The 407,634-nt window shown below is 59.6% G+C and carries 345 protein-coding genes, 1 tRNA gene, 8 pseudogenes and 1 other annotated feature; of the genes and pseudogenes, 183 read left to right on the top strand and 171 right to left on the bottom strand.

What is annotated here, in order from left to right; genetic code table 11:
• On the top strand, window positions 1-165 hold a 165-nt coding region (locus FHT78_RS21270), incomplete at its 5' end, for a porin (protein ID WP_183748358.1).
• Between the two features lie 369 nt (window positions 166-534).
• Here FHT78_RS21270 and FHT78_RS21265 read toward each other — a convergent pair.
• On the bottom strand, window positions 535-909 hold the full coding sequence (locus FHT78_RS21265) for a DoxX family protein (RefSeq protein WP_183748356.1): 375 nt from the start codon (window positions 907-909) through the stop codon (window positions 535-537).
• A gap of 175 nt (window positions 910-1,084) precedes the next feature.
• Window positions 1,085-1,792, bottom strand: a complete 708-nt coding sequence (locus FHT78_RS21260; RefSeq protein WP_183748354.1) for a GntR family transcriptional regulator — start codon at window positions 1,790-1,792, stop codon at window positions 1,085-1,087.
• Window positions 1,793-2,097: 305 nt separating this feature from the next.
• Here FHT78_RS21260 and FHT78_RS21255 point away from each other — a divergent pair.
• The 8 genes and pseudogenes from FHT78_RS21255 to FHT78_RS21220 all read left to right on the top strand — a co-directional run bounded on the left by FHT78_RS21255 (window position 2,098) and on the right by FHT78_RS21220 (window position 9,610).
• A pseudogene (locus FHT78_RS21255) lies at window positions 2,098-3,224 on the top strand (BMP family ABC transporter substrate-binding protein).
• Between the two features lie 20 nt (window positions 3,225-3,244).
• Window positions 3,245-4,375: an ABC transporter permease gene (locus FHT78_RS21250; RefSeq protein WP_113203717.1), complete on the top strand. Its 1,131-nt coding sequence runs from the start codon at window positions 3,245-3,247 to the stop codon at window positions 4,373-4,375.
• Window positions 4,375-5,301 (top strand): ABC transporter permease, encoded by a 927-nt coding sequence (locus FHT78_RS21245; protein ID WP_018114380.1) that lies wholly within the window; start codon window positions 4,375-4,377, stop codon window positions 5,299-5,301. Before FHT78_RS21250 ends, FHT78_RS21245 begins: the two co-directional genes overlap by 1 nt.
• An 18-nt stretch (window positions 5,302-5,319) precedes the next feature.
• On the top strand, window positions 5,320-6,336 hold the full coding sequence (locus FHT78_RS21240) for a formamidase (protein ID WP_183748352.1): 1,017 nt from the start codon (window positions 5,320-5,322) through the stop codon (window positions 6,334-6,336).
• An 11-nt stretch (window positions 6,337-6,347) separates the two neighbouring features.
• Complete coding sequence (locus FHT78_RS21235; RefSeq protein ID WP_183748350.1) at window positions 6,348-7,049, top strand: isochorismatase family cysteine hydrolase; 702 nt, start codon at window positions 6,348-6,350, stop codon at window positions 7,047-7,049.
• The gene (locus FHT78_RS21230) at window positions 7,046-8,596 is read left to right on the top strand and encodes an ABC transporter ATP-binding protein (RefSeq protein WP_183748348.1); all 1,551 of its coding nucleotides are present in this window, start codon (window positions 7,046-7,048) and stop codon (window positions 8,594-8,596) included. The genes FHT78_RS21235 and FHT78_RS21230 overlap by 4 nt, the downstream gene beginning before the upstream one ends.
• On the top strand, window positions 8,596-9,264 hold the full coding sequence (locus FHT78_RS21225) for a cysteine hydrolase (protein ID WP_113212344.1): 669 nt from the start codon (window positions 8,596-8,598) through the stop codon (window positions 9,262-9,264). The genes FHT78_RS21230 and FHT78_RS21225 overlap by 1 nt, the downstream gene beginning before the upstream one ends.
• Window positions 9,257-9,610: a cupin domain-containing protein gene (locus FHT78_RS21220; protein WP_183748346.1), complete on the top strand. Its 354-nt coding sequence runs from the start codon at window positions 9,257-9,259 to the stop codon at window positions 9,608-9,610. The genes FHT78_RS21225 and FHT78_RS21220 overlap by 8 nt, the downstream gene beginning before the upstream one ends.
• A gap of 77 nt (window positions 9,611-9,687) precedes the next feature.
• Here the strand turns inward: FHT78_RS21220 and FHT78_RS21215 are convergent, their stop codons facing one another.
• The 9 genes and pseudogenes from FHT78_RS21215 to FHT78_RS21180 form a co-directional block, all read right to left on the bottom strand.
• Window positions 9,688-10,686 (bottom strand): TRAP transporter substrate-binding protein, encoded by a 999-nt coding sequence (locus FHT78_RS21215; RefSeq protein ID WP_183748344.1) that lies wholly within the window; start codon window positions 10,684-10,686, stop codon window positions 9,688-9,690.
• A gap of 16 nt (window positions 10,687-10,702) precedes the next feature.
• Window positions 10,703-12,529, bottom strand: a complete 1,827-nt coding sequence (locus FHT78_RS21210; RefSeq protein WP_183748342.1) for a TRAP transporter large permease subunit — start codon at window positions 12,527-12,529, stop codon at window positions 10,703-10,705.
• A 24-nt stretch (window positions 12,530-12,553) separates the two neighbouring features.
• Window positions 12,554-12,709: pseudogene (locus tag FHT78_RS29420) on the bottom strand (alkanesulfonate monooxygenase); the annotation flags it as partial.
• 271 nt (window positions 12,710-12,980) lie between these two features.
• Entirely contained in the window at window positions 12,981-13,412 is a 432-nt protein-coding gene (locus FHT78_RS21205; RefSeq protein WP_183748340.1) for a hypothetical protein, read from the bottom strand.
• A gap of 121 nt (window positions 13,413-13,533) precedes the next feature.
• Window positions 13,534-15,099 carry a SpoVR family protein gene (locus tag FHT78_RS21200; protein WP_183748338.1) on the bottom strand — a complete coding sequence of 522 codons (1,566 nt, stop codon included), beginning with the start codon at window positions 15,097-15,099 and terminating at the stop codon, window positions 13,534-13,536.
• The gene (locus FHT78_RS21195; RefSeq protein WP_183748336.1) at window positions 15,096-16,373 is read right to left on the bottom strand and encodes a YeaH/YhbH family protein; all 1,278 of its coding nucleotides are present in this window, start codon (window positions 16,371-16,373) and stop codon (window positions 15,096-15,098) included. The genes FHT78_RS21200 and FHT78_RS21195 overlap by 4 nt, the downstream gene beginning before the upstream one ends.
• Before the next feature lie 37 nt (window positions 16,374-16,410).
• On the bottom strand, window positions 16,411-18,354 hold the full coding sequence (locus FHT78_RS21190) for a PrkA family serine protein kinase (RefSeq protein ID WP_183748334.1): 1,944 nt from the start codon (window positions 18,352-18,354) through the stop codon (window positions 16,411-16,413).
• A gap of 641 nt (window positions 18,355-18,995) precedes the next feature.
• On the bottom strand, window positions 18,996-20,363 hold the full coding sequence (locus FHT78_RS21185) for a sigma-54 dependent transcriptional regulator (RefSeq protein ID WP_183748332.1): 1,368 nt from the start codon (window positions 20,361-20,363) through the stop codon (window positions 18,996-18,998).
• The gene (locus FHT78_RS21180) at window positions 20,360-22,237 is read right to left on the bottom strand and encodes a sensor histidine kinase (RefSeq protein WP_183748330.1); all 1,878 of its coding nucleotides are present in this window, start codon (window positions 22,235-22,237) and stop codon (window positions 20,360-20,362) included. Before FHT78_RS21180 ends, FHT78_RS21185 begins: the two co-directional genes overlap by 4 nt.
• Before the next feature lie 206 nt (window positions 22,238-22,443).
• Between FHT78_RS21180 and FHT78_RS21175 the strand changes: the two genes are divergently transcribed.
• The gene (locus tag FHT78_RS21175; protein WP_183748328.1) at window positions 22,444-23,778 is read left to right on the top strand and encodes a dicarboxylate/amino acid:cation symporter; all 1,335 of its coding nucleotides are present in this window, start codon (window positions 22,444-22,446) and stop codon (window positions 23,776-23,778) included.
• Window positions 23,779-23,879: 101 nt separating this feature from the next.
• Here the strand turns inward: FHT78_RS21175 and ugpC (FHT78_RS21170) are convergent, their stop codons facing one another.
• The 4 genes from ugpC (FHT78_RS21170) to FHT78_RS21155 all read right to left on the bottom strand — a co-directional run bounded on the left by ugpC (FHT78_RS21170) (window position 23,880) and on the right by FHT78_RS21155 (window position 28,151).
• Window positions 23,880-24,953, bottom strand: a complete 1,074-nt coding sequence (gene ugpC, locus FHT78_RS21170) for a sn-glycerol-3-phosphate ABC transporter ATP-binding protein UgpC (protein ID WP_183748326.1) — start codon at window positions 24,951-24,953, stop codon at window positions 23,880-23,882.
• Between the two features lie 23 nt (window positions 24,954-24,976).
• Entirely contained in the window at window positions 24,977-25,825 is an 849-nt protein-coding gene (locus FHT78_RS21165) for a carbohydrate ABC transporter permease (RefSeq protein ID WP_183748324.1), read from the bottom strand.
• A complete protein-coding gene (locus FHT78_RS21160; RefSeq protein ID WP_183748322.1) occupies window positions 25,818-26,762 on the bottom strand; it encodes a sugar ABC transporter permease in 945 nt (314 codons plus the stop codon). The genes FHT78_RS21165 and FHT78_RS21160 overlap by 8 nt, the downstream gene beginning before the upstream one ends.
• A gap of 81 nt (window positions 26,763-26,843) precedes the next feature.
• Window positions 26,844-28,151, bottom strand: coding sequence for an extracellular solute-binding protein (locus tag FHT78_RS21155; protein ID WP_183748320.1), 1,308 nt, complete (start codon window positions 28,149-28,151; stop codon window positions 26,844-26,846).
• A gap of 202 nt (window positions 28,152-28,353) precedes the next feature.
• Between FHT78_RS21155 and FHT78_RS21150 the strand changes: the two genes are divergently transcribed.
• From FHT78_RS21150 to FHT78_RS21130, 5 genes are all read left to right on the top strand, one after another.
• Window positions 28,354-29,553, top strand: coding sequence for an ROK family transcriptional regulator (locus tag FHT78_RS21150; protein ID WP_183748318.1), 1,200 nt, complete (start codon window positions 28,354-28,356; stop codon window positions 29,551-29,553).
• Window positions 29,554-29,586: 33 nt separating this feature from the next.
• Window positions 29,587-30,690: a Gfo/Idh/MocA family oxidoreductase gene (locus FHT78_RS21145; protein WP_183748387.1), complete on the top strand. Its 1,104-nt coding sequence runs from the start codon at window positions 29,587-29,589 to the stop codon at window positions 30,688-30,690.
• Window positions 30,691-30,706: 16 nt separating this feature from the next.
• A complete protein-coding gene (locus FHT78_RS21140; protein WP_183748316.1) occupies window positions 30,707-31,348 on the top strand; it encodes a ThuA domain-containing protein in 642 nt (213 codons plus the stop codon).
• Between the two features lie 129 nt (window positions 31,349-31,477).
• Entirely contained in the window at window positions 31,478-31,630 is a 153-nt protein-coding gene (locus FHT78_RS21135; protein WP_183748314.1) for a hypothetical protein, read from the top strand.
• A gap of 18 nt (window positions 31,631-31,648) precedes the next feature.
• The gene (locus FHT78_RS21130; protein ID WP_183748312.1) at window positions 31,649-31,978 is read left to right on the top strand and encodes a DUF6665 family protein; all 330 of its coding nucleotides are present in this window, start codon (window positions 31,649-31,651) and stop codon (window positions 31,976-31,978) included.
• 82 nt (window positions 31,979-32,060) lie between these two features.
• Here FHT78_RS21130 and FHT78_RS21125 read toward each other — a convergent pair whose 3' ends face one another.
• Window positions 32,061-33,392, bottom strand: coding sequence for an LLM class flavin-dependent oxidoreductase (locus FHT78_RS21125; protein ID WP_183748311.1), 1,332 nt, complete (start codon window positions 33,390-33,392; stop codon window positions 32,061-32,063).
• Between the two features lie 309 nt (window positions 33,393-33,701).
• Here FHT78_RS21125 and FHT78_RS21120 point away from each other — a divergent pair, with 309 nt between their 5' ends.
• The gene (locus tag FHT78_RS21120) at window positions 33,702-34,919 is read left to right on the top strand and encodes an SfnB family sulfur acquisition oxidoreductase (RefSeq protein ID WP_183748309.1); all 1,218 of its coding nucleotides are present in this window, start codon (window positions 33,702-33,704) and stop codon (window positions 34,917-34,919) included.
• A gap of 70 nt (window positions 34,920-34,989) precedes the next feature.
• Here the strand turns inward: FHT78_RS21120 and FHT78_RS21115 are convergent, their stop codons facing one another.
• Window positions 34,990-36,198 carry an acyl-CoA dehydrogenase family protein gene (locus tag FHT78_RS21115; protein WP_183748307.1) on the bottom strand — a complete coding sequence of 403 codons (1,209 nt, stop codon included), beginning with the start codon at window positions 36,196-36,198 and terminating at the stop codon, window positions 34,990-34,992.
• Between the two features lie 77 nt (window positions 36,199-36,275).
• Window positions 36,276-37,322, bottom strand: a complete 1,047-nt coding sequence (locus FHT78_RS21110; RefSeq protein WP_183748305.1) for a substrate-binding domain-containing protein — start codon at window positions 37,320-37,322, stop codon at window positions 36,276-36,278.
• 233 nt (window positions 37,323-37,555) lie between these two features.
• Here FHT78_RS21110 and FHT78_RS21105 point away from each other — a divergent pair, with 233 nt between their 5' ends.
• The 13 genes from FHT78_RS21105 (at window position 37,556) to FHT78_RS21045 (ending at window position 52,503) form a co-directional block, all read left to right on the top strand.
• Complete coding sequence (locus FHT78_RS21105; protein ID WP_183748303.1) at window positions 37,556-39,040, top strand: sugar ABC transporter ATP-binding protein; 1,485 nt, start codon at window positions 37,556-37,558, stop codon at window positions 39,038-39,040.
• On the top strand, window positions 39,037-40,095 hold the full coding sequence (locus tag FHT78_RS21100) for an ABC transporter permease (protein ID WP_183748301.1): 1,059 nt from the start codon (window positions 39,037-39,039) through the stop codon (window positions 40,093-40,095). Before FHT78_RS21105 ends, FHT78_RS21100 begins: the two co-directional genes overlap by 4 nt.
• Before the next feature lie 114 nt (window positions 40,096-40,209).
• The gene (locus tag FHT78_RS21095; RefSeq protein WP_183748299.1) at window positions 40,210-41,220 is read left to right on the top strand and encodes a sugar ABC transporter substrate-binding protein; all 1,011 of its coding nucleotides are present in this window, start codon (window positions 40,210-40,212) and stop codon (window positions 41,218-41,220) included.
• 60 nt (window positions 41,221-41,280) lie between these two features.
• Window positions 41,281-42,831 carry a sugar ABC transporter ATP-binding protein gene (locus FHT78_RS21090; RefSeq protein ID WP_183748297.1) on the top strand — a complete coding sequence of 517 codons (1,551 nt, stop codon included), beginning with the start codon at window positions 41,281-41,283 and terminating at the stop codon, window positions 42,829-42,831.
• Window positions 42,821-43,840, top strand: a complete 1,020-nt coding sequence (locus FHT78_RS21085) for an ABC transporter permease (RefSeq protein ID WP_183748295.1) — start codon at window positions 42,821-42,823, stop codon at window positions 43,838-43,840. Before FHT78_RS21090 ends, FHT78_RS21085 begins: the two co-directional genes overlap by 11 nt.
• 1 nt (window position 43,841) lies before the next feature.
• Window positions 43,842-44,819, top strand: a complete 978-nt coding sequence (locus FHT78_RS21080) for an ABC transporter permease (RefSeq protein WP_183748293.1) — start codon at window positions 43,842-43,844, stop codon at window positions 44,817-44,819.
• A 33-nt stretch (window positions 44,820-44,852) separates the two neighbouring features.
• The gene (locus tag FHT78_RS21075; RefSeq protein ID WP_246715386.1) at window positions 44,853-46,310 is read left to right on the top strand and encodes an LLM class flavin-dependent oxidoreductase; all 1,458 of its coding nucleotides are present in this window, start codon (window positions 44,853-44,855) and stop codon (window positions 46,308-46,310) included.
• Between the two features lie 67 nt (window positions 46,311-46,377).
• Entirely contained in the window at window positions 46,378-47,988 is a 1,611-nt protein-coding gene (locus tag FHT78_RS21070; protein WP_183748291.1) for an ABC transporter substrate-binding protein, read from the top strand.
• 40 nt (window positions 47,989-48,028) lie between these two features.
• Entirely contained in the window at window positions 48,029-49,018 is a 990-nt protein-coding gene (locus FHT78_RS21065; RefSeq protein WP_183748289.1) for an ABC transporter permease, read from the top strand.
• Window positions 49,015-49,845, top strand: coding sequence for an ABC transporter permease (locus tag FHT78_RS21060; protein ID WP_183748287.1), 831 nt, complete (start codon window positions 49,015-49,017; stop codon window positions 49,843-49,845). Before FHT78_RS21065 ends, FHT78_RS21060 begins: the two co-directional genes overlap by 4 nt.
• The gene (locus FHT78_RS21055) at window positions 49,842-50,624 is read left to right on the top strand and encodes an ABC transporter ATP-binding protein (RefSeq protein WP_183748285.1); all 783 of its coding nucleotides are present in this window, start codon (window positions 49,842-49,844) and stop codon (window positions 50,622-50,624) included. Before FHT78_RS21060 ends, FHT78_RS21055 begins: the two co-directional genes overlap by 4 nt.
• Window positions 50,621-51,400, top strand: coding sequence for a dipeptide/oligopeptide/nickel ABC transporter ATP-binding protein (locus FHT78_RS21050; protein WP_183748283.1), 780 nt, complete (start codon window positions 50,621-50,623; stop codon window positions 51,398-51,400). Before FHT78_RS21055 ends, FHT78_RS21050 begins: the two co-directional genes overlap by 4 nt.
• A gap of 11 nt (window positions 51,401-51,411) precedes the next feature.
• Window positions 51,412-52,503, top strand: a complete 1,092-nt coding sequence (locus tag FHT78_RS21045; RefSeq protein WP_183748281.1) for an aminotransferase class V-fold PLP-dependent enzyme — start codon at window positions 51,412-51,414, stop codon at window positions 52,501-52,503.
• A 2-nt stretch (window positions 52,504-52,505) separates the two neighbouring features.
• Here FHT78_RS21045 and FHT78_RS21040 read toward each other — a convergent pair whose 3' ends face one another.
• Window positions 52,506-52,673 (bottom strand): hypothetical protein, encoded by a 168-nt coding sequence (locus FHT78_RS21040; protein ID WP_183748279.1) that lies wholly within the window; start codon window positions 52,671-52,673, stop codon window positions 52,506-52,508.
• Window positions 52,674-52,909: 236 nt separating this feature from the next.
• On the opposite strand from FHT78_RS21040, the gene FHT78_RS21035 reads away from it, so the two are divergent.
• Window positions 52,910-53,764 (top strand): glycerophosphodiester phosphodiesterase family protein, encoded by an 855-nt coding sequence (locus FHT78_RS21035; protein ID WP_183748277.1) that lies wholly within the window; start codon window positions 52,910-52,912, stop codon window positions 53,762-53,764.
• Here the strand turns inward: FHT78_RS21035 and FHT78_RS21030 are convergent, their stop codons facing one another.
• The 7 genes from FHT78_RS21030 to FHT78_RS21000 form a co-directional block, all read right to left on the bottom strand.
• Window positions 53,765-54,580: an inositol monophosphatase family protein gene (locus FHT78_RS21030; protein ID WP_183748276.1), complete on the bottom strand. Its 816-nt coding sequence runs from the start codon at window positions 54,578-54,580 to the stop codon at window positions 53,765-53,767.
• Window positions 54,580-55,587, bottom strand: coding sequence for a LacI family DNA-binding transcriptional regulator (locus FHT78_RS21025; RefSeq protein WP_183748274.1), 1,008 nt, complete (start codon window positions 55,585-55,587; stop codon window positions 54,580-54,582). Before FHT78_RS21025 ends, FHT78_RS21030 begins: the two co-directional genes overlap by 1 nt.
• On the bottom strand, window positions 55,571-56,344 hold the full coding sequence (locus FHT78_RS21020; RefSeq protein ID WP_183748272.1) for a glycerophosphodiester phosphodiesterase: 774 nt from the start codon (window positions 56,342-56,344) through the stop codon (window positions 55,571-55,573). Before FHT78_RS21020 ends, FHT78_RS21025 begins: the two co-directional genes overlap by 17 nt.
• Before the next feature lie 3 nt (window positions 56,345-56,347).
• Window positions 56,348-57,397: an ABC transporter ATP-binding protein gene (locus FHT78_RS21015; protein ID WP_183748270.1), complete on the bottom strand. Its 1,050-nt coding sequence runs from the start codon at window positions 57,395-57,397 to the stop codon at window positions 56,348-56,350.
• Window positions 57,397-58,239 carry a carbohydrate ABC transporter permease gene (locus tag FHT78_RS21010; protein WP_183748268.1) on the bottom strand — a complete coding sequence of 281 codons (843 nt, stop codon included), beginning with the start codon at window positions 58,237-58,239 and terminating at the stop codon, window positions 57,397-57,399. The genes FHT78_RS21015 and FHT78_RS21010 overlap by 1 nt, the downstream gene beginning before the upstream one ends.
• 2 nt (window positions 58,240-58,241) lie before the next feature.
• Window positions 58,242-59,543, bottom strand: coding sequence for an ABC transporter permease subunit (locus FHT78_RS21005; protein WP_183748266.1), 1,302 nt, complete (start codon window positions 59,541-59,543; stop codon window positions 58,242-58,244).
• A gap of 63 nt (window positions 59,544-59,606) precedes the next feature.
• Window positions 59,607-60,953 (bottom strand): extracellular solute-binding protein, encoded by a 1,347-nt coding sequence (locus FHT78_RS21000; protein ID WP_183748264.1) that lies wholly within the window; start codon window positions 60,951-60,953, stop codon window positions 59,607-59,609.
• Between the two features lie 581 nt (window positions 60,954-61,534).
• On the opposite strand from FHT78_RS21000, the gene FHT78_RS20995 reads away from it, so the two are divergent.
• Window positions 61,535-61,717 (top strand): hypothetical protein, encoded by a 183-nt coding sequence (locus tag FHT78_RS20995; RefSeq protein ID WP_183748262.1) that lies wholly within the window; start codon window positions 61,535-61,537, stop codon window positions 61,715-61,717.
• A 95-nt stretch (window positions 61,718-61,812) separates the two neighbouring features.
• Here the strand turns inward: FHT78_RS20995 and FHT78_RS20990 are convergent, their stop codons facing one another.
• The 6 genes from FHT78_RS20990 to FHT78_RS20965 all read right to left on the bottom strand — a co-directional run bounded on the left by FHT78_RS20990 (window position 61,813) and on the right by FHT78_RS20965 (window position 67,434).
• The gene (locus tag FHT78_RS20990; protein WP_183748260.1) at window positions 61,813-62,643 is read right to left on the bottom strand and encodes a sugar phosphate isomerase/epimerase; all 831 of its coding nucleotides are present in this window, start codon (window positions 62,641-62,643) and stop codon (window positions 61,813-61,815) included.
• A complete protein-coding gene (locus tag FHT78_RS20985; RefSeq protein ID WP_183748258.1) occupies window positions 62,640-63,845 on the bottom strand; it encodes an FAD-dependent oxidoreductase in 1,206 nt (401 codons plus the stop codon). The genes FHT78_RS20990 and FHT78_RS20985 overlap by 4 nt, the downstream gene beginning before the upstream one ends.
• Window positions 63,846-63,901: 56 nt before the next feature.
• Window positions 63,902-64,849, bottom strand: coding sequence for a substrate-binding domain-containing protein (locus tag FHT78_RS20980; protein ID WP_183748255.1), 948 nt, complete (start codon window positions 64,847-64,849; stop codon window positions 63,902-63,904).
• 72 nt (window positions 64,850-64,921) lie between these two features.
• Window positions 64,922-65,233: a MocE family 2Fe-2S type ferredoxin gene (locus FHT78_RS20975; RefSeq protein WP_183748253.1), complete on the bottom strand. Its 312-nt coding sequence runs from the start codon at window positions 65,231-65,233 to the stop codon at window positions 64,922-64,924.
• On the bottom strand, window positions 65,230-66,264 hold the full coding sequence (locus FHT78_RS20970; protein ID WP_183748251.1) for a sterol desaturase family protein: 1,035 nt from the start codon (window positions 66,262-66,264) through the stop codon (window positions 65,230-65,232). The genes FHT78_RS20975 and FHT78_RS20970 overlap by 4 nt, the downstream gene beginning before the upstream one ends.
• 168 nt (window positions 66,265-66,432) lie before the next feature.
• Window positions 66,433-67,434 (bottom strand): LacI family DNA-binding transcriptional regulator, encoded by a 1,002-nt coding sequence (locus FHT78_RS20965; RefSeq protein WP_183748249.1) that lies wholly within the window; start codon window positions 67,432-67,434, stop codon window positions 66,433-66,435.
• A 222-nt stretch (window positions 67,435-67,656) separates the two neighbouring features.
• On the opposite strand from FHT78_RS20965, the gene FHT78_RS20960 reads away from it, so the two are divergent.
• Window positions 67,657-68,115, top strand: a complete 459-nt coding sequence (locus FHT78_RS20960; RefSeq protein ID WP_183748247.1) for a YbaK/EbsC family protein — start codon at window positions 67,657-67,659, stop codon at window positions 68,113-68,115.
• Window positions 68,116-68,196: 81 nt separating this feature from the next.
• Window positions 68,197-69,207 (top strand): Tim44 domain-containing protein, encoded by a 1,011-nt coding sequence (locus FHT78_RS20955; protein ID WP_183748245.1) that lies wholly within the window; start codon window positions 68,197-68,199, stop codon window positions 69,205-69,207.
• On the opposite strand, the gene FHT78_RS20950 is transcribed toward FHT78_RS20955, so the two are convergent.
• Window positions 69,204-70,235: a hydroxyacid dehydrogenase gene (locus tag FHT78_RS20950; RefSeq protein WP_183748243.1), complete on the bottom strand. Its 1,032-nt coding sequence runs from the start codon at window positions 70,233-70,235 to the stop codon at window positions 69,204-69,206. The genes FHT78_RS20955 and FHT78_RS20950 overlap by 4 nt on opposite strands.
• A gap of 244 nt (window positions 70,236-70,479) precedes the next feature.
• On the opposite strand from FHT78_RS20950, the gene FHT78_RS20945 reads away from it, so the two are divergent.
• The 7 genes from FHT78_RS20945 to cydX all read left to right on the top strand — a co-directional run bounded on the left by FHT78_RS20945 (window position 70,480) and on the right by cydX (window position 78,258).
• A complete protein-coding gene (locus tag FHT78_RS20945; RefSeq protein WP_183748241.1) occupies window positions 70,480-71,079 on the top strand; it encodes a HupE/UreJ family protein in 600 nt (199 codons plus the stop codon).
• Between the two features lie 249 nt (window positions 71,080-71,328).
• The gene (locus FHT78_RS20940; protein WP_183748239.1) at window positions 71,329-71,904 is read left to right on the top strand and encodes a GbsR/MarR family transcriptional regulator; all 576 of its coding nucleotides are present in this window, start codon (window positions 71,329-71,331) and stop codon (window positions 71,902-71,904) included.
• Between the two features lie 4 nt (window positions 71,905-71,908).
• Entirely contained in the window at window positions 71,909-73,615 is a 1,707-nt protein-coding gene (cydD, locus tag FHT78_RS20935; protein ID WP_183748238.1) for a thiol reductant ABC exporter subunit CydD, read from the top strand.
• Window positions 73,612-75,303, top strand: coding sequence for an ATP-binding cassette domain-containing protein (locus FHT78_RS20930; RefSeq protein ID WP_183748236.1), 1,692 nt, complete (start codon window positions 73,612-73,614; stop codon window positions 75,301-75,303). The genes cydD and FHT78_RS20930 overlap by 4 nt, the downstream gene beginning before the upstream one ends.
• Before the next feature lie 78 nt (window positions 75,304-75,381).
• Complete coding sequence (locus FHT78_RS20925; protein WP_183748234.1) at window positions 75,382-76,962, top strand: cytochrome ubiquinol oxidase subunit I; 1,581 nt, start codon at window positions 75,382-75,384, stop codon at window positions 76,960-76,962.
• A 6-nt stretch (window positions 76,963-76,968) separates the two neighbouring features.
• On the top strand, window positions 76,969-78,123 hold the full coding sequence (cydB, locus tag FHT78_RS20920; RefSeq protein ID WP_183748232.1) for a cytochrome d ubiquinol oxidase subunit II: 1,155 nt from the start codon (window positions 76,969-76,971) through the stop codon (window positions 78,121-78,123).
• Window positions 78,124-78,135: 12 nt separating this feature from the next.
• On the top strand, window positions 78,136-78,258 hold the full coding sequence (gene cydX, locus FHT78_RS20915; protein ID WP_183748231.1) for a cytochrome bd-I oxidase subunit CydX: 123 nt from the start codon (window positions 78,136-78,138) through the stop codon (window positions 78,256-78,258).
• A gap of 41 nt (window positions 78,259-78,299) precedes the next feature.
• Here the strand turns inward: cydX and FHT78_RS20910 are convergent, their stop codons facing one another.
• The 3 genes from FHT78_RS20910 to FHT78_RS20900 are packed head-to-tail and all read right to left on the bottom strand — an operon-like array spanning window position 78,300 to window position 80,837.
• Window positions 78,300-78,710 carry a VOC family protein gene (locus tag FHT78_RS20910; protein ID WP_183748229.1) on the bottom strand — a complete coding sequence of 137 codons (411 nt, stop codon included), beginning with the start codon at window positions 78,708-78,710 and terminating at the stop codon, window positions 78,300-78,302.
• An 8-nt stretch (window positions 78,711-78,718) separates the two neighbouring features.
• Window positions 78,719-79,816 carry a Gfo/Idh/MocA family oxidoreductase gene (locus FHT78_RS20905; protein ID WP_183748227.1) on the bottom strand — a complete coding sequence of 366 codons (1,098 nt, stop codon included), beginning with the start codon at window positions 79,814-79,816 and terminating at the stop codon, window positions 78,719-78,721.
• 10 nt (window positions 79,817-79,826) lie between these two features.
• Complete coding sequence (locus FHT78_RS20900; protein WP_183748225.1) at window positions 79,827-80,837, bottom strand: Gfo/Idh/MocA family oxidoreductase; 1,011 nt, start codon at window positions 80,835-80,837, stop codon at window positions 79,827-79,829.
• A gap of 369 nt (window positions 80,838-81,206) precedes the next feature.
• Between FHT78_RS20900 and FHT78_RS20895 the strand changes: the two genes are divergently transcribed.
• Complete coding sequence (locus tag FHT78_RS20895) at window positions 81,207-82,367, top strand: fumarylacetoacetate hydrolase family protein (protein WP_183748223.1); 1,161 nt, start codon at window positions 81,207-81,209, stop codon at window positions 82,365-82,367.
• Between the two features lies 1 nt (window position 82,368).
• Here the strand turns inward: FHT78_RS20895 and scpA are convergent, their stop codons facing one another.
• The 4 genes from scpA to tauA all read right to left on the bottom strand — a co-directional run bounded on the left by scpA (window position 82,369) and on the right by tauA (window position 87,293).
• Window positions 82,369-84,504 carry a methylmalonyl-CoA mutase gene (gene scpA, locus FHT78_RS20890; RefSeq protein ID WP_183748222.1) on the bottom strand — a complete coding sequence of 712 codons (2,136 nt, stop codon included), beginning with the start codon at window positions 84,502-84,504 and terminating at the stop codon, window positions 82,369-82,371.
• 100 nt (window positions 84,505-84,604) lie between these two features.
• Window positions 84,605-85,435 (bottom strand): ABC transporter permease subunit, encoded by an 831-nt coding sequence (locus tag FHT78_RS20885; protein WP_183748221.1) that lies wholly within the window; start codon window positions 85,433-85,435, stop codon window positions 84,605-84,607.
• A complete protein-coding gene (locus FHT78_RS20880; protein ID WP_183748220.1) occupies window positions 85,432-86,226 on the bottom strand; it encodes an ABC transporter ATP-binding protein in 795 nt (264 codons plus the stop codon). Before FHT78_RS20880 ends, FHT78_RS20885 begins: the two co-directional genes overlap by 4 nt.
• Before the next feature lie 62 nt (window positions 86,227-86,288).
• Complete coding sequence (tauA, locus tag FHT78_RS20875; protein WP_183748219.1) at window positions 86,289-87,293, bottom strand: taurine ABC transporter substrate-binding protein; 1,005 nt, start codon at window positions 87,291-87,293, stop codon at window positions 86,289-86,291.
• A gap of 205 nt (window positions 87,294-87,498) precedes the next feature.
• Here tauA and FHT78_RS20870 point away from each other — a divergent pair, with 205 nt between their 5' ends.
• Window positions 87,499-88,860 (top strand): LLM class flavin-dependent oxidoreductase, encoded by a 1,362-nt coding sequence (locus tag FHT78_RS20870; RefSeq protein ID WP_183748218.1) that lies wholly within the window; start codon window positions 87,499-87,501, stop codon window positions 88,858-88,860.
• On the opposite strand, the gene FHT78_RS20865 is transcribed toward FHT78_RS20870, so the two are convergent.
• From FHT78_RS20865 to FHT78_RS20840, 6 genes are all read right to left on the bottom strand, one after another.
• Window positions 88,851-89,504, bottom strand: coding sequence for a methionine ABC transporter permease (locus FHT78_RS20865; protein ID WP_183748217.1), 654 nt, complete (start codon window positions 89,502-89,504; stop codon window positions 88,851-88,853). The genes FHT78_RS20870 and FHT78_RS20865 overlap by 10 nt on opposite strands.
• Window positions 89,485-90,567 (bottom strand): methionine ABC transporter ATP-binding protein, encoded by a 1,083-nt coding sequence (locus FHT78_RS20860; protein ID WP_183748216.1) that lies wholly within the window; start codon window positions 90,565-90,567, stop codon window positions 89,485-89,487. Before FHT78_RS20860 ends, FHT78_RS20865 begins: the two co-directional genes overlap by 20 nt.
• 84 nt (window positions 90,568-90,651) lie before the next feature.
• Complete coding sequence (locus FHT78_RS20855) at window positions 90,652-91,488, bottom strand: MetQ/NlpA family lipoprotein (protein ID WP_183748214.1); 837 nt, start codon at window positions 91,486-91,488, stop codon at window positions 90,652-90,654.
• Between the two features lie 239 nt (window positions 91,489-91,727).
• Window positions 91,728-92,288, bottom strand: a complete 561-nt coding sequence (msuE, locus tag FHT78_RS20850; RefSeq protein WP_183748212.1) for an FMN reductase — start codon at window positions 92,286-92,288, stop codon at window positions 91,728-91,730.
• A 204-nt stretch (window positions 92,289-92,492) separates the two neighbouring features.
• Window positions 92,493-93,695 carry an MFS transporter gene (locus tag FHT78_RS20845; protein WP_183748210.1) on the bottom strand — a complete coding sequence of 401 codons (1,203 nt, stop codon included), beginning with the start codon at window positions 93,693-93,695 and terminating at the stop codon, window positions 92,493-92,495.
• Between the two features lie 397 nt (window positions 93,696-94,092).
• Complete coding sequence (locus FHT78_RS20840; RefSeq protein ID WP_183748208.1) at window positions 94,093-95,292, bottom strand: MFS transporter; 1,200 nt, start codon at window positions 95,290-95,292, stop codon at window positions 94,093-94,095.
• A 106-nt stretch (window positions 95,293-95,398) separates the two neighbouring features.
• On the opposite strand from FHT78_RS20840, the gene FHT78_RS20835 reads away from it, so the two are divergent.
• Window positions 95,399-96,349, top strand: coding sequence for an AraC family transcriptional regulator (locus tag FHT78_RS20835; RefSeq protein WP_183748206.1), 951 nt, complete (start codon window positions 95,399-95,401; stop codon window positions 96,347-96,349).
• A 45-nt stretch (window positions 96,350-96,394) separates the two neighbouring features.
• On the opposite strand, the gene panB is transcribed toward FHT78_RS20835, so the two are convergent.
• The 3 genes from panB to FHT78_RS20820 all read right to left on the bottom strand — a co-directional run bounded on the left by panB (window position 96,395) and on the right by FHT78_RS20820 (window position 98,881).
• Complete coding sequence (gene panB, locus FHT78_RS20830; protein ID WP_183748204.1) at window positions 96,395-97,216, bottom strand: 3-methyl-2-oxobutanoate hydroxymethyltransferase; 822 nt, start codon at window positions 97,214-97,216, stop codon at window positions 96,395-96,397.
• Window positions 97,213-98,088 (bottom strand): pantoate--beta-alanine ligase, encoded by an 876-nt coding sequence (gene panC, locus FHT78_RS20825; protein ID WP_183748202.1) that lies wholly within the window; start codon window positions 98,086-98,088, stop codon window positions 97,213-97,215. Before panC ends, panB begins: the two co-directional genes overlap by 4 nt.
• 199 nt (window positions 98,089-98,287) lie before the next feature.
• The gene (locus FHT78_RS20820; RefSeq protein ID WP_183748201.1) at window positions 98,288-98,881 is read right to left on the bottom strand and encodes a transglutaminase-like cysteine peptidase; all 594 of its coding nucleotides are present in this window, start codon (window positions 98,879-98,881) and stop codon (window positions 98,288-98,290) included.
• A gap of 534 nt (window positions 98,882-99,415) precedes the next feature.
• On the opposite strand from FHT78_RS20820, the gene FHT78_RS20815 reads away from it, so the two are divergent.
• The 6 genes from FHT78_RS20815 to FHT78_RS20790 all read left to right on the top strand — a co-directional run bounded on the left by FHT78_RS20815 (window position 99,416) and on the right by FHT78_RS20790 (window position 106,201).
• Window positions 99,416-100,444 carry a CorA family divalent cation transporter gene (locus tag FHT78_RS20815; RefSeq protein ID WP_183748199.1) on the top strand — a complete coding sequence of 343 codons (1,029 nt, stop codon included), beginning with the start codon at window positions 99,416-99,418 and terminating at the stop codon, window positions 100,442-100,444.
• A 282-nt stretch (window positions 100,445-100,726) separates the two neighbouring features.
• Window positions 100,727-102,112, top strand: coding sequence for a cache domain-containing protein (locus FHT78_RS20810; protein ID WP_183748197.1), 1,386 nt, complete (start codon window positions 100,727-100,729; stop codon window positions 102,110-102,112).
• Window positions 102,109-102,753, top strand: coding sequence for a response regulator transcription factor (locus tag FHT78_RS20805; protein WP_183748195.1), 645 nt, complete (start codon window positions 102,109-102,111; stop codon window positions 102,751-102,753). Before FHT78_RS20810 ends, FHT78_RS20805 begins: the two co-directional genes overlap by 4 nt.
• A gap of 117 nt (window positions 102,754-102,870) precedes the next feature.
• Window positions 102,871-103,419 carry a TRAP transporter small permease subunit gene (locus FHT78_RS20800; RefSeq protein ID WP_183748193.1) on the top strand — a complete coding sequence of 183 codons (549 nt, stop codon included), beginning with the start codon at window positions 102,871-102,873 and terminating at the stop codon, window positions 103,417-103,419.
• A gap of 14 nt (window positions 103,420-103,433) precedes the next feature.
• On the top strand, window positions 103,434-105,014 hold the full coding sequence (locus tag FHT78_RS20795; RefSeq protein WP_183748191.1) for a TRAP transporter large permease subunit: 1,581 nt from the start codon (window positions 103,434-103,436) through the stop codon (window positions 105,012-105,014).
• Window positions 105,015-105,085: 71 nt separating this feature from the next.
• Window positions 105,086-106,201 carry a TRAP transporter substrate-binding protein gene (locus FHT78_RS20790; protein WP_183748189.1) on the top strand — a complete coding sequence of 372 codons (1,116 nt, stop codon included), beginning with the start codon at window positions 105,086-105,088 and terminating at the stop codon, window positions 106,199-106,201.
• Window positions 106,202-106,305: 104 nt separating this feature from the next.
• On the opposite strand, the gene FHT78_RS20785 is transcribed toward FHT78_RS20790, so the two are convergent.
• The 3 genes from FHT78_RS20785 to FHT78_RS20775 form a co-directional block, all read right to left on the bottom strand.
• Window positions 106,306-107,178: an alpha/beta hydrolase gene (locus FHT78_RS20785; RefSeq protein ID WP_183748187.1), complete on the bottom strand. Its 873-nt coding sequence runs from the start codon at window positions 107,176-107,178 to the stop codon at window positions 106,306-106,308.
• A gap of 309 nt (window positions 107,179-107,487) precedes the next feature.
• A complete protein-coding gene (locus FHT78_RS20780; RefSeq protein ID WP_183748385.1) occupies window positions 107,488-107,676 on the bottom strand; it encodes a DUF3008 family protein in 189 nt (62 codons plus the stop codon).
• A 430-nt stretch (window positions 107,677-108,106) separates the two neighbouring features.
• Window positions 108,107-108,550, bottom strand: coding sequence for a gamma-glutamylcyclotransferase family protein (locus FHT78_RS20775; RefSeq protein ID WP_183748185.1), 444 nt, complete (start codon window positions 108,548-108,550; stop codon window positions 108,107-108,109).
• A gap of 282 nt (window positions 108,551-108,832) precedes the next feature.
• Between FHT78_RS20775 and FHT78_RS20770 the strand changes: the two genes are divergently transcribed.
• Entirely contained in the window at window positions 108,833-110,338 is a 1,506-nt protein-coding gene (locus tag FHT78_RS20770; protein WP_183748383.1) for a phospholipase D-like domain-containing protein, read from the top strand.
• On the opposite strand, the gene FHT78_RS20765 is transcribed toward FHT78_RS20770, so the two are convergent.
• Entirely contained in the window at window positions 110,276-111,247 is a 972-nt protein-coding gene (locus tag FHT78_RS20765) for a lysylphosphatidylglycerol synthase domain-containing protein (protein ID WP_183748183.1), read from the bottom strand. The genes FHT78_RS20770 and FHT78_RS20765 overlap by 63 nt on opposite strands.
• Before the next feature lie 98 nt (window positions 111,248-111,345).
• Here FHT78_RS20765 and FHT78_RS20760 point away from each other — a divergent pair, with 98 nt between their 5' ends.
• Window positions 111,346-112,074 carry an endonuclease/exonuclease/phosphatase family protein gene (locus FHT78_RS20760; RefSeq protein ID WP_183748382.1) on the top strand — a complete coding sequence of 243 codons (729 nt, stop codon included), beginning with the start codon at window positions 111,346-111,348 and terminating at the stop codon, window positions 112,072-112,074.
• Between the two features lie 260 nt (window positions 112,075-112,334).
• Window positions 112,335-113,114 carry an alpha/beta hydrolase gene (locus tag FHT78_RS20755; protein WP_183748181.1) on the top strand — a complete coding sequence of 260 codons (780 nt, stop codon included), beginning with the start codon at window positions 112,335-112,337 and terminating at the stop codon, window positions 113,112-113,114.
• A gap of 123 nt (window positions 113,115-113,237) precedes the next feature.
• On the opposite strand, the gene FHT78_RS20750 is transcribed toward FHT78_RS20755, so the two are convergent.
• Together FHT78_RS20750 and FHT78_RS20745 are read right to left on the bottom strand one after the other, a co-directional pair.
• Window positions 113,238-113,690 (bottom strand): VOC family protein, encoded by a 453-nt coding sequence (locus FHT78_RS20750; RefSeq protein ID WP_183748179.1) that lies wholly within the window; start codon window positions 113,688-113,690, stop codon window positions 113,238-113,240.
• Between the two features lie 12 nt (window positions 113,691-113,702).
• Complete coding sequence (locus FHT78_RS20745) at window positions 113,703-113,969, bottom strand: hypothetical protein (protein ID WP_246715385.1); 267 nt, start codon at window positions 113,967-113,969, stop codon at window positions 113,703-113,705.
• Window positions 113,970-114,108: 139 nt separating this feature from the next.
• On the opposite strand from FHT78_RS20745, the gene gcvA reads away from it, so the two are divergent.
• The 3 genes from gcvA to catE all read left to right on the top strand — a co-directional run bounded on the left by gcvA (window position 114,109) and on the right by catE (window position 118,338).
• Window positions 114,109-114,996, top strand: coding sequence for a transcriptional regulator GcvA (gene gcvA, locus FHT78_RS20740; RefSeq protein ID WP_183748178.1), 888 nt, complete (start codon window positions 114,109-114,111; stop codon window positions 114,994-114,996).
• A 181-nt stretch (window positions 114,997-115,177) separates the two neighbouring features.
• Window positions 115,178-116,035, top strand: a complete 858-nt coding sequence (locus tag FHT78_RS20735; protein ID WP_183748176.1) for an SDR family oxidoreductase — start codon at window positions 115,178-115,180, stop codon at window positions 116,033-116,035.
• A gap of 164 nt (window positions 116,036-116,199) precedes the next feature.
• Window positions 116,200-118,338: a catalase C gene (gene catE / locus FHT78_RS20730; RefSeq protein WP_183748174.1), complete on the top strand. Its 2,139-nt coding sequence runs from the start codon at window positions 116,200-116,202 to the stop codon at window positions 118,336-118,338.
• Between the two features lie 60 nt (window positions 118,339-118,398).
• Here the strand turns inward: catE and FHT78_RS20725 are convergent, their stop codons facing one another.
• The 7 genes from FHT78_RS20725 to FHT78_RS20695 all read right to left on the bottom strand — a co-directional run bounded on the left by FHT78_RS20725 (window position 118,399) and on the right by FHT78_RS20695 (window position 127,356).
• Window positions 118,399-118,731 (bottom strand): helix-turn-helix transcriptional regulator, encoded by a 333-nt coding sequence (locus FHT78_RS20725; protein WP_183748173.1) that lies wholly within the window; start codon window positions 118,729-118,731, stop codon window positions 118,399-118,401.
• A 171-nt stretch (window positions 118,732-118,902) separates the two neighbouring features.
• Complete coding sequence (locus FHT78_RS20720; protein ID WP_183748171.1) at window positions 118,903-120,957, bottom strand: response regulator; 2,055 nt, start codon at window positions 120,955-120,957, stop codon at window positions 118,903-118,905.
• 125 nt (window positions 120,958-121,082) lie between these two features.
• A complete protein-coding gene (locus FHT78_RS20715; RefSeq protein ID WP_183748169.1) occupies window positions 121,083-121,325 on the bottom strand; it encodes a hypothetical protein in 243 nt (80 codons plus the stop codon).
• A gap of 71 nt (window positions 121,326-121,396) precedes the next feature.
• On the bottom strand, window positions 121,397-122,263 hold the full coding sequence (locus FHT78_RS20710) for an alpha/beta hydrolase (protein WP_183748167.1): 867 nt from the start codon (window positions 122,261-122,263) through the stop codon (window positions 121,397-121,399).
• 230 nt (window positions 122,264-122,493) lie between these two features.
• Window positions 122,494-124,029, bottom strand: coding sequence for a histidine kinase dimerization/phosphoacceptor domain -containing protein (locus FHT78_RS20705; protein WP_183748165.1), 1,536 nt, complete (start codon window positions 124,027-124,029; stop codon window positions 122,494-122,496).
• A gap of 289 nt (window positions 124,030-124,318) precedes the next feature.
• Window positions 124,319-126,361 carry an NADH:flavin oxidoreductase gene (locus FHT78_RS20700; RefSeq protein WP_183748164.1) on the bottom strand — a complete coding sequence of 681 codons (2,043 nt, stop codon included), beginning with the start codon at window positions 126,359-126,361 and terminating at the stop codon, window positions 124,319-124,321.
• Window positions 126,362-126,450: 89 nt separating this feature from the next.
• Complete coding sequence (locus tag FHT78_RS20695) at window positions 126,451-127,356, bottom strand: DMT family transporter (RefSeq protein WP_183748163.1); 906 nt, start codon at window positions 127,354-127,356, stop codon at window positions 126,451-126,453.
• A 114-nt stretch (window positions 127,357-127,470) separates the two neighbouring features.
• Between FHT78_RS20695 and FHT78_RS20690 the strand changes: the two genes are divergently transcribed.
• Entirely contained in the window at window positions 127,471-128,346 is an 876-nt protein-coding gene (locus FHT78_RS20690; RefSeq protein ID WP_183748162.1) for a LysR family transcriptional regulator, read from the top strand.
• Here the strand turns inward: FHT78_RS20690 and FHT78_RS20685 are convergent.
• A complete protein-coding gene (locus tag FHT78_RS20685; RefSeq protein ID WP_183748161.1) occupies window positions 128,321-129,370 on the bottom strand; it encodes a GlxA family transcriptional regulator in 1,050 nt (349 codons plus the stop codon). The genes FHT78_RS20690 and FHT78_RS20685 overlap by 26 nt on opposite strands.
• Before the next feature lie 41 nt (window positions 129,371-129,411).
• Between FHT78_RS20685 and FHT78_RS20680 the strand changes: the two genes are divergently transcribed.
• The 9 genes from FHT78_RS20680 (at window position 129,412) to FHT78_RS20640 (ending at window position 141,084) form a co-directional block, all read left to right on the top strand.
• A complete protein-coding gene (locus FHT78_RS20680) occupies window positions 129,412-130,311 on the top strand; it encodes a 3-keto-5-aminohexanoate cleavage protein (protein ID WP_183748160.1) in 900 nt (299 codons plus the stop codon).
• A 7-nt stretch (window positions 130,312-130,318) separates the two neighbouring features.
• A complete protein-coding gene (locus FHT78_RS20675) occupies window positions 130,319-131,809 on the top strand; it encodes a carnitine 3-dehydrogenase (RefSeq protein ID WP_183748159.1) in 1,491 nt (496 codons plus the stop codon).
• 10 nt (window positions 131,810-131,819) lie between these two features.
• On the top strand, window positions 131,820-132,980 hold the full coding sequence (locus FHT78_RS20670) for an acyl-CoA dehydrogenase family protein (RefSeq protein WP_183748158.1): 1,161 nt from the start codon (window positions 131,820-131,822) through the stop codon (window positions 132,978-132,980).
• 3 nt (window positions 132,981-132,983) lie between these two features.
• A complete protein-coding gene (locus tag FHT78_RS20665) occupies window positions 132,984-135,038 on the top strand; it encodes an acetate--CoA ligase family protein (RefSeq protein WP_183748157.1) in 2,055 nt (684 codons plus the stop codon).
• Window positions 135,039-135,044: 6 nt separating this feature from the next.
• Complete coding sequence (locus FHT78_RS20660) at window positions 135,045-135,827, top strand: carnitinyl-CoA dehydratase (RefSeq protein WP_183748156.1); 783 nt, start codon at window positions 135,045-135,047, stop codon at window positions 135,825-135,827.
• Window positions 135,828-135,948: 121 nt separating this feature from the next.
• The gene (locus tag FHT78_RS20655; RefSeq protein ID WP_183748154.1) at window positions 135,949-137,538 is read left to right on the top strand and encodes an ABC transporter substrate-binding protein; all 1,590 of its coding nucleotides are present in this window, start codon (window positions 135,949-135,951) and stop codon (window positions 137,536-137,538) included.
• 90 nt (window positions 137,539-137,628) lie between these two features.
• Window positions 137,629-138,636, top strand: coding sequence for an ABC transporter permease (locus tag FHT78_RS20650; protein WP_183748152.1), 1,008 nt, complete (start codon window positions 137,629-137,631; stop codon window positions 138,634-138,636).
• Window positions 138,633-139,460, top strand: a complete 828-nt coding sequence (locus FHT78_RS20645) for an ABC transporter permease (protein ID WP_183748150.1) — start codon at window positions 138,633-138,635, stop codon at window positions 139,458-139,460. The genes FHT78_RS20650 and FHT78_RS20645 overlap by 4 nt, the downstream gene beginning before the upstream one ends.
• Complete coding sequence (locus FHT78_RS20640; RefSeq protein WP_183748148.1) at window positions 139,453-141,084, top strand: ABC transporter ATP-binding protein; 1,632 nt, start codon at window positions 139,453-139,455, stop codon at window positions 141,082-141,084. Before FHT78_RS20645 ends, FHT78_RS20640 begins: the two co-directional genes overlap by 8 nt.
• Window positions 141,085-141,141: 57 nt before the next feature.
• Here the strand turns inward: FHT78_RS20640 and FHT78_RS20635 are convergent, their stop codons facing one another.
• Window positions 141,142-141,927 carry a helix-turn-helix transcriptional regulator gene (locus FHT78_RS20635; RefSeq protein ID WP_183748146.1) on the bottom strand — a complete coding sequence of 262 codons (786 nt, stop codon included), beginning with the start codon at window positions 141,925-141,927 and terminating at the stop codon, window positions 141,142-141,144.
• Between the two features lie 121 nt (window positions 141,928-142,048).
• Here FHT78_RS20635 and FHT78_RS20630 point away from each other — a divergent pair, with 121 nt between their 5' ends.
• Together FHT78_RS20630 and FHT78_RS20625 are read left to right on the top strand one after the other, a co-directional pair.
• Window positions 142,049-143,629 carry an ABC transporter substrate-binding protein gene (locus tag FHT78_RS20630; protein WP_183748144.1) on the top strand — a complete coding sequence of 527 codons (1,581 nt, stop codon included), beginning with the start codon at window positions 142,049-142,051 and terminating at the stop codon, window positions 143,627-143,629.
• 21 nt (window positions 143,630-143,650) lie between these two features.
• A complete protein-coding gene (locus FHT78_RS20625) occupies window positions 143,651-145,654 on the top strand; it encodes a CocE/NonD family hydrolase (protein WP_183748142.1) in 2,004 nt (667 codons plus the stop codon).
• 3 nt (window positions 145,655-145,657) lie between these two features.
• Here FHT78_RS20625 and FHT78_RS20620 read toward each other — a convergent pair whose 3' ends face one another.
• Window positions 145,658-146,572, bottom strand: a complete 915-nt coding sequence (locus tag FHT78_RS20620; protein ID WP_183748140.1) for an alpha/beta hydrolase — start codon at window positions 146,570-146,572, stop codon at window positions 145,658-145,660.
• 407 nt (window positions 146,573-146,979) lie between these two features.
• Here FHT78_RS20620 and betC point away from each other — a divergent pair, with 407 nt between their 5' ends.
• Window positions 146,980-148,494: a choline-sulfatase gene (betC, locus tag FHT78_RS20615; protein ID WP_183748138.1), complete on the top strand. Its 1,515-nt coding sequence runs from the start codon at window positions 146,980-146,982 to the stop codon at window positions 148,492-148,494.
• A 226-nt stretch (window positions 148,495-148,720) separates the two neighbouring features.
• Here the strand turns inward: betC and FHT78_RS20610 are convergent, their stop codons facing one another.
• Complete coding sequence (locus FHT78_RS20610; protein ID WP_183748136.1) at window positions 148,721-149,656, bottom strand: hypothetical protein; 936 nt, start codon at window positions 149,654-149,656, stop codon at window positions 148,721-148,723.
• Window positions 149,657-150,760: 1,104 nt separating this feature from the next.
• Between FHT78_RS20610 and FHT78_RS20605 the strand changes: the two genes are divergently transcribed.
• Entirely contained in the window at window positions 150,761-151,084 is a 324-nt protein-coding gene (locus FHT78_RS20605; protein ID WP_183748134.1) for a hypothetical protein, read from the top strand.
• An 85-nt stretch (window positions 151,085-151,169) separates the two neighbouring features.
• Here FHT78_RS20605 and FHT78_RS20600 read toward each other — a convergent pair whose 3' ends face one another.
• The 8 genes from FHT78_RS20600 to ltnD form a co-directional block, all read right to left on the bottom strand.
• Window positions 151,170-153,287 carry a carboxy terminal-processing peptidase gene (locus FHT78_RS20600; RefSeq protein ID WP_183748378.1) on the bottom strand — a complete coding sequence of 706 codons (2,118 nt, stop codon included), beginning with the start codon at window positions 153,285-153,287 and terminating at the stop codon, window positions 151,170-151,172.
• A 275-nt stretch (window positions 153,288-153,562) separates the two neighbouring features.
• Window positions 153,563-154,462, bottom strand: a complete 900-nt coding sequence (locus FHT78_RS20595; RefSeq protein WP_183748132.1) for a carbohydrate ABC transporter permease — start codon at window positions 154,460-154,462, stop codon at window positions 153,563-153,565.
• A 10-nt stretch (window positions 154,463-154,472) separates the two neighbouring features.
• Window positions 154,473-155,405 carry a sugar ABC transporter permease gene (locus FHT78_RS20590; protein ID WP_183748130.1) on the bottom strand — a complete coding sequence of 311 codons (933 nt, stop codon included), beginning with the start codon at window positions 155,403-155,405 and terminating at the stop codon, window positions 154,473-154,475.
• 81 nt (window positions 155,406-155,486) lie between these two features.
• Entirely contained in the window at window positions 155,487-156,791 is a 1,305-nt protein-coding gene (locus tag FHT78_RS20585; RefSeq protein WP_183748128.1) for an ABC transporter substrate-binding protein, read from the bottom strand.
• Between the two features lie 144 nt (window positions 156,792-156,935).
• Window positions 156,936-158,003 (bottom strand): sn-glycerol-3-phosphate ABC transporter ATP-binding protein UgpC, encoded by a 1,068-nt coding sequence (ugpC, locus tag FHT78_RS20580; protein ID WP_183748126.1) that lies wholly within the window; start codon window positions 158,001-158,003, stop codon window positions 156,936-156,938.
• 75 nt (window positions 158,004-158,078) lie between these two features.
• Complete coding sequence (locus tag FHT78_RS20575; protein ID WP_183748124.1) at window positions 158,079-158,852, bottom strand: SDR family oxidoreductase; 774 nt, start codon at window positions 158,850-158,852, stop codon at window positions 158,079-158,081.
• Window positions 158,849-159,835, bottom strand: coding sequence for a D-erythronate dehydrogenase (denD, locus tag FHT78_RS20570; RefSeq protein ID WP_183748122.1), 987 nt, complete (start codon window positions 159,833-159,835; stop codon window positions 158,849-158,851). The genes FHT78_RS20575 and denD overlap by 4 nt, the downstream gene beginning before the upstream one ends.
• 270 nt (window positions 159,836-160,105) lie before the next feature.
• A complete protein-coding gene (ltnD, locus tag FHT78_RS20565) occupies window positions 160,106-161,020 on the bottom strand; it encodes an L-threonate dehydrogenase (RefSeq protein WP_183748120.1) in 915 nt (304 codons plus the stop codon).
• Between the two features lie 227 nt (window positions 161,021-161,247).
• Between ltnD and FHT78_RS20560 the strand changes: the two genes are divergently transcribed.
• The 8 genes from FHT78_RS20560 (at window position 161,248) to FHT78_RS20525 (ending at window position 170,861) form a co-directional block, all read left to right on the top strand.
• Entirely contained in the window at window positions 161,248-162,186 is a 939-nt protein-coding gene (locus FHT78_RS20560) for a LacI family DNA-binding transcriptional regulator (protein WP_246715395.1), read from the top strand.
• A 151-nt stretch (window positions 162,187-162,337) separates the two neighbouring features.
• Window positions 162,338-163,261: an ArsR family transcriptional regulator gene (locus FHT78_RS20555; RefSeq protein ID WP_183748117.1), complete on the top strand. Its 924-nt coding sequence runs from the start codon at window positions 162,338-162,340 to the stop codon at window positions 163,259-163,261.
• A 207-nt stretch (window positions 163,262-163,468) separates the two neighbouring features.
• A complete protein-coding gene (locus FHT78_RS20550; RefSeq protein ID WP_183748116.1) occupies window positions 163,469-164,977 on the top strand; it encodes an alpha-N-arabinofuranosidase in 1,509 nt (502 codons plus the stop codon).
• 197 nt (window positions 164,978-165,174) lie between these two features.
• Window positions 165,175-167,079, top strand: a complete 1,905-nt coding sequence (locus FHT78_RS20545) for an ABC transporter substrate-binding protein (protein WP_183748115.1) — start codon at window positions 165,175-165,177, stop codon at window positions 167,077-167,079.
• Window positions 167,080-167,194: 115 nt separating this feature from the next.
• Window positions 167,195-168,199 (top strand): ABC transporter permease, encoded by a 1,005-nt coding sequence (locus FHT78_RS20540; protein ID WP_183748114.1) that lies wholly within the window; start codon window positions 167,195-167,197, stop codon window positions 168,197-168,199.
• 3 nt (window positions 168,200-168,202) lie between these two features.
• On the top strand, window positions 168,203-169,060 hold the full coding sequence (locus FHT78_RS20535) for an ABC transporter permease (RefSeq protein ID WP_183748113.1): 858 nt from the start codon (window positions 168,203-168,205) through the stop codon (window positions 169,058-169,060).
• 2 nt (window positions 169,061-169,062) lie between these two features.
• Window positions 169,063-170,052 carry an ABC transporter ATP-binding protein gene (locus tag FHT78_RS20530; protein ID WP_183748112.1) on the top strand — a complete coding sequence of 330 codons (990 nt, stop codon included), beginning with the start codon at window positions 169,063-169,065 and terminating at the stop codon, window positions 170,050-170,052.
• Window positions 170,049-170,861, top strand: coding sequence for an ABC transporter ATP-binding protein (locus tag FHT78_RS20525; protein ID WP_183748110.1), 813 nt, complete (start codon window positions 170,049-170,051; stop codon window positions 170,859-170,861). Before FHT78_RS20530 ends, FHT78_RS20525 begins: the two co-directional genes overlap by 4 nt.
• 162 nt (window positions 170,862-171,023) lie before the next feature.
• Here the strand turns inward: FHT78_RS20525 and FHT78_RS20520 are convergent, their stop codons facing one another.
• The 3 genes from FHT78_RS20520 to FHT78_RS20510 all read right to left on the bottom strand — a co-directional run bounded on the left by FHT78_RS20520 (window position 171,024) and on the right by FHT78_RS20510 (window position 173,655).
• Window positions 171,024-171,317 (bottom strand): DUF2934 domain-containing protein, encoded by a 294-nt coding sequence (locus FHT78_RS20520; RefSeq protein ID WP_183748108.1) that lies wholly within the window; start codon window positions 171,315-171,317, stop codon window positions 171,024-171,026.
• 285 nt (window positions 171,318-171,602) lie between these two features.
• Window positions 171,603-172,913: an ATP-binding protein gene (locus tag FHT78_RS20515; protein WP_183748106.1), complete on the bottom strand. Its 1,311-nt coding sequence runs from the start codon at window positions 172,911-172,913 to the stop codon at window positions 171,603-171,605.
• On the bottom strand, window positions 172,906-173,655 hold the full coding sequence (locus tag FHT78_RS20510) for a response regulator transcription factor (protein ID WP_183748104.1): 750 nt from the start codon (window positions 173,653-173,655) through the stop codon (window positions 172,906-172,908). Before FHT78_RS20510 ends, FHT78_RS20515 begins: the two co-directional genes overlap by 8 nt.
• A gap of 223 nt (window positions 173,656-173,878) precedes the next feature.
• Here FHT78_RS20510 and FHT78_RS20505 point away from each other — a divergent pair, with 223 nt between their 5' ends.
• The 3 genes from FHT78_RS20505 to FHT78_RS20495 all read left to right on the top strand — a co-directional run bounded on the left by FHT78_RS20505 (window position 173,879) and on the right by FHT78_RS20495 (window position 179,184).
• On the top strand, window positions 173,879-174,727 hold the full coding sequence (locus tag FHT78_RS20505; protein ID WP_183748102.1) for a MipA/OmpV family protein: 849 nt from the start codon (window positions 173,879-173,881) through the stop codon (window positions 174,725-174,727).
• 101 nt (window positions 174,728-174,828) lie between these two features.
• Window positions 174,829-176,073: an efflux RND transporter periplasmic adaptor subunit gene (locus tag FHT78_RS20500; protein ID WP_183748100.1), complete on the top strand. Its 1,245-nt coding sequence runs from the start codon at window positions 174,829-174,831 to the stop codon at window positions 176,071-176,073.
• A 9-nt stretch (window positions 176,074-176,082) separates the two neighbouring features.
• Complete coding sequence (locus FHT78_RS20495; protein WP_183748098.1) at window positions 176,083-179,184, top strand: efflux RND transporter permease subunit; 3,102 nt, start codon at window positions 176,083-176,085, stop codon at window positions 179,182-179,184.
• Between the two features lie 102 nt (window positions 179,185-179,286).
• Here FHT78_RS20495 and FHT78_RS20490 read toward each other — a convergent pair whose 3' ends face one another.
• Together FHT78_RS20490 and FHT78_RS20485 are read right to left on the bottom strand one after the other, a co-directional pair.
• Window positions 179,287-180,570, bottom strand: a complete 1,284-nt coding sequence (locus tag FHT78_RS20490) for a cystathionine gamma-synthase family protein (RefSeq protein ID WP_183748096.1) — start codon at window positions 180,568-180,570, stop codon at window positions 179,287-179,289.
• A 121-nt stretch (window positions 180,571-180,691) separates the two neighbouring features.
• Window positions 180,692-181,378: a dimethylsulfonioproprionate lyase family protein gene (locus tag FHT78_RS20485; protein WP_183748094.1), complete on the bottom strand. Its 687-nt coding sequence runs from the start codon at window positions 181,376-181,378 to the stop codon at window positions 180,692-180,694.
• A gap of 595 nt (window positions 181,379-181,973) precedes the next feature.
• On the opposite strand from FHT78_RS20485, the gene FHT78_RS20480 reads away from it, so the two are divergent.
• The 6 genes from FHT78_RS20480 to FHT78_RS20455 all read left to right on the top strand — a co-directional run bounded on the left by FHT78_RS20480 (window position 181,974) and on the right by FHT78_RS20455 (window position 186,748).
• On the top strand, window positions 181,974-182,408 hold the full coding sequence (locus FHT78_RS20480) for a helix-turn-helix transcriptional regulator (protein WP_183748092.1): 435 nt from the start codon (window positions 181,974-181,976) through the stop codon (window positions 182,406-182,408).
• An 8-nt stretch (window positions 182,409-182,416) separates the two neighbouring features.
• Entirely contained in the window at window positions 182,417-184,255 is a 1,839-nt protein-coding gene (locus FHT78_RS20475) for a peptide antibiotic resistance protein (protein WP_183748090.1), read from the top strand.
• Window positions 184,256-184,265: 10 nt separating this feature from the next.
• Window positions 184,266-184,484, top strand: a complete 219-nt coding sequence (locus FHT78_RS20470) for a hypothetical protein (protein WP_183748089.1) — start codon at window positions 184,266-184,268, stop codon at window positions 184,482-184,484.
• Between the two features lie 48 nt (window positions 184,485-184,532).
• Window positions 184,533-185,687 carry a YcaO-like family protein gene (locus FHT78_RS20465; RefSeq protein WP_183748376.1) on the top strand — a complete coding sequence of 385 codons (1,155 nt, stop codon included), beginning with the start codon at window positions 184,533-184,535 and terminating at the stop codon, window positions 185,685-185,687.
• Entirely contained in the window at window positions 185,684-186,403 is a 720-nt protein-coding gene (locus FHT78_RS20460; protein ID WP_183748088.1) for a TfuA-like protein, read from the top strand. The genes FHT78_RS20465 and FHT78_RS20460 overlap by 4 nt, the downstream gene beginning before the upstream one ends.
• Window positions 186,404-186,544: 141 nt before the next feature.
• Window positions 186,545-186,748, top strand: a complete 204-nt coding sequence (locus tag FHT78_RS20455; RefSeq protein WP_183748087.1) for a hypothetical protein — start codon at window positions 186,545-186,547, stop codon at window positions 186,746-186,748.
• 55 nt (window positions 186,749-186,803) lie between these two features.
• On the opposite strand, the gene FHT78_RS20450 is transcribed toward FHT78_RS20455, so the two are convergent.
• Window positions 186,804-188,132, bottom strand: a complete 1,329-nt coding sequence (locus FHT78_RS20450) for an aminotransferase class I/II-fold pyridoxal phosphate-dependent enzyme (RefSeq protein ID WP_183748086.1) — start codon at window positions 188,130-188,132, stop codon at window positions 186,804-186,806.
• Window positions 188,133-188,232: 100 nt separating this feature from the next.
• Between FHT78_RS20450 and FHT78_RS20445 the strand changes: the two genes are divergently transcribed.
• The 5 genes from FHT78_RS20445 (at window position 188,233) to FHT78_RS20425 (ending at window position 193,118) form a co-directional block, all read left to right on the top strand.
• Entirely contained in the window at window positions 188,233-189,204 is a 972-nt protein-coding gene (locus FHT78_RS20445) for a nitrate ABC transporter substrate-binding protein (RefSeq protein WP_183748374.1), read from the top strand.
• A 47-nt stretch (window positions 189,205-189,251) separates the two neighbouring features.
• Window positions 189,252-190,142, top strand: a complete 891-nt coding sequence (locus FHT78_RS20440) for an ABC transporter substrate-binding protein (protein WP_183748085.1) — start codon at window positions 189,252-189,254, stop codon at window positions 190,140-190,142.
• Window positions 190,139-191,080, top strand: coding sequence for an amino acid ABC transporter permease (locus FHT78_RS20435; protein ID WP_183748084.1), 942 nt, complete (start codon window positions 190,139-190,141; stop codon window positions 191,078-191,080). Before FHT78_RS20440 ends, FHT78_RS20435 begins: the two co-directional genes overlap by 4 nt.
• Window positions 191,077-191,856, top strand: coding sequence for an amino acid ABC transporter ATP-binding protein (locus tag FHT78_RS20430; RefSeq protein ID WP_183748083.1), 780 nt, complete (start codon window positions 191,077-191,079; stop codon window positions 191,854-191,856). Before FHT78_RS20435 ends, FHT78_RS20430 begins: the two co-directional genes overlap by 4 nt.
• An 80-nt stretch (window positions 191,857-191,936) precedes the next feature.
• The gene (locus FHT78_RS20425) at window positions 191,937-193,118 is read left to right on the top strand and encodes a M20 aminoacylase family protein (protein WP_183748081.1); all 1,182 of its coding nucleotides are present in this window, start codon (window positions 191,937-191,939) and stop codon (window positions 193,116-193,118) included.
• Window positions 193,119-193,128: 10 nt separating this feature from the next.
• Here the strand turns inward: FHT78_RS20425 and FHT78_RS20420 are convergent, their stop codons facing one another.
• On the bottom strand, window positions 193,129-194,313 hold the full coding sequence (locus FHT78_RS20420; RefSeq protein WP_183748079.1) for a GTP-binding protein: 1,185 nt from the start codon (window positions 194,311-194,313) through the stop codon (window positions 193,129-193,131).
• 91 nt (window positions 194,314-194,404) lie between these two features.
• Window positions 194,405-200,293 (bottom strand): DUF4082 domain-containing protein, encoded by a 5,889-nt coding sequence (locus FHT78_RS20415; protein ID WP_348644759.1) that lies wholly within the window; start codon window positions 200,291-200,293, stop codon window positions 194,405-194,407.
• A gap of 156 nt (window positions 200,294-200,449) precedes the next feature.
• Here FHT78_RS20415 and FHT78_RS29805 point away from each other — a divergent pair, with 156 nt between their 5' ends.
• The 4 genes from FHT78_RS29805 (at window position 200,450) to FHT78_RS20400 (ending at window position 205,967) form a co-directional block, all read left to right on the top strand.
• Window positions 200,450-200,677, top strand: a complete 228-nt coding sequence (locus FHT78_RS29805) for a hypothetical protein (RefSeq protein WP_312858778.1) — start codon at window positions 200,450-200,452, stop codon at window positions 200,675-200,677.
• Window positions 200,678-201,188: 511 nt separating this feature from the next.
• Window positions 201,189-203,048 (top strand): adenylate/guanylate cyclase domain-containing protein, encoded by a 1,860-nt coding sequence (locus FHT78_RS20410; protein WP_183748373.1) that lies wholly within the window; start codon window positions 201,189-201,191, stop codon window positions 203,046-203,048.
• Window positions 203,049-203,276: 228 nt separating this feature from the next.
• Window positions 203,277-205,004 (top strand): ubiquinone-dependent pyruvate dehydrogenase, encoded by a 1,728-nt coding sequence (poxB, locus tag FHT78_RS20405; protein WP_183748075.1) that lies wholly within the window; start codon window positions 203,277-203,279, stop codon window positions 205,002-205,004.
• Between the two features lie 129 nt (window positions 205,005-205,133).
• Window positions 205,134-205,967: an inositol monophosphatase family protein gene (locus FHT78_RS20400; protein WP_183748073.1), complete on the top strand. Its 834-nt coding sequence runs from the start codon at window positions 205,134-205,136 to the stop codon at window positions 205,965-205,967.
• Between the two features lie 6 nt (window positions 205,968-205,973).
• Here the strand turns inward: FHT78_RS20400 and FHT78_RS20395 are convergent, their stop codons facing one another.
• The 7 genes from FHT78_RS20395 to FHT78_RS20365 all read right to left on the bottom strand — a co-directional run bounded on the left by FHT78_RS20395 (window position 205,974) and on the right by FHT78_RS20365 (window position 215,588).
• Window positions 205,974-207,053: an ABC transporter ATP-binding protein gene (locus FHT78_RS20395; RefSeq protein ID WP_183748071.1), complete on the bottom strand. Its 1,080-nt coding sequence runs from the start codon at window positions 207,051-207,053 to the stop codon at window positions 205,974-205,976.
• 23 nt (window positions 207,054-207,076) lie between these two features.
• Entirely contained in the window at window positions 207,077-207,898 is an 822-nt protein-coding gene (locus FHT78_RS20390; protein WP_183748069.1) for an ABC transporter permease subunit, read from the bottom strand.
• The gene (locus FHT78_RS20385) at window positions 207,895-208,785 is read right to left on the bottom strand and encodes an ABC transporter permease subunit (protein WP_183748067.1); all 891 of its coding nucleotides are present in this window, start codon (window positions 208,783-208,785) and stop codon (window positions 207,895-207,897) included. The genes FHT78_RS20390 and FHT78_RS20385 overlap by 4 nt, the downstream gene beginning before the upstream one ends.
• Window positions 208,785-209,930 carry an extracellular solute-binding protein gene (locus FHT78_RS20380; RefSeq protein WP_183748065.1) on the bottom strand — a complete coding sequence of 382 codons (1,146 nt, stop codon included), beginning with the start codon at window positions 209,928-209,930 and terminating at the stop codon, window positions 208,785-208,787. Before FHT78_RS20380 ends, FHT78_RS20385 begins: the two co-directional genes overlap by 1 nt.
• Window positions 209,931-210,612: 682 nt before the next feature.
• Entirely contained in the window at window positions 210,613-212,865 is a 2,253-nt protein-coding gene (locus tag FHT78_RS20375) for a CDC48 family AAA ATPase (RefSeq protein WP_183748063.1), read from the bottom strand.
• A gap of 228 nt (window positions 212,866-213,093) precedes the next feature.
• Window positions 213,094-214,428, bottom strand: coding sequence for an epoxide hydrolase family protein (locus FHT78_RS20370; RefSeq protein ID WP_183748061.1), 1,335 nt, complete (start codon window positions 214,426-214,428; stop codon window positions 213,094-213,096).
• 368 nt (window positions 214,429-214,796) lie between these two features.
• Entirely contained in the window at window positions 214,797-215,588 is a 792-nt protein-coding gene (locus FHT78_RS20365; RefSeq protein ID WP_183748059.1) for a GntR family transcriptional regulator, read from the bottom strand.
• 163 nt (window positions 215,589-215,751) lie between these two features.
• Here FHT78_RS20365 and FHT78_RS20360 point away from each other — a divergent pair, with 163 nt between their 5' ends.
• From FHT78_RS20360 to FHT78_RS20340, 5 genes are all read left to right on the top strand, one after another.
• The gene (locus FHT78_RS20360; RefSeq protein WP_183748057.1) at window positions 215,752-217,008 is read left to right on the top strand and encodes an ABC transporter substrate-binding protein; all 1,257 of its coding nucleotides are present in this window, start codon (window positions 215,752-215,754) and stop codon (window positions 217,006-217,008) included.
• Between the two features lie 105 nt (window positions 217,009-217,113).
• The gene (locus FHT78_RS20355; RefSeq protein ID WP_183748055.1) at window positions 217,114-218,208 is read left to right on the top strand and encodes an ABC transporter ATP-binding protein; all 1,095 of its coding nucleotides are present in this window, start codon (window positions 217,114-217,116) and stop codon (window positions 218,206-218,208) included.
• Window positions 218,205-219,095 (top strand): sugar ABC transporter permease, encoded by an 891-nt coding sequence (locus FHT78_RS20350; protein ID WP_183748053.1) that lies wholly within the window; start codon window positions 218,205-218,207, stop codon window positions 219,093-219,095. The genes FHT78_RS20355 and FHT78_RS20350 overlap by 4 nt, the downstream gene beginning before the upstream one ends.
• A gap of 5 nt (window positions 219,096-219,100) precedes the next feature.
• Window positions 219,101-219,979: a carbohydrate ABC transporter permease gene (locus FHT78_RS20345; protein ID WP_183748051.1), complete on the top strand. Its 879-nt coding sequence runs from the start codon at window positions 219,101-219,103 to the stop codon at window positions 219,977-219,979.
• Between the two features lie 14 nt (window positions 219,980-219,993).
• Complete coding sequence (locus tag FHT78_RS20340; protein WP_183748049.1) at window positions 219,994-220,497, top strand: GNAT family N-acetyltransferase; 504 nt, start codon at window positions 219,994-219,996, stop codon at window positions 220,495-220,497.
• A 101-nt stretch (window positions 220,498-220,598) separates the two neighbouring features.
• Here FHT78_RS20340 and tkt read toward each other — a convergent pair whose 3' ends face one another.
• Both tkt and FHT78_RS20330 read right to left on the bottom strand, forming a co-directional pair.
• Complete coding sequence (gene tkt, locus FHT78_RS20335; protein ID WP_183748047.1) at window positions 220,599-222,629, bottom strand: transketolase; 2,031 nt, start codon at window positions 222,627-222,629, stop codon at window positions 220,599-220,601.
• 203 nt (window positions 222,630-222,832) lie between these two features.
• Window positions 222,833-225,868 (bottom strand): glycoside hydrolase family 38 C-terminal domain-containing protein, encoded by a 3,036-nt coding sequence (locus FHT78_RS20330; protein ID WP_183748045.1) that lies wholly within the window; start codon window positions 225,866-225,868, stop codon window positions 222,833-222,835.
• A gap of 616 nt (window positions 225,869-226,484) precedes the next feature.
• Between FHT78_RS20330 and FHT78_RS20325 the strand changes: the two genes are divergently transcribed.
• Window positions 226,485-226,820 (top strand): helix-turn-helix transcriptional regulator, encoded by a 336-nt coding sequence (locus tag FHT78_RS20325; protein ID WP_183748043.1) that lies wholly within the window; start codon window positions 226,485-226,487, stop codon window positions 226,818-226,820.
• Entirely contained in the window at window positions 226,813-228,060 is a 1,248-nt protein-coding gene (locus tag FHT78_RS20320; protein ID WP_183748041.1) for a HipA domain-containing protein, read from the top strand. Before FHT78_RS20325 ends, FHT78_RS20320 begins: the two co-directional genes overlap by 8 nt.
• A 696-nt stretch (window positions 228,061-228,756) precedes the next feature.
• Here FHT78_RS20320 and FHT78_RS20315 read toward each other — a convergent pair.
• Window positions 228,757-229,407, bottom strand: coding sequence for a TetR/AcrR family transcriptional regulator C-terminal domain-containing protein (locus tag FHT78_RS20315; protein ID WP_183748039.1), 651 nt, complete (start codon window positions 229,405-229,407; stop codon window positions 228,757-228,759).
• A 192-nt stretch (window positions 229,408-229,599) separates the two neighbouring features.
• Between FHT78_RS20315 and FHT78_RS20310 the strand changes: the two genes are divergently transcribed.
• Entirely contained in the window at window positions 229,600-230,826 is a 1,227-nt protein-coding gene (locus tag FHT78_RS20310) for a multidrug effflux MFS transporter (protein ID WP_183748037.1), read from the top strand.
• 149 nt (window positions 230,827-230,975) lie between these two features.
• On the opposite strand, the gene FHT78_RS20305 is transcribed toward FHT78_RS20310, so the two are convergent.
• On the bottom strand, window positions 230,976-232,022 hold the full coding sequence (locus FHT78_RS20305) for a LacI family DNA-binding transcriptional regulator (RefSeq protein WP_183748035.1): 1,047 nt from the start codon (window positions 232,020-232,022) through the stop codon (window positions 230,976-230,978).
• A gap of 184 nt (window positions 232,023-232,206) precedes the next feature.
• On the opposite strand from FHT78_RS20305, the gene FHT78_RS20300 reads away from it, so the two are divergent.
• From FHT78_RS20300 to FHT78_RS20265, 8 genes are all read left to right on the top strand, one after another.
• On the top strand, window positions 232,207-234,132 hold the full coding sequence (locus tag FHT78_RS20300) for an ABC transporter substrate-binding protein (protein WP_183748033.1): 1,926 nt from the start codon (window positions 232,207-232,209) through the stop codon (window positions 234,130-234,132).
• 86 nt (window positions 234,133-234,218) lie between these two features.
• On the top strand, window positions 234,219-236,327 hold the full coding sequence (locus FHT78_RS20295) for an alpha-amylase family protein (protein WP_183748032.1): 2,109 nt from the start codon (window positions 234,219-234,221) through the stop codon (window positions 236,325-236,327).
• A gap of 96 nt (window positions 236,328-236,423) precedes the next feature.
• Window positions 236,424-237,410, top strand: coding sequence for an ABC transporter permease (locus FHT78_RS20290; RefSeq protein WP_183748031.1), 987 nt, complete (start codon window positions 236,424-236,426; stop codon window positions 237,408-237,410).
• Window positions 237,411-237,420: 10 nt separating this feature from the next.
• The gene (locus tag FHT78_RS20285) at window positions 237,421-238,608 is read left to right on the top strand and encodes an ABC transporter permease (protein WP_183748030.1); all 1,188 of its coding nucleotides are present in this window, start codon (window positions 237,421-237,423) and stop codon (window positions 238,606-238,608) included.
• A 10-nt stretch (window positions 238,609-238,618) separates the two neighbouring features.
• On the top strand, window positions 238,619-240,328 hold the full coding sequence (locus FHT78_RS20280) for an ABC transporter ATP-binding protein (RefSeq protein WP_183748029.1): 1,710 nt from the start codon (window positions 238,619-238,621) through the stop codon (window positions 240,326-240,328).
• A 10-nt stretch (window positions 240,329-240,338) separates the two neighbouring features.
• The gene (gene otnI, locus FHT78_RS20275) at window positions 240,339-241,118 is read left to right on the top strand and encodes a 2-oxo-tetronate isomerase (protein ID WP_183748028.1); all 780 of its coding nucleotides are present in this window, start codon (window positions 240,339-240,341) and stop codon (window positions 241,116-241,118) included.
• Between the two features lie 7 nt (window positions 241,119-241,125).
• Window positions 241,126-242,001, top strand: coding sequence for a 2-hydroxy-3-oxopropionate reductase (locus FHT78_RS20270; RefSeq protein WP_183748027.1), 876 nt, complete (start codon window positions 241,126-241,128; stop codon window positions 241,999-242,001).
• A gap of 108 nt (window positions 242,002-242,109) precedes the next feature.
• On the top strand, window positions 242,110-244,212 hold the full coding sequence (locus FHT78_RS20265) for a beta-galactosidase (protein ID WP_183748025.1): 2,103 nt from the start codon (window positions 242,110-242,112) through the stop codon (window positions 244,210-244,212).
• 321 nt (window positions 244,213-244,533) lie between these two features.
• Here FHT78_RS20265 and FHT78_RS20260 read toward each other — a convergent pair whose 3' ends face one another.
• Together FHT78_RS20260 and FHT78_RS20255 are read right to left on the bottom strand one after the other, a co-directional pair.
• A complete protein-coding gene (locus FHT78_RS20260) occupies window positions 244,534-244,944 on the bottom strand; it encodes a nuclear transport factor 2 family protein (RefSeq protein WP_183748024.1) in 411 nt (136 codons plus the stop codon).
• 17 nt (window positions 244,945-244,961) lie between these two features.
• Complete coding sequence (locus FHT78_RS20255; protein ID WP_183748023.1) at window positions 244,962-245,288, bottom strand: avidin/streptavidin family protein; 327 nt, start codon at window positions 245,286-245,288, stop codon at window positions 244,962-244,964.
• A gap of 247 nt (window positions 245,289-245,535) precedes the next feature.
• Here FHT78_RS20255 and FHT78_RS20250 point away from each other — a divergent pair, with 247 nt between their 5' ends.
• Window positions 245,536-246,672 (top strand): ROK family transcriptional regulator, encoded by a 1,137-nt coding sequence (locus FHT78_RS20250; protein WP_183748022.1) that lies wholly within the window; start codon window positions 245,536-245,538, stop codon window positions 246,670-246,672.
• Window positions 246,673-246,687: 15 nt separating this feature from the next.
• On the opposite strand, the gene FHT78_RS20245 is transcribed toward FHT78_RS20250, so the two are convergent.
• Entirely contained in the window at window positions 246,688-247,734 is a 1,047-nt protein-coding gene (locus FHT78_RS20245) for a Gfo/Idh/MocA family oxidoreductase (RefSeq protein WP_183748021.1), read from the bottom strand.
• Window positions 247,735-248,010: 276 nt separating this feature from the next.
• On the opposite strand from FHT78_RS20245, the gene FHT78_RS20240 reads away from it, so the two are divergent.
• The 6 genes from FHT78_RS20240 (at window position 248,011) to ugpC (FHT78_RS20215) (ending at window position 254,412) form a co-directional block, all read left to right on the top strand.
• The gene (locus tag FHT78_RS20240) at window positions 248,011-249,309 is read left to right on the top strand and encodes an ABC transporter substrate-binding protein (protein WP_183748020.1); all 1,299 of its coding nucleotides are present in this window, start codon (window positions 248,011-248,013) and stop codon (window positions 249,307-249,309) included.
• Window positions 249,310-249,395: 86 nt separating this feature from the next.
• Window positions 249,396-250,325, top strand: coding sequence for a sugar ABC transporter permease (locus FHT78_RS20235; RefSeq protein WP_183748017.1), 930 nt, complete (start codon window positions 249,396-249,398; stop codon window positions 250,323-250,325).
• Window positions 250,322-251,164 carry a carbohydrate ABC transporter permease gene (locus FHT78_RS20230; protein ID WP_183748014.1) on the top strand — a complete coding sequence of 281 codons (843 nt, stop codon included), beginning with the start codon at window positions 250,322-250,324 and terminating at the stop codon, window positions 251,162-251,164. Before FHT78_RS20235 ends, FHT78_RS20230 begins: the two co-directional genes overlap by 4 nt.
• 40 nt (window positions 251,165-251,204) lie before the next feature.
• Entirely contained in the window at window positions 251,205-252,443 is a 1,239-nt protein-coding gene (locus FHT78_RS20225) for an ROK family transcriptional regulator (protein WP_183748011.1), read from the top strand.
• A 31-nt stretch (window positions 252,444-252,474) separates the two neighbouring features.
• On the top strand, window positions 252,475-253,329 hold the full coding sequence (locus FHT78_RS20220) for a sugar phosphate isomerase/epimerase (protein WP_183748008.1): 855 nt from the start codon (window positions 252,475-252,477) through the stop codon (window positions 253,327-253,329).
• Between the two features lie 21 nt (window positions 253,330-253,350).
• Entirely contained in the window at window positions 253,351-254,412 is a 1,062-nt protein-coding gene (gene ugpC / locus FHT78_RS20215) for a sn-glycerol-3-phosphate ABC transporter ATP-binding protein UgpC (RefSeq protein WP_183748005.1), read from the top strand.
• A 326-nt stretch (window positions 254,413-254,738) separates the two neighbouring features.
• On the opposite strand, the gene FHT78_RS20210 is transcribed toward ugpC (FHT78_RS20215), so the two are convergent.
• On the bottom strand, window positions 254,739-255,062 hold the full coding sequence (locus FHT78_RS20210) for a hypothetical protein (RefSeq protein WP_183748002.1): 324 nt from the start codon (window positions 255,060-255,062) through the stop codon (window positions 254,739-254,741).
• A gap of 181 nt (window positions 255,063-255,243) precedes the next feature.
• On the opposite strand from FHT78_RS20210, the gene vapB reads away from it, so the two are divergent.
• Complete coding sequence (gene vapB, locus FHT78_RS20205) at window positions 255,244-255,477, top strand: type II toxin-antitoxin system VapB family antitoxin (RefSeq protein ID WP_183747999.1); 234 nt, start codon at window positions 255,244-255,246, stop codon at window positions 255,475-255,477.
• The gene (gene vapC / locus FHT78_RS20200) at window positions 255,477-255,875 is read left to right on the top strand and encodes a tRNA(fMet)-specific endonuclease VapC (protein ID WP_183747996.1); all 399 of its coding nucleotides are present in this window, start codon (window positions 255,477-255,479) and stop codon (window positions 255,873-255,875) included. The genes vapB and vapC overlap by 1 nt, the downstream gene beginning before the upstream one ends.
• Before the next feature lie 189 nt (window positions 255,876-256,064).
• On the opposite strand, the gene FHT78_RS20195 is transcribed toward vapC, so the two are convergent.
• From FHT78_RS20195 to FHT78_RS20175, 5 genes are all read right to left on the bottom strand, one after another.
• Window positions 256,065-258,203, bottom strand: coding sequence for a beta-galactosidase (locus FHT78_RS20195; RefSeq protein WP_183747993.1), 2,139 nt, complete (start codon window positions 258,201-258,203; stop codon window positions 256,065-256,067).
• Window positions 258,204-258,221: 18 nt separating this feature from the next.
• Entirely contained in the window at window positions 258,222-259,367 is a 1,146-nt protein-coding gene (ugpC, locus tag FHT78_RS20190) for a sn-glycerol-3-phosphate ABC transporter ATP-binding protein UgpC (protein WP_183747990.1), read from the bottom strand.
• A 52-nt stretch (window positions 259,368-259,419) separates the two neighbouring features.
• The gene (locus tag FHT78_RS20185) at window positions 259,420-260,271 is read right to left on the bottom strand and encodes a carbohydrate ABC transporter permease (RefSeq protein WP_183747987.1); all 852 of its coding nucleotides are present in this window, start codon (window positions 260,269-260,271) and stop codon (window positions 259,420-259,422) included.
• Complete coding sequence (locus FHT78_RS20180) at window positions 260,271-261,155, bottom strand: sugar ABC transporter permease (protein WP_183747984.1); 885 nt, start codon at window positions 261,153-261,155, stop codon at window positions 260,271-260,273. The genes FHT78_RS20185 and FHT78_RS20180 overlap by 1 nt, the downstream gene beginning before the upstream one ends.
• A gap of 69 nt (window positions 261,156-261,224) precedes the next feature.
• On the bottom strand, window positions 261,225-262,499 hold the full coding sequence (locus tag FHT78_RS20175; RefSeq protein WP_183747981.1) for an ABC transporter substrate-binding protein: 1,275 nt from the start codon (window positions 262,497-262,499) through the stop codon (window positions 261,225-261,227).
• Window positions 262,500-262,671: 172 nt separating this feature from the next.
• Here FHT78_RS20175 and FHT78_RS20170 point away from each other — a divergent pair, with 172 nt between their 5' ends.
• A complete protein-coding gene (locus FHT78_RS20170; RefSeq protein ID WP_183747979.1) occupies window positions 262,672-263,862 on the top strand; it encodes an ROK family transcriptional regulator in 1,191 nt (396 codons plus the stop codon).
• A gap of 92 nt (window positions 263,863-263,954) precedes the next feature.
• On the opposite strand, the pseudogene FHT78_RS20165 reads toward FHT78_RS20170, so the two are convergent.
• Window positions 263,955-265,804, bottom strand: a pseudogene (locus tag FHT78_RS20165) (ABC transporter transmembrane domain-containing protein).
• 262 nt (window positions 265,805-266,066) lie between these two features.
• On the opposite strand from FHT78_RS20165, the gene FHT78_RS20160 reads away from it, so the two are divergent.
• From FHT78_RS20160 to FHT78_RS20150, 3 genes are read left to right on the top strand one after another with little or no spacing between them, the layout of a single operon-like run.
• Window positions 266,067-266,831, top strand: a complete 765-nt coding sequence (locus tag FHT78_RS20160) for a heme ABC transporter permease (RefSeq protein ID WP_183747976.1) — start codon at window positions 266,067-266,069, stop codon at window positions 266,829-266,831.
• Window position 266,832: 1 nt separating this feature from the next.
• A complete protein-coding gene (locus FHT78_RS20155; RefSeq protein WP_183747974.1) occupies window positions 266,833-266,988 on the top strand; it encodes a heme exporter protein CcmD in 156 nt (51 codons plus the stop codon).
• Entirely contained in the window at window positions 266,989-267,552 is a 564-nt protein-coding gene (locus FHT78_RS20150; RefSeq protein WP_183747971.1) for a DsbE family thiol:disulfide interchange protein, read from the top strand. It begins immediately after the preceding gene.
• A gap of 88 nt (window positions 267,553-267,640) precedes the next feature.
• Here the strand turns inward: FHT78_RS20150 and FHT78_RS20145 are convergent, their stop codons facing one another.
• The 15 genes from FHT78_RS20145 to ccoN form a co-directional block, all read right to left on the bottom strand.
• The gene (locus FHT78_RS20145; RefSeq protein WP_183747968.1) at window positions 267,641-268,333 is read right to left on the bottom strand and encodes a CBS domain-containing protein; all 693 of its coding nucleotides are present in this window, start codon (window positions 268,331-268,333) and stop codon (window positions 267,641-267,643) included.
• A gap of 74 nt (window positions 268,334-268,407) precedes the next feature.
• Window positions 268,408-268,875, bottom strand: a complete 468-nt coding sequence (locus FHT78_RS20140) for a cytochrome c-type biogenesis protein (RefSeq protein WP_183747966.1) — start codon at window positions 268,873-268,875, stop codon at window positions 268,408-268,410.
• Complete coding sequence (locus FHT78_RS20135) at window positions 268,872-270,875, bottom strand: heme lyase CcmF/NrfE family subunit (RefSeq protein ID WP_183747963.1); 2,004 nt, start codon at window positions 270,873-270,875, stop codon at window positions 268,872-268,874. The genes FHT78_RS20140 and FHT78_RS20135 overlap by 4 nt, the downstream gene beginning before the upstream one ends.
• Window positions 270,872-271,384 carry a cytochrome c maturation protein CcmE gene (gene ccmE / locus FHT78_RS20130; protein WP_183747960.1) on the bottom strand — a complete coding sequence of 171 codons (513 nt, stop codon included), beginning with the start codon at window positions 271,382-271,384 and terminating at the stop codon, window positions 270,872-270,874. Before ccmE ends, FHT78_RS20135 begins: the two co-directional genes overlap by 4 nt.
• Window positions 271,381-272,547 (bottom strand): c-type cytochrome biogenesis protein CcmI, encoded by a 1,167-nt coding sequence (gene ccmI / locus FHT78_RS20125; protein ID WP_183748371.1) that lies wholly within the window; start codon window positions 272,545-272,547, stop codon window positions 271,381-271,383. Before ccmI ends, ccmE begins: the two co-directional genes overlap by 4 nt.
• Before the next feature lie 63 nt (window positions 272,548-272,610).
• A complete protein-coding gene (locus FHT78_RS20120) occupies window positions 272,611-273,339 on the bottom strand; it encodes a response regulator (RefSeq protein ID WP_183747957.1) in 729 nt (242 codons plus the stop codon).
• Window positions 273,340-273,617: 278 nt separating this feature from the next.
• Window positions 273,618-273,776 (bottom strand): cbb3-type cytochrome oxidase assembly protein CcoS, encoded by a 159-nt coding sequence (gene ccoS, locus FHT78_RS20115; protein WP_183747955.1) that lies wholly within the window; start codon window positions 273,774-273,776, stop codon window positions 273,618-273,620.
• Window positions 273,773-276,055, bottom strand: a complete 2,283-nt coding sequence (locus tag FHT78_RS20110) for a cation-translocating P-type ATPase (protein WP_183747953.1) — start codon at window positions 276,053-276,055, stop codon at window positions 273,773-273,775. Before FHT78_RS20110 ends, ccoS begins: the two co-directional genes overlap by 4 nt.
• Window positions 276,052-276,537 carry a FixH family protein gene (locus tag FHT78_RS20105; RefSeq protein ID WP_183747952.1) on the bottom strand — a complete coding sequence of 162 codons (486 nt, stop codon included), beginning with the start codon at window positions 276,535-276,537 and terminating at the stop codon, window positions 276,052-276,054. Before FHT78_RS20105 ends, FHT78_RS20110 begins: the two co-directional genes overlap by 4 nt.
• Window positions 276,534-278,102, bottom strand: coding sequence for a cytochrome c oxidase accessory protein CcoG (ccoG, locus tag FHT78_RS20100; protein WP_183747950.1), 1,569 nt, complete (start codon window positions 278,100-278,102; stop codon window positions 276,534-276,536). The genes FHT78_RS20105 and ccoG overlap by 4 nt, the downstream gene beginning before the upstream one ends.
• 258 nt (window positions 278,103-278,360) lie before the next feature.
• Window positions 278,361-278,546 carry a hypothetical protein gene (locus tag FHT78_RS29400; protein ID WP_183828054.1) on the bottom strand — a complete coding sequence of 62 codons (186 nt, stop codon included), beginning with the start codon at window positions 278,544-278,546 and terminating at the stop codon, window positions 278,361-278,363.
• Between the two features lie 14 nt (window positions 278,547-278,560).
• The gene (ccoP, locus tag FHT78_RS20095) at window positions 278,561-279,424 is read right to left on the bottom strand and encodes a cytochrome-c oxidase, cbb3-type subunit III (RefSeq protein ID WP_183747948.1); all 864 of its coding nucleotides are present in this window, start codon (window positions 279,422-279,424) and stop codon (window positions 278,561-278,563) included.
• A gap of 1 nt (window position 279,425) precedes the next feature.
• Window positions 279,426-279,578: a cbb3-type cytochrome c oxidase subunit 3 gene (locus FHT78_RS20090; protein WP_183747946.1), complete on the bottom strand. Its 153-nt coding sequence runs from the start codon at window positions 279,576-279,578 to the stop codon at window positions 279,426-279,428.
• An 8-nt stretch (window positions 279,579-279,586) separates the two neighbouring features.
• Complete coding sequence (gene ccoO, locus FHT78_RS20085; protein ID WP_183747944.1) at window positions 279,587-280,321, bottom strand: cytochrome-c oxidase, cbb3-type subunit II; 735 nt, start codon at window positions 280,319-280,321, stop codon at window positions 279,587-279,589.
• Between the two features lie 8 nt (window positions 280,322-280,329).
• Entirely contained in the window at window positions 280,330-281,952 is a 1,623-nt protein-coding gene (ccoN, locus tag FHT78_RS20080; protein ID WP_183747941.1) for a cytochrome-c oxidase, cbb3-type subunit I, read from the bottom strand.
• A gap of 232 nt (window positions 281,953-282,184) precedes the next feature.
• Here ccoN and FHT78_RS20075 point away from each other — a divergent pair, with 232 nt between their 5' ends.
• The 5 genes from FHT78_RS20075 (at window position 282,185) to FHT78_RS20055 (ending at window position 287,877) form a co-directional block, all read left to right on the top strand.
• A complete protein-coding gene (locus FHT78_RS20075) occupies window positions 282,185-282,913 on the top strand; it encodes a helix-turn-helix domain-containing protein (protein WP_183747938.1) in 729 nt (242 codons plus the stop codon).
• Window positions 282,914-282,930: 17 nt separating this feature from the next.
• On the top strand, window positions 282,931-284,856 hold the full coding sequence (locus tag FHT78_RS20070; protein ID WP_183747935.1) for a PAS domain-containing sensor histidine kinase: 1,926 nt from the start codon (window positions 282,931-282,933) through the stop codon (window positions 284,854-284,856).
• A 290-nt stretch (window positions 284,857-285,146) separates the two neighbouring features.
• On the top strand, window positions 285,147-285,599 hold the full coding sequence (locus FHT78_RS20065; RefSeq protein WP_183747932.1) for a pseudoazurin: 453 nt from the start codon (window positions 285,147-285,149) through the stop codon (window positions 285,597-285,599).
• 59 nt (window positions 285,600-285,658) lie between these two features.
• The gene (locus FHT78_RS20060; protein WP_183747929.1) at window positions 285,659-286,186 is read left to right on the top strand and encodes a DUF1775 domain-containing protein; all 528 of its coding nucleotides are present in this window, start codon (window positions 285,659-285,661) and stop codon (window positions 286,184-286,186) included.
• Window positions 286,187-286,209: 23 nt separating this feature from the next.
• Window positions 286,210-287,877, top strand: coding sequence for a copper resistance protein CopC (locus tag FHT78_RS20055; protein WP_183747926.1), 1,668 nt, complete (start codon window positions 286,210-286,212; stop codon window positions 287,875-287,877).
• Here the strand turns inward: FHT78_RS20055 and FHT78_RS20050 are convergent.
• On the bottom strand, window positions 287,831-287,986 hold the full coding sequence (locus FHT78_RS20050) for a hypothetical protein (protein ID WP_007823775.1): 156 nt from the start codon (window positions 287,984-287,986) through the stop codon (window positions 287,831-287,833). The genes FHT78_RS20055 and FHT78_RS20050 overlap by 47 nt on opposite strands.
• A gap of 161 nt (window positions 287,987-288,147) precedes the next feature.
• Here FHT78_RS20050 and FHT78_RS20045 point away from each other — a divergent pair, with 161 nt between their 5' ends.
• The 6 genes from FHT78_RS20045 (at window position 288,148) to FHT78_RS20020 (ending at window position 293,733) form a co-directional block, all read left to right on the top strand.
• A complete protein-coding gene (locus tag FHT78_RS20045) occupies window positions 288,148-288,690 on the top strand; it encodes a cytochrome c oxidase subunit 3 (protein ID WP_183747923.1) in 543 nt (180 codons plus the stop codon).
• On the top strand, window positions 288,687-288,968 hold the full coding sequence (locus FHT78_RS20040; protein WP_183747919.1) for a cytochrome C oxidase subunit IV family protein: 282 nt from the start codon (window positions 288,687-288,689) through the stop codon (window positions 288,966-288,968). Before FHT78_RS20045 ends, FHT78_RS20040 begins: the two co-directional genes overlap by 4 nt.
• Before the next feature lie 219 nt (window positions 288,969-289,187).
• Window positions 289,188-289,640, top strand: coding sequence for a cytochrome c (locus FHT78_RS20035; protein ID WP_183747916.1), 453 nt, complete (start codon window positions 289,188-289,190; stop codon window positions 289,638-289,640).
• Between the two features lie 18 nt (window positions 289,641-289,658).
• Window positions 289,659-290,999 carry a cbb3-type cytochrome c oxidase subunit I gene (locus tag FHT78_RS20030; protein WP_183747913.1) on the top strand — a complete coding sequence of 447 codons (1,341 nt, stop codon included), beginning with the start codon at window positions 289,659-289,661 and terminating at the stop codon, window positions 290,997-290,999.
• Between the two features lie 27 nt (window positions 291,000-291,026).
• The gene (locus FHT78_RS20025) at window positions 291,027-291,839 is read left to right on the top strand and encodes a CbbQ/NirQ/NorQ/GpvN family protein (protein WP_183747910.1); all 813 of its coding nucleotides are present in this window, start codon (window positions 291,027-291,029) and stop codon (window positions 291,837-291,839) included.
• Between the two features lie 7 nt (window positions 291,840-291,846).
• A complete protein-coding gene (locus tag FHT78_RS20020) occupies window positions 291,847-293,733 on the top strand; it encodes a VWA domain-containing protein (protein WP_183747906.1) in 1,887 nt (628 codons plus the stop codon).
• Window positions 293,734-293,877: 144 nt separating this feature from the next.
• Here the strand turns inward: FHT78_RS20020 and hemN are convergent, their stop codons facing one another.
• Window positions 293,878-295,230, bottom strand: a complete 1,353-nt coding sequence (hemN, locus tag FHT78_RS20015) for an oxygen-independent coproporphyrinogen III oxidase (protein ID WP_183747904.1) — start codon at window positions 295,228-295,230, stop codon at window positions 293,878-293,880.
• 256 nt (window positions 295,231-295,486) lie between these two features.
• Here hemN and FHT78_RS20010 point away from each other — a divergent pair, with 256 nt between their 5' ends.
• The 6 genes from FHT78_RS20010 to FHT78_RS19985 all read left to right on the top strand — a co-directional run bounded on the left by FHT78_RS20010 (window position 295,487) and on the right by FHT78_RS19985 (window position 298,983).
• Window positions 295,487-295,771, top strand: coding sequence for a DUF2249 domain-containing protein (locus FHT78_RS20010; protein ID WP_183747901.1), 285 nt, complete (start codon window positions 295,487-295,489; stop codon window positions 295,769-295,771).
• 15 nt (window positions 295,772-295,786) lie between these two features.
• Window positions 295,787-297,160: a hypothetical protein gene (locus FHT78_RS20005; RefSeq protein ID WP_183747898.1), complete on the top strand. Its 1,374-nt coding sequence runs from the start codon at window positions 295,787-295,789 to the stop codon at window positions 297,158-297,160.
• Window positions 297,144-297,671, top strand: a complete 528-nt coding sequence (locus FHT78_RS20000) for a DUF2249 domain-containing protein (protein WP_183747896.1) — start codon at window positions 297,144-297,146, stop codon at window positions 297,669-297,671. Before FHT78_RS20005 ends, FHT78_RS20000 begins: the two co-directional genes overlap by 17 nt.
• The gene (locus FHT78_RS19995; protein WP_183747893.1) at window positions 297,658-297,963 is read left to right on the top strand and encodes a metal-sulfur cluster assembly factor; all 306 of its coding nucleotides are present in this window, start codon (window positions 297,658-297,660) and stop codon (window positions 297,961-297,963) included. Before FHT78_RS20000 ends, FHT78_RS19995 begins: the two co-directional genes overlap by 14 nt.
• 102 nt (window positions 297,964-298,065) lie before the next feature.
• Window positions 298,066-298,353 carry a DUF6522 family protein gene (locus FHT78_RS19990; RefSeq protein WP_246715383.1) on the top strand — a complete coding sequence of 96 codons (288 nt, stop codon included), beginning with the start codon at window positions 298,066-298,068 and terminating at the stop codon, window positions 298,351-298,353.
• A 192-nt stretch (window positions 298,354-298,545) separates the two neighbouring features.
• Window positions 298,546-298,983 carry a CBS domain-containing protein gene (locus tag FHT78_RS19985; RefSeq protein ID WP_183747890.1) on the top strand — a complete coding sequence of 146 codons (438 nt, stop codon included), beginning with the start codon at window positions 298,546-298,548 and terminating at the stop codon, window positions 298,981-298,983.
• 137 nt (window positions 298,984-299,120) lie between these two features.
• Here the strand turns inward: FHT78_RS19985 and FHT78_RS19980 are convergent, their stop codons facing one another.
• The gene (locus tag FHT78_RS19980; RefSeq protein WP_183747887.1) at window positions 299,121-300,338 is read right to left on the bottom strand and encodes an NnrS family protein; all 1,218 of its coding nucleotides are present in this window, start codon (window positions 300,336-300,338) and stop codon (window positions 299,121-299,123) included.
• A 200-nt stretch (window positions 300,339-300,538) separates the two neighbouring features.
• Here FHT78_RS19980 and nirK point away from each other — a divergent pair, with 200 nt between their 5' ends.
• From nirK to FHT78_RS19965, 3 genes are all read left to right on the top strand, one after another.
• Window positions 300,539-301,687: a copper-containing nitrite reductase gene (nirK, locus tag FHT78_RS19975; protein ID WP_183747884.1), complete on the top strand. Its 1,149-nt coding sequence runs from the start codon at window positions 300,539-300,541 to the stop codon at window positions 301,685-301,687.
• An 82-nt stretch (window positions 301,688-301,769) separates the two neighbouring features.
• Window positions 301,770-302,732, top strand: a complete 963-nt coding sequence (locus tag FHT78_RS19970; protein ID WP_183747881.1) for an SUMF1/EgtB/PvdO family nonheme iron enzyme — start codon at window positions 301,770-301,772, stop codon at window positions 302,730-302,732.
• Window positions 302,722-303,417 carry a Crp/Fnr family transcriptional regulator gene (locus FHT78_RS19965; protein WP_183747878.1) on the top strand — a complete coding sequence of 232 codons (696 nt, stop codon included), beginning with the start codon at window positions 302,722-302,724 and terminating at the stop codon, window positions 303,415-303,417. The genes FHT78_RS19970 and FHT78_RS19965 overlap by 11 nt, the downstream gene beginning before the upstream one ends.
• Window positions 303,418-303,627: 210 nt before the next feature.
• Here FHT78_RS19965 and FHT78_RS19960 read toward each other — a convergent pair whose 3' ends face one another.
• Window positions 303,628-303,915 carry a hypothetical protein gene (locus tag FHT78_RS19960; protein ID WP_183747875.1) on the bottom strand — a complete coding sequence of 96 codons (288 nt, stop codon included), beginning with the start codon at window positions 303,913-303,915 and terminating at the stop codon, window positions 303,628-303,630.
• A gap of 286 nt (window positions 303,916-304,201) precedes the next feature.
• Here FHT78_RS19960 and FHT78_RS19955 point away from each other — a divergent pair, with 286 nt between their 5' ends.
• The 3 genes from FHT78_RS19955 to FHT78_RS19945 all read left to right on the top strand — a co-directional run bounded on the left by FHT78_RS19955 (window position 304,202) and on the right by FHT78_RS19945 (window position 305,722).
• Complete coding sequence (locus FHT78_RS19955) at window positions 304,202-304,372, top strand: twin-arginine translocase TatA/TatE family subunit (RefSeq protein ID WP_183747872.1); 171 nt, start codon at window positions 304,202-304,204, stop codon at window positions 304,370-304,372.
• Window positions 304,356-304,820 carry a hypothetical protein gene (locus FHT78_RS19950; RefSeq protein ID WP_183747869.1) on the top strand — a complete coding sequence of 155 codons (465 nt, stop codon included), beginning with the start codon at window positions 304,356-304,358 and terminating at the stop codon, window positions 304,818-304,820. The genes FHT78_RS19955 and FHT78_RS19950 overlap by 17 nt, the downstream gene beginning before the upstream one ends.
• Before the next feature lie 338 nt (window positions 304,821-305,158).
• A complete protein-coding gene (locus tag FHT78_RS19945; RefSeq protein WP_183747866.1) occupies window positions 305,159-305,722 on the top strand; it encodes a threonine transporter RhtB in 564 nt (187 codons plus the stop codon).
• 163 nt (window positions 305,723-305,885) lie between these two features.
• Here the strand turns inward: FHT78_RS19945 and FHT78_RS19940 are convergent, their stop codons facing one another.
• On the bottom strand, window positions 305,886-306,335 hold the full coding sequence (locus tag FHT78_RS19940) for a hemerythrin domain-containing protein (protein WP_183747863.1): 450 nt from the start codon (window positions 306,333-306,335) through the stop codon (window positions 305,886-305,888).
• A 183-nt stretch (window positions 306,336-306,518) separates the two neighbouring features.
• On the opposite strand from FHT78_RS19940, the gene FHT78_RS19935 reads away from it, so the two are divergent.
• Window positions 306,519-306,950, top strand: coding sequence for a universal stress protein (locus tag FHT78_RS19935; protein ID WP_183747861.1), 432 nt, complete (start codon window positions 306,519-306,521; stop codon window positions 306,948-306,950).
• A gap of 120 nt (window positions 306,951-307,070) precedes the next feature.
• On the opposite strand, the gene FHT78_RS19930 is transcribed toward FHT78_RS19935, so the two are convergent.
• The 3 genes from FHT78_RS19930 to FHT78_RS19920 are packed head-to-tail and all read right to left on the bottom strand — an operon-like array spanning window position 307,071 to window position 311,939.
• Window positions 307,071-308,192, bottom strand: coding sequence for an ABC transporter permease (locus FHT78_RS19930; protein ID WP_183747858.1), 1,122 nt, complete (start codon window positions 308,190-308,192; stop codon window positions 307,071-307,073).
• Window position 308,193: 1 nt separating this feature from the next.
• Window positions 308,194-310,914, bottom strand: a complete 2,721-nt coding sequence (gene rbbA / locus FHT78_RS19925; RefSeq protein WP_183747855.1) for a ribosome-associated ATPase/putative transporter RbbA — start codon at window positions 310,912-310,914, stop codon at window positions 308,194-308,196.
• Complete coding sequence (locus tag FHT78_RS19920; RefSeq protein ID WP_183747852.1) at window positions 310,911-311,939, bottom strand: HlyD family efflux transporter periplasmic adaptor subunit; 1,029 nt, start codon at window positions 311,937-311,939, stop codon at window positions 310,911-310,913. Before FHT78_RS19920 ends, rbbA begins: the two co-directional genes overlap by 4 nt.
• Window positions 311,940-312,287: 348 nt before the next feature.
• Here FHT78_RS19920 and adhP point away from each other — a divergent pair, with 348 nt between their 5' ends.
• The 4 genes from adhP (at window position 312,288) to FHT78_RS19900 (ending at window position 316,192) form a co-directional block, all read left to right on the top strand.
• Complete coding sequence (gene adhP / locus FHT78_RS19915) at window positions 312,288-313,334, top strand: alcohol dehydrogenase AdhP (protein WP_183747850.1); 1,047 nt, start codon at window positions 312,288-312,290, stop codon at window positions 313,332-313,334.
• Window positions 313,335-313,603: 269 nt separating this feature from the next.
• Window positions 313,604-314,530, top strand: a complete 927-nt coding sequence (locus FHT78_RS19910; RefSeq protein ID WP_183747847.1) for a DnaJ C-terminal domain-containing protein — start codon at window positions 313,604-313,606, stop codon at window positions 314,528-314,530.
• Between the two features lie 2 nt (window positions 314,531-314,532).
• A complete protein-coding gene (locus FHT78_RS19905) occupies window positions 314,533-314,865 on the top strand; it encodes a chaperone modulator CbpM (RefSeq protein ID WP_183747844.1) in 333 nt (110 codons plus the stop codon).
• Between the two features lie 355 nt (window positions 314,866-315,220).
• The gene (locus FHT78_RS19900; protein ID WP_183747841.1) at window positions 315,221-316,192 is read left to right on the top strand and encodes an ABC transporter ATP-binding protein; all 972 of its coding nucleotides are present in this window, start codon (window positions 315,221-315,223) and stop codon (window positions 316,190-316,192) included.
• A gap of 21 nt (window positions 316,193-316,213) precedes the next feature.
• On the opposite strand, the gene FHT78_RS19895 is transcribed toward FHT78_RS19900, so the two are convergent.
• From FHT78_RS19895 to FHT78_RS19875, 5 genes are all read right to left on the bottom strand, one after another.
• A complete protein-coding gene (locus tag FHT78_RS19895; protein ID WP_183747838.1) occupies window positions 316,214-317,728 on the bottom strand; it encodes an acetyl-CoA hydrolase/transferase family protein in 1,515 nt (504 codons plus the stop codon).
• Between the two features lie 13 nt (window positions 317,729-317,741).
• Entirely contained in the window at window positions 317,742-318,566 is an 825-nt protein-coding gene (locus tag FHT78_RS19890; protein ID WP_183747835.1) for a universal stress protein, read from the bottom strand.
• A gap of 168 nt (window positions 318,567-318,734) precedes the next feature.
• On the bottom strand, window positions 318,735-319,139 hold the full coding sequence (locus FHT78_RS19885; RefSeq protein WP_183747832.1) for a host attachment protein: 405 nt from the start codon (window positions 319,137-319,139) through the stop codon (window positions 318,735-318,737).
• A gap of 173 nt (window positions 319,140-319,312) precedes the next feature.
• The gene (locus FHT78_RS19880; RefSeq protein ID WP_183747816.1) at window positions 319,313-320,575 is read right to left on the bottom strand and encodes a DUF4010 domain-containing protein; all 1,263 of its coding nucleotides are present in this window, start codon (window positions 320,573-320,575) and stop codon (window positions 319,313-319,315) included.
• A 29-nt stretch (window positions 320,576-320,604) separates the two neighbouring features.
• Window positions 320,605-320,754, bottom strand: coding sequence for an SPW repeat protein (locus FHT78_RS19875; protein WP_183747813.1), 150 nt, complete (start codon window positions 320,752-320,754; stop codon window positions 320,605-320,607).
• A 391-nt stretch (window positions 320,755-321,145) separates the two neighbouring features.
• Here FHT78_RS19875 and FHT78_RS19870 point away from each other — a divergent pair, with 391 nt between their 5' ends.
• Window positions 321,146-322,129, top strand: a complete 984-nt coding sequence (locus tag FHT78_RS19870; RefSeq protein ID WP_183747811.1) for a zinc-dependent alcohol dehydrogenase family protein — start codon at window positions 321,146-321,148, stop codon at window positions 322,127-322,129.
• 132 nt (window positions 322,130-322,261) lie between these two features.
• On the opposite strand, the gene FHT78_RS19865 is transcribed toward FHT78_RS19870, so the two are convergent.
• Window positions 322,262-323,644, bottom strand: a complete 1,383-nt coding sequence (locus FHT78_RS19865) for an MFS transporter (RefSeq protein WP_183747808.1) — start codon at window positions 323,642-323,644, stop codon at window positions 322,262-322,264.
• A 236-nt stretch (window positions 323,645-323,880) separates the two neighbouring features.
• Window positions 323,881-324,828, bottom strand: coding sequence for a dihydrodipicolinate synthase family protein (locus FHT78_RS19860; protein WP_183747805.1), 948 nt, complete (start codon window positions 324,826-324,828; stop codon window positions 323,881-323,883).
• A gap of 165 nt (window positions 324,829-324,993) precedes the next feature.
• Here FHT78_RS19860 and FHT78_RS19855 point away from each other — a divergent pair, with 165 nt between their 5' ends.
• The 4 genes from FHT78_RS19855 (at window position 324,994) to FHT78_RS19840 (ending at window position 329,012) form a co-directional block, all read left to right on the top strand.
• Window positions 324,994-326,031 carry a LacI family DNA-binding transcriptional regulator gene (locus FHT78_RS19855; protein ID WP_183747801.1) on the top strand — a complete coding sequence of 346 codons (1,038 nt, stop codon included), beginning with the start codon at window positions 324,994-324,996 and terminating at the stop codon, window positions 326,029-326,031.
• Window positions 326,032-326,194: 163 nt separating this feature from the next.
• A complete protein-coding gene (locus tag FHT78_RS19850; protein ID WP_183747798.1) occupies window positions 326,195-327,217 on the top strand; it encodes an ABC transporter substrate-binding protein in 1,023 nt (340 codons plus the stop codon).
• Entirely contained in the window at window positions 327,214-328,254 is a 1,041-nt protein-coding gene (locus FHT78_RS19845) for an iron ABC transporter permease (protein ID WP_183747796.1), read from the top strand. Before FHT78_RS19850 ends, FHT78_RS19845 begins: the two co-directional genes overlap by 4 nt.
• Window positions 328,251-329,012: an ABC transporter ATP-binding protein gene (locus FHT78_RS19840; RefSeq protein ID WP_183747793.1), complete on the top strand. Its 762-nt coding sequence runs from the start codon at window positions 328,251-328,253 to the stop codon at window positions 329,010-329,012. The genes FHT78_RS19845 and FHT78_RS19840 overlap by 4 nt, the downstream gene beginning before the upstream one ends.
• Window positions 329,013-329,093: 81 nt before the next feature.
• On the opposite strand, the gene FHT78_RS19835 is transcribed toward FHT78_RS19840, so the two are convergent.
• From FHT78_RS19835 to FHT78_RS19820, 4 genes are all read right to left on the bottom strand, one after another.
• Window positions 329,094-329,543, bottom strand: a complete 450-nt coding sequence (locus tag FHT78_RS19835) for a hypothetical protein (RefSeq protein WP_246715381.1) — start codon at window positions 329,541-329,543, stop codon at window positions 329,094-329,096.
• A gap of 442 nt (window positions 329,544-329,985) precedes the next feature.
• A complete protein-coding gene (locus tag FHT78_RS19830; protein WP_183747787.1) occupies window positions 329,986-330,879 on the bottom strand; it encodes a DUF3313 domain-containing protein in 894 nt (297 codons plus the stop codon).
• 89 nt (window positions 330,880-330,968) lie between these two features.
• On the bottom strand, window positions 330,969-332,309 hold the full coding sequence (locus FHT78_RS19825; protein ID WP_183747782.1) for a HAMP domain-containing sensor histidine kinase: 1,341 nt from the start codon (window positions 332,307-332,309) through the stop codon (window positions 330,969-330,971).
• Window positions 332,306-332,977 carry a response regulator transcription factor gene (locus FHT78_RS19820; RefSeq protein ID WP_183747779.1) on the bottom strand — a complete coding sequence of 224 codons (672 nt, stop codon included), beginning with the start codon at window positions 332,975-332,977 and terminating at the stop codon, window positions 332,306-332,308. The genes FHT78_RS19825 and FHT78_RS19820 overlap by 4 nt, the downstream gene beginning before the upstream one ends.
• A gap of 415 nt (window positions 332,978-333,392) precedes the next feature.
• On the opposite strand from FHT78_RS19820, the gene FHT78_RS29690 reads away from it, so the two are divergent.
• The 3 genes from FHT78_RS29690 to FHT78_RS19810 all read left to right on the top strand — a co-directional run bounded on the left by FHT78_RS29690 (window position 333,393) and on the right by FHT78_RS19810 (window position 335,601).
• Window positions 333,393-333,515, top strand: coding sequence for a hypothetical protein (locus tag FHT78_RS29690; RefSeq protein WP_281412873.1), 123 nt, complete (start codon window positions 333,393-333,395; stop codon window positions 333,513-333,515).
• A gap of 335 nt (window positions 333,516-333,850) precedes the next feature.
• Window positions 333,851-334,174 (top strand): hypothetical protein, encoded by a 324-nt coding sequence (locus FHT78_RS19815; protein WP_246715379.1) that lies wholly within the window; start codon window positions 333,851-333,853, stop codon window positions 334,172-334,174.
• A gap of 401 nt (window positions 334,175-334,575) precedes the next feature.
• Window positions 334,576-335,601 carry an NAD-dependent epimerase/dehydratase family protein gene (locus FHT78_RS19810; protein WP_183747774.1) on the top strand — a complete coding sequence of 342 codons (1,026 nt, stop codon included), beginning with the start codon at window positions 334,576-334,578 and terminating at the stop codon, window positions 335,599-335,601.
• 14 nt (window positions 335,602-335,615) lie between these two features.
• Here the strand turns inward: FHT78_RS19810 and FHT78_RS19805 are convergent, their stop codons facing one another.
• Window positions 335,616-336,230, bottom strand: a complete 615-nt coding sequence (locus FHT78_RS19805) for a class I SAM-dependent methyltransferase (protein WP_183747771.1) — start codon at window positions 336,228-336,230, stop codon at window positions 335,616-335,618.
• 159 nt (window positions 336,231-336,389) lie between these two features.
• Here FHT78_RS19805 and FHT78_RS19800 point away from each other — a divergent pair.
• Window positions 336,390-336,465 (top strand) — tRNA-Val (locus tag FHT78_RS19800).
• Between the two features lie 374 nt (window positions 336,466-336,839).
• Here the strand turns inward: FHT78_RS19800 and FHT78_RS19795 are convergent.
• Window positions 336,840-338,008: pseudogene (locus FHT78_RS19795) on the bottom strand (IS3 family transposase); the annotation flags it as partial.
• Window positions 337,630-337,745 (bottom strand) — a sequence feature (AL1L pseudoknot). It overlaps the preceding pseudogene by 116 nt.
• 87 nt (window positions 338,009-338,095) lie before the next feature.
• On the opposite strand from FHT78_RS19795, the pseudogene FHT78_RS19790 reads away from it, so the two are divergent.
• Window positions 338,096-338,833, top strand: a pseudogene (locus tag FHT78_RS19790) (IS110 family transposase); the annotation flags it as partial.
• Between the two features lie 281 nt (window positions 338,834-339,114).
• Here FHT78_RS19790 and FHT78_RS19785 read toward each other — a convergent pair.
• Window positions 339,115-340,297: pseudogene (locus FHT78_RS19785) on the bottom strand (IS110 family transposase).
• A 987-nt stretch (window positions 340,298-341,284) separates the two neighbouring features.
• On the opposite strand from FHT78_RS19785, the gene FHT78_RS19780 reads away from it, so the two are divergent.
• Window positions 341,285-342,679: a hypothetical protein gene (locus tag FHT78_RS19780; protein ID WP_183747768.1), complete on the top strand. Its 1,395-nt coding sequence runs from the start codon at window positions 341,285-341,287 to the stop codon at window positions 342,677-342,679.
• A gap of 374 nt (window positions 342,680-343,053) precedes the next feature.
• Here the strand turns inward: FHT78_RS19780 and FHT78_RS29800 are convergent, their stop codons facing one another.
• From FHT78_RS29800 to FHT78_RS19675, 21 genes are all read right to left on the bottom strand, one after another.
• Window positions 343,054-344,289, bottom strand: coding sequence for a glycosyltransferase family 4 protein (locus tag FHT78_RS29800; RefSeq protein WP_183747766.1), 1,236 nt, complete (start codon window positions 344,287-344,289; stop codon window positions 343,054-343,056).
• A gap of 11 nt (window positions 344,290-344,300) precedes the next feature.
• Window positions 344,301-345,440, bottom strand: a complete 1,140-nt coding sequence (gene wecB / locus FHT78_RS19770) for a UDP-N-acetylglucosamine 2-epimerase (non-hydrolyzing) (RefSeq protein ID WP_210289904.1) — start codon at window positions 345,438-345,440, stop codon at window positions 344,301-344,303.
• A 1-nt stretch (window position 345,441) separates the two neighbouring features.
• Window positions 345,442-346,551, bottom strand: a complete 1,110-nt coding sequence (locus FHT78_RS19765; RefSeq protein ID WP_183747763.1) for an NAD-dependent epimerase/dehydratase family protein — start codon at window positions 346,549-346,551, stop codon at window positions 345,442-345,444.
• Entirely contained in the window at window positions 346,548-347,579 is a 1,032-nt protein-coding gene (locus FHT78_RS19760) for a polysaccharide biosynthesis protein (protein ID WP_183748365.1), read from the bottom strand. Before FHT78_RS19760 ends, FHT78_RS19765 begins: the two co-directional genes overlap by 4 nt.
• Before the next feature lie 13 nt (window positions 347,580-347,592).
• A complete protein-coding gene (locus FHT78_RS19755) occupies window positions 347,593-348,798 on the bottom strand; it encodes a glycosyltransferase family 4 protein (RefSeq protein WP_183747760.1) in 1,206 nt (401 codons plus the stop codon).
• A 10-nt stretch (window positions 348,799-348,808) separates the two neighbouring features.
• The gene (locus tag FHT78_RS19750) at window positions 348,809-350,845 is read right to left on the bottom strand and encodes an acyltransferase family protein (protein ID WP_183747757.1); all 2,037 of its coding nucleotides are present in this window, start codon (window positions 350,843-350,845) and stop codon (window positions 348,809-348,811) included.
• Complete coding sequence (locus FHT78_RS19745; RefSeq protein WP_183748363.1) at window positions 350,838-351,944, bottom strand: N-acetyl sugar amidotransferase; 1,107 nt, start codon at window positions 351,942-351,944, stop codon at window positions 350,838-350,840. The genes FHT78_RS19750 and FHT78_RS19745 overlap by 8 nt, the downstream gene beginning before the upstream one ends.
• Window positions 351,945-351,968: 24 nt before the next feature.
• Window positions 351,969-352,814, bottom strand: a complete 846-nt coding sequence (locus tag FHT78_RS19740; protein WP_348644757.1) for an AglZ/HisF2 family acetamidino modification protein — start codon at window positions 352,812-352,814, stop codon at window positions 351,969-351,971.
• A complete protein-coding gene (gene hisH / locus FHT78_RS19735) occupies window positions 352,738-353,361 on the bottom strand; it encodes an imidazole glycerol phosphate synthase subunit HisH (protein ID WP_183747754.1) in 624 nt (207 codons plus the stop codon). Before hisH (FHT78_RS19735) ends, FHT78_RS19740 begins: the two co-directional genes overlap by 77 nt.
• Window positions 353,358-354,794 carry a hypothetical protein gene (locus FHT78_RS19730; protein WP_183747751.1) on the bottom strand — a complete coding sequence of 479 codons (1,437 nt, stop codon included), beginning with the start codon at window positions 354,792-354,794 and terminating at the stop codon, window positions 353,358-353,360. Before FHT78_RS19730 ends, hisH (FHT78_RS19735) begins: the two co-directional genes overlap by 4 nt.
• Entirely contained in the window at window positions 354,791-356,074 is a 1,284-nt protein-coding gene (locus FHT78_RS19725; RefSeq protein ID WP_183747748.1) for an oligosaccharide flippase family protein, read from the bottom strand. Before FHT78_RS19725 ends, FHT78_RS19730 begins: the two co-directional genes overlap by 4 nt.
• 4 nt (window positions 356,075-356,078) lie before the next feature.
• Complete coding sequence (locus FHT78_RS19720; protein ID WP_183747745.1) at window positions 356,079-357,176, bottom strand: DegT/DnrJ/EryC1/StrS family aminotransferase; 1,098 nt, start codon at window positions 357,174-357,176, stop codon at window positions 356,079-356,081.
• A complete protein-coding gene (locus tag FHT78_RS19715) occupies window positions 357,173-357,643 on the bottom strand; it encodes an acyltransferase (RefSeq protein WP_183747742.1) in 471 nt (156 codons plus the stop codon). The genes FHT78_RS19720 and FHT78_RS19715 overlap by 4 nt, the downstream gene beginning before the upstream one ends.
• Window positions 357,636-358,703: a Gfo/Idh/MocA family oxidoreductase gene (locus tag FHT78_RS19710; RefSeq protein WP_183747739.1), complete on the bottom strand. Its 1,068-nt coding sequence runs from the start codon at window positions 358,701-358,703 to the stop codon at window positions 357,636-357,638. Before FHT78_RS19710 ends, FHT78_RS19715 begins: the two co-directional genes overlap by 8 nt.
• A 114-nt stretch (window positions 358,704-358,817) precedes the next feature.
• Complete coding sequence (gene hisH, locus FHT78_RS19705) at window positions 358,818-359,471, bottom strand: imidazole glycerol phosphate synthase subunit HisH (RefSeq protein ID WP_183747736.1); 654 nt, start codon at window positions 359,469-359,471, stop codon at window positions 358,818-358,820.
• Complete coding sequence (locus tag FHT78_RS19700) at window positions 359,468-360,292, bottom strand: imidazole glycerol phosphate synthase cyclase subunit (RefSeq protein ID WP_246715375.1); 825 nt, start codon at window positions 360,290-360,292, stop codon at window positions 359,468-359,470. The genes hisH (FHT78_RS19705) and FHT78_RS19700 overlap by 4 nt, the downstream gene beginning before the upstream one ends.
• Window positions 360,256-361,584, bottom strand: a complete 1,329-nt coding sequence (locus tag FHT78_RS19695; protein ID WP_183747733.1) for an N-acetyl sugar amidotransferase — start codon at window positions 361,582-361,584, stop codon at window positions 360,256-360,258. The genes FHT78_RS19700 and FHT78_RS19695 overlap by 37 nt, the downstream gene beginning before the upstream one ends.
• 74 nt (window positions 361,585-361,658) lie before the next feature.
• On the bottom strand, window positions 361,659-362,693 hold the full coding sequence (locus FHT78_RS19690) for an N-acetylneuraminate synthase family protein (protein ID WP_183747730.1): 1,035 nt from the start codon (window positions 362,691-362,693) through the stop codon (window positions 361,659-361,661).
• A gap of 5 nt (window positions 362,694-362,698) precedes the next feature.
• Window positions 362,699-363,373 (bottom strand): NeuD/PglB/VioB family sugar acetyltransferase, encoded by a 675-nt coding sequence (locus FHT78_RS19685; RefSeq protein ID WP_183747727.1) that lies wholly within the window; start codon window positions 363,371-363,373, stop codon window positions 362,699-362,701.
• Between the two features lie 32 nt (window positions 363,374-363,405).
• Entirely contained in the window at window positions 363,406-364,569 is a 1,164-nt protein-coding gene (gene neuC, locus FHT78_RS19680; RefSeq protein ID WP_348644756.1) for a UDP-N-acetylglucosamine 2-epimerase, read from the bottom strand.
• Between the two features lie 17 nt (window positions 364,570-364,586).
• On the bottom strand, window positions 364,587-365,630 hold the full coding sequence (locus tag FHT78_RS19675) for a Gfo/Idh/MocA family oxidoreductase (RefSeq protein ID WP_183747710.1): 1,044 nt from the start codon (window positions 365,628-365,630) through the stop codon (window positions 364,587-364,589).
• Between the two features lie 2 nt (window positions 365,631-365,632).
• On the opposite strand from FHT78_RS19675, the gene FHT78_RS19670 reads away from it, so the two are divergent.
• The 3 genes from FHT78_RS19670 to FHT78_RS19660 all read left to right on the top strand — a co-directional run bounded on the left by FHT78_RS19670 (window position 365,633) and on the right by FHT78_RS19660 (window position 369,066).
• Window positions 365,633-366,433 (top strand): acylneuraminate cytidylyltransferase family protein, encoded by an 801-nt coding sequence (locus FHT78_RS19670; RefSeq protein WP_183747707.1) that lies wholly within the window; start codon window positions 365,633-365,635, stop codon window positions 366,431-366,433.
• Between the two features lie 79 nt (window positions 366,434-366,512).
• A complete protein-coding gene (locus FHT78_RS19665; RefSeq protein WP_183747704.1) occupies window positions 366,513-367,529 on the top strand; it encodes a Gfo/Idh/MocA family oxidoreductase in 1,017 nt (338 codons plus the stop codon).
• 127 nt (window positions 367,530-367,656) lie between these two features.
• Window positions 367,657-369,066 carry a hypothetical protein gene (locus FHT78_RS19660; RefSeq protein ID WP_183747702.1) on the top strand — a complete coding sequence of 470 codons (1,410 nt, stop codon included), beginning with the start codon at window positions 367,657-367,659 and terminating at the stop codon, window positions 369,064-369,066.
• Window positions 369,067-369,089: 23 nt separating this feature from the next.
• Here FHT78_RS19660 and FHT78_RS19655 read toward each other — a convergent pair whose 3' ends face one another.
• The 5 genes from FHT78_RS19655 to msrA all read right to left on the bottom strand — a co-directional run bounded on the left by FHT78_RS19655 (window position 369,090) and on the right by msrA (window position 374,269).
• A complete protein-coding gene (locus tag FHT78_RS19655) occupies window positions 369,090-370,244 on the bottom strand; it encodes an aminotransferase class I/II-fold pyridoxal phosphate-dependent enzyme (protein ID WP_183747699.1) in 1,155 nt (384 codons plus the stop codon).
• A 5-nt stretch (window positions 370,245-370,249) separates the two neighbouring features.
• Window positions 370,250-371,515 carry a polysaccharide biosynthesis protein gene (locus FHT78_RS19650; protein ID WP_183747696.1) on the bottom strand — a complete coding sequence of 422 codons (1,266 nt, stop codon included), beginning with the start codon at window positions 371,513-371,515 and terminating at the stop codon, window positions 370,250-370,252.
• 20 nt (window positions 371,516-371,535) lie between these two features.
• The gene (locus FHT78_RS19645) at window positions 371,536-372,615 is read right to left on the bottom strand and encodes a nucleotidyltransferase family protein (protein ID WP_183747693.1); all 1,080 of its coding nucleotides are present in this window, start codon (window positions 372,613-372,615) and stop codon (window positions 371,536-371,538) included.
• Window positions 372,616-372,888: 273 nt separating this feature from the next.
• Window positions 372,889-373,332 carry a response regulator gene (locus tag FHT78_RS19640; protein ID WP_183747690.1) on the bottom strand — a complete coding sequence of 148 codons (444 nt, stop codon included), beginning with the start codon at window positions 373,330-373,332 and terminating at the stop codon, window positions 372,889-372,891.
• Between the two features lie 226 nt (window positions 373,333-373,558).
• The gene (gene msrA, locus FHT78_RS19635; RefSeq protein WP_183747687.1) at window positions 373,559-374,269 is read right to left on the bottom strand and encodes a peptide-methionine (S)-S-oxide reductase MsrA; all 711 of its coding nucleotides are present in this window, start codon (window positions 374,267-374,269) and stop codon (window positions 373,559-373,561) included.
• A gap of 199 nt (window positions 374,270-374,468) precedes the next feature.
• Here msrA and FHT78_RS19630 point away from each other — a divergent pair, with 199 nt between their 5' ends.
• The 5 genes from FHT78_RS19630 (at window position 374,469) to cueR (ending at window position 387,765) form a co-directional block, all read left to right on the top strand.
• The gene (locus FHT78_RS19630) at window positions 374,469-379,949 is read left to right on the top strand and encodes an alpha-2-macroglobulin family protein (RefSeq protein ID WP_183747684.1); all 5,481 of its coding nucleotides are present in this window, start codon (window positions 374,469-374,471) and stop codon (window positions 379,947-379,949) included.
• Window positions 379,946-382,027: a penicillin-binding protein 1C gene (gene pbpC / locus FHT78_RS19625; RefSeq protein WP_183747681.1), complete on the top strand. Its 2,082-nt coding sequence runs from the start codon at window positions 379,946-379,948 to the stop codon at window positions 382,025-382,027. Before FHT78_RS19630 ends, pbpC begins: the two co-directional genes overlap by 4 nt.
• Before the next feature lie 59 nt (window positions 382,028-382,086).
• Entirely contained in the window at window positions 382,087-384,696 is a 2,610-nt protein-coding gene (gene treY / locus FHT78_RS19620) for a malto-oligosyltrehalose synthase (protein ID WP_183747679.1), read from the top strand.
• 110 nt (window positions 384,697-384,806) lie between these two features.
• On the top strand, window positions 384,807-387,362 hold the full coding sequence (locus FHT78_RS19615; RefSeq protein ID WP_183747676.1) for a heavy metal translocating P-type ATPase: 2,556 nt from the start codon (window positions 384,807-384,809) through the stop codon (window positions 387,360-387,362).
• Window positions 387,363-387,372: 10 nt separating this feature from the next.
• Window positions 387,373-387,765: a Cu(I)-responsive transcriptional regulator gene (cueR, locus tag FHT78_RS19610; protein ID WP_183747673.1), complete on the top strand. Its 393-nt coding sequence runs from the start codon at window positions 387,373-387,375 to the stop codon at window positions 387,763-387,765.
• A gap of 47 nt (window positions 387,766-387,812) precedes the next feature.
• On the opposite strand, the gene FHT78_RS19605 is transcribed toward cueR, so the two are convergent.
• Both FHT78_RS19605 and FHT78_RS19600 read right to left on the bottom strand, forming a co-directional pair.
• A complete protein-coding gene (locus FHT78_RS19605) occupies window positions 387,813-388,121 on the bottom strand; it encodes a hypothetical protein (RefSeq protein WP_183747670.1) in 309 nt (102 codons plus the stop codon).
• 193 nt (window positions 388,122-388,314) lie between these two features.
• Window positions 388,315-388,581 carry a helix-turn-helix transcriptional regulator gene (locus tag FHT78_RS19600; protein WP_183747667.1) on the bottom strand — a complete coding sequence of 89 codons (267 nt, stop codon included), beginning with the start codon at window positions 388,579-388,581 and terminating at the stop codon, window positions 388,315-388,317.
• A gap of 96 nt (window positions 388,582-388,677) precedes the next feature.
• On the opposite strand from FHT78_RS19600, the gene FHT78_RS19595 reads away from it, so the two are divergent.
• Window positions 388,678-389,568, top strand: coding sequence for a LysR family transcriptional regulator (locus FHT78_RS19595; protein ID WP_183747664.1), 891 nt, complete (start codon window positions 388,678-388,680; stop codon window positions 389,566-389,568).
• 92 nt (window positions 389,569-389,660) lie between these two features.
• Here FHT78_RS19595 and traA read toward each other — a convergent pair whose 3' ends face one another.
• Window positions 389,661-392,969: a Ti-type conjugative transfer relaxase TraA gene (gene traA / locus FHT78_RS19590; RefSeq protein ID WP_183747661.1), complete on the bottom strand. Its 3,309-nt coding sequence runs from the start codon at window positions 392,967-392,969 to the stop codon at window positions 389,661-389,663.
• Between the two features lie 332 nt (window positions 392,970-393,301).
• Window positions 393,302-393,772 carry a DUF992 domain-containing protein gene (locus FHT78_RS19585; protein ID WP_183747658.1) on the bottom strand — a complete coding sequence of 157 codons (471 nt, stop codon included), beginning with the start codon at window positions 393,770-393,772 and terminating at the stop codon, window positions 393,302-393,304.
• 534 nt (window positions 393,773-394,306) lie between these two features.
• On the opposite strand from FHT78_RS19585, the gene FHT78_RS19580 reads away from it, so the two are divergent.
• From FHT78_RS19580 to FHT78_RS19535, 10 genes and pseudogenes are all read left to right on the top strand, one after another.
• The gene (locus FHT78_RS19580; protein ID WP_183747655.1) at window positions 394,307-395,140 is read left to right on the top strand and encodes a formate/nitrite transporter family protein; all 834 of its coding nucleotides are present in this window, start codon (window positions 394,307-394,309) and stop codon (window positions 395,138-395,140) included.
• 8 nt (window positions 395,141-395,148) lie between these two features.
• The gene (locus tag FHT78_RS19575; RefSeq protein WP_183747652.1) at window positions 395,149-396,300 is read left to right on the top strand and encodes an HlyD family secretion protein; all 1,152 of its coding nucleotides are present in this window, start codon (window positions 395,149-395,151) and stop codon (window positions 396,298-396,300) included.
• Window positions 396,297-397,913: an MFS transporter gene (locus FHT78_RS19570; protein ID WP_183747649.1), complete on the top strand. Its 1,617-nt coding sequence runs from the start codon at window positions 396,297-396,299 to the stop codon at window positions 397,911-397,913. The genes FHT78_RS19575 and FHT78_RS19570 overlap by 4 nt, the downstream gene beginning before the upstream one ends.
• 320 nt (window positions 397,914-398,233) lie before the next feature.
• Window positions 398,234-399,421, top strand: a complete 1,188-nt coding sequence (locus FHT78_RS19565; RefSeq protein WP_183747646.1) for an efflux RND transporter periplasmic adaptor subunit — start codon at window positions 398,234-398,236, stop codon at window positions 399,419-399,421.
• A 3-nt stretch (window positions 399,422-399,424) separates the two neighbouring features.
• Window positions 399,425-402,547, top strand: a complete 3,123-nt coding sequence (locus tag FHT78_RS19560; RefSeq protein ID WP_183747643.1) for an efflux RND transporter permease subunit — start codon at window positions 399,425-399,427, stop codon at window positions 402,545-402,547.
• A 32-nt stretch (window positions 402,548-402,579) separates the two neighbouring features.
• Window positions 402,580-403,830, top strand: coding sequence for an oxalate decarboxylase family bicupin (locus FHT78_RS19555; protein WP_183747640.1), 1,251 nt, complete (start codon window positions 402,580-402,582; stop codon window positions 403,828-403,830).
• A gap of 148 nt (window positions 403,831-403,978) precedes the next feature.
• Window positions 403,979-404,518 (top strand): sigma-70 family RNA polymerase sigma factor, encoded by a 540-nt coding sequence (locus tag FHT78_RS19550; protein ID WP_183747637.1) that lies wholly within the window; start codon window positions 403,979-403,981, stop codon window positions 404,516-404,518.
• Window positions 404,505-405,272 (top strand): anti-sigma factor, encoded by a 768-nt coding sequence (locus FHT78_RS19545; RefSeq protein WP_183747634.1) that lies wholly within the window; start codon window positions 404,505-404,507, stop codon window positions 405,270-405,272. Before FHT78_RS19550 ends, FHT78_RS19545 begins: the two co-directional genes overlap by 14 nt.
• A 20-nt stretch (window positions 405,273-405,292) precedes the next feature.
• On the top strand, window positions 405,293-406,009 hold the full coding sequence (locus tag FHT78_RS19540) for a Bax inhibitor-1/YccA family protein (protein WP_183747631.1): 717 nt from the start codon (window positions 405,293-405,295) through the stop codon (window positions 406,007-406,009).
• A 109-nt stretch (window positions 406,010-406,118) separates the two neighbouring features.
• A pseudogene (locus FHT78_RS19535) lies at window positions 406,119-406,242 on the top strand (integrase core domain-containing protein); the annotation flags it as partial.
• Between the two features lie 329 nt (window positions 406,243-406,571).
• Here FHT78_RS19535 and FHT78_RS19530 read toward each other — a convergent pair.
• Entirely contained in the window at window positions 406,572-406,925 is a 354-nt protein-coding gene (locus FHT78_RS19530) for a hypothetical protein (protein WP_183747628.1), read from the bottom strand.
• 379 nt (window positions 406,926-407,304) lie between these two features.
• Here FHT78_RS19530 and FHT78_RS19525 point away from each other — a divergent pair.
• Window positions 407,305-407,634 (top strand): annotated as a pseudogene (locus tag FHT78_RS19525) (IS110 family transposase); the annotation flags it as partial.

Here is a 407,634-nt window from a genome sequence, read left to right as displayed (position 1 = left end):
GTTCCGGATGACTTCGACGGTCTCGGCGATGCCTGGAAGGTCGGTCTGACGGTCGATTACCAGATCGTCGACAACTTCTACGCCAAGGCTTCCGTCCAGTACCTGGATCCGGAAGATGGCGACGACGTAACCACCGGTTACTTCCGTCTGCAGCGCTCGTTCTAATTTGGACACTGAAGACCCCGGGATCACATCTCGGGGTTTTTCATCACGAGCTTCTGGTTTGGTGACCTCCAATTCAGAAGAAAGAGGTCGATCCGGTTCCCTGCTGGATCGGCCTCACCCATCGATACAGAACTCCACTCCTGTAGATGGTATGGCTCGCCCTCACCCGAGGGCGAGCTTTTAATTGGCGGGACTGGATTGTCCAACGGACAGGATCTCTGTTGGCGCCCGACAGCCTGAAGAACCCAATCGTCGACTTCCATCGAGAAAAATTGCAGCCCTGGCCGCAGATCGAGTTAGCGCGTCTGCCTTAGAAAAGGTGGCAGCGACAGCCTGCCGCTTTCACTCCAGGGCGGGATCGCGACGCGCTCAAACCATATTCAGCGGTATCAACTGGCGCAGCCTCGGGTCGCGCAGATACAGGCCACCCCAGACGGCAATGCCGAGAAGCAGGCTGACGATCTGGGGAGGCGTAAAAAACTCGCCCAGGCGGAAGTGCGTGCAGATAGCGCCGCCAAGAAAACCGGTTACAAGTATCGCACCTAGGAAGGCTGTCTTCGGAACAGCATAAAGGATCGCGCAGATGGCAATAATAATGCCGAGCGCCTGGGCGAGATTGACAGGAAAAACGGTCGCTTCCATTTCCGCCCGTATGAAATCAGGTGCAAAAAGATTGGTGGCCGCATCAGCAAGAAGCAGAACAACAACTAGCGCTGACAGAATTCGCCCAATCCAGATCGACATTATCGCTGCCTCTTCAATTGCCGGTCGCAGCCCTGCTTATGGGGTGGTCTGGATGTTGTCAATTCGGCGGCAATCCCGCGTCGGGATTTGGTCGTCCGTGCCCCATCACATCTGCAGCTCCAAATGTTGTGGCTCTCAACCGCCGCCCTACGCAGGCCGGCACCGCCTGTAGCAGCTATTTCTCGCGCGCGGAGGCAAAGACGACGCTGGCATCGCTGACCATTTCCACATGCGAATAGGCGGCCTTTGCAGCGGCTGCGCCATCTGCCCGCATGATCGCGGTCACGATCAGGTCGTGCTCATCATAGGATTTCGCAAGCCGCCCCGGCAGCCGGAACTGCGCGCGGCGGAAAGGCGCAAGCCGAGCCCGGCTCTGGGTTACCAGCTCATAGATATGCTCGTTATGCGCACCGCGATAAAGCCGGGTATGGAACTCGGTATTATGGAGGGCGTAATCTTCCTCTGCGCCCTTGTGCACGAGGCGGGCGGAAGCGCGATGTTCGATTTCCAGCATGCGCCGCTCATCAACCGTCATCCGCTCGGCGGCTAGACGCGCGCAAACACCTTCCAGCTCCGCCATCGCCTCGAACATCGAGTGCAGATAGGTCTCGGTTACGTTGGTGACGACAGCGCTGCGGTTCGGCTCGCGATCGACGAGCCCCATTGCGCCGAGTTCGCGAAGCGCCTCGCGCACCGGGGTGCGCGACACGTCGAACCGGGTCGCTAGTGAGATCTCGTCAAGCTTGTCGCCTGGCAGAATCCGCCCGGTCACGATCATATCAGCAATAGCCCGCACCATCTGTTCGACGGTCGTTCCTGCCCGGATGATCTCTCTGCGCCTGACCTGCTTCAAGGAATGATTCTGTCCGTTAACTGCCTGCATACACATGCATTGCTGGCGCCGCAAAGTCAAATATAGAAACAAGCCTTTGTTTTAACACATAAAATGACAGCGAACTATATTTATATATACAGGACAGAGACATATGACGCTGAAATTAGCTGATTTTATAGACTCTGCATAGTTTTTAATCTTACGCGGCAAAGATTTGCATACACTTTTTACAGTGTCTTGCGGGCCTCTGAATACATCCAATGAATTCAATAGAATAAAATCTGGCACGGCCATTGCATACACTTTTCCGTAACCAATTGAACCGGCAAAACCGCCGCAAGGGGAGCATTCCGATGACCAAACTCCTTTCCATGAACCGCCGCCGTTTCCTTCAGGCTTCTGCTGCCACTGCCCTGATCGGCGCAACCCCGGCTTCCTCTCCTCGCGCGCTCTTGCGCAGACTGCGCTGACCGTCGGCTTCATCTATGTCGGCCCGAAGGATGACTACGGCTACAACCAGTCGCATGCCGAGGGTGCCGCCGTCGTCAAGGCACTGCCCGGCATCACCGTCGTCGAAGAAGAGAACGTGCCCGAGACCGTCGACGTTCAGAAGACGATGGAGTCGATGATCAATCTGGACGGCGCGACCCTCCTCTTCCCGACCTCCTTCGGCTATTTCGATCCTCACATGCTGGCCATGGCCGCCAAATACCCCGATATCCAGTTCCGCCACTGCGGCGGTCTCTGGCAGGAGGGAAAGAACCCGGCCAATACCGGCTCCTATTTCGGCTACATCTTCCAGGGCCAGTATCTGAACGGCATCGCCGCCGGCCATGCGACGAAGAGCAAGAAGCTCGGCTTCGTCGCCGCCAAGCCAATCCCGCAGGTTCTGCAGAATATCAATGCCTTCCTGCTCGGCGCCCGCACGGTCGATCCGACCATCACTTGCCAGGTGATCTTCACTGGCGAGTGGTCGCTCGCCGTCAAGGAAGCCGAAGCCACCAACGCCTTGGTCGATCAGGGTGCCGACGTCATCACATGCCACGTCGACAGCCCGAAGGTCGTCGTCGAGACGGCCGCCGGCCGCGGAGCCTTCATCTGCGGCTACCACGCCAACCAGAGCCCGCTTGCTCCCGAGAAATATCTCACCGGTGCCGAATGGGCCTGGGGCAATGTCTACAGCGATTTCGTCAAGAAGGCGCAGGCCGGCGAAAAGCTCGGCAATTTCGTTCGCGGCGGCCTGAAGGACGGGTTTGTCAAGATGAGCGCGCTCGGCCCCGGCGTTCCCGAGGCGGGCCGCAAGGCCTTCGAAGCAACCCATGCGGAAATGATGAAGGGCGGTTTCTCGGTCTTCAAGGGACCACTGAAGGACAACAAGGGCAGTTCAGTTGTGACTGCAGACAAGAGCTATGCCGAAGACGCAATCGAGCTCGAGAGCATGAATTATCTGGTCGAGGGCGTCGTCGGATCGACGGCCTAGACCGCAGAGGGAGAAGCGCCATGACTGTCCAGGCCAATGATCCCGCAATCTCAGTCGTTTCCGGAAAGCCGGCATCGTTGCGCCCCGTCCTCGAATGGATTGCGCGCCGTGCCGAACCAGTCGTCATCGGTCTTGCGGCCATCCTGATCGGTCTTGCGCTCTTCTCCTTGTTCATCCTGGCGATCGGAAAATCGCCGGCGATGCTTTTCCAGCTTATGTATACCGGCGGCTTCGGCAGCTGGTTTTCGGTGCAAAACAGCTTGAGCCGTGCCGCACCCCTTCTCCTGACGGCACTCTGCGTCGCCCTGCCCGCTCGTCTCGGCCTCGTCATCATCGGCGGGGAAGGAGCGGTCGTGCTGGGCGGCGTTGCTGCCGCGGCCATGGCCATGCCGCTTGCCGGTACTGCCCCTGTCTTCCTGACCCTTATTCTCATGGGCATTGCCGCCATGGTGGTCGGCGGCATCTGGATCGGCCTTGCCGGTTTCCTCCGCCACTATCGCGGTGTCAACGAGACGATTTCATCGCTGCTGCTCTCGTATATCGCCATCGCCCTGATGAACCAGTTCGTCGAAGGGCCCCTGCGTGATCCCGCCAGTCTCAACAAGCCGTCCACCAAGCCGCTGCCGCCAGAATATATGCTCGGCAACATTCCCGGCATGGATGTGCATTGGGGTCTCGTCATCGGCATCGTCGCCTGCATTTTCTCCTGGATCCTGATCGAGGTAACGAGCTTCGGTTTTGCCGCCCGCATCGCCGGCGGCAATGTCCGCGCCGCGCAGATCCAGGGCCTTCCGGTTGGCAAGCTTATTGTCGGATTCACGGCGATCGCCGGCAGTTTCGCGGGTCTCGCCGGCATGGTCGAGGTCGCCGCAGTTCAAGGCAGCGCCAATGCCTCGCTCGCCGCAGGCTACGGCTATACCGGCATCCTCGTCGCCTTCCTCGCGCGCCACAATCCGTTGGCGATTATTCCGGTCGCGATCCTGCTCGGCGGTATCGATGCTTCGGGCGGCCTCATCCAGCGCCGCATGGGCCTGCCGGATGCCACCGTTCTGGTGCTGCAGGGCACGCTCTTCATCGTCATCCTGTTCTGCGAGACCTTTTACGGCCGCTTCAAGATCTTCAATCCCGACCTCTGGAAAAGGAGCCTCTGATGGAAGAGACAGGCATCGGCATATGGGGCGTGCCCCTTGCGATCCTCGCAGGCGCCATCCGCGTTTCCACGCCCTTCATCTTCGTCAGCCTCGGCGAGACGATCACCGAGCGCTCCGGCCGCATCAATCTCGGGCTTGAAGGCACGCTGGTCTTCGGTGCGATGACAGCTTATGCCGTCGCGGTCATGAGCAATTCACCGTGGCTCGGGGTACTCGCGGCAATGGCGACGGGCGCCGTCTTCGGTCTCGTCCATGGCTGGATCTGCAAATGGCCGAAGGTCAACGATATCGCCATCGGTATCGCCATGATGCAGTTCGGGCTCGGCCTCGCCTTCTTCCTCGGCAAGCCCTTCATCCAGCCGGCCGCGCCGCACCTGCCGGCAATACAGCTTGGTTTCTGGTCCAGCATGCCCCAGATCCAGGCGGCGCTGAACATCAACGTGCTCTTCCTGCTTGGCGCTGCTCTCGCCTTCATCCTCTGGTGGGCATTCAAGAATACCCGGATCGGCTTGATCCTGCGCGTCGTCGGCGACAGCACCGATGCCGCCCGCGCCATGGGCATCAATCCCGATCGCGTGCGACTGCTCGCCACCGCCGTCGGCGGTTCGCTGGCGGCCATCGGCGGCGCCTATCTGTCACTCTATTATCCCGGCTCCTGGAACGAGGGCATTTCGTCCGGCCAGGGCTTGATGGCCGTGGCGCTCGTCATCTTCGCCCGTTGGAATCCGATTGGCTGCTTCCTCGCCGCTCTGCTCTTCGGCGGTGCCGGCGCACTCGGCCCGGCATTACAATCGGTCGGCGTCACGCAGGGCTACTACCTCTTCTACGCGGCTCCCTACGTGCTGACGCTGGTCATCATGATCGCGACCTCCTCACCCACACGTTCGCTCGCCGGCGCGCCCGGCGCGCTTTCCCTGACGAAATAGCATGAAAGGAGCCAAGCCATGAATGGCCTCGGCGGATTGAACAAGTCGGAACATGGCGTCGGAATCGGCCTCGTTCAGCTTCAGCTTCCTGTCACCGTGACACGGGAAGACCTTGCGCGCCAGACGCAGGTCATCGTCGATCTCGTCGGCAAGGCGCGGCGCAATCAGCCGGGCATGGATCTGGTCGTCTTTCCGGAGTATGCCCTGCACGGCCTGTCGATGGACATCAATCCCGAGATCATGTGCACGCTCGACGGGCCAGAGGTCGCAGCCTTCAAGAAGGCCTGCCGGGAGAATACGATCTGGGGCTGCTTCTCGATCATGGAGCTGAACCCTGAAGGCATGCCCTACAATTCCGGCATCATCATCGACGACAGGGGCGAGCTGAAGCTCTATTACCGCAAGATGCATCCCTGGGTGCCGGTCGAGCCGTGGGAGCCCGGCAATTTCGGCATCCCCGTCATCGACGGGCCCAAGGGCGCGAAGCTCGCGCTCATCATCTGCCATGACGGCATGTTTCCGGAAATGGCGCGTGAATGCGCCTATAAGGGTGCGGAAATCATGATCCGCACGGCCGGCTACACGGCGCCGATCCGCGAGAGCTGGAAATTCACCAACCAGTCGAACGCCTTCTGCAATCTCATGATCACTGCGAGCGTCTGCATGTGCGGCTCTGACGGCACGTTCGACAGCATGGGCGAAGGCATGATCTGCAATTTCGACGGCTCGATCATCGCTCACGGCACATCGGGCCGCGTCAACGAGATCATCACCGCCGAGGTGCGTCCTGATCTCGTACGCGAAGCCCGCCTTGGCTGGGGCGTCGAAAACAACATCTACCAGTTTGGCCATCGCGGCTATGTCGCCGTTGCCGGCGGCGCTGATGATGCGCCCTATACCTACATGCACGATCTCATCGCCGGCAAATACCGCCTCCCCTGGGAAGATCAGGTGAAGGTCACGGATGGTACATCGTGCGGCTTCGACAAGCCGGCGCGTCGCTACGGCGAAACATTCAAACTCGCGGGTGAATAGGAGAAAAGACGATGGACGCCATGGTCGAAACCAAAGGACATTATATCGACGCCGATCCCTATGCCTGGCCCTATAATGGCGCGCTGCGGCCCGATAATACCGCCCTCATTATCATCGACATGCAGACGGATTTCTGCGGCAAGGGCGGTTATGTAGATCACATGGGTTACGACCTGTCGCTGGTGCAAGCCCCGATCGAGCCGATCAAGAAGGTCTTGGCCGCCATGCGGGCCAAGGGCTATCACATCATCCACACGCGCGAGGGCCACCGGCCCGATCTTGCCGACCTGCCGGCCAACAAGCGTTGGCGTTCGCTGCGCATCGGCGCTGGTATCGGCGATCCCGGGCCTTGCGGGCGCATCCTCACACGCGGCGAACCCGGTTGGGACATCATTCCCGAACTCTACCCGATTGAAGGCGAAACGATCATCGACAAGCCCGGCAAGGGTTCGTTCTGCGCTACCGATCTCGAACTGATCCTCAACCAGAAGCGCATCGAAAATATAATCCTGACCGGCATCACCACCGACGTCTGCGTTTCCACCACGATGCGCGAGGCGAACGACCGCGGCTATGAATGCCTGCTCTTGGAAGACTGCTGCGGCGCGACCGACTACGGCAACCACCTTGCCGCGATCAAGATGGTCAAGATGCAGGGCGGCGTCTTCGGCTCCGTCTCCAACTCTCAAACCCTCGTGAGCCAGCTGCTATGAGCACGGTCCGCGACACCCCTCTTCCGCAAGCCGGAAAGGCCGTTGGCATTTACACGATCGACATGACGATGCGCTTCGGCAGCTTCACCGCCCTCGATCACGTGTCGATCAAGATACCCGCCGGCAGCTTCCACGCGCTGCTCGGCGAAAACGGCGCCGGCAAATCGACGCTCGTCAAATGCATCATGGGCTTCTACCACGCGACATCGGGTGCGCTTTCCGTCGATGGTCGCGAAGTGGCAATCGCGTCACCGAAGGACGCCGCGACCTATGGGCTTGGCATGGTCTATCAACACTTCACGCTCGTTCCTTCGCTCACCGGCGCTGAAAACCTCGTCATCAGCCGCGCCGAAGTACCCGCCATCATCAATTGGGCGAAGGAACGCAAGGATCTCGCCGGATTCATGGAGCGCATGCCCTTCAAGATCCCGCTCGACCGGCCGGTGTGCGAGCTTGCCGCCGGCGAAAAGCAGAAGCTTGAGATCGTCAAGCAGCTCTATCTCGGCCGCTCCTTCCTGGTGCTCGACGAGCCCACCTCGGTGCTCACGCCTGCCGAAGCTGACGAGATGCTTGGCCTCGTGCGCGGCATGACCGAGCGCGGCGAGCTGACCGTATTGATGATCTCCCACAAATTCCACGAGGTCACGAAATTCGCCAATGCCGTCTCCATCTTGCGGCGCGGCAAGCTCGTCGGTAGCGGCAAGGTGGGTGAGCTTTCCACGGCCGACATGGCGGCGATGATGATCGGCGACGTCAAGCTTGCCGAACTCGATACCCGCGTTCCGATTTCCGAAGGCGCCAAGCCGGTCCTCACAGTCGAGCAGGTCAAGGCACCGGATCGCTCCGGTCTCAAGACCATCGAGATCGACAATCTCACCGTCCGCTCGGGCGAGATCGTTGGCATTGCCGGCATATCGGGCAACGGCCAGAAGGAACTGACTGAGATCCTTGCCGGCCAACGGCCGACCGATACTGGCCGCGTCAGCGTCAAGGGCGAGATTTACGGCGCAACGCGTCCGGAAACCCGCAAGAACAATGTTCGCTTCATCCCGGAAGAGCCTCTGCAGAATGCCTGTGCGCCACACATGACGGTCAGTGAAAACCTCGCCTTCCGCACCTTCGATCTGAAGGCAGACGGCAAGGATGCGATCTGGCTGAACAAGGGCAAGATGAAGAAGCGCGCAACAGATCTGATCTCCGATTTCAAGGTCAAGACGACATCCTCTTCGTCCCCGATCGCAGCGCTTTCGGGCGGCAATGTACAACGCGCTGTGCTCGCCCGCGAACTGACTGGCGAGGTGGACCTGCTGATCGTCTCGAACCCCTGTTTCGGCCTCGACTTCTCGGCCGTTGCGGAGATCCGCGCCCGCATCATGAAAGCGCGCAATTCCGGTACGGCCGTTTTGCTGCTTTCCGAAGACCTCGACGAGTTGCTCGAAATGTCCGACCGCATCATGGTGATTTCCGAAGGCAAGCTGGTCTACGAGACCCCGGCGCGGTCCGCCGATATCGGCGTCATCGGCGCGCATATGGCGGGGCATCACTGATGGCGGAGATCAAGGCAGAGCCTTTCGCCTTTCCGGTGAAGCACGACCAGCTTGCCCTTGTCGTCATCGACATGCAGCGCGATTTCGCCGAACCGGGCGGTTTCGGCGCCAGCCTCGGCAACGATGTCAGCCGCATCACCAAAATCGTGCCAGATGTCAAACGTCTCATTCAGGGCTTCCGCAATGCCGGTCTGCCGGTCATCCACACGATGGAATGTCACAGGCCCGACCTCTCGGATCTGCCGCCGGCAAAAAGGGACCGTGGCAACCCGACACTCAGGATCGGCGATGAAGGCCCCATGGGCCGGATTCTGATTTCCGGCGAGCCCGGCACGGCGATCCTGCCGGAACTTGCGCCGGTGAAGGGCGAAGTGGTGATAGAAAAGCCCGGCAAAGGCGCCTTTTATGCCACCGAACTTGGCGAAGTTCTGCAAGACAAGGGTATCAAGCAGCTCGTATTCGCAGGCGTGACGACAGAAGTCTGCGTCCAAACAACCATGCGCGAGGCGAACGACCGCGGTTACGAGTGCCTGCTCGCCGAGGAGGCAACGGAAAGCTACTTCCCCGAATTCAAGGCGGCTGCCATCGCCATGATCCGCGCCCAGGGCGCGATCGTCGGCTGGACGGCCCGTGTCGACGATATCCTGGAGAGCATCGCCCATGCCTGAAACCACCCGCGAACTGCTCACCTCGGGCGGTTGGAAGGAGCTGAAATTCGGCCCTTTCCGCGATGAGGTGACCATCCACTGGATTAGGCCTTTCGAAGGCGATCAGCCGGGCGTGGCGCTGCTGAAATATGAGGCCGGCGCGTCCGTCCCCCGCCATCGGCACGAAGGGCTTGAAACCATTTTCGTCCTCGATGGAGTGCAATCCGACGAGGCGGGCGACTACGGCCGCGGCAGCTACATCGTCAATGCACCCGGTACCGAACATTCGGTCTGGAGCGATACCGGTTGTGTCGTGCTGATCCAGTGGGACCGGCCGGTAAAAATATTGGAAGAGGAAGCAGCGTAAATTCGACAGTACCTGCTTCGCCAATTCAACGACTGAGCAAGGCTGGCTGACAGGCCAGCCTCGCGTTCAGGCCTTTTTCAGGCCGATTGGATAGCCTTGATGCGGTCGAGGCCACCGACGATAGAGGCGAAATCGCTCCAGACGCCCTGAGCGCCCTTCTGCCATTCGTCAAAGGCTTCCGGCTTCAGGAGTTTGCCGCCGTTTTTCAGCGAGATTTCGACCGATGCCACCTCATCATCGACGATGAGCTGGTTGAAGTAGGCTGCACCTTCGGTCGATGCCTGCCGGAAGACGGCCTTCTGCTCGTCATTCAGGCCGCCCCAGAAGGTCGAGGAATAATAGACGACGCCAGAGGCCCAGATGTGGCCGGTCTCGGTCATGTAGGGCACGACCTCATAGAGCTTAAAGCCGGCATAGGCCGATTTGGTGAGGTCCATGGCGTCGGCAACACCGGTTGCCAGCGCATTATAGGTCTCGGTGATCGGAATACCGATCGGCACCGTGCCGAAGGAGTTCCAGAGCTTGGTGTGCAGCGGGCTCTGGATGACGCGGATGCGTTTGCCTTTGAGCTGTTCCGGTCGTGTCACAGGTTCCTTGGTCAGCAGATGGCGGGCGCCGTAATTGATGAAATCGCCGACGACAAAATTCTGCGCCTGCAGCTTGCCCTTAAGGTCGGTGCCGACATCGCCGCCGACGATGCGGCGCACATGATCGGCATCGCGAAACAGGAAGGGAAGATCGAGAATCTGCAGTTCCGGCACCCAGCCGGAAAGCGAGGAGACCGTCGAAAGGCTTGCCTGAATGGAGCCGAGGCGAACGCCTTCCGCCACTTCCTTTTCGCCGCCGAGCGCACCGTTCTTGACGATATTGAACTTGAACTGGCCAGGCAGCTTGGCCTCGACCAGCTCGCTGATCTTCACCCAGATCTTGCTCTCCGGCTTGTCGTCGCCAAGCAGCGAGGCGATGGTGATCGTTGTCGTGCGGGCAGCCGCCGCGCGAACGAAGGCCGGGGCAGCAAGGGCTGTTCCGGCAATCGCGGTAGTCTTCAGGAAATTGCGTCGGTTGAGATTGTCCATGAATAAGTCCTGTCCGTTAGAAGATGATCGCCCAGGCGCAAAGGATTGCGAGGGAGACGAGAAGGGCAAGCAGATAGGGAACAACCGCCTTAAAAAGGGCGGAAGCGGGTATGCGGGTCACACCACTGACGACGAAGATCAGCATGCCGAGCGGCGGCGTCAGTCCGTGGATCATCAGATTGACGACGATGATGACGCCGAAATGAATGGGATCGATGCCAGCGGCAACGGCGGCCGGCAGCAGGATCGGCCCGAAGAGCAGGATCGCAGCGCCGATATCGAGGACGAGGCCAACGACCAGCAGTATGATGTTGGACAGCAGGATGACAGCGAGCGCACTGCCGCCGAGCGCCGTCGTCAGGTGTGAGATCAGGCCTGAGACATCGTCGACCGCAAGCAGGAAGGCAAAGGGGCCAGCCGTGCCGATCAGCAAGCCGATCGCGGCGGCCTCGACAGCTGCCTGCCGGAAGGCGGTGTAAAGCGAGAGGACGCCAAGCCGTGCACCGATGCCGAGCAGAAGGGTGTAGAAGGCGGCGAGGGCGGCGGCCTCCGTCGTCGTGACGATACCGATGCGGATGCCGACCACGACGATGACGCCGAGGCCGAAGGCAGGGATTGCCTGGATACCCGACCGCCAGCGCTGTGCAGATGTGGCCCGCGCCAGAGGCGCCTGGTCGCGAACCGTCAGATGGATCGCGACCGCAAGGCAGATGGCCATCAGACCACCCGCAAAGAAACCGCCGACCAGCAGGGAGCCGACCGAAAGATTGGTGGCGGTCGCCAGGATCAGAAAGGCGATCGACGGCGGAATGACATTGTCGAGTACCGAAGTCGCTGCAATGATCGCTGCGGCCTTGGCGGGCGGATAACCGTGGCGGACGAGCTCCGGTTGGAAGGTGGACGCACCGAAAGCGGCATTGGCAACCGAGGAACCGGAGGCACCGGAAAAAAGCACACTGGTGAGCAGTGTCGTCTGGGCGAGGCCGGCACGGCGATGGCCGACCATGGCAGCGGCAAATCGCACGAGCTGGTTGGCGACGCCGGATGCCGTCAGCAGTCCGCCGGCAAGCAGGAAGAAGGGGATCGCAAGCAGCAGGAATTTCGAAATGCCAGTCACTGTCGAAGAGACGATCGCTGGTTCCGGCAGGCTGCTGCCGAAGGCGATCACGATATAGGCGGCCGCCAGGAAGGCGTGTGGCGGGGGTGCTGCGAGCATCAGGCCGATCGCGGCGATCAGGCCGAGAAAGATGCTCGGCGGCCAGTCGAACTCGACGGAGACGAAGGGGATGCCGGCATAGAGCGCGCCACCGATAGCGATGGAAAGAAGGACCGGCCAAACCTTTCCTTCGACGATACGTTGCAGCAGAAGTACGACGAGGATCAGCACGCCGCCGGCGCCGAGAAAGCCGAAGCGGATCCATTCCGGTACGCCGAGCGCCGGGGAAATGCCTCCGAGCATGGTCATGATCTCGCTGCCGCCGAAGCTCAAGATAAGACCCGATAGCACGGTGAAAACATCGGCAGCGACCTGCGTTGTCGAATGCAGCCGCTCAGGCATCATCTTGACGAAGACATCAAGACGCATGGCGAGCGCACTGTTGAGGCTAAGCGGCGCGCCAAGCGCGATCAGCAGCACATGGAGCCAGATGCCGAGATCCTCGGCGCCGAGAAAACCGGCCGCGAAGAAATAGCGCATGCAGACAGTGACCAGCACCGTGAAGAGCAGCGCGGCAAGCACCGACGCGGCAGCAACGCCAAGTACGGCTTCGATCGCCTTCAGGATGCGGGCTGCAAATCCGCCATCTGTCTCCTGTTCGGCTGGGTGGAATTCGCTTGCTGCCACAGAATTTGCTTTCTTGCCGTGTCCTCAGGCGCTCTCGGCGGTGGAAAGGTCACGATCGAAGAGTGTCGACCAGGTGAGTTGCGCGCCTTTTTATATTCTCCTGCTGACATCGAGACGCGGCAGAACCTTTTCGCCGAAACGATAGGCTTCCTCAAGGAGGGGCATGCCGGAAATAATAAAAGGTTTCGACGCTGGCCTTCTGATAGGCCGCAGCGTTGGAGCGACGACAGCGGGGGAATGAACTGTGACAAGAAGATGCAACCGCTTGCTATGAAGAGCGGCGCATTTGCAAAGGGCCGTCCCAAACAGGCGACATAGGCAGATGCCGCCACTCTGAGATCTGTATTTGCTGCCCAGCCGCAGGCGAAGCGCGGCTATGACGTGCCGCACTTCATCGGCCGGGTTCTGCTGCAGCGGACGCCTAGTCAATGATTTCGGCTAGGCAGCCGGCTTATCGCGTAAACATCAGCCGCATACGCGCCAGAATGCCCTTCATGCCCGATATGGAGGCGGCTCTCAGATGGCGGGCGACGACACCTGAATCAACCCGTGCTCCGAAATGGCAGGAGCAAACGAGACCATGCAGTTGCCGATCGTTAAGGTCGAAGAAACTCAGGGCATCTCCATAAGTATCGCCCTCAAGACCGGCGGCACGCAGAACCGGATCGGCATAGGCTACGGATATGGGTGACCCGGTGATTCTCATCTTTATCCGCTGGTCACGGGGCAGATATTCGGTCTCCCGAAGGGTAACGAGCGAACGCGCAGGATCGCTTTCCAGAAGCTCCGCCCACCGGTTCAACCGCTCGGCGCGAGACAGTTGTGGCGTGGTGCGGCTAACCTTGGCTATAGCCTTGAGCTGATCGACTGCGTATTGTTCCATGACGGCCTCCTATTTGGAAAAATAGACTGCACGCCCCCATCGACAACGTTGATCCCAACTGGGCGGCCTGTCCAATCACGTTTGAAGAATCGCGTCTCTTCAATGGCAGAATTCCGCCCAATCAGGCGAATTCGCTTTGTCTCGCAAAAGCCCGCGGATGGGCGACGTGCTTCCGGACGACACTGTCCTTACTGTCGAGCTCTTCTAGGAGTACGTCATAGCTCCAGAGATCGGCAAGGTGCTGCAGGACGAGCTTCAGGTCCTCCTCTTCCAGGAATTCGTCATTGCTGGCCCGGTGCTGTAAAAGCAGTCTGCGGTCGCCGGCCAGATCGACGTCGACGATCTCAATCGCCGGATCGGTGTGGCCTATGTCGTAACTACGCGAGAGTTGCCGGCGAATGCGCCGATAGCCGCGCTCGTCGTGGATCGCTGAAACCAGAATGCCTTCCTTAATGTCCGGATCATCGTGGAGTTGGAACATGCGCCACCGGCGCATGAGGCTTGGGCTCAGGAATTGGCTGACGAAACTCTCGTCGCGATAATTGGCCCAAATATCGCGCAGAACCGCCATAGAGTCGCCCCGCCCGGCAATATCCGGAAACCACTCACGATCTTCGCCCGTGGGCTTCGTCACGATGCGCTCGATATCCTGCATCATCGCAAAGCCAAGCGCATAGGGATTGAAGCCGGAGAAACGCCGATCATCATACATCGGCTGGAAAACGACATTCGTGTGCGATTTCAAAAACTCGAAAAAGTTGCCGTCGCTGATCTGCCCGCGCTCATGCAGGCGTTGCATAATGTTGTAATGGACGTAGGTGGCAGTCCCCTCGTTCATCACCTTGGTCTGGCGCTGAGGATGGAAATATTGGGCGACGTGGCGGACGATGCGCAATATCTCGCGCTGCCAGGGATGCAGCCGGGGCGCCGACTTTTCGAGGAAGTACAGGATATTGTCCTGAGGCAAACCGAGAGCGGCACGTCTACGCTCGAGATCGCGATCCGACTTGTTGCGTTTGAGGCTGGTCGGCACGGTGCGCCACAGATCGTTGAAGATCTTCTCCTCGTGGGCGCGGCGCTCCTGCAGCCGCTTTTCTTCCTGCCGGAGATCAACCTGGGTTTTGCCGGCGTAGCGGTGCACACCGTGTGACATCAATGCGTGTGCAGCATCCAACGTACGCTCCACAGCCACTTCCCCATATCGTTCCTCGCAGCGGGAGATGTAGCTCTTGGCGAAATCGAGATAATCGAGAATACCTTCGGCATCGGTCCAGAGCTTGAACAAATAGTTGTTCTTGAAGAAGTGGTTATGGCCGAAGGCGGCGTGCGCAATGACCAGCGTCTGCATGGTCGCCGTGTTCTCCTCCATGAGATAGGAGATGCAGGGCGAGCTGTTGATGACGATCTCGTAGGCGAGGTCGCGCATCCCACGGCGGTAGAAGGCCTCGTGATGGGCAAAATGCTTGCCGAAGGACCAGTGGCGATAGAAGAGCGGCATGCCTGTCGAGGAGTAGGCATCGAGCATCTGTTCCGACGTGATGACCTCGATCTGGTTCGGATAGACATCGAGCCCCAGTTCTCCAAGCGCAATCTCTTCGCAGGCGTCGTGAATGCGCTGCAAAATCGGAAAATCCCAGTCGGCCCCTTCGAACAGAAGCCCTTCCTTTTGCCGCGTGCCGGTCTTCATGGCGTAGCCCCTGCCGTGGCAGCCTTCTTCTGAAACAGATCATGAAAAACAGGGAATATCTCGTTCTTGCGGCAGACCTTGCGCATGGCAAGAGGCCGTGTTGCAGAGCGGATTTCCTGGTAAAGCGTCCAAAGCGGTGACCTCGACATCGAAGAATCTCCGTCTTCCTCACCGACCTCGATATAGGCGAAGTACTGGCAGACCGGCAAGATTTCTTGCTGCAGCAACTGGCCGGTCAAAGCTCCGTCTGAATAGGAATTGTCGCCGTCGGAGGCCTGCGCCGCATAGATATTCCACTCCGTCGGATCAAAACGCGCAGCAACGATCGAGCGCATGACCGCCAACGCACTGGAGACCAGCGTGCCGCCCGTCGCCGGGCTATAGAAGAAAGTCTCCTCATCGACCTCCTCCGCCTTTTCCGTATGGCGGATAAATACGATCTCCACTTTTTCGTAACGCTGCGACAAGAAGAGGTAGAGGAGCAGGTAGAAGCGTTTTGCGAGATCCTTCATATGCTCGCTCATGGAACCGGAAACGTCCATGAGGCAGAACATCACCGCCTTTACGACAGGCTTTGGCGTGTTTTCAAAGCGCCGGTAGCGGACATCGAGCGGGTCGATATAGGGAATGCGCTTGCTCTTGAGCGTCAGTGTCCTCAGCCTGTCTTCGAGAACGAGGCGCTCTTTCGCATTGTCGCATTCGTCGATCTGCTTCTGGAGCGCTTCGATCTCCTCTGCCGTAGGGCGATGAAGCGCAAGGCGCCGCATCATGGCAAGGCGTGTCGTGCGCCCGACGGCGATGTTTGAGGGGGAGCCGGAGACAGAAAAGCCGGCTCTTTGCGGCGTCACCTCCTCGGTTTCGCTCAGCCGGCGCTTGGCGAGATCAGGCAACTCCAGATCTTCGAGGAAGATGTTGAGGAATTCCTCTCGGGTTAGTATGAAGCGGAAACCGTCTTCGCCATCGCCCTCCCCCGCCTCGGACGAACGCCCGCCGCCCGATGCCGGCGGGCGCTTGATGAAATCGCCCTCGACGAATTTTTGGTTGCCGGGAAGGACGCGATCTTGAATTCCTCCTCCCCCCCGGTGAAGGCCCGGTTCGGCCATGCCGCCGATCGGAAGAGTGACTTCACCGCCATCAAGCACATCGCGGATGCTGCGGTCTTGCAAAGATCGTTTAACCGCCTGCTCTACGGCGTCCTTGGCACGCCGTAGAAACCTTTGTCGATTTTCTAAACTTTTACCGCGCGGGTTAAGCCGCCGGTCTATGATGTGCATGTTTGCTCCTACCTGGGTACTCGCTCGGACAGCCTACCTAACTCGCCTGCTTGACGCGCATGTACCATTCCACCAGCCGGCGAACCTGCCGTTCCGTGTAGCCCCGCGCCACCATGCGCGAGACGAATTCGCTATGTTTCTTTTCGGTCTCGCTGTCCTTCTTCGATCCGAAGGAGATGACCGGCAGCAGATCCTCGACCTGTGAGAACATCCGCTTTTCGATGACTTCCCGGATTTTTTCATAGCTCGTCCAGGAAGGATTCTTGCCGCCATTGGCCGCGCGCGACCTCAGGGAGAACTTTACGATCTCGTTGCGGAAATCCTTGGGGTTGGCGATGCCCGCAGGTTTTTCGATCTTCGTCAGTTCCTGATTCAGAAGTTCACGGTCGAGCAACTGACCAGTATCCGGGTCCTTGAAATCGACGTCCTCGATCCATGCATCCGCGTAATCCACATAGCGGTCGAACAGGTTCTGACCGTAGTCGGAATAGGATTCCAGATAGGCCTTCTGGATCTCGTTGCCGATGAATTCCGCATAACGCGGCGCCAATTCGGCCTTGATGAACTCCATGTAACGCTTTTCCGTTTCCTCGCCATACTGCTCGCGACGGATGGCTTGTTCCAGGACATACATCAGATGCACAGGATCGGCGCCGATATCCGTCGTGTCGTGGTTGAACGTCGACGCAAGAACTTTGAACGCGAAACGTGTCGATATTCCGTCCATGCCCTCATCGACGCCGGCGGCATCCCGATATTCCTGCACGCTCCTAGCACGCGGATCGGTTTCCTTCAGACTTTCGCCGTCATAGGCGCGCATTTTTGAGAAGAGATTGGAATTCTCATGCTTGCGAAGCCGTGACAGGACGGAGAAACGAGCCAGCATCTCCAATGTCGCCGGCGCGCAAGCCGCATCCGCAAGCTCTGATCCTTCGATCAGCTTTTCGTAGATCTTCTGTTCCTCCATCACTCTCAGGCAATAGGGAACCTTGATGACGCAGATGCGGTCAATGAAGGCCTCGTTGTTCTTGTTGGCCTTGAAGGTCTGCCACTCCGCTTCGTTCGAATGCGCAAGGATGATGCCGGAGAAGGGAATCGCACCGATGTTCTCGGTGCCCATGTAATTGCCTTCCTGCGTCGCCGTCAGCAACGGATGCAGCATCTTGATCGGCGCCTTGAACATCTCGACGAATTCCAGCACGCCCTGATTGGCGCGGTTGAGGCCGCCGGAATAGCTGTAGGCATCAGGATCGTTCTGCGAATAGTGCTCGAGCTTGCGAATATCGACCTTGCCCACCAGCGACGAGACATCCTGATTGTTCTCGTCGCCCGGCTCTGTCTTGGCAATCGCGATCTGCCGCAGCCTCGACGGCTGGATCCTGACGACCCGGAAGCGGGAGATGTCACCATCGAACTCATCAAGCCGTTTCAGGCACCACGGGCTCATCAGGCCGCTGAGACGACGAGTCGGGATGCCGTATTCCTCAAGCAGCAAGGGACCCATGGTCAGGGGATCAAAAAGATTGAGGGGGCTTTCAAAGACCGGGCTTAGGTCGTCACCGGCTTTCAGCACATAGATGGGATTGACCTCCATCAGCTGCTTCAGGCGCTCGGCGAGCGAAGACTTGCCGCCGCCCACCGGGCCGAGCAGGTAAAGGATCTGTTTGCGCTCCTCCAAGCCTTGGGCTGCATGCCGGAAGAAGGACACGATCCGTTCGATCGTCTCCTCCATGCCGAAAAACCCGTCAAAGGCGGGGTAGGTTCGGATGGTTCTGTTCATGAAAATCCGACCGAGCCGCGGATCCTTCGCTGTATCGATGATCTCGGGTTCGCCGATTGCCGAAAGCAGCCGCTCGGTGGCATTGGCATAGGCCATCGGATCCTCTTTGCACAAGGACAGATAGTCCGCGATGGACATATCCGTCTCCCGGCGGGACTCGTAGTTACGGGTAAACGCATCAAATAGGGAGTTGTTCAGCATAGGCCCTCCTATAAAGGTCTGCCTCAGCGATTTTCGCCTTCGCTAACTAAGATGGTGCGCCAATGTTTCGAAAGATCAAGGTCCTCATCGACGGAAATAAGACATGGCCGACATTCCGGCATCGCTACACAAAAAAGTGCGAACAGCGCGCCAATTTGATCTCTGAAAATTTACCGGCTCTATAGCTTTGAAACTGCGCCAGGAGTATTATTCGCGCGCGGTTTCGAGAGGATGCTAATCCACAGTCATTCCAATGACGTGAACATGTGTCGCCGCTGAACAAGCCCAATCTGATTCGCCACAAGCGGCTTTCTGTCACCGCAATCGGATTGCGCGCGTCACAGGATTCTGCCGAAGGCACCCAGCCTAGATAGAAATTCACCCATGAATGCAACTACAGGATTTGCGCCCGCATCTCCCTTGAGGTCGCGATCTCTGCTGCGACCTCTTTGGCCCGGATGCGGATATTGAGCACGGGGGCAATTTTCCGGGAGTGGTCGACTGTCAGCGCGACGGCATGGAGGTTCGTTCGCATCTCACCCCGAGAGCGAGGCACTGATCGATCTAGCGCGGCCTGACGTCTTGTCACGATCTCGCACTTTATATGGGTTCCGCCTCGTCACCGCCGGCTAATCCACATGTCAGTTCTCAGGCTTTGAAGAGGTGAACGCGGCCCGCTCGATGCCGTGGCGCTGGAGCTTGTCATAAAAGGTCTTGCGCGGAATGCCGAGTGTTTCGATCGTCCGGCGCACGTCGCCGTCGTTCCGAGTCAGCGTTTCGCGGATGATATCGGCCTCATAGCGGTCGATCCTCGCCGGCAGAGGCAGGGAAGCCTCTTTGTCCTCCATCCCGTTTTGCGGCGTTTCCGCCGGTATCGCTTCAAGGCCGAGTACGAAGCGCTCGGCGAAATGCGAGAGCTCGCGCACGTTGCCCGGCCAGTCATGGCTTTTCAGGTGGCGGAGCAGCTCGGGCGAAGCCGCGGGAACGGGACGTTTGAAACGGCTGGCAGCCCGCTCGGTGAAATGGGCAAAGAGCAGCGGGATGTCGTCGCGCCGGTCGCGCAGTGGCGGAATGCTGATCGTCACGACATTGAGGCGATAAAAAAGGTCCTCACGGAAATCGCCGCGCTCACGCGGATCGCCGAGATCGATCTTGGCGGCGGCGACGACACGCAGGTCGACGGGCCGCACCTCGTTGGTGCCGAGCGGCGTGACCTCGCGCATTTCCAACACGCGCAACATCTGCACCTGTGCGGAAGCTGGCATGCTTTCGATTTCATCGAGGAACAGCGTTCCGCCGCTTGCGTGTTCGATGCGGCCGATGCGTTTCTTCTGGGCACCGGTGAAGGCCCCGGCCTCGTGGCCGAAGAGCTCGCTTTCGATCACCGTTTCCGGCAGGGCGCCGCAATTCAGCGCAACGAAGTTTCCCTTCGAGCGACGGCTCCAGCGATGCAACAGGCTTGCGACCACTTCCTTGCCGCTGCCGGTCTCCCCGGTCACCAGCACATCAACATCGGTGTCGGCGATCTGCCGGAGCGTTGCCCGCAAGCGCTCGATGGCCGGCGTCTGGCCGAGCAGCGGCAGATCGCCCTGCGCCTGCTCGGCCGCTTCGCGCAGCGACCGGTTGTCGAGTACGAGCCGGCGCTTTTCGGCGGCACGATGCACGCTCTGCACCAGCCTGTCGGCGGCAAAAGGCTTGGTAATGAAGTCATAGGCTCCATCCTGGATCGCCTTGACGGCCATCGGGATGTCACCGTGTCCTGTGATCAGGATCACGGGCAGGTCTTCGTCGAGCCGGCGGATGCGGTCGAAGAGCTGCAATCCGTCGACATGCGGCATGCGGATATCCGAAACGACGACACCCGAGAACTCCGCGCTCAGATCCTTCAGCGCTTCCGTGGCGGCGGAAAAGGTCGAAACAGAAAAGCCGGCGAGCTCCAGTGTCTGTTTCGTCGCCTTAAGGAGATCCTTGTCGTCATCGATAAGGAAGACCGGGATTGCTTCGCTCATGCCTGTGCCTTCTGCAGATAAACGGTAAAGCGGGTGCCGCTTCCGTTGCTTTCGACCTCGATACGGCCCCCATAATCGGCAACGATATCCTTGGAGATGACGAGCCCGAGGCCCAGGCCTTTTTCCTTCGAGGTGTTAAACGGCGAAAAGAGCGAGCCGAGGATGTCCTCCGATATGCCGGGGCCGTTATCGACGACGGTTACCGCCACCTCGCCGTCCTTTTCATCGCAGAAGACCTCAACTTTTGCGCCTTCCCTACCGTCCAAGGCTTCCAGTGCATTCTGAAAGAGATTGATCAGCACCTGCTCAAGCCGGATGCGATTGCCGCTCACTTTCAGATCGGCCGAAGGCAACCTGATATCGAGCGCATCCAAGCGGCCGGCAAACCGGCTTCGCAGCAGAACGACCGCGCCTTCGATGACGGCGCGCAGTTCTATCGGTTCCGCCGCAGTGCGGCCCTTGCGGGCAAAGGCCTTCAACTCCTCGGTGATGGTGCCGATGCGCTCCGTCAGGCTGGCAATCGCATCGAGATTATCGTCGGCTGATTCCGGCTGCTGACGTTTGAGGAAAGTGCGGGCATTGTCGGCATAGGCGCGGATGGTCGCGACCGGCTGGTTGATTTCATGCGCTACTCCCGCGGCGACCTGCCCCAAGATCGCCAGGCGGTTCGCCTGCACGAGCTCCTGCTGCACGACTTGCAGCCGCGCCTCGGTCGACCGGTGGTCCGATATCTCCTCCTGCAGCCGGTCACGGGCGCGGCTGAGGTCCTGCGTGCGCTCCAGCACCCGGCGCTCCAGCTCCTCGCGGGCGGCCCGCTCGGTCGCGATGCGCATGACAACGATCTGGCGGCGGCGCAGCAGAAAGGTCATGATCGCCAGCACGGGAATGAGGGCGGCCAATGTCAGCAGCCGCCATTCGCGCACCGAAGAGGCGATCGGCGCGTCGGTCGGCACGAGATATTCGAGTTGCCAGGATGTCGACGGCACCTCGGTGCGCAATCGCAGGAACTCGCCCTCCCCGGCGCCCGGCATGATGGCATGGACGATGGCGGCGCCTGGCTTCAGCGTCTGTCGCTCCTCGATCGGCAAGGGCAGCAATGGCGCCTCACCGAATTGCAGGCTGCTTCTGATAGCCGCAAGGCTTTCCTGCGGCAGAGGCTTCGTCGTCATGAAACGCCAGGACGGGAGGCTGGTGATGAGCACGACGCCGTGCTCATCGATGACATAGGCCGGCCGGACCGCATCGCGCCAGTCGGATTCCAGCTGATCGAACTCCATCTTGACGACGACGACGCCAAGCGGAGCCTCGGCATCCCCGACCCGCCGGGAAATATAGAGGCCCGGCCGGTTGCTGACATTGCCAAGCGCGAAATGCTCAGCCGTGCCCGTTTCCATCGCGCGGCGGAAATAATCGCGGAAGGAATAGTCGTTGCCGACAAAACTCAGGGGCTCCTGCCAGTTGCTGGAAGCGATCGCGATGCCGTTCTTGCCGGTTACATAGAGAACCGAGGCGCGGGTGCCGGCGACAAGGCTCTGGAGCTTGCGGTCAAGCCCCATGACGGCCTCTCCCTGCCCCGAGGCCAAAGCGTCTCGCACCTGCTGGTCATCGGCAAGGAGCAGCGGCAGAGCCCGCGGCCCTTCGAGCACGGCACGCAGCAGCGCCACCTTGAGATTGGCGTCGGTCTGCCCCTGATCTTCCAGCGCTGCAATTGCCTGCAGGCGGCCATAGATGCCGGCGCCGTAAAGGGCTGTTCCGATGAGGACCGCAGCGAGCGCCGCAAAGATCAGCCAGACCGACCGGGAGCGCCGGCCGAGCTGTTCAGGCGTCAGGAAACCTTCGTTCGCTGTCTTCTGGAGCATGGCGCAGTTGTGCATGTTTTCGCACGGACGGCAAATCACTTTGTGCGGAAAATCGCACTATCACGCCTGCGACAAGCAGATGCATCCAAGAATATCAATGAATTAGACAAGCGGAAGAAACTGGCACGCGCGTTGCAAACCACTCCTCATCAGTCGGGAGGCTGTTTGACCATCATGATTTGCCGCCGGCGCGTCGGCGTCCGGCACAGCGGAGGACACCAATGGATATTGCAATGAACGCCGCCGCAGAGCGCGGCAAAACGCCCTTTTACCGGCACCTCTATGTGCAGGTTCTCGCCGCCATCGCCGCAGGCATTCTGCTCGGCCATTTCTACCCTTCTCTTGGCGCTTCGCTGCAGCCGCTTGGCGATGCCTTCATCAAGCTCGTGCGCATGGTGATCGCGCCCGTCATCTTCCTGACGGTCACGACCGGCATTGCCGGCATGGCCGACCTCAAGAAGTTCGGCCGCGTGGTCGGCAAGGCGCTCGGCTACTTCCTCGTCTTCTCGACACTGGCGCTCGTTGTCGGCCTTGTCGTCTCCAACGTGCTGCAGCCCGGCGCCGGCATGCACATCGACCCGGCAACGCTCGATACAAAGGCCGTCAACAATTACGCCGCCCAAGCCCATGACGCTACGATCGTCGGCTTCCTGATGAACATCATTCCGGACACGATCGTCGGCGCCTTCGCCAAGGGCGACATCCTGCAGGTGCTGTTCTTCTCCGTCGTCTTCGGCATTGCGCTCGGCTCCGTCGGCGAGCGCGGCAAGCCCGTCCTCGACTTCTTTCAGGTCCTGACCGCCCCGGTCTTCCGTCTTGTCGCGATCCTGATGAAGTTCGCGCCGATCGGCGCCTTTGGCGCAATGGCCTTCACGATCGGCAAATATGGTATTGGCGCGATCGCCAACCTCGCTTTCCTGATCGGCACCTTCTACCTGACGTCGCTGCTCTTCGTACTGGTCGTGCTCGGCGCGGTCGCCCGCTACAACGGCTTCTCCATCCTGGCGCTGCTGCGCTATATCAAGGAAGAACTGCTGCTGGTGCTCGGCACCTCGTCATCGGAAGCTGCCCTGCCCGGCCTGATGAACAAGATGGAACGTGCCGGCTGCAAGCGCTCGGTCGTCGGGCTCGTCATCCCGACCGGCTATTCCTTCAACCTCGACGGCACCAACATTTATATGACGCTCGCAGCGCTCTTCATCGCGCAGGCGACGGATACGCATCTGAGCTTCGGCGACCAGATCCTACTGCTTCTGGTGGCCATGCTAAGCTCCAAGGGTGCCGCAGGTATCACCGGCGCCGGCTTCATCACGCTTGCCGCGACACTCTCGGTCGTTCCCTCGGTTCCGATCGCCGGCATGGCGCTCATCCTCGGCATCGACCGCTTCATGTCGGAATGCCGGGCACTGACGAACCTCGTCGGCAATGCGGTTGCCACAATCGTCGTCGCCCGCTGGGAAAACGAACTCGACCAGACCCGTTTTACCGCCGCAATGGCCGGAAACCCGCGGGACGACAGCGATCTGCTCGGTTCCGCCGCACAGCCGGCCGAATAAGCGCTGACAAGGCAAATGCGCCGCCGGTCATACGATCGGCGGCGCATTTATGTGATTTCAGGAGTGCCGAAACACGCCGGCCCGTCCGCAATGCCTCACGTTTAAAGCGCAAGACCGGTGCCGCGATCAAAGACATGGATCTGCTCGCTGGCGATGTTGGCCTCGAAACGGGCGCCGTAACGGGCCGCATAATTTCCATCCACGACGGCCGTTACAGGCTGGCCGGCAAGATCGAAGACGACATGTGTCTGAGCGCCGGTCGGCTCGACAAGCAGGGTCTGCCCGGCAAGCGCATTTCCGTCCTTGCCGCCCGGCGTCAGATGCTCGGGACGCAGGCCGATAGTCACCGCCTGGCCAGGACGAACCTTGCTATCCGGGGCGATACGGATTGCAGTGCCGTCCGAAAGGCGCGCTGACGGCTCACCGTTTTCGCCGTCCACCGTGCCATCAAGCATATTCATTGCCGGCGATCCGATGAAGGCGGCGACGAAGAGATTGGCCGGTTTCCTGTAAAGTTCGAGCGGCGTACCCTGCTGCTCGACCCTGCCCTGGTTGAGCACGACGACGCGGTCGGCAAGCGTCATCGCCTCGATCTGGTCGTGCGTGACGTAGATCGAGGTGGTCCTGACCTTCTGGTGCAACGTCTTGATTTCCGAGCGCATCTGCACACGCAACTTGGCATCGAGATTGGACAGCGGCTCGTCGAACAGGAAGACGGCGGGATTTCGCACGATAGCACGTCCCATGGCGACACGCTGGCGTTGACCGCCGGAAAGCTGGGCCGGCTTGCGGTCGAGAAGCTGGGCAAGATCGAGCATTCGGGCGGCCTCGGCAACGCGGGCCTCGATTTGCGGTTTGCCGACACCGGCGAGCTTCAGATTGAAACCCATGTTTTCCGCGACCGTCATATGCGGATAGAGCGCGTAGGACTGGAAGACCATGGCGATGTTGCGTTCGCGCGGCGTCATGCCGTTGACGACAGCTCCGCCGATCGCGATCTCGCCATCGGTGATCTCCTCGAGGCCGGCGATCATCCGCAGCAACGTCGATTTTCCGCAACCGGACGGCCCCACGAGGGCAACGAATTCCCCATCCTCGATGTCAAGCGAAATGCCGTGGATGACGCCAACGGCGCCATAGGCCTTACGAATATCGTTCAGTGAAACGGATGCCATGATTGCACCTCCAATGGTTCGGCTCAGGACTTCACGGCGCCGGCGGTCAATCCGGCGATGATGTGCCTCTGGGCAGCGAAAAAGACGATGATGGTCGGGAGGATGGTGAGCGTGATGAAGGCCAGCACCAATTGCCACTCGGTGCCGTATTCGCCACGATAGACCATGATGCCGAGCGGCCAGGGATACTTGGATTCCGAGTTCAGCATGATCAGCGGCAGGATGTAGCTGTTCCAGCTGCCGACGAAGGAAATGATGCTGACGGTGGCGACGATCGGGCGGGAAAGCGGCAGCGAGATATGCCAGAAGAAGCGCAGATAACCGCAGCCATCGACGAAAGCGGCCTGGAACAGTTCTTCCGGGAGATTGCGGAAATAGTTTCTGAACAGCAGGATGCTCATGCCGAGACCGAAGGCCACCTGCGGCAGCACCACGCCCCAATAGGTGTTCAACAGGCCGAGATCGCGAATGCGGATGAAGAGCGGCAGGATCGCAGTCGCCGCCGGAAACATCAGTCCCAGCAGAAAATAATTGAGCAGGAAGGACGAGCCGAAGAAGCGGACATGGGCAAAGGCGAAAGCCGCCATGGACGAGACAATCAGCGTCAGGAGCACGGTGAGGGCTGCGATGACAAGCGAATTGCCGATCTGCAGCCAGTAGCGTTCGCCGAAGAGGATGTCCGTATAGTTCGCCCACTGCCATTCCGTCGGCAGACCGAAGGGATTGATGCGCAGGTCCCCCAGCGTCTTGAAGCCGCCGAGCGCCGTCGTCACCAGCGGCACGAGCACGATCGCGGCAATCAGGCTGAGCGACACGTAGAGATAGATGCGTGTGGACGCGCTCACGCGGATGGAAGAGCTCATATCAGTCATGACGCATGAATATCCTTTTGTAACCGAAGGCGAGCGTCACACAGATGATGAAGAGCACGACGCCGACGGCGCTGCCCAGGCCCACCTGCATGCGCATGACGCCATAGGTGTAAAGAAAGGTGACCATCGTCTGCGTGGAATTGGACGGGCCGCCGCCCGTCAGTGGCATGATCATGTCGAAGAGCTGCAGCGAGCCGACGACGGCGAAGAAAATCGAAAGACGCAGGGTCGAGCCGAGCAGCGGCAGGGTGACGTAACGAAATTTCTGCCAACCAGTGGCGCCGTCGATTTCGGCGGCCTCCAGCACGTTCTTGTCGACCGATTGCAGGCCGGCGATGAACAGCATCATGTGAAAGCCGAAATATTTCCAGACGATGACGCCGAGTACGGCATAGATCGCCACATCCTTGTCGGCGAGCACATAGGGATTGGCGAAGCCGAAGAAATTCGAGACGGCGGCAAATAGGCCGTAGTCTCCGTCATAGACGAAGCGCCAGATGAGTCCCGCCGCAACGTCGGCAAGCACATAGGGCAGGAAGAAAATCAGGCGGAAGCCGACGACGCCTGGAATGCGATGGGCAAGCATGGTCGCCAGCCAGATGGCGAGCGGCACCTGGATGCAGATCGAGATCACGATGATCAGGCCGTTATTGACCAGCGCCTGCGTGAAAGCGGCGTTTCGAAACAGGACCTCGAAATTGCGCAGGCCGATGAAGTCGGTCGGCGTGCCGTAGCCGTTCCACTTGTAGAGGCTGTACCAGGCCGCCTCCCCCATCGGCATGATGACGAACAGCGTGAAGAGCAGCAGCGCCGGCGGCAGAAAGAGTAAGAGCACGGCCAGCCGGTCGTGGGCGACCGAACTTTTCCGGTTTGCGGCTCGTGCTCGTCTTGCCGGACTTGCCGTGGCTGACATCGAGGGGACTGAAATATTGGCCATGATTCCTGCTTTCGTATCTCGTCGGCAGCGGTGCCGGCGCTCCGCTTTTAGGAGCGCCGGGGAAGGTTCTGCAGGCGCTGGTTATTGCTCCAGTTCGAAAGCATCCTGGATCATCTGAGCGCCATCCTTGGAATTCATCTGGCCGGAGACGATCTCCACCGCCACGTCGTTGACGACACGACCGACGGCCGCACCGAGATCCTGGTCGAAGAAGTTCTGATGCCAGGTCGATGCAGCAAGCTCTTTTGCAGATTCAGCAAGCAGCGGGTTGACGACGCCGTCATCGGCCCCGACAGCAACGGGCAGAAGCATGCCCAACTTGGCCATCGCCCGCTCATTCTCGGCGCTCGTCAGGAAGGCGAGGAAATCGATCGCTTCCTTGGATGCCTTCTTGGTGACGGCCCAGCCGTTCAGCCCGCCGAGTGTATCGGTCGGCTTGCCGGCGCCGCCATCGACCGCGGGGAAATCGAAACGGCCGATATTGTCGGGTGCAAGGCCTTTGCCGTCACCGGCATTCTTGCGCTGGTTGGCCTCGGTCGCTTCAAAGCCGAGGATCATCGCCGCCTTACCGTCGCCGAAGACACCGAGCGTCTGCGGCCAGGTTGCGCCGAGATAGCCTGGCTGGAAAGGCTCGAGCTTGCCGAGCTCGGCGAGATCATCGCCGGCCTTGATGATCGCGGGGTCTAGGAAACCTTCGCCTTCGCCGTTCTTGGCCGCTTCGAAGACCTTCTGGCCGCCCTCGCGCATGACGAGATAGCTCCAGTAGAAATGGATCGGCCATTTCTCGCCGCCGCCTCCGGCAATCGGCACGATGCCGGCTGCCTTGATCTTTTTCACCGCGTCGAGAAAATCGGACCAGTTCTTAATGTCCTCGGCTTTGACGCCGGCCTTGGCAAACAGCGCCTTGTTATAGAAGAAGCTGACCAGGCCGACCTTGTAGGGGATGGCCCAGGTCTTGCCGTCGAAGGTCAAACCATCGACCGAGGCGGGGGTATAGGCATTGCGCAGTTTACCGCCATCGGCGTCGAGGGCTGCCGTCAGATCCTGCAGCGCACCCGTTTCTGACTGCTGCTTTAGGACCCCGCCGCCCCAGCTGAAAAAGAAATCCGGTACGTCGTCAGACTGCAGCAATGTCGGAAGCTTGGCCTTGAAAGCCTCGTTTTCGAGGAACTGCATCTGGATATCAACGTCGGGATGCTGGGCTTCGTATTTCTTGACGACATCTTCCCAGGCCGCGACATTTTTCGGATCGGTCTCGAGATGCAGCCACTTGACCACCGTCGTCGCCGAGGCAGCACTTGCGCCCAACAGCAGCGAAATGCCGGCTGCCGCGGCCATAGATGCGATGTGCCGGCCACGGAGGGCGGCATGCTTTTGTATGAAATTCATGATTTCCTCCCAGGGGACCTATCCTCACAATTTTTCCCCCATGCGGATTAATTCAGCGGAGCTTTTGCCTATTGTCAACCCAACTGCTGTATTTTTCACCTAATTGGCTTGACAGCGTGCCGCAATTGGCTGCTATTTATTTCGTAACCCGTTAAAAATATTGGGTCCTTTTGCCCAGTAACCGATTGCCTGGCTCGTTTTCATGAAGACTGCAGATCCCGAATTAATGCGTGCGATCAATCGCTTGAATGTGCTCGACACGATCCGGCGTCACGGTCCGATCTCCCGTATCCAGATCAGTGAGCGTACGGAGCTGTCGACGACGACGGTTTCCGCCATCACCGCCTCGTTGCTCGATGATGGGCTGATCCTGCCGCGTCATGAAGGCGATATCCGCAATGAGGCCGTACGCGGAAGGCCGCGCGTAATGCTGGAGCTCAATCCGGATGCCGCCCGTGTGGTTGGCGCCAAGATCGCGGCCAGCCGTATGGTTTTCGCCGTCACCAATTTCCGCGGGGACGTGCTCTCCAAGCTGACGCTGCCAATCCGCATCGATCGCCAGCCGATCGCCGTTATTGCCGATCTCATCGAGGATGGCGTGCGGCGCTGTGTCGTCGATATCGGCCTATCGCTCGACGATATCGACAGCATATGCCTGGCGCTTCCCGGCGTCATCGAGCACCGTACGGGCCATATCCGTTCGAGCCCGATATTCCGCGAAGTCAACATTGATTTCGCTATGGAAATGTCGGGCCGCCTGTCGACGCCGACGATTATCGAAAGCGACGCCCACGCTATCACGCTTGGCCATCACTGGTTCGGAAAGGCCCGTGATCTGGAAGACATGGTTCTGATCGCGCTGGAGCAGACGCTCGGCCTCGGCGTGCTGCATGACAATCACCTTTTCCGCGGTGCCGGCGGCCTCAGCCACAATCTCGGCGATCTCGTCCTCGGCATGGGACAGCAGGGCGTGGTGCGCCTTTCCAGCCAAGCCGGCGAAAGCGCCATTCTCGGCGAACAGCAGGCCGATGGGCGCTTTGCCGAAGCAGTGCGCCTCGGCCGCGGCATGACGCATGTGAAGGCGCTGATTCAGGCTGACGACGACCGGCTGATCGCTGCGGCGGTGCGCGCCGGCGAGGCGGTAGGGCTGACCGTCGCCAATATTGTCACGCTGTTTGCGCCGCCGCGCGTCATTCTCGTCGGCTCCTCGCTTGCGCTGGGCGAGCCCTTCCTCAACAGCCTGCGGGAGGCCTATGAACTCGCTATCCCGCCATCCCTGAAAGGCGTCAGTGAACTCGTTTTCGACGACTCGACCGACGACTTCTGGGCGCGGGGCGCCGCCGCTGTTGCCCTTTACGAACTCTACGAATCGCCCTGGAGTACGACGGGACCGGCGCTCTGACGCGCAAAACCCCAACATTTATCGGAGGATATGATGGAAAAAGTCGGCATCGGCATTATTGGCTGCGGCAATATTTCGGGCGCCTACTTGAAGGCGATGACATCGGCATTCCCGATCCTCGACATCCGCGGACTGGCCGACCTCAATCGTGATCTTGCAGAGGCAAAGGCGACCGAATTCAACCTTCAGGCCAGGACGGCCGAAGAACTTTTCGCCGATCCCAAGGTCGAGATCATCGTCAACCTGACCATTCCGAAGGCTCACGTCGCCGTCGGCTTGCAGGCGCTGGACGCTGGTAAGCACACCTATTCGGAAAAACCGCTCGGGATTAATTTCGAGGAGGGGAAAAAATTGGCGGATGCCGCCAAGGCCAAGGGCCTTCGCATCGGCGCAGCACCCGACACCTTCCTCGGCGGCGGCCATCAGACCGCCCGCGCCTTGATCGATGGAGGCGTCATCGGTATTCCCGTCGGAGGCACCGCCACCTTTATGTGCCCTGGCCACGAGCGCTGGCATCCCAATCCGGCCTTTTATTACGAAGTCGGCGGTGGCCCGATGCTCGATATGGGTCCCTATTACATCACCGACCTCGTCAATCTTTTGGGGCCGGTCGCCAAGGTCGCCGGCTTTGCGGTCACGCCGCGCAATGAGCGCATCATCACCAGCGAGCCGCGCAACGGTGAGCGCATTCCCGTGCATATCCCGACCCACGTGACCGGCGTCATGGCTTTCGCCAACGGTGCTGCCGTGCAGATCGGCATGAGCTTCGATGTCGCCGGCCACAAGCACGTGCCGCTCGAGGTCTACGGTACCGAAGGCACGCTGATCGTGCCCGACCCGAACCATTTCGGCGGGGCAGTCGAATATCTGAAGAAGGGCGGCCAGTTCGAGGACCAGCCCGTAACCCTGCCCTATGCCGACGGCAATTATCGTTCACTCGGTGTCGCCGATCTAGCCCACGCCATCCGGTCGAACCGGCCGCATCGCGCAAACGGCGACCTGGCGCTGCACGTGCTCGAAGTGATGGAAGCCTTTCAAAAGGCGTCCGACACGGGCAGCACGGTGACACTCACCACGACAACGGAGCGCCCTGCTCCGCTTTCTCAATCCCTCGTCGACGGAATGCTCGGCAAGTAACATTCAGGAGGAATACATGCGTGAAGCACTGATCGTCTGGGGCGGCTGGGCAGGCCACGAACCGGAACAATGCGCCGCGATCATCAAGGACATGCTCGAGGAGGACGGCTTCAAAGTCTATGTAGAGCACAGCACGGAGGCCTTCGCTGACCCGTCGATCCATGATCTGAGCCTCATCGTTCCCGTCGTCACCATGTCGAAGATCGAGAAGGAAGAGGTGAAGAACCTCGCCGCTGCGATCGAAGGCGGCGTCGGCATTGCCGGCTATCACGGCGGTGCCGGCGACAGCTTCCGCGAATCGACGGAATACCAGTTCATCATCGGCGGCCAATGGGTTGCTCATCCCGGCAATATCATCGACTATACCGTCAACATCACCCGGCCGGACGACCCGCTGATGGAGGGGATCACCGATTTCCCCTATAATTCCGAGCAGTATTACATGCATGTCGATCCCTCGAACGAGGTGCTCGCGACGACGACCTTCACCGGCGAACATGCCTACTGGATCGACGGCGTGACCATGCCGGTCGTCTGGAAGCGGAAATATGGCAAGGGTCGCGTCTTCTACTCCTCGCTCGGCCATGTCGCCAAGGAATTCGACGTGCCGCAGATGAAGACGATCTTCCGCCGCGGCGCCAACTGGGCTGCCCGCTGATTGGGTTTCGAAGCTGCCGGTGTCCGCCGGCAGCTCTCACATAAAAGCGTATATTTGGATGGGACACGGGTGCCAAAGCCCGTCGATATGCGTTACTGCTGTGGGAAGAACGAACCGAACAGCAAGACGATGAGCGACAACGTTATCAAGTTTCGCAAGCCGAAGCCCCCGCGCAAAGCACCCAACCCCATGCTTCGCAAGCTGATGATTATCGCAATCGTGATCATCGTCTTTGCCGCCGCCTGGGCCTATTTCCAGGTCACGGGCGCGCCGGCGCCATAACCAGCGAGGGATAGTCCGATGAGCCTTCGCCCGCCGCAATCCTTCAGGCAGTCGTTTTCGGCCGAAGGCGGGGTGAATGTGCTCGAATACGAGATGATGTCGGAGCGGGCGAGCTCGCTTGGACGCAACGGGCTGAAAGTCGAGTCGGCGCTCGCTGCATTAAAGGCGTGGAACCCGGATCGCCATAGCACCGAGCAGCGGGAAACGCTTATCAACGAAGCATCCGACGCCGTCTGGGGGCTGTTTGTTCAGCGTGAGATCTGCGGCCTGCGCAACAACAAGGATATTATCCAGCGCTATGGCATCCCTGGCGAAGTGCTGGCGCGGGTGGGCATCGTCAGGAAGTAGAAGCAACTAGCCGGTTTGTGTCGACACGATGGTGACCGTTCAGCAAACGACGCGGTGGCATGCGAAGACTTCAGAAACGGCCTTAATCGGAGAAGAAACGATTTTTCGGCCGCGGCAGGCCGAGATGCTCACGTAATGTCATGCCCTCATATTCATTCCGGAATATGCCACGCCGCTGCAGTTCAGGCACGAGGCGTGTCGTCACGTCGTCGAGCCCTTGCGGCAGGTAGGGGAAGACGACGTTGAATCCATCGGATCCTTCCTCGTCCAGCCAGCGCTCCATCTCGTCGGCGATGCTCCTGGGCGTACCGACGAAAGCGAGGCCCGAGTAGCCGCCATAACGCTGGGCAAGCTGGCGGACGGTGAGGTTTTCCTCCTGCGCCAGCTTGATGACCTGGGCGCGACCGGTCTTGCTGGCGTTGGTCTCAGGAATATCTTTGGGCAGCGCCGCATCCGGATCGAAAGCGGAAGCATCGTGGCCGAGCGCGATCGAAAGCGACGCGATGGCGCTATCGTAGTGGACGAGGCTATCGAGCGACAGCCGTTTAGTCCGTGCCTCCTCAATACTGTCCCCGATGACGACGAAAGCGGCGGGCAACATTTTCAGGTGGTCAGGGTTGCGGCCTATAGCCTGCATCCGCCCCTTGATATCCGCATAGAGTGCTTTGCCGCCGTCGAGATCGCGCGGCGAACAGAAGACCACTTCGGCCGTTTCGGCAGCAAGCTGACGACCGGGATCAGACTGGCCAGCCTGCACGATGACGGGCCAGCCCTGGACCGGGCGGGCTATATTCAGCGGCCCGCGCACGCTCAGTTCGTCGCCCTTGTGGTTGAGCACGTGCATTTTTTCGGGATCAAAATAAATTCCGCTCTCGCGGTCACGGATAAAGGCGTTGTCGGCAAAGCTGTCCCAGAGGCCGGTGACGACATCGTAGAATTCGCGCGCCCGTTTGTAGCGCTCGCCATGTTCCACATGCTCGTCGAGACCGAAATTAAGGGCAGCGTCTGGGTTGGACGTGGTGACGATATTCCAGGCTGCGCGGCCGTTGCTGATGTGATCCAGCGAAGCGAAGCGGCGGGCGACATGATAGGGCTCGTCGAAAGTGGTGGATGCCGTTGCCGCAAGCCCGATCCTCTCGGTAACGGCAGCGAGCGCCGAAAGCAGCGTGAAGGGCTCGAAAGAGGTCACGGTATGGCTGCGCTTTAGCGCCTCAACCGGCATGTTGAGCACTGCAAGGTGATCTGCCATGAAGAAGGCGTCAAATTTCGCGGCTTCCAGCTTCTGCGCAAAGGATTTGATATGAGCGAAATTGAAATTGGCGTCTGGATAGGAACCCGGATAGCGCCATGCGCCTGTATGAAGGCTGACGGGACGCATGAAGGCGCCGAGGCGCAACTGCCGTGAACGGGTCATGTTTTTCCTCGTGGATCGGGGCGAAGCGACCGCCTGCCCTCTGCTGAACGCGGACGCCGGAATGACGTATGTGCCGTTACCTAGGGGTTCGCGCGCCGTTATTCGAGATTGGTCTGCGTTTTTTCCGGCGGTGATTTCATCGGCAAAACGGTCAATTCCCAGTGAGATGGAGGAAGACATAAGCTAGCCGCTGACGCGAGTTCCAAATAAGCAAGCACTTTTTATTTTCTATCCCATCTATAGAATTTATAGTCTTACCTGTCATGGCGATTTCTTTCACCCATACGACGGTCAGAACTGGAGAAATCGATGACGACCGTACTCAGGCAACAAGACCAGATTCGGCCCGTGGCCGCCCGCATTGCCAGTGACGAGGAGGCACTTGAGACGGCCCGCAGCCTTGCCACCCAATTCGCCGCCACCGCCGCCGGGCGCGATTCTGAACGCCGGTTACCTTTCGCCGAGCTCGACGCGCTCGCACAATCCGGCCTGCTGGCGATTGCCGTTCCCGCGCAATATGGCGGGCTTGATGTCTCGAATGCCGTTCTGGCCGAAGTGACCGCGATCCTGGCGGAAGCAGACGGCTCGATCGGCCAGATCCCGCAGAACCATTTCTACATTCTGGAAGCTTTGCGGGTGGATGGCAGCGAGGAGCAGAAGCGGTATTTCTTCGGCAGGGCGCTTGCCGGTGACCGTTTCGGTAATGCGCTTTCGGAGCGCGGCACGAAAACCGTCGGCCACTACAATACCCGCATTGTCAGGGACGGACCGGGCTATCGCATCAACGGCCAGAAATACTACTCGACGGGCGTCTTGTTCGCTGACTGGGTCACCGTGTTCGCGCTCGATGAGGAAGACCGGCTTGTCATGGCCTTCGTGCCGAAGGGCACCGAGGGCGTCGAGATCATCGACGACTGGGACGGTTTCGGCCAACGCACAACGGGCAGCGGCACGACCATCCTCAACAATGTCTATGTCCACGCCGATTCCATCGTTCGTCACCACAAGGGCTTCGAACGGCCGACAACGATCGGCTCCGTCGGCCAGATCGTCCATGCGGGCATCGATCTCGGCATCGCGCGGGCCGCTTTTGCGGAGACACTGGAATTCGTCCGCACCAAATCGCGCCCCTGGATGGACAGCGGCGCGGAACGCGCCGCCGAAGATCCACTGACGATCGCGAAGGTCGGACAGATCGCCATCCGGCTGGAAGCTGCTACAGCACTCCTCGAACGTGCCGGCCAGAAAGTCGATGCGGCCCAGATCGAAACGACGGAAGCAACCGTCGTTGAAGCCACGCTTGCCGTCGCCGCTGCCAAGGTGCTGACGACCGAGATCGCCATCGAAGCGACCAACACGCTCTTCGAGCTTGCGGGAACCTCCGCCGTCAAGGCCGAACTCAATCTCGACCGGCACTGGCGCAATGCACGCACCCACACCCTGCACGATCCCGTGCGCTGGAAATACCACGTCGTCGGCAATTATCACCTGAACGGCGTGATCCCGCCGAAGAACGGCGCACTTTGAACCCTCTCCTCAACTAAAAACCCCATTTCCGTCACCGGAAATGGGGTTCTTTTCGCTATGTCTGGCCTTCTCAGCTATAGAGGCTGACTTCGGGGATCTTGTCGTTCAGCACGAATTCGCCGACTTCCTTGGCCTTGTAGAAGACCGGATCGTGCAGCGTGTGGGTGCGCACATTGCGCCAGAAACGGTCGAAGCGATATTTTTCCGCCGTGGAGCGCGCGCCAGTCAGTTCGAAGACGCGAGACGTGATATCGAGCGAGACATGGGTGGCGTGCACCTTGGCGGCATAGGCTTCCGCCGCCGCCTCGCCGCGCTCACGGGCGGTGACAGCATGGCCCTTTGCAAGTCCTGCCTGGACAGCTGCCGCTGCAGCATCGGCCAGGGCGGCGGAGGCTTTCAGCGCGGCGGTGAACTCACCGACCCGCTCCAGGATATAGGGATCGTCCGCAGCCCGCTCGACGCCCGAAGTGACCCAGGGACGCGTCATCGTCCGCACATAGTCGACAGCGGCCTGGAGCGCGCCTTCGGCGCTGCCGAGATAGAAGTTGACGAAGACGAGCTGGATGAGCGGCGTGTTGAAGGTGGAAAGCACCGGCGGAGCGGCATCGGGAGCAGCCGGAGCGCTAACGAAATCCTCCTCATGAACAGGGAAATCGTGAAACTCGACGCTGCCGCTGTCGGAGAGACGCTGACCGAAGTTGTCCCAGTCGTCATTCGCCTGATAGCCGGGCCGGTTGGTCGGCACCGCGAAACCGACGATCTTGTCGTCGAGCGCGGCGTTGGCATTGATGTAGTCAGATACATGGGCGGCGGTGGAAAAGGATTTGCGCCCGTTCAGCACATAGCCGTTGCCACGACGAGTCAGCACAAGACCGGGATCGCGCGGATTGACAGCAGCGCCCCAATAGAGGTTTTTCGCGACGGTCTCGGAACCTAGCGCATGAGCGCGCGCTTCCTTGAGCGCCCAGTAGACATACTGGCTGTTGACGAAGTGATAGCCGAGCAGCTGGCCGATCGAGCTTTCGCCGCGCGCCAGGATGCGCACGAGCCGCAGGCCATCCACCCAATCAAGGCCACCGCCGCCGATCTTCTGGTCATGCAGTGCGTTCAGTAGCCCGGCATTCTTCAACTTGATGATCTCGGCAAGCGGCGGGCGGCCTTCGCGGTCGAGTTCAGCGGCGCGCCTGGAAAGATCGGCCGAGATGTCTTCGGCGCGGGCAAAGAGGTCCTCTCGCGTCGTGCTGCGATTGGTTGCGAAGACGACATTGGACTGGCTCATGGGTCGAAACTCCGATTTCCTGGAAAATGGGCCGGCGGGGGCCGCACAACCCCCGCCGGAAGATCGAGACTGGCAGCTTAGAAAAGCTTGTCCGGGATCCAGCTCGCGGTTGCCGCGTCGCTTGCACTGAAGGCGGGGATTTTCTGCGCCAATTCCTCGATCGTCTTGACGCCGGCGGCGCGCAGGCTTTCCTGCGTCAGCAGCGTCGGCTTGACCGTGATCTGATGGGGAATGTCCTGCCCGGCGATCTGAAGAGCGGCGGCTCGAACGGATACGGCGCCGACGACAGCCGGATTGGTCGCAACGGTGGCGACCCACGGGCTGCCCTCTTCGGTGATTTCCTGAATGTCAGCGGTCGAGACATCGGCCGAATAGATCTTCAGCTTGCTCGCGATACCCAAGTCGTTGGCAGCGAGCTTTACGCCACGGGCAAATTCGTCATAGGGCGCGAAAACGACTGTAATATCCGGATTGGCAGTCAGGGCGGCCTTGGCCTGATCGGCAGTGGAAGTCGCGGTCGTGTCACTCACATTGCCGAAGCGCGCCTTTTCAACAACGCCGGAATTCTCCGACTTGAACTTCTCCCAGACCTCGTTGCGCCGGTCGAGCGGCGCGAAGCCGGCGACATAGACATAACCGGCATTGAAGCTCTTGCCGTTGTCCTTCACCACCTGTTCGAGCCCGAGCTGAGCGAGTTCATGGTCGCTCTGCTCCACCTGCGGCACCTTGGGATTGTTGAGGTTGACGTCGAAAGCGACAACCTTGATGCCCTTGTCCAACGCCTGCTGGACGACATCGCCGAGCGACTCCGGCAGGCCGTGATCGACGACGATACCGGCTACGCCGAGATTGATCGCCTGCAGAATCTGCTCACGCTGCTCGGCGGCATCCTGCCGACCGGGAAACACACGCAGATCGATATCGAGCGCCTTGGCCTGCGCTTCCGCACCGGCCTGATAGGCCTGGAAGAAGTCCCCCGCCGAGATATAGCTGATCAGCGCCACCTTGACGCCGCCCTTGTCGAAAGGGGCCGGTGCGCCGTTGAGACCGGCGGCAAAGGACGTCTGGTAGAGAGTAAAAGAAACTGCGGCTGCAGAGAGCGCCAGCCGTGCGAAGGATTTCATCGTCGCGATCCTCTGATCAATCGGGAGCGTCGTCTGACAGGTTGGCAGCTCCCCGCGACGCATGAAATTATTAGATATAAACTCTATGTTTTTAGTAGATTTAATGATGCGATTTTTGCCAGTTCAGGAGATTCTTTGTTCCCGTCGCTATGCGACCGGGGCAAGGCTTGCCTCGCAGTTCGGGCATCGGTCAGGCCAATATCGCGGCTCAAAAGCAGACCCGGATATGCCCGATGCCGCTCCTTCACGTTGACAATATTACCCGCAGTTTCGGGTCCACCCGTGCGCTTTCCGGCGCCTGTTTCTCTATCGAGCGGGGCGAGATCGTCGCGCTCATGGGCGCAAATGGTGCCGGCAAATCAACGCTGGTGAAAATAGTCTCGGGCGTACTTGCAGCAGACGCGGGCGCAATCAGCCTGAACGGCCTGTCTTTTTCACCTAAGACGCCATCCGAGGCGGCAAAGGCCGGTGTCGTCACCGTGCACCAGTCGACGGATCTTGTTGGAGCGGCAGGACTGACCGTTGCCGACGCTTTGTTGCTGCATCGCTTTGCGGAGGGCAGCACGCCCTTCTTTCTCTCTCGGGCAAGCGTACGCCGCGAAGCGCTTGCCATGCTCGACGCCGCCGGCTTCTCGCTGCCGCTCGACCGGGATTTCGGCGATCTGACCGCCGCCGACCGGCAGCTTGTGGCGATCGCCCGTGCGCTTGCCAATAGGGCCGAGTTGCTGATCCTCGACGAGCCGACCGCAAGCCTTTCGGCAGAAGAATGCCGGCGCCTGTTCGATATCCTGCTTGGTCTCAAAGCGCAGGGCCTTGCGATCCTCTATATTTCTCATCGGACTACCGACTTGGAAGCGGTCGCCGACCGGGCACTCGTCATGCGTGGCGGCCGCATCGTCGGCAGCTTCAACCGGCCAATCGACTTTTCCAGCGCCATCGAAACGATGATCGGTCGCAGGCTTGAAGCAGCGCGGCCAGACGCCCGCCCGGCGACGGGCTCAGCCATTTTCGAAATGCATGGCATCCGCCTTCTGCCGTCAAGCAAGCCCTTCGACCTGACCCTGCATGAAGGCGAGGTCGTTGCCATCACAGGCGTGCTGGGGGCCGGCAAAAGCCGCCTGTTGTCGTCGATCTTCGGCATTCGAGACATGGCTGACGGCGCGATGCAACTCGACGGCAAGCCTTATCGGCCGAAATCGCCGGCCGAGGCGATTGTTGCAGGCGTCGCTATGGCAGCCGAGGATCGTCATCGCTCCTCGCTGATGCCGGCGGCGTGGCCCGGCAATTCGCTTGCAGCCACCATCAGCCTTCCGCATCTTGCCAAATGGTATCCGAGCGGCCTGCTTTTCGGCGGCCGCGAGCAGCGCGAGGCGGAACAGGCCATTTCCCGGCTGGGCATCAAGGCCGCCGGTCCGCTCGCTTCGATCTGGTCACTGTCCGGCGGCAATCAGCAGAAGACTGTCATCGCTCGCTGGGAGGCGGAGCCAAGCCGGCTGCTGCTGCTCGACGAGCCGTTCCAGGGCGTCGATGTCGGCGCCCGCCACGACATCATCCAGGCGATCCGGGCGCGCACCGACCGCGCCACACTGATCGCAACATCCGATCCCGAAGAGGCCTATGAGGTCGCCGATCGCATCCTGACAATCGAGCACCACAGCTTGCTGCCTGATCTTATCGACGATGCCTCTTCTTCATCCCGACAGGAACTTTCCGCATGACAACCATCGATGAGGAGGCCTTGCCAAAGGCAGGCTCGACCGCAACGAACCACGGCCAGGGTGCCGGCGTCCCAGTGCTCGGCAGCTTTCTGCGCGCCGGCGCGGTGTTCATCCTGCTCGGACTGATGATGATCGGCTTCACGATCGCGCAACCGGCCTTCGCCAATATCGGCAACCTGATGAGCATCCTCCAGGCCGTATCGGTCGTTGCGATCCTCGGCGCCGGTGTGACGGTAACGCTGGCCGTCGGCGGTTTTGACCTCTCGATCGGAGCGGTCGCCGCCTCCAGCGTCATGGCCGCGAGCTATGCGATGATCGTCTGGCATCTCGATGTTTTCGCCACAGTGCCGTTGGTGCTTGCCTTCGGCGCGGCGGTCGGGCTCGTCAACGCCTTGCTCATCGTGCGGCTTCGCGTCCCCGACCTGCTGGCCACCCTTGCGATGATGTTCCTGCTCTCGGGCCTGCAGCTTATTCCGACGGCCGGGCGGTCGATTTCGGCAGGCCTTGTCCTGCCAGACGGCTCCAAGGCGACGGGCGCCTATGATCCGGCTTTCCTGCTGATCGGCCGCTACAGCCTCTTTGCCACCCTGCCCGTCTCCGTGGTGCTGATGGCCATCGTTGCCATCGTCCTGTTCGTGTTGACCGAGCGCACTCGCATTGGCCGGCTGCTCTTTGCCACCGGCGGCAACGAGATGGCGACACGGCTTGCCGGCGCCTCCACCACACGGTTGAAGACGCTCGCCTATGTCATCTCTGGGACCCTGGCATCCCTTGGCGGTATCGTGATCGCGGCCCGTGTGGGCCGCGGCGATGTCTCCTCCGGCGGATCGCTGCTGATGGACTCGGTCGCGGCCGCCCTCATCGGCTTTGCCGTCCTCAACCTGCGCCGACCCAACGTGCTTGGCACCATTGCCGGCGCCGTCTTCGTCGGCGTGCTGCTCAACGGCCTGACGATGCTGAACGCTCCCTACTACACGCAGGATTTCGTCAAGGGCGCCGTGCTCGTCGGAGCACTTGCCCTGACCTATGGGCTCGGTCGCAACAGCGATCGCTGAAGCCAGCTTTAGCTTCAGAAAATTTCCTGCGACCGCATGCTTTTGGAATAACGTACCTCTTATACGCCTTAAATCTATATAATTTATAGTTTATCAAACCGAGAGGGTATCGTTATGAATGAAGGACTTGGAGGCGGCTTCGGACGCCGTAAAATCTTGAAACTTGCTGCCGTCGCAAGTGCCACCTTTGCAGGCGCCAGCATGCTGACCGCACCGGCCGTAAGGGCCGAAGACGAAGGGCTTTCCCTGAAAGGCAAGCGCATCGCCATCAGCGCCACCGGAACGGACCACTATTTCGATCTGCAGGTCTATAATGCCCAGATCGAAGAGGTGAAGCGGCTTGGCGGCGAGCCGATCGCAGTCGATGCCGGGCGTAACGACGGCAAGCTGATCGCCCAGTTGCAGACGCTCGTCGCCCAGAAGCCGGATGCGCTGGTGCAGATCCTCGGCACGCTCAGCGTCATCGACCCCTGGCTGAAGAAGGCTCGTGACGCCGGCATTCCGGTTCTGACCGTCGATGTCGGCTCGACCAATTCGATCAACAACACGACGTCGGACAATTGGGGCATCGGCAAGGACCTCGCCCTGCAGCTCGTTTCCGATATCGGCGGAGAAGGCAATATCGTCGTCTTCAACGGCTTCTACGGTGTCACGCCCTGCGCCATCCGCTACGATCAGCTCGTCAACGTCGTCAAGTATTTCCCGAAGGTGAAGATCCTCCAGCCGGAATTGCGCGACGTCATCCCGAATACGGTCCAGGACGCCTTCACGCAGATCACTGCGATCCTCAACAAATATCCGGACAAGGGCTCGATCAAGGCCGTCTGGTCGGCCTGGGATATTCCGCAGCTCGGCGCAACGCAGGCGATCGCCGCCGCCGGCCGCAACGAAATCCGCACCTATGGCGTCGACGGCAGTCCAGAGGTTCTCCAGCTTGTTGCCGACAAGAATTCACCGGCTGGCGCCGATGCTGCCCAGCAGCCGGCGGAGATCGGCCGTGTCGCGGTCCGCAACGTCGCCAGGCTGCTCGCCGGCCAGACGCTGCCGCGCGAGACCTACGTACCGGCGCTGCTGGCCAACAAGGAAAACGTCTCCGAGATCATCAAGAAGCTCGGTATCGGCTGATATCAAGGCGGGCCTTGCGGCTGATGCCGCAGGGTCCGCATGTCCCTGGAAAGCGGCATCATGACTGTACCCGTCCCGACGCAAGCGACAGCCGACGATAATGTCATCATTCGCTTCGATCATATCGTCAAGCGCTTCGGCGGCGCCCAGGCACTGGCCGGCGCATCACTCGCCATACGTCGCGGCACCGTCCACGGCCTCGTCGGCCAGAACGGAGCCGGCAAGTCGACGCTGATCAAGCTGCTTGCCGGGCTGCATGTCGCGGACGAAGGCACGATCAAAATCGAAGGCAAAGCCTATGATCGGCTGACACCGCATCTGAACGAAGAGCTCGGCATTCATTTCATCCATCAGGACAGACTGCTGGTTCCGACATTCACGGTCGGCGAGGCACTGTTTCTCGGCCGCGAGACGCGGCGTGCGGGAACACCCTTCCTTGATCGCCGGGCAATGCAGAAACGCGCCGGCGAGATCCTTGCCAATTATTTTGGGATCACTCTGCCGAAGAACGCCCTTATCGGCGAGCTCTCGACCGCCGAAAAGCAGATCGTCCAGATCACGCGGGCATTGCTCCATCAGCCGAAAGTTCTCGTCTTCGACGAGCCGACCGCTGCATTGGTACGGCGCGAGGCTGAAATCCTCTTCCGCCTGATCCGCCGGCTGCGCGACGAAGGTGTTACCATTATCTACATCTCGCATTATCTCAACGAGATCGAAGAACTCTGCGATCACGTCACCGTGCTGCGCAACGGCCGGGATGTGGCCTCGCTGCCGACAGGCGGGACCTCGGCCAAGGCGATCGCCGGTCTGATGATCGAGCGTGACCTCACCGAAATGTTCCCCAAGCGCCGGGTCGATCTCGGCGAAGCGATCCTGAATATCCGGGGGCTTTCGGCACCCAACCGGTTTGACGACGTCAGTTTCAGCCTGCGCCGCGGCGAGGTGCTCGGCATCACCGGCCTCCTCGGCTCCGGCGCCAAAGACCTGATCCGCACGCTTTTCGGTCTGGAACAGGCCGCAAGCGGCGAGATTGAAATCGAGGGACGAGCAGTACGGCCCGGCAGCCCCGCAAAAGCGGTGGACCGCCGGCTTGCGCTTGTTCCCGAGGACCGGCGCGGACACGGCGTCGGCCTCGATCTCAGTGTGACCGAAAATATCACCCTCCCGAGCCTTGCCCGTTACAGCCGTTTCGGTTTCCTCAATCGCAAGCGTGAGCGCTCCGACACGGAAGACCTGATCAAGCGACTGCAGATCAAAACGGCCGGGCGCGATGCGTTGGTCCGCACACTCTCGGGCGGCAATCAGCAGAAGGTGGCGATCGCCAAATGGCTGAGCCGCCAGTCGGAAATCTACCTGCTGGATGAACCGACCGTCGGTGTCGATATCGGCTCAAAGGTCGAAATCTATACGCTGATCGGCGAACTGGCCGCACGTGGGGCCGGCGTTATCGTTCTCTCCTCCGACCTGCCGGAGCTCGTCGGGATTACGGACAGGATCCTGGTGTTTTTCCGCGGCCGGCTGATCCGCGAGCTCGATTCCTCGAAAACCACAACGGATGAAGTCCTGTCGATCTCGACCGGCGCTTCGGAAGGATTGCGCCATGTCGGCTGACGTTCATTTCGGGCCTCTTCCCACCGCGTCCACGGACCCCGTGTCGCAAGCCAGGGGCGCAGCGGCGGTCGCGGTGCTCCGCTTCGGCTCGCTGCTTGCCTTCGCGGCCATCCTTGTCGTGTTCTCTTTGACGGCGCCTTATTTTCTGTCTGTCGGCAATATCGGCAATGTTCTCGGCCAGTCCGCCATTTCCGGTATATTGGCGATCGGACTGACAGTCGTGCTGATCGCCGGAGGCTCGAATGTGGTCACCGGCGGCATCGACCTGTCGTTGGCGGCCAATATGGGCCTGAGCGCTGCAGTCTATGCGACCCTGATCCAACTTGGCTATGGTGACGCAACAGCGGCGGCGGCGGCTTTGTTGACCGGTGTTGCGATCGGCGCGGTCAACGCCGTCGCCGTCGTACTCGCGGGAATCGTCCCGCTGCTAGCTACGCTCGCAGTGATGAATGTTGTCGCCGGCCTCGAACTTGTCCTGACGCAGAACACCGTCGTACCTGCGTCGACCGATTTTCTGACGGCTGTTTCGGCCTCCGATAGTTTCGGCATCCCCATTCTCGCCTACGTGCTGCTCGGCTTCACGGCAATTGCCACGGCGATCGTGCAATATACGCCGATCGGGCTCAGGCTTTATGCCGTCGGCGAGTTTCCGGACGCGGCACGCGCCGCCGGCCTGCCGCTCAAGCGGCTGCTTGCCGGCGCGTTCATCGCCAGCGGGCTCTGCGGCGGTTTTGCCGGCATTCTCTCGGTCTCCTATCTCAGCGGCAGCACGACCGGTTCGGGCGAGGCGCTGCTGCCTGTCGTCGTCATTGCGCTGCTCGGCTCGGTCTTTTCGCGGCGGCTGGTGCCGACCATTCCGGGAACGCTGATCTCGGCGCTGTTCATCGGCTTCCTCACCAACGGCTTTCAGCTCCTGAACCTGCCAAGCACGCTCGTCAGCGGTGTGCAGGGCCTTCTCATCCTGATCGTCGTGTCGGCCACGACATTACTGCGCAAGCGGGAGATCTGATATGTCCGCCTCAACTTCAGCCGGACGCTCGCTCGCCGGCCTCGCACGCTTTGGCCTGATCATAGCGCTGATCGTGGTTTTCTCTGTGTTCTCCGTCCTCGCGCCCACCTTCTTCACTCCCGGCAACCTGCAAAGCATTCTCGTCAACAATTTCACGCTGCTTGCCATCGTCTCGATCGCCATGACCTTCGCGGTCTCCGCAGGCGGCATCGATCTCTCGGTCGGCACGGCCGTCGATTTTGCAAGCTTTGCTTTCGTCTCCTTCGTTCTGGCGGGCCAGCCGGTGCCGCTCGCGCTCATCGCCGGGCTTGCAGCCGGCGCGCTGGTCGGCGCGTTCAACGCTGTCCTCATATCCGTGATCGGCGTCGCACCGTTTCTCGCGACACTCGGCACCCTCTTTATCGGGCGCAGCGTCCAGCAATTGCTGACCAATGGCGGCAACCCGGTTTATCTTCCGCCCTCGGGAGTGCCGGAAGCCTTTCGCTTTCTCGGCCACGGCACGATTGCCAACGTTCCGGTGCCATTGGTGATTGCTGCCATCGTCATCGCGGGCGCAGCCGCAATCTTCGCTCGGACCCGTTTCGGGCGCGTGGTAGTCTCGATCGGCATCCAGCCGAGCGTCGTGCGCTATTCCGGCATCGGTCTCGGCGCGCCTGTTGCCGCCACCTTCATTCTCGCTGGGCTGATTGCCGCCGTTGCCGGTCTCATCCTGACGGCGACGGTGACCGTCTACATCCCCTCCTCCGGCAATGCGTTCCTGCTGAACGCCATCGGCGCCACCTTCATCGGCACGACGCTGTCGCCGCTCGGCCGGCCCAATGTGCTTGGCACCGTTCTCGGCGTCCTGCTCCTCAGCATCGTCGCCAACGGCCTGCTGCTGACTGGCCTGAACTTCTACTGGCAGCAGGTCGGCACCGGCACGCTCATCTTTGCCGTGCTCGCCCTCAGCTTCATAAACAGAAAAACCGTCGGCGCCTGAACCGCACCTCGCCGACAACGCAGGAAGAATGACATGACCCGTGAAATCAGGCTCAACGCCTTCGACATGAATTGCGTCGGACACCAGTCGCCGGGGCTATGGCGGCATCCGCGCGACAAATCCTGGACCTACAAGGATCTCGATTATTGGGTGCATCTGGCAAAAACGCTGGAGCGCGGCAAGTTCGATGGTCTCTTCATCGCCGATGTACTCGGTGTTTATGACGTCTTGAACGGCAATGTCGATGCCGCGCTCCGCCATTCGGCGCAAGTGCCGGTCAACGATCCGCTGCAGCTCATCCCGACGATGGCTTATGAGACCGAACATCTCGGCTTTGGCCTGACGGCTTCGCTCTCTTTCGAACACCCTTATACTTTTGCCCGGCGAATCTCCACGCTCGATCATCTGACCAAAGGTCGAGTCGGCTGGAACATCGTCACCTCCTATCTGAACAGCGGTGCGCTCAATATCGGCCAGGCCGCGCAGACCAACCATGACGACCGCTATGATCTCGCCGAAGAATATCTCGAGGTCTGCTACAAGCTCTGGGAGGGAAGCTGGGAGGACGACGCCGTCGTGCGCGACCGCGAAGCCGGCATCTTCACCCATCCGGAAAAGGTCCATCCGATCAATCATTCCGGCAAATATTTCAACGTTCCCGGCATTCACCTGAGCGAGCCTTCTCCACAGCGCACGCCAGTGCTCTATCAGGCCGGCGCCTCCAGCCGCGGCAAGGATTTTGCCGGCGCGCATGCCGAATGCATCTTTGTTGCGGCGCCCTCCAAAGCGGTATTGAAGCGTTACGTCGCCAATGTCCGCCAGGCGGCGGAGCGGCTCGGACGCAATCCGCGCGAAATCCTCGCCTTCAACCTGCAGACCGTCGTCCTCGGCGAGACCGATGCCGAGGCACAGCGCAAGTTCAACGAATATCGCCAATACGCCTCCTTCGAGGGTGCGCTGACGCTGATATCAGGCTGGACCGGTATCGATTTCGGCCAGTTCGGCCCGGATGAAGTTCTGCGCCATCGCTATACGAATGCGGTGCAATCGGCTGTCGAAACCTTCACGACCATCGATCCGGATAAGGAATGGACCGTGCGCGAAATGGCCGATTGGGTGGGCGTCGGCGGTTTCGGCCCTGTCTTCGTCGGCTCGCCATCGACAGTCGCCGATCTAATGCAGGAATGGGTCGAGGATACCGACGTCGATGGTTTCAACCTCGCCTATGCGGTGACGCCCGAGAGCTTCGAAGACACCGTCGACCTGTTAGTGCCGGAACTGCAGAAGCGCGGCGTCTACAAGACCGAATACCGGCAGGGTACGCTGCGTGAAAAGCTTGGTAGCGCGGGACCGCGGCTGGTTGCGCCGCATCCGGGAGCGGCGTACCGCAACCTCGGCATTGACGCGCCGCGGCTCGCTGTCGGCAGCCCGCTGAAAAATAATGGCTGGGTGACAAAAAATATCTCGCCTGGCCATGCTGTTCGAATTTAATTCCTGTCACACTTACCGTTTCAGCTCGAATATAGATCATTTAATTTCTTAGGTATCAGGAGGGGGCATGACTATTGCAGATATCTCTCGGCGCGGCCTGCTGAAGGGCACGGCGCTGCTTCTCGGAACGACGGCGTTGTCGCGTATTACGGTGGCGCAGGACGTACCGGCCGGCGGGCGCCTGATCGTTGCAGCCGACTCCGAGCCGAAGAACCTCAATCCCGCAATCGTCGCCTCGAACGGCGTCTTCTTCATCGCGAGCAAGGTGATCGAGCCACTCGCGGAGGCCTCCTACGAAGGCTCGGATGGTTTGGCGCCACGTCTGGCCACGTCTTGGGAAGGCTCCGCCGACGGACTCTCTGTCACCTTCAAGCTACGCGATAACGCCACCTGGCATGACGGCAAGCCATTCACCTCGGCCGACGTCGCCTTCTCGGCGCTCAACGTCTGGAAACCGCTCCAGAACCTCGGTCGCGTGGTCTTCGCCAATCTGCAAGCAGTCGATACACCCGACGATCACACGGCGATCTTCCGTTTCTCGAAGCCGACGCCCTTCCAGCTCATCCGCAATGCGCTTCCAGCCGTCACCAGCGTCGTTCCCAAGCATATTTTTGAAGGTACCGATATCGCCAAGAACCCGGCCAACAACACGCTTGTCGGCACCGGCCCGTTCAAGTTCGCCGAATACAAGCCGGGCGAATATTACCGCCTGACGCGCAACGAGAATTACTGGCAGAAGGGCGAGCCAAAGCTCAACGAAATCGTCTACCGCGTGCTGCCGGATCGTGATTCGGCCGGAGCCGCACTCGAAGCCGAGGAAATCCATCTCGCCGCCTTCTCGGCCGTACCGCTTGCCGATCTCGACCGCATCTCCAAGGTTGCGGGCATTAAGGTGATCTCCAAGGGCTATGAGGCGCTCACCTATCAGCTCGTCATCGAGATCAATCATCGCCGCAAGGAACTCTCCGATCTCAGGGTCCGTCAGGCGATTGCGCATGCGATCGACAAGAAGTTCGTCGTCGATACGATCTTCCTCGGCTATGCGACGGAATCCACCGGCCCTGTTCCGAAGAATTCGAAGGAATTCTACACCGCCGATGTCGCCAACTATAATTTCGACGTGAAGGCGGCAAACGAGCTGCTGGACCAGGGCGGCTACACCAAAGGCCCCGACGGCAATCGATTCCAGCTCAAGCTGCGGCCGGCACCCTATTTCAACGAGACGCGCCAGTTCGGCGATTATCTGCGCCAGGCGCTTGCGGCCGTCGGTATCGATGCCGTTATCGTCAATGCCGATGCGGCGGCTCATCAAAAGGCAGTCTATACCGACCACGATTTCGACATCGCCGTCGGCCCGCCGGTCTTCCGCGGTGATCCTGCCATCTCCACGACGATCCTTGTCCAGTCCGGAACGCCTGACGGCGTGCCCTTCTCCAACCAGGGCGGCTATGTCAGCGCCGAGCTCGACAAGATCATTAAGCAGGCGTCCGAGACCGTTGATACGGCTGCACGCACCGACCTCTACTACAAGTTCCAGCAGCTTGTGGTGGCCGAACTGCCACTGATCAATGTCGCCGAATGGGGCTTCATCACGGTCGCCCGCGACACGGTGCTGAACGTTTCGGACAATCCGCGATGGGCAGTTTCGAACTGGGGCGATACCGCGCTGCAGTCGTGATAGTGTCGAAGGCGCAATTGCGGCAGAGGCCTCGTCCGGCGTGAAACGTGCACTTCTCCTCCTGAGACGCAGGATCATCAGCAGCATCCCGGTCCTGTTGATCGTCGTGATCTTCAGCTTCTTCCTGCTGGAATCCGCCTCCGGCGACGCCGTCGACGCCTATCTCGGTTCGATCGGCGGCGGTGATGCCGCACTCATCAAGTCGCTGCGGGAGAGTTACGGCCTAGACCAATCGGTCTTTGCCCGCCTTTGGCTCTATCTGTCTTCACTCGGCCGCCTCGATCTCGGCTGGTCAGTGGCCTTCAACCGTCCCGTGCGGGATCTCATCGTCGAGAGGCTGCCGAACACGCTTCTCCTGATGGGCAGTGCCACGGCCCTGTCCTTCGGGTTGGGTTCGACGCTCGGCATCCTCGCCGGCGCGAAGCCAGGCAGCCTTCGGGATCGTATTCTCTCGATCGGCTCGCTGATCGTCTATACCATCCCGAGCTTCTGGCTGGGGCTGGTGTTCAGCATCCTCTTTTCGGTCAAGCTGCGTTGGCTGCCGATCGCCGGTATCGAAACCATTGCCTCCGGAAAGACCGGGTTTTCACGCGCTCTCGATATCGCGCAACATCTTGCACTGCCTGTAGGAGCTCTCGCCTTTATCTACCTCGCGCTGTTCTTGCGCGTCATGCGATCCGGCATGGCGGTAGCGTGGAAGCTCGATTTCGTTCTGTTTGCCCGGGCAAAAGGCCTATCGCGCAGCCGCATCGTGCTTCGGCACGTGGCACGCAATGCGCTCGTGCCGCTTGTCGCCATGCTCGGCCTGCAGTCCGCCGCCATGCTCGGCGGTAGCGTGGTCATCGAGAGCGTCTTTGCCATTCCGGGCTTCGGCAGGCTGGCACAGGAGGCCGTCAACGGACGCGATGCGCCTCTCTTGATGGGTATCATCGTCACGAGCGCCGTTCTCGTCATCTGCGTCAATTTCATCGTCGATCTCGTTTATGCGGCGCTCGATCCGCGCATCGGCGCGTCGGAGGGCTGCGTATGACCTTGCTCAGGCGTCTCCTGCGGACCCCAGAAGGCACGATCGGGCTCTTCATCCTGGCGGCTCTGTTCATTGCCGGCCTGCTGGCCCCGATAATATCGCCCGGGGATCCGCTGCGTATTGCTGGCCGGGCGTTACTTACGCCCTTCTCCGATCCGGGCCTGCCACTCGGCACGGACCGACTGGGCCGCGATGTGCTCGCCGGCCTTCTCCACGGCGCGCGGACTTCGCTTGCTGTCGGTATTGCCGCCGCCCTCTCCGCCATGGTGCTCGGTCTCTTTGTCGGCATGGCCGCGGGCTTTGCCGGCGGGTTGGTCGACGAGACACTGATGCGTGTGGTTGACGCCTTCCAGATCGTTCCGGGCTTTCTGCTGGCGCTCGCCTTCGTCAGCACTATCGGCGTGTCGACGCCCGTCGTCGTCTTTGCCATTGCGCTTGGCACCTGGGCCGATCCGGCACGGCTAACGCGGGCACAGGTGCTGTCCATCCGAGAGCGGGATTATGTCGCAGCCGCGCGCGTGATTGGAATGCATCCAGCCGAGATCGCCTTCAAGGAAATCCTCCCGAATGCCCTTCCACCGGTGCTGGCGCTGTCGGCCACGATCGTTGCCGGCGCAATCCTCACGGAAGCAGCCCTTTCCTTCCTCGGTCTCGGCAATCCCAATCTCGCCACTTGGGGCTCGATGATCGCCGAAGGCCGCAGCGTACTGCGCTCGGCTGCCTATCTTTCGGTTCTGCCTGGCCTGGCGCTGGCAATCACCGTGCTCGGCGTCCACCTCTTCAGCGAGGGCCTGACTAAAGTGCTTGGTTCTGACGGGGGCTCCCGATGAGCCCGCCCTTCTGCAGCGTGAGAAGCCTTTCGGTCCGCTATGGACGGGAGGCGGCGCTGAGAGCCGTCGACATCGACATTGTCAGGGGGGAGAGGCTGGCGATTATTGGCGAGAGCGGTTCCGGCAAAAGCACGCTTGCCCGGACGCTCGCCGATCTTTTGCCGGAACGGGCCAGGATCGAAGGCGAAATAACATGGCCAGCACTCGGCCGCGCTCCTGTGCCCGGCCGCGATATCGGTTTTGTGTTTCAGGATCCAGGCACCAGCCTCAATCCGGTGCTGACCATCGGTGAACAGGTTGCCGAAGCTGCCGAAAGACACCTCCGCCTCGGTTGGCAACAGGCCTATGCCCATGCCGAAGAACTTCTGGAGCGGGTGCGCTTGCCGCAGCCCGCAAGCGCCATGCGCGCTTTCCCGCACCAGCTTTCAGGCGGCCAACGGCAGCGCGTGGCGATTGCCGCAGCGATTGCAGCCAAGCCCGCCTTGCTGATCGCCGACGAGGCGACCAGCGCGCTCGACGTGGTGGTACAGGCTGAAATCGTCGACCTGCTCGATGGACTGGTGCGAGAAGAAGGCATGACACTGCTCTTCATCACCCATGATATCGCGATCGCCTCCGGTTTCGTCGATCGCATCGCCGTCTTCCGTAATGGAGAACTGGTCGAAGCCGGCACTACCCGGTGGGTTCTGTCGTCGCCGGCAGAAAGCTATACCGCCACCCTTATTGCCAGCCATCGCGATCTTTCCACGCCGCCGCTGATTGCAGAAGTGGCCCCATGAGCGAGCTTTTGCATATCAACGGATTGTCGAAGGCCTATTCCACGACAGGCCGGCATGTTGCCGCTCTCGACAATGTTTCTCTGAGGATTGCAGCAGGCGAGACGTTGGGACTGGTTGGCGCTTCGGGCAGCGGAAAATCGACTTTGTCGCGCGTGCTCCTGCGCCTGATACAGCCCGATTCCGGCTCTATCCGCTTTGCGGGAGAAGACTGGCTTTCACTTCGCGGCGCAGAACTGCGGCGCAGGCGGGCGCGCATGCAGATGGTGTTTCAGGATACGCTTGGGGCTTTTAACCCGCTGGCCTCTGTCGCCTCAGTTCTGGGCGACCCGCTACGCATCCACGGCATCGCCAACAGCAGGCAACGGCTGACAGAAATCCTCACGCTGCTCGAACGTGTCGGTCTCCCCGCCGCCTTTGCCTCACGCCCGGTCTACACGCTTTCGGGAGGGCAGCGCCAGCGCGTTGCCATTGCCCGGGCCATTGCCCCGAGGCCATCTCTGCTGGTGCTGGATGAGGCGGTTTCCGCGCTCGACGTCACCATTCGTGGCCGTATCCTCGAACTGTTGGTCGCGCTGCAGCGCGAGCGCGGCCTTGCCTATCTCTTCATCTCCCATGATCTTGCAGTGGTGCGGGCGATCTCGCATCGTATCGCAGTCATGGATGCCGGCCACATTGTCGAGCAAGGACCGGCAGCCGATATCGTCACGACACCAAGATCCGATGCGGCGCGCCGGCTCGTCGCAGCCGTGCCGCGCCTCGTGACCGAACCCGATTGAAGGAGCCGCCCATGACCGAAGTCTGGAACCCGCTTTACGGTGCGCCGGTCTATCCGGCCAAACGTTACGCCACTCTCGCCCACCGCATCGGCGCCGCCCTGAAGACGGACAACGACGTGCTGCTGGTGCAAGCCGAAGCCGTCGTAGCGCTCGAAGCTGTCGCGACCAGCCTTGCCAGGCCCGGCCTTTCGGCGCTGAACATCGTTACCAGCCCCTATGGCGGCTGGTTCGGACAATGGCTGCGGCGTGGCGGCGCTAATGTCATCGACATCAGCGCTCAACCCGGCCTGCCGATCGACGCCGAGACGGTTGCCGAAGCGTTGGATGCCAATCCCGGCATCCATGTACTGGCGCTTGTTCACGCCGAATCGACCAGCGGTATTCTCAATCCGCTGCCTGAGATTATAGTCCTGGCACGGGCGCGGGGCATTGCTACGGTGGTCGATGCAGTTGCGTCCGTTGGCGGTCATCGACTCGATGTCGATGGATCGGGCATCGATATAGCCGTCATCGGCCCGCAGAAGGCGCTTGGAGGACCTGCGGGCGTCTCCGCTCTGTCGGTCAGCCCGCGCGCCTGGGAACTGATCCTGCGTGACGATGCACCGCGCGATTCCATCCTGTCACTCGCCGACCTGAAGGCATGGCTGGATGACGGCCACGGCGCCCTGCCCGGAACGCCCGCGCCGCTGGAATTCTTCGCACTCGAAGCGGCCCTCGATCGGGTCGAGGCAGAGAGCATCGAACAAATCATCACCCGCCATGAGAAGGCTGCTTCCGCAAGCCGGGCCGGTTTGTCAGCGCTGGGAGCCAACCTCTGGGTGCCTGCCGAACAGGCGTCAAATCTGGTGACCACGGTCTCCGTACCGGCAGGCATAGAAGCGGCATTCGTCATCCGCTTTGCGGCGAGGCTGGGCGTTGAGTTGACAGCCGGTGTCGGCACCAACCTGTCGCATCTCATTCGATTGAACCATACAGGACCACGAGCGACGTTCCAGACTGTCCTCGCAGGTGTCGTAGCCTATGGCGAGGCCTTGCGGCAGGCCGGCTTGCCGGCGGATGTCGGCGACGCATCGGAGGCGGTCGCCAAGACTTATAACGCCTAACTTCAATACCAGGAGAACGGCGTCGGCTGCCAGAAAAAGAGCTCCTCCTCCCGCAGACTGTGCATGCGGCTTTCCGAATCCTCTGCCGTCGCACGGGCGATTGTTTCAAACATTGGTCGCTCGCGGCCCCGGAAAAACCTCACAAGGAACGTTTTGAACGCTGCAAACATACGCCACCTCCTGGGAAAACCGAGTGGCGATTTTCCCACGGATCGCGCCGCCGGGATATATTATCTATAAAAATTGTATTCTAATTTGCGTGACTGCATCGCATCAAGATGCCGCTTTAGGAGCGGCCTGCGAAAAAGGCTTCATCTCGACCTTGACCGGGTTTGCGAACTCCTCTTGAGAATCGGGCTTTTCCAATGCACGAAGGATCGAAGACAAATATGCCGAGGATGACAGAATGCCGGATGCAAGCGGACTTCAGATCGTGTTCGAGGGCCATGCGACCCTGCTGAAATGGCACCGGCTGCGCCGACGCATGGCCGATCCGCTCTTTTCGGCGGAGGTGATGGCGGAAGGCTTCAAACTCGGCGCCTCGATGGAGCTCGACCTGAGGGTGCGCGCCGATGGCGGTTTTGTCGTGCTGCATGACGAGGAACTGGAAGGCGAGACGACGGGGCACGGTCTGATCGCCCAAAAGAGCCTCGCGGAGCTGCGCGGCCTGCGCATGAAGGACGGCGATCGTCCCCTCCTCTACAGCGAAGATCTGGCCGCCATGCTGCAATCGGCCCATCCGGATGCGCTGCTGCAGTTCGATATGAAGGACGATTACGAAGCGATCGGTGAAAAGGGTATTGCCCACCTGGCTGAACGCCTGCAGCAGATTTCTGCGTCCGTCATCGTTAGCGCCAGCAGTCTGGAGCTGATCCTGGCGGTCAAGGAGAAGTTGCCGCATCTGCGCCGCGGAATCGATCCGACGGACAAGCTCGGCAATATCTACAGGGCCGAAGGCTGGAAAGCGGTCGAAAAGGAACTGCTTGCCGATCTGCGCGGCCCGACCGCACCGGAAACCGTCTATCTCTACTGGCAGATGCTGCTCGATGCTGCAAAGGCCGGCCTCGACATGATCGCGCTCTGCCACAGCGAGGGTAAACGGGTCGATGCCTGGACCTTCACATTGAAGAACCCAGACAGCGGCTTCAGCGATGCCGAATGGACGAATTTCTCAGCGCTGATGGCGTTGAAGCCCGATCAGGTCACCACAGACGAGGCCCCAGCGACAGAGCGAGCGTGGCTGGCGCGCATGGCGGGCTGATCAGCCCGCCAATCCCTCGAATTCGATGAGAAAGGCAAACTCCTCTGCCAGGCCTGGCGAATGGGCGATAACCGGGCCGCCATCCTTCAGCAGAATGTCGACAGGCGGAATGGCGACCTTGGCACCGGCCTCGGCGGCAATCAGCGCGCCGGCCAGCATATCCCAGGCATTGAGATGCCGTTCGTAGAATAGATCAGAAACGCCTTCCGCGACACGTACGAGATCGACTGCCGCTGCACCCATGCGGCGATAATCCATGCCGCGTTCATGGAGCCGCTTCGAAAGCGCCGCATAGTCGTCAAAACTCGTCTTGCGCGAATGGCCGAGCACGACGATCGCATTGGCGGGATCAGTCGTTGGAGCGGCCTGGATCGGCTGGCCTTCCTTGAAGGCGCCGTTGCCGCGGATCGCGGAAAAAACCTGATCGTTGGCCGCATCATAGACCACGCCGATCTCCACCGTTCCGCCAAGGACGAAGGCGATGGAAACGCCCCAGTGACGAAAGCCTCTGATGTAATTGGTCGTGCCGTCGATCGGATCGACGACCCAGGTGCCGGCAGAGCCGGACTGTCCGCCGGTCTCCTCACCCATGAAAGTATCGTCAGGAAAGCGCGCCAGCAGGCCTTGGCGAATTGCCTGTTCCGCCTGCTTGTCCGCGATGGTAACGAAATCCTGCAGCCCCTTGTTTTCGACGTGCAGTGCGGCCGGATTTCCTTCACGTCTGAAGCGTGCGGCCTCGCGTCCAACCCCGCGGGCCACCTCGATTGCGACCTCCGCCCGCGCGGTCAGGGCTGAAGCATCGAATGCGGAATTCATCAGGTAGTCCTTCTTTTTATCAGCGTCACGGGAGTAAATTCGACACGAGCCGTCATATCCGGCTCGGCGATCCGGCTCATTAGCAGATCGACCGTTTGTTCGGCCTGGACATCACAAGGCTGGCGGATAGTCGTGAGGCCGTAAGCCGCCCAACTTGCTTGGGGAATGTCGTCATGGCCGACGATGCGCAACGGCGGCTGATCCTCGCGACCGAGTCCCTTCATGATGCGGTCGATCACACCGCAAGCCATATAGTCGTTAGCGCAGAAGAGGCCGTCGATACCGAGCGAGGTAAGATTAGCGGCTGCGTCATAGCCGCTCTGATAATCATTGATTTTCACCTCTATCATGCGTGGATCGAGGCTGAGCTGCCGACAGGCCGCCATGAAGGCTTCGCTGCGCCGCCTTGCCGTATAAGAAATGGCAGGTGCCGCAATGACCGCCGGCGCCTTGACGCCGTTTTCGATCAGATGCGTGGCGGCGAGATGGCCGGCCATGCGATCGTCGGAAATGATGCGGTCGACAAAAGGAATATCATCGCCCTTGTTGATCAGCACGATCGGCACGCCTTCAGCCGCGCATTGTTCACAGATCTCCGTCGGTGGAGCATCCGACGTGACGATGACGCCGGAAACGGCATAATGCAGAAGCTGACCGATAACGGCGGATGTGTCCGCTTCCTTCGAAGTCGGCAATAGGATCGGTCGGAAATTGCGTGCAATCAGCACACGCGCCAGATGCTCGATCTGCAATGTGCGAAACGGGTTATCGAGGCCGGCGGCGACGAGGCCGACGAGATCGGAGCGCTTGTTGGTGAGACTGCGGGCGAGATAGTTTACCCGGTAACCCAGATCCTTGGCGGCCTGGTAGACCTTTTCGCGCGTCTTCGGCGAAACGCTGGCATCCGGCGTGAAGGCGCGCGAGACGGCCGCACGCGAAACACCCGCCACACGCGCCACGTCGAAAGACGTGACCTTTCTCGGTCCCTTGTTATCCTTGTCTGCCATGTCTTTCGTCCCCTGGGGCCGGGCGCATCAGATCGGGCAAGTCCGTGCAGATGCCGAGCACCGGAAGTTTCATGATGTCGGAAAGGATGGCCGGCCGCTCTTCATGCCACAGCACGATCTCGCGGCCCTTACTGAAAGTGCGCTGCATCAGCTCTTCGTTTACGAGATCCTGCGGCCGTTCGCCGGCTCGTTCCCAGCAGAGATGCAGGATATTAGCGCCAGCCTCGTCACCCGCCGCATGCGGATCGTGTCCAACGCGGATGAGCACCGAGAGCGGATAATCGCAGCCCGCATCGCGAAGTTCGCGCACTTGTGCGGTATCGAAGGAGCCGAGGCAGGCAAAGCGCTGGTTCTTTTCGCTAAGATGCTTCCAGCACAGAAGTCCGGTGCCGGGCTCCTTCAGCTCGATATATAGGCCCGTATTGGTCCGCCGTGCGAGAGCGGCGACCCCCTCGAAGGTCGGAACATTGACACCTTCGAGAGTGGCAAGTTCGGCGGCCGTCATTTGGGAAATGCGCCTGTCGACGCCGAAGACGCGTTCAAGATGATCGTCGTGAGAGACCACGACCACGCCGTCCCGGGTAAGCTGCGTGTCCAGTTCCCACATCTCCGCACCGAGTTCGGCGGCACGCTGGAAGGCTTCGAGCGTATTCTCCCGCTCATGCCCGCTCGCGCCGCGATGGCCGATGCAGAAAGGGAGATATCCCTTGTCGCGGGGCCAGCCGTAACGTTCGAAAAAACTGGAAAAATCACGCATCCCTCAGAGCCTCCGGCCTTCTTCGTCGAAGACGAACAGGCCCTTGCTGTCAATCGCCCACTTCACCTCGTCGCCGATGGTGATGTCATTGCGGACCGGCTGGATGGAGCGCAGCAGCCAACCGCCGGCGAGTTGCACGTCGTAAAGGTTTTCGCGGCCCTGCGTTTCGGCGAAGGTGACCTTCCCGGCAATGGGGACGTCACCGGCAGGATGGAAATGCTCTGGGCGCACGCCGAGCGTCAGCTTTGTGCCCTCGGCAGCCTGGACCGATACCGGCACGCGGATTTCGCTCTCCGGCATGGCGAAAGCGCCATCCTTCATGACGCCGCGCAGGAAGGTAATCGGCGGATTGCCGAGGAAGCCGGCGACGAAGGACGTCCGCGGGTCGTTGTACATTTCGGCTGGTGTCGCGATCTGCACGATCTCGCCTTCCTTCATGATGGCGATGCGGTCGCACATGCTCATCGCCTCCACCTGATCGTGAGTGACGAGGATGGCGGTGATACCGGTCTCGCGCTGGATGCGGCGGATTTCAGAACGCATTTCAAGCCGCAGCTTGGCATCGAGATTGGCGAGTGGTTCGTCGAGCAGCAGCACATCCGGCTTGCGGATGAGGGCGCGGGCAAGTGCCACACGCTGCTGCTGACCGCCCGAAAGCTCGGCTGGCCGGCGTTCCATGAGGTTGCTGATGTGAACAAGCCCGGAAATGCGCTCGACCTGCTTGCGGATTTCTGTGGCGTTGACGCCCTTCACCTTGAGGGGAAAACCGATGTTTTCGGCAACCGTCATGTGCGGATAGAGCGCATAGGACTGGAATACGACGCCGACGTTGCGGGCCTGGCTCGGCAGGTCCGTCACGTCGCGGTCGCCAAAGAGGATGCGCCCGCTGCTCGGCCTATGGATGCCGCAGACAGAAAAGAGCGTCGTCGACTTGCCGCAGCCGGAAGGGCCGAGCAGGGCCAGCATCTCGCCGCTGCCGACTTCGAGCTTCATGTTCTCGATGACCTTGGTGGAGCCGAAGCTCTTCGAGAAATTGTCGAGGAGGATGCGCATCAGCCTTTGCTCCCGCCGCCGTAGATGTTCATGAGATATTTGTTGAAGAGCGCGTAAGCGATCAGCACCGGAATGAGGTAGAAGAGGCCAACCGCCTTGAACATGTTGAAATCGTAATTGTTGTCGTCGGCGAGGAAGCCCGCGAGATAGACCGAGAGCACCTGCACCTGATTGCCCGGCGCCAGCACCTGCGGCAGGATGAATTCGCCCCAGCCGGCAAGGAAGGAGAACAGGCCGAGCGCCATGATGCCAGGCTTGACCTGCGGCAGAACGAGGCTTCGCCAGACGCGGAAACGCGAGGCGCCGTCGACGACGCCGGCCATTTCGATTTCCCAAGGCACGGTGTCGTAAAAACCCTTCATCAGCCAGATGCCGAGCGGAAGGTCGATCGCCGCCTTCACCAGGATGACGCCGATCAGCGAATTGTATAGGCCGATCATCTGCAGCACGATGAAGATCGCGATGATCAGCGTCACCGACGGGAAGGCGTGCAGCACCATCACGCCGGCGAGGAAGAAGCCGCGCGCCGGCACGTTTAGCCGCGACAGCACGTAGCCTGCCATCGACGAGACCATGAGCACCAGGCTGGTGGTGCAGGCCGAAAACAACAACGTGTTCAGCGTCACATGCCAGATGTTCGCCTTGCCCGCCGTCGTCTGCCACAGGAAACGCCAGTGGGCGAGCGTCAAGCCGGAGGGCAGAAGCGCATCCGGCTGCTTCACTGTCACCGTGTCGAGGAAGAGATAGACATACATCAAGATCAGCGGCAGGCTGACGATGGTCAGCGCCGATATGACTGGCCAGCTGCGATAATTTGCCGAGGGCTGTGATCGTTCGGCCATGGTCAATCCTCGATCAAGGGCTTGGCGACGAGCGTGCCATAGTTGAAGACGCGCAGATAAAGGAGCGATAGCGCCACGCCGATAACGACGAGGACCAGCGCCATGGCGGCACCCAGCCCGTATTCGAGATTGCCGGCATAATTCCTGAGGGCCGTGTGATAGGCGGAGAGCGCCCAGACCTCGGTCGCGTTGCCCGGTCCGCCATTGGTGGCGAGCAGGATTTCATTGAAGGAGGCAAGCAGCGACAGCGTCTGATAGCAGGTGACGAAGAGGATCGGCCAACGCATCTGCGGCAGGATGATGTAGCGGATCTGCTGCCAGCGCGAGGCGCCGTCCACCTCGCTCGCATAGAACTGGCTCTTCGGAATGGCCTTCATCGCCGAGGAAAAGACCAGCATGCCCATCGAGGCGCCGATGAAGCCGTTGATCAGCACGACGAAGAACCAGGCATTGTAAGCGCTGTCGAGCAGGTAGTTCTTCGGCGGATAGCCGAACTTGCCCATCAGGATTGAAATGAAGCCCGTATCCCAGGCAAGCCATTTCCACAGCATCACGTAGATGACGACGGGGGTAATCCGCGGCAGAAGCCAAATGCCGCGAAAGATCGAAGCCAGCGTCGGCGGCATGTAATGCGTCCAAATAGCGAGCAGCAGCGCATAACCGACATTGAAGAGTATCAGCACCAGCGCGACATAGAGCGCGGTGTTGAAAAGCACCCGCGCCATGTCGGGCGAAGCGGTCATGCGCGAGAAATTGTCTGATGTCCACACCCAGCCGGTATAGGTGGTCTTGGCGACAGTTTCTTTCTGTTCCGGCGTCAGTTTGAAACCCAGATCGTCCAGCGCTGAAAAGAGCTGCTCCTTGCTGTCGAAGCGGGTGTTGAGAACGGAACGATTGAACTGTTCGGAAATCTGCTTGACGTCGCGGGTTGAAGGCCGGTCGGCGAGATCCTTGATCATCCGCTCGACGTCGCGGCGTGTCGGAAAGACCTCGCCCATATGTTTGGTGCGCAATTCGGCGGCAATCCCCGGCGCAAGCCCGAGACCCTCGACGGCCGCGAGGCCCGCCTCGTCGATCGTATAGCGCGGTTCGGCCATTTCGGCCGCGATCTCGGGCATCGCCGTTTTCAGCGCGATCAGAGAGTTGGGTGCGATCTGGTAGACGCCGACGGAAATGCCGGTCGCGGTTGTCATGTTGGTCATCGAGAAGACCGCCGTCAGAACCACCGGCATCAAGAAGAACAAGACGATCATGATCGCGGCAGGCGCGATCATCACCAGTCCGAGCGCTCTGGACGATTTCATGGAAGCCCCCTCATCGCGGACCGATCGGGCGGCGGTGCCGCCACCCGGCAGAGTGCCTCGATCTTAGCGGATGACGATCTTGTCGCCGAGCGTGCTCTTCAGCTCGCTCTCGGCATCACCGACCGCGGCGTCTACGGTCTTGGCGCCGGTCCAGGATGCTTCCAGGTTCTTCCACATGATGTTCCAGTACTTGCCGAAATCGGAATTGTTCGGCATCGCATTGGCATGCGGCAGCAGGCGCTCGGTGGCTTCGCGGGTCCATCGGTCGGCCGCGTAGAAATCCACGGTGGATTCCGACTTGGAGATGCCGAGATGGGCTGATTTGATCGCATGCAAGGCGTTGGTGCGTGGCTCGGAGGCGATCTTGACCAATTGAGCGGCGATCTCGGTGTCTTCCTGGTCGTGACCTGCGGTCAGGAGGTAGACAAGCGGATGCGTCAGCGTGTTGGCCTTGCCGCCTTCGCCGGCCGGAATGAGCGTGAAGATCACGTTGCCGAAGAAGTCCTTGAGGCCTTCCTGGTTGACGAGGCGGGCATAGTGCCAGGTGCCGCCATCCCAGATACCGGCCTTGCCGGTGGCGACTTCCTTCCACCACTGATCGCCCGGCATGCCGATGTGGTTCTTCTTGGTGACGCCTGATTTAACTGCATCGGCGAAGAACTGATAGGTGCGAGTCATCGCTGCCTTGTCGAAGACGAGCTTGCCGCCCTCTTCCATCGTGCCGCCGAAGCTGGTGTAAAACTGCCAGTAATCAGGACCGTTGCTGGCGCGCGGATAAAAACCGTAACCGGCCTGAACGAGGCCCTTGTCCTGCATCTTCTTGGCGTCTTCGAGCAGGTTCTTCATCGTGTACTTGCCGTCCTGGACACTCTGGGGCAAGGCATCGAGATCTGCGTCGCTGTAACCGATCGCCTTCATGTAGGGCTTCCAGAAGAACATCGGCCGAGATTCGGCATCCTGCGGAATGCCATAGACGGTGCCGTTGTAGGAGGCGATCTTCAACAGATTTTCATAGATGTCGCTAAACGGCCAGGAGTCGAGATCGACATAGTCCTCGATCGGAACGATGAGACCGGCCTGCGACCAGGGCGCAATGTCTTCATGACCGCTGACGACGATGTTCGGAGCGGTCTTGGCTTCTGCAGCAAGGGTCAGCGCCTGCTTGAAATCTTCCCAGGCGGAATAGGGCTTTTTCTCGACGGTGATTTTCAGGTCTTCGCCCTTCAACGCAGCTTCGCGCTGCAACTGCTGGGCTGCGATCTCGATGGCGTCGAGGCGATAGACGTCGTTCGGGCCGGTGCCTCCGGCCCAGACGCTTATGTGGACATCCTTGGCAAGCGCGAATGCAGAGGTCGAAGCCAGGATGGCGGCCGCGACGGTAAGGGATTTCAGGTTCGGCAAAAGAGTCATTTTCTTCATCTCCCCAGAAGAGCAGTGTGAGGCCTCTTGACGGGTCATCACTGGCGTTGACGGCCGTTCCGAAAGCCCCACGAAAACGTGGCATATCCCGCTCTAGGGGGCTAACGTAACGGCCAAATGACAAAATTGAGCACGTGTGCAAATTTATTATGACGATGTTCTCGGCGCGGTCAATCGCCGACGGAAAAGCCAGATCGGTTGCCAGTGAAAATCGGCAATCGCGATGCCGGGGCAACGTCCAGAACCGCGACATGTTCTCGCCACGATCCCGCCGTCGGCTTTCAAATGCGAGACCGCGCTCTTGCCTGTACTTTTGCAATCGGCTAATGATTGCGCCGGAGCAACTCAACAATGGAGGCGTGCAATGACAGTTATTTCTTCGTCCAACGCCTCTTTGGCATAGGCCTTCGAAGCTCCTAACCCTCGATCATTTCCGAGACCTTTCAAGCTTCACCATCCAGAGATGGCACCCATTTTCGCTCGCGGCGTCTGGGCACGGCAACGTTCGCGCACGACGCTACGCACTCTCAGCTTGAAAGAGGGGCGGTTTGGAATTCTGACCGCTGATAATCATGACCAATCAACACGCCGGCGAAAGCCTGGCAACATCCATGGGCGAGCTTTGCTCGCGGTTCAGTTTCAGAGAGATTCTCGTCGCAACGATCGTTGCCCGGTGGAGACGTCATCGCATGGTGAACGGCTTCGACACCTTCCCATCCTGGCTGCGCCGTGACCTCGCTTTGTCCGATGAATAGATGGGCTCCTCCGCCAATATCGCGGGCATATCCGGGATGGATGATTTCGAGACGAGATCATCCATCCCGGGTTGCGGCCAAAGGAGCCATAGCGATCACATCCCAGCCCAGAGATCACGAAGCATCTGCCGAAGCAGTAGAGCTTCGGCCCATCGATCGGTGGTGTCGTTCCCGTCTCGCCCGGTGATCGCGTAGGGCTGCGGCCCCAACTCGCAGGTGAAGACCAGCTCGGCATTCGAAGCGGTGCGACTGCGCCAATCGCGCGTGCCGTAGTCCCACCATTGAAGGAAGAGGTCGACCCAGGGCCGATGGTGAGGAAAAGAGATTTCGATCTGCACCTGTTCGCATGATGCGACCCTGCCGTGAAAGGCATGAGCATTCCGAAGGATGCGACGGATCATGGCGTGAGTTTCGGCATCGACCGGATCGGCAAACTCGCGTGCGACCGTAAAGTGCGAGAGGTCGGCGAGCAGCGGCAGATCCGGCCTCTTCTCCAGCAGGTCGAGCGTAAAGAACAGATCCGTCGTCATCCGGTTGCGGTGGGTCTCGATGAAGACGGGAACGCCGACATCCTCTGCAAGCTGCATCCAGCCATCCAGGACCGGCAGGCAATCCTCGACACGGCGCAGGCGGATATCGGGCTGCAGGTCGATATGGCTGACGGGAAATTCCGTGGCAAGCGCGAGCGGCAGGCGCAAATCCTCGACTGTGCAGGGAAAACAGACGCCTTCGATCTTCAATCCGGTGCCGCGGATCGCATCATTCAGCCTGATAACGTCGGCGCGGTTCGTATAGTGGGCGCTGATGCCATCGAAACCGGCCTCCGCGATCATCGCGATGTTCTCATCGAGACTGCGCTCATATCCGTCCGCGTGCCGGCGCTCCATGGCCCAGAGCGACTGGAAGATCATGAGCTTCTGCATCATGCCGCCCTTGCGCTCTTCAGGAGCGCCTTGAGGTTCAGGCTCGGATCGGCGAGAGCGGCGGGATCGGGATGAACGCCGGCTGCAATCAGCATCTCGGCAAGCTTGATATCCTTGGCAAGACGGTTGCCGACACCAAGTCCGGCTGCGGCGACGAGACGGCCGCCTTCCAGATAGAATTCAAGCTCACCATCGCCAAGCGAACGGACCACGCTTTGATGCGCCGGCTGCGGCAGGCCAACCACCTGGAGGCCAAGGTCATATTGATCGGACCAGAACCAGGGGATCGTGGCTAAAGCCTCTGCTGAACCGGTCATATTGCGCGCCGCAACCTCGGCCTGGGCTCTCGCATTCCGCCAGCTTTCGAACCGGGTGTGACCGCCACCGGGCTGGCTCACGGCTGCGCAGTCGCCTGCCGCGAAGATATTTGGCGCGCTGGTGCGAAGATGGGCATCTGTCAGGATGCCATTGCCTGTCGCCAACCCGGCTTCCTGCGCCAAAGTGATCTCCGGCATAACGCCAATGGCGCTGACGACGACGTGCGCACGAACCATGCTGCCATCCGTCAGAAGGATACCGTCATCGCTGATGGCGGCAACACACCGATCGAGGTGGAAGCCTACGCCTTCGGCGATGTGCCTGACATGCAGCTTTTCGGCAAATCGCGGCGGAACGGCGCGTCCCAGAATTTTCGGCGCTGCTTCAATGACACTGACCGCGATACCCTTTCCGCGAAGGACGGATGCGAGCTCCATGCCGATCAGGCCGCCGCCGATAATGACGACGCTTCGGCCTGGCCGGGCATTGGCGAAAATCGCCTCGGCATCGGCATGGGTGCGAAAGTCGAGCGCGCGTTCCGCGCCCGGACAAGCAAGCCTTCTTGGGCGCGCGCCGGAGGCCATCAGCAGCTTTTCATAGGTCAGGACCCGACCGTCGCTCAAGAAGATGGTAGCAGCATCAGCGTCCAGCTTTAAGGCTGAAACTCCCTTCAGATAGTCGATGCCGGCGGCTGCCAGCACCTCTTCGGCACAGATCAACTTCATCTGCACTGCGCCATCCATCGGCTTCGACAAAGGCGGCCGTTCGTAGGGCAGATGCGGTTCGGCGCCCGCCAAGGTTAGCGATCCGGAATATCCCGCTTCCCGCAAAGCGAATGCCGCGCGTGTTCCGCATTCTCCCGCACCGATGATGACAATTCCGCTCATAAGCTCTCCATAAAAAGGGCCGGCGCTCGTGAGGAGGAGACGCCAGCCAGGGAGGATCAGTTCTGGTGGGCGTAGCCGGCCATGTTGGTCGGCGTGACGAGTTCGAACGGCACCATGATGACCTGCTTATCGACGCTGTGGCCACGGGCAAGGGCGACCGCCGCATCCATCGCACCTGCAGACTGCCCCTTGGCGTTCTGGAATACCGTCACATCAAGATCGCCGGCTGCCATGGCAGCGAGGCCATCCTGCGTCGCGTCGATGCCGACGACCACGACGCTGTCCATCGGAACACCTGCGGCCTTCAGCGCCTGGATCGCGCCGATCGCCATTTCATCATTATTGGCAAAGACCGCATCGATCGGACGGCCAGCGGTGATCCAATTGGTGGTGAGGTCCATGGCATTGGTGCGCGTCCAAGCAGCCGATTGCTCGTCGGCGATGGTCACGCCCTTGCAACCGCCGGCCGCGAGCGTTTCCTTTACCGATGAAGTTCGATCGCGCGAGGCCTGATGCGCAAGGTCTCCCATCAGGATATAGGCCTGCGCATCGCCGGCCTTTCCATTTTTCTTCAGGATTTCGCAGGCGGCTTCGGCCCCCAGCCGTCCGGAATCAGTTTCCTTTGAGCCGACATAGGCCTGGTTTTTGGGAAGTCTGCCGACATTATCGGGCTGCAGATTGAGATAGACGAGCGGAATACCGGCCTTCTCGGCTGCCGCGCTGATCCCGGGCGCAGCTGACGTATCGGCCAGTGTCACGATGATCGCATCCACGCCCGCGGCGATGAAGTTATTCACCTGATTGAGCTGCTTGGAGACATCCGTCTGCGCATCTTCGATCTGCAGAGTGACCCCGCCTACCTGGGATGCCCGTGCGCTCAGACCGTCACGCAACAACGTCTGAAAATTATTGTCGAAGCTCTGCATCGAGACGCCGATGGTTTCGGCCGAGGCAGCGCTTGCCGTCAGGGCGGCCAGGATAGCCGCCACACAAAATGACTTCATGATTTCCTCCCAATGGGTGCCGGGCCACCCGATGAATTCCGGAGGCCGCTCAGGCCTGCTGACGTTGTAGGCTCAGGCGAGAGCCACTCGAACTTCCCCGTCAATCACCTCGGCGGGATAGGTCCTCAAATTCTCGCAGGCCGGAAGCCGCAGCGCCTCCCCGGTGCGGTAATCGAAAGCGCCGGAATGCTTGGGACATTCCACTTCGAAATCCATGACCAGCCCATCGGCGAGATGGATTGCCTCGTGGGTGCAAAGGCCGGTGGTGCAATAGACGCTGTCATCAGGACCGCGGTAGATAGCATAGGTGCGGCTGCCATGATCGAAACGGATTGCACCTTCCTGTTCGATGTCATCGAGTTTGCAGGCGGTGATCCAGTTCATTCGGCGGCTCCCTTGATTGCCATGCCGGCCTTGCGGGCGGCGAGCTTCTCCTTGCGGCGGCGGTAGCGCTCCTGCATGCGGGCTTGGCCTTCCGGCGAGCCGTCGTGCCAGGTGCCGAACCATTTATCGAGCGGGATCAGCGCATCGCCGTAATTCACCTCGAAATATTTGTGATGCAGGTAATGTGCATAGGCATGGCTATCGACCAGCTTGTCCTCACCCACCTCAACCTTGTCGAAGCCTACGTGACCCGGAATGGCGCCGAAGCCCGCATAATGCAGTTGGTAGAGCATGAGGATCGGGTTTGACGGCAGGACCAAGTGATAGAAAGCCGTCCCGAGATAGAGCAGATGCTCGACCGGATGCATCGACAGTGACGACCAGGGCGACGGGTTGACCGAGTTATGGTGGACCGAATGTACCCACTTGTAGAGCAAGCGCGTATGGATGAGCCGGTGGATGCAGAAGAAGTGGAATTCGTGGATGATCGGCACGACCAGCGCTACGACGGCAAGCGCCCAGGGATGCTCGGCAAAACTCAGCCACGGCGCGTAGCCATTGGCATAAGCCCATAACATGCCCACCTCGATCGCCGTCCAGATGGTCACGCCTGAAAGGAAAGTGCGCAATATATTGTCGATATTCTGGCTCTCGAACCAGAACGCCTTGTTCTTCTGCTCGGAAGGGAATTTGCCGTTATACTTGAAGCGGTTTTCCTGCCGCTTCAGCACGTAGAGATGCAGCTCGAATGCGCCATAAAACAGCAGCACGCAGATCGCATTGACGGCGTAGAGCCAGGAGATCCAGCCGACACTGAATGTCCGCATCGTTTCCATTGGCGGAATTACCCAGGCCCAATAGGCAACGGCAGAAGCGGCGAAGATCGCATTCCACGGAAAGAAATAATGCGGCAGCCATTTCAGGATGGCCATCAGCCGCGGCGGGAACACAAACAGCGGCGCGGTCTCAACCGGCTGGTTTGGCGCCCAGTCGCCGCGCCTGTTGCGCGTGCCGAATTTCAGATCGTCCATTGCATTCTCCTTCAGGCGGACAGAAATCGTGTCGCACATGTTCTGTTGAAGGAGAGCGCCTGGTGTGCCCCATCCGGTGTCGCTCCTCTCAGCGCTCCGGCTCTCCTCCCTGCTTTGAAACTAACAGGGGTCCGTCGCGTCGCCGATGCCATTCTTGATCAAATTAGATCAAAGCCCTTCCTTGGTGATGGTGATGAAACGGATAGGCGCACGATCCGGCTCGATATCGGTCAGCCCGATACGGCGCAGGACGAGATCGAGCGATCGCCTGGCCTGCGCTTCCGGCGCCTGGTCGAGCACGACGTCCATGATGTCGTCCTGCAAGGCTTTGCGCGTGTAATCGGTCAGTTCGTGACCGACGAAGAAGATATTGCGCTCGCGTGCCTGGCGTCGAAGCACTTCTATGAGGGCGGAATTGGCGCCTCCGGCATTATAGAGGCCGGCGAGATCAGGATAGGTCTTCAGTGCCGAAGCCAATAGCTCCGCGCTATGGTGTTCCTCATCGAGACCGAAGCCCAGCCACTGGAAGCTGGTGGCGCCGGGATGCTCCAGAAAATACTCCGAAAATCCGCGGATGCGATCACGGTGAACCTGATAGATCGGGTGACAGATTGCAACGACCGGGCCTTGCCTGCGGGCCATGCGGCTGATGAAGAGCGCCGCCGTCCGGCCGGCGGCATAATTGTCGATGCCGACGAATTCGCCTGATCGATTCGAGGCGCGGGTAACGACGTGGACCACCGGCAAGCCTTGCGCAATGACCTTCTCCACAGCCGCCCTGATCATCGGACTGCTAGGCACTGCAAGAATGAGCCCCGCGCGCGGAAGGTCCGTCGAGAGAATGCGCCGGGCAATCTCCTCTGGCCTCATCTCTTCAGTAAAACTCCGGTGCACAACGACCAACGGATCCGGCGTCGCCGAGATCCGCTCGAAGGCTTTGGACAGCCGCTGATAAAAGGTCGTCTCGGGTCGTACCATCAGTACTTCTATGCGCAACAGACCACGATGGGTATCGGGAAGCGTGCGCGGGTACTCCAGGCTGCGCGCAGCAATGATCACCTTCTCGACCAGTTCGGGACGGACACCGCCGCGGCCGTTCAAAACGCGTTCCACGGTTGCCGTCCCCACGCCCGCCTGGCGGGCGATATCCCGATAGTTCGGCTTGCCCACTATGTTATCCTCGCCGCGAAACTGCCAGTTTTTCCAGCAATATCCATGACTTAGAAATCGGGAACAATCCAGGTTGCCTGTTCGAAAGTATGGAAATAATCTATCGGGAACTAAGCGATTGAATTTTCTGAAATTTAAATATTAAGTTAGGCCGCGAATGCGTGAATTCCCACGTCCGCATCATGCGGCCCAGACCGGTTGTCCTCTCACAAGTATCCACCCATGAGCCTCGAATCCGTCCGCGCCTTCTTCGCCGCCAATGCCCCCGACATCGCCATCATCGAAACGGCCGGCAGTTCTTCGACAGTCCCCCTCGCCGCAGAAGCCCATGGCGTCGAGCCGGCACAGATCGCCAAGACGATCTGCCTGCGCGTCGGTGATCGCATCATGCTGATCGTGGCGAGCGGCATGGCGCGTCTCGACAACAGGAAGTTCAAGGACACTTTTGGCGGCAAGGGGAGCATGCTCGACGCGGAGGAAGTGCTGGCGGTAACGAGCCATCCGGTCGGCGGCGTCTGCCCCTTCGGCCTGCCGGCACCCTTACCGATCTATTGCGACATGTCGCTGAAGCAGTTCGATGAGGTCGTTCCGGCCGCCGGCTCGACCAATTCCGCGGTGCGCATCCCCACCGAGAGACTGGCAGAAATCACCCAAGCCGAATGGGTCGACGTCTGTCAGTAGCGGCGCACAACTACACAGCGCAGAAAGAATACCTATATTAGGTCCGGACATGCCATTCAGCGCATGATAGGAGATGAAAGAATGCCCACTGCCGTTTCGCGTTTTGCCAGGATCGCGGCGATTGCCGTTCTTGCGAGCGCCACCGTCTTTGCTTCGATCGGAGACGCCGACGCGCGCCGTGCCGGCAGCTTTGGCGGATTCGGAAGCCGCGGCACGCGTACCTTCAGCGCGCCTCCGGCCACGCAGACTGCCCCTGCCCCGGTCGCACCCATCGAGCGCTCGATGACGCCACGCCCGCAGACAACTGCGCCTTATAACACGCAACAGCCCGGCTATGCCCAGCAGCGTCCCGGCTTTTTTGGCGGCTTCGGCCGTTCGATGATCGGCGGTCTGATTGCCGGCGGTCTGCTCGGCATGCTGCTCGGCCACGGTTTCGGCGGCGGCTTCGGTTTCCTTGGCATGCTTCTCCAGATCGCGCTGATCTTCGGAGCGATCACCCTAGCCATGCGCTTCTTCGCCAATCGCCGCCAACCGTCCTACGGCGCAGGCGGCCAGAGCTATGGCGGACCGCAGTCCTACGGCATGTCGGCGGCCAACGGCGGTTCGTCCTTCCATATTCCGGCAATCGGGTCGGGCTCCGGCAGCAAGCGGCCTAATGCGCGCCCGAACGATGAGATCGGACTTGCCCAGGCTGACCTCGACCAATTCGAAGAATTGCTGACAAAGGTTCAGACCGCTTATGGGGCAGAGGACTATGGCACGCTGCGCCGCCTGACGACGCCGGAAGCCATGTCCTACCTTGCCGAAGAGCTTGGCGAGAATGCCACCAATGGCGTGCGCAACCAGGTTTCCGACGTTAAGCTGCTGCAGGGCGATATTGCCGAAGCCTGGCGCGAGAACGGTCAAGAATATGCGACGCTGGCGATGCGCTATTCCTCGATCGACGCCATGGTCGAGCGCGGCAGCGGCCGTGTCGTCTCGGGCGACGACCGCCGCCCGAGTGAAAGCACGGAAATCTGGACCTTCGTGCGCAAGCCAGGGGCCGACTGGAAGCTTGCTGCCATCCAGGGCACTGGCCAACGCGCCGCTTAATTGACCGAAACGGGTTTGGAGCGCATACGGGAGACCGTTTCGCGCTCCGCCCGCTTGCAGCGCATGGGCGGCAGGCCGCGGTCCATCAGATCCATATCCTCGAGCACCATATCGCCCATCCTCTTGAAGGCGACATCGAGCGCGCCGGCACGATGGGCCGAGCGAATGAAGCCTTTGAGGCGGCGCACCGGATGGTCTGATGGCAGAGGCTCCTGCGGATAGACATCGCTTGCCGCGACGATATGGCCTGACGCAACGGCGGCCATCAGCGCATCAAAATCCACAACGTCAGCCCTGCTGAGCAGGATGAAGGCGGCGCCTTTTCGCATGCTGGCAAACGCATCCGCGCCGAGGAAGCCCCTGTTCTCGCTGGTGACGGAGGCGACGACGAAAACGAAATCGCTGTGCGTCAGCACGTCGCTCAGGGTCGCAGGCTCCACGCCGTTTTCCTCCAGGATCGAGCGTGGCATCCAGGGATCGAAGACCCTGACTCTGGCCCGGAAGCCTGACAGAACCCGCCGCAACGCCTTGCCGAGGTCGCCGAAACCGATAATGCCGATCTCGGAGCCCGCTATCAGCCGGGCGCTTGTATTGCCTTCGCCGCCCCACATCTCGTTGCCCTCCCGGAAAGCGACATCGGCATCGACGATGCCCCGCGCAAGGCTCAACGCAAAACCGAGGCCGATCTCCGCCACCGGCTCGGCAAAGACCTGCCCCGTCGTCACCACATGAATGCCGCGCTGGAAGAGGATCTCGTAGGGCATGTTATTGAGGAGGTTGCTCTCGACATTGAGGATCGAGCGCAGTTGCGGCATACGGCCGAGCGTTTCCGCCGAAAGCGGTGGCTGGCCGATGATGTAGCGCGCCTTGCCGAGAATATTGTCGCCGAGACCGGCGATGTTTTCGGGATCGGCTTCGACGATCTCATATTTCGCATTGAGTTCGGCGCGTGCCTTATCGCTGAAGATCAGGTCGAGCGTACGCGGCTCCGGCGCACTGATCGCCAGCGGCCTTTCGGTATTCGTCATGGAATCCTCCTCAAGATGCGATGGCTCCCACCGCCGCAACGTGATTGATAGTACCGTTGGCGGGCGCTTGTGAAGACGCCCTTCAAAACGGCAATTGCCTACGATATAAGCACTTGAAATTACTAACTATTCTCTCGCTTTCCGTTGACGAAGAAATTTCGTTGGATTAGTTTGTGAAAGCGACTTGCAACCGGGACTGAGCGATCGGCGGCCGCAGGATCTATAAAACAGAGGGAATTCCATCATGAAATCAGTCTTCAAGAGCAGCGTCCTTGCGCTCGCCGCCGCAGCGCTTCCGGTAGCCGCCTACGCCCATACCGGTGTCGGCGAAGCGGCCGGTCTTGCCCATGGTTTCAGTCATCCGATTTCCGGCCTGGATCATATCCTTGCTATGGTCATGGTTGGCATACTCGCTTTCCAGCTCGGCGGCCGGGCCGTCTGGGCAGTGCCTGCAACCTTCCTTCTCGTCATGGCTCTCGGTGGAGCGTTTGGCATCGCCGGCATTAATGTCCCTTTCGTTGAGACAGGCATCGCGCTTTCCGTCATCGTGCTCGGCGCAATCATTGCGCTGAACATCCGCGCCTCGACGTCAGTCGCCATGGGTATCGTCGGTCTGTTTGCGATCTTCCACGGTCACGCGCATGGCGCCGAGATGCCCGAAACTGCAACGGGGGTTGCCTATGCTGCTGGCTTCATGATCGCGACCGCCTTGCTGCATGTGGCCGGCCTAGGCCTCGGCCTCATGATCGCCCGTTTCGGCCAGCGTCGGGGCGCCGTCGTGGTGCGTAGCGCTGGCGGCGTAGCTGCCGTTGCGGGCGCCGGTCTCCTGACCGGACTTATCTGAGGCTCGGGTCTCTTTTAATAATTTATCCTGCGTAAACGCCTGGCGGCCAGATGTCCGCCGGGCGTTTTGCGTTTGCGAGATTTGACTTAAGTCAATTCCAGGCGGGCGGGGTCCGTTTACTAAGAAGCAGGTTGTCGAAGCGTGCGTCCAAATTGACGCAGGCCCCGCCTTCACAATTGCGGCACAAACGGGGAAGTCTGTATAGTGATTTCAGAAATTTCTGAAATTACAGACGCAACGGAAACGACAATGAACCTTCCGCCTCTCGTTCAGTCCTTCGTCCTGCACTTCGGTGAAATGGGCTCTCGCTGGGGCATCAACCGCACGGTCGGCCAGATCTATGCCCTGCTCTACGTCTCGGCTTCGCCCCTCTGCGCCGAGGAGATTGTCGATGCGCTCGGCATATCACGCTCGAACGTTTCGATGAGTCTTCGCGAATTGCAGGCGTGGAACCTGGTACTTCTGCGCCACAAGCCGGATGACCGCCGCGACTTCTTCACCACACCCGACGATGTCTGGGCGATCCTGCGGACGCTCGCTGAAGAGCGCAAAAAGCGCGAGGTCGATCCGACACTTTCCGTCCTGCGCGAGATCCTCATGCAGCGCCCGGCGAGCGAGGCCGAACGCCATGCCCAGGAGCGCATGAGCGAGATGCATACGCTCATCGAGCAACTGACGCATTGGTATGAAGACGTAAAACAACTTGAAACAGAAAGGCTTGCGACGTTACTCTCGTTAGGTGCAAAAGTGACCAAGCTGCTGGAGGCCAAGGACAAGGTCGTTTCGCTTGGCCGCCGCCGTCCCAATTCTGCGAACAAGAGTTAGCGCCGTGGTCAGTGCTTTCTTCGACGTGAGAGAACAGCAACAGGCGGAGACGCCCGCTGTCGGGGTCGGGGCTCGCAAGCCGGCGAACACAAACCGTCGCTTGCGCTGTGCCGCGATGCTGCAGGCCCTCGCGGCTGCGTTCTGGATTCCTCAGGCGGGCATACTCGCCTGGTCGGTCGGCCGATTGGCCGATGGCGTCGGTCTCGGCGACATGTTCTGGCCAGCTGTCTTCATCCTGTTGCTTGGCATCGTCGAAAGCTGTCTCGATGCGGCTGGCGGCCGCCTTGCCTTTCGCGCAGCACGCGCTGAGCTCAGCGAAAAACGCGCCAACGCCGTTCGCCTGCTTGCCCGTCTTTCGCCTGTTGACGCCGGCCGCCCGGCCTCCGGCAAGGCTGCCAGTGTGCTCGGCGAACAGGCCGAACTGATCGTGCCCTACCTCTCCCGTTTCCGCCCGGCGCGAATGAAGGCGAGCTTCGTACCGCTCGTCATCCTCGCTTGCATTTTTCCGATCTCCTGGATTGCTGCGCTCGTACTGCTGTTTGCAGCGCCGCTCATTCCGATCTTCATGGCGCTGATTGGTTGGCGCGCGCAGGCCGCGAGTCAAAAGCAGCTCATCGCAACTGGTAGCCTCAACGCCTTCCTGCTCGACCGCCTGCGCGGTCTTGCGACGATCCGCTCTCTGGACGCGGTCGATGCCACGGCACTGAGACTTCGCTCGGAAGCAGAATCGCTTCGTACCCGCACCATGGCCGTGCTGAAGATCGCTTTCCTCTCTTCGGCCGTGCTCGAACTCTTTTCGGCACTCGGCGTGGCAACGACCGCCGTCTATGTCGGCTTCAGCCTGCTCGGAGAAATCCGCTTTGGCGCCTGGTCGAGCGGCCTTGACCTTTCGCAAGGCCTATTCGTCCTGTTGCTGGCACCTGCCTTTTTCGAACCCTTGCGTGAACTCTCTGCCGTCTGGCATGACCGTGCCTCGGGCGAGGCCGCGCTGAAAGCGCTGGATGGAATCGCTGCTGAAGGCATGACGCTTGCCGACCGCAACAAGACAGGGGGACTGGCCGTTGACGCGGCCTTCGCTCTTCGCCTGGAAAATATCAGCTTTCGCTACCGGCCGGACCAACCTCCTATCTTTGACGGCTTCGATCTCGATCTTGCAGCCGGCGAACATGTCGCGCTGCTTGGCGCAAGCGGTACTGGCAAATCAACGCTGCTGTCGCTGATCGCCGGCCTGGCCCCGTGCGACGAAGGCCGGATTATAATTGGCGGAGCATCGGCAGATCGCGACCACATGGCTTGGATCGGTCAGAAACCGCATATTTTCGCAGGCACCGTTGCCGGCAATATTGCACTAGGACGACCTGGCATCAGAAAGACAGAAATCTCCAAAGCGCTCGATCTCGCCAAGCTTGGCGGTGTCGCCAAGGCCTATCAACATAGCCCACTCGGTGAAGGCGGCATCGGCCTTTCCGGCGGCGAGGCGCTGCGTCTTGCGATCGCACGAGCCGCCTGCGACCCAGATATCCGCATCATCCTCGCCGACGAGCCGACCGCCCATCTCGATGCCGACACTGCCGCCGGGATCACCGAGAGCCTGCTTGCTCTTGCGAAAGAACGCACGCTGATCGTCGCAACGCATGACCCGCTGCTGGCTGCACGCATGCACCGCACCATCCGCCTGGATACGGAGCGTCTTCAGGAGGCTGCGGAATGATCACCTTCCTGGGAGATATCAAGCCGGTTTTGCGCCTGTTCCTGCAAACGCGCCGCAGGGAATTGCTGCTGGGCGCCACATTGTCGGTTGCGACTGTCACGGCTGGCATTGCCCTGCTCGGCTTATCCGGTTGGTTCATTACGGCAACCGCGCTTGCAGGTCTCTCCGCAGCCACTGCCGCAACTTTTGACGTCTTTGCGCCATCGTCCGGCATCCGTTTCCTTGCCATCCTGCGTACGGCTGCACGCTACGGCGAAAGACTGACAACCCACAATGCGGCGCTCGCAGTGCTCGCCGCCCTTCGTGAGCGCCTGTTCCGCGGCTGGGCTTCCCCCGGTGCGGCGCGAGCGCTTCTTAACAGGCCTGCCCGGCTGCTCTTCCGGTTGACCGCCGATATAGATGCGTTGGATTCGCTCTATCTCCGCGTGCTGGTGCCAGCGGCCGTAGCAGTCGGCACGGCACTTGTTGCCAGCGCAACACTCGGTCTGATCAATCCGCTATCCGGTCTACTCTTCGGGTTTTGCCTCGTTCTGCCGGGGCTTGGCCTGCCCATCGCGGCAGGCCGGCTGGCACTGAAGCATGCTCGCCGCCGCGCTTACGGCATCGAAATCATCCGGTCGCGGGCCATTGATCTCGTTGCCGGGCAGACCGATCTTCTCATGGCAAACCGGCTTGCCGCACAGCAGCAGGCAATCGCCGCCGCGGACGCCTATACCGCAAAGGCCGACGACCGGCTGAACCGGATCGAGACCGGCGTGAGCATCGGCTTCGGGCTCGTCTCGACCGCCCTGCTGGTCGCGGCATTGCTGACATCCGCGACGTTGATGCAGACCGGCACGATCACCGCACCCGTTGCGGCACTCGGTGTGCTCGTCGCCTTTGCCGCAACAGAACCCTTTGCCGCATTGCGCCGCGGCGCGATGGAATTCGGCAGGACCGTGCTGGCGGCCAAGCGTATCGCGCCACGCCTTTCGGCCGCTCAAGCGGGTTTCACGCCCAAGGCTCCGCCTCATGAGCTTGCCTTCGCGCTGCAAAATGTGACCGTCAGCCATGACGGCGCAGCATCGCCGGCTTTGCGGGAGGTGGCGCTCGAACTTCGCCGCGGCGAGCACATAGCCGTGGTCGGCAGTAGCGGCGCCGGAAAATCGACCCTGCTGTCGCTGCTTTCAGGCGAATTGCCACCGAGTGCCGGCGTGGCCGCGGCGCTCGACGCAACGCTGCTCACCCAGCGCACCGAGCTTTTCCAGGATACGCTGCGCGGCAATCTGCTGCTCGCAGCGCCCAATGCAGATGATGACCGGCTGCGAGATGCGCTTGCCGCCGCCGGCCTACTTGCCGACGTCGATACGCTACCATCAGGTCTCGATACTCCGCTCGGCGAGGGCGGGATGGGCCTTTCCGGTGGCCAGTCGCGCCGATTGGCACTCGCGCGGCTCTTCCTGCGCGACACGCCGCTCTGGCTACTCGACGAGCCGACCGAGGGGCTCGATGGCCGCACCGCACGCGATGTGCTGCATCGCCTCGCGCTTAGAGCCGAAGGCCGAGCGTTGGTCATCGCTACGCATATTCGCCGCGAGGCGGCGCTTGCAGACTTGATCGCCGTCGTCACGGACGGCCGCATCTCAGAAGTTTCGCGCCGTGGAGAGGCGGCGTTCGAAAAGGCGCTCGATCGGCTTCGGCCGGATTGAGCAAACAGGCATGCCCCGCACGGCCAGCCGGCAATGCGGAAACTTCTTGATACCGCGTGGGACCGTGGGAGAAAGACAATGGAACTAGACATCGTTGCGCTATCGCGCTTCCAATTTGCGCTGACTGCGCTTTATCACTTCCTGTTCGTGCCTCTGACGCTCGGCCTTTCCGTTCTGCTTGCCATCATGGAAACGACTTATGTCATGACCGGCCGCCAGATTTGGCGGCAGATGACGAAATTCTGGGGCACGCTCTTCGGCATCAATTTTGCCATTGGCGTCGCGACCGGCATCGTCATGGAATTCCAGTTCGGCATGAACTGGAGCTATTACAGCTATTATGTCGGCGATATCTTCGGGGCGCCGCTGGCGATCGAAGGCCTGATGGCCTTCTTCCTCGAAGCGACTTTCGTCGGCCTTTTCTTCTTCGGCTGGGACAAGCTGTCGAAGGTCGGCCATCTGGTCGCCACCTGGGCGGTAGCGCTCGGTTCGAACTTCTCCGCGCTCTGGATCCTCATCGCCAACGGCTGGATGCAGAACCCCGTCGGTTCGGCTCTCAATCCGCAGACGATGCGTATGGAGATAACAAGCTTCTTCGACGTGGTCTTCAACCCGGTCGCCCAGGCGAAGTTCGTCCACACGGTTTCAGCGGGTTATGTCTGTGCTTCGATCTTTGTGCTTGGCGTTTCTGCCTGGTACCTGCTCAAGGGCCGGCATATCGAGCTTGCAAAGCGCTCGATGACGGTTGCTGCCTCCTTCGGTCTCGCCTCGGCGTTGTCGGTCGTCGTGCTCGGTGACGAAAGCGGTTATCTCGCCACCGAAAACCAGAAGATGAAGCTCGCCGCAATCGAGGCCATGTGGAAGACGGAGCCTGCACCGGCCGCCTTCACCGCTTTCGGCTTCCCGGATCAGGAAGCGCGCGAAACCCATTTCGCCATCCATATCCCCTGGGCCATGGGTCTGATCGGCACCCGCTCGCTGACAACGGAGATCCCCGGTATCGACAAGCTGGAACAGCAAGCCGAGAGCCGCATCCGCGACGGCATCAAGGCCTATGACGCGTTGATGCAAATCCGCTCTGCACCGGCTCAAGATCAGGTTGCCCAGGAAGTGCGGAGCTCCTTCGAGGACCTTGGCCATGATCTCGGCTATGCCCTGCTCCTGAAGCGCTATGTCGACGATCCACGCCAGGCGACTGACGAACAGATCGCCCAGGCGGCACGCGACACCATCCCGCATGTGCCGACGCTCTTCTGGTCGTTCCGCATCATGGTGGGCCTCGGCATGTTCTTCATCGTTCTGACGGCAACCTTCTTCTGGCTGTCGGCCCGCCGGCATCTGGATAAGTATCCGCTGCTTCTGCGCATCGCGGTCTTTGCCGTCCCGTTGCCGTGGGTGGCAATCGAGCTGGGCTGGGTCGTTGCCGAGTTCGGCCGTCAGCCCTGGGTGATCGAAGGCGTGCTGCCGACAGCCGTCGCCGTCTCCAGCCTGGGCGCCAGCACAGTGCTCCTGACGATCCTCGGCTTCGCCGTACTCTACACGACGCTGATCATCATCGAGATGAAGCTAATGCTCAAAGGAATCCGGCAAGGACCGGAACCGGACCACGAGCCGGAAGCAAAACTTGTTTCCGAAACCCTCGTTCCAGCCGCGGAGTGACCCGTCATGATCCTTCACGAACTCATCGATTATGAAACCCTGCGCATCATCTGGTGGGTGCTGCTCGGCGTGCTTCTGATCGCCTTCGCCACAACCGACGGCTTCGACCTTGGCGTCGGCACGCTTCTGCCCTTCGTCGCCAAAAACGATACGGAGCGCCGCATCGCAATCAATACGATCGGTGCCACCTGGGAAGGCAACCAGGTGTGGCTTATCCTCGGCGGCGGCGCCATCTTCGCCGCCTGGCCGCCTCTCTATGCGGTCTCCTTCTCGGGTTTTTACCTGGCGATGTTCGCGATCCTCTTCGCGCTCATCCTGCGCCCGGTCGGGTTCAAGTACCGCTCCAAGCGGGACAGCGCAAGCTGGCGGAACGGCTGGGATTGGGCGCTCTTCGTCGGCGGTTTCGTACCGTCGCTGATCTTCGGCGTTGCCGTCGGCAACGTACTGCAGGGCGTACCCTTCCGCTTTGCGGACGACATGCGCATCTTCTACGAAGGCTCGTTTTTCGGTCTTCTCAACCCCTATGCCCTTCTCTGCGGCCTGCTGTCCGTCGCCATGCTGATCATGCATGGCAGCGCATGGCTGGTGCTGAAGGCAACGGGACCGGTTGCCGATCGCGCACGCCGCTTCGGCAGCATCGCAGCCCTTGCCGTCATCATGCTCTTTGCGCTCGGCGGCCTGCTCCTGTGGATGGGTATCACCGGTTATCGCATCACCAGCGATATCAGTCCGATAGGCCCGTCGAACCCGCTGCTGAAGACCGCATCGCTTGAAGGCGGGGCATGGCTTGCCAATTACGGCACCTATCCTTGGATGATCGTCGCCCCGATCCTCGGCTTCCTGGGTGCGACTGCAGCCTTCCTGGCCTTGCAGGCCCGCCGCGAGGTCGTTACCCTGCTCTTCAGCAAGCTCTCGATAACAGGCATCATCTCGACGGTCGGTCTATCGATGTTTCCGTTCATCCTCCCCTCCTCGCTCGATCCGAAGTCAAGCCTGACGGTCTGGGATGCGTCGTCGAGCCACCAGACGCTGTTCATCATGCTGGTGGTCACGGTGATCTTCCTGCCGATCATATTTGCCTACACCGCCTGGGTCTACAAAGTGCTGTGGGGCAAGGTCGACGAGAAGAGCGTCACCGACAAGAACAGCCACGCTTACTGAAAAGACGAAACGATGTGGTATTTCGCTTGGATACTCGGCCTGCCGCTGGCAGCCGCCTTCGCCGTCCTCAACGCCATGTGGTACGAATTGGTTGATGACGAAGCCAAGAAAAAAGCGTCGGGAGAACGCCGATAGAAATCGAAGGCGCGGTTCACACCGCGCCCGTCCTCCTAAGTTCAGCCAAACCGGTTCTGTGACCGCTCCGCAAGTTCAACGATGATACCGTCGGGATCTCGGACAAAGGCGATCCTGTTCAACATCTCGGAATGGACAGCAAAGCGTGGCCGTTCTTTGACTTCAACACCCACAGCTTCAAGTCGCGCAAAGATTTCCTCGACGTTTTCGAAATGGAAGGTGATGTGCTTGATGCCGGCCGTTCCATCGGGAACATCGACAGCTCTCGCGGCACCGCCGGGCGGCGCAAAGACTTCCAACATGCCGCCGCCGGCGTCGAGGAAGGCGACCTGCATGCCATCGGGCATCTGCTTGCGCAGATGCAGTTTGAGACCGAGCAGACCGCAATAGAATTCGATCGCTCGGTCCATATTGTTGACCGTCATGCCGATATGTTCGAATGATTTCAGCATTTCGTTCTTTACGCGCTGGCGGCTGGCAGTCGTGCTTCTTCCGGAAGCCAGGAGCCGTAGAGCGGATGATCGGCCGTGATGGGCATCGGTGTCGGCCGGCCGGTTCGTTGCGAATGATAGGCGGCGGTTACCAGCTCCAGCGAATTGCGCGCATCCAGCAGCGTCACCGGCGGATCCCGGTCCTCGACGATCGCCCGATGAAAGAGCTCGAACTGACGCGTATACCCATCCTCCTTGACTTCGTAGCCGGCAAGTGCGGCATCGACACGGGCCTGATGTTCTTCGGTTCCGGCGATGAAAGTCCAGGGATCGCGGCCCATCGTATAGGGCTCCAGAATGCTCTCGGCGACCAGATTGCTGAAGCAGAAGCGCAGGCGGGAGATTTCCTTGCGGGAACCTAGCGTCATGGAGAGCGTGGCGAGCGAGCCATTCTTCATCTTCACCGACAGCGAGGCAGTGTCTTCAACCTCAATCGGGTTGACCAGTGTCGCGCCATAGGAAAATACCTCGGCGCAAGGGCCATGCACATAGTTCAGCATGTCATGAGCATGGATCGCGTGGCCGAGCAGGCCACCCCCGAGCTCCGTCGCCCATTTGCCGCGCCAGGGCACGGCATAGTAGTCCGGCCCGCGCCACCAATGGGTTTCGATCGTGGTGAGAAAGGGATTTCCGGCAAGGCCGCGCTCGATCAGGAGCTTCAGCTTCTGCAGGCCGCTGCCATAACGGTACTGGAAGATTGGCATCAGCTTCCGCCCGTTCGAGCGCGCAAGGATCTTTGCCATTTCGTCGACTTCGGCAATCGAGCCGAAAAGCGGCTTTTCGCAGATCACATGCTTGCCGCTCTCGATCGCCTTCCTGCAAAGCTCGAAATGCGAACTCGGCGGCGTGGCGATGTCGATGATATCGAGATCGTCGCGGGCAAAGAGCGATTCCGTATCCTGCGTATATTCGGGGATTTTGTGCTCCTCGCAAAGTGGTTGTCCGCGATCCGCGTCGAGAGAGCAGAGAACTGGAACCTCAAAGAGATCGCTGTTCCAACGAAAGCCTGTCAGATGCCGTTCGGCAATGCCCGCGCCAAGAACGCCGACGCGCAGTTTCCGTGTCATGATGTTTTCCTCAGCGGGTACCGATGTGGGCGGCCTTCGTCTGTGCTTCCAGCGACAGGCGGCAGACCTCGTAGACGTGATCCTGCTTCATCGCCGTTTCGCTGCGGTCGCGCACGTCGGCGGCGAAGGCGTCGAAATAGTCAAGCTTCTCGCTGCTGCAATCGATATGCGTCATCTCCTTGCCGTTGACGAGGAAGAGATGATCCTTACCCGGGCGGCCGGCGATATCGATATATTTGCGCAGTTCGATATAGCCCTCGGTGCCGAGGATGGTCAGACGTCCGTCACCCCAGGTCGGCAGCGCCTCCGGCGTGAACCAGTCGACGCGGATATAACCGGCCGCCTTGTCGGAACGCAGCAGCACTTCACCGAAATCCTGGAAGGCGGGCTTCTCCGGCATGCCGAAATTGCCGACCGAGCTTGCGACCACTTCGCCGGTCGTCGAGCCAGTGTAAAACAGAAACTGGTCGACCTGATGCGAGGCGATATCGACGATGATGCCGCCGAAGGCTTCCGGATCAAAGAACCAGTCCGGGCGCGTCGGCAATTGGAGGCGGTGCGGCCCCATGCCAAGCGTCTGGATGACCTTGCCGATCGCGCCTTCCTTCACCAGCTTGCCAGCCTTGACGGCAGAACGAACGCAGTGGCGTTCCGAAAAGCAGATGGAGAAGATCTTGCCGGTTTCGGCAACGGTGCGCTTGACCTCTTCTAGCTGGGCTAAAGTCGTCACACCCGGTTTATCGGTCATGACGTCCTTGCCGGCCTTCATAGCGCGGATGGCAAGGCCCGCGCGGTCGCGCGGAATGGCGGCAATGCAGATGACGTCGATCGAGGGATCGGTGAAAATCTTTTCCCGGTCGATCTGCGGTGCATCCGGATAGGTCTTCTCGAACATCTCGCGGATCGCGGGCACAGTCGTCTGCGGGCAATAGCCGACGAATTCGGCGCCTGCGGCCAGCAATCCCTTCACATGATCGAACGTGTGCCCATGGTCGATCCCGACGACGGCAAATCTCAGCATCGCAATATTATCCTCCCGGGGAAATTTCCAGGTCGCCATCCGCCGACCCATCCTCCATGAGGCGAAACAGATAACGAAAGAGAGGTCCTGTCAAGGCGAGATCGGTGGCAAAAGAGTTTTATCGCATAGGTAAATATATGAAATAAAAAGATTATTTTGTATCTAAATAGTTATAAGTTATGACAAAATGCCGCTTTGTCCTTCTATTGCTTCGCTGGAACATAAGACCGAAAAGACCCGTTTTCCGCTTGTTGAGACTTGCTCTTGTCCGATGAATGTGTTCGATTTTCGGGAGCCGTCAAATAGGAGGACGGCCGCCATCCCTTTCTGCAGGAGCGCTCCCCGCTCCACCTGTGACGGAAGATCGCCATGTCCCATTCCCCCCTCGATGCTAGCGCTTCGGGCGGCCTGTTTGTCGGCCGCGTTTGGAATCCGGAAGTCTCCGGTCCGAGCATCGTAACGCCGCGCGACGGCGCCCTCATCGATATCACCTCTCCGGTAGCCCCCACGCTGAGCGCGCTGGTGGAGCGAGCCGATGCGGCGGAATTCGTTCGAGGAGCGAGCGGCAAGTCGCTCGGCACGCTAGAGGAGATCGCGGCAAATAGCACCGGCAAGCCGGATGCGAGCAAAACCTATCTTCTCGCCCCTGCCGATCTGCAGGCGATCAAGGCTTGCGGCGTGACCTTTGCCCAATCGATGATCGAGCGCGTCATCGAGGAAAAAGCAGCCGGTAATCCCGACCGTGCAGCCGCTATCCGCGAACGCGTCAGCACGCTGATCGGCGGCAGCCTGACCAACATCAAGGCAGGCTCGCCAGAGGCTGCCAAAGTCAAGCAGGCGCTGATCAAGGAAGGCATCTGGTCGCAATACCTCGAAGTCGGCATCGGCCCGGATGCAGAGGTTTTCACCAAGTCGCCGGTCCTCTCATCCGTCGGCTGGGGCTCGGACGTTGGCCTTCATCCGATCTCGACCTGGAACAACCCGGAGCCGGAAATCGTGCTCGCCGTCAACAGCCGTGGCGAGATCAAGGGAGCAACCCTCGGCAATGACGTAAACCTGCGCGACGTCGAGGGTCGCTCGGCGCTGCTGCTCGGCAAGGCGAAAGATAACAACGCCTCTTGCTCCATCGGCCCATTCATTCGTCTGTTCGACCAGAGCTACAACCTCGACGACGTGCGCAGGACCGAACTCGACCTCAAGGTCACCGGGCAGGACGGCTTCGTCCTGCACGGCAAGAGTTCCATGTCGCAGATCAGCCGCGACCCGACCGATCTCGTCAGGCAGACCGTCGGTGCCCACCATCAATATCCCGATGGCTTCATGCTGTTCCTCGGCACGCTCTTTGCGCCGACACAGGACCGCGATGCAAAGAATCAGGGCTTTACCCACAAGACCGGCGATGTCGTGGAAATCTCGTCCGCCGGCCTGGGCGCACTAGTCAACACCGTCCGGCTGTCGACGGAATGCCCGCCGTGGACTTTCGGCATCTCCGCGCTAATGAGCAATCTCGCAAAGCGCGGGCTGCTCTAAGCTACTGGTTTCGCCTGATACCCTGCAGGAGGTCGAGAACCGAGTTCGCGGCCTCCAGCACGTTGGTACCCGGTCCAAAAACGGCGGCAACGCCGTGTTCATGCAGGAATTCATAGTCCTGCCGCGGGATGACGCCACCGCAGACGACGATGATATCGCCACCGCCCTGCTCTTTCAGCAGATCGATCAACTGCGGCAGCAGCGTTCGGTGACCGGCTGCCAGCGACGAAACGCCAATCACATTGACCTTCTCGCCGAGCGCCATGCCGGCCGCCTCCTCCGGCGTCTGGAACAGCGGGCCGGCGAGCACGTCGAAACCGACATCACCGAAGGCCGAGGCAATCACCTTGGCGCCGCGGTCGTGCCCGTCCTGGCCGAGCTTGGCGACCATGATCTTCGGCTTGCGGCCCATAGCTTCGGTTACGTCGGCCATCCTGGCTTTCAGGACGTCCAGCTCCGGCTCGTCGCGATAGGCCGTTCCGTAGACACCGCCGATGACCTTAGGCGTGGCGAAATGATCGCCGAAGACCTCACGCATCGCATCGGAAATCTCACCGACGGTCGCGCGCGCGCGCGCCGCTTCGACAGCGGCTGCGAGCAGATTGCCGTTGCCGCTGCGGGCAATGTCAGAAAGCACGGCTAGCGCCTCCTTCACCTTCATGCCGTCACGGCGACGCTTGGTCTCCTCGATCCGGCGGATCTGCGCAGCACGCACCGCGCTGTTGTCGATCTCGAGAATGTCGATCGCCTGTTCGGTTTCCAGCCGGTATTTGTTGACGCCGACGATGACTTCTTCGCCTTTGTCGACCGCGGCCTGGCGACGGGCGGCGGCTTCCTCGATCAGCCGCTTCGGCAAGCCTTCATTGACGGCCTTCGTCATGCCACCGAGCGCCTCGACCTCTTCGATCAACGCCCAGGCCTTGTCAGCCAGTTCCTTCGTCAAGCTCTCGACATAGTAGGAGCCGGCGAGCGGGTCGACGACGTTGGTAACGCCGGTCTCGTGCTGCAGGATGAGCTGCGTATTGCGGGCAATACGCGCGGAAAACTCCGTCGGCAGTGCAATCGCCTCGTCGAAGGAATTGGTGTGCAGCGACTGCGTGCCACCGAGTACGGCTGACATCGCCTCGAAAGCGGTGCGGATAATGTTGTTATACGGATCTTGTTCCTGCAGCGACACGCCCGAGGTCTGGCAATGGGTGCGCAGCATCAGCGAAGATGCTTTCTTCGGCTCGAACTCCTCCATGATGCGGGTCCAGAGCAGGCGGGCGGAGCGAAGCTTTGCGGCTTCCATGAAGAAATTCATGCCGATCGCGAAGAAAAAGGAGAGACGGCCGGCGAAATCATCGACGTTTAGCCCCTTGGCAATCGCCGCGCGCACATATTCGCGCCCGTCGGCGAGCGTGAAAGCAAGCTCTTGGACCAGCGTCGCCCCGGCCTCCTGCATGTGATAACCGGAGATTGAGATCGAATTGAATTTCGGCATCTCCCTTGCCGTGTATTCGATGATATCGGCAACGATGCGCATCGAGGGTTCCGGCGGGTAAATATAGGTGTTGCGGACCATGAACTCCTTGAGAATATCGTTCTGGATGGTCCCGGAAAGCTCCGCCTTCGAAACGCCCTGCTCCTCGCCGGCAACGATGAAATTTGCCAGGATGGGGATGACGGCGCCGTTCATGGTCATGGAAACGGACATGTCCTGCAGCGGAATGCCGTCGAACAGGATCTTCATGTCCTCGACACTGTCGATAGCGACACCCGCCTTGCCGACATCGCCGACGACGCGGGGATGATCGCTGTCATAGCCACGATGGGTAGCGAGATCGAAGGCGACAGAGAGGCCCTTCTGACCCGCGGCGAGATTACGGCGGTAGAAGGCGTTGGACTCCTCCGCGGTCGAGAAGCCGGCATACTGCCGGATCGTCCAGGGCCGGCCGGCATACATGGTGGCGCGCGGACCACGGGTGAAGGGCGCAAAGCCAGGTAAGCTGTCCGCATCGACACCATTGAGATCGGCTGCCGTATAGAGCGGCTTGACGTCGATGCCTTCGGGTGTGTGCCAAGTCAGCGTCTCCGGTGCTGCGCGCAGCTCCTTTTCCGCCAGCGCCTCCCAGTCCGACAGCGTCTTCTTCGTCATCTCATCCTCCGGCCTTGTCTGCGCACCACGCTACCATCATGCAGTCGCGCGGCGCGATACAGCCTTAGGATAATTTGATCGGCAAGGCGATGATAGACGTTCAGCGATGCGCAGCCCAGGGCACGAGGACCCGTTCGATCAGACGCGCCAGTATCTCCAGCAGGAAGGCGATGGCGGCGATGACGATGATTCCGCCGATGACGATATCGGTCACCAGGAACTGCGCCGCAGACTGGATCATGAAACCAAGGCCCTGGCTTGCCGCCACCAGCTCGGCAGCGACCAGCGTCGACCAGCCGGCGCCGAGCGCGATGCGTGTGCCGGTCAAGATCGACGGAATGGCGCCTGGAAGAATGACATGCAGCAGTACCTGCAGCCGGCTCGCGCCAAACGAGCGGGCGGCGTTGACGAAATCAGCCGGAGCGGATTTGACGCCTGATGCCGTCGACAGGATGATTGGGGGCAGCATGGCGAGCGAGATGACCGTAACCTTCGACGCCTCGCCGATGCCGACCCAGATGATGATCAGCGGCAGATAGGCAAGCGGCGGCAGGGGCCGCAGGAATTCGACGATCGGATCAAGGATGCCCTTGCCGATACGGCTCGTGGCTATCGCTAGGCCTGCCGGCACACCGATGATGAGCGAGACGGCGAGCGCTGCGAAGATGCGCAGCAGACTTGCCAACGTATGCTCGGCGAGCGTGGAATCGACGAAGCCGTTGACCGCGACATTGACAAGCGAATTCGCCACTACGAGCGGCGACGGCAGGAAGACCGGCGAGACGGCACCATAGGCCGAAGCAAGGCTCCAGCCGGCAATAATGACGGCAATGGTTGTTAGCGAGATCGGCAGCGTGCCGCGGCGTTTCGGCCGTGCCTCTACCGGTTGATCCGACACCGCGGTTGCGAGTGCTTCCGCCTCGACGCTCATGCGGCAATCTCCTCTTCATCCGCATGGATGAGTGCGGTCAGCTCGTCGTGGAGATTTTTGAACGCAGTGAGCGCCTTGATCTCCTTGACGCTTTTGCCTTCGAGCAACGCCTTGCCAAACTCGGTCCTGATGTCGGCGACGATACGGCCGGGGTTCGGCGCCAGTACGATGACGCGTGTTGCAAGCAACAGCGCCTCGTCAATGCTGTGGGTGATCAGCAGGGCACCCGTTTTGCTTTCTGCCCAGACATCCAGCAGGAATTTCTGCATGCGGCTGCGTGTCAGCGCGTCGAGCGCGCCGAGCGGTTCATCCAGCAGCAGGAAGCGAGGGCCGGAGGCGAGCGCGCGAGCGATGCCGACGCGCTGGCGCATACCGCCTGAGAGTTCCCAGATATTCTTGTGACCCGCGCCATCGAGCCCGACCTTCACCAGCAGTTCTTCGGCGCGGCGCTGTCTCTCCCCTTTCGGGATGCCCTGAAGCTTCAGTGGAAAAGCCACATTGCCGGCAGCGGTCAGCCAGGGATAGAGCGCATCGTCCTGAAACACGACAGCCCGGTCTACGCCCGGCCCGTCTATCTCTTTGCCGTCGACCAGCACGCGTCCCTCGCTCGGCTCCGTGAAACCTGCAGCAATATTGAGAAGGCTGGTCTTGCCGGAGCCGGAACGGCCGATGACGACCACGAATTCGTCCGAAGCGATATGGAGGTTGACGCCATCAAGCACACGTCTCTTTCGACGACTGCCTGCCTCGGCATAATCGAGCGACAGGGACTGTAATGAAAGTATGCTCATGGGCATCACCTGTTTGAGAAAAAACCGGCGCAGCCGAAGCTGCGCCGGGACCCTTGGGAGGATCAAAGACCTGCCTTGGCTGCTTCCTTGACCCAGCGGTCGGAAACATAGGGGCTGTAATCCTTCAGAACGCCGGGGATCTTGCCCTGCTCCAGAAGGAATGCCGAGGTTTCGGCAACGGCCTTGACCGTGCCGCCACCGAGAAGATCGGCGCTGGCCTGCTCCTGCAGGCTCGGGAAAGTGTAGCCCTTGAGAAGCGCCGGCACTTCGTCGGTCTTGGCACCGGTGAGCTTGGCGATCTTTTCGGCTTCCGGTGATTTCGCATTCCAGCTATCCGGATTGGCGAGGTAGGAGGCGTAAGCCGCGCCCGTGACCTTCACGAAGCCAGTGACGACTTCCGGATGAGCCTCGGCAAATTTCTTGCTGACGATCCAGGCATCGAAGGTCGGGCCGCCCCATTTGGCAACATCGGCCGAAGTGGCGAGCACGCTGCCGCTCTTTTTCAGCTGCGCCAGGACCGGATCCCAGACATAGGCGCCATCAATGTCGCTACGCTCCCAGGCAGCAGCGATTTCCGGCGGACGCAGATTGAGGATCTGCACCGACTTGGGATCGACCTTCCAATGCTTCAGCGCCGTCAGCAGGCTATAATGCGCAGTCGATACGAAGGGCGTGGCGATCTTCTTGCCCTTCAGGTCTTCGGGCTTGGCGATGTTCTTGACGGCAAGCGCCTCGGCGTCGCTGATGAGGCCGACGACATAGATCGTCTCGATCGGCAATTCGCGGCTGGCGGCAGCGGCAAGCGGCGACGAGCCGACATAACCGATATCGATGGAACCGGAAGCGATAGCAGCGATGACGTCGGCGCCGCCATCGAATTTCTGCCAGTTGATCTTGGCCTTGGTCTCCTTTTCATAGGTGCCATCGGCCTGCGGCACGCGCGACGGCTCGACGATTGGCTGGTAGCCGATATTGAGCGTGACGTCGGCAGCATAGGCCGCATAGGTGGTAAAGGTGAGGACAGCGGCAGCGGCCGTACCCACAAGGTTGCGTCGGTTGATTTTCATATCCCTCTCCCGCAATGTTCAAAATCATTCCACCCCGGAATGTGATTAGATCATTGTAAAATTCATAGATTTTATAGAGATAGAAAATTCCCGGAATCGGACATGCGAGATAATTTGCTTCTAATTTCAGTGGAAGAAGCGGTGAGTTCCGGACCCGGCCGATAATTTCCAAAAAGTACCCGACGGAATCTCAGGACTGTACCCAATGAAGAAAATGCAGATCTACGCCTTCGACATGAACTGCGTGGGGCACATAAACCATGGCATGTGGACGCATCCGCGCGATCGTTCGGTCGACTATACCCACCTCGACTACTGGGCGGATTTTGCCCGCACGGCCGAACGCGGCAAGCTCGACGGCGTATTTCTTGCCGATATTGTCGGCGTCTACGATGTCTACAAAGGTAGCCCCGCCCCGGTCATCGAGACGGGCGCCCAGATCCCGGTCAATGATCCGCTGATGCCGATTTCGGCCATGGCCTACGTCACTGAGCACCTCGGCTTCGGCGTCACCGTCAATACGACCTATGAGCCGCCCTTCCTTTTGGCACGGCGTATGTCGACACTCGATCACCTGACCAAGGGACGCATCGGATGGAACATCGTCACGGGCTATCTCGACAGCGCCGCCCGAAGCATGGGCTTCGAGAAGCTGCCTGAACATGATGCGCGCTACGACGCCGCCGAGGAATATCTCGAAATTCTCTACAAGCTTTGGGAGGGAAGCTGGGACGATGATGCGGTGCTGCGCGACAAAGAACGCGGCATCTTTGCCGATGCCTCCAAGGTCCGTGCAGTCAGCCATCAGGGACAATATTACAAGATGGAGGGCGTCCATCTTGCTGAACCCTCACCACAACGCACGCCCCTGCTCTTCCAGGCCGGCGCCTCGGCACGAGGGCAGGACTTTGCCGCCCGCCACGCCGAATGCGTCTTCATTGCCGGACCGACGCCGCAATCGGCACGGCCGACCGCCGACGCGCTTCGCGCCAAGACGCTGGCAAACGGCCGTGGTGCGGATGCGATCAAGATCCTCAGCCTGATTACCGTCGTCGTTGGCAAGACCGAAGCCCAAGCGCAGGAGAAACTCGAAGACTATCGCCGGCATGCGAGCGTCGAGGCGTCGCTTGCGCATTATTCGGCCTCCGTCGGCGTCGATTTTTCGAAATACGGGCTCGATGACGCGATCGACCAGAACTCGACCAACGCCAATCAGTCGGCGCTGGCGGCGATCACCAAGCAGGCGGCAAAGCCGGTAACGAAGCGGCAGATCATCGACCAGATGGTGCTCGGCAGCCGCATGAAACCGATTGTCGGATCGCCGGAACAGATTGCCGATACCCTGCAGCGCTGGATCGAGGAAGGCGGCATCGACGGCTTCAATCTCGCACGCACTGTGACACCCGAGAGCCTTCATGATTTCGTCGATCTCGTCGTGCCTGTGCTGCAGGAGCGCGGCCTGTTCAAGGCCGACTATGTGGAAGGACCGCTGCGCCAGAAGCTGTTCGGCGGCAATGGCCGGCTGCCGGCCAGCCACCCCGCCGCGCAGTTCAGATCTCAGCGATGATCCAGGCGGGCGACGAGCCGGTCGCCCAGCCACTGGATACCGCAAACGAGAACGATGAGCACGACAACGACCGCAATCATCACGTTGGTTTCGAAGCGCTGGTAGCCATAGCGGATGGCGAGATCACCTAGACCGCCGGCACCGATGGCGCCGGCCATGGCCGAGGCGCCGATCAGCGTCACCAACGTGACGGTAAAGCCGGCGACGATGCCGGGTAGCGCCTCGGGCACAAGAACCTCGCGAATGATCGTCCAGCGATTGCCGCCCATGGCGCGCACGGCATCGATGAGGCCGCGATCGACCTCACGCAGCGAGACTTCCGCGATGCGGGCATAGTAGGGAGTGGCCGCGATTGCGAGCGGAACGATGGCCGCCCAGGTGCCGATCGCCGTGCCAACGATCAGGCGCGTCAGCGGGATCAGCGCCACCAGGAGGATGATGAAGGGCACGGAGCGGAAACCGTTGATGACAGCGCCCAGAATGCGGTTGATCCAGAGATTTTCGGCAATGCCGCCGCGGTTCGTCAGCACCAGCGCCAGGCCGAGCGGCAGGCCTGCTACCAGCGAAATCAGGCCGGATGCAGCCGTCATAAGCACCGTCTCCCAGAGGGAGCGCAAAAGTAGATTAATCATGATCGGTGACATAGCCAAGCACCTCCACCCGGGCCGACCGGGCCTTCAGAAACTGTTCGACCGCTTCGGCAAGCGTGGAATCGCGCGCCGGAACGGCAATAAAGAACCGCGCAACAGGCTGGTTCTGGATGTGGTCGATGCCGCCATGCACGAGGCGGAAGGAATGAGGCAGCGCTGCCGAGAGATCGGCAAATAGCGCGCCTTGCGCTTCCGGACCGGAGAGATCGACGCTGAGGATCGCTTCCGTGCCACCCTTCTGCGACAGGCGCGCGGCAATATGCACGGGCAACTGCGGACGGATGCCGCCGAGCAGGCTTTTTGTGATCGCCGCCTGCGGATCGCCGAAGATCGACCAGACCTGGCCCTCTTCCACGATACGCCCCGCATCGATGACGGCGACGCGATCGGCAATGCTGCGCACCACTTCCATCTCGTGGGTGATCAGCAGGATAGTAAGCCCAAGCTTACGGTTAATATCCTTCAACAGGGCAAGGATCGAACGCGTCGTTTCCGGATCGAGGGCCGAGGTCGCTTCGTCGGACAGCAACAGGGCCGGCCGGGCGGCGAGTGCGCGGGCAATACCGACACGCTGCTTCTGGCCACCTGAGAGCGACGACGGATAAGCCCTAGCCTTGTCGGAAAGGCCGACGAGTTCCAGAAGCTCCTGCGCCCGCTTCAGCCGTTCGGTCTTGACGACACCCTCGATCTTCAGCGGCAGGGCGACATTCTCCTCGACCGTCTTGGATGAGAGCAGGTTGAAGTGCTGAAAGATCATGCCGATACGGCGGCGCAAGGGCTGCAATTCCTGTTCCGCAAGGCCTGCAATATTGCGGCCCTCGATGACGATCTCGCCACTATCGGCCCTTTCGAGGCCGTTGAGGCAGCGGATCAGCGTGGATTTGCCGGCGCCGCTGCGGCCGATGATGCCAAGGATTTCGCTCTTCTTCACGGTGAGCGAAACGCCGTCGAGCGCTGCCGTCACGCCGAATTTGCGCCTAACATCCTTGAGGCGCACGACCTCTTCGGCCTCTCCCGGCCGCGTCTCGATCCCTGAGGCGGAGACAATTGAATTCATCCTCGTTCCTTTACAAACGCTGAAGGCGGCCCCGGCAAAGGCCCGGGCCGCCTCGGTTGCTAACCCCTTCTAAGGGCGGCGAAATCAATAGGCGCTGAGGCCCGTACCCTTATAGACCTTATCGAATTCGGCCTTCACAGTCTCATTCTGATAGGAGGAGACGAGGGTCTTTACCCAATCGGCATTCTTGTTTTCCTCCTTCACGGCGATGAAGTTGCGGTAAGGATTGTCGGCGATCGGCTCCTGTGCGATGCGCTCCTGTGGGGACAGGCCGCTCTTCAGCGCCCAGTCGGTATTGACGACGCCAGCGTCGAGGTCATCGATGGAGCGGCCGACGATACCGGCATCGAGTTCGCGGATTTCAATGTTCTTCGGGTTGTCGGAGACGTCGACGATCGTTGCCAGAATGCCGGTGCCGTCCTTGAGCTTGATCAGGCCCTCGTTCTGCAGAACGCGAAGGGCACGTCCTTCGTTGGACGGATCGTTCGGGACACCGATTACGGCGCCCGCGGGCAGTTCGGCAATCGACTTGTGCTTCTTGCTATAGAGGCCGATCGGCCATACGCCGGTATAGCCGACACGGACGATATGATAGCCGTGCTGCTTGATCTGGTTGTCGAGATAGGGCTGGTGCTGGAAGGCGTTCGCGTCGATTTCGCCGCGCTCCAGAGCCTCGTTCGGTTGGGTGTAATCGTTGAAGGTGATCGTTTCAATCTTGAGGCCCTTCTTGGCGGCTTCGCTGGTGACGACCCGCCAGACATCTTCATCCTCGCCACTCATGATGCCGACCTTGATCGACTTGTCTTCGGCAAAGGAAGGAGCCGGCGCGGCAAAGGCGATGAGTGCGGCCGCAGAGGCGGCAATCGTGAGAGCCGCGCGGCGCGAAAGCGAACCGGCGCCGAAATTGTTGTTCTTAGTCATTTTTTTATCCCGTCTGACTTGATGAGGCCGAGCCCCGAGCAGGCGGATAATTGCAAATACGGGCATGGCGAGCGAAGCACGAACATCTGATGTCTTCTCATCACCGGAAAAACTCTTGCAGCCTCTTCGAGACCAGCAGGATAAAATTCCATCAAAATTATGGATTAATCCAGCTGCTAGGCGCGCTTCAAACAAAACGGCGCCCGAAGGCGCCGCTGAAATCCGTCTTTGGATATCGTTCATTCCGCCGCGATCAGCCTTGAGCTTCTGACCGGAAAGAAGGCTGCGAGTTCGCCGATGACCTCTCCGATGCGCTTGGAAAGCTGTTCGGAGGAAACGCGATAGTCAGTGAAATCGCGGTCCGAGGCGTAGACGGCGGTCGGCAGCGTATGCGCCATGAAGAAGCCGAAGAGCGGGCGCAGCTGATGCTCGACCATCAGCGCATGACGATCGCCGCCACCGGTCGCAGTGATGACGATCGGCTTGGCACGCAGTTCATGCGGGTCGATGAGATCGATCAGATGTTTGAAGAGACCCGGGTAGCTACCCTTGAATGTCGGCGCGCCGACGACGAGGACGTCGGCATTGGCAACATCGGCGATGATTTCCCTGGCGCGACTGTCGAGGTCGTCGCGACGCAACGCCTGGCCGAGCGACGGCCCGACATCCGTCAGGTCGTAAATGGTGTTGTCGAAACCATATTTTTCGGCGGCGAGGCCGGCGATGTTCTCGACCAGCGCAAAGGTCTTCGAGGGACGATTGAAGCTGCCGGCAAGACCGACCAGTTTGGGTGCAGACATATTATTTCCTTCCGCTATCGCGCCGTCGATGGCTCCATCATGAGACGGATATTATCTATCAAAATAGTAGATTAAAGAAATGACGATCTGTCTTCGCCGAAGGCCGGAGAAAAAATATTCATCCGAACGCAACGTCTCGCCGGGCGCTTGCGAATGCCAAAGAGGCACCGAAACGTATTTCGGCGCCTCTTTCTGAGTGCGAACTTAAACCGCTCGATGCTTTGGGATGCGCGGCAGGAAGATGGTGAGCAGTCCGAGCAGCGGCAGGTAGGAGCAGATGCGGTAGACGAAGGCGATACCATGCGAGTCGGCAAAACCGCCGAGCAAGGCCGCACCGAGACCGCCCGCGCCGAAGGCGAAGCCGAAGAAAACACCGGCGATCAGGCCGACGCGCCCCGGCACCAATTCCTGTGCGAAGACGACGATGGCCGAGAAAGCAGACGCGAAGACCAGGCCGATGACGACGCTGAGAACGCCCGTCCAAAAGAGGTTGGCATAGGGCAACAGCAGTGCGAAGGGGATCACGCCGAGGATCGAGAACCAGATGACGAAGCGTGCACCGAAACGGTCGCCGATCGGCCCGCCAAGAAAGGTGCCGGCGGCAACCGACCCCAAGAACAGGAAGAGCATCAGCTGCGCCTGCTGCACATCGAGCTGGAAACGGTCGATGACGTAGAAGGTGAAATAGCTTGAGACGCTTGCCATGTATACATTCTTGGTCGCCGTCAGCAACACGAGGATGAGCAGCGCCCAGATGACCTTGCTCTGCGGTAGCGGCAGCGTGCGGCTCGGGGCTGCCTTGCTGGCGTTCTTACGACGGTGGCTCATGTACCAGTTGCCGACCCAGCTCAGGACCACAATGCCAACCATGGCAATGCCGGAAAGCCACGACACGCTGTGCTGGCCGTTCGGCAGCACGATGAAGGCCGCAAGCAGAGGGCCAATCGCCTGGCCGGCATTGCCGCCCACCTGGAAGAAGGACTGGGCAAAGCCGTGGCGTCCGCCGGAAGCAAGACGCGCGACGCGCGAGGATTCCGGATGGAAGACGGCCGAACCGAAGCCGATGAGGCTTGCTGCAACGAGCAGCAGCTCGAAGCTGCCGGCATTGCCGAGCAAGATCAGGCCGCAGAAGGTGCTCGCCATGCCGACCGGCAGCGAATAGGGCATCGGCCAGCGGTCGGTGACGATACCGACAAGCGGCTGGAGCAGCGAAGCGGTGACCTGAAAGGTCATGGTCAGCAGGCCGATCTGCACGAAATCGAGGTCGTAATTGGCCTTGAAGAGCGGATAGAGTGAAGCAAGCAGCGACTGCATGATGTCGTTGAGCATGTGGCAGAAGCTGACGGCCACCAGGATAGACATTGCGGTCTTCTCAAAACGGGGCGCGCTCTCGGCAACGGATGCCATGGGTCTCCTCCTGCGCGGCCGGAACAGGCCGTCGTCGGTTTTGGGTGCGGGCTGTTTTTAAGGCGATCGTGGCTTGAAAGTGAATAGTCAGCGGCGGTCGCTGAAAAAGCGTTTATCGTATGAACAGAGACGATTACAGCCCAGTTTTGCATGGATCGGTACGCAATTGTAAGATTCTTGCTCCCGATCCTGCAATTCAGACCGCTCGCACGCCGGTCCCGCAACAAATTCCCTGCTGGCAACCGGATCGCGGATTGAAACGAGGGGCTTCGTGAAAGGATCCGAACTACGAACAATAGAATCTTGAAGGACCCGTGCGCCTCCAGCAAGACTATGGATAGGCCATGTCTTTGCCATCGCCTATCTTAGCAGCCTCGGAACTTCGAGAAACTTCGTGCTACGAAGCCGTTTCCACAGCTCTTCGGCCGCGAACACCGATGACGATCGCTCCACAAAGAGCTGAAAGGGCTGCGAAGCCGAACACTCCTTCAAGCCCTTGGGCGTCGACAATAAGGCCGCCGATTGCTGCCCCGCTCGAGATCGCAACCTGGAAAGTCGTCAACATCAGAGCGCCGGCGCTTTCTGCCTCATCGGATGCAGCTTGCGTCACAAAACTCTGGACGCTTACAGGCAAGGCTCCGAACGCGAAACCCCAAAGGGCAGTGGCAACGAAAGCAATGATCGGTAGGATGCCGGCGAGTGCCAAAAGCAGTGTCGTTGCGGCGATTCCGCCTGCTGCAATCACGATGGACAACCTCGTGCTTCGCTCCGAGACAAAGCCACCGAACAGATTACCAAGAAATCCACCGATCCCGAAGGCCAGGAGCGCGCCGGAAATGCCTTCGACTTGCAGATGCGGAACTGTTTCCAGGAAAGGACGAATGAATGTGAAACCGGCAAAATGGCCGGCCACGACAAGCAGCACCGTGAGCAGGCCGAGGCGGATGGACGGACGGCGCAGCACCGCGGCCATTGTCGCCAATCCCGCAGAACCGGTGGCTGGCATCGCAGGCAAGGTGAGGATCTGCACCACGAGTGCGACGCCGCCGACGGCGGCGGCAATCAGGAAAGCGGAGCGCCAACCATAGGCCTCCCCTACCCACGCGCCGACGGGAGCAGCGCAAACCGTTGCAACGGAAACACCGGTCATGATAATTGCCATCGCCCGCGGCATCAGTTCCTCCGGAACAAGCCGCATGGCGAGCGCCAGCGATAAGGCCCAGAAGCCGCCGAGCGCGATACCAAGCAGCGCACGGGCAATGAGAAGCGCGATAAGCCCACCGGCAGACGCTGCGAGGAGGCTTGACAGAATCAGCAGGCTCGTCAAGCCGAGAAGGGTTATGCGGCGGTCGATCCGGCTCGTGCCGATGACCACGGCGGGTCCGGCGAAAGCGCCGACGACCGCCGTCATCGTAACCGACTGACCCGCAGCGCCGATACTGACATTGAGATCATGGGAAATCGGGGTGAGCAGACTGGCCGGCAGAAACTCGGCCGTGACGAGACCGAAGACTCCGAGCGAAAGCGAGACGACGCCGGCCCAGGCGGGCTCCGATTCTTTGGTCTTTTTATGGAATCCACTGGAATTGAGATTCATATGCCATCTCCAAACATGTTGCAGTAAGGCTAGACGGCTCGTTCTGGTGCTTCTATGCTAGAAAATCCATAAATCATGACCGTTCGTCCAAATGAGGAAAGTGTCCATGAGCGATGCATTGACGGAAATGATGCGGGGACTTCGCCTGGACGGGGTCGATTATGGCCGTTGTCAGCCTTCTGCCCCGTGGGCTACGGCGTTTCCGATGAAGGATGAAGCGCAGTTCCATTTTCTGGCTGCCGGGAAGGCGTTTGTGCAGACGCCGGACGGAGATTGGATGGAGATGCATCCGGGCGATGCGGTCCTTCTGCCGCGGGGCGATGCCCACGTGCTTGCAAGCGAGCCTGGAATAACACCGACGCCGGTCGAGTGCATGACGCGCAGACCGGTCTGCGACGGCATTGTCGACCTGCAGTGTCCGTGCGCGGACAGCAAAAACCTCTTGTTCTTTGCTGTCATGCGGTTCAACGTCGACAAGCGTCATCCGCTGCTGCAACTCATGCCAAACGTGATGCGGACAAGCGACCTCTCGGTGAGCGAGCCCTCTATCCCTGCCCTTCTCGATGCCATGATGCGCGAAGTGGATATGAACCGCGTCGGCGCTGGCGGCATCCTGGCCCGCCTCGCAGATGTTCTCACCGCGACGATCATTCGAGCATGGGTCGAGCACGGGTGCGGCGACTCTTCCGGCTGGTTGACGGCGGTTCGCAATCCCGAGGTAGGACGGGTTCTAGCAGCCATCCATCTCGATCCTGCCCATGATTGGACGGTCGAAGAACTCGCACGGAAGATGGGGGCATCCCGATCGGGTTTTGCCGAACGTTTCGCCAAGGCAGTTGGCGAGACGCCTGCCCGTTACGTTGCCCGCATGCGCATGCACCAGGCGCATCAGTGGCTGCGCGAAGGACAGCGTGTCGCCGCGATTGCCGAACGGCTGGGTTATGAATCCGAAGCGTCGTTCAGCCGTGCCTTCAAGCGCATCATTGGCGCTCCGCCCGTAACCTTTCGCACGCGCACTCTGGATGCAACTCGTCCCAGAGGTCAGCTCGCATCCTGAGATCGGCGTGGGTCGCCAGGCTCAGCAAGGCAGCAGGCCGCCCAATCAAGACCGGCGCTTGAATGTATGTTTTTCCGCGGGGAATGCGCGGGAGCGCACCTCGCCCGCATAAGCGGCAGCCGCCGCCCCGACCCTCTTTCCAAGTTCGTCGTACCGTTTGACGAAGCGCGGCGTGAAGTCGTTGAACAGCCCGAGCATGTCGTCTGAAACCAGGATCTGGCCGTCGCAGGCGGCCGAAGCACCAATCCCGATTGTCGGAACAGGAATTGCCGTCGTCACCTCGCGGGCAAATGTCTCGACCGTTCCCTCGATCACGACCGCAAAGGCTCCCGAATTGCCGATTGCCTCGGCGTCACGCCGGATCTTGGCAATCTCCATCTCGGAATGTCCGACGGATCGATAGCCGCCGGCGGTATGAACCTGCTGAGGCATGAGGCCGATATGCCCGAGAACCGGAATACCGCGCGCTGTGAGGAAGGAAATTGTCTCGGCCATCTCCTCGCCGCCTTCAAGCTTGACCGCATCGCACCCGGTTTCCTGCAGAATGCGCACGGCATTGCGATAGGCCAGCTCCTTCGACTCCTGGTAGCTGCCGAAGGGCATGTCGATAACCACGCAGGATCTAGCGACGCCGCGCATCACCGCTCTGCCGTGGGCGATCATCATGTCGAGCGTCACTGCCACGGTGCTTTCCATGCCGTAGAGAACCATGCCGAGCGAATCCCCAACCAGCAGGAGATCGCAATGTTCGTCCAGGAGCCGCGCCATCGGCGTGGTATAGGCCGTCAAACACACGACCGGCGTTCCGCCCTTCATCATCCGGATTCGTGTTGGCGTCAGGCGTTTTGCGGAGCCGACAGCGCTCATTGTGCTTCTCCCTTTCCGGATAAGCCTTTTCTGGCAATCACCCGGTTGTCGAGAAGCTTGGTCGAGCCTATCCGCACGAACAGTGCGACAACCACCGGGTCCTCGATTTTCGAGACATGCTTCAACGTCGAAGCGTCCCTTACAGCAACGACTTCCGGCGTTGCCAAGGGTTCCCGGCTGATGAAGCCGACCAGCTTCGCTTCAAGCACCTGAGGGTTGGTGAGGCCCTGAGCGACGAGGCGTTCTGCCTCCTCCAATGCTCGCGGGATGATGACCGCTGCGCGTCGTTCCTCCCCGCTGAGATAAACGTTGCGAGAAGATAGAGCGAGGCCATCCGCATCCCGGATCGTCGGCACCGGAACGATACGCACTGGCAGCGCCAGATCGTCTGTCATCCGTTTGATGATGACGACCTGCTGGTAATCTTTCTCGCCAAAATAGGCGTTGCTCGGCTGGACGATATTGAAGAGCTTGCTGACGACGGTCGCAACCCCCGCGAAATGCCCCGGCCGAACAGCGCCTTCCAGCTCGCAGCCAAGTTCCGGCACATCAACCACAGTTTTCATCGGGTGCGGGTACATATCTTCGACACCGGGCGCAAAGAGAATATCGACGCCAGCCTTTTCCAGCATCGTTCGGTCGCGTTGCAGGTCGCGCGGGTATCGGGTCAGGTCCTCCGTCGGCCCGAACTGGAGCGGATTGACGAAGATCGAGGCAACGACGATTTCGTTTTCAGCGCGGGCTCGCGCAACAAGTTCCATATGCCCCGCGTGAAGATAACCCATCGTCGGCACGAAACCGACGCCACCGCCATTTGTTCTCACCGCGGCAAGCGCTGCGCGCACCGCGTCAATGCTCGATAGGACCTGCATGTGCCCTCCCTGGCCGCCTTCCTGACGTTTGGAGGCGGATAGAAGATGTAAGCTGGGTCACAGGTCAATGGATTCTTTTCGATAGGACCGATTAGATGAGGAAACGTCCATCAGCGCGTGTTCAAATAATGCTTACTGCGCGACAGGGGCCGACGGCAAATTAATGGTGTTTCCCCCCCCGCGTGGCATGTCCGGGCATCTAAAGTTCGTACCATGTCCGCGGATTGTCACCCGACTGGATCATCAGCCAACGCAGATCCGTATCCTTCCAGCTCTTGATCGCATTCGTGCGATTATCGAGCACCAGATCGCCTTGATCGGTCCTGACGACGAGAACCGCGTGGCCCTTGCCATCGGGCGTCTTGGTCACTGCGATACGCAGCGCCTTCGTCGACCAGCCCATAGCGACGAGGTGATCGCGTTTCGTCAACGCAAAATCTTCGCAATCGCCCGCCGTCACGTTCACCTGCCAGACATCGCCTTGATCCGGCCGGTCGTCGCGTGAGCGGATCGAGCGGTTGACGGCGGTGTTGACAGCGCGAAGCTGCTCGTCCGCCAGTGGGCTCAAGGAAACTTCGGAAACATCGCCGCGAGCAGTGCACTCATCTGGATTTCGAGCGCAAAACATCACATGCGCGAAAGGTGCTGCAGTCCGGCGCTTTTCAGAAATATAGCTGACTACAGGCGCCGTCTTCAGGCCACGGGCTGCACCGGCAGGACCGTCCGCGTGAGCAGTCTGAACCGCGAACAGAGATGCAAGCGTCACCACGATAACCAGTTTATGCTTACGCATCTTCTACTTCCGTGTGGGGGTTGATTGAGCTTCGCCCAGCCGCGATGAAGCCCTGGCGCCTCATTCGCACGGCTGGCGCCTGATCGCGATCCTTATTTCCGAAAACGATAATATTTTCAAATGCGTAGCTATATGCGTGTTTCACTTTGCGACCCGGACGCATCCAAGTTCTGGGGCGTATCCTGTCATTCAGTCACAGAATGCCCATCGCAACCAGACGCATGCCGCCAACGGCTTGACAATTTAAACTAGTGCGGCGGGACAGCCGTTTCAATTGCCGCGATGCGTGCTGATTTGGAAAAAGTCACCCGCAAGATGTTGGGGTGCGTCGTCCTGAACGGCTGATCCGCTCGGGCTGGCGCCGATGATCGGCGTGGTGATCGTCGGATTGCCTGCTAACTGGGAACTACGATCTTCATCAGCGAAATCGCTTTCGCAGCAACAGCTTCAGTTTCTCTGCTGTTGAAAATTCGCCTTCGTGCCAATAGCGTTCTGATAGCGCGCGCCGACATCGCGCGGCGGCTGGAGGTACTCATGCACGAGCAGGCCATGAACGTTGCGAGTTACGGCGTAGAGCCGGGTTTGCGTTTCGCGGTGCTCCTTGACGGAAATGGCGGCTGCCGCACCCTTGACATGGAAGCGGTGCGTCGATGGGCGCCAGATGACGGCGTCGTCTGGCTGCATTTCGAGCGTGATCATCCAGCCGCTGCGGAATGGGTGGCGACGAGAGGCGGCTTCGATCCGCTCGTTGCGGAAGCCTTGCTGGAGGAAGAAACGCGCCCGCGCGTTGAGAGCATCGATGACGGCCTGCTCATTATCCTTCGCGGCGTCTGCGCCACGCCCCCGGAAGAAGCAAAAGACGGGCCTGCCGAAATCGATCTCGTTCCTCTTCACATATGGGCAGACCAGCGCAGGTTGGTAACCCTGCGCGACAGCGGCCATTATATAACCGCCTTGCGCGATATCCGTCTCGCCCTGGATAAAGGCAAAGGTCCAAAGCAGACGGGGGAACTGCTCGCTCTCGTCAGCGAAAAGCTGGTGCGCGACCTTGAGCCTGTGCTCGACGCAATGGACGAAGAGGTCGATGAACTGGACGAATTGATCTTTCACGGCGAAGCCAGTGAAGTACGCGAGCGGCTAAAGCAACTTCGCCGGCGCTCCGTGCAGCTTCGGCGCTATCTCGCACCTCAGCGCGACGCCTTGAACCGTATCGAGCATGACGACGCACCCTTTCTGAAGGAGCGTGATAAGCTGCGCTTGCGCGAAGTCATCGACAAGCTGATGCGCTTCATCGAATATCTCGACGCCATCCGCGACCGTACCGGCATTCTGCATGACGATCTCTCGACGGTCATCAGCGAGCGGATAGCCCGCAATTCCAATCGCCTCGCCGCCCTCGCCGCGCTGCTGCTGCCGCCGAGCGTTGTGGCCGGTCTTTTCGGCATGAATGTCGGCGGCATCCCCGGCGTCAACGACACCTGGGCTTTTATCATCATAGTTGCTTTCGTTGCGATCATTTCCGTCGCGACCCTGATGGTCCTCAAGCGGATCAACTGGCTTTGAGGAGCTGAAGACAGAGATCCAGAAGGTCCCTTCGAACGACTTCAACGCATGCCACCTATAAGGGCCAGTTCCTGGAAAAGACCGGCAATCTCGTCGACCAGCCAACCGCCTTCTTCATGCTGCGCCTGCATCACGAACGTTTGTCGGATATCGCGCTGGACGTCATTGGCGAGATCAGTTCCGCGGCGTGCAGATTATGCCCCTTTGTCACGCGCCGAACTCAAAGCTTGAGCCGAATGGACGAGACGGACTAAACTCGTTGCTTTATGAGAGGCGGTTATCTTGCAACTTCGTCATCAAATTCTCGCGCTTGCGATCCTTCCACTGGTGCTGACGATTGCCCTGATAACGGCATTCACGACGTGGCAGTCGTCCAATTTGGCCCAGAGCAGCATTGATACCTTCGAGCGCAATTTGTTGAAGGCAAAAGAGACCGAGCTTCTCAATCTTACAAATCTTGCTCTGTCGGCGATCAAAGATGTCTACGACAATGCTGGCCCCGACGACGAGGCGGCAAAGGAACGGGTAAGGCAGATATTGACCTCACTCGATTACGGGCAAGACGGGTATTTCTTCGTCTACGACTACGACGGTAACAATGTCGTCCATCCACGCCAGTCGTTCCGACCGGGACACAACTGGTTCGATCTTGTCGACCCAGACGGCGACAAGGTCATTGCCAACCTGATCGCCAAAGCGAAGGAAGGCGGGGGGCTACACCAATATAAATGGGAAAAGCCTTCTTCCCGATCGATGGCCGACAAGCTCTCCTTTGCAGCGGGCCTCGATAAATGGCGTTGGATGATCGGCACAGGGGTCTATCTGGACGATGTCTTTTCCCAAACTGAAGCGGCCAAAGCAGACCTGAAGCAGAGCATCAGGCGTACATTTGTGGTCGTCACTCTGATTGCTGTTCCGTCTGTTCTCCTGGTCTTTGCGACCTGCATGTGGATCACCCTGCATGAACGGCGGCTGGCCGACGGAAAACAGAAACTGCTCACGCAGCGTATCATCGACACGCAGGAAGAAGAGCGGGCAAGACTGGCACGAGAACTGCACGATGGTGTCTCACAGAACCTGATCGGCGTCCGCTATGCATTTGATCTCGCCTCTCGAAAGGTCAGGGCAAGCGCCGCCGACGCTGGTGCTGCAATCGATCGAGGAATCGATGCATTGAATGGTGCAATCAAGGAAGTCAGGGACCTGTCGCATGAATTGCGGCCACGCGTTCTCGATGATCTGGGGCTGACCGCCGCCTTAACATCGCTTGGAAACCACTTCGAAGAGCGGACGGGGATTTCCGTATCGGTCGAATCCTCAAGCCCGGACACGCTCAAATCCGAGGCTAACACCGCCCTCTATCGGATAGCACAGGAAGCTCTGTCGAATGTCGAGCGGCATGCAGGCGCTTCTGAGGTCACGATCAGGATATGGAGCATGAAGGGACGCGTGCGTATGTCGATTGCTGATAACGGGATCGGTTTCACTGAAAAAACCGAAAGTCGCAATCCAAATTACTCGGGGGGACTGGGGCTTAGAAACATGCAGGAACGTATGGCGCATTTCCGGGGAATTCTGATCGTTCAGACGAATGAGAAGGGCACGACATTGACTGCGATGTTCCCGAAATCCGCAAATGCGGCGACGTCAGCGCCGAAGGCAGCATGAACAGAAAACCTGCAATTTCCGTCGTCCTTGTCGACAATCACCCGCTTGTTCTTGAAGGCCTGCGCGCCATCCTCGAAACCTACGAGCATATAAATGTCGTTGGCACCGCTGGAGCCGTTCAACCGGGTTTGGATATTGCGGCACGACAAGCCCCAGATATCGTTCTCCTGGACATCAACATGCCGCAGATCAGTGGCATTGAGGCGATCGAGATCTTCAAGAAGGCGGCACCGTCGACGAAAATCCTGATGCTGTCGATGCATGACAGCCGCGAATATATTTCGGCATCGGTCGTCAGAGGTGCCTCCGGCTATATCCTCAAGGATGTTCCCAACGAAGAAATCATCGGGGCAATTGAAACTGTCGCTGCAGGCGGAACCTATTTTTCCACCGGCGTGTCGGACGTTCTTATGCAACGCAAGCAGACGAAAGAGAACGATCTGCCGATCACGACGCGTGAGCGGGAAATCCTGGCGCATCTTGCCATCGGGCGGAGCAACCGAGAGATTGCCGGATTGCTCGACCTGTCGGTTGCAACCGTCGAAACACATCGCAAGACGATCAAGCGCAAGCTTGGTGTTTCCACGACGGCTGATCTGACGCGTATTGCGATCGAGCACGGACTGACCCCGGCGGTTTGAGCACTCTACCCAGTAGTGGGTAGGGACCGTCAGATTACCGCTCTCTCGTATTGCGCCTGCAAAAGGCAGTCCGTAGGTGTCCTTTGCGGCCGCTTCGTGCGGCCTCGGGAGGATTCCATGGCCGGACTTTTGACGCTGTCGCGTACGATAGACGCGATCAATACTTTCTTTGGCAAAGCCGTTTCCTGGCTACTGCTGCTCGCCGTCCTGATCAGCGCGATCAACGCAACGACACGCAAGCTGTTCAATCTCAGCTCCAATGCGTGGCTGGAAGCACAATGGTACCTTTTCTCCGCAGCCTTTCTGGTTGCGGCAGCCTGGACGTTGATGAGCAACGAACATGTGAAGGTCGATCTGGTCTATGGTCGCCTCTCCCGCCGGGTTCAGCTCTGGATCGAAGTTTTCGGCACGATCTTCTTTCTCTTCCCCTTCTGCTTGATCACTATCTACCTCTCTTGGCCGAGCGTCATCGAGAAATTCTCTACGGGCGAGATATCCAACAATACCGGTGGCCTTATCCTCTGGCCGGTCTGGGCCATGATCCCTCTGGGTTTCGGGCTACTTGCTCTCCAGGGCCTCTCTGAGCTCATCAAGCGCATTGCGATCCTGCGCGGCGACTTGCCCGACGCGGTCGCCCTTGCTGACGCCGAAGCGCAGACTCTTTAAGGCGGAACCACATCATGTTTGCTTTCCTTGCGGAAAACCTCGCACCGATCATGTTTCTGTCGCTGATCGTGGTGCTGCTGCTCGGCTATCCGGTCGCGTTCGCACTCGCCTTCGTCGGCTTCGTCTTTGGCTTCGTGGGCATTGAAATGGGGCTGCTGCCCGTCAATCTTTTCGGTGCAATCCCCGATCGCATCTTCGGACAGATGTCGAACGAGACGCTGCTTGCCATCCCGTTCTTCACCTTCATGGGCTTGATCCTTGAACGAAGCGGAATGGCCGAGGACCTGCTCGACACGATCGGGCAGCTCTTCGGGCCTGTCCGCGGCGGTCTTGCTTTCGCGGTTATCTTCGTTGGCGCAATCCTTGCAGCCACCACTGGCGTTGTTGCCGCATCGGTTATCTCCATGGGCCTGATTTCGCTACCGATCATGCTGCGCTACGGCTATGATCGGCGTGTCGCCGCCGGGACGATTGCAGCCTCCGGCACACTGGCGCAAATCATCCCGCCGAGCCTCGTACTGATCATCCTCGCCGACCAGCTCGGTCGTTCCGTCGGCGACATGTACAAGGGCGCGCTTATCCCGGGCCTGCTGCTCGTTGCCGCCTATGCCCTCTACATCATCACGATGTCGATCATTCGCCCCCCGAGTGTTCCGGCATTGCCCGCGGCGGCGCGCACGCTCAAGGGCTGGAAGCTGTTGCAGCGCGTGATTATCTCGCTCGTCCCGCCGCTGGTGCTGATCTTCCTCGTCCTCGGCACGATCTTCATCGGCCTTGCAACGCCGACGGAAGGCGGTGCGATGGGCGCGGTTGGTGCACTTGCCCTTGCAGCCATCAACCGTCGTCTCGATCTGGCGATGATCAAGTCGGCGCTTTATGCGACGGCAAAACTGTCGTCCTTCGTCATCTTCATTCTTCTCGGCGCCCGCGTCTTCTCGCTGACCTTCTACGGCGTCAACGGCCACGTCTGGGTCGAGCATCTGATGACGTCGATCCCTGGCGGCGCAGTCGGCTTCCTGATCGTAGCAAACCTGCTCGTCTTTTTCCTGGCCTTCTTCCTCGACTATTTCGAGCTGGCCTTCATCATCATTCCGTTGCTTGCACCGGTCGCCGACAGCCTCGGCATCGACCTGATCTGGTTCGGCGTGATGCTGGCGATCAACATGCAGACCTCGTTCATGCACCCGCCGTTCGGCTTTTCGCTCTTCTATTTGCGTTCGGTCGCGCCAACACGAGCCTATAAGGACAGGATCACAGGCACGACGATCCAGCCCGTCACCTCCGGTCAGATATACATGGGTGCTCTGCCTTATCTCGGCATACAGCTAGCCATGGTGATCGTCGTCATCGCGTTCCCTCAACTGGTGACCCATTACAAGTCCGGACGCGTGGTAGTAGATCCGTCGACGATCGAACTGAATGTTCCAATGCCAGGCGAGGGCGGGGCAAATCCGTTCGGCGCACCGGCAGCACCGTTCGGAGCCGAGCCGTCAGAAGGCGAAACCGCGCCGCCCGCCTTCGATGCACCGGCACCGGATTTCGGATCACCGACGCCAAGCTTCGGGAATCCGGAACAAAACGGAAGCAATCCCTGATTCCAAACCCGACACATAGCCAGATCGCTGCCGTAGTGCGCGGCCGCGTCAACCCACAGAGGAGGAGCATCATGACGAGAGACATAGGCCGTAGAGGATTTTTGACGAAAGGTGCGCTGGCCGGCGCCGCAACCGTGGCGGGGGCGTCGCTTGCCGCCCCGGCAATCGCCCAAAGCACGCCGACGCTGCGCTGGCGCCTGACATCGGGTTTCCCAAACAATCTCGACACGATCTACGGCGGTGCCGTGGTCATGGCGGACGCGCTCAACAAGATCACCGAGGGCAAGTTTCAAATCCAGGTCTTCCAGGCCGGCGAACTCGTGCCGGGTGCCCAGGCGATCGACGCCGTCAAGGCCAATACCGTCGAGCTTGCCCATACCTGCGGCTACTATTTCACGGGCAAGGATCCAACGTTTGCTATTGGCTCCACAATCCCTTTCGGCCTGAACGGCCGCCAGCAGAACGCCTGGCTCTATCACGGCGGCGGAAACGAAGCCTATAACGAGTTCCTTTCGGACTATGGCGTCGTGGGCATTCCGGGTGGCGCGACCGGCGCCCAGATGGGCGGCTGGTTCCGCAAGGAGATCAAGTCGGTCGCCGATCTGAAAGGCGTCAAAATGCGTATCGCGGGCGTTGCCGGCGAAGTCATGTCGCGTCTCGGCGTCGTCCCCCAGCAGCTTCCGGGTGGCGACATCTACCCTGCGCTCGAACGTGGCACGATAGACGCCGCCGAGTGGATCGGCCCTTATGACGACGAGAAGCTCGGCTTCTACCAGATCGCCCAGAACTATTATTACCCGGCCTATTGGGAAGGCGGTCTGACCATCCACTTCTTCATCAACAAAGCGCAGTATGAAGGATTGCCTGACACCTATAAGGCAGCTCTTGATGTCGCCTGCAAGGCGGCGAACGTCAACATGCAGGCGCTCTACGACGTCAAGAATACTGCGGCGATCCGCTCGCTCGTCGGCAAGGGCGTCAAACTGCGCCCCCTTCCGCGTGACGTGATGGACGCCGCCTACAAGGCTTCCTTCGAACTCTACGGTGAGTATAGCCAGAAGCACCCGACCTGGGCGAAGATCTATCCGGGCTGGAAGAAGTTCCGCGACGAGAGCTTTGAATGGTTCCGTGTCGCCGAATACAGCTATGACAGCTACATGTACGCCGCTCAGGCCGCGAAGAAGTGATCATATCGGAGCCGGGTTCAACCCGGCTCTTCTCTTTGCGATCGGGAGCGCTCACATCAGACAGATTTTCTGAACATCATCGGGCATGCATTGAAGACCTCTGTTCAAGGCGTGCTCTTGTGAACTCGGCCAAGAAAATCGCGGATGAGCGACAACACCTCATCGAGATTAGTCTCAAGAAGCCAATGACCCCCATCCAGCAGATGCAGTTCGGCGTCGGGCAGATCCCGGAGATAGGCACGCGCCGACTTCTCCGGCATGTAGCCGTCCTGAGGCCCCCATACAATCAGCGTCGGTGGACGATATTTGGCAAGGTAGTCTCGATGTTGGGGAAACCACGCACGGTTCTCTTTCAGGCCGGCGATCAGGTCAATCGCAATATCCTTGCGCTTCGGCGTCATCAACGACCAATGCAGCTTCCAGAGGTCGGGAGGAATCTGCTTGGCGAGATCGGGCCTAACATCGTTCAGGAATTCCTCCCTGAACGTCTCCTCGTTGATCGCCTCCGCCACTTTCGCCCTCATATCGGACCGCGGTAGCTGCCAGGTCTTCTCGATCTCGGCATATTTCGATCCCAACGCATCTTCGTAAGGGATATCGCCATTTTGGATGATGAGCGCCACGATACGCTCCGGCGCCTTGATGGCCAGCCGCGCGCCGATCGGAGATCCGAAGTCGTGGAGATACAGCGCGAAGCGCTCCACGCCCACCGTCTTCACGAAGCTGTCCAGAAAGTCGGCATAGCCGTCGAAGCTGTAGTCGAAGTCATCAGGGGTCGCGCTATAGCCGGCACCTGGAAAATCCGGCGCAAGCAGCCGCCAGCGATCCGCCAGCCTCGGCATCAGATTGCGGAATTCATACGACGAGCATGGATAACCGTGCGGCAACAGGACCACAGGGGCGTTTTCCGGCCCCGCCTCGCGGCAAAAGACATCGATACCGTTGACGGTCACATATCTATGGATCGTTGGTTGCACACATACCTCCTGACTAGTGAGATTCCTGCAGGCCGATCATCAAAAACCCGCGGCAATTGATCCATCCGCTGTCATCGCAGGCGCTCACGCAGATGAACGAGCGCCGTCACCCCGCAGGGCCGCAGTGGACGTTGACACCATCGACCCTCTCGCTCCGCCCAGCTAGGAGGCCACGCTTTTGGTCCAAGTGACCATCATGGCGGCAGTCACCATTCACGGGAAACACCGCCAGTGACAAACTCGTCGTCTATCCCCGCAAAACCGGCAAAGAGTCCGCCGCAACCCGCTCTTGAAAGCGATCAGTGGGCCTCAAGAATTAGAGGAGTGCGCTGGCTTTCCCTTCTGCTTAGTGGACGCCATGTCGTGAAGTTCCTTCTCGCTCATGGAATCGACCATGCTCTTTGAAGCGCCTTTCAGTTCGCTCTTCTTCTTCTCGCCGCGCTTGGCGGCAAGGGCTGCGCCGGCAGCCATTTGTTGGGATTTTGATTTTGCAGGCATCATGAAGCTCCTTCAGCCAAAAGTCCCCTGACACTAGGGATCGATGCACCGGTTAGCGGCATGATCCCGATATTGTTCCGTCTCGAAATTCTTGCTGTCGAGACCCTCTCCTCCGAATGCTACGCTTTGTCCCTTTCGGAAAGCACGAGCCATGGTCTTTCTCCTTCGAGGTTCATCGAATTTCACCTGGCAATTGCAGCAACAGCACGGATGATCTCTGTGATGGGGCATCCTGAGCCGCACATGCCGGAGAAGGTGGTTGTCTGTCCAACGCATTGTCATTCCAATCGTTCCTTACGAAACGATCGATGCCGGCAATCTCGAGCGGCAAAACCTATGTTACCAACAGCGGACCCCGAATGGGGTAATGAAGAGTTTCAAGCGCCTGCCTGCTTCGGGAGAGCGATGCCGCAGAAAACCTCTGATCCTTTCAGAGATCCGATACTGAGTTGCAGCGATGCTCGTCTCTTCGGTCGAATGGGATAAACCGCCTGTTTTCGTAAATTCGGAGATAACCCGAGTGAATTGGGTCGGCGAGTTGCCGCGATTTCAGGTAGACAAGTGCGGACCATGCTGGTCCGCCGACGACCGGCTCCACTTCTATCGCCACTCGCAGGTTGCCCGGCTTGCCGACGGATTCCAGCCGATCCAGCTTTGCTATCGTGTCTTCGTCAGCCTCGTAGAGTTCACCGATGACGCGATATCCGACGCCCGGTTCGTTGAACATCATCGGTGCGAACCAAGGACCGGCAATCAGCATCGGATAACGGTCGCATGTCCTGCAAATCCCGCGAAAACTGCTGCAGGAAAGCCCCTGTTCATGAAGAGGAAAGCCTCTCTTCAGAGTTCCGAAAGCAAAGACGTTCCGTGTCATCCGGGCCGGCCCCTACGCAGTTTGGCCTCTCCGATCGTCAGAATGGAGTTAACGCGACTGCTGCTTTTAATGTTGCAATCCGACTGAAGGTTGCCGCCTTTCGGCCGATCGATGATCGCAGTTTGAATTGTGAATTTTGGCATGCGGCGAAGCGAGGGTGTCCTGCGCACCACCTCGCCGATCGGCATTGGGGCCGATTCTGCTGTCGGCGAGTCGACACGGGGCCTAGGGAACCTGAGGAAATCCTGAGCGTTTGTGATCAGTTCAGAGGCCAAGGCAATCATGACCCTATCTAAAAATATATACCATCACCCGACGTTATCCCAGGCAAAGGAACAGCGGCGAAGCAGCGGCAAAAAACGCAGGGCGAGAAGTTTCCACGTTGGAGACACCGCTGCGAAGACTGCCTTCCTGGTTAATGGCAATAATTATTTCGCGGAACTGGCGCGTACCCTGCGACAAGCTAAGCGCACCATCTGGATCGTCGGCTGGGACTTCAATCCCGATATCTTACTGGAGCCGGAAAAGTCCGATGAGACATTGGGCGACATGCTGCATGCGTTAAGCGCGGCAAATCCGGAGCTGAAAATACGCATCCTCATCTGGACGCTCGGCCCGATTTATTCGGAAAAATCCGTGAAGCTGTTACGAAAGAAGGCCTTCCCGAAGAGCCCGGGAATCGATCTGCGCTTCGATATCCAGAGTGCGATACGTGGCAGCCACCATCAGAAACTCGTGTGCATCGATGACGCTGTCGCCTTCATCGGTGGAATGGACTTGACGTCACGGCGATGGGATACCCGGCGCCATCGCGCCGAGGACAAACTGCGACGCGCGCCTGAAGGTGTTTTCTATGATCCCCTGCACGACGTTCAGGCGATGGTCACCGGCGATGCCGCGCGGCGCGTCGGCGAAATCGCGAGACGGCGCTGGGAACAGGCTACCGGTGAGATTCATGCGTCGGTTGCCGAGGACGTCGATTTCGCCTGGCCGGATGATCTTTCCATTTCATTGCTCAACTGCCCTGTCAGCTTCGCTCTGACAGAGCCGTCGACGGCCTTTCGGTCCGGCGCCGGCGAAGGCATCGCCATGACGCTCGACGTGATCGCTAGAGCCAAGCGACAGCTTTACATCGAAACGCAGTATTTTTCCTCATTCCGCGTCGCCGACGCCATTGCAACGCGTCTTCAGAAAGAAGAAGGACCGGAAGTAGTGGTCATCTGCACGCGCAGCTCCCATGGGCTGATCGAAAAGATCGTCATGGGCAATAATCGTGATCGTATCATTCGGCGGCTCAAGCGAGTTGATCACAAGAACCGGCTGCGCGTTTATTATCCGGTCGTGCCGGGGAAGAAGGCTGAGGTGGAAGTACTTGTCCATTCCAAACTTATAATCGCCGACGACGACGTGGTCCGTATCGGCTCCTCCAATCTCAACAATCGCTCCGAGGGGCTGGACTCGGAATGCGACATGCTTCTCGAGGCCGGAAATGCAGACCACCGCCGCGCGATCGCCGAGCTGCGCAACAGGCTGTTGGCGGAATTCCTCGGGGCTGGGATAAAGAGTTTTGCCGCGGCCAACACCCGTTCCGGCTCGATGATCGCTGCCATCGCAGCGTTCAACACCGGGCCGCGCGGCCTGCGGGAATTTGAGGTCCAGCCGTTCGGCAGCATCACTCCGATTGCCGGTACAACTATCTTCGACCCCGCCCAACCTTTTTCGCTGCTACGCAGACTGGGCTTGCGCTCGTTTTTCAAGCGCATCGGACTCACCGCTCGCCCCGCGTGAGCGCCGTCGGAACACTGCCTCGCTGATGATCAGCAAGGTGGTGCCGAGCGTCAGCGGAATGAAGAAATAGACGCAGCGAAATGCGATCAGTGCGCCGATGGACGCCTCCTTCGGCAGCACATAGGCAACCGTCGCCTCGAGTACCCCGAGGCCGCCTGGAACATGCGTCGCGAGGATGGCAGAATTGGCGAGCACGAAAGCCGTCGCCGATTGGAAGAAGGCGATGTGGCCGAAAGCGGAGAGCATCTGGTGAAGGCAGGCTGAAACGAAGATGAAGTTGATCGTTCCAACCGCGATCTGTGCAACCGCAATGGAAAACTGCGGCAACTGAAACGACCAGCGCCAGACCTGCAATTTGCCGCGGACGAAAAAAGCCAGCGCGGCATAGATGCCCGGCACCGCGAGAGCGAACAGGCCGAACAGTCGGCTGCTTGTCGTCTCGATCTGCAGCAGACGCCCCGCATCCACGGGATTGAGGATCATTGCAAGACCGCCCAGCGTGATCAGTCCGAGCCCGACTGTGACGCCACAAAAGAGGATGATCTTTGCCATATCCTCGGTCGTCAGTCCCCAGCGTGTGTAATAACGGTAGCGAATGGCTCCGCTGCTTAGTCCCGCAAAGCCGATATTGTGGCCGAGCGAAAGGCTGACGAAGGAAGCCAGCGCCACCTTTGGGTAGGGCAAGGACTTTCCAAGAGAACGGATTGCCAGGAAATCGAAGCAACTCAGACATAGATAGGACGCAGCAGCACAAAGAACTGCCAGACAAACCCTCCAAAGGGGTATGCTGCGCATCGACTGGATGACTTGGTCGAAACTATACTGCTCGAAAATCCGGTAGAGGAGAAAGAATGCCAGGCAGAGGGCTGCAATGAGCAGTCCGTTCCAGATTATGCTTTTCAATGTCATCGATCATCCATATCCGAGGTGTAAGGGCTGCTGCTCGATCTCCGGGAACGAACGAGCAAGTTTTGTGTTCCTTGCAGCAGCAACCTTTCAGCAGGCACATGCCGGATAAACCGATCAGACTTTTGACCTACAATGTGCATAGCTGCATCGGTACTGACCGCAAGCTTGACCCCGGCCGCATCGCCAATGTCATCGCCGAGGCCGAGGCCGACATCGTTGCCCTGCAGGAAGTCGACGTCGGCAGGCGAAGGACAGGTGGTGTCGATCAGGCTCACATGATCGCATCACTTCTGAAGATGCAGGCGCATTTCCATCCGGCTCTGTCGGTCGCCGAAGAGCAATACGGCGACGCAATCATCACCGCGTTGCCCACAGGCGCGGTCAAGGCCGGCCCGTTGCCGTCTATTGGCGAAACGCGCGGCGCACTTTCCGTCGAAATAATGGTTGGCGAAAGAAAACTGCTCGTTGTCAACACGCATCTCGGCCTTCGCGGGCGCGAGCGCATCCAGCAGATGACCACGCTGCTGAAGTCCGGCTGGCTGCGCGGCACGGCAGAGGAGTCTGTTCCGAGTGTTCTTTGTGGCGATTTCAATGCTATTCCGGCATCCGCGACCTATCGTCTGGCTACACGGTCGCTGAAGGATGCCCAATTGACCGGTGCGGCGGCGCCGCGACCCACCTTCCCTTCCCGCTACCCGCTTATGCGCCTCGACCACATCTTCGTAAGTCACGAACTGATCGTAAAAAAAGCCGCAGTCCTTGAAACACGGCTCGCGAGGATCGCCTCGGACCACCTCCCTCTTCTTGCGGACATCGGTTTCAGTTGATCCGTAACCTCCGTCAAGCTTCTTGCAACCAGCTTGACTAGCCATTGGTAGGCAGGAGCCTAGACCTGAATATAGCTGCCTCTATTTTTTTATTTATCCTAAGCTGACATGGTCACCCGAGAGGAAGCGGCGACACAACAGCAATACTGCGGTGTTATTGCTCCGATTCCAGAGCTGCTTCCTCCGACACGCGATCACCGTAGAATTCTATTCAGGGTATTGGTTCGCTGAAATCACTTGACCTAGAAGGAAACGAAATCATGATGATGAACAGACGTATGTTCACCGGCGCCCTGGTTGCCGGCGCCGCCGCTTCTCTCGTCTCCACTCGCGCTATAGCGGCGACTCCCACGCCGGCAAAGGCTCGCAACGTCGTCCTTGTGCACGGGCTGTTTGCTGACGGCTCATGCTGGTCCGACGTGATCGCTCGCTTGCAGGCCGCTGGGCTGAATGCCACCGCAGTACAAAATCCATTGACAACCCTGCCTGATGCGGTCGCCGCCGCGCAGCGGGTACTCTCGCGACAGGACGGCCCAACGGTTCTGGTTGGCCATTCCTTTGCCGGAATGATCGTTACGGAAGCTGGCGTACATCCAAACGTTTCCGCGCTCGTTTATGTGGCCGCGCGTGCCCCGGATGCCGACGAGGACTATACGGCGTTGGCCAAGACCTATCCGACGCCGCCAGCATCAGCCGGCATCGTCTTCGATGGCGACGAAGGACGCCTTACTGAAGCAGCGTTCCTTCGCGATTTTGCCGGCGACCTTCCGGAAGCAAAGGCAAAGGTTCTCTACGCCGTTCAGGAACCGTTCCAGAAAGCGCTTTTTGCAGGCAGGACGACCCAGGCGGCTTGGCGCTCCAAGCCGAGCTGGTATGCCGTCTCCACGGAAGATCGTACGATCAACCCCGATCTCGAACGCTTCATGGCCAAGCGCATGGGCGCTAAGACCATCGAACTGCAGGCCAGCCATCTGTCGCTGATCTCTCATCCAGACGAGATAACCGGCCTCATTCTGGAGGCTGCGGGGCAACGCAGTTGATGGCGGGATCGATCAATCGGAGGTCTCAAGGACAACGAGATGAAACGATGCCGAATTCGAAGTGCACCGGAAGCCTGCGCGCCACGCAACAGGCGCTGTCTCCACCGAAAGCGCTGATCTTCGCTAGCCTCGGTAGGCCTGCTCAAGATCAGCGATGACGATCTTCTTCATCTTATACATCGCCTGCAGCACTCGCCCCGCCTTCTCCTTGTCGGGATCGGCGACCATCCGCAGCAGGATCGTCGGCGTAACCTGCCAGTAGACGCCGAACTTGTCCGTCAGCCAGCCGCATGGCTGCTCTTTGCCGCCTCCGGACGTCAATGCGTTCCAATAATAGTCGGTTTCCGTCTGGTCGCCCGTCTCGACCAGAAAAGAGAATGCTTCATTGTATGGCACACGGGAGTGAGCGTTCAGGGCAGCGATCGGCAAACCTCCCAATTCGAAGCGGACAACCGACAGCTCCGGATCGGGGAGATCGATGCGTCCGAGGATTCGAGAGTCCTTGAACACTGAAGTGTAGAACTCCATGGTCTCCTCGGCACGAGACGCAAACCAAAGATGGGGATAGATCTTCATGTCGCTTCTCCTTCAGTGTTCGAGGTGACCGGCAACTCGGCCATTGCTGATTTGCATCAGCGACCCATCCCAGTCGCGCTCGAAGCCGATGTCCTGCAGGCGATGGGTGGAAAAGCGTGCAATATGTCTCATCGTCCAGCGGCGTCGAACGCTCGCGAACAATTGGGCTGCTTGTCCGATGACCACTGCGCAAAACAGGTCAACGGGAACCGTAGGCAGGCGCGCAGAGCCTGGCGTGGTGATGCGGTAATCTGCATTGTGAGCGAAAGTAACACTCATGACGATCTCCTCTTAGCGACACACTGGTATCAATAGGTTCGAGAAAAGCCTTCCCGATGCTCGGAGAGTGCACGGCTCCTGGCTGGACGACAATCGAATATTCGTGCAGGATTTGTGAGTAGAGATCACAGGTAATCCGATGCCCAGACGACTTCCACCTCTGACCACGCTTCCAGCCTTCGACGCCGCGGCTCGTCATCTGAGCTTCACCAAGGCGGCCGCAGAGCTCCATGTGACGCACGGAGCCATCAGTCGTGCCATCCGCAACTTGGAGGAACAGCTCGGCAGCCGGCTTTTTGAGCGGGGAACCCGATCCGTCAAACTCACACAGGAAGGTGCCGCCTATGCTGCGGAGATCGGCGCGGCCCTTGATCGGATCGGTGCTGCGACAATCGCGGCAACTGCGCTCAAGTCGGCAGGCGTCCTCAATGTCAGCACGTCGGACGGCTTTGCAGGGCGGTGGCTTGTGCCGCGGCTCCACCGCTTCCATCGCGCCAACCGGGATATCGACGTGCGCTTGTCGACGTCCGGCACGTTTTCGGATTTCATCAGGGACGGAATTGATATCGCGATCCGGTATGGCGCCGGAGGGTATGAAGGCGTGACATCGGAGTTCCTGGCTGAGGAAGAGGTCTCGCCTGTCTGCAGTCCGGAACTGCTGCAAGGGGAGCATGCGCTGCGAACACCGGAGGACCTGAGACATCACAGGCTCATTCACGACAACTTCCGCATCGACTGGGCGACATGGCTCCGGGCAGCGGGTCTGGACGATATCAACCCCAGCAACGGGGTAAGATACGAATCTGCCGCCTTTGCTGTCGAGGCGGCAGTGCAAGGCGAAGGTGTATTGCTGGGCAGGAGCGCGCTCGTCTCTGCCGATCTGGCGGCTGGCCGACTGGTGCGTCCCTTTGATCTGACGCTGAAGTCGAGGTGGAACTATTATGTCGTCTATCCAGATGGCGCACTGCGGCAACGGAAAGTCAGGACATTCCGGAATTGGCTATTCAGCGAAATGGCAGCCGGCTGACTGAGCGTCCATATAGCGAGCTTCAGCCAGGAAACCGTCCATTGCCACGAACTGACAGGGAACTGTCGGACCCCAGACGAGTTGTTGTACCGGACCGACCGCCCAGCCGCGGCGACGAAGACCGAAGGCTCGTCGGCTGATGTCGGCCAGTCCGCCCCATCAATACCTGGAGGAACAGAAAATGGCCAATTATCCGACCCCGCCCTTCGATACGCCGCATCAGCCCATGCCGGGCACCACTGGGGCGATGTCGCCGATACCGGACCACGGCGAACGGACCTATCGCGGCTCTGGGCGGCTGACCGGCAGGAAAGCCGTCATTACCGGCGGCGACAGCGGCATTGGACGCGCTGTTGCGATTGCCTATGCCAGGGAAGGTGCTGATGTTCTTGTTGCCTATCTCGACGAGGACGACGACGCGCGCGAAACCCAGAAGTGGATCGAAGAGGCAGGGCGAAAGGCAGTCCTCGTCCCAGGAGATCTGCAGGATCCGGAGCATTGCCGCCACATCATCGAAACCGCACGCAGCGAACTTGGCGGCATAGACATCCTCGTCAACAATGCGGCCCATCAGGCAAGCTTCAAAGATATTGGCGAGATCAGCGACGACGAATGGGAACTGACGTTCAAGGTCAATATCCATGCGATGTTCTACCTGACCAAGGCGGCGGTCCCGCATATGAAAGCCGGCAGCGCCATCATCAACACGGCGTCGATCAATGCCGACAGCCCGAGTCCTCATCTGCTCGCTTATGCGACGACCAAGGGCGCTATCCAAAACTTCACGGCCGGTCTCGCGCAAATGCTGGCTGAGAAGGGCATCCGCGCCAATGCAGTCGCGCCCGGCCCGATCTGGACGCCTCTCATTCCCTCCACAATGCCCGATGAGGCGGTCAGGAATTTCGGCAAGCAGGTCCCGATGCAGCGCCCTGGCCAACCCGCCGAGCTCGCGACCACCTATGTAATGCTCGCCGATCCGCTGTCGAGCTATGTTTCCGGAGCAACGATTGCCGTGACGGGCGGCAAACCGATCTTGTGAACTGGCCTACCTGGAGCCGGCAAGACTGTCGAACAGCCGGCGGCAAGGCCAGCCTTTGACATTCCAGCTTGGTTCGAGGTTCACCCCAAGACATCCTTGGGCGGCGAAGCGACCGTCGGCCAGGTATCTTTCATTGTTCACACAGATCGTAAGGGATTGAGACAATGGCCAAGAAAACGTCGCCGACTGCCAAAGCAAATACAGCGGCGGTCCACGACCAGAAACTCCATCGCGGTCAAGGTGGCGAGCTTCATCAGTTCGCCGAAGATGGCTATCCGGCCCTGACGACCGCCCAAGGCGGAGCCGTAGCCGACGATCAGAACAGCTTGCACGTCGGGGCACCCGGACCGGCATTGGTCGATGACTTCCATTTCCGGGAAAAGATCTTCCATTTCGACCATGAGCGCATTCCTGAACGCGTCGTTCACGCGCGCGGCTACGGCGCGCATGGTTTCTTCGAGACCTATAAGTCCCTTGCTGACTACACCCGGGCCGACGTCTTCCAGCGCCCTGGCGAGAAGACGCCCGTCTTCGTGCGCTTTTCGACGGTCGCCGGCAGCAAGGGGTCTTTCGATCTTGCGCGCGATGTGCGCGGCTTTGCCGTGAAAATGTACACCAAGGAGGGAAACTGGGACCTCGTCGGCAATAACATCCCCGTTTTCTTCATCCAGGATGCCATCAAGTTTCCCGACGTTATCCATTCCGTGAAACCGGAGCCGGACCGAGCATTCCCGCAGGCACAGTCCGCCCATGACAACTTTTGGGATTTTATCAGTCTGACGCCGGAAAGCATGCATATGATCATGTGGGTCATGTCGGACCGGGCGATCCCACGCTCCTTCCGCTTCATGGAGGGCTTCGGCGTCCACACCTTCCGCTTCGTCAACGCCAAGGATCAGTCGACCTTCGTCAAATTCCACTGGAAGCCTAAACTCGGGCTGCAGTCTGTCGCCTGGAACGAGGCGGTGAAGATCAACGGCGCCGATCCTGACTTCCATCGTCGCGATCTCTGGCAGGCAATCCAGTCGGGCAACTTTCCGGAATGGGAATTGTGCGTCCAGCTTTTCGATCAGGAGTTTGCCGACGCCTTCGATTTTGACGTGCTCGATCCGACGAAGATTATCCCCGAAGAAATTCTTCCCGTTCAGCCTATCGGTCGGCTTGTCCTCGATCGCATGCCCGACAATTTCTTCGCCGAGACGGAACAGGTCGCCTTCATGACGCAGAACGTTCCGCCAGGGATAGACTTCAGCGACGATCCGCTTCTGCAGGGCAGGAACTTCTCCTATCTGGACACCCAGCTCAAGCGTCTCGGCGGGCCGAACTTCACGCATCTGCCGATCAATGCGCCGAAATGTCCCTTCGATACCTTTCAGCAGGACGGCCACATGGCGATGCGCAATCCGGTCGGCCGGGTGAACTACCAGCCGAACTCCTGGGGCGAGGGTCCGCGGGAATCGCCTCAGAAAGGCTTTCGACACTTCGCGTCTGAGGAACAGGGTCCAAAGGTCAGGCTGCGTCCGGAAAGTTTTGCCGACCATTACAGCCAGGCGCGCCAGTTCTACATCAGCCAGACACCGCCTGAGCAGCGCCACATCGCCATGGCGCTGACCTTCGAACTCAGTAAGGTCGAAAACCCTGTCATCCGCGAGCGGATGGTATCTCATCTTATCAATATCGATGAAACGCTCGCGACCACCGTTGCAGAAAAGGTTGGATTGCAGTCGCTGCCGAAGCCGGCCGATGCCGCCGTTCCAACGCGTCAGGACCTGGAGCCCTCGCCGGCGCTCAGCATCCTGAAACGCGGTCCAGGTCGCTTCGAGGGCCGCAAGCTTGGTATCCTGATCACCGACGGTGCCGATGCCAAACTGCTCCAGGACCTGACGGCGGCGCTCGTCAAACAGAAAGCCGTCTTCGAACTCATCGCTCCAAAGGTCGGTGGCGTGACCATTTCGGACGGCACCTGGGTCGAAGCACAGCATATGATCGATGGCGGACCCTCGGTGCTTTTCGATGCGATAGCACTTTTGACCTCGCCGGCGGCCATCGAGGATCTCGTCAAGGAGGCGACGGCTCGCGACTTCGTCGCCGATGCCTTCCAGCACTGCAAGTTCATAGGCTACGACCCGTCGGCACTGCCGCTGCTCGAAAAGGCTGGAATTTCCGAAAACATCGACGAGGGCGTGCTGAGCTTGCCTGGGGAAGACGGCATCGCCGCCTTCGTCACCGAACTCGGCAAGCTGAGGGTCTGGGGCCGGGAGCCCGCCGTGAAGCTTGGCAAAGCTTCGCCGCCGGCAAAATGAGGACAAATCGCGGCATCGGCCTGTCCGAACCTTCGTCAGGTCCCCCCGACGCCGGCGGTCTCAGCCGCCTGCGCCGGGCGGAGCATCATTTTCGTAAAACTCACGGTACTGGATCGTTTCGTCTTCGGTGGTATCGACGTTCGTCCCAGCCGGCTGGCTGAACCGCACGCCGGGTCCGCCCGGGCTTGAGTAGTTTCCGTCGAGAAACGAAACACCGGCCGATTGGATAGCGTTGACGACCGCGTCAATTGCGCGCGACTCCGCCTCCAGCTGTCCTGGCACGGCTTCGAGTTCTTGGATCAGCGGCAATGAAACCCGCGCGGCTTCGGCAAGGTCCTTCTGTTCCCAATGTAATAGCGCGCGCGCTGCACGCAGCTGTTGGCTAGTAATCATAACACTACAGCTCCAACCGAATTGTCTGACAGAGCGGCTCAGTGATCCGTGACCGCCTTGTCTTCAAGGGCAAACGGCAAAGATTGACCGGGGTTCCGTTCGAAAGGATAAGAGCTGATGATATCAGCGTATCGATCGATCGAAGGAGTAGATATGCGGCGTCAGCGCCGATCAGCCCTTCGTCGGAATTTCCAGACGCACGACGTTTGCCGATTGGACGACCGGGATTTTCGCCTCCTCGAAGCAGGCGGCCAGATCCTCGATCTTGAAGGGCTTCGGGACGACCGGGCATCCCACTTCCGTACCTGCCTCCAGCCTGTCGCTATAGCCGGTCATCAACACGACGGGCAGAGACGGGTTTCTGCGGCGGATCTCCTCGGCAAGCTCGATGCCTGACATGCCTGGCATCATGATATCGCTGACGACCGCTTCGATTTCAGGATGACGGTCCAGGATCTCGATCGCCTCGGGTCCACCTGCGGCTGCGAAGATCGTCGGCACGATGCCGTCGAGCACTAGTCGTACGGATTCCAGCGATGCCGGCGTGTCGTCGACGATCATGATCGTACGGGGAAGGTTTGCCGAAGGGGCCGGCTCCGCACGCACCGCCCGCGGCTCGTTTGATCGCGGCAGAAGCAAGGTGAAGGCGCTGCCGTGGCCGGCCAGACTTGCGACCTTGACTGCACCGCCGCTGCCGCTGGCGAAACTATGGACCTGCGTGAGGCCGAGACCCGTGCCACCATTCTTCTTGGTGGAAAAGAACGGCTCGAACACCCGTGCAAGATTTTCCGGGGCAACGCCGGTCCCGGTGTCAGAAATCGTCAGCGCGACGAACGGCCCCTTCAGGCCGGAACCCTCCGTCGACGCGTCGAGCACATTGCGAGCGGAAATGATCACATGTCCGCCTCCCGTCATGGCTTCGCGCGCATTCGTCAGGATGTTGATCAGGGCAATTTCAAGCCCAGCAGGATCGACGTGAATCGGCCAGGTATCTTCCGGCACCCTGATCTCCATCAGGATCGTGTCATTGACGGCTTGGCGCAGCAGCGGAGACAGTTCGGCAAGCCTGACGTCCAGTTCGACCTGGGAGGCGCCCTGGTTGGAACGTCTTGAAAACGACAACAGCCTTTGGGTGATCGCCTTTCCTCGTACCACGCCATCGCTCATATGCGTCAGAAGCTGCGTCACGCGCTGTTCGTCGTTTCGCCGTCGCTTGATGCCCTCAACTCCGGACTGGAAGACCATCAGGAGATTGTTGAAATCGTGGGCGGCCTGCCCCGTCAGCTTTCCAAGCGCATCCATCCGCTGCCAGTTGGCCATGCTCTCCCGCTCACGGTTTCTGGCGCGCACTTCCCTGTAAAAGAGAAATACAGCCGAGCCGGACAACAGGAGCGTAAAACAACTCGCCGTCACAAGCAGCACGGTGGCCTTGCGCGCCAGCCGCTGATAGTCGGAGACCGGCAGACCAACCCTTACCCGCCAAGGGGTGTCAGCGAGCGCGACCTCGGCGACCCGAAGGTCCATCCCGTCCTTGAGGGTGGCCGCGCCGAAATCCTCGCCGGAAAAGCTTGCAAATTCGCTGGCCGGATTACCGGCAAGGGCGGGAGCGCCGGTCGATGCCACAAGGCGGTCGCGCCCATCGACGATCCAAGCCGACCAGGACCCTGGAAGTCCGTTGGCATAGAGCAGTTTGGTCACCATCGCCGGACGGATCACCACCGACAGGACGGCCCTCAAACGATCGTTCCTTTGGATCGGGGCGCGCAACGCAAAGGCCGCCTGTCCGTTGGGTCCAATGGCGATATTGCCGACCACGGCGGCACCTGTGCGAACGACCGCGTCATGGCTTTCCATGTCCGCAACAGGCGCGTCTGCCGACGGATCGAGCGGGGGAAACGACAGAACGACTTCGCCCTTCTCGTTCGAAATCCTGATCTGCTCCCATTCAGGCACCCGATCGAGCAAACGCCGCGCAGTCTCGGCAAAGGCGGCGCGCGGGATTGGAGGGTCGAGGCGCGGGGAATCGGCGACGACCGCGAGCAATTGAGCCTGGCTCTTGAGTTCACGTTGAAGAGTGGCGGCCAACGTCGCTGCCCGGCCGCGAATGTCGTCGTCAAGAGCTGCTTGCTGCTCCTTGATGAAGAACCTTCCCATCAGCGCCGCCAGTATGATGACCGGAATGAGCGAGGCGGTAATGAGAAGGAGCGCTGGCCGGGTTTTGTTCAACGGACCTCCGGATGTGTTCTTCGAGCCCTATCAAATAATCCAGAGCGGGAAACTTGCAATGCCAAGTTGGGACCAGGCTGACCTTTCCCCCTGAATAAGGGCTGCGGAGCCGAATCCCGAATGCATCAGTTGTGTCCCGCATCGCGCGATGGCGGTAGCTGAGCGGCGGAGCCAATTGCTGGCGACTCAGAGGGCGCTTCCGGCGCCAGCACGAGGCCCAGGACACACAGAACGAGGAATATAGCGGCGGCAATAATTGCCCAGGCGGACAAGGCGAGACCTCGGCTCGAGCCGGGACGTTCCTTGGCGTCATAGGCGGTTTGCGTCTCGGTCGATCCATAGGGATCGTGTTGGGGACGGTCGGCCATCTCCAAACCTCTGGTTACGAGAAGAAAACAAAACCCATGGGCGTCTGTTCCGTGCGCGGTTGCGCTTTGCTTCACATTTCTTGTCCCAGGAAGGCCGAAATCGCCTGCGCTAGCGCCGACGGATTTTCCTCCGCAACGTGATGGCCGCTGTCGATGCCGAAACCGTGCAGGTCATGTGCCCATGTCTCCCAGATCGCCAGCGGATCGCCATAGATCTGTTCAAGGTCGTCGCGCTGCGACCACAGGCACAGCGTCGGGCAGGCGATCCTGCGAGCTGCGTCGCGATCTTGCCGGTCGTGGATATGGTCGACGCGGATGCCGGCACGGTAGTCTTCGATCATGCCATGGACGACGAGCGGATTGGAGATCGCCTCGAGGACATCATCATAGGCTTGCCGTCCCATCGCGTCCGGGCGCAGCGTGTCGTACCAGGCGAGCGGATCGGCCAGGATCGCACGTTCGGGCTTGTCGGGTTGGGCAAAGAAAAACCAATGATACCAATCACGGGCGAACTCCCAGTTCGCCCGCTCCAGATGCTCAAGCACGGGGAGGCCGTCAATGATCACCAACCTGTCGACATGGTCTGCATGGTCCATTGCGATGCGAAAGGCACTCAGGGCGCCGCGATCATGGCCAACCACGGCAAACTTCCGGAAGCCGAGCGCCTTCATCATGTCGACGAGCGCCGCAGCCTTCGCTCGCTTGGACGAATGGCGGCTGTCGTGGGTATCGGCGGGAATGTAGGACCGTCCGAAGCCCGGCAGATCCGGGCAGATGACCGTGAAGAACGGCGACAGAAGGTCGGCCACCTTTCCCCACGTCATATGGGTTCTCGGATGTCCGTGCAGGAGAAGAACCGGCGGTCCGCTGCCACCGATGCGCAGACGGATCGCCCCTTCGGCAATCGCGACATATTGAAGCTCGAAACCTTCGAACATCACCCCTCCCGCACATTCGCACGTCTGATATAAGCTTGTCGTTCAACCGTTCACCCCTGGCGACGGAGAGGAACTCATGGATCGCGCCAGAGTTCCGACGGTAGCGCTCCGGCAAAGTCCGTAAAGCGGCGCTTCGGGATTCGTCAAAGGGAGTGGCGCTGGACCATCGCGATGTTGTCTGCCGCTCTAAATGTCCTGCAAGCGTTGCGTCCGGCCACATGGCCGACGCGTCATCGTACGGCAATCGCCAACAGGGCGGTGAAGACGGTGCCCTGAGCTCGCTCGGTATCGTAGGTCCCATCCATCTGGCTGACGAAGGATTTGATCAACCTGCTTCCCATCCCGGCTTTCGCTGCAACCGGCTCATATCCGATGCCGTCGTCGGCCACTTCAAGGAGGACCTTGCCGTCGGGACGCTCAAGCAGCCTTATGCGAATATGTCCGCCGGTCCGGCCGACAAAGGCGTATTTCATGCTGTTTGTCAGAAGTTCGTTCAAAAGCAATGCAAATGGCGTGGCCTTGTCCGCATCGATCCTGATATCGTCGATCTCGAAGGTCAGCTTGATTTCGCGATCGTGCAGCCCGACCAATGTGCGAACCAGGCTCGGGACGAACTGCCGTGCAGTGACGCTGCTGAACTGATCGAAGCCGTACATCTGCTCATGCACCGCCGACATTGCGACGATCCGCTCGTTCACCCTTTGGACGGTTTCAGGCCGCAGGCCCTGCAGCCGGATGAGCGCCATCACCGTCTGCAGGTTATTTTTCACCCGGTGATGAATTTCCCGCATCAGCACCTGATTGGTTCGAAGCGCCTCGGCAAGTTCTCCGGTGTGGCGCGCGTCCGCATGCGCCAGGCTGAGGATCTTCAATCCGCCGATCACAGCCGCACAAAGAGCCAGAAGAACGATCAGCGTGGCAATCGAGACATCGGTCCAGAAGGGCTTGAGTATTGCCGCAGTGTCGGCTGACGCGATGGCGACGAACGGCGTCCGCTCGACGATGCGGTATGCCACCAGCCTTCTGACCTGGTCGACGGGGGAGACAGACACATAAGAACCTGATGTCGCCTTACGCATATAGTCGGTAAAGAGGACGTAGCTGCCAAGATCGACGGCTTCTTTCGGCTCGGGATACCTGGCGATCAGCTTTCCATCCCGCCTCAGGAAGCTCACCGTAGAGCCCGGCCCGAGCGAGGCAGCGTCCCAGATCGATCGCAGCATCCCGACATCAAACGCCAGGATCGCCACGGCTTCGAACCTATCGTTCCGTTCGATGCGCGCAGCCGAGAGGAAAATATGGCGATCGGTGTTGCGCATGATCGTCATCGCCGACGTATGGTCCTCTGCGCCATTGGCCAGCCGGCGGAAATAGGTCTGGTCGACAATGTCGGCTGGGCTGCTTTCCCGGTCGGTCGAATAGAGCAGCTTCCCGTCCGCAGCCACCACATAGGCGGTCGCCGTGGTCGGCAATTCGGCCGTCGCGGCGTTGAACCGCCGAATGCGCTCCTCCGCTGGCAGGGCCGCCGTCGTTCCGAACGCATCATCCATGCGGAAAAGGGTCTGGCGCGCAAGCGAATTGATCCAGATCGCGTTGGTGGCAACGATCTTGGCCGTGGCCGTGACCTGATCTTCTCCACGCATGATCGCGGAGATGTAGCTCGAATGCAGCCAAAAGCCCAAGACGAGCGAGAGTGCAAGGAACATTGACACGATAGCGGCAATCGCAGCCCTGCCGACAATCGTGAAGCCTTTCGTGAGGCCCATCGAATCCCCATGGATTTAACAGGCGACACTGTCGGATAGCAGGCTATTGGAGTCAAGGATAGGTTGCAGCCGACCCCACTCTCCCCGTCCTCCGCTATACAATTTACTCGCTGACACGCGTTTGCCGAGCTTGTTGATACGCTTCCGCTCGTTGAATCAGGCCCCAAAGGGCGATGCCGACATGATCGACGACACTCAAAGACCTAGTTCGTCTATCGATCCTCGCACCGACCGCATCCCGCACCTTTGAGCGGCGCCATCAGGATAACCGAGCTCAGCTATAAAGAGCTCAAAACAGCGAGCAGAACCTCAGAGCCTCATAAATGGCCGCATGGATGTTGCGGCTGGAAACCGCATCGCCGATCCGTACAAGGTCGAAATGTCCTTCGCTGTTGCGCGTTGGCAGCGGCGCCCGACGATTGATAAGGGCGGCATAATCCACGGCTCCACGATTTCGCGAGAGCGGCTTTAGCTCACGATAAAGCTCGTCATTGGCAATTGTGCCATGCTCGACAACGATCTGGGAGACACGGCGCTCCCACTGTGTGCCGTCTGCGAAATCCGACCCGAGCACAGCAACAAGGACATTGCCGTCACGTCGCACCGACTTGAGACGCGTGTTGATGGTGACTCTGACGTTCCGCTCCGCAAACGCACGGGCATAGGGCACGTGGTTCATGCCTCCCACATCAGGCGCGAAAAAGCGTTCGGGTGAAACGAGCTCGAGCTCGGCACCGGTTCTGGCAATCACTTCAGCCGCCGACATGCCTGGGTGCCCACCATTGTCGTCGAAGAGCAGGACGGTATCGGCCACTCTGATTCCGCCCGAAAGGATATCCCAGGAGGAGGTTACGAGTTCCTCGCCTGAATCGAGTTCAGGTTGCTGGGCAATGCCGCCGGTCGCAACGACGACGAGGTCGGCTTCGAGACTAAGCACATCACTCGCCTCTGCGTAGACATCATAGCGTATTCGAACGCCCAGCCGCTCCAGCTCCGCCAGCCGCCAGTCGATGATGCCGATCATCTCCTTGCGGCGGGGATTGCGAACCAGAAGATTGACCTGACCGCCGGCTTTTCCGGTTGCCTCCAGAACGTCGACCGCATGCCCACGCTCGGCCAGCACGCGGGCGGCCTCGAGGCCGGCCGGACCCGCACCAACCACGACCGCCCTGCGGCGGATGTCTGCCTTTTCGATCTCGTGCGGAATCTGCCCTTCACGGCCAGTCGCCGCATTGTGGATGCAGAGCGCCTCGCCGCCCTCATAAATACGGTCAAGACAGTATGTGGCGCCGACGCAGGGCCGGATACGTGCCTCCTCGCCGCCCTCAATCTTGCGCACGATATGCGGGTCGGCGATATGGGCGCGCGTCATGCCAACCATGTCGAGCTTTCCCTCTGCGATCGCGTGACGGGCCGTCGCCACGTCGCCGATACGCGCGGCATGAAAGACGGGAAACTTGGTTATCGCCCGCACTTCGCCGGCAAAATCCAGGTGCGGGGCAGATGCCATGCCCTGGATCGGAATGACCTCGTTGAGCGCTACATCGCTGTCGATATGACCGCGAATGATGTTGAGAAAATCGATGTCGCCGGACCGGGCAAACCGTGATGCGATCTCTATGCCTTCCTCGCGTGACAGTCCCTTCTCCCAGTCCTCGTCGGCGACAAGGCGCATGCCGACGATGAAATCCGGTCCGACCGCCTTGCGGATCGCCTGCGTGACAAGGACGGAAAAACGCATGCGATTGTCAAGCGAACCGCCGAATTCATCGTCGCGCCGATTGGTCGCCGGCGACCAGAAACCATCCAGCAAATGGCCGTAGGCCTCGATTTCGATACCGTCGAGGCCGGCTTCCTGCATGCGCTGCGCGGCGCTTGCATAATCGGCGACGATGCGTTCGATGTCCCAGTCTTCGGCCTCTTTCGGGAAAGCCCGGTGCGCAGGCTCGCGGATCGGCGAGGCTGACAGCACCGGCAACCAGTCGCCCTTGTTCCAGCTTGTGCGGCGGCCGAGATGCGTGAGTTGGATCATGACCGCCGCACCGAACTCATGACAGTCGTCGGCAAGTCTCTTCAACCAGGGCACGATCTCGTCGCGATAGGCGTGGAGATTGCCGAAGGACGGCGGAGAGTCAGACGAGACGACCGCAGATCCCGCCGTCATAGTCAGTGCGATGCCGCCTCTCGCCTTTTCCCTGTGATAGAGCCGGTAGCGATCCGTCGGCATGCCGTTTTCCGAATAAGCCGGCTCGTGAGCGGTCGACATGACGCGGTTTTTTAGCGTCAGGTGCTTGAGTTGAAACGGCTGCAGCAGGGGGTCTTTGGAGGACATATCCGCACTCGTTGCTTGGGTGGGAGTGGCAATCGAACCGATATACTGACCCATGCCGCCTGAAATGACGATCCGATCGGCGTCGCTTTCTAGCCGGCATGCGCCCGCCGGCTGCGGCCGAGGTCGACGGCGGTATGCCAGAGAACGGCTGCGAAGATGATGGCGCCGCCGAAGAAGGTGGCGACAGGCGGTTGCTCGGAGAACAGAAGCCAGACCCAGAACGGGGTCAGCACGATCTCCATCGTCCCGATCAGCGCAGCTTCGGCCGGCGGCATTCGCCTGGCCCCGGCCAGGAAGAGCACAAGCGCCAGCGAAAAATTGGTCGCACCGAAAGCGGCAAGCACGATCCAGTTGTGAAGATCAAGCGAGCCGACCGAGCCGAATGGAGCGAAGATGACAAGCGTCAGGAAGGCACTGACAACAGTCGGCGGCAGGCTCGGCACTTCGGGATTAATGCGCGGGATGATGATGACGAGGGCGAAGGAGACCGTCATGCCAAGCGCCAGCAAGTCGCCGACCCCGGTGCCATCGCCGATCGACGAGGCGACGATGACCACGACACCCAGAAGAGAAATGCCCCCGGCAATCAGCGTGCGCCTTCCGACACCCTCCTTCAGAATGATCCATCCAAACAGGGCGGCGATGAAGGGCGCGGTCGAATAGATCATCGTCACATTCGCAACGCTGGTCATATAGAGCGCGCCGATGAAGCAGCCCTGGCTGACCGTCTGGCAAACAATCATCGCCAGGCCGGACGGATGCAGGACTGAACGCCATTGCTTTCGTGATATCCCGCCTTCGAGGAACAGGCAGGGGATCAGCAGGAACAGTCCGCCGAACAACGAACGCCAGGCGATCGCCGTCCAGACGTCTGTCGTCAGGAGCCGCGAGTAGACCCCGCTGGCGCTCCAGGCAAGTGTCGCCCCGATGACGAGAAGGATCCCCTTCTCGCGCTCGCCGGCACTGAGGTGTCCGGCCGGATGGTCAATGGTCACGCAGGTAAGTCTCGAAGGAGGAAAAGTCGAACGCACCTCCTTTCTGCACCCGCAATTGACATCAGACAAACGAATAGTAGAGATGGATGTCATCGATTTTTTCTATGGCTGTCCATGCGCGAGCCTATCGAAAGTGATCTTCTCCGGACCTTCCTCGTCGTCGTCGAGACCGCCAATTTCTCGGCGGCTGCACAGCGCGTCGGCAGAACGCAGTCTGCAATCAGCGCAGCGATAAAGAAGCTGGAAGACACGATCGGCGAAGCACTGTTCGAACGCGGCGCCCGAGGGGTGGTGCTGACACGTCAGGGCGTCCAGCTCGTCCCCTATGCTCGCCGTGTCATCGATCTCCTGAGTGAGGCAGCGGCGACGATCCGCAGCAAGCCTCTCGGCGGACCGGTTCGCATTGGCATTCCCGAAGAATATAGCCAGACCGTGCTGCCCGCAGCACTCGCAGCCTTCGCCGTGCGGCATCCGGCCGTCGAGGTCACGATCTCCTGCGATTATACGGTCCGCAACATCGCTGCCCTGGAACGCGATGAACTCGATCTCGCCGTTGTCTTCGACTGGAGCGATCAGATGAGTGGCGAAGTGCTCTGCATCGATCCGACCGTCTGGGTGACCTCGATCGTCCACCGGCTGCACGACATCGACCCGCTGCCGATCGCAACCTACAGAGACTCGAGCTGGTGTCGCGATTTTGCACTGAAGTCGCTGCACCAGCTCGGTCGCAACTACCGGGTCGCCTTCATTGCCGATACCAGCTCCGGACTGAAGAACGCCGTGACTGCCGGTCTTGCCGTCACCACGCTGTCGCGCAGCAACATACCGCCCGGCTGCCGGGAACTGACGACCGAGGACGGCTTCCCGCCGGTCGATTCCTCAAGGGTCGTGCTTCGTCGCAACACCTTCCGGTCCAGCGAAGCGGTTCGCGAGCTTGCCGAGATGGTGCGCGATGCCTTCCAGCCTATGGCCGGGCCTCCGATGGCCTGACCGGACGCCGCAGCCGTCGCCGCGTTTCCGAGGGACTTTCGGAATAGCTTGCCCGATAGCTTCGCGCGAAGGCGGAGGCCGAATTGAAGCCCGTTGCGGCTGCAATGTCGGCGAAGGACGCCGTCGTCTCTATCACCTTGCGCCGCGCCGCGTTCAGTCTCAGGGCAAGATAATGGATATGGGGCGGCGCGCCGATCGAGGCCTGGAAGAGATCCTGCAGGTGCCGGGCGCTGATCCCGACCCTGCGGGCAAGACGCGCCAGCAGCATCGGCTGCTCGATATTGTCCTCCATCAGCCGCACGGCGTGGGCCACCCGCGGATCATCCATGCGCAAGCCTGCCGACAGCGCCTCGTCGGCATGAAAGGATGGCTGCTCGTAGCGGAACAGCCGGCTGACTTCGAGCGCCAGCGAATAGCTCTGGCGTCGCCGGATGATCTCCAGCATCAGGTCCACGGTCGGCAGCGAGCCTGATGTCGTCAGCCGCTTGCCGTCGATGACGAACCGATCCTTGACGGCCGACACCTGCGGATAGGCAAGCGCGAAATCCTCGTAATCCTCCCAATGCACGGTCGCCGACAAGCCGTCGAGCAGGCAGGCTTCCGCAAGCAGCCAGGTGCCGGATTCGATGCCGGCGATCATGGTCCGGTGGCGTGCCGCCTGCGATAGCTGCATCTTCAGGTTCGCTGTCGCGTTTTGCCGCCAGTTGTAGCTCGCCAGCACGAAGAGCGGTGTATCCGATGCCGTGGTCTGGAACGTTCCCTGCGTCGGTATGGCAATATGGCTGGTTGTCGGCACAGCTTCTCCGTCAGGCGTGAAGATGCGCCAACGATAGAGCTCGCTGCCGGAGATGCGGTTCGCCCCGCGCAACGGTTCGATGACGGAGGCAATGAGAATGAGGTTGGTGTCCGGCAGGACAAGAAGATCGATGTCAAGCCGTTCGGTCGATCGCTCCAGCAAGCTCCCCTCCCTGGTGTTCCGATAGTGTATCGATCGATTCCGAAAATGCAAAGCATCCTCGCTCATCCTGGCGCGTAATGCTCTCAAGACGAGGGAGAACAACAAACATGCCTCTTGCGATGAACCGCGATGTCTTCATCACCTGCGCCGTCACCGGTGCCGGCGATACGGTTTCGAAATCCAGCCACGTTCCCATTACTCCCAAGCAGATCGCGGATTCCGCGATCGACGCCGCCAAGGCTGGGGCGGCAGTCGTTCACTGTCATGTCCGCGATCCGGAAACCGGTGCCGCAAGCCGCCGCAACGACCTCTACAGGGAGGTCACCGACCGCATCCGTTCGGCCGATGTCGATGTGGTGCTGAACCTGACGGCGGGCATGGGCGGAGACCTGATTTTCGGCGATGTCGAAAGTCCCCTTCCCCTGAAGGCGGGGACGGACATGGCAGGGGCAACCGAGCGCGTCAGCCATGTCGCCGAATGCCTGCCGGAAATCTGCACGCTCGACTGCGGCACGATGAACTTCAATCTCGGCGATTACGTCATGACCAACACGCCCGCCATGCTGCGGGCAATGGCGAAGAAGATGACCGATCTCGGCGTGCGCCCCGAGATTGAGGCCTTCGACACCGGCCATCTGTGGTTTGCAAAGCAGCTTGCGGAAGAGGGCCTGATCGAAGATCCGGTGCTCATCCAGCTCTGCATGGGCATTCCCTGGGGCGCCCCTGACGATCTCAACACCTTCCTGGCCATGGTCAACAACGTGCCTGATAGCTGGACCTTCTCGGCCTTTTCGATCGGCCGCAACGCCATGGCTTATCCGGCTGCCGCGGTTCTGGCGGGCGGCAATGTCCGCGTTGGCCTGGAGGACAATCTCTATATCGGCAAGGGCGCTCTCGCCACCAATGCGCAGCTCGTCGAAAAGGCCGTGCAGGTGGTCGAAGGCATGGGTGCCAGGATCATCGGTCCCGAGGACGTCCGTAAGAAACTCAATCTGACGAAGCGCTGAGGACGATATGACAGGAATTACCAAAGCGGCCTGTATCGGCGGCGGCGTCATCGGCGGCGGCTGGATTGCACGTTTTCTGCTTGCCGGCATCGATGTCAGCGTCTTCGATCCGCATCCGGAAGCAAGCCGTATCGTCGGCGAGGTTCTTGCCAATGCGGAGAAGGCCTATGGGATGCTGACCGGCGCGCCGCTGCCGCCGCGCGGCCGGCTTACCTTTGAAACGTCGCTGCAAGAGGCTGTCTCCGGTGCAGACTGGATCCAGGAAAGCGTGCCCGAACGGCTCGACCTCAAGCGCCGCGTATTGGCGGAAATCGATGCTGCGGCACGACCGGACGCGCTGATCGGCTCGTCCACCTCCGGCCTGCTGCCAAGCGACCTGCAGCGCGACATGAAACATCCCGAGCGCCTCTTCGTCGCCCATCCCTACAACCCCGTCTACCTGCTGCCGTTGGTGGAAATCGTCGGCGGCGAGAAAACCTCGAAAGCGACCATCGAGGCAGCGATGGAGCGGCTTGCTCCAATCGGCATGAAGGGCGTTCATATCGCCAAGGAGATCGAGGCCTTCGTCGGCGACCGGCTGCTCGAAGCGCTCTGGCGCGAGGCGCTCTGGCTTATCCATGACGATATCTGCACCGTCGAGACGCTCGACGACGTCATCCGCTATTCCTTCGGGTTGCGCTGGGCGCAGATGGGCCTGTTCCAGACCTATCGCATTGCCGGCGGCGAGGCCGGAATGCGCCATTTCCTCGCGCAGTTCGGACCCTGCCTAGCCTGGCCCTGGACGAAACTGACCGACGTCGTCGACCTCGACGACGCGTTGATCGAAAAGATCGGAAAACAGTCGGACGAACAGGCCGCCGGCCTTTCGATCCGTGCACTTGAGCGCATCCGCGACGAAAATCTCGTCGGCATCCTGCAGGCGCTGAAGGTCGGAAATGACGGCAAGGGCTGGGGCGCCGGCCAATTGCTGAAGGATTTCGAACGGTCCCTGTGGGCAGCAGGCGGCGGGAAAACCGCTGCTGCCGATCCTTCAGGCCCCCTCAAGCTCGTCGAGACGAAGGTAGGCCCCGCCTGGGTCGACTATAACGGCCATATGACGGAGCATCGCTACCTGCAGGTTTTCGGCGATACGTCCGACGCGCTTCTCCGGCTGATCGGGGTCGATCTTGCCTATGTCGAGGCCGGGCAGAGCTACTATACGGTCGAAACCCATATCCGCCATCTTGGCGAGGCCAAGCTCGGGCAGGCGATCCATTCGACCTGCCAGATCCTCGCAGTTGACGAGAAGCGGCTGCACCTCTTCCACACGATCTGCGACACGGAGAGCGGTGCGGTGCTCGCCACTGCCGAGCAGATGCTGCTGCATGTCGATACCGAAGCCGGCAAGGCGACACCGGCGCCAATCGCAGTCCTCGACAAGGCAAATCTGATCGCCGCTGCCCATGTAAAGCTGCCTCCCCCCGATGGGGTCGGCCGCCATATCGGCCAGAAACGATAGGGAGATCGACATGGATTTCGGCCTCAGCGAAGAACAGAAGATGATCGTTGAAACGGTCCGCGGCTTCGTCGAAACCGAAATCTATCCGCATGAGAACGAAGTCGAGCGCACGGGTTTCGTTCCGCCGGATCTGGCGGCTGAGATCCGGCGCAAGTGCATCGAACTCGGCTTCTACGCTTGCAATTTCCCCGAAGAGGCGGGCGGCGCCGGCCTCGATCATGTCACCTTCACGCTTGTCGAGCGGGAACTCGGCCGCGGCTCCATGGCGCTGACGGTCTTTTTCGGTCGTCCCTCCGGCATCCTCATGGCCTGCGAGGGCGAACAGCGCGAACGGTATTTGCTTCCTGCCGTCCGCGGGGAAAGGATCGACGCGCTGGCGATCACCGAACCGGACGCCGGTTCTGACATGCGCGGCATGAAATGCACCGCTCGCAGCAACGGCAGCGATTTCGTGCTCAATGGCACCAAGCATTTCATCTCGCATGCCGATGCCGCCGATTTCATCATCGTCTTTGCCGCGACCGGCGAGGAGGAAACACCGAGAGGTCTCAAGAAGAAGATCACCGCGTTTCTGATCGATCGCGGCACGCCAGGCTTCGAAATCCTCAAGGGCTATGATTCCGTCTCCCACCGCGGCTATCATAACTGCACCCTGAGCTTTGCCGATTGCCGGATTCCGGCCTCCCAGGTTCTGGGCGAGGTACATCGCGGTTTCGAACTCGCCAACCAATGGCTCTATGGCACGCGGCTCACTGTCGCCGCCACCTGCGTTGGCAGGGCACGGCGCGTCTTCGACATGGCCTTGTCCTATGCCGCCGAGCGCAAGCAGTTCGGCAGACCGATCGGCGCCAATCAGGGCGTCTCCTTCAAGCTTGCCGACATGATCACGGAGATCGACGCAGCCGACTGGCTGACGCTTTCGGCGGCATGGCGACTGGATGCAGACCTGACTTCCGATCGCGAAATCGCTTCGGCCAAGCTTTACGCCTCCGAAATGCTTGCCCGCGTCACGGATGAGGCGATCCAGATCTATGGCGGCATGGGCCTGATGGACGATCTGCCGCTTGCCCGCTTTTGGCGGGATGCGCGCGTCGAACGTATCTGGGACGGCACGTCGGAGATCCAGCGCCACATCATCAGCCGCGATCTCCTGCGGCCGCTGGGAGCGTAGCCGATGACCTCACGCGCGCTCGACCGCCTGTTCAGACCGCAAACAATCGCCGTCTTCGGTGGCCGCGAAGCGCGTCGGGTGATCGAGCAGTGCGACCGGATGGGATTTGCGGGCGAGCTCTGGCCCGTTCACCCGACGCTCGCCGAGGTCCTCGGACGGCGCTGCTACAGAGCGGTTTCCGACCTGCCGTCGCCGCCAGACGCGGCCTTCGTCGGGGTCAACAGAATATCGACCGTCGAGATCGTGCGCAGCCTGTCGGAAGCTGGTGCCGGCGGTGCGGTCTGTTATGCCTCGGGCTTCAGCGAGGCGGTGGCGGAGCTTGCCGATGGCAGCGATCTGCAACAGGCGCTGGTTGGTGCAGCGGGTGACATGCCGATCCTCGGACCAAACTGCTACGGCTTCATCAACGGCCTCGACGGCGCACTTCTCTGGCCCGATCAGCACGGCATGAGGCGCGTCGAGCGCGGCGTGGCGATCTTGACCCAATCGTCGAATATAGCGCTCAACCTGACCATGCAGACGCGCGGCCTGCCGATCGCCTATGTCGTGACATCGGGCAATCAGGCGCAAACCTCGCTGTCCGATATCGCCTGTGGCCTGCTTGCCGACCCGCGCGTGACGGCTCTTGGCCTCCATGTCGAAGGCTTTGGCGACAAAGCTGCGCTTGAGCGCCTTGCCGCCACAGCCCGCCAGATGAAAAAGCCCGTTATTGTCTTGAAAGTCGGCAAGTCCGAACAGGCGAGACAGGCAACGCTTTCCCATACCGCATCCCTTGCCGGCGGCGATGCCGTGGCCGACGCAGTGCTTGCCCGCCTCGGTCTTGGCCGCGTCGAAACGCTGCCGGCGCTGCTCGAAACGCTGAAACTCCTGCATATAGCAGGCCCGCTGCAAGGTGCCGCGATCTCCTCGATGAGCTGCTCGGGTGGCGAAGCCTCGCTGATGGCGGATGCCGCGATCGGACATGCTGTCACGTTCCGAGATCTCGAACCAAAGCAATTGCCGCGCCTGAGAGGCATCCTCGGCGATATGGTGACGCTCGCCAATCCGCTCGATTACCATACGTTTGTGTGGGGAGATCTCGCGCGTCAGACAGAGGCTTTCACCGCAATGTTCGAGGGTAGCTACGACCTCAATCTCGTCGTCCTCGATTTTCCCCGCGCCGATCGATGCGAGGCCGCAGATTGGGTGACGACGGCTGACGCGGTCACCGCTGCCGCGTCTGCGACAGGCGCGCTCGCCGGAATCCTGGCGACCCTGCCCGAAAATATGCCGGAGGCTGTCGCCGACCGACTGGTCGCCGAAGGCGTCGTTCCCTTTTGCGGCATTGATGAAACCCTGATCGCCGCGGAAGTCGCAGCCGGCATCGGCGATACCTGGCGCAAGCCGCCTTCCCTGCCGCTTCTCAATATGGCGTCTGTCGAAGGTGCAATCGAAACGCTGACGGAGGCCGATGCGAAGACCGAACTCGACCTCGCCGGCCTTCCGATCCCCAAAGGCCGGGTTGCAAGTTCGCCGCTTCAGGCGGCGGATTATGCCCAGCGGCTCGGCTTTCCTGTTGTCCTGAAAGCGCTTGGCGTCGCGCACAAGACCGAAGCAGGCGCCGTCGCACTCAACCTGAAGGATGCCAAGGCCGTATCGGATGCCGCATCAAAGATGGCTGCGACAGACGGTTTTCTGGTCGAGAAGATGATCGACCCGCCCGTCGCCGAGCTGATCGTCGGCGCTTCCCGTGACCCGATTTTCGGATTATCGCTAACGCTCGGCGCCGGAGGAATTTTCGTCGAATTGCTGGAGGATTCTGTCGTTTTGCCGTTGCCGACGACGAGATTGGAAATTTCCGAGGCAATTTCGCGTCTCAAGATCGCAAAATTGATCGAGGGATATCGCGGACGCCCGAAGGGAGATCTTGAAGCGACCGTGACGGCTGTCGCGCGGGCGGCAGATTATGTCGTAATGAATGCGGCACGGCTGGAGGAACTGGACATTAATCCCTTGATGGTTCTTCCCGAAGGTCACGGCGTGACCGCAGTCGATGCCCTGATCCGGCGGAGGAGGTAGCATAGGTTGAGCGAGCCCATTCGGACCCGACGGGTCGGCGCAGTGCTGGAAGTCATCATCGACCGGCCGAAGGCGAACGCCATCGACCTTGCGACCAGCCGCGCCATGGGACTGATATTCCGTGATTTCCGCGACGACCCCGCACTCCGCGTCGCAATCATCTCCGGCGCAGGCGAGAAATTCTTTTGTGCCGGATGGGACCTGAAGGCTGCCGCGGCAGGCGACGCGGTCGACGGAGACTATGGGGTCGGCGGTTTCGGCGGGCTGCAGGAACTGCGAGATCTCAACAAGCCGGTCATCTGTGCCGTCAACGGCATCTGTTGCGGCGGCGGGCTGGAGATCGCGCTCTCTGCCGACCTGATCCTCGCCGCCGAACATGCGACCTTCGCACTTCCGGAAATCCGCTCCGGCACGGTTGCCGATGCCGCCTCGGTGAAGCTACCAAAGCGCATCCCCTATCATATCGCCATGGACATGCTTTTGACTGGCCGCTGGCTGGACGTTCAGGAAGCGAACCGCTGGGGTTTCGTCAACGAAATCCTGCCAGCGGACAAGCTGATGGACCGGGCTTGGAATCTTGCCCGCCTGCTCGAAAGCGGGCCGCCGCTTGTCTACGCGGCAATCAAGGAAATCGTCCGTGAATCGGAGGGTTCGACCTTCCAGACTGCCATGAACAAGATCACCAAACGGCAGTTTGCAACGGTCGACCGGCTTTACTCGAGCGAGGACCAATTGGAAGGCGCACGGGCTTTCGCCGAGAAACGAAGCCCTATCTGGAAAGGACGGTAACAAGGCGGCGGCAACCGCATCATCTTCCCGCAAGCGTGCGGGCACCTCGGACGGAAGAGGAAACCGCTCGGGGATTATGCCCAAAAATCGAAGTCAACGCACCATAAGAAGGAGAAGGGGAATGAACGATTACACGAAATATCTCGCAAGCCGGGTGACCGCCGGTGGCCTCAGCCGCCGCGAATTCCTGGGGCGCGCCATGGCAGCCGGCCTGACGCTTGCCGTTGCCGACAAGCTCTTCACCGAAAGTGCCGAAGCCGCCGAACCGAAGCGTGGCGGTCACCTGAAGCTTGGCCTGGAGGGCGGGGCTGCAACCGACTCCAAGGACCCGGCGAAATTTCTGTCGCAGTTCATGTTCTGCGTCGGTCGCTGCTGGGGCGACATGCTTGTCGAATCCGACCCGCTGACGGGTGCTGCCGTACCGGCGCTTGCCGAATCCTGGGAACCGTCGAAGGATGCGGCGACCTGGACCTTCAAGATCCGCAAGGGCGTCAAGTTTCACAACGGCAAGGAAATGACGATCGATGATGTGGTTGCGACACTCAAGCGTCATACCGACAAGGCATCGGAATCCGGCGCGCTCGGAGTCCTCGGCTCGATCAAGGAAATCAAGGCCGACGGCGGCAACCTCGTACTGACGCTTTCGGAAGGCAATGCGGATATGCCGCTGCTCTTGACCGACTATCATCTGGTCATCCAGCCGAATGGCGGTGTCGACGATCCGCTCGCCTCGATCGGTACCGGTCCGTACAAACTCACGAGCTTCGAGCCTGGCGTGCGCGCCACTTTCGAAAAGAACAAGGACGACTGGCGCACCGATCGTGGTTATGTCGATTCCATCGAAATCATCGGCATGAACGACGCAACGGCGCGCATCGCCGCTCTCTCGTCCGGCCAGGTGCACTACATCAACCGCGTCGATCCGAAGACGGTCGACCTTTTGAAGCGAGCACCGAACGTCGAGATCCTTTCGACTGCCGGGCGCGGCCACTATGTCTTCATCATGCATTGCGACAAGGCGCCGTTCGACAATAACGACCTGCGTCTCGCGCTCAAATACGCCATGGACCGCGAAACCATGGTGCAGAAGATCCTCGGCGGCTACGGCAAAGTCGGCAACGACTTCCCGATCAACAGCACCTACGCGCTCTTTCCCGAAGGGATCGAGCAGCGCGCCTACGATCCGGACAAGGCGGCCTTCCACTACAAGAAATCCGGCCATAGCGGCTCGGTTCTGCTGCGCACCTCGGAGGTTGCCTTCCCCGGTGCCGTCGATGCGGCCGTGCTTTACCAGGAAAGCTGCAAGAAAGCCGGCATCGAGATAGAGGTCAAGCGCGAGCCCGGCGACGGATATTGGACGAACGTCTGGAACGTGCAGCCTTTCTCGACCTCCTACTGGGGTGGTCGCCCGACGCAGGATCAGATGTATTCCACCGCCTATCTGTCGACGGCCGACTGGAACGACACCCGCTTCAAGCGTCCGGATTTCGATAAGCTGCTTCTCCAGGCGCGCTCCGAACTCGACGAGGCCAAGCGCAAGGAGCTCTATCGGTCGATGGCGATGATGGTGCGCGACGAGGGCGGCGTCATCCTGCCGATGTTCAACGACTTCGTGAACGCCTCCACCAAGCAGGTGAAGGGCTACGTCCACGACATCGGCAACGACATGTCGAACGGCTATGTCGCAACCCGCGTCTGGCTGGAGGCCTGACGCCGGGCGTCTGCCTTCCGATCTCCAGGCAAGCCGGGACCGTGGGACAAAACCCGCGGTCTCCTGACGTTTCAGCGCGAGGCCATCACCATGTCCAGTCCGACCTCAGGCAATATCCTGCCCGGTCTCAGGTTCCGGCAGCGTTTTCCGCTGCTTGCCCTCATTCTCGAGCGCTTCGTGCTCAGCATTATCCTGCTCTTTGCCGTCTCCATCCTCATTTTCGGCGGTCTGGAAGCCCTTCCCGGCGATTTCGCCACGACTTATCTCGGCCAGTCGGCAACGCCGCAGGCGGTTGCCAATATCCGCAAGGATCTCGGCCTCGACCGGCCGGTGATGACACGATATGTCGAGTGGCTGGGCAATGCCGTGCAAGGGGATTTCGGTACATCCTGGGCCAGCAAGAACTCCGTCAGCGAACAGATCGGCAAGCGGCTCGGCAATTCGCTGTTTCTGGCGGGCTTTGCCGCACTGATCTCCGTGCCGCTTGCCGTCGGCCTTGGCATGGTTTCCGTGCATTTTCGGGGCCGCCTGCCGGACAAGATCATCAACATCATTTCGCTGGCGGCGATTTCGTTGCCAGAATTCTTCGTCGGCTACCTGCTGATCATGTTTTTTGCAGTGAAGTTCGGCGTCGCGACCTTTCCTGCCACCGTCTATGAGAGCATGAGCTTCGCCGACCGGCTGAAGGCGATTGCCCTGCCGACGGCGACCCTCGTTCTCGTCGTGCTGGCCCACATGATGCGCATGACACGCGCAGCAATCCTCTCGGTCATGTCGTCGGCCTATATGGAGACGGCAGAGCTGAAGGGCCTTTCGGCGTTTCGCTCGATAGTCAAGCATGCCGCACCGAACGCGCTTGCGCCGATCATCAACGTCGTGGCGCTGAACCTCGCCTATCTGGTGGTCGGCGTGGTCGTCGTCGAGGTGGTTTTCGTCTATCCCGGCATGGGCCAGTATATGGTCGATGCCGTGACGGTGCGCGACATGCCGGTGGTTCAGGCCTGCGGTCTGATCTTTGCGGCCGTCTATATCTTCCTCAACATGCTGGCCGACATTCTCGCCATCATTGCCAACCCCCGGCTGAGGCATCCAAGATGAGATTGAGAGATATCCCCATCACCGCCTGGATCGGCATGAGCGGCATCGCGATTGCCTTCGTCTTCGCTCTCTTCGCACCCTTCATCGCTCCCTACGGGGAGACCGAAGTCGTCGGCAGCGTCTGGCAGATGCCGGATGCCCAATATGTCTTCGGCCTCGACAATCTCGGCCGCGACATTCTCTCTCGGCTGATCTACGGCGCACGTACGACGCTTTTCGTGGCGCTTGCCGCAACCGTCATCTCCTTTTCGCTCGGCGTCGTCCTGAGCTTTACGGCAGCCGTCTCGCGCGGACTGATCGATATGGTCTTCTCGCGCTTCAACGACCTAATGATGTCGATCCCGACGCTGATCTTCGCGCTCGTGGTCCTGGCAGTGCTGCCACAGAACATCATCGTGCTGATCCTCGTCATGGCAATCCTTGATTCCACCCGCGTCTATCGTCTCGGCCGTGCCGTGGCCCTCGATGTCGCGGTCATGGAATTCGTCGAGGCGGCCAAACTTCGCGGCGAAGGAAAACTCTGGATCATCTTCCGCGAGATCCTCCCGAACACGCTGACGCCGCTGCTGGCCGAGTTCGGCCTGCGATTTGCCTTTTCGATCCTCTTTCTCTCGACCTTGTCCTTCCTCGGCCTCGGCATCCAGCCGCCGTCGGCGGACTGGGGCGGTATGGTCAAGGACAATAAGGACGGCATCATCTTCGGTATTTCGGCAGCGCTCGTGCCGGGCAGCGCGATTGCCATCCTTGCAGTCTGCGTCAATCTGGTTGTCGACTGGCTTTTGAAACGAACATCCAGCCTCAAGGGAGGGCGTGGCGATGCCTGATCTTCTTTCCGTCCGCAATCTCAAGATCGAAGCCACCAGCTATCCGCCGGGCGAGGCACCTAAGCGCGTGACCATCGTCGATGGCGTTTCCTTTGATTTGCAGAAAGGCCGGGTGCTCGGTCTGATCGGCGAATCCGGTGCCGGCAAGTCGACGATCGGGCTCTCGGCACTTGCCTATGGTCGGGGCGGTGCCGAGATCACCGGCGGAGAGGTGCTGCTCGATGGCGACAATATTCTTGGCCTTGGCAGGAGTGGCATCAGGCATATCCGCGGCGCCCGCGTCTGCTATGTGGCTCAGTCGGCCGCGGCCGCCTTCAATCCTGCCCACCGGCTCGGTGACCAGGTGATCGAGGCTTCCGTCAAACACGGGCTGATGAGCAAACAGGAGGCGAAAAAGCGAGCGCTCTATCTGTTTCAGGTGCTTGGCCTTCCCCATCCCGAAAGTTTTGGCGAACGCTTCCCGCATCAGGTTTCGGGCGGCCAGTTACAGCGCGCCATGACGGCGATGGCGCTTTGTTCCAACCCCGAACTGATCGTTTTCGACGAACCGACGACGGCACTTGACGTCACCACTCAGATCGACGTGCTGGCGGCAATCAAGCATGCGATCGAGGCAACCCATACGGCTGCCCTCTATATCACCCATGATCTCGCCGTCGTCGCTCAGATCTCCGACGACATCATGGTGCTGCGCCATGGCAAGACGGTGGAATACGGCAGTGTTCAGCAGATCATCGAAGAACCACGGGAGGATTATACCCGCGCCCTCGTCAACGTGCGCCAGACGCTGCGACAGGAAGCGGCCGACCAGTCCGACGCATTGTTGAAAGTCGAAAACGTCAGTGCGGAATATTCCAATGGCTTCAAGGTCCTCAACGATGTCAGCCTGCATGTCCCGAAGGGGCAGACGCTGGCAATCGTCGGCGAGTCGGGCTCAGGGAAGTCGACGCTCGCCCGCGCCATCACCGGGCTGTTGGCACCGACCGCAGGCAAGATTTCCTTCGCCGGAAAGCCTTTGACGCCCGACCTCAGACGCCGCCCGCGCGATGACCTGCGCCGCATCCAGCTCATCTACCAGATGGCCGACACTGCGATGAACCCCCGACAGACCGTGCGCGACATCATCGGGCGGCCGCTTACCTTCTACTACGGCCTCAGAGGCGCCGAAAAGACCGCTCGGGTGAAGGAATTGCTCGACCAGATCGAGATGGGCAACGGCTTTTTGAACCGCTACCCGGCAGAGCTCTCAGGCGGCCAGAAGCAGCGGGTGGCGATTGCGCGTGCTCTTGCCGCCAAACCCGAGCTTATTCTGTGCGACGAGCCGACCTCGGCACTCGACCCGCTGGTTGCCGAAGGCATCCTGAAGCTGCTGTTGAAGCTGCAGGAAGAGGAACATCTCTCCTACGTCTTCATCACTCACGACATCGCTATCGTGCGCGCAATCGCCGACAGCGTCGCGGTCATGCATCGCGGCAGGCTCGTCCGCTTCGGTCCCAAATCCCAAGCGCTATCGCCGCCCTTCGACGATTACACCGACCTGTTGCTGAAATCTGTGCCCGAGATGGAGATTGGCTGGCTGGAGCGGGTACTGACGACGCGGAAGATGGCAAGCGCTGGAAATTGAAGGCTGGAATTTGCCGCGCTCATCCGCATCTGATCGCTTCGTCGCAAATCGGTGTCATCAATACTCTGCCGGCACCGCATACACTTCCGCGGATGGATCTGCGAGGAACGAGCGCACCGTCGGTGGCAGTTGGCGTGAAGATAGCGGCACTGGTCCGCAGCGCGACAGAAGCTCGCGCAGGTTGGGCTCGGCGCCGACATGGCGCCAGATCATCCGCGACGCATAGGGAAGGTTTTCCTTTCGCCACGAGACTCCCATGGTCGTCCCGCGCAGGTAGATGCGCTGATACGCGTCGAATGGCAGGAGGATCGTCTGTGACAGTATCGGGTTCGGGCCGACGACTCGCTCCGTAATGAAGATCCGGTTTCGATAAAAGGCCGCAAGGCCAATGTATTTTGAAAACTGCTGGATGCCGTTTCCAGGGTCTCGCAGACGCTCCATTGATTTGACATGCACAAGCCCACCTTTTTCCACAATGCGGCTGCACGAACAGATAATCATTCCCGGCCAGGACGGTGAGCGATGATAGGTCTGGAAATAGCCGATATGGCGCCGGAGCGAGGTCAAATCTCCTGGGAACGCCTTCAGCAGTTCGGAACTTTGATTGAGGTCGAGAATCGGTTTGCGAAGCCGCTCGCGAAAGAGCCTGGGAGCGAGACTAAAGTCGGCTGCGTCGAGATCGAAATACTTGGCTATGCGCGCGAGATTATGGGCAGATGGCCTCGTCTGGCCGTTGATATATCGATTGAATTGCTGCCTGTTGATATCGATCGCGCGGCACAGATGCGAAATGGAGCGCTGCGTGGCACAGGCAACCTTGAGGTTCTCGACGAGGTGAGGCATCGGCGGCTCCGTCTTAATGATAGTAGCGTAAACTCGCTTAAAGACGCGTCAAGTCGCGAAATTGCATGAAGCACCCTGATCTCTACGTTCCCTTCTCATAAAATTGAAAAAGGGAACTGCAATGACACGTCAAAAGGATCAATCTTCGCCTCTGAGTATCGGCCGCCGTCACTTCCTGGGCGGCGCCGTCGCGCTTGGCGCTTTGCCTGCCCTCACCTCCGGCCTCCTGATGCCGCACGATGCCCGCGCGCAGGAAGCGAAGCGCGGTGGTCATCTGAAGCTCGGCCTCAAAGGCGGCGCCACCAGCGATGCCCTCGACCCTGCGACCTACAGCGCCTCCGTATTGTTCGTGATTGGCCGTCTCTGGGGCGACACACTCGTCGAATCCGACCCCAAGACCGGTGCACCCTTGCCGTCGCTGGCGACGTCATGGACACCATCGGCGGATGCATCCGTCTGGACTTTCAAGATCAGGAACGACGTGCAGTTTCACGACGGTAGCAAGATGACCGTGGCCGACATCGTCGCGACACTGAAGCGACATGCGGACAAGAATTCGCAGTCGGGTGCTCTGGGGCTCATGGCCTCTATCACCGGTATCGAAGAGAAAGCGGGCGACCTTGTCCTCACACTTTCGGAAGGCAATGCGGACCTGCCTTTGCTTTTGACAGACTATCACCTCATCATCCAGGCGAAGGGCGGGGTCGACAAGCCTGCGGCGGCCGTCGGTACAGGTCCTTACATTTTAAAAAGTTTCGAACCGGGCGTTCGCGCAACCTTCGAGAAGAACCCGAAGGATTGGCGCTCCGACCGCGGCTTTGTCGACAGCGTCGAAATCCTCGTCATCAACGACAACACCGCCCGCGTTGCCGCACTTGCCTCCGGCCAGGTCCATTTCGTCAACAATGTCGACCCCAAAACCGTCGCGATGTTGCAGCGAGCACCGACCGTTGACATCCTCCGTAATGCAGGCAAGGGCTTCTATTGTTTCCTGATGCATTGCGACACGGCTCCCTTCGACAATGCCGATCTTCGGCTTGCGCTGAAATACGCCATCGATCGTCAAGCGATCCTCGACAAGGTCCTGGGCGGCTACGGAACGATCGGCAACGACTATCCGGTCAATTCCAACTACGCCCTCGCCCCAACCGATATCGAGCAACGCCCTTATGATCCGGACAAGGCCGCGTTCCACTTCAAAAAATCGGGTCTCGACCGCTCGATTCAACTGCTCACGTCAGACGCAGCCTTTCCGGGCGCAGTGGATGCGGCGATCCTATTCCAGCAAAGCGCGCGCAAGGCCGGCATCACGATCGACGTCAAGCGCGAACCGGAAGACGGCTACTGGACCAATGTCTGGAACAAGCAGCCCTTCTGCGCCTCATTCTGGGGCGGTCGTCCGACCCAGGATTCGCGCTATTCCACCTCCTACCTGTCGACCGCAGAATGGAACGACACGCGTTTCAAGCGCCCGGACTTCGACAAATTGGTTCTGCAGGCACGGTCTGAACTCGATGAGGCCAAGCGCAAGGCGCTTTATCGGCAATTGGCGCTGATGGTGCGAGATGATGGCGGTCTGATCCTGCCCGTCTTCAACGACTACATCATGGCCTCATCGAAAACGCTGAAAGGATATGTCGATGATATCGGCAATGATATGTCCAACGGCTACATCGGCAGCCGTGTCTGGCTTAATGCCTAAAGTTCTCCTGGATATATGAAGATGTCAGACCGCAGCTTCACGACCATCGAAAATCAGTGGATCACCTTGAAGGACGGCACGCGGCTCGCCGCACGCATCTGGATGCCCGACGGTGCGGAGAAGGATCCCGTGCCGGCGGTCTTCGAGTTCCTGCCCTATCGCAAGCGCGATGGGACAAGCCTGCGTGATGAATCCACCTACCCCATCTTCGCTGCAGCCGGGATTGCCGGCGTGCGTGTCGACATCAGAGGCTCCGGCGAATCCAGCGGCATCATCGATGGCGAATATACCGAACTCGAGCTTGCCAATGCCTGCGAGCTGATCGCCTGGATCGCAGCGCAACCGTGGTCGAACGGCTCTGTCGGCATGATGGGCATTTCCTGGGGCGGCTTCAACTGCCTGCAGGTCGCAGCCTTGAAGCCCCCGGCGCTCAAGGCGGTGATTTCGATCGCGTCCACGGTCGACCGCTATAATGACGACATCCACTACAAGAACGGCTGCCATCTCTCCGCCCAGCTTTCCTGGGCGGCGACCATGCTTGCCTACCAATCGCGCGCCCCCGATCCGGCCGTCGTCGGCGACGACTGGCGCGATATGTGGCTACAGCGCCTGGAGCAGGAACCCTTTTTTCTGGAAGAATGGCTGGAGCATCAGCGCCGTGACGATTTCTGGCGGCATGGATCGATCTGCGAAGATTTCGCCGGCTTCGATATTCCCGCCATCGTCATCGCCGGCTGGGCGGATGGCTATCGCAACACGCCGTTGCTGGCCGTTGAGGGTCTCGGCGAGAAGGCTAAGGCGCTGATCGGTCCGTGGATCCACAAATATCCGCATTTCGCCTGGCCGAAGCCGCGGGTCGATTTTCACGGCGAAGCCATCGCCTGGTGGAACCGCTGGCTGCGCGGCGAGGGTAACGGGGCGGAGGCTACGCCATCTTTACGCGCCTATATTCTCGATGCGATAAAGCCCGCCACGCGCCGCGATTTCGACCCTGGTTTCTGGATCGCCAAACATAGTTGGCAGCAGCCGGACATGCAGTGCTTTTATGTCGAGCAGTTCGGCGCCTTGATGGAAGGCATGCCGATCCCACATGCGCCGGAACATCCCGTTTATCTGCGCTCGCCGCTCGATACGGGCACTTCCTCAGGCGAATGGTTCACTCTGAAGCCGGATGCGGAGCTGGCGATCGATCAGCGCCTCGATGACGCCGGATCGCTGACCTTCCAGACCGCGCCACTGGTCGAAGACCATGATTATCTCGGACGCCCCGCCGTCACATTGAGGCTCAGATGCGACGCCGAAACCGCCAATCTCTGCGCAAGACTCGTCGATGTCCATCCAGACGGCACGGCAACGCGCGTCTCCTTCGGCGTGCTCAATCTCGCTCATCGCAATAGCAATGCTGCACCGGAGCCGCTGAACAAGGGGGAGCTGACAACAATTACCATTACGCTCGATGCCTGCGGCTATCGTTTCCGCAAGGGACACCGTATCCGCCTCTCGCTATCAACGGCCTATTGGCCGATGGTGCTGCCCCCTCCGGAAGATCCAGGGCTGACAATCGACATCGCCTCCATTGGTCTGGCTTTGCCCAAGCTCGGCGCGCATGAGATCATCGACATCAAGCAGCCCGACAATCCCGATCCCCTGCCGAAATATATCGAACACGCACCCGCCTCCACAAAACGGCAGGTGGTGCGCGATCTCTCGGCCGGCGTCACGCGCTATGAAATCCATGAGGATACCGGCCTTTTCGAGCGTCCCGGCACCGGTCTTTCCACCCGGCAGCTGCGCGAAGAAACCTGGTCAATCGCGCCGGACGACCCGCTATCGATGACGGGCCGATCCACCTGGACCTGTGACATGCAGCGCCCCGGCTGGTCCGTGACGACGGTTGCGACAGCATCGATTGCCTGCACGGCAACACACTGGATCATCGCCGCCACCGTGGTCGCCCATGAAGGCGGGATAAAGATCTTTGAGAAGGATTTTGGCGAGACGGCAATCGCTCGCGACCTGATGTAGCCGTCAGCGCGATGCGAAGAGCCGTGCTGCCTCGCAGACCGCCTTGAAGCCTGCCCGGGCACCCTCGCTCATATGGCGAGCTCGCAGCCACGCATGCACCATCTGCGGTTCCTCGCGGAACCAGACCTCCACGCCAGCCTGGGCAAGCCGGGCAGCGTAGGTGCGCCCGTCGTCTCGCAACGGATCGAACCGCGCGACCGTGATGAAGGCAGGTGCAAGCCCCTCGACCGATACCGCGTGAAGCGGCGCGGCGACGGGATGGTGCGACGGAGCCTGCAGGATGTCGCGATAATAGGCGACATCAGCCGCGGTCAGGCCGGGTGCATTTGCCATTTCTACATAGGAGCCCTTCTGCAGGTCGCCGCCCAATGCCGGATAGACGAGGACCTGACCGGCGACACCGGGCAGGCCCTCCTCCAGCGCTCTAATGGCGAGCCCCGCCGCCAGATTGGCGCCGGCGCTATCGCCGATGACGACGACCTTGCTTCCGGGGGGCGACAGCAGGTGTTTCAAGACGAGGAAGCAATCCTTGCTCTGCGCCGGCCAGCGGTATTCGGGTGCCAGCCGGTAGTCGACGGAAACGAGTTCAGCGCCGGAAAAGTCGGCGATTTCAGCGCAGATCGAATGATGACTTTCGAGCGAGCCGACAACGAAACCGCCGCCGTGAAGATAGAGGAGAACGGTCGATGTCGTGATCGTCCGCGGCCGATAGCGGCGGATCGCGATGCGCTGCACCATACCGTCGGCATAGACCAGCCCCTGCGGCAGAGCGTGGTCAAACCGCGCGCAGAGCGCATCGTACCATTGCCGTTGCTGCTCGATCGATGCCTCGACCGCATCAGGCGGATAAAAGCCTTCGCAGATCTCCAGGAATTCCAGAATGCTCTCTTCTGTGGGCATCGGTCGGGCAATCGACATCAAGTTCCTTCCGCGTGCTCGCAAGGCACCGTCGAGGCGGCTGGCCAAACAGCCAACACTGCATCATGCACACGCTCCGCAATGGCGCCTGTCCTGCCGCGACCGTTCGTGTCGCCGACAGATCCGTGGCTGGAAAAGACGGCTGCCCGAGCGGCCGGAACAACTGATGTCGGCGGGGCGATAGTTCGTCGTCCCCAATTCGGCTATTTTTTACGGCATCCGGTGCATCCACGCTGCCCAGAGGATCACTCATGCGACGACCAGTGCCGCTTCTGATGATAACGTTAGATCTGACCGGCGCTCGCCTGCTGGCCGCCGCCGACAAGCGGTTCCGTCAAGTGGTCGTCAACTGGCGGCGAATGCATCCCTAGACCTTCAGCCCTTCAAGCAACGAGCAGTCGCAACACATGGCCCGCCCCAATATTCTTATCATCATGGTCGATCAGCTGAATGGCACGCTGTTTCCCGACGGACCGGCAGAGTTCCTTCATGCGCCGAACCTGAAGGAACTGGCGTCACGGTCGGTTCGTTTTGCCAATAGCTATACGGCAAGCCCTCTCTGCGCGCCGGCGCGCGCGTCCTTCATGTCGGGGCAGCTGCCGAGCCGGACGCGCGTCTACGACAATGCGGCCGAATTTGCTTCGGACATTCCGACCTATGCACACCATCTCAGGGCGGCCGGATATCATACCAGCCTGTCGGGCAAGATGCATTTCGTCGGACCGGATCAGTTGCATGGCTTTGAGGAACGCCTGACGACGGATATCTACCCGGCCGATTTCGGTTGGACTCCCGATTACCGCAAGCCTGGTGAACGCATCGACTGGTGGTATCATAATCTTGGATCCGTCACGGGTGCCGGAATTGCGGAAATTACCAACCAGCTGGAATACGACGACGAGGTTGCCTACAACGCTACCCGAAAGCTCTACGACCTGTCGCGCCGTCAAGACGACCGTCCCTGGTGTCTGACTGTCAGCTTCACCCATCCTCACGATCCTTATGTGGCCAGGCGCAAATTCTGGGATCTCTACGAGGACTGCCCAGCCCTCGACCCGACCGTTCCGCCACTGCCTTTCGACGAGATGGATCGGCATTCGCAACGCCTGCTCGAGGCCTGCGACCATACGGCCTTCGATATTACCGCCGAGCAGATTCGCCGGGCCAGGCGCGGCTATTTCGCCAATATCTCCTATGTCGACGAGAAAGTCGGGGAAATCCTCGACGTCTTGGAGCGCGGACGCATGCGCGACAACACCGTCATCCTGTTCGTCTCGGACCACGGGGACATGCTCGGCGAGCGCGGCCTGTGGTTCAAGATGTGTTTTTTCGATGGGTCTGCCCGCGTGCCGCTGATGATCGCCGCGCCCGGTTGGCGACCCGCGGTGATTGATCAACCGGTTTCGACGCTCGACATCACGCCGACACTTGCCGGCCTTGCCGGTCTCGATATCGCGGCGATTGCCAACTGGACGGATGGCGAGAATCTGGCGCAACTGGTGGATGGCTCGGGCAGGCGCAGCCCCGTCTTGATGGAATATGCTGCCGAAGGATCGATCGCGCCGTTAGTGGCTATTCGCGAAGGCCGCTTCAAGCTTACCGTTTGCGAAAAGGATCCTCCTTTGTTGTTCGATCTTCAGCACGACCCTCACGAGCTCGTCAATCTGGCCGACGATCCGGCCCATGCGAACACGCTGGACGCGCTCCTCAATCAAACCAAACTGCGCTGGGACCTCGCAAGTTTCGATGCGGCGGTTCGAGAAAGCCAAGCACGGCGCTGGGTCGTCTATCCTGCATTGCGCGAAGGATCCTATTATCCCTGGGATTATCAACCCCTGCAAAAGGCTGCCGAGCGCTACATGCGCAATCACATGGATCTGAACGTGCTGGAGGAGAACCAGCGGTTTCCGCGGGGCGAATGACGGCTAGCCTTTGCCTGAGACTCGAGCGACAGCCGTCCCGTGAGAGAGTTCGAAGGGCGCTTGCGGCGGCCGAAAGGCAGAGCCTTCGGCACAACACCGTGCGGAAGGCGCAGGCTTCCGATTGCCAAAGCTGAGCCGTAGCAAGCCCTTAGGACAGAGCCGACATTGCCCCTTGTCACTCAAGGGGCAATGAAGCCAGCGAGACCAAAAGATCCCCTGGGGAAGATCAGGGGTTCGTTGTCTCGCTGCTCGTGGCGGAGGTCTCTGTCGCATCCACGCTTTGTGCGGCTTCCGTCGTTGTCGCCGTACTCTCCGTTCCGGTCTCGGAGCCTTCCGCAGCCACGGCAGGGTCAGCCGTCTCGCTACCCTCAGCCGTCTCGCCAGCCGGCGGTTCGGTTGTTGGCGTCTCTGCCGCCGGGGCTGCGGCGGCCATCGCCTCTCTCATCTGGTCGATCGTTCCAACAGCCGTGCCGATGCCGAGCCTATCCTTTGCCCAACTCAAAGCTTCGGGGCTGACGGTGCCCGTCTTTGTCGCCGAAGCCAGCGCTGCGGTCAGAGCCGCGTCGCCCAAAACCGGATCGTCAGCCGGCGGGGCAACGCCATTTGCCAATTCATACTGCGCGTAGGCGTTGGCGAAAGTTGAGATCGCGGCCATCCTGGGATCCGCGGTGTTCATCAACGCGTGATAGTTACGCTTCAGCGAGTTCAGTCCAGCAAGCTCTGCTGCCGGTTTCTTTGCTGGCCTTGTCGCAGGCGCTGTAGCGACGGTCGTCTTTCTGGCCGTATTCTTCGCGCTGACGGTGTGTTTAGTCGACTTCGTGGTTTTGCCCGAGTTTTCTGCAGTGCGGCCGCTCTCGGTCTTGCCGGCAGAGCGGGCGCTCCCCTTCCCGCCACCGCCGCTCCCGCCGCCGTGACTGCCGCTGTTGCCGCTGCCATGGCCGCCCCCACCACCGCCACTGCCTCCACTGCCTCCACCGTTACCGCCGCCACCGCCATTACCTCCGCCGTGACCGCCGCCGCCGTTACCCCCACCGTTGCCGCCACCACCGCCGTTGCCGCCCTTGGCGAAGGCAGGCGAGAGATCGTTAAAGATGGCATTAAGAGGCGCCAGCGCCAAAGTCGTGGAGAGACAGAGAACGCCGATAATCCTGGAGAGCCGCATGAGATAGTCCTTCCGATATGCACAGGAGCCCGTTACATCTCGGTTATTGAAGCAGCCTGCCCATAAAAATCTAATTGAGCATGTTCTTTCAATTTGAACTTCTTGCCGAATATTTTGACACGAAGAGCCCCGCCCGCCGAGCGGGGCGAGAATGAAGTCGGAATAACCTCGCAATCTCGCAACAGCTTCGGTCGAACGAGCCCCAAAGCTCGCTTGTGAGGCGGCTAACATGGCTGCCTTTCGGCGAGAATTGTGGTATTCCTAAAAAAGATGATTGTTGTGAGGTGGGAGGCAGTTGATGGTCGCGCGAAGGGACATGACAAGCGACGAATGGAAGTGGCTTGTGAGGCTTTGCCAGCATGAAGCGGATAGAGTTCCCCAGCCAATCGAGACGAGGCTAATCGAGCTCGGACTATCCGGGCCGAATGGTCTTTCGAAGGAAGCGAGAGACTTGGTTCAACATGAATTGTTGAGTGAGCGACGGAACCGGCTGCAGGGCCTTCATTGAGTATCTGATCACGTCGTGCCGTTGGTAGCGGTGCAGCCAAGTTTCTCGCCAGGAGGCCCCTGTCGCAGCTCCACAATAGGAACTATTGCCTCGACCCTTCGTTACCTTCGCACAAAGCGAGGTGACGTCATGAAACGAATCATAGGACTACCGGCGGCAGTCTTTGGGTTGATTGCTACTTGCGCCTTTGCTCAGGCCCCATCTGAACCATCGCCGCCTCCATCCCCAGCGCCAGAATCCGGCAGAGAAAATCCACTTCCGCCAAATGTCTCAAGCAAGAACGAAGAGCGTGTGGACCATGATTGGCGTTCGCAGCCGCGGGAGCGCGGCGCCCGGTTTCACATCGAGAACGGCCAGACCAGGATCGACATCAGGTGTGCCGACGGGGATTCTACCAAGGATTGCACCGACGCAGTTCTGCAAGTGCTGGAACATTTGCGGACGTCCGATCCTGACACCAACGATCGACGGGGCGATTACCGGCGTGATCGCTGGGAGCGCGACTAGCAGCTGAAGCTGTCACTCAGGTGAACGACGCTTTCAGCATCGGTTCACCAGGACGGGTGCTAAATCCCCTGACAATCGGAGTAACGAAGATGCGAAAACTTCTAGTCACGGTGGCCCTTCTCGCAGCCGGAGTAACAGCTGGAGCCGCAAATGCCGCGCCTGTTGGCCGTGTCACGGCGCCAGCCGTCGCAAACGTCATGACGGTCGATTATGCATGTGGCCGCGGTTACCATCTGAGCCCGCGCGGCTTTTGCCGACCCAATCGATGGGCACCGCCGCCGCCACGCTTTTACGGCTGGGATCGTCCGCATCGCGGCTGGGAATACAGACGTTACGGTCGTTGGGATCGCGATCGCGACTGGCGTGAATACAGACGCTACGACCGTTGGGACCGCGATGGTGACTGGCGGTAATTAATCCTTTCGCCGGCTGGCCGAAGCTGAGATCGCTTCGGCCGGTCGCCATCGTCGAAAGTGCGCTTGCAGCGCTCGAGCCTGACTACTTCCCGACTGTGTCTCCCGATTGTTTCGTGGCTGCCCTCAGCACGCCTTCCTGCAAATCCGCCACGTCGGCAAGGATGGCGGATGCCTCGTTCAGCAATAGGTCTTTTGCCTTCTTGCGGGCATTTTCAATGGCAATGTCAGCACTCAGGCTGCGCTCGTTTGATTCCAGGCCATCATCTGCGCCGGGATCTTCACCATCGCTCAATTGCGCTCGAGATTTCCTGCGATTTTCTCGCGCAGCCGCTTCTTTGCGACGCTCGGCTTCGTTGAGTGAAACGACGCCTTTCTCGCGCTGCGCCTTGAGGTCGGCGATATCTTTCACGAAAGATTGGAAATCCGGATCGCTCCCGACCCGCGCGTCATGGCGGCTTTGCAATGTCGGCAGCCATTTCGAGATCATATCCGCCGGGGCGTAGTTCACGGGCTTGATCTGCGCCCACGGTAGGGCATTATCGTAACTGGTCTCGCCGAAGCTCTTCGGGTCGGAAAGTCCAGGCAAACTGATATCAGGCGTCACGCCGCGCAGCTGCGTCGTGCCGCCATTGATACGGAAGAACTGCGCGATCGTTACTTTCAGCTCGCCAAATTCGGGTTTGCTGTTGTGAACCATCTGATCGAGATCAACGACGGTCTGAACCGTGCCCTTTCCGAAACTGGGTTCGCCGACGATCACGCCGCGACCGTAATCCTGGATTGCCGCGGCGAAAATCTCCGACGCCGATGCCGAACCGCGATTGATCAGAACACCCATCGGGCCTGTCCAGACAGGCGCTGCAAACTCAGCGCTTCTGACCGCGACCTTACCATCGCTACTGCGTTGCTGGACGACCGGGCCATTGCCGATGAACAGACCGGTCAAATCAATCGCCTCATCCAATGAACCCCCGCCATTGTTGCGCACGTCAACGAGAACGCCGTCGACCTTTTCTTGCTTCAGTTCATCGAGAAGCCTCGCGACATCACGGCTTGCACTTTTGTAGTCCTTGTCCCCTTTGTGCCGCGCCTCGAAATCCTCATAGAATGTCGGCAGCGTGATCACCCCGATTTTGCGCGTGGCCTCGCCGACGTTTACCGACAGCACAGTCTTCCTGGCAGCCTGCTTTTCGAGACTGATTTTATCACGCACAAGGCTGACGACGCGATGCGTGGCATCTGCTCCGGCATCCGCCGGCAGGATGTCCAAGCGCACGACGGAGCCTTTTTTCCCTCGTATCAATTGCACGACTTCATCGAGGCGCGTGCCGACCACTTCTTTTATCGCACCGTCCTTGCCCTGACCGACGCCGGTAATACGGTCTCCGATAGAGAGCTTGCCGGACAACTGGGCCGGACCGCCAGGTACGAGCTCACGGATCGTCGTATAATCGTCGCGCTCCTGCAGGACAGCGCCGATACCAACCAGCGAAAGCTTCATCGAGATATTGAAATCGGCCGAAGCCGTTGCGCCGAAATAGTCCGTGTGCGGGTCGATCGATGTCGCATAGGCCTCCATGAACGACTGGAAGACGTCATCGCTTTTATACTGGTAGGCTCGCTCGATAGCGTTTGCGTAACGTTTATCGAGCGTTTCGCGAATAGCGGCATCGGTTTTTCCGGCGAGCTTCAACAGCAACCAATCGCTTTTGACGCGTTTGCGCCAAAGCTCATTGCTTTCGGCTTCCGTCTGCGGCCAGGGCTCTTTGTCGCGCAATACGGAATAGTTTTCCTGCACACCGAAATCGAAGTCCTGCTTAAGCAGACTGCGCGCGTAATTCATGCGGTCGACGATACGCTGCTCGTACGCGGCGAAGATGGCAAACGGGATCTTCAAATCCTTCCGGTCGATGGCATCGTCGATCTCGCTGCGGTCAGACATAAACTTGTCGATGTCCGCTTGCAGGAAGAGCATGTGGTCCGGATCCAGTGATTTGACGAACCGGTCCATGATCCTGGCAGACAAGGCGTCGTCGAGTGGAATAGGTCTGTAGCTGTATCGCGTGAGAAGTTGTGCGCTCAGCTGAGCAGCTTGCGCCTGTTGCTTTTGCGGCGCCAGGACAGGCAGTGCCGCGACTTCAGCATAGGCGGACTGCGCGATTGCAAGAAATGCACCAAAAAAAACGTAGGCTATGCGCATCCGGCGTTGATCCAATTCATAATGCCTGTTGTCGATGTGCGATCTAGGTGGGGCAATTATGGTTTTTTGGCAACCGGCCAATTAATTGCATGGTTTGCAAAGCCGCGAAATTCGTCCCTTCGTCAATGACAATATCCCGCGTAACCGGAACAATACCCGGCAATTCGACCATCACGAGCTCTCTACCCGGCGACCAGCGAAGCGCCGGTAAGCGTTCACGAATTGGCGGAAGAAGAACGGTCGGTCAGTGCGTGAGGGCAGCTTCTAGTCCTTGTTCACTCCTTGACCGCCCCCGTCATCGACGAGACGTAATAGTCCACGAAGAACGAGTAGAGGATGACGACGGGCAGCGAGCCGAACAGCGCCCCCGCCATCAGCGATCCCCACTCAAACACGTCCCCACGCACCAGTTCGGTCAGCACGCCAACCGGGATCGTCTTGTTTTCCGACGATTGAATGAAAGTCAGGGCGTAGATGAACTCGTTCCATGACAGGGTGAAGGCGAAGATGCCGGCCGAGATGAGACCGGGTACCGCCAGCGGCAGGATGATCTTCGTCAGGATCTGCCACCGATTGGCGCCATCCACCAGCGCACTTTCCTCCAGCTCGAACGGGATCGAGCGGAAGTAACCCATCAGAAGCCATGTGCAGAAGGGAATGAGGAAGGTTGGATAGGTGAAGATCAGCGCGAGGCGCGAGTCATAGATGCCGAGCTTGAAAACGATGAAGGCAAGTGGAATGAACAGGATCGATGGCGGTACAAGATAGGCCAGAAAGATGACGAGGCCGACGGAGCGCGAGCCGGTGAAGCGCACACGCTCGATCGCATAGGCACCGAAGACCGATGCCACCAGCGACAGGAAGGTCGAGCAGACGGCGACAAGGATCGTGTTCCACATCCAGCCCGGGTAAGACGTTTCGAGGAACAGATACTTGATATGGGCAAGCGTCGGCCCGACAACCCAAAACGGACTGTAATTGCTGTAATCGGTCAGTTGTTCGTTTGGCTTCACCGCGGTGATCGCCATCCAGTAGAACGGGAAGAGCAGCACGAAGACGAAGACCGCCATCGGCAGATAGAGCATCACCACCCGCCGCGGCAGGCGGTTCAGATAACTCATGCCTTCGACATTGTCGGTCAGGGCGGCATTGGCGGTGTTGGAATTGGTCGACATATCTTTCTCCCTAGTCCTGACCGCCCTGCTGCCATTTGCGGCGCTGCAGACCGAAGAAGCTGAACATAATCGCGCCGAGCAGGAACGGGATCATGGCGACTGCGATCGCGGCACCCTCGCCGAGCTGGCCGCCGGGAATGCCGCGTTGGAACGACAATGTCGCCATCAGATGCGTGGCGTTGACCGGCCCGCCCTTGGTCAGCACGTAGATGAGCTGGAAATCCGTGAAGGTGAAGAGCACCGAGAACGTCATCACGACAGCGATGATCGGCGTCAGCATCGGCAACGTCACATAGCGGAAACGCTGCCAGCTGGTCGCCCCGTCAAGCGAGGCGGCTTCCTGCAGCGAAGCCGGAATGGTCTGCAGACCGGCAAGCAGCGAGATCGCCACGAAGGGAATCCCGCGCCAGACATTGGCGATAATGACTGAAATGCGCGCATTGGTGGGATCGCCGAGGAAGTTGATCGGCGCATCGATCAGGCCAAGCTGCATCAGCGACCAGGAAATGATCGAAAACTGGGAATCGTAGATCCACCAGAAGGCCAGGCCCGACAACACGGTCGGCACGACCCAGGGCAGAAGCACGATCGCCCGGAAAAAACTCTTGAACGGCAGATGCTGGTTCAAAAGCAGCGCAAGCCACAGGCCGAGCGCGAACTTCAGCAGCGATGCGATGAAAGTATAGAGGACGGTGTTGAAGACCGACAGCCAGAAGACATTGTCGTCCATCAGATATTGGTAGTTTTCCAGACCGATGAAGATACCATCGCGGCCAATGCGGGTATCGGTGAAACCGAGCCAGACACCGAGCCCAAGCGGATAGGTCAGGAAGCATACCAGGAAGACCGCCGCCGGCAGCATGAACAGGAAGCCGAGCACGTTGTTGTTCTGCAGGAGCGAGGATGCCGATCCGCGCGTATCTCCGGAATTCACCGTCGACATTGCTTATCTCCAGATTGCGATATGCCCTAGGGGCTTGCGGCACGTCGTTTCCGGCATGCCGCAAGTCTTGGAAAGATGGGATCAAACGCGGTAGTAGCGGTTTGCCCGGCGCTCGGCCTCCTTCATCGCATCCTCTGGCGACTTTTGGCCGGTGACAGCAGCGGCATACATGTCGACCAGCACGTAGTCCGCCATAGTCGCCGCCGAGGCATAGCCGAGCGGTCCGGCATAGCCGTTCGGACGCAGCTTTTCGGAAGCAAGCGCGTAAGGCGCATGGACCGGATCGGCAGTCCAGATCGGATTCTTCGCGAACGCCTTGAGAGGCTGGCAGCAATAAGCGCTGGAGCCCTGGATCCAGGCGTTCATCTGGTCGGCTTCCATCATGAACTTGATATAGGCCTTTGCGGCCTCTGGATATTTGCTGTGCTTGAAGAGCAGCAGCGAACTCGTCTGGAAAAGTTCCACGCTCTTGCCGACAGGCCCGATCGGGAAGTTCGTCGTGCGGATGTCCTTGGCGATGTCGGCGAGCTTCGGATCGTTCTTAGCGGTGTAATAGACCGAAACGCCGTTGGCGATCAGTGAAACCTGGCCGGCGAGGAAGGCACGGTTGTTGTTGACGTCCTGCCAGCTTTCAGTGCCCGGAATGAAGGTCGCATAGAGCTCCTTGGCGTAGTTGATCGAAGCCAGCGTTTCCGGGCTGTTGATCGTCACCTTGCCGCCTTCGTCGACCATCTTGCCGCCGTGGCTCCAGAGCAGCCAGTGGGCATAGTTGTTGCCATCGCCGACGGCCTTCCCGTGCGGGAAGCCAGCGGGGGTGCCCTTGGCCTTCATCGCCTTGCAAAGCTCGAGGAAACCTGCCGTATCCTTCGGAAATTCGCTGAAGCCGGCCGCCTTCACGTGGGTATCGCGATAAACGACCGCATTGCCGATCGTCGTCAGCGGCATGGCAATGAACGTATCCCCGCGCGAAGCATAACCTTTCAAGCCGTCGTACCAGCCGCCATATTTGTTGCCGAGATAATTGGCGAGTTCCGTCAGGTCGACCAGCTTGTCCGGATACTGATGGGCATCGTCGAACCAGCACATGATGAGGTCAGGCCCCGAGCCGACATTGGCAGCGACTGCGGCCTTCGGGCGAATATCTTCCCAGCTCTCCTTGTCGATGCGGACCTCGACGCCGGTGGCCTCGGTGAATTTCTTGGTGTTTGCAAGCCAGGCGTCCTCATCGCCCTTGACGAAGGGCGTCCAGCGCAGCAGGCGCAGGCTCGCGCCGCTTTCCGGCTTATAGGTCGGTTCGGCCTGTGCGAAGGAAGGCCTGATGCCCAGACCGGCGACGCCGGCTGCGGCCGCCGAAGCAGCAAGAAATTCACGTCTCTTGATTGTCATGATATTCCTCCTCATTAAAAAAGCGGGAGAGATTTTCCGACATCCATCTCCCGCTCGATGAACGACGGTACCTGCATCCGGAAATGGGATGCTTGCTGACGGATGAACGGAAGACTCCTCCTCTCCCGCGCTCCGCTGAAGGCGTCAGCCGGTCAACCTCTGGCCGCCTTCGGCATCGAAAAGATGAACATGCGAGGCGTCGATTGCGACATTCAAGCTTTCGCCTGGGCGCGCATTGACACGTTCGCGGAAGACGCAATTGAGATCGCTGCCGCCGAGTCTCAGCGTGAGATGCGTCTCGTAGCCGGTCGGCTCGATCACCACAATTTCGCCTGACAGGCCATTGGGATCGAGCAAGATATATTCCGGACGAAGTCCGTAGATCAGGTCACGGCCTCTTGCGCTGTCCGGCGTATTGGCAACCGGCAGCGCCGTGCCATCGGCGGTGATGAAGCGGCTTGCATTTTCGGGATCGAGCCTGCCCTTGATCATGTTCATCGCCGGCGAGCCGATGAAGCCGCCGACGAAGAGATTGGCCGGCTTGTCGTAGAGCTCCAGAGGCGAGCCCACTTGTTCGACGATCCCGTCATGCATGACGACGATCTTGTCGGCCATCGTCATCGCTTCGATCTGGTCATGGGTGACGTAAACGGTCGTGGTCTTCAGCCGCTGGTGCAGTTCCTTGATCTCGGCTCGCATGGCGACACGCAGCTTCGCGTCGAGATTGGAGAGCGGTTCATCGAAGAGAAAGACTTCCGGATCGCGCACGATAGCCCGGCCCATGGCGACACGCTGGCGCTGGCCGCCGGAAAGCTGGCGCGGATAGCGGTCGAGCAGTGCGTCGAGGCCGAGAATGCCTGCGGCGTATTTTACGCGGTTCTCGGCCTCCGCTTTCGGGGCCTTGTTGAGCATCAGCGAAAAGCCCATGTTCTGCTGTACCGTCATGTGCGGGTAAAGCGCGTAGTTCTGGAACACCATGGCAATGTCGCGATCCTTCGGCGGCAAAGTATTCACAACCCGCCCGCCGATCCGGATTTCGCCCGCGGAGATGTTTTCCAGCCCCGCCAGCATGCGCAGCAGCGTGGACTTGCCGCAGCCTGACGGTCCGACCAGGATCACGAATTCGCCATCCGCAATATCGATGTTTACGCCCTTGATGACCGGAAACGCACCGAACGATTTGCGTACATCCGCGAATTGAACGCCTGCCATACTCCCTCCTCCCAGATATCGAGCACTACATGCTATGTATTCGTCTACTCAGGCTTCACCGACGGCTGCCGCCGGTTATCCGCGCCCGACAAAGGGCATTTTGGTCGCCATAACGGTCATCGTCAGCACATTGGCGCTCAGCGGCAGACCCGCCATGTAGACGACCGCATCGGCAACATGGGCGGCGTCGATGGTCGCCTCCGCGGCAGTCGTGCCGTTGGCCTGAAGGACGCCGGCGGCGATCCTCTTCGTCATGTCGCTTGCCGCGTTGCCGATATCGATCTGGCCGCAGGCAATATCGAATTCACGCCCGTCAAGCGCAGTCGATTTTGTAAGACCGGTAATGGCGTGCTTTGTCGCCGTATAGGGCGCGGAATTGGGGCGTGGCGTCGTTGCCGAAACCGAGCCATTGTTGATGATGCGGCCGCCACGCGGCGTCTGGCTCTTCATCAGCCTGAACGCCTGCTGCGTGCAGAGAAAGGCGCCCGTCAGATTGGCCGACACGATGGCGCTCCAGTCTTCGAAAGACACATCTTCCAGCGGTACGCCCGGCACCGAGACACCGGCATTGTTGACCAGCAGATCGAGGCGGCCATACCGATTTGCGATCGTGTCGAACAATGCTTTCACCGAGACTGGATCGCCGACATCGGCACCGACTGCGACCACTTCCGCACCTGTCTCGCTCCCAAGTTCGGCAGCGGCTTTCTCGAGAATCTCGGCGCGCCGTCCAGAGATGACCACCCTGTAGCCGGCCGCACCGAGCCCTTTGGCAATCGCACGGCCAACGCCCGTACCACCACCGGTCACCAGGGCAATCTTCGGCTGCACACCGGAACCTCCACTCATCCAATCCTCCCGCCGAGTTCGTCCTCGATATGCACCTGCAGGATCTCGTCGAAACTTGTCTCCGCCTTAAAGCCGAGTGCGGAGGCTCTCTTCGCGTCGAACTGGGTCGGCCAGCCGGCAACGATACGTTCGATCGCAGGATCGCTCTCGCGCCTGATCAACGCGACGGCCTTGTCGCCTGCAATACGGCGAAGGGCATCAATTTCCTCGGAAACCAGGGCCGAGAGCCCCGGCATGGTCAGGTTGCGCCGCGGCCCCACTTCTGCCGTATCGATTTTTGCAGCATGAACGAAAAACCCGACCGCCGCCCTCGGGCTTGCGAACCAGTGCCGGACAGCGTCATTGACCGGCAGCACCGCTGGCTTACCGGCGAGCGGCTCACGCAGAATATTGGAGAAGAAACCGGAGGCGGCCTTGTTCGGCGCACCTGGTCGCACGCAGATCGTCGGCAGGCGAATGCCGATACCATCGAAAATGCCACGGCGCGAATAGTCGGCAAGCAGCAGCTCGGCGATTGCCTTTTGGGTGCCGTAACTCGTCAGGGGCGTGGAAAAGAATTCGTCCGGGATGACATCAGGGAAAGGCGTGCCGAATACGGCGATCGAGGAAGCAAACACGACACGGGGCATGTAGTCGGACTTCAGACCCTCTTGGCGGATCGCGTCGAACAGTGCCCGTGTCCCATCGAGGTTGACAGCATAGCCTTTATCGAAATCCGCCTCCGCCTCGCCTGAAACGATCGCCGCCAGATGAAAGATCAGATCGGGCCTCGCCTCGATCAGCTTGTCGGCGACGCCCGCCCGGGCAAGATCGACCGTCATGGTGTTTGACAGGAACCGAAGGGCTTCAGGCACCGGCGGTTGAAATGCGTCGACCAGCGTCAATCGGCTGATCGAAGTGCCGAGCGCGTCAGGTTCGCGGGCAATTCTTTCGACCAGTTTGCGGCCGACCATGCCTGCCGCACCCAAAATCATCACATGCATGTCAGTTTACCTCCCAGCGCCGCCGATCTCGTTCTTCGAGACGACTTCGTGTCAGATCGGAACCCGTTCTCCCCAGTCGGATTCCGCGCGTCACACCAAGCGCAACGCCATCTATTCCTTCAAGTTTTCCAAAGCTCCGACCGATATGCAAGAACGTTACCGGTCAGATAAAATCAATCAAAACTGCAACCTGCAGGTCAGATTACCTTGCATGATCTGCGGGTGGTAGCAATCGAACATAAGTCTCATGTCTCCTTTGCCCAGTACCTGTCAGCGAATAACCGTCATGCCCGGCAGGACGACACCGCTCTTTTCGGCAAGGACCTTTGCCACGGCGGCATCATCTTGCTTGCCGAGACCGGCTTCGGATGCCTGCCGGAAGAGCGCGAGCGCGGCCGCCGCGAGAGGGGTAGCGGCACCTGCCCGCTCTGCTTCAGAGGCGACGATGCCGAGATCCTTGACGAAGATGTCGACTGCCGAGCGCGGCGTATAGTCTCCCGAGACGATATGTTCGCCCCGGTTCTCGAACATCCAGGAGGAGCCAGCCGAAACCCGCAGCACCTCGTAAAGCGTCTTCAGGTCGATCCCGGTCTTGGCCGCAAACGTCATCGCCTCGGCGGTCACCGCGATATGCACGCCGGCGAGGAGCTGATTGATCATCTTCACCTGTGAGCCGGTGCCGGGCCTGTCCCCCAACCGAAACACGTTGCCGGCGACCGCATCGAGCGCCGGTTTTGCGCGCGCGAAAGCTTCCGGCGAACCAGAACCCATGACGACCATCTCTCCGGAAAGTGCCTTGGCGTGGCCGCCCGAAACCGGCGCGTCGACGACAAGCATGCCGGCGGCCTCCAGCCGATCGGCTATTGCAATTGTGGCGCTTGGCGCCATGGTAGCGCAAAGGAGAAACACGGTGCCGGCGCGAGCCGTCTCCAGCGCGCGCCCCGGCCCGAACAAGACTTGCTCGGCCTGGCTGCTATTGACGACGAACACGAACACTGCGGCGGCTTCCGCGGTGGCTTCGGATGGTGTCTCGCAGGATTTGCCGCCCGCGTCCGAAAAGCGCTGCAACACATCAGACCGGAGGTCACATCCGTAGACGGTAAAACCCGCTCTCAGAAGCGACAGGGCAGCGCCCCATCCCATCGAGCCAAGACCGATGACCGCTGCTGTCTGCACGTCCTGCACAGCCCTTCCTCCACGACAAATCATCAGCCACAGGCTCTGTGTTATCGATACCGGTATCGGTAACAAGCCTTATTTTGGTAATGTATGTCAAGCGCCGCCAGTTCCACTTTTCGCGCAATCGGCTTATGACTGGCGCACGCGCCGATGTCGGCACCGAATGGGGGGATCGTTTGGGGATACGCAAATCCACTCTGGAAGAAGTTGCCGCGGCCGCTGGCGTGAGTAAGATGACTGTGTCCCGGGCGCTGCGTGGCGCGCCTGATGTCTCTCCCGAAACTCGCCAGAGAGTGCTGAAGGCAACGGAGCAGTTGGGCTATGTCGGCAACCAACTCGCCCTTTCATTGTCATCACAGCGAACCAACCTCGTCGCCGTCGTGGTGCCGAGCATGTCCAACATTGTCTTTCCGGAAGTGCTCGCGGGCATTTCGACCGGGCTTGAGGGATCGGGGATGCAGGCAGTGTTCGGTCTCTCGGACTACGACACGCGCAAGGAACGGGATGTTATCAGAGACATGCTGTCCTGGCGGCCGAGCGCCATTATCGTCACCGGTCTCGACCAGCCCGAAGACACGGTGAAAATGCTGAAAAGCGCGGAAATTCCTATCATTCAGATCATGGACCTCGACGGTACGCCGATCGATTTCAATGTCGGCCTGTCACACGGAAAGGCAGGCGAGGAGATGGCAAGAGCACTGATTGCCGCCGGGCGGAAGCGTTTCGGGTACATTGGCAGCGTGCTGGAGCGGGACCTGCGCGCTGCAAAACGCAAGGCCGGCTTCGAGCGCGTCCTGCTCGAACATCGGCTCACCTTCATCGGGCAAAGGCTCGGCGACACCCTTTCCTCAGTCGGTCTCGGCAAATATCTGACGCATGAGTTGCTGCGTGCCGAGCCCAACCTCGACTGCATCTATTACTCCAACGACGACATGGCGGTCGGAGGCGCTTTCGCCGGCATGGAGGCTTCTCGAACCGATGATATTCTGATGGCCGGCTTCAACGGGTTGGAACTCGCGGCCGCCCTCCCCGTGAGGATTGCCACATCCAAATCGCCGCGCCGCATGATCGGCGAAGTCGCAGCGCGTCTGGCACGCGGTTCCATGGTGACGGACGCCCCATCGAACGGCAAGATCACCGCCTTTGTTCCAGAGATTATCGGCATCGCATAGTGGGGGCCGGCGCCACAAAACGGCCGCCGCTCATCCTCTTAAACGAATGCCAGGATTAAAATCAAAGAAATCGATTGATATCCTTCTCCTCCGCCTTGCCCGTATCAGGATTGTCGATATAAATCCATGTGTGACGCAACCTGGAGAGATCATGGAACGCTCGTTTTTGACGATCGAAGCCGGAGTCAACGACACCGTTATAAAAGCTCTCGCTGCGCCAGGACGCCTGCAACTCCTCAAACTATTGTGCTCGAAGGGTCCCCTGAACGTCAACGACATGGCCCGAGCGCTATCGCTGCCGCAGTCAACCGTCGCAACCGGAATTCAAATTCTGGAAGAGGTGGGGCTGGTTGAATCCCGCCTCGCCAAAGGCCGGAAGGGCAACCAGAAGATCTGCTCTGCAGTCTATGACGAAATCCTCATCAGCTTTGAAGACAAGTCCGTAAACAAGGCAGACGACGTCATCGAGGTCGAGATGCCGGTTGGGCTCTATACGAGTTGCGACATCCATGCCCCTTGCGGCCTCTGCTCGAGTGACAGCGTAATTGGCCTGCTCGACGTTCCCGATTATTTCCTTGATCCGCAACGCATGCAGGCAGGTCTCGTGTGGTTCGGCAGGGGCTTTGTCGAATACAAATTCCCCAACAATGCCAAAGTCCTGAATAAGGATGTGCGCGCGATCGAATTCTCGATGGAACTGTCCTCGGAAGTACCGGGCACCAATCCGAACTGGCCCTCCGACATCACGCTTTGGGTCAATGGAATGCCGGTCGGCACATGGACTTCTCCAGGCGACTACGGCGACAAGCGCGGCGCCTATACGCCTGGCTGGTGGAAGCTTGAAGGTTCCCAATACGGCAAGCTCAAGACCTGGCGCATTTCCACACGCGGCACATTCATCGACGGCGTCTCGACCTCCAACGTCACGGTTGAAGACCTTGCGCTGGCTCAGCATTCCTCGATCCGCCTGCGGGTCGGCATTGCCGAGAATGCCAGTCATACCGGCGGCGTGAATATATTCGGCCGCGGGTTTGGAAATTACGGCCGCGACATCGTCATGCGGCTCTATGTTTAATGGTGAATATCGGCAATCGTGATTTCAATATCGCATTATTTTCTGCGTCCGCAGCAGGTTTATTTTGGTATAACTTGCTGAAAAATAATAATTATTTTTGATATCCCCGCATCGCGTTACGTACGCGATAGTCAATTGACTCCCTGCTCTCAAGCTATCAAGATAGCTGTATAAGAACGAAGAAATCGATATTTACGGGAGGGTTCGTTGAAAGCGAACGTTGTTGTTCATCGCGATTTTCGGGTCGCGAGCATTGATCCCAGACTCTATAGTTCGTTCCTTGAGCATCTCGGAAGAGCCGTTTATGGCGGCATCTACGAACCAGGGCATCCGACAGCCGACGCGAACGGCTTCCGGCAAGACGTCATCGATCTCGTAAGGCAACTCGACACACCCTACTGTCGTTACCCCGGCGGCAATTTCGTTTCTGCCTACGACTGGCAGGACGGCATCGGTCCGCGTTCGGAGCGTCCTGTTCGTCTCGATCTTGCCTGGCGCACCCGTGAAAGCAACCAGATCGGCGTCAATGAGTTCGTCGACTGGTGTAAGAAGGCGAAGACCGAGCCGATGCTCGCCGTCAATCTCGGCTCACGCGGGCTGGATTCGGCCCGCAATTTCCTCGAATACTGCAACCATCCCGGCGGCACCTATTGGTCTGATCTGCGTCGCAAGCATGGTTGGGAAACACCCCATAATGTCAAGTTGTGGTGCCTCGGCAACGAAATGGATGGCCCCTGGCAGGTCGGACATAAGTCGGCGCATGAATATGGCCGGCTTGCCGACGAAACGGCAAAGGCCATGCGGAATTTCGACAAGTCGCTGGAACTGGTTGTGTGCGGCTCATCGCATTCCGACATGCAGACCTATCCGGACTGGGAAGCGCAGGTCCTTAACGAATGCTATGACAGCGCCGACTATATTTCCCTGCACATGTATTTCGCAAACCGCGAGAAGAACACGCTCAATTACCTTGCCCGCACAACCAAACTCGACCGCTACATCACCACCATCGGCGGCGTGATCGACTATATCAAGGCAAAGAAGCGGTCGAAGAAGACGATCGGCATTTCCTTCGACGAATGGAATGTGTGGTATCATTCCAACCAGCAGGACAAGGATATCCTGGCAAAGAACGAATGGCCGGATGCGCCGCATCTTTTGGAGGATGTCTATAATTTCGAGGACGTCCTGCAGGTCGGCGGTATTCTCAACACTTTCATTCGCCGCTCGGACCGCGTGCGCATCGCCTGCATCGCCCAGCTCGTCAACGTCATCGCTCCGATCATGACCGAGAATGGCGGTCCGGCCTGGCGTCAGACGATCTATTACCCTTTCTATTTCGCATCGAAATACGGCCGTGGCTCTACCTTGCAGCTCATCGCCGACGGGCCGACCTATGACTGCGACGAAGCGGACGACGTCCCCTACCTCGACGCATCAGCGGTCCTTTCCGATGACGGCCAGACGCTGACCTTCTTTGTCGTCAACCGTCATCCGCAAAGCGCGCTTGATCTCGACGCCCGGCTGGACGGCTTTACCGATGCCCGTGTGCTTGAGCAGGTGGAGATGACGCATCCTGATTTGCAAGCGGTCAATACCGCACGGCAGCCGGAGACTGTCGTCCCGATCAAAATCGAAAACGCGAAAATCGAGGACGGCAGATTGCGCGCGAGCCTGAAGCCTCAGTCTTACAGCGTAATCCGGCTGTCGATCTGAGATCTTTCCGGCCATCGCTCTCGTGCTGGCCTGGAGAATATCCGCTCGCTGCGAGGAGGCAGCCGAGCCGGAGGAATGGTTCGCAGAAGCATCGGACCTGAAAAGTGCAAGTCCCGATGCCGCTGCGAACCCCAAAACCGCGACGTCCCATGCGTCCATTGCGGCCGCGCTCTCGTCGCATTCAAAGGGAGGAGAAAATGCAGCATTGGAAGAAGCTTGCATTCGGCGTCGCCTTGGCGACGCTCGGCCTGATGGCCGCGGCTAAGGCGGATGACTATAAATCCTTGCCCCGGAAGGACACTCTCATCGTCGAAAACCCGGAAGGCACGATCAAGAATCCCGGCTGGTTCAATATTTGGGTCAACGGCGGTGGCGGCGTTTCAACCGGCCTGCAACAGTTGACCATGGACACGCTCTGGTACATCGATCCGGAAAAAGGTCTCGGCGGCTCGCCTTGGGACAATTCCCTTGCCGCCGACAAGCCGCAATATAATGCCGACTTCACCGAAATGACGGTGAAGCTGCGCAAGGGGCTCTACTGGAGCGACGGCGTGGAATTCACCGCCGACGACCTCGTCTATACGGTCAAGACACAGATGGACCATCCCGGCATGGTCTGGAGTGCTGCCTTTTCCGTGCAGGTGGCGAGTGTTGAAGCGACCGATCCCTATACGGTCGTCTTCAAGCTGAAGAAGCCCAACTCCCGTTTCCATGCGATCTTCACCGTCCGCTGGAACGGTGCCTGGATCATGCCTAAGCATGTCTTCGAGAAGGTGGCCGATCCGCTTCGCTATGATTTCGCCAACCCGGTTTCCCTTGGCGCTTACAAGCTCAAGGCCTATGACCCCCAGGGCCAATGGTATACCTGGGAAAAGCGTGACGACTGGCAGCGAACATCGCTTGCGCGCTTCGGCGAGCCGGCCCCGAAATATGTGACCTATGTCGATCCAGGCCCGCCAGATAAACGCACCATCGCGCAGCTCGAGCATAATCTCGATATCATTCATGACAATACGCCCGAGGGCATGTTTACCCTTAAGGAGAAGTCCAAGTCGGTCGAGACCTGGTTCCCTGGCTTTCCTTTCGCCCATCCGGATCCGACACTTCCGGCAGTGATCTTCAATACCCAGGATCCGGCTTTTGCCAATCCCGATGTCCGCTGGGCGCTTGCCCTTTTGATCGACATCAAGGCTGTAGACATGGCGAGCTACCGCGGCGCTGCCACGCTGTCGGCCCTCGGCGTACCGCCGACGGCAGCCACGATGAAAGACTACCAGGCGCCGATGCAGGACTGGCTGAAGAATTTCGAGATCGATACCGGCAAACGGAAGATCAAACCTTATGATCCGACGATCGGACAACAGGTTGCCGATATCCTGCGCAAGCAGCCGAAGTTCAAGGACCAGATCCCGACCGATCCGGCGGCGATCACCACGGCATTCGGCTATGGCTGGTGGAAACCGGATCCGCAGGCAGCAGCCGAACTTCTGGAAAAAGCCGGCTTCAAGAAAACTGGCGGCAAATGGATGACCCCCGATGGCCAGCCGTTCAAGATCCGGATGACGGTTGAGGGCGACACGCGCTCCGTCTTCACCCGGGCGGGCACGCTCATCGCACAGCAATGGGCTTCTTTCGGCATCGACGCAAAAGCCGTGCCCGTTGCGAAACTGTGGCAGGTTGCGCTGCAGCCCGGCGATTTCCAGGTGGCGATTGCCTGGAGCGTCGAGACCTGGGGCGGCGATCCCGACCTGTCCTTCTTCCTCGACAGCTGGCACTCGCAATTCGTGGCAAAGAAAGGTGACAATCAGCCGCCGCGCAACTGGCAGCGTTGGAGCAATCCGGAGCTCGATAAGATCATCGAAAGCATCCGCGGCATCAGCGCCGACGATCCGAAGGGCATCGAGCTCGGCAACGATTATCTGAAGCTGGTCGCCCGCGACATGCCGACGATCCCGCTGATGTCCTATAACGTCTTCACCTCGATGGATACGACTTATTGGACCGGTTATCCGACGATATCAGACCCCTATACCGACCCGGTGCCGAATTGGGCGAATTCGAGGCTGATGATGGTCAAACTGAAACCGGCTCAACCGAAATAATCCTCCCCAACGCCGGCGCGGCCGTGTCGCGCCGGCCCCCTATCGACGGGCATGTGCCGCAGCTGCCATGCTCGTCGATCCTTTCGAAAGGGAACCAGAGAGGAACCACTGCTCTATGACGTCCTATCTGATCTTTGTGCTGAAGCGGTTCGGTCAGTTTCTGCTCGTCGTATTTCTTGGGGTGACCATAACATTCTTCGTCACCCACCTGACCCCGATCGATCCGGTCGAAGAAAGCATAGGCGCCATCACGCAGATGGGGCAATCCGATCCGAATGCGATCGAACTGATGCGTCAGTCGCTGCGAGAGCTCTATGGAATGGAGGGTTCGATCTGGCAGCAATATCTGCATTTTTGGCTGCGGCTTGCGACCGGTGATCTCGGCCCCTCGCTCTCGGCTTTTCCCACACCTGTCTCCACCATCATTCTGCGGTCACTGCCCTGGACCATCGGGCTGATGACGGTGTCCACCCTGATCACCTTCGTGCTCGGAAATGCGATCGGCGCGCTCGCCGGCTATTACAGGAAGGATATGGTGCTGAAGGCCGTCAGCCTCGTCTTTATCGCCCTGCTTCCCATTCCCTATTATATTCTCGCCTTCGTGCTTCTCATTCTGTTCGGCTATCTCTGGCCGGTGCTGCCAATCACCGGCGGCTACGAGATGAACACCAATCTGGATCTCTCCTTCGCGCTCGTCCTCGATATCCTGGAACATTCCATCCTGCCGGCCTTGTCGCTGATCCTGGTCGGGGCCGGCAGCTGGCTGATCGGGATGCGCGCGCTTGTTTCCAACATCATCACCGACGATTACGTCGTCTTCGCCGAGCTCGGCGGCGTTCCGAAGCGGAAAATCCTCCGCTCCTACATCGCCCGCAATGCCATGGTGCCGCAATTCACTGGGCTTGCCATGTCACTCGGCGGGATCTTCAACGGCACCGTCATCACAGAGATCGTCTTCGGCTATCCCGGTATCGGAAACCTGCTGATCTCGGCAGTGCATGCCGGCGACTACAGCCTGGTCCTCGGCCTCAGCGCATTGTCGATCGTCGGCGTTGCTGCCGCCGTGTTCATCATCGACATTCTGAGCCCGCTGATCGATCCGCGCATCAAGGTGGAATAGAGCATGTTTACGATCATCCGCGACCTCGCGCGCCAGAACATGGAATTTCTCTGCGGCTTGATGCTCTTTGCCGTCATCGTCGGATTGGTGATCCTGTCCTATTTCTCGCCCTATGGCGCGACCGACATCTATCTCTTGCCGCCCGACATGCCGCCGGACGGCGAATATTGGCTCGGCACGACATCGCGCGGCCAGGACGTTTTCTGGCAGTTGACGACCGGCCTTCGCAACACCCTCTATTTCGGCATCGGCGTCGCCTTTCTCTCGCGCATCATCTCGCTGGTTGTCGGCCTCGTCGCCGGTTATGCCGGCGGCACGGTCGACCGAGTTCTGATGGCGATCAACGACAGCGTCATGGTCATCCCGCAATTTCCGCTGCTGATCCTTTTCTATTTCGTGCTGAAGGACAACATGACCTGGGTGGCGCTGATCGTCATAATGGCCTCGCTCGGCTGGTCCTACGACGCCCGTCTTATTCGTTCGGTCGCAATCGGTCTGAAGACGAGACCCTTCACCACCCAAAGCGTCTACTCCGGGATGAGCATGAGCAAGATCCTCGTTGAAGAGCACCTCCCCTATGTTCTGCCGATCGTCTTCGCCACCACGATGAACAACATGATCTGGTCGATCGGGATGGAGATCACCCTGTCGGTGCTCGGCTTCACCGATATCGAGACGCCGACCATGGGCATGATGATCTACTGGGCCAACGCCCATTCGGCGCTCATCGCCGGCACCTGGTGGTGGGTGGCTGCACCCGTTGCCGTCATCGTCGTTCTCTTCCTGGCGCTGTTTCTCCTGTCCATGTCGATGAACGAATACAATGACCCGCGCAGCCGGCTGAACCGGATGGGAGGTTAGCCATGGATGCTTTGGTCGAAGTCCAGAACCTGAAAGCCTATTACCGCGCCTTCCTTTACGGCGTCGACCGGGAGGTGCGCGCCGTCGACGACATTACCCTGACGATCCGGCGCGGTGAGATCTATGGGATCGCCGGCGAATCCAGCAGTGGCAAGACAACCTTGATCAAGACGATTGCCGGCGCCATCCGGCCACCGCTCAAGGTCGTATCGGGCAAGGTGGTCTTCCATTTTGGCGGTGGCACGCAGGACATGTATGCGATGACGCCGGACGAACGTATGGCGCTTCGCTGGCTGCACCTGTCCTATATCATGCAGGCATCGATGAATGTGCTGAACCCGGTTCGGCGCATCCATCACTCCTTTACCGATTTCGCCTTCCGTCACATGAAGGTCGGCAAGAATGAGTTCTTCACAAAAGTCGGATCGCATCTTGAGAGACTGAAGCTTGATCCGCATCTGCTCGAAGCCTATCCGCACGAGCTCTCCGGCGGCATGCGCCAACGTATGACGATCGCGCTTGCGACGATCCTGACACCCGAATTCATCATTGCCGACGAGCCGACGACGGCGCTCGACGTCATCGTCCAGCGTGACGTTCTGTCGATGATCGGCGAAATCCAGCGCGAGATAGGCTCTTCCTTCTTGTTCGTCACCCATGACATGGGTGTGCATGCGACGGTTTCAGACCGCGTCGGCATCGTCTACGCCGGTCGCCTCGTCGAGGAAGCGCCGACCCGCAAGCTCTTCGCCCTGCCGCTGCACCCTTACACGCAGCATCTGGTGGCCAGCCTGCCAAGCATCGGTGATGCGAAGGCCCGGCCTTCGCTCGAGGGACGCCCGCCGAACCTTGCCATGCCGCCCGACGGCTGCCGGTTTCATCCGCGCTGTCCGAAGCGAATGGACATCTGCTCGCAGAAGGTCCCACCGATGATCACAGTTGAGCCGGATCGGCGAGTGGCTTGCTTTGCGGTGACGGGAGATCAGGCTTGAACGCTCTTCTCACTCTCTCTCATGTCACGAAGATCTACCGTCAGGGCGGCATGCTTGGCCGGCGGCAGATCGTGGCGGTCAAGGATGTCAGCTTTGAAATCGGCAGCGAGCCAGAGATTCTCTCCATCGTCGGAGAATCGGGTTCCGGAAAATCAACGATCGCAGCGATGATCCTCGGACAGACGGCGCCCACGCAAGGCGAACTCCAATTCCGCGAGAAAGCGGTCGCTCTTCACGGCAAGGCCGAGCGCCGCGCCTTCATGAGGGAAGTGCAGCCAGTCCTGCAGAACCCATTCGAAGCCTTCAACCCGCTCAAGCGCGTCGATCGCTACCTTTTCGAAACTGCGCGGAACTTTTCGGTTGGCGGGGCCAAGCCGGATCGGCAGCAGATCGAACGGCTGGCCGACCAGGCTCTCCATCACGTCGGCCTCAGTCTTGAAGAGGTAAAAGGCCGGTTTCCGCATGAACTCTCCGGTGGTCAGCTACAGCGGGCTGCAATCGCTCGTGCCCTGATCCCGCAGCCACGCCTACTGATCGCCGACGAGCCGGTATCCATGGTCGATGCGTCACTGCGCATGGCAATCGTCAATCTCTTCGAACAATTGAAACATGAGCTTGGGCTTTCGATCGTCTACATCACCCATGATCTTGCCACCGCTTATTATATCAGCGACCGCATCATCATCATGCGCAAAGGCGAGATCGTCGAACAGGGCGAGGCACGCAGGGTCCTCGACAATCCGCAGCACGCATACTCCCGGGCCCTGAAGGACGCGGTGCTGACTGCCGATTTCGCTTCGCCATCGTAACGATTTGGCGAATGCAATGCGCCACAGGAACAGGTTCATCGTTCAAACTGAATTCGAAACGACAAGCCACGGCAAGCGCAAGTGCAAGCACTCTTTCCCGGAAGTGGTCAGCACAAACGCATTATGCGCACTTCGGATCGGCCTATCACTTCCCAGGTCGTGTCAGTGCCTGGTGACACTCCGGGATGCCTTGGTGGGCTTCGGGGGTGGGGTCGTCGTCGGAGCGCTCTGGGCACCGCCCTTGGCCTTCGCAGCGCCTTTGGGCTTCACCGGAGCCTCTGCCGTCGCAGTCTTTTGCGCGCGAGGCTTCTTGGCAGACTGGCCATCCGCCTCGATGTTGGCGGCGATTTCCTGAAAGGCCTGAAGCCAATGCTTCAGGTCCTCGCCGTCTGGCCTACCTTCCTGCTCCCAGATCTCGTAAGCGCGCTGCCTGATGCGGTCCTCGTTCGATGCCATCTGCCTCTCCCTGTGAAACTGCTGCCAGGAACAGTCAGATGGCGCTGCGCGCGCGAAGGGCAATGGCTGCGCGCGCATTTCCCACGCCTTTAGGTGGAACCGTTGCCGGCGCGTCTGCTAAAGACTGGTTCTTATCATGGCGTTCGTATCAGATGCTGGCAAAGAAGCCCGGCCGGCGGGATAATGGTAGGCGGGACTACGAGATTGCCTGGAGTACCGGCTGCGATTGCTTTCGCACTGTGAAGATCTGCAGAACCTTCGAAAGCCAGCCGGCCGCTCGCCCTTTCATTTTGGTATCGCCACGGCAACGCTGAGACCGTGCGGACTGCGCTGGCGCAGTTCCAAGGTGCCCTGGTGGGATTGAATAATGTCTGCGACGATCGACAGACCGAGGCCGAAGCCACCTCCGGCGCGAGACTGGTCCGATTTGAAGAAAGGCTCCAGTACCCGCTCTCGAAGCTCCTGCGGAATGCCCGGGCCATCATCGTCGACAATGATCAGTACGGTTTCCGGCCGTTCGGCCATCGTCACCTCGGCCCTGCCTGCAAATTTAACGGCGTTATCGCAAAGATTGGTGATTGCGCGGGTGATGGAAAGCGGTCGGCATCTGGCAAGAAGCCTGTTCGGGCCATTGTATCGGACGGCGTGGCCGATATCGGCAAACTCGCTGCAGACCGTCTGCAGGATGCTTGCGACGTCAACGAGTTCGATCGCCTCGGTCGCATAGTCGTTTCGAAGATAATTCAGGCTCTCGACGAGCAGGTTCTCGATCCGATCGATGTCGGACAGCAGGGCGTCCTTCTGGCCGCTCTCCCCCATCCGCTCCACACGCAGCTTCAGCCGCGTCAGCGGCGTGCGCAGATCGTGACCGATGCCGCGCAGCATGCGGGTGCGGGCTTCGATCATCAGACGGATCCGCCGGCGCATGCCGTTCAATGCCCGGGCCAATGCAACGATCTCGACCGTTCCCCTCTCCTCGAAGACAGGAGAACCGCTGGTGATATCGGACACCGCCGCCACGTGGGCAATACGTTGTAGGGGTTCCGTAATCACCCTGATCGCGAATATGAAGAAAAAGCCGATCAATACGAAGAAGGCGACGAAGTAATAGGGGCCGCGTCCGAGGAACGCACTGCTCAGCATGGAATCCGGAAAGCCCGAGGTGATGACGATCGTGTCGTCGTCGACGCGCGCGGCAATCACGCGCCGGTCATCGAGGAAGGTTTGCCAGCCACCCAATGGCGGCTCGTTGTCTGGCGGAAACAACCGGGCAGCGACGATGTCCAGGAAGCTCTGACGGCTCGAAGACTGTGTAAACCGGTTCGCGGTCGCCGTCGGCGTGAGTTCGATCTCCCAGCCGGCGCGACGTGCATTGGCGAGGATGATCTGCCGATCTTCAGGCGAGGCGGGTCCAAGCAGCCCGGCGATAGCGTTGAGCTTGTCGGCGATGTTTTCGAGATCCGGAGCGGCAAGATCTTCTCTGGCCCACCGCTCCACCGCATCGCCCATGGTGACAATCGTCACCAGCGCCACCAGAATGATGATGGTGATCTGACCTCGGACTGTCATCGTGACACGACGCAGGCGATTAAACATCAGCCTCTTCCACCTGCGCAGTAAAGACGTAGCCGCCGAGACGGACGGTCTTGATGAGGAGCGGATCGCGAGGATCCTTCTCGATTTTCTGCCTGAGCCGGCTGATATGGACATCGATGCTGCGCTCGATCGGGCCGGCAAGACCGGCATGGGTCACCGCAAGCAGCTGCTCGCGGGTCAAAACCCGGCCGGCATTGCGGCAAAAGGCCAAAAGCAAATCGAACTCATGGGTCGTCATGGCAATCCTGGCCTGGTCCGGATCGTGAACCTGACGCCGGGCAGGATCGATCCGCCAGCCATCGAAGCGCAAAAGCCTGTGGGCCGGCCTTACCTCCCTCTGCGCTGACAATGCCGACCGGCGCAGGAGGCCTTTGATCCGGGCCAGAAGTTCACGCAGAACGAAGGGCTTGGTGACATAATCGTCTGCGCCGATTTCCAGCCCGACGATCCGATCGATGTCGGTGCTCAAGGACGTCAGCATCAGAATCGGGATGCCGCCGCCGACACGCAGGCGCCGGCAGAGACTGAGGCCATCTTCGCCAGGCAGCATGACATCGAGGACAACGAGATCGAAGGGCATGACACGCATCTTCGCGTCCATCGCTGCGCCATCGCCCGCGAACTCCGCATCCATGCCCTGCTCGACAAGACTGTCGCGCAGCATTTCGGCGATCTGACGATCGTCCTCGACGATCAATATCCTCGGCCGCTCGACAGCCGCTCGTGTACGCTCGTCATTCAATCACGCCACCTCCGTTCTTCGGCCCATCCTTACCATGACGGAGAGGATCGTCCTCGCCCGAGATTGTGAAGAAATGTTTCAAAGGCATAGAACGGCAGGCCCGGGCAGAAACAATTCTTAACAACATCCAATACGCCATGCCCATCGCGCATGGCACTGCTGAAGCGTGGCGTGCTTCCAGGTCGATGTCGGGGGAAGCACGCGGTTTAACCTCGGAGCTTTCATGTCTACCTCTCTAAAAGTGATTGCCAATCGGTCCCGGCTGCGTTCCATCGCCGTAGCGTCGCTGTTCTTATCCCCATGTGCTGCCCAGACGGCCGACTTCGCAAGCGGCGAAGAAACCGCACCGGCGCCGGACCCGGAGCGTTTCGGTCCGGTTCGCCAGGCGTTGCACGATTGGCACGTGGTCATCGGCGCCGGCGCAGCCTTCAAGCCAAAATATGAGGGAAGCGATGAGTTTGAAGTCTCACCCTTCCCCTTTGTCTCGGCCGAATTTTTTGACCGGATCACGATCGATCCAACCGGCATCGAAATAAAGGCCTTCGAAAAGGATGCTTTCCGGTTCGACGTCAATATCGGATACGACTCCGGCCGTGATGAAGACGATGCCGATACGCTGCGCGGTATGGGTGACATCGATTTTGGCGTGACTGTCGGCGGCAAAGCCACCTACACGTTCGGCCCTGCCAGTCTCTTCGTCTCGGTCGACAAGACGATCGGCGGAAGCGAGGGCCTGCTCGCAACGGCCGGCGCGGCGATCTCGCAGCCGCTGTCGGAGCACCTCATCCTCGGCGCCGAGGCCTCCGCCACCTTCGCGGACGACAATTACATGGACGCCTATTTCGGTGTCGACGCTGCCCAGTCCGCCCGCTCCGGTCATGCGCAGCACGAGGCTGGGGCTGGGATCAAGAGCGTCGATCTCTCCGCCTCGGCCACCTATCTGATCAACGAAAACTGGGTGGTCAGGGGTGAGCAAAGCGTGGGCTTTCTGGTCGGGGACGCGGCAGACAGCCCGATCGTCAAGGAAAAGGTTCAGTCCAAAACCATGCTGATGCTGGGTTACCGGTTCTGACCTCGGCCGGTCCAAGCATCCTGTTCAAAACCCGAGGGGTCGCCGACGCCGCGGCCCTGAACATCCGGCAGTCAAACAAGAATCGCGCAGGGAATGAATAGATGACCTCCTTCATGCCGCTCTCTCGCACGCCCCGCCTGTCGCCGGGCGACGGACCGCTCCAAAACTCCAGAACGGGTCGCCTGGTATCGATCGCCCTGCTGTCTGCGACCGCGGGGCTGCCAATCCACGCTTTCGCCGCTGACATGGGCGCGCCGAAGGTGTCGGTTATCGCTGCGAGAGCCCAGGTTTTCGAACAGAGCGTTTCCGTCGTCGGCACGGTCGTTGCGATGGAAACGACCTTCGTCAACACCGATCTCTCTGGAGCCCGGATAGTCTCGATCGCCGCCGAAGAAGGCGATCTTGTCAGCCGCGGACAAGTGCTTGCGACACTGGATACGTCGAGGATCGATGTCGAGCTTATACAAAACGACGCGCAGGCGGCAAGCGCGGCAGCACAACTCGGGCAAGCCTCAAGCGCGCTCGACAATGCTTTAATCTCGCAGCAAGAGGCCGAGGCGGATCTTGCGCGCGCGCAGAAGCTCGTTCCAAAGGGGCTGATGTCGCAAGAAGCGCTTGAGCAGCGACAAAAGGCGTTCGCACGAGCGGAGGTGAGCGTGCGGGCGAACAGGCAGGCCGTCCAATCGGCAGAAGCAGCCGTCAAGACCGTCGCTGCTGCGCGCAAGGATATTGAATTGCGACTGAGCTATACGAGGATCGTCGCTCCCGTAACAGGCCGGATCATCAACCGATCCGCCAAGGTCGGCGCGACCGCCTCCTCATCTAGCGAGCAGCTCTTCATCATCGCAAATGACGACCGGCTCGAACTGGAAGCGGAAATCCCGCAGGCCCAGTTCGATGTAGTGCCCATCGGCGCCGTCGCTCATGTTTTTCTCGGCGACGGCCGTGATGGTTTGACAGGCGCCGTCCGCTTCGTCGCGCCGGCGCTTGCCGACCGGACACGGCTCGGACGCGCCCGGATCACCCTGCCCCATGGATTGGTGGCCCCGATCGGCGCCTTTGCTTCGGCACGTATCGAGATCGGAAGCAGCAAAAGCATATTCCTGCCCGCCTCGGCGATTGCCGCTTCCGGCGAGGAACCATCGATCAAGATCCTCAAGGACAGCAGCATCGAACGAAAGCCGGTTTCGCTCGGCTTTCGCCAAGCCGGTTTCGTTCAGATCCGCTCCGGCGTCAACGAAGGCGACCTGGTGGTGACAAAGTCGGGTGGCTTCATGGAGGCCGGCGACAAGGCAGTCCCAGTCATGGTGCAGACCGATGCAAGCCCGGTTTCCGAAGGCAACTGAGGTCATCCGATGAACATCTCCGCATGGGCGATCCGCACGCCGCTGCCTGTCATCCTCCTGTTCGTCATCCTCACGGGCCTCGGGCTGAAGAGCTACGCAACGCTGCCGATCACCTATTTTCCAGCCATCAACGTCCCCGCAGTCGGTGTGACCGTCGAAGAATCCGCGGCAGCACCCGATCAGATCGAAATCCAGATCACCAGGCTTATCGAGGATAGCGTCGCAGCCCTTCCCGATATCAAGCACATCGAGTCCACGATTTCGGAAGGTCGATCGGAGACCAAGGTCGAGTTTGAAATCGGCGTGCCGGTCGACCGGGCCGTCTCCGACGTCAGGGACGCGGTCACGAAGATCCGTGATCGACTGCCGGCGGCCATCGATGAACCTGTTATCGACAGGATCGATTCCGAAAATCAGCCGGTCATCACCTATTCGGCTCGTAACGGCTCGATGTCGGCGGAAGATCTGTCCTTCTTCATCAGCGACGTCGTCGTGAGAAAACTCCAGGGACTGGCCGGAATTGGCCGCGTCGAACTCGTCGGCACCGTCAATCGGGAAATCCATGTTCTCCTGAAGGCGGAAAGACTTGCTCCTCTGGGCCTGACGGCGGCTTCGGTTAGCGATCAGATCGCCGCAAGCCAGTTCAATCTGCCGTCCGGGAGGGGCAGTATCGACGCGCAGGACATGACAGTGGCGACCAAGGCAGCCGTTTCAACCCTCGACGAGCTCAGGGCTATTCGCCTTGCCTTGCCGCAGGGAAAGAGCATCTCTGTCTCCGATATCGCTGTGGTTGCCGACACGAGGGAGAAGCGGCAGGATTTCGCGCGCGTCGACGGCGAGCCCGCGATCGGCTTTACGGTCTACAAGGCGACGGGCGCGGGAGACGTCGACGTTGCCGAAAAGGTCGCCGCGGCCCTTGAGGAGATAGCCGGATCGAGGCCCGGAACGGAGTTCAAAATCGTCGACGACAGCGTCACGCTGACAGTCGCCAACTTTCTGTCCGCCCGCAGCACGCTGATCGAAGGAGCCATCCTTGCCGTGGTCGTCGTCTTCCTGTTCCTGCGCGACTGGCGCGCCACCGTCATTGCCGCCATCAGCCTGCCGCTTTCGGCAATCCCGACCTTCTGGATCATGGAACTGGCCGGCTTCTCGCTCAATATGCTGAGCCTGCTTGCGATCACGCTGGTGACGGGAATTCTTGTCGACGACTCCATCGTCGAGATCGAGAACATCGTCCGCCACAAAAGCCTCGGTAAAAGCGCCTACAAGGCTGCGATCGACGCCTCCGACGAGATCGGCCTTGCCGTCATTGCGATCTCGGCCGCCATCATTGCCGTCTTTGCCCCTGTCGGTATGATGCCCGGCGAAGTAGGCCAATATTTCCGGCAGTTCGGCCTGACCGTCGCAATCGCCGTCTTCTTCTCGCTCCTCGTCGCACGCCTGGTAACTCCGCTGATAGCCGCCTACTTCTTGACGTCGCCGAGCAAAGCGCACGCGGAAGGGCGTCTGGTCGCACGTTATCGTGGGCTTGTCGGCTTGGCCATCAGATGGCGATGGATCACAGCCGGGCTGGCGGCTGGCCTCTTTGCCCTGACGATCCTGCTTGCCGGTTTCCTGCCGAGCGCGTTTCTGCCGACGCAGGATACCGGCCGGATGACGATTTCGATCGAGCTGCCGCCAGGCTCGACCCTTGCCGACAATGAAGAGGTGAGCGATCTGGTTGCTCGTCGCCTCAAGGAGATCGACGACATAAAGACCGTGTTCGTGCGTGCCGGATCAGGGTCCGACGGCGTGCGCGACATCCGCAAGTCGGTCATCGTGATGTCCATTGCCGATCGTAACCAGCGCAAGCTTGGGCTTGAGCAAATCGAGGAAAGCGTTGAGGCTCTATTGAAGGCCATTCCCGACCTTCGCTTTGAATTCATCAACGACCGCGGCGGCCGGGATGTGTCGTTCGCAATCCTCAGCGCCAATGGGGAGCAGGCGTCGAGCGCCGCCCGCGCAATCCTGACCGAAATGCGCTCCAATGCGATGTTCGTCAATCCGGCTTCGTCGGAAGCGACGCGCCAGCCGGAACTCGGGGTGGTCGTGTCGGCGGCGCGGGCTGCCGATCTTGGCGTCAGTGCGAGAGAGGTCGCGACAGCAATCAGAATCGCGACGTTGGGCGATGCCGATTCCAGGCTGCCATCATTCAAGGACAGCGGCAGGTTGATCCCGGTCCGCACCCTCGTTGAAGATGCCGGGATAGACCGGTCGGAGAAGCTGCGACAGTTGCGGGTCGTGACGTCATCGGGGACCCTCGTGCCGCTCGAGGCAGTCGCACGCCTGGAGGAAGGTGAAAGCGTGTCCGTTATCCATCGCATGGAACGCCAGCGTCGGGTTGAAATCGGCGCGGACCTTGCAGCAGGGATTACGCAAGGCGAAGGCATCACAACGCTCAAGAACTTGGCGGCCGTCCGAGCGCTGCCAGCGGAAGTCGAAATGCGGGCTACCGGCGATTCCGATTCCAAGGACAGCGTTTTTACGAGTTTTGCCTTCGCCATGATGGCGGGCTTGAGCCTTGTCGTGGTCGTGCTCATCTTGCTGTTCGGCAGCCCGCTTACACCGCTGACGATCATAACCCCACTTCCGCTTGCACTTTCAGGTGTGGTTGCCTCCCTCATCCTCACCGGCCATCCTGTATCGCTGCCGGTCGTCATCGGAATCCTCATGCTGATGGGCATCGTCGTGAAGAATTCGATCATGCTTGTCGATTTCGCAATCGAGCTTGAGCGATCGGGCCTGTCACGTATCGAAGCGACGATCGAAGCTTGTGCCGAGCGGCTGCGCCCGATCGTCATGACCACGCTGGCAATGGTGGCCGGCATGGTGCCGGCGGCATCCGGCCACGAGATCGGCGGCGAGTTCAGGGCGCCTATGGCGGTCGCGGTCATTGGCGGATTGATGATTTCAACGATCCTTTCGCTTGTCGTCGTTCCTGCAAGCCACGTCCTGATCGCCGACCTCGGCGATACGATCAAACGCCTGGCGCGGAAGATGTCGGGTGGCAGAGCTGCCGCAGATGGCTCAGGCGACGCCCTCATCGAAAGGCCCGACAGCTTGCGCGGTTAGTGCTGCGAGACGATCCGACCCGTCAGAACCCCGAACACTTCAGCCGAGCTGATATCGGGCCGCGCTACGCGGCCCGATACGGTTGCGGGTGAACGACGAGGCTTATGCTGCATCGAGCGCCAGGGTGAGATCGGCAATGAGGTCGTCTGGATGTTCGATGCCGATCGACAGCCTTATCGTTGCATCTAGGACGCCGATGCGCTGGCGCACCTCGGCCGGTACACCCGAATGCGTCATGGTTGCCGGATGCGATGCCAGGGATTCCGTTCCGCCGAGGCTGACGGCAAGCTTGAAGATTTTCAACGCGTTCAAAAACCGGAACGAGGCCGGCTGGCCGCCTTTTATATCGAAGGAGAATGTCGAACCGGCGCCGCTGCACTGGGCTGCGAATGTCCTGCCGACGGCGGAGACGGGATCGCTGTATGGAAGGTAATGAATCGTCTCGACCTTGGGATGCTGTTTCAGGAAATCCGCCACTGCCCTGGCATTGCTGTCGGCGCGCTCCATGCGGATCTGCAGCGTTTCGAGCGAACGCCCGAGCATCCAGCATGAATGCGGATCGAGCTGCGTGCCGATGGCGCCGCGAAGCGCTTTCACCTGCTTAATCAGTGTTCGGCTTCCAAGTGCTGCTCCGGCGATCAAATCCGAATGGCCGCCGACATATTTGGTCAGGGAATAGAGGGAAATGTCTGCGCCATGCTCGATAGGGCGCTGGAAGACCGGGCCGAGCAGCGTGTTATCGCAGGCGACAAGAGGCGTATGGCCTTGCTTCTGGCCGATCGTATCGGCAATCCGGCGGATCATCGCGATGTCGACAAGACTATTGGTCGGGTTTGCCGGCGTCTCGACGAGGATGACCGAGACACGGCCCTTGGTCATCGCCTCCTCGGCCGCGGCCTTGATCGAGGCTTCGCTGACGCCATCGGCAAAACCAACGGCGGAAACGCCAAAATTGAGGAAGGTCTTCGCAAGCAACGTTTCCGTTCCGCCATAGAGCGGCTGTGAGTGGAGGATGGCATCGCCCGGACGGACGAAAGCAAGCAGGACCGTCGCGATGGCGGACATTCCCGATGAAAACACCGCGCCGCTCTCGGCTCGCTCGTAGACCGCCAGACGGTCTTCGACGATCTCGCTGTTTGGATGATTGAAGCGCGAATAGACAAGGCCTGCCCCCTTGCCTTCCGGCGGCTCTTTTCGGCCCGAGACGTAATCGAAGAAATCGCGACCGTCTTCTGCGGAGTTGAAAACGAAGGTGGATGTCAGGAAGACAGGCGGCTTGACCGCGCCTTCGGAGAGTTCCGGATCATAGCCATAGTTCAGCATCTGAGTTTCCGGATGCAGGCGATGATTGCCGATATGGGTTCTAGGAGGATGCGGTGCAGTCATGAAACGTCTCCCTCAATGAGCGGCTTTCCGACACCAACAATGTGCCAGGCCTCACTCATATCTGGTGCGCCGCAGCCACAGAGAAACACCTCTTGGCAGATGACCAAGCATTTATTGCCGCTTACCTTCCGATCTCTTCGACATGGCACCAGACCGCGAGAAGCGGAGTGGTGGTGCAGCGCATGGCAAATGATTGGCCCGCTTCAGCGGCAAAGACGCCGCCTATTCCGGTCGAAAACCAGCTCTCTCCGGCTATCGAAAGTTCGCAGGGGGAAAGCAACAGGAAAGCTCGCGAAAACCGCTGCACGTGATCCGGAAAACGGCTGTAGGGTTCCATGTATGTGAGGCCAATCCGGATATCGGCCCGGTCTTCCAGACCGCCTGGGCCGACGATCACGCTGTGTGCATGCGCTTTCTCAAAATTCAGGCTGGCAAATGGTCCGCTTCTGCCCCTGATCCATAGGAGCGATTCAGCGAGGCGCCAAACGCTCTGCGCGATCTCGGCATGTATGTCTCGGGCAGCGATTGCGATTCGAAGAGCGTCCTCGAGGCCGGCAGGGGTTCCGGTTTCGTGGAGCCGCTTGTCGCGCAGCGTTCCCGTGCGTTCAAGCTTCTGAAAGACTTTTCCCGCAACGAAGCTCGCCATCGTCGAAGCCGATGCATGCAGCATCACGCGGGCAAGCAAGTTCAGGAAATTGTCGAGTTCCACCGGGCGTTCCGCAGCACCCCGTTCCCGCAGCCTGCGCTTCACCGGCTCTTTCTCATCGGTGATGAGTAGATCTGCTTCTCGTTTGATTGTCCTGCCCATGGCGTCCTCCGTGCGGAACCTTCCCTACAGTGTCTCTTCCATATCCGGCAAGGATGTGATCAATCCGCCGCTGGACCTCAACCTGTCAGGAAAATCGAGACTGAAAAATCATCTCTGGTCTGACGATTTGTCGGCGTTGCCAGCGCAGGCACCAGGAAGGTATCCGACTGGCTCGGGATGGCTCGCTCCGGCCCACCCGCCCAAAGTTTGGGGCCGGTAGAAGGGGCTGTCCTTCCATGCTCAAGCAACAGGCTGCCTGGGCGAATCAGAAAATTGCCTAATAGCAAAATGGTGTTTTTCCACGCGTGAACTGCAGGCACCTAACTTCCGCATTTATTCTTTAAGAAAACTTTGGTTCCTTGTGCCGAAAGCAACCATTGAAAGTTTTTTTAAGCTTCTCTGCTTTCCAAACCGGTTCTTTACTCTCATACGCTTGTTCGGGCATTACAAACCAAATAATTTTCGATGCAGAAAATCTGAATATCGGCAGAATGTTACTAATGTCGCTGCACCGCTCTAAGAAAATTATTATTTACTTTCGGTTGCAATTTGCCGCAAACCTCGCAATGATCATCCGTGACCGGAGGTTCCAGCCATGAAGGCCAAGTCGCCCACATCGATTGATGCCTATGTCGGCAGCAGAGTGCGAGCACGCCGCAAGGTGCTCAGGCTATCGCAGGTCGGACTTGCCGAACGGATAGGTGTCACCTTCCAGCAGATTCAGAAGTATGAAAAAGGCACAAACCGCATTGGCGCGGGCCGACTGCAATCCATCGCCGAGACATTGGGCGTCCCCGTTCAGTTCTTTTTCGAAGACGACACCGAGCCGACAACCTACAGCCTTGTCAGCAACGGCAGGGATGATGTGAATGCATTTTTGGCATCGAAGGATGCCCAAGCCCTCAATCGCGCCTTCATGGCGATCGAAAGCCCGGCTATCCGGCAGAAGCTTGTCGCCCTTGCCAAGAGCCTGGCCAGGGACACACACCCTGAGATCGACGACATCATTCATTCAGAAACCGGCGCCTGAGAGCTTTCGTGCTTCACCTCCAGACCTTTGGCGAGTTGCGACTGACAGACGACCTGGGCGCGGCGATGCGCTACCCGGTCAAGGCCCTGGTGATGCTCGCCTACCTGTATTGTTCGCCGGATCAACAACGCAGCCGACAAGAGCTTGCACGGTTCTTGTGGAACGAGACAGGAGATCATCTTGCCGATCTCAATTTGCGGAAACTGATTTCCCGCATTCGCGACACAACCACGACATCCGACGAACAGATATTGAATTTCGGGCCGCCTTTCGTCACCTTGAACAAGCAAGCTCTGTCGGTTGATCTCGACATATTGCGAAAGGAAGAGCAGCCGGTAGCGCAATTGGCGGCCGTCGGCGACCTCGTGCAACGCGGCTTCATTCCAGGTCTCAGTGCATCCACCAGAGCAATCGATGGATGGATAGAGCGCGAGCGGCAGCTACATCTGCTTACCTTGAGAGACATCTTCATCAGAGCTGCGGATCATATTCGCAATGACGAGGAGCGTCGGCTTCTGCGCCGCTCGGGGCTTCAACTTCTTGAGGCCTTTCCCGGTGACGAACAAATCCGCTCTATCCTTCGTGGCACGGCAGACGACCATTCGCCGCGCCGGCCCCAGGTGGCCGGAGTCGCGGCAATGCCAAGCAGTCGCATTTCCCAGCAACAAGACAGCATGCCGCAAATCTTAACCGGGCCGTCAGCGCCGCGGCTTGTGCTGCTGCCGCCGGGCGCAGCGGCCCTGACACGAGAGGCGGCAATTGCCGACGCCCTCATCGAGGATGTCACGATCGAGCTTTGTGCCCTGCGCAACATATCCGTCGTCGCACCTCACACAGCCGAGCAGATTCAGCGCGACTCTGACAAGGCCACCGTCGTTCAACGCCATTCGATTTCCTATCTTTTGGACACGCGGCTTTCCGGAGAGGGGCTTTATGCGCAACTCATTTATTTCCCCACCGACGAGATTTTGTGGGCAGCCCGATTTGAAATGGCGCTCGAAACGCTGCCGACGCAAAGGCGATTGATCGCCCAGAAGCTTGCCGACGCCGTTTCGGGACAATTGAAGCGCAACGAAAGCGTTCGTCTTCGCAACGAGGCTGAGCCAGAGGCCTATCATTCCTACCTTGTCGGCGCCGGCCTGCTTACCAAGTTCAACCTGCCTTACATCAGGCGCGCACGAAAATCCTTCAAGCACGCGCTGCATTTTTCTCCCGACTATGCCCCTGCTTTCACAGGCTTGGCGCGAACATTCACCAGCGAGTGGCTGTTGACTGCTCAAGGCGATCCCGCCCTGCTGCAGCGCGCGGAAGATCAAGCGCTTCGGGCGATAGAAAGAGATCCGGAATCGGCAGCCGGGCATCGGGAACTTGGCGTAACGAAGCTTTACCAGGGTGCTGTCGATGACAGTGTTGCAGCACTTGGCCTCGCCGAAAGCCTCAGCCCGCATTATGCCGACGTGATCTACAGCCATGCTGACACACTCGTCCACGCATCGCGGCCGCAAGATGCGCTCGACAAGATCAGGAAAGCGATCTCGCTCAATCCGATAGCACCCGACGCTTACCTCTGGTGTGCAGCTGGGGCGAGCTACTTCCTTGAACGTTACGAAGAGGCGCTTGCCTATGTCGATCGGATGAAAGACAAGGCACCAGCCTACCGTATCGCAGCTGCCAGTTGCGCGATGATCGGCGATCGAAAACGGGCACAGTTTTATCGGCACCGCGCCGAGCTTCTCAATCCCGCGTTCGAGGTCGAGAAATGGCTTGCCTTAGTGCCTTTCAAGGAGCGATGGCAAAAGGAACTTTACCGGGACGGTCTTTTCAAGGCCGGATTTTCACGAAGCTGAGGGGAATTTCATGTCAAAAGTTGTTGTACTGGGTGTATCGGGCGATAAGGGGCTGTGGCTCGTGGATATCGATGCGAAGACTGTGACACCGCTGCAGGTGCCTGCAGGCACCGATCTGGCGGCAGCCGTTAAGCAGCGCGAGGCTGGCGGCACCTTGATCAAGAATGTCGATTTCGCAATCGCTGTCTCGTCAGCGCAGGCGGTCTTCTCCGGTCACGTTGATGGCTGAAGGCGAGCGACGCTGACCGGTCATTCCGATCTTTATTCCGACCGAACAATTACGCCGCGGGATACATTGTCCCGCGTTGCTCCCTATTTAGAGAAAATGGGGGTCACGCGCCTGTCACGACAGACCGATCTCGATTGTGTCGGTCTTCCGGTCTGGTGCGCCTACACGCCAAACTCCCGCTCCATTGTCATCGCCCAGGGCAAGGGGCTTGAGGATATCGACGCCAAAGCGTCGGCGGCGATGGAGGCCCTGGAACGTGCGGTGGCCGGCGAACCCACCACGATCACGACGGTTTCGTCGGCACGAGACCTGCGGCGGCGGGGCGATCGCGCCGAGCCCCTCGATTGCCTGATCGCAGCCGGCGAGAAGGTCGTGGGCGAAGACGAGGAACTGACCTGGAGCCTGGCAACCGAGTTGCTTCACGACCTGCCGATCCATGTCCCGCAGGATGCCGCTCTCCTCGATCGAACGCGGCAGAACCGGTTCTGGATGTCGTCGGATGGGCTGGCCTCGGGCAACACGCTGGAAGAGGCGATATTTCATGGTATCCTGGAGCGTATCGAGCGTGATGCCCATGTCCTGTGGCAGATCGGCAGCGATGACCAGCGCTACGCCTGCTGCGTCGATCCGAGAAGTTTTGCCGACGCCGCGCTCTCAGGCCTGATCGACAGGATCGAAGCTGCCGGGCTCATTTTGAAACTCTTCGATATCACAAGCGATATCGATATCCCCTGCTATACCGCGCTCGTCGCCCCATCAGCCGTCAACGGAAAAGCGCCGCTCCGGTTTGTCGAGGTCACCGGCGGCAGTGGCGCTCATCCCTGGGCCGTGAGGGCGGCAATCCGCGCCGTAACGGAAGCGCTTCAATCGAGATTGACCTATATCAGTGGCGCCCGCGACGATGTCTGGCCCGAATTGTTCGCGATGCCGCTTCCGGCACAAACCCGCAGTGCCTTTCTTGCCGTTCCCGCTTCTGGATCTGCAGCCGCCACAAGACCAGCCGAGAACATATCCATCCTATTGCATAAGCTGCTGACAAGACTCCGCGAAAGCGGGATCGGCTCGGTGATTGCCCTCCCCCTGACGCCTGCAAACCTGCCGTTTTCGGTGGTGAAGATATTCATACCCGATCTTGAGAACCCCTCGGGCAACAGGCTCCATCGTTTCGGCCACCGTGCGCTTGCAAGGGCGATGCGCGCGTGAAAGTCGTGTTCGTCGGTCCGAGCTTACCTGACGCGGCAAGCCACGCCGCGACGGATATCGCTCTGCGGCCGCCCGCTGTTCAGGGAGATGTGCTAAGGGCGGTGGAAGATGGCGCAAACGTCATAGGCCTGGTCGACGGCGGCTTTGAAAACACCGCGCCGGTTTGGCATAAGGAGATTCTCTTTGCGCTCTCGCTCGGTGTCACGGTCCTAGGCGCCGCCAGTATGGGCGCCTTGCGCGCCGCAGAATGCCAAGCGTTCGGAATGATCGGTGTTGGCCGGATTTTCCACGACTATGTCAGCAGAACCGTCGTCGACGACGCTGACGTCGCGCTTCTGTACGAGCCGATGGAACTGGGCGGCAAACCGCTGACCGTGCCGATGGTCAATGTGAGAAGCACTTTGGACGAGATGGAAAGGCTGCAGCTCTTCGACAAGGCCTTTCGCCTGGCCCTCGAACAGACCGCTGCAAATCTCTTCTTCAAGAAGAGAAGCTGGGCTCTCATCGTTCGTGCATGTGCGGCAATACCGCCGTCGCAGGAGGAGTACTGGCTGAATATGCTGAAGACCCACGCAATCGATCAGAAACGGATCGATGCCTTGGCTCTTCTCGACGCTGTTGGCAACGCGCGTGATCAGCGCGCGGCGACAAATCGCCATTGGGAATTCAGAAAAACAACGCTTTGGGCAGAACAACTGGCCCGCTCAAAGGCTTAGACCCGATTGCACCCATAGGATGTTTCACGCGTTTTTCACGCACTTAAGTACCGAACTGTCCTTATTGTCGTCTGTGCAATCTGGAGAATCGATATGTCGATCATAGGGTCGGGAAAGCGCCTGTACGCATCGGCGGCAGCCATGGATAATCTTGACGAGCTGATGGCTTTGGCTCGGATGATCACCTATGCAAAAGCGGTCGCTGAAGATTTGAAGATCGAACCGAGCGCTCAGTCTCTCGAGGCGGCATTGACGGCGGTCACGCGCGAGCTGCGAAGGGCAACGGATGCGGATGTTCCCGGTCTGGAGCCCCTGCTTTCGGACATGAATATCGAGCTGCACTGATCAGCCCTACCGCTGATGCGCCAGTGACTATGCGAAAGTCACAGGACGCCGAAGACTAGGCTGGACTCGCGGCAAGAGCGATCGAGTCGGCCACCTCGTCTACCCGATCAGATAGGATGGCCGTCGCCACGCGAAGATGTGCGCTCGGCAAGATAGAAAACTTCGCACCGGGATGAACCGCGATGCCTCGCGCCGCCAGCGTGACCATTGCGAAGGGTTCGGATGCGACCGGTACCCAGGCGCATAGTCCGCTGCCATGCTGCGCTTCGATCCCACGCTCGCTCAGGGCATCGACCAGATCAGCCCGGCGCCGGAAATAGATGTCGCGAGCGCGTTGCAACGAGGCTTCCGTCACAGGATCCCTCAGCAGCCAGGCCGTGGCCGCCTGAAGGATGCGGCTTGTCCAGCCGGCACTGAAGCTGCGGTAGGACTGGATCTGTTCGACGATCGCCCGCGAGCTTGAAAGCACGGCAAGCCTCAGATCCGGACCATGCGTCTTTGAATAGGAGAGGATGTGGATTGTCCGGTCGGCAAACCGGCCACCGAGCGAATGACGCGTAGCCGTGGAAATGTCGGCCACACCGTCATCCTCGACGATCAAGGTGTCGGTGCCGTCGAGAATGTCTCCAAGCCGTTGCAACCGCTCGCTGCTGACGTTCTGACCGGTCACCGAATGAAGCCGCGGCTGGAAAATGAAGGCGACTGGCCGCAGCTTCATTGCGGCTTGGAGAGACGCAGGCAGCGGCCCTTCCCGATCGCACTGGACTGGAATGATCTGCACGCCGCGGTCCTCCAGGATATCAAGAAGCCGCATGGCGGTCGGATCTTCGATTGCAACGGCCGCACCGGGCATGACGAGCGCCTGGATGAGCGTGTAGACCGCGTTATAGCCCCCATTCGTCGCCAGGAATGCCTCCGGCTCGTATGGCCAGGTTTTTCGGACAACCTCTTCAAGTTCCGGAAGGATGCGGCTTCGCTCATAGCTGTTGAGATTTTCCGCCGACGCCCCGTAAGCCGTGGCTTTCGCAAGCTGTGGCAAAAGCCTGATATCCGGCACGGCCGCGGTCAGGTCGAGGACGTCGGCTCCGTAACGACCGGAACTGCCGAGCCGTTCCGGCTTTGCCACGAAACGGTCGCCGCTCACCCATGTGCCGTTCCGTCCCCTGCCGCTAATGATTTTCTGACGTCTCAGCTCGCTCCAGGCCTCTGAGATCGTTGCCGGACTGATCCCGAGCGCAAAGGCAAGATCACGGATCGGCGGCAGCTTCGTTCCGACGGGAAGCGTCCCGGCCCGGATCAAGGCACTGGTTTCAATCGCAATCCCTCGAATTGTCCGATCGGTCAATTTTTGGGCAAACCACGCCGCGTCGACAGTATCGCTCATTTAATCGCCACTTTTAATGTTCAATAACGTAATAACATTTGATCAGGTAATTTTGAACATTTAATTGTTCTGAAAACAAGGTCTTTGCGAGTGAATGCCGATGCCCCTTAGCCTGCGACTTGCCCTGCGTGACTGGGACTACATGACGCCTCTGGTCCTCGGCGATGTCTCCTCTCCCAAGCTTGACATCAGGGTCGACCGCGTCGGCACATTGCTCTCGCATCTCGGCAAGAGCGATCATTACGATGTCGCGGAAATGTCCTTCAGCCGCTACACGCAGCTACGCATTGATGGCGACGAGAGTGTCGTCGGCATTCCGAACTTCATCATGCGCGGCTTCCGTCACCGCTGCATCATCACCCGCAAGGACGGCCCCATCACCGAACTCGGTCAGCTGGCCGGAAAGCGTATCGGCGTCACTGGGTGGCGCGACTCCGGAAACACCTGGACCAGAGCGGCGCTGCGCCGCGATGGCGTCGGCGTCGAAGATGCCATGTGGTATGCGGGCCGCCTGACGCAAGCGCATCCGGTCGTCGATCGTCTGGACGGGTTCGGCCGGCCCGGCCGCATCGAAGCGGCTCCCGGTGAGCGTCCCATGGTCGACCTGCTCAAGGAAGGCTTCCTTGATGCAATCTTCACGCCTTTTATGCCTGACGGCTATTTCTCCGGCGGATCGCCGTTCCGGCAGGTCCTTTCCGATTTCAGAAGTGCCGAACGTCGATATTTCTCTGATGTGGGCTATGTTCCAGGAATGCATCTGATCGGCATCAAAGCGGGCATCGTCGCTGAGAACCCGTGGGTGATCGAAGAACTCAGCAAGCTGATCGATGAATCGCAGCGGATGTGGCTGAGCAAACGCCGCAAATACGCAGACACCTCGCCCTTCATGATGGACGAGCTTTTGAAGTCTGCGGCCGAGCTTCCGGTCGGCTGGGAGGCCAGCGGCTTTGCGGTCAACCGCAAGATGATCGCCGATTTCGCCAACGAGCTTCACATCCAGGGCATACTGCCACAGCTGATGACGCCGGAAGAGCTCTTCTCCTTCGATGTGGACGGTAGCCGTATCGGGTGAGCGCAACACGAAACGCATAAATTCGAACCAAACAGGGGAAATGAACAATGTCGATCAGGAAAATTGCATGCCTTGCTCTGACGAGCGTGATGATCTCGGGAACGGCCTTCGCTGAAGATGCGGCCCTGCCCAAGCTTTCGGTCAACGACGCGCTTCATGCGCAGTTGCCCGAAGCGATCCGCACGTCCGGCAAGATGATCTCCGTCAACAATGGCTCGTTTCCTCCCTATGAAATCGTCACGGGCACCGAGATGACCGGCGCGAGCGCCGATCTCACCGATGCGCTCGGTCAGATCCTCGGCGTCAAGATCGAGCATGAGACCGTCGGTGGGCTGCCGGCGCTGCTCGCCGGCGTCAATTCCGGCCGTTACCAGTTTGCCTTCGGTCCCGTCGGCGACTTCAAGAGCCGCGAGGAATCCAATGATTTCGTCGACTGGGTGCAGGAATTCGTGGTCTTCTCTGTACAGAAGGGCAACCCGAAGGGCATCACCTCGCTCGATACGGCCTGCGGCAACCGCATTGCCGTCATGGCCGGCGGCTCGGCCGAAAAGGTCATCCAGGTGCAGGCCGAAAAGTGCAAGACCGATGGCAAGGGCGCCATCGAAGTGCAGTCTTTCACCGACCAGCCGAGCTCGATCCTGGCCGTCCGCTCCAAGCGGTCGGATGCCTTCTTCTCCTCCCAGGCGCCGCTCACCTATTTCGTGTCGCAGGCCAACGGCCAGCTGGAACTGACAGGTGTCGGACAGAAGAACGGCTTCGAGAACCTCTATCAGGGCGCGGTTGTCGCGAAGGGGTCGCCGCTCGGCGCGGTCCTGCGTGACGCAGTCAAGGTGCTGATGGATAACGGCACCTATGCCGCGATCATGAAGAAGTGGGGCCTTGAGAACAACATGATCAAGGAGCCCGGCATCAACCTCGGTGGGACGCTTCCGAAATGAGCACACAAACGCAAACACTTGCATCGCCCCAGGGCGATGCAAGAAGCAGGGATGTGGCCCACGCCCACAAACCCTTCCCCAAAAGCCGCGTCGCAGCCTGGGTGATCACACTTGCGATCGCCGCCTATTGCGCCTGGTCGGTCGCGCATAACGAGAATTTCGGCTGGCCGGTCGTCGCACACTATTTCTTCGACCCGACCGTCATCAGCGGCCTTTACGTCTCGCTCGGCCTGACGGTCGTCGCGATGATCATCGGCATCGCTCTCGGCCTCGTGCTGGCCGTCGCGAGAATGTCGAGCGACCGGCTGGCGAGCTCGCTCGCCTCGCTGTTCATCTGGTTCTTCCGCGGAACACCGCTCCTGGTGCAACTGATCTTCTGGTACAATCTTTCGACGCTCTTTCCGACGCTGTCGATCGGCATCCCCTTCGGCCCGACTTTCATGAGTTGGGATACGAATTCGGTGATCAGCCCGATGACGGCTGCAATTGCCGGACTCGCACTCAACGAGTCCGCCTATATGGCGGAAATCATCCGCGGTGGCCTCCTCTCGGTAGACAAGGGCCAGTACGAGACGGCGGAAGCCTTCGGCATGACGCGCATCCGCGCGCTTCGCCGCATCATCATTCCGCAGGCCATGCGCTCGATCGTTCCGCCGACCGGCAACCAGCTGATCAGCATGATCAAGGCGACCTCTCTCGTCAGCGTCATCGCCATGGCCGATCTCCTCTATTCGGTGCAGTCGATCTATAACCGCACCTTCGAGATCGTGCCGATGCTGCTCGTCGCCGTGCTCTGGTACCTGCTCATCACGTCGGTCCTGAATGTCGGCCAGGCCTATATCGAGCGCTATTACAGTCGCGGCGATCGGCGCACGGGCGCCGCCAAGCCTGCAAAGGAGGCGGCCGTCATGGCGCAGGCTACGGGGGCAGGCGCATGAACGAGATCGCCACTATCGAGCCTCTCGTCAAGGCACGCAATGTCCACAAGTCCTTCGCAGATCTGGAAGTCCTGAAGGGGATCGATCTCGACGTCGCGCCAGGCGAGGTCGTCGTCGTCCTTGGCCCCTCCGGCTCCGGCAAGTCGACGTTCCTGCGCTGTATCAACCACCTCGAATCCATCAATCAGGGTTCGATCGAGGTGGACGGCGAACAGATCGGCTACCGCCTGCACAAGGACCGGCTGCTGCAGCTGTCGAACCATGCCATTGCCCTGCAGCGGCGCAAGATCGGCATGGTGTTCCAGCAGTTCAATCTCTACCCGCATATGACGGCGCTGCAGAACATCATCGAGGCGCCGGTCGGCATACACGGTGAAAGTCGAAAGGTCGCGACCGAAAATGCGCTCGGGCTGCTCGAACGGGTCGGGCTTTCGGCCAAGGCCGACAGCTATCCGCGTCAGCTTTCCGGGGGCCAGCAGCAGCGCGTGGCGATCGCCCGCGCGCTGGCCATCAAGCCGAAGCTGATGCTCTTCGACGAGCCGACCTCGGCACTCGATCCCGAGCTGGTCGGCGAGGTTCTCGCCACCATGCGGGATCTGGCAAATCAGGGTCTGACCATGATCGTCGTCACTCATGAGATCGGCTTTGCGCGGGAAGCGGCCGACCGCGTCGTCTTCATGGATGGCGGTAAGGTCGTGGAACAGGGCAAGCCGGAAGAGGTGATCGGCAACCCGCAGCACCCGCGCACCAGAAGCTTCCTGTCGCGCTTCATCTAGCGCGGCGGCTCCCCATGCCCTGCCGGCTGGCTTCAGCGCGAGCCGACCGGCGATACCGCGCCCATCAAATTGGAATTGCCATGTCCCTCGACAATGACTTTGCCCGCCTCTCCGATTTCGAACCTATGGAAGCGGAGCTGACGGCCATCCGCCGGCATCTCCACGCCCACCCCGAACTCTCCTTCGAGGAAACCGAAACAGCCCGTTTCGTTGCTGAAAAGCTCGAATCCTGGGGCTATGAAGTGACCCGCAATGTCGGCGGCCATGGCGTGGTTGCGCGCATGACGGTCGGAGCCGGAAAGAAGAGCATCGCCATTCGCGCCGACATGGATGCCCTGCCGATCACCGAAGAAACGGGCCGCCCCTATGCCAGCACGGTTGCCGGCAAGATGCATGCCTGCGGACATGACGGCCACACGACGATCCTTCTTGGCGCGGCCGAATATCTGGCGCGCACGCGCCGCTTCAACGGCACCGTCAATCTGATTTTCCAGCCGGCCGAGGAAGCAGGCGCGGTGAGTGGTGCGCCGGCCATGATCGCTGACGGACTGTTCGAACGCTTTCCCTTCGACGTCATTTTCGGCCTGCACAATCATCCGGGCGCACCCGAAGGTACCTGGCTGATGAGGTCCGGCCCGCTGATGGCCGCTGCCGACAGCGCCGAGATCGTCATCAGGGGCAAGGGCGGCCACGCCTCGCGGCCGCATCTGACCGTCGATCCGGTGGTCGTTGCCTGCAACCTCGTCATCAGCCTGCAATCGGTCGTCTCCCGCAGCATCGATCCGACACAGACCGCCGTCGTCACGGTCGGGGCAATCCACGCCGGCGAGGCAGCAAACGTCATCCCAGAAAGTGCAAAACTGCTGCTCAGCATCCGCTCCTTCGATCCGAAGGTGCGCGACACCTTGGAAGCCAGGATCCGCAGGCTTACTGAGACCATTGCCGACGGTTACGGCGCAACCGCGGAAATCGAATACACGCGCGGACATCCCGTGGTCGTCAATTCGGAGGCGGAGACCGAATTCGCCCGCAAGGTTGCAGAAGAGCTTGTCGGTGCCGACAAGGTAGCCCTCTGCAACCTCATCCCCGGCAGTGAGGACTTCGCCCATTTCCTCGAGCACAAACCCGGCAGCTTCCTGCGGCTGGGCAATGGTGTGGAATCTGCGATCCTGCACAGCGCCAAATACGACTTTGCCGACAAATCCCTGACGGCGGGCTCTGCGATGTGGGCGCGCTTGACCGAACGCTATCTCGACGACTGAGGGCTTTCGCCTACCAGGCCGGGAACGGATCTTCGAGGGCCGCCCAGTCGCGCGGATCGGCGCTGGCGAGGCAATCGTCCAACGCGGTCCGCACACCCGTCTCGTCCATGCCAACGCCGATGAACACAAGCTCCTGCCGGCGATCGCCCCAGGCGCTGTCCCATTGGCTTTGCAGGTGCTGACGAAACTGCTGATGGCTCGGCCAGTCCTGTCGCGGAACGGCCGCCCACCACAGACCCATGGGTTCGCAGCGTCGCTGCACCCCTGCAGCCGACATAAGGCCTACGTGACGCGGGCGTGTGGCAAGCCAGAAATGACCCTTGGCGCGCAGCACTCCCGGCCAGGGCTCGTCCAGGAATGCGCGAAACCGCTTGGGATCAAAGGGACGCCTCGTGCGATAGACAAAGCTCGATACCCCGTATTCCTCCGTCTCCGGAACATGGTCACCCGGGCTGTACAATTCCTTGTGCCACAAAGGATGCGCGGCAGCCTTTTCTTCGTCGAAGAGGCCGGTATTGAGGACGGTTGCCAGGGAGACGTTGCCGAGATCCGTCTCCACCTGTCGCGCATCCGGATTGAGAGACGCAACTATCTTGCGGACCTCCGCGCGAACCTCTTTGGTCGCATCCGAGATCTTGTTGATGACGACGACATCGGCAAATTCGATCTGGTCCACCAACAGATCGATAAGGGTGCGCCGGTCCTCACCATCCCGCTGCAGGCCGCGGTCAGCGAGCAGATCGGCGCTACTGTAGTCGGCTAATAGGTTTGCAGCGTCGACCACGGTTACCATCGTGTCGAGCCTGGCGAAATCGGAGAGCGAAACCCCGTTCTCGTCGCGGAAGGAGAAAGTTGCCGCGATGGGGCGCGGCTCGGCAATGCCAGTGCCCTCAATCAACAGATAATCGTACCGGTCCTCTTCGGCCAGCCGCCGCACTTCCGTCAGCAAGTCGTTGCGCAGGGTGCAGCATATGCAGCCATTGCTGAGCTCGACCAATGTCTCCGTGGTATGCGAGAGATTGCAGTCGCCGGCTCGAATGAGGTTTGCGTCTATGTTCACCTCACTCATGTCGTTGACGATCACGGCAACTCGCAAGCCTTCGCGATTGTTAAGAACGTGACTGAGAAGCGTCGTCTTGCCGGCGCCGAGAAAGCCGGCAAGCACGCTCACCGGGAGCCGCTTGATCCTGTTCATCGGCATGTCCTGAATATGGATACTCGGAACAATTGACGTATATGTCGTATGAACCTCATTCGAATCCCGTGCGTAGCCCATCCCCGATGCGTCATGCGGCAAGCTGCGGGCGGAAGATCACATCGGCATAGTAATTCGCTGAATCGTATGAACTGGTTGGGAAGAGCCCCGCGGTGGCGGAGCCGCCATAAGCGTAGACGCCGTTGCCGCCAGCGACGGCACTTGATTGAGCCGTAAGCGGACCATTTGTCACGGCATTGGTGAAGAAGGCATCCGTCGCCACGTAGGCACCTGTTGTGTGGTAGGAGGCGACATAGGTGGTGTTGGCGGTGATGGAGACGGCTGTTGCAAAGTTCACCGTCTGCCAGCCGCTCGCCGTGGTGTTGGTGAAGGTGGCGGTCGCGAGTTTGGTGCCGGTGGAACTCCACAGGTCGACGACGTTCTGGCCGTTGTCGTTGGCACTGCGATAGAACTTGATGCCGGTAATGTCGCCGGCAACGTTCGACTGGAACTTGACGCCGAGCTCGAGCTGCTGACCGTCGTTGAGGTTCGTCTGAGCCGGCGTACTGGAGGCGTTAAACAGACTGTAGGTCGCAGGTGCTGTCGATACGGCGATGCTGAAGCTCTCGTTGGCGGCAAGACCGCCGAGATCGGTTGCCGTCACCTTGACGCCATAGTTTCCGCCTGTCGTCGGCGTGCCGGAGAAGGTCCGTGTCGAGGCGTTGAAGGCGAGCCAGGCGGGCAGCGCTGTACCGTCGGCAGAAGTTGCCGTGTAGGTCAGCGTCTCGCCGCTGTCGACATCGGTGAAGGTCGTGGTCGGCAGCACGAAGGAGAAGGCGGAGCCGACGGTGCCGTTCTGGGTCGCCGTCTGGACGGCGAGCACCGGCGCATCGTTGGCGCCATGGATGGTGATGGTCAGGCTGGCCGTGGCGGTGGCCCCGGCGGCATCGCGCATCGTGTAGCTGAAGACGTCGCTCAGCGTATTGGTCGACTGGCGCAAGGCCTGGACGGTGGCATTGGTCTCGTTGACGGCATAGCTATAGGCACCCGAGGCACTGAGCACGAGACTGCCGTAAGTGCCGTTCAGTGCTGAACCGAGCGTGCCTGACGTCGAGCCGAAGGTGACGGCCGTCACCGTCTTGGTATCGCCGGCATCCGGATCGGTGTCGTTGGTCAGCACGTTGCCGCTTGCAACCACGCCACCCGAACCATTGGCAACACCGCCCTTCTCGGTCGCGTCACCCGTATCGGCAACCGCCGTCGGTGTTGTGTTGCCAGGCGTCGACGGACGGAAGACCACATCGGCCCAATAATTGGCGGCGCTGTAAGTGGCATTTGGGAAAATGCCCGCGGTGGCGGAGCCGCCATAGGCGTAGACGCCGTTGCCACTGGCCGGCGCCGTCAGCGGACCACTGGTGACGGCGGTCGTATAGAAATTATTCGTCGCCACGTAGGCACCTGTTGTGTGGTAGGAGGCGACATAGGTGGTGTTGGCGGTGATGGAGACGGCTGTTGCAAAGTTCACCGTCTGCCAGCCGCTCGCCGTGGTGTTGGTGAAGGTGGCGGTCGCGAGTTTGGTGCCGGTGGAGCTCCACAGGTCGACGACGTTCTGGCCGTTGTCGTTGGCACTGCGATAGAACTTGATGCCGGTAATGTCGCCGGCAACGTTCGACTGGAACTTGACGCCGAGCTCGAGCTGCTGACCGTCGTTGAGGTTCGTCTGAGCCGGCGTACTGGAGGCGTTAAACAGACTGTAGGTCGCAGGTGCTGTCGACACGGCGATGTTGAAGGTCTCGTTGGCGGCAAGACCGCCGAGATCGGTCGCCGTCACCTTGACGCCATAGGTGCCTGATGTCGTCGGCGTGCCGGAGAAGGTCCGTGTCGAGGCGTTGAAGGCGAGCCAGGCGGGCAGCGCCGTGCCGTCGGCAGAAGTTGCCGTGTAGGTCAGCGTCTCGCCGCTGTCGACATCGGTGAAGGTCGTGGTCGGCAGCACGAAGGAGAAGGCGGAGCCGACGGTGCCGTTCTGGGTCGCCGTCTGGACAGCGAGCACCGGCGCATCGTTGGCGCCATGGATGGTGATGGTCAGGCTGGCCGTGGCGGTGGCCCCGGCGGCATCGCGCATCGTGTAGCTGAAGACGTCGCTCAGCGTATTGGTCGACTGGCGCAAGGCCTGGACGGTGGCATTGGTCTCGTTGACGGCATAGCTATAGGCACCCGAGGCACTGAGCACGAGACTGCCGTAAGTGCCGTTCAGTGCTGAACCGAGCGTGCCTGACGTCGAGCCGAAGGTGACGGCCGTCACCGTCTTGGTATCGCCGGCATCCGGATCGGTGTCGTTGGTCAGCACGTTGCCGCTTGCAACCACGCCACCCGAACCATTGGCAACACCGCCCTTCTCGGTCGCGTCACCCGCATCGGCAACCGCCGTCGGTGTTGTGTTGCCAGGCGTCGATACGGCGATGCTGAAGGTCTCGTTGGCTGCAAGACCGCCGAGGTCGGTCGCTGTCACCTTGACGCCATAGTTTCCGCCTGTCGTCGGCGTGCCGGAGAAGGTCCGTGTCGAGGCGTTGAAGGCGAGCCAGGCGGGCAGCGCTGTACCGTCGGCAGAAGTTGCCGTGTAGGTCAGCGTCTCGCCGCTGTCGACATCGGTGAAGGTCGTGGTCGGCAGTGTGAAGGAGAAGGCGGAGCCGACGGTGCCGTTCTGGGTCGCCGTCTGAACGGCGAGCACCGGTGCATCGTTGGCGCCATGGATGGTGATGGTCAGGCTGGCCGTGGCGGTGGCCCCGGCGGCATCGCGCATCGTGTAGCTGAAGACGTCGCTCAGCGTATTGGTCGACTGGCGCAAGGCCTGGACGGTGGCATTGGTCTCGTTGACGGCATAGCTATAGGCACCCGAGGCACTGAGCACGAGACTGCCGTAAGTGCCGTTCAGTGCTGAACCGAGCGTGCCTGACGTCGAGCCGAAGGTGACGGCCGTCACCGTCTTGGTATCGCCGGCATCCGGATCGGTGTCGTTGGTCAGGACGTTGCCGCTTGCAACCACACCGCCCGAACCATTGGCCACACCGCCCTTCTCGGTCGCGTCACCCGCATCGGCAACTGCCGTCGGTGTTGTGTTGGAGCCCGGCGTGGTGAACATCACATCGACCCAGTAGTTGGTCTGCTCGAAGGTGCTCGTGGGGAACAGACTGTTGCTGCCATAGGCATATACGCCGTTGCCGCTGGCCGGTGCCGTTAGCGGGCCGCTCGTCACATTAGAGACGAAGTAGTTGGCGGTCGTCGAATAGTGGCCGGTATTCGTATGGTAAGACGCCGTGTAGGTCTGTCCGGCCGTCAACGCCACCGGGCTCGAGAAGTAGGCGATCTGCCAGCCGCTGGCGGTCTCGTTGGTGAAGGTGAGGGTCGCAAGCCGTGTACCGGCGCTCGACCAAAGGGAACCGGTGTGGGTGCCCGTATCCTGGCTGCCCTTGTAAAAACGAATGCCGGTGACGTTGCCTGCTACAGAGGTCTGGAATTTAACCCCGAGTTCGACGGCTGATGTGTCGCCGGTGTTGACGACGGCAGGTGTCGCCGAACCGAAGAGAGACGTGTAACTTGGTCCGCTGACGGTCACAGTGCGTCCCGCCGAGGGCGTTTCGAGATTGATGCTGTCGTCCACGGCCCGCGAGAGGATCGTGTAGCTGCCCGCGACCTGCGGCGACCACGTATAGGTCCAATTCTCGTCGCCGGTCGCCGGATGCCAGCTCGCCCCGTTGTCGGTCGAGACCTCGACGCCGGCGATGACGCCGCCGCCCGTGTCGGTTGCGGTGCCCGAAATCGTGACGGTGGAGCCAACGGTCGCCGTTGATGGCACCGTGATGACAGAAGTTGGTGCAGTGTGATCCGTGGAACCTGTCGTGGCCACGAGGCCGGATTGCAGCGTCCCGGGCTGAATGCCCATGTCGGCCAGCAAATTGACCATTGCCTGCTGAACGCGGGGATCGGTCGGGGTCGCCTCATTGTCGTGATTGTTGCTTAAGCCCCATGTCCAGTAGACAGTACCGGCGCCGAACACCAGCGCACCGCTCGGCGCGCGATAAAGCGTCAGATTGTGGGTCGCGGTCGCACTGCCGGTCGTGTTTCCATAATCGAGCAAGTAGGTGCTGACCGGAAGCGTCGTCGACGACAGCTTGACGAGGCCGGCCGGATCAAAGCCGTTGTCAACCGCTTCATCCCATTCGTATCCAAGATAGTTCTTGGTGAGCGTTGCCGTCTGGCCAGGCTGAAGATTGGCAACGCTCGTATTGCGCCAGAAGCGCAGGTTGGCGTCGTCATATCCGACCGTAATCGCGCCGAGATTGCTGCCGACATCGTCGACCTTGAACAATTGACCGGTCAGCGAGTTTTCCGGATTGCCTCCCCCGATCGCGGGTGGGCTGAGACGCGGATCGCGGAATGTGCCCGTCCATTCATTGGAAGGGTCAATGCTGCTACCGGGCGCCCACGTCTCCTTGTAGGAGATGAGCGTGCGATAGGGCGTGCCGTCGGCGCTGTAGGCATTGCCCCAACGGGTACGCCAGTAGACCTCGTTACCGCTCCAGAACATCAGGTTGACGCCCGCATCGCGCGCGGCTTCGACATTGGTCCTCTGCTGTCCAGACCAATATTCGTCATGCCCGGCATCAACATAGGTCTTGTGATTGAGCAGTAGGCTGCCGTAGCGGTCGACGTCGACACCCGACAGGTACGAAACATCATAGCCGTTCTGCTCCAGCCAGTAGATGCCTGCATACTCGGCGCCAAATAGATAGTCTTGCGGACCGGCATAAGTGCCAACCCCGCCGCGGGTCGCAATCGGCCTGTTGTAGCTGACAGCATAGGCGCGACCAGCGCCCTGCCCGGTCGCCGGACCGTTGCCGCCGTAGAAGTTTGCGCCACCCCAGCCGTTATAGGCTTGCCAGGTCTCGTCGGCGGTCTGGAAAACGATATCGCTGTGGCTGTCATCGTCGCGCACGATGAACGGAATCTGATTTTCGCCGAACGTGCCATCCTGCCGCACGAGCTTGGCGATATAAACGCCCGAGACGGCATCATCCGGTACCGTCCACGACGCCGACACTGCCCAGTTGCCGGCATCCACCGTGCCGGTCGTGGCATTGCGCAACGGATTGGGTTGGTTCTGCACGCCGGTGTGCTGAATGGTCGTGACCTTGCGCGCGCCCATGCCGCCATAATAGCCGAGCCGATAGATATCGATCCGGTAGTTGTTGGAGTTGGTATTGATTTTGAAGCTGATCGTCTTGCCGTTGTCGACGCTGATGTCGGTCGCGAATCCTTCGATGTTGGAGCTGCCTGCGCCAACGATACCCCACTCGCTCTGCGGATTGCCCGGCTTCTGGTTTTCCGCCACGACCGCATTGACGGCCGTCGCTGTCGCAGTGGCTGCCAGATTTTGCGTCGTTAACGACCGCTGCGTGGTCGGCGGTGTGGTGACCGAGCCGGAAAGGACGCCGACACCCTTGGTGCCGGTTGCCGTTCCCATCTCCCCGCCGCCGGGCAGGGATCCGTTCAAGATCGTCGAATCCGTCCACTTTGCGGTTCCGCGCCAGCCCGAGAGAGGGGATAAGTCACGATCGAGAAGCGGGTCACTGACCGAGGCACCGATGGCCCGCTTGATCGTTGCTACATAGTCCGGCCCTTCAGTCAGCCTGGTCCCCGGCAATTGACCATCCTGTTGAAGCATGGCACCGCCGTGAGCCCAATCGAGAATCCGCGTGGGGGAGGTAAAGTAGCCGCAGCCGCAGACGCCAAAGGGCATGCCGAACGCCAGTGAATTCGATCCACCGTGGTGTGCGGCCACCGCCGCTGCCGACGGGCTCGACTCAAGAATGACCACCTTGCCGGAGTGAGCGCGCCTGCCTGCTACGGCAGCGGAACCTTGTCCTGATACTGTCGGTCCCGGGCTCTGCGGCAGATACGGGGCCAGGGGATCCTCGCCCATGGTGCCAATGCCAGCATAACTGCGGGAACCATTCGCGTTCTGCCCGAAAGCTGCAAAAACCGGACTATGGGCCGACAGCACAGACGCGTCAGACTCTCTGCTTCGAAAACTCGATTCCCGCGCCGCTGCGAAAGCGTCGGCCAAGGATGGGGACACATGGTCGATATCGCCCCGACCGTCTGCTTCGTCGACCGTATCCGCTCCTGGTTCGTTATCATGTCCGCTGAGCACAAAGTTGTTGTCGGAATTGCCGGCAAGGCCGCCCCCCTTGTCTCCAATCGACGTCGCAAGTTGAGCGCTATCCTCAGGCTGATCGGCGTTCTTGCGTGGCTTCGCTTTTCCACCGACGGACCACCACCGGGGAGCCCACGAATCCACCAGTAGTGAGCGCGGAGCCCACCGGCGAGCGTTGCGATACATGGCGTGCCCTCTCGCGAAATTGCCAGGACCAAATCTATGAGGATCGTTCGATACACGGACTTCCGATTATAATCGAAAATGGGCGAGTATATCCTACCCATTTCGACCTACAGGCGGCATCCCTTTAGGCAAACGGGCTTTTGCGCAGAGCCGTGACTTGCCTTTCGCCGAGCAACGAGCGGTACGATCGTCGGATCTCCTTCGCATTACGAATCCGAGACGCCGTCCAAAATCGATGCACAGCCTCAAAATTGGGCACCTCGGCACGTCCGGGGTCTTTCCCACCCGAAAGAGCTATCGTTTGGCGCAATCTTCGCCCGTTCGGAGTATTGATGCTGCGCCGTAACGATATAGGCTCTGCGCCGCCGTGACAGCACGCCGAATCGAAAGATATCGGCTGCATGGGAGGGAGCCCTAGCGCGGTCAAAATCTGGAAAAGCGAGACACTGACATGAGACAATCCATGGAGAGGATCATGGAGCGGCGATTGAGTGCCATCCTCGCTGCCGATGTGGTCGGTTACAGCCGGCTCATGGGCATGGACGAGACAGGCACGCTGCAGGCTTTGAACCGCCATCGCTGCGAACTGGTCGAGATCCGCATATCCGAATACAAGGGCCGTATCGTCAAACTGACGGGCGACGGCATTCTGGCCGAGTTTCAGAGCGTCGTGAATGCCGTGGCCTGTGCCGCCGAAATCCAGCGTAGCATGGCCGTGCGCAACGAAAACGTGCCGAAGGAAGAGCGCGTCGAATTCCGCATTGGTATCAATCTCGGCGATGTCGTCGTCGAAAATGACGATATTTTCGGCGACGGCGTCAACCTTGCCGCGCGCCTGGAAAGCGTTGCTCCGGTCGGCGGCGTTGCCGTGTCGGCAATCGTGCGGGATCAGGTCGGCTCACGCCTCAATCTTGGCTTCGATTTTTTAGGTGAACACGTGTTCAAAAATATCCGCCAGCCGGTGCAGGTTTATACGGTTTCCTTCGAGAAGCCGAGTTCCGCCCGTCTCGTCGCCCAGAATCGCAACACCTGTTTCATCGCCGTTCTGCCCTTCACCAATATGAGCGGCGATGCCGACCAGGACTATTTCTCCGACGGCATCACCGAGGACATCATTACAGATCTTTCCAAAGTCTCCAGCCTGCATGTGGTCCCGCGCAACACCGCCTTCACCTACAAGGGCACATCGGTGAAGGTGAAGCAGGTCGCCCAGGAGCTCGGCGTGCGTTACATGCTGGAAGGCAGTGTGCGCATCGTCGGCACGCGGGTACGCATCTCCGGCCAGTTGATCGATACCATGAACGGCGACCATCTTTGGGCGGAACGCTATGATCGGGACCTTACCGATATCTTCGCCATCCAGGATGAAATCACCAACGCGATCGTCGGCCAATTGAAAGTGCGGCTGCTACCGGAAGAGCGCAAGGCGATCGCCGCCGAGCCGACGGCCAATGTCGAGGCCTATACTTATTACCTGAGAGGCCGGCAGCTCTCCCATACCTGGACAAAATCCTATCTGCAGCTTGCCCGGCGCATGTTCTACAAGGCCGTCGAACTCGATCCGGACTATGGCCGCGCCTATGCAGGTATTGCCGATTGCGATGCGGCGATACGCGACTGGGCGCCTGATGATGTGCCCCTCGAGCGCATCCTCGCCATGAGCGCCAAGGCCCTGGAACTTGATCCCGACCTTGCCGAGGCCCATGCCTCCCGCGGCCTGGCGCTGCATCAGAACGGCGAGGATGACGAGGCCATGGCATGCTTCGAACGCGCGCTTGCGCTCGATCCCAACCTCTATGAAGCAAATTTCCACTATGCCCGCATCTTCTTCATGCGCGGGAATTTCGCCGAGGCGGTACACTATTTCACCCGGGCCGCCGAAATCCGCCCCGATGACTATGTTTCGCCGATCCATCTGATGTCCTCATACCATTCTCTCGGACGAATGGCGGACCGGGAAAGCTGGGCGCGAAAAGGCATTGAAAGAGCCGAGCGGGCGCTCAATCAGAACCCGGAAAATTCCGGCCCCGCCCATCGCGGTGCGCTTGCCCTTGCCCATCTCGGCGAAGCAGCGCGGGCGTGCGACTGGGCCGCACGGGCGAGCGCCATCGATCCCGATGACATCGTCGCCCAGTATAATCTCGCCTGCGTCCACTCCGTGCTTGGCCATGTGGAACGTGCGATCGATATCTTGGAGGGCTTGCTGCCCCGCAGCTCGGTCTACCATATCAAATGGTTCACCCATGATTCCGACCTGGACAATCTGCGCCGGAATCCGCGCTTCATGAAACTTATCGCGGAGGCAACGAGAGAGCGGGAACGGATCGAGGCATAGGTCGCGGTAGAAGGATGAAGCCAACGGAGAGGGTCGAACAAACCTATGCTCTCCGCCGGTAGGCCGCCCCCTCGTATATCAGGCAAGCGGGCTTTTTACGGCCAGCGCCTATACCAAGGTTCAGTTGGGTGTCTCCGCCACTCTGATAATTCTCCGGGTTGAGAAGGTTAGAGCGAGGCCTAGCTTCCTTTTGCCATCAACTGAAACCCAAAGCCCGGGAGCCTTTCGATGAAGTCCAAAGTAGCTGATGTCCTGACAGAGGTGCTGCATTCGGCAGGAGTGAAGCGGATCTATGGCGTAGTCGGCGACAGCCTGAACGGGCTCACGGAATCGCTGCGAAAGAGAGGCGACATCGAGTGGGTCCATACCCGCCATGAAGAAACGGCCGCCTTCGCGGCCGGGGCCGAAGCCCATCTCAGCGGCGAATTGGCCGTGTGCGCAGGAAGCTGCGGCCCGGGCAATCTGCACCTCATCAACGGCCTGTTCGACTGCCATCGCTCACGGGTCCCGGTGCTGGCCATTGCCGCGCAGATACCTTCGGCTGAAATAGGCAGAGGCTACTTCCAGGAAACGCATCCGGACCAGCTTTTCCGGGAATGCAGCCACTATTGCGAGCTTGTCAGCCATCCCGAGCAATTGCCTGGTGTCATCGAAACGGCCATTCGCACCGCCATTGGAAAGCGCGGCGTTGCCGTCGTGGTCATTTCGGGCGACGTGGCATTGACCGATTTCACGGCTAAGATTTCGGCACCGGCCGCACTCACCCTGTCCCAACCGAACGTCGTGCCGGCGAACGAGCAGATCGATCGACTTTCGGAACTCCTCAATAACAGCTCGAAGGTTACCCTTCTGTGTGGACGCGGCTGCGAAGGGGCGCATGATGAGTTGATCGCCTTTGCGGACCGGCTGAAGGCGCCTGTTGTCCATGCGCTCGGCGGCAAGGAACATGTCGAGTGGGACAATCCCTTCGATGTCGGCATGACCGGCCTGATCGGCTTCTCCTCGGGTTACAAGGCCATGCTGGAGTGCGACACGCTTCTCATGCTCGGCACCGATTTCCCATACCGGCAATTCTACCCGACCGGCGCCAAGATCGTGCAGGTGGATATTCGACCGGAAAATCTTGGCCGCCGGGCCTCGCTGGATCTCGCAATCGTCGGCGACGTCAAATCGACGCTGGCGGCGACGCTGCCGAAGCTGACGGAGCGAACGGACCGGGATCATCTGGATGAATGCCTGGCCGCCTACAGGAAGGCGCGTGAAGGTCTCGACGACCTCGCAACCGGCAGAGAGGGTGGCAAGATTCATCCGCAATATGTGGCACGCCTTCTAAGCGAGCATGCCTCCGACGACACCGTCTTCACCTTCGACGTCGGGACCCCGACGATTTGGGCTGCGCGTTACCTGAAAATGAATGGAAAACGTCGTCTGATCGGATCTCTGGTTCACGGATCGATGGCCAATGCTCTTCCTCAGGCGATCGGGGCACAGGCCACTTACAAGGAGCGCCAGATCATCAGCATGTCGGGCGATGGCGGTTTTGCAATGTTGATGGGCGACTTCCTGACGCTCGTTCAACAGGATCTGCCGGTGAAGGTCGTCGTCTTCAACAATTCCGTCCTCGGATTCGTAGCTATGGAAATGAAGGCTTCGGGGTTCCTCGAGACCGGCACCGAACTCAAAAACCCGGATTTTGCTGCGGTTGCCCGCGCAGCCGGAGTCCATGGCGTTCGCGTGGAGGATCCCGCCGAGCTTGACGGTGCCATCCGGGAAATCCTGGCGCATCCAGGCCCGGCACTGCTTGACGTCGTCACGAACACGCAGGAATTGTCGATGCCGCCGAGGATAGAAGCTGCACAGGTGAAAGGTTTTGGTCTCTGGGCCATTCGCGCTGTGATGAACGGCCGGGGAGACGAACTCGTGGACCTAACGGTCTCGAACTTCCTGTCTCGGTGATGTCGGACACACCCTCTTGAACTCGGCCGGCGCAGCACCGCATGCAAGATGCGCGGGCTTCATAAAAGCATCACGCGCATCTGCGATGGGAACACGACCTACCACCTTAGTCATCACACGGACCCTTTAATGACATCGACTTCGACCGCCGCGCGCCTGTCGCCGGCCGCCTCGCCCCGTCTTGTCGTGCTTGCCCAAACCGTCCTCAAGGCGGGCGAAACGGCGCGCAAGGCACTCAGACGACGCAATGCGGCCGAGATGGTCCACAAGGCGCCTCGCGACTATCAGACCGAAATCGATGTCGCCGTCGAGAGGATCATCGTCGAAGAGATGACGAGCGCATTCCCGACCTATGGGATTAAGGGCGAGGAAGAAGTCGGCAACAGGCAGGCCGACGCGGACGCGCCTGTCGTCTATATCGACCCGATCGACGGCACGACCAATTTTGCCTGGGGCATCCCGCATTTCGGCATGACGATCTCGATCGCCGAGGCCGGCCGCGTCGCCTCAGGCGTCGTCTATGACGCCATGCAGGACGAGCTTTTCAGTGCAGAGACCGGCGGCGGCGCCTGGCTGAATGGCGAGCAGATCCATTGCGCTGAGGTGGCCGATATCCAGAACGTGCTCGTTGGCGCCGGCCTGCCGATCCCCGGCCAGGTCAAGGCGGTCCCGGAAGAGCTTTATTTCGACGCCGTCAAGCGGCTGATGGCCAATACCGCCGGCGTGCGTCGCCTCGGTTCGGCAGCGCTTTCAATCGCCTATGTCGCCTGCGGCCGACTGGACGGCTTCTTCGAGGACGGCCTGTCGGTCCATGACTTCGGTGCCTCGGCACTCATGGTCGAGGAAGCAGGCGGTGTCGTCACACGGTTTTCCGGCGCGGCCGTCACCGGCAAAGGCGACATCCTGGCAGCAAGCAAGCCACTCTATCCCTGGCTGCGGGATGGTTTTCAGCCGAAAGCCTGAGACCGTTCAAGCGGTATGGAGCGGCTGCATTATCGCAGCCGCCTGTGCGCCAGCCGACTGGTGAATCAGCGCATTGTCGCGGAAGGCGAAGAAGCCCGAGCAGCTGGGAGCGACGGTCATTCCGGCCCGGATCATATCGCCCGGCGCAACCATCGCCTTCAGCCTGGTGCCATCGGCGAGATCGATATCGACGATCTTGTGCGTACCGAAGTCGGTGACACGGTGGACGATTGCACCTGCCGCTCCGCTGGCCGGATGCACAGTCAGGGCTTCCGGGCGCATCGCAAGCATCACGGGACCATCTGCGATCGGAATGGAAAAACCGAAAAGCGGATGCGTGCAGATCCCATCTCGGATCTCGCTCTCAATGAAATTCATCGAGCCGATGAAGCCGGCGACGAAAGCCGTCTGCGGTTCGCGATAGATGACGCTCGGCGGCGCCACCTGCTCCGTGCGCCCGTCGCGCATGACGACGATGCGGTCGGCAAGCGCCAGCGCTTCATCCTGACCGTGGGTGACGAACAATGTCGTGATGCCGAGCCGTTGCTGGATGTCGCGCACTTCCTCACGCAGCCGCTCGCGCAAATGTTGGTCGAGACTGGCGAAGGGTTCATCGAGCAGCAGGATCTTCGGCTCGAGGACGAGCGAACGGGCAAGCGCGACACGCTGCTGCTGGCCGCCGGAAAGCTGCGTAACCGCGCGCTTCCCGTAATCTGCGAGACCGACCAGAGCGAGGGCGTTCTCGACGCGCTCTCGAATTTCGGTCTTCGGCAAGCGGCGCAGTTTGAGGCCGAAGGCGATGTTGTTGAAGACATCCATATGGGTCCAGAGCGCATGGCTCTGGAAGACCATGCCGGTTGGGCGCCGCTCCGGCGGCAGGGTTGTCACATCCTTGGCGTCGATGCGGATGCTGCCGCCAGTCGGCCGTTCAAAACCGCCGATCATACGCAGCAACGTCGATTTGCCGGAACCTGACGGGCCGAGCAGGCAGACAAGCTCGCCATCACCGACTTCAAGCGAAAAATCGCTGACGGCAAAGGTATGGCCGAAGCTCTTGGAGACGCCTTCGATCGCCAGATGTGCCATTGTTAAGTCCTTTCTGCCGGCGCTCAGGCGCCGAAGCCCCGCGCAAAGGCGCCGGTCCCGATAACGCGCCGCGCAAACATCAATGCCGCAAAGGACGGCACCCAAAGCATCACGGAGAGGACCGCACCGTATTGCACGACGATCTGGTTGTTGATGAAGCTGATCATCAGCACCGGCATCGTGCGGATTTCCGGCGCGCCGATCAGCCAGGCGCCTTCCGTCTCGTAAAAGGTGCCGACGAAGGTCAGGAGCAGGGCCGCTGATATGGTCGGAGCGGCCTGCGGCAGCGTGATCGACGAGAAGACGCGAAGTGGCGTGGCGCCCGCGTCACGCGCGGCCTCCTCCATGCGCCGGTCGACATTCTGGAAAGCCGCGACCGGGATCCAGATCATCAGCATCAGCGTGCCGACGAGCTGGATCAGCACCACACCCCAGAAGGTACTGATCAGCCCCAACTGCAGGAAGATGCCGGCAATCGCCACCAGCAGACCGAATTTCGGAAAGGCGTGCGAGGCGAGGAACGACAGGAACAGAATGTTGCGGCCGGGAAAGCGCATCCGAGCAAAGGCATAGGCGGCCGGAAGGCAGATGACCGCAGAAAGCAGCGTCACCGTTGCCGTCAGCCGCAGGCTGAGGAACAGCGCATCCCAGACATCCTTGCGCGCGAGCGTCTGCGACCAGAAACGCAGGCCGAACTGCTGGGGAATGACGGAAGGGTAGCGCCAGATCTCGGTGAAGGCCCAGGTCGCAACGACCAGCAGCGGCAACGCGATGAAAAGCGTCAGCAGCAATGCCAAAAGCAGCCCCACCCAGTCGAATTTCAGACCTGTCGACCGAGCCATCATCGGCCCTCGCGGTTGCGGGCGATCGACCAGACATAGAAGATGCCGAAGAGAAGGCAGAAGCCGAAGCTGATGACCGCCTGTGTCAGCGCGTTCAGTGGGTCATTCATATCTGCGAAGGTGCGCTGCATGAAGGGTCCCATCATCTCCGGCGAGGCGGGGCCGAGAACGTAGGGCAAGGTGAAAGCCGAGAATATGCCGAGAACGGCAAAGGAGGCGGTCACCAGAAGCGAGTTGCCCATGCGCGGCAAAATGATCGAGATGAAGACCCTTGGAGGCGTCGCGCCGACATCGCGAGCCGCCTCGATGGAGCTGTTGGAAACGGACGTGAGCCCAGCCGTCAGCATCAGCACGGTCAAAGGCAGATTGTCCCAGACGAGGCCGATCACCGGCCCCCACGGCGTCAGATAGGGGCTCGGCAGCTTCGGCAGCCCCACGGCATTGAGCAGGATGTCGACCGTGCCATTCGGTCCGATCGTGCGGATCAGCGCATAGGAGAGAATGATCGAAGGAACAAACATCGGAAAGATCGCGAGACCCTGCACATAGCCGGCTAGGCGACTGCCGGAAAAGCGCAGATAAAGCGCAATCGGAAGGCCGATCGCAAGCAGGAGCAGGCCGCAGACAAAGGTCGTCCAGAGCGTCAGCCAAAGGTTGTTCAGACTGTAGGCGTCGCTGAAGAAGAAATGGTAGGAGGCGAGCGAAAACTCCGTCGTCCCGCCCGGCTGGCGGACGAAGACGGTGGTCGCGATCGCCGAAAAGATCGGAAAGATGATCAGCCAGCCGACCAGAAAGACCGGCATGCCGACGAGGAGGAGCCCGTAGAGGCTCCCCCTGCCGAGAGGCGGCGCGCGGTGCGCGACCGCAGGCTGCGCGGCATCCAGCGCCATCAGGTGCGGCTGATACCGGGAGCGACAGTACGATACCAGCCGTCGTTGATCGCCTTTTCCCAGTCGCCGCCCGGGAAGGTCGGAATGGTTGCCGGGATGACGTCGGCATATTTCTTGCGCAGATCTTCGGAAATGTGATCCCAGGAAATGCCCGGGAAGCCGCCGATTTCGGTGATGATGGCTTCCTGCATCTCGCTCGTCAGCATGAAGGCGGCGAGTTTGAGGGCGGCATCCTTGTTGGCGCCGTTGGTGAAGATCGTCATGGCCGAAAAACCGCCGCAAAGCGCGAGGTCGGAGAGCTGCACAAGGCCGGTCGTCTCAGGCAGGACACCCTGCGAGATCGCCTGCAGGACCTGGTCGGACCAGATCGGAGCCATGGTCACGACACCCTGGGAGAGCAGCTGGATCGACTGCGTGTTGCCGGCGGTATAGGCGCCCTTCTGATAGAGCGACGGCGCGAGATCGTTGAGGATTTTCCAGGCCGGCGTCAGCGACTGCTCGGCAAAATCGGCAGTGAAGTTGTCGATCTTGAATTTCTTCGGGTCGCGGCCGTTGGCTTCATGAATGGCGCGGCGAACGAAATTGCCGCCCGAACCGCCCTTGTCCGGACGATTGTAGATGAACTGGCCGGGATTGGTCTTGATCCAGGCCGTCAGCTGTTCCCAGGTCTTCGGCGCGTCCTTCGGGTCGAGCTTGCTCTTGTCATAGGCGAGCAGAACCTGCGAGCCGCGATAGGGCAACGAGTAGGGCGTGTCGATAGCGAGTGGGTTGACGCGCTCGAAGCCGGGCACGTTCTCAGCGGAGAACTTGACCCAGAGACCGGCATCGATGCCGCCCGCGGGGAGACGCGGATCGAAGGATTCGAAGAGGTCGGCCTGCGGATCGGTCTTGGTCTTCAGCGCAGCGAGAGCGCGGTCGCCGATGGCGCGAAGGCCGTTGTTGTCGCCGGCGTCGGTAACTTTCAGCGCGACTTCCGGATGCGCCTTTTCGAAAGCCGGACGGATGATGTTGTTCCAGAGGTCGATGATATTGGCATCCGACCCGCTGTAGAGGTCGATCGTGCCGGCAGCGGCCGAAGCGAAACGCGGAAGGGCCAGGAGGCTCGCTGCCGCCGACCATGTGATCAGAAATTCGCGTCTATTCATATCCTGTCTCCCTTCGCTATCGAGGCTTCGCCCCAGATGAGTTCTGAGACTTGCTAGCCCCGGCGCGTAACATCGGAATGACAGAAGCGAAGAAAATGCACACGTGTGCCAAATGCGGTAGACGAGGCCGATACTCGATTCCGGGCAGCATTATCGACCCCGGAAAATTCGTCAGACAAGTTCGGTATTTCCTGAGTGAAACAGCCGGCCAGAAGCCTGGCACCAAGGATTGGTCAACACGCGACTTGATCGCGTGGGCGTGAGAAAGCCCTTAGTTAAGCCGATGCTGGGCCTATAGCTGGCTTCCTTGGTCCGCTCGAGCGGTTTGCGCGTCAGACCAAGAGATTGGAGGCGACGATCCGAAGGTGGTGGACGGGGTTAAAACGCATTTCCCAAGAGTATCCGGAAACACCCTATATTTCGCCGTTTACAAGCCGGCATAACCCGTTTCCGACACCTTTCAGCAAACAACCCGTCCACCCCCTCCAGCAGAGGATAATCGTTTCGCATCAACCGCCTAAGCTGGATGGGGTTACCCCGTCCATACACCCTCCACCTCTGTAAACCCCGTCCAGAACCTGCCGTTGATGGACGGAGTTCCAGGACCGGACGAGGTTGCCGTGGACGGGGTTCGTCATCCCTCAGGAAAATAAAAACCGAGGTTTGGCCGCCTCCATCGTCTTTACTCCGCAGCCTGCCGCAATGGGGTGAAACCGATCTGTCGTCGCTGCGGGCTTTCTTGCCTCAGGGTCCGAAGCATCTCCTCGTATTCCTGCTCCATTTCCGGGGTGACGGACGGGCGGACTTCCTGGAGAGCCTTGGAGAAATCCTCCTTGATCACGGTAGAGGCGTCGAGCGATCGGCGCAGCGCGATGAGACCAGCGCGGCGCGTCAAGTCCTCAAGGTCAGCTCCCGTAAAGCGCACCGTTTGTTCGGCGAGTTCATCCAGATCGATATCTTCTGCCAATGGCATCTTCTTCGTATGGATACCGAGGATTTTTCGCCGTGCTTTCGCATCAGGCACCGGAACGTAGACCAGCTCGTCAAAACGGCCCGGTCTCAGAAGCGCAGGATCGAGAAGATTTGGCCGGTTGGTCGCCGCCATGACGACGACACCCTGCATGTCTTCCAGGCCATCCATTTCTGCCAGAAGCGTGTTGACCACACGTTCCGTTACCGCCGGCTCACCCAATCCTCCGCCACGGGCCGGAGCAAGCGAGTCGATTTCATCGATAAAGATGACCGTTGGCGCGACCTGCCTGGCGCGCTCGAACAGCCGCGAAACCTGCTGTTCGGATTCGCCATACCATTTCGACAGAAGATCGGATGACTTCGTCGCCACGAAATTGGCCTCCGCCTCGCGCGCCACGGCTTTCGCCAGGAGCGTCTTGCCCGTTCCCGGCGGCCCGAAGAGCAGGAAACCCTTGGCCGGACGAATGCCCATGCGCTTGAAGGACTGCGGTGCACGCAGCGGCAGTTCCACGCCCTCCTTCAGCTTCATCTGTGCTTCGTCCAGTCCACCGACGTCGTCCCAGCGCACGTTGGGTGCCTGGATCATGATCTCACGCAGAGCCGATGGCTGAATACGCTTCATCGCCGACATGAAGTCATCCTGTGAAACCGTCAGCTTCTCCAGAACCTCGCTCGGGATGCCTTCCCGAAGATTGATGTCGGGCAGCACGCGCCGCAACGCATCCATGGCGGCTTCGCGAACGAGCGCCCCCAGATCAGCGCCGACGAAACCGTAGGTCGTTCTGGCGATCTCATCGAGGTCCGTATCTTCCGCAAGCGGCATGCCACGAGTGTGGATGGCCAGCACTTCGCGCCGTCCATTTTGGTCCGGAACTCCGATGACGATCTCGCGATCGAAACGTCCTGGGCGCCGCAGCGCTTCATCGATCGCATCGCGCCTGTTGGTCGCACCGATGACGACAATATTCTGTCGGGGCTCCAGCCCGTCCATCAAGGTCAGGAGCTGGGCAACGATACGCCGCTCGACCTCCCCCGTGACCTGTTCACGCTTAGGCGCGATGGAGTCGATCTCGTCGATGAAGATAATGGAGGGAGCATTCTGCGAGGCTTCCTGGAAGACCTGCCTCAGCCGTTCTTCAGACTCGCCGTATCGGCTGCCCATGATTTCCGGTCCGGCGATGTGGTAGAAGTTGGCCTCCGTCTCGTTCGCCACCGCCCGGGCAAGCAGTGTCTTGCCGGTTCCCGGAGGCCCGTAGAGCAAAACACCCTTCGGCGGATCGATACCGAGGCGCTGAAAGAGCTCCGGATGGCGCAAGGGAAGCTCCACCATCTCGCGGACCTGTTCGACCGACGAGCCGAGACCACCAATATCATCATAGGTGACGTCAGCGCGGCGGGCTTCCTTCGGCTCCTCGAACTGCGGACGCAACTCGACTGTTGTCTGCTCTGTCATCTGGACGATACCGCGCGGCTGCGTCGAGACGACAACGAGCCTGATTTCTTGCAGACCGTAAGCCGGAAGGCTGAAGCGCGGATCCCGTATCCGTTGCTGCACGGAAGTCGACACGACGTCCCCTGCGACCATCGGCATCTGGAGGAAAGTTCGCTGCAGAGCCTCACCCGAGCCCTGCAGCACCAAATTCTTCTGCGCTGGCGCCAGAACCACCTTTGTCGCCGGACGCGCCTCGGCTTTACGTATCTCGACGTGGTCTCCGCTCGTTACTCCGGCATTCACACGTTGCAGGCCGTCGAGGCGCACGATGTTTAGCCCTTCGTCGTCGGGATACGGGCGCATGGCGACCGCAGCGGTATGACGCTTACCGATAAGCTCGATAAGGTCGCCCTCTCGAATACCAATCTTGCTCATCGCGCTCGAAGAAAGCCGCGCAATGCTTGTTCCCGCATCCTGCGGTCTCATGTTTGCCACTTGTAATGTGAGTATCTGGTCATCTGCAACGGACATAGAGCCTCCATAAAAGTCGAGAACTGAAACGCATAAGCATCGCCACCGGAGGATTATTACGTCCGATCGCCTGTTGGAAAGTGGATCAAAGTATAGGGCGTTGATCCCGGTTTTCGAGCCGCGGCATGGACGAGGTTTGTGTGCAAAGTCGCTGCAATCATGAACGACGGATCGTGACGGCGACGCCAGTGAGTGGCCCTCGAACGAGGACCACCCATTTCGACGTCGTCAGCGTACGGACTTGAAAGCGGCTCTGACTTCCTCGGCGAAGAGCTGCGGCTGCTCCCAGGCAGCGAAATGCCCGCCTTTCTCGACCTGGTGATAGTAGGTCAGCGAGGGATAGGCCTGCTTGGCCCAGCTTTCCGGGGCCTGGTAGATTTCCTTCGGAAAGACAGTGATACCGACCGGGACTTTGATGTCCTTCGTCTTCTGCGTTTCGGCACTGAAATTGTTGTTATTGTTTTCCCAGTAGAAGCGCGAAGACGATGCGCCGGTGTTCGTCAGCCAATAGAGCGTGATATCATCAAGCATTTCGTCCTTGGAGAAAACGCGCTCCGGAACACCGCCACTGTCGCTCCACTGGGCAAACTTCTCGTAAATCCAGGACGCCAGGCCAGCCGGCGAGTCGGAAAGTGAATAGCCGATCGTCTGCGGCCGGGTCACCATTATGGCACCATAGGCAGCGTTTCGTCCGAAGAAGGTGCTCAGGGAATTATACGCTTCCCGCTCCGGCGACGACAGGCTCGCAGGGGCCGGGTCCCCGCTGTTGATAGCCTTCATGAGGTCGCCCGGCACCGTCGCGGGCATATTGAGATGGATTGCCAGCAGCCCCTTCGGCGCCTGGCGCGCCAACGTGTCGGAGATCACCGAACCATGATCGCCGCCCTGAGAAACATAGTGGTCATAGCCGAGCCGCTTCATCAGGACGTCCCAAGCGCGGGCAACCCGGTCCGGCCCCCAGCCCTGATCGGTCGGCTTTCCGGAAAATCCGTAGCCCGGTATCGAGGGGATGACGACGTCGAACGCATCTTCCGGCCGGCCGCCATATGCAGTCGGGTCCGTGAGAGGACCTATGGTCTTGATGAACTCGAATATCGATCCCGGCCAGCCATGAGTCAGAATGATCGGAAGAGCATTGGGATGGCGCGAACGAACATGGATGAACTGGATGTCGACACCGTCGATCGTCGTGACGAATTCCGGCAATGCATTGAGTTGCGCCTCGGTCTTGCGCCAGTCGTACTCTGTACCCCAGTAGCGAACCAGATCCTGAACGCGTGACAATTGAATACCCTGTGAGTCGTCGCCGACCGTCTCCTTGTCCGGCCATCGGGTGTCGGCGATGCGCCTGCGCAGGTCGTCGAGTTGCGACTGCGGAACGTGGATCTGGAATGGTCGGACGCTTTCGTCAGCGCTCGCCGTCGTAGAAACATTCGACGCAGGATCGGCGGCATGGGCCGGTAGTGCATAGATCACCGGAACGAGCAACAGCGAGCCAAGCGCCACGGCGATCGCTCGATCGGAAACACTGCGCCGAATTGAAACATTGTCGGTCTTGGTCATGAAACGCTTTCCTTCGATTGCTGCCGCATTCGCGGCGCTTGTCAACGAAGAGAGGTTTCAAGGATCGACGTGTCCTGCATATTTCGAAAATCGGCTGAAGTGTATCAACATGTAGCAGTGGCGCGCCGGGATACAAATCAAGAGGTTACCGACGGCTCTCCCCGAGCGTATCCATCCCATGATGCGCGCTCGACTGCATCTGACAGCTGCCACCGGTGCGCCCCAAACAACAGAAGCGCGGCTGTTGGGGGCGAAGGTAGCGCTGCAAACGCAGGTTGGGATCCTTTGGAAAATCGGACAATGCAAAAGACGTTGGAGCGCCACCGGCAAGCTTCAAAGTGCCCCCCCGATAAGCAGGACAGAGTCGCTCAATACTGCGTGAAATCGCCCGATTCCGACTGAAGCAGCGTCAGAGGATAGCGGGCAGGATGATGGACCAGCGCCGTCAGGTTGACCGGGCGGTTGCGATCGTCGAAAGCGATCTGATCGACGGTGAGAACGGCGGCTGGCGGAGGCAACTCGAGCATCGCAGCCTCCTGATCCGTTGCAAGGCGCGCGCTCAGCGTTGTCTGCCCGCGCTTCGGATGAATGCCATAGCGCTCGCGAAGCTCGGCATAGAGCGACCGGTTGGCAACAGCCCAGTCGAGATCAAGCAAACCCGGAACGCGTGCAGCCGGTATCCAATCGGTCTGGACGACAGCAGGTATGTTGTCGAGAAGACGAAGCCTCGACAAGAGAACCACCTCGGCGCCAGGCGCCAGGAAAAGCGGACGGCTCACCTCAAGCGGCGCATGCACGATGCTGGCCTCGATCAGCCGATGGCCGGGACTTCGACCGCTCGCTATCGCGATGCTGGTGAAGCTTTTCAGAACCTGGAGTTCGAAGCCGCCACCACGCTCGGCGACGTAGAGACCTTTTCCCGGTTGGCTGTGTATCACGCCCTGCTGAATCAATTCGCGGACGGCATGGCGCACGGTGATCCGGCTGACATTGTAGAGATCGACGAGTTCCCGTTCTGACGGCAGCTTGCCGCGCAGCGGCAGCTTGCCATCGCGGATGGACGCCAGAAGGGCTTCGTAGACCTGCCGGTGCAAGGGGCGAGGGTCGTTACGATCGATGCCGCCCTGTGGCGCGATGAATGATGCCGGCGCTTGCTGCATCTTGAATCTGATCCTGTCCTGTGCGGTGCACTCTTGCCGTTTTGTATCTTCGATGCAACCGGCGGCAAAGTCCATGTTGACATGACTGGTCATAACCAGTCCTATGGGAAGCAAGGAGTCAGAGAGCTCCGCATAATGCCGTTATCAACGAAGGGAACAATCGATGCTGAAGAAAAGCCTTGCCGCATTGGCGATATCTGCGGCCCTCTGGGGTGGCGGCGCGCATGCCGAAACCATTTCCGTGTTTTGCGCGCCGACGGAATTCGAGCTCTGCACGAACGTTGCCAATGCCTGGAAGGAAAAGACGGGCAACGAGGCCAAGATCAACAAGATGCCCGCGCTTCTGGACGACGCGATCCCGATCTATCAGCAGCTGCTCGCCGCCAAATCCAAGGATATCGATGTCCTTTTCCTCGATGTGATCTGGCTCGGCATGTTCAAGAGCAATCTGCTCGACCTCAAGACAATGATCCCGCAGGCGGACCAGGACAAGCATTTCGCCTCGACACTCAACGCGGCCAAACTCGACGGCAATCTCATTGCCATGCCTGCCTATATGGACGTCGGGCTCATGTTCTACCGCAAGGATTTGCTCGAGAAATACGGTAAGGCGGCGCCGAAAACCTGGGACGAGCTGGCTGCCACCGCCAAGGAAATTCAGGACAAGGAGCGGGCTGCAGGCTCAGCCGACATGTGGGGTTATGCCTGGCAGGCCAAGAGCTATGAGGGCCTGACCTGCGACGCAATCGAGCTTGTGGCTTCCAACGGCGGCGGCACCATCATTTCCGACGATGGAAAGGTGACCATCGACAACCCACAGGCTGCTGCAGCGCTCGAAAAAGCGAAGGGCTGGATCGGCTCGATCAGCCCCGAGGGCGTCCTCAACTATGATGAGGAGCAGTCGCGCGCCCTCTTCGAATCCGGCAACGCGGTCTTCCACCGCAATTGGCCCTATGTCTGGGGCACCTCGCATCAAAAGGGGAGCAATATCGTCGACAAGGTCGGCGTGATGCCTCTACCGGTCGGCAAGGAAGGCGAAAAGTCGAGCGGATGCCTTGGCCCCATGTATTATGGCGTCAACAAATACAGCGCCAAGCCCGAGGTCGCGGCCGACTTTGTGAACTTCATCACCGGCCCCGACATGCAGAAGATGCGTGCGCTGAAGGCGGCTCTCAATCCGTCCATTCAGGCGCTTTACAGCGATCCGGAAGTCCTTGAGAAGATACCGTTCCTCAAGGATAACCAGCAGGCCTTTGCCGACAGCGCCGTGCGTCCATCCGGCTACACTGGCACCAGCTACAACCGCGTTTCGCAGGCCTTCTACCGCTCGGTTCACGACATGCTTTCCGGTGGTGCCGAGGTCAAGTCCAGCCTGACGTCGCTGGCAGGTCGGCTTGAGAAACTGAAGGAAAGCCGCTGACGCTCTCCGGATCTCCGGCGGCGGGAACGATCTGCTGTCGGAGTCGCTGCCTCGCCACCAAACGCGGTGGCGAGGCCTCTGCCGTCTCGTATCCTCAGGTGAACAATGGCATCGGTTTCGCTCGAATCCGTTTCTAAGAATTTCGGTACGCATACTGTTATCCAGAATGTCGACCTGCAGATCATCGACGGCGAGTTTGTCGTTTTCGTCGGCCCCTCCGGTTGCGGCAAGTCAACGCTTCTTCGCATCGTCGCCGGCCTGATTTCCGCATCGAATGGCGTGGTGAGGATCGGCGGCGACGACGTGACTGATGTGCCGGCCTCTCAGAGAGGCGTAGCATTCGTCTTCCAGTCTTACGCGCTCTATCCGCATATGAACGTTGCGCGCAATATCGGCTTCGCGCTTGAGACCCTCGGCATGAACAGGGCCGCTATCAGCGAGAAAGTGCGATCGGTCGCGCGGATGCTGAAGGTCGATCATCTGCTCGAACGCCGGCCCCGCGAGTTGTCCGGCGGACAACGCCAGCGCGTGGCGATCGGCCGCGCCTTGGTGCGCCAGCCCGAAATCTTCCTCTTCGATGAGCCGCTGTCCAATCTCGACTCGGATCTGCGAATGGAGATGCGCATGGAGATCGCCAAGCTCCACGATGATCTGAAGACGACGATGATCTATGTCACCCATGACCAATCGGAAGCGATGACGCTTGCCGACCGGATCGTCGTTCTCAATCACGGGCGCATTGAGCAGGTCGGCACGCCGAAGGAACTCTACCACAGCCCCGACAACCGGTTTGTCGCAGGCTTCATCGGCAGTCCCCGCATGAACTTTCTGCCCGTGCAGGCAACATCAGCCAAAGTGACCGGACCGGGCGGCCTCGTTATCGATGCAGGCACCGAGGGCCAGAGCATCACCGAAATCGGCATACGGTCGGAGGCGATCCAGCTGGTGAACGCTGCGGACGGACGAATGACCTGCGTGCTCGAACGTATTGAGGATCTTGGCCATGAGCATTTTGCCTATTGCCGCATCAACGGCGACGTCATCTGGGTCATCCGCGTCAATGTCGAGCCGCCAAAGGAACTGATCGGCAGCGAGGTCGGCCTCAATTTCCGGGATACTGCGATCTTTGCCTTCGCCGCCGATGGAAAACGCCTCATTCTCAACCGCCAGGCCGGCGTGATCGAAGGAGCGCGGCAATGAGTGCCCGACTCGCCCGCCGCGACCATCGTGCGGCCTGGCTGTTTCTGCTGCCGGTTATCATCGTCATGCTGGTCGTCGCCCTCTGGCCGCTCGGTCGCACCTTTTTCTTCGCCTTCACCGATGCCTATCTTGACGACCCCTCCGTCTATTCAATGACGGGGATCGACAACTTCCTTGAGGTCATCAACGATCGCAGCTGGTGGATTGCCGTCAAGAATACGCTGATCTTCACGGTCATCTCGGTCGTAATCGAGACGGTTCTCGGCCTGGCGATCGCGCTCCTCGTCAACGAAGCGATTCCCGGCCGCGGGCTGGCGCGCGCCGCCATCCTCGTTCCCTGGGCAATCCCGGTCGTCGTCTCGACGAAGATCTGGGAATGGATGCTGAACGATCAGTTCGGCGTTATCAATAAGGTTCTCATCGGGCTTGGCCTCATCGATCATGGCGTTCCCTGGACGGGTAGCGGATCGTTGCTGATGGGTGTCGTGATCTTCGTCGACGTGTGGATGACGACCCCGTTCATGGTTCTGCTCATCCTGGCGGGCCTGCAACTGATATCCTCGGAGATATTCGAGGCAGCGGAGGTCGATGGTATTCCGGCATGGAAGCGTTTCTGGTCGATCACCCTGCCGATGCTGCGTCCGGCAATCGGCGTAGCGGTCCTCTTCCGCGTCCTCGATGCGCTCAGGATGTTCGACCTTGCCTATGTGATGGCGGCGAGCAACGAGAGCGTCATGACCGTCTCCATCTATGCGCGCGACCGGCTGATCAGTTTTCAGGAGCTCGGCATCGGCTCGGCGGCATCGACCTGGGTCTTCCTGCTCGTCGCGCTTGTCGCCATCATCATCATCGGGGTCCTTCGCCTCGACAGAGCCGCGGGGACCTGAGCGACATGGCCGATGCAATCATCCCGAAGACCATCCGCAAACCTGCCTCCTACTTTAGGATACGGCGCCGTGTCGTGCGAAGCCTGCAGATCCTGGCCCTTCTGCTCGTCCTGTTCTACACGCTGTTTCCCTATTATTGGGCCTTCGTTTCTTCGACGAAGCAGGGTTCGGCGCTCTATCAATCGGCGCTGATGCCGGCGTTCGACTTCACCTACTATCGCCAGTTGATCGACAATCCTGTTTTCATGGGCTCGCTTCTGAACTCCGCCTATGTCGCGGTTTCAACCACGTTCCTGTCGCTCGTCATCGGGCTCAGCGCCGCTTATGCATTGGGGCGCATCGACTTTCCGCAACGGCGTACCATTTTGATGATCGTGCTGATGATCTCGATCTTCCCGCAGGTCGTCGTTCTCTCCGGCATGTTCGAGCTGATCAACTGGATGGGCCTGTTCAATCGGCCAAGCGCGCTCGTCCTTACCTATCTCCTGTCGACCGTACCCTTCACGACCTGGATCCTGACCACCTTCATTCGCGAGTTTCCGCGGGAGCTCGAAGAGGCCGCGATCATCGACGGCTGCTCACATTTCAGAATTCTGATGAAGATCCTGTTGCCGCTCATGGGGCCTTCGCTCGCCAGCACGGGCATTCTTGCCTTCATTCTGGCTTGGAACGAGTTCCTCTTCGCGCTGACCTTCACCCTGACGGACGAGAACCGGACCGTGCCGGTCGCGATCGGCCTGATTGCAGGCAATAGCCGGTACGAATATCCGTTCGGTCAGATCATGGCCGCATCCGTTACCGTGACGCTGCCGCTGATCATCGTCGTATTGATCTTCCAGAGACGTATCGTCGCCGGCCTGACGGCAGGCGCCATCAAAGGCTGACAAAGGACTAAACCATGGACATGCTGGTAAAACTCTACGAGCTGAAGGCCGATCCTGCGCTCGATAAACGCGTCGCCGAACAGGGTATCACCATCCGGCGTGTCCTTGCGCCGGAGTTGAGCGCTCTGACGGCCTGGATCGAACCGCGCTTCGGATCCGGCTGGGTCGCGGAAGCGACGGTTGCCACCATGCGCCAGCCGCCCACTTGCTTCATCGCAATCCAGAACGACGAACTCATCGGCTTTGCCTGTCACGACGCAACCGCCAAGGGGTTTTTCGGGCCGACCGGCGTCGATACGGCCGCCCGCGGCAAAGGTGTCGGCCACGCTCTGCTGCTGACAACGCTTCTCGATATGTACGCGCAGGGTTATGCCTACGGGGTCATCGGGGGCGCCGGTCCAATGGAGTTCTACCGTCGAAGCGTCGGGGCAATCCCGATCGAAGGCTCGGACCCGGGCATCTATCAAGGCATGCTGCCGCTTGCTGAGCCGAGAGGCATTTCGGAATCGGGCCACTAAAGCGTGTCGCGATTTGTGAGATTCACGATTCTCAAATCAATAAGGCTGTGATCCCTTTGTTGCGAAGGGGCGGCGGCAAGCCGCCCGCAGCTGCCAATCATTCAGCGACCGCGAAGATCCATTGCCTCTTGCGCGGCCTTCACAACTGCGTCTGTGGTGATGCCGAACTTCTTGTAGACGCCGTCGATCTTGCCCGACGCGCCGAAGCTGTGCATACCGACGAACCGGCCGTCGAGCCCGAGATATCGGTCCCAGCTATCCTGAACGGCTGCTTCCACGGCAACACGCGCAGTCCCGTCTCCGAGAACCTCACGCTTATAGTCCGGCGCCTGCGCCTCAAACAAAAGACGGCACGGCATGGAAACAACCGCGGTCGGAACGCCTTCCGCTTGCAGCCTCGCCCTTGCCTCGACGGCCAAGTGCAATTCCGATCCGGTCGACATGATCGTCAGCTCTCGAACGCCACCTTCGGCTTCAAGCAGAACATATCCGCCCCTTGCCGACAGGTTTTCAGAGCCCTGCTGCTTTCTTAGAAGCGGCATGGGCTGGCGGGACAAGGCGATCAGTGCGGCCTGCCGCGGGGCATCGAGAATGGCCTGCCAGCATTCGGCCGTCTCGATCGGGTCGCCCGGGCGGAACACGGCAAGGCCTGGAATGGCGCGCAGCGCCGTCAGATGCTCGACCGGTTGATGGGTTGGGCCGTCCTCACCGAGACCGATCGAATCGTGGGTCATCACGAAGATCGACCGCACCGCCATCATCGCCGCCAGCCGGATTGACGGCCGGGCGTAATCGGAAAAGGTCAGGAAGGTGCCGCCATAAGGGATCAGCCCGCCATGAAGGGCGATGCCGTTGATGGCCGCCGCCATGCCGTGCTCGCGCACGCCGTAGTGGATGTAGGAGCCGTTATATTGGCCCGGCGCGATCTCCGTCATGGATTTGGCCTTCGTATTGTTCGAGGGCGTCAGGTCTGCCGATCCGCCAATGAGCTCGGGGATGGACTCGGCAAGGTGGTTGAGAACAATCCCGCTCGCCTGCCTTGTTGCCAGATCCTTTTCAGCAGACAGAAGCTCCTGTTTTGCAGCCTCGATCGCTTTGGTCCAGCCCGAAGGCAGTTCGCCCTTCATGCGGCGTTCGAAGTCCTGGCGGATATCCGCCTTTGCTGTCTGGACCCGGACTGCCCAGGCCATGCGGGCGTTGCGCCCCTTCGCGCCGATCTTTCTCCAGTCTTCCAGGAGATCAGACGGAATCTCGAAGGGAGGCGCGTTCCAGCCGAGAAGCTTGCGGGCGCCGGCGATCTCCTCTTCGCCGGGCGCATCGCTGTGGGCCTTCTGCGTACCGGCGCGGGTCGGAAAGCCGAAGCCGATAATGGTTTTGCAGGCGATCATGGATGGGCGATCGGTGACCCTTTGGGCTTCGACGACCGCGTTGCGGATCGCGTCGGTATCGTGTCCGTCGATCTCCTGCACATGCCAGTTCGAAGCTCGAAACCGCGCCGGTTGATCGTCGGACTCGGCGAGGTTTGTCGCGCCGTCGATCGATATCGAATTGTTGTCCCAGAACGCGATCAGCTTGCCGAGCTTCAAGTGCCCGGCGAGCGATATGGCCTCCTGGCTGATGCCTTCCATCAGGCATCCGTCACCAAGAAATACATAGGTGTAGTGGCTCGAAAGATTGTCACTAAACCGGGCGTTCATGATGCGCTCGGCAAGCGCAAAACCGACCGAATTGGCAATGCCCTGTCCGAGCGGCCCGGTGGTCGTCTCGATCCCCGTCGCATGGCGATATTCCGGATGACCTGCCGTCCTGCTGTCGACTTGACGAAAGTTCTTGATCTGGTCGATCGTCATATCCTGGTAGCCGGTCAGGTATAGCAGGCTGTAGAGCAGCATCGAACCGTGCCCATTGGAGATCAGAAAACGGTCACGGTCGAACCAGTAGGGGTCCTCGGCATCGAATTTCAGGAATTCGGAAAAGAGAACGACGGCAATGTCGGCCATGCCCATCGGCATGCCGGGGTGCCCGCTCTTGGCCTTCTCGACGGCGTCCATCGAGAGGAACCGAATGCAATTGGCCATGTCGCGCAGGTGCTGATCGCGGGGCGCCGGTACGGACTTCACAGATTCCGTCATGATCTTTTCCTCGGGAGGTGGTGAAAGACCAGCCCGAAGATAGTGCCCGGCGCGAGCCGGGCCACTGCACAGGTTGAAACTTTTCCCGGGATCTCTGATCCAACGACCAAATCGCTCGATCGTGCCATCCACGCTGCCTACAGCGACCCCTCTGGGCGATCGATCGCCAAGAGGTTCGGAACGTAGCGAAAGCGTTCCAAATTCTAACGCGATGAACTTCGCTGCAGCCTCCAGGTCCGAATTTCAAACGGCATGATCTCGGCAGGACCTGCACGCTCGATCGGCTCTTCGAGAATGTTCAGAGGTCCCGAAGCCTGCCAGCCCGAGGGCAAGGCCAGCGAAAGCCGGCCGCGCCGGCCTGCCGGCTCGTAAAGCCGCAGGATAAGGCCTTCCCCCTCCTCCGCCGGTTTTAGCCCCGAAAAAGCGACCGGTACACCCTCTACGCCGAGCGGCGACAGGGTGCCCGCGGCGAGGTCAGTAGCCTCGATGATGACGAGCGGCTGATTGAGATCGATCGCTTCCTGGAGGACGCCGCCCTCATGCCAGGCTCCCTCATGCGGCATCAGCGAATAGGTAAAGGTCTGCTCGCCTTCGTCGGCAAGCGGATCGGGATAGATCGGCGAACGCACGAGGCTCATCCCGATGATGTTGCCACGCGCGCTGTGCCCGTATTTGGCGTTGTTGAGCAGAGCGACACCAAAGCCCGGTTCGCTGAGATCGACAAACCTGTGTGCCGCGGCCTCGAACATCGCCTGCTCCCAGGAGGTGTTTGTATGTGTCCGCCGCTCGACAACGCCGTAGGCGCATTCGAAGGTGGCGGTACGCGAGCGCACAGCAACGGGATTCAACGTCCTCAGCAGAGTACGCCGGTCATGCCAATCGATCGTCGTCTCGATATCGAGCCTGCGAGCGTTGGCCGTCAGCACATAAAGCTGAGTGACCGTCGAATTCCGGTATCGATAGACAACGCGGATCGCGGCACGATGTGGCCCCTGTTCGACGACGGCAATACTTTCCGGCGCCTCAAGGCGGACAGCCTTTTCGGCATAGTCGGCGTCGACATCCCAGGCATCCCAGTTGCGCGGTTTATCTGCCGGATAGACCCAGAGTTGGTTTGCTGAACCCTCAAGAGCTTCCCTGCCCGTTGCCTTGTGAATAAGGCTGGAAACCGCGCCGTCCTTACCGATGACGACGGACAGATGTTCGTTTTCGAGACTCTGCGCACCGGCCTTCAGCATGCCGGCAGGCTTGACGGCCTTGCGATCGAAGACAGCGATAGAAAGAGGGGGCACGGGATCGGCAGATGAGATGACCGTTCCATCAGAAAGCTTTGCCGTGAGTGGCCGCGGCGCAAGCGATGGGTTGACGACAACCAGCGCATCCGTCACGCCGCCCGCCGGAAGATGAGCCGATAGGGTCTTCAGAGCCTTGGCCTGTTCCGCCTTGGCATTGCCGATGACGCCGTCGAGTTCCTGCTCGGCGTCGATATAGACTTCGCGGATGCTCGAGCCCGGAAGGATGTCGTGGAACTCATTCTTCAGGACAACGCGCCAATCCGCTTCCAGGCTTTGCGGTTTGGCGGCACCCAAGAGATGCGCAAGCGAAGCGATCGTCTCTGCCGTAATCAGTGCCCGCTCGGCCTGGCGGTGCTTGCGCTTGACGCCGCTTTGAGAGGTCAGCGTCGCGCGGTGCAGTTCGAGATAGATTTCGCCATCCCAGACCGGAAGCTCCTTTTGTGCTGCAGTCTGGTGGGCCTTTTCGTAAAAGCCCTTCACCGTGCCCCAACGGGCTTTGGGGATCGCCGGGAAATCGCGCAGTTGCACCTCGCGTTCAACCATTTCCGGCGTCACGCCGCCACCGCCGTCGCCATAGCCGACTGCCAAGAGCGACGTGTCGTGCTGCGCCTTGCCGCGGAAGTTCTTCCAGGTTGGCACGATGCAGTCCGGCTGCACAAAACCATTGTAGCCCTGCATCGGATTGTCGAAAGTATGGGTCAGCACCTTGCTACCATCCAGGCCCTTCCACCAGAAGAGGTCGGATGGGATGTGATTGGTTTCGCTCCAGTTGACCTTGATCGTGAAGAAACTGTCGATCCCGCCAAGCTTCAAAATCTGCGGCAAGGCACCCGAAAAGCCGAAGCAGTCCGGCAGCCAGCAGACGGTGTGGCGCGAACCGAAGTGTTTCTCGAAATAGCGCTGTCCGTAAAGCACCTGCCGCGCCAGACTTTCACCGGTCGGCATGTTGGTGTCGGGTTCGACCCACATGCCGCCGACGGTTTCCCATTTACCGTCGGCAACCTTCCTTTTGATCCGCTCGAGAAGTTCCGGATCGTCCTCTTCCATCTGCGCATAATAATGGGCCGTCGATTGATTGAAGCGGAAGTCGTCCGATCGCTCCATCAACGAAAGCGCGGTATTGAAAGTGCGGCGCATCTTTCGGCGCGTCTCGCGATAGGGCCAGAGCCAAGCAAGATCGATATGGGCGTGGCCTGTGAGCAGGATCTCGCCATTTTGCGGGAAACGCGTCTGAAGCTCCTTCAATTCCGAAATTAGCGCATCATATGCCGCACCTGCCGACGCGCTCTGCGCCTCTGTCAGTCCGGCCGGATTTGTCTGAAGTTCTGGCAACTCCCAGATTTTTTGCTGCATGACCGCATTGGACGTACGCGAAATATAAGCTGATGTGTCCGAGGGCCAATCAAGGCTGCGCAGTGCCTGTTCGGCCGCCCCGATCAGGTGCGGCACCACTTCATGGCTATCGAGTGCGCCCGCAGCTTCGCCGACCTGCCGCAACAGGAGATGCAGTTTATGGACCGGCTCGTCCAGCCAGATCAGCCGCGCCTTATTGAGCTTCGGTGCCCGGTTCGGCTCTCCAAAAGGAAAGCGCGCGACGCTCTCCGTCGCAATCGAAAATTGGCTGCCCTTGATCGGGAATTCCTGATGATATGGGTCGAGCCCGAATGTCTCGGACTGGCCGCCCGGATAGTGCAATGTAATCAAGCTCTCACCGCCGAGATCGAGCTGCAGGCGAACCTTATCGACCGGCCAGTCGTGCGGAGCCGTAACCGATGCTGCGAAATGAACCGCTCCCTCACTGTGCGGCCAATCCTGATGATGGGCGATCGGCTCGCCGTCGAAGGTCCAGCCATCGATCACCATGCTTTGCCTGTCGCGCCAGTGGGCGAGCTCGGCTGTACGGACCTTCAGGCGATCGAGGCGTTGGGCAATGGTGAGAGACATGGCGGGTCCTATCGGAAGTCGGCAACTGACGGGCGGGGAGAAAATCTGGCCGCGCAAATTGGCCGCTGCACAGTATCCCGTCTCCTCCAAGCGGGGCGCGTGGCAGCTCTTAGATTAAGTAACTTTGTTTTCACGTCAAGCGGACGACAATAAGATGCAAGAGTTTTTGTCGATGTCCCGATGTTTTCAGTTTTTGCACCGGTTACGTTCCGGATGTTCCCGGAAGTCGTTTCACGTCCACTGACGAGCGGCTGCTTCTTGCCCCTAGTGACAGCGCCGAACGCTTCATGAGATCCATTCGTTTAAAGGATTGCCACGCTCCTGCGGGTCCCCTCGTAAGCACAAGCATTGAAGGCGTAGCGAGGAACGTTTGCGATATTGTTCCTCCTCGTCCATGGGTCAGCAAGGGCATCGGGCACCGTACCGCCCGGCTCCGGCTCGCATCGCTGACGTCCGCAGATGAAACCGACGCACCATCTCCGGCGAAGCCAAGCGTCTGCACCATGTAAATTGCCGTGCTCAGGACAAAGCAATCTGATCTGAGCCTTAACTTCTCTAGTGTGATTGTAAGCTTCGTGATACCTATCAGGCAGATATGTAGCACGAAGGCGACAAAATGCCGACACCTCATAATCCTCCGGCCGCCGTGCGGCGCGCACTGCGCAAACTCGGCGCGGACATACACGACGCTCGCCGGCGTCGCCGTCTGCCTATGGCTGTTGTGGCCGAGCGCGCTTTCACCTCACGCTCAACGCTTCAAAAGATCGAAGCCGGGGACACCAATGTCAGCGTCGGCATATATGCAGGCGTCCTTCAGGCCCTCGGCTTGCTAGAGGGACTAAGCCGAGTTGCCGACATCAGTAACGACAGCGTTGGTCAGTCGCTCGCCAGTGCGGAACTCCCTAAGCACGTGCATCCGAAGCGGTCGCGGGGATCGTCGCGTAATGACTGATTTCGAAGTTCATCTCGACCTACACGGCCGCACACGTCCGATCGGGCTGGCGCGGAGTAACCGCGCGCGCGGTTCCGAGACGATCATGTTCGAGTATGACCGAGCCTGGCTTGAGGACGCCGACCGCTTCTCGCTGGAGCCGGCGCTAGCCCTGACGCGGGGCGCTTTCGCGCCACCTGCCGGTTTTGCAACCTTTGGCTCCATTGGCGACTCTGCGCCCGATACTTGGGGTCGGCGCCTGATGCAACGCTTGGAGCGGCGTACCGCCGAGCGCGATGGCCGGCCCGTTCGCACACTCGCCGAAAGTGACTATCTGCTTGGCGTCGCGGACGAGACACGGCTCGGCGCCCTCCGCTTTCGCTGGGCTGGCGGGGAGGAATTCCAAGCGCCGATCCGCACCGGCGTTCCCGCCCTCATCGAGCTCGGCCGTTTGCTGCACATCACCGAGCGCATTCTGCGCGATGAGGAAACCGACGAAGACCTCCAACTTATCTTCGCGCCTGGCTCGTCGCTTGGTGGAGCGCGGCCCAAAGCTTCTGTCATCGATCAACATGGCTATCTCTCAATCGCTAAGTTTCCCAAGGAAACCGACGATTACAGCATAGAAACATGGGAAGAGATTGCTATGCGACTGGCTGAACGAGCCGGCATAGTCACTCCCGTACACGAACTCATTGACATCGCCGGAAAGAAGGTCATGCTCTCGCGTCGCTTCGACCGCGATAGAGGTGTTCGCACACCATTCCTTTCCGCCATGGCGATGATGGGCGCAAAGGACGGTGAGCGAGGCAGCTACCCCGAGATCGTCGACGCCCTGGCCGAGCATGGCGCACAGGGAAAGACAGATGCCCAAGCGCTCTATCGCCGCGTCACCTTCAACGTGCTCATCTCCAACGTCGACGACCACCTGCGAAATCACGGCTTTCTCTGGCTCGGCAAAGCCGGCTGGTCGTTGTCCCCTGTCTATGATCTCAATCCGGTGCCGACCGACGTCAAAGCACGCGTCCTGACAACCAATATCGACCTCGATGAAAGCACCTGCTCGCTTGATCTGCTGGAGGAAGCTGCCGGATACTTCGCCCTCACGCTTGCACAGGCTCGCGCCATCATCAAGGAAGTCGCTACCTCCACTGCGACGTGGCGCGAGACCGCCAAAGCCGTCGGTGCACGGCCGGCGGAGATCAACCGCATGGCCAGTGCGTTCGAGCACGATGATTTGCGACGAGCGCTAGCCCTATGACAAGAACCTTCCTCCAACAGCAACCCAGCACATTCGCGTGACAGCCATTGGGTGAATTCCGAGATTTGGCAAAAAACGTCGATCAAAACGATGGCTTTTTTGCAGTTGAAGGGACACGAACCGCCGCGCCTGATTTTTACTTCGTCAGTGCAATCGATTGTCATCACTCCCCCCCGACGGTGGCGACCAAAGAACTCATTTGTCCAACCTGGCAGCCGTAGCAGCGTGCGACGCTTTCGTTGAGAAGGGGGTGTGAAACGTACCATGCCCATAGCAGGGCCATTGGGTTGCGGATCCCAATCTTAGCGGCCTCTGGTAAGTCAGATTTTCGTTTGAAGCTGACACACTAAGCCGTGGAAAGCGAAGGCCGCAACAAGGCAGCCAACGGCTTTCGGGACGCGTTTGGCAATCTCTGCCAGACTGTGGTTGGTGTCGAGCTCCGCATCGCAAAGTTGATGAAGACCGCGGGCAAGCCGTATGGGCTCATCGTCCCGACCATTGGGCTCGTGGTGGCAGCAGTCACGCCTGCATTACGCAGCCCCGTATGGAGCACAACCAACAGTCGGAACCGGCTACCCGCTTTTCCGCAGGATATTATGTCCCGTAACCAGGGGCTACGTCTAACGCGCAGCATGGGACGAGAAGTCTGCCTGCGAGAGCCTCGTGTTTCATATTGCAATTGCGGCGGCGATGCCATTAGCGTTTGCCGAATGCGCGCAGAAAGGTCTTCGTTGCCTCTCTTGCCATGCGGTCGACCTCTTCGTCTGGAGTTGGACGGCCGATCTGTTGGTTGATCCGCAGATCTGTTGCGAGAAGAGCCATGTACTGGCGCGCGGCAAGTGCGGGATCCTCTATGTCGAGATGGCCGGCCAGCGCGAGCTGCGCCAGGCGAGCCGCAACGGCGGGGTATTTCTTGCCCGGTCCGTATTCCTTCCAGGTCTCGAACAATTCGGGAAATCTGCTGCCTTCAGTCTCGACGAGCTTGCGTAGCCAACGGCCATTCGCATCACAAACCGCCTTGCGCAGGAGCCGCGCCGAAAATTCGGTCAGTTCCTTTTCAAGATCGATAGGTGCCACGGGAAATGTGTCCAGCACCCGAAAGAAGTCGGCGCTCGACTTCTCCGTGATCTCCCCAACCACAACCTTGAACAGGTTATCCTTGTCGCCGAGTTGATTGTACACCGTCTGACGCGACACGCCGGCCCTTGCTGCAATGGCATCGATGCTCGCCGCCGCAAACCCTTCCTCGGCAAAAACATCCGCGGCCGCGTTCAAGATCGCCTGACGTTTGCTCGTGGCTGGTGGGCTCTCTGTCTCGGAAGAAACCGCTGCGGGCGAAGTTTTCATGACACCACTATAAAGGACTTGACGAATTGGACAATGATGTCCAAAATATTTTACAGGAATGACGAGCTATGCGTTGGAGCCGTCTCCGTCTTTCCACTGTCCCAGATATAATCGCCCACTCAATCCCCGTCACATGCTTTTTGTATCAGGCTTTGCTTCGTCGGGGGATGATGTGCGGGAAAGGTTTTTTCCATGCAGAGCAAGAATATCGTTTCACCCCCCAGGGCGGCCGGTGGCGCTCACCATGCCATCGTCCTCGGCCTTCTATCCGCGGTCGGTCTCTTTGCCCTCGACATGTATCTACCCGCGTTGCCAACGATCAGCCTGGATCTTCACGCTGATAGTCACGCAGTTCAGGCAAGCCTGATCTCCTTCTTCGCCGCCATGGCCGTGTCACAGATTATCTATGGTCCACTCTCTGACATGTTTGGCCGCAAGCGGCCTCTATATGTCGGTCTTGCGCTCTACATCCTTGGCGCGATCGGCTGCGCGCTCTCCACCGACATTAGCTGGCTGGTCGCCTTCCGCTTCATTCAGGGCACCGGCGCCTGTGCCGGTGTCGTGATTGCCCGCGCCATCGTGCGCGACCTGCATACGGGGGCCGCCGCCGCGCAACTGATGTCGCGGCTTATGCTGGTCTTCAGTATCTCACCCATCCTGGCGCCGCTCGCGGGCAGCATCGTGACAGCGTTCGGGAACTGGCGACTGATCTTTTGGGTCATGGTCTTCGCCGGCGTTGTCGGTTTCGTCGCGGGCCGTTTTTTCCTTGAGGAGACTCGTCCGGCCGCCGCTCGCGATGAAAGCAGTCTCGGCGGGGCATTGAAAGCCTATGGAACACTCCTTAAGGACCCGTACTACCTCGGTCTGGTACTGATGGCTTCCTTCGGGATGTCGAGCTATATGATCTATGTTGCCAACTCTTCCTTCATACTAATCGGTCATTACCGGCTCTCTCCTTCGTTTTACAGCGTGGTCTTTTCGGTGAATGCCGTTGGCTTCATCGGCATGTCGCAGATGAACGGCTGGCTTGCCCGCCGCATTGGTTTGCGCAAGGTAATTCGCGGTGCAGTTTCCGGTTATGCGCTGACGATGGTGGCCCTTGCTGTTCTCATGACCGGTGGCATCGATCACCTCGACATAATGGCGGCCTTCCTGTTTGCTGGCTACGCTTTCCTTGGAATGATCGTGCCCAATGCAGCGGTATTGGCGCTTGAACACCATGGTCGCATCGCTGGCACAGCCTCGGCGATGATGGGGACGGTCCAGTTCATGACATCAGCGCTGGTGGTTGGCGTCAGTGGTATGTTTATGGACGGTACGGCGAGACCGATGGTGGTCGTCATCGCGATCTGCTCGGCCATCGTGTTCGTCCTTTCGGTCGCAGTGCTGAAGAGCAGGTATGCGGTTGCGGCTGAATAGATCTTGCTGCCAGGATTGCAACGGCCTGTGTCGTCAAAAAAAGCTTTAGGCCTTCCCGCAGGCGCAAGCTTCTCGACATGGTCAAGGCGACTGGGAAGTCTCGATCCGGGTGCACGTCCGGTATTAGAGATCGACCGGTCGCTGTATGTCTACAAGGTCAGTCGCGGTGTTACTAGCACTTCGCCAGCCTCGTTCGAGAGGGGTTGAGCGCGGCAAGGCCCCGCAGAACGACGCTCGACGATGCGTGAGGCAATCATGACACGCCGGGCCGGCATGCCGGGCAGTCGTGGATTCTCGATGCGTTCGAGGAGCAGCCGGAGGCCGACGGCGCCGCCTTCAAGTCCTTCCATCTTTACCGTCGTCAACGGCGGGGAAATCTGGGTGGCGGGCGAAAAGTCGCCGAAGCCGACGACCGAGACGTCATCGGGAATGCGATAGCCCTGGCCCAGCAACTCGGAAACCACCGTCAGCGCCAGACCGTCATGGGCACAGAAGAAGGCTGTCGGATGAATACCCTTTGTCTTGAGGTCGCGGAAGGCTTCACTGAAACCGGCCTGCTCATCGAACCGCAGCACATGCAGTGTGACATCCTCGCAGCGTTCGGCGATCTCCCGTGCGCCGTAAAAGCGCTCGCGGCGGCCTCGGAAACCGGGCGTGCCATTAACATAGCAGATCGACCGATGGCCGAGTTCGATCAGATATTGAAGCACCGCCTGTCCCGCCTCATGGTCCGTGCCCGTGATCTGGTCAGCTTGCTCCAGCGGGTCAACCCAGCCGAAACGCACAATCGGCACCCCGATTGCCGTTGCTGCGGCGATTGCCTCCCGGTCATGCGGGCCGACAAGCAGCAGCCCGGCGCAGGAACGTGCCAACTCCTCAAGCTGATCGGCGCTATGCGTCCAACGGATGCGCAGTGCCATGCCTAGCCTATGCGCCTCACGCTGCACGCCATTCTGGATCTGCATGTAGAGTTCGCTGTTGACGGCATCGAGATCGTGGAAAACGACAGCGATATCGCTTGTCTGGGATTGGCCCGCAGGACGTGTGTAACCTAATCGCTCTGCCGTCGCGCGGATCAGCGCGCGTGTCTCGTCACTGACGCCACTCTTGCCGGCCAACGAGCGCGACACCGCGTATTTCGAGAGGCCGACCTCTCGCGCGATCGTCTGTAAGGTAACCCGCCCCCTGCTTCCCACTCTCCACCTCGCTATTCACCCGGCGCTCGGACCGCTTCGCTACACGCTCTTTGCCACGATTGCAAATTTTTGCAATAACGAAACATAACGCTTTACCTAACAATATCCAAATGTATTCTCTTTGTTATCCGAGCCCGAGAGCAAAAATAACGATAACGGCTGAGGATTTTTGGAGGAGAACCCTATGATCAAGCTGAAACGTCGTGCGTTTCTGGCCGGAACTTCGGCCGTTCTGATCCTGCCGGCCCTGCCGGTTTTCGCCGCTGACTTCAAAGAAGCGGACATTCTGAAGGAGAAGGTTTCAAGCGGCGCGCTGCCGGCCCTGAAGGACCGGCTGCCGGAAAATCCGCTCGTCATCAAGCCTGTCGAAAGCGTCGGAAAATACGGCGGCGACTGGAACATGGCGCTCGTCGGCGGCGGTTCGTTATCTATGCTGTTCCGTTATCAAGCCTACGAACCCTTGCTGCGCTATACACCGGACTGGTCGGGCGTCACACTAAATGTCGCCGAAGCCTTCGATAGCAATGCCGACTCTACCGTCTATACCATCCGCCTGCGCAAGGGCATGAAATGGTCCGACGGGCAGCCCTACACCACCGCCGATGTCAGATTTTGGTACGACACCGTTCTGACCGACAAACGCGTGGCCGCCACAGGGCAAGGCCACTGGAAGAGCGGCGGCAAGCCCGCGAAGCTCGAAATCGTTGACGAACAGACGTTTAAAGTTATCTTCGCCCAACCTAACGGTATGTTCCCGCTACAGATTGCCTGGGCCAATAACGACCAGACGACGCGCTGCCCGAAGCATTATCTCGAGCAATTCCATATCGATTTCAATCCGAAGGCCGATGAACTGGCCAAGGAGCGCGGCTTCGAAAGCTGGATTGTCGCCTTCCAGACCGCATCGGGTTTCCGCGACGACAACGCCTTCTTCCTGAACTCCTCGAAGAAGCCGTGCCTGCACGCCTGGATGTTCACGACGGCGCCCGGCGAAAATACCGAACGTGCTATCGCCGAACGCAACCCCTTCTATTGGAAGGTGGATACGGAGGGTAATCAACTCCCCTATATGGATCGCATCGTCTACCAGATGGTCGCCGATCCGCAGGTGCTGCTCTTGAAGGTCATGCAGGGCGAAGTCGACCTGATGGACCAATATATTGCCACACCGAACAACAAGTCGGTGCTCTACGATGCGCGCGAGCAGGGCAAGTATGATTTCTACACGCTGACTTCGACCGAAGCCAACGTGATGAACTTCATCTTCAACCTGAACCACAATGACGAGACTAAGCGCAAGCTCTTCCGCAACAAGGATTTCCGCGCAGCCCTCTCCATGGCGCTCGACCGCCAGTCGCTGATCGATGCCGTGCTCGTTGGCCAGGGCGCTCCTGCCCAGCCGTCCATCAAAAAGGGCGATCCGCTCTATAACGAGCAGCTTGCCACCCAGTTTACGAGCTACGATGTCGACAAGGCGAATGCCATGCTCGACACGTTGATCCCGAAGCGCGACGACCAGAACTTCCGTCTCGATGAAAAGGGCCGCCGCCTGACGGTGATCTTCGAGATCGACCAGGCGCGCGCCGTCTTCCTCGATCTCTTCCAGCTGGTCATTCCGATGTTCCAGGCCGTTGGCATCGATGCGCAGATGCGCACAATGGACCGTTCGCTCTGGGAAACCCGCGTGCGCCAGGGCCGCGATTTCGATGCGACGGCTCACCAGTTCGGTGCCAATGGCGGTGTCGCCGCCATGCTCGATCCGCGTTACTATGTGCCGACGGATTCGAACGCTATGTACGCTCCAGCCTGGCAGCTCTGGTATCTCGACCGCAACAATGCCAATGCGGAAGAGCCGCCGGAGGAAACGAAGAAACAGCTTGAGCTCTACGACAAGCTGAAATCGACCTCCGACCCCGCAGGTCAGCAGGAGATCATGAAGCAGATCCTGCAGGGCGCTGCCGACAACTTCTATGTCTTCGGCATTTCCCTGCCGCCGGATGGCTACGGCATCGTCAAGAACAACATGAAGAATATCACCAAGACGATGCCGAACTCCTTCGGCTGGCCGACTCCCGCTCCCACGATGCCGGAGCAGTTCTACAAGGTCTGATGGCCTGCGACAGCAATGATGCATTCCAGGCGCCGGCTCTACCGGTCGGCGCGATGGCCTTCTTTTGCCAATGATTGGGTGAGACGATGCTCGACGCCAGAAGACAGAATACCGACACGCTGCGCTCGCCGGACTGGTTTAAGACCGCGACCCGCTGGACCCAGCTGACCTTCGTGGAAGACGACCCGGAAAAATACGATCCGGCCTTCTGGGTCGATGTCTTCAGGCGCACGAGATCCAACGCGGTCTGCCTTAGCGCCGGCGGCTACATCGCCTATTACCCGAGCGAAGTGCCCTATCACTATGTGAGCAAATATCTGGGTGACAAGGATATTTTCGGCGCGCTCGTCGATGCCGCCCGCAAGCTCGACATGCATGTCATGGCCCGCGTCGATCCGCACGCCATTCACGACGATGCCGCCAAGGCGCATCCCGAATGGGTTATGATCAATGCCGACGGCACGCCGCGCCGCCACTGGGCCTATCCGGATGTCTGGGTCACCAATGCCTATGGTGATTACAACACCGTCTTCATGCCTGAAGTGGTCAAGGAGATCGTGCGCAAATACGATATCGATGCGGTCTTCGCCAATCGCTGGCAGGGTCACGGTGTCGATTACAGCGAAGACAGCGCGCGCCGCTTTAAAGATATGTTCGGCCACGCGCTGCCGAAGAAGCCGGATGCCGACGACCCGGCCTGGCAGGCCTGGCTACAGTGGCGCCGCCGGGTTCTGACCGACATGATCGCCCAATGGGACGATGCGGTCAAAGCGATCCGCCCGCATGCGAGCTTCATCCCGAACATGGGCGGCGCCTCGCTCATGGAATTCGATCTCTCGGTCATCGCCAAACATTGCCCCTTCCTCGTCGTCGACCATCAGGGCCGCAAGGGTCTGGAACTCGGCTGGTCGGCCGGGCGCAACGGCAAGCGCATTCGCGCCACCTTCCCCGACCGCCCGGTGGTGCTCATCACCTCGATCGGTCCGGAAGAGGAATATCGCTGGAAGGATGCCGTTACCTCGGGCGAGGAAATGCAGCTCTGGATCAATGATGGCACGGCCCACGGGCTTTATGCCTGGTTCACCAAGTTCAACGGCGTCGTACCCGACAAGCGCTGGGTCGAACCGGTCGCCGATGCCTTCGCCCTGCAGGCGGCCGTCGAGCCTGTCCTGGAAAGCATGCATCCGACGGCAGAAATCGCCGTCATCGACCCCTCGACGACGCTCCGCCATTGGGCGCCGGAAGAGCGCCACAACGCTGAGAAGCACGATCTCGGCTTCTATCATGCCCTCGTCGAAGCCCGTCTGCCCTTCGAGCTTCTCTCGGATCAGGTTCTGACCCAAGGAAACCTCGACCGCTTCAAGCTGATCATCCTTGCCAACGCCTCCTGCCTTTCGGATGCGCAGAACGCGGCGATCCGCGCCTATGTCGAGCGTGGCGGTAGCGTCCTCGCTTCCTACGAAACGTCGCTGCGCGACGAATTCGGCAAGACGCGCGCCGACTTCGGCCTCTCAGACGTGCTCGGCGCCAAATTCGTCTCCGGCCCGCGTGGCATCGTTAAGAACACCTATGTGGCGCTCTCGGGCGATCATCCGGTCAATCAAGGCTATGAAGGTGCCGAGCGCATCATGGGCGGCACGCGTCTTATCCACGCTGATCCCATCGGCAATGCGACGGCGCCCTTTCTCTACGTGCCCGACTTTCCGGACCTGCCGATGGAAGAAGTCTATCCGCGCAAGGCGCCGGAAGGTGCTGCCGTCATCGTCCGCGAAACCGGCAAGGGTGGCCGCACCGTCTACATCCCCTGGAATATCGGCGAAATCTTCTGGGAGGTCTTTGCCGTCGATCATGGCAAGCTGCTTGCCAATGCTATCAGCTGGGCGCTCGGCAAGACGCCACGCGTGACCGTAGAAGGCCCCGGCGTCATCGACATTGCACTGCGCGAAAACGCCGAAGGAATTGCGCTCAGCCTCTTCAATCTCACCAATCCGATGATGATGAAGGGCCCGATACGTGAAAATTACCCTCTGGCGGCCCAGACGGTTTCGGTGGAAATTCCTCCGGGCAAATCGGTGGCCAAAGCATGGCTTGTTATTACCGACCGCGCCGCAAATTTCAGCGTCAAGGACGGCCGTGCACAGGTGGAGGTGCCCGGCATCGAACGGCTGGAGGTGCTGCACCTCACCTGGAAATGAGGTCTGAAGCGCTTTCGGCCTGAAGGGGCCGAAAGCGGATGGAGATCCGAAGGAAGCGCCTGATCGGGCGCTCTCAACGGGAGGAGAAACATTTCGATGCTTGGCTATATTTTCAAGCGCGTGCTCTACATGATCCCGACGCTGATCGGCATGTCGCTGATCTCGTTCCTGATCATCCAGCTGCCGCCGGGTGACTACCTGACCTCGATGATCGCGACGATGAGCGACAGCGGCCAGGCTGTCGATCCTGCGCAGATCGAGCGGCTGAAAGAGATCTACGGCTTCGACGACCCCTTCTATGTCCAGTATCTCAAATGGATGTGGGGTATCGTCAGCCGCGGCGATTTCGGCTGGTCCTTCGAATGGAACCAGCCTGTCTCCGGCCTCATCTGGGCACGCATGGGCTCGACGCTGATCATCTCGCTCTTGAGCCTTCTCTTCGTCTGGATCGTCGCACTACCGATCGGCATCTACTCCGCCGTGCGCCGCCATTCGATCAGCGACCACGTCTTCACCTTCTTCGGCTTCATCGGTCTCGCCGTACCGAACTTCATCCTGGCGCTGACACTGATGTATGTTGCCTATCGCTATCTCGGGCAGAGCGTCGGCGGCTTCAATTCGCCGGAATTTGCCGAGGCGCCGTGGAGCCTTGCCAAGATCGGCGATTTCCTCGCCCATCTCTGGATCCCGATCATCATCATCGGCGCCTCGGGCACGGCCGCCCTCATCCGCATCCTGCGCGCCAATCTGACGGACGAGTTGCACAAGCCCTATGTCATCACCGCTCGCGCCAAGGGCCTGCCGGAATACAAGGTGATCATGAAATATCCGGTGCGTATTGCACTCAACCCCTTCGTCTCGGCCATCGGCTGGGTGCTGCCGCATCTCGTCTCTGGTGTGACGATCACCGCCATCGTCCTGAACCTGCCGACCGCAGGTCCTCTGCTCTTCCGCGCGCTGGTCTCACAGGACATGTATCTCGCCGGCAGCTTCATCCTGCTTCTCTCGGCGCTGACCCTCGTCGGCATGCTCCTGTCGGACTTGCTGCTTGCGCTGCTCGATCCGCGCATCCGGTTCAATTGAGGAGGCGCCGATGACGCACGAAACATTCGCAACCCATACCGGCCCCTTGAACGTCGCCGCCGACGGCCCCTCGATCAGCCCACTGAAACAAGGAAAGACCGTCTCGACGGCCGCCATCGGCCCGTGGCGGCTGATTGCCGGCAAGCTCACCCGCCAGAAGGTGGCGATGGTCGCCGGCGTGATCATCCTCCTGCTCTATCTCATCGGCCTCTTCGCCGAATTCCTGGCGCCTTCCCTGCCCGCAACCTCGAAGCCGCAATATACCTATGCACCACCGCAGGACCTCAGCTTCTTCGTCACCAAGCCGGATGGCAGCTCCGAATTCAACTTCCATGTGAAGGGCTACAAGGTGGAGATCGACAAGGTGGCGCTGCGACGCACCTTCGTCGTCGACGACACCAAGGTCGTGCCGGTCGGCTTCTTCGTCAAAGGCCCGGCCTATTATCTCTGGGGCCTGATCCCGATGACCACGCATTTCATGGGCCCGATCAACCCCAATGACCCGATGTACCTGCTCGGCGCCGACCGCCTCGGCCGTGATGTGCTCTCGCGGCTGATCTATGGCACCCGCATTTCCATGTCGATTGGTCTCGTCGGTGTTGCCATGTCGCTGGTGCTCGGCGTCGTGCTCGGTTCGATTTCCGGCTTTTATGGTGGTTGGGTCGACACGCTGATCCAGCGTGTCATCGAAGTCGTCAGTGCGATGCCGACCATTCCGCTCTGGCTCGGCCTTGCAGCGGCGATCCCGCTCACATGGTCGCCGGTGAACGTCTATTTCGTCATCACCATCATCGTCTCGCTGCTTGGCTGGACAAGCTTGGCCCGCGAAGTGCGCGGCCGCTTCCTGGCGCTACGCAGCGAGGACTTCGTTACCGCGGCGAAACTTGACGGCTCAAGCGAGGCACGGCTGATCTTCCGCCACATCCTGCCCTCGTTGACGAGCCATATCCTCGCCGTCGTCACCCTCGCCGTACCGACGATGATCGTCGCCGAGACCTCGCTCTCCTTCCTCGGCATCGGCCTGAAGCCGCCGGTCGTCAGCTGGGGCGTGCTGCTGCAGGACGCCCAGAATATCCGAACCGTCGCAACCGCGCCCTGGCTGCTGATCTGGCCGTCTCTGGCAGTCGTCATTGCCGTCCTGTCCTTCAACTTCTTCGGTGACGGCCTGCGCGATGCAGCTGATCCCTATGACAATTGAGGAGGTTGCCATGACCGATCTTCCTGATGACGTCGTTCTCTCGGTTGAGAACCTCTCGATCGATTTCCGCCTGCGCACGCATATCCTGCATGCTGTCGAGGATGTAAGCTTCCAGCTGAAGCGCGGCCAGACTCTCTGCCTCGTCGGCGAAAGCGGCTCGGGCAAGAGTGTCACGGCCCGCTCGCTGCTGCAGATCGTCGATAAGCCCGGCAACATCGTTGGGGGCCGCATCCTTCTGCGCAGCGGCAGCGAGATCACCGATATCGCCACGCTTCAGCCCGGCAGCCGCGCCATGCGCGAGATCCGCGGTCGGCGCATAGGCCTCATCTTCCAGGAGCCGATGAGCTCGCTGTCGCCGGTCCACACGATCGGCTCGCAGATCGTCGAGGCGATCCGCCTGCACAGCAATCTCGACAAGAAGGCGGCGCGCGCCCGCATGGTCGAGTTGCTGCGCCAGGTGGAAATCCCCAATCCCGACAAGATGGCCGACCGCTACACATTCGAATTCTCCGGCGGCATGCGCCAGCGCGCCATGATCGCCATGGCGCTCGCCGGCAATCCCGATATCCTCATCGCCGACGAGCCGACCACCGCTCTCGACGTAACGACACAGGCGGAAATCCTCGACCTCATCAAACGCCTGCAGGTCGACCGCGGCATGGCGATGCTGCTCATCACCCACGATATGGGCGTGGTGGCGGAAGTGGCCGATGATGTCGCCGTCATGCGCTTCGGCCACATCGTCGAGCGCGGGCCGGTCGATGCGATCTATCATGCCGCCACCCATCCCTATACGCGCCAGTTGCTGGCCTCGACGGTGAAGCTCACCCATCACGTCGAAGGCAGACTTCCGCCCATCGCATTGTCGTCGGAAGCGCCGCAGCCGATCCTGTCGGTGCGCAATCTCAGCAAGACATTCGGCTGGCATGGCAATGCAAACACGCTGCGCGCCGTCGATGACGCCAATTTTGACCTCTATCCCGGTGAAAACCTTGGCATCGTCGGCGAAAGCGGTTCCGGCAAGACGACGCTCGGCCGCCTGATCCTGCGCACGGTCGAGCCGACGACCGGTACCGTCCTCTATCGCGACAAGGATGGCAGTGAGACCGACGTCACCAGGCTCGGCAAGAAGGAGCTGCGCAACTTCCATCGCGAAGTCCGACTCGTCTTCCAGGATCCCTTCGCCTCGCTCAATCCACGCATGACTGTCAAGGAAGTGATCGCCGATCCGCTGATCGTCAACGGCCTAGCCAAGGGCAAGGCGCTGGAGGATCGCGTGGCCGAACTGATGCGCCTCGTCGGCCTCGATCCGATGGGCATGGAGCGCTATCCGCACGCCTTCTCGGGCGGCCAGCGCCAGCGCATCGGCATTGCCCGGGCGCTAGCGCTCGATCCACGCATCATCATCGCCGATGAGGCGACCTCGGCGCTTGACGTCTCGATCCGCAGTCAGATCCTCGATCTGCTGCTCGATATCCGCCAGCGGCTGAATCTGAGCTTCATCTTCATTTCCCACGATATTTCCGTGGTACGCTATTTTTGCGACCGTGTGGCCGTCATGCATCGCGGCAAGATCGTCGAACTCGGCGAAGCAGAGCAGATCTGCACCGCGCCGCAGGAAGCCTATACGAAGAGCCTCATTTCAGCCGTCCCCAATCCCGACCCACGCGACAAGCGCATGCTGCACCGGCATCGGTTCGTCGCTCCCGCCAATGCCTGAGGATGTTCCAGTGCCGAAATTTTCCGCCAATCTTTCTTTCCTCTATCAGGATCTTGCCTTCCTCGATCGTTTTGCCGCCGCCGCAAAGGACGGCTTCGGCGCTCTCGAATATCTCGGCCCCTATGCCGAACCGAAGGAGAAGGTCGCCGAAGCTCTGAACGCAAACAACCTGAAACAGGCTCTCTTCAACGTACCCTCCGGTGATTGGGCCGGCGGCGAACGCGGCATCGCCTGCCTGCCGGATCGCATCGAGGAATTCCGTAGCGGCATTTCGCTGGCGCTTGACTATGCCAAGGCGCTCGCCTGTCCGCAGGTCAACGTCATCTCCGGTCTCGTGCCTGATGGTGCCGATCTCGCAACGCTGGAAAAGGTGCTGGTCGAAAACCTGAAATATGCCGCCGAGCGCGCGGCCGACGCCGGCGTGAAGCTGCTGATCGAGCCGATCAATCTGCGCGATATTCCCGGCTTCTTCCTGTCGAACACCGACCACGCCGAGCGCATCCTCGAAAAGGTCGGCTCCGACAATCTCTACATCCAGTACGATTTCTACCACATGCAGATCATGCAGGGCGACCTGATCCCGACCTTCACAAGGCTGCAGGATCGGATTGCCCATGTGCAGATCGCCGACAATCCCGGCCGTAACGAGCCCGGTACGGGCGAGATCAATTACGGTTTCATCCTCTCCGAACTCGACCGCCTCGGCTACGACGGCTGGGTCGGCTGCGAATACAAGCCCAAGGCCGGCACCAGCGAAGGCCTCGGTTGGATGAAACCCTATCGGAAGTGAGCGTCATATGAATATCGGTTTTATCGGACTGGGCGTCATGGGCCGCCCGATGGCGGAACACCTGATCGATGCCGGCCATACGCTGCATCTGAGCCGCGTGAGGGAAGCCTCGCAGCACCTCGTCACCAAGGGCGGCAAGGCTGCCCACAGCGCAAAGGCTGTCGCTGAAGCCTCCGACATCATCATCCTGATGCTGCCGGATACGCCCGACGTCGAAGCCGTTCTCTTCGGCGAAGATGGCGTGGCTTCCGGTCTTTCCGCCGGCAAGTTGGTCATCGACATGAGCTCGATCTCGCCCGTCGCCACCAAGGGCTTTGCCAAACGCATCGAAGCGCTCGGCGGCGATTATCTCGATGCGCCCGTCTCCGGTGGTGAGGTCGGCGCAAAGGCCGCCTCGCTAACGATCATGATCGGCGGCAAGGATGAGGCCTTCGAACGCGCCCGCCCCCTATTCGAGAAGATGGGCAAGAACATCACGCTCGTCGGTGGCGTCGGCGACGGCCAAACGGCCAAAGTTGCCAACCAGATCATCGTCGGCCTCACCATCGAGGCCGTCTCAGAAGCCCTTCTCTTTGCCAAACGCGCCGGCGCCGACCCGGCCAAGGTGCGCGCAGCCCTGATGGGTGGCTTCGCCGCCTCGCGCATTCTGGAAGTCCATGGCGAACGCATGGTCAAGGAAACCTTCGACCCCGGTTTCCGTATCCGCCTGCACCGCAAGGACATGACGCTGGCCGTCGATGCCGCCCGCGCGCTCGATCTGTCGCTGCCGAACACGGCCGCCACCCAACAGCTCATGAATGCCGCTGTTGCCAATGGCGACGGTGAACGCGACCATTCCGCCCTCATCCGTACGCTCGAGCTCCTCGCCGGAGGGCCACGCTAGATCAGGATCACCTAGAACACCCGGACGACATCTTCGATTGCCTCCTGCCGGAGTCACGTCTCCGGAGGGCGAAGCCATGTCCGGACATCGATAGAGAAGGACAGGACAATGCTCAGAAACGATATCCAATTCCCTTTCGGCGCCGTCTATTTCCGCAAATCAAACCCGCCGCGCGACGATTGGGAACGCGACTATACGACGGCGGGCGAAGATGGTCTCAACATCTTCCGCCACTGGTTCATGTGGGGCGCAATCGAGGTCGCCCCCGGCGTCTACGACTGGGAAGAATATGACCGCCAGCTCGATCTCGCCGCCAAGAACGGCATCAAGACGGTTATCGCCGAGCTCATTCATGCGGTGCCCGACTGGGCGGTGCGCAAATATGCCGATGCGCTGCAGGTCAATGCCGACGGCACCAAGCTCGGCTCTTACATGGGCGTTTCGGCAGCGACCGGCGGCTTTTCCAACAATGGTGGCGGCGCCGGCGCGCTGACGCTGAACTGCCCGGAAGTGAAGGAAGCCGCAGGAAAGTTCCTGACGGCACTCGCCACGCGCTATAAGGACCATCCTGCGATCTACGGCTATGACGTCTGGAACGAGGTCAACTATTCCGCCGATGTCGATTACAGCAGCTATGCCAAGGCCGCCTTCCGCAAATGGCTGGAAAAGAAATATGGCAGCCTGAAAGTGCTCGCCAAGGCCTGGCACCGCTACAGCTACGCCGAATGGGAGGACGTCGAGCCGCCGGTCCACATGGCCCCCTATGCGGAATGCATCGACTGGCTACAGTTCAAGCGCGACAATTTCTACGACCAGATGCAGTGGCGCATCGACACCATCCGCGCCGTCGATCAGAAGAACGTCATCGCCGCGCATGGCATTTCCGGCGCGATCCCCAACATGGCCGCCAATGGCTGCGACGACTGGCTCGCCGCCTCCAAGGTGGAAATTTACGGTTTCACCTGGATCCAGGCCCGCAAGGGCACCGAGCCTTGGAAGACTTGGTATGGCGTCGACATCAACCGCGCCGCCGCCCGCGGCAAGCCCTTCTGGCATGCCGAGCGCCAAGGCGGCCCGCTCTGGCTGCAGCCGCAGGTAATCGGCCGCGACAAGGAAGACGGCCGTGTCGCCGAGCCCGAGGATATCCGCATCTGGAGCATGACCTCCTTTGCCGGCGGCGCTCGGGGCGTCCTGAACCTGCGCTGGCGACCGCTGCTCGACGGCCCACTCTTCGGTGCCTTCGGCGCCTATGGCATGGACGGCAGCCGCACGGCGCGGTCCGACATGCAGAGCGCCATGGCAAAATGGGCGAATGACCCGGCTCAGAAGAAACTGTGGGATGCGAAGCCTGTGCGCGGTGAAGTCGGCATCCTCGTCGTCCCCGAAACGCAGGAATGGGACTACCTGCTGAATTACGACCGCAAGGAAAAGCCCTATCCGGAAGCCATGTGGGGTGCTTACCGCGCCTTCCTCGCCCAGGGCCTGCAGCCGGACTGGGTGCATATCGACGATATCGACACCTACGATTTCCTCTATTTCCCCTACCCGATTATGTTCACCGCCGAGCAGGCAGCCCGCCTGAAGGCCTGGGTGGAAAAGGGCGGCACGCTGATTGCCGAAGCCTGCCCCGGCTATTTCGGCGACCGCGGCCATGTCGGCCAGGTGCAGCCGAATATGGGGCTTGACGAGGTCTTCGGCGCCCGTGAGGAAGAAGTGGAATTCATGCCCGACATCGGGGATCGCATCCATTTCAAGTTCGACGGTATGACCGTCGATGGCGGCGGTCTCCTGCAATCCTACCGCCTGACCGACGGCACCGGCCGCGGCGCGTTCGATGGCGGACGTCTGGCTGTCGTCGAAAATCGCTTCGGCAAGGGCCGCACCCTGCTGATCGGCACCAACCCCTCCGTTGCCTTCTTCCGTACCGATGGCAAGGCCAATGCCGCGTTCTTCGCCGAACTGGTGAAATGGAGCGGCAGGACGCGCCATGTGGCGCTTTCCAACGATGCGGTCTACGCCCGTGTCCACAAAGGCGAAAACGGCAACTTCCTATGGCTGGTCAATCCGACGCGCAAGGCGCAGACGACGACCGTCACCCTTGCCGATGGGAAGCTGTCAGGCGGAAAGCCTGCCTGGCCGGTGGAATACGTCTATGATGCAGATAGCATCGAGATCCCCGCTCGGGACGCATTGATCCTGCCGCTCGACTAGTCAGATCGGCGATTAGCAAGCTTGAGGAACCGCACGAGCTGATCGCCGCAAGGCCACAGACGCGCTGATGCGCATGATGGACTAAGAGAAGCTATCTATCTCGCCGAGGCCTCCGAAGCACTTTGTCCCCACCGAACATCGCGCACGGTGGGAGAAACAGCCAGACTGGGTCGCGCGGCCCGGAACTTCGGCTGGACATTGCCTTTTGACGATCCGGCCGATGCTTTTTTACCCATTCGAGCTAGTGCTGCCGATCTGTTGACCAGCCGGAGCGATCGCCGTCGGGAGAGGAGCCTTCCGACCACGCCTCGCCATCCAGCCTTAGCCGGATTTCGCCAAGTCGGCATGCCGATGGACGAGCTTCCACTCGCCATCCTCCCGCCGGAATACCTCAGTCACGCGAAGGGACATCGGAACAGCCTCGCTCTTCCCCTCCAGCATCGCCTTGGCATGTTGAAGTCCCGTCCAGAAACCGATGTCGCCGCTTTCAGCAGATTGGAGGACTTCGAACTCGCCGGTGCTTCCGTCCTTGAAGGAGGCGGCACCTTTTCTGTTCGCTTCGTTGACAGCCTGTGCGCCCACAATGCGCTCCCCGGAAGGCGGAAAGAACGTGGCGGGATCGTGCGACGTCGAAATGTCAATCAAGGTTTCGCTGCTGCCATTAATGTAGTCGAGCGAAACGCTTTCGCGACGTTTCATGAACTCCTCGAAGCTTTCGTTTATCACCGGCATGACCGTTCCTCCTCGGTTCAATTGCGACGCTCGAACGTGTCAGTATTCGTGATGACCGCCTTCCACCACGGCCCGTCGTCGGCGACATAGTGCCAGGCCGTTTCAAGGCGCCCTTCCCGCAGAAGCCCCGTGTAGGCCACGGCCATGTCGCCGGCTTTCCCCTTGCAGACGCTCGCAAACGAAATGCAGTTTCCGCTCGCTACGCCGACGATCGGAACTATCTCGCCGTAAAAGCCGCTGTCCTCCAAGGCCGTCTCGAATGTCCCGGATATCCTACCGACCGCGTCGTCTTCGATCCGAACGACCGATCCGTACTGGTTGACCCACGTGCCTCGCCAATCCATGAACGTCTCCAAATGCAATGCTGCGACGTGGCAGGAACGCGTGATGAATGTGTTTGTTCGTCGAGCCAGTTCTGCGCAGTTCTCACGGCAGGATATGAGGATTTGCGCCAGCGTCGCGCGTGGAGCCGGAAAAACCGTCATTTATGTTGGAAAGGCTTTGTTTAATGTCGACGGGAATCAAAGGCTTGTGGTCTGTTTTCTCGTTACCTGTGATACACAGGCATTCAGGTGCTTAGGGAACACGGTCATGCGGTATCTTCGATCCGGGCCGCGGCGACGTCAGACAGAGGAAACGGCCGTTACGCGGGGTAAAACAATCGGTCTGAGGTCGGGAGAAATCGCCGACAGAAATATCCGCGTCATCCTGGAGGCGATTCGCCGGCACGGCCCGCTGACCCGCATGGAACTCGGACAGCATTCCGGGCTTACGGGGCCGGGCATTACCAATATCCTGCGCCGCCTTAGTGACGGGGGCCTGGTGACATCGCACCGGCGCAACGGAGCGGGCAGCGGTGCAACCGCCACCGAATTCGCATTACGCCCCGACGGCGCATTTTCGATCGGCGTCAAGGTCCGCCATAGCAGGGGCGAAGCCGTGCTCATCGACCTCAGCGGCCAGGTCCATGATCGCCAGTACTTTCCCCTCATTCCGGCAGCGAGAGCGCCCTCGGTCCTTTCAGTGGTCCAGACGATGACAAGGAAGCACGCGGGCATGCCGATCATCGGCCTGGGGATCGGCTCAAACGACTGGACCGCGCAGGAAAGCGATGAGCTTGAGGCTGCATCCGCGCTTCCCGTCAGTCACGTGGAAAACGAGTGCACCGCAAGCCTCCTTGCCGAGCGTACTATCGGCGCGCCTGCCCCCGAAGGCGGACTGGCGATGATCATCATCGATGAAGATGTACAAGCCGGCTTCCTCGTTCGCGGCATCCCTTATTCAGGCGTCCACGGACGCGCAGGCAGCATCGGTGAGATGCTGACAGGCCCCGACAATGTACGGCTTAACACGGTGGTCGGTTTCGGCGCGCTGCGCGCTCTGGTCGGCGATGATGAGTTCGAGCGCCTCATCTCTGGCGATGAGTCCTCTTCCCCTCAATTGACGCAGTGGATCCGCGATGCCGCAAGCCACCTGCTCGACCCCATTATAGCTATGGCCGGCTTTATCGCGCCTGGTGTCATCATGATCGGCGGCGACCTGCCGCGAAGCGTGATCGAGGCGCTGATCCACCAGCTCTCCGTCGAACGGCGCGACACATCCAAGCGTCCCTTCCTGACGCCGTGGATTTCGCCGATGAAGCCGGCAAGCTTCAGCGGCGGCGGCGTGGCGCTGGGGGCGGCGTTGCTGCCCTTCCTCAACACCCTGCTGCCGCCGGTATCTGCCTAAACGGCCCGCGTCAGCTCAGCCAAGCGCCTGGTCTTTATGGCTGATATCGGAAGCAAGCGCCTTGTCGAGCACCTTCTGGATATTCGCCGCCCTGCGGAACGATGGTTCCTGCGTCTTGCCTGCCCTCACCGCCTGGACGAAGCGCTGGTAGTTGGTCTCGACCGCGTCGAAGGGAATATCGCGCCATGTGGCGGTATGAACGTCTTCACCAAGGCAGGCGCGAAGTGTCGACTTTCCAGTATCGTAGATCATTTCGATCGAACCGGTCTCGCCATAGACTCTCAGACGCAGCTGATCCATCTGGCCGGCGGCGGTTCGCGTCGCCTGAATGGTGCCGATCGCACCCGTCGTGAAGTCGACATTCATCGTGAAACTGTCATTCGCATCGAGATCATATTCGCCGATCTTGTGGCCTGGTGCCTTGTTGAAGGTTTTCAGCCGCGCGAAAACGTGGGCGACATCAAGCCCTGAACCGTAGGACGCGAAATCCACGATGTGGATGCCGATATCGCCGAGCGCGCCATTCGATCCATGCTTTTTACTAAGCCGCCACAGCCATTTGCTTTCGGTTTTCCAGTCACCCCAATGCCGACCGACGAGCCAGCTCTGCAGGTGCGATGCCTCGACGTGCCGTACCTCGCCGATCTCGCCGGCAAGCACCATCTGCCGACCCTTCTGCAGCGCAGGCGAATTGCGGTAAGTGAAGTTGACCATACCGACCTTCCCGGCCTTCTCGACGGCCTCGGTCATTTCCATCGCCTTTATGGCGTCTGTCGCCAGCGGCTTTTCGCAAAAGACATGCTTACCTGCCGCAATTGCCTGAAGCGTCGTTGGGTGATGAACGCGGTCGGGCGTGACATTGGCAACGGCATCGAACTCGCCCCAGGCGATAGCTTCTTCCAGCGAACTGAAATGGTTTGGAATACCGTGCTCCGAGCAAAAGGCCGCCAGCCGCTCCGGCACGACATCGACGCCGCCCACGACGCTGACGCCTTCAATCGCCTTGAAATTCGCCGCATGCTGGTTGGCCATGCCACCCGTGCCGAGAATGAGTAAGCGCATCTGATCCTCCATAGATGTCAGGTTCGGCTATCCTCACATAGCCGAGGCAAAACCTCTCAACGCCATCGCTGGTGGCGGAGTGGTCGGTTTTTCATGATCTGGAAGTGCGGCTGCGGTCCGCTAACTTGTGTTGAATGTCGCCGGCATCTCAATCCTCCCAATGCTGCGGCTTGACATCAAATCAAAGTAACTTAATCTAATTAATGCAGCATGGAAATGAGGAGAGGTCAACCGACCACCAGGCTGTATCCGTTTAAAATGGGGAGGAGACCCATCATGAAGAGAGCGTTCGTCAGCGCGTTAGCGCTGAGCACAATGTTATTTTCAGTGCCTGCCGCATTTGCCCAGGAGCTTGCGACAAAAGACAGGATCGGCGCTGCAGATGCGCCAAAAACCCTTATCGTCCGGCTCACCAACGACAGCCCGAACAATTCCGACCCCAATATCGCGGAGGGTTACCAGAAACTCTTTGTCGACTTCATCAAGAAGCATCCCGACTGGAAATTGCAGATGCAGTTCATGTCCTCCGACATCGGGACGGAACAGGCCAAGATGCTGGAGCAGGCCAAGGCCGGCAACGCGCCGGATTGCGCTGCCGTCGACTCCTTCGTACTCTCGCAGTTCATGGTCAATAAGGTGCTGGCGGATTTCACGCCCTATTTCTCCAAGGAAGAAGTCGAGGATCTCTTCCCCTTCATCCGCAGCGGCATCACCGACAAGGATCAGACAATCCGCGCCTGGTGGTGGGATACGGACCTTCGCGTCCTCTACCGCAACAAGTCCATCGTCGCCGATGCGCCGCAGACCTGGGACGACCTGAAGAAGGCCGCACTTGCCTCCACCAAGGAAGGCATGGAAGGCGTCCTCTTTAACGGCGGGCGCTGGGAAGGCACCACCTTTGACTGGCTGGCAAACTATTGGGCGCTCGGCGGCAAGCTCGTCGACGACTCTGGCAAGCCGGTCTTCGGCGAAGGCGAGAACAAGGAGAAATTCCTAAAGGCGCTGAACTACTTCAAGGATCTCGTCGATTCCGGTGCGGCCCCTAAGCGCGTCACCACCATCGCCAATTATGACGACATGAACGCGGCGGCGGCAGCGGCGACGACGGCGCTTTTCATCGGCGGCAACTGGCAATATGCGCAGCTGAAGGCGACGCTTGACGAAGAGGAATTCAAGAACTGGACCTTCTCGCCAATCCCCGGCCCGACCGCCGATCAACGTTCCACAGGCACCGGCGGATGGACGGTCGCATCCTTCAGCAAGGACAAGGACAAGGTGGAAATGTGCGCCAATCTTGCCCGCGAGGTCTATATGGGGCCGGCCAATGCGCTGCAGCAGCAGCTGCCAACGCGGAAATCGCTCTTCGACAAGTATGAGGTCTTCTCGACGGAAGCCAACAAGACGTTCGCCAATGCGCTGGTTAACGGCCAGGCGCGTCCCGGCGTACCGATCTATCCCGAGATCTCGAACCAGATCCAGATCATGATGGGCGACGTGCTCTCGGGAACGAAGAAGCCGGAAGAAGCTCTGGATGCCGCATTCAGCGCGGCGATGGAGGCCTACAAGCGCCTCTGATCCCGCGCATTTCTGACGCTTCAGATTACGACGGCGCCTGCCTTTTGAGGCGCCGTCGACAGTGTCAAACCCGGACAGAGAAGCCAATGAGCCCTATTGCCATCGAGGCTGACAGCCCGCCTCAAAGCAGAACGTTCATGCGCCGGTTCGCCGGTGCCCCCCTGCCCTGGATCATGCCCGTGATCGTCGTCATCGGCATATTCTACCTTTATCCCGTCATCGACGTTTTCCGGCTTTCCTTCACCAATGCGACGCTGATCGGCGAAAATCAGGACTATACGCTGGGTTCGATCGCCAATGCGCTCAGCTCGCCGCAGCTGCCCGACATTCTCTGGGCGACGCTGATCTTCGTCGGTGGCAGTGTCATCGGCCAGCAGATTCTCGGTCTCGCGGTCGCTGTCACCGTCATCCGCGGCGAAAAGCGCGGCCTGTTCGGCACCACGATTCTCAGAACGACGGCGCTGGTCGCCTGGGTCGTGCCGGGCATTGCCGGCGGTATCATCTGGCAGATGCTGTTTTCCGAAGCGCCTTATGGCGCACTGAACAGCATTTTGAGGCTGATGCACATGCCGACAGTGGCCTGGCTTTCGGATCCGGCGATGGCGCCCTGGTCGACACTGATCTCAAACATCTGGCGCGGCACGGCCTTTTCGATGGTCGTGATGTATGCGGCGCTGAAATCGATCGATCCCTCGCTCTACGAAGCCGCCGAGGTCGACGGCGCCAGCGCCTCGCAGCAGTTCTTCTTCGTGACGCTGCCGCAGCTGCGCGCCGCAATTCTCGTCAACATGATCCTGATCACCATCCAGACGGTCAACACCTTCGATGCGATCATCACGCTGACAGGCGGCGGACCGGGACGCGCGACCGAAGTGATCTCGCTCTACGTCTTCAACATCGTCTTCCGAAACTACGATCTTTCCGGCGGCAGCGTGCTTTCGGTGCTGATGCTGATCATCAGCCTCGGCCTGGCCTTCGTCTACGCGTCGTTCCTGCCGAAGGAGGAAGAGCAATGAGCAGACGCACAGGAACACCGCTCGGCGATGCCATGAGTTATCTCTTCATGCTGGTGATGTTCGTCTTCTTTGCCGGCCCCCTCACCTATCTCCTGTCGATGGCGCTGCGTGACAAGCGTGAGGTCTATCGCGGCGCGGCGCGTTATATCCCCGACAATCCCACAATCCAGAATTTCATCACCGTTCTCAACAACAGCTATTTTCCAATTTATCTCTGGAACGGCCTGAAGCTTGCGGCCTTGAGCGGATTCGGCGTGCTGATCGTTGCCTTGCCTGCCGCTTACGCATTCTCTCGCTTCCAGTTCCGCGGCAAGGGCCTGTCGATGATGGGGCTCCTGCTTTTCCAGATGATCTCGCCGCTCGTAATCATGGTGCCGCTCTATCGCTACATGAACCGTCTCGGCCTGCTCGACACCCATTTTGCCGTCGTCATGGTCTATATCGCGCTCGGCGTTCCCCTTGCGACCTGGCTATTGAAAGGCACCGTGGACGGCATTCCGCGTAGCCTCGACGAAGCCGCGATGATCGACGGCTGCAACCGCTTCTCGGTCTTCTGGCGCATCATCCTGCCCTTGTCGGCGCCGGGCATTGCCTCCGTCTTCATCATCACGGTGATTGCCGGCTGGTCGCAATTCCTAGTGCCTTTCCTGCTGCTCACTAAAAATGACCTGATGCCGATCGGTGTCGGAATCTTTAACTTCCGTGGCATGCAGACCGACTCGTCCATCCAGCTGCTTGCGGCCGCCTGCCTGATTTCCGTCGTTCCGGCGATCGTGGCCTTCCTGTCGCTCCAGAGGCTGATCCTCGGCGCCATGACCAGTGGCGCTGTGAAGGGATAGAGCCGGGTTGCGTGTCTGTGGCTGATAGGAGATTCCGAGCATGAACCAGGCGACCGGCGCCAGATTTTCTCCCGACCTGACGGGGGCCAACGTCGAGGATGCGGGCGAGCACAACAGAGCCGTGGTGATACGCTGCATCCATAGGCAGGCGCCAATTTCACGCGCCGAGATCGCCAGGCAGACCGGCTTCACCAAGCCGGCAATCGCCCGGATCGTCGACCGCCTGCTCGATGAGGGCCTGATCATAGAGGCTCGCCGGCGGCACGGGCTGAGGGGGCAGCCGGCAATCGAGCTCGAAATAAATCCCGACGCGTTTTTCGCGATCGGCATCGACATGGATCGCGACCACCTTACGATCCTGGCCGTCGATGCCGTCGGCAACGTGCGCGCACGCGTACACCACGAGAAACGCTATGTGCGTCCGGCCGAGTTCATGCAGCTGGCGGCCGATGCCATATCGCACTTCCACCGAAGCCGCCTGGTCGACGACGCGCATCTGGCCGGGATCGGCCTTGCGATGCCGGATTGGCTTGGAGAAATCCCTTTTCTCGGCATGCCGGACGACTATTCCGAATGGACGGCATTCGACGTACGTACTGCGCTCGAAAACCTGACGCAGCATCCGGTCTTCATCGAAAATGAGACCAATGCCGCAGCGCTTGCCGAGCTTGACTACGGCCTCGGGGCGGAAAGCCGCAGCTTTTTCTATATCGCGATCAATGCCTGCCTGGGCGGGGGCCTCGTGCTCGATGGCAATGGCCATCGCGGCGCCATGGCACTTAGCGGCGAAATCGGCTGGCTGCCGATTGCCAACCACCGGGACAAGACAGCACAGAAGGTCGATCTTCTCGGCGAGGTGGTAACGCTGTTCTTCCTTTATAAATTTCTGGCGGAACATGGCATTCGCGCAAGCGTGCCCCAGGACCTTCTTTCACTCGACGCGCACGGCAGGGCACTCGTTTCAAAGTGGCTGAAGGAAATGAGCGCGCATTTGGCTATAGCGGTCAAGCATATCGGCATGATCGTCGATCCTGACGCCATCATCATCGGTGGGCGCCTGCCGATCCGCATGATCGACGAGTTGCTCCGCTACGTTCACGAACATTTGACGGCCGGAGACGCTACTCTGCCCACGCTGCATCGCGCCTCGATCGGTGAGGATGCCTCGGCGCTCGGTGCGGCAGCGATGCCGATGGCCGCAGCCTTGATGCTCGCTTCAGCCAACGCCGTTCAACGCACTCGTTCGCCCCTCAAATTCATGGACCGCCTGAACAATTGAATCAGCCGGCAAGACCGCCGGGAGGATCTTGATGAGGATTGGTTTTTATACGTCGACATTCAACGACCGGCCGCTCGAGGAAGTGGCGGATTTTGCGGCGTCGGCCGGTTTCGATGCGATCGAAATCGATGTCGGCGGCCATATCAAGACCCCGGACAGAGTGGGGGCTGCCGTAGCACTTGCCCGGGAGCGTAACCTCTTCGTCTCCTCGATCACCTATTTCGGCAATCAGCTCGACGCTGATCGCAGCAAGCGCAATGATCTTCGTGCCCGCACGGAGGAATTTGCCGAAGCGATCGGCGAAGCGGGCGTTCCGATCTTCGTGATCTTTCCCGGACGCGACGACAATTGCGACGACGAAGCCAACTATGAGGATTTTGCCGAATTCGCCAACCGGCTGATCGAAAGGACGACCTCAAGCGGTCTCGTCTTTGCGATCGAAAACTGGCCAGGCCCGAAGGACAACTTCATCGGAACCACGCCGAAGGGATGGCAGGAGCTCTTCAAGCGGATACCCGACCGGCGCTTCGGTCTCGAATTCGACCCATCGCACCTCATCCGCATCGGCGTCGACCCCTATGCCGCGATGGACGCGGTCAAGGATCGCATCGCCATTCTCCACGCCAAGGATACCGCGATTGATGCCGCCATGCAGCAGTCCGTCGGCTATCACGGCAAGGGCTGGTGGCAGTACAAACTGCCGGGCCAGGGCCTTCTCGACTGGCAGCGTTTCCTGCGCCAGGCGCGGACCAATGGCTTCGACGGCACACTTTCGATCGAGCACGAGGACGCCGCCTACGGATGGCCGGGCAAGGATCTCGATGCCCGAAAGGAGGGTGAACGTCTTGGCCTCGCCTATCTCAGAAATGTCTTGAACACGCTTTGACAGCGACCGGGGAGGACGGAAATGGCTCATGTTAGAGTGAACAATGCGCGCAAGGATTATGGCGCATTCAAAGCCATCAAAGGTGTGTCGGTCGATATCCGCGACGGGGAGTTCGTGGTCCTTGTCGGCCCCTCAGGTTGCGGCAAATCCACCCTGCTCAGAATGATCGCTGGTCTGGAAGACATCAGCTCGGGCGAGATTCAGATCGGCAAGCATATTGTCAACGAACTGGCGCCAAAAGACCGCGATATCGCGATGGTGTTCCAGAACTATGCGCTTTATCCGCATATGACGGTCGCCAAAAACATGGGCTTCTCGTTGCGGCTGAAGCGCATGCCGAAGACGGAGATCGATCAGCGCGTCGGCAATGCCGCCAAGATCCTCGGCCTCGAGGCGCTTCTGCAGCGCTATCCGAAGCAATTGTCGGGCGGCCAGCGGCAGCGTGTTGCGATGGGCCGCGCCATCGTCCGGGATCCTGCCGTCTTCCTCTTCGACGAGCCGCTGTCGAACCTCGATGCCAAACTGCGCGTCCAGATGCGCTCCGAGATCAAGGAGCTGCATCAGCGGCTGAAAACGACGACAATCTATGTCACGCACGACCAAATCGAGGCAATGACAATGGCAGACAAGATTGTCGTGATGAAGGACGGCGTGATCGAACAGTCGGGCTCGCCGCTCGAACTCTACGACCGGCCAAATAACCTCTTCGTCGCCGGCTTCATCGGCTCTCCCGCCATGAATTTCATCGAGGGAAGCATGACGAATGAGGGTTTCCGGACCACAGACGGCCTTATTCTACCGAGCGAACGACGCCCATCCGGCGCGGTTACTTATGGCATTCGCCCTGAGCACATGATGCTCGATCGAGATGGAATCGAGGTGACAACAGTCGTTGTCGAGCCGACGGGATCCGAGACATTGGTGATTGCCCGTCTTGGCACCCAGACGATCAGCTGCGTCTTCCGGGAACGGATCAGAGCAGCCCCCGGCGATGTGCTCAGGATCGCTCCGCTCCATGATGCCGTTCACCTGTTCGACGAGGGCGGACAACGCATCACCGCGGGCGAACCAGTGCTGAACTAGTTACAAGTGACAGGACAGCGGTGACCCACCCGACTTCGTCTGCTTCGACGACGTGATTGGCGATAAATGACGGCGGCAAGCCAGGTTTCCATCGGCCCTGCTTGCCGGGCAAATTCGGCCCGAAAACATCGACCAGCTGCGACGGTGACCGATGGATCGGCTGCACGATGTTGATGGGCTTATCCGTCGGTGCCAGACTACCGATGAGCTGCTTTTCAAGTTGGAATTGATCTCGGGTCATCCGGCGAAAGTGACATGACCCCTTAGAATCCAAAAAGAAATCATAAGCGCAAGAAAAGCATTGGCACCAGTACTCGAAGCCTATGTCAAAGGTCGAGCAGCAAATCGCCAACACCTTCGTGGCCGCGGTTGCCGACATCGAGTTGCTCCGGGCGCGCGACCTCCTTGCGCTTTCTGGAACCTGTTTTTCTGCCTTTCGAAGGTAACTCCCCTGACAACTCTAGGAGTTTAGCGGCAGGCCCGACAGATCCCGATACCGCCGTGGCAGCCAGCCCCTCCATCTTGCCGGCCTCATTCTCGGCGGCAGCGACTGAAGTGTCCGATAGCCCGATGCCGGGTCGCGTGTTGCCGCTCGGCTTTTTGATTGCTGCGGCAGCGTTCTGCTGGATCTTCGGCGCGAAACGTATCATAAATGCTCACCTTCCCATTTGTTCGCTTTACGTTCTCATTGAGAAGTGCGATTCTGTCAACCTGGCTCACAGTCGAACGGCCGGAATACCACCGCTGTGCGGCGTTCTGAACTCGGCATCGACTTGCAACTATTAAACTCGCGTATTACGTATATCCCAATCGGATATACAGGAGGCTGACATGACGAGATCTACAGTGTTTACAAGCAATCGCAGCCAGGCCGTCCGGCTTCCGAAGGCTGTCGCCTTTCCGGAAGATGTGCATCAGGTCGATATTATCAAAATCGGCCGCAGCCGCGTAATAGTGCCCCAAGGCAAGCGTTGGGACGATCTATTCCTCACAGGCCCACGTGTGAGCGAGGATTTCATGAACGAGCGCGAGCAGCCAAAGACCGAAGAGCGCGAGCCGTTCTGATGCTCGCTTACATGCTCGACACCAATATCTGCATCTATGTAATGAAGAACTATCCGCTGGAGCTCCGGGAGAAATTCAACCTGCTTGCCGAGCAGCTTTGCATATCCTCAATCACGCTCGCTGAACTGTACTACGGCGCGGAGAAATCCGCTCGTCGCATTGAAAATTTGACAGCTATTGAACATTTCACGGCGCGCTTGGAAGTCCTCCCGTTCGGAGAAAAGGCGGCCTTGCACTATGGACAGGTCCGGGCAGATCTGGAGCGGGCCGGCACTCCTTGCGGCCCCCATGACATGCAAATTGGTGGTCATGCCCGTGCCGAAGGGCTGATCGTCGTCACCAACAACATGCGTGAGTTCGTTCGCATGCCCGGAGTCAGGACTGAGAACTGGGTGTAGCAATCACACGCGGATCCAGGTCGAGGGCGGCGATTGCCTCCACCCGACCCGTTCTTGATTGAGTAACACGGGCACAAAAAGTCGCAAATGATCCCGCCAGGGCTAAGGATGCCCCAGCGAGTTCCATGCTTATTCGATCATCTCATTTCTAACCTGCCGGAGCGTCGGCGTTTCCGGCCGCAACATGTTTCAGGAGAGTTGCACCACGGCGCAGCCATAACCTTCGAGCGCAAGCGCGCCGTCCACCTCTTTGCCCGCATCCAAGAGATTGATGCCGGCCAGAACATGAGAGATCCTGGCTGGCTTGTCCAAGTAGTTCTGGATGAAGAGAAGGCGACGATCCTCGTTCATGCGCATCGTCACCTCGACACCCTCGGGCAAGTCGGCGATGAGCGGTTCGATCCGGGCATCGCCGAACAGACGTTCCGACAAGGCCTCTGTCAGATCCGGCGTCAGATAGGTGCCGAGATAGACGACGCGGCCCTTGCCGACCTTTCTGGATGTCGCCATCGGCCTTCCCTCGGCGTAGCGGTTGGACCAGGTGGCGATCACCTCGACGTCATCGTCGACGCTCAGGTTCTCGTAGAAGTGCCCAGCCGTCAGCTCACGATTACCGATCTTAAAGCGGCGTTCGCGCCGGTGGGATTCAGCCGGCCTGTTCGGCGGCACCACCAGTCCCCCTGATCGCTCCATGACCTCGAAGAGGCCTTTGGCGCCAGGTGCCGCAAGCCGACCGAAATCCTCCACCCTGACCCCCGTCAGCTTCGAAAGCGCCGTTCCCGGCGCGGTCTCCCTGATGACGTGATTGTTCTCGTCGCGCGTCCCCGTCCGCGCGCCGAACACCACCGTGCCGCCCTCTTCGGCGAACGACTTCAGTCGCTCCGTCCATTCGTCTTTCCACATGACCCAGTGCGGCACGTAGAGGAGTTTCAGCTTCGAGAGATCGTCTTCAGGATGAATGAACCCGCAGGCAATGCCTCGATCGTAGCAATACTGATGCAGCAGGACGGCATCGTCTTGAGGGCTCGGCAGGCCGATCGGATAGGTCTTGTGAGCCTCCTGATTGTCGAAATCCGATCCGGCAATACCGACGTCCATGCGCACATAAGTGCCAAGAATCTTATCCTGCAGCGCCGTCATCTCGGTGGCGAAGCGCTTCGCTTCGTCATAGCGATGGCGCGGGACGTCGTCATGATCGATGATCCCCATCCAGTAGATTTCGGCGCCGAAATGGGCGGGCCGCCAACGGAAGAACATCAGCCCGTCGGCGCCGCGCGCAACGGAGGACATCGCCATGCGACGCATCTCTCCGGGCTCCGGCGTCAAGGTGCAGAAGCCCGGCTGGCTGCCGAAACTCGATTGCTGTTCGGGCACGATATAGTTGCCGGAAAAGCCCCTGCAGATGTCGAGATGGAGCGCCTGCACCTTGGCGTGATTGCCGATGCGCTGGAACTCGTCGTAGAGCATCGGATAGATGTCGTAACCGACGAAATCGAGGTCGGTCGTGAACTGTCCGCGAAAGTCGATATCGCGCAGCCCGCCCAGATTGTGGAAGACGAACCATGATGGATTGACGGCACGCAGGATCTCGACCTGGTCGTGCTGGAAGCGCGCCGTCGAGAAGGCCAGGAAACGATGATAGTCCTGCACATGGCCGGGACTCGGGAAGGTCGGCCCGAAATCGATCGGCAGCACCACCTGGTCGAAGCTCTGATAAGCGGTTGCCCAGAAATCCCCTCCCCAGGCATGGTTGAGCTTGTCGATTGCACCGTATTTCTCGGCGAGAAAGACCTGAAACTCGCTAAGCGTCGCCTTTGAAAAACTCTCCGGCATGCTGGTGTTGAGTTCGTTGTCGGTCTGCCAGCCGACGACGCGCGAATTGTCACGATAGTGCTCTGCCATCGCCTTCGTGATGCGCCGGCTATGCTCGCGAAACAGCGGACTTGCGGTGTCGCAGTGCTGGCGTGACCCGTGGCTCATCGGCCGGCCCTTGCCATCCACCCGCAGGATCTCGGGATGCGCGACGGTCAGCCAGCGCGGCGGAGTGGCCGTCGGCGTGCACATGATCGTGTCGATACCGTGCTTACCGAGGACGGCGATCGCCCTGTCGAACAGGTCGAAATCGAAACGGCCGAGCTCAGGTTCGAGAATGTGCCAGGCAAATTCCGCCATCCTGACGACATTGAGGCCGGCTTTGGCCATACGCTCGGCATCGCGCTCCCAATAGCTTTCGTCGACATGTTCGGGATAATGCGGAGCGCCAACGAGAAAGCGGTCGGTCTTGACCGGATTCCAGGCAGAGATTTTTGCTGACTTGTTTTCAGACACGGGCGTCTATCCTGATACCTATTTGTCGATGATTGCCTTGTGGGTGCTGATCGTGCGGCCCCCGTCAGGCGCGAAGAGATAGAGTTCGGCGGTGTCGAGCTTGAGCGTCACGGGCTGGTCGGCCTTGAATGGAGCGACGTAGCTGAGCTGGATCGTTATGTTTCCGGTTCCGCTTTCCGATGCGACGGTCCTGAGATCGCCGTCGTCGACATAGAGGATCGTTTCACGGCCAAGATGCTCGACCAGGCGGACGACACCGTGCACTGCGCCGCTCTCTGCTTCATCCGCAACCACGGAGATGTTCTCCGGCCGCACGCCGAGCGTAAGGTTCGTACCCTTCCGGAGCGTCGCGGGATCTAAGACTTCGACCGTCGTCGGCGCCAGTCCCGGCGCGGAAACCCTGACCTGGTGACCCGAGACCTCATCGACCGTGACGGACAGGAAATTCATTCTCGGAGCGCCGAGGAATCCCGCCACGAACAGGTTGTCGGGATTGCGATAGAGTTCGAGCGGCGATCCGACCTGTTCGATAACGCCCTGATTCAAGACCACGATGCGGCTCGCCATGGTCATGGCTTCGACCTGGTCGTGGGTCACGTAAACCATGGTCGCACCGAGTTCGGAATGCAGGCTGGACAGTTCGACCCGCATTTGCGTGCGCAGTGCCGCATCCAGGTTCGACAACGGTTCGTCGAACAGGAAGACATCCGGCGAGCGCGTGATCGCGCGGCCGATCGCCACACGCTGGCGCTGGCCGCCCGACAGTTGCTTCGGCCGTTTCTCGAGCTGATCGGTAATCCGCAGAATTCTGGCCGCGCGTGTAACCGCCGCATCGATCTCCGCCTTCGGTCTTTTCGCCATGCGAAGGCCGAAGCCCATGTTTTCGGCAACGGTCATGTGCGGATAGAGGGCATAGGACTGGAAGACCATCGCGATGCCGCGGTCGCCGGGCTCCTCACGGCTGACATCGCGTCCCTTGATGAGGATCTGACCCGAGGTGATGCCTTCAAGACCGGCGATCGTCTTAAGCAGTGTCGACTTGCCGCAGCCGGACGGACCGACCATGACGATGAACTCGCCCTCTTCCACCGAAAGATCGATCCCTCTGAGGGCGTGATAGGCGCCGTAGTTCTTGTTTATCTGTCGCAGTTCGAGGCTGGTCATGCTTCCTGGCTCTCTGCTTATGAAGATCTGATTTCGGGATACCTGAGGGCGTTCATCCTTTGACCGCTCCCATTGTCAGGCCAGCGATGAAGTGCCGCTGCATCAGGAAGAACATCACCACCGGCGGGACGGCGACGACGATCGTTCCGGCCGAGATGAGGTTCCAGGCCGAGACCCATTCGCCTCTCAGGTTGGCAAGTCCAGCGGTCACGGGTTTGACGGAATCGCTCACCGTCAGGACGACTGCCCAGAAGTAGTCGTTCCAGATGAAGGTGAAGAGGAGGATGGCAAGTGCCGCCAGTGCCGGCCGGACAAGGGGGACCGCGACATGAATGAGTGTCTGGAATGGCGAGGCTCCCTCCGCCCTTGCCGCCTGAAACAGTTCGTCGGGCAGAGCGGCAATGAAGTTGCGCATGAAGAGCGTCGCAAAGCCGGTCTGGAATGCGACGTGGAAAATGATCAGCGCCGTTGTTGTATCGATGAGATCGAGCCGCACCATCAGGTCGCGCACCGGGATCATCATAATCTGGTGAGGAAGGAAGTTGCCGCCGACGAAGAGTGCGAAGATCAGCATGTTTCCCGGAAACCGGTATCGCGACAGGACGAACCCGGAGAGCGTGCTCAGGACCAGGACGCCGATCACCGAGGGTATCGTGATCGTCAGACTGTTCAGGAAGTACTGCGCCATCGGCGTCTGAGTGAAGACGGCGGTGTAGTTGTCGACGAGGCCGAACTCGGTCGGCCATCCCCAGAGGTTGCCGCCCATTACATCCGCGGTCGACCGAAACGAGGTCAGGATGATGGCAAAGAGCGGGCAGAGCCACAGGAGAAGGACGGCGAGCACGGCCAGAAAATAGAAGCGGCGATGCCAGACGGCTGTCTCGGGAATTGGGCGAGGATACATCAGCCGCCCCTTTCTTCGGTGCGGATGATCCGCGACAGGTACCAGACGATGAAGATTGCCATGATCACGAACAGGACCGATGCGATCGCCGCGCCATATCCGAAGCGATAAGAGAAGATGGACTCCTCGAACATCTGGTAGGCGAGCACCGACGAGGAACCGAACGGCCCGCCGCGCGTCATCACCGATACCATGTCGAAAGATCGAAGAGCGCCGACGACGGTCACTGCAATCGCAATGAACGTGACCTGCGTCAGCTGCGGTAGAACGATGTGCCAGAGCATGTTCCATCCCTTCGCGCCATCCACGCGCCCGGCGCCGATAAGTTCCTCGCTCAGGTTGTTGAGACCGGCGAGATAGAGGACCATGCAGAAGGTGATCTGCGGCCAGAGGGTTGCGATGACGATTGCGAAAGTGACGAAATGTTCGTCCGACAGCACGGCAGGTGCAGTCGCGCCAAACGCCTTGAAGACGAGCGCAAGAAGTCCGAACTCCGGTGTATAGACCCAGGTGAAGACCACGCCGACGGTCACAGAGGCGAGCACGAGCGGAATGAAGAACAGCGACTTTAAAAAGCGCATGCCGCGGATCTTCTGATTGACGAGCAGGGCGATCGCCAGCCCGAGCGGCGGCGCGGCCATGAACATCACCAGCCAGATCAGATTGTTCTTCAGCGACGTGTAGAACTGCGGATCGTTGTAGAGCTCGAGATAGTTGCCGAACCCGATCCACGTCATCGGCCCCATTCCGTCCCAGTCGTGGAGACTGATCCATAGGCTTCGGACGGCCGACAGCAGGATGACCGTGAAGAACAGGATGATGGCCGGAGCGATAAGCAAAGTCGGGGTGAGCCACCAACGCTGGCGGCGCCATAACATCAACATTGTCCAGAACCTCATGGAAGATAGAAGGAGCGGAACCACGGTTCCGCTCCCCGGTCGCCGGGAGGAGAACTAGATTTTGTAGATGCGCTTGCGAGTGCCTTCGAGGCGCTGCAGGATCGCTTGGCGACGGTCGGGCTTGGCCATGAACTCCTGGAAACCCACCAGACCCGCCTGCGCCATATCCGGGTCGCTGTCGCGGTCGTAATATTGCGAGGTTCCCTTGACCTGTTTCAAGGACTCGACCGCCGCATTGACCAGCGGATCCTTGCTCGGCGGCAGGTCGCTGCGCGGCGGCACATTGCCGCCCGGCTCCAGGTAGGCGGCAAGATTTTCCGGCTTGTAGAAGTAAGCGAGGAATTCACGCGCACCTTGCTTGTTCTTGCCGTTCGTCGGAATGTGGACCGAGTTCAGCGAGAACTCCTCGAACCGTGGAACATTGGCATCGAGGGTCGGGAACGGTGCGAAAGTCAATTGCGGCAGATCCGCGTCCGTGAAGGCGGAGCGCAGGAAGGCACCGAGGTTCATCATTCCGGCTTTTTTCTGGGCGAGTAGGGCTGCGGCCTCCTGCCATCCGAACGACGTATGGTTCTGCGTGAAGACTTCTTTCTTGATCATGGCTTCCCACTGATCGAAGACCGGTGTCAGGGCCGGGTCGAGATAGCTCATCTGCCCGTCCATCAACGCCATATGCTTGTCGAGCCCATTGATGCGAAGGTTCATCTGATCAAACCAGCCGGCGGCCGGCCGGAGCTCCTTCGTGCCTATGGCAACCGGCGTCAGTCCTGCCGCCTTGGCCTTGTCGCAATAGGCCGAGAATTCTTCTGACGTCGTCGGCGCGGTCAGATCGTTCTGATCGAAGACGTCCTTCCGGTAGAACATGCCCCAAAGAGTGCCGCCGGTGGGCAGGCCGTATTGCTTGTTGTCAACGGTGACCGCTCCGGTGCTAGCGCCCAGAACATCCTTGTATTTTTCCTTCTCGAACAGATCCGAGATATCATCGAACAGTCCTCGCTTGACGAAGGCCCGCATGCGATTACCCGAGAACCAGAAGCAGACATCCGGTGCGCCTGCCGTGAGATAGTTGCGGATCGCCGTCTTGTGGGCCTCGTGGTCCATATTATTGATAACGACCTTCGTACCGGCCTGCTTGCCGAAGTCCTCGGCGATCTTCTTCAGCGCTTCGAGCGCTTTGCCATTATTCTCCGAGGAAATTACGTTGATTTCCTGAGCCTGTGCGATTGCCGGGATCGGTAGACCGCCTGCGACCGCGGCCGCAGATGCCATGCCTGCGCCCTTCAGAAAGGTGCGGCGCGTGGTGGATGAAAAATGTTTGGAAAATGCCATTGAATTCCTCCCAGTTGAGCAGATCAACACGTCCCGACGGTCGTCCTCCACAACGGTGGCGCCGGGCATTCAACGTGCCGATCGCCTCATTCCGAGTTGATCGACGGGCCAAACTTATGCATAGATCAGGAAGCGTCGCAATAGTTTATTTACAAAATAAAGGAACTCGATCGTGAAGCTCAAAGGTGACCAGACGACTGCCAGGGCCATGAACCGGCGTCTGATCCTGAACCTGCTGAGGCAGGAAGGACCGAAGAGCCGTGCCGAATTGGCAACGATCACCCAGCTCAGTCCCGCCGCCGTCACCTTCGTCGTCGGTGATCTCGTGGAGGAGGGTATCGTCACAGAGGGTGAGGCGGTTTCAAGCTTCACCGGCCGTCGGCCAATCCCGGTAGAAATCAATTATGGGCACGGGCTGGCGATCGGTTTCAAGCTCATGTCCGACACGGTGGAATGCGTCGCGACGGACCTCGCGACGAGCCCCCTCGCCGCCATCAGGATTCCGATGCCCAGCCGGGCGCCGGACGATGTCGCAGATCTGCTGGCCGCAACGGTGCCCACACTCGTCGGGCTTGCCGGGCGCACGCATGCCAAGCTTACAGGCATCGGCATATCGATGCCGGGCGTTATCAACCATGAGCAAACGATGTGCATCAGAAGCCATCGCTTCAAATGGGACAACGTCCCGCTGGCATCCCTTCTCGCCGATCGTGCGAATGTTCCCGTCTGGCTCGAGGACGACACCAATGCCTACGCCATCGCACAGCAATTGTTCGGCCTCGGCCGCCAGCATCGCAACATGGCCGTGCTGGCAGTCGGCGTCGGCATAAGCTGCGCCCTCGTCATCGAAGGCAAGCTTTATCGCGGCGCCAACGGCGCAGCCGGCAAGTTCGGACATACGCTCTACGAGGAGAACGGCCGCCTCTGCGAATGCGGCAAGCGCGGCTGCCTGATGGCCTACCATTCCGAGATATCGATGTTGCGGCGCTGGCGCGAGGCGACAGGCGGGGGTGAAGATCTGGGAGCGCCCGAGCTGCGCCAGGCGCTTGCTGCAGAGGACCCGACGGCTGTGCGGATCGTCGAAGATGCAGGCCGCGGTATCGGAACGGCTCTCGCCAATCTCGTCAATGTGACCGATCCGGAAGTTATTGTCGCGGGCGGAGAAGCTGTTTCACTCGGAGAACATTTCCTGACGCCTCTTCAGGAGGCATTGGCGCGCCGAACCTTCAGGACGCCGCCGCCCATTCTTCCCGATTGGGAGGACAATTCTTGGGCACGCGGTGCCGCAGCGTTGGTAACGCAGAAGATGTTCGATTTCGAATCGGTCGGAGGCGTTGCGAAACCCTTCCAATCATTCGCATAGAGGGCTTCGATTGCCGGCAGCAACGATCGGCACGTGAAGGATTGATCTCGGCCACAGAGCCGGTGCGATAGGACCATCGATGCGAACAATTCTCACGCCGCGTCATGCTCCAAGGCTGCCGAACCCGAGAGATCGAACTGAAGTTCGGCAAGCTTGGAATATGCTCCGCCCTTGCGGATCAGAGCGGCATGTGTTCCCTCCTCGATCACCCGGCCGCCATCGATCACCAGAATTCGGTCCGCCTTGAGGACCGTAGCAAGCCGGTGCGCAATCACGATCGTCGTGCGATTGCACATCAGCCCGTCGAGCCCCCTTTGCACCAGCATTTCGTTCTCTGCGTCGAGGGATGCCGTCGCCTCGTCCAGCAGAAGGATCGGCGCGTTCTTCAGGACCGCGCGGGCGATTGTTAGTCTTTGCCGCTGTCCGCCGGACAACGTCAGGCCACGCTCGCCGACCACGGTGCGATAGCCGTCCGGCAGCTCGGAAATGAAACCATGCGCCCTCGCCATCGTGGCCGCAGCCACGATCTCGTCCTGCGACGCGTCGGGTCGTCCGAGACTGATATTCTCTGCGATACTCGTCGCAAATATGGTCACGTCCTGCGGTACGATAGCGATTTCCCTTCGCACCGCGGCGGTGGCGGTCGTGCGCACATCGCAGCCATCCAGCAAAATATTGCCGACATAATCGTTGTAGAAACCGAGCAGGAGCGAAAAGATCGTGCTCTTTCCCGAGCCGGAAGCACCCACAAGCGCTACTGTCTCACCGGGCCGGATAGTCATCGAGAGACCTGTGAGAACGTGCCTGTCCGGAGTGCCCGGATAGGCGAAATGCAGGTTTCGGATTTCGATCGCGCCTTTTGCGGGTTGGCTGAGCGCAACACGGGAGGCCTGTTCACTCTCGCCGGCATCTTCATCGAGCAATTCGAAAAGCCGTTCGGCAGAACCCGCAGCCTGCGCCAGTTCACCCCAGACCTCCGAGAGCGAACCCAACGATCCTGCGGCAATGACGGAATAGAGCAGGAATTGACTGAGGCTTCCGGCCGACAGCATTCCGGAAAGCAGATTGTGGGCGCCGATCCAAAGGACCCCGACGACGCTTCCAAAAATCAAGGCAATGGCGACAGCGGTCAGGAACGCGCGAGAGCGGGCGGCGAAAGCGGCGCTGCGGTAGGACATTTCGACGTCATCAGCATATCTCTTGCTGGCAGCCGCCTCTCCGTTGAAGGCCTGCACCGTCCGGCTTCCGGCAATCATTTCGCTGGCGAAGGCGGATGCGGTCGCAAGCGCGTCCTGGGCTGCACGCGATTTTTTGCGAACCGAGCGGCCGAAAAGGACGAGCGGTGCGACCACGAGCGGAATGGCACCCAATGTGATGGCGGAAAGGCCGGGGCTCGTGACGAACATCATCACCAGCGCGCCCAAGCACAGCAGCGAATTACGTAAGGCTACCGATGCTGCGAGGCTGAGTGCGGACTTGATTTGCGCGGCATCCGCCGTCAGCCGCGATGCGATGTCGCCGGATTTGTTGGCGTCAAAAAAGCTGGCCGGCAGCCGCGTCACATTCCGGAAAGCCTTCACACGCAGATCGCTGACGATGCGCTCACCAAGTGTCGTGACGAAGTAATAGCGGCAGGCGCTTGCGACGGCGAGTGCGACCGCAAGCGTGAGAAGCATCAGAAAATAGCTATTGATGAACCCACCGTCGGACTGTCCGAAACCATGGTCGATCATGCGGCGGACAGCCATCGGCAATGCAAGCGAGATCACCGCCGCGGCCGAGAGCGAGTGACTGCCAATAGTACCACGCCCCGGTGAGGCCGCAGCAAAGGCAGCAACCGGACGAGGCCGGAGACGGCATGCTTCTTTTTCCCGGGCTGCGGCCTGGAGCCCGCAGTCACGTCAGCGGGAGGAGTAGCGGATCGGTCGTGCGCGGCAATCATCAAGGCGGCGGTCTCCTGAACTGGAATGCCTCCTTTTTGGCACTTGTGCGACAATCGTCTTTGACCGCGATCAATTATCGATGAGTTCCGCAGGAGCATTGCCGCGGCAGAAGGTCCCGCAAAACGTCGCGGCAAGTCTGCCGCACCGGCAGCCCGGGCTCGGAGCGTCATAGTAGGAGAGTGAACGAGGCGACAACCGCACCAATGGTCGCAGTTTGATCCGGGTCAATTAACCTGTTGGCGTTGGAGGTTAAAGCGGGCCATGGCCTACGTCAGACGCATCAAAGACAACATCACCGGGCTTGCACAGCCCGCCAGATTCCTGGAACTGGCAGATCGGGCCTTGCCCGGGCTTTCGATAGTCACTGCCCTCATTTTCGCTGCCGGACTGTATCTGAGTTTCGTTTCCGATGGCGATTACCAGCAGGGTGAAACCGTCAGGATCATGTATGTCCATGTCCCGGCGGCATGGATGGCAATGTTCTGCTATACGGTGATGACAGCAAACGCCATCGGCTCCCTAGTATGGCGCCATCCGCTTGCCGACGTCGCCGCGCGCGCTGCTGTGCCAATCGGCGCCGCCTTTACCTTCGTTTCGCTCGTCACCGGCGCCATCTGGGGCAAGCCGATGTGGGGAACCTGGTGGGTTTGGGACGCACGTCTGACCTCGATGTTCGTGCTTTTCCTGATGTATCTTGGCCTGTTGGCGATCAATCGCGCGATCGACGAGCCGACGCGCGCCGCGCGCGTCACGGCGGTCCTCATTCTGGTGGGCTTCGTCAACATTCCGATCATCAAGTTCTCGGTCGATTGGTGGAACACTCTGCATCAGCCGACAAGCGTGCTCAGGCTGAATGGCCCCGCTCTGGACATTGAATTCCTTCGCCCCCTCTTAACCATGGGGCTAGCTTTCGCAGCACTGTTTCTTACCCTTCATCTTGCTTCGATCAGGAACGAAATCTGGCGGCGCAAACTCATATCGCATCGCCGCTTGGCCGCACGGGCCGCAGCACAAAGGGAGAATTGAAATGACACATCAGGACTATGTGCTGACAGCCTATGCCGTCGCATTCTCCGTCGCAATCGTCATCAGCGTGACGACCTGGTTTCGCGGCCGCACCTATCGGCGCCAGGTCGAGGTGTTGGCGCAGACTAGGTCTCGCGCTCGTCACGAGGCGCGCTAGGTGCGCCGTTATCTCTTGGCAGCTGTGCCACTGTTCGTCTTTGCTACGATCGCCGGAGCCGCCGGGCGCATGCTTTATCGGGAGGCGATGGAGGGTTATTCGCCCTCCACCCTCCCCTCCGTGCTGATCGGTCAGACACATCCTGCAATCGATCTGCCGCCGCTCGCCGGTTTGCAGTCTCCCCGACTTCAGAACAGCGGGCTCTCAGGCAAGGTCGCAATCGTCAACGTATTCGCGTCCTGGTGCGTCCCTTGCCGGCAGGAACATGCTGCGCTCATGCGGCTGTCCAAGGACCCGCGTATCGAGCTGATAGGCAGCAATTACAAGGACGACAGCAGTAACGCCCTGACCTTCTTGCGCGACAATGGAAATCCCTATGCTGCCGTCGGCGTCGATCAGACCGGAAGGGAGGCCATCGATTGGGGTGTCTATGGCGTGCCCGAGACTTTCGTCATCGGCCGCGACGGCCGAATCCTCTTCAAGCAGATCGGTCCCCTTGACGAAAAGGTCCTGTCGGCCGGCCTTGGTCCCGCAATCGACGCGGCGTTGGCCGCCGGCGGCTGACCGAAAGCTCCTTCGTCTAAAATCGGCTGAGAGAGCCACAGATCACCTTTGGCCCATCCCAAGCTCTGCCCGGAAGATGATTCTAACCTCAAGCTGGTTGCGACCGTTTTTCCGCATCTGAACCGGCGACAAGCTGCAACCGATCAAGGCAGCCCCCTGAGCCGAGATTTTCAACGAGCGCCAGGACGGCCCGGCGCTGCAAATCGGTTTCCACATTCCCTTCGAGCTTGATCTGCCCATTGCGTACAGAAACGCGGATCTTTTGCGGCGTCAGGCCGAGATCGTATTTGAGCCGTGTGCGAACAGCGAGCAGGATCGCATCATCCTCACGCGGCAACCGGAGCGTCGGCGCGTCTGTTATCAAAGCGAGAATATCGCGCCGGCTGACAACACCTACGAGCCGTCCGGCATCGACGATCGGAATACGCTTGATGCGATGAATTTCAAGGCTCTCGGCAATATCGGAGACCTCACTGTCCGGGCTGGCGACGATAACGTCGCGTGACATGATATCTCTGACGGACCAGCCGTTGCCGCGGATGTACCGGTCCAGATCGACATCGGAGGTGACTTCCGCAGTGCGCGCAATACGCGGCGCAAGCCGGATCTCCCGGCGCAGCAATAGATCGCCTTCGGTCAGAATCCCGCAAACCCGCCCCTCGTCATCAACCACGGGCAGCCCGCTGATGTTGTTTTGCATCATCACTGCGGCGGCGTGACGAATCCCTGCCTCCGGGCTGATCGAAACGACGTTGCTCGTCATAATGTCCTTGGCCTGCATGAGCCACCTTCCTTTCCGGAAACATCTGATGCCGTGAGAGTAGGACGGATCGGACGGGCTGACCTTGACCTCCATCAAAGTCGCTGTGTCGGATCCAGCAACTCGTCGAGCCTTGCCTGTTCTTCGGCCGTCAGCTTGCTGCCGGTGGGTTTGCCGGCCCGTTTGCGGGCAAAGACGATGAGCGACGCCCCGCCGGCGAGGATCAGCAGCATGGGGGCACCCCAGAGCAGCAGCGTGCGCACACTGAAACGTGGCTTCAAGAGCACGAACTCGCCGTAGCGCGAGACGATGTAGTTCAGCACCTCGTCGTCGCTGTCGCCATCGGTGATGCGCTCGCGCACGAGAAGGCGCAGGTCCTTGGCGAGATCGGCATTGGAATCGTCGATCGACTGGTTCTGGCAGACCATGCAGCGCAGTTCCGCCGACAGTGTTCGCGCCCGGGCCTCAAGCGCGGGATCGGCGAGCATCTCGTCGGGGTTGACGGCGAAGGCTGGTGCCGCCGAGAGGATCAGGGTCAGAGCAAGCAGGAAACGCTTGATCATTCCGCCGGCTCCATGGCGGGTGCTGCCGGCTTGGCTGGCTTTGCCTTCCCCTTCCGGCTCGGCGCTCCGACCCGCAGGCGCCGGTCGGTCAGCGACACGAAGCCGCCTGTCGCCATGATGAGCGCTCCACCCCAGATGCAGAGAATGAACGGCTTCCACCAGATGCGCACGACAATGCCGCCATCCTTCGTCGCGTCGCCGAGCGACACATAGAGCTGGCTGAGCCCGAACGTGAGAATACCCGCCTCCGTCGTCGGCATCTGGCGGGCAGTATAGAGCCGCTTGGCCGACCAGACATCGGCAATCTCTGCGCCGCCCCGGCGGATCGAGAAGTGGCCGCGGTCCTCGCTATAGTTCGGGCCGGTCGCCGGCTCAATGCCATCGAAGACGATACTGTAGCCGCCGGCTTCCGTCGACTGGCCCTGCTTCATCTCGACCACATGTTCGGTCTGGAAGGTGGTGACCGCGACGATGCCGAGCACGGTGACGCCAAGCCCGGCATGGGCAAGGGCGGTGCCGAAGGCCGAGCGCGGCAGGCCGGTCAACCGTCGCCAGGCGATACCCGCCTTCACCTTGCCGATGCCGGCGCGATACCAGAGATCGGCGATAGCGCCTAAGATCAGGAACAGGCCGGCGGCAAGGCCGAGCACGGCCATGACCGGACCGCCGTGCTGGATGTAGAAGAAGACGAGTGCTGTTACAAACACGAGACCGGCCACGACATAGAGCCGCTGCAGCGCGCCGAGCAGATCGCCGCGCTTCCAGGCAAGCAGTGGCCCGAAGGGCACGATCACCAGAAGCGGCGTCATCAGCAGGCCGAAGGTGAGATTGAAGAAGGGCGGGCCGACGGAGATCTTGTCGCCGGTCAGCGTTTCCAGGACCAGCGGATAGAGCGTGCCTGTTAGCACCGTGCCGCAGGCAACCGTCAGGATCAGGTTGTTGACGACGAGCGCCCCCTCGCGCGAGATCGGCGCAAACAACCCGCCGGCCGAGAGCAGCGGCGCGCGCAAGGCAAACAGCGACAGCGCCCCGCCGATGAAGATCAGGAGGATACAGAGGATGAAGACGCCTCTACTCGGGTCGCTGGCGAACGCATGCACCGAGGTCAGGACACCGGAGCGTACCAGGAAGGTGCCCATCAGCGACAGCGAGAAGGTGAGGATCGCCAGCAGCACCGTCCAGATCTTCAAGGCCTCGCGCTTTTCCATGACGAGGGCCGAGTGCAACAGGGCCGTGCCGGCAAGCCAGGGCATGAAGGAGGCGTTCTCCACCGGATCCCAGAACCACCAGCCGCCCCAGCCGAGTTCGTAATAGGCCCAGTAGGAGCCCATGGCGATGCCAAGCGTCAGGAAGGTCCAGGCCGCCAGCGTCCAGGGCCGCACCCAGCGCGCCCAGGCAGCATCGATGCGGCCATCCAAGAGGGCGGCGACGGCAAAGGAGAAGCAGACGGAGAAGCCGACATAGCCGAGATAGAGCAGCGGCGGATGGATGGCCAGCCCGACATCCTGCAGCACCGGGTTGAGATCCCGGCCCTCGGCGGGGGCCGGATCGAGGCGGGCAAAGGGATTGGAGGTTAGAAGGATGAAGAGGATGAAGGCGACCGAGATCCAGGCCTGGACCGAGAGAACATTGGCCTTCAGCGTCTCCGGCAGATTGCGCCCGAAGATCGCCACCAGCGCGCTGAACAGGGCCAGGATCAAGAGCCAGAGCATCATCGAGCCCTCGTGATTGCCCCAGACGCCGGAATATTTGTAGATCAGCGGCACCAGCGAATGCGAGTTCTCCCAGACGTTCTGAACGGAGAAGTCGGAGACGACATGCGCATAGGTGAGCACGCCGAAGGAGAAGGCGACGAGGGCAAAGAGCAGGACGGAGCCCAAGGGCGCGACATCCATCATCGCCTGATCGCCGCGCCTGGCACCGATGACGGGCACGAGCGACAGGACGATTGCCGTTGCGAGCGCCAGAACCAGCGCATAGTGGCCGATCTCGATGATCATGGCGTTGCCCTTGTCTGTTGCCCCTGGGCTTCCTGGCCCTTTGCTGCCTCGCCTTGCGGTGCGGCCCCCTTGCCCTCTTCCCAGAGGCCCTGCGCCTTCAGCCTGTCGGCCACGTCCTTCGGCATATAGGTCTCGTCATGCTTGGCAAGCACGGTATCGGCGGTGAAGACGTTGCTGCCGGTCTCGAAGGTGCCTTCGGTCACCACCCCCTGCCCCTCGCGGAACAGGTCCGGCAGGATGCCCTGGTAGCGGACATTGACGATCTCACCGCTCGGGTCGGTCACCGCAAAGCGTACCACCGAGCCCTCGCCGCGCAGGACGCTGCCTGCTCCCACCAGCCCGCCGAGGCGGATGCGGGTGCCCGGCGCCACCGGCGTCTTGGCGAGATCGCCGGGCATGTAGAAATAGGCGACCGACTGGCTGAAGGCGAACATCACGAGCAGCACGGCGACAAGGATGAAGCTCATGCCGCCGGCAATCACCGCCAGGCGTTTCTGCTTGCGCGTCATCTGCTCTTTCCTTCCGTGGCACTCGATTCCGTGGCGATGCCGAGTTCCTTTGCCAGCGCCAAAAGCTGCCTGCCCTCTTCCCCCGATGCCGGGAAGGCGGCAAGCCCGCGCTTTACGGCAGCCGCGGCGCGATCCTTATCGTCTAAAACGGCGTAAGAGCGGACAAGACGCATCCAGCCCTCGAAATTATCAGGATCGGCGGTCAGTTTGGCATCCAGGCTTTCCACCATGGCGCGGATCATCTGCTGCCGATCGCCGCTACTCATCGTCTCAGCTGCGGCCACATCCTCGGAAGTCGGGCCGCCCGGAACGGACGGTGGGGCGGCAGGCGGCACTTGCCCTGCTACCGCCGTGCCGCCGTTCCTGGCGATATGCTCGTTGACCAGCGGCAGCCAGGGGGCATCGGCAGACGATTGCTTGGCCAGCGCCTCGAAGGCGCCCCGCGCCTCTTCCGGCCGCCCCGCCTGCTCCATGCTCAGGGCAACGTAAAAACGGGCACGCGGGTTGTTCGGCTCAAGCGTGAGGATCTGTTTGAGCTCACCTAAGGCCTCTGCCGTCACCATGCCCTTTGAGGTGGCCATGAGCGTTTCCGACAGTCCTTCCAGGCGGGAAACATTGGTTCCACCGAGGCGAAGTGCGGTTCGATAGGCTTTTGCCGCGTCATCGACCCTGCCCATCTTGAGATAGACCGGAGCGATAACGTCCCATCCACGCCCGTCCTCAGGCCTATCGGCCAGGTGATCCTCCATCTTCTTCACGAGGATTGCGAGATCCTCACCCGGCTCGGCAAGCCTCATGGCCAGCGGACGGGATGGCAGATCGGGAGAGCCGAGCGAGAGGTAAAGAGCGATGCTCAGCAACGGCAAGAACGCGGCGATAGCATGTTTCAGCCATCTGCCAGGGCGTTGGGCGCTCCGCCTTGCCCGGTGGTCGTCCGCTGCCCTGAACAGGCGTCGCGCCGTTTCCGCTCTGGCCAGTTCGTATTCGTCCGACGAAATGCGTCCGGAGACGATATCGTCGTCGAGTTCACAGAGCTGGTCGCGGTAGATCTTGCCGGCATCCGCGTCGGTGCTCGCAGCCTTCCGACCTGCCGTCGAAAGCGGATGAAGCAGAATGGCAGTCGCTGCGGTCGTCATCACCGCGAAAAGAACCCAGATCGTCATTGTTGCAGCCATAATGGCTCAACTCATAGTCTGAGCCGCAGCACGGACATTGACGAGAATCAATTATCTCGAAGTTCGTCCCGGTCGACCGGTGAAGACATAACCGACGCCCCGCACCGATTGAATGAGATCCGGGCTCTTGGGATCATCCTCGATCTTCTTGCGCAAGCGGACGATCTGGGCGTCGATTGCGCGATCGAAGGCTTCGAGATTGCGGTTCCTTGTCAGATCCATGAGGGTCTCGCGCGAAAGGACTCGGCCGGGATTGCGCACGAAAACGAGCAGCATGTCGAACTCGCCCGTCGTCAAGGCAACGTCGCTGCCCTGGGGCGAAGTCAATCGCCTTCGCGATACATCGAGGGACCAGCCTTCGAAAGCGAGCGTTTCGTCCTCTCCATTGGAGGCGTGGGTCGCGTCCGAGGATGTGCGGCGGCGCAGGATTGTCCTCAGGCGAGCCAGCAGCTCCCTCAGATGAAAGGGCTTGGCGATGTAATCATCGGCGCCGACCTCGAGGCCGACGACCTTGTCCGTGACATCGTCCTGACCGGTCAGCATGAGGACCGGCACGTCGGACGTGCTTCGAAGCTCCCGAAGCAATTCGAGGCCATTCTCGCCGTTCGGGAGCACCAGATCGAGAAAAATAGCCGCGTAAGAGCCCTTGGCAAGTTCGGAACGCATCGCCGCACCATTCGCGACCGCGTTCACCTTAAATCCGTTGTCTTCGAAGTAACGCACCAGCATCTGCCTGATCCGCGCGTCGTCATCGACAACCAGAATACGGTCCGCTTCCATTGCTCTCGTGATCTTGTTTCGCCCTGCCGAACAGATAGCGCAGGAATTCGGCCTGCGCCACCGCTCCGTGCAGCCTTATGCTGTGGTTCCGAGGAAAAGCTGGTGATGACCTTGTGAAATCGGGTGGGGCGCCGCCGCAATTGTCCAGCGTTCGTGTCAACCCTACCACGCCGCGGCGATTGGAGCGGCACGCATTTCGTGATTCAGTCCGTCGAACAGATCGGACTGAGCAAGCTTCTCGTCCGTGAAGTGCGTCCGGCTTTTCCCGGCTGACGCGATCACGTCGCGGTCGGATCGGAATCATCGTCGGCGATCACCCGCCAGGAGGCGCCCTCCAGATCGTCGTACTGACCGCTTTTCAGGGACCAGAGGAACGCAGCGAGCCCAAGGCCACCCATGAACAACGCGATGGGGATGAGATAAACCAGCATATTCATGTGGCTTCAACCCTCTCATGGCGGACAGACCTGTCCGAGGCGGGCAGAGGATTGCTTCGGGCAGTAAACGCGTTCAAACGCAAGGCGTTGGAGACGACGATGATCGAGGAGGTGGACATCGCCACGGCAGCGATCAGCGGTGTCGCAAGGCCGGCGATCGCGATCGGCACGGCAAGAATGTTGTAACCGATCGCAAGCGCAAAATTCTGCCGGATGAGCGCGGCCGAGCGCCTGGCGATCCGGATCGCATCGGGGACTGCATCGAGCCTCTCGTTGAAGAAGACGAGGTCGGCCGCCTGGCGTCCGATGTCGGAAGCACTGGACGGCGCCATCGAGACATGGGCTGCGGCGAGCGCGGGCGCATCGTTGATGCCGTCGCCAACCATCAGAACGCGGCGACCTTCTTCTCGCAGGGCTTCACAAGCGTCCACTTTCTGCTTCGGTGTCAGTGCGCCAAGGGCGCGATCGACGCCGAGCCTGTGTGCCGTGCTTTCGACGACGGACTGGCGGTCGCCTGAGAAAATCAGTGTCTGGCAACCGGCCGATTCCAGATCGGCCAGCGCCTCGCCTGCCCCCGGACGAAGCGTGTCGTCGAAGAAGAAGCGCGCCAGCGCCACCCCGTTTGCCGAAAGCACGACCTCGGAAAGCGGGCTGTCTGATGTCACAGGCTCGGCCTCGCCGCAGGCGAAGGACGCGTTTCCGAGCCTGTAGACGATATTCCCGCGCGAGGTTTCGAGTCCGCCGCCTGCAACCTCCACCACGCGCTCGAACTGATCGGCCACGACTGCCTCACGCGAAAGCGACTGCGAGAGCGGATGCCTGGAATGCTGAGCAAGTCCCGCTGCGATCGCTATGCCACCGATATTGCCGGCCTCGGTTCGCACAAGCCTTGGTCGCCCGAGCGTCAGCGTACCGGTCTTGTCGAAGGCGACGGTGTCGACCTCGGCGAGCCGCTCGAGCGCCGAACCGTCCTTGACCATGACGCCCCTGCGAAAGAGCTCGCCGGCTGCAACGACCTGCACGACCGGAACGGCCAGTCCGAGAGCGCATGGGCAGGTAATGATGAGAACGGCGACGCCGACGAGCATCGCCTGCTTCCAGTCTCCGCCGATGATCCCCCAACCCAGAAACGACACCAGCGCAAGCAGGTGCACGGCGGGCGAATAGAGCGCCGCGGCCCTGTCGGCGATCCGCCGATAGCGCGCCCGTCCGCCTTCCGCGGCCTCCATCAGTCCAATGATCTCGGCAAGCAACGAGTTGCGTGCGAGCTTGGTAGCGCGAACGGTGAGCGAACCTGTCAGGTTCATTGCTCCGGAATGGATTTCCGTGCCAGGCTTGACGGCCACCGGGCTGCTCTCACCGGTTACGATCGACAGGTCGAGATCACTCTCGCCGCCGGCGACGATACCGTCGACGGGGACGCGGTCGCCGGCGGCCACGGCAATCTCGTCGCCGATGGCGATCTCCTCGACCGCCACGTAGCGTCTCGAACCATCAGCTGCCAGCACCAGCGCCCCACGCGGGGCAAGCCGCGCCAGCCCGTTGATCGCTGCGCGCGCCTTCTCGCGCATGACGTGGTCGAGGGTACGGCCGATCAGAAGGAAGAACAGCAGCGACACGGTGGCATCGAACCAGGCATGCTCGCCATGATGCATCGTCTCCCAGAGCGAAACCGCATAGGAGAGCGTCACGGCAAGCGAGATAGGCACATCCATGTTCGTGCGCCCGCGCTTCAACGCGTTCCAGGCCGATCGAAAGAAGAACCGACCGGAATAGACGAGGGCAGGAGCAGCGATCATCGCCGATATCCAATGGAACATGTCGCGCGTTGCCGCATCCGCGCCGGACCAGACGGAGACCGACAGCAGCATGATGTTTGCCGCCGCAAAGCCGGCAACCCCGACCGCAAGGAGAAGCTGATTCCGTGTCTTGTCGCTTTCGGCCGCAAGCGGCGCGAAGAGATGGACCCTGTATCCGGTCGCGCTGATCGCAGAAGTGATGCCGGTCGGATCGACCAGCTTGTTGTCCATCTCCTCCGCATAAACGCAGCTCACGCGCCTTGAGGTGAGGTTCACCCGGGCCTTGCGCACATAGGGCAGAGCCGACAAGGCCCGCTCGATGGTCGATATGCAGGCGCCACAGTGGACGTCGGGTACGCTGAGATCGAGTTGACGAAGACCGCCACCGAGCGCGTGGCTGGCGAGTGCGATCTCCTCGGCGCTGAAGGAAGTCGTGCTCATTGCCAGGACGCCGTCTGCATCCACAGTGCAGCAGGTCATTGGCCGAACTCCGCAGTGTCGATTCGCACAGCCTCGTGCATGACGATTTCGCCGCCGCGGCGCGAGGTCACCTCGACGATCCAGTCGCCTGTCGCGACCGCGTGATCCGCCTCGAACCGCCCCTGCGAAAGCTCGGTCAGGGCAACGTGAAAATCCTCGTGATCCCCGACCGGCCGTTTGAAGTTGGCCACGACGTCGTCGACATTAGCAGGCGAGCCGTCCCTGTTGCGGATGTCGTAATGGATTTCATCCCTCTGCAGCGACAACTTGCCTGTGATCCCCGAGGCGGCCATAGCCTTCATGGCGGCAGCCTTCTCATTGAATTGCTGGCTGGCGACATAGGTGTTTTCAACCACGAGCCCGCTCCAGCTCGACGAGGCATACCAGGCCATTGTGAAGTTGACGGCGATGATCACGCCGAAGAAGGCACAGGTCGTCAGCAGCATATGCGTTCCGGTAAATCCTTGTGTGCGGGTGCTCATCTGACATCTCCTGGGGCGTTGAATGCAGCGCGATAGGTCGCGCGGTCGGCATGGCCGGTATCTTCGATCGAGAAGAGGAATTCGTTGACGGCGTCGCCAGTCGGCTTACGGGTTACGAACACCTTCAGCGTCGTCGCGGCATCGGGGGCAGCATCGATGGTGAACTGACGTGCCTCCTCCTTGCCGAGCTCCGGAATGCGCATCGTCGCGCCATCGAGGCCCGACAGGCTCAGTTCGATCTTGCGCGGCGAGGGAACCATGTTGAGAACACGCAGCGTGTAGCCATTGCGGATCGATCCGTCGCTTTCCAGCACATATTGCGGATTGCGATCATGAACGACATTGAGCTCCAGTCGTTCGCGCATCGACAGATGCACGACCATGGCAATCCCGATGCAGGCCCAGACGGCGGCATAGAAGACAACTCGAGGCCGGAAAATGATGCGCCAGTTGAAGTGGCGAATGCCGTCGACAAAGGAGCCGTCCGGATTTCTGACAAGCGCCGGTTGGACGGGCGTCTTGCCTCCGGCGGTGGCAATGTTCATGTTGCTGGTATATTCGCTGAGCGTCGCATAGGCGATTAGGCCGCGGGGTTTGCCGATCTTGTCCATGACATTGTCACAGGCATCGATGCAGAGCGCGCAGGTGATGCACTCCATCTGCTGCCCATCGCGGATATCGATGCCCATTGGACAGACCGCGACGCAGGCGTTGCAGTCGACACAGTCGCCGGCGACCTGTCCCTCCGCTTGCGTTTTCTTGGCGTGGCGCGAGCGCTGTTCCCCACGCCAGTCATTATAGGTCACGACCAGCGAGTTTTCATCGAGCATAGCACCCTGGATGCGGGGCCAGGGGCACATATAGGTGCACACCTGTTCCCGCAGCAGCCCGCCGAAGACATAGGTGGTGGCTGTCAGAATGGCCACTGTGGCGTAAGCGACAGCGGGAGCCTGCCCGGTGAAAACCCCTTTGACGAGGGTCGGTGCATCGGCGAAATAGAACACCCAGGCACCCCCGGTGAAGACGCCGATGAGAAGCCAGGTCGCATGCTTGAGCAGGCGCTTGCGGAGCTTGTCGAAGGTCCACGGTCCGGCGTCGAGCTTCATTCTGGCATTGCGATCGCCTTCGATGGCACGCTCGACGACGAGAAAGAGGTCGACCCAGACCGTTTGCGGACAGGCATAACCGCACCATGCGCGGCCAACGGCCGAGGTGACGAGAAACAGCCCGAAACCCGCCATAACCAGCAATCCGGCAACATAGTAGAATTCCTGCGGCCAGATCTCTATGAAGAAGAAAAAGAAACGACGCGACGACAGGTCGATCAGAATCGCCTGATCGGGCGCATAGGGTCCGCGATCCCAGCGGATCCAGGGCGCAAGATAATAGATCGCAAGCGTGATCAGCATCACGATCCATTTGAACCGGCGGAAACGTCCTTCGACCCGTTTGGGGAAGACCTTCTTGCGCGCCGCATAAAGCGGCTGACGGTTGCGGCGGGCGTTGACCGGCTCCGCATTGACGCGTTCCACTGATTTGGGATCGGGTGCTGTGTAGAGGTTCATGGGCCTGTTCCGGTTTGTGACTGCCCTTCTCCTCCGTTTCCCGCTGACGATCCTTGATTCATGTCAAGAACGTGGTTTGCGGGGAGAAGGCCATGCCGGGCAGGGTGAGCCCTGAAGGACCCGCGCAATCGCCAGACATAGGCTGTTGAGTGCGGCCGTTCTTTGCGCTTGCTCAAATAGCAAGGGCCGCGCCCGAGAGGTGGGCACGGCCCTGGAGGACAACGGGGGAAAGCCGCTGGGACGCCCTCGCTTGCAGATCTAGCGGCTCGTCGGGTTGTGATCTTTGAGGCAGATCAAGCTTACGATCGAACTGCCGATCCTTGCTGGATCTTCCTGCTCGCAGGCCGGCGGAGTGGCCTTTGCACGTATCGACACGCGCGCGTGGATGACAGCGCGCGGCATGCCATAGAGTTCAAGGAGGGCATTATGGTCATGGTTCGTCATCGTGTCGGCTCCTCTTACTGGCCGCCGCCGAGCGCATGGACGAAGACGGTGAGTTCCTTGACGGTTGTGTCTCCGAGGCGCGCAGACCAGGCCGGCATGACACCGTGCTTCGGAGCCGTGACCTGACGGATAATGGCATCCTCACCCCTGCCCTTCAGCCAGATGGCATCGGCAAGATCAGGTGCGCCCATCTCCGGCTTGCCCTTGGCATCCTCGCCGTGACAAGCTGCGCAGTTGTCGAGAAATACCTGCTTACCCGCTTCTGCTAGGGCCTCGTCCGATGGCTTGTTCGTCAGGCTCCAGACATAGGCTGCGACCTGCCTGGTCTGATCCTTGTCGAGCATGTCGGCGAAAGCCGGCATTTCGGAGACGTGTGTGTCGGCATCGCTGTCGAAGCGGATGCCGTGGGCAATCGTCGTCTGGATGGAATCAAGGTCGCCGCCCCAGAGCCAGTCGTCGTCGTTGAGGTTGGGAAAACCCGGTCCGCCACTTGCACCCGAACCGTGGCACGGAGCGCAGTTGACCTTGAAGGCCGAGGCGCCACCAGCGATCGCGAACTCGCGAAGCGCCGGGTCGGCGTCGATTTCCTGCACGGTCTTGGCGGCGATCATGTCTTGGAATTTCATCTGGGAAGCCTTAGCGAGGTCAAGGTCCTGCTGCAGCTCGGCACGGCTGGAAAAGCCGAAATAGCCTTTCGTGGCCGATGTGATCATCGGAATGGCCGGATAGGCGATGGCATAGCCGATCGCCCACAGGATCGTTGCATAGAAGGTCCAGACCCACCACCTGGGCATTGGATTGTTCAATTCACGGATGCCGTCCCATTCGTGGCCGGTGGTCTCGACGCCGCTGATTTCATCAATATGTTTTTCCGACATCTCAATCATCCTTCAGAGGAATGTTGGCGGCATCCATGGCGGCCTGCTTGCCGCCGGGACGGAGCGTAAAAATGATCGCTCCGATGAAGAAGGCCGTCATTGCCAAAAGGCCCCAGCTGTCGGCGAAGTGCCGCATTGCGGTGTAGGTTTCCATGTTTCACCTCATCGATAGCCGGTGGCGTCGTCATAGGTCGAGAAGTCGACGAGCGTGCCGAGCATCTGCAGATAGGCCACAAGGGCGTCCATCTCGGTGAGTTTCGACGGATCTCCATCGAAGTCGCCGACCTTGGCTTTGGGATATCGCGCGAGAAGCGCTGTCGTATCGGCGTTGGGGTCAGCCTGCATCTTCATGTCCGCTTCCGCGCTGGCGATCATGTCGTCGCTATAGGGCACGCCGACATCGACATTCGCTTTCAGGTCCATGCCGACATCCTTGACGGTGACCTCGCGCTCCTTAAGGAAGGCATAGCTCGGCATGATCGATTCCGGCACGACGGCTCTCGGGTCCGACAGGTGCTGGACGTGCCACTCGTTGGAGTAACGACCGCCGACACGCGCAAGATCTGGACCCGTGCGTTTCGAGCCCCACTGGAAGGGGTGGTCGTACATGGATTCAGCGGCCAGCGAGTAATGGCCGTATCGCTCCACCTCGTCGCGGAACGGCCTGATCATCTGGCTATGGCAGAGATAGCAGCCCTCACGGATGTAAACGTTGCGGCCTGCCAGCTCGAGCGGCGTATAGGGACGCATGCCCTCCACCTTCTCGATCGTGTTCTGCAGATAGAACAGCGGCGCGATTTCGACGATACCGCCGATACTGACCACGAGCAGCGAGCCGACCAGAAGAAGGGTCGCGTTTTTCTCGAGGATCTGATGTTTGTCCAGGATTGATGCCATGTGTCACCTCACTCGGCAGCCTGTGCCTGCGGCACGTAGGCAGAAGGAATTTGGGCTTCGTCGCGCAGATGGCCGCGGATGGTCATGAAGACGTTCCAGGCCATCACGAGGCCGCCGGCCAGATAGAGACCACCGCCAAGCGTGCGCAGCACGTAATAGGGGAACATCGCAGCGACGGTTTCGGCGAAGGAATAGACGAGGAAACCCTGGGAATTGTATTCGCGCCACATGAGGCCCTGCTGGATGCCGGCAACCCACAGGACCGCCGCATAGACGACGATGCCGAGCGTTGCGAGCCAGAAGTGCCAGTTGACCATGCGCAGGCTGTAGAGGCGTTCGCGGCCCCAAAGCTTCGGTGTCATATAGTAGATCGCACCGAAGGTGATCATGCCGACCCAGCCGAGTGCACCCGAATGCACGTGACCAATGGTCCATTCGGTATAGTGGCTGAGCGAGTTCACGGTCTTGACCGACATCATCGGGCCTTCGAAGGTCGACATGCCGTAAAAGGCGATGGCGACGATCATCATACGGATGATGGGATCGGTGCGGATCTTGTCCCAGGCGCCCGACAGCGTCATCAGGCCATTGATCATGCCGCCCCAGGAGGGCATCCAGAGCATGACCGAGAAGACCATGCCGAGGGTCTGTGCCCAGTCGGGGAGCGCGGTATAGTGGAGATGATGCGGCCCGGCCCAGATATACATGAAGATCAGCGCCCAGAAATGGATGATCGACAGCCGGTAGGAATAGACGGGGCGGTTGGCCTGCTTGGGCACGAAATAATACATCATCCCAAGGAAACCCGCAGTCAGGAAGAAACCGACAGCGTTGTGGCCGTACCACCACTGCGTCAGAGCGTCCTGAACGCCTGAAAACAGCGAATAGCTCTTCGAGCCGAGGAAGGAGACCGGCACGGCGAGATTGTTGACGACGTGCAGCATCGCGATCGTCACGATGAAGCCGAGATAGAACCAGTTCGCCACATAGATATGCGGCTCCTTGCGCTTCAGGATGGTGCCGAGGAAGACGGCGAGATAGGCGACCCAGACGATCGTCAGCCACAGATCGACGTACCATTCAGGCTCTGCATATTCGCGCGCCTGATTAATACCGAGAACATAGCCGGTCGCCGCCATGACGATGAAGAGCTGATAACCCCAGAAGACGAACCAGGCGAGACTGCCACCGAAGAGGCGTGCGTGACAGGTGCGCTGGACGACGTAGAAAGACGTCATGATCAGCGCGTTGCCGCCGAAGGCGAAGATCACCGCAGACGTGTGGACGGGCCGGAGCCTGCCAAAATTCAGATAGGGAGCGAAGTTGAGATCCGGGAACGCCAATTGGGCCGCAATGACGACACCGACGAGGAAACCGACGACGCCCCAGAACACGGTGGCGATCAAACCGTAGCGGATGACCTCGTCGAAATAGCCGGACGGCTCGGCTTTCGGCAGCCGGCCCGCAGGCGAGAAATCCACGTTTCTCACAAGAAGCACGGTCCCCGCGAAAAGGCAGAAGCTCAGTATTCCCATGTGAATTGCGAATAGATGGTCGTGGGCGAAAGCAGCGCCAAGCAGTGCCAGGAATGCTGCCACGGCGACCACCATGGTTTCCGTAGTGTAGTTCATGATGACGTCCCCAGTGCGCAGACGACCACAGGGCGGTCGCCTTTCTCGTACTTTGAGGAACGAGTGTCATGGAGAGCTCGCCCGTTCCTTGATCCAGGTCAACGGAACCTCGCCTTTGTGCGTTGTTACAGACTGTTACAGAGCCTTACCCTTTGGCACCGTCCGCTCATTCGGCTGTGACCGAACGCCTTTCTATTGGTCTCACATTCAATCGGACACGGGGATCATTGGAATGTTGATGCAGGGCCAACAGGCATTCGAGAACGTCGATCTTGGCGCAAAAGCGGTTCAGGGCAATTCGCTGTCGTCGCTTTTCCAGACGTCGGCCACAGAAACGGTCGAAGCAGGAAAGGCGATCTGCTGGGAGGGGGATGCCGCACGGCATCTGTTCCAGATTACCGAGGGGGTCGTGCGTCTTCATCGCATCATCGGCGACGGACGCCGGGTCATCACCGCCTTTCACTTCGCCGGCGACGTCGTCGGCTCTTTCCTGCAGGGCGATTTCCTTTTTACCGCCGAAGCCGTGACGGACTGCAAGATCCGCCGCCTGTCGCGCAAGCAGTTCCAGGAAGAAATTGAGCGTTCCGAGCTTCTGCGGCCGGCTTATATCAACTTGCTCTGCCGGGAAACTGCGTCGGCCCACGATCAGCTCGTGCTCCTGTCCAGGAAAAATGCCGAGGAACGCCTCTGCACCTTCCTCATGAAGCTTGCAACCCGGGACGACCAGTCGCTTCGCCAGGGACTGCTCGAGGTACCGATGAGCCGGCAGGACATCGCCGATTATCTCGGCCTGACCATCGAGACCGTCTCGCGCTCGATCAGCAAGCTCGCCCAGAGGAAAATCGTCGTTCCGGATGGGCGCCACAATCTGCGCATCGTCAACCTTGCCCGCCTCGCGCAATTGTCGGGCAATGTAGATGATTTTTCTGAAAGAACCTGCCATAGGGGTAGCGTCCACTGATTGCGGAACCAATGCCCATGCCTCACCGCCTGATCTCGCCGCGCACTGCATCGCCCCAGGAACTGGACGCGCTCGTGCATGTTCTCGACGGGGCAGACATCATCGTGCACCGGCTCGAAGGAACGATCACCCATTGGTCGATTGGCAGTGAGACGATGTACGGCTGGACCCGTGAAGAGGCCGTGGGCGAGACCGTCTACAGTTTGCTCGATACCCGTTTCCCTGAGCCGATGGAGACCATACGCGCGCATTTGACGACGCGCGGCTTCTGGCAAGGCGAAGTCGTTCATCGTCACAAGAACGGTCGCGACATATTCGTTGCAACGCGTTGCGTGCTTGTCAATCTTCCCGACGGTGATCCGGTCGTCATCGAGGCAAACAGCGACGTCAGCGCCCTGCGCAAGGCGGAAGAGGCCGTACGGGCGCGCGAGGCGCACCTGTCGTCGATCCTCGACACGGTGCCGGACGCGATGGTCGTTATCGACCAGCACGGCAACGTCATGTCGTTCAGCAAGGCGGCCGAGACGCTCTTCGGCTTCCGCTCGGAAGAAATCTGCGGCCATAACGTCAAAAGGCTGATGCCGGAACCCTACCGCGCAGCCCATGACGGATACATCGACCATTATATTCAGACAGGTGAAAAGCGGATCATCGGGTACGGTCGCGTCGTGACGGGCCAGCGCGCCGACGGCAGTCAATTTCCGATGGAACTCCATGTCGGCGAGGCGACGGCGAATGGCGAGCGGATCTTCACCGGTTTCGTTCGCGATCTGACCAGCAGGTTCAAGATCGAGGAAGACCTTCGCCAGGCCCAGAAGATGGAGGCCGTGGGTCAGCTGACCGGGGGGCTGGCGCACGACTTCAATAATCTGCTAACGGTAATCAGCGGCAATCTCGAAATGATCGAGGACAAGCTCCCGGCAGGCCCGCTGCGCGACATGCTGCGGGAGGCACAGGATGCGGCGGCCGACGGCGCAAAGCTCACGGGACAGCTGTTGGCCTTCGGCAGGCGCCAGCCGCTGAACCCGAGGCAGGCCGATCTCGGCCAACTCGTCACCGGCTTTTCGGACCTGTTGCGAAGGACGCTCGGAGAAAACATCAAACTGTCGACTGTCCTTTCAGGATCCGATTTCAACGTACTGGTCGACAGTTCTCAATTGCAGAACGCGATCCTCAACATCGCTCTCAATGCGCGCGACGCCATGCCGAAAGGCGGCACTTTGACCACCGAGGTTTCACGTGTGCGGCTCGATGCAGACTACGCAAAAATGTACCCGGAAGTCCGCAGCGGCAATTTCGTCCTCGTCTCCATGAGCGATACCGGTGTCGGAATGAGCGAGGAAGTCAAGAAGCGCGCGATCGAGCCGTTCTTCACCACCAAGGAAGTGGGATCGGGAACCGGACTGGGCCTCAGCATGGTCTACGGCTTCGTCAAGCAATCTGGGGGCCACCTGCAGATCTATAGCGAGATCGGTCGCGGCTCGACGATCCGCATCTACCTGCCGGCTCTTTCAAGCGTCAGTGCCGGGGACGAGGCGGCAGTCGATAAAAAGGTCGAGGCGGCACTGCCGGGTGGCAACGAACGTGTTCTCGTGGTCGAGGACGACGCGCGCGTCCGCAGAGTTGCGGTCGCCAGATTGGCCGGGATGGGATATTCGGTGATCGAGGCAGACAACGGCCACCGGGCGCTCGAATTGCTTAAGAACGAGCCCGATGTCGCTCTTTTGTTCACCGACATCGTCATGCCCGGCGGCATGACCGGAGACGAACTGGCAAGAGCTGCCCGCCTCGAACGGCCTGACCTCGCCGTGCTCTTCACGTCGGGATATTCGGAGCCGGCCCTGGCGGCAAACGAGGTCATCGCCCGCGCACAATGGCTCCGAAAACCCTATACTGCGCGCGACCTCGCTCTGAAAGTACGTGAGCTCATCGACGCCCGGTGATTTGAGCGCATAAACCCTCCAAAAAATCCAGTAATCCGATTGTCAGCCGCGCGTTTGACGGTTTCGCCGACGCAAACCTGCATCCACGCCTGCCTTAACGTGGATGCTGTCATCAGCGTGATTGAGCGCTGCTCTCCCGTTTTCCTGCGTGTCGCCGAAACCGGACAAAGAGAGCCGCCTGTCGCCTGAATTGGCACCGCCAATTTGACGGGCATCAAAGAGTGAGGGGCTTGCATGTCCTACAACCGCAGCCGAGGCCAAGATCGGCCCCGAACGATAGGAGAAATGCAATGCGTCTGAAATTTGGACTGATCGCTGCCGCGGCGGTTCTGATGACATCGGCAGCGCCGCTCATGGCCGCCGACCATCAGATCCAGATGCTCAACAAGGGCGCTGACGGCGCGATGGTCTTCGAGCCGGGATTCGTCAAGATCGCGCCCGGCGACACCGTTACCTTCGTACCGACCGACAAGAGCCACAATGTCGAGACCTACAAGGGTCTTATTCCAGATGGGGCTGCTGAGTTCAAATCCAAGCCGAGCGAGCAATACCAGGCCAAGTTCGACGTGCCCGGCGCCTATGTCATCAAGTGCACGCCGCACGCAGGCATGGGGATGGTGGCGCTGATCCAGGTTGGCGACAACCCGGCCAACCTCGAAGCCATCAAGACCGCTAAGCTTCCGAACATGGTGCGCAAACGCCTTGATGCCGATCTCGGCCAGGTCACGCAGGTCACGCAATAATGCAAGGCCCTCACAGGTGGCGGCGCCAAGCGCCCCACCTGCGGACCAGGAGACATGTGATGATCAGACACTTGGCGCTCACCATGGCGGGCATATTTTGTATTGCCGGATCGGCGCAGGCCCATATCACTCTCGAGCAGGCCGAAGTGGTATCCGGCAAGGCCTACAAGGCCGTGCTGCGCGTGGGGCACGGCTGCGAAGGCAAGGCAACCGTCCGGATTAGGGTAAAAATCCCCGAAGGATTGCTGTCTGCCAAACCGATGCCCAAAGCGGGCTGGACGGTGGAAAAAATCCGCGGAACCTACGAAAAGAGCTACGATCTCTACGGCAAGTCAGTCAAGGAAGGCCTGACCGAGATCGTATGGCAAGGCGGCCAGCTTGCCGACGACGAATATGACGAATTCATCTTTCGCGCCACCGTGGCGAAGGAACTGCCCGCAGCGACACGAATTTATGTCCCCGTCGTCCAGGAGTGCGCCGAAGGTGCGGTCGAGCGCTGGATTGACATTCCCGCGGCCGGCAAGACATCCGATGATTATGAAACGCCGGCGCCGTTTTTCGACATCGTCGCGCAGCCTCACTCCTGAGACGGGCCAGGGACGGGTCGCCTATGGCGCGGAATTTCCCCCTATGGGCGGCCTTCTGCCTGCTCGCGCGTGTCGCGGGGCTGTTCCTTCTTTTGGGGACTGGGGCAGACGCCCATGCTGTCCTGATCGCATCCTCGCCCGCAAATAACGATATTCTTGCCGTGCCGCCGGAAAAGGTCCTGCTGCGTTTCAACGAAGCGGTGAGAGCCGTTCGCTTCAGCATGGTCGCCGCCGATGGAGTGACCAGAGGGATTTCAGCAAACTCGACAGGTGCTGAAGTCAAAGCGGTCCTTCCCGATCCCCTCGCAGACGGCACAGTAATCTTCAGTTACCGAGTGGTGTCGGAGGACGGCCATCCGATCGGCGGATCCATTGTCTTTCACGTCGGCAAACCGTCGGCCCGTTCCAGCGATGTTTCCGATATATCGGCGAAGGCGCTGCATGTCGTCATCTGGCTCGTTACTATCGGTTCAACACTCGGTCTCGCCATTATCGTCGGCGGCGCATTTTTCAATTGCTGGTTCTCCCCGGCAGGCGCGCGCCGGCAATCCCCCACCTTTACGGCCATGGCGATCATGCTTGTGCTGGCGGGACTTTATCTGCAAGGACTGGACGACCTTGGCGTGGGCCTCGTTTGGAGCGGCCTGGAGCCGATCGCCGAGGTCTTTTCCGACCAAACTGGGGTTGCCCAGTGCCTCAAGCTTGTGGCGATCGTGCTTGCGGTTTTGCCGTTTGCCCGTCATCCGCGCTCTGCGCGTCTAGCTTCGGCCGCCGCACTCGTCATTGCCTCACTCGCTTTCACACTGACCGGCCATAGTTCGATTGCGCAACCGCGCTTCATCGCACAGGCGTCGATCTTCTTGCATGCTGCCGTCTTGCTCTTCTGGATCGGCAGCCTGCCGCCGCTGATGAGTCTCAGCCGGTCTACTGAAGACCCGCGTCCCCTGCGGTTCTTCTCTCGCCTGATACCGATCCCCTTCGTCCTTATGTTGCTGGCGGGACTTCTGCTTGCAGTGATGGAAATACCCCGCATCGAGATCGCATGGTCGTCACTGTTTGCGCGCGTGCTGGCCGTCAAGGTCGGTCTTGTTGCGGTTCTCTGCATGCTGGCGCTTTACAATCGCTTCTGGTTGACCGCTCCGGCGCTCGCGGGAGATCCTGTCGCCCGGCGCAGGCTGCGCTGGAGTATCGGCAGTGAGATCGGGCTCGCACTTTTGATCGTCGCTGCCGCCTCGCTATGGCGTTTCGCCGGTCCTGAACAGTATCAATACGCGCATGCCCAACCGCCGGTGTCGCTCCATCTGCATGGGCAGAAGGCAATGGCGGAACTCGAAATGACGCCGCAGCCTGACGGCACGGCCGATATTCGCGTTTCGATCCTGACATCGGAATTCGATCCGATGCAGCCAAGAAGCGTATCTCTGGGCCTGCGTAACACATTGCGTGGGATCGAGCCTCTCAAATACGGCCTGACAAATACTGCCGATGGCACATGGGTTGCAAGAAACCTGCCACTTTCGGATATTGCGGGCTGGAGCGTGGACGTTCAGGTGCTGATCGACGACTTCAACCTCGTCCATCTCGAAGGCGACCTCCCGGCAGGAACCGACGCTCGTGAAATACCGATGTCGGGCGGGTCATTGCTCACCGCTGGAGAAACAGGCTCGCGGCAATGGCGATCGCGGCGATGACCGCGGTCACGACACCTGTCCGTTGCAGCACGCCCATCCGGTAAAGCATGATCGCGAAGATCACGATGACAGGTGTTGCTATCGAAAGTCCAATTTGCGCGTCGCTCATAAGGTCTCCTTTGCGGGCGCAGGATAGCCAGCCGCGGCAGGCGCTTCTTTGAGATCGGTCAAAGAAAATTCCCGCTCGGCGAGCGGCCCGTCCGGAGGGGACACACGGCTGTTTGCGGTTTCACAAAGACGGGCGCTCAGCCTCGCCATAAGCTTGAGAACATGACCTCGATAATCTCAAGTCGCGAGACGCGCGATACCGATAGTGGCGATCTGCTGGTATGGATCCTTGCCTGGAGCGAACTTGTCGCCTTCGGAGCCCTGTTGACGGCCTTCGTCGTCGCCTCCGCGCTGCAACCGGAAACATTCGCAGCCGGCAAGGCGAAGCTTCATCATATCCTGCCGGTCGTCAACACGATCGTACTTCTGGCAAGCGGCTGGTTTGCCGCCAGAGCAGCTGAGCAGAGCGCAGTCTCTGGCCGGCGTTTGATGCTGCTTGTGGCGGCCCTGGGAGGGGTCGTCTTCGCCGGTCTCAAATGCCTGGAATATGTGTTCGAAGGTGCGTCACTTCTTTCCGGGGATCCCTTCTCGCAGCTCTATCTTCTCATCACCGGGTTTCATCTGACGCATGTGGCGTTTGGATCGATAATTCTCGTCCTCGTCGCAGTCTTTCCGACCCGCGAGAACATCCATCTGATCATCACGCTCTGGCATGTGATCGACATCGTCTGGCTCGTCATGTTTCCGGTGATCTATCTGTTATGAGGCATTCCGATCACCCGAATTGCTCGCGCGCCCTGCTGCTTCTGCTCGCCCTGACGGGATGCATGTTCGTCTTGACGCACGCTCTGCCGGACGGAATACCGTCGGCCTTGACCGCAGCGATGATCGCAACGATTGCCGTCATCAAGGTCCGGCTTGTCGTATTGGATTTTCTCGGGCTTCGCGGAGCCAACACGCCCTTGACCGCTGCCTTATGGTCCTGGGCGGGATTCGTGCTGCTGATTGCGATCGCGCGTACCGCCTTGCAATTGTCTGTCTGACGTTTCGTTCCTCTTTCTAAAAAACTGGGCGCACCTGCAAGCGGCTGCGGCTGCGGCTTTGCTGGCATGTCCGACTGCGCATTCTGCTGGTACATTCGTCGGCTTGCTTGCGAATGAGCAAAGAGCACCCGGTCGAATTCCGCCATTCCCTTCCAGCGAGCCCGCTGGCTCGATTTCCGACGTCACGGCGGCACCGCCACTGACATGAAAGGATGATCAATGGCTGAACGCCTGACAAAAACCGCGGCCCGAAACGTGTTCTACGGCGGGTCGGCATTTTTCTTCGCCATATTCGTAGGCCTGACGGCCCACAGTCACTATTACATCCGCACGGTCTCCACCGATGAGACCAGGCTGACGGAAAGCGTCGCCCGCGGGAAACACATCTGGGAAAAGAACGCCTGCATCAACTGCCACACGCTCGATGGCGAAGGCGCCTATTTCGCACCTGAACTTTCGAATGTCTGGATCCGCTGGGGTGGCGACAAGGATCCGGCGAATGCCCGCGAAGCGCTCCACGCGTGGATGGCGGCGCAACCCTCCGGCATCGAGGGTCGACGGCAGATGCCGCAATTCAACCTGACGGACCAGGAGGTCGATGACCTCGCCGATTTCCTCGAATGGGTCAGCAAGACCAACACTCAGAACTGGCCCCCGAACCAGGCCGGCTGACAGCGAGAGGCTATGAAAATGAAGTACAAGACCCAGAGCGTCGCAATGCTCTATTTTTACGGAGCTCTCGGCCTGTTCATGGCCCAGCTCCTGTTCGGCGTGCTCGCCGGCACCATCTACGTGCTGCCCAATACGCTATCTGTCGAACTGCCCTTCAACATCGTGCGCATGATCCATACCAATGCGCTGATTGTCTGGCTGCTCATGGGCTTCATGGGAACGACCTATTTCCTGCTGCCGGAAGAATGCGAAACCGAACTCTACAGCACCAGGATCGCAATCGCGCAGTTCTGGATCTTCCTGATAGCCGCAGCAGTCGCCGTCGTCGGCTATCTCTTCCATATTCACGAAGGCCGAGAATTCCTGGAACAGCCCTTCGCGATCAAGGTCGGAATCGTGATCGTCGCGCTGATGTTCCTCTTCAACGTCACCATGACCGCGCTCAAGGGACGCAAGACGACAATCACCAACATCCTCCTCTTCGGTCTGTGGGGTGTCGCGATCTTCTTCCTCTTCGCCTTCTACAATCCCGTCAATCTCGCACTCGACAAGATGTACTGGTGGTATGTCGTCCATCTGTGGGTCGAGGGCGTCTGGGAACTGATCATGGCGTCGGTGCTCGCTTTCCTGATGATCAAGCTGAACGGCATCGACCGGGAAGTGGTCGAAAAGTGGCTCTACGTCATCATCGGTCTGGCGCTTTTTTCCGGCATCCTCGGCACCGGCCACCATTATTACTGGATCGGCGCCCCCGGTTACTGGCAGTGGATCGGGTCGCTTTTCTCGACGCTCGAGGTAGCACCCTTCTTCACCATGGTCGTCTTCACCTTCGTCATGACTTGGCGGGCCGGCCGTAAGCACGAGAATAAGGCTGCTCTTCTCTGGTCGATCGGTTGCTCGGTCATGGCCTTCTTTGGCGCAGGAGTCTGGGGCTTCCTGCATACGCTCTCGTCGGTCAACTATTATACCCATGGCACGCAGGTCACCGCAGCCCACGGACATCTTGCGTTTTTCGGCGCCTACGTGATGCTCAATCTTGCAGCGATGGCCTATGCCGTCCCGCAGATCCGCGGCCGCACCCCCTATAATCAATGGCTGTCGATCGCCAGTTTCTGGATCATGTGCACTGCCATGTCGGTCATGACCTTCGCACTTACTTTTGCAGGCATCATTCAGGTGCACCTGCAGCGGGTTCTCGGCCAGTCATACATGGACGTCCAGGATCAGCTCGCCCTCTTCTACTGGGTGCGACTTGGCTCCGGCATCTTCGTGTTCATCAGCGCCCTGATGTTCATCTGGTCGCTGCTCGTCCCCGGACGAACGCGCGTCGCAAGCCCAGTCGTTCAGCCCGCCGAATAAGGCGGGCCATTTTCCTGGAGAACAAAGATGACGATAGCCTTCAATCATCCGCTTAATCCGGACGTCGAGATCCCGCACTACGCGCCTCAGGGAAACGAGTGCGCACTCTTCGAACACGCCTGGACGCGGCAGCTCCCGATACTCCTGAAAGGGCCGACCGGCTGCGGCAAGACACGCTTCGTGCAGCACATGGCCGCTCGCCTCGGCCTGCCTTTATCGACAGTCTCCTGCCACGACGACCTGACGGCTGCCGATCTTACCGGCCGATATCTTCTCAAGGGCGGCGAAACGGTCTGGAGGGATGGCCCGTTGACCAAGGCCGTTCGGGACGGCGGTATCTGCTACCTCGATGAAATCGTCGAGGCGCGCAAGGACGTGACGGTGGTTCTCCACCCGTTGACGGACGACCGCCGCATCCTGCCGCTCGAGCGGACCGGCGAAGTCCTGGAAGCCGGTCCCGGTTTCATGGTCGTCGTCTCCTATAATCCCGGCTACCAGAACCTGATGAAAGCGCTGAAGCCCAGTACGCGTCAGCGCTTCGTCTCGATCGAATTCGATTTCCTGCCGCGCGAGCGGGAAATCGCCACGGTGTCGCTCGAAAGCGGTCTTGCGGAGGGCAAGGTCGCGCCAATCGTCGAACTAGCCCGGCGGCTGCGGGCTCTCAAGGGCCAGGATCTGGAGGAAGGTGTTTCGACCCGCCTGCTGATCTACTGCGCCACTCTCATAGACGCCGGCCTGCCGACGATCGACGCTGTGCGGGCGGCCATCATAGAGCCGCTGACAGACGAACCGGACGTCAAGGCCGCCCTGGTTGAGGTCGCCAGGGCTACGATCGGATAGGTGGAACATGCTGGAATTTCTGGAACTCGAGGAGACGGTGGGGCGTGCCTGGCATCGGCTGGTCGGCGACACCAGTTCATGGCCGCATCATCCTGCTCAAGCCGTTCACCTCGCCGATCTCAGACTGCAGCTTGCCGTCTGCTTCAGGGCTTTTGGCGGGGACGCGACGTTGCAGATCCAGAGGGCAAGACAGAAAACCTCACTGCACAGACTGCGGCTAAGGCAAGTCATCGGCCTCGGCGAAGAAAGATCGGATCATCCGAGTTGGGACGGCACGGCGATCCATCTGCCGGCGACCATCGATCTTTTCGACGACCGTGCGCTCAATCGGGATCTCTACTTCTGGCTGGCCGCCTATGTGGCGACCGCACCGTGCGCTTTGTCCCCTGCCGATCCGGCTCTCGCCGACCTCTGGCGGATCGAGAGGGGTCGGGAAAATTCCGCTCTGGTCATCCAGAGATTCCCAGGCATGACGGCACGCTATGTGCGGCTGACCCAGGCGCTGCTTGGCTGCCGCAGACGCGGAACGCTTCCTCAGGCCGAACGGTGGATCGAGGAATTCGCCCAGCTGGCACTCACCGTTCCCTTGCACCATTCCCTTCCCGACGCCATCCTCCCGAAGATACGTGCCGCCCCTGCCGGTTATCTGCCGATGCTGCCTTTGCCGATCTGGCCGGATTTCAGGGGCTGCAGTGAGACGCACTCGTCAGAGCGCGATGACCTTCCGTCGGATCAAGCGGGTGACGACCAACGGGCGCGGCCATCGCATGAGGCGACACGCAAACGCGACGCCGACGACCGCAAGCGCGATCCTTTCATATTGAACCGCTTCGAGAAAATCCTCGCCATGGCTGAGATGGTCAATGTCGATCGCCCAAGCGATGACAGCGAGGAGGATGATCCGGCGGCGGCCGATGAGCTCGAGGAGATCTCGCTCAGCGAAACGCGCGAACGGCCGAAGTCCAAATTTCATTTCGATTTGGACCTCTCGCCTGAGGCCGTCGACCCCGCAACGATAGCCGGCGAATTCACCTATCCGGAATGGGATTTCCGGAAGAGCCGATATCTTGCCGACCACTGCCGCGTGGTGGTCGGCTCGCCCTCAGACAAGGTGGATCAGTCAATCGTCAGCGACGCCGCTCTTGTGCGCAAGGTCAGGCGCCAGTTCGAGACGCTGCGCCCGAAGCGGGAGCTGCGAAGGGCACAACTGGACGGGGACCAGATCGATCTCGAAGCGACCATCCGCTCCCGCATCGACTTCATCGCCACCGGCCAGCCGGATGACCGCATCTACGGATGTGCCCGCCCCGCCAGTCACGAACTTGCGACCTCGATCCTCGTCGATGTCTCCTTGTCGACGGACTCCTGGGTCGACAATCGCAGGGTTCTTGACGTCGAAATGCAGGCGCTCGACGTCCTTGCCCGTGGCCTACAATCGTGCGGCGACCGCTTCGCCATTCAAACCTTTACGTCACGGCGCCGTGACTGGGTCCGCGTCGACACGATCAAGGATTTTGACGAGACTTTTTCTGCCAGGACTGCCAGCCGCATCGCAAATCTCAAGCCCGGATATTACACGCGCATGGGAGCGGCCATCCGGCACATATCGAGGCAATTAGAGAGCGACGGCGCAAGAAAGAAGCTGCTGCTTATCCTGACAGATGGCAAGCCCAACGACGTCGATCACTACGAGGGTCGCTTCGCCCTCGAAGACAGCCGCAAAGCCGTCATGGAGGCTCGCACGAAAGGACAGGCCGTCTTTGCCGTGACCGTCGACCGCAGCGCCGGCGACTATCTTCCGGCCATCTTCGGCAGATCCGGGTTTGCCCTCGTGTCGAACATCTCGAAATTGCCGAGCGCACTGCCGGCGATCTACCGGAGCTTGACGGCATAGCAAAGCGAAAAGCCGAGCCTTTTCACGCGCAGAAACCAGGCGGAATCGCTTCCAGCCTGGTTTTTCTGATTTTGGGGAGGATGGCCGGCGGGCATATCGCCGTTGTCACCGGCCGCCTATCGAAACATGGCCGTCAGGAAGAGATCATGCCGCCTTGCTGTGCGTCCGGCCGAAGGAACCGAAGTAGGCGTCGAAGGCTGCTGCGACGGCGCGGACCATGAAGCGATGCTCCTTCGAGACGGTGACGCGGCCATTCTCGATCGTCACCACACCATCCGACGCGAGGCTGTCCAGCCGGTCGTTCCGCTCGAGGAGAAAGCCGGCATCATAGCCGGCCTCCGCGCCAAGCTTTGCCAGATCGACCTTGAAGTCGCACATCAGCCGTTCGATCACTCTCGCCCGAAATTTGTCTTCATCGGTCAGCTCATATCCCTTGGCAGTCGCGAGGATTCCCGAACTGATCCGCTCTGCGTAACGACCAAGAGCGACATGGTTTTGGACGTAGCCATCAGGCAGCCGGCCAATCGCCGACGCGCCGAGCCCGATCAAGGTTTCACATTCATCGGTCGTGTAGCCCTGGAAGTTCCGCCGCAGGGTTCCCGAAACCGAGGCGATCGCGAGCTGATCGTCGGGCAATGCAAAATGATCAAGACCGACACGAACATAACCGGCGCTCTCAAGTTCCTGTGCAATCGCCTCGGCCTGCTCGTTGCGCTGCGCGGCATCGGGCAGCGCTGCTTCATCGATCAGCCGCTGATGCTTCTTGAAGGCCGGCACATGGGCATATCCGAAGACTGCGAAACGTTCGGGCCGCAACTCGACAGCCGTTCTTACCGTTTCGATGCAGGATTGGATGGTCTGATAGGGGAGCCCGTAGATGAGGTCGAAATTGATGCTCGTCACACCGTAACCCCTGAGCCCCGTCACAGCCGCCTGCGTCTGCTCCAAGCTCTGTATCCGGTTGATTGCTTTCTGAACGACCGGGTCGAAACTCTGGACACCGAGGCTTGCGCGGTCGACGCCGTTCTCGCCGAGAGCGGCAATCATTGCACCCGACAGCGTCCGCGGATCGATCTCGACTGCAACGCTGCTGTCGCCGGTAAACTGGAACGCGCTCTTGAGCTTGTCCATCAGGCTCGAAAATTCGTCCGGCTTCATGATCGTCGGCGTGCCGCCGCCGAAATGAACGTTTTTGACCGGAACCTCGTTTCGGGCTGCCTGTGATACGAGTTCGATCTCCTGGCTCAGGACATCGAGATATTCCAGCACGGGTGCATCCTGGCGCGTGATCGTCGTGTGGCAGCCGCAATACCAGCACATGGAGCGACAGAAGGGAACGTGCAGGTACACGGAGACGGGTCCGGAAGCTGCGACGTCGGAAAGACCATGCGCATATTGCTGCGGCCCGACGACCGGCGAAAACGCAGGCGCGGTCGGATAGCTGGTGTAACGCGGCAGGCGGGCCTCGCCATATTTGGCGACCAGGACATCGGACATTTCGGCTTCCTTCATGAGACTATCATGATGTTCATAAGCCGACGAAGGGGCAAGCTTCCTTGTCCTGGATCAACAACGACCCGCGTAAAGTTGACAATAGCAAGTTCGGCCGCCGCCCGAGTCCGGCGGCAACAATCGTGCGGCTGTTTGCTCGCTGTCAAAGTCGCCCGACCCGCACCCGGCTATCTTCCGCCTCGACACGGGATGCGCCGCGGTCCGGTCATCAGTCATTCCGCGGCAGAAGGAAACAGCCATAATGACAGACGCGCCAGCCACGCAGACGACGATTGCGCACATCGATGTGCGGATCCTGCCGCCCATCGAGCGTCATCCCCGGATCTTCGGCACGTTGAATTCGCTGACACCGGGCCAGAGCGTCCACATTACCAGCGACCACGAGCCCCGCCCTCCGCAGTACCAGCTCGACACCGCCCTGCCCGGAAAATTCTCCTTCGAATATCTGGAACAGGGACCGGACGTGTGGCGCGTGGAGATTACCCGCCTCGATTCGGGTTGCGACTGCTGCTGCGGCAGCCACTAGCGCAGGAGACGCGCCATGATGCCAGTGGGCGCGACTCTGTCGCGGTGGACGATGTCGTATTTCGGCGCGGCACTGTCTTACCTGCTGCTGGCGGAGTGCCTGCTGGCAGCAGGCGTCTGGACGCCCTCCCTAGACGTCGCCGAACCTGGAGCGCTTGCCATCGTGCATGCCGTGACGCTCGGATGGCTTTTGCTTCTGATGATCGGATCATTGTTCCAGTTCGCGCCGGTCCTGACAGGCAATGACAGACCAGCCGGCCGCTTCGATCTGATTGCATTCGCCGGCATGGTCGCCGGTCCGGCACTTCTCATGCTCGGCTTTCACCTGATCAGCCTCGGTTCCGTTGCGGCCGGTCCCGTCATGTTTGCCGCGTCCGCGACGATTTCACTCTCGATCGCCGCTGTTTCGCTATCCTTGTCCGCCCTGCTCTGGCGGGGAAGACGCGTGCATGCCGCCTCCCTCATCGTTCTCGTCGGTATCGGATGCCTGCTCGTCACGACGGCCTTCGGCGCCCTGTTTGCGTTGACGATCTCCGGCCAGTTGGAAGCACCCGAAATCGTCGCCTATGGCATGGATGCGGTCGCTTTTCATGCGAGTTTCGGCCTCGGCGGTTGGATGACCTTTGCGGCGATCGGCGTCAGCTACAAGTTGCTTCCGATGTTCCTACTGTCCAACGATATGCGCAAGGCGCAGCTCATTCGCCGATCGAGCACGCTGGCGGTCCTTCTCCTGTCGGTGGCAGCGATCGCCGCGGTCGTCGAACCCGATTTTGCGCGCGCCGTTTTCCTGTCGGCCGCGGTGCTGTTTGGGCTGATCGTAGCCGCCTATCTCTTCGAAATTTACGGAACATATCGCGCCAGGCGCCGCCCCACGCTCGAGCTGAATACGCTGGGATCGCTGCCGGCCTTCGCGATGCTCGGCCTCTCCGTTTCCCTTCTTGCGTTGTCCCTTTTCCTCGGTGCCGAGACACGTATCATATCGGCAATAGTCTATCTTTTCGTGTTCGGGTGGCTCACAGGCTTCGGTCTCGCCCAGTTGCTGAAGATCGTTCCATTCCTCACTTGGATCGAGGCCTTCGGCCCGCTTCTTGGCCGCAGGCCGACGCCAAAGCTTGGCGAACTGATCAACGGACGCCGGGCCGGGGTCTGGCTTGGCCTCTTCTACGTCTCGGTAGTCGGCGCTGCGGCCGCGCTCTGCGCTGGATGGGACTTGGGTTTTCGTGTGTTCGCGGTGGTTCAAACCGCATCGACGCTCGCTCTTATCATCGAGCTGGTGCTCGCTCGCGCGCTCGCGAATGTAGAACCAGAGATTAAGACCGCACCATTTCACAAACCGGCGCTGTTCGTCGCCGCAAACCAAAGAGGTAACGCCAATGGTTCAGTTCCGTGAACTCGACGTCCGACAGATCCTGCGCGATGGCGGCATGCCATTCCAGCTCATCATGGATGCATTCGCCGGCCTCGATCCCGATGAGGGTCTGAAGCTACGCGCAATATTCGAGCCCGTCCCTTTGATCCGCCAACTTGAAAAACGCGGCTATTCACATGTCGCAACGCGTCTGGCTGAAGATGATTGGGAAATCGATTTCATCCCGAACAAGCCCATTCAGCGATCGGAACCCGCCGTCGCCGCGACGGAAGCGGTCTGGCCCGAGCCGGTCTGGAACCTCGATCTGACCGACCTTGCCCCGCCCGAGCCGATGGAGCGCATTTTGTCCCGGCTGGAGATGATGGAGGACGGCGAGGTTCTGTTTGCCCTTCTCAACCGAGAACCCGTCTTCCTCTTCAACGAATTGAAGGCACGGGGCCACGAATGGATCGGCAATTTCGATTCGTCCGGCAAGACCTACCGGATCATGATCAGGACGACCACGGGAGAACAGAACAATGCTGGTGCCTGAGGTGACGGAACAGGACGTTCGCAATGCGCTGCGCGAGATAGAAGACCCCGAGATGGGAACGAGTATCATCGATCTCGGTCTGGTTTACGAAATCGATATGACCGAGCCCGCAGTCGCGAAGATCAAGATGACGACGACGACCCGTTTCTGTCCGGCCTCCGGCTATATTGCGGATGCAGTGCGTCAGCGGGTTGAGGATATTGACGGCGTAAGCCGAGCCGTCGTCGACCTCGTCTACGAACCCGCCTGGTCGCCGGATATGGTCTCGCTCTTCGGTCTGCCGAGGACATGATCGCTTTAGGGTCACATCTTTCGGATGGCGGAACTGCCGCCCGACGAGCAGAATCATATCGAATTGGGACGGTTAGTCTGCCTCCCTTCTGGTTGGAAGCCCATGAGCGAAGACACGGTGGATAGGACGGGGCTGTTCGGATTGCAGACAGACGGCAGCCCCATCGTCGATGCTGCCGTCCTTGCCAACCGTTTCAACCTTGCGCCAGACCTTCTCATGGATCATCTGCGCCGCGGTCTCGTCCGCTCGAGAGTGGAGGTCGGCACTGGTGCCGACGCCGGCAAGCGGCGTCTTTCCGTCCGCATCGGCAATCGGATCTGGGTTGCGATCGTCAGCGAAGACGGCTGCGTGCTCAGCGAAGAAATGCGGTTTTTGCGCATGACGTCGTGAGGCGAGCGCGGCTGAGCGATGCACGCCCGAAACATATGGCCCGCTTTGACGCTCCACAGTGGCCGCAAAGCGAGCTTTGCACGATGTCTGCTGGCCTCGCGTCCGGAACGTTTCCGACTGGTGCACGTTATTTTTTGTTAAGCCCAAGCTATTCGGCGTGGGCAACCTGAGGGAGGTTATCATGAGGTTATCATGAAAATCAGCGATTGCATGACGACGGACGTCCAGATCACCGATCCGGAGCATACATTGCAGGATGTCGCCTTGATGATGGGACGTCTCGACACAGGCGTTCTCCCGGTGGGTGAGAATGACCGGCTGGTCGGCATGATCACCGATCGCGACATCGCGATCCGCGGCGTGGCAGAGGGAAGAGGCCCGAAGACAAAGGTACGAGACGTGATGAGTACCGATGTCAAATACTGCTTCGAGGATGAAGACGTGGAAGACGTTCTTCATAATATGGGTGATCTTCGAGTCCGACGGTTGCCGATACTGAACCGAAAAAAGCGGCTCGTCGGCATCATCTCGCTTGGCGATCTCGCCATGAAAGGCAGTGCCAAGGAAACAGGCAAGGCGCTGGGCGGCATCTCCCAACGCGGCGGCGCGCATTCGCAGACCGCCCATTGACGGTTTGCGCAACTCCAACGCAAAACTGCCGGCTTGCTCGCGGCCATTTCTCATTTGAGCCTTCGCGCCATAGCCCTGCGCGAGGGCCTGGATGCATGCAGCGCCCCAGCTGCCAAGCTGGGGCGCTTAAAGCAGGATCACCCTCCCCTCATCGTCAGAGGCTTGCGTCCCGACCACAAAAGGGGGCCGTGTTCCACCACGAACAAACCGAAGGCCGCCGTCCAGCCGATCCCTGCCAGAGCAAGGATCTCCGTGCTCAGCGTAGGGATGAGTTCGGCAAGCGGCCGGACGAGCGCGACGCAGCCAAGCAACACATAGGATATATTGGTCATCCGGCTTGATTTTAGCCTCCGCCCGGTATGGCCGCGTGTTGCCCGCGTCATCACTGCGAGCATCATCATCGAAATCGTGCCGATCGCGAAGATATGGAGCACGGCCACTTCGGGCAGCAATCCGGATGCCTGAAGTGAAATGGCAGCAAATCCAATCGGCACGAATAAGAAAGTGGCGTGCAGGACAAACAGAATGGATTCAGGCCAGGTGGTCCAGCCGCGCCAGCGAATAAGCCTGATCGTGTTTAGGACCGCTGCCACCGCCGCCGTCCCGCATGTTGCGGTGGCATCAGGCGCGCATGCCCATAGAACGAGCACGACCGCCCCGATGATGATGGTTGCCGCATCGAAACTGTTATAGGGCACGGGGAAGTCCGTGCGGCCGGACTGATTGATCCAGTTACGGGTGAAGCTCGGCAGGATCCGGCCTCCGACGATCGTCACGAGCAGCACGTAGGCGCCGATCCCAAGACGTATCGCAAGTTCGGGCCCTATGCCCTCGATGACGGCGATGTGAAAGAGGACATTTGCAAGCGAGAGGACAAAAAGCCCGGCGATGACCTTCAAGTCCTTCCACTTTTTTCCAGCCACGACCTCGCGCGCGCAGACGAGGAGCATCACCGGCAGGAACAGGCTGTCGATAGCGGTTGCAAGGACGATCCCGATCGAACCGCTGAGCAGCATGGCGATACGACCGGCGCACCAGATCGCAAACAACATGGCAAGCGGCCTGTCGGCGATCGGCAGGCGGCCGGTCCAGTTCGGGATCGCCGTCAGCAGGAACCCGGCCAGAACCGCTGGCGCGAAACCGAACAGCATCTCATGCGCATGCCAGTATAATGTACCGTAATCCGGTGCGACAGGGACCCCGAAGCTGAGATGGGCAACCCATATGTCGATGCTTGCGATGGCAAAGAGCGCCGATGCCAGAAAGAAGGGCCGGAAGCCGTAGGAGAAGAGCACCGGTCCGGTTCGCGACATGCCGCGCGGAAGATCTCGCGCGGCATCCGAAGTGTTTTTCATTTCCATGTCTCCAAATTGACCACACAGAAATGCCAAAGATTGTCGGGGTGGTCGTTGAGATTACGCAAATAGCGGCGGCAGAACTTTGCGCTGACACAAGCAGTCAGTTTGCTCCAAATCAAAGAGTCCAGTGGGGTTTCTACTATTTTGCTTCTCGACCGGGCGGCATGCGCTCGCTCTTCGACTACAGGAGATTAGAGATGACGAATACTCTGCAAATGACCCGTCGCACGATGCTTACGGGCGCTGCTGTCGCAGGAGCGCTGACGCCTATCCTCATCGTTAATAGTTCCGCTCATGCCGAGGAGCTGATGGCAGCGAACGCACCCAGAAAAGCGCCGACCGCCGACCTCGCCAAACTTCAGCGCGAGAAGGTCGAGCTGGTCAAGCCACCCTTCGTCCACTCGCATAGCCAGAAGGCCGAGGGTGGCTCGAAGATCAAGGAATTCACGCTGACCATCCAGGAAAAGAAGATGGTGCTCGACAAAGATGGGACCGAGGTGAACGCGATGACGTTCGACGGGTCGGTGCCCGGCCCGCTGATGGTCGTCCACCAGGACGATTATGTGGAGTTGACGCTGGTCAATCCTGAAACGAACACCATGCAGCACAATATCGACTTTCACGCCGCGACCGGCGGTCTTGGCGGCGGTGCGCTGACGGTCGTCAATCCCGGCGAAAGCACCGTCCTGCGCTTCAAGGCGACGAAGGCCGGCGTCTTTGTCTACCACTGCGCACCTCCCGGCATGGTGCCCTGGCATGTCACATCGGGGATGAATGGCGCAATCATGGTTCTTCCGCGTGAAGGTCTCACCGACGGCCATGGGAAACCTCTCGTCTACGACAAGATCTACTATGTCGGCGAGCAGGACTTCTACATTCCACGTGACGAGAACGGCAAATTCAAGAAGTATGACAGCCCCGGCGAGGCCTACGAGGATACGCTCGCCGTCATGAGGACGTTGACACCGACCCACGTCGTTTTCAACGGCGCCGTCGGCGCGCTGACGGGCGAAAATGCGATGACGGCCAAGGTCGGCGAGACCGTTCTCATCGTGCATTCGCAGGCCAACCGCGATACGCGACCGCATCTTATCGGCGGCCACGGCGAATATGTCTGGGCCACCGGTAAATTTGCCAACGTGCCCGACATAGACCAGGAGACCTGGTTCATCCCGGGCGGCACGGCAGGTGCGGCACTCTATACGTTCGCACAGCCGGGGATCTACGCCTATGTCAACCACAACCTCATCGAGGCGTTCGAACTCGGTGCGGCTGCCCACTTCAAGGTCACGGGGGACTGGAACGACGATCTGATGACTTCGGTGAAGTCGCCGTCGGCCAGCTGACCTTGAAGGGGACTGTGCAGGCCGTGAGGGCGGCCTGCACAGTACGATTTCTTTAAAAGGGGGCGCATGTTGCGAAAAGGACATGACACCGCACGCCGAGACCACAAGAGTTTCCGGCATTTCGATCGCGCTTCCGCTTGCGCTTCTTGCGGTCCTTTCCGCAGCGCTTGCGGTTGAGACCGGGTTCGTGAATATCGAGCGGCGCGAGGCCGCATTAACCGCTCCCGAGATCGTCACTATTGCACCCCATGAATTCCAATATCGCGACGCGACCGAGTATTTTCGCCGCGGCCTGGCTGTCGATGCGCCGAAGCGCAAGACCAATGTCCGCACATCTCTGGCGATCATGAAATATCAGACCAGCCTTTCCGAGTATGACGTTTGCGTGGCCGATGGCGCCTGCTCCGAGCCGGAAGGGCGAAGCGCCACCTCCGGCGACGACACGCCGGTGACCGGCGTCAGCTACGAGGACGCACTGCGCTACGCGAACTGGCTATCGCAGAAGACGGGCAAGACCTGGCGACTTCCGACCGATTTCGAACTGGCCTACGCTGCCGCCGATCGTTTTCCCGACGACGCGCTCGGTGTCGATGCCGACAGCAAGAACCCCGCGCTGCGCTGGCTTGCCGATTATGAACGCGAGGCGCGCCGCGCCGCCTCGAGTGACCCCGCGCCGCAGCCGAGGGGATCGTTCGGCGTGAGCCGGACCGGGCTTGCCGATTTCGGCGGGAACATCTGGGAATGGACCTCGACCTGCAACAAGCGTATCGACCTCGAGAAGGAAGCCGTCATCGACGACCCCGACCCCGCAGACTGCGGCATCATGATCGCCGCCGGCAGGCACCGCGCTCCGATGAGCACTTTTGTGCGAAATCCCAAAGGCGGCGGATGCGCGGTCGGCAGCCCGCCCGACAATCTCGGTTTTCGGCTCGTCCGGCAGCCGGGCTTCGTCGAGAGCATCGAAGACTTCACGCACCGTGTCGTCGCCGATATGATCGGCGGCGTCCTTTTCAAAGGAGTTCAGCGGGACGACGATGAAGGTTGACCGTACAGTTTTGAAGTCGCTGGCGCTTTTCGAGCGCATGACGGATGCCGACCTCGACGCCATGCTCGAGCATGCCACACCGCGCCGCATCGCCCAGGGTGATGCGGTCTTCGAGCAGGGAGCGTCTGCGAAATCGTTCTTCCTTCTGCTCCACGGCAGGCTCAAGGTCACGCAGGTCACGCATGACGGCCAGCAGATCATTGTCAGAATGGTCCATCCAGGCGATCTGTTCGGCTTCGCCATGGCGCTGCGCCGGCAGGACTATCCGGGAACGGCCACCGCCGCAGCGGAAAGTCTCATCCTCGCGTGGCCGACCGACATGTGGTCGCGGTTCGTCGAGCAAAATCCTCGCCTGGCCGTGACTGCGATGCAGACGATCGGCCAGCGGCTCGAGGAAGCGCATACGCGCATACGCGAAATGTCTACTGAAGAAGTGGAAAAGCGGGTCGCCCATGCGGTGCTGCGTCTGTCCAAACAGGCCGGCAAGGCCGTGGGAACCGCTATCAAAATCGATTTCCCGATATCTCGACAGGATATTGCTGAGATGACGGGGACGACACTGCATACAGTATCGCGAATCCTGAGCGCATGGGAAGGCAAGGGCATCGTCGTGGGCGGCAGGCAGAAGCTGACGGTTACTGATCCACAGCGTCTTTTGAAGCTTGCGGAAGGCAAAAGCGACTAGCGGCCGAATTCTGAAGAGTGAGATATGAGGATAACGCGTCGCGGCCGGCCTGCGGAGTGCTAAATGCGGCCATGAGGCCGGCGGTCGCCCCTATTTCAAGCCCGGGATGGCCGCAGCCGGCGGTATTTCCGCAGCGGAAACGTCGAGCCTTGCGCCCGACTGGACGTACCTCCAAGCCGAGTTCGGCAATGTCACGGTTCAGCTTTTGTCCTAATGAAACGTGTCATGCGCTTCCTTCCACGCGGCGATATCGTCCTTCGATACGTGTATCGGGGAAAATGTCGACTGCGGCTGCAGAAGCATCTTCGATGCGGCGATTTCGCATATCGTGCCGACATGCTCCTGCAGCCGGGTTTCGTCTGCGCGCGGTGGATTGCTGATCTGGAGCAAGGCGTCGCGATCGATGATGACAACGCGCTGCGCACCTTCATGCTCCATCAGCACGACGCCTGTTTCTCCGGAGGATTTCAGGAATGCGGTGATGAACCTCGGCAACATCCGGGCTCCCTCCTCTTTCGTCCATGATGGATCAGAGCATACCGGATAGCGTTTCGGCGTCTTTGACAGACATCAAAGAGAAAGAATGTCCCGCGCGAATACCGGGGAAAATGAACGGTCACGCAGGCGCGGCGGTCATGAGGGGTATCTATGTCCGCGAGTCGGCGTTCTCAACAGCGTGGCCCGTGATTGATCACCGATTTCAAAATCATCATTGCGTTTGCGCCAGATCAATCATGATCGAGCCGAAAACTCTAAGCTCGTCATATTGCAGGGAGTCATCGGAATGGGAAGCTTTAGTGCGTGGCATTGGCTGATCGTCCTCGCCATTGTCCTTATCCTGTTTGGACGCGGCAAGATCCCCGAACTGATGGGCGACGTCGCCCATGGGATCCGGGCCTTCAAGAAGGGCATCGACGACGAGAAGGACGGGAACGGCGATGCAGATCGGCCTTGATCCGGATCGAAGCATATTCGGTCACGCTGAACGTCCGGGAGAGCGCAAGGTGGCGTATTCGATCATCTCGGCCCGATTCGACGACGCGGAAAAATGCGGCCGCATCGATCTTCAAGTCGCTGACCAAACCCGGCACGTGATCGTCACCAGGCGATCGCTGTTGAGCGTTGCCTCACCCCCGCGGGCGAACGAGGCGCGGCTTTTCCAGTTTCTGCATAGCTTTTGCGAGATCGCCCTCGCCTATGGCAGATGCGATCCGAGGCGTGCGCAGGCCGTTGTCGTCACTGCAACCGAGGTAAGTTGCTGGCGCCGCGGTTATGCACGGTCAGAACCGCTGTGGACGTGGCAAGGTATCGGCGGCGCCTTCGCCCCCTTTCCCAACCGAACCGATCCCTCGGGCGAGCTACACGCTTCGGCAGAAACGCTCCAACGCTTCGCGGGTGCATAGTTTCCGAACATATTCCTCGTCCTGATGGGGCGTGAGATGGTGAAGCACGAGCTTGAGCAGCTCCCATTCGGTGGCACGGTTGCGATTGAACCACGATGCCTCTGCAATACCCTCATAAATGTGCAGGACGCGCCTGGCGGTGGCTGGATCGATATCTCTCAGGAGCATTTTGGCACGGGCCGCTTTTCGAGGATGAGTTCACATAGCTATGTGATGCGAGAGCTTCGCTCGTCCTTGACAAATCTCAATCTGGTCGCAGCAATGCTTGAACTGATATAGATCAAGACCGTCTATCAGGATTCATGAGAAGGATGGCAGACGATCGGGGACCGAATTTGATGAACCTGCCGACATTCGCTATCGCCGTCTTCTCGCTGCTGATCCTTCCAGGTCCTACCAATGCCGTTCTGGCCATGGCGTCGACAGCATTGACCGTCAGGCGGTTCCTGTCGCTCATCGCCGCGGTGGTGCTCGCCTATCTCGCAACTATCGGTCCGGTGTCGAGCATCGCCGCTCCGCTGCTCAATGACCATCCTGGCATCGCCAGCATCATCAAGCTGATCTCGGCAATCTGGGTTCTTTATCTTGCAATCAAGCTGTGGGCTCCTGCGCCTGCGGGTGGCCGGAACAGGCTCGGCAGCGTTCAGCTCTTCATCACCACGCTGCTCAATCCGAAAGCCATCATCATCGGCCTCACGCTGGTGCCCGCTGTCGAAGCCGGAATATCCGCAGCGATGGTGGCGTTCGTCTGCTGCGTGACGGTGGCGTCGGCGATCTGGCTTGGCCTTGGCAGCCTGCTCGTTGGACGTCGTGCGCAAGTGCCGGCTCTTGCGCGCCATTGCGGTTGCGCGGTGCTGGTCGCATTCTCCGTGACACTGGCGATCAGCGCTCTTTGGACCTGAGAACTGTGAGGCGGTCGCGCTAGCGGTTCGGCCGACTTCCTCTAAGTCATGTATCGCGCTGGCCATTCTCGATACGGTCCAAGCGGCAAAGCAGCCGCCGCCTGCCCGCCAGCGCCTCGCCGTCGCGACCAGCCGGGAAACCGTGAACAAGCCAGGCCGCGTCTTAGGCTGCTTTCCGCCTCAAGAGGTTCAACAATTCGCTCTCGGCAGCGATATGCCGGCGCATTCGCTGCGCCAGGCTGCGCAGCGCATAGGCAATGGTTTCGGAGCGCAGCTCGCTACTGTTGCTTTGCAGATCGTGAAAGATGTTGACAAGGTTCTGTGTGGCGTCGCGATCATGCTGACGGTCCTTCCGCCGCCGCTCGATGGCGATCTCGGCCGCCGTTTCGCAGCCATAACAGCCAGCAATCGCCGGAAACAGAAACGCCTCTTCCAGTCTGTGAATACGATCGACGAGCGCAACAAGATTGGCACGGATGTTATCCGATACCTGCGCATCGATATGGCAGGGCAGGAAATCCGCAAGGGCTTGCATGACATCGCACCACGATGCCAGTTCGCGGTATTTCTCTTCGAGTTCGGCAAGCGGTGGCTGCGTCGCGATCATGTCCATATCGGCTCCCCTGGAAACGGCGACTGGAAAATTAGACCCCGCTTGCCGCAGCCGCCTTGTCCTGCATCAAACTTGCCTGCATCAAATATGATGCAGGATCATTTCTTGACATCGGTCAATGTATGATCCCTGGAGAAGGCTAGAGTTGGCTGACCATCCGGCGGACAAAGGCAACGATCCGATATGTACCGAACGATAGTCTGCGCAATAGGCAACGGCCCGCGCGAAACGGCCGAGCGTATTCTGAACAAGGCAGCCGGCCTCCTCGACAAGGATGGCTCGATCTTCGTCATCCATGCCGTCGAAGCCATGCCACGCTACATGACCACGAGCCTACCGGACGCCTTTGAGACCGCCGCCATAAAGGATGCGGAGGAGAAGCTAACCCTGCTCTGCCGGCAGATGAATATCCCCGCCCTCATCGAGGTCCATGCCGGTAGCGCGGCCAGGGTGCTTTTGGCGGCGGCGCGGGAGAAGGAGGCCGACCTCATCATCCTGTCGACCCATGTGGCAGATATTACCGACTATATTTTCGGAGCCGTGGTCGATCGCGTGGTTCGTCACGCCAAATGCTCGGTCCTCGTCGATCGCAAGAAAGTCCACGACATAAGCTGACCGCACGGTTGAGAAGTGGCGCACTGATCGCATTTCTGTCGTCCGTCTCCCTGTCGCTGACGCAAAGATACAGGCGGGAACGGGCAGCCTGCGCGCAACACACGGGCATCGCCATCGTCTCTACCGCGCATCCGCCAGCGCCCACCGGAACCTGATGAGCGCGCCGCAAAAAAACAGCACGCCGATTGCCGTGAGCGCCGCCACCTCCTGCCAGACCGCATCGAAGCCGGCGCCGCGGTAGAGGATCGCCTGCGACAGCGAGACGAAATGCGGCGCCGGCGAAACCACCATCGCATATTGCAGCCAGAGCGGCATGCTATCCATCGGCGTCGTACTGCCGGAAAGCAGGTTCATGCCAATCAGGATCGGCATCGAGATCAGCCCGAATTGCGCCATGGAGCTGGACACCGTGGCGATCAGGATGCCGAGCGATGTGACGGAGAACTGATAGAGCACCGCACAGAAGACGAAAAGCCAGAGCGAGCCGGCAATCGGCACCGAAAGCAGCCGTTCGACCACGACGACGAGCGACAACACCGCCGCCACGACGATCACAAACCCATTCGCCCAGACCTTCGACATCATGATCTCCGCCGGCGTGACCGGCATGACGAGGAGATGCTCGATCGTGCCATGCTCCCGCTCGCGGACCAGCGCCGCACCCGTCAGAATGACCGAAAGCATCGTCACATTGTTAATGACCTGCATGACCGCGGTGAACCAGGTCGATTGCAGATTGGGATTGAATCGCGCGCTGACGACGAGATTGACTGGCAGCGCAACGGCGTTGTTCGGCAAGGCCGTCGCCATCTCCTGCAGGATAATGCTCTGAACATAAGAGGCTCCGTTGCCGGCCTGCGCCATGGCCGTCGCGTCGATATCGAGCTGCAGCGTTGGCCTGCGACCGGCAATCGCACCCTCCTCGAACTTGGGCGGGATCTCCAGCACGAAGACGAATCGACCGGCATCCATGGCCGTATCCACCTCTTCAGCGCTGATCAATACCGGCTCCTTGAAGAAGGGCTGCAGCATCGCATCCCGTAAACGCGTCGAGAGCATCGACCGGTCCTCGTCGACAATGGCGACCGAGGCGTTCGCGACTTCGAGCTTGGCACCGGTCGAAACCGTATAGACGGCGATGGTGAAGGTGTAGACGATGAGGACCATCATCACGGGATCGGCCTTCAGGCTATAGAGCTCCTTGATGCCGAGGCGGAAAATCCGGTTGAGCTTGCCCCACATGTCAGGCGCTCCGCTTTCTCAGTGCCACAAGGGCAGCTCCGACGAACACGACAGCAAAACCGGCAAGGGCGATGAGGTTGGGCCAAAGTTCGGCAAGGCCGAGACCTTTTGTGATGACGCCGACGCTCACGGGCTGATACCAGGCCGAGGGAAAGAGCAGCCCCATGAACCGTGCGCCCCCCGAGAGTGACGAGACCGGCACCAGCAGACCGGAAAAATTTACGGCCGGGACGACCGCAACAATTGCCGTCGCGAAGATCGCGGCCACCTGGCTGCGCACGAAGCTCGAAACGAAGAGACCAAAGGCCGTCGTCGCGAGAATATAGAGGATCGAACTCACGCCAAGCAAACCGATGGAGCCCTTGATCGGTACGTCAAAGACGAGGCGCATCATCAGCACCAGCATCAGGAAACTGACGAAGGCGATCGTCACATAGGGAAGCTGCTTGCCGAGCAGGAATTCAATTCGCGTGACCGGCGTCGCCTGGAAATTGGCAATGGAGCCGGTTTCCTTCTCCTTGACGATACCGAGCGCGGTCATAATGGCTGGGATCAATACGAGCATCAGCATGATCACGCTCGGCACGATCGCATTGGCGCTCTTGAAATCCTGATTATAGCGGAACCGGCTTTCAATATCGACGGGATAGGGCTGTTCGAAGCGTCCTGACCGCCGCGCCGAGACATCAGCGAGATAGGAGGAGACGAGACCGGAAAGATAGCCGCGCGCGGTCTCGGCACGGAACGGCATCGCCCCGTCGATCCATGCGGAGACCTCCGGCGCCTCCTGCCGCATGAGGTCGCGGCCGAAATCGGGCGGAATCTCGATGGCCACCATCAGCTCGCCATCCTGCAGCCGATGCTGCAGCTCCCCCGCCGAGGCAATCGGCGGCCGCTCCTGGAAATAACGCGAGCTCTGCAGGCTCTCCACCAGCTGCCGGCTTTCTGAAGATTGATCTTGATCGTATATGGCGAAAGGCAAATGCTCGACATCGAAGGAGATGCCGTATCCGAACGTGAGCATCAGCAGGACCGGCCCCAGCAGAGCGAACACGAGCCGCGCCCGGTCGCGCAGGATTTCGATCGTCTCCCGTCGCGCATAGGCAAAGAGCCGGCGGGGATCGAAGAGCCGTGTGGGCAGCGCGGTCCCGCCGGCGAGCGCAGGGCTTCCGGCATCGGCGTCGGCGCCCTCACCCATACCCGCCTCCGTCAGCACGTCTATGAAAGTTTCCTCCAGCGTCGCCTTGCCCCGCTGCGCGCGCAGTTCGCCAGGGCTGCCGATCGCCAGCACCTTGCCGGCATGCATCAGCGAGATGCGGTCACAGCGCTCTGCCTCGTTCATGAAGTGCGTCGACAGGAAAATGGTAACGCCGTCGCGGCGCGACAGCGTTATCAGCGATCGCCAGAAGGCGTCGCGAGCCACCGGATCGACGCCGGACGTAGGCTCGTCGAGGATCAGCATTTCGGGCTTGTGGATGACGGCGGCCGCAAGCTGGAGACGCTGGCGAATGCCGAGCGGCAGGTCTTCCGGCCGCTGGTCGGCGAATTGTCCGAGATCATATTCGGCCAGCATCTCGCCGACGCGCCGGTCAATATCTGCAGCCGCCAAACCGAACAGACGCGCATGCAGCCTGAGGTTCTGGCGAACGGTCAACTCGCCGTAGAGGGAGAATGCCTGCGACATGTAGCCGACGCGCTTGCGGGTCTCGATGTCGCCGGCCTTCAGCGGCTGGCCGAAGAGCTTCGCAACGCCCTCGCTCGCCGGCAACAGCCCCGTCAGCATCTTCATCGTCGTGCTCTTGCCGCTGCCGTTGGAGCCGAGGAAGCCGAAAATCTCGCCCTTCGCAATACGGAAGCTGACATGATCGACTGCGACGAAATCGCCGAAGCGGCACGTCAGACCTTCCGCCTCGATTGCCGGCGCTTCATCGACGATCACACGCGGCGTGACGCTCAGCGGGCTGTCATTCAGCTTGCCGGTATTCGGCATCAGTGCCGTGAAGGCCGCCTCCAGGGTCTGTTGGCGAGCCTGTTGCATGATATCGCCGGGGCTGCCGGTGGCGATCAGCTTGCCGGCGTGCAATGCGGCAAGCCAGTCGAAGCGTTCGGCCTCCTCCATATAGGCGGTGGCGACGATCACGCTCATCTGCGGCCGCCGCTCGCGAATGTGATCGACGAGCTCCCAGAACTGTCGCCGCGAGAGCGGATCGATGCCGGTCGTCGGCTCGTCGAGGATCAGCAGATCGGGATCATGGAGGAGCGAGGCACAGATGCCGAGCTTCTGCCTCATGCCACCCGAAAGTTTGCCAGCCGGCCGATCGCGAAAGGGCAGCAAGCCCGTCATTCGCAATAGTGCGTCCATGCGTTCACGCCGCTGCAGACCGTCCTGACCGAAAAGGCGGCCGAAGAAATCGAGGTTCTCCGCGACACTCAGCGTCGGGTAGAGATTGCGTCCGAGGCCCTGCGGCATGAAGGCAAGGCGGGCACGGGCGGCACGGCGATTGCGCCAATCGGCCATGTCGCCGCCAAGCACTTCGATATGCCCCTGCTGGATGCGAGTGATACCCGCCGCAAGGGCAAGCAACGTCGATTTACCGACGCCGTCAGGGCCGATCAGTCCGGCCATGCAGCCGGCGGGAACAGCGAGCTCGACACCATCGAGCGCAGCAATCCGGCCGTAACGATGCGTCACGGCCGCGAAGCGGACAGCCGGTTCGCTCATTGCGGCAGCTTCACTTGCAGCTCGGACGGCCAGCCCGACTTGGGATCGGTGCGGACATAGCCAATGCCCCTGACACCGGTCTTGACGCGCGATTCATAACCCTTGAGCAGATCGGGTGCGATCTTCAGCTTCACGCGAAAGACCAGCTTTTCGCGCTCGTCCTGCGTCTCGACGGTCTTCGGCGTGAACTGTGCCTGCGAAGAGACGAAGGAAACCGTCGCTGGCACGACATATTGCGGCGCTGGATCGAGAATGATGCGCGCCTCGTCGCCGATCGCCAGGGTGCCGGCCGCACGGGCCGGCAGGAAGATCGTCATCGAAACGTCGGAGAGATCGAGTAGCGTGGCAACCGGTGCACCGGCGGCAACGACCTCGCCGGTCTGCGCAAGCTTGTACTCGATCCGGCCGCGGCGCGGCGCCTTCAGCACGGCGTCGTCGAGCAGAGTTTGAATGCGCACCGCTTCCGCCCGCGCCGCCTCGGTTGCCGCTTCCGCCTCGTCGCGGCTGGCCAACGCTGCCCTTTGTGCGGCTTCGGCGACGCTCAGCTGGCTGCGGCGCAATTCGAGTTGCTGCATCGTGCCACTTCCCGTGCTGCTCATCGATTGTGCGCGCTCGAACTCCTGTCTGGCGAGCGTCAGCTCGCTTTGACGCTGGGCAATCGAGGCCTCAGCTTCGACCTGGCTCGTCTCGCTGCGGCGGACCTGGGCCTTGGCGCCGGCAAGTTGGGCATCGAGATCGGCTGTATCGATCCGGGCGATCGGCGCACCGACATCGACGATCTCGCCTTCTTCGACGAGCACCGCCGCAAGCCGACCGGCGAATTTCGTCGAAATCAGTACCTGCTGGGCTTCGATGCGACCGTTGGACATGGAGACATTATCCGGCAGCCGATGGCCGATCATCCTGTCCCAGAGGGCCTCGAACCGAGCCGAAAAGACCGGTGGGCGATCCTGCGCAACACCGGGCTTACCGAGGCCAAGGAGCAAAGCGGCGGAAATCAGGACACAAAGCTGTTGCCTTCTCAATTGCGGAGCCTCCAATCGAACCCGTGCGGACGTTGCCGATACCGTCTTCTATTGGCGATCCCCTCCGCCATCCTTGACATATGTCATCTGCGGATATGGCAAGTAGTGCTGGTAACCGTGCCTGATCGAGGAATACCTGCCGGCAATTCGTCTCCATCATGCCGCCGTTCGGCCTGGCTGGCTGAAGAGCACGTTCTCATGGCCTGACTTCATCTCTGGAACCTCCCGCGCGGTGGCTTTGCCGACACCGATCCGGATGGCAGGCGCTGTGCTTTGCGATGAATCAATGCGGCAGCCGATGCCGCCTTCATCATCGCGCCGGACAATCATTGCGAAAGGATGAAGATCATGACGGGCAAGATGATGAAGGCGGCAGTGGTGCGTGAATTCGGCAAGCCACTTGCAATCGAATGCGTGCCGGTACCTGTCCCTGGGCCGGGTGAGATCCTGGTGAAGGTGGTCGCCTGCGGCGTCTGCCATACAGATCTGCACGCGGCCGACGGCGACTGGCCCGTCAAGCCGACGCCGCCCTTCATTCCCGGTCACGAAGCGGCCGGTATCATTGCCGCCCTCGGCCCCGGCGTCACCGAATTCAAGGAGGGCGATGCCGTCGGCGTCGCTTGGCTCCACGACGCCTGCCTGCGCTGCGAATATTGCGAGACCGGCTGGGAAACGCTTTGCGAACATCAGCACAATTCCGGCTACAGCTGCGATGGCGGTTTTGCCGAATATGTCATCGCTTCGGCAGCCTTTGCCGCACGCCTTCCCGATGACGTTAATTTCGCGCAGATCGCGCCAATCCTATGCGCGGGCGTGACGACCTACAAGGGTCTGAGGGAAACCGAAGCCCGGCCCGGCGAATGGGTGGCGATCTCGGGAATCGGCGGCCTTGGCCATGTTGCGGTTCAATACGCCAAGGCGATGGGATTCAAGGTGGTCGCCCTTGACGTCGCCGCCGCCAAGCTCGACCTCGCCCGCGACGTCGGGGCCGACCTTGCGCTCAACGCGCTTTCCGAAGACGTGGTCGAGAAGGTATTGAAGGCGACGAGCGGCGGTGCGCATGGTGTGCTGGTCACCGCCGTCTCCCCGCCGGCTTTCTCGCAGGCGCTCTCCATGGTGCGGCGGAAGGGCACCGTCAGCCTTGTCGGGCTGCCGCCAGGCAACTTCCCGACACCCATCTTCGACATCGTGCTGAAGCGCATAACCGTGCGCGGCTCGATCGTCGGCACGCGCCGCGACCTCGACGAGGCGCTTGCCTTCGCCGCTGACGGCCGCGTCCGGGCCGAGATCACCAAGGCGCCGCTCGACGATATCAACGATATCTTTGCCGGCCTGAAAGCGGGAACGGTCGAGGGCCGGATGGTGCTGGAAATCGCCGAAGAGGCGTCGGCATGAGCAACAACCGCAGACACGCCAATTTGGCGGTGCTCCAAGCATTGGGCATCCCGGTCGTTAGCGCCGCAAGGCGCTATCTGCCCGATCCAAGGACGAGGAGAAACGGTGAGGACCGGGGCACCTGCCACTGAAAGCATTGGGGCTGCCGCTTCTAAAAGAGTCGTACGCTCAAGCGTTTCCCCCTTATCCCCTCCCCGACATCGGATCCACAACCTATATCAAAGCGGATTCCAGTCCGCAGTATTCGCTGCCCTTACACGGAGACATGTATGAGCCAAGATCCATACGAGCTTCTGGGCGTGAAACGGGATGCCACCCAGAAGGACATCCAGGGGGCGTTCCGCAAGCTTGCCAAGAAGCTCCACCCCGACCTGAACCCCGGCGACAAAAAGGCCGAGGCAAAGTTCAAGGAGATTTCTGCCGCCTATGAAATCTTAAGCGACGAAGACAAGCGTGGCCGCTTCGATCGCGGCGAGATCGACATCACGGGAGCCGAACAGGCGCCCCGCAGCTATTATCGCGACTATGCCTCCGCGAGCGGGCCGGGTAGCGCCTATCACAATGGCGCCGGCTTTGCCGATTTTGGAGACGCCGACGATCTCTTCGCAAGCTTCTTCTCCCGCCGCGCTGGCGGCGATCGCGCCCGTGGCCAGTTCCGCGCGAAGGGCGAGGACCGGCGTTTTTCGATGGAAGTGGATTTCCTCGACGCCGTGAACGGCACGCAGACCCAGGTGAAGCTGCCCGACGGGCCGGCACTCGACGTCAAGATCCCGCCCGGCACGCGCGACGGCCAGACGCTGCGCCTGCGCGGCAAGGGAGAGCCGGGCTTCGGCGGCGGGCCGGCCGGCGATGCGCTGATCGAGGTTCGTGTGCGCCCGCACCGTTTCTTCACCCGCGACGGCGACGACATCCGCCTGGATCTGCCCGTGACCTTGAGCGAAGCGGTCCTCGGCGGAAAGGTGCGCGTGCCGACACCCTCTGGACCGGTCAACCTGACGTTGCCGGCAAATTCCAGCAGTGGGAAGGTCCTGCGCCTCAAGGGCAAAGGCGTTGCCAAGCGCGGGGGTGAATCCGGCGACGTCTATGTGACGCTGAAGATCATGCTGCCCGAGCAGCCGGACGAACAGCTGACCGCCTTCGCCAGGGAATGGGCAGCAGCCGACACGCAGGATCCGAGAAAGAACATGGGGGCCTGACCATGGACGATCGCGAATTCCGTCTTTACCTCAAAATCGACGTGACCGAGCTCGATCTGTGGGTCGAGCAGGGCTGGCTGGCCCCCGAAGTTTCCGAGGGCCGGCGTCGGTTCCGGGATGCCGATCTCGCTCGCGCTCGCCTGATCCTCGACCTCACCCGTCAAATGGGCGTCAACGATGCAGGTGTGGACGTCGTCATGGAGCTCATCGATCAACTCCACGGCATGCGTGGCGCAATGCGTAGACTTGTCGTCGCCATCAATCGGCAGGAGGCCGAGATCCAGCAACGCCTCCTCGGTACGCTCGAAGAACTCGACGATAGCGGCCGCTGGTAGCTTCGTTTCGAAGTTTGACGGCGATCAAGGCCGGATTTTGCGCGGCATGGAGAATGGCGGGACGGGCAAGCCGGCCCGTCTGTTCTGGGGAGCAGGCTCTCTCCCTCCTGCCGGGAAATATCGTTGCGCAGACTTCTGTTGATTATCCTCATTCTCATGATCGCCAGCGTATTCAGCATCCTCTGGATCAAGCCGCGGGCTGACAGCGCACGCCCTGCCGTCAATCAAAACTCGGTGATCCAATAGCAGTCTATCCCTCGAATTTGACGCCGATCAAGGCGCAAGACGTCAAAACCGCGCAACCAAGATCAGTGGCTATGCTCTATTCTATCCCCGCAGCAGAGGACGAAGGAAGATGCCGAAAAACCTGTTCGGTTTCGTACTCCTCATGGGTCGCCGCCATCAAATCGCGATCGCTGCTCTTTCCATCCTCCTCTTTCTTGCCGGCACAGCGCCCCTGGAGGTCCAGAGGCGCTTCATCAATGCGGTGACGGAGAGCGCGGCTTATCCGGCCATCCTCCTCCTCGTCCTTGCCTATCTTGGCCTCGTGGTGCTGGAGGGACTGACCAAACTGATGCTGAACCTCTATCGCGGCTGGATCGGAGAAGTCGCGATCCGCTGGCTGCGCATGTCGGTGCTCGCTGTCTCGGAACACTCAAGGGAGGCGCCGATCGATGCTTTCGCCGAAGGCGTGCAGCTCTCGATCGTGCTCGCCGAAGCCGAGCCCGTGGGCGGCTTCGTCGGCACCAGCATCTCCGAGCCGCTGCTGCAGGCCGGCATCCTCGTTGCCGTCGGCGGCTATATGATTTTCCTCCAGCCGCTGATGGCGTTTGCCGTCGCCGTCGTTTTTTTCCCGCAGATGGGCTTCGTTCCCCTCATGCAATCGGCCCTCAACCGCCGGGTGGCAAGCAAGATCACTATCATGCGTCACGTCGGCGAAGGCATGGTCGAGCACGTGGTCACCAGCGAGGCGTTGAACGCTCAGAGCGACCGCGTCCAGACGCTGTTTTCGACCAATATGAGCATCTACAAGATCAAGTTCACGATGAACTTCCTGATGAACCTGATGACGCAGCTTGGATATGCCGGCATCTTTGCGCTCGGCGGATACTATGTCGTCACCGGCAAGACCGAGATCGGTACCGTCGTCGCCTTCATCTCCGGCCTTTCCAAGATAACCGACCCGTGGAGCGCACTGGTCGATTGGTACCGTGACCTGAAGGTTACGCAGGTCAAATATGCCATGATCCGCGATGCGAGCGTCGATGCCGCTGCCTTGCAGGATCCCGGCCTGTTGCACAGGCAAGAGCCCGCACTGGTGCAGTGAGGGCTAACGCCCTCTCATGCCTCAACCGATTTCGTCAGGTGGTGACGACGCAAGCATCTTTCCCGTGCGGCGCAGATTGTCGTGCCAGCCAAGCGCTTCTTCGATCAGATGCGGTGTTTGGCCGCCGCGCAGCAGCGCCCGTTTGTAATAATCCGCCAGCGCCTCGCGATATCTCGGATGCGCGCAGTTATCGATGATGACTTTCGCCCGTTCCCGCGGCGCCAGGCCGCGCAGATCGGCAAGGCCGATCTCCGTCACGAGAATATCGACGTCGTGCTCGGTATGATCGACATGGCTGACCATCGGCACGACGCGTGAAATCGCGCCGTTCTTGGCGAGCGACTTGGTCACGAAGATCGACATATAGGCGTTGCGGGCGAAATCGCCGGAGCCGCCGATACCGTTCATCATATGCGTCCCGCCGACATGGGTCGAGTTGACGTTGCCGTAGATGTCGAGTTCCAGCGCCGTATTGATGGCGATGATGCCGAGGCGGCGGATGACTTCGGGGTGGTTGCTGATCTCCTGCGGGCGCAAAACCAGTCGCCGCTTATAGCGCTCGATTGCCGAAAGCACCCGCAGATGCTTCTCCGTCGAGAGCGTCATCGAGGACCCGGAGGCAAAATTGAGTTTGCCGGCATCCATCAGATCGAAGGTCGAATCCTGCAGCACTTCGGAATACATGGTGAGATCGTGGAAGGGCGTTTCGCCAAACCCGTGAAGGACCGCATTGGCGATCGTGCCGATTCCTGCCTGCAGCGGCAACAGGCGCTCCGTCAGCCTTCCATGCCGCACCTCGTTGAGCAGGAACTCGGTGAGATGGCCGGCAATCGCGTTCGTCTCCGCGTCCGGCGGTTCTACCGTGGAGGCGCTGTCGCTGCTCTCAGTAAGGACGATCGCCGCGATCTTTTCCGACGGGATCGGAATGAAGGGGACGCCGATGCGGCTGTCGGGTGCCACGACCGGGATCGCCTCGCGGCTTGGCCGTTTCGTCGGGATATAGATATCGTGCAGGCCTTCCAGCGCTTCGGGCTGCGACAGGTTGACCTCGACGATGACCTTTGGCGCCAGGATGGCAAAACTCGCCGAATTGCCGACGGAGGTGGTCGGCACGATGGCGCCCTCCTCGGTGATTGCGGTCGCCTCGATGACCGCAACGTCGACCGGCGCCAACTGGCCGCTTCGCAGGAACTCGACCGTTTCCGACAGGTGCTGGTCGATGAACATCACCTCGCCGTCATTGATCGCCTTGCGCATGCCGGGATCGGATTGAAAAGGCATGCGCCTGGCAATGGCATGGGCTTCGACAAGCGTCCTGTCGAGATTGTTGCCGAGCGATGCGCCGGTCATCAGCGTAATCTTCAGCGGATCCCGCTTTGCCTTTTCCGCCAGCGCCAGCGGCACGGCCTTGGCCTCGCCGGCGCGCGTAAAGCCGCTCATGCCGACGGTCATGCCATCTGTGATCAGCCTGGCGGCCTCGTCGGCACTGACGATGCGATCCCAGAGCCTCTTGCTCCGGAGACGATTTTCGAACATGGCGGATAGATCCTCAATGCGATAACAGAACAGGCAGCGTGATATTGGCCAGCACGGCCTCGGTCGCGCCGCCAAGCACGAATTCGCGCAAGCGCGAGTGGCCGAAGCCGCCCATGACGAGCAGATCGGCCCGCAGCTCGAAAGCCTTGGCCTGCAGGGTTTCACCGATCGGCGTGCTGCCTGCATGCGCCCGCGCCGTCTCCGCCGTCACCCCGCTCTTGAGCAGGTTTTCGACGAGATGGTCGCCTGTCTCATGCCCGAACGGTTTCTCGTCGGTGACCGACAGCAGCCAGATTTTGCTAGCCCGCTCCAGGAAGGGCGAGGCGTCATGGGCGGCGCGCGCTGCAGCCCTGCTGCCGTCCCAGGCGATGGCGACGTGATCCATCCGCCCGCCGAATGGCGCGGCGGGATAAAGAATGAGCGGCCGGCCGGAGGCAAACAGCACCGCCTCGACGATCGGGCGGGAGATTCCGGCAGATTCCAGAAGCACGAGATCATAGGCACGCGATGCTTCAGCAAGTGTTTCAGCGACGAAAGGCTCGCCCGTCTTGATCTCGCGAATGCGCAGATCGACGGAGGTGGCTTTCGCCTGATCGCGTGCTTTCTGGATCAGCATCGAAGCGCGCTTGCGGCTCAAAGCCTCGGCGTCCCGCGCCATCTTCGCAGCATCGATGATCAGTGACGATAGCGCATTGGAAACATCGGGAATCGTAATTTCCACCGCGCAGACAGTAAGCGTCGCCTGCATATGGTGGGCAAGTGCCACCGCATTGGCGATCATGAATTCGGACGTCATATCCGGATAGGTGAGGAGCGGAAGAAAGAAGTGTTGTTTCATTGGGGACTCCGAACGGAACGTAGGCGAGACCAGATCTTCATCACTTTCGCATTCGTTCGAAGTCCCGCATTGACATGTCTCAATTCTGAAGGGGCAGCGCGATCTGGAGCGGAGCCCGGAAGAGGCCAATTCTTAGCCAACCTCAGACCTTTCTGACCTCCTCCACTGTCAGGCGCGCGTGAGCGCCGCCTCGATTTCGCCGAGCGCAAGCCCGGTCATGTCTTTGGCGACCTCCGCAATCAATCGCTCCTCCAGGGCAGGATGGAAATGACGACGCAGTTCTCCGAGCGAACGTGGATCGGCAATCACCATCAGCTGCCGGACGTGACCTTGGAGAACTTCGTTGTTGAGGTAGCTCGCGGCGGCGGCCACGAAATCATCTTCCTCCATCCGCCGGCTATCCGGATTGGCCAGGCTGCTGCGATGACGCGTACCAGAGCCTGCATTGGCGGGCTCAAGCGCGGGCTCTGCCAGCGGGGCCAGATCGATATGCGGCTCATGTCCCTTGTTTTGAAAAAGCTGCAGCCTTTTGCCGTCAACGACAGCAATTACGGCACCATTTGGCACGATCATGTTTTTCTCCGCTTCCATATTCTATGAGGCTCGAGCCACCGCGACCGGCATGGGCTTCAATTGCTGCTGAATTCAGGCGGATTTGAAAATGCGCGAGCTCGCCGGATTGGCTTTGATATGCATCAATCTCGTGAAGATTGGGGGTTGCGGGACGAAACGTCCATCACAAGCTCTTATGTCAGAAGAAAACCGGCAAGTCCGGCAAGAGCCGCGGCAAGAGTTGCGATCGCCAGGCGGACTGCGTAAGCGAAGCTTCCCATGACTGCCGCAAGAACGGCTTTCGCGAGAAGATTGGCGAAAGCCGCGACTGCTATGGCACGAGCGCCCCCATCGGCAGAGAGCTGGGTCGACGTGAGTTTTGCAACCGAAAGCGTTATCGCGTCGAGGTCGCCCAGACCCGTCACGAAAGCAAGGACCGGCAGCGAGTTTGTTCCGAAGACGATCAGAGTTACCCGCGTCAGGATCGTCACCACGGCAAGAACGAGGGCAAAGCGCAGAGCGACCATGACCTCGAGCGGGTTTCGCGGTGAGAAGTCGGGACTGTCCTCTGAACGACGCAAGGCTCCGCCAAAGCCGCCACCGATAATGAAGACTGCAGCCGCTGGAGCAAGCAATGGCGCAAGCTCCCATAGAACCGCAGGCGCAACCACGCCGCAGATCAGGAGCACCCTTGTCAGGGATACCGCTCCCGCCAGCATCGCTCCGGCAGCAAGCAGCGGCGAGAGGGCAGGCAGCTGGATCGACTGGCGGGCAAAGGAAAGCGTCAACGCCGTCGAGGACACGATGCCGCCGCTTGCACCGGTCATCAGGATCCCGGCGCGTGCGCCGCTGATCCTGATCAGGATGTAACCGAAAAAAGAGACCGCACCCACAAGGATCGTCATGACCCAGAGGTCGAAGAGATTGATCGTCTGCCAGGGATCGATCGGCTCGTCGGGCAGGATGGGCAGGATGACGACCGTCATCGTCAGCAGGATCAAGGCGGCCCGGAGTTCGAGCCAGGTCAGCCGCCGCAGAAACCCATGCAACGGTTCGCGCGCCGCAAGGAGCGCCGTCATTGCAACGGCACTCGCTGCAGTCGCCGTCATGTCGGCAACGACGGCGCTGAAACCAAGCACGAAAACGGAAATCGCCGCAATGGCGGCGGTCGCGCTGTAATGCTCCTCGCGCGCTGCCTGCATGGAGCTGAAAACCAGGATTGTGATGCAAAAGAACACAAAGACAGCCGTCGGCAGGATCGGTCCGGTCGTGGGCTGAAGGAAACCGCATAGGCCGCCAAGGAAGCTCGAAAGGCCGTAGGTGCGAATGCCTGCGACCCTTTCACCGGAGGCCGCCTCCCGCTCCTGCCAGCCGCGCTCGATGCCAACGAGGACGCCGATCGCAAGCGCCAGACTGAGGCGCTGAAATGCTTCCGTTGTCATCAGTGCTGTCATCATCGGTTGGTCCCGTTGCCGTCGGCCGTTCCTCAGCGGCGCTTCGACGGCTGGGTGCCGCACAACACCGATATGCCGAGAACGACGAGACGAATGCCGCAGATCAGTGCATTCCAAACAAAGGCTGGCAGATCGACGTCATGGAGCATCGGTGGCGAAGCGATGAGCCAGATATCGATCACGAGGTTAGCTCATTCCTGCCATAGGCGGTAGGATATGCGCGCAACCGCGCCCAGGATGAAGGCGGCAACTCTACAGACAAGGACATTTCGCGGCCGCCGCCCCGAGAGGAATGGAGTGCGGGCTGCAGTGTCCGAGTTGCCCAGGTGGGCGATGAGCATAATCCACGATAAGGTGACGTGTCTTGCGGCGACGACGGTCCATCTCTCGGTCTCCTGCTTCTGCAAAACCAATCACGACGCAGATTTTCGCGCATTGCGCTCGATCAAAATTTCGCCTGAGAGGGAAATTCCGCAAGAGCGAAGGAACAGGGGTCGAGCCGTCTTTGATACCGGTCAAAGCCGGTTTGCCGCGATTTCGGGATCATGGCATGATGAAGATGAGGAGCAGGTCATGAAGGCTATGATCCTGGAGGCAGTCGGGATGCCCCTGCGGCCGGTCGACCGGCCGGATCCCGTGCCCGGAAAAGGACAATTGATGCTGAAGGCCGAGGCCTGCGCCGTGTGCAGGACCGATCTTCATGTCTGCGACGGCGATCTCCCCAACCCGAAGCTGCCGCTTGTTCCCGGCCATGAGATCGTTGGCATCGTCGAGGCTGTCGGGGAAGGAATAGCTGCCTCGCGCTTGGGGCAAAGGGTCGGCGTGCCCTGGCTCGGCCATACATGCGGCTGCTGCTCGTTTTGCAGGGGCGGAGAGGAAAATCTTTGCGATGAGCCGCAGTTTACCGGCTATACCCGCGACGGAGGCTTTGCCACCCATGTCGTTGCGGATGCCGACTATGCCTTTGTGCTCGACAGTGCGGCCGATCCCGTTGCCCTTGCCCCGCTCCTCTGTGCCGGCCTGATCGGCTGGCGTTCGCTGAAGAAGGCCGGCGATGGCAAAAAGATCGGGCTCTACGGGTTCGGCGCTGCCGCGCACATCATTGCGCAGATCTGCCGCTGGCAGGGCCGCGACGTCTATGCGTTCTCGCGCTCCGGTGACGAAGCGGCACAACGCTTCGCACTCGGCCTCGGCGCCGTCTGGGCAGGAGGTTCGGACGAGCGCCCGCCCGTCATGCTCGATGCGGCGATCATCTTCGCACCGGTCGGCGAACTCGTGCCGGCGGCGTTGAAGGCAGTGCGAAAGGGAGGCAGGGTCGTCTGCGGCGGTATCCACATGAGCGATCTGCCTGCAATGCCCTATGCCTTGATCTGGGGCGAACGAAGCGTGGTTTCGGTTGCCAATCTGACGCGCAAAGACGCCGAGGAATTCTTCCCCGTCGCCCTCCAGGCAGGCGTCCATACCCACACGAAAACCTATCGGCTTGCAGATGCCAATGCAGCACTTGACGATCTGCGGGCCGGACGCCTGAGCGGAGCGGCTGTCCTGATACCTTGAAGGGCATTTCGATCGCTACATAATCCGAGTTCGCTCGATGCGTTCAGACCTGAGACTGGCAAAGAACTGCAGCGAAGAGACGTCGCGTCGTGTCGAGAGTTCGGCCGGTTGCGTGAACGCGGACGGTGGATATTACGGGGACAATTCCTCCAGAACGCGCCCCTTGGTTTCGACCGCAAAGAGTGCCGTCACCAGGGCGCCGACCAGCAGGATTGCTGCGAAGGCGCCGAAGACATACTGGATGCCCATCGATGACATGACCCAACCGACCGCGATAGGACCGGCAGAGGACCCGAGACGCAGCCAGGCGCTGCCCGTACCTGTGCCAATGGCACGAAGGCGGGTCGGATAGATCTCCGCCGAATAGAGGTAGAGCGAGAAGGTTACGGTCTGGACGATGGCGTAGGCGAGACCGGCGAGGATGAGAACCTGGATTGCCGACGTCGCACCCAGCCAGGCGAGGATGACGAGCGGGATCGGCGCGATCAAAAGGGCGCCTGTATACCAGCGTTTGCGGCCGACTTTGTCGATGAGCAGGGCGCAGATAACGGCTGCAATCACGCCACCGACCGAGGTGACGAAGCCGTAGAAAATACTGGTTTCAAGCGGCAGGTTGAACGTCTGGCGATAGAGTGTCGGAAGCCAGGTGATTGTGCCATTGGCGACCATATAGGCGCAGAACCACATGGCCCAGATCGACAGCGTGCGCTTCAGGTAAATGCCCTGGAACAGTTCGCGCCAGTCGGATATGCGGCGGATAGGAGCGGCTATGACTTTCAGCTCCGGCAGTTCCTTGCCGCCGGCACGAGCGCTGTTCTCCAATTTGGTGACAATACGGTCTGCTTCCTCATAACGGCCGTTGGCGACTAGCCAGCGGGGTGATTCTTGGAGGAACCAGCGGAGCGGGATCATGAGGATCGCAGGGACCAGGCCGACGACAAACATCGCCTTCCAGCCGTAGACTGGGACCATGAAGTAGCCGATCAGGCCCGCGCCGACGAGCCCGAGCAGGAACATGACCTCATACAAGAGGAAAAAGCGGCCGCGCCCCTTCGAGCCGATCAGTTCGTTAATGTAGGCACTCGCGACCGGGACTTCGCCGCCGGTCCCGATGCCTTGAACGAAGCGAAATGCCATCATCATGCCGGCGCCGGCTGCAAAGAGGCATGCGATGTCCATGCTGACGAATAGCAGGATCGTAAACAGCAGCACTTTCAGACGGCCGATCCGCTCAGCGAGCCAGCCAAAGCAGACCGCGCCGATCAATTGTCCGAGGTAACCCATCGACAGGATCATTCCCGTCTGCCCTGGGCTCAAACCCCATTCGCGGACAAGAACCGGCATGGCATAGGCGATGGCGATGACGGTGTAGCCGTCGAAGAATGTCGCCGCACCGACGATGTTTCTGGCCCAGAAGACCTCCCGGGTCACCGGCAACCGTTCAAGTCTGGCGCTGATTTCAGCCTGCGGATCCACAACCGGTGACGGTCCGGCTATTCGCTGCTCCATATTCATGTTTTTCCTCCCTGCGCCCGGCCCTCTCCCGGCCTGGCTTTTAACCTACACGTTGGATGGCTCACTTCGGGATCCTTTTGGAATGGCCATGGATCCAGAAGGAACGGCTCTCTCGTTGGCGAAGTATCCACGGCCTAACAGACCGTGCGACTGCGGCGGCGCCTCACTTCCGGATGCGACCGCAATTTCCCTCCCCTAAGAAGACGCCCCCGTATGAGCGACGGGGGCGTTCTCAGTCACTCCGCGGCGATTAACTGGTCGACCCGACCGATGCCCGCGGCCTCGAAGGCGGCGAAGATTTCGGCCTCTGCCTTTTCGCCCAGGTTCTTCAGCGGCTCACGGATGGTGGCGTGGTCAAGCACACCCCGATGGACGAGCCCGAGCTTCAGGGCCACGGTACCTTCCATGTGGGAGCCACGGTGATAGACGGCACGGGTGACCGGAAGGAGGCGTTCAAAGATCTGCCGGGCTTGGGGATAGTTTTGCGCCTTTCCTGCCTTGATCAGGTCGATCAGAAGCTCCGGTGCAATATTGCCGTAACCGACAAGCAGGCCGTCAACGTCGAACATGGTCGGCAGCAGCCACTCGTCATGGCAACTGAGGACCTGCAGGTTCGGGTTGGCCTTCTTGAGTTGCGGAATCTCGACGTACCAGCGCTTCATATTGCGGACGCCGTTCTTGGTGGCAACGACCCCGTCTTGGGTCGCAATCGCAAGCTGTGTGTCGATATCGTAGGAAGCCTTTGTGGCATCCGGATACTGGAACAGGATGCACTGCAAGCCTGATTCCTGCCAAATCGCCTTGTAGCGATCCTGCGGTGCGCCTTTTTGAAACCCGAAACGCAGCCAGCCGTGGTTCGGGTAGACGAGCGCGCCGGTCGCACCGGCAGCCTTGCACTTCCTGGCTTCTTCGGCGGCGACCTTGGTGCCCTCACCGGTGATACCTGCAATGATGGGGAGTTGACCATTGACCGCTTCAACGTAAGTGCGGATGAGCTTCAGACGCTCTTCCTCGGTCAGGAACGTACCTTCGCCTGCATGGCCAAGAATGACGAGGCTTTTCACGCCGTCCATACCTGCAAGCCACTTGGCGATACGGGCATTGGCCGCGTAGTCGACCTCCCCGTCGCGGGTGAAAGCGGTAACGGGCGCCGGGCTCAGGCCTCTCAAATCCATTGCTTGCATCGGGGTATCTCCTCCTGGATAGCCGCTGTCCGCCTATGCGATCAGCGATGGGATCGTTAATGGGAACGTTCCCACTATCGTTTCCGATTTTGCTGGAGTCAACGTTTTTTTTAATGCATGCTTGAAGTCTCAATCGCGAGAACGCTGCAGACGGGAAAAACTGAAATGGATTCAAAGGCCGACGACGGCAACCGCCAGACACGGGTGACCATCCTTGATGTTGCCTCGGCCGCCGGCGTTTCGAAATCGACAGTATCACGCATCCTCGACGAGCGGCTTCCCCGGTCCGACAACGAGACCTCGCGCCGCGTTCGCAGGATTGCGGAAGACCTGGGTTATGTCCGAGATGTCTCAGCTGCGAGCCTGAGACGTGGCAACACGATGACAGTCGGCGTGATCGTGCCCCGGCTAACCGATACGGTCATGGCCATGCTCTACGAGGCCCTAGCGAAAGCGTGCAGCAAAAGCGGTCGCTTTGCCATTGTCGCGACGACCGATGACAAGCCCAAAGCCGATCGACTTGCTGCCGAGTCACTTCTAAAGCGTGGCGTCGATGGATTGATCCTCTCGACCGCGCGCGAAGACGATGACTTTCCTGATGAGCTGGTGGCCCGCGGCGTGCCGCTTGTCCTGGCTCTGCGCACCGACGGACGGAGCCTTTCTTCGATTGGCGACGATCGGCTCGGTGGTTATCTCGCGACACGCCACCTCCTGGACCTTGGTCACCGTCGTATCGGCGTGATCGCCGGTCCTTCATATGCCTCCAGCGCGCTCGGACGCGTCGAAGGCTACAGGCAGGCCCTGGAAGAGGCAGGGGTCCCGTTCCGTCCGGACTGTATCATTCCGTCGACCTTCGGGATCGATACCGGCGCGAATGCGGCCGAGCAGCTCATGCGCCTGGAGGATCGTCCTACGGCGATTTTTGCTGTGAACGACAACACGGCGATCGGAGCTCTTTCCGGTCTTTCGCGCCTTGGGATTTCCGTACCCGACGATGTTTCGGTCGTTGGATATAACGATATCCCGATCGTCAGTCATCTTGCGACGCCGCTGACGACGTTGCGCGTCCCCTTTGAGCAGATCGCATCGAATGCCTTAGATCTGTTGACGAGTGGTGCTGTTTCGGCGGAGGACCGGATCCGCGTTTCGGCTCCGACCCTGATCCCCCGAAAGTCGTCCGCCAAGCCCTCGCTTCGATTGTAACGCAATGAAGTCGCTGATCGGCTCGCAGTTCCCGCTGAGAATGCGAGCAACATCTGCTGCGATCAAAGGTGACTAAGTTACTCTTGTTTTTTCTCAGGAGCGGGTTATACCGCCTGCGACCTTGGAATCCCGATATCGGGTTCTCGAAGAACAGGAAGTTTTCATGAACGTTTTCAAGTCCCTTGCGGTTTCCGGGCTTGTCGCCGTACTCGGCCTGATCGCTACGCCGGCATTGTCGGCACCAACCAAATATCCGCTGACGCTCGATAATTGCGGCGCGAAGATCACCATCGCCAGGGCTCCGGTGCGAGCCATCGGACTTGGCCAGAACAGCGCGGAGATCATGCTGCTTCTCGGCCTGGAAGACAAAATGGCCGGTACCGCATTCTGGCCGAGCAAGGTTTTACCTGAGCTCGCCGAAGCCAACGCGAAGGTCAAGCTTCTGTCCGTCGAATTTCCGACCTTCGAGTCGATTCTGGCGCAGAACCCGGATTTCGTGGCAGCGGCCTTGCCAAGCCTGATCGGGCCGACGAGCAAGGTCGCCAAGCGCGAGGACTTCGACAAGGTCGGCGTGCCAAGCTACATTTCGCCGAGCACCTGCCTCAGCACCGAAAAGGTCAAGGATCAGTACGGCAGCCGCGACCGGCTCTGGAACATGGATCTACTTTATCAGGAGATCGACGAGCTTTCGCAGATTTTCGACGTCGCCGATCGTGGCCAGGCGCTTATCGCCGACTTCAAGAAGCGCGAGGCGGCATTGCGCGCCAACGTGTCCACGGACGGCAAGCAACTTTCCTACGTCTTTTGGTTCTCCAGCCAGTCGCCTTCCGCAGACGCCTATCTCGGCGGCAAGAACGGCGCATCCGGCTTCATCGCCGATCTCCTCGGCGGCAAGAATGCCATTACCGCGGATGCCGAATGGCCGACGCTCGGGTGGGAAAGCATCATCGCTGCCAATCCTGATGTCATCGTCGTGGCCAGTCTCGACCGTAACCGCTGGGAACTCGACAAGCCGGAAGCCAAGATCAAATTCTTAAACAGCGACCCGGCCGTCAGCCAGATGCCGGCAGTCAAGAACAAAGCGATCGTCGTCATGGATGGCCAGGCCATGAACCCGACGATCCGCACGATCTACGGCGCCGAACAGGTGGCTGAACAACTGAAAGCGCTCGGCCTGACCAAGTGACCGCCGCAAACCGCTTCCTCCAACAGGCTGCCCCCTTCGGCGCCCTCCTGTTGGCCTCCCTTGTGGCGGTCGGCCTCGTCGTCGGCATCAGTGTCGGGATCGGCGACCTGCCGATCCCGCTGACCACGACGTTTGCCGCCGTCACCAACAGGCTGGGATGGACTGCGGTGGAACTCAACCGGATCCACGAGACCGTGATCTGGGATTATCGGCTCAGCCGCGCGCTCGTGGCAGCTTTCTGCGGTGCGGGACTGGCGCTTTCGGGTGCGATCATGCAATCGCTGCTTCGTAACCCGCTTGCCGAACCCTATGTGCTTGGTATCTCCGCCGGCGCATCCACCGGCGCGGTCGCCATCGTCATTCTCGGCGTTGGTGCAGGCGCGGTGTCGTTGTCGGCGGGGGCTTTTGCCGGCGCATTTGCGGCCTTCTTTTTCGTGGCCCTCTTGTCCAACGGCACGCGTGGCGGTGCCGACCGGACCATTCTCGCCGGCGTTGCCGCTTCGCAGCTCTTCAACGCCGCCACATCCTACGTGGTCACGACATCAGGCAATGCGCAGCAGGCTCGCGACGTCATGTTCTGGCTGCTCGGCAGTTTCGGCGGCGTGCGCTGGCCCGAATTTATGCTGGTTTCCGGCATCGTCGGCTTCGGACTTGTCGTCTGCCTGGCCTATGCAAGGGTTCTGGATGCTTTTGCCTTCGGTGACGAGGCGGCCGCATCTCTCGGTGTCAATGTCGGCAGGGTCCGAATCGTGCTGTTTGCACTGACAGCAATGATGACGGCTACGATCGTCAGCATGGTCGGCTCGATCGGCTTCGTCGGTCTCGTCGTGCCGCATGCGGCGCGCTTCGTCGTCGGGCCGCTCCATATCCGGCTTCTCCCAGCCTGCGCCGTTGCCGGCGCAATCTTCATGGTGCTTGCCGACATTGCCTCGCGTGCGCTCATTCCCCAGCAGGTCCTTCCAATCGGCGTCGTCACGGCACTGGTTGGCGTCCCCTTCTTCTCCGTCATTCTCTACCGGTTCCAGCGCCCGTCATGAGCATCAAAGCCGAAAACCTCGTCTGGAAAATTGGCGGGAAGACCATCCTTGATGGCGTCTCCTTCGAAGCGCGCCCGGGAAAGATGCTTGGCCTTCTTGGCCCGAACGGCTCCGGCAAGACGTCGCTGCTGCGACTTCTCGCCGGCCTGAAACAACCCAGTTCCGGGCGCATCTCGATCGATTTGAAGGACATAAGGACGATCGGACGTCGCACGATGGCGCAGCGCGTCGCCTTCGTGGAACAGCATGCGACGACAAACGCCGATCTAAAGGTCGTTGATGTCGTCAAGCTCGGGCGCTTTCCGCACCGCTCGATGTTTTCCGGCTGGACGCTCGCCGACGATCAGGCGGTTGAGGAAGCGTTGAAGCGGGCCGGCATGACCGGCAAGCGACATGATCGCTGGCAGAGCCTGTCCGGTGGCGAGAAGCAACGCGCCCATATCGCAAGAGCTCTAGCGCAGTCGCCGAAAGAACTGATCCTCGACGAACCGACCAACCATCTCGATATCCAGCACCAGATCAGCCTGATGCGGCTCGTCTCCGGTCTGCCGGTCACCAGCATCATTGCCCTGCACGACCTCAACCATGCGGCGATGTTTTGCGACGAGCTGATCGTCATGCAAAGCGGCAAGATCGTTGCGTCCGGCACACCGGCCGAAGTCTTGACGCAAGAGGTCCTCAGGGATGTATTCTCGGTGGATGCGCGCGTCGAAGCGTCACCCTATCACGCACGGCCGCACATCCACTATCTCCGTTGACGACCCCGCGCGGCTGCGACACCAACCGAACGGGAAGTCGCCAGCCTGCAGCCGATCACTGTTTCGCCAATACGCCCCGATTCAGCTCGCGCAGAGCTTCTTCAGCGCCTTCTCCACGCCGTTGCGAAGAGCGGCCGAAATCTGGGGTTCGAACGTCGTGACGACGTCGCCGAACTCGCCCCCTGCCGAGACGATATCGATCGAACTTGCGTTCATGACGCAGGTGGCAAGATTTGCCTGCAGGTGAATTCGAGCCTTCGCCGAAAAGCCGCCCTGGAGGGGGGCATCGTCCGACGTCCTGCAGGCGAGCGTGCCGAGTGCGCTTGCCTCGGCCAAATCTCCGTCAACCCGGATTTCAAGCGTTTCGATCTTGACGAAGTCGAGTTTGTCGATGCCCAATTCGACCTTGACGCCCAAAACCGATTGTCTGACCTTCAAAGGCTTGCAGGGCTGGGCTGCCGCAATCGACCGTTCGAGAACATTGGCGGCGGATGCCGGCGAGCTCAAAGATGACGCGGCAACAATGATCATGCTGAGCGCCGTGCACCTCAGATGGCGCCGACCGTTCCGGCATGTCATGACCTGACGCTTCAGGTCGCTCGGCGAACCGGCCAGGCCAGATCCTGTCCTCGAACGAATTTTAGAATGGTCGACACGCATACTTTTTCCTCAAGTCGAAGTGTGTCTGCGACATCAGAATACAATGTCTCCATACAAAGGAAAGAATGTTGCATCGGGTCGTTCCCTGCGACGTCTTCGTGGATGGATCGAGCACTTGTCAACGGAGGCAAGTCGCCATTCGGCGAGATCATCAGGATCTGACGCTCCAGGTAAAGTGCAGGCGGGCAGAGTAATGCCGCGGGGTTCCGGCACTGTCTCCGCCCGCCCTGGACCAGCGAGGCTGGTCGATCTCCTTGGCGCCTCTTTCAATCCTTCGCGGAGCGGCTGGATGGCGCCTTGGCTGGCACTTCGGTCAATGCGTCATTGCAGGCTTTGACTTCCTTTCCGTCCACTGCGGCGGAGCACCGTACTTCGAGGCGAGCACGCCAAGCAGACCGGGTGCGCGGCCGAACGCATCACAGGCAGCATATTTCGGTTTTCCGCCGAGCCAGGAGCGGGCGCGCTGCCGCGACGGAAGCGAAAGGTTCAGTCCTTTCGGCTCCTTTCCGGCGATCAGCACTCTTGAGAAGTCGCCGGCAAATTTCGCCGCGAGACCATAGGCGTCCCCGACCTCGGAAACGCGGGGATTGTCCTGAATGGAGTTTGCGCCACGCGACCACAGCATGGCGGCATTTTGCATTCCCGTGGCATCGACGGCTTCCGCTTCGATCGCCAGGCCGCCAAGGCCGAAGGGCAGGCGCGGTACGCTCACAGGCAGGGCGAAGCCCGAACCAACGCTGACGACGGTCGCGACCCCGGCAACGGCCTTGTTGGTCGGAACGATGTCGGCGACAACCGAGCGAACGGTCAGATCCGCCGGCTGGCCGGCCGGGACCATCTGGTATTTGTCGCTCAGCGCCACGCAAAGCGCCCGATCCAGAGCATTGGAAACCAGGGACCGATCCGCTTCGGTCTTGATTTTGGACGCAGCACTGAAGGAAAAGACAGTCGGGACGATGGCGATGGTTTTTACCCGTGCCAACTGCTGTCCGTCGACATAGAGCCGCTTCTTGGCAAGCGTGCCCTTCGGCGGACCGAGGTTCTTGTAGGAAGCGAGCGTTCCAGCCTCCCTGAGCGGCACGGCAGCGCATCCGCAAACGCCTGCCGTTATCAGTAGGGCAATAAGTCCCAGGAGCGACGACCTAGACGGACGCTTGAAAAGCGGCTGGTTGAAAAATCGACGATGTGAATGCGAATTGCTTGGCATGTTGCTCGTTGGCCTCCGGTCATAACGATGACCGGACACTCGGAGCCAACCGTTGCCACAGAATTACACGGGCTAGCGCTTGTACCATCTTAAAGCTGGATCGATACTCTTGTTCCGGACGGACCGCTTTCGATGCCGACCTTTCCGCCGTGGTTTTCGGCGATTTGCTTGACAAGACTGAGCCCCAGACCGGCACCCCGGCTTTTCGGAACCACACGGTAAAACGGCTCGAAAACAAGCTCCTGGTGTTCCAAGGCAATGCCCGGGCCTTCGTCGGCGACGGTCACCTCGCCGCTCGACGACACCACGACCTCGATCATTCCTTTGCCGTTGCCGTGGTCGATGGCATTGCGGATGAGATTCCGGATCGCCCTGTCCAAGGAGGGAGCGTTGCCCTTGCGTTGAAGGCTTTTCACGTCGCTGTCGAAGGAAATCAGATATCCCGACCCCAGCGCCAAAGCCGCAAGATCTGCGACCACCGACCGCGCGAGGTCGACAAGATCAACGGTTTCATCCATGTCAACGGCCTGATGATGCCGCTCGAAATCAAGAAGCTGCTCGGCCGTTTCTCCAAGGCGGGCGACATCGCCTAGCAACCGGCTCCGTTCCGGGCCATCGCTCATGCCGTCGATGCGGGTCTGCATGATGGCAATCGGCGTTCTGAGCTCGTGGGCCGCATCGATCAGAAAACGCCGGCGTTTGTGAAATTCAGTCTCGAGCCGCTCGAGCGTGCCGTTGAACGCAACCACGAGCGGCGCAACCTCACTCGGTATCTGGTCGACCGGCAGACGCACGCCATGGCGCCGCGGCTCGATCTCCGAGGCCTTTTTCGCCACGTCCCTGACCTTTAACAGCGCGTGCCGGACGATGCGCGGGACTGCGAGAAAAATAGCCGGCAGCGCAAAGATGAAGAGCGAGCCGTAAATCGGATAGGCGTCCTTGAAGATGGCGAGCGCCGGCCAGCCGTGGCCAGCGGCTCCGCCGAAGAGTACCCGCACCTCGCCAACCCCCGTCTCAACATGTTCGACCGAGGCGATCTCGCTGATGCCCTTTGCGCCGCGGATATCTGCCGAGTGAAACAGGTGCGCCAGGGGTGCAAGTGCTGCATAGGGCGCAGGAACGACGCCATGAGACACGGAGGTCCCATCCGGCGTTGCTGCCACGAACCAGAGGGCGGCATTCTCTTCCTGGAGCGTCTGCAATTGCCGCGTTTGACGAAGCTGCAAGTGTCCTTGTGCGTCGCGCACCACCGCCTCCGCCACGGCGAAACGCAACTGGCGTTCGATCGCGACATTCGGAGAAAGCACCATTGTCGCATAGACCGACAGGCCGATGATGACGCCCGTAATGACTGTGATGATGACCAGACTGAGTTGCCAGCTCAGTTTCCACCAAAGCGATGAACGGGATCGTTTTACCACATGCATCATTCCTCCTTCAGAAGATAGCCGACACCGCGAATATTATGAATTCCGACGCCGGCACCAGCAGCAGCCAACCTCTTGCGCAGCCGCGAGATGTGCGCATCGATGGCATTCGACTGGATCTCTTCCTCGTAATTGTAGACGGCTTCCTCGAGCATCGAGCGCAAGACGGCCCTGCCTTTGCGCTTGGCGAGCGCCTGCAGGACCAGGAGCTCGCGCCTCGGGATGTCCAGGCGCGATGAGCCGATCATGACCGTGAGATGGACCGGATCAATCAGCAGCCGGCCGATCGTCAAAGTCTGTTCAGGCAGGGCAGCCGGACGCCTCAGCAGAGCCCGTACGCGAGCCAGCAATTCTTCGACGAGGAACGGCTTTCCGAGGTAGTCGTCGGCGCCGACATTCAATCCCTCGACCCGCTCCATGGGCTGGTTTCGCGCCGTCAGCACGATAATCGGCGTGTTTTTTCCTGCACGTCGGAGCTTAGGGATGAAATCGAGACCTTCGCCGTCAGACAGGCGCCGGTCCAAAAGAATAGCGTCATATTCGTTCTGAAGGGTGAGTTCATGAGCGTCGGCAAGACGGCTCGTGTGATCGGTCAAGATTGCATGTTTGCTCAATGCGGCCGCAAGCGCGTCTGCGAGTTCCGGCTCATCTTCAATCAATAAAAGCTTCATGTCCTATCCATTCATGCGCTCCATGCGGCCCATCTGTCCCTTTTGTATTGCCGCAACGTGACATGCAGAAAAGAAACTTCGGTCATGCTTCCGCAATTGTCGGAGCCCAAGTGAAAAGCCATTCAATCTGGAACAGGCGGGCACGAGCTCCCCTGCCCTAATTTAGGAACAGAGCTATGGCTTTAAGAAGGACGGCAGGACCAGCTGTAGTGCTGGTGGTTATCGGATCCATTCAAATTGCCGTCGTGATTCTCGATGCGGCATGCGACACGCCCGGCACCAGGCGACGGCTGATCATCGTCATCCTCAGAAATAGCCGAAGGATCGTCCATGTCTGCACAGTCCATGTACGAGTGCCCGACGCGGAACCGAGTCAGGTGTGGTTCAAACCAGCAAGACGGCTCAGTGTGCAGCCATGACGCGAAAGACCATGCTTCGCGTGCTCGCAGACCTGTTTTTCGCGACGATCCTCTTCGGTGCGCTTCTCGGCGGTCCGATCGTGATGCTCATATTGGTTTCGGAGCGGCTTGCTCTGTGACGATGTTAAAACGACAGGTGGCATATTCCAGTACGCGGCGATCGTGCCGACCCGCGCTACCGCAGAGATGCTGTATGATTGCGTCGGGTGACGGCCATGCGACGATTATATGGCGCGGCGCCCTTAACAAATCGAAACAACTCTGGTGATGACATCGCCGAGCGCGTTGGAGAATATCGCGACAACATCACCATCGGCGGAAAGGCGTGGCCACGTTCGTCGAACTCAATTTTGCTCCTCATCGCGACCTGCCAATAGAGGTCATATTCATCCGAAGGAACATGCAAATGCGCACAGCCCGATTGCTACGCGACCGCTCCCCTTGCCGAGTTCTCATGCCACTGATCGTCGTTGGGGTTTTTGCCGGCGCACCGGCACGAGCGGAAGAACCTCTTTCCAGCGTCATCGCCGACGGCAAGCCCTGGGAAATGGTTGTCGTCAAACGAAAAGCCTCGAACATCCTCGTGTTCCGTCCGGATGGCGGTGGAACGATCAGCGACAGCCTGGTCAGCATAAGCCCGACATGGAGGGCAGCTCCAGGCGGAATTTGCATAACGGCGCGGCCGGGAGACGCTGAAAAATGCCTTCAACTGACCCGCACGAAAACCGGCATCGAAGCCTCGCAGAACGGCAAGACCGTCTGGGTGCTCAAGCGATGAAGCACACTCACGCCGTCACAATTTCGGTGTTTGAGGCGCCTAATCGCAGAAATATGCAATCAGCGCAGAGGAATTGGCTTGGCTCCTCGAGCGTGAAAGTCTTACTGACAATAGTCGCAACGGTCTGTAAGGAACGCCGGTTCAGGCTCTTATCTAAAAGTCGCCGAATGCGGCTGAAGATTGACGCCCACCCGTTTGAGCGGTCGCTTAACCTATGTTCCGGACGTCTTGTCCCGAGCGCGAGCCTGTACCCGAGGCGGCACTGGCAGTGCGATTCGATTGCTTGAAAACCCGAAGATACGGGTCTTTGTTGATCTCAGGAGCATCTATCCGGTAAGTGGAGCGATCGAATACGGATTCGGTTACTTTGCCACCGGCAGGAGACCGAGAGAAGGGTAGAAATGCGCTACTTCATTACAGGAACGGCAGGCTTCATCGGCTTCCATCTGGCTCGCCGGCTGTTGCAGGAAGGGCATGAGGTAACAGGATTCGACGGCCTGACACCCTACTACAATGTCAGGCTGAAGGAGATGCGCCATGCGGCGCTGGCCCAATACCCTGCCTTCCGCCCCGTCATTGCCATGCTCGAAGACAAGGCAGCACTGGAAGCAGCCGTTTCTTCTGCGAAGCCAGAGGTTCTCATTCATCTGGCAGCGCAAGCCGGCGTGCGCTACAGCATCGAAAATCCTCAAGCCTATCTGCGTTCGAACATCGAGGGTTCCTGGAACATTCTGGAGCTGGCCAGCCGCATTGAACTGCGACATCTCATGCTTGCCTCGACCTCTTCGATCTATGGCGCTAATACCTTAGTTCCCTTCCGCGAAACCGACCGTGCCGACGAGCCACTGAGTTTCTATGCAGCCAGCAAAAAGTCGATGGAGGTGATGGCGCACAGCTATTCCCATCTCTATAAGACCCCAACAACAGCCTTCCGCTTCTTCACCGTCTACGGCCCGTGGGGCCGACCTGACATGGCGCTCTTCAAGTTCGTCAAGAACATGATCGAGGACAAGCCAATCGAGATATATGGCCAAGGCAACATGAGCCGCGATTTCACCTACATCGACGATCTGGTTGAAGCCCTGGTACGGTTGTCGGACGTCATTCCGTCAGAAACCAACCGCGTCACTGACACAAGTATCGAAACGCTCTCGCACCAGGCGCCCTTTCGCGTCGTCAATATTGGCGGTGGGCAACCGGTCAGCCTCATGGATTTCGTCCAAAACGTTGAGAACGCGATGGGGCACAAGGCAAAGCGCATAATGCTTCCCATGCAAAAGGGCGATGTGCCGCGCACTTTCGCAAGCCCCGATCTTCTTTTGGCTCTGACGGGCTACCAGCCGAACACCCCTTTGGAAAAGGGTGCTAGGGCTTTCGTCGAGTGGTATCTGGAAGCCGAGCGGGAATTGGGCACGATCGATACATAAGCGGCTGGCGGCTATCACGACGCGCCAATGCGTTTGAGACAGTAGGAGAAGTGCGCATCTGGCTCGAGTGTCAGAAATTCGAAGCGCCAGCCATATTCGACACAGAATTTATTGACCGCTTCAACAACCCCGTAGACGACGGGCTTGACCGTGTTACCCGTACAGAAATCATGCCCGGCGATCCTGCCATCCTGCTTCACCTTTCGGTTGGCTAGCAGCAGTTCGTCCCATGTCAGCGCAAAGGAGTGATCGGTATCAACGTAAATCCAATCGAAGGTCTCATCATCAAACTGAGATAGCATATCAAGCGACGTGCCCTGCCGAATCACAACGCTGCCTTCAGCGATCTCGCGCCCAAATTTGCTATTGATGATTTCAAGGCCTTCCGAGTATCTGTCCATATTCCAGGGATCGATGAGGTAGAGCCGCTGCGGCTGATTGCGTGCAATGATATCTTCGCTAAAGGCGCCTTCGGCAACCCCCAACTCAGCCACCACCCCGCCTTTTGGCAAATTGTCGAGAAGCTTAACGCGGTCGGGAAGCAACTTTGCTTCCTCTGTGTGGGCGTAATCCAGAAAGGTACGGGGGGTGCTCTGCCGAAGGGCCAGCCGCTGCTCTCGCGTCGTCATTTTCGCTCCGATTTTTTTCAACCGCACCTCTACAGAGAATGCCGTCCATGGGGAAGAGCGGCGCCCAAAAGCAAATTTCACAGAAACTCAAAAAGAGGCTTGCGGTTCTTTCTTAATATCGCTAGAGACGCTGCACCGAACGATGACACAGAGCATCGAGGGCGATTAGCTCAGTTGGTAGAGCGCCTCGTTTACACCGAGGATGTCGGGAGTTCGAGTCTCTCATCGCCCACCATTCCGTTTAAAATCAAAGTCTTGCACCTTGAGTTTGGTCAGTGAGCCATTCAAGTGAGACATTTGCTTGCAAAATCCCACCTATATTCTGAAGCGTATTCTATCTGCGCTGGCCCCTTCCCCGTGAAATTCATCCACAGAAACTACTATCTGACATCAAGCTGTCGCTACAGACCCGCGACCCACGAAAAGCATTGCGCTTGTCCCGGCTGATGATCCACATAGGCGAACAATATAATAATGTCGGAATTGCCTACAGCATGGATTACCAGGATCTGCGTACAGCCCTCCAGAACCAATTTCGGGCTGAACCGCGCCGGGTTTGCGGGAGGCTGTTTGGTTTAAGTTATGCTGCCATGCTGGTTCGTCCAGCATGGCGTAATAATGCTCCTCGGTTTCGGCTGGCGGGATGTTTCCGATGGGCTCCAGAAGCCGCCGATGGTTGAACCAGTCCACCCATTCGAGAGTAGCGAATTCCACCGCTTCGAAGCTGCGCCATGGTCCGCGCCGGTGAATGACCTCGGCCTTGTAGATGCCGTTGATGGTCTCAGCGAGAGCGTTGTCGTCGCTGTCGCCCGGATGGCTCAATTCCCGCCTCGGCCAGTCGCTCCGAATATTTGATCGACACGTATTGGACACCGCGATCGCTGTGATGGACGAGGCCACCGCCATGAACGGGACGCCGCTCATGAAGCGCCTGATCCAAAGCGTCGAGGACGAAACCCGCATGAGCGGTCCGGCTTGCCCGCCAACCGACAATACGGCGTGCAAAGGCATCGATGACGAAGGCCACGTAGACGAAGCCCTGCCAGGTCGCCACATAGGTGAAATCGGAAAGCCACAGCATGTTCGGCGCGGGAGCAAAGAACTGCCGGTTCACGCGGTCGAGCGGGCATGGAGCGGCCTTGTCGCTGATCGTCGTGCGGATCGGCTTGCCCCGAATGATGCCCTGAAGACCCCTTGCCCCCATAAGCCGAGCGACGGTGCAGCGGGCGATGTCGAAGCCCTCTCGTTGCAACTGTCGCCAGACCTTGCGCACGCCATAGTCCTGGAAGTTCTCATTGAACACCCGGCGTATCTCGATCTTCATAGCGATGTCACGACGGGCGCGGACCGACAACCGGTCTGCGTCCAGGCGTTTGGCAACGTTCTCGTAGTGGGTTGACGGGGCAATCGGCAGCAACCTGCAGATCGGCTCGGCCCCGCATACCGACCGGTGTTCGTCGATGAAGGAGATCATCGCTTCAAGGGGCGGTCGAGCTCCGCCATCGCGAAATAGCGAAAGCTTTGCGCAGTATCTCATTGGCCTGCCGACGCTCGCGGTTCTCCCGCTCCAGAGCCTTCATCTTCTCGGCCACTTCGCTTGGGAGTCCAGGTCGGGAACCATCGTCCACTTCCGCAGAGCGTCTGCGCCGTGCAGCCGATCTGGCGGCGATCGAGGAAGCCGCTGCCCATCGCGAGGAATATTCGCCTTGGTGATCCAAAACCATCCGCACTGCTCGGCCGCGGACTTCAGGTGAAAATTTGTTCGTTGTCTTGCTCATATCGGCTCCACTCTCTCAGAAATTGATGGAGTGGATGCCCCTCCCGCCTCTGTCGCAGATTGGCAATGTCACACTCGGAGGATTGATATGGACAACGTCACCATCATTGGTATCGATTTGGCGAAGCGCGTCTTCCATGCCTATGGCGCTCGCGCCGACGGCGGTGTCGCATTCCGGAAGAGATTGACGCGGGCTCAGCTTCTTCCGTTTCTCTCCACCCAACCGAGCTGCATAGTTGCAATGGAAGCTTGTGCGAGCGCACACGATTGGGGTCGTGCCATCGGTGGTCTCGGCCATGACGTGCGGCTGATCCCTCCGACCTACGTCAAGCCATATGTAAAGCGCCAAAAGGACGACACGGCCGATGCGGAGGCTATCGCTGAGGCCGCATCTCGGCCCACCATGCGCTTCGTTACCGTCAAAACCGAGGAGCAACAAGCCAGGTCAGCGGTCTTCCGCACGCGTGATCTTCTTGTCAGGCAGCGCAGACAACTGATCAATGCTTTGCGTGGGCATCTTGCCGAGCACGGTGTTGTTGCGCCGCAGGGTCCAACACACTTGAGGACGTTGGCCGTCGCAATCGCTGACGCCAGTCAATCGCTACCCGGTTTGGTGCGTGACATCGGCAACCTCTATCTTGAGCAAATCGAGCAATTGAGCCGAAAGATCACAGATATTGAGAAGGTGCTTCGTAGCGAGGCCCAACGCGGGGTGGAAACACGTCGCCTTCAGACCATGCCAGGTATAGGACCGATAACCGCGATGGCGGTTGAGGCCTTCGCTCCACCAATGGAGACGTTCAAACGCGGTCGTGACTTTACGGCCTAGTTGGGGCTGGTTCCGGTCCAGCACTCGACCGGAACCGACCGTCCAAACGAACTGCTGTTCATGATGATGATCGCGTATGGGTGGAGGCGGAACTGAAGGACGTCGGTGATCAAGCTCTGATGCGCGGGTTGGCTACCGCATTCCCGATTGTGCGTCTGGGCCTGTTCCGATCTTACTACGGGCGTCGGTCAATTGCCGGCCACAAAGCGTCTGACGGGTGTTCCCCTGCCGTTGTCCCGCCTCCGCCCATGCGCGAGGTGCGAGTTCGCTTCGGCGACTTATGATTTGATCGCCTGCGCCTCCCTTGCAACAGCCCACATGAAGCCGGTCAGCTCACGGGCAATGGCGGTGCAAACCACGGTCGTTCGCTTTCCCCGAGTGGCGAGCATTCGATATCGAGATGTCAGCCGGCTCTGAGCCTTCCATGCAATCTCTCGAACTTTCGATGGGGCTTGCTCCATGAGGTAGAGCTTTCTCGTGCCGACTTTCAACGGGTAGCGGTAAGTCCATGCGCTCTCGACCAGCATGTGCCGAACCCGTCCGTTGCCGGCCTTGGTGATCGCACCCCGTCTGACCGTATCACCCGTTGATCGCTCACCAGGGACCAGGCCGAGATAGCCCATCAGTTGGCGAGGGCTCTCAAATCGAATGTACCGGCGACGATCAGATCAACGCCTTTGAGCGTCTAAAGCGCTCGGATGACCGGCGCCAGCGACCAGGTTGGGACGAACTCCTCGATCACCTTCTCCAGTCGTTCGACGCGCTCTTTCGAGATGCGCACCGCCTCGACCATTTCCTGCAACGCAATCTGATGCGCCGGATGATCGAACTGTTGCTCCTGCAGCCAGCGCAGGTATCGCATCCTCCAGCCCTTCTTGCGTAGATAGATGCGACTGTGTTTGAGCATGAAGGCACTGATCTGTTGTCGGTGAACCCGCAACGTCTCGACAGCAGCAGCTCGAGCGCGAACGAGGTCACGCATCGCCTCATGGCCCTCATCAGGAACCCACACTGCCGTGAGCTCGCCGGCCCTCAATAGCCGGGCGAGCGCGGCATCTCGACGATTGGTCTTTACTCTGTCGCCTGGCTTCCTGGGGATCAATGATGGAGCGACCACCACACATTCATGGCCAAGCGATCGTATCAATCGATGCAGGCGGTAGCCGGTCGGGCCGGCCTCATAGCAGAAATGCACGCGGGCAAACTTTGCGGCTATCCGCTGGATGATGCGGCGCATGCTGACATCCGATGCATTAACCTCACCCCAAAAGCGGACTCTCCCTCCCGGCCGGATTCAGCGACAGCGACCGCGTCCTTCAGCTTGACGACATCGATTCCTATAAAGGCCTCTCTATAATCTGCCACGGCTCGTCCTCCTGTGATGAGGAGCGGCTCGGCCTGTCCGAGCAACCCTCGGAAGAGCAGTGTAGGGCGAGCCACCTCAGGCACGAAGACGGACATACGGTCTTACAGAACAGCAGCAAGCTTCAAAGTTGCCGACCTTGAACGTGCGGTGAAGGGCGCCCGCAACGTTGGGCTTGCCATTCTCCGGACGGAAGTGACAAAGGACGGGAAGATCCTCCTTATTCACGCCGAAGCCCCCGTCACGCCTGCCGCACCTACCGTGGCTGAAGTCCAAAGCCAATGTCTTACATCGATACCCGGATGAGCGGCGCCGAGAGCAGCCGCGGTCAAGCCATCGACTCACCTAAATGGTTTAAACGAGTTCTTCGAGCGCATGGTACCGTCGTTTTCTCCCATCGAACGGCTCTTGCGCCATGTGCTCGCACCGCTCAATGGCAAAGACAGAAACGCCGCCTCGGCTGGTCTCCGAAACGGCGTTGAAATTCTGTCGCAAGCAAAAATACTTCCGCCATCAAATTACCGGAGGTCGCGCGCGCTGCCAACGAGAATGTTTGACGATCTGTTAGGCGATGTGGCTCCGCTCCTATCAACCGAGGCGAAGCGTCTTAATCTGCTCGAAAACGGATAGACACGGTGGGCATCATTGTTGTTGCCCAAGTCGTCTGCAATCCTTGTTCCTGCCCTTTCAATGCCATGCAGTTTCACCGGCGCACTCACCCGACATGCTGAAAGAAAAGCTCGCACAACGAACGATCCGGATGATTGCGAGAAATGGCCGGAGCATTGTCGAGGTTTCGCCGTTTGAAAATTGGATTGTACGGCAAGGGGTCTGGCCCATCCTCTACTGCCGGCAGAATCCCCACCCGCCCCCTCAGATCTGTCCGTAGCCAGCTTTTCAACCCGTGGTGTTTTTCTCCGTCCACCGTCGAGTTGAGATATCGCTGCGAAGTTCTCCCGAGGGCTTCGCTTAAGCGGTATCTAATGTCACGCTTGCAGCGAGAGTTAGCATTTGCGATAACAACGTACAGTGGCGTTCGTCGAGCACAGCTGAATGCAATTTTTTATGCACCTTTGGGAGACACCGTGGCCGATCTAGCAATTTATCTTCCTCGTCCAGCGATCGGCGTCTGGACTTGGTACAAGCAAGGCGGAGACGTTCTTGCCTTCATCGCGATCTCCCTATCCATGGCTATCTTCATTGGGCAGGAACAAATCATCTCGCGCGGCGATGTTGTCTATTGGCTAGTTGTTTGTCCCAGTCTTTTGATGCCGTTGCTTCGCTTCAGGCAGACACTCGAGAACCTGCTTTTCGGGAAGGCGCGGCCAATAGCCTTTTTCGGAATTGTCAGCGCCGTCTGGTTAATGATCCAGCGGGATTTTGGAGCCGTCCCACCTATCTTTCTGATCGTGTGGGTCGCTGGATGGGCGTACCGAGATGAGGTGAGAATCAGCGCCCGAGCGCTTCTCTCTCTGGCCTTGATATTCTACGGCGCCGGCTGCATCTCCTTTCTGATGCAGCCTTCCTATGAGGATCACCCGTGGCTGATGCAGCCACTAGATCCCCCGGAAGCTGCCAAAGAGAGTAGCGTTGAACTTGCTTTGCCCGAACAAGATCGAGATGGGTTAAACATCAACGCGTGGGGTATTTTACCGAATCAAACTGCAGTCGCATTCCAGCCGTGGCGCATCTCGGCCACTCCAAACATCGCCACATCTGGAATATTCTCGCTCATGATCCTCCTGGTGATTGTCAGACGCTTCCGTCCAAACCCGTTGGAGATCGTGACGGCGGCATCCGCACTTTACTTCGCGACATTGTCATTCGTTCGAGCTGTTTTCGTAAGTTTTGCACTATTCTCCGCAACAATAGAAATAATGAGCCTATTGCCGCGGCGCCCGCGCCTCAGAGTTGCTGTTGCGCTTTTTATGACCATAGGAATTACCATCCTGGTTGCCTTATCGCCAATCCTCTTATATGCGCTGCAAGACTGGAGCATCGTGTCCCGAATGTTTCTTCGCGGACAGGCCAGCATGTCTGTCGCGGATATATATCGCCAGATGTACCGTCCATGGCTATGGAACGAGCATCTGAAACTGTTCTGGAGCAGCCCTTACCTTATGGGTCAAGGCAGTGAATTAGCGGTTAGCGCGCTCAAGAATATTATCAACGCAGGACAGATTCGGTCGGACTCCGTCTCATTCCTCACCCGCATGGTGGCGACATACGGCATCCCCGCTTTCGGGATCATCATATTCTTGATCGAGCGGTGCTATAGCCACGCCAAAGAGAACGACATTTGGGGTGTGGCAGTCCTGTCCGTAATGGTGTGGCTAATGATGAGTTGGGGCAGTATCTTCCACCCCAGCAACGGCATGTTCGCCCTCGCATTCCTTTTCATCGGTAACGGGTCTCAAGTCTTCTCATGCAGCAAAGCATGCAGAGACGAGGAACAACGCCTATACAAAACGGAAACATAGCCGGCAGACGATTATGATTCGCATCTCTGCTATCGCTGTCGTAGGTGCCTGCGTTGTCAGCCTCATGCTAGCATTCACCGCCGACATAGGCGAACCAATTCAGTGGCCCGAAATTCACGCGCCAAAAACAGGCCGGCTCGTTAACGTGGTGCCTGCCCTCGATACATCTTCTGAATCGCCTTAAACGGAGACATCACTGAACTCCTCGGAACCTTGCCTGCGTGTCGAAGTTGAGAGCAAGGATCACGCGGCAATGTATTTCGCATACTGCTCGCCCCGGCCGGGGCGTGCGATCCACTCCCTGTTAATTCCCCCAGAGACTAGCCCGCTTCGGCGAGTTTTTTTTGCCGACGTCGGCGGCCGTGATGAGCTATTCAATGCATGGTGTGCTGAGCAAAGCGTAGACTCTCCAAGAGAGCGCTTAACTCGTCGATACGACTATCCCTGTTGAAATCCTTTTCGCTGAGCATAAGTCCATTGCGACCCATCTGAGACCGATCGTGATTACTCATGCTCATCATCTTGAGCACAGACTCAGCTAAGGCTGCCCCGTTGCCCGCGGGAGAAGCGAGTCCAGCACCGGCGCGGCTTAGGACATCCGCGCCCTCACCATTTAGCATGGCAAGGATGGGTAGCCCTTCGGCAAGATACGATTGCATTTTTCCGGGAATAGTCATCGCGAAAATCGGCTCTGCCTTCAACGAAACGAGCAATGCATCGGCGTGCATGTAAAAGGATCGCATCCGCTCAAGCGGAAAACGACCCGGAAGCAGAACGGAATCTTGTAATTGGCGACGATCTACTTCCTCGCGGACCCAAGAAGCCATCCTTCCGTCACCGACAATGATCCAGCGAACCGCCTTGTTATGTTTCAACGATTCGGCAGCATCGAGAACGGCGCCGAAATCTTGAGCTTCCCCAATGTTCCCAGTGAAGACAATGGAGAATTTTTCTCTATCCGCAGGAATTTCGGAAGCTGGCTCCTCCTCAATATTGCGGTCAACTTTATCGGCCCAGCTTGGAAAATAGGTTATTTTGTCTGGCAATTGACCGAAGCGCGAGATTTCGGGGATGAAGCTACGTGATTGTGCAAGTATCAAATCGCAACGGTCATAGATGAATTTGACGATCTTCCCGACTTGCTTCAGAATGAATTTAGAGCGAACGATGCCGGTCGCCTCCAGGCTCTCGGGCCACAAATCCAATACCCAAAAAGCAACTGGTGCTTTTTTCAACCACCGCAGAACTATTGCGGGAAAGCCAACAGAAATAGGCGAGGGTTCGAAGACGAATATTGCCTCAAACTTCCTCCCCCGCAGCTTGAACGCGCCCAAAAGCGAGCCACAAAGCGCGAAGCTTGCATAATTCAATAACAAAGTGATCGCCCTCGCGCCCCTTGCTAACATAGGCACCCTGACAACCGGAATCCCGTTATAGCTGGCGAATGCGGAAGGATCCTGCAGATATTCTGGAAAGGTTTTGCCGGAGGGATAATTGGGCTTTCCAGTCAGCACCGTGACCTCATGCCCGCGATCAACGAGGCCAGTCACAAGATCGTTGATCCTAAACCCTTCCGGCCAGAAATACTGTGTGACGACGAGGATCTTCACAGCGGTCCCGGCTACTCAGCCGTACGCCAGACGACGCGATTCACGTAATCCGTATAGCTATAAATGATCCTGACAACCTTGTCGGCGACATTTGGCATGCTGTAGTCAGACACAAGTCTAAACGACCGACCTGTCGACGAGTGCTGTGCTTCAACCACATCGAGCGCCTGCAGAATTCGATTTTGCGACAGCCCCGTCATAACTACGGCGGTCTCCTCCATTCCTTCAGGCCGCTCATGCGCCTCGCGAATATTCAACGCAGGAAAATTGAGAATTGATGCCTCTTCACTGATCGTGCCGCTATCAGACAATACGACGCGCGCATTCTGCTGAAGGTTGACGTAGTCAAAAAAGCCGAGTGGCTTTGATATATTGATCAGAGGGTGAAACGGGAGTCCGGCCGCGTCGATGCGCTTTCGCGTTCGTGGATGGGCGGAGACGATCAACGGTATGGCATAGCGTTCCGCGACTGCATTCAACACCTCAACCAGTTTTTTAAAACTGACTTCGGGCTCAATATTTTCCTCTCTGTGAGAGCTCACCACAAAATATCCCCGCGGCTCCAATCCAAACCGGCTCAAGACATCAGATTTTTCAATTGAAGGCATGTAATGATTGAGAACTTCATACATCGGGCTCCCCGTCTTTATCACACGGTCGGGCAGCAGGCCCTCGCGCAGCAGGTATTCGCGCGCGATAGTTGAATAGGTCAGATTGATATCGGCGGTATGATCGACAATCTTGCGGTTGATCTCCTCGGGTACGCGCTGATCGAAGCATCGATTCCCGGCCTCCATATGGAAAATCGGGATCTTTCGCCTTTTTGCAGCAATCACCGACAGACAACTATTGGTATCCCCTAAAACCAACAGAGCTTCGGGCTGGACAAGGTCCAGCACATCATCGCAGGCAGCGATGATCTTTCCGATGGTCTCGGCCGCATTCTTTCCGGCGGCGTTAAGGAAATGGTCCGGCTTGCGAACCCCAAGATCGTTAAAGAATATCTCGTTGAGTTCGTAGTCGTAGTTCTGCCCAGTATGCACGAGTACATGATCACAGTACTCGTCCAACTTGGCGATGACGCGCGACAACCGGATGATTTCGGGTCGCGTCCCTACAACCGTAACGATTCTCAATTTCTTCACGGGCATCTCAGACCTGCTTGACGATTGTATCTGGCTTTTGCGGATCAAAGGTTTCGTTCGCCCACAACAGGACGATCATCGTGTCCTTGCCGACATTCGTAATGTCATGTGCCCAGCCCGGGACAGTTTCAACAACCCGAGGCGTACTTCCGTCAGTGAAAAGCTCGGCGGTCTCGTTGCTTAAGACGTGGCGGAACCGGAATTGCGCCTCACCTTGAACAACAAGAAATTTCTCGTTCTTTGTGTGATGGTAATGTCCGCCGCGCGTCACACCCGGATGAGCCGTGAAGAATGAGAACTGGCCGGCATTTTCCGTCCGAAGCATTTCGGCAAACTCGCCCCTCGGATCGCGGTGAGTGACGAGATCGTATGCGAAATGCTCCGGCTTCATGAATGAAAGGAAGGTAGCATAAAGAGCTCTCTGCAGCCCGTTGCCGACCCCGCCGGGAGTCAATGTCTGTCGACTGGTCCTGAACGCTTCCAGCTGTTCTGCCAATTCGCCAACGGTTGTCGAATACACTGGATCAACAGTCAGATATCCGCTTGTCGAAAGACCGTTATCCAAGTGATCGATGAAGTGTGCGACCAAATCATCGATATAGACTAAGTGGATGACTGCTTCGGGATCGTGGATCGCAATCGGCTCACCATTCATAATATTGTAACAGAAGGTCGCCACTACAGAGTTGTAGGCAGGCCGACTCCATTTGCCAAAGACGTTCGGCAGACGATAGATGGCGTATCTCCCACCCGAGTTATTGGCATAAGCACGAATGACCTCTTCTGCCTCGCGTTTGCTTCGTCCATAAGGGTTGTCCATTAGCGCCTGAATCGAAGAGGTGTAGATGACCGGGATTGCGCTTTCGAGGGACTCGAGCGCGTGGCACAGACGCTCTGTCATGCCGACATTGCCGCTCTCGAATTCAGCGTCATATACCGGCCGGTTGACCCCGGCGCAGTGAAAAACCATGGACGTCCCATCGAGCAGGCTTGCCATTTTGGCAACATCAAAATCTCGACCAATCTCTCTGACGTCAAAGCCCCGCTCTCGAAGCCGCACGGCCAGATTTGCGCCGATAAAGCCGTTTGCACCTGTAATGGCAACTGTCTTACTCATACATCAAACTTTACCGGTTTGCCTGCCCGCATCTGTTCGACGAAGCTGAGCTTATGCAAGAGCTTGATCATGCCGTCCACATCCAACCGTGTCGTCGTGTGCGAATTGTAATCCTGGCTTTCGGAAATCTTCGCCTCCCCCTCTTCGACATACTTGGTGTAATTCAAATCCCGAAGGTCGGGGAGGACACGAAAATAATCACCAAGATCCTCCGCCGAGGCCATTTCTTCAGCGCTTAGAAGCGTTTCATAAAGTTTCTCGCCGTGGCGGGTTCCCATGACATGAACGGGATGGGACTGTAAATTCATGATCGCCTTGATAGCTTCCGCAAGTACCTCAATCGTGGCTGCCGGCGCTTTTTGGACGAAGATATCACCGTTGCAGCCACGCTCAAATGCATAGAGAACAAGATCGATGGCCTCATCGAGCGTCATCATAAACCGCGTCATCGCAGGGTTCGTGATCGTTAGCGCCTTTCCTGCCAGGATCTGCTCGACAAAAAGCGGAATAACCGATCCGCGCGAAGCCATCACGTTGCCATAGCGAGTGCCGCAGATGACGGTGCCGTTGTTGAGATTTCTCGACTTGGCAACCATGACCTTTTCCATCAACGCCTTGGAAATTCCCATGGCGTTAATCGGATAGACCGCCTTGTCCGTGCTCAGGCAGACAACGCGCTTGACGCCGTTGGTGATAGCAGCCTCAAGCACATTTTCGGTGCCAAGGACGTTCGTCTTGACCGCCTCAAGCGGATGAAACTCACATGACGGAACCTGCTTCAGCGCTGCAGCGTGAAAGATGTAATCGACGCCGCGCGTAGCATTCAGAACGCTTGAATAATCCCGCACATCGCCGATGTAGAACTTAAGCTTGTCATTATTGAACGCCTTGCGAACGTCATCCTGCTTTTTCTCATCACGGCTGAATATGCGGATCTCACGTATTTCGCTGTCCAGGAAACGGCGCATCACTGCATGGCCAAACGAACCGGTGCCACCGGTGATCAGGAGACAAGCGTCTGTAAACATCTCTTCCACTTCTCTATTCAGACAATCCTAGGCATCGACGGAATACCGCATATAACTTCAACGCATTTTGATCCACGCTGAAATTACTCTTCGCGAGTTCAAGGGCCGCCAAACCCATTTTTCTCGACCTGTCACGATCATTAGCGAGAGTGGAAATCGCAGCGGCAAGCCTCTTGGGATCATGTGGCGGAACAGCCAACCCCGTCTTCCCGTCGACCAGAGTGTCCTTGGTCGGATTCGTCACTGCAACAATGCTCGGAATGGCGGAGAATGCGGCCTCGAATACCGGACGACCCGGAGCGTTATAATGCGATGGAAAACACAAAACATCAATGGACCGATAGGCTTGGGCGATATCCGACATGAACCCGACCATATGAAAATCCTTGGTCAAATCGTAACTATGCAGCCGCTGCTCCACTTCTGCCCGGATATTTTGGTTGATCCCAAGAACGCTAAGGATCCTTGCACGCAATGTTCTTGAGGAACGAGCGTCATCGCCGATTACGATGTATTCGACGTCGATGCCGCTTTCTTTGATGATCCGCGCCGCGTCGACCAAATCGAGGATACCCTTCACCTTCAAAAGGTTGCCAACAAAACCAACTTTTAGTGAATCCGCTCGCATTTTGGATATAGCCGCTTGAAAAGCGGAATCGGGATCCGCAACCGGCTTCGGCGTGAAAGCGTTGTGAATAACCTCTACGTCCAAGTCCGCGGGCAAGCTTTGACGAACCGTTTCGTCAATCGCAATGATGGCACTGGCATTTCGCCGCAAGAACGAATTCACCCACCTGGTGCGCCAGGAACGATCACTACGCGCCACAGAACGGACGTGGACCACGACCGGTACCTGATACAGTCGTCTTGCAATCCACATCGGGAAAATGCCGGTGAACTCGTTGATGTGAATCAAATCGATGTCGGGCCATTGGCGATGAGCGTTCCGGATTGCCGCAACGGTTGCGGGAATGTTGAGAATTTCTCTCAAGAGGACAATCCATCGCGCACCCCGATAATAGCCATATTGAGTATTGTCGAACTGGCTCAGGCCACGAACAGCGATAACTTTTCCCAGCTTGCTGAAAAACGGCATGACGGTGCCACGGGGGGTGACGAAGTGCGGCTCGACAGTCGACGGGAATGCCCGAACAGCCTCCGTGAGGCTGCGTGACGCACCGCCGAAGGTGCCGATCATATGGATAAAGAGGACTTTCACGTCTGCCGTCCTATCGCTCCGCTGGAATCATGCGAGACTTCCGTAGCTGCTCTGTCATATAATCAACGAGCATGGTAGCGCCCTCCCGGCTAAGATGGTCCGTGTCCGTGTACAGCAATCGGTTGGCGGTATGGGTGATGCAGCGTCCGCTCTCCTTGTTACAGAAAACGGCCTCCGGATAGACAGCGAGAAAATTCGACCGGCCATCGAACCCCTGCAAAACGTCGTATACTCTTCGAATGCGATCAAGGTAGACCTGTCGAGCGGTGGTAAGCGGCATTGCTCCTGTCGCAGTCAGTTTGAGCACTGTATGAGGCACGTTCCAGCCGACCTCCGGCACTGGCGCGATGTAGATCACTGTCAATCCACTATCGAGCAACGTCTGTATGGTGTTCGAAAGCGCTGCTTGAACTCCTAGGATCCGGTCGAGTTCGTTTGCCGGTGTTACCCCTTTTACCTGCACGGGGATCGGCTGACCCGGTTCTATGCCACCCTCTTCGTTGTCAAACCGTGTCCCTTCCATGTAGGCGCTGATCCTGTCGTTTATCACGACGGTGGTGATACGGTCGTGCCTTAGCTTGCCCAATACAGCGCTTGCAAAATTGGCGCAGTGCTCCGTCGTATAGACAGGATCGACGCCTAATACATACGGGCAGCCAGGATAGGTGAGCATTTCAGCCGACACACCAAGCTTTTCAAAAAGCTGCGACAACGCGTCCGAAAGGGTCTCGGCATGGCTGTCACCGAGCACGGCCCACGTGGGAGGAACGCTCCGCAAGCCAATCACGCAAACCCTTTCAATCGAAGCCGATTTGCAGTCTTGCCCCTTGAGGCTCAATGTCCCGCGTTCGGCTGACACGGACATCATTGCCTGCTGTTCTGGCGTATAGCGTTGTGGCAACCCTTCGGTGATCATATTTACCGACAAGACGATCGCAAGAACCATAGTGGTCGCGGTGCACGTCACCGATACCGTCAAATTGCTGAAAGCACCCGCTTTTCTGAAGGGCTTTTCAACAAGCAACCAAGTCAAGGCCGCCATCGTTACTGCCGTTGCGATCAGCAGAACTCGTTGCAAATTCGAAATCTCGCCGATGGCATAGTGACGAGCAAGGGCGAATATCGGCTGATGCCAAAGGTAGAAGGAATAGGAAACGAGACCGATGCAGACGAAAGGACGGGAGGAAAGCAGGCGGCTCATCCAATCGCCGTTCCCCGCGAAAGCTATGATACTGCAGGCGCCGACAATTGAGAGAACGGTAAAGGCGTAACCGGCAAGGCCCAGTGGTTGACCAAGAACGAAAGCCACCAGGAGCGCCACGCCTCCAAACAGCGGAAAAAACCGGCTCCCGGACAATCCAGTCTGGACTAAAGACGACCGATGCCGGCGAACCGCAGCGACGATGGAACCGGCCAACAGCTCCCATGCGCGAAATTGGACAAGATAAAACACCTCCGCTGGCTGTGAACGTTGCAATCCAAGAGCAAGAATAAGCGAAAATGTGCTAAGGCCGATTAGATATTTCGTGGGCTTCCCGAGGCTAAATCTATAAATGAGACCAAGCAGCAACGGATAAGCAACGTAGAACTGTTCCTCGACCGAAAGCGACCAAAGATGAAGAAGGCTTGAAAGGCCGGCCGCCTCAGAGAAATAATCCTGCGTCAGCCATAGATATATATTTGCGACAAAAAACAGAGCGGCCAGGCCGTTACTCGAAAATTCCTTCAGCGAATCCGGCGGAAGAAGCCAAATAGCCCCCAGTGTTGAAATGCCGATAACAACGTAAAGGGCGGGTAATATACGTCGAATGCGGCGCATATAAAAACGCCAGAAATCCACCCGACCGCCAGCCAACTCATCGAGTAGGATGGTAGTAAGAAGGTAGCCGGAGATGACAAAAAATACGTCGACCCCTAGATATCCTCCCGGCAGGATTTGCTTGCCCCGCCAGAAGAATTCCGCATGGAAAATAACGACTGCGAAAACGGATATCGCCCGCAGACCATCTATTTCGGGCCTATAACGCATCGGAAACGGATCAGCCAATATATTGACGCGTCGCGTTCACCGCCTTCTTGGCGAACTCGAAGAAACCGTGACTGTTTGGATAATCTTCAAACGTCTTGCACGGAGCCTGCATCATCGCCTCGAAGCTTGCCTCCGACATGCCGAGTTTCTTAATCGTGTACTCCCTATCTTCCTCCAACATGTGTTCCGGGTATACGGGCTGCAGCATCGCCTCGATAGCTTCATCCCGAGTCATTTGCCCCGACAGCACCAAATTCGAGTAATGGGCCTTTCGTTTATCAATACCAAACTTGCGGGGGAGAATATAAGCCTGGTAGAAACGTGTATATATGGATTCATAATGCTTCCCTCCATAGTATATCCAACCAAGGTCACCCTCCAGAATTTCCATCGCTTTCTTCTTGTCGTATTCAACGAAATTCAGAACGGAAACCATCCGTATTTTTTTTAAGAAGACGTAGTAAAACAAATCCAAAATCGAGAAATGAGGGTAATTGGTGAGTTTCGCACTACCAAATTTGCGATGGACGCTCTTAATATAACGCCAATCAAAGTACCCATAGCCCCATTTTTCGGGAAGGATCGCCTCAGAGATTACATTCGTGCCGGTGATGACGTGGCGTAACCCATATCTCGCGGCAAATCTGTAAAGGAGCGCAAATATTGCGTGGTCGGTCGGCACCTCACCATCGGGCGTCGAGGCTTTGAGAAAGGACAGCTGAAGATCCTTAAAATCGTCCCAGTTGAGCACGTGTGTGTGCAGATCGATATTCAGAGTTTTCAGGGTCTTTTCGATATTGGCGACAGCAAGCTCGGAATTCCAGCCGTTGTCGAGGTGAACGGCCAAGGGACGCAATCCAAGCTCCTTCACGAGCCAGGCGACATAGGTGCTATCGACGCCGCCGCTCACACCGATGACGCAATCGTAGTCCCTGCCGGCGCCGGCCTGCTTGATTTCGTTCACTAAGGCATTCAACCGGCTTTCGCGTTCGTCGACGGCGACGAGGCGCGTCTTGGAAACGGTGTCATACCGATAGCAATGGTTGCAGACCCCATCAGCGTCAAATTTGATGTCGGGGTCGGTCGTGTCCATGATGCAACGCGTGCAAACGATCATCGGCACGGATCTCCTGAAAGCAACTTAGCCGAGCGCGCGCTCCAGCGCATCGCGAGGCGGATAGGTGATGAGAACCGCACGATGCGGCCCCTGAAAAACAAACATGGCACCAGCGGCCACAGCGGAAGCTCCGCCTTGGGATTTTGCCATTCGAAAGTCTTCTATCGTACCGGCGCCACCCGAGGCAATAACCGGAATTCTGACCGCACTGGAAACGGACTGGATGAGTTCCAGATCGTAACCTTTCATTGTGCCTTCATTGTCAACGGCGGTGAGGTAGATCTCGCCGGCGCCAAGTCCTTCAACCATTCTGGCCCATCGAACCGGATCTTTTTCCGAAACCTTTGCACCGCTTGAGGAATAGACTTGGTAACCTCCCCACAGTGACTTCTTCACGTCGATGGAGACAATGACGGCTTGGCTTCCAAACTCCGTTGCGGCCTTCTTGATGAGCTCCGGGTCAGCGATCGCCGCATGATTGACGACAATCTTCTCGATACCTGCCTTCAGGATCGCGCGAATATCATCGATCGATCGAATGCCGCCGCCATAGGAGAGCGGCATGAAACACTCGTTTGTAATGTTCCTAATCGTTTCAAACGCAGGCCCCCGGCGCTCCTTCGACGCGGTGATATCCAGAAGCACCAATTCATCAACTTCCTTGGTGTTAAAGATCTTGATCGCGTTTATGGGATCGCCGATGTAAACGGGGTTCTTGAATTTTGTCGTCTTGACGAGCCCGGAACCTTTTAGGAGCAGGCTGGGAATTACCCTTGTCGCGAGCATCTCAACCTCAGCAATTTTCTGCAAAATTCTTGAGCAACCACATTCCGTAGCGATGGCTCTTTTCAGGATGGAACTGCGCGCCACGAATGTGGCCTCTTTCGATGCCCGATGTAAAGCGCAGGCCATGGTATTCGGTTTCCAACAGGGCGTCTGCGGGGTCATTGCAAATGACGTGGTAGGAGTTGGCAAAATAGAACCGCGGCCGCCCGGGAGTTGCCTCCGTTAGTGGCGAGACTTTTCTTACATCGACCTCATTCCAGCCCATATGCGGTACGCGCATCTCGGGGTTGCTTGCATTGTCGAACCGAACCGCACGAGCATCGATCCAGCACAGGCCAGTCTCCACGCCCTCTTCACTCCCGGCGCCCAGCATCTGCATGCCGAGACAGACCCCCAGAATAGGAACCTGCTTCTCGATAACCACATGATTTAAACTCTCGATCATTCCGGTAGCCTTCAGCGTCCGCATGCCCGCATCGAATGAGCCGACCCCTGGCAAGATAATCTTCTCTGCAGCAAGCACATCTTCCGGAGTAGTTGCGAAACGCGAACCGACACCAAGCTTCTTGAGCATGTTTTGCATGGAACCAAGGTTACTAGTCCCGTAGTCGATGATGGTGATTTCGGTCATTTCGTCGCTTCGTAACCTTCTCTCTGTGGATCCAGCAACCGTGTCATATTCCCTACGAAACCTTGCGCAAAGAAGTGATCCTTTGTTTTGACGGGAACTACTGGCCAACCTCTTCTGGAGACAATTGCCGCAAACCTTTCGGGATTGTCTACCAGAAACGCACCGTCATGCTGCAGTATCGCAGCAACCGATTGATAGGTTTCAAAAGGAATAATCCCAGTCGGCGTACCAATTCCAAGTGCATCGTAATGCGACGCCGAAGATATGCTCAAATGCAGATCGGAAAGAGCGATCAACTCATGGGTTGAACGAGTTGACTTTCCCGAAATGATCTCCACACGTGGTTCGTGTCCGAGATATTGAGCATACAGTTCCTCTTCGACGTCATAGGCGGGATGAAGCTTAATGTGGATCTTGATCGGCACACTTGCGTTTTGGAGGAATACAATGACAAAGTGGCATAATTGCTGCGCGGCAACACCTTGGGTGGTGATTGTAACTTTGATCTCTTCAGACGGTTGGAACATCGAATCGCGCAGTAGCCTTGCACGCTCGATGGAAAGTGCGCCGACAGCCTCGATCCGGCCTTCCGCTTCCAGGGCCGTCCCCTGAAGGACCTCGCGGGTAAAATTGCCATAGGCCGCTAGGATCGAAGGCTTGATAACATTCGTCTTAGACGACAATTCCTCGGGAAGAACATTGGGATGAACCGCTGTGAATACACCGTGTTGCAGCTCGACAAATGCCACTCCCCCGTTTCGGCATGCATCCATCAATGCAAATTGCCCGCTGTCAGGCACCAGAACAACAGCTGGCGCGAATTTTCTGAGGACCAAGCTGTAAAGATAGGATCGCCAACGAAACACATTGTAGTGCCTTGCCAAGCGTCCAGCCGTATAATCACTAAAGCCGAACTCCTGGCCAAGTGCGTCGGCAAGCAGATTGAAGACCGGATCCGTTGACTTAAACGGGAAATAACGCCCGAGAATTGCGCTTAAGACGATGATAGACGTATCGTCAAAGACTGGACGGCGTCTTGCGATAGAGGTTCTGTCTTCGAAGCCGGCGGCATCGTATGAAGAGATCTTAGCCCCTCCATGGATCTCATCACACAAGGCGTCAAAGTAGATGTCCACCGCTTGGTCTGCTTGGATTCCGCGATGAGCTGAATCATAGGTCTTGCATAGGTAGTGGTACCGTCTGCCCGGTAAAAGATACTGCAGAATACCGAAAAGTACGCCAATGACCAGTCGCTTGCGCGACAGGGGAGCGCGAATTAGCCCGCCCCGTTGCTTCCGCAACGATACTTCAAAGCGAATCAGCTGCCACAGGCATACACCATCAACGACTTTCGAGAAAAGATCCCATCGCTCTTCAAATGAGCGCACGATTGCGCTGACCTCGGCTTCCGTAAGATTAGTGTCCTTGGTCACGCGACCCGCTTTCCCCGGAACAGGGCCCGCGCTGCTTCGAACCATGGCAGTGGATGCAACTTTTGCGAAAAAATCCAGACTGATAAGAACATCAAGAGCTGAGCAACGGCATAGGCCTGGGCGACACCCTGCAGGCCTCCGACATGCAGGAGCAAATAAGCCAGGGCGAGATTCAATATGCCGCAAGATATTGTAATGCCGGCAAGATATGCCGTCTTTTCGCGATAGAAGACCACATTGGCGACAATCAGATACATACCTCCAAAAGCCTGACCCAGTGCAATGAGCATTACAAAAGAAGACGCGTTCATAAACGCCTGACCAACAAGGAACGGAAGGATCCAAGGAGCGAGAAACCCCACCATCATCGCTAAGATGAGAAGAGCAGCAAAGTAGATCATACAGAATTTCGCAATGAGTACGTTCTTCTGATGTCTATTCTCCTTAATCGCCTCGATCAGCCACGGAGACACGGCACGGCTGCAAGCGTCCGAAAGCAAATTCACACCCAATCCAATTTGGATAGCGACCATATAGATGCCAGTGCTCGCGAGATCGAGAAAATTGGTGATCAACAACCGATCGACCATGGCGATAAGCATGCCGCCGACAACATGGGGGACGAGGGGAACACCGAACTTCAAGGCGTTCCGCACGTAGTCGACGCGAATATTGAGATCGATCCAGCGACCGTAAAATAGCATCCCCAGCGATATTGCGCCGAGAATGGCGATCGCCAAGGACATACCGATGAGCCGTCCCTCCCACGCAAGCCCAAAAGAAACGACAAGCACCAGAGATAATAAGGCATCAATTACAGCCTGACCAATTCGAAGCAGGCTGAACATGCCGGCTTGCTTTGCAGACTGGAAGATCGACAGCATTGTCAGCAGGAGGAACTGCATCCCAGAGGTTAACACCGCGATCAGCAGCCATTTTCCCGGCAAATTGGTTAAAGCGATTAAGGGAACCTGGAGAAGAGTGACTGAAACGAAAACGATACTCGTCGTTGCAACCAATATTGCCAAGCACGAACCCACATATTTGGGGAAATCAATCTCGGTTCGATCAAAGTAACGCATCCCGACAGCGCCGTGAACGCTCAGTCCGGTCAGGGCCCCAAGTGCAGTTAAGAACACGGAATACATAGCGACGAGACCGTAGTCCTCCGGCGAGAGCACACGCGTTAGGATCGGCAAAAGAAGCAGTGGGAGCCCCGAGGCCAATGCATTCGTGGCGGTGAATACGAATACCGAACGAACGACCTGCAGGTTGAACATCAAATCAACCGAAGAAGGATTTGATCGCAGTCGACACAGTCACAACGTCGGCGTCGGACATGTGTTCACCAATCGGCAGGCTGAGAAGCGTCTTGTCTGCCTGATTGACGAAAAGATCCTCCTGGCCTTGGCCAAGATAATCGTAGGCCTTCAGCTTCGGCAAGGCGACCGGATAGTGGACGCCTGTTTCAATGCCCTTCTCTGCCAGCCACGCGCTCAACTGGTCTCGTCTATCGGTTCGGATAACGAAGAGATGGTAGACTTGCTTGGCCCAATTTGCGCGACGCGGTAAGACTATCTCACTTACGTCGGAAAGCTCAGCGATATAGCGATCGGCAATTGCAATACGTCTTTCCGTCCACGCCGGCAGGTTCGGCAGCTTTGCACACAGAATTGCCGCTTGAAGACCGTCGAGGCGGGAATTTCTCCCTTCGAAGTCGTGGTCATATTTCGCAACGCGCCCGTGATTGGCAATCATGCGGGCACGCTTTGCCAAATCGGCATCTCCTGTCACGATTGCGCCTGCGTCGCCATAGGCGCCCAAATTCTTCCCGGGATAAAAGCTGAACGTGGCGATGTCGCCAATCGTCCCAACGGTCTTGCCGTGGCAGGTCGCGCCGTGCGCCTGCGCACAATCCTCAAGGATTTTCAGACTATGCTCGTCAGCAACCTCCTTGAGGGCAACCATATCGCATGGGTGACCATAGAGGTGGACAGCCATGATGGCGCTGGTACGCGGTGTGAGCTTTGCCCGCACCGTCTCTGCGGTCAGCGTATAGTTGCCGGGATCGACATCGGCAAAAACTACTTTCAAACCGCTTCGCGTGACAGCTTCCGAACTGGCGATAAAGGTATTGCCAGGAATGATGACCTCCGAGCCTCCAGGAAGTGCCAAGGCTTCGAGCGCGATCTCGATCGCATCCGTCCCATTTGCCACACCGATGCAGAATTCAGTCCCGACATAATCGGCAAAGGCCTGCTCGAATTCCTTGACGTTCGGACCGCCGATAAAAGCGCTGCTCGCCAGGACCCTGGCGATTGCATTATCGATATCGGACTTGATCGAAAGATATTGTGCGTGCAGGTCCAGGAACTTTATCATGGTAGATTCCGCAGTTTACGACATGGGTTTCCAGCGTAGATTCCCGGCTGAGAGATATCGCGTGTCACGACGCTTCCCGCGCCGACGACGACGTCATCACATATGGCAACTGGCAAAATTGTGGCATTGCTCCCGATCGACACCCGATCCCCGATTCGGGTGCTTTTCCACTTCGATTTATCACCACGGGCCGGTCCGCCGGAAGCAAAAAGGTCATTTATAAACATAACGCCGTGACCGATGAAACAATCGCTGCCGATATCAACAAACTCGCTGATGAAACTGTGTGACTGAATGCGTGTTCCAGAGCCGATGGAGACGCTTTTCTGAATTTCGACGAAAGGGCCGATGAAAACGTCGCTGCCGATTTCGCATCCGTACAAATTGACGGGTTCGACCACGGTGACATTGCCACCGAACTCGACGTCAGAAGCAATACCAACCGTTTTGCGTGTCAGTTCAGCCATTCTTGCCGCGCCCGAGTTTGGAATGACGGGGCACGAGTGGGAGGAATACCTCCTCGCCGGTTTCGATGGATTCGTAAATCGCGTGGATCAGCTGAATACTCTTGCGACCGATACGCCCGTCCACATCCTGCTGCCGGCCGCTCACCAGGCAATCAACAACATGCTCGTAATACATCTGGTGGCCGAAGCCGTACACGTTCGGCGGGTTGACCGAGTATTTGTCCATGATTTCATCGACATTGTCACGACCATCTGTGAAATTCCAAACCTTCATCTTGTTGACAGCAAAGCCACCGATCTCAACGGTTCCTGTTGCGCCCAGAACCGAAATAGAGCCTTCAAGATCCTTCGGTCGGGTTGCGGTGGTTGCTTCAATGAGGCCCAGTGCCCCGTTCTTGAACTTCAGAAGCACAACAGCCGTGTCTTCCGTCTCTATATCGACAAGCGCTGTCGTGCTTTTCGCAAAGACACTTTCGACATCGCCCATCATCCATTCGAGCAGGTCAATATGGTGGCTGGCCTGATTAGTCAGGACACCACCGTCCATGGCCCAGGTCCCTCTCCACGGATCCTGATCATAGTAGCTCTGATCGCGACACCACCTGACCCGGATCGTACCCATGACCATCTTGCCGAAACGACCGGCTTCAAGCGCTTCGCGAAGCTTGACCACAGGGACGTTAAAGCGATTCTGTTTGACGACAAACAATCGCGACCCCGATGCATCACAGGCATCAATCATCGCATCCGCGTCCTCAAGAGTTAATGCCATTGGCTTCTCGACAATGATAGGCTTGCCGTATTTCGCAAGTGCAATGACGTCTGTCGCGTGATTGCCGCTTTCAGTCAGGACTGAAACGGCATCGACCTCAATCTCACGCATCATTTCATGCATATCGTTGAAATGGGGGACATTGAACCGCTCTCCGATGGCGCGGGCCTTTTCCGAAACGATGTCACAGACCGCGGCGAGACGTGCGCCCTCAATCTGGTTGAGGCCCAGAAGTTCGGAATGACGAAGAGCAATCCGACCACATCCGACGAGAGCAAATTTGAGCATGCGACTATCCAATTCTAGAGATTTTCTCTTGAGGGTTACCGCCTTAGCCACCGTCTGAGCGTTTCGCAACCTGATAGAGCATGCCAGGCGCGATCTTTCGTAGAGTTGTTGTGGTTAAAGAGATCCCATAAACCTTCCGAGGAGATTCAGGCCCGCCAAGCCACTGCGCTCGGGATGAAATTGCACTCCGATAATATTGTCCTTCGTAATGGCCGCGGTGATGTCGTTGCCTCCGTGATCAACGACGGCGAGAAGGTTCGAAGCATCGTTCGTCTTTGAATGATAAGAATGAACGAAATAGAATTCCTGGTGATCCTCGTCGCCAGAGAGCGGCGTAGATTGCCATTGTTGCGAGAGAACGCCCGCCGCCGGCTTCACCCTGCTCCAACTAATATGCGGCACACGCAAAGAATTGCCATCCTTATCCACCGATGGAATGCGTTCTACCGTTCCCGGAATAAACCCCAGACCAGCATGGGCACCGAACTCCAGCGATGAATCCATCAGGACTTGCATGCCAATGCAGATCCCAAGAAAGGGGCGGCCTGTCGCGACGTAACTGCCGAGCGTTTCGTCGAGACCAAAGCCCCGCAATGCATCCATGGCGCGGCCAAAGGCCCCCACACCAGGCAGGATTACTCGTTCAGCGTGCAGAATTGTGGGGATGTCGCGCGTCAACTGCGGCTCAGCACCAATCTGCTTGAGAGCGTTGCAAACGGAGAAAACATTACCGATGCCGTAATCAACGACAACAACTGATTGGTTCATACGCCGACCACTACCTTCTTTGGTGTTCTAACCGGTATTCCAACCTGCTTTAGCTCTTGCCGCAACTTCCCAAAATCAGTTGAGTCGGAATGAAGGGCCTTCGCGAAGGCGACAGCCGTCGCGCCCGACCGGACAGCCTCGGTTGCATGGGTGCCAGATGCTGCTCCTCCGGAAGCAATTACGGGAATGTCGACCTCTCGCGTGACGGCTTGGATGAGTTCGGTATCCATACCCTTCATCGTACCGTCGCGATCAATCGACGTGATGAGGATCTCGCCTGCACCAAGTTCCGCACCCTTCACAGCCCATCTGACGACGTCCAGCCCGGTATGGTTGCGCCCATTATCCGTCATCGCTTCCCAACCCCCTTGCGGCAGGCGCTTTGCTTCGATGGAAAGAACCATCGCCTGGGAGCCATAGGTATCGGAAATTTCCTGTAATATTGCGGGCCGCTTGGTAGCAGCCGTATTTACGGCCACCTTGTCGGCGCCGACATCAAGCAATTGCTTGGCCGACTTGAGATCGCCTATTCCGCCCCCGACAGTGATCGGCACAAACGCCTCCTGTGCGACCTCACGAACGATGTCCGTCAGATTGTTGCGCTCATAAAGGCTTGCAACAACATCCATGTACAAGAGCTCGTCAGCACCCTGATGATAATAGAGCTTCGCTCGTTCACCAGGGTTGCCCATCTTACGCCAGCCCTCCATTTGCACACCCTTAATCAGGTGCTGCAGCTTGACATCAAGACGAGCGATAAGACGAATGTTCATATTCCCGGCACTCAGTTCTGAGTAAATACGCTGCGGCGCAGCTTCCATTCACCATTGTCATAGGCCCAAAGATGAGGCGACCGGAAACGGTTCGACAGCGCATGAAAATAGGCACGATCCATGATCGGCGCTTCAAACTGCTTTGACGCATCGGGGAATTCCTTCTCCGGCAAGCTGAGGTATTCCATCAGCTCGTCGGCAAAACGCTCGGGGAATTCGCCGTCGTAGCGCCGGACGAGAGCCACGCCCTCTTCGCGTTCCAGGTCACCGGATCGAATTTCCTGCGCAGCGTCGTAGGTCGTGCGGCCAATACCGAATTTGATGAACGTCGTATAATAGTGAAGATCATCGATACGATCGTCGATCGAATTGTATTTCGAGTAGGTGCCGGGCGTCCGCTCGGGCGAGGCTTCAAAACCACCATGCTCGACAGCGAAATAGTAAGCCGACTGCGGATGCCACCTAAGATAGTAACCGAGATAATGAACCTCGATGCCCTTCTCCCGCAGCTCGTCCGGATTGGAAGGACGGTAGACATCGAGATCCGGCTCTCGAACACCATAGTCGTTGATCAGCGACTGAATGGACGTGCCGCCGAGAAAGATCTCACTGTCATCCGAAGTCGAAAAATAGGAATAGTCGCGTTTTGCAGATGTCATATCCGCTATCGGATTCCCGTACTCCGCTTCATTCTCACCGTAAAAGATCAGAGGTATATTCAATCGCGCCGCCATTTTAGGTGCATATGACTTCTGGCCGAAGATAAACGGCTGGAATGGATGGAACAGGTTCTCCACCGCAAGGCGTGTGATCAAGCGCTTTACCCGGCCGTTGGGCGTCAGAAGGTAGTTGTCAAAACCCGAGTGGATCCAGCGCTGAAAATTGCGCCAGCCCCATTCAGTATAGACGTGGGGCGCCCATGTTACCGTGAGTGGGTTCATGCCGAATTCGTATTTCAGCATCCATGATTGGTAGAAGCTGTCCTTGCCGCCCGAACCGGGCACCAGGCAGTCATAATGGCCGTTCCGTGAGCGATATCTGTCACACAGCACCTGTAATTCCCGGCGCCGCGCTTCCCAATCGATATTGCCGTCCTTCTGCTCTGCCACCCGACATGCGTCGCAAACACCGTCGGAATCAAAATTGATCGTCTGTTTCTTGCTGTCCCTAGTATGCTTGTGCTCAACCGTGGAGTTAGGGCGCTGATTGGAGATCACGCATCGAGAGCAGAACGCGACATGCTGGGGCAATCCGTAAAGGGTGTCCGGACTGCTTTTGTCCAATCGGTATTTCGAAAGGTCCAGCTCGTCGTTGCGCGGATCTGAGTGGATAAAACGCATTGCCGTCATCCTATAATTTCGAATTGCTGGTTGGTTAACGGTTATGAATTGCTCGCGCAAGAAGGTAAGTTCGGTTAAAATTCGAAGTGGTCTTCTTCCACAGCATCGTAAATGGTGACCGCCTTGACGAGTGTTCTGCCGACGAGAGACTTCAAGCGAGCCGGTGGCAAACCGGTTTCCGGACGAAGCGAGACGAAATCGGCCGCCGAGACAACATGACCCTTTGGAAACTCCGCCGCAAATTTCAGCCCCTTGCGCACAAGCGCGCGAGTAGCCAGTTCAACGGGCTTCGGAGCTTTGATGCCATCACCCAAAACGGTCTCAATCAGACGGATTTCAGACACCATTCGCTTGAGCTCCCCAGGCTCAATCGATGCCGCATGGTCGGGGCCTTGCATTTCGCGATCTAGTGTAATGTGCTTCTCTAGGACGCGCGCGCCTGCCGCCACAGCAAGAGGCGGCACAAGAATCCCAGCGGTATGATCGGAATAACCTACCTTTTCATCGAGCGCCTTCTGCATTGTATGCATGGCCGCCAGGTTTACGTCCGACAACGCCGTCGGATAGGCTGTCGTACAATGCAAAACGCACAGATCGCCGTCGTGCCCTAGCGCTTGCCACACATCCCTCACAGCCCGAATGCAGTCTCGCACCTCGTCAAGAGTAGCCATTCCAGTCGATATGATGATCGGAAGGCAAGTCCGGGCAGCAACCTCTACAAGCGGGGTGTTTGTGATTTCGCCGGATGGAATTTTTATCCGCCTAATTCCCAGCTCGACGAGGAACTGAAGCGACGCAATATCAAAGCCGGTCGACATGAACTCGATACCCTTCAGGGCACAGTATTCGACAAGCTGGAGATGCTGATCGTGAGACAGTTCAAGAGATTTAAGGAGTCTGAACTGATCATCCTCGGCACCGTTCCGGCGTTGGTATTCGACGGTCTTGGTACCTGCGACAATCAAATCCTCAGCTTTGAACGTTTGAATCTTGGCAGCATCTGCGCCCGCCTCCACCGCCACGTCGATAAGTTTGCGGGCGAGATCCAGATCGCCGTTATGGTTGACGCCGATCTCAGCGATAATGAAACAACGATTCTCCACCGTCACTGCTTTTACTCCAAGACTTTTTTCGAATCCGACATAAGCTTTGCTGGATTACCCACGTAAACACCCGGAGCAGCAATATCGCGCGTAACCACCGCTCCGTGTCCGACAGTTACATTGCCTACGATAGCCGTCGCGTGCCGGACAGAGCTATTTGCTCCGAGAAAGCAACCGCTGCCCAAGGATGAACCTCCAGCCAGTACGGCGCCCGGTGCGAGATGCGAGAAATCGCCCACGACACAGTCATGTTCGACGATTGCTCCGTTGTTAACGATGACGCCATCACCAATCGTTGCCTGAACACCAACAACACCTGCGAGCACCACGACCCCTCGACCCAACCGCGCTGAAGCACTGATCGTGGAGGCCGGATGGATGATCGAAGCGGGCGCAAATCCCTTTGCCAGATAGGCATTGAACAATTTCTGGCGTAGGACAGCGTTGCCTACCGCCGGAACAAATACCCACGTTTCATTATCGCGCACAACTTCCTTCTCGTCCTCAACGCAGCGCGCAATCTGTAGCGACCAGCTTTTATGTTCCTTGGGATCGACGGCCACCACCCGAGCAAAGAGATTGCTCATTAAGGCTGCTTCAAGGACAACTCGACCATGTCCGCCTCCCCCCACAACGAGCAGCGAAGGCTTTTTCTTCTTCCAGAATATTGGCAATGGAAGCTTCATAGACGTTGACGGATCATATGAACAATCAAAAACTACTCCTTCCGGGCCTGGTCGGGGAGGTCATAGAACGGCTTTTGTAGCAGCCGGGCAAAATCGATTTTCCGAAGAGCTGACAATACTAAACCCGTAGCGTCACCCGGCCTGCCATAAGGAGGGGCGCTCTCTTTAATGGCATCGCGAAAAGAGGGCGACATTGCTTCGGTCATAGCCCTTACGATTGCCCCGGTTTCCTCGACCGTGTCGATGACGGACATCGCTTTCAGCCGGCCCAGTTGCCGTGGGCCTACGTTGACAGTTGGGACGTCCACTGCGGGAGCCTCAATGAGGCCACTTGATGAATTACCGAGGACTACGCTCGCATGTTTCATCGCCGCGAGGTAGCGTACTTGGCCCAGTGATGCAACCAACCTGACCCGATCCGGGTGTTGGGAATGAAATGTCTCAAGCCTCGCATTAATTTTCCGGCCTCCTGGATCGGAGTTGGCTTTCGTAATGATCACGGCCAGATCCGGAAAGAACTGCAGGGCTTCAAGGACATGCTCCAGGGCAGCGACAGGCGACGCAGAATCCATCGTCGCCGGATGGTAGGTCATCAGCACATAATCACGTTCCGGCTCGATTTCGAGTTCTCGCATCAATGCCAATCTATCGGGGATGGAAAGCCGCCGGAAATTATCGAGGCCGATTGCGCCGATGTTGAATACTCGTTCCGGCGCCTCACCCATCCGGATCACTCGCTCAGCGTACTGTCCGGCTGCCGTGAAATGGACATGCGCCATTTTTGTAATCGCATGCCGGAAGGTATCGTCCATGGCACCTAGCGTTACTTCGCCGCCGTGAATATGGCCAATAGGGATATGAAGAAAGGTTGCAGCAGTCGCAGCCGCAAGCGCTTCAAATCGGTCCCCCAATATGACCAGAAAATCGGGTTCGAGCTGTTCGAATGCCCGGCGAAAGCCGTCGACAGCGCGACCGAAGGCGCGTGCCATGCCGGCGTCGCTGTCATCATCGTCAAGGCAGGGTATTTCAGCATCGATCTTGAAACCGTCGGCTCGAATGAAGCGAACTGTCTCTCCGAATGCCGGCGACAAATGCATGGCGGACACCGCAATCTGCAATTCGAAATCCGGATCGTCGTCCAGATCACGCATGAGCCAATACAAGAGACCGTAATCAGCCCTTGTACCGGTCGTCACACATATCCGGGGTTTGGTCACCGTGTCACCTCGTCACTGAGGTCGTAGATCTTGGCAACGAGTTCAGTCGTCGCCAAGGCGTCGTCGATCGTTGCTGCTCCCGTATTTTCCCCGCGCCAGGCACCCACCACCTTTTCAGCTTGCACACGAAAACCTGGCTTAAATTGCAGATCCTCTTCTGTAGTCTGAATCTCGTTCAGGCTGCGCTCGCCTGCGTTTTGAAATATCGCCTTCTCGAGAGGCCGCATCTCCCATCGCCTATGCGGCGCGGAAACCGTGCAGGCCCAAGGTCCTGGACCATTCCATACAGCCTGATAGATACCGCGATCTCCCGAGGCGAAACTGACATGCGCAAGCACAACCCCCGGCTCGCCGGCCTTCCACGGTTGCAATATCTTTACGTCAGTCACGCCGCCGCGGCCGAAAGTCATTAAGTAATCAACGAGATGGATCGAGTTGGCATACATCCAGTTGTCGACCACCGCCAAATTGTGGCCGATCGCCCGCGCGGTTTCGAGACTCTGCTGGTCCTGAACATAGATAAAGCGAGGGCCGAGATTTACAGACAGATCTGCGAGCGCGGTTCGTGTGGAACCAAGTGTGCGCCGATTGAGACCAACCCATGCACGCCGGCCCGAAGATTTTACCTGCCTGTGAAGCGCACGCGCTTCTTCAAGATTCAAGCCGATCGGCTTCTCCATGAAGATGTCAACGGGATGGGCCAATATTCGAGTTGCAACTTCAAAAATGGCCGGCTCATATACTGCCATCACCACCAAATCAGGCCGGGCCTTGGAAAGCATTTCATCAAGGTCATCACTCACAATCGGAATGTTCCAATGGTTCGCGATCGCCTGAGCCTTGGCCCTTGTCCTGTTGCTGATACCGACGAGCTCGACACTTGGCAGGGACGCAAAAGCCTTTGCATGCTCGGCGATCATGCTTCCTGCGCCGACGAGGGCGATACGGCATAATTTAATGTTCACATGAATACCTTCGTAATTGTCCGGGGCTCTCCGGGCGATCTGGAATAGGCGCCTCGCCCGAATGGAACGCGTCATCCTTGTCAATTTCCGTCAGACAAATCAACACGGGACAACGCTATTCCGTTTCTGCTATGAGAGCGGCACAAGTCAACCTGAGGTTCATTGAAATGAAAATGTGTGTCGTGGCGGCTCGGTCTGGGTCCAAGGGGTTGCCACACAAAAACATCAAACCTTTTGCCGGTCGGCCGCTTCTTGCGCACACAGTTGAACAGGCTGTTCAATCAGGAATTTTTGATATTGTCGCGATCTCCAGCGACAGCGATCGTTATCTTGATATCGGTCGGGAGGCCGGCGCAAATCTGCTCGTCAAAAGGCCGGACGAGCTTGCCACCGACTTTGTCGCGAAGCCCCCCGTTCTCAGTCATGCTCTTCGCATAGCAGAAATGGAAGCCGGGCGGGAGATCGAGATGTTCTTCGATCTTCAGCCGACCTCTCCATTAAGGACTCCTGCGGATATTCCTGGGGCCGCCCAAAAGCTAGAAGCGAATGCCGACCTTCTCAACGTTGTGTCCGTGGCGCGCGCAAAGGCTTCGCCTTATTACACTCTTGTTGAGGAAACTGTAGATGGCCGCATCGAGCTGTCAAAGCCCGGGATGCAATATGGACGTCGACAAGATCTGCCCAATTGTTATGCGCTCAACGGATCCATCTATGCTTGGCGTCGGCAACCCATCGTTGATGAAAGGCCCGCCCTCACTGACCGGACAGGGTTCTGGCTTATGGCTGATGAATGCAGTTTCGATATCGATACGCCACTTGATTTCGCAGTCGCTGCCTTCGTTGCCGTCCATCATTTCGGATGGCCGGAAACACGCTAAGTCTTTCGCCTAGTTCTCGATTTCGGTATGTATCCAGTGAAGTAAAGATCGCATACACACAAGCGGACTGAAAAAAACAATGATTACAGCCCTCATTGGCCTTGGACGAATGGGAATGCGCCATGCGAGCGTCTTGGAACAATGCCAACTTCCGATCGTGGCGATAAGCGATTTAAATCGCGAAGCTTGCGATGCCGCCGGAAATAGGTATGGGATCCCGGAAGAGCGCCGCTTCATATCGGGGATTGAACTCATTGATCAGATTCGACCGGAATTTCTGATCATTGCAACAACGGCTCCCGGGCATTGCGATCTTGTGGTCAGGGCGGCGCGAAATGGCGCCAAAATGATCCTGTGTGAGAAGCCTATGGCGACCAACTTGCGTGATTGTGAAACGATGATCTCCGCCTGTAATTCCGCAGGCGTGAAACTGGCTATCAATCATCAGATGCGCTTCATGGAACAATACACGCTCCCGAAGTCCATGATCGAGTCTGAGGCTTTTGGCGGCCTCGGGAGCGTTATCGTAAGTGCCGGAAACTTTGGCATGGCGATGAATGGCACGCATTATTTTGAAATGTTCCGTTATCTGTGCGGCGAAGATCCGGTTAAAGTGTCGGCTTGGTTTTCGAAGGAGGAACTCTCCAATCCGCGTGGCCCCCAGTTTAGGGATGCCTCCGGAAGCATCCGTCTGGAAACACCCTCTGGGAAACGCTTCTATATGGACTGCTCCCACGATCAGGGGCACGGCATGAACGTGACTTATAATTGCCGCTATGGGCGCATCTCAGTTGATGAATTGGCCGGCACTCTGTCCTACGTCGTTCGTAAAGAGGAATACAGAAATGAACCAACAACACGCTATGGCATGCCTTACGATTCCGACTCTATAACAATTACTCCGGCCGATGCTGTCGCGCCTACTCGCTCCGTTCTCGAAGCTCTTCTTGCGCGCGCAGACTACCCGACAGGGGAGCACGGGCTGCTTGCCATGAAATTACTTATCGCTGCCCACCTTTCCAACGAACGTTGGGGGGCGACGATCGATTTGCGCAGCGAGCCTGTTTCGGGAGATTACACCCTACCGATTGCATGAGCGTCGAGGGGTTGCCGCCGTCATAAAGCGCGCCAGTTTCTCGGGCTCGGGGTGGCCTTGGTGAGAATTAGAAGCGCACCGCGGCCAATCGGCGTAAGAGACACAATTGCTGCATCAGCGATGAGATATGGACGACAGGCTAGTAAAAGATACCGCTATCAGAAAACCGAACGCCCTCACGGATATCTTGATGCACCCTAAGCTCCAATCGGTCTGGGTATGGTACAAGAACGGCGGCGACATCCTTCTGTTCCTGGCTTATTCGCTGCTACTCACAATCTACATGGGGCAGGAAAGGATCGTCTCGCGAGGAGAACCGCTTTATTGGCTGCTTACACTGCCAGCAGTTGCAGCACCATTACCGAGACTCAGACAGACGGTAGAAAACCTCATATTTGGTTGTGCGAGGCCTATCGCCGCAATGGGTGTAACGGCGTCTATCTGGTTCGGCTTAAAAGGGGATATAGGTGTAGTTCCCCCAATTGTCTTGATCGCTTGGGTCAGCGCATGGGCGAGCCGCTCGGAGGTGCGCATCAATGTTAGATGGCTATTCGCGATCATCCTGGTATTTTACGGGCTTGGCAGCTTGACCTTTGTTCTGCAGCCGCCGTTCGAAAAGTACAGTTGGTTGATGCACGAGTACCAGGGGGATCCGCTGGGCGTTAACGCTGCAGATTCTGGCGACGTTGTGTTACCACCGCAAGACCGGGAAGGAATTAACATCAATGCCTGGGGCATTTTGCCTGGCCAAACTGCACCCGCTTACGGGCCATGGCGCGTTTCGATGGTCCCCAACATCGCGACTTCCGGCATCATCTCCCTTTTCGTTTTTCTGATTGCTCTGAAGCATCTCCGTTTTCGATGGCTCAACATCACAACCATTCTTGCCGCAGCTTATTTCACTATCTTGTCTTTCGTGCGTTCAGCACTGATTGGTCTCGTGCTTTTCAGTGCCACCACAGTTGTTTTGACGCTACTTCCTAATAATGCGAGGCTTCGTGTCACAGTGGCGTTCGCTATGACATTGGGACTTATCCTCATCGTCGGTCTATCCCCGTTCGTCCTTTATCATCTACAAGATACCGCCCTCATATCCCGGTTACTCCTGCGCAATCAGAGCGGGCTTTCACTGGATGCGATCTACCGACAAGCGTACCGGCCCTGGTTGTGGCTTCAACATCTCCAGATCTTTTGGCAAAGCGACTACCTTATGGGATACGGAAGTAGCTTGGCTCAGAGCGCAACGGAAAAACTTCTAAACGCAAATCAAGTAAGATCTGACTCTGTGTCCCTACCGACGCGTCTGCTCGCTACATATGGTCTACCGGCCCTGGGATTTTTCTATTTCCTCGGCGAGCGCTGTTACACTCATGCCAAAAAAAACGACGTCTGGGGGGTATCGATGCTGTCGCTACTTATTTGGCTTATGATGACGTGGGGTAGCATATTTCATCCGACAAACGCGATATTCGTGCTTGCACTACTGATCATAGGCCGCGGAGGAAACGCCTTCTATGAGGACCGCAAGCAGCAGTAAATCCGAAAAAATTTGCAACTTCGTCAGTTGTTGGCGAACTGTCGTCTGACCTTATCGACGACGAAGTCCTGATCAGCTACCGTCAGACCGGTTGAGCATGGCAGAGTCATGATCCGTTGCCAGAGGTTGTCGCAGACCGTCATTTCCGTCCTCGGCGCTCCTACATAAGGCGCCTGAAGATGGGCTGGTTTCCAGAAGGGGCGGGCGTCTATGCCGGCTTCTCGCAAACGAACGCGGATATCGGCCAACTGCCCTAGGTCTCTGTTGCTCACGACGATCCCGGAAAACCAATGCCCGCTTCGCGCATATTCCGGATCCGGAAAAGGCGCGATTCCAGCAAGATCCGAGAAGGCCTCCCAATATTTCCGTGCTATATTCCGCTTGACCTCCACAAATCGGCCCAGATTTTCCATCTGGGCACAACCAACCGCCGCCTGCAGGTTCGTCATTCGATAGTTGTAGCCCACCATGTCGTGATCGTAATCGGCCCCGACCCTAGCGGTGGTCGTTAGGTGACGAAAGAGGCTCGCTTTTTCCGGATCATCCGTAACGATGGCTCCACCACCACCGGCGGTCACAGTCTTGTTCCCATTGAACGAAAACATCGTGAAATCTGCGCCCAGGTTTCCTGAAGAACGGCCCTTGTAGTCGGCACCAAGCCCGGCGGCGGCATCAACGACAACCGGCAGACCATAGGTCTTCGCCAGCGCATTTATCTCATCCATCTGGGCAGGGATGCCGAGCGTGAAGACCGGCAGTATTGCTGAAACTCTTCGCCCAGTGTTCATATGGATCAAAGCACCGTCCGCACGGCGGTCGGTTTCTTTCTCCAGTTTGTCCGCCAACATCCTCACGTCGATCGTCCAGCTTTCCGAAGAGACATCAAAAAGCCAGGGAAGCGCTCCGCAATGGGCAATTGCAGCAATCGAAGCGATGAAGGTGAACGCTGGAGCAATTACGAGGTCGTCGCGTTCCACGCCGACGGACAGCAACGCAGCGTGAAGCGCGGTCGTACCCGCCGATGTCGCGACTGCGTATCGAGCGCCTGACGCCGCAGCAACCATCTCTTCGAAGCGGGTGACAAACGGTCCCACGGTAGAGACGAATGTCGACGTTATGCATTCCTGCAGATATTCGGCCTCACGACCGGCGAGATTCGGTACTGCGAGCGGTATCATCTATTCTAAACCCGTGAATCCAGAGTTTTTTCACTTGCCTTGTGAGTCTGCAGGAAGGACGGTTCGATTGCAGCCACAAGCTCCTTCAACTGATCCTTGTCGATCTGCTGTGGCGAAGTCGGCGTATTGGCTGCGGCGAAAAGACCCTCGAGGCTACTGATCAATCTTCCAATCGATCCGCTCGCGGCACCTTTGTACTTGATGATGGAAAGTCCCTCAAATCCGCCATCAACGGCGCTTTCACCGTTTGCAACGAATTCCTCGTAGGCCTTCTCACCGGCGGTATCGAGCCGCGTCAGCAGAAGTGGCCAGGAACCGGAGCCACGAAGCAACCTCGCCGCCTGCACCGCCTTGGTTTCATCGCTGAAAATTACTGGCGTCAGCTTCAAATGCTCAAGGAAAGATTTGGCGACGTCTTCAAGCAAAACGAGATGTTCATCGGGATCAAGCTTCGGAACGACAATATGTTGGTCGGGAGCGCACACGGCCGCCAATGTGCAGAGATGACCAGCCTCCTCCATTGAAACAAAATAGCGCCGAGTATTGATCGGCGCAGCCAGTGGCTGCTCCTGTTCAATACGACGCTGGAAGCTTTGAAGAAGCGAACCGTTTGAGAACGCAACATTAGCAAAGCGCGCGGAGACGATTTCTGCGTCAAGATCCTTTACGGCCTCGCCGCTGAACATCACGTGCTCCATGAGGCGTTTGCTCGCGCCCATGAAGGAGCTCGGATTGGCTGCCTTGTCAGTAGAAACGGAGAAATATCTGCCTTTGAACTGCACTTCACTCAACCACCGTAACAGGCGAGCCTGTTTGAGCAAGTTCGTGTCAAACATCTGCAGCATTGAAAAGGAATCCTTCTCCGACCTCACGTGCTTAATTGCCGCAAAATTCAAAACGAAGTCGTACGGCGACTGGTCATGAATCAGAAGTCTCATCGCTGGCGAGCCAAAATCCAGCGGCAAGGTCCGAAAATCTGGAACGGCAAAGCCTCCTGGGCTGGAGCGGAGTGTCCGAACCAACTCCGCCAACTCGTTCTCATTCTGATCGATCACGTGAAGAGCAATTGGCTCGAAGCCCGAAATGACCGATATTGTAGCGGAACCGATTGATCCGGCAGCTCCGATAGCAAGTACTCGTTTGCCTTTGAGCTTATCCCGCAATTGCCCTTCAAAACGCCTCATATCTTCAGAGAAGATAGAATTCTCTCTTCCGGTCGCGATAAACGCGAGTTCGCTGTTCTTGCCGCTTTTGTGAGCTTCGATGGGCATCAAAAATTCCTGCTTTAAGATCACGGCCATTTCGGCGCTTGTTTGCTCGGATCACCATCCCCGAAACTGTCATTCGCCCTAATCAAATCCTCATGGCGCCCAACATCGAGCCAGGGCTCTCGGACTGGAAAAACAGCGGCCGGCAACTGACGCTCGATCAGATATTCAAAGAGGTTTGTCATATCGAAAAACTGTCTGTCCGGGACATACTCCACAACTTGGGGCTCAAGCAGGTAGATCCCAGCATTGACCAGAAAATTGCATTTGGGTTTTTCCGTCAACTTGGTCAGATGACGACCGGAAACTTCAACCACACCAAATGGCACTTCATAGCTGTGATTGTTGACCGCCATGGTCGCCACCGCAGACGATGTTCTATGAAAGTCAAGCATAGCCTGAAAATCAACCGTCGTGAGTATGTCACCGTTCATCACGAAAAAGGACTTTGTCGGAGCCTGCGGCAGAAGAGACAACGCTCCCGCGGTTCCCATCCGCTCCTTTTCGCGCACGAAAGTGAACCGCGCTCCAAACTTGGAGCCGTCACCGAGATGATCCTCAAGCATATGCCCCAGATAATTCACACAGAGCGTAATATCTGTAAGGCCTTGTGCCACCAGATTATCAACAATAATATCGATAAGTGGCCTGCCGCCGACCGATATCAACGGTTTGGGAACATTTTCGGTTAGCGGCCGAAGTCGAGTCCCCAGCCCTCCCGCCATTATTATCACCTGGTTTTCTTGGTACGAAAGCTGTTCAAACGCGGGGAGATACGCCAAATCCCGCAGTATGCCAGTCTCGTCGACGATAGGAAGGTGAAGAATTTGCTCGTGGCGGAGGCGGCCAAGCAAAATGCTCTTTTCAGTACCTAGCATTGCCGAACGAGGATTGTGTCTCATAAATTCTTGAACTGGCGTATCCAATCCATGACCTGAAAGCAGCGCCCGTCGGATATCTCCGTCGGTAATTATTCCAGTTAGTTTTCCCTCATCGGTGACAACGACAGCGATCTTCAGACCATTGCTGTCTATCACTTCGATTGCGAGGCGCATCACCGCATCCTGCGCTATCACGACCCTGGAAATGTCAATGTAAGTCATTCCGATCCACTACTCCGACGAAATCGCAGACGGCAAAATCGCGCCACGGTTTTGTTGGCGGTACTCTCTAGCTCAGTCATATCGCGATTCATAGCCTTCAAAAGCGTCGTAGGACATGGGCAACGCGTGAGAATGTGTGCGGGTATAAACGTGATGTAGCGACGGACCTCGCCGGTGCTCTTTGCGTTCTAAATAGAATTCTGGTGATTTACATCGATCCTATGCCACGCTCGGAGTCCCGAACTCGGCTGGATTGCAGGCAGCGGCCTCACTCTATGATACGAACACCATCATCTGCGGCGGCCCAACCGCCAGGATGCCGGCGCGGCGGGCGGCGACATATCTGAGGAGCTGTTCGACCACCCTTGGCATGACAGGTTTTTGCACGACGCCGAGCGCACCGCGGACACCATCTGCGACCACTTCCGGATTGGCGGTCATGAAGACGACGGAAATACCGTGCTCCTCCGCGAGCTTTCGGCCGATCTCCGGGCCGGTTGCGCCATCGGAGAGATTGACGTCGACCAATGCTATATCGGCAAGCGGAGCGAGCCTGAGGGCCGCTTCCCGATCTGCTGCGAGACCCGCGACATGCACGCCCATATCCTCGATCGTCATTTCGAGATCAAGCGCGATCAGCGGCTCGTCTTCGACAATCAGGACTCGCTGTTCCATGAGATGTTCCCGTTGCCAGCTACGCACGACATTTGTGGCCATGACATATCCCCTTTACGCTTTACCTCAGGAGAATCCGCTTCGTTGGAGAGCGATTGCTTCGACGAGGCTCGCGGCTGTAACGGGCGATGCGACGATATGTTCCGACATGAAACGCAGTATTTTTCAATTAAGGTTTTGTTAACATTGATAAATTCTTAAGATTTTGGTAGATACTAAAAAGGCGGCAACTCTAGCCGCCTTCTGAAACTCTGGCTTTCGAGGTTTCTCAGCCCTTTGCCTTCAGCACCAGAACCGGCTCCTGCCTGTAGTCGGCCGGGAAGATTTGCTTCAGGTTCTTGATCTTCGGCAGGTCGTTATAGGCGATGTAGGGGTAGGTCGGGTTCAGCGTCAAAAAATCCTGGTGATACTGCTCGGCCGGGTAGAAGCCGGTATAGTCGGTGATCTTGGTGACGATCGGCTGTTTGAAGACATGCGCCTTGTCGAGCTGGGCGACATAGGCTTCGGCGACCCTGCGCTGCTCCGGGTCGGAGATGAACAGTGCCGAACGGTACTGGGTGCCTTGGTCCGGTCCCTGGAAATTGAGCTGCGTCGGGTTGTGTGCGACCGAGAAGAATACCTGTAGAAGCTTTCCGTAGGTCACCTGCCTCGGATCAAAGGTCACCTTGACGGATTCGGCGTGGCCGGTCGTGCCGGTACTGACGGTCTCGTATTGCGCGGTTGCCGCTTCACCGCCGGCGTAGCCGGAAACGGCGCTTTTGACACTTTTTACATGCTGGAAGACCCCCTGGACGCCCCAGAAGCAGCCGCCGGCGAAGACGGCCGTCTCTATGCCGGATTTGCCGGCCTCATCGATGGCCGGCGCCGGGATGACGACGGCATCTTCGGCTGCGCGGCTAGCGACAGCGCCGAGACCCAGCGATAGGGAGACGGCTCCCAACAATGCGGCAAGGATCTTGCCTGACAAGCGAGTGAACATGACGACTACCTCCGGCCAACGTGTCGAAATTGTTACCGGTCATGGAAAAGGGCGCAAATCACAAGCTGTTCACTCACGCCGATGTGACGATTGCACGAAAGCTGGTGTGCGAAATCGGAGCAGGCCGGAAGGTGAGTTGACAATTCCCTGGGGAGTGAGGAGAGTGCCGCCGGTTCAGAGCCAGCATCCGGGGGGACCAATGTCTGCGCGCTCGTTCTTCGCTTCTTTCGTCATTGCCGCAACCACGATTTTCGCAGGCCCGTCGGCCTTTGCCGCCGACGCCAAGCGGGACATTGTCACTGTCAAGGATGCCGATTATTTCGGCTTCGACCTGCGCACCGAGCAGAATCTCTCGCTCGATCAGTGCAAGGCCGCCTGCATCGGCGACAAGAGCTGCAAGGCCTTCACCTATAATCCCAGGGTGAAGTGGTGTTTCCTCAAATCCGATTTCAAGACGATGAACGCCGCTCCCGGCGCGATTGCCGGCAGGATCGTCGAAACGACAGCCGCCGCCGCGCCGAAAGAACCGGACATCGGCGTTGCCCCCCGTCTATCCTTCCTGTCCGACGACCTCGTCCAGCAGGCCCGCAATTTCCGCAACGATCTGGCGCTCGCCGACGACCAGCAGGGCCAAGGTGTCGACAGCCTGACGGCAAGCGCGCGCCTCGATCTCACCGGCGGCAATCTTTCCGATGCGCTTAAGGCCTTCCATGGTGCCCTGTCGATCACGCCCGATGACGGCGACCTCTGGATCGAGACGGCACGTGCCGCGACCTCGCTCGGCGCGCCTGACAGCGGCGTCTTCGGTCAGGCGGTGGTCGACGCGCTGAACGGCTACCAGCTGACGCGCACGACCAACAAGCGTGCCGACGCTCTGGCCGTGCTTGCCAAGGCCTTGGAAAAGAACGCCAACTATCGCGATGCCCTGAATGCCTACAAGGCGAGCCTTGCACTGGTCAGTGTCAAGGACGTGCAGGCGGATTACCTTGAGCTCAAGCAGACGCAGGGCTTCCGTATCACCGAACATACGGTCGATGCCGATAGCGCCACACCGCGCGCCTGCGTCACTTTCTCCGAGGCGCTGGTCAAGACGGTGGACTATGCGCCCTTCGTAACGCTGAACGGCGAAGCACCCAAGGCGCTGGAAGCCAAGGACAAGCAGATCTGTGTCGAAGGCCTGACCCACGGCGAGACCTACAAGATCGGCTTCCGCACCGGCCTGCCCTCTTCGGTCGACGAAGTTCTGGAAGCGCCTGTCACCATTGACGTCTATATCAAGGATCGCAGCCAGATGGTGCGCTTTACCGGTGACAGCTTCGTGCTGCCGTCGACGGCGCGCCGCGGCATCCCGATCGTCTCCGTCAACATGGCGTCTGCCAATTTGAAGCTCTACCGCATCGGCGATCGCGGCATCGCGCCGCTCCTGACCGGCTCCCAGTTCCTGACGCAGCTCGACGGCTACAGCGCCCAGAATATCGAGGACCAGAGCGGCGAGCTCGTCTGGCAGGGATCGATCGAGATCGCCAACGAGCTCAACAAGGACGTCGTCACCTCTTTCCCGGTCGACGAGGCGCTGCCCGAGCGCAAGCCCGGCATCTATGTGATGGTTGCAACACCGCCGACCGGTCAGGTGCAGGAATGGGATTCGCAGGCCACGCAATGGTTTCTGGTTTCCGATATTGGCATCACCACCTATGCCGGCACTGACGGGCTCAACGTCTTTGCCCGCTCGCTTGCCTCCGCCAAGCCGATGGCCGGCGTCGAATTGCAGCTGCTTGCCAAGAACAATGAAGTGCTCGGCACTGCCACCACCGACGCGGACGGCCGCGCCACCTTCACGGCTGGTCTGATGCGCGGCACCGCTGCACTCACCCCTGCCGTCATCAGCGCCAAGAACGGCACGTCGGACTATGTATTTCTCGACATGACGCGCGCCGGCTTCGACCTTTCCGACCGTGGCGTGACCGGACGCACCGCGCCGGGCGCCATCGACGTATTGCCCTGGACCGAGCGCGGCATCTACCGTGCCGGGGAGACAGTGCATGCGGCTGCCCTCGCCCGCGATACAGACGGCAAGGCGATCGAGAATCTGCCGCTGACTTTCATTTTCTCACGACCGGATGGCGTGGAAGACCGGCGCATCGTCAGCCAGACGAGCAATCTCGGCGGCTATCAGGTGGACCTGCAGACCCAGGAAAACGCAATGCGCGGCACCTGGAGGATGAACGTCTACACCGATCCGAAGGGATCGGCGATTGCCACCAAAACCTTCCTCGTCGACGATTTCGTGCCTGACCGGACCGACATGGAGATCAAGACCGACTCCAAGGAGATCGGGACGGATACGGCAGCGACGATCACTATTTCCGGCAAATATCTCTACGGCGCCCCGGCCGCCGGCCTGACGATCGAGGGCGACGTCGTCGTCAAGCCGACGCGCACGAATGCCGCCTATCCCGGATACCAGTTCGGGCTTGCCGACGAGGAGGCGAGCGAGGATTCGCGCCAGCCGATCGACGGGCTGCCGGAGCTCGACGAGAATGGCGAGGCCTCCACTGATCTGACGATCGGCGAGCTGCCGGCCACGACCCAGCTTTTGAATGCCACGGTCTATCTGCGTATGCAGGAGCCGGGCGGCCGCGCCATCGAGCGTTCGCTGGACATCCCGGTCAAGACCGACGCGACCGCAATCGGCATCAAGCCGGAATTCGACGGCGACCTGCCGGAGAATGCGCTGGCGAACTTCACGGTGATCGGCCTCGACACACAAGGCCAGAAGCAGGAGATGAAGGGCCTGCGCTGGAAATTCTACAAGCTGCGCCGCGATTACCAATGGTATCGCGAAGGCACAGCCTGGAAATACGAGCCCACCTACACGCCGGAAGAAGTCGCCTCCGGCTCGGTGGATGCGACGGCTGAAAATGGCGCCAAGATCCAGGCGCCCGTCGAATGGGGGCGCTACCGGCTCGAGGTGGAAAGTGCCGATGCCGACGGGCCAACCTCAAGCGTCGAATTCGATGCCGGCTGGTTCGTCGCCTCGACCTCGACGGAAACGCCCGATGGCCTGGAGATCGCCCTCGACAAAGACGGCTATAAGGTCGGCGAGACGGCCAAGCTGAAGGTGACATCGCGTTATGGCGGCGAGCTGATGATCACGGCCGGCACGGAAAAGCTGGTTGCCGTCCAAAACACCACGATCGGCGAGACGGGCGGCGAGGTCGATATTCCCGTCACCGCGGACTGGGGTGCCGGCGCCTATGTGGCTGCCACCCTCTTCCGGCCGGGCGATTCGCTCGACACCCATATGCCGGCACGCTCGATCGGCATCAAATGGCTGAAGGTCGATCCCGCCGAGCGCGCGCTGCAGGTCAAGATCGATACGCCGGAAAAGATGCTGCCACGCGGACCGCTCGATATCAGCCTGCAGGTCACCGGCGCCGGCGCCAATGAGGAGGCCTATATTACGGTTGCCGCCGTCGATGTCGGCATCCTCAATCTGACTCGTTACGAGCCGCCGAACCCTGAGGACTGGTATTTTGGCCAGCGCCAGCTCGGCCTCGAAATTCGCGATCTCTACGGCCGGCTGATAGACGGCTCTCTGGGTGCGACCGGCAAGCTGCGCACCGGCGGCGATGGCGGTGCTATCGCGCTGCAGGCAAGCCCGCCGACGCAAAAGCTCGTCGCCTTCTTCTCCGGTCCGGTCAGGCTTGATGCCGAAGGCAAGGCGAAGGTCAGTTTCGATATCCCCCAGTTCAACGGAACGGCGCGTGTCATGGCAGTCGCCTGGACGAAGACCGGTGTCGGCCATAGCGCCAGAGACGTCATCATCCGCGATCCCGTTGTCGTCACCGCAAGCCTGCCGAAATTCCTCGCACCTGGGGACAAGGCCAATCTCAGGCTCGACATCGCCAATACCGACGCGCCGGCCGGTGACTACAAGCTGACGCTGATCGGTAACGAGGCGCTCCGCATCGACGGGCCGGCCGAGCAGACGCTGAAGCTTCAAGCCGGCGCCAAGTCCGACCTGACGCTGACGCTCGTCGGCGGGGAGCCGGGCGACGGCAGCGTGGCCATCAACCTGTCGAATGGTCAGGGCCTGTCGCTCGACCAAGTGGTCGATGTGCCGGTGCGGCCATCCTCACTGCCGGTCACCGAACGGCGCGTCATTGCGCTCGCACCCGGCAAAAGCCTGACGATCGATAAGAACCTTTTGGCCGACAGCGTGCTTCCGGGTGCTTCGGTCGCCGTCAACGTCACGCGCTCGGCCGCCTTCGACATTCCGGCACTGCTGATGACGCTCGATCGATATCCCTTCGGCTGCGCTGAACAGACGACGAGCCGCGCGCTGCCGCTGCTCTATCTGGCCGAGGTCGCCAAGCAGGCCGGTATGGATGAAACCGATGACGACATCCACAAGCGCGTGCAGGATGCCATTTACAAACTACTCTCCTATCAGGCCTATGCCGGAAGCTTCGGTCTCTGGGGACCGGATTCCGGCGATCTTTGGCTCGATTCCTACGTCACTGACTTCCTGACGCGGGCACGCGAGCAGAAGTATGACGTGCCGGATCGCGCCCTCGTGCAGGCGCTGGAAAACCTCCAGAACTCGCTCTCCTACACGACGGATGTGAAGGGCAAGGGCGACGAGATCGCCTATGCCCTCTACGTGCTTGCCCGCAACAAGAAGGCAGCCGTCAGCGACCTGCGCTACTATGCCGACACGATGATCAACGACTTCCCGACACCGCTTGCCAAGGCCCATATCGCGGCAGCACTTGCACTCTACGGTGACGCGACCCGTTCGAAGAACATCTTCGTCGATGCGCTGCAGATGTCGAAACAGTCGATGGTGACGCGAGTGAACTTCTCACGCACCGATTACGGCTCGGTGCTGCGTGATGGTGCGGCTATCCTGGCGCTCGCGGCAGAAAGCCGTCCGGTTCCGCCCGTCATTCCGGACCTTGCCAAGGCAGTCGCGCGGGAATGGGATCGCAGCAAATATACAAGCACCCAGGAACAGGCCTGGATGCTTTTGGCAGCGCGCGCCCTGCAGAACGGCGACGACGACCTGAAGATCAACGTCAACGGGGCTCCGCGGACCGGCGCCTACATGGCGAAGATGACGGGTGACGCGCTGATCGACCATCCGCTGACGCTGACGAGTGCCACGAGCGACACGGTTTCGGCCGTCGTTACCACGGTCGCCGCCCCCGTCAAGCCGCTTCCTGCGGGCGGGAACGGCTTTTCGATCGAGCGGAGCTATTACACGCTCGATGGCGAGGAGGCGAATGTCAGCGAGGCGCAGCAGAACGAGCGCTATGTCGTGGTTCTGCATGTGACCGAGCAGAACGACTGGGCCTCGCGCATCGTCATCACCGACCTCCTGCCGGCCGGCTTCGAAATCGACAATCCGAGCCTCGTCGACAGCGCCCAGATGACCAATTTCGACTGGGTCGGCGAGATGTCAGCCGCCCATACGGAATTCCGTTACGACCGCTTCGTCGCCGCCTTCAACCGCGACGAAAATTCAGCGCGGGACTTCAACGTCGCCTATGTCGTGCGCGCCGTCACCCCCGGCGTCTATGACCATCCGGCAGCAACCGTCGAGGACATGTACCGTCCCGATCTGTCGGCCCGTACCGCGACTGGCAAGATGGAGGTCGTTGCGGCTCAACAATGAGGTGGTGGCAGAAATTTGCGATCGGAGCTGCGGCCGGCATCGTCATTGCCGGCGCAGGCCTCTTTGCGCTCGATGCCGCAGATAGAGCCTTTCCGCCTCCGCTTGAGCAGGCAGAAGCCGTCTCGCCGGAAGTGCTCGATACGGACGGGCAATTGCTGCGCGCCTTTGCAACACCCGAAGGGCGCTGGCGGTTGAAGACCGACGTCTCCGACGTCGATCCGCAATTCGTCCGCATGCTGGTCGCCTATGAGGATCAGCGTTTCTACGAGCATTCTGGCATCGATGTCTGGGCGCTCGGACGCGCCGCACTGCAATTCGTCAGCAACGGCCGGATCGTGTCCGGCGCCTCGACGCTCTCCATGCAAGTGGCAAGGCTGATCGAGCCGCGCGAGAACCGGTCGTTTTCGGCAAAACTGCTGCAGATCGCCCGCGCCGTACAGATCGAGCGACGGCTCTCGAAGGCAGAAATCCTCAATCTCTATCTCACCCATGCGCCCTATGGCGGCAATCTCGAAGGCGTGCGCGCCGCGAGCCTTGCCTATTTCGGCAAGGAGCCGAAGCGGCTGACGGTGGCCGAAGCAGCACTTCTGGTCGCGCTCCCGCAATTGCCCGAAAAGCGCCGCCCGGACCGGAATCTGAAAGCGGCAGAAAGAGCGCGCAAGCGGGTGCTCGACCGGATTGCCGTCGCCGAGGTTGTCGGAGATGGCGAGGCCGCCCGCGCCGAGGGTGTCACCATTCCCGCCCGCCGGCTGCAGCTTCCAGCCCTTGCCGCCCATGTTGCCGAAGCTGCATTGCGCAAGGATCCGAAAGCAATCCAGCACCAGACGACGCTGAAGAAGCAGGTCCAGACCGGCCTCGAATCCGTCGCGCGCGCCGCGACGATGAAGCTCGGACCAAAACTGTCGCTCGCCATGGTGATGGCGGATGCCGGCACCGGCGAGATCGTCGGTGAGGTCGGTTCAGCTGATTATTTCGATGCCAGCCGCTCGGGCTGGATCGACATGACGCGCATCACCAGATCGCCTGGCTCGACGCTGAAACCTTTCATCTACGGCCTTGCCTTCGAGCAGGGACTGGTGAGCCAGGAGACTATCATCGAGGACCGGCCGGCCGATTTCTTCGGCTACCGGCCGCGCAATTTCGACATGAGTTACCAGGGCGACGTGACTGTGCGCGAGGCCCTGCAGCTCTCCCTCAACGTTCCGGCGGTCAAGCTGCTCGATGCGGTTGGTCCCTCGCGGCTGATGGTGCGGTTCCGCCGCGCCGAGGTCCACCCGATCTTGCCGGCCAACGAGACCCCGGGTCTGGCGATCGGCCTCGGTGGCGTCGGCATCACGCTGAAGGATCTGGTGCAGCTCTATACGGCACTTGCCAATCACGGCGAGCCGGTCAGGATTGGCGATGGTGTGACGAACATGCCCGGCAAGATCGACGGCGAACCGTTGCTGGAGCCGGTCGCTGTCTGGAATGTCGCCGACATACTCTCGGGCGTCATACCGCCGGCCGGCGCGCCGCAGCGCGGCATCGCCTATAAGACCGGCACGAGTTATGGCTATCGCGACGCCTGGTCGGTCGGTTATGACGGCCGCTACGTGCTCGGTGTGTGGGTCGGGCGACCCGATAACAGCGCCGTACCCGGTTTGACGGGTTATGGCACGGCCGCACCCATCCTCTTCGAGGCACTTGCGAAATCCGGCATCGCCACGACACCCCTGCCGCGACCGCCGGCGGGAGCCGTGCGCATCGCCCAGACCGATCTGCCGATCAGCCAGCGGCGTTTTGCCGTCAATGCCAACGGGCTACTCGTCGCCTCCGGCCGCGAACCGTCACCGCAGATCGTCTACCCGCCGGAGGGCGCCCATGTCGATCTTGGCGCCAAGGCAGGCGATCTGTCACCGCTGACGCTGAAACTGCAGGGTGGCCGCGCGCCCTTCCGCTGGCTTGCCAATGGCAAACCGTTGCCCGATCTTTCCCGCCGTCGCACGCAAAGCTGGATGCCCGATGGCGGCGGCTATTCCAAGCTGACGGTGATCGATTCCATGGGCCGGGCGGCAAGCGTGGGCGTCTTCGTCGACTGACGGGAACAAAAGCGCCTCACAACCGTTGGAAGATGTCCCCTCCAGACGGCAAGTGACCCATGACCGTTCCCTCCGCGACCTACCGGGTCCAGTTCCGCAATGGCATGACCTTCGACCGCGCCTGCGGACTGGTGTCCTATTTGAAGTCGCTTGGCATCAGCCATCTCTACGCCTCGCCGATCTTTTCCGCCACGGCGGGATCGACCCATGGTTACGACGTGACCGACGCCAATGAGATCGATCCGGCGCTTGGCGGCAGGGCGGGTTTTGATCGTCTGACGGCGGCGCTATCGCAGGCAGGCATGGGCCTGATCCTCGATATCGTCCCGAACCACATGGCCGCCTCGCTCGAAAATGCCTGGTGGCGAAGCGCCCTCGAGTTCGGAGAGCAAAGCCCGTTTGCACGCTATTTCGATATCGACTGGCGCGAACAGCTGACGCTCCCGCAGCTTGGCAAGAGTTTCGATGAGTGCCTTGCCGATGGCGAGCTGAAAATTGCAATCGACGAGACCCATGGCAATCTCGCGATCGGCTACTACGACACGCTTTTCCCGCTGAGCACGCAAAGCTACCCCCTGTTGGCCGAGCAACTGGACGATCCGATCCTGACCGGCATGGCCGAGCTTGCCGGCTCCTCTGGCGGCAGCGACCTGCATCGTGGCTTGCGCGATATGATCTTCGAGGCCGGCGACGTCGCCCGTCTGAAGGACAGGTTGTCCAGGCTCTCCGAGGATCATGCGTTCATGATGCGTCTCCATGCAGCGCAGCACTGGCAGCTGCAGCCCTGGCAGGAGGCAGCCCGACATCTGAGCTATCGGCGATTCTTCGAAGTGACTGGACTGGTCGGCCTCAGGGTCGAGGATCCGAACGTTTTCGAGGCGACCCATCAGCTGGTGCTCGATCTGGTGCGGCAGGGCCAGGTGCAGGGCCTGCGCCTCGATCATATCGACGGACTGGCCGAACCAGGGCCTTATCTGCGACGGTTGCGGGAGGCTGTCGGAACAGAGACCTACATCGTCGTCGAAAAGATCCTCGGCGCCGGAGAGGAGCTGCCAGCCGATTGGCCGGTACAGGGAACGACCGGCTATGAGGTCATTACCGGCCTCAGCGATCTTTTCGTCGATAAAGAGGGTTTGCAAAAGCTCGACGATGCCTATCGCAAGCTTGCCGGCGATAATGGTGATTTTGCACAAGGGCGCCGTGCGGCAAAGCGGCTGATGGTCGAGAAGAACTTCGCCGGCGAAGTATCCCGTCTGACAAAAATTGCCAGCAGCATCTTTTCTGAGTTGACGGCCGAGGAAATCACCGAGGCGATCGAAGAGCTGCTGATTGCCTTTTCCGTCTACCGCACCTACGGCACCGACGGCCCGCTCGATGCGAGCGACGCCGACCGTCTCAAAATGGCCGCTGTGGCAGCGGCCAGCCATCTGGACCACGCGCAGCCGCTCGAAAGCATCCGGACCGTTCTTGACGGCGGGATGGCAAGCGAGGCAGCCCGCGAATTCCGTCTTCGATTCCAGCAGCTCTCCGGCCCGATCATGGCCAAGGCAATGGAGGATACGCTCTTCTATCGCTACAACCGGCTGCTGGCGCTCAACGAGGTGGGCGGCGAGCCGGATCAGGTGCCGGGCGGCGTCGAAGCGTTTCACCAATTTATGCAAGCGCGCGCGCGCTCGCAGCCTTCGGGTCTTTCCGCAACATCCACGCATGACACAAAGCGCGGCGAGGACGCTCGTGCCAGGCTCTATGCCTTGAGCGAGGGCGCCGGGGTCTTTGCCGACGCCGTGGAACAGTGGCAAAGACTGAATGAAAGCCACCGCGTGGATTTGTCGGATGGCCCAGCCCCCGAACCCAATCTCGAATGGATGCTATATCAGGCGCTTGCCAGCGCTTGGCCTGAAGATTTCGAACGCCGCCATGCGGAAGCGCTGCGTGAGCGTTTCACCGCCTATACGCAAAAGGCCGTTCGCGAGGCCAAGCTGCGCACAAACTGGACCTCACCCGATAGCGCTTACGAAGATGCGGTTTGCGCCTATGCGGCGGCACTCGTCTCGACCGACAACGACGCATTCACCGAGGATTTTGCTCGCGTCCTGCAGCCCTTCGTCGAGGCCGGCTACGTCAACAGCCTGTCGCAGACGCTGATCAAACTGACGGCCCCCGGCATTCCCGACATCTATCAGGGAGCAGAAGGTTTCGATTTCAGTTTCGTCGATCCCGATAACAGGCGTCTGCCGGACTTCGAGACGTTGAGCGGCTGGCTTGGCGAAGGCGGCGCGCTCGCGCGGCTGCAGGCAGAGGCGCTCAAACAACGCGTCATCCAGCTTGGCCTGCGCCTGCGGATGGAGCAGGGCCGGCTTTTTGCCGAAGGCGATTATCTGCCGCTTGCCGTCGGCGGCATCAGGAGTGACCATGTCGTTGCCTTTGCCCGCCTGCATCACGACAACTTCTCGATAACTGTCGTGCCTCGGCTGATGTTCGGCTGGCTCGACCCCGGCGTGCTCTTTGCCGGACCGGAATTCTGGGGGGATACGGTCATTGTCGTGCCCGCTCCCCTTCACGGCCTCAAGGCCGATCTTCTGACCGGCAAGATGCTGGAGCCTGGAACGAATATCTCGCTTGCCACGCTTCTCGGCGACCAGCCGGCGGCATTGATCGTGCCCGTCTGAGGGCAACCGGAAAAATCTGTACCGACGAACAAAAAACCTGTTGACCTTCCAGTTGCTGGAAGGTTCATAAAGCCGTCCGGATGCCAGAAAGGCATGAAAGGCGCAGCTTTATGGATAACAAGCACGATCATCATCATCACGACCACGGTCATCATAGGCATGGTCACGCCCCCCACCGCCACGCCGACGGCACGCAATGCGGTTGCGGCCACGACGACAAGGCTGCAGACGCGGTGATGCGCGACGCCGTCTGCGGCATGACGGTCGATCCGAACGCCGGAAAACCTTCCCTCGATTATCACGGTCACACCTATCACTTCTGCAGCGAGGGCTGCCGCAAGAAATTCGAGGCGGCACCGCAGGATTATTTGACCGCCAAGGATCCGGTCTGCGGCATGGCTGTCGACCGCTCGAGCGCGAAACACTTCCTGAAGCACGAGGGCGAAAAATTCTACTTCTGCTCGGCCGGCTGCAAGGCGAAGTTCGAGGCCGATCCCGAAACCTATCGCAAAGGAAAGAAGCCTGCGGCGGCCGCCATGCCGAAGGGCACACTTTACACCTGTCCGATGCACCCCGAGGTCGTCAGCGACCGTCCCGGCGACTGCCCGAAATGCGGCATGGCACTGGAGCCGATGGGCATTCCGCCTGAAGATGAAGGTCCCAATCCGGAACTCGTCGATTTCACGCGCAGGCTTTGGATCAGCGCCATTCTTGCGATCCCGCTTCTCGTCCTCACCATGGGTCCGATGCTTGGCCTCTCGCTGCCGCGCGAAGCGCTCGGCGAACCGATCGCGAGCTATGTCGAACTGCTTCTGGCAACACCGGTCGTGCTCTGGGCAGCGCTTCCCTTCTTCCGCCGGGCCCTCGCATCGTTCGTCAACCGCAGCCCGAACATGTGGACGCTGATCGGCCTGGGTGTCGGCACGGCCTATCTCTACAGCGTCGTTGCAACAATCGCACCTGGCCTCTTTCCGCATAGTTTTCGCGGTCACGGCGGCTCCGTCCCTGTCTATTTCGAGGCAGCCGCTGTCATCGTGGCGCTTGTTTTCGTCGGACAGGTGCTGGAACTGAAGGCGCGCGAACGTACGGGCTCGGCGATCCGCGCCCTGCTCGACCTTGCCCCGAAAACCGCACGCCGTATCGATGCCGACGGCCGCGAGAGCGACGTGCCCGTCGACGAGATTGCGACCGGCGACCGGTTGCGTGTGCGCCCCGGCGAACGCGTGCCTGTCGATGGTTCGGTCACCGAGGGGCAATCGACCGTCGATGAATCGATGATCACGGGCGAACCGCTTGCGGTTGAAAAGGCAAAGGGCGACGCACTGACCGGCGGCACGATGAACAAGAACGGCTCGCTGATCATGACTGCCGAAAAGGTCGGCGCCGATACGACACTCTCGCGCATCGTCGACATGGTGGCGAAGGCGCAGCGTTCGCGCGCACCGATCCAGGGCGCCGTCGACCGTGTTTCGGCGATCTTCGTTCCGGCCGTCGTCGCCGCCGCCGTCGCAGCCTTCCTCGTCTGGTCCTTTGTCGGGCCGGAGCCGCGGCTCGCCAATGCGTTGCTTGCTGCTGTCGCTGTTCTGATCATTGCCTGCCCTTGCGCGCTCGGCCTTGCAACGCCGATGTCGATCATGATCGCGACCGGACGCGGCGCGCAGGAAGGCGTTCTGATCAAGGATGCGGAGGCGCTGGAGCGTTTTTCCAAGGTCGACACATTGATCGTCGACAAGACCGGCACGCTGACCGAAGGAAAGCCCAGGCTGACCGATGTGGCGCCGGCATCAGGTGTTGACGAAGCGCATCTGTTGGCGCTTGCCGCAAGCCTTGAACGAAGCTCCGAACATCCGCTCGCCGAGGCAATCGTCTCGGGCGCCGAAGACCGCGGCCTTGCCTTGACCGCCGTCATAGATTTCGAGGCGAAGACGGGCAAAGGCGTGCAAGGCATGGTCGGCAGAACGTCTGTGGCGCTCGGCAATGCGGCCATGCTCGCCGACCTCGGCATCGATCCATCACCCCTTTCCGAAAAGACCGAGGCGTTGCGCGGGGACGGCAAGACTGTCATGTTCGTCACCCTAGACGCCAGGCTGGCCGGTCTCATCGCCGTTGCCGATCGCGTCAAGCCGACGACGGCAGCCGCCATCAAGGCGCTGCACGACAGCGGGCTGAAGATCATCATGGCGACCGGCGACAATGAACGCACGGCGCGCGCGGTGGCAAAAAGCCTTGGGATCGATGAGGTGCGCGCCGACGTCCTGCCCGAGGACAAGAAAGCGCTGGTCGATGAACTCCGGGCCAAAGGCGCCGTTATTGCCATGGCCGGTGACGGCGTCAACGATGCGCCCGCACTTGCGGCCGCCGATGTCGGCATCGCCATGGGCACGGGCGCCGATGTTGCGATGGAAAGTGCGGGCATTACATTGGTGAAGGGCGATCTCAACGGCATTGTCCGTGCAAGGCGGCTCGCCGAGGCGACAATGCGCAACATCCGCCAGAACCTCGGCTTTGCCTTTGGCTACAATGCGCTCGGCATCCCGGTGGCCGCTGGCCTGCTCTACCCGGTCTTCGGCCTGCTGCTCTCGCCGATGATTGCGGCCGCCGCCATGAGCCTCTCGTCCGTCTCCGTCATCGGCAATGCACTGCGGCTGAAGGTGGAAAAACTGTAAGGAACAGGTGATGAATATAGGTGAAGCTTCAGAACGGTCCGGCCTGCCGTCAAAGACCATCCGCTACTACGAGGATATTGGCCTGATCCGCCCCGACAGGGGCGGAAACGGCTACCGTGATTATGCGGCCTCCGACGTCCACAAGCTGCGCTTCCTGCAGCGCTCACGCGGGCTCGGCTTCTCGGTGGAAGAATGCCGTCAGCTGCTGGCGCTCTACGAAGACAAGAACCGGGAAAGCGCCGACGTCAAGGGGATCGCCGAGGCGAAACTTTCCGAAATCGATCGCAAGATCCGCGAGCTGACGGAACTGCGGCGCACGCTCGAGCATCTCGTTCATGCTTGCCACGGCAATGATCGTCCGGACTGCCCTATTCTCGAAGAGCTCTCCGATAGCGCCACGTGACAGTCTCGTCCCCCTTCCGGGTCCCGGGCATTTCTCATTCTTGGATATCAGGAAAGCGGCGGATGGGGCTTTCTGGCCGCCTCGGAGAACGTCTCCGGCACCACAGCCTCCTCGTCATGTTCATCCTCCGCGGTGGTGTCATCCAGTCGATGCTTAATGGCCAACGCGTAGATCACATCAAGAATATTGCGATCCTTCAGATGCGGATCGCTGAGCGCCAGCAGAGAGGCACGAACGATCTTCTTGCTGGAAGCCTTCGGGCAGCGCCTGCGGACAAAATCATAGAGCGCATCACCCACAAGGCCTTCCATGGCGCCGTCCACGAGAGCCTCGTAGACCCGCTTCCTTTCTTTCATTTTCTATGTTCCCTGCAAATCAGCGGAGCCCATAGTCTGTCATGCAATTGTCATAAGCAACCGCCGAACGCGATACGTCGACAATTGTCAGCTGTGCAATCTGCAGCACTTCACCGAAGCTACTCGGCTTAAAGATCGGTCGGTGATCTCGCCTCCAGACGTCCTGTGCGTGGGCAAAAATGCTTACCGAAATTCATGATCGCTTTCGTTTTCTGCCGGATCGAAGCGCGGTCGGTTTTTGCGTGCCGGGATCGATTGGGGCGAACAGGGCTGAGACGTCCACCTCCAGAGCTTGCGCAAAAGCCTCTAAGGTCGAAACGGTAACGTTCTCCTTCCCTCGCTCCACCCGCCCGACGTAAGAGCGGTCAATCTCAGACTCAAAAGCAAGGCGTTCCTGCGAAAGCCCCTTGGCTACACGCAGACGTCTGAGATTCCAGCCGATCGTTTCTCGAACATCCATGCCACGAGAAACGCATATGTGGGGCTTGACAATCGACGGACTGACGGTCCCATATTAAGTCGTTTTGAAGCGCGTCTTCACGGGAGGGTGTCGGTAATGGAACTACGCCAGCTATCCTACTTCGTTGCGGTGGCCGAGGAGCTGCATTTCGGCAGAGCCGCAGCCAAGGTGAGTATCACCCAGCCTGGCCTGTCAGACGCGATCCTGGCATTGGAGAAGGAACTTGGCGTGCAGCTGTTCATCCGTTCGACGAGACGGGTGGAACTGACACGGGCAGGGGCGGCGTTCTATGAGCGGTCGGTCCGGATCCTGAGCGAGATCGATCTGTCGACCGAGATCGCCCGCTCGGTTGCAGGCAAGACAGCACGCAAGATTGCCATCGGCACCGTCTATCCCGCCACGATCGGCGTGCTGCCGTCCTTCCTGGCACGCATCGGCCGCAAATATCCCGATATCCGCATGCATATCGAAAGCGGCACCACCGATGACATCATCCGCCATATCGAGGCAGGCCGCATCAATCTCGGTTTCATCAGGCCGGTGGAGAATATCGGCTCGCTTCGCTTCTTCTCGATTGCCCATGAACGCTACCTGCTGGCGGTGGCAAAGCAGAGCCCGCTGTCATTGAAGAGCGAGATCGATCTGGAGGATCTGCGAAGCGAGAAGATCATCTCCTTTTCCCGCCAGAACCTCTCCTACAGCGAGCGCTATTTCGCAGAAAAGTTCGAGGAGCACGATCTGACCGACAATGTCGCTTACACCTGCGACGACACCTTCTCGCTGGTGTCACTGGTCTCTGCCGGCCTTGGTATCGGCTTCGTGCCGGAATGGACGCAGGATCTGCCGAACCGTGGTTTCGAATTGAAGAAGGTACGCGGTGTTGATTTCAAGATCGGTCTCGGTGTCGCCTGGAACCGGGAGGATCCGACGGCCGGCCGTGACGACATTATCGATATCGCGCGGTCATTGGCACGGCCGGGACGGTAAGTATCGGTCATCGCCGTGGTGCTGGCCGAAGTATCAGTTGAGGCCGGCAAGAGAGCCCCAGAGAGGCTCTGCGAACTGCACCCAGCGATACGCTATTTCAGGGATAGCCCTTGGCTCTTCGTCTGCCGCATTGCCTCCGCCTGCTTGAGTGCCACGACAGTACGCTCAAGCGCAGACAGCTGTTGGACGGTTCGCATCGAGGCCCAGGCAGCCTTAATCTCCAGCTTTTGCGCATTACTCATTCCGGCGGTCAGGATCTTGAACGCCTCGCCGTCAGCATCTTTCGCCGATATTCCGAGAAAAGTACGCTCTCCGAACCTTTGAGAAACAGCGCGTGCGAACCTTTCGAGCTCTGCCTTTACGGTTCTGTCCGCAAGCACATATTCCAATGCGGCGGAGCGATCTTTTCGACTGATCGCGTCGCGAACGCGCTCGAGAACAGCCCTCGCATTCGGCGACAGGTCTGGGATTTCAACCGACAATTTCCGGCGTTGCGCGTACTCCGCCATCTCGGCCCTTCGCGCGGTTTCAACGCGCATCTTTACAAAGCGCTCCAGAGAGTGAGACAGGGCGGGAACATTGAGAAGAGCGGTTTGCCGATCCTGCTTGTCGCTCTTACTGGCCAACAAGCCCGTCTTGCCTCTGAGAGCGCCATAAAGTTCAGCGGAGTTCGCGATCTTTGATATGGTATTCGCAGCCACCCGTCCGTCCTGGACCATCGCGTCGATATTGACCAATTTGAGTGCAGCCTCCGGCTGCGCATAGACGAGGCGAAACCGAAACGAGACATCCTCCCACTCCGTCTGAAGGCCGGGATCGGCCCTGAGCCTGGCCTCTATGGCTTGTGCCATCGACTGTGTGAAGATCGTTATACCGGATACCATCGGCTTTGCTGCTGTGTCTGCCCTAACGAGGTGAGCCGTCAATCCGGTTCTTGCGACACCAAGCCTTGCACCGATGGAGGACAGACGCGTGGCGAGGCTCATGAGCGTCTGCTTCTGCCTGACCATCCAATCGAGCCGATGGTGAAGGAGCGATCTTGCGACCCGAACGAGGTGCAGACCACGGCTTTCGGCAAAACGAAGCGCCTGCCGGTAGAAGGGGCCTCCGTCGTAGTCGAGCGTCGTCTCCTTCGCGTTCATGCGCGACAGGATGGCCTCTAATCCGCCGACTTTTTCGAACGAACGACGGCCATAATAGAGGCTGAGATCCTCGCGATGGCGCGTCATCGCCACATAGGTCAGATGCCGGTCGAGCGAGAGCGAGGTAAGCAGTTTGACCTGATCGACAGTGGCACCCTGGCTCTTATGAATGGTCGTGGCATAGCCATGGTCGACATGTCCGTAGATGCGCTGCTCCACGACGACCTGTCGGAGATCGGCCCCCGCACCAATCCTGGCGACGATGCGCCCGGCCGAGACCTCTACCACCTTGCCCAACATGCCGTTCTTAACGCCGAGCGCGCTGTCGTTCTTCAGAAAGACGATCTGGTCGCCGGCGGAGAAATTTCGTTTTCCGTCCGACGTCTCGAACGGCAGACCATCGGCGACGATGCCGCGTCCGATCAAGGCGGCGCGCGCCTTTTCGTTCAGGGCGCGGACGTCGCGACGCAGATGGGCCAGAATGAGTGACGTCTTGTCCGGGTCGTAGTCTCGCGACCAGTCCGATATCAGTCTGGCGACGGCTTGCCCCTTCAACTCAGAGCCTATGATTTTGTCATTGGCGCGATAAGTGTCGAGGGCCCTACCGATATTGCCGCGAGCAAGGTCGAGAGAGGCGTCGCGCATCCATTGCTCTTTCTGGCGGTAGATCGTGTCGAGTTCGGCATAGCCGATGCGGTCGGTGATCGCCCGGAAGGCGGCACCCGCCTCGATCGGCTGGAGCTGCTCGGGATCGCCAATAAGCACGAGTTTCGCGCCGGCTCTGGTTGCCGCTTCCACGAAAAACGCCATTTGCCTTGACGATACCATGCCGGCCTCGTCGAGAACCAAAACCGTCTTGTCATCGAGCTGGTCGCGCCCTTGGCTCCAACGCCGTTCCCAGGACGAAAGGGTGCGGGAGCCGATACCGGCCTCCTTCTCCAGCCCCTCCGCCGCCTTGCCAGCTAGCGCGCCCCCTATGACACGGTAACCGGCCGCTTCCCACGCTTCGCGGGCGGCCTTCATCATGGTCGTCTTGCCGGCGCCTGCGCGTCCGATCACAGCGGCGATCCGTTCATTCCCGGCAATATGTTCGAGCGCTGTCCTCTGCTCGTCTGACAGCAGCGCGTGCCGCGAAAAAGTCGCCTCCAGAACTTTTTCCATGACGCCGTGCGACGTGCGCTGCGACAACCAGATCGCTCTGCTTGCCATCTCCGCTTCCAGCCGGATCATCTCGCGTGTGGTGTATTTGGCCGAAGTACGCAGCCCTGTCCCAAGGTCAATTCGTTCCTGGTCGAGTCTGACAATATTCGCGCTCTGCTCAATCCGCACCATTAGACTTCGGAACAGGCGATCGTCGTCGATGTAGCGATGCAGCACCTTGGCAACATCATGTTCATCAAAGACGCTTTTTTCTCGAGTGATCAGGTCAAGCACGAGTTCGGGACGGCGCCGGATACGCCTTGCGTTCTCGGCGCGCCGTGCTTCTTGCAACTCGACCCGATCGAGCGAAACGGGCCGACCTGATATAGCGGCTATTCTTTCAATCGCTTTGGTGCGAACGCCGAGATGGATCGTTGGCACTAATTCAATTCCCTGCGTTTCGAAGGAACGGCCATCGGCCCGGATGTCGAGCCCGGCAAGAGCGAGATGTCGGTTTTGCTCGGCAAACCAACCGTCGCGGAAGGTATTGAACTCCTCAATACCGCCTGCCCAGCGCTCGTAGACGATTTTGCCCGCACCATAGCGGAGCGGTTGACCGTCATCTCCGAGCACTGGAACCAAAATTGGGCCAAAGCCGTCTTCCGTCAGCGGCCGCAGCGTTATCATCAGATGCACATGCGGATTGCCGGGCGCGTTATGATACACCCAATCTGCCACCATGCCCCTCGACGTGACGTAAGTCGCCACGAAATCGCGCATCAGTGCGATGTTCTGCGCCGCTGAGAGCTCGATTGGCAAACCGATTGTAATCTCCTTTGCGAGCTGCCCATTTGCTCGCTTCGAGGAGGATTCAACATCGTTCCAGAAGGCCTCAGACGCGCCAGAGACCGACCGACCGGTAATCATCGACCGCAGCCACTGCGGCGCATCAGGGGGGATAGCAAATTCCTCGTGCAGGAGGTCCTTCTTACGGGAATAATCGACAATTCGCGCTTCTCGTTCGAATTCCATCCGCGTACGATGGCAATAGGCTGCCAAATGCAACGCGCTACGGCCCGAACCGCGCGCGACAATTCTGACCGAGAAATGCGATGCCACAGCGCAAGCTCCTCGCGAAATCGATGGTTTCGTCGAAGGCGGAAGCACAATTGCGGCTTACGAAGTCAATCTCTTGCGCGCCCCTATGCTCCGCGCCTTGAGAACGGCCAGGATCATGCGCAAAGCTTTTGGGTGCGCCAACTCGCACATTTGCTAGTAGATCAACGCCAAGGCTTGCGCCTTTCATCAGCTCGAAAGCAGGAGCCGCATGAAAGGCACAAGGATCGTCTATGGGTGCCAAGCGTCAGATTGGCCCAGGGGGAAGGACGGTTTGATTTATCAGCATATCTGAGGTCGCTTTTGCCCAGCGGCAAAAACCAACCCGATTGCACTTATTCTGCCAGCTGCAGCTTCAAAGACGTAACCCCAACGGCGAGATTGACGCCGACATCGCCTTCAAGCGAAACCGGCTGCAGCGAGATGGTCTTGCTCGTTCCGCCGACCAGCACATTGGCACCGCCGCCGATGCCGACGCTGGCATCGGCCGTCAGACCGGCATAATTACCCGCCAGGCCGGCAACCGGTTGACGCGTGGCGTTGAAGACGAGCCAGACCATCCGGCCTTTTTCGACGGTACCGACGTCGAGCCCGAAATCGGTGATCGTGCCGACGTAATGCTGGCTGGCGTCGCCGGCAGCGCTCGGGGTGAAGGTGCAGTCGACGTCCTGCTTGGAGCCGACGATGACACCAATCCCCTTGGAAACGTCGCAATCCAGCTTGCCGACATCGGCCTGGGCGGCGTTTGCGACGACAGGGGCGGCCAGCATGCCGGCTGCGATGAGGGAAAAAACAGTGATTTTCATGACAGGTCCTATTCGGGTTGAAGATCGCTATCGACGGCGCAGCCCCGTTCAGAGGAGGCCGGATGCCTCTGATATCGTCGACGAGGGCTCGCCGATCGAGGAAAAGAATAGGGATACGGCCCGACGGGATAAAATCACCTGCTGGTTTAGTCGGGCCAATACGTAAGTTTAGTTCCGCAGGCTGCGCAATTAGCGTATCGTCCTCACTATCGCCTGAAGCCTCCTCCTGACAGGCGATAAATGTCTCGGTTACGGCTTCCCGGTGTCCCTCCCCTCCGCCGGAAGCCGCGGATTGCCCGAGGATCCGCATCTGGCCGCCTTCCGGATTTCGGAGGCGGCCGCTTTTTTTTGCGGCGATCAGCAATCGCAGGCGGGACACAAGCGCCTCGGCTGCCAGCGCTGCAAGGCACAAGCTGAACCGACCGGCAGGCCAGCCTAGACGTAGGTATGATTCAGTCATGCAGCGTGGGCGACTAACGTCTCGACTATCCGGGAAGAGCTCGGTTCGATCATGTAAAGATGCGAGGTGCTGCCATGTATCAGGATTCGATCAATCACTTTGCCCAGTCCGGCGAAGGGAAGGCCGAAGAGGTCCGGAACCACTTTCCTGCCTTCCTGATCGGGGCGGCGATGGCCGGCGCCTATATCGGTTTCGGCGATATCATCATGTTTACCGCCGGCGCGCATGCCGATCCCGCCTGGGCGCATCTTCTCATGGGGGTGGTCTTCTCCTCTGCCCTGACGATCGTCGTCTTTGCCGGCAGCGAGCTCTTCACAGGAACGGCGATGTATATGCCGCTTGCGGTTCTGACCCGGCGCAGCCGTTCTACCGATATGCTGCTTGTCTGGGTCGCGGCCTGGATCGGCAACCTGATCGGCGCCATGATGCTTGCCGGCCTTTTCCATCTCGCCGGCGGCGGCGTGCTGCTCGGAGACGGAAGCCAGGCGTTCTTCTCGATCGTCTCAGCCAAGATGTCTGCAGGATCGCTGGAGCTTCTCGCCCGCGGCATTCTCTGTAATTGGCTGGTCTGCCTGGCGATCTGGATGGCCGGACGCACGGATAATGCAGCAGCCAAGATCATGCTGATCTTCTGGCCGATCACCATCTTCGTGGCGGCCGGCTACGAACACAGCGTCGCCAACATGTTCACCTTCTCGATGGCGCTGATGGGCGAGCACCCCGCAAACATCACACTTGCTGCCGCCGTCCATAATCTTCTCTGGGTGACACTCGGAAATCTCATCGGCGGCGCGGTCTTCATTGCACTTGGCTATTGGCTGCAGGTCCATGGCACCGGCCACGTGTCGTTCACGCCGGTCCCGGTTCGCGTCCGCGCAAAGATCTCCGCAGACCGCAGCAAGAAGTGAGGTTCGCCATGGCCAATCAGATCGGCATTACCAGCCTCAGCCCGTCCGACCCGGTCCGTTCGCCTCAGCAACCGGAAGCCCCTGCTGCACCGGCTGCGCCCTCCCCGGCAGCCGTAGTGTCGTTGAGGCGGCTTGCCATTCCCCTTCTCGCCATCGCGCTCGTGAGCGGCGGAGTGGCGATCGTCAGCGTCGACTGGAACCGCTGGGTAGCAGGCGCATCACATCAATCGACCGACGACGCGGTGGTCAGCGCCGATGTCTCGACGCTGAGTGCCCAGATCAGCGGGATCGTCCAGAGCACCCCGGTCACCGACTATCAAAAAGTAACGAAAGGCCAGTTACTCGCCGAAATCGATCCACGGGAATATGATGCTGCGGTCGCCGTCTCGAAGGCCAATCTTGCCGCCGCAAACGCTTCACTTGCCAATCTTGCAAACCAGATCGAACTGCAAAAGGCCGTCGTGCAGGTGGCGGAAGCGCAGAACGCTTCGGCGCTCGCACAAGAGACCCAGACCGAACAAGAGTTCCACCGCCAGACCAGCCTTGGCGGAGCGACCTCGCAACAGCTGCTGCAGCAGGCGCAGGCCGCTTATCTGCAGGCGCAAGCCTCCGTCAAATCGACGGCAGCTTCGATCGAGCAGCAAAAGGCCCAGCTGAACGTTCTGAACGGGCAATATCCACTGCTGCAGGCGCAGGTCAATGCTGCCCAGGCTTCGCTGGATACGGCCCTGATCCATCAGGGCTATTCCAGGATCTATGCGCCTTTCGACGGCGTCATCGGCCGCAGGCTCGTCCACGAAGGCGATTTCGTTTCGGCCGGCACCAACCTTGTGTCGGAAGTTCCGCTTCCGAGCGTCTACATCACCGCCAATTTCAAGGAGACGCAGCTTTCCCGGATCACGCCGGGCCGATCTGCGGACGTAACCATCGATACCTTCCCCGGCCAAACGCTGCACGGCAAGGTTATCGGCCTGTCTCCGGCAAGTGGGTCGATCTTCGCGCTGCTGCCGCCCGACAATGCGACCGGAAACTATACCAAGGTCGTCCAACGCATGCCGGTCAAGATCGTCTTCGACCCTGGCCAGCCGCTGGTTGACCAACTGAAGCCTGGAATGTCGGCTGTCGTGACGGTCGATACTAAGCCGGACCTGGACCGATGAGCACGGCTCCCCGCGCCTTCGGTCCGCTGACCCGTGGCACGACGACCAGCCATCCGCTCCTCATCGTCGCGGCGCTGTTACTCGCCTCCTTCGTCGTCGGCTTCGACACGCGCGTCTTTGCCGTCGGCCTGCCGGATATCCGCGGCGCCTATTCGCTTGGCTTCGATGAGGCGTCCTGGCTCAGCACTGTCGCGAACGCCCCGCAGATCCTCATTTCTTCGGCGGTGGCGTGGCTTGCCACCGTCTTCGGCGTGCGCCGGGTGATGATCCCGACGACATTGGTCTATGCCGGCATTTCGCTCATGATTCCGATGGTCCATGACGGCGGCGCACTTTTTGCGCTGCATACGGCAAGAGCCCTTCTGCTCGGCGTCTTCATTCCGGCCACCATCATGGTGATCTTCCGCAATCTCGACATGAAATACTGGCTGATCGGCCTTTCGATCTACGCGCTTCGGGTTCCGCTATCGCAGAATCTCGGCTTCGTCCTCGTCGGCATCTATGATGATTATCTCGGCTGGCAGTGGGTCTACTGGCAGGATGTGATCGTCACGCCGATCATCGCGCTCCTCCTCGTCATCGGTGCTCCCAAGGAAGAGATCAATATCAATTTGCTCGAAGGCGCAGACTGGGGCGGCATGATGCTGCTCGGTTGTTCGATGACGATGATTTATGTCGGTCTCGATCAGGGCAACCGGCTGGATTGGTTCAATTCCGGCATCGTCACCTCGCTGCTCGCAGGCGGCACGATCCTCTTCATCGGCTTCCTTATCAACGAAAGCGTCGTTGCCAATCCCTGGGCACATGCAAGCGTGATCTTGTCGCGCAATATCGGCATCGGCTATGCGATCATCATCGCTTTTACCTTTTCGAGTTCCGGCGCCGCGATTTCCATTCCTGGCTTCCTGCAGACGGTCGTCGGATTGCGGCCGATCGCCATCTCCGAGCTCTACATCTTCGGCGCCGTTATCCCGGTCTTCCTGTTCATCGCCTTTGCAATCTTCCTGCTGCGCCGGATCGATGCGCGCCTCGTCATCATGATGGGACTGGCTGCGATGGCCTTCGGCTCGCTCTGGGGATCAGGCCTCACGAAAGCATGGGCGCCTTTTAATTTTCTGCCGGTCGTGCTCTTGCATACGGCGGGGCAATCCTTCGCCTTCTTCGCGACGGTCGTCTACCTGATTGCCAATTCCGACCCGAAACGCTCCACAGCGGTTTCCGCCTATATCCAGGTCGTACGGCTCGGCAGCGTCGAGCTGGCGCAGAGCCTTCTCAACACCTGGCTGCGGCAGCGCGAGCAATACCATTCCAATATACTGACCGGCCCGATTTCCACGTCCTCGGACAGTCTCCACGACGCGTTGGCGAAGCTCGAGACGCTATTCGGCACCGATCATCATGGGAGCGTGAAGGCTCTTTCCACAGTCGCAACAGCAGTCCATGCCCAGGCGAGCATCCTTGCCTACGCGGATGTCTTCATCCTCTCCTTCTCTTTTGCGATTGCCGGCATTGCCCTTGTCACCTGCATGGGTGCCATGCCCTTCGGGCCGCTGCATCCCGATTTCCGCCGGAAACCGCCGGTCGCCCAACCGCAGCCGGCCATAACCGGCTGACCGGACGACACTTGATCTATTCTCAAATGGCCAGGGAAACCGGGTCGAATGGTTCTTTTCGTTGGCTTTTCCGCGCCGGCTTCTCCCTGACCCATACCAATGGGGAACGGTGACTAGACCTGCGTATAGATGCGCCGATGCCTGCCCGGACATAGCCTTCTCCCACCAGAATTGATCGGCTGGAGACAGGTAAGCCGCTCAGCCTGCAGACAGTCAGCAGCCTGAGGCTTTCAAGCCAGCCCACCAATTCAGGAGACAGATACGGGCCGCCCCGGCCGGCGGCCTCATCGCGCGATCAACTCTTAACCATGGAGCCGGCAGTGACATCCATCCGCACCGTGATTGAACCCCGTCGTCGCCGCAAACCAGCAGTCCTCGCTGCCGCAGCCATTCTCACCATTGCGAGCGGATCGGCCGCAGCCTTCTGGTTGGCAGGGACCGAGCCGACCATTGCTGCCTCGCAGCCCGGCACGCCGGCCGTACCGGTCGATGTCGCCACCCCTGCCATCACCGACGTGCCTGTCTATCTCGACGGCCTCGGCACAGTGCAGGCCAACTATACGGTCAATATCACGACGCGCGTGGACGGCGAGTTACAGAGCGTGATGTTTGACGAGGGACAGGCCGTCAAGAAGGGTGGTCTTCTCGCCGTCATCGATCCGCGCCCCTTCCAGGCAGCCGTCGATCAGGCTGCCGCCAAGATCAAGCAGGACGAGGCCGATCTCGCCAATGCCCAGTATCTGCTCGCCAAGGATCAGAGGCTCTCGCAGCAGCAGATCGTGACGCAGGAAACGCTGGAAGAGCAGCAGGCCCAAGTGGCAAGTGCTGCGGCCCAGCTTGCGCAAGATCAGGCTGCCAAAGAGGATGCCGACGTTTCGCTGTCCTACACGCAGATCCGCTCACCGATCGATGGCCGCACCGGCATCCGTCGGATCGACGCCGGCAACGAAGTACACACGACCGATGCGACACCGATCGTCACCATCACGCAGACACAGCCGATCACGGTCGTCTCCACGCTGCGGGAAGACGATCTCGACGCAGTGCGCGCCGCGCTGAAGGCCGGCCCGGTCGAGGTGATGGCCATGTCAATGGATCGGTCACGAGAGCTGGCCTCAGGCACCCTCTCGCTGATCGACAACGTCATCGATCAGGCAAGCGGCACGATCCGCATCAAATCGACCTTCGAAAACAAGGACGATGCACTGTGGCCGGGTCAGTTCGTGATGCTGAGGGTCAAGCAACAGACACTGCGAAAGGCCGTAACCATTCCCTCTGCAGCACTTGAGCGCGGAGAAGACGGCTTCTTCGTCTACATCATCGACGCTGCCGGCACGGCTGCCGTGCGCAAGGTCATACCCGGGCCGATCGAGAGTGGCCGCGCCGTCATCGAAAAGGGCCTTGCAGGCACCGAACGGGTCGTCACATCAGGACAGTATCGCCTGGATGTCGGCACCCCTGTCAGCATCCAACAGGCGGCCGCTTCGCAAGCCGTCACTAAGGAGTAGGCCATGTCGATCTCCTCCTGGTTCATCGAACGGCCTATCGCCGCCTCGCTGCTGATGGCAGCCCTCTTCGGGATCGGCATCGTCGCCTATCCTCTGCTACCGGTGGCACCCCTGCCGCAGGTGGATTTCCCGACAATCCAGGTCTCGACGCAGTTTCCCGGTGCGGATCCGAAGACCATGGCATCTGCCGTGACCCAGCCGTTGGAGCGGCAATTCGGCCAAATTCCCGGCGTCACCCAGATGACCTCGACGAGCACGCTCGGCTCGAGCGCGATCACCCTGCAATTCGACCTCTCGCGCGACGTCGACAGCGCTGCCCAGGACGTGCAGACTGCAATCAACGCAGCCGGCGGGCAATTGCCGACGGGCCTGCCTTCGCCGCCGACCTATCGCAAGGTCAACCCCGCCGATCCGCCCGTCATGGTGCTCGCCATGACTTCGGACACGCTGCCGCTGACTCAAGTCGACGACTTTGCCGAGAGCGTGCTTGCCCAGCATATCAGTCAGCTCGATGGCGTTTCGCAGGTTCTTGTCTTCGGCCAGCAGAAGCCGGCGGTGCGCCTGCAGATCGATCCCGGCAAGATCGCCGAGATGGGGCTTTCGCTCGAGGATATCCGCAGCGCCGTAACAGGCGTCACCAGCAACGCGCCGAAGGGCAGCGTACAGGGTGCGGAACACACCTATACGATCTACGACAACGACCAGCTCTTAAAGGCCGCCCCGTGGAACGATGCGATCGTCGCCTATCGCAACGGCGCGACGGTGCGCATCAGCGATATCGGCCAGGCGATCGACGGGCCGGAAAACAATCAGCTGGCCGCATGGGCCGACGGCAAGCGGGCAATCCTCCTGCCGATCTTCAAGCTGCCGGGCGCCAATATCATCGATACGGTCGGTGCGATCCGGGCTGCACTGCCGCAGCTGCAGGCGATCGCGCCGGCCGCCATTCACCTGTCTATTCTCAGCGACCGGACGACCACGATCCGCGCATCGGTAGCAGACGTCGAGACGACGCTCGTCATCACCATCGCTCTCGTCGTCATGGTGATCTTCATCTTTCTGCGCAACGTCTGGGTCACGGTGATCCCGAGCGTGACAGTGCCCTTGGCACTTCTTGCCACACTCGCATTGATGTATGTCGCGGGCTTCAGCCTCGACAACCTTTCGCTGATGGGCTTGAGTATTGCTGTCGGTTTCGTCGTCGACGATGCGATCGTCATGGTCGAGAACATCCATCGCCATATGGAGATGGACAAAACGCCGAAACAAGCGGCGATCGACGGCGCGCGTGAAATTGGCTTCACCATCATTTCGATCAGCATCTCGCTCGTCGCCGTCTTCATTCCGCTCCTTTTAATGGGCGGCATCGTCGGCCGGCTGTTCCGGGAATTCGCGATCACCGTGACGATGACGATCGTCGTCTCGGCCCTCGTCTCGCTGACCATCACGCCGATGATGAGCTCCCGCTTCCTGAAGCCGGAAAAAGACGCTCGCCGTGGCAGGCTCTACAACATCAGCGAAAAGGCGTTCGACGGGCTTCTTGCCGCCTATCGCTACACACTCGCTATAGCGCTGCGCCACCACCGGCTGACGATGACAGCCTTCCTCGCCTCGCTTGCGTCAACCGCCTTCCTGTTTATCAATATTCCCAAGGGCTTCTTCCCGATCCAGGATACCGGCCTCATCACCGGCATCCTCGAATCCTCTCAGGATATTTCCTTCGCAGAAATGTCGCGCCATCAGATCGAGGCTGGAAACATCATCGCCAGCGATCCGGGTGTTGCAAGCGTCGGCATGGCCGTCGGCGGTGGAGCCGGCCAAACCGTCAATACCGGCCGTATGTTCATCACGCTGAAACCTGAGGAACAGCGCGATGCCTCGGCAGGCGAGATCATCAACAGGCTTCGCCCGAAGCTCGCTCAAATGCAGGGTGCGGAGCTCTTCCTGCAGCCGGCGCAGGATATCAATGTCGGAGGTCGGTCATCGGCCACGCAGTTCCAATATACGTTGCAGGACGGCGACGCCGGAGAACTCGACGACTGGGCGGCCAAGCTGCTTGCCAAGTTCAAGACGCTGCCCGAGCTGACCGATGTCGCTACCGACCAGCAGAATGGCGGCGCCACCGTAACGCTTACAATCGACCGCGACCAGGCATCGCGCTTCGGCATCCAGCCGCAGACGATCGACAACACGCTTTACGATGCCTTTGGCCAACGCCAGGTCACCCAGTATTTCACCGACCTGAACAGCTATCATGTGGTTCTTGAACTTGCTCCGCAGTTCCAGAATTCCCCATTGGCGATCAATGGCCTCTATATCAAATCGCCGTTGACCGGCGAAGAGGTTCCTTTAAACCAGCTCGTCAAGCAGACGACCGAACCGACGGCCGTGCTTGCCGTCAACCACCAGAGCCAGTTCCCGGCCGTCACACTCTCATTCAACCTGACCAAGGGCACCGCACTCAGTCAGGCGGTTGCCGCGATCAGCAAGGCGGAGACCGATCTTGGCAAGCCGGCAACCGTCATCGGCACCTTCCAGGGCAATGCGCAGGCCTATCAAAGCTCGCTGGCAAGCGAGCCGCTGCTGGTGCTTGCGGCAATTGCCGTGATCTATCTGATCCTCGGCGTGCTCTATGAGAGCTATTTCCATCCGCTGACGATCCTGTCGACGCTTCCCTCTGCCGGTCTCGGTGCTCTCGCCATGCTGTGGGCCTTCGGCTTCGACTTTACCGTCATCGCGCTGATCGGGGTGATCCTCTTGATCGGCATCGTCAAGAAAAATGGCATCATGATCGTCGACTTCGCGATCGCCGCCCAGCGTGAGCAAGGGCTGTCGCCGGAAGACGCGATCCGCCAGGCCTGCCTCCTGCGCTTCCGCCCGATCATCATGACGACATCGGCAGCACTTCTTGCCGGCCTGCCGCTGATGCTGGGCCACGGCACCGGCTCTGAACTGCGCCAACCGCTTGGTTACGCCATGGTTGGCGGTCTGCTCATCAGCCAGTTGATGACGCTCTACACGACCCCGGTCGTCTACCTCTACTTGGAAAAGCTGAGCCAATTCGTCAGCCGACGACGGCCTGTCAGCGCCCCAACCCAAACCCAAGTCCAAGCCCAACCGGAATGATCCCTCTTAATCGACGTGAAAGGATTAAAATCATGGAACCTCTTTCGAGACGCACCGTGCTTGCCCTCGGAGCGATGGGTGGAACGGCCCTTGCAGCGGGTGCCGCCCGCGCAGCAAGCTTCGGCAATCCCGACCAGCCGGCTGAGGGTGCTGTCAACGCCAATCCCGCCGGGCTTTCCGATCCAGGCCCGAAGAACCCTACCATCAACGACCAGTTTCCTTCCTTCGAAAACCCGCCGGCAACCGACGTCGGCGATATGCAGCTCTTCTGGGGATCGTTCAACAATGCGGCCAAACGCATCCAGAACGGTGGTTGGGCACGGCAGGTCACCAAGTCCGATTTCGCAATCTCCGAGGCCGTTTCTGGCGTCAATATGCGGCTCGGCCCCGGCGGCATCCGCGAGATGCATTGGCACCGGGCTGCCGAATGGGCGATCATGACCAACGGCCGCTGCCGTGTGACCGTGCTCGATCCGCAGGGCCGCGCCTATGTCCAGGACGTCGAGGCCGGCGATCTCTGGTATTTTCCGGCCGGTTACCCGCATTCCCTGCAGGGACTTGGACCCGAAGGCTGCGAATTCGTCATCGTCTTCGACGAGGGCGACCAGTCCGAATATGGCACGCTGCTCTTGACCGACTGGCTGGCGCACACATCGCCTGAGCTGCTTGCCAAGAACTTCGGCGTGCCGCAGGACACTTTCAAGAACATCCCGTTGCAGGACCTCTGGATCTTTCAGGGCAAGGAACCGGGTCCGCTTTCAGCCGACCAGGAAGCCGTTTCTTCCGCGGGCCTGCCGCCCTACCCCTTTACCTACAGGCTGACGGCATCGGCGCCGCTGAAGCAGAACGCGTCGGGCACGATCCAGCTGGCAGACAGCAGCAGCTTCAAGGTCTCCAAGACGATCGCTGCGGCGATCGAGACGATCAAGCCGGGTGCGGTGCGCGAAATGCACTGGCATCCCAATGCCGACGAATGGCAGTACTGGATCAAAGGTGAAGGCCGCATGACGGTGTTCGATGCCGGCCCGCGCAGTCAGACAGCGGATTTCCGGCCCGGCGATATCGGCTATGTCAAAAGGAGCCAGGGCCATATTATCGAGAATACCGGCAAGACCGACTTGCAATTCGTCGCTGTGTTCAAGGTCGCTGAATATCAGGAAGTCGGGCTTTCATCGTGGCTGACCCATACGCCGGCAGCGCTCGTTGCCCAGCATCTCAATATCAGTGTCCAGGATATTGCGAAATTCCCTGCCGATCAGCCGGGGATCATGCCCAAGGGCTGATCCTTGTGTCGGGCCGGCAAAACACCACTTCCGCCGTGGCAACGGCGGAACTTGTGGCCTTGCACAAATGACGGGCCTCCTTCCGGCCGATTCCAAAAAATCTAAATTGACACGGAATAAAATCTGCGAGGCTTTCGTATACTCAATTATGGAACGGAAAGAACGCCCCTTCGATGTCATCGGTCAGCTCGCAGCGCTTCGCCGCTACGCGCGCTCACTGGTGCGCAATTCGGACGAGGCGGAGGATCTGGTGCACGATGCGCTGATCCGGGCCTTCGAGAAGCGCAAGAGCTTCCGCAGCGGCGGAAACCTGCGCACCTGGCTGCTTTCCATCCTACACAATGCCCACATCGACCGCGTGCGGCAGGCCCGCTCGCTGACGCGCCGCCATGATGAGGCGGCAGTCGAAGCGGAACAGTCGCTGCCGGCCGCACAGGAACATGCGGTGCGCCTGCAGCAGGTGCGCAACGCCTTTTTTGACCTGCCGGAAGAGCAGCGCGAAGCGCTGCACCTCGTGGCGATCGAGGACCTGTCCTATCAGGAAGCGGCCAATGCGCTCGGCATTCCTGTCGGCACGCTGATGTCGCGCATTTCGCGTGCCCGCGCCCAGTTGCGCGAGTTCGAAGAAAAGAGCCCACGCATCGCGCATCTGAAACTAGTTGGAGGGAACGGCAATGAAGGCGATTGACCCGATCATCGATGCCGATCTCGACGCCTATGTTGACGGCGAGCTCGATGTCGCACGGCGCATTCAGGTGGAATCTTATCTTTCCGAGAACCCGGCGATCGCCGCCAAGGTCATGGCCGATCTTAGCATGAAGGGTGAATTACGGCTTGCGCTGGCAGGCGAAAGCGCCTTTGGCCGCGCCGAGACACGCGATGCTGCCCGCAGGCTGGAACGCGGTCTTTCCTACGGCCGCATACTGCACTCGATGCAGCGTATCGCGGCTGTTGGTATTCTCCTTGCTGCCGGCTGGGTGGCGCATAATTCCTTCGGCGCCTTTACGGCAACGGAAGTCGCGGCTTCGGTTCCGGCACCTGCCTATGTCGAGGATGCAGTGCGCGCGTATCGCACGGCAGCCCTTCGTGAAACCATTCCGTCGCAGACGGCCCCGGCCTACAGTGCTGAGGATATCCGCGCTGCGACCGCAATCGTGATGCCCGAATTGCCGAAGGACTGGAAGGTTGCCGATGTGCAGATCTTCCCGTCGCAATTCGGGCCGAGTGTCGAAATGGCAATCGAGGAAGCCGACGGCAAGCGCCTGTCGCTCTTCGCGGTCCGGCCTGGCGCCTTCGAGGTGAAGGCGGTCAGCCATATCGCACTTGAAAAGACAGAAGCCGCCTACTGGCAAATCGGTGACGTTGCCTACGCGCTGATCGCCGACAATGGCGGCACCAATCTCGATCAGGCAGCCGAACGGCTTGCCCGATCACTCTACTAGTTCAACCGAGGAGATCAGCCATGAACCCGATCAATCCCCGCTATGGTACCGGCTCCGCCGCCAATACGCAGGTCCTTTTTGACGAAGGCCTGCGCCAGCACATGCTGCGCGTCTACAACTACATGGCGCTCGGCCTCGTCATAACCGGCATCGTCGCCTTCATCGTCGGCTCGACGCCAGCTCTTTACGTGCCGATCTTCCAAACGCCGCTCAAGTGGGTGGTGATGCTGGCGCCGCTCGCCTTTGTCTTCTTCTTCTCGTTCCGCATCCAATCGATGTCGTCGAGCACCGCACAGATGACCTTCTGGGCCTTCTGCGCCGTGATGGGCCTGTCGCTCGCCTCCGTCTTCCTGGTCTTCACCAAGACGAGCATCGCGCAGACCTTCTTCATCACCGCTGCCATGTTCGGCGCGATCAGCCTTTATGGCTACACGACGAAGCGTGACCTCTCGAAGATGGGTTCGTTCCTGATGATGGGCCTCTTCGGCATCATCATTGCCGGTATCGTCAACATCTTCCTTGGCTCGTCTGCCCTGCAATTCGCGATCTCGGTCATAGGCATCGTCGTCTTCGTCGGCCTCACCGCCTACGACACGCAGAATATCAAGGAACAATATTCTGAAAACTATGATCAGGAATCGAACCAGAAGCTGGCCGTCTTCGGCGCTCTCTCGCTCTACCTGAACTTCGTCAACATCTTCCAGCTTCTGCTCAACTTCACGGGCGAGCGGGAATAAGGACTGCGCTTCTGGGGGCAATGGAAGCGCAAGGGCGCCTGGTCTGTGATCTGTGACAGGATGGCAGGCCGGGTGCTCACCCTAAAGGGAGCGGCCGGGCGTGATGCCCGGCCGCTTTTGCGCCGAGTGCCTGAACCAGCATTGGTTCATGAGCCTTGACGACCCGCGGGGTAGACTATAACGAGTTCCGGCCACACGGTGCCATCGGCAATAAGGTGCCGATCTCGCTGATAATTCGGGAGACACAACCACCCGCCTCCCTGAATGAAGCACGGAAAACTCTAGCCTGCGCTGGTCCAGAGTTTGGCACCCCCCTCATCAATTCACTTTCAGCTGCACAAAATGCAGCCGTCCAGGATCAGTGTGTTATGTTGAGGTTGGAACAAACACAATTGGACACTGGTTGTCTTTTTCTACCAGGCTCACTGGTTTGATTTGTTCACCCCCATCAAGTTCCACCAGGGAATCAAGGATGTTGAATACAATTACGTCTTCTTCCCAGTGTCCTGTAAAGCTGCAGAAACCCCGTTTCCGCGATGTAGAATGAATCCTGCAGTTGTGCTCAATCCACCTGAGCAAACCACAGACCTTCTTCATCAGGATCAACGCCAGATTTTTTCCAATTTTTCACGATGTTACTAGCGATCTCCTCGGCATTATTTCCCAGGTGATTACACTTTACCCAGAATTCAGCTTCGGATCCGCGCACGACGGGGCTGGCGCCTGCCTTTATGAGCTCCAACACGCCTAGTCTCACAAATTCTTCACTGTCTGCATTTGGCAGCTCAAAATCAAAACGGCCAACATTAGCTATATCTTTTAAGCTAATCGCATCAAATTCAAGATCATTGGGGATTTTTTTTATCCAATCCCCAATCGAAACGTCAAAATACTTATGCTTCTTCTCGATATTCATTCCTGATGCACCTTAAATCCTTTTGGGTAGCCCGGGATGTCGATATCCAAGGTCACTCCAGATTTATCGGAAACGCGGACCCCTACCTTTCCTCCATTTGGCAACTCGTACCAATTTCCCGTGAGGTGTTCCCCGTTTTTAGGCCAGCGGGAGCTGGAATTTTCCGGGGTTATGAAGTGCACCCCGAATTTGGGCCAGCGGGAGCTGGAATTTTCCGGGGTTAAGGCTCAGGTCGGCGGGGGTGCCGATGAGCCGTTCATGAGCAAAATCGGCACCTTGTTGCCGATCGCGCTGTGTGGCCGGAACTCGTTGTAGATCCTATGCAAGCTCACCGCGGAGCTTGATAGTTCGACCTCCGCTTTCGCTACGGAGGATGACCATGAGCGCGGATGCCGTCAACGACTGCTATATTGCATTGGAATTGAGCCAGAGAACTTGGCTCGTTGGGTTTTTGCTGCCTGGCTCCGAGAAGGTCCAGACAATGGCGATTGCCGGTGGTGATGCCGACGCGTTGCTCGGTGCGATTTCGAGAATCGAAGCAAAAATTGAAGGAGATGTCTGGTCGGAAGGTCTCACATGCCGCATGCGTGTCTGTTTTGAGGCGGGCTATGATGGGTTCTGGCTGGCCCGCTTTCTTCTCGATCATGGCATCGACACGACGATACTGGATCCCTCGAGCTTTCTGGTCTCGCGACGAGGGCGCCGTGCG

The sequence above is a fragment of the Rhizobium sp. BK196 genome (genome assembly GCF_014193255.1).
In the GTDB taxonomy this organism is placed as follows: Bacteria; Pseudomonadota; Alphaproteobacteria; order Rhizobiales; family Rhizobiaceae; genus Rhizobium.
This window is presented reverse-complemented; position numbering and strand designations above follow the sequence as displayed.

What these genes read in the sequence shown, in the direction of transcription:
- FHT78_RS19650 (WP_183747696.1), bottom strand. Translation starts at nt 371,515, where the DNA reads ATGCCCATCGAAGCTCACAAAAGCGGCAAGAACAGCGAACTCGCGTTT.
- FHT78_RS19910 (WP_183747847.1), top strand. Translation starts at nt 313,604, where the DNA reads ATGAGCCAAGATCCATACGAGCTTCTGGGCGTGAAACGGGATGCCACC.
- FHT78_RS20415 (WP_348644759.1), bottom strand. Translation starts at nt 200,293, where the DNA reads ATGGGCGAGGATCCCCTGGCCCCGTATCTGCCGCAGAGCCCGGGACCG.
- FHT78_RS19905 (WP_183747844.1), top strand. Translation starts at nt 314,533, where the DNA reads ATGGACGATCGCGAATTCCGTCTTTACCTCAAAATCGACGTGACCGAG.
- FHT78_RS19940 (WP_183747863.1), bottom strand. Translation starts at nt 306,335, where the DNA reads ATGGACATGATCGCGACGCAGCCACCGCTTGCCGAACTCGAAGAGAAA.
- cydB (WP_183748232.1), top strand. Translation starts at nt 76,969, where the DNA reads ATGATCCTTCACGAACTCATCGATTATGAAACCCTGCGCATCATCTGG.
- FHT78_RS20620 (WP_183748140.1), bottom strand. Translation starts at nt 146,572, where the DNA reads ATGTCGATTGCCCGACCGATGCCCACAGAAGAGAGCATTCTGGAATTC.
- FHT78_RS20175 (WP_183747981.1), bottom strand. Translation starts at nt 262,499, where the DNA reads ATGGCATTTTCCAAACATTTTTCATCCACCACGCGCCGCACCTTTCTG.
- FHT78_RS20455 (WP_183748087.1), top strand. Translation starts at nt 186,545, where the DNA reads ATGGATAATCTTGACGAGCTGATGGCTTTGGCTCGGATGATCACCTAT.
- tkt (WP_183748047.1), bottom strand. Translation starts at nt 222,629, where the DNA reads ATGACGGAATCTGTGAAGTCCGTACCGGCGCCCCGCGATCAGCACCTG.
- FHT78_RS19870 (WP_183747811.1), top strand. Translation starts at nt 321,146, where the DNA reads ATGAAGGCTATGATCCTGGAGGCAGTCGGGATGCCCCTGCGGCCGGTC.
- FHT78_RS19665 (WP_183747704.1), top strand. Translation starts at nt 366,513, where the DNA reads ATGATTACAGCCCTCATTGGCCTTGGACGAATGGGAATGCGCCATGCG.
- FHT78_RS21045 (WP_183748281.1), top strand. Translation starts at nt 51,412, where the DNA reads ATGACCGAAGTCTGGAACCCGCTTTACGGTGCGCCGGTCTATCCGGCC.
- FHT78_RS20110 (WP_183747953.1), bottom strand. Translation starts at nt 276,055, where the DNA reads ATGACCTGCTGCACTGTGGATGCAGACGGCGTCCTGGCAATGAGCACG.
- FHT78_RS19865 (WP_183747808.1), bottom strand. Translation starts at nt 323,644, where the DNA reads ATGAATATGGAGCAGCGAATAGCCGGACCGTCACCGGTTGTGGATCCG.
- FHT78_RS20750 (WP_183748179.1), bottom strand. Translation starts at nt 113,690, where the DNA reads ATGAAGATCTATCCCCATCTTTGGTTTGCGTCTCGTGCCGAGGAGACC.
- FHT78_RS20230 (WP_183748014.1), top strand. Translation starts at nt 250,322, where the DNA reads ATGAGCAGACGCACAGGAACACCGCTCGGCGATGCCATGAGTTATCTC.
- FHT78_RS20820 (WP_183748201.1), bottom strand. Translation starts at nt 98,881, where the DNA reads ATGCGTAAGCATAAACTGGTTATCGTGGTGACGCTTGCATCTCTGTTC.
- FHT78_RS20880 (WP_183748220.1), bottom strand. Translation starts at nt 86,226, where the DNA reads ATGAGCATACTTTCATTACAGTCCCTGTCGCTCGATTATGCCGAGGCA.
- FHT78_RS20765 (WP_183748183.1), bottom strand. Translation starts at nt 111,247, where the DNA reads ATGACATTGAAAAGCATAATCTGGAACGGACTGCTCATTGCAGCCCTC.
- FHT78_RS20670 (WP_183748158.1), top strand. Translation starts at nt 131,820, where the DNA reads ATGGATTTCGGCCTCAGCGAAGAACAGAAGATGATCGTTGAAACGGTC.
- FHT78_RS21135 (WP_183748314.1), top strand. Translation starts at nt 31,478, where the DNA reads ATGAGCGACAACGTTATCAAGTTTCGCAAGCCGAAGCCCCCGCGCAAA.
- FHT78_RS21240 (WP_183748352.1), top strand. Translation starts at nt 5,320, where the DNA reads ATGAATGGCCTCGGCGGATTGAACAAGTCGGAACATGGCGTCGGAATC.
- FHT78_RS19825 (WP_183747782.1), bottom strand. Translation starts at nt 332,309, where the DNA reads ATGATGCATGTGGTAAAACGATCCCGTTCATCGCTTTGGTGGAAACTG.
- FHT78_RS20860 (WP_183748216.1), bottom strand. Translation starts at nt 90,567, where the DNA reads ATGAATTCAATTGTCTCCGCCTCAGGGATCGAGACGCGGCCGGGAGAG.
- FHT78_RS20940 (WP_183748239.1), top strand. Translation starts at nt 71,329, where the DNA reads ATGAACCTTCCGCCTCTCGTTCAGTCCTTCGTCCTGCACTTCGGTGAA.
- ugpC (WP_183748326.1), bottom strand. Translation starts at nt 24,953, where the DNA reads ATGGCATCCGTTTCACTGAACGATATTCGTAAGGCCTATGGCGCCGTT.
- FHT78_RS20000 (WP_183747896.1), top strand. Translation starts at nt 297,144, where the DNA reads ATGGTTCAGTTCCGTGAACTCGACGTCCGACAGATCCTGCGCGATGGC.
- denD (WP_183748122.1), bottom strand. Translation starts at nt 159,835, where the DNA reads ATGCATGTGATGATTTTGGGTGCGGCAGGCATGGTCGGCCGCAAACTG.
- FHT78_RS21260 (WP_183748354.1), bottom strand. Translation starts at nt 1,792, where the DNA reads ATGCAGGCAGTTAACGGACAGAATCATTCCTTGAAGCAGGTCAGGCGC.
- FHT78_RS20725 (WP_183748173.1), bottom strand. Translation starts at nt 118,731, where the DNA reads ATGATTACTAGCCAACAGCTGCGTGCAGCGCGCGCGCTATTACATTGG.
- vapC (WP_183747996.1), top strand. Translation starts at nt 255,477, where the DNA reads ATGCTCGCTTACATGCTCGACACCAATATCTGCATCTATGTAATGAAG.
- FHT78_RS20025 (WP_183747910.1), top strand. Translation starts at nt 291,027, where the DNA reads ATGACGATAGCCTTCAATCATCCGCTTAATCCGGACGTCGAGATCCCG.
- FHT78_RS20760 (WP_183748382.1), top strand. Translation starts at nt 111,346, where the DNA reads ATGCCGGATAAACCGATCAGACTTTTGACCTACAATGTGCATAGCTGC.
- FHT78_RS20365 (WP_183748059.1), bottom strand. Translation starts at nt 215,588, where the DNA reads ATGCAGCAAGCGCCGGCATCATTCATCGCGCCACAGGGCGGCATCGAT.
- FHT78_RS19900 (WP_183747841.1), top strand. Translation starts at nt 315,221, where the DNA reads ATGCCGAAAAACCTGTTCGGTTTCGTACTCCTCATGGGTCGCCGCCAT.
- FHT78_RS20410 (WP_183748373.1), top strand. Translation starts at nt 201,189, where the DNA reads ATGGAGCGGCGATTGAGTGCCATCCTCGCTGCCGATGTGGTCGGTTAC.
- FHT78_RS20210 (WP_183748002.1), bottom strand. Translation starts at nt 255,062, where the DNA reads ATGATACGTTTCGCGCCGAAGATCCAGCAGAACGCTGCCGCAGCAATC.
- FHT78_RS20535 (WP_183748113.1), top strand. Translation starts at nt 168,203, where the DNA reads ATGTTTACGATCATCCGCGACCTCGCGCGCCAGAACATGGAATTTCTC.
- FHT78_RS21160 (WP_183748322.1), bottom strand. Translation starts at nt 26,762, where the DNA reads ATGGCCAATATTTCAGTCCCCTCGATGTCAGCCACGGCAAGTCCGGCA.
- betC (WP_183748138.1), top strand. Translation starts at nt 146,980, where the DNA reads ATGGCCCGCCCCAATATTCTTATCATCATGGTCGATCAGCTGAATGGC.
- FHT78_RS19960 (WP_183747875.1), bottom strand. Translation starts at nt 303,915, where the DNA reads ATGTTGCCGAGGTTCATCACCGCATTCCTGAAATCCTCCGGAGAAACA.
- FHT78_RS19935 (WP_183747861.1), top strand. Translation starts at nt 306,519, where the DNA reads ATGTACCGAACGATAGTCTGCGCAATAGGCAACGGCCCGCGCGAAACG.
- FHT78_RS21055 (WP_183748285.1), top strand. Translation starts at nt 49,842, where the DNA reads ATGAGCCCGCCCTTCTGCAGCGTGAGAAGCCTTTCGGTCCGCTATGGA.
- FHT78_RS20370 (WP_183748061.1), bottom strand. Translation starts at nt 214,428, where the DNA reads ATGACCAAGACCGACAATGTTTCAATTCGGCGCAGTGTTTCCGATCGA.
- FHT78_RS20140 (WP_183747966.1), bottom strand. Translation starts at nt 268,875, where the DNA reads ATGATCAAGCGTTTCCTGCTTGCTCTGACCCTGATCCTCTCGGCGGCA.
- catE (WP_183748174.1), top strand. Translation starts at nt 116,200, where the DNA reads ATGGCCAAGAAAACGTCGCCGACTGCCAAAGCAAATACAGCGGCGGTC.
- FHT78_RS19715 (WP_183747742.1), bottom strand. Translation starts at nt 357,643, where the DNA reads ATGGCTGAACTGACACGCAAAACGGTTGGTATTGCTTCTGACGTCGAG.
- FHT78_RS19685 (WP_183747727.1), bottom strand. Translation starts at nt 363,373, where the DNA reads ATGAAGCTTCCATTGCCAATATTCTGGAAGAAGAAAAAGCCTTCGCTG.
- FHT78_RS19675 (WP_183747710.1), bottom strand. Translation starts at nt 365,630, where the DNA reads ATGACGCGTTCCATTCGGGCGAGGCGCCTATTCCAGATCGCCCGGAGA.
- FHT78_RS20575 (WP_183748124.1), bottom strand. Translation starts at nt 158,852, where the DNA reads ATGAGTGGAGGTTCCGGTGTGCAGCCGAAGATTGCCCTGGTGACCGGT.
- ccoP (WP_183747948.1), bottom strand. Translation starts at nt 279,424, where the DNA reads ATGTCGGAAAAACATATTGATGAAATCAGCGGCGTCGAGACCACCGGC.
- FHT78_RS20300 (WP_183748033.1), top strand. Translation starts at nt 232,207, where the DNA reads ATGATCAAGCTGAAACGTCGTGCGTTTCTGGCCGGAACTTCGGCCGTT.
- FHT78_RS20340 (WP_183748049.1), top strand. Translation starts at nt 219,994, where the DNA reads ATGGACATGCTGGTAAAACTCTACGAGCTGAAGGCCGATCCTGCGCTC.
- FHT78_RS21150 (WP_183748318.1), top strand. Translation starts at nt 28,354, where the DNA reads ATGAAGACTGCAGATCCCGAATTAATGCGTGCGATCAATCGCTTGAAT.
- FHT78_RS20260 (WP_183748024.1), bottom strand. Translation starts at nt 244,944, where the DNA reads ATGCCGGTGATAAACGAAAGCTTCGAGGAGTTCATGAAACGTCGCGAA.
- FHT78_RS20970 (WP_183748251.1), bottom strand. Translation starts at nt 66,264, where the DNA reads ATGGACGATCTGAAATTCGGCACGCGCAACAGGCGCGGCGACTGGGCG.
- ccoO (WP_183747944.1), bottom strand. Translation starts at nt 280,321, where the DNA reads ATGGCATCAATCCTGGACAAACATCAGATCCTCGAGAAAAACGCGACC.
- FHT78_RS20805 (WP_183748195.1), top strand. Translation starts at nt 102,109, where the DNA reads ATGAACAGAAAACCTGCAATTTCCGTCGTCCTTGTCGACAATCACCCG.
- FHT78_RS21125 (WP_183748311.1), bottom strand. Translation starts at nt 33,392, where the DNA reads ATGACCCGTTCACGGCAGTTGCGCCTCGGCGCCTTCATGCGTCCCGTC.
- FHT78_RS21230 (WP_183748348.1), top strand. Translation starts at nt 7,046, where the DNA reads ATGAGCACGGTCCGCGACACCCCTCTTCCGCAAGCCGGAAAGGCCGTT.
- FHT78_RS19540 (WP_183747631.1), top strand. Translation starts at nt 405,293, where the DNA reads ATGAACCCGATCAATCCCCGCTATGGTACCGGCTCCGCCGCCAATACG.
- FHT78_RS21195 (WP_183748336.1), bottom strand. Translation starts at nt 16,373, where the DNA reads ATGCACATCATAGACCGGCGGCTTAACCCGCGCGGTAAAAGTTTAGAA.
- ccoG (WP_183747950.1), bottom strand. Translation starts at nt 278,102, where the DNA reads ATGAACCTCTACACAGCACCCGATCCCAAATCAGTGGAACGCGTCAAT.
- FHT78_RS19700 (WP_246715375.1), bottom strand. Translation starts at nt 360,292, where the DNA reads ATGGAAGCTGCGCCGCAGCGTATTTACTCAGAACTGAGTGCCGGGAAT.
- panB (WP_183748204.1), bottom strand. Translation starts at nt 97,216, where the DNA reads ATGAGCGCTGTCGGCTCCGCAAAACGCCTGACGCCAACACGAATCCGG.
- FHT78_RS19840 (WP_183747793.1), top strand. Translation starts at nt 328,251, where the DNA reads ATGAGCATCAAAGCCGAAAACCTCGTCTGGAAAATTGGCGGGAAGACC.
- FHT78_RS19990 (WP_246715383.1), top strand. Translation starts at nt 298,066, where the DNA reads ATGAGCGAAGACACGGTGGATAGGACGGGGCTGTTCGGATTGCAGACA.
- FHT78_RS20320 (WP_183748041.1), top strand. Translation starts at nt 226,813, where the DNA reads ATGACTGATTTCGAAGTTCATCTCGACCTACACGGCCGCACACGTCCG.
- ugpC (WP_183748126.1), bottom strand. Translation starts at nt 158,003, where the DNA reads ATGGCAGGCGTTCAATTCGCGGATGTACGCAAATCGTTCGGTGCGTTT.
- scpA (WP_183748222.1), bottom strand. Translation starts at nt 84,504, where the DNA reads ATGACGAAGAAGACGCTGTCGGACTGGGAGGCGCTGGCGGAAAAGGAG.
- FHT78_RS19930 (WP_183747858.1), bottom strand. Translation starts at nt 308,192, where the DNA reads ATGTGGGGCAAGCTCAACCGGATTTTCCGCCTCGGCATCAAGGAGCTC.
- FHT78_RS19880 (WP_183747816.1), bottom strand. Translation starts at nt 320,575, where the DNA reads ATGATGACAGCACTGATGACAACGGAAGCATTTCAGCGCCTCAGTCTG.
- FHT78_RS19855 (WP_183747801.1), top strand. Translation starts at nt 324,994, where the DNA reads ATGGATTCAAAGGCCGACGACGGCAACCGCCAGACACGGGTGACCATC.
- FHT78_RS20870 (WP_183748218.1), top strand. Translation starts at nt 87,499, where the DNA reads ATGAAGAAAATGCAGATCTACGCCTTCGACATGAACTGCGTGGGGCAC.
- FHT78_RS21225 (WP_113212344.1), top strand. Translation starts at nt 8,596, where the DNA reads ATGGCGGAGATCAAGGCAGAGCCTTTCGCCTTTCCGGTGAAGCACGAC.
- FHT78_RS19695 (WP_183747733.1), bottom strand. Translation starts at nt 361,584, where the DNA reads ATGCGTTTTATCCACTCAGATCCGCGCAACGACGAGCTGGACCTTTCG.
- FHT78_RS29400 (WP_183828054.1), bottom strand. Translation starts at nt 278,546, where the DNA reads ATGACGAACCATGACCATAATGCCCTCCTTGAACTCTATGGCATGCCG.
- FHT78_RS20600 (WP_183748378.1), bottom strand. Translation starts at nt 153,287, where the DNA reads ATGCGCATAGCCTACGTTTTTTTTGGTGCATTTCTTGCAATCGCGCAG.
- FHT78_RS20135 (WP_183747963.1), bottom strand. Translation starts at nt 270,875, where the DNA reads ATGATCATCGAGATCGGCCACTATGCGCTGGTTCTGGCGCTCGCAACG.
- FHT78_RS20005 (WP_183747898.1), top strand. Translation starts at nt 295,787, where the DNA reads ATGATGCCAGTGGGCGCGACTCTGTCGCGGTGGACGATGTCGTATTTC.
- FHT78_RS19860 (WP_183747805.1), bottom strand. Translation starts at nt 324,828, where the DNA reads ATGCAAGCAATGGATTTGAGAGGCCTGAGCCCGGCGCCCGTTACCGCT.
- FHT78_RS19830 (WP_183747787.1), bottom strand. Translation starts at nt 330,879, where the DNA reads ATGCCAAGCAATTCGCATTCACATCGTCGATTTTTCAACCAGCCGCTT.
- FHT78_RS20240 (WP_183748020.1), top strand. Translation starts at nt 248,011, where the DNA reads ATGAAGAGAGCGTTCGTCAGCGCGTTAGCGCTGAGCACAATGTTATTT.
- FHT78_RS20030 (WP_183747913.1), top strand. Translation starts at nt 289,659, where the DNA reads ATGAAGTACAAGACCCAGAGCGTCGCAATGCTCTATTTTTACGGAGCT.
- FHT78_RS20480 (WP_183748092.1), top strand. Translation starts at nt 181,974, where the DNA reads ATGAAGGCCAAGTCGCCCACATCGATTGATGCCTATGTCGGCAGCAGA.
- FHT78_RS19560 (WP_183747643.1), top strand. Translation starts at nt 399,425, where the DNA reads ATGTCGATCTCCTCCTGGTTCATCGAACGGCCTATCGCCGCCTCGCTG.
- FHT78_RS20425 (WP_183748081.1), top strand. Translation starts at nt 191,937, where the DNA reads ATGTCCCTCGACAATGACTTTGCCCGCCTCTCCGATTTCGAACCTATG.
- FHT78_RS20160 (WP_183747976.1), top strand. Translation starts at nt 266,067, where the DNA reads ATGGCCTACGTCAGACGCATCAAAGACAACATCACCGGGCTTGCACAG.
- FHT78_RS19950 (WP_183747869.1), top strand. Translation starts at nt 304,356, where the DNA reads ATGCAGATCGGCCTTGATCCGGATCGAAGCATATTCGGTCACGCTGAA.
- FHT78_RS29805 (WP_312858778.1), top strand. Translation starts at nt 200,450, where the DNA reads ATGGTCGATATCGCCCCGACCGTCTGCTTCGTCGACCGTATCCGCTCC.
- FHT78_RS21060 (WP_183748287.1), top strand. Translation starts at nt 49,015, where the DNA reads ATGACCTTGCTCAGGCGTCTCCTGCGGACCCCAGAAGGCACGATCGGG.
- FHT78_RS20680 (WP_183748160.1), top strand. Translation starts at nt 129,412, where the DNA reads ATGCCTCTTGCGATGAACCGCGATGTCTTCATCACCTGCGCCGTCACC.
- FHT78_RS20280 (WP_183748029.1), top strand. Translation starts at nt 238,619, where the DNA reads ATGACCGATCTTCCTGATGACGTCGTTCTCTCGGTTGAGAACCTCTCG.
- FHT78_RS19810 (WP_183747774.1), top strand. Translation starts at nt 334,576, where the DNA reads ATGCGCTACTTCATTACAGGAACGGCAGGCTTCATCGGCTTCCATCTG.
- FHT78_RS21245 (WP_018114380.1), top strand. Translation starts at nt 4,375, where the DNA reads ATGGAAGAGACAGGCATCGGCATATGGGGCGTGCCCCTTGCGATCCTC.
- FHT78_RS20350 (WP_183748053.1), top strand. Translation starts at nt 218,205, where the DNA reads ATGAGTGCCCGACTCGCCCGCCGCGACCATCGTGCGGCCTGGCTGTTT.
- FHT78_RS20295 (WP_183748032.1), top strand. Translation starts at nt 234,219, where the DNA reads ATGCTCGACGCCAGAAGACAGAATACCGACACGCTGCGCTCGCCGGAC.
- FHT78_RS20555 (WP_183748117.1), top strand. Translation starts at nt 162,338, where the DNA reads ATGGAACGCTCGTTTTTGACGATCGAAGCCGGAGTCAACGACACCGTT.
- FHT78_RS19805 (WP_183747771.1), bottom strand. Translation starts at nt 336,230, where the DNA reads ATGACGACGCGAGAGCAGCGGCTGGCCCTTCGGCAGAGCACCCCCCGT.
- FHT78_RS20040 (WP_183747919.1), top strand. Translation starts at nt 288,687, where the DNA reads ATGAGGCATTCCGATCACCCGAATTGCTCGCGCGCCCTGCTGCTTCTG.
- FHT78_RS20505 (WP_183748102.1), top strand. Translation starts at nt 173,879, where the DNA reads ATGTCTACCTCTCTAAAAGTGATTGCCAATCGGTCCCGGCTGCGTTCC.
- FHT78_RS20395 (WP_183748071.1), bottom strand. Translation starts at nt 207,053, where the DNA reads ATGGCACATCTGGCGATCGAAGGCGTCTCCAAGAGCTTCGGCCATACC.
- FHT78_RS21205 (WP_183748340.1), bottom strand. Translation starts at nt 13,412, where the DNA reads ATGGAACAATACGCAGTCGATCAGCTCAAGGCTATAGCCAAGGTTAGC.
- FHT78_RS21265 (WP_183748356.1), bottom strand. Translation starts at nt 909, where the DNA reads ATGTCGATCTGGATTGGGCGAATTCTGTCAGCGCTAGTTGTTGTTCTG.
- FHT78_RS20105 (WP_183747952.1), bottom strand. Translation starts at nt 276,537, where the DNA reads ATGAGCACCCGCACACAAGGATTTACCGGAACGCATATGCTGCTGACG.
- FHT78_RS19600 (WP_183747667.1), bottom strand. Translation starts at nt 388,581, where the DNA reads ATGGATGTTCGAGAAACGATCGGCTGGAATCTCAGACGTCTGCGTGTA.
- FHT78_RS21010 (WP_183748268.1), bottom strand. Translation starts at nt 58,239, where the DNA reads ATGGCCGAACGATCACAGCCCTCGGCAAATTATCGCAGCTGGCCAGTC.
- FHT78_RS20995 (WP_183748262.1), top strand. Translation starts at nt 61,535, where the DNA reads ATGACCAATCAACACGCCGGCGAAAGCCTGGCAACATCCATGGGCGAG.
- FHT78_RS20705 (WP_183748165.1), bottom strand. Translation starts at nt 124,029, where the DNA reads ATGGGCCTCACGAAAGGCTTCACGATTGTCGGCAGGGCTGCGATTGCC.
- FHT78_RS20145 (WP_183747968.1), bottom strand. Translation starts at nt 268,333, where the DNA reads ATGCAGGCCAAGGACATTATGACGAGCAACGTCGTTTCGATCAGCCCG.
- hisH (WP_183747754.1), bottom strand. Translation starts at nt 353,361, where the DNA reads ATGACCGAAATCACCATCATCGACTACGGGACTAGTAACCTTGGTTCC.
- FHT78_RS20770 (WP_183748383.1), top strand. Translation starts at nt 108,833, where the DNA reads ATGACCCTATCTAAAAATATATACCATCACCCGACGTTATCCCAGGCA.
- FHT78_RS20645 (WP_183748150.1), top strand. Translation starts at nt 138,633, where the DNA reads ATGAGATTGAGAGATATCCCCATCACCGCCTGGATCGGCATGAGCGGC.
- FHT78_RS20120 (WP_183747957.1), bottom strand. Translation starts at nt 273,339, where the DNA reads ATGGAAGCGGACCGTATTCTGGTTGTCGATGACGACGCGCGGATCAGG.
- FHT78_RS20595 (WP_183748132.1), bottom strand. Translation starts at nt 154,462, where the DNA reads ATGTCGACCAATTCCAACACCGCCAATGCCGCCCTGACCGACAATGTC.
- FHT78_RS20585 (WP_183748128.1), bottom strand. Translation starts at nt 156,791, where the DNA reads ATGACAATCAAGAGACGTGAATTTCTTGCTGCTTCGGCGGCCGCAGCC.
- FHT78_RS19640 (WP_183747690.1), bottom strand. Translation starts at nt 373,332, where the DNA reads ATGGCCACAAATGTCGTGCGTAGCTGGCAACGGGAACATCTCATGGAA.
- FHT78_RS20180 (WP_183747984.1), bottom strand. Translation starts at nt 261,155, where the DNA reads ATGTTGATGTTATGGCGCCGCCAGCGTTGGTGGCTCACCCCGACTTTG.
- FHT78_RS21165 (WP_183748324.1), bottom strand. Translation starts at nt 25,825, where the DNA reads ATGACTGATATGAGCTCTTCCATCCGCGTGAGCGCGTCCACACGCATC.
- FHT78_RS20310 (WP_183748037.1), top strand. Translation starts at nt 229,600, where the DNA reads ATGCAGAGCAAGAATATCGTTTCACCCCCCAGGGCGGCCGGTGGCGCT.
- FHT78_RS20070 (WP_183747935.1), top strand. Translation starts at nt 282,931, where the DNA reads ATGCCTCACCGCCTGATCTCGCCGCGCACTGCATCGCCCCAGGAACTG.
- FHT78_RS20815 (WP_183748199.1), top strand. Translation starts at nt 99,416, where the DNA reads ATGCACGAGCAGGCCATGAACGTTGCGAGTTACGGCGTAGAGCCGGGT.
- FHT78_RS20430 (WP_183748083.1), top strand. Translation starts at nt 191,077, where the DNA reads ATGAACGAGATCGCCACTATCGAGCCTCTCGTCAAGGCACGCAATGTC.
- FHT78_RS20345 (WP_183748051.1), top strand. Translation starts at nt 219,101, where the DNA reads ATGGCCGATGCAATCATCCCGAAGACCATCCGCAAACCTGCCTCCTAC.
- FHT78_RS19945 (WP_183747866.1), top strand. Translation starts at nt 305,159, where the DNA reads ATGAACCTGCCGACATTCGCTATCGCCGTCTTCTCGCTGCTGATCCTT.
- ugpC (WP_183747990.1), bottom strand. Translation starts at nt 259,367, where the DNA reads ATGACCAGCCTCGAACTGCGACAGATAAACAAGAACTACGGCGCCTAT.
- FHT78_RS20590 (WP_183748130.1), bottom strand. Translation starts at nt 155,405, where the DNA reads ATGTCGACGGTGAATTCCGGAGATACGCGCGGATCGGCATCCTCGCTC.
- FHT78_RS20265 (WP_183748025.1), top strand. Translation starts at nt 242,110, where the DNA reads ATGCTCAGAAACGATATCCAATTCCCTTTCGGCGCCGTCTATTTCCGC.
- FHT78_RS21090 (WP_183748297.1), top strand. Translation starts at nt 41,281, where the DNA reads ATGACTGTACCCGTCCCGACGCAAGCGACAGCCGACGATAATGTCATC.
- FHT78_RS19545 (WP_183747634.1), top strand. Translation starts at nt 404,505, where the DNA reads ATGAAGGCGATTGACCCGATCATCGATGCCGATCTCGACGCCTATGTT.
- FHT78_RS20545 (WP_183748115.1), top strand. Translation starts at nt 165,175, where the DNA reads ATGCAGCATTGGAAGAAGCTTGCATTCGGCGTCGCCTTGGCGACGCTC.
- FHT78_RS19820 (WP_183747779.1), bottom strand. Translation starts at nt 332,977, where the DNA reads ATGAAGCTTTTATTGATTGAAGATGAGCCGGAACTCGCAGACGCGCTT.
- FHT78_RS21030 (WP_183748276.1), bottom strand. Translation starts at nt 54,580, where the DNA reads ATGAATTCCGCATTCGATGCTTCAGCCCTGACCGCGCGGGCGGAGGTC.
- FHT78_RS19555 (WP_183747640.1), top strand. Translation starts at nt 402,580, where the DNA reads ATGGAACCTCTTTCGAGACGCACCGTGCTTGCCCTCGGAGCGATGGGT.
- FHT78_RS21155 (WP_183748320.1), bottom strand. Translation starts at nt 28,151, where the DNA reads ATGAATTTCATACAAAAGCATGCCGCCCTCCGTGGCCGGCACATCGCA.
- FHT78_RS20635 (WP_183748146.1), bottom strand. Translation starts at nt 141,927, where the DNA reads ATGCCTCACCTCGTCGAGAACCTCAAGGTTGCCTGTGCCACGCAGCGC.
- ccmI (WP_183748371.1), bottom strand. Translation starts at nt 272,547, where the DNA reads ATGACGATCTGGGTTCTTTTCGCGGTGATGACGACCGCAGCGACTGCC.
- FHT78_RS20500 (WP_183748100.1), top strand. Translation starts at nt 174,829, where the DNA reads ATGACCTCCTTCATGCCGCTCTCTCGCACGCCCCGCCTGTCGCCGGGC.
- FHT78_RS21035 (WP_183748277.1), top strand. Translation starts at nt 52,910, where the DNA reads ATGCCGGATGCAAGCGGACTTCAGATCGTGTTCGAGGGCCATGCGACC.
- FHT78_RS20225 (WP_183748011.1), top strand. Translation starts at nt 251,205, where the DNA reads ATGAACCAGGCGACCGGCGCCAGATTTTCTCCCGACCTGACGGGGGCC.
- FHT78_RS20745 (WP_246715385.1), bottom strand. Translation starts at nt 113,969, where the DNA reads ATGAGTGTTACTTTCGCTCACAATGCAGATTACCGCATCACCACGCCA.
- FHT78_RS20885 (WP_183748221.1), bottom strand. Translation starts at nt 85,435, where the DNA reads ATGAGCGTCGAGGCGGAAGCACTCGCAACCGCGGTGTCGGATCAACCG.
- FHT78_RS20385 (WP_183748067.1), bottom strand. Translation starts at nt 208,785, where the DNA reads ATGGCGCTGGATGCCGCGCAGCCTGCGGTCGCGCACCGCGCGCCGCCT.
- FHT78_RS19885 (WP_183747832.1), bottom strand. Translation starts at nt 319,139, where the DNA reads ATGATCGTGCCAAATGGTGCCGTAATTGCTGTCGTTGACGGCAAAAGG.
- FHT78_RS20710 (WP_183748167.1), bottom strand. Translation starts at nt 122,263, where the DNA reads ATGTTCGAAGGTTTCGAGCTTCAATATGTCGCGATTGCCGAAGGGGCG.
- FHT78_RS20285 (WP_183748030.1), top strand. Translation starts at nt 237,421, where the DNA reads ATGACGCACGAAACATTCGCAACCCATACCGGCCCCTTGAACGTCGCC.
- FHT78_RS20020 (WP_183747906.1), top strand. Translation starts at nt 291,847, where the DNA reads ATGCTGGAATTTCTGGAACTCGAGGAGACGGTGGGGCGTGCCTGGCAT.
- FHT78_RS21180 (WP_183748330.1), bottom strand. Translation starts at nt 22,237, where the DNA reads ATGCACAACTGCGCCATGCTCCAGAAGACAGCGAACGAAGGTTTCCTG.
- FHT78_RS20605 (WP_183748134.1), top strand. Translation starts at nt 150,761, where the DNA reads ATGCGAAAACTTCTAGTCACGGTGGCCCTTCTCGCAGCCGGAGTAACA.
- FHT78_RS20905 (WP_183748227.1), bottom strand. Translation starts at nt 79,816, where the DNA reads ATGACACGGAAACTGCGCGTCGGCGTTCTTGGCGCGGGCATTGCCGAA.
- FHT78_RS20325 (WP_183748043.1), top strand. Translation starts at nt 226,485, where the DNA reads ATGCCGACACCTCATAATCCTCCGGCCGCCGTGCGGCGCGCACTGCGC.
- FHT78_RS20485 (WP_183748094.1), bottom strand. Translation starts at nt 181,378, where the DNA reads ATGGGCAGGACAATCAAACGAGAAGCAGATCTACTCATCACCGATGAG.
- FHT78_RS19895 (WP_183747838.1), bottom strand. Translation starts at nt 317,728, where the DNA reads ATGTTCGAAAATCGTCTCCGGAGCAAGAGGCTCTGGGATCGCATCGTC.
- FHT78_RS20530 (WP_183748112.1), top strand. Translation starts at nt 169,063, where the DNA reads ATGGATGCTTTGGTCGAAGTCCAGAACCTGAAAGCCTATTACCGCGCC.
- FHT78_RS20380 (WP_183748065.1), bottom strand. Translation starts at nt 209,930, where the DNA reads ATGAATAGACGCGAATTTCTGATCACATGGTCGGCGGCAGCGAGCCTC.
- FHT78_RS21070 (WP_183748291.1), top strand. Translation starts at nt 46,378, where the DNA reads ATGACTATTGCAGATATCTCTCGGCGCGGCCTGCTGAAGGGCACGGCG.
- FHT78_RS19765 (WP_183747763.1), bottom strand. Translation starts at nt 346,551, where the DNA reads ATGAGTAAGACAGTTGCCATTACAGGTGCAAACGGCTTTATCGGCGCA.
- FHT78_RS20490 (WP_183748096.1), bottom strand. Translation starts at nt 180,570, where the DNA reads ATGACTGCACCGCATCCTCCTAGAACCCATATCGGCAATCATCGCCTG.
- FHT78_RS20800 (WP_183748193.1), top strand. Translation starts at nt 102,871, where the DNA reads ATGGCCGGACTTTTGACGCTGTCGCGTACGATAGACGCGATCAATACT.
- FHT78_RS21040 (WP_183748279.1), bottom strand. Translation starts at nt 52,673, where the DNA reads ATGTTTGCAGCGTTCAAAACGTTCCTTGTGAGGTTTTTCCGGGGCCGC.
- FHT78_RS20900 (WP_183748225.1), bottom strand. Translation starts at nt 80,837, where the DNA reads ATGCTGAGATTTGCCGTCGTCGGGATCGACCATGGGCACACGTTCGAT.
- FHT78_RS19550 (WP_183747637.1), top strand. Translation starts at nt 403,979, where the DNA reads ATGGAACGGAAAGAACGCCCCTTCGATGTCATCGGTCAGCTCGCAGCG.
- FHT78_RS21185 (WP_183748332.1), bottom strand. Translation starts at nt 20,363, where the DNA reads ATGAGCGAAGCAATCCCGGTCTTCCTTATCGATGACGACAAGGATCTC.
- FHT78_RS21025 (WP_183748274.1), bottom strand. Translation starts at nt 55,587, where the DNA reads ATGGCAGACAAGGATAACAAGGGACCGAGAAAGGTCACGTCTTTCGAC.
- vapB (WP_183747999.1), top strand. Translation starts at nt 255,244, where the DNA reads ATGACGAGATCTACAGTGTTTACAAGCAATCGCAGCCAGGCCGTCCGG.
- FHT78_RS21220 (WP_183748346.1), top strand. Translation starts at nt 9,257, where the DNA reads ATGCCTGAAACCACCCGCGAACTGCTCACCTCGGGCGGTTGGAAGGAG.
- msuE (WP_183748212.1), bottom strand. Translation starts at nt 92,288, where the DNA reads ATGTCTGCACCCAAACTGGTCGGTCTTGCCGGCAGCTTCAATCGTCCC.
- treY (WP_183747679.1), top strand. Translation starts at nt 382,087, where the DNA reads ATGACCGTTCCCTCCGCGACCTACCGGGTCCAGTTCCGCAATGGCATG.
- FHT78_RS21190 (WP_183748334.1), bottom strand. Translation starts at nt 18,354, where the DNA reads ATGCTGAACAACTCCCTATTTGATGCGTTTACCCGTAACTACGAGTCC.
- FHT78_RS20450 (WP_183748086.1), bottom strand. Translation starts at nt 188,132, where the DNA reads ATGAGCGATACTGTCGACGCGGCGTGGTTTGCCCAAAAATTGACCGAT.
- FHT78_RS19995 (WP_183747893.1), top strand. Translation starts at nt 297,658, where the DNA reads ATGCTGGTGCCTGAGGTGACGGAACAGGACGTTCGCAATGCGCTGCGC.
- FHT78_RS19835 (WP_246715381.1), bottom strand. Translation starts at nt 329,543, where the DNA reads ATGATCATTGTTGCCGCGTCATCTTTGAGCTCGCCGGCATCCGCCGCC.
- ccoN (WP_183747941.1), bottom strand. Translation starts at nt 281,952, where the DNA reads ATGAACTACACTACGGAAACCATGGTGGTCGCCGTGGCAGCATTCCTG.
- FHT78_RS20985 (WP_183748258.1), bottom strand. Translation starts at nt 63,845, where the DNA reads ATGAGCGGAATTGTCATCATCGGTGCGGGAGAATGCGGAACACGCGCG.
- FHT78_RS20775 (WP_183748185.1), bottom strand. Translation starts at nt 108,550, where the DNA reads ATGACACGGAACGTCTTTGCTTTCGGAACTCTGAAGAGAGGCTTTCCT.
- FHT78_RS20495 (WP_183748098.1), top strand. Translation starts at nt 176,083, where the DNA reads ATGAACATCTCCGCATGGGCGATCCGCACGCCGCTGCCTGTCATCCTC.
- FHT78_RS20845 (WP_183748210.1), bottom strand. Translation starts at nt 93,695, where the DNA reads ATGGCATCCGTTGCCGAGAGCGCGCCCCGTTTTGAGAAGACCGCAATG.
- FHT78_RS20090 (WP_183747946.1), bottom strand. Translation starts at nt 279,578, where the DNA reads ATGGAAACCTACACCGCAATGCGGCACTTCGCCGACAGCTGGGGCCTT.
- FHT78_RS20045 (WP_183747923.1), top strand. Translation starts at nt 288,148, where the DNA reads ATGACCTCGATAATCTCAAGTCGCGAGACGCGCGATACCGATAGTGGC.
- FHT78_RS20865 (WP_183748217.1), bottom strand. Translation starts at nt 89,504, where the DNA reads ATGTCACCGATCATGATTAATCTACTTTTGCGCTCCCTCTGGGAGACG.
- FHT78_RS20735 (WP_183748176.1), top strand. Translation starts at nt 115,178, where the DNA reads ATGGCCAATTATCCGACCCCGCCCTTCGATACGCCGCATCAGCCCATG.
- FHT78_RS20795 (WP_183748191.1), top strand. Translation starts at nt 103,434, where the DNA reads ATGTTTGCTTTCCTTGCGGAAAACCTCGCACCGATCATGTTTCTGTCG.
- FHT78_RS20640 (WP_183748148.1), top strand. Translation starts at nt 139,453, where the DNA reads ATGCCTGATCTTCTTTCCGTCCGCAATCTCAAGATCGAAGCCACCAGC.
- FHT78_RS20980 (WP_183748255.1), bottom strand. Translation starts at nt 64,849, where the DNA reads ATGAAGTCATTTTGTGTGGCGGCTATCCTGGCCGCCCTGACGGCAAGC.
- FHT78_RS20470 (WP_183748089.1), top strand. Translation starts at nt 184,266, where the DNA reads ATGTCAAAAGTTGTTGTACTGGGTGTATCGGGCGATAAGGGGCTGTGG.
- FHT78_RS21200 (WP_183748338.1), bottom strand. Translation starts at nt 15,099, where the DNA reads ATGAAGACCGGCACGCGGCAAAAGGAAGGGCTTCTGTTCGAAGGGGCC.
- FHT78_RS20560 (WP_246715395.1), top strand. Translation starts at nt 161,248, where the DNA reads ATGACTGTGTCCCGGGCGCTGCGTGGCGCGCCTGATGTCTCTCCCGAA.
- FHT78_RS20420 (WP_183748079.1), bottom strand. Translation starts at nt 194,313, where the DNA reads ATGAACAGGATCAAGCGGCTCCCGGTGAGCGTGCTTGCCGGCTTTCTC.
- FHT78_RS21000 (WP_183748264.1), bottom strand. Translation starts at nt 60,953, where the DNA reads ATGACTCTTTTGCCGAACCTGAAATCCCTTACCGTCGCGGCCGCCATC.
- FHT78_RS20990 (WP_183748260.1), bottom strand. Translation starts at nt 62,643, where the DNA reads ATGATGCAGAAGCTCATGATCTTCCAGTCGCTCTGGGCCATGGAGCGC.
- ugpC (WP_183748005.1), top strand. Translation starts at nt 253,351, where the DNA reads ATGGCTCATGTTAGAGTGAACAATGCGCGCAAGGATTATGGCGCATTC.
- ccoS (WP_183747955.1), bottom strand. Translation starts at nt 273,776, where the DNA reads ATGAATATGCTGGTTTATCTCATCCCCATCGCGTTGTTCATGGGTGGC.
- FHT78_RS20960 (WP_183748247.1), top strand. Translation starts at nt 67,657, where the DNA reads ATGAGCCTCGAATCCGTCCGCGCCTTCTTCGCCGCCAATGCCCCCGAC.
- FHT78_RS21015 (WP_183748270.1), bottom strand. Translation starts at nt 57,397, where the DNA reads ATGCGCATCCTCCTCGACAATTTCTCGAAGAGCTTCGGCTCCACCAAG.
- FHT78_RS19760 (WP_183748365.1), bottom strand. Translation starts at nt 347,579, where the DNA reads ATGTTTACAGACGCTTGTCTCCTGATCACCGGTGGCACCGGTTCGTTT.
- FHT78_RS19955 (WP_183747872.1), top strand. Translation starts at nt 304,202, where the DNA reads ATGGGAAGCTTTAGTGCGTGGCATTGGCTGATCGTCCTCGCCATTGTC.
- FHT78_RS21085 (WP_183748295.1), top strand. Translation starts at nt 42,821, where the DNA reads ATGTCGGCTGACGTTCATTTCGGGCCTCTTCCCACCGCGTCCACGGAC.
- wecB (WP_210289904.1), bottom strand. Translation starts at nt 345,440, where the DNA reads ATGCCCGTGAAGAAATTGAGAATCGTTACGGTTGTAGGGACGCGACCC.
- FHT78_RS20445 (WP_183748374.1), top strand. Translation starts at nt 188,233, where the DNA reads ATGCCCCTTAGCCTGCGACTTGCCCTGCGTGACTGGGACTACATGACG.
- FHT78_RS19655 (WP_183747699.1), bottom strand. Translation starts at nt 370,244, where the DNA reads ATGATACCGCTCGCAGTACCGAATCTCGCCGGTCGTGAGGCCGAATAT.
- FHT78_RS21130 (WP_183748312.1), top strand. Translation starts at nt 31,649, where the DNA reads ATGAGCCTTCGCCCGCCGCAATCCTTCAGGCAGTCGTTTTCGGCCGAA.
- FHT78_RS20375 (WP_183748063.1), bottom strand. Translation starts at nt 212,865, where the DNA reads ATGTCCGTTGCAGATGACCAGATACTCACATTACAAGTGGCAAACATG.
- FHT78_RS20075 (WP_183747938.1), top strand. Translation starts at nt 282,185, where the DNA reads ATGTTGATGCAGGGCCAACAGGCATTCGAGAACGTCGATCTTGGCGCA.
- FHT78_RS20060 (WP_183747929.1), top strand. Translation starts at nt 285,659, where the DNA reads ATGATCAGACACTTGGCGCTCACCATGGCGGGCATATTTTGTATTGCC.
- FHT78_RS21100 (WP_183748301.1), top strand. Translation starts at nt 39,037, where the DNA reads ATGACAACCATCGATGAGGAGGCCTTGCCAAAGGCAGGCTCGACCGCA.
- FHT78_RS20755 (WP_183748181.1), top strand. Translation starts at nt 112,335, where the DNA reads ATGATGATGAACAGACGTATGTTCACCGGCGCCCTGGTTGCCGGCGCC.
- FHT78_RS19985 (WP_183747890.1), top strand. Translation starts at nt 298,546, where the DNA reads ATGAAAATCAGCGATTGCATGACGACGGACGTCCAGATCACCGATCCG.
- FHT78_RS21110 (WP_183748305.1), bottom strand. Translation starts at nt 37,322, where the DNA reads ATGAAATCCTTCGCACGGCTGGCGCTCTCTGCAGCCGCAGTTTCTTTT.
- adhP (WP_183747850.1), top strand. Translation starts at nt 312,288, where the DNA reads ATGACGGGCAAGATGATGAAGGCGGCAGTGGTGCGTGAATTCGGCAAG.
- FHT78_RS20675 (WP_183748159.1), top strand. Translation starts at nt 130,319, where the DNA reads ATGACAGGAATTACCAAAGCGGCCTGTATCGGCGGCGGCGTCATCGGC.
- FHT78_RS19720 (WP_183747745.1), bottom strand. Translation starts at nt 357,176, where the DNA reads ATGATAAAGTTCCTGGACCTGCACGCACAATATCTTTCGATCAAGTCC.
- FHT78_RS20435 (WP_183748084.1), top strand. Translation starts at nt 190,139, where the DNA reads ATGAGCACACAAACGCAAACACTTGCATCGCCCCAGGGCGATGCAAGA.
- msrA (WP_183747687.1), bottom strand. Translation starts at nt 374,269, where the DNA reads ATGTTCACTCGCTTGTCAGGCAAGATCCTTGCCGCATTGTTGGGAGCC.
- rbbA (WP_183747855.1), bottom strand. Translation starts at nt 310,914, where the DNA reads ATGAGCGAACCGGCTGTCCGCTTCGCGGCCGTGACGCATCGTTACGGC.
- poxB (WP_183748075.1), top strand. Translation starts at nt 203,277, where the DNA reads ATGAAGTCCAAAGTAGCTGATGTCCTGACAGAGGTGCTGCATTCGGCA.
- FHT78_RS19570 (WP_183747649.1), top strand. Translation starts at nt 396,297, where the DNA reads ATGAGCACGGCTCCCCGCGCCTTCGGTCCGCTGACCCGTGGCACGACG.
- FHT78_RS21075 (WP_246715386.1), top strand. Translation starts at nt 44,853, where the DNA reads ATGACCCGTGAAATCAGGCTCAACGCCTTCGACATGAATTGCGTCGGA.
- FHT78_RS20245 (WP_183748021.1), bottom strand. Translation starts at nt 247,734, where the DNA reads ATGCGCTTACTCATTCTCGGCACGGGTGGCATGGCCAACCAGCATGCG.
- FHT78_RS20515 (WP_183748106.1), bottom strand. Translation starts at nt 172,913, where the DNA reads ATGTTTAATCGCCTGCGTCGTGTCACGATGACAGTCCGAGGTCAGATC.
- FHT78_RS20895 (WP_183748223.1), top strand. Translation starts at nt 81,207, where the DNA reads ATGTCCCATTCCCCCCTCGATGCTAGCGCTTCGGGCGGCCTGTTTGTC.
- FHT78_RS20625 (WP_183748142.1), top strand. Translation starts at nt 143,651, where the DNA reads ATGTCAGACCGCAGCTTCACGACCATCGAAAATCAGTGGATCACCTTG.
- FHT78_RS19605 (WP_183747670.1), bottom strand. Translation starts at nt 388,121, where the DNA reads ATGAAAGAAAGGAAGCGGGTCTACGAGGCTCTCGTGGACGGCGCCATG.
- FHT78_RS20290 (WP_183748031.1), top strand. Translation starts at nt 236,424, where the DNA reads ATGCTTGGCTATATTTTCAAGCGCGTGCTCTACATGATCCCGACGCTG.
- FHT78_RS20610 (WP_183748136.1), bottom strand. Translation starts at nt 149,656, where the DNA reads ATGCGGCTCTCCAGGATTATCGGCGTTCTCTGTCTCTCCACGACTTTG.
- FHT78_RS20930 (WP_183748236.1), top strand. Translation starts at nt 73,612, where the DNA reads ATGATCACCTTCCTGGGAGATATCAAGCCGGTTTTGCGCCTGTTCCTG.
- FHT78_RS21115 (WP_183748307.1), bottom strand. Translation starts at nt 36,198, where the DNA reads ATGAGCCAGTCCAATGTCGTCTTCGCAACCAATCGCAGCACGACGCGA.
- FHT78_RS20390 (WP_183748069.1), bottom strand. Translation starts at nt 207,898, where the DNA reads ATGATGGCTCGGTCGACAGGTCTGAAATTCGACTGGGTGGGGCTGCTT.
- FHT78_RS20235 (WP_183748017.1), top strand. Translation starts at nt 249,396, where the DNA reads ATGAGCCCTATTGCCATCGAGGCTGACAGCCCGCCTCAAAGCAGAACG.
- FHT78_RS20715 (WP_183748169.1), bottom strand. Translation starts at nt 121,325, where the DNA reads ATGGCCGACCGTCCCCAACACGATCCCTATGGATCGACCGAGACGCAA.
- FHT78_RS20945 (WP_183748241.1), top strand. Translation starts at nt 70,480, where the DNA reads ATGAAATCAGTCTTCAAGAGCAGCGTCCTTGCGCTCGCCGCCGCAGCG.
- FHT78_RS19585 (WP_183747658.1), bottom strand. Translation starts at nt 393,772, where the DNA reads ATGAAAATCACTGTTTTTTCCCTCATCGCAGCCGGCATGCTGGCCGCC.
- FHT78_RS19660 (WP_183747702.1), top strand. Translation starts at nt 367,657, where the DNA reads ATGGACGACAGGCTAGTAAAAGATACCGCTATCAGAAAACCGAACGCC.
- FHT78_RS20065 (WP_183747932.1), top strand. Translation starts at nt 285,147, where the DNA reads ATGCGTCTGAAATTTGGACTGATCGCTGCCGCGGCGGTTCTGATGACA.
- FHT78_RS19815 (WP_246715379.1), top strand. Translation starts at nt 333,851, where the DNA reads ATGCCACTGATCGTCGTTGGGGTTTTTGCCGGCGCACCGGCACGAGCG.
- FHT78_RS20400 (WP_183748073.1), top strand. Translation starts at nt 205,134, where the DNA reads ATGACATCGACTTCGACCGCCGCGCGCCTGTCGCCGGCCGCCTCGCCC.
- FHT78_RS19575 (WP_183747652.1), top strand. Translation starts at nt 395,149, where the DNA reads ATGGCCAATCAGATCGGCATTACCAGCCTCAGCCCGTCCGACCCGGTC.
- FHT78_RS21120 (WP_183748309.1), top strand. Translation starts at nt 33,702, where the DNA reads ATGACGACCGTACTCAGGCAACAAGACCAGATTCGGCCCGTGGCCGCC.
- FHT78_RS19615 (WP_183747676.1), top strand. Translation starts at nt 384,807, where the DNA reads ATGGATAACAAGCACGATCATCATCATCACGACCACGGTCATCATAGG.
- FHT78_RS19745 (WP_183748363.1), bottom strand. Translation starts at nt 351,944, where the DNA reads ATGATCGTTTGCACGCGTTGCATCATGGACACGACCGACCCCGACATC.
- hisH (WP_183747736.1), bottom strand. Translation starts at nt 359,471, where the DNA reads ATGAACCAATCAGTTGTTGTCGTTGATTACGGCATCGGTAATGTTTTC.
- nirK (WP_183747884.1), top strand. Translation starts at nt 300,539, where the DNA reads ATGACGAATACTCTGCAAATGACCCGTCGCACGATGCTTACGGGCGCT.
- FHT78_RS20925 (WP_183748234.1), top strand. Translation starts at nt 75,382, where the DNA reads ATGGAACTAGACATCGTTGCGCTATCGCGCTTCCAATTTGCGCTGACT.
- FHT78_RS19530 (WP_183747628.1), bottom strand. Translation starts at nt 406,925, where the DNA reads ATGAATATCGAGAAGAAGCATAAGTATTTTGACGTTTCGATTGGGGAT.
- FHT78_RS20540 (WP_183748114.1), top strand. Translation starts at nt 167,195, where the DNA reads ATGACGTCCTATCTGATCTTTGTGCTGAAGCGGTTCGGTCAGTTTCTG.
- FHT78_RS20250 (WP_183748022.1), top strand. Translation starts at nt 245,536, where the DNA reads ATGCGGTATCTTCGATCCGGGCCGCGGCGACGTCAGACAGAGGAAACG.
- FHT78_RS19890 (WP_183747835.1), bottom strand. Translation starts at nt 318,566, where the DNA reads ATGAAACAACACTTCTTTCTTCCGCTCCTCACCTATCCGGATATGACG.
- FHT78_RS20650 (WP_183748152.1), top strand. Translation starts at nt 137,629, where the DNA reads ATGTCCAGTCCGACCTCAGGCAATATCCTGCCCGGTCTCAGGTTCCGG.
- FHT78_RS21080 (WP_183748293.1), top strand. Translation starts at nt 43,842, where the DNA reads ATGTCCGCCTCAACTTCAGCCGGACGCTCGCTCGCCGGCCTCGCACGC.
- FHT78_RS20360 (WP_183748057.1), top strand. Translation starts at nt 215,752, where the DNA reads ATGCTGAAGAAAAGCCTTGCCGCATTGGCGATATCTGCGGCCCTCTGG.
- FHT78_RS20840 (WP_183748208.1), bottom strand. Translation starts at nt 95,292, where the DNA reads ATGAATCTCAATTCCAGTGGATTCCATAAAAAGACCAAAGAATCGGAG.
- FHT78_RS20330 (WP_183748045.1), bottom strand. Translation starts at nt 225,868, where the DNA reads ATGTCTCTCACCATTGCCCAACGCCTCGATCGCCTGAAGGTCCGTACA.
- FHT78_RS20010 (WP_183747901.1), top strand. Translation starts at nt 295,487, where the DNA reads ATGACAGACGCGCCAGCCACGCAGACGACGATTGCGCACATCGATGTG.
- FHT78_RS19595 (WP_183747664.1), top strand. Translation starts at nt 388,678, where the DNA reads ATGGAACTACGCCAGCTATCCTACTTCGTTGCGGTGGCCGAGGAGCTG.
- FHT78_RS20050 (WP_007823775.1), bottom strand. Translation starts at nt 287,986, where the DNA reads ATGAGCGACGCGCAAATTGGACTTTCGATAGCAACACCTGTCATCGTG.
- FHT78_RS20155 (WP_183747974.1), top strand. Translation starts at nt 266,833, where the DNA reads ATGACACATCAGGACTATGTGCTGACAGCCTATGCCGTCGCATTCTCC.
- FHT78_RS20790 (WP_183748189.1), top strand. Translation starts at nt 105,086, where the DNA reads ATGACGAGAGACATAGGCCGTAGAGGATTTTTGACGAAAGGTGCGCTG.
- tauA (WP_183748219.1), bottom strand. Translation starts at nt 87,293, where the DNA reads ATGAAAATCAACCGACGCAACCTTGTGGGTACGGCCGCTGCCGCTGTC.
- hemN (WP_183747904.1), bottom strand. Translation starts at nt 295,230, where the DNA reads ATGTCCGATGTCCTGGTCGCCAAATATGGCGAGGCCCGCCTGCCGCGT.
- FHT78_RS20440 (WP_183748085.1), top strand. Translation starts at nt 189,252, where the DNA reads ATGTCGATCAGGAAAATTGCATGCCTTGCTCTGACGAGCGTGATGATC.
- FHT78_RS21005 (WP_183748266.1), bottom strand. Translation starts at nt 59,543, where the DNA reads ATGAAATCGTCCAGAGCGCTCGGACTGGTGATGATCGCGCCTGCCGCG.
- FHT78_RS29690 (WP_281412873.1), top strand. Translation starts at nt 333,393, where the DNA reads ATGACGCGAAAGACCATGCTTCGCGTGCTCGCAGACCTGTTTTTCGCG.
- FHT78_RS21145 (WP_183748387.1), top strand. Translation starts at nt 29,587, where the DNA reads ATGGAAAAAGTCGGCATCGGCATTATTGGCTGCGGCAATATTTCGGGC.
- FHT78_RS19970 (WP_183747881.1), top strand. Translation starts at nt 301,770, where the DNA reads ATGACACCGCACGCCGAGACCACAAGAGTTTCCGGCATTTCGATCGCG.
- FHT78_RS21250 (WP_113203717.1), top strand. Translation starts at nt 3,245, where the DNA reads ATGACTGTCCAGGCCAATGATCCCGCAATCTCAGTCGTTTCCGGAAAG.
- FHT78_RS20700 (WP_183748164.1), bottom strand. Translation starts at nt 126,361, where the DNA reads ATGTCCTCCAAAGACCCCCTGCTGCAGCCGTTTCAACTCAAGCACCTG.
- FHT78_RS20655 (WP_183748154.1), top strand. Translation starts at nt 135,949, where the DNA reads ATGAACGATTACACGAAATATCTCGCAAGCCGGGTGACCGCCGGTGGC.
- pbpC (WP_183747681.1), top strand. Translation starts at nt 379,946, where the DNA reads ATGAGGTGGTGGCAGAAATTTGCGATCGGAGCTGCGGCCGGCATCGTC.
- FHT78_RS19630 (WP_183747684.1), top strand. Translation starts at nt 374,469, where the DNA reads ATGTCTGCGCGCTCGTTCTTCGCTTCTTTCGTCATTGCCGCAACCACG.
- FHT78_RS21215 (WP_183748344.1), bottom strand. Translation starts at nt 10,686, where the DNA reads ATGGACAATCTCAACCGACGCAATTTCCTGAAGACTACCGCGATTGCC.
- FHT78_RS19850 (WP_183747798.1), top strand. Translation starts at nt 326,195, where the DNA reads ATGAACGTTTTCAAGTCCCTTGCGGTTTCCGGGCTTGTCGCCGTACTC.
- FHT78_RS19980 (WP_183747887.1), bottom strand. Translation starts at nt 300,338, where the DNA reads ATGAAAAACACTTCGGATGCCGCGCGAGATCTTCCGCGCGGCATGTCG.
- FHT78_RS20665 (WP_183748157.1), top strand. Translation starts at nt 132,984, where the DNA reads ATGACCTCACGCGCGCTCGACCGCCTGTTCAGACCGCAAACAATCGCC.
- FHT78_RS20255 (WP_183748023.1), bottom strand. Translation starts at nt 245,288, where the DNA reads ATGGATTGGCGAGGCACGTGGGTCAACCAGTACGGATCGGTCGTTCGG.
- FHT78_RS20220 (WP_183748008.1), top strand. Translation starts at nt 252,475, where the DNA reads ATGAGGATTGGTTTTTATACGTCGACATTCAACGACCGGCCGCTCGAG.
- FHT78_RS20315 (WP_183748039.1), bottom strand. Translation starts at nt 229,407, where the DNA reads ATGAAAACTTCGCCCGCAGCGGTTTCTTCCGAGACAGAGAGCCCACCA.
- FHT78_RS21095 (WP_183748299.1), top strand. Translation starts at nt 40,210, where the DNA reads ATGAATGAAGGACTTGGAGGCGGCTTCGGACGCCGTAAAATCTTGAAA.
- FHT78_RS20035 (WP_183747916.1), top strand. Translation starts at nt 289,188, where the DNA reads ATGGCTGAACGCCTGACAAAAACCGCGGCCCGAAACGTGTTCTACGGC.
- FHT78_RS20975 (WP_183748253.1), bottom strand. Translation starts at nt 65,233, where the DNA reads ATGAACTGGATCACCGCCTGCAAACTCGATGACATCGAACAGGAAGGT.
- ccmE (WP_183747960.1), bottom strand. Translation starts at nt 271,384, where the DNA reads ATGACGCGCAAGCAGAAACGCCTGGCGGTGATTGCCGGCGGCATGAGC.
- FHT78_RS21140 (WP_183748316.1), top strand. Translation starts at nt 30,707, where the DNA reads ATGCGTGAAGCACTGATCGTCTGGGGCGGCTGGGCAGGCCACGAACCG.
- FHT78_RS20270 (WP_183748027.1), top strand. Translation starts at nt 241,126, where the DNA reads ATGAATATCGGTTTTATCGGACTGGGCGTCATGGGCCGCCCGATGGCG.
- FHT78_RS20685 (WP_183748161.1), bottom strand. Translation starts at nt 129,370, where the DNA reads ATGAGCGAGGATGCTTTGCATTTTCGGAATCGATCGATACACTATCGG.
- FHT78_RS20690 (WP_183748162.1), top strand. Translation starts at nt 127,471, where the DNA reads ATGCGCGAGCCTATCGAAAGTGATCTTCTCCGGACCTTCCTCGTCGTC.
- FHT78_RS19645 (WP_183747693.1), bottom strand. Translation starts at nt 372,615, where the DNA reads ATGACTTACATTGACATTTCCAGGGTCGTGATAGCGCAGGATGCGGTG.
- FHT78_RS21105 (WP_183748303.1), top strand. Translation starts at nt 37,556, where the DNA reads ATGCCGCTCCTTCACGTTGACAATATTACCCGCAGTTTCGGGTCCACC.
- cydX (WP_183748231.1), top strand. Translation starts at nt 78,136, where the DNA reads ATGTGGTATTTCGCTTGGATACTCGGCCTGCCGCTGGCAGCCGCCTTC.
- FHT78_RS20520 (WP_183748108.1), bottom strand. Translation starts at nt 171,317, where the DNA reads ATGGCATCGAACGAGGACCGCATCAGGCAGCGCGCTTACGAGATCTGG.
- FHT78_RS19580 (WP_183747655.1), top strand. Translation starts at nt 394,307, where the DNA reads ATGTATCAGGATTCGATCAATCACTTTGCCCAGTCCGGCGAAGGGAAG.
- FHT78_RS21020 (WP_183748272.1), bottom strand. Translation starts at nt 56,344, where the DNA reads ATGCGTGATTTTTCCAGTTTTTTCGAACGTTACGGCTGGCCCCGCGAC.
- FHT78_RS21235 (WP_183748350.1), top strand. Translation starts at nt 6,348, where the DNA reads ATGGACGCCATGGTCGAAACCAAAGGACATTATATCGACGCCGATCCC.
- FHT78_RS19725 (WP_183747748.1), bottom strand. Translation starts at nt 356,074, where the DNA reads ATGTTCAACCTGCAGGTCGTTCGTTCGGTATTCGTATTCACCGCCACG.
- FHT78_RS20780 (WP_183748385.1), bottom strand. Translation starts at nt 107,676, where the DNA reads ATGCCTGCAAAATCAAAATCCCAACAAATGGCTGCCGGCGCAGCCCTT.
- FHT78_RS20950 (WP_183748243.1), bottom strand. Translation starts at nt 70,235, where the DNA reads ATGACGAATACCGAAAGGCCGCTGGCGATCAGTGCGCCGGAGCCGCGT.
- FHT78_RS20055 (WP_183747926.1), top strand. Translation starts at nt 286,210, where the DNA reads ATGGCGCGGAATTTCCCCCTATGGGCGGCCTTCTGCCTGCTCGCGCGT.
- cueR (WP_183747673.1), top strand. Translation starts at nt 387,373, where the DNA reads ATGAATATAGGTGAAGCTTCAGAACGGTCCGGCCTGCCGTCAAAGACC.
- FHT78_RS20355 (WP_183748055.1), top strand. Translation starts at nt 217,114, where the DNA reads ATGGCATCGGTTTCGCTCGAATCCGTTTCTAAGAATTTCGGTACGCAT.
- FHT78_RS20185 (WP_183747987.1), bottom strand. Translation starts at nt 260,271, where the DNA reads ATGTATCCTCGCCCAATTCCCGAGACAGCCGTCTGGCATCGCCGCTTC.
- panC (WP_183748202.1), bottom strand. Translation starts at nt 98,088, where the DNA reads ATGCAGGTCCTATCGAGCATTGACGCGGTGCGCGCAGCGCTTGCCGCG.
- FHT78_RS21175 (WP_183748328.1), top strand. Translation starts at nt 22,444, where the DNA reads ATGGATATTGCAATGAACGCCGCCGCAGAGCGCGGCAAAACGCCCTTT.
- gcvA (WP_183748178.1), top strand. Translation starts at nt 114,109, where the DNA reads ATGCCCAGACGACTTCCACCTCTGACCACGCTTCCAGCCTTCGACGCC.
- FHT78_RS19710 (WP_183747739.1), bottom strand. Translation starts at nt 358,703, where the DNA reads ATGCTCAAATTTGCTCTCGTCGGATGTGGTCGGATTGCTCTTCGTCAT.
- FHT78_RS20955 (WP_183748245.1), top strand. Translation starts at nt 68,197, where the DNA reads ATGCCCACTGCCGTTTCGCGTTTTGCCAGGATCGCGGCGATTGCCGTT.
- FHT78_RS20855 (WP_183748214.1), bottom strand. Translation starts at nt 91,488, where the DNA reads ATGACTAAGAACAACAATTTCGGCGCCGGTTCGCTTTCGCGCCGCGCG.
- FHT78_RS19965 (WP_183747878.1), top strand. Translation starts at nt 302,722, where the DNA reads ATGAAGGTTGACCGTACAGTTTTGAAGTCGCTGGCGCTTTTCGAGCGC.
- FHT78_RS21050 (WP_183748283.1), top strand. Translation starts at nt 50,621, where the DNA reads ATGAGCGAGCTTTTGCATATCAACGGATTGTCGAAGGCCTATTCCACG.
- FHT78_RS20630 (WP_183748144.1), top strand. Translation starts at nt 142,049, where the DNA reads ATGACACGTCAAAAGGATCAATCTTCGCCTCTGAGTATCGGCCGCCGT.
- FHT78_RS20835 (WP_183748206.1), top strand. Translation starts at nt 95,399, where the DNA reads ATGAGCGATGCATTGACGGAAATGATGCGGGGACTTCGCCTGGACGGG.
- FHT78_RS20910 (WP_183748229.1), bottom strand. Translation starts at nt 78,710, where the DNA reads ATGCTGAAATCATTCGAACATATCGGCATGACGGTCAACAATATGGAC.